This window comes from Cellulosimicrobium sp. XJ-DQ-B-000 (genome assembly GCF_031119065.1).
Lineage (GTDB): Bacteria > Actinomycetota > Actinomycetes > Actinomycetales > Cellulomonadaceae > Cellulosimicrobium > Cellulosimicrobium funkei.
The window spans coordinates 1-448,564 of record NZ_JAVHYN010000001.1; the positions used below are offsets into that span (position 1 = coordinate 1).

Annotated in this window: 465 protein-coding genes, 14 tRNA genes, 1 rRNA gene, 1 other RNA gene and 1 riboswitch (1 of these 482 cut by a window edge); of the genes, 241 read left to right on the plus strand and 240 right to left on the minus strand. The window is 74.0% G+C overall.

All coding sequences use genetic code 11. From position 1 onward, the window contains the following. The 13 genes from RDI86_RS00005 to RDI86_RS00065 all read right to left on the minus strand — a co-directional run. Positions 1-297 (minus strand): 16S ribosomal RNA (locus RDI86_RS00005); the annotation flags it as partial. 612 nt (positions 298-909) lie between these two features. Beyond that, positions 910-2,169: a tyrosine--tRNA ligase gene (gene tyrS, locus RDI86_RS00010; RefSeq protein ID WP_308820369.1), complete on the minus strand. Its 1,260-nt coding sequence runs from the start codon at positions 2,167-2,169 to the stop codon at positions 910-912. A 155-nt stretch (positions 2,170-2,324) separates the two neighbouring features. After that, positions 2,325-3,080: a DNA-3-methyladenine glycosylase gene (locus RDI86_RS00015; protein WP_308820370.1), complete on the minus strand. Its 756-nt coding sequence runs from the start codon at positions 3,078-3,080 to the stop codon at positions 2,325-2,327. A 25-nt stretch (positions 3,081-3,105) separates the two neighbouring features. Further along, on the minus strand, positions 3,106-3,780 hold the full coding sequence (locus RDI86_RS00020) for an AAA family ATPase (protein WP_308820371.1): 675 nt from the start codon (positions 3,778-3,780) through the stop codon (positions 3,106-3,108). 46 nt (positions 3,781-3,826) lie between these two features. Next, entirely contained in the window at positions 3,827-5,281 is a 1,455-nt protein-coding gene (gene argH / locus RDI86_RS00025; protein WP_076406583.1) for an argininosuccinate lyase, read from the minus strand. After that, a complete protein-coding gene (locus RDI86_RS00030) occupies positions 5,278-6,507 on the minus strand; it encodes an argininosuccinate synthase (protein ID WP_308820372.1) in 1,230 nt (409 codons plus the stop codon). Before RDI86_RS00030 ends, argH begins: the two co-directional genes overlap by 4 nt. Positions 6,508-6,594: 87 nt before the next feature. Continuing rightward, positions 6,595-7,131 (minus strand): arginine repressor, encoded by a 537-nt coding sequence (locus tag RDI86_RS00035; protein WP_043655538.1) that lies wholly within the window; start codon positions 7,129-7,131, stop codon positions 6,595-6,597. After that, positions 7,128-8,063, minus strand: a complete 936-nt coding sequence (gene argF / locus RDI86_RS00040; RefSeq protein ID WP_061269213.1) for an ornithine carbamoyltransferase — start codon at positions 8,061-8,063, stop codon at positions 7,128-7,130. Before argF ends, RDI86_RS00035 begins: the two co-directional genes overlap by 4 nt. Continuing rightward, positions 8,063-9,295 (minus strand): acetylornithine transaminase, encoded by a 1,233-nt coding sequence (locus RDI86_RS00045; protein ID WP_374990512.1) that lies wholly within the window; start codon positions 9,293-9,295, stop codon positions 8,063-8,065. The genes argF and RDI86_RS00045 overlap by 1 nt, the downstream gene beginning before the upstream one ends. Positions 9,296-9,405: 110 nt before the next feature. Next, positions 9,406-10,392, minus strand: a complete 987-nt coding sequence (gene argB, locus RDI86_RS00050; protein ID WP_021482919.1) for an acetylglutamate kinase — start codon at positions 10,390-10,392, stop codon at positions 9,406-9,408. Next, positions 10,389-11,600, minus strand: a complete 1,212-nt coding sequence (argJ, locus tag RDI86_RS00055) for a bifunctional glutamate N-acetyltransferase/amino-acid acetyltransferase ArgJ (protein ID WP_308820373.1) — start codon at positions 11,598-11,600, stop codon at positions 10,389-10,391. Before argJ ends, argB begins: the two co-directional genes overlap by 4 nt. Further along, positions 11,597-12,691 carry an N-acetyl-gamma-glutamyl-phosphate reductase gene (gene argC / locus RDI86_RS00060; RefSeq protein ID WP_061269211.1) on the minus strand — a complete coding sequence of 365 codons (1,095 nt, stop codon included), beginning with the start codon at positions 12,689-12,691 and terminating at the stop codon, positions 11,597-11,599. The genes argJ and argC overlap by 4 nt, the downstream gene beginning before the upstream one ends. Before the next feature lie 503 nt (positions 12,692-13,194). Then, positions 13,195-14,949 carry a 2-isopropylmalate synthase gene (locus RDI86_RS00065; protein WP_308820374.1) on the minus strand — a complete coding sequence of 585 codons (1,755 nt, stop codon included), beginning with the start codon at positions 14,947-14,949 and terminating at the stop codon, positions 13,195-13,197. A gap of 180 nt (positions 14,950-15,129) precedes the next feature. Here RDI86_RS00065 and RDI86_RS00070 point away from each other — a divergent pair, with 180 nt between their 5' ends. The 4 genes from RDI86_RS00070 to RDI86_RS00085 are packed head-to-tail and all read left to right on the plus strand — an operon-like array spanning position 15,130 to position 18,223. Further along, positions 15,130-15,822, plus strand: a complete 693-nt coding sequence (locus RDI86_RS00070; RefSeq protein ID WP_308820375.1) for an FCD domain-containing protein — start codon at positions 15,130-15,132, stop codon at positions 15,820-15,822. 26 nt (positions 15,823-15,848) lie between these two features. Next, a complete protein-coding gene (locus RDI86_RS00075) occupies positions 15,849-16,898 on the plus strand; it encodes a quinone oxidoreductase (protein ID WP_194216588.1) in 1,050 nt (349 codons plus the stop codon). Further along, positions 16,895-17,176, plus strand: coding sequence for a hypothetical protein (locus tag RDI86_RS00080; protein ID WP_076406572.1), 282 nt, complete (start codon positions 16,895-16,897; stop codon positions 17,174-17,176). The genes RDI86_RS00075 and RDI86_RS00080 overlap by 4 nt, the downstream gene beginning before the upstream one ends. 36 nt (positions 17,177-17,212) lie before the next feature. Then, positions 17,213-18,223, plus strand: coding sequence for a DUF4862 family protein (locus RDI86_RS00085; RefSeq protein ID WP_308820376.1), 1,011 nt, complete (start codon positions 17,213-17,215; stop codon positions 18,221-18,223). 73 nt (positions 18,224-18,296) lie between these two features. Here the strand turns inward: RDI86_RS00085 and thiD are convergent, their stop codons facing one another. Then, on the minus strand, positions 18,297-19,157 hold the full coding sequence (gene thiD, locus RDI86_RS00090; protein WP_244550512.1) for a bifunctional hydroxymethylpyrimidine kinase/phosphomethylpyrimidine kinase: 861 nt from the start codon (positions 19,155-19,157) through the stop codon (positions 18,297-18,299). Positions 19,158-19,261: 104 nt separating this feature from the next. Next, positions 19,262-19,356, minus strand: a riboswitch (TPP riboswitch). A gap of 77 nt (positions 19,357-19,433) precedes the next feature. Between thiD and RDI86_RS00095 the strand changes: the two genes are divergently transcribed. Then, positions 19,434-19,658 carry a hypothetical protein gene (locus RDI86_RS00095; protein ID WP_034651423.1) on the plus strand — a complete coding sequence of 75 codons (225 nt, stop codon included), beginning with the start codon at positions 19,434-19,436 and terminating at the stop codon, positions 19,656-19,658. A 72-nt stretch (positions 19,659-19,730) separates the two neighbouring features. On the opposite strand, the gene RDI86_RS00100 is transcribed toward RDI86_RS00095, so the two are convergent. From RDI86_RS00100 to infC, 8 genes are all read right to left on the minus strand, one after another. Next, a complete protein-coding gene (locus tag RDI86_RS00100; protein WP_061269204.1) occupies positions 19,731-20,615 on the minus strand; it encodes an SDR family oxidoreductase in 885 nt (294 codons plus the stop codon). Then, positions 20,612-23,233: a phenylalanine--tRNA ligase subunit beta gene (gene pheT / locus RDI86_RS00105; RefSeq protein WP_308820377.1), complete on the minus strand. Its 2,622-nt coding sequence runs from the start codon at positions 23,231-23,233 to the stop codon at positions 20,612-20,614. The genes RDI86_RS00100 and pheT overlap by 4 nt, the downstream gene beginning before the upstream one ends. Next, complete coding sequence (gene pheS / locus RDI86_RS00110) at positions 23,233-24,354, minus strand: phenylalanine--tRNA ligase subunit alpha (protein WP_308820378.1); 1,122 nt, start codon at positions 24,352-24,354, stop codon at positions 23,233-23,235. The genes pheT and pheS overlap by 1 nt, the downstream gene beginning before the upstream one ends. Before the next feature lie 286 nt (positions 24,355-24,640). Further along, the gene (gene thpR, locus RDI86_RS00115) at positions 24,641-25,285 is read right to left on the minus strand and encodes an RNA 2',3'-cyclic phosphodiesterase (RefSeq protein WP_158097225.1); all 645 of its coding nucleotides are present in this window, start codon (positions 25,283-25,285) and stop codon (positions 24,641-24,643) included. Beyond that, entirely contained in the window at positions 25,282-26,160 is an 879-nt protein-coding gene (locus tag RDI86_RS00120) for an RNA methyltransferase (RefSeq protein ID WP_076406622.1), read from the minus strand. Before RDI86_RS00120 ends, thpR begins: the two co-directional genes overlap by 4 nt. A gap of 68 nt (positions 26,161-26,228) precedes the next feature. Continuing rightward, entirely contained in the window at positions 26,229-26,615 is a 387-nt protein-coding gene (gene rplT, locus RDI86_RS00125) for a 50S ribosomal protein L20 (protein ID WP_024840664.1), read from the minus strand. Positions 26,616-26,682: 67 nt separating this feature from the next. Beyond that, positions 26,683-26,877, minus strand: coding sequence for a 50S ribosomal protein L35 (gene rpmI / locus RDI86_RS00130; RefSeq protein WP_034653792.1), 195 nt, complete (start codon positions 26,875-26,877; stop codon positions 26,683-26,685). Positions 26,878-26,985: 108 nt separating this feature from the next. Beyond that, the gene (infC, locus tag RDI86_RS00135; RefSeq protein ID WP_308820739.1) at positions 26,986-27,987 is read right to left on the minus strand and encodes a translation initiation factor IF-3; all 1,002 of its coding nucleotides are present in this window, start codon (positions 27,985-27,987) and stop codon (positions 26,986-26,988) included. A gap of 381 nt (positions 27,988-28,368) precedes the next feature. On the opposite strand from infC, the gene RDI86_RS00140 reads away from it, so the two are divergent. The 6 genes from RDI86_RS00140 to RDI86_RS00165 all read left to right on the plus strand — a co-directional run bounded on the left by RDI86_RS00140 (position 28,369) and on the right by RDI86_RS00165 (position 33,107). Next, positions 28,369-28,833, plus strand: coding sequence for a Fur family transcriptional regulator (locus RDI86_RS00140; protein WP_081600341.1), 465 nt, complete (start codon positions 28,369-28,371; stop codon positions 28,831-28,833). Positions 28,834-28,946: 113 nt separating this feature from the next. Then, a complete protein-coding gene (locus RDI86_RS00145; protein WP_061267598.1) occupies positions 28,947-30,461 on the plus strand; it encodes a catalase in 1,515 nt (504 codons plus the stop codon). A gap of 154 nt (positions 30,462-30,615) precedes the next feature. Continuing rightward, a complete protein-coding gene (locus tag RDI86_RS00150) occupies positions 30,616-30,978 on the plus strand; it encodes a DUF1844 domain-containing protein (protein ID WP_043659864.1) in 363 nt (120 codons plus the stop codon). Then, complete coding sequence (locus tag RDI86_RS00155; RefSeq protein WP_308820379.1) at positions 30,975-31,730, plus strand: hypothetical protein; 756 nt, start codon at positions 30,975-30,977, stop codon at positions 31,728-31,730. The genes RDI86_RS00150 and RDI86_RS00155 overlap by 4 nt, the downstream gene beginning before the upstream one ends. Continuing rightward, complete coding sequence (locus RDI86_RS00160; protein ID WP_308820380.1) at positions 31,727-32,488, plus strand: serine protease; 762 nt, start codon at positions 31,727-31,729, stop codon at positions 32,486-32,488. The genes RDI86_RS00155 and RDI86_RS00160 overlap by 4 nt, the downstream gene beginning before the upstream one ends. Positions 32,489-32,582: 94 nt before the next feature. Continuing rightward, entirely contained in the window at positions 32,583-33,107 is a 525-nt protein-coding gene (locus RDI86_RS00165; protein ID WP_051028483.1) for a hypothetical protein, read from the plus strand. Positions 33,108-33,179: 72 nt separating this feature from the next. On the opposite strand, the gene RDI86_RS00170 is transcribed toward RDI86_RS00165, so the two are convergent. The 6 genes from RDI86_RS00170 to RDI86_RS00195 form a co-directional block, all read right to left on the minus strand. Further along, positions 33,180-33,926, minus strand: coding sequence for an SseB family protein (locus RDI86_RS00170; protein ID WP_076406558.1), 747 nt, complete (start codon positions 33,924-33,926; stop codon positions 33,180-33,182). Then, entirely contained in the window at positions 33,923-34,654 is a 732-nt protein-coding gene (gene priA, locus RDI86_RS00175; RefSeq protein ID WP_034654096.1) for a bifunctional 1-(5-phosphoribosyl)-5-((5-phosphoribosylamino)methylideneamino)imidazole-4-carboxamide isomerase/phosphoribosylanthranilate isomerase PriA, read from the minus strand. Before priA ends, RDI86_RS00170 begins: the two co-directional genes overlap by 4 nt. Positions 34,655-34,736: 82 nt before the next feature. Beyond that, positions 34,737-35,411, minus strand: a complete 675-nt coding sequence (hisH, locus tag RDI86_RS00180; RefSeq protein ID WP_051028482.1) for an imidazole glycerol phosphate synthase subunit HisH — start codon at positions 35,409-35,411, stop codon at positions 34,737-34,739. Next, positions 35,408-35,920 (minus strand): hypothetical protein, encoded by a 513-nt coding sequence (locus tag RDI86_RS00185; RefSeq protein ID WP_034654090.1) that lies wholly within the window; start codon positions 35,918-35,920, stop codon positions 35,408-35,410. Before RDI86_RS00185 ends, hisH begins: the two co-directional genes overlap by 4 nt. Further along, positions 35,917-36,516 carry an imidazoleglycerol-phosphate dehydratase HisB gene (gene hisB / locus RDI86_RS00190; RefSeq protein ID WP_021482124.1) on the minus strand — a complete coding sequence of 200 codons (600 nt, stop codon included), beginning with the start codon at positions 36,514-36,516 and terminating at the stop codon, positions 35,917-35,919. The genes RDI86_RS00185 and hisB overlap by 4 nt, the downstream gene beginning before the upstream one ends. Continuing rightward, the gene (locus RDI86_RS00195) at positions 36,513-37,676 is read right to left on the minus strand and encodes a histidinol-phosphate transaminase (RefSeq protein WP_061267594.1); all 1,164 of its coding nucleotides are present in this window, start codon (positions 37,674-37,676) and stop codon (positions 36,513-36,515) included. Before RDI86_RS00195 ends, hisB begins: the two co-directional genes overlap by 4 nt. A 303-nt stretch (positions 37,677-37,979) precedes the next feature. On the opposite strand from RDI86_RS00195, the gene adhP reads away from it, so the two are divergent. Both adhP and RDI86_RS00205 read left to right on the plus strand, forming a co-directional pair. Beyond that, the gene (gene adhP / locus RDI86_RS00200; protein ID WP_061267614.1) at positions 37,980-39,002 is read left to right on the plus strand and encodes an alcohol dehydrogenase AdhP; all 1,023 of its coding nucleotides are present in this window, start codon (positions 37,980-37,982) and stop codon (positions 39,000-39,002) included. 363 nt (positions 39,003-39,365) lie between these two features. Beyond that, entirely contained in the window at positions 39,366-41,633 is a 2,268-nt protein-coding gene (locus RDI86_RS00205; RefSeq protein WP_308820740.1) for a DEAD/DEAH box helicase, read from the plus strand. A gap of 28 nt (positions 41,634-41,661) precedes the next feature. On the opposite strand, the gene RDI86_RS00210 is transcribed toward RDI86_RS00205, so the two are convergent. Beyond that, positions 41,662-42,186, minus strand: a complete 525-nt coding sequence (locus RDI86_RS00210) for a GNAT family N-acetyltransferase (protein ID WP_082774413.1) — start codon at positions 42,184-42,186, stop codon at positions 41,662-41,664. After that, positions 42,183-43,508 (minus strand): histidinol dehydrogenase, encoded by a 1,326-nt coding sequence (gene hisD / locus RDI86_RS00215; protein WP_308820381.1) that lies wholly within the window; start codon positions 43,506-43,508, stop codon positions 42,183-42,185. Before hisD ends, RDI86_RS00210 begins: the two co-directional genes overlap by 4 nt. Positions 43,509-43,641: 133 nt before the next feature. Here hisD and RDI86_RS00220 point away from each other — a divergent pair, with 133 nt between their 5' ends. Further along, positions 43,642-43,878 (plus strand): RNA-binding S4 domain-containing protein, encoded by a 237-nt coding sequence (locus tag RDI86_RS00220; protein ID WP_034652908.1) that lies wholly within the window; start codon positions 43,642-43,644, stop codon positions 43,876-43,878. Positions 43,879-43,906: 28 nt separating this feature from the next. Here the strand turns inward: RDI86_RS00220 and RDI86_RS00225 are convergent, their stop codons facing one another. The 21 genes from RDI86_RS00225 to RDI86_RS00320 all read right to left on the minus strand — a co-directional run bounded on the left by RDI86_RS00225 (position 43,907) and on the right by RDI86_RS00320 (position 67,877). Continuing rightward, the gene (locus RDI86_RS00225; RefSeq protein ID WP_074810060.1) at positions 43,907-44,311 is read right to left on the minus strand and encodes a pyridoxamine 5'-phosphate oxidase family protein; all 405 of its coding nucleotides are present in this window, start codon (positions 44,309-44,311) and stop codon (positions 43,907-43,909) included. 58 nt (positions 44,312-44,369) lie between these two features. Then, the gene (gene rpmF / locus RDI86_RS13845) at positions 44,370-44,501 is read right to left on the minus strand and encodes a 50S ribosomal protein L32 (protein WP_082774420.1); all 132 of its coding nucleotides are present in this window, start codon (positions 44,499-44,501) and stop codon (positions 44,370-44,372) included. Between the two features lie 24 nt (positions 44,502-44,525). After that, positions 44,526-48,062, minus strand: coding sequence for a DNA polymerase III subunit alpha (gene dnaE, locus RDI86_RS00230; protein WP_061267591.1), 3,537 nt, complete (start codon positions 48,060-48,062; stop codon positions 44,526-44,528). Positions 48,063-48,160: 98 nt separating this feature from the next. Further along, positions 48,161-48,682, minus strand: coding sequence for a GNAT family N-acetyltransferase (locus RDI86_RS00235; protein ID WP_228485309.1), 522 nt, complete (start codon positions 48,680-48,682; stop codon positions 48,161-48,163). Further along, positions 48,679-49,608 carry an RluA family pseudouridine synthase gene (locus RDI86_RS00240; protein ID WP_043655591.1) on the minus strand — a complete coding sequence of 310 codons (930 nt, stop codon included), beginning with the start codon at positions 49,606-49,608 and terminating at the stop codon, positions 48,679-48,681. The genes RDI86_RS00235 and RDI86_RS00240 overlap by 4 nt, the downstream gene beginning before the upstream one ends. Beyond that, the gene (locus RDI86_RS00245) at positions 49,605-50,291 is read right to left on the minus strand and encodes a signal peptidase II (RefSeq protein ID WP_082774412.1); all 687 of its coding nucleotides are present in this window, start codon (positions 50,289-50,291) and stop codon (positions 49,605-49,607) included. The genes RDI86_RS00240 and RDI86_RS00245 overlap by 4 nt, the downstream gene beginning before the upstream one ends. Before the next feature lie 59 nt (positions 50,292-50,350). Further along, complete coding sequence (locus tag RDI86_RS00250) at positions 50,351-50,812, minus strand: TraR/DksA C4-type zinc finger protein (protein WP_021482712.1); 462 nt, start codon at positions 50,810-50,812, stop codon at positions 50,351-50,353. A gap of 138 nt (positions 50,813-50,950) precedes the next feature. After that, on the minus strand, positions 50,951-51,625 hold the full coding sequence (locus tag RDI86_RS00255; protein WP_061267590.1) for a DivIVA domain-containing protein: 675 nt from the start codon (positions 51,623-51,625) through the stop codon (positions 50,951-50,953). Positions 51,626-51,850: 225 nt separating this feature from the next. Further along, a complete protein-coding gene (locus RDI86_RS00260) occupies positions 51,851-52,141 on the minus strand; it encodes a YggT family protein (RefSeq protein ID WP_240696747.1) in 291 nt (96 codons plus the stop codon). Positions 52,142-52,291: 150 nt separating this feature from the next. Further along, entirely contained in the window at positions 52,292-52,777 is a 486-nt protein-coding gene (locus RDI86_RS00265; protein ID WP_009861904.1) for a cell division protein SepF, read from the minus strand. A 139-nt stretch (positions 52,778-52,916) separates the two neighbouring features. Further along, a complete protein-coding gene (pgeF, locus tag RDI86_RS00270) occupies positions 52,917-53,723 on the minus strand; it encodes a peptidoglycan editing factor PgeF (RefSeq protein ID WP_308820382.1) in 807 nt (268 codons plus the stop codon). A 34-nt stretch (positions 53,724-53,757) separates the two neighbouring features. Next, on the minus strand, positions 53,758-55,095 hold the full coding sequence (gene ftsZ, locus RDI86_RS00275; RefSeq protein ID WP_076406550.1) for a cell division protein FtsZ: 1,338 nt from the start codon (positions 55,093-55,095) through the stop codon (positions 53,758-53,760). A gap of 149 nt (positions 55,096-55,244) precedes the next feature. Continuing rightward, entirely contained in the window at positions 55,245-56,153 is a 909-nt protein-coding gene (locus RDI86_RS00280) for a cell division protein FtsQ/DivIB (RefSeq protein ID WP_308820383.1), read from the minus strand. A 161-nt stretch (positions 56,154-56,314) separates the two neighbouring features. Next, positions 56,315-57,793, minus strand: a complete 1,479-nt coding sequence (murC, locus tag RDI86_RS00285) for a UDP-N-acetylmuramate--L-alanine ligase (RefSeq protein ID WP_308820384.1) — start codon at positions 57,791-57,793, stop codon at positions 56,315-56,317. After that, positions 57,790-58,938 (minus strand): undecaprenyldiphospho-muramoylpentapeptide beta-N-acetylglucosaminyltransferase, encoded by a 1,149-nt coding sequence (gene murG, locus RDI86_RS00290; RefSeq protein WP_144682984.1) that lies wholly within the window; start codon positions 58,936-58,938, stop codon positions 57,790-57,792. Before murG ends, murC begins: the two co-directional genes overlap by 4 nt. 127 nt (positions 58,939-59,065) lie before the next feature. Next, positions 59,066-60,412: a putative lipid II flippase FtsW gene (gene ftsW / locus RDI86_RS00295; RefSeq protein WP_082774411.1), complete on the minus strand. Its 1,347-nt coding sequence runs from the start codon at positions 60,410-60,412 to the stop codon at positions 59,066-59,068. A 12-nt stretch (positions 60,413-60,424) separates the two neighbouring features. After that, positions 60,425-61,873: a UDP-N-acetylmuramoyl-L-alanine--D-glutamate ligase gene (murD, locus tag RDI86_RS00300; protein WP_061267586.1), complete on the minus strand. Its 1,449-nt coding sequence runs from the start codon at positions 61,871-61,873 to the stop codon at positions 60,425-60,427. Then, positions 61,873-62,955 carry a phospho-N-acetylmuramoyl-pentapeptide-transferase gene (mraY, locus tag RDI86_RS00305; protein WP_021483305.1) on the minus strand — a complete coding sequence of 361 codons (1,083 nt, stop codon included), beginning with the start codon at positions 62,953-62,955 and terminating at the stop codon, positions 61,873-61,875. Before mraY ends, murD begins: the two co-directional genes overlap by 1 nt. Then, entirely contained in the window at positions 62,952-64,400 is a 1,449-nt protein-coding gene (murF, locus tag RDI86_RS00310; protein WP_168945987.1) for a UDP-N-acetylmuramoyl-tripeptide--D-alanyl-D-alanine ligase, read from the minus strand. Before murF ends, mraY begins: the two co-directional genes overlap by 4 nt. After that, entirely contained in the window at positions 64,397-66,052 is a 1,656-nt protein-coding gene (locus RDI86_RS00315) for a UDP-N-acetylmuramoyl-L-alanyl-D-glutamate--2,6-diaminopimelate ligase (RefSeq protein ID WP_076406542.1), read from the minus strand. Before RDI86_RS00315 ends, murF begins: the two co-directional genes overlap by 4 nt. A 115-nt stretch (positions 66,053-66,167) precedes the next feature. Then, entirely contained in the window at positions 66,168-67,877 is a 1,710-nt protein-coding gene (locus RDI86_RS00320) for a penicillin-binding protein 2 (RefSeq protein WP_308820386.1), read from the minus strand. Between RDI86_RS00320 and RDI86_RS00325 the strand changes: the two genes are divergently transcribed. Then, complete coding sequence (locus RDI86_RS00325) at positions 67,858-68,142, plus strand: hypothetical protein (RefSeq protein WP_308820387.1); 285 nt, start codon at positions 67,858-67,860, stop codon at positions 68,140-68,142. The two genes, RDI86_RS00320 and RDI86_RS00325, sit on opposite strands and share 20 nt — an antisense overlap. A 118-nt stretch (positions 68,143-68,260) precedes the next feature. Here the strand turns inward: RDI86_RS00325 and RDI86_RS00330 are convergent, their stop codons facing one another. The 3 genes from RDI86_RS00330 to mraZ all read right to left on the minus strand — a co-directional run bounded on the left by RDI86_RS00330 (position 68,261) and on the right by mraZ (position 70,371). Then, entirely contained in the window at positions 68,261-68,710 is a 450-nt protein-coding gene (locus RDI86_RS00330) for a hypothetical protein (RefSeq protein WP_061267582.1), read from the minus strand. Further along, a complete protein-coding gene (gene rsmH, locus RDI86_RS00335; protein WP_076406540.1) occupies positions 68,707-69,768 on the minus strand; it encodes a 16S rRNA (cytosine(1402)-N(4))-methyltransferase RsmH in 1,062 nt (353 codons plus the stop codon). The genes RDI86_RS00330 and rsmH overlap by 4 nt, the downstream gene beginning before the upstream one ends. 168 nt (positions 69,769-69,936) lie before the next feature. Continuing rightward, a complete protein-coding gene (gene mraZ / locus RDI86_RS00340; protein ID WP_031316739.1) occupies positions 69,937-70,371 on the minus strand; it encodes a division/cell wall cluster transcriptional repressor MraZ in 435 nt (144 codons plus the stop codon). Positions 70,372-70,818: 447 nt separating this feature from the next. Between mraZ and RDI86_RS00345 the strand changes: the two genes are divergently transcribed. From RDI86_RS00345 to RDI86_RS00355, 3 genes are read left to right on the plus strand one after another with little or no spacing between them, the layout of a single operon-like run. Beyond that, positions 70,819-71,826 carry a MoxR family ATPase gene (locus RDI86_RS00345; protein WP_034655085.1) on the plus strand — a complete coding sequence of 336 codons (1,008 nt, stop codon included), beginning with the start codon at positions 70,819-70,821 and terminating at the stop codon, positions 71,824-71,826. 1 nt (position 71,827) lies between these two features. Then, a complete protein-coding gene (locus tag RDI86_RS00350; protein ID WP_163188451.1) occupies positions 71,828-73,168 on the plus strand; it encodes a DUF58 domain-containing protein in 1,341 nt (446 codons plus the stop codon). Beyond that, complete coding sequence (locus RDI86_RS00355; protein ID WP_061267579.1) at positions 73,165-75,462, plus strand: DUF3488 and transglutaminase-like domain-containing protein; 2,298 nt, start codon at positions 73,165-73,167, stop codon at positions 75,460-75,462. The genes RDI86_RS00350 and RDI86_RS00355 overlap by 4 nt, the downstream gene beginning before the upstream one ends. Here RDI86_RS00355 and RDI86_RS00360 read toward each other — a convergent pair. From RDI86_RS00360 to RDI86_RS00370, 3 genes are read right to left on the minus strand one after another with little or no spacing between them, the layout of a single operon-like run. Further along, a complete protein-coding gene (locus RDI86_RS00360; protein ID WP_168945992.1) occupies positions 75,410-75,805 on the minus strand; it encodes a DUF3040 domain-containing protein in 396 nt (131 codons plus the stop codon). The genes RDI86_RS00355 and RDI86_RS00360 overlap by 53 nt on opposite strands. A gap of 37 nt (positions 75,806-75,842) precedes the next feature. After that, positions 75,843-77,099: a DNA polymerase IV gene (gene dinB, locus RDI86_RS00365; RefSeq protein WP_061267578.1), complete on the minus strand. Its 1,257-nt coding sequence runs from the start codon at positions 77,097-77,099 to the stop codon at positions 75,843-75,845. 39 nt (positions 77,100-77,138) lie between these two features. Beyond that, on the minus strand, positions 77,139-77,582 hold the full coding sequence (locus tag RDI86_RS00370) for an SAV_6107 family HEPN domain-containing protein (protein WP_034655077.1): 444 nt from the start codon (positions 77,580-77,582) through the stop codon (positions 77,139-77,141). Positions 77,583-77,662: 80 nt separating this feature from the next. On the opposite strand from RDI86_RS00370, the gene RDI86_RS00375 reads away from it, so the two are divergent. Next, complete coding sequence (locus tag RDI86_RS00375) at positions 77,663-78,703, plus strand: spermidine synthase (RefSeq protein WP_168945993.1); 1,041 nt, start codon at positions 77,663-77,665, stop codon at positions 78,701-78,703. Positions 78,704-78,790: 87 nt separating this feature from the next. Here RDI86_RS00375 and RDI86_RS00380 read toward each other — a convergent pair whose 3' ends face one another. From RDI86_RS00380 to RDI86_RS00400, 5 genes are all read right to left on the minus strand, one after another. After that, positions 78,791-78,994 (minus strand): cold-shock protein, encoded by a 204-nt coding sequence (locus RDI86_RS00380; protein WP_034655075.1) that lies wholly within the window; start codon positions 78,992-78,994, stop codon positions 78,791-78,793. Between the two features lie 304 nt (positions 78,995-79,298). Beyond that, positions 79,299-80,225, minus strand: a complete 927-nt coding sequence (locus RDI86_RS00385; protein WP_021482349.1) for a proteasome assembly chaperone family protein — start codon at positions 80,223-80,225, stop codon at positions 79,299-79,301. A 111-nt stretch (positions 80,226-80,336) separates the two neighbouring features. Beyond that, positions 80,337-80,777 carry a response regulator gene (locus RDI86_RS00390; protein ID WP_021482350.1) on the minus strand — a complete coding sequence of 147 codons (441 nt, stop codon included), beginning with the start codon at positions 80,775-80,777 and terminating at the stop codon, positions 80,337-80,339. Continuing rightward, positions 80,774-82,444, minus strand: coding sequence for an ATP-binding protein (locus tag RDI86_RS00395; protein ID WP_137280328.1), 1,671 nt, complete (start codon positions 82,442-82,444; stop codon positions 80,774-80,776). The genes RDI86_RS00390 and RDI86_RS00395 overlap by 4 nt, the downstream gene beginning before the upstream one ends. Beyond that, positions 82,441-83,769, minus strand: a complete 1,329-nt coding sequence (locus tag RDI86_RS00400; protein WP_308200583.1) for a fused response regulator/phosphatase — start codon at positions 83,767-83,769, stop codon at positions 82,441-82,443. Before RDI86_RS00400 ends, RDI86_RS00395 begins: the two co-directional genes overlap by 4 nt. Positions 83,770-83,936: 167 nt before the next feature. On the opposite strand from RDI86_RS00400, the gene RDI86_RS00405 reads away from it, so the two are divergent. The 3 genes from RDI86_RS00405 to RDI86_RS00415 all read left to right on the plus strand — a co-directional run bounded on the left by RDI86_RS00405 (position 83,937) and on the right by RDI86_RS00415 (position 88,004). After that, entirely contained in the window at positions 83,937-86,177 is a 2,241-nt protein-coding gene (locus RDI86_RS00405; RefSeq protein ID WP_076406530.1) for an AAA family ATPase, read from the plus strand. A gap of 88 nt (positions 86,178-86,265) precedes the next feature. Beyond that, complete coding sequence (gene serA, locus RDI86_RS00410) at positions 86,266-87,465, plus strand: phosphoglycerate dehydrogenase (protein ID WP_021482809.1); 1,200 nt, start codon at positions 86,266-86,268, stop codon at positions 87,463-87,465. A gap of 119 nt (positions 87,466-87,584) precedes the next feature. Then, positions 87,585-88,004 carry a pyridoxamine 5'-phosphate oxidase family protein gene (locus tag RDI86_RS00415; RefSeq protein WP_021482810.1) on the plus strand — a complete coding sequence of 140 codons (420 nt, stop codon included), beginning with the start codon at positions 87,585-87,587 and terminating at the stop codon, positions 88,002-88,004. Positions 88,005-88,065: 61 nt separating this feature from the next. On the opposite strand, the gene RDI86_RS00420 is transcribed toward RDI86_RS00415, so the two are convergent. Beyond that, positions 88,066-88,323: a DUF5302 domain-containing protein gene (locus RDI86_RS00420; protein WP_308820388.1), complete on the minus strand. Its 258-nt coding sequence runs from the start codon at positions 88,321-88,323 to the stop codon at positions 88,066-88,068. A gap of 254 nt (positions 88,324-88,577) precedes the next feature. Here RDI86_RS00420 and RDI86_RS00425 point away from each other — a divergent pair, with 254 nt between their 5' ends. Continuing rightward, the gene (locus RDI86_RS00425; RefSeq protein WP_308820741.1) at positions 88,578-89,567 is read left to right on the plus strand and encodes an aldo/keto reductase; all 990 of its coding nucleotides are present in this window, start codon (positions 88,578-88,580) and stop codon (positions 89,565-89,567) included. A 65-nt stretch (positions 89,568-89,632) separates the two neighbouring features. Here RDI86_RS00425 and nrdR read toward each other — a convergent pair whose 3' ends face one another. Together nrdR and RDI86_RS00435 are read right to left on the minus strand one after the other, a co-directional pair. Next, the gene (gene nrdR / locus RDI86_RS00430) at positions 89,633-90,163 is read right to left on the minus strand and encodes a transcriptional regulator NrdR (RefSeq protein WP_308820389.1); all 531 of its coding nucleotides are present in this window, start codon (positions 90,161-90,163) and stop codon (positions 89,633-89,635) included. 369 nt (positions 90,164-90,532) lie between these two features. Then, positions 90,533-90,907: a LysM peptidoglycan-binding domain-containing protein gene (locus RDI86_RS00435; RefSeq protein WP_076406525.1), complete on the minus strand. Its 375-nt coding sequence runs from the start codon at positions 90,905-90,907 to the stop codon at positions 90,533-90,535. A 335-nt stretch (positions 90,908-91,242) separates the two neighbouring features. Here RDI86_RS00435 and lexA point away from each other — a divergent pair, with 335 nt between their 5' ends. Next, positions 91,243-91,977, plus strand: coding sequence for a transcriptional repressor LexA (gene lexA, locus RDI86_RS00440; RefSeq protein ID WP_031315073.1), 735 nt, complete (start codon positions 91,243-91,245; stop codon positions 91,975-91,977). Between the two features lie 114 nt (positions 91,978-92,091). Here the strand turns inward: lexA and RDI86_RS00445 are convergent, their stop codons facing one another. The 3 genes from RDI86_RS00445 to hflX all read right to left on the minus strand — a co-directional run bounded on the left by RDI86_RS00445 (position 92,092) and on the right by hflX (position 96,998). Beyond that, the gene (locus tag RDI86_RS00445; RefSeq protein ID WP_021479748.1) at positions 92,092-93,099 is read right to left on the minus strand and encodes an L-lactate dehydrogenase; all 1,008 of its coding nucleotides are present in this window, start codon (positions 93,097-93,099) and stop codon (positions 92,092-92,094) included. A gap of 29 nt (positions 93,100-93,128) precedes the next feature. Then, positions 93,129-95,273: an ATP-dependent DNA helicase gene (locus tag RDI86_RS00450; RefSeq protein ID WP_374990504.1), complete on the minus strand. Its 2,145-nt coding sequence runs from the start codon at positions 95,271-95,273 to the stop codon at positions 93,129-93,131. Positions 95,274-95,441: 168 nt separating this feature from the next. After that, the gene (gene hflX / locus RDI86_RS00455; RefSeq protein WP_061267572.1) at positions 95,442-96,998 is read right to left on the minus strand and encodes a GTPase HflX; all 1,557 of its coding nucleotides are present in this window, start codon (positions 96,996-96,998) and stop codon (positions 95,442-95,444) included. A 158-nt stretch (positions 96,999-97,156) separates the two neighbouring features. On the opposite strand from hflX, the gene RDI86_RS00460 reads away from it, so the two are divergent. After that, a complete protein-coding gene (locus RDI86_RS00460; RefSeq protein ID WP_251177602.1) occupies positions 97,157-97,843 on the plus strand; it encodes a methyltransferase in 687 nt (228 codons plus the stop codon). 8 nt (positions 97,844-97,851) lie between these two features. On the opposite strand, the gene dapF is transcribed toward RDI86_RS00460, so the two are convergent. Both dapF and miaA read right to left on the minus strand, forming a co-directional pair. Beyond that, entirely contained in the window at positions 97,852-98,880 is a 1,029-nt protein-coding gene (gene dapF, locus RDI86_RS00465; RefSeq protein WP_251177603.1) for a diaminopimelate epimerase, read from the minus strand. Continuing rightward, on the minus strand, positions 98,877-99,947 hold the full coding sequence (gene miaA, locus RDI86_RS00470; protein ID WP_251177604.1) for a tRNA (adenosine(37)-N6)-dimethylallyltransferase MiaA: 1,071 nt from the start codon (positions 99,945-99,947) through the stop codon (positions 98,877-98,879). Before miaA ends, dapF begins: the two co-directional genes overlap by 4 nt. Positions 99,948-100,092: 145 nt before the next feature. On the opposite strand from miaA, the gene RDI86_RS00475 reads away from it, so the two are divergent. The 3 genes from RDI86_RS00475 to RDI86_RS00485 are packed head-to-tail and all read left to right on the plus strand — an operon-like array spanning position 100,093 to position 104,566. Continuing rightward, complete coding sequence (locus tag RDI86_RS00475; RefSeq protein ID WP_021483506.1) at positions 100,093-100,590, plus strand: YbjN domain-containing protein; 498 nt, start codon at positions 100,093-100,095, stop codon at positions 100,588-100,590. Then, complete coding sequence (locus tag RDI86_RS00480; protein WP_076406520.1) at positions 100,587-102,572, plus strand: HSP90 family protein; 1,986 nt, start codon at positions 100,587-100,589, stop codon at positions 102,570-102,572. The genes RDI86_RS00475 and RDI86_RS00480 overlap by 4 nt, the downstream gene beginning before the upstream one ends. After that, positions 102,569-104,566 carry a hypothetical protein gene (locus RDI86_RS00485; RefSeq protein ID WP_251177606.1) on the plus strand — a complete coding sequence of 666 codons (1,998 nt, stop codon included), beginning with the start codon at positions 102,569-102,571 and terminating at the stop codon, positions 104,564-104,566. The genes RDI86_RS00480 and RDI86_RS00485 overlap by 4 nt, the downstream gene beginning before the upstream one ends. Here the strand turns inward: RDI86_RS00485 and RDI86_RS00490 are convergent. Then, on the minus strand, positions 104,556-105,275 hold the full coding sequence (locus RDI86_RS00490; RefSeq protein ID WP_308820390.1) for a hypothetical protein: 720 nt from the start codon (positions 105,273-105,275) through the stop codon (positions 104,556-104,558). The two genes, RDI86_RS00485 and RDI86_RS00490, sit on opposite strands and share 11 nt — an antisense overlap. A gap of 98 nt (positions 105,276-105,373) precedes the next feature. Here RDI86_RS00490 and RDI86_RS00495 point away from each other — a divergent pair, with 98 nt between their 5' ends. After that, positions 105,374-105,973, plus strand: coding sequence for a YbjN domain-containing protein (locus RDI86_RS00495; protein ID WP_081599986.1), 600 nt, complete (start codon positions 105,374-105,376; stop codon positions 105,971-105,973). Then, positions 105,970-106,482 carry a YbjN domain-containing protein gene (locus RDI86_RS00500; protein WP_021483660.1) on the plus strand — a complete coding sequence of 171 codons (513 nt, stop codon included), beginning with the start codon at positions 105,970-105,972 and terminating at the stop codon, positions 106,480-106,482. The genes RDI86_RS00495 and RDI86_RS00500 overlap by 4 nt, the downstream gene beginning before the upstream one ends. Before the next feature lie 50 nt (positions 106,483-106,532). On the opposite strand, the gene miaB is transcribed toward RDI86_RS00500, so the two are convergent. Continuing rightward, positions 106,533-108,206 carry a tRNA (N6-isopentenyl adenosine(37)-C2)-methylthiotransferase MiaB gene (gene miaB, locus RDI86_RS00505; RefSeq protein WP_308820391.1) on the minus strand — a complete coding sequence of 558 codons (1,674 nt, stop codon included), beginning with the start codon at positions 108,204-108,206 and terminating at the stop codon, positions 106,533-106,535. Between the two features lie 102 nt (positions 108,207-108,308). On the opposite strand from miaB, the gene RDI86_RS00510 reads away from it, so the two are divergent. The 4 genes from RDI86_RS00510 (at position 108,309) to RDI86_RS00525 (ending at position 111,810) form a co-directional block, all read left to right on the plus strand. Continuing rightward, positions 108,309-109,127: an amino acid ABC transporter ATP-binding protein gene (locus RDI86_RS00510; protein WP_082774402.1), complete on the plus strand. Its 819-nt coding sequence runs from the start codon at positions 108,309-108,311 to the stop codon at positions 109,125-109,127. 119 nt (positions 109,128-109,246) lie between these two features. Continuing rightward, positions 109,247-110,122, plus strand: coding sequence for a glutamate ABC transporter substrate-binding protein (locus RDI86_RS00515; protein ID WP_021482423.1), 876 nt, complete (start codon positions 109,247-109,249; stop codon positions 110,120-110,122). Positions 110,123-110,218: 96 nt separating this feature from the next. After that, positions 110,219-110,908 (plus strand): amino acid ABC transporter permease, encoded by a 690-nt coding sequence (locus tag RDI86_RS00520; RefSeq protein ID WP_021482422.1) that lies wholly within the window; start codon positions 110,219-110,221, stop codon positions 110,906-110,908. Beyond that, positions 110,905-111,810, plus strand: a complete 906-nt coding sequence (locus RDI86_RS00525) for an amino acid ABC transporter permease (protein ID WP_163188471.1) — start codon at positions 110,905-110,907, stop codon at positions 111,808-111,810. The genes RDI86_RS00520 and RDI86_RS00525 overlap by 4 nt, the downstream gene beginning before the upstream one ends. Before the next feature lie 87 nt (positions 111,811-111,897). On the opposite strand, the gene RDI86_RS00530 is transcribed toward RDI86_RS00525, so the two are convergent. The 5 genes from RDI86_RS00530 to RDI86_RS00550 all read right to left on the minus strand — a co-directional run bounded on the left by RDI86_RS00530 (position 111,898) and on the right by RDI86_RS00550 (position 117,147). Further along, entirely contained in the window at positions 111,898-112,389 is a 492-nt protein-coding gene (locus RDI86_RS00530) for a regulatory protein RecX (protein ID WP_228485303.1), read from the minus strand. Positions 112,390-112,505: 116 nt separating this feature from the next. Continuing rightward, positions 112,506-113,618 (minus strand): recombinase RecA, encoded by a 1,113-nt coding sequence (gene recA, locus RDI86_RS00535; protein WP_034655657.1) that lies wholly within the window; start codon positions 113,616-113,618, stop codon positions 112,506-112,508. Between the two features lie 209 nt (positions 113,619-113,827). Next, positions 113,828-114,628 carry an MBL fold metallo-hydrolase gene (locus tag RDI86_RS00540; protein WP_308820393.1) on the minus strand — a complete coding sequence of 267 codons (801 nt, stop codon included), beginning with the start codon at positions 114,626-114,628 and terminating at the stop codon, positions 113,828-113,830. Beyond that, positions 114,625-116,811, minus strand: coding sequence for an alkaline phosphatase family protein (locus tag RDI86_RS00545; RefSeq protein ID WP_308820394.1), 2,187 nt, complete (start codon positions 116,809-116,811; stop codon positions 114,625-114,627). Before RDI86_RS00545 ends, RDI86_RS00540 begins: the two co-directional genes overlap by 4 nt. A 102-nt stretch (positions 116,812-116,913) precedes the next feature. Next, entirely contained in the window at positions 116,914-117,147 is a 234-nt protein-coding gene (locus RDI86_RS00550) for a DUF3046 domain-containing protein (protein WP_076406506.1), read from the minus strand. A gap of 169 nt (positions 117,148-117,316) precedes the next feature. On the opposite strand from RDI86_RS00550, the gene RDI86_RS00555 reads away from it, so the two are divergent. Both RDI86_RS00555 and RDI86_RS00560 read left to right on the plus strand, forming a co-directional pair. Then, positions 117,317-122,299 carry a DEAD/DEAH box helicase gene (locus tag RDI86_RS00555; protein ID WP_308820395.1) on the plus strand — a complete coding sequence of 1,661 codons (4,983 nt, stop codon included), beginning with the start codon at positions 117,317-117,319 and terminating at the stop codon, positions 122,297-122,299. 44 nt (positions 122,300-122,343) lie between these two features. After that, positions 122,344-123,183, plus strand: coding sequence for a DNA-formamidopyrimidine glycosylase family protein (locus tag RDI86_RS00560; RefSeq protein ID WP_308820396.1), 840 nt, complete (start codon positions 122,344-122,346; stop codon positions 123,181-123,183). 51 nt (positions 123,184-123,234) lie between these two features. Here RDI86_RS00560 and RDI86_RS00565 read toward each other — a convergent pair whose 3' ends face one another. The 4 genes from RDI86_RS00565 to RDI86_RS00580 form a co-directional block, all read right to left on the minus strand. Then, positions 123,235-123,576, minus strand: a complete 342-nt coding sequence (locus RDI86_RS00565) for a helix-turn-helix domain-containing protein (RefSeq protein ID WP_021483863.1) — start codon at positions 123,574-123,576, stop codon at positions 123,235-123,237. A 390-nt stretch (positions 123,577-123,966) separates the two neighbouring features. Then, positions 123,967-124,506 (minus strand): CinA family protein, encoded by a 540-nt coding sequence (locus tag RDI86_RS00570; RefSeq protein ID WP_374990505.1) that lies wholly within the window; start codon positions 124,504-124,506, stop codon positions 123,967-123,969. Further along, complete coding sequence (gene pgsA, locus RDI86_RS00575) at positions 124,503-125,132, minus strand: CDP-diacylglycerol--glycerol-3-phosphate 3-phosphatidyltransferase (protein WP_021483781.1); 630 nt, start codon at positions 125,130-125,132, stop codon at positions 124,503-124,505. Before pgsA ends, RDI86_RS00570 begins: the two co-directional genes overlap by 4 nt. 63 nt (positions 125,133-125,195) lie before the next feature. Continuing rightward, positions 125,196-128,030: a DNA translocase FtsK gene (locus RDI86_RS00580; protein ID WP_206154329.1), complete on the minus strand. Its 2,835-nt coding sequence runs from the start codon at positions 128,028-128,030 to the stop codon at positions 125,196-125,198. A 121-nt stretch (positions 128,031-128,151) separates the two neighbouring features. Between RDI86_RS00580 and RDI86_RS00585 the strand changes: the two genes are divergently transcribed. Next, positions 128,152-129,057, plus strand: a complete 906-nt coding sequence (locus tag RDI86_RS00585; RefSeq protein WP_308820397.1) for an MBL fold metallo-hydrolase — start codon at positions 128,152-128,154, stop codon at positions 129,055-129,057. Positions 129,058-129,137: 80 nt separating this feature from the next. On the opposite strand, the gene RDI86_RS00590 is transcribed toward RDI86_RS00585, so the two are convergent. Together RDI86_RS00590 and RDI86_RS00595 are read right to left on the minus strand one after the other, a co-directional pair. After that, positions 129,138-129,503, minus strand: coding sequence for an Imm51 family immunity protein (locus RDI86_RS00590; protein WP_061267556.1), 366 nt, complete (start codon positions 129,501-129,503; stop codon positions 129,138-129,140). Between the two features lie 42 nt (positions 129,504-129,545). After that, positions 129,546-129,956: a hypothetical protein gene (locus RDI86_RS00595; protein ID WP_061267555.1), complete on the minus strand. Its 411-nt coding sequence runs from the start codon at positions 129,954-129,956 to the stop codon at positions 129,546-129,548. Between the two features lie 102 nt (positions 129,957-130,058). Here RDI86_RS00595 and RDI86_RS00600 point away from each other — a divergent pair, with 102 nt between their 5' ends. Then, a complete protein-coding gene (locus RDI86_RS00600) occupies positions 130,059-130,649 on the plus strand; it encodes a TetR/AcrR family transcriptional regulator (protein WP_308820398.1) in 591 nt (196 codons plus the stop codon). A gap of 49 nt (positions 130,650-130,698) precedes the next feature. On the opposite strand, the gene RDI86_RS00605 is transcribed toward RDI86_RS00600, so the two are convergent. The 3 genes from RDI86_RS00605 to dapA form a co-directional block, all read right to left on the minus strand. After that, on the minus strand, positions 130,699-131,568 hold the full coding sequence (locus RDI86_RS00605) for a DUF4328 domain-containing protein (protein WP_308820399.1): 870 nt from the start codon (positions 131,566-131,568) through the stop codon (positions 130,699-130,701). 83 nt (positions 131,569-131,651) lie between these two features. After that, positions 131,652-133,337 (minus strand): ribonuclease J, encoded by a 1,686-nt coding sequence (locus RDI86_RS00610; RefSeq protein ID WP_034655491.1) that lies wholly within the window; start codon positions 133,335-133,337, stop codon positions 131,652-131,654. A 50-nt stretch (positions 133,338-133,387) separates the two neighbouring features. Next, entirely contained in the window at positions 133,388-134,332 is a 945-nt protein-coding gene (dapA, locus tag RDI86_RS00615; protein ID WP_308820400.1) for a 4-hydroxy-tetrahydrodipicolinate synthase, read from the minus strand. Positions 134,333-134,469: 137 nt separating this feature from the next. Between dapA and RDI86_RS00620 the strand changes: the two genes are divergently transcribed. The 6 genes from RDI86_RS00620 to RDI86_RS00645 all read left to right on the plus strand — a co-directional run bounded on the left by RDI86_RS00620 (position 134,470) and on the right by RDI86_RS00645 (position 139,150). Next, positions 134,470-135,954, plus strand: coding sequence for an NAD-dependent succinate-semialdehyde dehydrogenase (locus tag RDI86_RS00620; protein WP_308820401.1), 1,485 nt, complete (start codon positions 134,470-134,472; stop codon positions 135,952-135,954). Between the two features lie 283 nt (positions 135,955-136,237). Beyond that, positions 136,238-136,861, plus strand: a complete 624-nt coding sequence (locus RDI86_RS00625; protein WP_051028262.1) for a TIGR00645 family protein — start codon at positions 136,238-136,240, stop codon at positions 136,859-136,861. Next, positions 136,858-137,745, plus strand: coding sequence for an AzlC family ABC transporter permease (locus RDI86_RS00630; protein WP_285845853.1), 888 nt, complete (start codon positions 136,858-136,860; stop codon positions 137,743-137,745). The genes RDI86_RS00625 and RDI86_RS00630 overlap by 4 nt, the downstream gene beginning before the upstream one ends. Then, the gene (locus RDI86_RS00635) at positions 137,742-138,062 is read left to right on the plus strand and encodes an AzlD domain-containing protein (protein ID WP_043658086.1); all 321 of its coding nucleotides are present in this window, start codon (positions 137,742-137,744) and stop codon (positions 138,060-138,062) included. The genes RDI86_RS00630 and RDI86_RS00635 overlap by 4 nt, the downstream gene beginning before the upstream one ends. Positions 138,063-138,102: 40 nt before the next feature. Next, positions 138,103-138,612, plus strand: a complete 510-nt coding sequence (locus RDI86_RS00640; RefSeq protein WP_043658083.1) for a GNAT family N-acetyltransferase — start codon at positions 138,103-138,105, stop codon at positions 138,610-138,612. A 79-nt stretch (positions 138,613-138,691) separates the two neighbouring features. After that, positions 138,692-139,150, plus strand: a complete 459-nt coding sequence (locus RDI86_RS00645) for a hypothetical protein (protein ID WP_194218093.1) — start codon at positions 138,692-138,694, stop codon at positions 139,148-139,150. Positions 139,151-139,169: 19 nt separating this feature from the next. Here RDI86_RS00645 and RDI86_RS00650 read toward each other — a convergent pair whose 3' ends face one another. From RDI86_RS00650 to RDI86_RS00685, 8 genes are all read right to left on the minus strand, one after another. Beyond that, positions 139,170-139,610: a hypothetical protein gene (locus tag RDI86_RS00650; protein ID WP_076406606.1), complete on the minus strand. Its 441-nt coding sequence runs from the start codon at positions 139,608-139,610 to the stop codon at positions 139,170-139,172. Between the two features lie 92 nt (positions 139,611-139,702). After that, positions 139,703-140,458, minus strand: a complete 756-nt coding sequence (gene dapB, locus RDI86_RS00655; protein WP_034656111.1) for a 4-hydroxy-tetrahydrodipicolinate reductase — start codon at positions 140,456-140,458, stop codon at positions 139,703-139,705. Positions 140,459-140,662: 204 nt separating this feature from the next. Next, positions 140,663-141,994 carry a pitrilysin family protein gene (locus tag RDI86_RS00660; RefSeq protein ID WP_308820402.1) on the minus strand — a complete coding sequence of 444 codons (1,332 nt, stop codon included), beginning with the start codon at positions 141,992-141,994 and terminating at the stop codon, positions 140,663-140,665. A gap of 1 nt (position 141,995) precedes the next feature. After that, positions 141,996-144,221, minus strand: a complete 2,226-nt coding sequence (locus RDI86_RS00665; RefSeq protein ID WP_021479898.1) for a polyribonucleotide nucleotidyltransferase — start codon at positions 144,219-144,221, stop codon at positions 141,996-141,998. 311 nt (positions 144,222-144,532) lie between these two features. Beyond that, positions 144,533-144,802, minus strand: coding sequence for a 30S ribosomal protein S15 (rpsO, locus tag RDI86_RS00670; RefSeq protein ID WP_021479897.1), 270 nt, complete (start codon positions 144,800-144,802; stop codon positions 144,533-144,535). Positions 144,803-144,954: 152 nt separating this feature from the next. Beyond that, the gene (locus RDI86_RS00675; RefSeq protein WP_163188497.1) at positions 144,955-146,901 is read right to left on the minus strand and encodes a heme peroxidase family protein; all 1,947 of its coding nucleotides are present in this window, start codon (positions 146,899-146,901) and stop codon (positions 144,955-144,957) included. A 306-nt stretch (positions 146,902-147,207) separates the two neighbouring features. After that, positions 147,208-147,846 carry a response regulator transcription factor gene (locus RDI86_RS00680; RefSeq protein WP_308820403.1) on the minus strand — a complete coding sequence of 213 codons (639 nt, stop codon included), beginning with the start codon at positions 147,844-147,846 and terminating at the stop codon, positions 147,208-147,210. Then, positions 147,843-149,306 (minus strand): sensor histidine kinase, encoded by a 1,464-nt coding sequence (locus RDI86_RS00685; protein ID WP_308820404.1) that lies wholly within the window; start codon positions 149,304-149,306, stop codon positions 147,843-147,845. The genes RDI86_RS00680 and RDI86_RS00685 overlap by 4 nt, the downstream gene beginning before the upstream one ends. 237 nt (positions 149,307-149,543) lie before the next feature. Here RDI86_RS00685 and RDI86_RS00690 point away from each other — a divergent pair, with 237 nt between their 5' ends. Further along, the gene (locus RDI86_RS00690; protein WP_251177620.1) at positions 149,544-150,680 is read left to right on the plus strand and encodes an ABC transporter permease; all 1,137 of its coding nucleotides are present in this window, start codon (positions 149,544-149,546) and stop codon (positions 150,678-150,680) included. A 41-nt stretch (positions 150,681-150,721) separates the two neighbouring features. After that, a complete protein-coding gene (locus tag RDI86_RS00695; RefSeq protein ID WP_251177621.1) occupies positions 150,722-151,468 on the plus strand; it encodes an ABC transporter ATP-binding protein in 747 nt (248 codons plus the stop codon). Positions 151,469-151,492: 24 nt separating this feature from the next. Here the strand turns inward: RDI86_RS00695 and RDI86_RS00700 are convergent, their stop codons facing one another. The 9 genes from RDI86_RS00700 to rimP form a co-directional block, all read right to left on the minus strand. After that, positions 151,493-153,034 (minus strand): DUF6297 family protein, encoded by a 1,542-nt coding sequence (locus RDI86_RS00700; protein ID WP_308820405.1) that lies wholly within the window; start codon positions 153,032-153,034, stop codon positions 151,493-151,495. Positions 153,035-153,036: 2 nt separating this feature from the next. Then, entirely contained in the window at positions 153,037-153,729 is a 693-nt protein-coding gene (locus RDI86_RS00705; RefSeq protein ID WP_114553193.1) for an ABC transporter ATP-binding protein, read from the minus strand. 2 nt (positions 153,730-153,731) lie between these two features. Next, entirely contained in the window at positions 153,732-154,766 is a 1,035-nt protein-coding gene (locus tag RDI86_RS00710; RefSeq protein WP_163188507.1) for a bifunctional riboflavin kinase/FAD synthetase, read from the minus strand. 148 nt (positions 154,767-154,914) lie between these two features. Continuing rightward, positions 154,915-155,895 (minus strand): tRNA pseudouridine(55) synthase TruB, encoded by a 981-nt coding sequence (gene truB / locus RDI86_RS00715; RefSeq protein WP_308820406.1) that lies wholly within the window; start codon positions 155,893-155,895, stop codon positions 154,915-154,917. Between the two features lie 4 nt (positions 155,896-155,899). Continuing rightward, positions 155,900-156,352 (minus strand): 30S ribosome-binding factor RbfA, encoded by a 453-nt coding sequence (rbfA, locus tag RDI86_RS00720; RefSeq protein ID WP_043659091.1) that lies wholly within the window; start codon positions 156,350-156,352, stop codon positions 155,900-155,902. Positions 156,353-156,539: 187 nt separating this feature from the next. Continuing rightward, the gene (infB, locus tag RDI86_RS00725) at positions 156,540-159,389 is read right to left on the minus strand and encodes a translation initiation factor IF-2 (RefSeq protein ID WP_308820407.1); all 2,850 of its coding nucleotides are present in this window, start codon (positions 159,387-159,389) and stop codon (positions 156,540-156,542) included. A 157-nt stretch (positions 159,390-159,546) separates the two neighbouring features. Next, a complete protein-coding gene (locus RDI86_RS00730) occupies positions 159,547-159,927 on the minus strand; it encodes a YlxR family protein (protein ID WP_086151331.1) in 381 nt (126 codons plus the stop codon). A gap of 24 nt (positions 159,928-159,951) precedes the next feature. Then, complete coding sequence (gene nusA / locus RDI86_RS00735; protein ID WP_021482697.1) at positions 159,952-161,013, minus strand: transcription termination factor NusA; 1,062 nt, start codon at positions 161,011-161,013, stop codon at positions 159,952-159,954. Between the two features lie 2 nt (positions 161,014-161,015). Then, positions 161,016-161,621, minus strand: coding sequence for a ribosome maturation factor RimP (rimP, locus tag RDI86_RS00740; RefSeq protein ID WP_076406457.1), 606 nt, complete (start codon positions 161,619-161,621; stop codon positions 161,016-161,018). A gap of 147 nt (positions 161,622-161,768) precedes the next feature. Here rimP and RDI86_RS00745 point away from each other — a divergent pair, with 147 nt between their 5' ends. Beyond that, entirely contained in the window at positions 161,769-162,848 is a 1,080-nt protein-coding gene (locus RDI86_RS00745; RefSeq protein ID WP_143311199.1) for a DUF4439 domain-containing protein, read from the plus strand. A gap of 168 nt (positions 162,849-163,016) precedes the next feature. On the opposite strand, the gene RDI86_RS00750 is transcribed toward RDI86_RS00745, so the two are convergent. Continuing rightward, positions 163,017-164,897 carry a proline--tRNA ligase gene (locus RDI86_RS00750; protein ID WP_076406453.1) on the minus strand — a complete coding sequence of 627 codons (1,881 nt, stop codon included), beginning with the start codon at positions 164,895-164,897 and terminating at the stop codon, positions 163,017-163,019. A 33-nt stretch (positions 164,898-164,930) separates the two neighbouring features. Here RDI86_RS00750 and RDI86_RS00755 point away from each other — a divergent pair, with 33 nt between their 5' ends. Then, positions 164,931-165,854, plus strand: coding sequence for an Fpg/Nei family DNA glycosylase (locus RDI86_RS00755; RefSeq protein ID WP_061268939.1), 924 nt, complete (start codon positions 164,931-164,933; stop codon positions 165,852-165,854). Positions 165,855-165,894: 40 nt separating this feature from the next. On the opposite strand, the gene RDI86_RS00760 is transcribed toward RDI86_RS00755, so the two are convergent. The 12 genes from RDI86_RS00760 to rpsB all read right to left on the minus strand — a co-directional run bounded on the left by RDI86_RS00760 (position 165,895) and on the right by rpsB (position 177,712). After that, on the minus strand, positions 165,895-166,860 hold the full coding sequence (locus tag RDI86_RS00760) for a DUF4081 domain-containing GNAT family N-acetyltransferase (RefSeq protein ID WP_083712006.1): 966 nt from the start codon (positions 166,858-166,860) through the stop codon (positions 165,895-165,897). Between the two features lie 7 nt (positions 166,861-166,867). After that, positions 166,868-168,007 carry a flavodoxin-dependent (E)-4-hydroxy-3-methylbut-2-enyl-diphosphate synthase gene (gene ispG, locus RDI86_RS00765; protein ID WP_021482273.1) on the minus strand — a complete coding sequence of 380 codons (1,140 nt, stop codon included), beginning with the start codon at positions 168,005-168,007 and terminating at the stop codon, positions 166,868-166,870. 165 nt (positions 168,008-168,172) lie between these two features. Then, positions 168,173-169,483 carry an RIP metalloprotease gene (locus RDI86_RS00770; RefSeq protein ID WP_163188521.1) on the minus strand — a complete coding sequence of 437 codons (1,311 nt, stop codon included), beginning with the start codon at positions 169,481-169,483 and terminating at the stop codon, positions 168,173-168,175. Between the two features lie 58 nt (positions 169,484-169,541). Continuing rightward, a complete protein-coding gene (gene dxr / locus RDI86_RS00775; protein WP_308820408.1) occupies positions 169,542-170,741 on the minus strand; it encodes a 1-deoxy-D-xylulose-5-phosphate reductoisomerase in 1,200 nt (399 codons plus the stop codon). 53 nt (positions 170,742-170,794) lie between these two features. Further along, positions 170,795-171,544 carry a class I SAM-dependent methyltransferase gene (locus tag RDI86_RS00780; RefSeq protein WP_308820409.1) on the minus strand — a complete coding sequence of 250 codons (750 nt, stop codon included), beginning with the start codon at positions 171,542-171,544 and terminating at the stop codon, positions 170,795-170,797. Positions 171,545-171,560: 16 nt separating this feature from the next. Continuing rightward, on the minus strand, positions 171,561-172,112 hold the full coding sequence (locus RDI86_RS00785) for a DivIVA domain-containing protein (RefSeq protein ID WP_021482018.1): 552 nt from the start codon (positions 172,110-172,112) through the stop codon (positions 171,561-171,563). Next, positions 172,109-173,200, minus strand: coding sequence for a 23S rRNA (adenine(2503)-C(2))-methyltransferase RlmN (gene rlmN / locus RDI86_RS00790; RefSeq protein WP_218004301.1), 1,092 nt, complete (start codon positions 173,198-173,200; stop codon positions 172,109-172,111). Before rlmN ends, RDI86_RS00785 begins: the two co-directional genes overlap by 4 nt. A 113-nt stretch (positions 173,201-173,313) precedes the next feature. Continuing rightward, positions 173,314-174,171 (minus strand): phosphatidate cytidylyltransferase, encoded by an 858-nt coding sequence (locus tag RDI86_RS00795; protein WP_076406445.1) that lies wholly within the window; start codon positions 174,169-174,171, stop codon positions 173,314-173,316. 32 nt (positions 174,172-174,203) lie between these two features. Further along, positions 174,204-174,761 (minus strand): ribosome recycling factor, encoded by a 558-nt coding sequence (gene frr, locus RDI86_RS00800; protein WP_021482015.1) that lies wholly within the window; start codon positions 174,759-174,761, stop codon positions 174,204-174,206. Between the two features lie 75 nt (positions 174,762-174,836). Beyond that, positions 174,837-175,592, minus strand: coding sequence for a UMP kinase (gene pyrH / locus RDI86_RS00805; protein ID WP_061268933.1), 756 nt, complete (start codon positions 175,590-175,592; stop codon positions 174,837-174,839). A gap of 163 nt (positions 175,593-175,755) precedes the next feature. Beyond that, positions 175,756-176,595, minus strand: a complete 840-nt coding sequence (gene tsf / locus RDI86_RS00810; RefSeq protein WP_034652463.1) for a translation elongation factor Ts — start codon at positions 176,593-176,595, stop codon at positions 175,756-175,758. A gap of 133 nt (positions 176,596-176,728) precedes the next feature. Then, complete coding sequence (gene rpsB, locus RDI86_RS00815; protein ID WP_034652460.1) at positions 176,729-177,712, minus strand: 30S ribosomal protein S2; 984 nt, start codon at positions 177,710-177,712, stop codon at positions 176,729-176,731. A 431-nt stretch (positions 177,713-178,143) separates the two neighbouring features. Here rpsB and RDI86_RS00820 point away from each other — a divergent pair, with 431 nt between their 5' ends. Further along, entirely contained in the window at positions 178,144-178,833 is a 690-nt protein-coding gene (locus RDI86_RS00820) for a murein hydrolase activator EnvC (RefSeq protein WP_240696742.1), read from the plus strand. 61 nt (positions 178,834-178,894) lie between these two features. Here the strand turns inward: RDI86_RS00820 and RDI86_RS00825 are convergent, their stop codons facing one another. The 12 genes from RDI86_RS00825 to rpsP all read right to left on the minus strand — a co-directional run bounded on the left by RDI86_RS00825 (position 178,895) and on the right by rpsP (position 188,419). After that, a complete protein-coding gene (locus RDI86_RS00825; RefSeq protein WP_061268943.1) occupies positions 178,895-179,791 on the minus strand; it encodes a tyrosine recombinase XerC in 897 nt (298 codons plus the stop codon). A 221-nt stretch (positions 179,792-180,012) separates the two neighbouring features. After that, positions 180,013-181,392, minus strand: a complete 1,380-nt coding sequence (gene dprA, locus RDI86_RS00830) for a DNA-processing protein DprA (RefSeq protein ID WP_308820410.1) — start codon at positions 181,390-181,392, stop codon at positions 180,013-180,015. Between the two features lie 25 nt (positions 181,393-181,417). Then, positions 181,418-182,956, minus strand: coding sequence for a YifB family Mg chelatase-like AAA ATPase (locus tag RDI86_RS00835; RefSeq protein WP_308820411.1), 1,539 nt, complete (start codon positions 182,954-182,956; stop codon positions 181,418-181,420). Next, positions 182,956-183,315, minus strand: a complete 360-nt coding sequence (locus tag RDI86_RS00840) for a YraN family protein (RefSeq protein WP_308820412.1) — start codon at positions 183,313-183,315, stop codon at positions 182,956-182,958. Before RDI86_RS00840 ends, RDI86_RS00835 begins: the two co-directional genes overlap by 1 nt. Before the next feature lie 113 nt (positions 183,316-183,428). Next, positions 183,429-183,728: a DUF2469 domain-containing protein gene (locus RDI86_RS00845; protein ID WP_024840525.1), complete on the minus strand. Its 300-nt coding sequence runs from the start codon at positions 183,726-183,728 to the stop codon at positions 183,429-183,431. Between the two features lie 50 nt (positions 183,729-183,778). After that, complete coding sequence (locus tag RDI86_RS00850; RefSeq protein WP_369824901.1) at positions 183,779-184,609, minus strand: ribonuclease HII; 831 nt, start codon at positions 184,607-184,609, stop codon at positions 183,779-183,781. Continuing rightward, positions 184,606-185,421, minus strand: coding sequence for a signal peptidase I (gene lepB / locus RDI86_RS00855; protein ID WP_240696740.1), 816 nt, complete (start codon positions 185,419-185,421; stop codon positions 184,606-184,608). Before lepB ends, RDI86_RS00850 begins: the two co-directional genes overlap by 4 nt. A gap of 142 nt (positions 185,422-185,563) precedes the next feature. Beyond that, entirely contained in the window at positions 185,564-185,923 is a 360-nt protein-coding gene (rplS, locus tag RDI86_RS00860) for a 50S ribosomal protein L19 (protein ID WP_021483307.1), read from the minus strand. Between the two features lie 273 nt (positions 185,924-186,196). Beyond that, positions 186,197-187,015 carry a tRNA (guanosine(37)-N1)-methyltransferase TrmD gene (gene trmD / locus RDI86_RS00865; protein ID WP_076406439.1) on the minus strand — a complete coding sequence of 273 codons (819 nt, stop codon included), beginning with the start codon at positions 187,013-187,015 and terminating at the stop codon, positions 186,197-186,199. Between the two features lies 1 nt (position 187,016). Beyond that, positions 187,017-187,607, minus strand: a complete 591-nt coding sequence (gene rimM / locus RDI86_RS00870; RefSeq protein ID WP_076406437.1) for a ribosome maturation factor RimM — start codon at positions 187,605-187,607, stop codon at positions 187,017-187,019. 135 nt (positions 187,608-187,742) lie between these two features. Beyond that, positions 187,743-187,982 (minus strand): RNA-binding protein, encoded by a 240-nt coding sequence (locus RDI86_RS00875; protein ID WP_061268928.1) that lies wholly within the window; start codon positions 187,980-187,982, stop codon positions 187,743-187,745. Continuing rightward, a complete protein-coding gene (gene rpsP, locus RDI86_RS00880) occupies positions 187,982-188,419 on the minus strand; it encodes a 30S ribosomal protein S16 (RefSeq protein ID WP_021482888.1) in 438 nt (145 codons plus the stop codon). Before rpsP ends, RDI86_RS00875 begins: the two co-directional genes overlap by 1 nt. Before the next feature lie 258 nt (positions 188,420-188,677). On the opposite strand from rpsP, the gene RDI86_RS00885 reads away from it, so the two are divergent. Beyond that, positions 188,678-190,231 (plus strand): hypothetical protein, encoded by a 1,554-nt coding sequence (locus RDI86_RS00885; protein WP_308820414.1) that lies wholly within the window; start codon positions 188,678-188,680, stop codon positions 190,229-190,231. 15 nt (positions 190,232-190,246) lie between these two features. Here the strand turns inward: RDI86_RS00885 and RDI86_RS00890 are convergent, their stop codons facing one another. The 21 genes from RDI86_RS00890 to RDI86_RS00990 form a co-directional block, all read right to left on the minus strand. Next, entirely contained in the window at positions 190,247-191,368 is a 1,122-nt protein-coding gene (locus RDI86_RS00890) for an amidohydrolase family protein (protein ID WP_061268926.1), read from the minus strand. A 149-nt stretch (positions 191,369-191,517) separates the two neighbouring features. Further along, on the minus strand, positions 191,518-193,131 hold the full coding sequence (gene ffh / locus RDI86_RS00895) for a signal recognition particle protein (RefSeq protein WP_308820415.1): 1,614 nt from the start codon (positions 193,129-193,131) through the stop codon (positions 191,518-191,520). Positions 193,132-193,242: 111 nt separating this feature from the next. Beyond that, positions 193,243-195,090, minus strand: coding sequence for a [protein-PII] uridylyltransferase (locus tag RDI86_RS00900; protein ID WP_308820416.1), 1,848 nt, complete (start codon positions 195,088-195,090; stop codon positions 193,243-193,245). Between the two features lie 16 nt (positions 195,091-195,106). Then, a complete protein-coding gene (locus RDI86_RS00905) occupies positions 195,107-195,445 on the minus strand; it encodes a P-II family nitrogen regulator (protein WP_021483028.1) in 339 nt (112 codons plus the stop codon). Further along, positions 195,442-196,755, minus strand: a complete 1,314-nt coding sequence (locus RDI86_RS00910; protein ID WP_021483029.1) for an ammonium transporter — start codon at positions 196,753-196,755, stop codon at positions 195,442-195,444. Before RDI86_RS00910 ends, RDI86_RS00905 begins: the two co-directional genes overlap by 4 nt. A 281-nt stretch (positions 196,756-197,036) precedes the next feature. Further along, complete coding sequence (ftsY, locus tag RDI86_RS00915) at positions 197,037-198,218, minus strand: signal recognition particle-docking protein FtsY (protein ID WP_251177004.1); 1,182 nt, start codon at positions 198,216-198,218, stop codon at positions 197,037-197,039. Positions 198,219-198,247: 29 nt separating this feature from the next. Continuing rightward, entirely contained in the window at positions 198,248-198,631 is a 384-nt protein-coding gene (locus tag RDI86_RS00920) for a hypothetical protein (protein ID WP_055725692.1), read from the minus strand. A gap of 150 nt (positions 198,632-198,781) precedes the next feature. Beyond that, positions 198,782-202,336: a chromosome segregation protein SMC gene (smc, locus tag RDI86_RS00925; protein WP_308820417.1), complete on the minus strand. Its 3,555-nt coding sequence runs from the start codon at positions 202,334-202,336 to the stop codon at positions 198,782-198,784. Positions 202,337-202,471: 135 nt separating this feature from the next. Beyond that, positions 202,472-202,924 carry a nucleoside-diphosphate kinase gene (gene ndk / locus RDI86_RS00930; protein WP_031317103.1) on the minus strand — a complete coding sequence of 151 codons (453 nt, stop codon included), beginning with the start codon at positions 202,922-202,924 and terminating at the stop codon, positions 202,472-202,474. 77 nt (positions 202,925-203,001) lie between these two features. Next, on the minus strand, positions 203,002-203,496 hold the full coding sequence (locus RDI86_RS00935; RefSeq protein ID WP_308820418.1) for a DUF4233 domain-containing protein: 495 nt from the start codon (positions 203,494-203,496) through the stop codon (positions 203,002-203,004). Between the two features lie 4 nt (positions 203,497-203,500). Further along, positions 203,501-205,222, minus strand: coding sequence for an MDR family MFS transporter (locus RDI86_RS00940; RefSeq protein WP_308820419.1), 1,722 nt, complete (start codon positions 205,220-205,222; stop codon positions 203,501-203,503). A 133-nt stretch (positions 205,223-205,355) separates the two neighbouring features. Beyond that, positions 205,356-206,045, minus strand: a complete 690-nt coding sequence (locus RDI86_RS00945; protein ID WP_308820420.1) for a TetR family transcriptional regulator — start codon at positions 206,043-206,045, stop codon at positions 205,356-205,358. Between the two features lie 75 nt (positions 206,046-206,120). Beyond that, the gene (dhaM, locus tag RDI86_RS00950; protein WP_076406422.1) at positions 206,121-206,858 is read right to left on the minus strand and encodes a dihydroxyacetone kinase phosphoryl donor subunit DhaM; all 738 of its coding nucleotides are present in this window, start codon (positions 206,856-206,858) and stop codon (positions 206,121-206,123) included. Further along, positions 206,855-207,499, minus strand: a complete 645-nt coding sequence (gene dhaL / locus RDI86_RS00955) for a dihydroxyacetone kinase subunit DhaL (protein WP_076406420.1) — start codon at positions 207,497-207,499, stop codon at positions 206,855-206,857. Before dhaL ends, dhaM begins: the two co-directional genes overlap by 4 nt. Before the next feature lie 69 nt (positions 207,500-207,568). Continuing rightward, entirely contained in the window at positions 207,569-208,564 is a 996-nt protein-coding gene (dhaK, locus tag RDI86_RS00960; protein ID WP_076406418.1) for a dihydroxyacetone kinase subunit DhaK, read from the minus strand. Between the two features lie 144 nt (positions 208,565-208,708). Further along, positions 208,709-210,130, minus strand: coding sequence for a folylpolyglutamate synthase/dihydrofolate synthase family protein (locus tag RDI86_RS00965; protein WP_163188544.1), 1,422 nt, complete (start codon positions 210,128-210,130; stop codon positions 208,709-208,711). Then, positions 210,127-213,588, minus strand: a complete 3,462-nt coding sequence (gene ileS / locus RDI86_RS00970) for an isoleucine--tRNA ligase (protein WP_308820743.1) — start codon at positions 213,586-213,588, stop codon at positions 210,127-210,129. The genes RDI86_RS00965 and ileS overlap by 4 nt, the downstream gene beginning before the upstream one ends. Before the next feature lie 379 nt (positions 213,589-213,967). Beyond that, the gene (locus RDI86_RS00975) at positions 213,968-215,665 is read right to left on the minus strand and encodes an AIPR family protein (RefSeq protein WP_308820422.1); all 1,698 of its coding nucleotides are present in this window, start codon (positions 215,663-215,665) and stop codon (positions 213,968-213,970) included. 60 nt (positions 215,666-215,725) lie between these two features. Then, a complete protein-coding gene (locus tag RDI86_RS00980; RefSeq protein ID WP_308820423.1) occupies positions 215,726-215,917 on the minus strand; it encodes a hypothetical protein in 192 nt (63 codons plus the stop codon). Positions 215,918-216,252: 335 nt separating this feature from the next. Beyond that, positions 216,253-217,821, minus strand: a complete 1,569-nt coding sequence (locus tag RDI86_RS00985; RefSeq protein WP_308820424.1) for a molybdopterin-dependent oxidoreductase — start codon at positions 217,819-217,821, stop codon at positions 216,253-216,255. Positions 217,822-217,909: 88 nt separating this feature from the next. Then, positions 217,910-218,749, minus strand: a complete 840-nt coding sequence (locus tag RDI86_RS00990) for an SDR family oxidoreductase (RefSeq protein ID WP_083712021.1) — start codon at positions 218,747-218,749, stop codon at positions 217,910-217,912. 196 nt (positions 218,750-218,945) lie between these two features. Here RDI86_RS00990 and RDI86_RS00995 point away from each other — a divergent pair, with 196 nt between their 5' ends. Genes RDI86_RS00995 through RDI86_RS01005 form a run of 3 tightly spaced genes read left to right on the plus strand, consistent with a single transcriptional unit; the run spans position 218,946 to position 221,910 of the window. Then, positions 218,946-220,001 carry a putative F420-0 ABC transporter substrate-binding protein gene (locus RDI86_RS00995; RefSeq protein ID WP_308820425.1) on the plus strand — a complete coding sequence of 352 codons (1,056 nt, stop codon included), beginning with the start codon at positions 218,946-218,948 and terminating at the stop codon, positions 219,999-220,001. Continuing rightward, a complete protein-coding gene (locus tag RDI86_RS01000) occupies positions 219,998-221,092 on the plus strand; it encodes a putative F420-0 ABC transporter permease subunit (RefSeq protein WP_374990506.1) in 1,095 nt (364 codons plus the stop codon). Before RDI86_RS00995 ends, RDI86_RS01000 begins: the two co-directional genes overlap by 4 nt. After that, positions 221,089-221,910, plus strand: a complete 822-nt coding sequence (locus tag RDI86_RS01005) for a putative F420-0 ABC transporter ATP-binding protein (RefSeq protein WP_076406592.1) — start codon at positions 221,089-221,091, stop codon at positions 221,908-221,910. The genes RDI86_RS01000 and RDI86_RS01005 overlap by 4 nt, the downstream gene beginning before the upstream one ends. A gap of 7 nt (positions 221,911-221,917) precedes the next feature. Here the strand turns inward: RDI86_RS01005 and RDI86_RS01010 are convergent, their stop codons facing one another. The 4 genes from RDI86_RS01010 to RDI86_RS01025 form a co-directional block, all read right to left on the minus strand. Next, positions 221,918-222,343: a TIGR03667 family PPOX class F420-dependent oxidoreductase gene (locus tag RDI86_RS01010; protein WP_076406409.1), complete on the minus strand. Its 426-nt coding sequence runs from the start codon at positions 222,341-222,343 to the stop codon at positions 221,918-221,920. 2 nt (positions 222,344-222,345) lie between these two features. Continuing rightward, a complete protein-coding gene (locus RDI86_RS01015) occupies positions 222,346-222,789 on the minus strand; it encodes a CoA-binding protein (RefSeq protein WP_021483339.1) in 444 nt (147 codons plus the stop codon). 67 nt (positions 222,790-222,856) lie between these two features. Further along, a complete protein-coding gene (locus tag RDI86_RS01020) occupies positions 222,857-223,324 on the minus strand; it encodes an anthrone oxygenase family protein (RefSeq protein WP_308820426.1) in 468 nt (155 codons plus the stop codon). Continuing rightward, a complete protein-coding gene (locus RDI86_RS01025; protein WP_308820427.1) occupies positions 223,321-224,256 on the minus strand; it encodes an NmrA family transcriptional regulator in 936 nt (311 codons plus the stop codon). The genes RDI86_RS01020 and RDI86_RS01025 overlap by 4 nt, the downstream gene beginning before the upstream one ends. 131 nt (positions 224,257-224,387) lie before the next feature. Between RDI86_RS01025 and RDI86_RS01030 the strand changes: the two genes are divergently transcribed. Next, a complete protein-coding gene (locus tag RDI86_RS01030) occupies positions 224,388-225,338 on the plus strand; it encodes an AraC family transcriptional regulator (protein ID WP_308820428.1) in 951 nt (316 codons plus the stop codon). A gap of 6 nt (positions 225,339-225,344) precedes the next feature. Here RDI86_RS01030 and RDI86_RS01035 read toward each other — a convergent pair whose 3' ends face one another. Continuing rightward, positions 225,345-225,848, minus strand: a complete 504-nt coding sequence (locus RDI86_RS01035) for a metallophosphoesterase (RefSeq protein ID WP_076406401.1) — start codon at positions 225,846-225,848, stop codon at positions 225,345-225,347. A gap of 50 nt (positions 225,849-225,898) precedes the next feature. Between RDI86_RS01035 and RDI86_RS01040 the strand changes: the two genes are divergently transcribed. The 4 genes from RDI86_RS01040 (at position 225,899) to RDI86_RS01055 (ending at position 228,662) form a co-directional block, all read left to right on the plus strand. Continuing rightward, positions 225,899-226,321, plus strand: a complete 423-nt coding sequence (locus RDI86_RS01040; RefSeq protein ID WP_308820429.1) for a nitroreductase family deazaflavin-dependent oxidoreductase — start codon at positions 225,899-225,901, stop codon at positions 226,319-226,321. 7 nt (positions 226,322-226,328) lie between these two features. Continuing rightward, a complete protein-coding gene (locus RDI86_RS01045; RefSeq protein ID WP_137280287.1) occupies positions 226,329-226,922 on the plus strand; it encodes an HhH-GPD-type base excision DNA repair protein in 594 nt (197 codons plus the stop codon). 61 nt (positions 226,923-226,983) lie between these two features. Beyond that, complete coding sequence (locus tag RDI86_RS01050; protein WP_308820430.1) at positions 226,984-228,195, plus strand: AI-2E family transporter; 1,212 nt, start codon at positions 226,984-226,986, stop codon at positions 228,193-228,195. A gap of 101 nt (positions 228,196-228,296) precedes the next feature. Further along, entirely contained in the window at positions 228,297-228,662 is a 366-nt protein-coding gene (locus RDI86_RS01055) for a VOC family protein (RefSeq protein ID WP_061268999.1), read from the plus strand. 28 nt (positions 228,663-228,690) lie between these two features. Here the strand turns inward: RDI86_RS01055 and RDI86_RS01060 are convergent, their stop codons facing one another. The 3 genes from RDI86_RS01060 to RDI86_RS01070 form a co-directional block, all read right to left on the minus strand. Next, positions 228,691-229,080, minus strand: a complete 390-nt coding sequence (locus RDI86_RS01060) for a hypothetical protein (RefSeq protein ID WP_043654766.1) — start codon at positions 229,078-229,080, stop codon at positions 228,691-228,693. Between the two features lie 67 nt (positions 229,081-229,147). Further along, entirely contained in the window at positions 229,148-230,071 is a 924-nt protein-coding gene (cofE, locus tag RDI86_RS01065; protein ID WP_308820431.1) for a coenzyme F420-0:L-glutamate ligase, read from the minus strand. Further along, on the minus strand, positions 230,068-231,084 hold the full coding sequence (locus tag RDI86_RS01070) for a TIGR03557 family F420-dependent LLM class oxidoreductase (protein WP_308820432.1): 1,017 nt from the start codon (positions 231,082-231,084) through the stop codon (positions 230,068-230,070). Before RDI86_RS01070 ends, cofE begins: the two co-directional genes overlap by 4 nt. Positions 231,085-231,299: 215 nt before the next feature. Between RDI86_RS01070 and RDI86_RS01075 the strand changes: the two genes are divergently transcribed. Both RDI86_RS01075 and valS read left to right on the plus strand, forming a co-directional pair. After that, on the plus strand, positions 231,300-234,407 hold the full coding sequence (locus tag RDI86_RS01075) for a M66 family metalloprotease (RefSeq protein ID WP_308820433.1): 3,108 nt from the start codon (positions 231,300-231,302) through the stop codon (positions 234,405-234,407). 95 nt (positions 234,408-234,502) lie between these two features. Further along, entirely contained in the window at positions 234,503-237,331 is a 2,829-nt protein-coding gene (gene valS / locus RDI86_RS01080) for a valine--tRNA ligase (protein ID WP_083712005.1), read from the plus strand. A 75-nt stretch (positions 237,332-237,406) separates the two neighbouring features. Here valS and RDI86_RS01085 read toward each other — a convergent pair whose 3' ends face one another. Further along, the gene (locus RDI86_RS01085) at positions 237,407-238,606 is read right to left on the minus strand and encodes a Vms1/Ankzf1 family peptidyl-tRNA hydrolase (RefSeq protein ID WP_021482740.1); all 1,200 of its coding nucleotides are present in this window, start codon (positions 238,604-238,606) and stop codon (positions 237,407-237,409) included. Between the two features lie 185 nt (positions 238,607-238,791). Beyond that, entirely contained in the window at positions 238,792-239,142 is a 351-nt protein-coding gene (locus RDI86_RS01090) for a chorismate mutase (protein WP_021482739.1), read from the minus strand. Positions 239,143-239,249: 107 nt separating this feature from the next. On the opposite strand from RDI86_RS01090, the gene RDI86_RS01095 reads away from it, so the two are divergent. Beyond that, positions 239,250-241,067, plus strand: a complete 1,818-nt coding sequence (locus RDI86_RS01095) for an AMP-dependent synthetase/ligase (protein WP_308820434.1) — start codon at positions 239,250-239,252, stop codon at positions 241,065-241,067. A 119-nt stretch (positions 241,068-241,186) separates the two neighbouring features. Here RDI86_RS01095 and clpX read toward each other — a convergent pair whose 3' ends face one another. From clpX to RDI86_RS01125, 6 genes are all read right to left on the minus strand, one after another. After that, a complete protein-coding gene (gene clpX, locus RDI86_RS01100; RefSeq protein ID WP_085388150.1) occupies positions 241,187-242,473 on the minus strand; it encodes an ATP-dependent Clp protease ATP-binding subunit ClpX in 1,287 nt (428 codons plus the stop codon). A 202-nt stretch (positions 242,474-242,675) separates the two neighbouring features. After that, complete coding sequence (locus tag RDI86_RS01105; RefSeq protein ID WP_021482022.1) at positions 242,676-243,392, minus strand: ATP-dependent Clp protease proteolytic subunit; 717 nt, start codon at positions 243,390-243,392, stop codon at positions 242,676-242,678. A gap of 37 nt (positions 243,393-243,429) precedes the next feature. Beyond that, positions 243,430-244,077 (minus strand): ATP-dependent Clp protease proteolytic subunit, encoded by a 648-nt coding sequence (locus RDI86_RS01110; RefSeq protein WP_044144211.1) that lies wholly within the window; start codon positions 244,075-244,077, stop codon positions 243,430-243,432. 243 nt (positions 244,078-244,320) lie between these two features. After that, positions 244,321-245,730 (minus strand): trigger factor, encoded by a 1,410-nt coding sequence (tig, locus tag RDI86_RS01115; RefSeq protein ID WP_308820435.1) that lies wholly within the window; start codon positions 245,728-245,730, stop codon positions 244,321-244,323. 148 nt (positions 245,731-245,878) lie between these two features. Beyond that, on the minus strand, positions 245,879-246,835 hold the full coding sequence (locus RDI86_RS01120; RefSeq protein WP_168946012.1) for a DMT family transporter: 957 nt from the start codon (positions 246,833-246,835) through the stop codon (positions 245,879-245,881). An 84-nt stretch (positions 246,836-246,919) separates the two neighbouring features. Continuing rightward, positions 246,920-246,993, minus strand: a tRNA-Pro gene (locus RDI86_RS01125). A 188-nt stretch (positions 246,994-247,181) separates the two neighbouring features. Here RDI86_RS01125 and RDI86_RS01130 point away from each other — a divergent pair. From RDI86_RS01130 to RDI86_RS01145, 4 genes are all read left to right on the plus strand, one after another. Then, positions 247,182-247,252, plus strand: a tRNA-Gly gene (locus tag RDI86_RS01130). A gap of 455 nt (positions 247,253-247,707) precedes the next feature. Then, positions 247,708-248,643, plus strand: coding sequence for a cysteine synthase A (cysK, locus tag RDI86_RS01135; protein ID WP_308820436.1), 936 nt, complete (start codon positions 247,708-247,710; stop codon positions 248,641-248,643). 1 nt (position 248,644) lies between these two features. Next, complete coding sequence (epsC, locus tag RDI86_RS01140; RefSeq protein WP_076406715.1) at positions 248,645-249,274, plus strand: serine O-acetyltransferase EpsC; 630 nt, start codon at positions 248,645-248,647, stop codon at positions 249,272-249,274. Positions 249,275-249,455: 181 nt separating this feature from the next. Next, positions 249,456-250,505 (plus strand): LLM class F420-dependent oxidoreductase, encoded by a 1,050-nt coding sequence (locus RDI86_RS01145; RefSeq protein WP_061269278.1) that lies wholly within the window; start codon positions 249,456-249,458, stop codon positions 250,503-250,505. 19 nt (positions 250,506-250,524) lie between these two features. Here RDI86_RS01145 and RDI86_RS01150 read toward each other — a convergent pair whose 3' ends face one another. Continuing rightward, entirely contained in the window at positions 250,525-250,914 is a 390-nt protein-coding gene (locus RDI86_RS01150; RefSeq protein WP_168946014.1) for an MGMT family protein, read from the minus strand. 67 nt (positions 250,915-250,981) lie between these two features. Here RDI86_RS01150 and eis point away from each other — a divergent pair, with 67 nt between their 5' ends. After that, positions 250,982-252,322 (plus strand): enhanced intracellular survival protein Eis, encoded by a 1,341-nt coding sequence (gene eis / locus RDI86_RS01155; RefSeq protein ID WP_163184790.1) that lies wholly within the window; start codon positions 250,982-250,984, stop codon positions 252,320-252,322. Between the two features lie 36 nt (positions 252,323-252,358). On the opposite strand, the gene RDI86_RS01160 is transcribed toward eis, so the two are convergent. Beyond that, entirely contained in the window at positions 252,359-253,366 is a 1,008-nt protein-coding gene (locus RDI86_RS01160) for a zinc finger domain-containing protein (RefSeq protein WP_308820437.1), read from the minus strand. Position 253,367: 1 nt separating this feature from the next. Next, positions 253,368-253,829 (minus strand): ribose-5-phosphate isomerase, encoded by a 462-nt coding sequence (locus tag RDI86_RS01165; RefSeq protein ID WP_021482425.1) that lies wholly within the window; start codon positions 253,827-253,829, stop codon positions 253,368-253,370. 60 nt (positions 253,830-253,889) lie between these two features. Between RDI86_RS01165 and RDI86_RS01170 the strand changes: the two genes are divergently transcribed. Next, a complete protein-coding gene (locus RDI86_RS01170) occupies positions 253,890-255,944 on the plus strand; it encodes a M13 family metallopeptidase (protein ID WP_308820438.1) in 2,055 nt (684 codons plus the stop codon). Between the two features lie 69 nt (positions 255,945-256,013). Here RDI86_RS01170 and RDI86_RS01175 read toward each other — a convergent pair whose 3' ends face one another. Beyond that, the gene (locus tag RDI86_RS01175) at positions 256,014-256,958 is read right to left on the minus strand and encodes a hypothetical protein (protein WP_308820439.1); all 945 of its coding nucleotides are present in this window, start codon (positions 256,956-256,958) and stop codon (positions 256,014-256,016) included. Between RDI86_RS01175 and RDI86_RS01180 the strand changes: the two genes are divergently transcribed. Beyond that, the gene (locus RDI86_RS01180; RefSeq protein ID WP_076406707.1) at positions 256,945-257,289 is read left to right on the plus strand and encodes a hypothetical protein; all 345 of its coding nucleotides are present in this window, start codon (positions 256,945-256,947) and stop codon (positions 257,287-257,289) included. The two genes, RDI86_RS01175 and RDI86_RS01180, sit on opposite strands and share 14 nt — an antisense overlap. A gap of 108 nt (positions 257,290-257,397) precedes the next feature. Here the strand turns inward: RDI86_RS01180 and RDI86_RS01185 are convergent, their stop codons facing one another. Next, positions 257,398-258,042 (minus strand): DsbA family protein, encoded by a 645-nt coding sequence (locus RDI86_RS01185; protein WP_372490699.1) that lies wholly within the window; start codon positions 258,040-258,042, stop codon positions 257,398-257,400. Between the two features lie 208 nt (positions 258,043-258,250). Here RDI86_RS01185 and pepN point away from each other — a divergent pair, with 208 nt between their 5' ends. Further along, positions 258,251-260,830: an aminopeptidase N gene (gene pepN / locus RDI86_RS01190; RefSeq protein WP_308820440.1), complete on the plus strand. Its 2,580-nt coding sequence runs from the start codon at positions 258,251-258,253 to the stop codon at positions 260,828-260,830. Between the two features lie 205 nt (positions 260,831-261,035). Here pepN and malQ read toward each other — a convergent pair whose 3' ends face one another. Then, complete coding sequence (malQ, locus tag RDI86_RS01195; protein WP_308820441.1) at positions 261,036-263,213, minus strand: 4-alpha-glucanotransferase; 2,178 nt, start codon at positions 263,211-263,213, stop codon at positions 261,036-261,038. Positions 263,214-263,303: 90 nt separating this feature from the next. Between malQ and RDI86_RS01200 the strand changes: the two genes are divergently transcribed. Beyond that, positions 263,304-264,446 carry a mechanosensitive ion channel family protein gene (locus RDI86_RS01200; RefSeq protein ID WP_308820442.1) on the plus strand — a complete coding sequence of 381 codons (1,143 nt, stop codon included), beginning with the start codon at positions 263,304-263,306 and terminating at the stop codon, positions 264,444-264,446. 69 nt (positions 264,447-264,515) lie between these two features. Here RDI86_RS01200 and RDI86_RS01205 read toward each other — a convergent pair whose 3' ends face one another. Beyond that, positions 264,516-264,797 (minus strand): glucose PTS transporter subunit EIIB, encoded by a 282-nt coding sequence (locus tag RDI86_RS01205; protein WP_255181276.1) that lies wholly within the window; start codon positions 264,795-264,797, stop codon positions 264,516-264,518. Between the two features lie 207 nt (positions 264,798-265,004). On the opposite strand from RDI86_RS01205, the gene ptsP reads away from it, so the two are divergent. The 5 genes from ptsP (at position 265,005) to RDI86_RS01230 (ending at position 270,849) form a co-directional block, all read left to right on the plus strand. After that, positions 265,005-266,708 (plus strand): phosphoenolpyruvate--protein phosphotransferase, encoded by a 1,704-nt coding sequence (gene ptsP / locus RDI86_RS01210; RefSeq protein ID WP_163184780.1) that lies wholly within the window; start codon positions 265,005-265,007, stop codon positions 266,706-266,708. A gap of 118 nt (positions 266,709-266,826) precedes the next feature. After that, positions 266,827-267,258, plus strand: a complete 432-nt coding sequence (locus tag RDI86_RS01215; protein ID WP_044144497.1) for a globin — start codon at positions 266,827-266,829, stop codon at positions 267,256-267,258. 142 nt (positions 267,259-267,400) lie between these two features. Next, entirely contained in the window at positions 267,401-268,249 is an 849-nt protein-coding gene (locus tag RDI86_RS01220) for an acyl-CoA thioesterase II (protein ID WP_308820745.1), read from the plus strand. Positions 268,250-268,282: 33 nt separating this feature from the next. Beyond that, a complete protein-coding gene (locus RDI86_RS01225) occupies positions 268,283-269,272 on the plus strand; it encodes a DNA topoisomerase IB (RefSeq protein ID WP_168946045.1) in 990 nt (329 codons plus the stop codon). Continuing rightward, the gene (locus RDI86_RS01230; RefSeq protein WP_076406699.1) at positions 269,269-270,849 is read left to right on the plus strand and encodes an SDR family oxidoreductase; all 1,581 of its coding nucleotides are present in this window, start codon (positions 269,269-269,271) and stop codon (positions 270,847-270,849) included. The genes RDI86_RS01225 and RDI86_RS01230 overlap by 4 nt, the downstream gene beginning before the upstream one ends. A 34-nt stretch (positions 270,850-270,883) precedes the next feature. Here the strand turns inward: RDI86_RS01230 and RDI86_RS01235 are convergent, their stop codons facing one another. The 8 genes from RDI86_RS01235 to RDI86_RS01270 form a co-directional block, all read right to left on the minus strand. Further along, on the minus strand, positions 270,884-271,381 hold the full coding sequence (locus tag RDI86_RS01235; protein WP_043658693.1) for a thioesterase family protein: 498 nt from the start codon (positions 271,379-271,381) through the stop codon (positions 270,884-270,886). A gap of 133 nt (positions 271,382-271,514) precedes the next feature. Continuing rightward, positions 271,515-273,269, minus strand: coding sequence for a GTPase (locus RDI86_RS01240; RefSeq protein ID WP_251177024.1), 1,755 nt, complete (start codon positions 273,267-273,269; stop codon positions 271,515-271,517). Further along, a complete protein-coding gene (locus RDI86_RS01245) occupies positions 273,266-275,407 on the minus strand; it encodes a GTPase domain-containing protein (protein ID WP_308820443.1) in 2,142 nt (713 codons plus the stop codon). The genes RDI86_RS01240 and RDI86_RS01245 overlap by 4 nt, the downstream gene beginning before the upstream one ends. A gap of 144 nt (positions 275,408-275,551) precedes the next feature. Beyond that, complete coding sequence (locus tag RDI86_RS01250) at positions 275,552-276,505, minus strand: phosphotransferase (RefSeq protein WP_308820444.1); 954 nt, start codon at positions 276,503-276,505, stop codon at positions 275,552-275,554. A gap of 199 nt (positions 276,506-276,704) precedes the next feature. Beyond that, entirely contained in the window at positions 276,705-278,387 is a 1,683-nt protein-coding gene (gene ettA, locus RDI86_RS01255) for an energy-dependent translational throttle protein EttA (protein WP_021483138.1), read from the minus strand. Positions 278,388-278,522: 135 nt separating this feature from the next. Next, entirely contained in the window at positions 278,523-279,323 is an 801-nt protein-coding gene (locus RDI86_RS01260) for a single-stranded DNA-binding protein (protein WP_308820445.1), read from the minus strand. 44 nt (positions 279,324-279,367) lie between these two features. Beyond that, positions 279,368-280,954, minus strand: coding sequence for an ABC transporter (locus RDI86_RS01265; protein ID WP_076406691.1), 1,587 nt, complete (start codon positions 280,952-280,954; stop codon positions 279,368-279,370). Beyond that, positions 280,951-282,633: a GTPase gene (locus tag RDI86_RS01270; RefSeq protein ID WP_308820446.1), complete on the minus strand. Its 1,683-nt coding sequence runs from the start codon at positions 282,631-282,633 to the stop codon at positions 280,951-280,953. The genes RDI86_RS01265 and RDI86_RS01270 overlap by 4 nt, the downstream gene beginning before the upstream one ends. A 132-nt stretch (positions 282,634-282,765) precedes the next feature. On the opposite strand from RDI86_RS01270, the gene RDI86_RS01275 reads away from it, so the two are divergent. Next, positions 282,766-282,841: transfer RNA gene (locus RDI86_RS01275), tRNA-Arg, on the plus strand. Positions 282,842-282,940: 99 nt separating this feature from the next. Here the strand turns inward: RDI86_RS01275 and RDI86_RS01280 are convergent. Genes RDI86_RS01280 through RDI86_RS01295 form a run of 4 tightly spaced genes read right to left on the minus strand, consistent with a single transcriptional unit; the run spans position 282,941 to position 285,132 of the window. Further along, positions 282,941-283,129, minus strand: coding sequence for a hypothetical protein (locus RDI86_RS01280; RefSeq protein ID WP_308820447.1), 189 nt, complete (start codon positions 283,127-283,129; stop codon positions 282,941-282,943). After that, positions 283,126-283,536: a DUF6221 family protein gene (locus RDI86_RS01285; protein ID WP_308820448.1), complete on the minus strand. Its 411-nt coding sequence runs from the start codon at positions 283,534-283,536 to the stop codon at positions 283,126-283,128. Before RDI86_RS01285 ends, RDI86_RS01280 begins: the two co-directional genes overlap by 4 nt. Further along, positions 283,533-284,750: a tyrosine-type recombinase/integrase gene (locus RDI86_RS01290; RefSeq protein WP_308820449.1), complete on the minus strand. Its 1,218-nt coding sequence runs from the start codon at positions 284,748-284,750 to the stop codon at positions 283,533-283,535. The genes RDI86_RS01285 and RDI86_RS01290 overlap by 4 nt, the downstream gene beginning before the upstream one ends. Next, positions 284,743-285,132 carry a helix-turn-helix transcriptional regulator gene (locus RDI86_RS01295; protein WP_308820450.1) on the minus strand — a complete coding sequence of 130 codons (390 nt, stop codon included), beginning with the start codon at positions 285,130-285,132 and terminating at the stop codon, positions 284,743-284,745. Before RDI86_RS01295 ends, RDI86_RS01290 begins: the two co-directional genes overlap by 8 nt. A gap of 138 nt (positions 285,133-285,270) precedes the next feature. On the opposite strand from RDI86_RS01295, the gene RDI86_RS01300 reads away from it, so the two are divergent. The 19 genes from RDI86_RS01300 (at position 285,271) to RDI86_RS01390 (ending at position 296,183) form a co-directional block, all read left to right on the plus strand. Beyond that, on the plus strand, positions 285,271-285,531 hold the full coding sequence (locus RDI86_RS01300) for a helix-turn-helix transcriptional regulator (RefSeq protein WP_308820451.1): 261 nt from the start codon (positions 285,271-285,273) through the stop codon (positions 285,529-285,531). After that, on the plus strand, positions 285,528-285,695 hold the full coding sequence (locus RDI86_RS01305; RefSeq protein ID WP_308820452.1) for a hypothetical protein: 168 nt from the start codon (positions 285,528-285,530) through the stop codon (positions 285,693-285,695). The genes RDI86_RS01300 and RDI86_RS01305 overlap by 4 nt, the downstream gene beginning before the upstream one ends. Beyond that, a complete protein-coding gene (locus RDI86_RS01310) occupies positions 285,676-286,608 on the plus strand; it encodes a lambda-exonuclease family protein (RefSeq protein WP_308820453.1) in 933 nt (310 codons plus the stop codon). Before RDI86_RS01305 ends, RDI86_RS01310 begins: the two co-directional genes overlap by 20 nt. 2 nt (positions 286,609-286,610) lie before the next feature. Continuing rightward, a complete protein-coding gene (locus RDI86_RS01315) occupies positions 286,611-287,381 on the plus strand; it encodes an AAA family ATPase (protein ID WP_308820454.1) in 771 nt (256 codons plus the stop codon). Between the two features lie 154 nt (positions 287,382-287,535). Beyond that, entirely contained in the window at positions 287,536-287,961 is a 426-nt protein-coding gene (locus RDI86_RS01320; RefSeq protein WP_175008148.1) for an HNH endonuclease signature motif containing protein, read from the plus strand. Continuing rightward, positions 287,958-288,281, plus strand: a complete 324-nt coding sequence (locus RDI86_RS01325) for a hypothetical protein (RefSeq protein ID WP_308820455.1) — start codon at positions 287,958-287,960, stop codon at positions 288,279-288,281. Before RDI86_RS01320 ends, RDI86_RS01325 begins: the two co-directional genes overlap by 4 nt. 24 nt (positions 288,282-288,305) lie before the next feature. Continuing rightward, positions 288,306-289,955, plus strand: coding sequence for a DNA cytosine methyltransferase (locus RDI86_RS01330; protein WP_308820456.1), 1,650 nt, complete (start codon positions 288,306-288,308; stop codon positions 289,953-289,955). Between the two features lie 163 nt (positions 289,956-290,118). Then, a complete protein-coding gene (locus RDI86_RS01335) occupies positions 290,119-290,412 on the plus strand; it encodes a hypothetical protein (RefSeq protein WP_308820457.1) in 294 nt (97 codons plus the stop codon). Beyond that, on the plus strand, positions 290,409-290,948 hold the full coding sequence (locus tag RDI86_RS01340; protein WP_308820458.1) for a hypothetical protein: 540 nt from the start codon (positions 290,409-290,411) through the stop codon (positions 290,946-290,948). Before RDI86_RS01335 ends, RDI86_RS01340 begins: the two co-directional genes overlap by 4 nt. Continuing rightward, on the plus strand, positions 290,945-291,895 hold the full coding sequence (locus RDI86_RS01345) for a helix-turn-helix domain-containing protein (RefSeq protein ID WP_308820459.1): 951 nt from the start codon (positions 290,945-290,947) through the stop codon (positions 291,893-291,895). Before RDI86_RS01340 ends, RDI86_RS01345 begins: the two co-directional genes overlap by 4 nt. Next, the gene (locus RDI86_RS01350) at positions 291,892-292,488 is read left to right on the plus strand and encodes a hypothetical protein (RefSeq protein ID WP_308820460.1); all 597 of its coding nucleotides are present in this window, start codon (positions 291,892-291,894) and stop codon (positions 292,486-292,488) included. Before RDI86_RS01345 ends, RDI86_RS01350 begins: the two co-directional genes overlap by 4 nt. A 164-nt stretch (positions 292,489-292,652) precedes the next feature. Then, positions 292,653-292,919, plus strand: coding sequence for a hypothetical protein (locus RDI86_RS01355; RefSeq protein WP_308820461.1), 267 nt, complete (start codon positions 292,653-292,655; stop codon positions 292,917-292,919). Positions 292,920-293,006: 87 nt separating this feature from the next. Further along, positions 293,007-293,222, plus strand: a complete 216-nt coding sequence (locus RDI86_RS01360) for a hypothetical protein (RefSeq protein ID WP_308820462.1) — start codon at positions 293,007-293,009, stop codon at positions 293,220-293,222. Continuing rightward, on the plus strand, positions 293,219-293,383 hold the full coding sequence (locus RDI86_RS01365) for a hypothetical protein (RefSeq protein ID WP_308820463.1): 165 nt from the start codon (positions 293,219-293,221) through the stop codon (positions 293,381-293,383). Before RDI86_RS01360 ends, RDI86_RS01365 begins: the two co-directional genes overlap by 4 nt. A gap of 41 nt (positions 293,384-293,424) precedes the next feature. Then, positions 293,425-294,135, plus strand: a complete 711-nt coding sequence (locus RDI86_RS01370; protein ID WP_308820464.1) for a hypothetical protein — start codon at positions 293,425-293,427, stop codon at positions 294,133-294,135. After that, positions 294,132-294,461, plus strand: coding sequence for a hypothetical protein (locus tag RDI86_RS01375; RefSeq protein ID WP_308820465.1), 330 nt, complete (start codon positions 294,132-294,134; stop codon positions 294,459-294,461). Before RDI86_RS01370 ends, RDI86_RS01375 begins: the two co-directional genes overlap by 4 nt. Beyond that, positions 294,461-294,724 carry a hypothetical protein gene (locus tag RDI86_RS01380; protein WP_308820466.1) on the plus strand — a complete coding sequence of 88 codons (264 nt, stop codon included), beginning with the start codon at positions 294,461-294,463 and terminating at the stop codon, positions 294,722-294,724. The genes RDI86_RS01375 and RDI86_RS01380 overlap by 1 nt, the downstream gene beginning before the upstream one ends. 89 nt (positions 294,725-294,813) lie before the next feature. Continuing rightward, positions 294,814-295,572 carry a DUF2637 domain-containing protein gene (locus RDI86_RS01385; RefSeq protein ID WP_308820467.1) on the plus strand — a complete coding sequence of 253 codons (759 nt, stop codon included), beginning with the start codon at positions 294,814-294,816 and terminating at the stop codon, positions 295,570-295,572. Then, positions 295,569-296,183, plus strand: a complete 615-nt coding sequence (locus RDI86_RS01390) for a hypothetical protein (RefSeq protein WP_308820468.1) — start codon at positions 295,569-295,571, stop codon at positions 296,181-296,183. Before RDI86_RS01385 ends, RDI86_RS01390 begins: the two co-directional genes overlap by 4 nt. Positions 296,184-296,246: 63 nt before the next feature. On the opposite strand, the gene RDI86_RS01395 is transcribed toward RDI86_RS01390, so the two are convergent. After that, on the minus strand, positions 296,247-297,122 hold the full coding sequence (locus RDI86_RS01395; protein ID WP_308820469.1) for a hypothetical protein: 876 nt from the start codon (positions 297,120-297,122) through the stop codon (positions 296,247-296,249). 492 nt (positions 297,123-297,614) lie between these two features. Further along, on the minus strand, positions 297,615-298,085 hold the full coding sequence (locus tag RDI86_RS01400) for a DUF4429 domain-containing protein (protein ID WP_308820470.1): 471 nt from the start codon (positions 298,083-298,085) through the stop codon (positions 297,615-297,617). Positions 298,086-298,121: 36 nt separating this feature from the next. Between RDI86_RS01400 and RDI86_RS01405 the strand changes: the two genes are divergently transcribed. The 3 genes from RDI86_RS01405 (at position 298,122) to RDI86_RS01415 (ending at position 299,342) form a co-directional block, all read left to right on the plus strand. Continuing rightward, positions 298,122-298,505, plus strand: a complete 384-nt coding sequence (locus RDI86_RS01405) for an HNH endonuclease signature motif containing protein (RefSeq protein WP_308820471.1) — start codon at positions 298,122-298,124, stop codon at positions 298,503-298,505. After that, positions 298,502-298,828, plus strand: a complete 327-nt coding sequence (locus RDI86_RS01410; protein ID WP_308820472.1) for a hypothetical protein — start codon at positions 298,502-298,504, stop codon at positions 298,826-298,828. The genes RDI86_RS01405 and RDI86_RS01410 overlap by 4 nt, the downstream gene beginning before the upstream one ends. Positions 298,829-298,913: 85 nt before the next feature. Next, positions 298,914-299,342, plus strand: coding sequence for a hypothetical protein (locus RDI86_RS01415; RefSeq protein WP_308820473.1), 429 nt, complete (start codon positions 298,914-298,916; stop codon positions 299,340-299,342). Positions 299,343-299,445: 103 nt separating this feature from the next. On the opposite strand, the gene RDI86_RS01420 is transcribed toward RDI86_RS01415, so the two are convergent. After that, on the minus strand, positions 299,446-300,315 hold the full coding sequence (locus tag RDI86_RS01420; RefSeq protein WP_308820474.1) for a hypothetical protein: 870 nt from the start codon (positions 300,313-300,315) through the stop codon (positions 299,446-299,448). A gap of 55 nt (positions 300,316-300,370) precedes the next feature. Here RDI86_RS01420 and RDI86_RS01425 point away from each other — a divergent pair, with 55 nt between their 5' ends. The 22 genes from RDI86_RS01425 (at position 300,371) to RDI86_RS01530 (ending at position 319,159) form a co-directional block, all read left to right on the plus strand. Further along, positions 300,371-300,826, plus strand: a complete 456-nt coding sequence (locus RDI86_RS01425; RefSeq protein ID WP_175008126.1) for a phage terminase small subunit P27 family — start codon at positions 300,371-300,373, stop codon at positions 300,824-300,826. Beyond that, the gene (locus RDI86_RS01430; RefSeq protein ID WP_308820475.1) at positions 300,795-302,609 is read left to right on the plus strand and encodes a terminase TerL endonuclease subunit; all 1,815 of its coding nucleotides are present in this window, start codon (positions 300,795-300,797) and stop codon (positions 302,607-302,609) included. Before RDI86_RS01425 ends, RDI86_RS01430 begins: the two co-directional genes overlap by 32 nt. Positions 302,610-302,823: 214 nt before the next feature. Beyond that, positions 302,824-304,056: a phage portal protein gene (locus RDI86_RS01435; protein ID WP_308820476.1), complete on the plus strand. Its 1,233-nt coding sequence runs from the start codon at positions 302,824-302,826 to the stop codon at positions 304,054-304,056. Positions 304,057-304,064: 8 nt separating this feature from the next. Next, a complete protein-coding gene (locus RDI86_RS01440) occupies positions 304,065-304,820 on the plus strand; it encodes an HK97 family phage prohead protease (RefSeq protein WP_308820477.1) in 756 nt (251 codons plus the stop codon). Between the two features lies 1 nt (position 304,821). Beyond that, on the plus strand, positions 304,822-306,042 hold the full coding sequence (locus RDI86_RS01445) for a phage major capsid protein (RefSeq protein ID WP_308820478.1): 1,221 nt from the start codon (positions 304,822-304,824) through the stop codon (positions 306,040-306,042). 108 nt (positions 306,043-306,150) lie between these two features. Continuing rightward, positions 306,151-306,684 (plus strand): hypothetical protein, encoded by a 534-nt coding sequence (locus tag RDI86_RS01450; RefSeq protein ID WP_308820479.1) that lies wholly within the window; start codon positions 306,151-306,153, stop codon positions 306,682-306,684. Continuing rightward, positions 306,681-307,016, plus strand: a complete 336-nt coding sequence (locus RDI86_RS01455) for a hypothetical protein (RefSeq protein ID WP_308820480.1) — start codon at positions 306,681-306,683, stop codon at positions 307,014-307,016. Before RDI86_RS01450 ends, RDI86_RS01455 begins: the two co-directional genes overlap by 4 nt. Beyond that, positions 307,013-307,333 (plus strand): hypothetical protein, encoded by a 321-nt coding sequence (locus RDI86_RS01460; protein ID WP_308820481.1) that lies wholly within the window; start codon positions 307,013-307,015, stop codon positions 307,331-307,333. The genes RDI86_RS01455 and RDI86_RS01460 overlap by 4 nt, the downstream gene beginning before the upstream one ends. Further along, on the plus strand, positions 307,326-307,718 hold the full coding sequence (locus RDI86_RS01465; protein WP_308820482.1) for a hypothetical protein: 393 nt from the start codon (positions 307,326-307,328) through the stop codon (positions 307,716-307,718). Before RDI86_RS01460 ends, RDI86_RS01465 begins: the two co-directional genes overlap by 8 nt. 94 nt (positions 307,719-307,812) lie before the next feature. Then, positions 307,813-308,445, plus strand: a complete 633-nt coding sequence (locus RDI86_RS01470; RefSeq protein WP_175008118.1) for a hypothetical protein — start codon at positions 307,813-307,815, stop codon at positions 308,443-308,445. A 94-nt stretch (positions 308,446-308,539) separates the two neighbouring features. Further along, positions 308,540-308,905, plus strand: coding sequence for a hypothetical protein (locus RDI86_RS01475; protein ID WP_308820483.1), 366 nt, complete (start codon positions 308,540-308,542; stop codon positions 308,903-308,905). Positions 308,906-308,934: 29 nt separating this feature from the next. Continuing rightward, positions 308,935-309,333 (plus strand): hypothetical protein, encoded by a 399-nt coding sequence (locus RDI86_RS01480; RefSeq protein ID WP_308820484.1) that lies wholly within the window; start codon positions 308,935-308,937, stop codon positions 309,331-309,333. A 12-nt stretch (positions 309,334-309,345) separates the two neighbouring features. Further along, entirely contained in the window at positions 309,346-313,047 is a 3,702-nt protein-coding gene (locus tag RDI86_RS01485) for a phage tail tape measure protein (RefSeq protein WP_308820485.1), read from the plus strand. Positions 313,048-313,058: 11 nt separating this feature from the next. Further along, the gene (locus RDI86_RS01490) at positions 313,059-313,886 is read left to right on the plus strand and encodes a hypothetical protein (protein WP_308820486.1); all 828 of its coding nucleotides are present in this window, start codon (positions 313,059-313,061) and stop codon (positions 313,884-313,886) included. 10 nt (positions 313,887-313,896) lie between these two features. Next, complete coding sequence (locus tag RDI86_RS01495; RefSeq protein ID WP_308820487.1) at positions 313,897-315,078, plus strand: hypothetical protein; 1,182 nt, start codon at positions 313,897-313,899, stop codon at positions 315,076-315,078. Further along, positions 315,068-316,021 carry a hypothetical protein gene (locus RDI86_RS01500; protein ID WP_308820488.1) on the plus strand — a complete coding sequence of 318 codons (954 nt, stop codon included), beginning with the start codon at positions 315,068-315,070 and terminating at the stop codon, positions 316,019-316,021. The genes RDI86_RS01495 and RDI86_RS01500 overlap by 11 nt, the downstream gene beginning before the upstream one ends. Positions 316,022-316,069: 48 nt before the next feature. Continuing rightward, positions 316,070-316,738, plus strand: a complete 669-nt coding sequence (locus RDI86_RS01505; protein WP_308820489.1) for a hypothetical protein — start codon at positions 316,070-316,072, stop codon at positions 316,736-316,738. Continuing rightward, positions 316,735-317,172, plus strand: a complete 438-nt coding sequence (locus tag RDI86_RS01510; RefSeq protein WP_308820490.1) for a hypothetical protein — start codon at positions 316,735-316,737, stop codon at positions 317,170-317,172. Before RDI86_RS01505 ends, RDI86_RS01510 begins: the two co-directional genes overlap by 4 nt. A 13-nt stretch (positions 317,173-317,185) precedes the next feature. Next, entirely contained in the window at positions 317,186-317,506 is a 321-nt protein-coding gene (locus RDI86_RS01515; protein WP_308820491.1) for a hypothetical protein, read from the plus strand. 77 nt (positions 317,507-317,583) lie between these two features. Further along, positions 317,584-318,465 carry an N-acetylmuramoyl-L-alanine amidase gene (locus tag RDI86_RS01520; protein WP_308820492.1) on the plus strand — a complete coding sequence of 294 codons (882 nt, stop codon included), beginning with the start codon at positions 317,584-317,586 and terminating at the stop codon, positions 318,463-318,465. After that, the gene (locus RDI86_RS01525; RefSeq protein WP_308820493.1) at positions 318,462-318,635 is read left to right on the plus strand and encodes a hypothetical protein; all 174 of its coding nucleotides are present in this window, start codon (positions 318,462-318,464) and stop codon (positions 318,633-318,635) included. The genes RDI86_RS01520 and RDI86_RS01525 overlap by 4 nt, the downstream gene beginning before the upstream one ends. Further along, the gene (locus RDI86_RS01530; protein ID WP_308820494.1) at positions 318,632-319,159 is read left to right on the plus strand and encodes a hypothetical protein; all 528 of its coding nucleotides are present in this window, start codon (positions 318,632-318,634) and stop codon (positions 319,157-319,159) included. The genes RDI86_RS01525 and RDI86_RS01530 overlap by 4 nt, the downstream gene beginning before the upstream one ends. Before the next feature lie 255 nt (positions 319,160-319,414). Here the strand turns inward: RDI86_RS01530 and RDI86_RS01535 are convergent, their stop codons facing one another. Together RDI86_RS01535 and RDI86_RS01540 are read right to left on the minus strand one after the other, a co-directional pair. Further along, positions 319,415-320,194: a GAF domain-containing protein gene (locus tag RDI86_RS01535; protein WP_308820495.1), complete on the minus strand. Its 780-nt coding sequence runs from the start codon at positions 320,192-320,194 to the stop codon at positions 319,415-319,417. Between the two features lie 37 nt (positions 320,195-320,231). Continuing rightward, the gene (locus tag RDI86_RS01540) at positions 320,232-320,600 is read right to left on the minus strand and encodes a hypothetical protein (RefSeq protein ID WP_308820496.1); all 369 of its coding nucleotides are present in this window, start codon (positions 320,598-320,600) and stop codon (positions 320,232-320,234) included. Between the two features lie 389 nt (positions 320,601-320,989). Between RDI86_RS01540 and RDI86_RS01545 the strand changes: the two genes are divergently transcribed. The 11 genes from RDI86_RS01545 to RDI86_RS01595 all read left to right on the plus strand — a co-directional run bounded on the left by RDI86_RS01545 (position 320,990) and on the right by RDI86_RS01595 (position 335,013). Further along, on the plus strand, positions 320,990-321,715 hold the full coding sequence (locus RDI86_RS01545) for a hypothetical protein (protein WP_308820497.1): 726 nt from the start codon (positions 320,990-320,992) through the stop codon (positions 321,713-321,715). A 327-nt stretch (positions 321,716-322,042) separates the two neighbouring features. After that, positions 322,043-323,260, plus strand: coding sequence for a toxic anion resistance protein (locus tag RDI86_RS01550; protein ID WP_021482025.1), 1,218 nt, complete (start codon positions 322,043-322,045; stop codon positions 323,258-323,260). A 53-nt stretch (positions 323,261-323,313) separates the two neighbouring features. Then, complete coding sequence (locus RDI86_RS01555; RefSeq protein ID WP_076406685.1) at positions 323,314-323,880, plus strand: hypothetical protein; 567 nt, start codon at positions 323,314-323,316, stop codon at positions 323,878-323,880. Then, positions 323,877-325,556 carry an AAA family ATPase gene (locus RDI86_RS01560; RefSeq protein WP_308820498.1) on the plus strand — a complete coding sequence of 560 codons (1,680 nt, stop codon included), beginning with the start codon at positions 323,877-323,879 and terminating at the stop codon, positions 325,554-325,556. The genes RDI86_RS01555 and RDI86_RS01560 overlap by 4 nt, the downstream gene beginning before the upstream one ends. Continuing rightward, the gene (locus RDI86_RS01565; protein WP_308820499.1) at positions 325,553-326,911 is read left to right on the plus strand and encodes a hypothetical protein; all 1,359 of its coding nucleotides are present in this window, start codon (positions 325,553-325,555) and stop codon (positions 326,909-326,911) included. The genes RDI86_RS01560 and RDI86_RS01565 overlap by 4 nt, the downstream gene beginning before the upstream one ends. Next, entirely contained in the window at positions 326,908-327,948 is a 1,041-nt protein-coding gene (locus RDI86_RS01570; protein WP_308820500.1) for a glutamate ABC transporter substrate-binding protein, read from the plus strand. The genes RDI86_RS01565 and RDI86_RS01570 overlap by 4 nt, the downstream gene beginning before the upstream one ends. Then, positions 327,945-329,051, plus strand: a complete 1,107-nt coding sequence (locus tag RDI86_RS01575) for a hypothetical protein (protein WP_308820501.1) — start codon at positions 327,945-327,947, stop codon at positions 329,049-329,051. Before RDI86_RS01570 ends, RDI86_RS01575 begins: the two co-directional genes overlap by 4 nt. Continuing rightward, positions 329,048-331,399 (plus strand): serine/threonine-protein kinase, encoded by a 2,352-nt coding sequence (locus RDI86_RS01580; RefSeq protein WP_076406678.1) that lies wholly within the window; start codon positions 329,048-329,050, stop codon positions 331,397-331,399. The genes RDI86_RS01575 and RDI86_RS01580 overlap by 4 nt, the downstream gene beginning before the upstream one ends. Further along, entirely contained in the window at positions 331,396-332,688 is a 1,293-nt protein-coding gene (locus RDI86_RS01585; RefSeq protein ID WP_308820502.1) for a protein phosphatase 2C domain-containing protein, read from the plus strand. Before RDI86_RS01580 ends, RDI86_RS01585 begins: the two co-directional genes overlap by 4 nt. A gap of 70 nt (positions 332,689-332,758) precedes the next feature. After that, positions 332,759-334,042: a VWA domain-containing protein gene (locus RDI86_RS01590; RefSeq protein ID WP_021483252.1), complete on the plus strand. Its 1,284-nt coding sequence runs from the start codon at positions 332,759-332,761 to the stop codon at positions 334,040-334,042. Continuing rightward, complete coding sequence (locus RDI86_RS01595) at positions 334,039-335,013, plus strand: FHA domain-containing protein (protein ID WP_251177034.1); 975 nt, start codon at positions 334,039-334,041, stop codon at positions 335,011-335,013. Before RDI86_RS01590 ends, RDI86_RS01595 begins: the two co-directional genes overlap by 4 nt. 7 nt (positions 335,014-335,020) lie before the next feature. Here RDI86_RS01595 and RDI86_RS01600 read toward each other — a convergent pair whose 3' ends face one another. Then, the gene (locus tag RDI86_RS01600) at positions 335,021-335,506 is read right to left on the minus strand and encodes an Hsp20/alpha crystallin family protein (RefSeq protein WP_369824872.1); all 486 of its coding nucleotides are present in this window, start codon (positions 335,504-335,506) and stop codon (positions 335,021-335,023) included. A gap of 338 nt (positions 335,507-335,844) precedes the next feature. On the opposite strand from RDI86_RS01600, the gene RDI86_RS01605 reads away from it, so the two are divergent. The 5 genes from RDI86_RS01605 to RDI86_RS01625 all read left to right on the plus strand — a co-directional run bounded on the left by RDI86_RS01605 (position 335,845) and on the right by RDI86_RS01625 (position 340,556). Further along, on the plus strand, positions 335,845-336,549 hold the full coding sequence (locus RDI86_RS01605) for a biotin transporter BioY (RefSeq protein ID WP_308820503.1): 705 nt from the start codon (positions 335,845-335,847) through the stop codon (positions 336,547-336,549). A 20-nt stretch (positions 336,550-336,569) separates the two neighbouring features. Further along, entirely contained in the window at positions 336,570-337,967 is a 1,398-nt protein-coding gene (locus RDI86_RS01610) for a class I adenylate-forming enzyme family protein (RefSeq protein WP_308820504.1), read from the plus strand. Continuing rightward, positions 337,964-339,175, plus strand: coding sequence for a thiolase family protein (locus RDI86_RS01615; RefSeq protein WP_308820505.1), 1,212 nt, complete (start codon positions 337,964-337,966; stop codon positions 339,173-339,175). The genes RDI86_RS01610 and RDI86_RS01615 overlap by 4 nt, the downstream gene beginning before the upstream one ends. A 104-nt stretch (positions 339,176-339,279) precedes the next feature. Further along, positions 339,280-339,960, plus strand: a complete 681-nt coding sequence (locus RDI86_RS01620) for an energy-coupling factor ABC transporter ATP-binding protein (RefSeq protein WP_163184886.1) — start codon at positions 339,280-339,282, stop codon at positions 339,958-339,960. Between the two features lie 29 nt (positions 339,961-339,989). Further along, positions 339,990-340,556, plus strand: coding sequence for an energy-coupling factor transporter transmembrane protein EcfT (locus tag RDI86_RS01625; RefSeq protein WP_308820506.1), 567 nt, complete (start codon positions 339,990-339,992; stop codon positions 340,554-340,556). A 111-nt stretch (positions 340,557-340,667) separates the two neighbouring features. On the opposite strand, the gene RDI86_RS01630 is transcribed toward RDI86_RS01625, so the two are convergent. The 3 genes from RDI86_RS01630 to RDI86_RS01640 are packed head-to-tail and all read right to left on the minus strand — an operon-like array spanning position 340,668 to position 343,395. Then, the gene (locus RDI86_RS01630) at positions 340,668-341,990 is read right to left on the minus strand and encodes an MFS transporter (protein ID WP_061268550.1); all 1,323 of its coding nucleotides are present in this window, start codon (positions 341,988-341,990) and stop codon (positions 340,668-340,670) included. Then, positions 341,987-342,610: a helix-turn-helix transcriptional regulator gene (locus RDI86_RS01635; protein WP_206154300.1), complete on the minus strand. Its 624-nt coding sequence runs from the start codon at positions 342,608-342,610 to the stop codon at positions 341,987-341,989. Before RDI86_RS01635 ends, RDI86_RS01630 begins: the two co-directional genes overlap by 4 nt. A gap of 47 nt (positions 342,611-342,657) precedes the next feature. After that, entirely contained in the window at positions 342,658-343,395 is a 738-nt protein-coding gene (locus RDI86_RS01640) for a phosphatase PAP2 family protein (protein ID WP_076406666.1), read from the minus strand. 234 nt (positions 343,396-343,629) lie between these two features. On the opposite strand from RDI86_RS01640, the gene RDI86_RS01645 reads away from it, so the two are divergent. The 3 genes from RDI86_RS01645 (at position 343,630) to RDI86_RS01655 (ending at position 344,774) form a co-directional block, all read left to right on the plus strand. After that, positions 343,630-343,770, plus strand: a complete 141-nt coding sequence (locus tag RDI86_RS01645) for a hypothetical protein (RefSeq protein WP_157446647.1) — start codon at positions 343,630-343,632, stop codon at positions 343,768-343,770. Positions 343,771-343,904: 134 nt separating this feature from the next. After that, positions 343,905-344,606, plus strand: a complete 702-nt coding sequence (orn, locus tag RDI86_RS01650; RefSeq protein WP_083712042.1) for an oligoribonuclease — start codon at positions 343,905-343,907, stop codon at positions 344,604-344,606. Between the two features lie 92 nt (positions 344,607-344,698). After that, positions 344,699-344,774, plus strand: a tRNA-His gene (locus RDI86_RS01655). 86 nt (positions 344,775-344,860) lie between these two features. Here the strand turns inward: RDI86_RS01655 and RDI86_RS01660 are convergent. Next, entirely contained in the window at positions 344,861-345,502 is a 642-nt protein-coding gene (locus RDI86_RS01660) for a LysE family translocator (RefSeq protein WP_308820507.1), read from the minus strand. Positions 345,503-345,730: 228 nt separating this feature from the next. Between RDI86_RS01660 and RDI86_RS01665 the strand changes: the two genes are divergently transcribed. The 4 genes from RDI86_RS01665 (at position 345,731) to RDI86_RS01680 (ending at position 348,932) form a co-directional block, all read left to right on the plus strand. Then, positions 345,731-346,564, plus strand: a complete 834-nt coding sequence (locus RDI86_RS01665; protein ID WP_034654058.1) for an ABC transporter ATP-binding protein — start codon at positions 345,731-345,733, stop codon at positions 346,562-346,564. Then, positions 346,561-347,202, plus strand: coding sequence for an ABC transporter permease subunit (locus RDI86_RS01670; RefSeq protein ID WP_308820508.1), 642 nt, complete (start codon positions 346,561-346,563; stop codon positions 347,200-347,202). The genes RDI86_RS01665 and RDI86_RS01670 overlap by 4 nt, the downstream gene beginning before the upstream one ends. Beyond that, positions 347,199-347,930: an ABC transporter permease gene (locus RDI86_RS01675; RefSeq protein WP_076406660.1), complete on the plus strand. Its 732-nt coding sequence runs from the start codon at positions 347,199-347,201 to the stop codon at positions 347,928-347,930. The genes RDI86_RS01670 and RDI86_RS01675 overlap by 4 nt, the downstream gene beginning before the upstream one ends. Positions 347,931-348,008: 78 nt before the next feature. Beyond that, complete coding sequence (locus RDI86_RS01680) at positions 348,009-348,932, plus strand: ABC transporter substrate-binding protein (protein WP_168946034.1); 924 nt, start codon at positions 348,009-348,011, stop codon at positions 348,930-348,932. 125 nt (positions 348,933-349,057) lie between these two features. On the opposite strand, the gene RDI86_RS01685 is transcribed toward RDI86_RS01680, so the two are convergent. The 7 genes from RDI86_RS01685 to RDI86_RS01715 form a co-directional block, all read right to left on the minus strand. Further along, entirely contained in the window at positions 349,058-349,984 is a 927-nt protein-coding gene (locus tag RDI86_RS01685; protein ID WP_168946035.1) for a RimK family alpha-L-glutamate ligase, read from the minus strand. Positions 349,985-350,043: 59 nt separating this feature from the next. After that, complete coding sequence (locus RDI86_RS01690; RefSeq protein ID WP_308820509.1) at positions 350,044-351,603, minus strand: NAD(P)/FAD-dependent oxidoreductase; 1,560 nt, start codon at positions 351,601-351,603, stop codon at positions 350,044-350,046. Between the two features lie 52 nt (positions 351,604-351,655). After that, on the minus strand, positions 351,656-352,216 hold the full coding sequence (locus RDI86_RS01695) for an AAA family ATPase (protein ID WP_308820510.1): 561 nt from the start codon (positions 352,214-352,216) through the stop codon (positions 351,656-351,658). A gap of 110 nt (positions 352,217-352,326) precedes the next feature. Beyond that, entirely contained in the window at positions 352,327-353,973 is a 1,647-nt protein-coding gene (locus RDI86_RS01700; RefSeq protein WP_021482756.1) for a cation acetate symporter, read from the minus strand. Beyond that, positions 353,970-354,320: a DUF485 domain-containing protein gene (locus RDI86_RS01705; RefSeq protein WP_308820511.1), complete on the minus strand. Its 351-nt coding sequence runs from the start codon at positions 354,318-354,320 to the stop codon at positions 353,970-353,972. The genes RDI86_RS01700 and RDI86_RS01705 overlap by 4 nt, the downstream gene beginning before the upstream one ends. Positions 354,321-354,515: 195 nt before the next feature. Beyond that, entirely contained in the window at positions 354,516-355,331 is an 816-nt protein-coding gene (trmB, locus tag RDI86_RS01710) for a tRNA (guanosine(46)-N7)-methyltransferase TrmB (RefSeq protein ID WP_374990507.1), read from the minus strand. Between the two features lie 57 nt (positions 355,332-355,388). Then, complete coding sequence (locus RDI86_RS01715) at positions 355,389-356,708, minus strand: TrpB-like pyridoxal phosphate-dependent enzyme (RefSeq protein WP_043654086.1); 1,320 nt, start codon at positions 356,706-356,708, stop codon at positions 355,389-355,391. Between the two features lie 294 nt (positions 356,709-357,002). Here RDI86_RS01715 and RDI86_RS01720 point away from each other — a divergent pair, with 294 nt between their 5' ends. After that, positions 357,003-357,764, plus strand: a complete 762-nt coding sequence (locus RDI86_RS01720; protein ID WP_076406644.1) for an SDR family NAD(P)-dependent oxidoreductase — start codon at positions 357,003-357,005, stop codon at positions 357,762-357,764. Positions 357,765-357,882: 118 nt separating this feature from the next. Here RDI86_RS01720 and RDI86_RS01725 read toward each other — a convergent pair whose 3' ends face one another. From RDI86_RS01725 to RDI86_RS01740, 4 genes are all read right to left on the minus strand, one after another. Further along, entirely contained in the window at positions 357,883-361,623 is a 3,741-nt protein-coding gene (locus tag RDI86_RS01725) for a metallophosphoesterase (protein WP_308820512.1), read from the minus strand. Between the two features lie 364 nt (positions 361,624-361,987). Further along, positions 361,988-362,060 (minus strand) — tRNA-Lys (locus tag RDI86_RS01730). A gap of 124 nt (positions 362,061-362,184) precedes the next feature. Further along, positions 362,185-362,260: transfer RNA gene (locus tag RDI86_RS01735), tRNA-Lys, on the minus strand. A 105-nt stretch (positions 362,261-362,365) separates the two neighbouring features. After that, the gene (locus RDI86_RS01740) at positions 362,366-362,746 is read right to left on the minus strand and encodes a GroES family chaperonin (RefSeq protein ID WP_374990508.1); all 381 of its coding nucleotides are present in this window, start codon (positions 362,744-362,746) and stop codon (positions 362,366-362,368) included. A gap of 73 nt (positions 362,747-362,819) precedes the next feature. Here RDI86_RS01740 and bcp point away from each other — a divergent pair, with 73 nt between their 5' ends. Both bcp and RDI86_RS01750 read left to right on the plus strand, forming a co-directional pair. Further along, positions 362,820-363,296 carry a thioredoxin-dependent thiol peroxidase gene (gene bcp, locus RDI86_RS01745; RefSeq protein WP_308820513.1) on the plus strand — a complete coding sequence of 159 codons (477 nt, stop codon included), beginning with the start codon at positions 362,820-362,822 and terminating at the stop codon, positions 363,294-363,296. A gap of 94 nt (positions 363,297-363,390) precedes the next feature. Next, positions 363,391-363,472, plus strand: a tRNA-Leu gene (locus RDI86_RS01750). Positions 363,473-363,728: 256 nt separating this feature from the next. Here the strand turns inward: RDI86_RS01750 and trxA are convergent. Further along, a complete protein-coding gene (trxA, locus tag RDI86_RS01755) occupies positions 363,729-364,112 on the minus strand; it encodes a thioredoxin (RefSeq protein WP_021482401.1) in 384 nt (127 codons plus the stop codon). 113 nt (positions 364,113-364,225) lie between these two features. Between trxA and RDI86_RS01760 the strand changes: the two genes are divergently transcribed. From RDI86_RS01760 to RDI86_RS01780, 5 genes are all read left to right on the plus strand, one after another. After that, positions 364,226-365,710 (plus strand): MFS transporter, encoded by a 1,485-nt coding sequence (locus RDI86_RS01760; protein ID WP_308820514.1) that lies wholly within the window; start codon positions 364,226-364,228, stop codon positions 365,708-365,710. Next, positions 365,703-367,304, plus strand: a complete 1,602-nt coding sequence (locus tag RDI86_RS01765) for an aminotransferase class V-fold PLP-dependent enzyme (RefSeq protein ID WP_308820515.1) — start codon at positions 365,703-365,705, stop codon at positions 367,302-367,304. The genes RDI86_RS01760 and RDI86_RS01765 overlap by 8 nt, the downstream gene beginning before the upstream one ends. A gap of 71 nt (positions 367,305-367,375) precedes the next feature. Beyond that, positions 367,376-367,945: an NUDIX hydrolase family protein gene (locus RDI86_RS01770; protein WP_009863909.1), complete on the plus strand. Its 570-nt coding sequence runs from the start codon at positions 367,376-367,378 to the stop codon at positions 367,943-367,945. Further along, on the plus strand, positions 367,942-368,604 hold the full coding sequence (locus RDI86_RS01775) for a Pr6Pr family membrane protein (protein ID WP_308820516.1): 663 nt from the start codon (positions 367,942-367,944) through the stop codon (positions 368,602-368,604). Before RDI86_RS01770 ends, RDI86_RS01775 begins: the two co-directional genes overlap by 4 nt. 145 nt (positions 368,605-368,749) lie before the next feature. After that, complete coding sequence (locus RDI86_RS01780) at positions 368,750-369,292, plus strand: flavodoxin domain-containing protein (RefSeq protein ID WP_034655787.1); 543 nt, start codon at positions 368,750-368,752, stop codon at positions 369,290-369,292. 66 nt (positions 369,293-369,358) lie between these two features. Here the strand turns inward: RDI86_RS01780 and RDI86_RS01785 are convergent, their stop codons facing one another. Next, positions 369,359-370,990, minus strand: a complete 1,632-nt coding sequence (locus RDI86_RS01785) for an ABC-F family ATP-binding cassette domain-containing protein (RefSeq protein ID WP_076406718.1) — start codon at positions 370,988-370,990, stop codon at positions 369,359-369,361. A 111-nt stretch (positions 370,991-371,101) separates the two neighbouring features. Between RDI86_RS01785 and RDI86_RS01790 the strand changes: the two genes are divergently transcribed. Continuing rightward, on the plus strand, positions 371,102-371,551 hold the full coding sequence (locus tag RDI86_RS01790; RefSeq protein WP_081896078.1) for a DUF3054 domain-containing protein: 450 nt from the start codon (positions 371,102-371,104) through the stop codon (positions 371,549-371,551). Here the strand turns inward: RDI86_RS01790 and rdgB are convergent. From rdgB to clpS, 6 genes are all read right to left on the minus strand, one after another. Next, on the minus strand, positions 371,540-372,226 hold the full coding sequence (gene rdgB / locus RDI86_RS01795) for an RdgB/HAM1 family non-canonical purine NTP pyrophosphatase (RefSeq protein ID WP_251177050.1): 687 nt from the start codon (positions 372,224-372,226) through the stop codon (positions 371,540-371,542). The two genes, RDI86_RS01790 and rdgB, sit on opposite strands and share 12 nt — an antisense overlap. Continuing rightward, on the minus strand, positions 372,223-372,993 hold the full coding sequence (gene rph, locus RDI86_RS01800; RefSeq protein ID WP_043652567.1) for a ribonuclease PH: 771 nt from the start codon (positions 372,991-372,993) through the stop codon (positions 372,223-372,225). Before rph ends, rdgB begins: the two co-directional genes overlap by 4 nt. A 92-nt stretch (positions 372,994-373,085) precedes the next feature. Further along, the gene (locus RDI86_RS01805) at positions 373,086-373,916 is read right to left on the minus strand and encodes an MBL fold metallo-hydrolase (protein WP_061268532.1); all 831 of its coding nucleotides are present in this window, start codon (positions 373,914-373,916) and stop codon (positions 373,086-373,088) included. Further along, positions 373,916-374,719, minus strand: coding sequence for a glutamate racemase (gene murI, locus RDI86_RS01810; RefSeq protein WP_031316087.1), 804 nt, complete (start codon positions 374,717-374,719; stop codon positions 373,916-373,918). Before murI ends, RDI86_RS01805 begins: the two co-directional genes overlap by 1 nt. An 88-nt stretch (positions 374,720-374,807) precedes the next feature. Then, a complete protein-coding gene (locus tag RDI86_RS01815) occupies positions 374,808-375,491 on the minus strand; it encodes a DUF2017 family protein (protein WP_251177051.1) in 684 nt (227 codons plus the stop codon). Further along, positions 375,488-375,775, minus strand: coding sequence for an ATP-dependent Clp protease adapter ClpS (gene clpS / locus RDI86_RS01820; protein WP_206154435.1), 288 nt, complete (start codon positions 375,773-375,775; stop codon positions 375,488-375,490). Before clpS ends, RDI86_RS01815 begins: the two co-directional genes overlap by 4 nt. 113 nt (positions 375,776-375,888) lie before the next feature. Here clpS and RDI86_RS01825 point away from each other — a divergent pair, with 113 nt between their 5' ends. Further along, positions 375,889-377,319 (plus strand): nicotinate phosphoribosyltransferase, encoded by a 1,431-nt coding sequence (locus tag RDI86_RS01825; protein WP_076406629.1) that lies wholly within the window; start codon positions 375,889-375,891, stop codon positions 377,317-377,319. Positions 377,320-377,385: 66 nt separating this feature from the next. Here the strand turns inward: RDI86_RS01825 and RDI86_RS01830 are convergent, their stop codons facing one another. The 9 genes from RDI86_RS01830 to RDI86_RS01870 form a co-directional block, all read right to left on the minus strand. Beyond that, a complete protein-coding gene (locus RDI86_RS01830) occupies positions 377,386-379,239 on the minus strand; it encodes a DEAD/DEAH box helicase (protein ID WP_043652576.1) in 1,854 nt (617 codons plus the stop codon). After that, the gene (locus tag RDI86_RS01835; protein WP_308820517.1) at positions 379,236-379,571 is read right to left on the minus strand and encodes a DUF3039 domain-containing protein; all 336 of its coding nucleotides are present in this window, start codon (positions 379,569-379,571) and stop codon (positions 379,236-379,238) included. The genes RDI86_RS01830 and RDI86_RS01835 overlap by 4 nt, the downstream gene beginning before the upstream one ends. A gap of 209 nt (positions 379,572-379,780) precedes the next feature. Further along, positions 379,781-380,563 carry a glucosamine-6-phosphate deaminase gene (gene nagB / locus RDI86_RS01840; protein ID WP_137280243.1) on the minus strand — a complete coding sequence of 261 codons (783 nt, stop codon included), beginning with the start codon at positions 380,561-380,563 and terminating at the stop codon, positions 379,781-379,783. Next, entirely contained in the window at positions 380,563-381,591 is a 1,029-nt protein-coding gene (locus RDI86_RS01845; RefSeq protein ID WP_240696649.1) for an ROK family protein, read from the minus strand. The genes nagB and RDI86_RS01845 overlap by 1 nt, the downstream gene beginning before the upstream one ends. 1 nt (position 381,592) lies before the next feature. Continuing rightward, the gene (locus RDI86_RS01850; RefSeq protein ID WP_061267707.1) at positions 381,593-382,453 is read right to left on the minus strand and encodes a carbohydrate ABC transporter permease; all 861 of its coding nucleotides are present in this window, start codon (positions 382,451-382,453) and stop codon (positions 381,593-381,595) included. Positions 382,454-382,521: 68 nt separating this feature from the next. Next, complete coding sequence (locus tag RDI86_RS01855) at positions 382,522-383,478, minus strand: carbohydrate ABC transporter permease (RefSeq protein WP_061267685.1); 957 nt, start codon at positions 383,476-383,478, stop codon at positions 382,522-382,524. A gap of 156 nt (positions 383,479-383,634) precedes the next feature. After that, positions 383,635-384,945 (minus strand): extracellular solute-binding protein, encoded by a 1,311-nt coding sequence (locus tag RDI86_RS01860; protein ID WP_076405296.1) that lies wholly within the window; start codon positions 384,943-384,945, stop codon positions 383,635-383,637. Positions 384,946-385,155: 210 nt separating this feature from the next. Beyond that, a complete protein-coding gene (locus tag RDI86_RS01865; RefSeq protein WP_051027709.1) occupies positions 385,156-386,316 on the minus strand; it encodes an ROK family transcriptional regulator in 1,161 nt (386 codons plus the stop codon). Between the two features lie 112 nt (positions 386,317-386,428). Next, on the minus strand, positions 386,429-387,355 hold the full coding sequence (locus RDI86_RS01870; protein WP_308820518.1) for a PfkB family carbohydrate kinase: 927 nt from the start codon (positions 387,353-387,355) through the stop codon (positions 386,429-386,431). A gap of 96 nt (positions 387,356-387,451) precedes the next feature. Here RDI86_RS01870 and RDI86_RS01875 point away from each other — a divergent pair, with 96 nt between their 5' ends. From RDI86_RS01875 to RDI86_RS01885, 3 genes are all read left to right on the plus strand, one after another. After that, positions 387,452-388,429 (plus strand): DUF4349 domain-containing protein, encoded by a 978-nt coding sequence (locus tag RDI86_RS01875; RefSeq protein WP_308820519.1) that lies wholly within the window; start codon positions 387,452-387,454, stop codon positions 388,427-388,429. Further along, the gene (locus RDI86_RS01880) at positions 388,422-388,766 is read left to right on the plus strand and encodes a hypothetical protein (protein WP_308820520.1); all 345 of its coding nucleotides are present in this window, start codon (positions 388,422-388,424) and stop codon (positions 388,764-388,766) included. Before RDI86_RS01875 ends, RDI86_RS01880 begins: the two co-directional genes overlap by 8 nt. A gap of 240 nt (positions 388,767-389,006) precedes the next feature. Next, positions 389,007-390,182 carry a tyrosine-type recombinase/integrase gene (locus RDI86_RS01885; protein WP_308820521.1) on the plus strand — a complete coding sequence of 392 codons (1,176 nt, stop codon included), beginning with the start codon at positions 389,007-389,009 and terminating at the stop codon, positions 390,180-390,182. On the opposite strand, the gene RDI86_RS01890 is transcribed toward RDI86_RS01885, so the two are convergent. Beyond that, on the minus strand, positions 390,179-390,625 hold the full coding sequence (locus RDI86_RS01890; RefSeq protein WP_374990509.1) for an ImmA/IrrE family metallo-endopeptidase: 447 nt from the start codon (positions 390,623-390,625) through the stop codon (positions 390,179-390,181). The two genes, RDI86_RS01885 and RDI86_RS01890, sit on opposite strands and share 4 nt — an antisense overlap. 17 nt (positions 390,626-390,642) lie before the next feature. Continuing rightward, complete coding sequence (locus RDI86_RS01895) at positions 390,643-391,029, minus strand: helix-turn-helix transcriptional regulator (protein WP_308820523.1); 387 nt, start codon at positions 391,027-391,029, stop codon at positions 390,643-390,645. 342 nt (positions 391,030-391,371) lie between these two features. On the opposite strand from RDI86_RS01895, the gene RDI86_RS01900 reads away from it, so the two are divergent. The 31 genes from RDI86_RS01900 (at position 391,372) to RDI86_RS02050 (ending at position 405,313) form a co-directional block, all read left to right on the plus strand. Further along, the gene (locus RDI86_RS01900) at positions 391,372-391,515 is read left to right on the plus strand and encodes a hypothetical protein (protein ID WP_308820524.1); all 144 of its coding nucleotides are present in this window, start codon (positions 391,372-391,374) and stop codon (positions 391,513-391,515) included. Then, complete coding sequence (locus RDI86_RS01905) at positions 391,512-391,694, plus strand: hypothetical protein (RefSeq protein ID WP_308820525.1); 183 nt, start codon at positions 391,512-391,514, stop codon at positions 391,692-391,694. The genes RDI86_RS01900 and RDI86_RS01905 overlap by 4 nt, the downstream gene beginning before the upstream one ends. Continuing rightward, complete coding sequence (locus tag RDI86_RS01910; RefSeq protein ID WP_308820526.1) at positions 391,691-391,882, plus strand: hypothetical protein; 192 nt, start codon at positions 391,691-391,693, stop codon at positions 391,880-391,882. Before RDI86_RS01905 ends, RDI86_RS01910 begins: the two co-directional genes overlap by 4 nt. Further along, the gene (locus RDI86_RS01915) at positions 391,879-392,136 is read left to right on the plus strand and encodes a hypothetical protein (protein ID WP_308820527.1); all 258 of its coding nucleotides are present in this window, start codon (positions 391,879-391,881) and stop codon (positions 392,134-392,136) included. Before RDI86_RS01910 ends, RDI86_RS01915 begins: the two co-directional genes overlap by 4 nt. After that, complete coding sequence (locus tag RDI86_RS01920) at positions 392,133-392,375, plus strand: hypothetical protein (protein ID WP_308820528.1); 243 nt, start codon at positions 392,133-392,135, stop codon at positions 392,373-392,375. Before RDI86_RS01915 ends, RDI86_RS01920 begins: the two co-directional genes overlap by 4 nt. Continuing rightward, positions 392,372-393,256 carry a PD-(D/E)XK nuclease-like domain-containing protein gene (locus RDI86_RS01925; RefSeq protein WP_308820529.1) on the plus strand — a complete coding sequence of 295 codons (885 nt, stop codon included), beginning with the start codon at positions 392,372-392,374 and terminating at the stop codon, positions 393,254-393,256. Before RDI86_RS01920 ends, RDI86_RS01925 begins: the two co-directional genes overlap by 4 nt. Further along, complete coding sequence (locus RDI86_RS01930; protein ID WP_308820530.1) at positions 393,253-394,062, plus strand: hypothetical protein; 810 nt, start codon at positions 393,253-393,255, stop codon at positions 394,060-394,062. Before RDI86_RS01925 ends, RDI86_RS01930 begins: the two co-directional genes overlap by 4 nt. After that, entirely contained in the window at positions 394,059-394,451 is a 393-nt protein-coding gene (locus RDI86_RS01935; RefSeq protein WP_308820531.1) for a DUF4326 domain-containing protein, read from the plus strand. Before RDI86_RS01930 ends, RDI86_RS01935 begins: the two co-directional genes overlap by 4 nt. Continuing rightward, on the plus strand, positions 394,448-395,113 hold the full coding sequence (locus tag RDI86_RS01940) for a DUF2637 domain-containing protein (protein ID WP_308820532.1): 666 nt from the start codon (positions 394,448-394,450) through the stop codon (positions 395,111-395,113). The genes RDI86_RS01935 and RDI86_RS01940 overlap by 4 nt, the downstream gene beginning before the upstream one ends. A gap of 408 nt (positions 395,114-395,521) precedes the next feature. Further along, a complete protein-coding gene (nrdH, locus tag RDI86_RS01945) occupies positions 395,522-395,767 on the plus strand; it encodes a glutaredoxin-like protein NrdH (protein ID WP_308820533.1) in 246 nt (81 codons plus the stop codon). 2 nt (positions 395,768-395,769) lie between these two features. Next, positions 395,770-396,237, plus strand: a complete 468-nt coding sequence (locus tag RDI86_RS01950; protein ID WP_308820534.1) for a single-stranded DNA-binding protein — start codon at positions 395,770-395,772, stop codon at positions 396,235-396,237. 240 nt (positions 396,238-396,477) lie between these two features. Then, positions 396,478-398,112: a DNA cytosine methyltransferase gene (locus RDI86_RS01955; RefSeq protein ID WP_308820535.1), complete on the plus strand. Its 1,635-nt coding sequence runs from the start codon at positions 396,478-396,480 to the stop codon at positions 398,110-398,112. Continuing rightward, positions 398,109-398,492 carry a hypothetical protein gene (locus tag RDI86_RS01960; protein ID WP_308820536.1) on the plus strand — a complete coding sequence of 128 codons (384 nt, stop codon included), beginning with the start codon at positions 398,109-398,111 and terminating at the stop codon, positions 398,490-398,492. Before RDI86_RS01955 ends, RDI86_RS01960 begins: the two co-directional genes overlap by 4 nt. Next, positions 398,489-398,968, plus strand: a complete 480-nt coding sequence (locus tag RDI86_RS01965; protein WP_308820537.1) for a hypothetical protein — start codon at positions 398,489-398,491, stop codon at positions 398,966-398,968. The genes RDI86_RS01960 and RDI86_RS01965 overlap by 4 nt, the downstream gene beginning before the upstream one ends. Further along, positions 398,968-399,807 (plus strand): hypothetical protein, encoded by an 840-nt coding sequence (locus RDI86_RS01970; RefSeq protein WP_308820538.1) that lies wholly within the window; start codon positions 398,968-398,970, stop codon positions 399,805-399,807. The genes RDI86_RS01965 and RDI86_RS01970 overlap by 1 nt, the downstream gene beginning before the upstream one ends. Next, positions 399,804-401,078, plus strand: coding sequence for a DnaB-like helicase C-terminal domain-containing protein (locus RDI86_RS01975; protein WP_308820539.1), 1,275 nt, complete (start codon positions 399,804-399,806; stop codon positions 401,076-401,078). The genes RDI86_RS01970 and RDI86_RS01975 overlap by 4 nt, the downstream gene beginning before the upstream one ends. After that, on the plus strand, positions 401,075-401,296 hold the full coding sequence (locus RDI86_RS01980; protein WP_308820540.1) for a hypothetical protein: 222 nt from the start codon (positions 401,075-401,077) through the stop codon (positions 401,294-401,296). Before RDI86_RS01975 ends, RDI86_RS01980 begins: the two co-directional genes overlap by 4 nt. A gap of 206 nt (positions 401,297-401,502) precedes the next feature. Next, entirely contained in the window at positions 401,503-401,724 is a 222-nt protein-coding gene (locus RDI86_RS01985; RefSeq protein ID WP_308820541.1) for a hypothetical protein, read from the plus strand. After that, complete coding sequence (locus tag RDI86_RS01990) at positions 401,721-401,996, plus strand: hypothetical protein (RefSeq protein WP_308820542.1); 276 nt, start codon at positions 401,721-401,723, stop codon at positions 401,994-401,996. Before RDI86_RS01985 ends, RDI86_RS01990 begins: the two co-directional genes overlap by 4 nt. Further along, positions 401,993-402,328, plus strand: a complete 336-nt coding sequence (locus RDI86_RS01995) for a hypothetical protein (protein ID WP_308820543.1) — start codon at positions 401,993-401,995, stop codon at positions 402,326-402,328. Before RDI86_RS01990 ends, RDI86_RS01995 begins: the two co-directional genes overlap by 4 nt. Continuing rightward, positions 402,325-402,555: a hypothetical protein gene (locus RDI86_RS02000; protein WP_308820544.1), complete on the plus strand. Its 231-nt coding sequence runs from the start codon at positions 402,325-402,327 to the stop codon at positions 402,553-402,555. Before RDI86_RS01995 ends, RDI86_RS02000 begins: the two co-directional genes overlap by 4 nt. Further along, a complete protein-coding gene (locus RDI86_RS02005; RefSeq protein ID WP_308820545.1) occupies positions 402,552-402,845 on the plus strand; it encodes a hypothetical protein in 294 nt (97 codons plus the stop codon). The genes RDI86_RS02000 and RDI86_RS02005 overlap by 4 nt, the downstream gene beginning before the upstream one ends. Next, the gene (locus RDI86_RS02010; RefSeq protein WP_308820546.1) at positions 402,842-403,204 is read left to right on the plus strand and encodes a hypothetical protein; all 363 of its coding nucleotides are present in this window, start codon (positions 402,842-402,844) and stop codon (positions 403,202-403,204) included. Before RDI86_RS02005 ends, RDI86_RS02010 begins: the two co-directional genes overlap by 4 nt. Then, complete coding sequence (locus RDI86_RS02015) at positions 403,201-403,368, plus strand: hypothetical protein (RefSeq protein ID WP_308820547.1); 168 nt, start codon at positions 403,201-403,203, stop codon at positions 403,366-403,368. The genes RDI86_RS02010 and RDI86_RS02015 overlap by 4 nt, the downstream gene beginning before the upstream one ends. After that, positions 403,365-403,628, plus strand: a complete 264-nt coding sequence (locus tag RDI86_RS02020; protein ID WP_308820548.1) for a hypothetical protein — start codon at positions 403,365-403,367, stop codon at positions 403,626-403,628. The genes RDI86_RS02015 and RDI86_RS02020 overlap by 4 nt, the downstream gene beginning before the upstream one ends. Then, on the plus strand, positions 403,625-403,873 hold the full coding sequence (locus RDI86_RS02025; RefSeq protein ID WP_308820549.1) for a hypothetical protein: 249 nt from the start codon (positions 403,625-403,627) through the stop codon (positions 403,871-403,873). Before RDI86_RS02020 ends, RDI86_RS02025 begins: the two co-directional genes overlap by 4 nt. Beyond that, entirely contained in the window at positions 403,870-404,058 is a 189-nt protein-coding gene (locus tag RDI86_RS02030) for a hypothetical protein (protein WP_308820550.1), read from the plus strand. The genes RDI86_RS02025 and RDI86_RS02030 overlap by 4 nt, the downstream gene beginning before the upstream one ends. After that, complete coding sequence (locus RDI86_RS02035) at positions 404,055-404,399, plus strand: hypothetical protein (RefSeq protein WP_308820551.1); 345 nt, start codon at positions 404,055-404,057, stop codon at positions 404,397-404,399. Before RDI86_RS02030 ends, RDI86_RS02035 begins: the two co-directional genes overlap by 4 nt. Beyond that, complete coding sequence (locus RDI86_RS02040) at positions 404,396-404,713, plus strand: hypothetical protein (protein WP_308820552.1); 318 nt, start codon at positions 404,396-404,398, stop codon at positions 404,711-404,713. The genes RDI86_RS02035 and RDI86_RS02040 overlap by 4 nt, the downstream gene beginning before the upstream one ends. A 4-nt stretch (positions 404,714-404,717) precedes the next feature. Then, complete coding sequence (locus tag RDI86_RS02045) at positions 404,718-405,101, plus strand: DUF6221 family protein (protein WP_308820553.1); 384 nt, start codon at positions 404,718-404,720, stop codon at positions 405,099-405,101. A gap of 47 nt (positions 405,102-405,148) precedes the next feature. Then, the gene (locus RDI86_RS02050) at positions 405,149-405,313 is read left to right on the plus strand and encodes a hypothetical protein (protein WP_308820554.1); all 165 of its coding nucleotides are present in this window, start codon (positions 405,149-405,151) and stop codon (positions 405,311-405,313) included. A gap of 275 nt (positions 405,314-405,588) precedes the next feature. On the opposite strand, the gene RDI86_RS02055 is transcribed toward RDI86_RS02050, so the two are convergent. Further along, entirely contained in the window at positions 405,589-406,071 is a 483-nt protein-coding gene (locus tag RDI86_RS02055; RefSeq protein ID WP_308820555.1) for a hypothetical protein, read from the minus strand. A 549-nt stretch (positions 406,072-406,620) separates the two neighbouring features. On the opposite strand from RDI86_RS02055, the gene RDI86_RS02060 reads away from it, so the two are divergent. Next, the gene (locus tag RDI86_RS02060) at positions 406,621-406,869 is read left to right on the plus strand and encodes a hypothetical protein (RefSeq protein ID WP_308820556.1); all 249 of its coding nucleotides are present in this window, start codon (positions 406,621-406,623) and stop codon (positions 406,867-406,869) included. Positions 406,870-406,871: 2 nt separating this feature from the next. Then, the gene (locus RDI86_RS02065) at positions 406,872-407,147 is read left to right on the plus strand and encodes a hypothetical protein (protein WP_308820557.1); all 276 of its coding nucleotides are present in this window, start codon (positions 406,872-406,874) and stop codon (positions 407,145-407,147) included. 31 nt (positions 407,148-407,178) lie between these two features. Here RDI86_RS02065 and RDI86_RS02070 read toward each other — a convergent pair whose 3' ends face one another. After that, positions 407,179-407,838, minus strand: coding sequence for a hypothetical protein (locus RDI86_RS02070; protein ID WP_308820558.1), 660 nt, complete (start codon positions 407,836-407,838; stop codon positions 407,179-407,181). Between the two features lie 273 nt (positions 407,839-408,111). Here RDI86_RS02070 and RDI86_RS02075 point away from each other — a divergent pair, with 273 nt between their 5' ends. The 10 genes from RDI86_RS02075 (at position 408,112) to RDI86_RS02120 (ending at position 413,579) form a co-directional block, all read left to right on the plus strand. Further along, the gene (locus RDI86_RS02075) at positions 408,112-409,008 is read left to right on the plus strand and encodes a hypothetical protein (protein WP_308820559.1); all 897 of its coding nucleotides are present in this window, start codon (positions 408,112-408,114) and stop codon (positions 409,006-409,008) included. Further along, the gene (locus RDI86_RS02080; protein WP_308820560.1) at positions 409,005-409,220 is read left to right on the plus strand and encodes a hypothetical protein; all 216 of its coding nucleotides are present in this window, start codon (positions 409,005-409,007) and stop codon (positions 409,218-409,220) included. The genes RDI86_RS02075 and RDI86_RS02080 overlap by 4 nt, the downstream gene beginning before the upstream one ends. Then, on the plus strand, positions 409,217-409,384 hold the full coding sequence (locus RDI86_RS02085) for a hypothetical protein (RefSeq protein ID WP_308820561.1): 168 nt from the start codon (positions 409,217-409,219) through the stop codon (positions 409,382-409,384). The genes RDI86_RS02080 and RDI86_RS02085 overlap by 4 nt, the downstream gene beginning before the upstream one ends. Next, positions 409,381-409,608 carry a hypothetical protein gene (locus RDI86_RS02090; protein ID WP_308820562.1) on the plus strand — a complete coding sequence of 76 codons (228 nt, stop codon included), beginning with the start codon at positions 409,381-409,383 and terminating at the stop codon, positions 409,606-409,608. Before RDI86_RS02085 ends, RDI86_RS02090 begins: the two co-directional genes overlap by 4 nt. Further along, entirely contained in the window at positions 409,608-409,730 is a 123-nt protein-coding gene (locus RDI86_RS02095) for a hypothetical protein (RefSeq protein WP_308820563.1), read from the plus strand. The genes RDI86_RS02090 and RDI86_RS02095 overlap by 1 nt, the downstream gene beginning before the upstream one ends. A gap of 10 nt (positions 409,731-409,740) precedes the next feature. Further along, a complete protein-coding gene (locus RDI86_RS02100) occupies positions 409,741-410,175 on the plus strand; it encodes a hypothetical protein (RefSeq protein ID WP_308820564.1) in 435 nt (144 codons plus the stop codon). Continuing rightward, positions 410,175-411,053, plus strand: coding sequence for a dATP/dGTP diphosphohydrolase domain-containing protein (locus RDI86_RS02105; protein ID WP_308820565.1), 879 nt, complete (start codon positions 410,175-410,177; stop codon positions 411,051-411,053). The genes RDI86_RS02100 and RDI86_RS02105 overlap by 1 nt, the downstream gene beginning before the upstream one ends. Continuing rightward, on the plus strand, positions 411,050-411,355 hold the full coding sequence (locus RDI86_RS02110) for a hypothetical protein (RefSeq protein WP_308820566.1): 306 nt from the start codon (positions 411,050-411,052) through the stop codon (positions 411,353-411,355). The genes RDI86_RS02105 and RDI86_RS02110 overlap by 4 nt, the downstream gene beginning before the upstream one ends. Further along, positions 411,352-411,579 carry a hypothetical protein gene (locus tag RDI86_RS02115; protein WP_308820567.1) on the plus strand — a complete coding sequence of 76 codons (228 nt, stop codon included), beginning with the start codon at positions 411,352-411,354 and terminating at the stop codon, positions 411,577-411,579. Before RDI86_RS02110 ends, RDI86_RS02115 begins: the two co-directional genes overlap by 4 nt. A gap of 71 nt (positions 411,580-411,650) precedes the next feature. Beyond that, positions 411,651-413,579: a hypothetical protein gene (locus RDI86_RS02120; protein WP_308820568.1), complete on the plus strand. Its 1,929-nt coding sequence runs from the start codon at positions 411,651-411,653 to the stop codon at positions 413,577-413,579. 10 nt (positions 413,580-413,589) lie between these two features. Here the strand turns inward: RDI86_RS02120 and RDI86_RS02125 are convergent, their stop codons facing one another. Together RDI86_RS02125 and RDI86_RS02130 are read right to left on the minus strand one after the other, a co-directional pair. After that, positions 413,590-413,847: a hypothetical protein gene (locus tag RDI86_RS02125; RefSeq protein WP_308820569.1), complete on the minus strand. Its 258-nt coding sequence runs from the start codon at positions 413,845-413,847 to the stop codon at positions 413,590-413,592. A gap of 44 nt (positions 413,848-413,891) precedes the next feature. Beyond that, entirely contained in the window at positions 413,892-414,638 is a 747-nt protein-coding gene (locus tag RDI86_RS02130) for a GAF domain-containing protein (RefSeq protein WP_308820570.1), read from the minus strand. A gap of 132 nt (positions 414,639-414,770) precedes the next feature. On the opposite strand from RDI86_RS02130, the gene RDI86_RS02135 reads away from it, so the two are divergent. The 7 genes from RDI86_RS02135 (at position 414,771) to RDI86_RS02165 (ending at position 416,117) form a co-directional block, all read left to right on the plus strand. Then, positions 414,771-414,850: transfer RNA gene (locus tag RDI86_RS02135), tRNA-Val, on the plus strand. A 132-nt stretch (positions 414,851-414,982) separates the two neighbouring features. After that, positions 414,983-415,055 (plus strand) — tRNA-Asn (locus RDI86_RS02140). Between the two features lie 49 nt (positions 415,056-415,104). Beyond that, positions 415,105-415,179, plus strand: a tRNA-Asp gene (locus RDI86_RS02145). Positions 415,180-415,612: 433 nt separating this feature from the next. Next, a tRNA-Lys gene (locus RDI86_RS02150) sits at positions 415,613-415,685 on the plus strand. Positions 415,686-415,690: 5 nt separating this feature from the next. After that, positions 415,691-415,761, plus strand: a tRNA-Gln gene (locus tag RDI86_RS02155). A 112-nt stretch (positions 415,762-415,873) separates the two neighbouring features. Then, positions 415,874-415,945: transfer RNA gene (locus tag RDI86_RS02160), tRNA-Phe, on the plus strand. 84 nt (positions 415,946-416,029) lie between these two features. Then, positions 416,030-416,117: transfer RNA gene (locus RDI86_RS02165), tRNA-Ser, on the plus strand. Here RDI86_RS02165 and RDI86_RS02170 read toward each other — a convergent pair. Beyond that, positions 416,118-416,504, minus strand: coding sequence for a hypothetical protein (locus RDI86_RS02170; RefSeq protein ID WP_308820571.1), 387 nt, complete (start codon positions 416,502-416,504; stop codon positions 416,118-416,120). A gap of 120 nt (positions 416,505-416,624) precedes the next feature. On the opposite strand from RDI86_RS02170, the gene RDI86_RS02175 reads away from it, so the two are divergent. The 12 genes from RDI86_RS02175 to RDI86_RS02230 all read left to right on the plus strand — a co-directional run bounded on the left by RDI86_RS02175 (position 416,625) and on the right by RDI86_RS02230 (position 425,448). Beyond that, positions 416,625-418,070, plus strand: coding sequence for a glycosyltransferase family A protein (locus RDI86_RS02175; protein ID WP_308820572.1), 1,446 nt, complete (start codon positions 416,625-416,627; stop codon positions 418,068-418,070). After that, on the plus strand, positions 418,052-418,699 hold the full coding sequence (locus RDI86_RS02180) for a hypothetical protein (RefSeq protein WP_308820573.1): 648 nt from the start codon (positions 418,052-418,054) through the stop codon (positions 418,697-418,699). Before RDI86_RS02175 ends, RDI86_RS02180 begins: the two co-directional genes overlap by 19 nt. 39 nt (positions 418,700-418,738) lie before the next feature. Beyond that, complete coding sequence (locus RDI86_RS02185) at positions 418,739-419,008, plus strand: hypothetical protein (RefSeq protein WP_308820574.1); 270 nt, start codon at positions 418,739-418,741, stop codon at positions 419,006-419,008. Continuing rightward, positions 419,005-419,283, plus strand: a complete 279-nt coding sequence (locus tag RDI86_RS02190; protein WP_308820575.1) for a hypothetical protein — start codon at positions 419,005-419,007, stop codon at positions 419,281-419,283. Before RDI86_RS02185 ends, RDI86_RS02190 begins: the two co-directional genes overlap by 4 nt. After that, positions 419,280-419,504, plus strand: coding sequence for a hypothetical protein (locus RDI86_RS02195; RefSeq protein ID WP_308820576.1), 225 nt, complete (start codon positions 419,280-419,282; stop codon positions 419,502-419,504). Before RDI86_RS02190 ends, RDI86_RS02195 begins: the two co-directional genes overlap by 4 nt. After that, entirely contained in the window at positions 419,501-419,863 is a 363-nt protein-coding gene (locus tag RDI86_RS02200) for a hypothetical protein (protein WP_308820577.1), read from the plus strand. Before RDI86_RS02195 ends, RDI86_RS02200 begins: the two co-directional genes overlap by 4 nt. After that, the gene (locus RDI86_RS02205) at positions 419,860-420,231 is read left to right on the plus strand and encodes a hypothetical protein (RefSeq protein ID WP_308820578.1); all 372 of its coding nucleotides are present in this window, start codon (positions 419,860-419,862) and stop codon (positions 420,229-420,231) included. Before RDI86_RS02200 ends, RDI86_RS02205 begins: the two co-directional genes overlap by 4 nt. Before the next feature lie 124 nt (positions 420,232-420,355). Next, positions 420,356-420,616 carry a hypothetical protein gene (locus RDI86_RS02210; protein ID WP_308820579.1) on the plus strand — a complete coding sequence of 87 codons (261 nt, stop codon included), beginning with the start codon at positions 420,356-420,358 and terminating at the stop codon, positions 420,614-420,616. Between the two features lie 327 nt (positions 420,617-420,943). Beyond that, on the plus strand, positions 420,944-421,486 hold the full coding sequence (locus RDI86_RS02215) for a hypothetical protein (protein WP_308820580.1): 543 nt from the start codon (positions 420,944-420,946) through the stop codon (positions 421,484-421,486). Beyond that, positions 421,483-422,775 (plus strand): PBSX family phage terminase large subunit, encoded by a 1,293-nt coding sequence (locus RDI86_RS02220; RefSeq protein ID WP_308820581.1) that lies wholly within the window; start codon positions 421,483-421,485, stop codon positions 422,773-422,775. The genes RDI86_RS02215 and RDI86_RS02220 overlap by 4 nt, the downstream gene beginning before the upstream one ends. Positions 422,776-422,787: 12 nt before the next feature. Beyond that, a complete protein-coding gene (locus tag RDI86_RS02225) occupies positions 422,788-424,362 on the plus strand; it encodes a phage portal protein (RefSeq protein ID WP_308820582.1) in 1,575 nt (524 codons plus the stop codon). 9 nt (positions 424,363-424,371) lie between these two features. After that, complete coding sequence (locus tag RDI86_RS02230; RefSeq protein WP_308820583.1) at positions 424,372-425,448, plus strand: phage minor capsid protein; 1,077 nt, start codon at positions 424,372-424,374, stop codon at positions 425,446-425,448. On the opposite strand, the gene RDI86_RS02235 is transcribed toward RDI86_RS02230, so the two are convergent. Then, a complete protein-coding gene (locus tag RDI86_RS02235) occupies positions 425,445-425,615 on the minus strand; it encodes a hypothetical protein (RefSeq protein WP_308820584.1) in 171 nt (56 codons plus the stop codon). The two genes, RDI86_RS02230 and RDI86_RS02235, sit on opposite strands and share 4 nt — an antisense overlap. 214 nt (positions 425,616-425,829) lie before the next feature. On the opposite strand from RDI86_RS02235, the gene RDI86_RS02240 reads away from it, so the two are divergent. From RDI86_RS02240 to RDI86_RS02345, 22 genes are all read left to right on the plus strand, one after another. Next, entirely contained in the window at positions 425,830-426,549 is a 720-nt protein-coding gene (locus RDI86_RS02240; RefSeq protein ID WP_308820585.1) for a hypothetical protein, read from the plus strand. A gap of 42 nt (positions 426,550-426,591) precedes the next feature. Next, entirely contained in the window at positions 426,592-427,488 is an 897-nt protein-coding gene (locus RDI86_RS02245) for a phage capsid protein (RefSeq protein ID WP_308820586.1), read from the plus strand. 65 nt (positions 427,489-427,553) lie between these two features. Further along, positions 427,554-427,958 (plus strand): hypothetical protein, encoded by a 405-nt coding sequence (locus RDI86_RS02250; protein ID WP_308820587.1) that lies wholly within the window; start codon positions 427,554-427,556, stop codon positions 427,956-427,958. 4 nt (positions 427,959-427,962) lie between these two features. Further along, positions 427,963-428,280 (plus strand): hypothetical protein, encoded by a 318-nt coding sequence (locus RDI86_RS02255; RefSeq protein ID WP_308820588.1) that lies wholly within the window; start codon positions 427,963-427,965, stop codon positions 428,278-428,280. A gap of 9 nt (positions 428,281-428,289) precedes the next feature. Next, entirely contained in the window at positions 428,290-428,616 is a 327-nt protein-coding gene (locus RDI86_RS02260; RefSeq protein WP_308820589.1) for a hypothetical protein, read from the plus strand. Positions 428,617-428,624: 8 nt separating this feature from the next. Next, a complete protein-coding gene (locus tag RDI86_RS02265; RefSeq protein WP_308820590.1) occupies positions 428,625-429,065 on the plus strand; it encodes a minor capsid protein in 441 nt (146 codons plus the stop codon). 21 nt (positions 429,066-429,086) lie between these two features. Then, the gene (locus RDI86_RS02270) at positions 429,087-429,563 is read left to right on the plus strand and encodes a phage tail tube protein (protein WP_308820591.1); all 477 of its coding nucleotides are present in this window, start codon (positions 429,087-429,089) and stop codon (positions 429,561-429,563) included. After that, positions 429,563-429,979: a hypothetical protein gene (locus tag RDI86_RS02275; RefSeq protein ID WP_308820592.1), complete on the plus strand. Its 417-nt coding sequence runs from the start codon at positions 429,563-429,565 to the stop codon at positions 429,977-429,979. Before RDI86_RS02270 ends, RDI86_RS02275 begins: the two co-directional genes overlap by 1 nt. A 47-nt stretch (positions 429,980-430,026) precedes the next feature. After that, the gene (locus RDI86_RS02280) at positions 430,027-430,245 is read left to right on the plus strand and encodes a hypothetical protein (protein ID WP_308820593.1); all 219 of its coding nucleotides are present in this window, start codon (positions 430,027-430,029) and stop codon (positions 430,243-430,245) included. 3 nt (positions 430,246-430,248) lie between these two features. Then, complete coding sequence (locus RDI86_RS02285) at positions 430,249-433,050, plus strand: phage tail tape measure protein (protein WP_308820594.1); 2,802 nt, start codon at positions 430,249-430,251, stop codon at positions 433,048-433,050. Positions 433,051-433,062: 12 nt separating this feature from the next. Then, positions 433,063-433,857, plus strand: coding sequence for a hypothetical protein (locus tag RDI86_RS02290; protein WP_308820595.1), 795 nt, complete (start codon positions 433,063-433,065; stop codon positions 433,855-433,857). Position 433,858: 1 nt separating this feature from the next. Continuing rightward, positions 433,859-435,028 carry a DUF5047 domain-containing protein gene (locus RDI86_RS02295; protein ID WP_308820596.1) on the plus strand — a complete coding sequence of 390 codons (1,170 nt, stop codon included), beginning with the start codon at positions 433,859-433,861 and terminating at the stop codon, positions 435,026-435,028. Then, on the plus strand, positions 435,025-435,855 hold the full coding sequence (locus RDI86_RS02300; protein ID WP_308820597.1) for a hypothetical protein: 831 nt from the start codon (positions 435,025-435,027) through the stop codon (positions 435,853-435,855). Before RDI86_RS02295 ends, RDI86_RS02300 begins: the two co-directional genes overlap by 4 nt. A 9-nt stretch (positions 435,856-435,864) precedes the next feature. Then, positions 435,865-436,089, plus strand: coding sequence for a hypothetical protein (locus tag RDI86_RS02305; protein WP_308820598.1), 225 nt, complete (start codon positions 435,865-435,867; stop codon positions 436,087-436,089). A gap of 3 nt (positions 436,090-436,092) precedes the next feature. Further along, entirely contained in the window at positions 436,093-436,752 is a 660-nt protein-coding gene (locus RDI86_RS02310; RefSeq protein ID WP_308820599.1) for a hypothetical protein, read from the plus strand. Further along, positions 436,752-437,186: a hypothetical protein gene (locus RDI86_RS02315; RefSeq protein WP_308820600.1), complete on the plus strand. Its 435-nt coding sequence runs from the start codon at positions 436,752-436,754 to the stop codon at positions 437,184-437,186. Before RDI86_RS02310 ends, RDI86_RS02315 begins: the two co-directional genes overlap by 1 nt. An 18-nt stretch (positions 437,187-437,204) precedes the next feature. Further along, positions 437,205-437,462 carry a hypothetical protein gene (locus RDI86_RS02320; protein ID WP_308820601.1) on the plus strand — a complete coding sequence of 86 codons (258 nt, stop codon included), beginning with the start codon at positions 437,205-437,207 and terminating at the stop codon, positions 437,460-437,462. Positions 437,463-437,526: 64 nt separating this feature from the next. Beyond that, entirely contained in the window at positions 437,527-438,495 is a 969-nt protein-coding gene (locus RDI86_RS02325) for a hypothetical protein (RefSeq protein WP_308820602.1), read from the plus strand. 4 nt (positions 438,496-438,499) lie between these two features. Next, on the plus strand, positions 438,500-438,745 hold the full coding sequence (locus RDI86_RS02330) for a hypothetical protein (RefSeq protein WP_308820603.1): 246 nt from the start codon (positions 438,500-438,502) through the stop codon (positions 438,743-438,745). A gap of 13 nt (positions 438,746-438,758) precedes the next feature. Further along, positions 438,759-439,100 carry a hypothetical protein gene (locus RDI86_RS02335; protein ID WP_308820604.1) on the plus strand — a complete coding sequence of 114 codons (342 nt, stop codon included), beginning with the start codon at positions 438,759-438,761 and terminating at the stop codon, positions 439,098-439,100. Positions 439,101-439,116: 16 nt separating this feature from the next. Then, positions 439,117-440,247, plus strand: a complete 1,131-nt coding sequence (locus RDI86_RS02340; RefSeq protein WP_308820605.1) for a hypothetical protein — start codon at positions 439,117-439,119, stop codon at positions 440,245-440,247. Between the two features lie 3 nt (positions 440,248-440,250). Further along, the gene (locus tag RDI86_RS02345; protein WP_308820606.1) at positions 440,251-440,532 is read left to right on the plus strand and encodes a hypothetical protein; all 282 of its coding nucleotides are present in this window, start codon (positions 440,251-440,253) and stop codon (positions 440,530-440,532) included. 62 nt (positions 440,533-440,594) lie between these two features. Here RDI86_RS02345 and RDI86_RS02350 read toward each other — a convergent pair whose 3' ends face one another. After that, positions 440,595-440,867: a hypothetical protein gene (locus RDI86_RS02350; protein WP_308820607.1), complete on the minus strand. Its 273-nt coding sequence runs from the start codon at positions 440,865-440,867 to the stop codon at positions 440,595-440,597. After that, entirely contained in the window at positions 440,837-441,016 is a 180-nt protein-coding gene (locus RDI86_RS02355) for a hypothetical protein (protein ID WP_308820608.1), read from the minus strand. The genes RDI86_RS02350 and RDI86_RS02355 overlap by 31 nt, the downstream gene beginning before the upstream one ends. A gap of 297 nt (positions 441,017-441,313) precedes the next feature. Between RDI86_RS02355 and RDI86_RS02360 the strand changes: the two genes are divergently transcribed. Next, entirely contained in the window at positions 441,314-441,607 is a 294-nt protein-coding gene (locus RDI86_RS02360) for a hypothetical protein (protein ID WP_308820609.1), read from the plus strand. Positions 441,608-441,800: 193 nt separating this feature from the next. Here the strand turns inward: RDI86_RS02360 and ssrA are convergent. The 8 genes from ssrA to RDI86_RS02400 form a co-directional block, all read right to left on the minus strand. Continuing rightward, positions 441,801-442,167, minus strand: a transfer-messenger RNA (tmRNA) gene (gene ssrA, locus RDI86_RS02365). A gap of 148 nt (positions 442,168-442,315) precedes the next feature. After that, the gene (locus RDI86_RS02370; protein WP_194216141.1) at positions 442,316-442,729 is read right to left on the minus strand and encodes a hypothetical protein; all 414 of its coding nucleotides are present in this window, start codon (positions 442,727-442,729) and stop codon (positions 442,316-442,318) included. A 119-nt stretch (positions 442,730-442,848) separates the two neighbouring features. Continuing rightward, complete coding sequence (smpB, locus tag RDI86_RS02375) at positions 442,849-443,319, minus strand: SsrA-binding protein SmpB (RefSeq protein ID WP_308820610.1); 471 nt, start codon at positions 443,317-443,319, stop codon at positions 442,849-442,851. 202 nt (positions 443,320-443,521) lie between these two features. Next, a complete protein-coding gene (locus RDI86_RS02380; RefSeq protein WP_144680292.1) occupies positions 443,522-444,919 on the minus strand; it encodes a M23 family metallopeptidase in 1,398 nt (465 codons plus the stop codon). A 1-nt stretch (position 444,920) separates the two neighbouring features. Further along, on the minus strand, positions 444,921-445,832 hold the full coding sequence (gene ftsX, locus RDI86_RS02385) for a permease-like cell division protein FtsX (RefSeq protein WP_021483124.1): 912 nt from the start codon (positions 445,830-445,832) through the stop codon (positions 444,921-444,923). A gap of 5 nt (positions 445,833-445,837) precedes the next feature. Continuing rightward, a complete protein-coding gene (gene ftsE / locus RDI86_RS02390) occupies positions 445,838-446,767 on the minus strand; it encodes a cell division ATP-binding protein FtsE (RefSeq protein ID WP_308820611.1) in 930 nt (309 codons plus the stop codon). A 162-nt stretch (positions 446,768-446,929) separates the two neighbouring features. Further along, complete coding sequence (prfB, locus tag RDI86_RS02395; protein WP_308820612.1) at positions 446,930-448,042, minus strand: peptide chain release factor 2; 1,113 nt, start codon at positions 448,040-448,042, stop codon at positions 446,930-446,932. A gap of 154 nt (positions 448,043-448,196) precedes the next feature. Then, on the minus strand, positions 448,197-448,564 hold the 3' portion of the coding sequence (locus RDI86_RS02400) for a WxL protein peptidoglycan domain-containing protein (protein WP_308820613.1). 856 nt of this gene lie beyond the right edge of the window; 368 of the gene's 1,224 nt are visible here — the last part of the coding sequence; the start codon falls outside the window, past its right edge; it ends in the stop codon at positions 448,197-448,199.

Below are 448,564 nucleotides of genomic sequence, written 5' to 3' on the forward strand. Positions count from 1 at the left end.
CCTCTCAGGCCGGCTACCCGTCGTCGCCTTGGTAGGCCATCACCCCACCAACAAGCTGATAGGCCGCGAGCCCATCCCTGACCGAAAAACTTTCCAACCACCCCCATGCGAAGGCGGCTCATATCCGGTATTAGCCCCGGTTTCCCGGAGTTATCCCGAAGTCAAGGGCAGGTTACTCACGTGTTACTCACCCGTTCGCCACTAATCCACCCAGCAAGCTGGGCATCATCGTTCGACTTGCATGTGTTAAGCACGCCGCCAGCGTTCGTCCTGAGCCAGGATCAAACTCTCCGTAAATGAACAACGCCCACCACCAGGACAAACCCAGCAGTGAACAATCCATACGAAGCGAACCCCAACAGGGTTCACAAAACTGGCATCAACACGAAAGATGACATCATCTTCCGAAATCAACCAAAGGAATCCCAGACACAACCAACCCAACCACCCGACGGGCAACCAGGCCAGCCATGCCACAGGGACAAAAAATTGGCATTGACTAACAAGCACACTGTTGAGTTCTCAAACAACCGACACACACCAACTCAGCACCACCCGACCGGGCAGGACCTCGCTTGGGGCAACTTCTCTAATCTACCAGATCCTCGGTGTCCCTTCCAACTCGGTGTTCCGAGCTCGGAGGGCCGGCCGTGGAGCCAGCAGCCTCGAACATCCTCAGGGCGCGCGAAGCACCCTGCAGATCTTCGAGGGGACCGCCCGGGGGACCAGCCACCGTCTCGGATGATCGAGACCCGGTGTCCGTTCCTCCCTGCCGGGCGAACGTCGAGAACACTACACGCGCTCCGCGGGAGTGCCAAATCCGCTCCGTGCCGCCCTCGCGGGACCCGACGCAGGAGGGGCCGGCACCGCTCGACGCGGCCCGGCCCCTCCTGTCCCTCGCCCTCCGGATCAGTCGGCGACGGCGACCCCGAGGGTCTTCTTGCCCCGGCGCAGCAGCGCGAACCGTCCGTGCAGCAGGTCGTTGGCCCCGAGCGTCGCGTCCTCACCGGTGACCTTGACGTTGTTGACGTACGCGCCGCCCTCCGCGACCGCCCGACGTGCTGCCCCCTTCGACGCGACGAGGCCCGACGCCACCAGGAGGTCGACGACCGGGTCGCCGACCTGCGCCGTCGCGCGCGGCAGCTCGGCGACCGCCGCCTCGAGCGTGCGCTCGTCGAGGGCGTCGAGCTCGCCACGCCCGAAGAGCGCCTGGCTCGCCGCGATGACCGCCTCGGTCGCCGCCGCCCCGTGCACGAGCGTCGTCACGTCGGCGGCGAGCGCGCGCTGCGCCTCCCGCGCCCCCGGCCGCTCCCGGACCGCGGCCTCGAGCTCCGCGATCTCCTCGCGCGAGCGGAAGGTGAAGATCTTCAGGAAGCGCACGACGTCGTCGTCCGCCGCGTTGAGCCAGAACTGGTAGAACGCGTACGGGCTCATCATGTCGGCGTCGAGCCAGACGGCGCCGCCCTCGGTCTTGCCGAACTTCGTGCCGTCGGCCTTCGTGATGAGCGGCGTCGTCATGACGTGCACCGACGCGCCCTCCGTCCGACGGATGAGGTCGACGCCCGAGAGCAGGTTGCCCCACTGGTCGTTCCCGCCGGTCTGCAGCGTGACCCCGTGGCGCAGGTAGAGCTCGTGGAAGTCGATGCCCTGGAGGATCTGGTAGCTGAACTCCGTGAAGCTGATGCCCTCGTCCGAGCTCAGGCGGCGCGCCACCGTGTCCTTGGCGAGCATCGTGCCGAGGCGGTAGTGCTTGCCCACGTCGCGCAGGAAGTCGATCGCCGACATCTCCGAGATCCAGTCGAGGTTGTTGACGACGCGTGCCGCGTTCTTCCCCTCGAAGTCCAGGAAGCGCGAGACCTGGCCGCGCAGGCGCTCGGTCCAGTCGGCGACCGTCTCCTTCGAGTTGAGCACCCGCTCCCCCGACTGGCGCGGGTCGCCGATCATGCCCGTCGCGCCGCCCACGAGCGCGATCGGCCGGTGGCCGGCGAGCTGGAGGTGGCGCAGCAGCAGGAGCTGGACCAGGTGCCCGTGGTGCAGGCTCGGCGCCGTCGGGTCGAAGCCGCAGTAATAGGTGATCGGGCCCTCGGCCAGCGCGGCGCGCAGCGCGGCCTCGTCGGTGGACTGCGCCACCAGGCCTCGCCATTGCAGCTCGTCGAGAACGTCGCTCACTTCTGCTCCTTCGTCGAGTGCCCGCCGTGCGGGCACGAGGGTGCGGCCCCGTCCGGGCCGCGGGTCCTAGTCTGCCGTGCCGGACGCCGTCGCCCCGCCACCGCCCACCTCACGGGCGGCGCCGGACCGTGGTGCCGCGGGTCGACGACCCCGGCTCAGCGGGACCGCGCGCTTACGCGGCGGTAGGCGGACACCGTCGGGTCCCCCGCGAGCCAGTAGCGCCAGGGGAACAGCTCGCCGTCCCCGCCGTCGCCCGACACGCCGACGCGCGGTCCCGTGGCGATCGGCGGCCGGTGCGGCCCGTCGGTCGTACGGTGCAGCACGAGCTCGCCGTCCGGGTCCGTCAGCTCCGCGCCGTAGTGGCGCAGGTCGAGGTCGAGCGCGACCGCGAGGCGCGCCGGACCGCGCGCGATCTGGCGGTCGGAGTCGCACCGGCCCGCGGCGACCCGGCGGGACCGGGCGAGCCCGACGCCGTCGGTCACCTCCCCGGCCCTCAGCAGGACGGCGGACGCGCGGCCCACCGGCCCGCACACGACGTTGACGCAGTGGTGCAGACCCAGGTGGCGGTAGACGTAGAGGCGGCCCGGCTCGCCGAACATGGCGCGGTTGCGCTCCGTGCGCCCGCGGAACGCGTGCGAGCCCGGGTCGCGCTCGCCGTCGTACGCCTCGACCTCGGTGATCCGCAGCGTGACGTCGCCCTCGGCGCTGCGCCGCGTGAGCAGGGCGCCCAGGAGGTCGCGCGCGACCTCGTGCACGTCACGCGCGTACCAGCCGCGCGCCGGTGCGTCCCAGGGCCCGACGACGCGCGCGCCCCCGACCTCGCTCGTCCCGGTCGCGGCACCCGTCGTGGTGCCCGCCGCCGCGTTCCCCGCAGTGTCCGTCGCCGTGTCCGTCCAGGCCTCCGCCTGCATGCCACCACCTCCCGTCCCGGGCAATCTACGCCTCGCCGCCCACGTCCGGGTCGGGCGCGGTCGGGCCCGGGCCGGGCGCCGTCCGCCCGGTGCGCACGAGCCGACCCCACCCGTCGAGGACGACGTCCGCGCGCTCGCGCGTGCCGTTGCGGCGGTAGTGCTCGCGCTCCGCGGCCATCCACGCGAGCCAGTGGTCGCGCTGGTCCTCGCCGTCCCGGTCGAGGCCGCGCCGGAGCCGGACGTCGTCCGGCGCCTCGACCCACACGCGCAGCGCCGCGACCTGGTCGGCCTCGCGCCGCCCCGCCCCGCAGCCCTCGACCACGAGGTACGGCGCGGCCGGGACGTCGTGCCACTCGGCGAAGCGGTCGAGGTGCCAGTCGTACCGGCGGTACCGCCCGGCACGGCCCGCGGCGAGCGGCGTCAGCACCCACGCGTCGAGCCGCGCCCAGGCGGGCTCGAGGCCGCGCCAGCCCTCGTAGAGGTCGTCCATGTGGAGCACCTGGGCGGGCAGCGCGTTGCCGAGTTGGGCAGCGAGCGTCGTCTTGCCCGAGCCCGCGGGCCCGTCCACCACGACGAGGCGCGTGCCCGACGCCGTCGGCTCCCCCGCGGCGAGCGCGCCCGGGCCGGGCGGGCCGAGGCGCGGGACGGCGTCGCGCACCTGGCGGACGAGCTCGGCGAGGACGTCCGGACCGACGCTCACGCCCGCGCCGCCGGGCACGCGCACCGCACCGCGAGCCGGGGCACCGTCAGTCCTGGGCCCAGAAGCGGTACTCGGCCGAGCGCTCCTTCGCGGCCTCGAGCTGCTCGGCGACCCGCACCGGGGCGGTGCCGCCCACGGCGTCGCGGGACGCGAGCGAGCCCTCGACGCTCAGCACGTCGCGCACGCCCGGCGTGAGGTGCTCGGAGATGGACGCGAGGTCGTCGTCCGAGAGGTCCCACAGCTCGATGCCGCGCTCCTCGCACGTGCGCACGCACGCGCCCGCGACCTCGTGCGCGACGCGGAACGGCACGCCCTCACGCACGAGCCACTCGGCGACGTCCGTCGCGAGCGAGAACCCCTGCGGCGCGAGCGACGCCATCCGGTCGGTGTCGAACTCGAGGGTCGCGACCATGCCGGAGAACGCGGGCAGGAGCACCTCGAGCGTGTCGACCTGGTCGAACACCGGCTCCTTGTCCTCCTGGAGGTCGCGGTTGTACGCGAGCGGCAGGCCCTTGAGCGTCGCGAGCAGGCCCGCCAGGTCGCCGATGAGGCGGCCCGCCTTGCCGCGCGCGAGCTCGGCGACGTCGGGGTTCTTCTTCTGCGGCATGATGCTCGACCCCGTGGAGTAGGAGTCGTGCAGGCGCACGAAGCCGAACTCCTTCGTCGCCCAGAGGATGACCTCCTCCGCGAGGCGCGAGAGGTCGACCCCGAGCATCGCGGCGACGAACGCGAACTCCGCGACGACGTCGCGCGACGCGGTGCCGTCGATCGAGTTCTCGACCGGGCCGTCGAACCCGAGCTCCGCGGCGACCGCGGCCGGGTCCAGGCCCAGCGACGAGCCCGCGAGCGCCCCCGACCCGTACGGCGAGCGCGCGGCGCGCACGTCCCAGTCGATGAACCGGTCGACGTCGCGCAGCAGCGGCCACGCGTGGGCGAGCAGGTGGTGCGCGAGGAGCACCGGCTGGGCGTGCTGGAGGTGCGTGCGGCCGGGCATGGCCGCGCCCGGGTGCGCGGCGGCCTGCTCGATGAGCGCGTCGACGACGTCGAGGACGAGTCGCGCGATCGTGCGCGCCTCGTCGCGCAGGTACATGCGCGTGAGCGTCGCGATCTGGTCGTTGCGCGACCGGCCCGCGCGCAGCTTGCCCCCGAGCTCGGGCCCGGCACGCTCGATGAGCCCGCGCTCCAGCGCGGTGTGCACGTCCTCGTCGTCGGCGGCCGCGACGAACGCGCCCGACGCGACGTCCTCGCGCAGGCGCTCGAGCGCCGCGAGCATGCCGTCGAGCTCGTCGTCGTCGAGCAGGCCGGCCGCGTGCAGGACCTTCGCGTGGGCCTTCGAGCCCGCGACGTCCTGGCCCGCGAGGCGCCAGTCGAAGTGCGTGGACTTGCTCAGCGCGGCCAGCGCGTCGGCGGGGCCGCCCGCGAACCGGCCGCCCCACAGGCTGACGCGCGCCGTCTCGGTCGGCTCGACGGCGGTGCCGTCCTGGTCGTCGTGCGTGCTCACAGCGCTCCCGTCCCGAGGTCCACACCGTTGCCGAACTTCTCGTCGCGCGCGGCGGCGAGCTTCGCGGTGAGACCGTAGATCTCGATGAATCCCTTGGCCTGCGACTGGTCGAACGAGTCGCCCTCGTCGTACGTCGCGAGGTTGAAGTCGTAGAGGCTCGCGTCCGAGCGCCGGCCCGTGACGGTCGCGCGCCCGCCGTGCAGCACGAGGCGCACGTCGCCGGACACGTAGCGCTGGGTGTCGTCGACGAACACGTCGAGCGAGCGCTTGAGCGGGCTGAACCACATGCCGTCGTAGACGAGCTCGGTCCAGCGCTGCTCGACGCCGCGCTTGAAGCGGGCCTGCTCGCGCTCGAGGGTGACGTTCTCGAGCTCCTGGTGCGCGGCGATGAGGGCGATCGCGCCCGGCGCCTCGTAGACCTCGCGCGACTTGATGCCCACCAGCCGGTCCTCGACGATGTCGATCCGCCCGACGCCCTGCGCGCCCGCGCGGCGGTTCATCTCCTGGATCGCCTGCAGCGGGGTCACCGCGACGCCGTCGAGCGCGACCGGGACGCCCTGCTCGAACGTGACGACGACCTCGTCCGCGACGGGCGGGAACGTGGGGTCGTCGGTGTAGTTGTAGACGTCCTTGGTCGGCGCGTTCCAGATGTCCTCGAGGAAGCCGGTCTCGACCGCGCGCCCCCACACGTTCTGGTCGATCGAGAACGGGTTGTGCTTCGTCGTGGCGATGGGCAGCTCGTGCTTCTCCGCGTACTCGATGGCCTTCTCGCGCGTCAGCGCGAAGTCGCGCACGGGCGCGATCGTCTTGAGCTCGGGCGCGAGGGACGTCGTCGCGACCTCGAAGCGCACCTGGTCGTTGCCCTTGCCCGTGCAGCCGTGCGCGACGGTCGTCGCGCCGAACTGGCGCGCCGCGCGCACGAGGTGCTTGACGATGACCGGGCGCGACAGCGCCGAGACGAGCGGGTACCGGTCGAGGTACAGGGCGTTCGCGCGCAGCGCGGGCATGCAGTACTCCGCCGCGAACTCGTCGCGCGCGTCGGCGACGTACGCCTCGACGGCGCCGCAGTCCAGGGCACGCTGCCGGATGACCTCGAGGTCCTCCCCACCCTGGCCGACGTCGACCGCGACGGCGACGACCTCGGCGCCCGTGGCCTCGGCGATCCAGCCGATGGCCACCGACGTGTCCAGGCCGCCCGAGTAGGCGAGCACGACGCGTTCAGTCATGACGGTCTCTTTCTGTGACGTGCGGGTGGGGTCCGGGGTCCAGTCTCGCAGGGCGCCGCGGCCTCGCGGGGCGTGGGCCGACGGCGGTCAGTCCGGCGTGCCGGGGACGGGCCCGCCGTGGGGTCCGGAGAGCTCGAGGAAGCGCCGCGCGAGGTCCGCGCCGCCGTCGGGGTCGCGCGCGATGACGAGGATCGTGTCGTCGCCCGCGATGCAGCCGAGCACGTGCGGGAGCACGGAGTGGTCGATCGCCGACGCGAGGTAGTTCGCGGCACCGGGGGGCGTGCGCAGCACGACGAGGTTCGCGGACGCCTCGGCGGACACGAGCATCTCCGAGCACAGGCGCGCGAGCCGGGCCGCGAGGTACTCGGGCGACTCCGCGGTCTGCACGCTGCGGTCCCCGCCCTCCCCCGGCACCGCGTACACGAGCGCGCCCGAGGCGCCGCGCACCTTCTCCGCGCGCAGCTCGATGAGGTCGCGCGACAGCGTCGCCTGGGTCACCGACAGGCCCTCGCGCTCGAGCTCGCGCGCGAGCTCCGCCTGGGAGTGGATCTCGGTGCGGCGCACGATCTCGGCGATGCGCGCGTGGCGCGCCGTCTTCGTCGTCGCCGTGCGGGCCTCGGTCACGACCGCTCCAGGAGGAACGTGAGCAGCGCCTTCTGCGCGTGCAGCCGGTTCTCCGCCTCGTCCCACACCGCCGAGCGGGGGCCGTCGATCACCTCGGCGGTGATCTCCTTGCCGCGGTAGGCGGGCAGGCAGTGCAGCACGATCGCGTCGGGCTGCGCGTATGCGAGGAGCTCGTCGTTCACCTGGTACGGCACGAACGGCAGGGCGCGGTCCTCGGCCTCCGCCTCGTCGCCCATCGACACCCACGTGTCGGTCGCGACGACGTCCGCCCCCGCGACGGCCTCGACGGGGTCGGCCGTGACGAGCACCGAGCCGCCGGTCTCGGCCGCGATCCGCTCGGCGTCGGCGACGAAGACCGGGTGCGGCGGGTACCCGTCCGGCGTGCCGACCCGCACGTGCAGGCCCGCGGTCGCGCCGCCGAGCAGGTAGGAGTGCGCCATGTTGTTCGCGCCGTCGCCGACGTACGCGAGCGTCTGGCCCGCGAGCGCGCCCGTCCCGCCGCGGAGCTGGGCGATCGTCAGGAGGTCCGCGAGGATCTGGCACGGGTGGAAGTCGTCGGTGAGCGCGTTGACGACCGGGACCCGGCTGATCGCCGCCATCTCCTCGATCCGGTCCTGGCCGAACGTGCGCCACACGATGGCGGACGCCTGCCGGTCGAGGACGCGCGTGACGTCCGCGACGGACTCGCGCACCCCGACCTGGGCGAGCCGGCCGTCCACGACGACCGGGAAGCCGCCGAGCTCGGCGATGCCCGTCGCGAACGAGAGCTGCGTGCGCAGCGTCGGCTTGTCGAACAGGACGGCCACGCCCTGCGGCCCGGCGAGCGGCTGGCGGAACGTGCGGTCGTCGCGGAACGCGAGGCCGATCTCGAGGACCTGACGCTGCTCGGCGGGCGTGAGGTCGTCGTCGCGCAGGAAGTGCCGGGGGGCCATCAGGAGCTCCTCGTCGTGGGGTCGGTCGTGGGGGTGGTGGGTGCGCCGGCCGGGGCGGCGGGGTCCTCGGGGACCGCGACCGCGGCGAAGAACGCGACGACGTCGCGCGCCTGGTCGGGCGTGAGGACGAGAGGCGGCGCGAGCCGGATCGCGTCGGGCGCGACGGCGTTGACGACGAAGCCCGCGTCGAGCGCCGTGCGCGCGACGTCGGCCGCGACGGGCCGCGTGAGCTGCACGGCGAGCAGGAGCCCGCGGCCGCGCACGCCCGCGACGAGCGGGTTCCCCGCACGGGCGATGCCGTCGCGCAGGAGCGCCCCGACGGCCCGCACGTTCTCGAGCAGCCCGTCGCGCTCGATCACCCCGAGCGTCGCGAGCGCCGCCGCCGCCGCCACGGGGTTGCCGCCGAACGTCGTCCCGTGCTGACCGCGGCCGAGCAGCGTCGCCGCCCGCTCGCCGTACGCGACCACCGCGCCGACGGGGAACCCACCGCCGAGGCCCTTGGCGAGCGTGACGACGTCGGGCACGACGCCGCCGCCCACCTCCGGCTGCTGGTAGGCGAACCACGAGCCGGTGCGCCCGACGCCGGTCTGCACCTCGTCGAGGACGAGCAGCGCGCCGTGGCGCGCGGTGAGCTCCCGCGCGGCGACGAGGTAGCCCGGCGAGAGCGCGCGCACGCCGGCCTCGCCCTGCACGGGCTCGACGACGAGCGCCGCGACCTCGCCGCGGGCCGCCACGGCCGCGGGCGAGAAGGCCTCCTCGAGCGCGGCGACGTCGTCGAACGCGACGAACTCGACGCCGCCGGGGAGCGGCTCGAACGGCTCGCGGTACGCGGACTTCGACGTCAGCGCGAGCGCGCCCATCGTCCGCCCGTGGAAGCCGCCCTGGAGCGCGAGGACCCGCGTGCGGCCCGTGCGGCGCGTCATCTTGAACGCCGCCTCGTTCGCCTCCGTGCCCGAGTTCGTGAAGAACACGCGCGACCCCTCGGGCGCCTCCGCGAGCGCGAGCAGGCGCTCGGCGAGCGCGATCTGCGTCGGGGTGCCGAAGAAGTTCGAGACGTGCCCGAGCGTGCCGAGCTGGGCCGAGACCGCCGCCGTGAGCGTCGGGTGCGCGTGGCCGAGCGCGTTGACCGCGATGCCCGCGAGCAGGTCGAGGTACCGCTTTCCGTCGGCGTCCCACACGTACGCGCCCTCGCCGCGCACGAGGACGCGCTGCGGCGGGCCGAACGTGTCCATGACCGCGTGGGTGTAGCGGTCGGTCCACTGCGCGACGGAGCCGTCGGCCGGGGCCGTCACGGTGGTCGTCGGTGCGGGCGCGGGCGCGCCCGTCGGGTGGTCGAGCGCGTTCACGCGGCCCCTCCGGCGGTCGTGGTGAGCGCGGGCGCCGGCGCGCCCGCGGCGTCGGGGACGACCATCGTCCCGTTGCCCTGGGTGGTGAAGACCTCGAGCAGCGTCGAGTGCGGCACGCGGCCGTCGATGACCGTCGCCGCGGGGACCCCGCCCTCGACGGCGCGCAGGCACGCCTCCATCTTGGGGACCATGCCCGCCGAGAGCGACGGCAGGAGCGCCGCGAGCTCCGAGCGCGTGATCTGCGCGACGAGCGAGCCCCGGTCCGGCCACGACGTGTACAGGCCCTCGACGTCGGTCAGGACGACGAGCTTCTTCGCGCCGAGCGCGACCGCGAGCGCCGCGGCGGCGGTGTCCGCGTTGACGTTGAGCACCTGGGTCGGGTCCTCGAGGTCGGGGGCGATGGTCGACACGACGGGGATGCGCCCGGCGTCGAGCAGGTCCTGGACCGCGGACGGGTGCACCTCGACGACGTCGCCGACGAGACCGACGTCGACCGGCTCGCCGTCGACGGTCGCGTGCCGGCGCTGGGCCTGCAGCAGGCCGCCGTCCTCGCCCGAGAGCCCGACGGCGTACGGGCCGTGCGCGTTGATGAGACCGACGAGCTCGCGCGACACCTGGCCGGTGAGGACCATGCGGACGACGTCCATCGCCTCCGGCGTCGTCACGCGCAGGCCCCCGCGGAACTCGGACTCGATGCCGAGCCGGTCGAGCATCGCGGAGATCTGCGGGCCCCCGCCGTGCACGACGACCGGGCGCAGCCCGACGCGGCGCAGGAACACCATGTCCTCGGCGAACGCGGCCTTGAGCGTGTCGTCGACCATGGCGTTGCCGCCGTACTTGACGACGACGAGCGCGCCGGCGAACTCCTCGAGCCAGGGCAGGGCCTCGACGAGCACCTCGGCCTTCTGCTCGGGGCGCAGGTCGGTGCGGGTGTCGAACGCGGCGTCGTCCGGGTGGGGCGTGGGCGTGGTGGGGTCGCTCATGAGGAGTACGCGCTGTTCTCGTGGACGTAGTCGTGCGTGAGGTCGTTGGTCCAGACGGTCGCGCTCGCGGAGCCGGCGTGCAGGTCGATCTCGACGCGCACCTCGCGCTCGGCCGCGAGGTCGACGAGCTCGCGGGGCTCGCCCACTCCCCCGGCCCGGCAGACCTGGACGCCGTTGACCGACACGTCGAGCAGGAGCGCGTCGAACGGCGCGACGTCCTCGGGGACGGTCCCGACGGCGGACACGATGCGGCCCCAGTTCGGGTCGTTGCCGAAGATCGCGGCCTTGAACAGGTTGGACCGCGTCACGGCGCGCGCGACGGCGACCGCAGCGTCCTCGCTGGCCGCGTTGACAACTGTGACGGCGACGTCGTGGCTCGCGCCCTCGGCGTCGGCGACGAGCTGGCGCGCGAGCGACCCGCACGCCTCGGTGACGGCGTCGGTGAGCGCGTCGAGACCGACCTCGACCCCCGACGCGCCCGAGGCGAGCAGGATCACGGTGTCGTTCGTCGACATGCAGCCGTCGGAGTCGACGCGGTCGAACGTCGTGCGGGTCGCGGCCCGCAGCGCGACGTCGGCCGTCGCGGCGTCGACGACGGCGTCCGTCGTCAGCACGCAGAGCATGGTCGCGAGGCCCGGCGCGAGCATGCCCGCGCCCTTCGCCATGCCGCCCACGGACCACGTCGCGGCGCCGTCCGTCGCGGTGGCGTCGGTGACCTCGCGGACCACCGCCACCGTCTTCGGCACGGTGTCCGTCGTCATGATCGCGAGCGCGGCGTCGCCGCCGCCGTCGACCGCGGCGACCGGGTCCGCGAGCGCCGCCGCGGCGGCGTCGACGCCCGCGAGGAGCGTGTCCATGGGCAGCCGCACGCCGATGAGGCCCGTCGAGCAGACGAGCACGTCGCCCGCCGACGTCGCGAGGACGTCGGCGACGTGCTCCGCCGTGCGGTGCGTGTCGGCGAAGCCCTCCGGCCCGGTGCACGCGTTCGCGCCGCCCGAGTTGAGCACGACGGCCGTCGCGCGCCCGTCGCGCACGGCCTGGCGCGTCCAGGCGACCGGCGCCGCGAACACGCGGTTCGTCGTGAGGACGGCCGCGGCGACGTCGAGCGGCCCGTCGTTGACGACGAGCGCGACGTCGCGCGCGCCCGTGGACTTGAGCCCGGCGGCGACGCCGGCGGCCCGGAAGCCCTGCGGGGTGGTGACGGTCACGGGGCGACCCCCTCGGTCGTGAGGCCCGCCGTCTGCGGCAGGCCGAGCGCGATGTTCATGGACTGCACCGCGGCGCCTGCGGTGCCCTTGACGAGGTTGTCGATCGCCGTGACGGTGACGACGCGGCCCGCCGCGTGGTCGACCGCGACCTGGACGAGCGCGGTGTTCGCGCCGAGGGTCATCGCCGTCGTCGGCCACTGCCCCGCAGACAGCACGCGGACGAACGGCTCTCCCACGTACGCGTCCTCCCAGGCCTGGCGGACGCGCGCGTCGAGCGCCGCGGGGTCGAGGCGCGCGGCGTCGTCGGACAGGCGCGCCGTCACCGTGGCGAGGATGCCGCGCGACATGGGCACGAGCGTCGGCGTGAACGAGATGCTCACGGCCGGGGCCCCCGCGGCCCGCAGGTTCTGCGCGATCTCCGGGATGTGCCGGTGCGACCCGCCGACGGCGTACGGCTGCGCCGACCCGAGCGCCTCGGACGCGAGCAGGTGCGGCTTGAGCGACTTCCCCGCGCCCGAGTACCCGTTGGCGAGCACCGCGACGAGGTCCGTGCCCTCGACGAGCCCGGCGGCGACGCCCGGCTGGATGCCGAGCGTGACAGCCGTGACGTTGCACCCGGGGACGGCCACGCGCCGCGCACCGGCGAGCCGCTCACGCTGCCTGGTCTCGGTCGCCGCGGCACCCGGCACGTTCGTCAGCAGGAGCTCCGGCAGCCCGTACGGCCACGTGCCCGCGTGCTCGGAGCCGTAGAACGCCGACCAGTCCGCCGCGGACTCGAGCCGGTGGTCCGCGCCGAGGTCGAGCACGAGCACGTCGTCGGGGAGCTGCGCCGCGATCTCGCCCGAGGCACCGTGCGGCAGCGCGAGGACGACGACGTCGTGCCCCACGAGGTGCTCGACCGCCGTCGGCAGGAGCACGCGGTCGGCCAGGGATCGCAGGTGCGGCTGGTGCTCGCCGAGGAGCGTGCCCGCGTTGCTGTGCGCCGTCACGGCGCCGATCTCCACCTCGGGGTGCCCGGCGAGCAGGCGGAGCGTCTCCCCGCCCGCGTACCCGGACGCACCCGCGACCGCGACTCTGATCGTCATATGCATCACTATACATACTTATGCAACGGTCGGGCCGGAGGTCCCGCCCCACGGTACGCGGGGTCGAGCTGGTGGGGTCAACGGTCCGCGGGTCACGTCCGCGGATCGGCATCGGCCTCCAGCCCCGCGGCCGGTCCGCCGGACTCGTCCGAGCCGACATGCGGTGACGACAAGCGAGAAGTGGCCCCACGAGCGGGGCTCGGAGGGGCCACTTCTCGCTTCTCAGCGGAACGTCCGGGACCGAGGCGACGGGCCGAGCCTGACCGAACCGCCGGGCCTGACCTCGGTCGTGCGGTGCGGGACAGGACGAGCGGTGGGGTCGGACCGTGCGCGAAGGACGTCAAGGCGCACTCCTTCGACCTCCGCCCGGAAGACCAGGGCGACGGTGCGCCAGTCCGAGCGCACGGTCCGACCCCACCGCGGACCCGACCCTGCGGGCCGTGGATCCCTGCAGACCCGCGGACCCGACCCTGCGGGCCGTAGATCCCCGCAGACCCGCGAACCCGACCTCAGGCCGTCGCCGCGCAGACCGCGCGGACGGCGGCTCCCAGGACGGACGCGTCACGACCCACGGTCCAGCGCGGGGCGCCGTCGGGGCCGCGGTGCTCGAGGTAGGTCACCGCGGTCGCGTCGCTGCCGCTGCCGACGGACTGCTGGGTGAGCGAGAGGACATCCACCGGGCGGCCGAGGCGGGCCAGCGCGTCGACGAGGGCATCGACCGCGCCGGTGCCCGTGCCGGACGTGGCGACGCGCTCGCCGTCGACCGTGATTTCGAGGTCGAGGTGCTCCGTCCCGCCGTCAGCGCGCCGGCTCGTCCATGCGACGGGCGCGACGGCGCCCGGGCGCGCGTAGGCCGCGTCGAACAGCGCGAGGAGGACGTCGGGCGTCACCTCGGCACCGGTGGCGTCGGCGTGCTCCTGGACACGGCGCGCGAGGTCCACCTGGAGGCCCCGGGGCAGGTCCAGGCCGTGGACGGACTGCAGCACGTACGCGACGCCGCCCTTCCCGGACTGGCTGTTCACGCGCACGAGGGCCTCGTACGACCTCCCGAGGTCCGCGGGGTCGACCGGCAGGTACGGCACGCGCCACGGCGCGGCCGCGGGGTCGAGGCCGGCCGCCGCGGCGTCGGCCCCGTGCCGCGCCATCCCCTTGCGGATCGCGTCCTGGTGGGTGCCGGAGTAGGCGGTGTGCACCAGGTCGCCCACGTACGGGTGGCGCGGGTGGACGTCGATCCGGTTGCACGCCACGACGACGTCGCGGATCGCGTCGAGGTCGGAGAAGTCGACCATCGGGTCGACGCCCTGCGCGTGCAGGTTGAGGCCCAGCGTCACGAGGTCGACGTTCCCGGTGCGCTCGCCGTTGCCGAACAGGCACCCCTCGACGCGCTGCGCGCCCGCGAGGACCGCGAGCTCGGCGCACGCGACGCCGGTGCCCCGGTCGTTGTGCGGGTGGACCGAGAGGATCACGCCCTCGCGCCGCGCGAGGTTCCGGTCCATGTACTCGATCTGGTCGGCGTAGACGTTGGGCGTCGCGACCTCGACCGTGGCGGGGAGGTTGAGGACGACGGGCCGGTCGGGCGTCGCGTCCCAGAGCGTCGTCATGCGGTCGCACACGTCGAGCACGTAGTCGGGCTCGGTGAGGTTGAACACCTCGGGCGAGAACTCGAACCGGACGCGCGGGTCGTCGCCGGCGTGGCGCAGCACCTCGGTCCCGGCGTCGGTGATCAGCCGGGCGAGCTCCTCGCGGTCGCGGCCGAGCACGACGTCCCGCCAGACGGGCGCCGTGGCGGTGTACACGTGGACGACGACCGGGTTGCGCAGCCCGCGCACGGACTCGACCGTGCGCGCGATGAGGTCGGCGCGCGCGGCGGTGAACACGACGACGGTCACGTGCTCGGGCGCGAGGTCGGTCTCGGCGAGCAGGCGCACGAAGTCGAAGTCGGTCTGCGACGCCGACGGGTAGCCCACCTCGATCTCGGTGTACCCCATCGCGACGAGCAGCTCGAAGAAGCGGCGCTTGCGCGCCGGGTCCATCGGTTCCGCGAGCGCCTGGTTGCCGTCGCGCAGGTCGACGGGGACCCACAGCGGCGCCTGGGTGAGCCGGCGGTTCGGCCAGCGGCGGTCGGGCAGGTCGGGCACGTCGACACGGGAGTGGACGTCGGCGTAGCGGGACGACGGCATGGGCGACGGGCGCTGCCGGTTCCACGGCGGCGTGGTCCTGGCGGCGGGGCGGTCCGTGCGGGCGGGCGTGGTGGAGACGGTCATGGCGGTCCTTCGGCTGGAGCCCCGGGGTGGCGGGGCGCGGGACGACCGGCGCACGACGGACCCCCACGGCGGGGGGCCGGTCCGGTCAGACCCCGCCGTGGCGCCGAAGGAGGAGCGCCGTCCAGGACATGCGGGGTACGCTAGCGCCGATCAAGTCCTCAGACAACCTGAGAGGTCTCCATGACCGCGCTGCAGCGACGCCCCCTGGCCGACCAGGCCGCCGAGCTCCTGCTCGAACGCGTGCGATCCGGTGCCTGGCCCCTCGACCACCGGCTGCCCGGGGAGCAGGCGCTCGCCGCCGAGCTCGGTGTGGGCCGCTCGACCGTCCGCGAGGCGATCCGCCAGCTCGCGGGCCGCGGCGTCCTCGACAGCAGGCAGGGCTCGGGCGTGTACGTCGTCTCGACGGACACCACCGACGACTGGGACGAGGTGCTGCGCCGCGGCGAGATCGTCGACGTGCTCGAGGTGCGCGCCGCGCTGGAGGCGGAGGCCGCGGGGCTCGCCGCCGCGCGCCGCACGCCCGCGGACCTGCGCACCATGACGACGGTGCTCGCCCGCCGCGGGCAGGTCGCGGCGACGGCGTCGCCCGCCGAGTACGTTGACGCGGACCTCGCGTTCCACCGGGCGGTCGTCGACGCCGCGCACAACGCGGTGCTCGCCGAGCTCTTCGCGACCTTCGTCCCGCGCCTGCGTCGCGCGATGGTCGCCATGGTCGACCTCGACCGGACGGGCACGACGCACCGGGACGACCAGGACGCGCACGAGGCGATCCTGGACGCCGTCCGCGACCGGGACACCGGCCGCGCCGCGGCGGCGGCGCGCGAGCACCTCGCGGCCGTGCACGCGAAGGTCGCCGACCGAGGGCGACCGTGACCGCCGCGCGACCCTAGGCTGAGGCCATGCACGCGATCGTGGCCCGCGCGGCGGGCGGTCCCGAGGTCCTCGAGTACACCGAGCTGCCCGACCCGTCGCCGGGCCCGGGGCAGCTTCTCGTCCGCTCCGCGGTGGCAGGCGTGAACTTCATCGACACGTACAAGCGCTCCGGCGTGTACGCGATGGACTACCCGCACGTCGTCGGGAGCGAGGGGGCGGGGGTCGTCGCCGAGGTGGGCGAGGGGGTCGAGGGGTTCGCCGTCGGGGACCGCGTCGTGTGGACCGAGGCGCCGGGGTCGTACGCGGAGCTCGTCGTGGTGGACGCCGGGCAGGCGCTGCACGTGCCCGACGCCGTCTCGCTCGAGGACGCGACCGCCGTCGCGCTCCAGGGGCTCACGGCGCACTACCTGTGCACGTCGTCGTACCCCGTCCGCCCGGGCGACCGCGTGCTCGTGCACGCGGGCGCGGGCGGCGTCGGGCTGCTCCTGACGCAGATGCTCGTGGCGCGGGGCGCGCACGTGATCTCCACGGTCTCGACCCCCGAGAAGGCGGAGCTGTCCCGCGGCGCGGGCGCCGAGCACGCGATCCAGTACACGGCGTTCGCCGACCTCACCGCCGAGCTGCCCGAGGTCGTGCGGGGGCTCACGGGCGGCGAGGGCGTCGCGGCGGTGTACGACTCGGTCGGCAAGGACACGTTCGACGCGTCGCTCGCGTCGCTGCGCCGCCGCGGCACGCTCGTCCTCTACGGCGGCTCGTCGGGGCAGGTCCCCCCGTTCGACCCGCAGCGCCTCAACGCGGGCGGCTCGCTGTTCCTCACGCGGCCCAAGCTCGCCGACCACACGGCGACGCGCGCCGAGCTCGTCGAGCGCGCGACCGAGGTGCTCGGCGCCGTCGCGGGCGGCACGCTGCACGTGCGCGTCGGCGCGACGTTCCCGCTCGCCGACGCCGCCGACGCCCACCGCGCGCTCGAGGGACGGGCGACCACCGGCAAGGTGCTGCTCCGGCCCGCCGGGGCGGACGACGCTCCCGCCACCACGACCGGCACGACGACCGGCACGACGACCGGCACCGCGTGAGCTGGGACTGGGTGCCGCCGCGTCCCGGCGAGGAGGACGGCTCCGACGGCGGCCCCTCCCCCGCGCTGCGCCGCACCGTGACCGTGCTCGCCGTGCTGCTCACCGCGGTGTTCGTCGTCTACTACGTGACCGTGGCGGTGCGCCAGCAGGCGGACGCGTGCGTCGCCGACCGGCCCGCGGGCGTCGCGGTGCAGGACGTCGAGGCACGGTGGCGCTGGGTCCCGCCGGGCTACGCGTGCGAGTACGCCACCGCCGACCAGGACGTCGCCCGCGCCTGACGCGTGAGGCAGCCCCACCCCGACCGACGAGGACCGATGACCGACCTGCACGACCGCCCCCTGACCCTGCTCGGTGCCTACGCCCTCGCGGGCGTCCCCGACCCGGGCGGCTGGTACGCCGCCCTCGACGAGGACGGCCTCGGCGGCCTCGAGCACCCCGTCGACCCGGACGACCCGGGCGCGCTCGCGACGACCGCGGCCGCGCTGCCGGCGCACTGGGCGCTGCTGCCGACGACGGTCGCCGCGACGGCCCGCCGCGCCGGGGCCGACCGCTCCTACGGCCTCGCGTCCGACGACGAGGAGGGTCGGCGCGAGGCGGTCGACGGCGTCGCACGCGTCCTCGCGGCCGTGACCCGGCTCGCCGAGGCGGAGGGTCGACGGCGCGTCGTCGCGGTCGAGCTCCAGTCCGCGCCCGGTCCGGGCCGCGGCTCCGGCGCGGCGCTCGCGCGCAGCCTCACCGAGCTGGCCGCCGTCGCGCCCGCCGGGCTGCCGCTCGTGGTGGAGCACTGCGACGCACCACGCCCGTGGGGCGTCGCGGAGAAGGGCTTCCTCGCGCTCGACGACGAGATCGCCGCCGTCGCGCGCGCGGCCCGGGACACCGGCCACCCCCTGCACGTCGGGCTCAACTGGGGCCGGTCCGCCATCGAGGGGCGCAGCGCCGCGACGCCCGTCGAGCACGCGCGGGCGACCGCGGGCGCGGGCCTCCTCGCGAGCGCGATGCTCTCCGGTGCCGCGGGCCGGGCCGGCCGGTGGGGCGCGCCGTGGGCGGACGCGCACGTGCCGCCCCACGGCCCGGACCCCGCGCTCCCCGGCCCGGACGAGTCGATGCTCGGCCCGGCCGAGGTGCGCGAGTTCCTCGCCGCGGCCGGCCCCGTCCCGCTCGTCGGCGCCAAGGTGACCACGCGGCCCGCGGACGCCCCGCCCGCGCAGCGCCTCGCCGTCGCGCGCGCGACGCTCGCCGTGCTCCGCGACGCGCTGGCCGACCTCGACACCGACCGCGGAGCCGACCGCAGGGCCGCCCACGCACCGAGCCGCCCCACGGCCTGAGCGCGTCCCGCGGGCCGGGCGCAGGCACGTCACGGCAGCCCGGGCTCGCCCGGTCGGCCCGGTCGGCCTGGGCTCAGCCCGGCCGCACGGGCGCCGAGCGGTGCAGGTGGTCCACGGGCCCCCGGCCCGTCCCCACCCGCAGCGCGGCGCCGGCACGCAGCGCGCCCGTGAGCCACTCCTTCGCCTCGCGCGCGGCCTCCTCCCAGCTCGCGCGCTGCGGCCGCAGCGCCGCGAGCGCCGCCGAGAGCGAGCACCCCGTGCCGTGGGTGTGGGGCGTGTCGACGCGCTCGGCGTCGAACGTCGTGACGGTGGCCGCCCCCGGCGCGCGGCCCGTCGTCGGCCCGGGCGCGGGGACGACGAGCGCGTCCGGCGACGTGCGTCCGGTGAGGTGACCGCCCTTGAGCAGCACGACGGCGTCGCTCGCGGTCGCGTACGCCGTCGCCTGGCGCAGGGCGTCGTCCCACGTCGTCGCGGGCTCCTGCCCGCCGAGGACGGCGAGCTCGGGCAGGTTCGGCGTGACGACGTCGGCGCGCGCGGCGAGGTCGCGCACGGCCTGCTCGGCGCCCGCGTCGAGCAGGCGGTGGCCGGACGTGGCGACCATCACCGGGTCCAGGACGACCCAGGGCCGCGGACCGCCCGCGGCGGCGCGCGCCGCGGCGAGGTCGTCGAGCCACTCCCCGACGGTGCGGGCGTTCGCCTCGTCCGCGACCATGCCGATCTTCACGGCGTCGACCTCGACGTCGTCGGACACGGCGTCGAGCTGCGCGCGCAGGAACGCCGGCCCGGGGACGTGCACCGACCGCACGCCGTGGGTGTTCTGCGCGACGAGCGCCGTGGTGACGGCCATGCCGTAGGCGCCGTGCGCGCAGAACGCCTTGAGGTCGGCCTGGATCCCGGCCCCGCCGGTCGGGTCGGTCCCCGCGACGGAGAGCACGCGGGGGCGGGACGGTGCCGGGTCGGGCCCACGGCCCGGGTCGGGTCGGTGATCACGGTCCGCGGGGGCGGGGACCGGGTCGGAGGTGTGCCGAGGCAGGGCGAGCGTCATCGCGCGGACATCCCTTCGCTGGTACGAGCCAGATCAGGTTCGACGGGTCTCATCTCAGCCCCGGTGCGGGGCACCCCGTGTCGCGGGCCATGCTACGCGGCGACCCGTGCGCTTTTCACCCGCCCCGACGCGTGAGACGACGCGCGTGCGCGCGTCTTTCCGGGTATGACGCAGCACGTCGCCCCCGCGACCCGCCCCTTCCTGCCGGACGCGCCCGTCCCGGTCCAGGTGCCCGCCCTCTGCACGACGTTCGACCGCGACGGCCGGCGGGTCGTGCTCACGGGCGTCGTCACGCACGACGCAGGCGGGCTCGTGGCGTTCGAGTACGAGCACCCCGAGCGGGGCCTGTGGCACGTGTGGGTCGACCGGGACACGTGCGTCCCGCTGTGACCCGGTGCCCGGACGCACGGACGCCGCCCGACCGGGGGGTCGGGCGGCGTCGGCCGTGCGGGGTGCGTGCGCTCAGCGGGCGGGGAGCTCTCCCGGCATCGGGTCGTCGGCGCCCCAGCGCGTGACGCGCAGCCGACGGCCGTCCGGCCCGGGCAGCGCGACGCCCGCGCGGGCGGCCTCCTGGGCGGCCGCGCGGAGCGACCCGGGCGAGTCGTGCGTCACGCGCACGAACGCCCCCGAGAACGCGTCGAGCTCGCCGCGGGCGATCGCGACGACCATCTCGACCGTGCGCTCGACGGGCGTCCACTCCGTGCGACCCTCGTGCATGACCATGGACGCCGTCATGTCGGTCTGCACGACGCCCGGCGACACCTCGAAGGTCCGCAGCCCGAGCGCGTGGCCCGAGCGGTGGAGGTTCGCCCCGAGGCGCAGCAGCGCCGTCTTGCTCGCGTTGTACGCGCTCGCGCCCTCCATGTCGTGCGAGCCCGCGCCGCTGTTGAGGTCGACGACGCGGCCGCCGCCGCGCGCGAGCATCCCGGGCACGACCGCGCGCGCGAGCAGGAACGGCCCGCGCACGTTGGTCTCCAGGACGGCCCACCACTCGTCGGGGTCCGCCTCCCAGAGCGGCACCTCGGCGTCGACCCGGCCCGCGTTGTTGACGAGCAGGTCCACGCTCCCGAGCGCGGCCTCGGCCTCGCGGACGGCCGCGGCCACCGCCGCCGCGTCGGTCACGTCCGCCGTGACGACGACGGCCCGGCCCGCGCCGGCGAGCGCGGCGATCTCGTCGGCCACCCCGGCGAGCCGGCCCGCGTCGCGCGCGAGGAGCGCGACGTCGAGACCGGCCGCGGCGAGCCCGACGGCGACCGCGCGGCCGATGCCGCGCGACGCCCCGGTGACGAGCGCGGTGCGCGCGGGCACCACGTCCGGCGTCGTGCCCTCCCCCGGTGCGTCGCTCATGCGCGCAGCTCCGCCCCGACGCGCTCGCGCGCGGCGGCCACGGCGCCCTCCCGGACCCGCGCGACGTCGTCGGCGGTGAGGGTGCGGTCCGCGGCGCGCAGCCGCAGCGAGAACGCGAGCGACTTGCGCCCGGCGCCCACCTGCTCGCCCGTGAAGACGTCGAACAGCACGACCTCCTCCGCGAGCTCGCCGGCGCCCTCGACGACCGCGGCGCGCAGCGCCTCGGCCGGCACGTCGGCGGCGACGACGAACGCGAGGTCCTCCTTCGCCGCCGGGAACCCGGAGACCGGCGTCGCCTGGACGGGCTCGTCGGACGCACCTGCGACGAGCGCCGACAGGTCGAGCTCGAACGCCACGGAGCGGGCGGGCAGGCCGACGTTCTCGAGCACCTTGGGGTGCAGCTCGCCCGCGTGCCCGACGACCGTCCCGTCGGCGAGCTCGAGGCGCGCGCAGCGGCCGGGGTGGAACGGGGCCCGCGCGGTGTCGGCGACCACGCGCACGGCGTCGTCCCCCCGCAGGCCGGCGCGGTCCGCGACCAGGCGCGCCGCGTCGAGCGCGTCCGTCCAGTCCGCCGGCCGGCCGGGGCCCCACCAGCCCGCCCGCTCGCGACGACCGACCAGGACGCCCGCGACGTGGCGCGGCTGCGCCGGGAGCGCGGCCTCGATCGCGGCGAGGTCGTCGTCGGAGGGACGCACCCCGCCGGGCAGCGACGGCGCGGCCGGGGCGCCCGGGCGCGGGTGCGTCACGAGCCCGACCTCGAACACGGCGACGTCCCCGAGCCCGCGGCCCACGTTGCGGCGCGTGGTCTCCAGGAGCGTGCTCAGCACGTCCGTGCGCATCAGGGGACGGTCGTCGGCCAGCGGGTTGAGCAGGCGCAGCGCCCGGCGGCGCTCGTCGTCCGCGGGGATCCGCAGCGCGTCGAGCTCGCCCTCGCCGACGAACGGGTAGCTCAGCGTCTCGACGAACCCGTGCTCGGCGAGCGCGCGGGCGACCGACCGGCGCACGCGCTGCTCGCGCGTGAGCCCGCGGCCGCCGGGGGCGGCGGGGAGCACCGACGGGATCTCGTCGTACCCGACGAGGCGCGCGACCTCCTCGACCAGCTCGGCCGGCTCGGTGAGGTCGGGGCGCCACGACGGCGGGGTCACGACGACGACGCCCGTCGCGGCGGCGTCGTCCGCGTCGACCGTGCACCCGATCGCCCCGAGCGTCCCGACGACCTGCTCGAGCGTGTACGGCACGCCGACGAGGCGCTCGGCCTCGCCGACGGGCAGGTGGATCGGGGCGGGCGCGGTCACGCGGTCGAGGTCGCTGACGGCCGGGTCGGCGGTCCCGCCCCCCAGCTCGACGAGCAGGTCGACGACGCGCTGCGCCGCGACCGCGGGCAGCAGCGGGTCCACGCCGCGCTCGAACCGCTTCGCGGCCTCGCTCGACAGCTTGTGGCGGCGCGACGTGCGCGCGACCGTCACGGGATTGAAGTGGGCGGCCTCGACGAGCACCGCCGTCGTCTCCGGCCCGACCTCCGACGAGGCACCGCCCATGACGCCGGCGAGACCCAGCACGCGCGCGCCGCGCGCACCGTCGGGGCTGTCGGTGATGAGCAGGTCCTCCGGGTCGAGCGCGCGGTCCACGTCGTCGAGCGTCGTGAGCCGCTCGCCCGGGGCGGCGCGCCGCACCACGACGGGAGCCGCGACCTTCTCGAGGTCGTACGCGTGCAGGGGCTGCCCGAGGTCGAGCATGACGTAGTTCGTCACGTCGACCGCGAGCGAGATGGGCCGCATGCCCGACGCCGTGAGGCGGCGCTGCATCCACGCGGGCGTCTGCGCCGCGGGGTCGAGCCCGCGCACGACGCGCGTGACGAACCGGTCGCACCCGACGACGCCGTGGACCGGAGCCGCGTCGTCGACCTCGACGGGGAAGCCGTCGGGCGTCGCCGCGGGCGGGGGCGTGGGCAGGGAGCCGGGCAGGCCCGGGTCCGTGAAGCGCGCGCCCGTCGAGTGCGAGAACTCGCGCGCGACGCCGCGGTAGGAGAACGCGTACCCGCGGTCGGGCGTCACGTTGATCTCGAGCACCTCGTCGCCGAGCCCGAGCAGCGCGACCGCGTCCTGCCCCGGGGTGAGGTCCTCGGCCGCGTACCCGAGCCGCGGCAGCACGATGATGCCGTCGTGGTCCTCGCCGAGGCCGAGCTCGCGCTGCGAGCAGATCATGCCGTCGGACACGTGCCCGTACGTCTTGCGGCTCGCGATGGGGAACGGACCGGGCAGGACGGAGCCCGGCAGCGCGACCACGACGAGGTCGCCCGGCGCGAAGTTGTGCGCGCCGCACACGATGCCGCGCGCACCGCCCGCCGGCATGTCTGCCGGCTCGACGCCCTTGATCTCGGCGACGTTGTGCTCCGGCCCGACGTCGACCAGGCACCAGTTGATCGTCTTGCCGTTCTTCTGCGGCTCGGGCGTCATCTCGAGGACGCGCCCGACGACGAGGGGACCCGTCACGGCCGCGCCGTGGATCGCCTCCTCCTCCAGGCCGACGCGGACGAGGTCGGCGGCGAGCCGCTCGGCGGTGAGCCCCGCGGGCAGCTCGACGTGGTCGCCCAGCCAGTCGATGGCGACGTACGGCATCAGATCTCCGTTCCGAACTGGGCGGAGAAGCGCACGTCGCCCTCCACCATGTCGTGCATGTCCGCGATCCCGTGGCGCAGCATGAGTGTGCGCTCGATGCCCATGCCGAACGCGAAGCCCGAGTACTCGTCGGGGTCGACCCCGACGGACCGCAGCACGTTCGGGTTGACCATGCCGCAGCCGCCCCACTCGATCCAGCCCGGCCCGCCCTTCTTCTGGGGGAACCACAGGTCCATCTCGGCGCTCGGCTCGGTGAACGGGAAGTACGCGGGCCGCAGGCGCGTGCGCGCGTCCGGGCCGAACATCGCGCGCGCGAACGCGTCGAGCGTGCCGAGCAGGTGCGCCATGGTCAGGCCCTTGTCGATCGCCAGGCCTTCGACCTGGTGGAAGACGGGCGTGTGCGTCGCGTCGAGCGCGTCCGTGCGGAACGTCTTGCCCGGGCACGCCACGTACAGCGGCACGCCGCGCTCGAGCAGCGAGCGGGCCTGGACCGGCGACGTGTGGGTGCGCAGCACGAGGTTCGACGGCTCCGCGCCGTCCTCGCCGTCAGGGCCGGCGACGTAGAACGTGTCCTGCATCTGGCGCGCGGGGTGGTCCACGCCGAAGTTCAGGGCGTCGAAGTTGAACCACTCCGCCTCGACCTCGGGGCCCTCCGCGATCTCCCAGCCCATACCGACGAAGAAGTCCGCGACGCGCTCCTGCAGCGTCTCGAGCGGGTGCCGCGCGCCCGCGGGGACGCGGTCCACGGGCAGCGTGACGTCCACGGCCTCCTCGACGAGGACGCGCTCGTCGCGCTCGGCCTCGAGCTCGGCCTGGCGCGCGGCGAGGGCCTGGTTGAGCCGGCCGCGCAGCGGGCCGAGGAGCTTGCCCGCGGTCTTCTTGTCCGCGGGGGCGAGCGAACCGATCTGGCGGTTCGCGAGCGCGAGCGGGCTGCGGTCGCCCGCGTGCTCGGTGCGCACGCGCTTGAGCGCGTCGAGGTCGCCGGCCGCGGCGACGGCGGCGAGCGCGGCGGCGAGCGCGCGCTGCAGCGCGTCGGCGTCGAGCGGGGAGGGTCCGGTGGTGGTGTCCGGTCCGCCGTCGCCCGCGTGGGGGGTGACGACGTCGGCGTCAGGGCTGGACATGCGTGCCTTCCTGGCGAGGGCGGGACTGCGGGGAGCGGACGACGGCCGGCGTCGACCCGCGGCACGCGCCGCTCGGGGCGGGGCGTGCGGGGCGCGCACGTGCGCGCGTCGCCGTCATTCTAGGGCGCCCGTCCGGGCCAGGACCCGTCCCGCCACGAGGCGGGCGGGGAGCACGCGTCAGTCGCGCGGGCCCGTGACGGGCCCGGGAAATCGACGACCACCGCGCAGGCTCATGCGCCCCATCCTCGCACAGGCGTCTCCGGGCGCGGCCGGAGGGTGGTCCCGCTCAGCGCGCGGCGGGCCCGAGCGGCAGGGTCCGCAGCGTCCGGTGCACCGGGTGCCCCGAGGCGTCGCCGAGGTCGGACTCGACGAGGTGCAGGGCGTCGGCCGTCCACCCCGGGCCGGCGTACACGGCGAGGGCCGCGGCGGGCGCGGCGAGCGGGTCGCCCGCGGTGCGGTCGGGCCGGGTCGCGCCGCGACCGCGCGCCCGGCGGTTCGCCTGGCGCGCCCCGGCCGCGGCCCGCGCGACGGTGAGGTGCGCGCGCTGCCGGGGACGGCGGTCCACCCGGACGCCGGCGTCGCCCGCCGCCTCGGCGACCGCGGCGCTCAGCGCGCGCAGGGCGTCGGCACCGTCCCCGCCGACGCCGACCCACAGGACGCGGCGGTCGAACACGCCCGCGCCCCGGAGCCGGAGGTCGAGCGGCGCGGCCTCGTGCGCGACCGGCTCGAGCGCCGCCGCGAGGTCGGGGACGGCCCCCTCGGGCACGTCGCCGAAGAACGACACCGTGAGGTGCCACAGCTCGGGAGACGTCCAGCGGACGAGCGGTGCGCCGTCGGGCCGGCGGGCCTCCTGGGCGTGGGCGTCCGCGAGGGCGAGCGCGAGGTGGTCGAGCGCCGCGGCGCTCGGGTAGAGCGCGGCGAACAGCCTCACGCGCCGCCCTCCGGGTCGGCGCCCGGACCTCGGGCGGGCCGGTGCGCGCGGCTGGAGGCGTAGAGGCAGACCGTCGCCGCCGTCGCGAGGTTCAGGGACTCGGCCCGGCCGCGGATCGGCACGCGCACGACGGCGTCGGCCAGCGCGCGGTCCTCCGGGGGCAGCCCCCACGCCTCGTTCCCGAAGACCCATGCGGTCGGCGCGGCGAGGTCGACCGGGCGCTCCGTACCGGCGCCCGCGGCGCCGGCCACGTCGAGCAGGTCGTCGAGGTCGAGGTCCCCCGCGCCGTCGGCGGCGAGGACCGCGAGCCCCGCGCCGCGCAGCGCGGCGACGGCCTCGGCCAGGCTCACGCCCGTGACGACCGGGAGGTGGAAGAGCGACCCGGCCGTCGAGCGCACGACCTTCGGGTTGTGCACGTCGACGCTCTCGCCGGCGAGCACGACGGCGTCGGCCCCGGCGGCGTCCGCCGCGCGGACCACGGTCCCCGCGTTGCCCGGGTCCCGGACCGTCGCGAGCACCGCGACGAGCGCCGGGCGGTCGCGCCGCGCGAGCGTCGCGACGACGTCCTCCAGCCGCGGCGCGTCCGCACGCACGACGGCGAGCACGCCCTGCGCGTCGGCGCTCATCGCCGCCAGCACCTCGGGCGTCGCGCCGTGCACGTGCAGCCCGGCCGCGCGCGCGTCGGCGACGATCTCCGGGTGCCGCTCCGCCGCGGCGGGCGTGACGTAGACGTCACGGACCTGGTCGGGGGCGTGCCGGACCGCCTCGCGGACGCCCTGCGGGCCCTCCACGAGGAGCTGTCCGTGCCGTGAACGCGCCGGACGCCCGGCCAGCGCACGGACCGCCTTGACCCGGTCGCTGCGAGGGTTCGTCAGCGTGGGGTCGAGCGGGCCGGGCGCCGGACGGGCGTCCGTGGCCGACGGGCGGCCGGGCGAGGCGCTGGTCAGGCTGCGGCCTTGGGCGCGTTGACGTCCTCGGGGAGCGCGTCCTTCGCGACCTGGACGAGCGCGTTGAACGCCGCCACGTCGTTGACCGCGAGCTCCGCGAGCAGGCGACGGTCGACCTCGACACCCGCGGCCTTGAGGCCCTGGATGAGGCGGTTGTACGTCAGGCCCTGGGCGCGCGACGCAGCGTTGATGCGCTGGATCCACAGCTTGCGGAAGTCGCCCTTGCGCGCCTTGCGGTCACGGTAGGAGTAGACGAGGGAGTGGGTGACCTGCTCCTTCGCCTTGCGGTAGAGGCGCGAGCGCTGGCCGCGGTAGCCGCTGGCGCGCTCGAGGGTCGTACGGCGCTTCTTCTGGGCGTTGACCGCCCGCTTCACGCGTGCCACGTGATGCTCCTTGCAGTTCGGGGCTCAGGGGTGAGCCGGTCGGTGGCGGGTCCCGCCACCTGCCGGGTCACTTGCCGAGCAGCTTCTTGATGGACTTGACGTCGGCGGGCGAGACCACCTGGTCGGCAGCGAGGCGGCGCTTGCGCTTGGTCGCCTTGTGCTCGAGGTAGTGACGGGCGTTGGTCTGCTCGCGCATGACCTTCCCGGAACCCGTGATGCGGAAGCGCTTCTTGGCACCCGAGTGCGTCTTGTTCTTCGGCATGACTGCCGTCTCTCCTTGTGTCCGGTCAGCCACCTCGCGGTGGCCGACGTGTTCGGGTCCGGGCCGGTGGGCCCGGACCCCGAGCAGGGTCCGTCCGTGGTGCCGGTGTCAGCCGGCCTTGCCGCGCGGCGTCGGCTTGGGTGCCGGCTTGGGCGCGGGGCGCGGGGCGCCCGGCTTCGGCGCGGCGGGCCGGGGTGCTGCGGGCTTCGCGCCGTCCGACGACGCGGGCGAGGCCGCGGGCGTCGGGCGCGGCGCTGCCGGCTTCGAGTCCGCGGCCGGCCGAGCCGCGGGACGCGGGGCAGGAGCCGACCGCGGAGCCGGAGCAGACCGCGGAGCCGGAGCGGAGCGCGGAGCCGGAGCGGCCTGCGCCGGGGCCTCGGCCGGGGCGGGCTCCTCGACCGGGGCGGCGGCCTCGACCGCGGCCGTGGTCTCCGTCGCCTCGACCGCGCCGGTGGCCTCGACGGTCTGCGTCTCGACCGTCTCGGGCTCGTCGGTCACGTCCGCGTCGTCGCCGGAGCGCGCAGCGGCGCGCTGGGCGGACTTGGTGAGACGCGGCTCGGCCTCCTGCGCGCGCTTGCGCTGCTCGCTCTTGGCGTCGGCCTTCTTCTTCACCGGACCGAGCACCATGGTCATGTTGCGCCCGTCCTGCTTCGGCATGGACTCCACGAAGCCGAGCTCCGCGACGTCGTCCGCGAGGCGCTGGAGCAGGCGGACACCCATCTCGGGGCGCGACTGCTCACGGCCGCGGAACATGATCATGACCTTGACCTTGTCGCCCGCCGCGAGGAAGCGCTCGACGTGGCCCTTCTTGGTGCCGTAGTCGTGCGGGTCGATCTTCAGGCGGAAGCGGATCTCCTTGAGGACCGTGTTCGCCTGGTTGCGCCGCGCCTCACGCGCCTTCATGTCGGACTCGTACTTGAACTTGCCGAAGTCCATGAGCTTGGCGACGGGGGGCCGGGCGTCCGGGGCGACCTCGACGAGGTCGAGGTCCGCGTCCTGGGCAAGGCTCAGGGCAACCTCGGTGCGGACGACGCCGACCTGCTCCCCGCCGGGACCGATGAGTCGGACCTCGGGGACGCGGATCCGATCGTTGATGCGAGGCTCGCTGATGTGATGCTCCTAGGAAGTCGTCGGTAGACCGCCCGGACACGAAGAAGGCCTCCGTCCCTGGCGCAGGGCGGAGGCCATCAGGTCGGGACGTCACGCGAACGCGACGACCACGGCGGAACGGTCCCCGAGGGGCTCGCTCCGGACCAGGACCCGGCCTCTGTCGCGACGTGAGTCGGCGGTCGAAGCCCGGGTGGGATGTCATCCACTTGCGCACCCGCACGTCTTCCCCACCACCCGGAACCGGGCGGTGCAGACACGAACGGGTCGGTCAGCTGTCAAGGATAGCAGAGCGGCCGTGCAGGTCGATCCGACCGCACCCGTGGACATCTGATCCGATCCATCAATGGAACTCTTCCAGAATAGGGGGGTAGAGTGGGCGCCATGACCACAGGAGCGACGTCGACCGCGGGCACCGGCCTCGAGGACGGGCCCCGCCGCGCACGCCACGAGAGCGAGCTCCGCGACCACGGCCTGCGCGTCACCGCCGCACGCCTCGCCGTGCTCGACGCCGTCGAGGTGCAACAGCACGCGGACGCCGACGACGTGCTGCGCGCCGCGCGCACGGCGCTCGGCTCCGTCTCCGTCCAGGCGGTCTACGACGTCCTGCACACGCTCACCGACAAGGGGCTCGTGCGCCGCATCGAGCCGGCCGGGCACCCGGCCCGCTACGAGCGCCGGCTCGGTGACAACCACCACCACGTGGTGTGCCGGGGCTGCGGCGCCGTCGCCGACGTGGACTGCACCGTGGGCCACGCCCCGTGCCTCACCCCCAGCAGCACCGCGGGGTTCCGGATCGACACCGCCGAGGTGACGTTCTGGGGACTCTGCCCGGACTGCGCCGACTGACCCCGCACCACCCGCTCCGGGGCCTCGTGCACCCGGAGCGCGTCCGTTTCCTCACGGATGCACTGTTTGAGAACGCCAGACGAGCCGTACCCGCGGCTCACGGAAGGAGACCCATGACCGCCCCCTTCACCACCACGAACGCCGGCGCCCCCGTCGCCTCGGACGCCCACTCGCAGTCCGTCGGCGCCGACGGCCCGATCGTCCTGCACGACCACTACCTCGTCGAGAAGCTCGCCCAGTTCAACCGCGAGCGCGTCCCGGAGCGCGTCGTGCACGCCAAGGGCGGCGGTGCGTTCGGCACGTTCACCGTGACCCAGGACGTCAGCGCGTACACCCGCGCGGCGCTGTTCCAGCCCGGCACGACGACCGAGATGCTCGCGCGCTTCTCCTCCGTCGCCGGCGAGCAGGGCTCGCCCGACACCTGGCGCGACCCCCGCGGCTTCGCGCTGAAGTTCTACACGACCGAGGGCAACTACGACCTCGTCGGCAACAACACGCCCGTGTTCTTCCTGCGCGACGGCATCAAGTTCCCCGACTTCATCCGGTCGCAGAAGCGCCTGCCGGGCTCGAACCTGCGCGACAACGACATGCAGTGGGACTTCTGGTCCCTCTCCCCCGAGTCGGCGCACCAGGTGACCTGGCTCATGGGTGACCGCGGCCTCCCGTCGAGCTGGCGCCACATGGACGGGTTCGGCTCGCACACCTACCAGTGGATCAACGCGGCGGGCGAGCGGTTCTGGGTCAAGTACCACTTCAAGACGCAGCAGGGCATCAAGAACCTCACCGCGGACGAGGCCTCGCAGCTCGCCGGGTCGGACTCGGACCACCACATCCGCGACCTGTACGAGCACATCGAGGGGGGCGACTTCCCGCGCTGGACGCTCTCGGTCCAGGTCATGCCGTACGAGGACGCCAAGACCTACCGGTTCAACCCGTTCGACCTCACGAAGGTGTGGCCGCACGCCGACTACCCGCTGATCGAGGTGGGCGTCATGGAGCTGAACCGCAACCCGGAGAACTACTTCGCGCAGATCGAGCAGGCGACGTTCGCGCCGAGCAACTTCGTGCCGGGCATCGCGACGAGCCCGGACAAGATGCTGCTCGCGCGCATCTTCTCCTACGCCGACGCCCACCGGTACCGCGTGGGCACGAACCACGCCCAGCTCCCGGTGAACGCGCCGCACGCCGCGGCCGAGGCCGGTCACTCGTACGCGAAGGACGGGTCGATGCGCTACTCGTTCTCGTCGGCGACCACGCCGGTGTACGCGCCGAACAGCCGCGGCGGCGCGCACGCCGACCCGGCCCGCGCGGCGGAGTCCGCCGGCTGGGAGGCCGACGGCGAGCTGACGCGCAGCGCCGCGACGCTGCACCCGGAGGACGACGACTTCGGCCAGGCGGGCACGCTCTACCGCGAGGTCTTCGACGACGCCGCCCGCGCGCGCTTCCTCGAGACGATCACGGGCCACGTCGGCGCCGTGCGCAGCGAGGACATCCGCGAGCGCGCCGTGCAGTACTGGACGTACGTCGACGCGAACCTGGGTCGCGAGCTGCGTGCGGCCCTCGCCGCCGCGGACGCCCCGCTCGAGGGCGGCCAGCCCGGGACGGCCGCGGAGCCGGTCCGCGTCTGACCCGTCGTGGCCGCCCTGCGGGGCGGTCGCACCCCGTCGGCCGTCGCCCCTCGCCGGGGGCGGCGGCCGACGTCGTCCCCGGCCCGGGGCGCGTCGGCCGTCCTTCTCGCGCACCGGGCCACCGCTCCCCCCGCCGGATGGAAAGATGGTCGCCATGAGTACCGAGAACGCCGCCGTGCCCGACCCCACCACCGACGCGGTGCGCGACATCGCCGACGTGGCCGCCGTGGAGGTCATCACGTCCGCGGCCGTCCACCTCATGAGCGCCGCCGCCGTCAAGTGCGGCCTCGCGGAGGACGCGCAGGAGCAGGGCCACCTCGACCTGGACGAGGCGCGCAAGCTCATCAACGCGCTCGCCGCGCTCGTGACGGCGAGCGCCCCCGACATCGGCAACCAGCACGCCCGCTCGCTCCGCGACGGGCTGCGCTCGCTCCAGCTGGCCTTCCGCGAGGCGTCGGTCTACCCGGACGCCCCGGGCGAGGGGCCGGGCGAGAAGTACACGGGCGCCGTGAGTTGAGCACGCCCCCGGTCCCGCCCCCGCACGGCGGTCCCGCGGGCCCGCCGCAGCCGCCCGAGAGCGTGCCGCGGGGCACCCCGGCCGACCCGGTCCCGGCGGCCCGACCGGGCGCCGTCGGGCCGCCGTCGTTCGCGCCGGCGGCCGGCCCCGGGGGTGCCGCACCCGGGGCGGCGTCCGCCACGGCGACCGCGCCGGGCGACGGCGCGCCGGCGAGCGACGACGCCGCGGCGACCCGGCCGCGTCGGCGTCGCGGGGCCGTGGTCGCGGTCGTCGTGCTCGCGCTGGCCCTCGCCGCGGCGCTGGGCGTCGGCGCGTACCTGTGGCTCACCACGACGCGCTGGCAGGAGACGAGCGCCGGGTGGGAGGCGCAGGCGCGCGGGCTCGGGCAGGACGTCGCGCAGCTGCGCACCGAGCTCGACGGCGCGAACGCGGAGCTCGAGTCCGCGCGCACCCAGCTCACCGCCGCCCAGGACCGCATCAGCGACCTCGCCAACGAGAAGGCCCAGCTGGGTGACGAGAACGAGGCGTCCCAGCAGTACCTGGACTACCAGAGCCGGGTCTCGGACGCCGCGGGCAAGGTCGCGGCCGCGCTCGGGCAGTGCACGACGGCGCAGACGCAGCTCATCGGGTACCTCAACAACCGGGACGCCTACGACCCCGCCGACATCGACCGGTTCGCGGACCAGGTCGGCGTGCTCTGCCAGGAGGCCACCGACGCGAACGCCCAGCTCCAGCAGGAGCTCGCCGGATGACGCGCCGCCCGTCCCGGCGCGCGGCGGTGCGCGTCGTCGGCGCGCTGCTCGGGCTGTCGCTCGCGGGCGGCTCGCTCGGCGCGTGCGGCGTCCTGCCGGAGCTCCCCGAGCCGGTGCCGGGCTCGGTCGTGCCGTCGCTCGTGGCGCCCGACGACCCGGCCGGCTCGGAGAACCTCTCCCCCGACGGGTTCGACGCCGTCCAGCGCATGGCCGTGCGCATCCGCAACGTCCGGTGCGACGGCCTGTCCACCGGCTCGGGGTTCGCCGTCGACTCCCGGACCCTCATCACCAACAAGCACGTGGTCGACTCGTCGCGCTCGCTCCAGCTCCTCACCTACGACGGGCGTGACATCGCCGCCCAGACGGCGAGCGTGGCCGGTCTGGCGGACCTCGCGATCGTCCGGACCGCGGAGGACCTCCCGTCCGCCCCGACCCTCGCCGCCGCCGACCCGGCGCCCGGCGACGCGGTGACGGTCGTCGGGTACCCCGAGGGCGGGCGGCTCACCGTGACGCAGGGGTCGGTCATCGGCACGACGACGGACCCGCTGCACGAGAACCTCGGCGAGGTGCTCGTCACCGACGCCCCCGTCGAGCCCGGCAGCTCCGGGTCCGCCGCGCTCAACGAGGCGGGCGAGGTGATCGGCGTGGTCTACGCGAAGACGTCGACGGAGAAGTCGCTCCTCGTGCCCGTGAGCACCCTCCAGACGATGCTCAGCGACGAGTCCGCGTTCACGGCCCTCCCGGAGTGCGACGCCTGACCCGTCCGGGCGCCCGTGCACCGACGGCCTCGACGACGAGGCGGTGCGCGCGGTTCCCGCGCGCACCGGGGGGCCCAGGTCTACCCTTCGTGCCATGAGCACACACGCGAGCTCGGACACGCCTCCCGTCGACCCGGCGCACATCACCCACGCGGCGCGCGACACGCTCACCGTGCGTCGCGTCTTCGGGGAGTCGTACGAGCGGGACGGCACGCTCGTCATCCCCGTCGCGACGGTCTGGGGCGGCACGGGATCCGGCTGGGGGTCCGGCGCCGGCGAGCTCTCCGGCAAGGGCGCGGCGGACTGGCGCCGTCGCGTCGGTGCGGCGGCCCGCGGGGCGGACGCCGGTCCCGACGACGGCACCGCGGACGGCGGCTCGACGTCCGACCCGGGCTCCGGCAACGCCGGGGGCGAGGCGGGCGGCGAGGGCTCGGGCGGTGGCGGCGGGTTCGGGGTGCGCGTCGTCGCGAAGGGCGTCTACGTCGTCGACGACGCGGGCGTGCGCTGGCAGCCCGCCCTCGACCTCAACCGCGTGATCCTCGGCGGGCAGGCCCTGGGCGCGGTCGTGGCGTTCTCGGCCGCGCTCGCGTGGGGCCTCAGCCGCCTGCGCCGGCGCTGAGCCCGGACCGCGCTGCCCGCCGACCCGTACGGCCGACGCGTCCGCGCGGGCCGGACCGGGCGGACGACCGCCTCAGTCGGCCCGGCCGACGCGGAGCTCGAGCCCGTCGACGCGCTCGGACACCACGGCGTCCGTGGCGAGCGCGGCGTTGACCTGCCCGAGCACGGCGTCGAGACCGGCGCGGTCGAGACCGGCGTCGATGCGCAGGACCACCGCGACCTCGGCCCGGCGGCCCGGCTCGGCCCAGACGCGCGCGACGTGCGGCACGCCCGCGAGCGACCCCTGCACGGCGGCGAGCACCTCCGGCACGACGACCCCGTCGACGACCGCGGGCGACCAGTCCTTGCCCTGCGCGAGCGCCCACACGGCCGGGCGTGGCACGAGCGCGGTGACCGGTCCCGCCGGGTCGAGCACGAGGAGCGACCAGTCCTCGCTCACGGCGGACAGCGCCGCGCGGCGCGCGTCCACCGGCACCGGCCGCGCGCTCGCGCGCCAGGCCGCCATCGCCGCGACGGACGTGAACACGGGCAGCGCGCGGCGCCCGTCCGGCGCCTCGATGGCGACGACCCCCGCCGACGCCTCCTTGTCGACCGTGTGCCCGTGCTCGCCCTCGCCCGCGCTCTCGAGCTCGGCGAGGATCGGCACGAGCACGCGCGTCTCGCCGAGTCGCGCGACGACGTCGGACAGCGAGGCCGAGCCCGCGGCGTACGCGTCGAGGAGCCCCGCGAGCGCCGGGTCCGCCGACCCGTCGTCGCCCGCGAAGCCGGACGACGGCGGGAGCGCCTTGCCCGGGCCCGCGGGCTCGTGGTCGGTCGTCACGGCCGGCCCGCGACGTCGAGCGCCTGCGGGAGCGTGAACGCGCCCGCGTAGAGGGCCTTGCCCACGATCGCGCCCTCGACGCCGGCCGGCACGAGCGAGCGCAGCGCCTCGAGGTCCTCGAGGCTGGAGATGCCGCCGGACGCGACGACGGGCGCGTCGGTGCGCGCCGCGACGTCGCGCAGCAGGTCGAGGTTCGGGCCGCGCAGCGTCCCGTCCTTGGTCACGTCCGTGACGACGTACCGCGCGCACCCGGCGGCCTCCAGGCGGTCGAGGACCTCCCACAGGTCTCCGCCCTCCTGCGTCCACCCGCGCGCGGCGAGCGTGGTGCCGCGCACGTCGAGGCCGACGGCGATCGCGTCGCCGTGCTCCGCGATGACCTTCGCCGTCCACTCGGGGTTCTCGAGCGCCGCGGTGCCGAGGTTGACGCGGCGCGCGCCGGTGGCGAGCGCGCGCTCGAGCGACGCGTCGTCGCGGATGCCCCCGGACAGCTCGACCTGCACGTCGAGGCGCGCGACGACGTCGGCGAGCAGCTCCGCGTTGGAGCCGCGGCCGAACGCGGCGTCGAGGTCCACGAGGTGGATCCACTCCGCGCCGCCGGACTGCCAGTCGAGCGCGGCGGCGAGCGGGTCGCCGTACGAGGTCTCGGAGCCCGCCTCGCCCTGGACGAGGCGGACGGCCTGGCCGTCGGCGACGTCGACGGCGGGGAGCAGCACGAGGCGGTCGGTCACGAGGGTCTCCATCGGTGTAGGCGGTGGCGCGTCGCTCGCGCCGGGTGGTGCGCGCCGGGCGTGTGCCTCGGCGCGCGGACGGTCAGAGCGAGCGGACCCAGTTCTCGAGCAGGGTCGCGCCGGCGTCGCCCGACTTCTCGGGGTGGAACTGCGTCGCGGACAGCGGGCCGTTCTCGACGGCCGCGACGAAGCGGCCACCGTGCTCGGACCACGTGACGAGCGGTCGGCGGACGGGCGAGTCCGCCGGGAGGTCCTGCCCGGTCGTGAACGACCGGGCCGCGTAGGAGTGCACGAAGTAGAAGCGCTCGTGCTCGACCCCGCGGAACAGCACGCTGCCCTCGGGCACGTCGACGGTGTCCCAGCCCATGTGCGGCACGACGTCGGCCTCGAGACGGTCGACGAGGCCCGCCCACTCCCCGAGCCCGTCGGTGAGCGTCCCGTGCTCGTCGCCCTGCTCGAACATGACCTGCATGCCCACGCAGATCCCGAGGACGGGCCGCCCGCCGGCGAGCCGCCGGCCGACGATCTCGTCGCCTCGCACGCCGCGCAGACCGGTCATGACCGCGGCGAACGCGCCGACGCCCGGGACGACGAGCCCGTCCGCGTCCTGCGCGCGCGCCCGGTCCGCCGTCAGCTCGACGTCCGCGCCGACGCGCTCGAGCGCGCGCACGGCCGAGCGGACGTTGCCGAACCCGTAGTCGAGCACGACGACGGACGGGCGGCGGGCGGCGGGCGTCGCCGCGGTGGGCTCGGTCATGCGCCGTCCTTCCGTGCGCGCCGCGCCGCCGACGTGAGCAGGCGCATCGCCTTCCAGCGCGAGATCGACGAGCTCGCCACGACGCCGTCCTGGTCCGCGAGCGTCGTCGTGCCGGTGAGCAGGTCCTCGAGCGACTCGGGCGCACCGCCGAGCACGAGGCCCGGCGCGAGGGTGTCACCCTGCACGCCGTCCGCCCAGCGCGTCATCGTGAGCTGCTCGCCGCTGCGCTCGACGAGCACGAGCGGCACGCCCTTGACGAGGGTCGTCAGAGCGGCGGCCGCGTGCGCGGGCGCGTCGCCCGCGGGGTCGCGCAGCACCGCCACGGCACCGACGTCGGTCGGGACGACGTCCGCCTCGACCTGCGCGAGCGAGCACGCCGCCGCGAGCGGCTCCGCGCCCGCGATCTGCGTGATGAGCGCCACGAGGTCGGGGACCGCCGAGGCCGTCAGCGACGAGAGGTCGTCGGGGATCTCGACGCCGTCCAGGGCGTCGTCGTCGTGCGTGCTCACAGGGCTCCCTTCGTGGACGGGACGCCCTCGACGCGCGGGTCCGGCGCGACGGCGGCGCGCAGCGCCCGGGCGAGCGCCTTGAACTGCGCCTCGACGATGTGGTGCGGGTCGCGGCCCGCGAGGACGCGCACGTGGATGCAGATTCCCGCGTGGTGGGCGATCGACTCGAGCACGTGCCGCGTGAGCGACCCCGTGAAGTGCCCGCCGATGAGGTGGTACTCCTGCCCCTCCGGCTCGCCCGAGTGCACGAGGTACGGCCGCCCGGACACGTCGACGACGGCGAGCGCGAGGGCCTCGTCCAGCGGGACCGTCGCGTCGCCGAAGCGCCCGATGCCCACCTTGTCGCCGAGCGCGACGCGCAGCGCCTCGCCGATCGTGATCGCGACGTCCTCCACCGTGTGGTGCGCGTCGATGTGGGTGTCCCCCGTCGCGACGACCTTGAGGTCGATGAGCGAGTGCTTGCCCAGCGCCGTGAGCATGTGGTCGTAGAACGGGACGGTCGTCGAGATCTCGGTCCGTCCGGTCCCGTCGAGGTCGAGCTCGACGAGCACGCTCGACTCGGACGTCGCGCGCTCGATGCGCGCGGTGCGCTTCACAGTCCTGCCACCTCCACGAGGGCCTGACGGAAGGCCCTCATCTCGTCGCCGGTGCCGATCGACACCCGCAGCCAGCCGTCGGGACCAGTCTCCCGGATGAGCACGCCCCGCTCCAACAACGCCGCCCAGACCGCGTGCCGGTCCGCGAACGTGCCGAACAGGACGAAGTTGGCGTCGGACTCCGCGACCTCGACCGGACGACCGTCCGGGTGCCGCAGCGAGCGCAGCCACGCGACGGTCTCGTCGCGGCGCTCGCGCAGCGCGGAGACCTGCGCGAGCAGCTCGCCCGAGTGCGCGAGGGCCGCGCGCGCGACCGCCTGCGTCACGGCCGACAGGTGGTACGGCAGGCGCACGACGCGCAGCGCGTCGACGAGCTCGCGCGACGCCGCGAGGTACCCGACGCGAGCGCCCGCGAGCGCGAACGCCTTGGACATCGTGCGCGTCACCGCGAGGTTCGGGTAGCGCTCGAGCAGCTCGAGCGCCGACGGCGTCCCCGCGCGCCGGAACTCGCCGTACGCCTCGTCGACGACGACGACGGCGGGCGCCTCCTGCCCCCCGGGGAGCGGGACGCGCACCGCGAGCGCCGCCTCGCACACCGCCTCGACGGTCGCGGCGGGCAGCGCCGTGCCGGTCGGGTTGTTCGGGCTCGCGAGCAGGACGACGGACGGCTGCTCGCGCGCGATCACCTCGCGGGCGTGCTCCGGGTCGAGCGTGAAGTCCTCCGCGCGGCGCCCGACGACCCAGGCCGTGTGCGTGTCGCGCGCGTACTCCGGGTACATCGAGTACGTCGGCGCGAAGGAGACGGCCGTGCGCCCCGGGCCGCCGAAGGCCTGCAGCACGTGGAGCATGATCTCGTTCGAGCCGTTCGCGGCCCAGAGCTGCTCCGCCCCCAGCGCGACGCCCGCCTCCGTCCCGAGGTAGGCGGCGAGGTCGGAGCGCAGGCCGAGGAAGTCGCGGTCGGGGTAGCGGTTTAACCCGGTGGCGGCGTCGTGCACCGCGCGCGTGATGGTCGCGACGACGGCCTCGCTCGGCGCGTGCGGGTTCTCGTTGACGTTGAGCAGGACCGGGACGTCGAGCTGCGGCGCGCCGTACGGCTCGACGCCGGCGAGCTCGGGGCGCAGCGGGAGCAGGGGTCGTCCCGCGACGGAGGGTGGGGTCACTCCCCCAGTCTACGAAGCGTGGACGCGCGGCCGCCCGTGACGTCCGGCACGCGGGCACCCGGGACGACGGGCACGCGGCGGTCCCCGGGACGGTCGGCGCGCGGTCGGCGCGCGGTCGGCCGGGACGGTCGGCCTCGCCGACGAGAGGCGGAGGTCCCGACCTGGGCGGACGTCGGTCGCCGGTCCGGCCGTCCGGGGCGCCGGAGCGGCGTCGCGCGCGTAGCGTCGAGAGGGAAGGGAGGACTGTCGGCAGGGTCCTCCTGGCCCTCTCCCCGAGAAAACGAGGTGATCCCCGTGCCCGCCATGCGTGCCGCCGTCGTCCGCTCGTTCACCGACCCGCTGGTCGTCGAGGAGCTCGACGTCCCGTCGCCCGGGCCCCACGAGGCCCTGGTCAAGGTCGACTACACCGGCGTGTGCCACACGGACCTGCACGCCGCGCACGGCGACTGGCCGGTCAAGCCCGCTCCCCCGTTCGTGCCGGGCCACGAGGGCGTCGGCACGGTCGTCGCGGTCGGCGACCAGGTCACGCGCGTGCGCGTGGGTGACACGGTCGGCAACGCCTGGCTGTGGAGCGCGTGCGGCGAGTGCGAGTACTGCGAGACGGGCTGGGAGACGCTGTGCCCGCAGCAGAAGAACGGCGGCTACTCGGTCGACGGCTCGTTCGGCCAGTACATGCTCGTCGACTCGCGGTACTGCCCGGTGATCCCCGACGGGGTCGACCTCTCCGCCGTCGGGCCGATCCTGTGCGCCGGCGTCACCGTCTACAAGGGGCTCAAGGTCACGGACACCCAGCCCGGCGAGTGGGTGCTGGTCTCGGGGATCGGCGGCCTCGGGCACATCGCGGTGCAGTACGCGGTCGCGATGGGCCGCCGCGTCGCCGCGGTGGACGTCGACGACGAGAAGCTCGCGCTCGCGCGCAAGCACGGCGCGGAGGTGACGGTGAACGCGGCGACGTCGCCCGACGCGGCGGCCGAGATCCGCGAGAAGACGGGCGGTGGCGTCCACGGCGCGCTCGTCACCGCCGTCAACGCGCACGCGTTCCCGCAGGCCGTGGGGGCGCTGCGCCGCGGTGGCACGGTCTCCCTCGTCGGCCTCCCGCCGGAGAAGTTCCCGCTCGACATCTTCACGACCGTCCTCTTCGGCCTGACCGTGCGCGGGTCGATCGTCGGGACGCGCAAGGACATGGCCGAGGCGCTCGACTTCTTCGCGCGCGGCAAGATCAAGCCGACCTACACCGTGCGTCCGCTCGACGACATCAACGCGATCTTCGCCGAGATGGAGGAGGGGCGGATCGACGGGCGCGTCGTCATGGACATGCGCTCCTGACGTCGGGCCGCTGCCCCGTCGTCCCCGGCCCGTGACCCCCGACCGGGTCGCGGGCCGGGGCTGTGCACGACGGCCCGAGGGTCGGCGGGTGCGCCTACGATCGTGCGGGTGAGCCCCACCGACCCGTACGCCGACCTGCCCTTCGACCCGGCCGACGAGCCGCCGCTCGACGAGCCCGCCGACCCGTTCGGCGACCCGTGGGCGGGGGCGGCGCCGCAGGCACCGGCGGCCACGGCTCCCGCCGCGCGCACGGCCGGCGGCGAGGTCCCGGGCGCGGGCGCCCGGGGCGACGACCCCGCGCCCGACCCCACGCCCGTTCCGGCGGCCGACGGCGGCGAGGCCGCCAAGCGCGCCAAGCTCGCCATGCTGCGCGGCCTCCTCGACGGGCAGTCGCTGCGCGAGGACGCCGAGACCGCGCTGCGCGCCCTCGTGGGGCGCGACGACGCGACGCTGCGCGAGGACCAGTGGCGCGCGATCGAGGCGCTCGTGGCGTTCCGCCGTCGTGCGCTCGTCGTGCAGCGCACCGGGTGGGGCAAGTCGGCCGTGTACTTCGTCGCGACCCGGCTGCTGCGCGACCGCGGCGCCGGCCCGACGGTGATCGTCTCCCCGCTCCTCGCGCTCATGCGTGACCAGATCTCGGCCGCCGCGCGCGCCGGGATCAAGGCGGTGACGATCAACTCGGCCAACGTCACGGAGTGGGACGACGTCCACCGCGCGATCGCGGACGGCGAGGTCGACGTCCTCCTGTGCTCGCCGGAGCGGCTCAACAACCCCGGCTTCCGCGACGAGGTCCTCCCCCGGCTCGCGGCCGACGCGGGCCTCGTCGTCATCGACGAGGCGCACTGCATCTCGGACTGGGGCCACGACTTCCGGCCGGACTACCGGCGCATCCGCACCCTGCTCGCCGACCTGCCGCCCGGCATCCCGGTGCTCGCGACGACCGCGACGGCGAACGAGCGCGTGACCGCCGACGTCGCGGAGCAGCTCGGCGTCACCGCGGCGCACACCGCGGGCGGGGCCGCCGGCGACGTCGCGGGCGGGGCGGCCCACGAGGACGTGCTCGTCCTGCGCGGCGGCCTGGACCGCGAGTCGCTGCACCTCGCCGTGCTGCGCCTGCCCGACCAGCCGACGCGCGTCGCGTGGCTCGTCGAGGCGCTCCAGGACGTCGACGGCTCGGGGATCGTGTACTGCCTCACCGTCTCCGCCGCCGAGCAGGTCGCGAGCCAGCTCCGCGCCGCCGGTCTTGCCGTGGCGTCGTACACGGGCCAGACGGACCCCGCCGAGCGCGAGCGGCTCGAGGAGGACCTCAAGGAGAACCGCGTCAAGGCGCTGGTGGCGACCTCCGCGCTCGGGATGGGCTTCGACAAGCCGGACCTGGCCTTCGTCGTCCACCTCGGGGCGCCGAGCTCGCCGATCGCGTACTACCAGCAGGTCGGGCGCGCGGGCCGTGGCGTGGACTCGGCCGTCGTGGTGCTCCTGCCGGGCGAGGAGGACCGCCGCATCTGGGAGTGGTTCGCGTCCACCGCGTTCCCGCCGCAGGACCAGGTGCGCGCGACTCTCCACGCCCTCGGCGCGGGCGGCACGCAGTCCGTCGCGCAGCTCGAGACGCAGGTCGACCTCAAGCGGTCACGCCTCGAGGGGATGCTCAAGGTGCTCGACGTCGACGGCGCGGTCCGGCGCGTCAAGGGCGGCTGGGAGGCGACCGGTGAGCCCTGGACGTACGACGCGGAGCGCTATGCACGCGTCGACGCCACGCGCTCGGCGGAGCAGCAGGCGATGCTCGACTACGAGGCCACCGACGGGTGCCGCATGGCGTTCCTGCGCGCCGCGCTCGACGACCCGGAGCTCGAGGACGGGTGGCGGTGCGGCCGCTGCGACACGTGCGGCGGCGTGACGCTGCCCGCGCTCCCCGACGCGGAGGCCGTCGCCGCCGCGCGCGCCGACATGGACCGCCCCGGCGTCGAGGTCGTGGCCCGTCGGCAGTGGCCGAGCGGCATGGACCGCCTGGGGCTCGACCTGCGCGGGCGCCTGGGTGCGGACGAGCTCGCGGAGACCGGGCGCGCGGTCGCGCGCCTCGACGGGCTCGGCTGGTCCGCGCCGCTGCGCGAGCTCTTCGCGGCCACGACGCCCGACGGCGACACCCCCGTCGCGCTCCGGCGCGCCGCCGCGCGCGTCCTCGACGACTGGGCGGAGCTCTACGAGTCCGCCCCGCAGCCGGACCCGGGGACCGGGGCCGAGGACGACTCTCCTGACGGCACGGCCCCGGCCGAGCGGCGGCTCCTCGTGGACGGCGTCGTCGCGGTCCGCTCCGCGACGCGTCCGCGGCTCACGTTCCACCTGGCGAACGGGCTCGCGAGCTACCTCGGCAAGCCGCTCATCGGCGCGGTCGGGCCGGTCCCGGGCCGCGAGGAGCCGGGCCGGCACGACGTGAACTCCGCGACGCGCCTCGCGGGCGTCGCGGGCCGCCTCCAGCTCGAGCTGTCGGACGCCGCGCGCGCGGGGCTCGCCGGGCGCCGCGTGCTGCTCGTCGACGACTACACCGAGTCGGGCTGGACCCTCACGGTCGCGGCACGCCTGCTGCGCCGCGCCGGGGCGGCGGCGGTGCACCCGTTCGTGCTCGGGGTGCGCTGACGCGGGCTCGGCCCGGCGACCGGGCGCGTCACCAGCGCAGGCGCAGCTCGGTGTACGTCGTGTCCACGAAGCCGAGCGACCGGTAGAGCGGCTCGCCCTCCGGCGTCGCGTGGAGGGACACCGAGTCCGCGCCCGCCGTGCGGGCCCAGTCCAGCGCCGCTCCGACGCACGCGCGACCGAACCCCCGGCCGCGGTCTCCTGGGTGCGTGCAGACGTTCGACAGGTGCGCCGTCGTGCCGCGCGGGTTGCGCGCCGACGGCGCGGACCGGTGCAGCTCGACGAGCGCGCACGCCGCGAGGCGTCCCGGCGCGTCGACCACGAACGCGACGACGTCGGTCGTCGCGAGACCCGCGGCGAACCACGCGCGTGCCCGGCCCTGCCACGTCGGGTCCTCCGCGCCGGGCTCGCCCATCGCGCGCATGAGGTGCACGCGCAACGACACGAGGTCGGCCGCGTCGCGCGGGACGGCACGCCGCACCCGCACGACGGCGTCCCGCGCGGAGACGCCGTGCGGGCCGCCGTCGTGCGACGCGCCGGACCGACCGGCGGTCACAGGAACCGCGCCCGCACCGCCTCGCCGTGCGCCGGGAGGTCCTCGTCGTTCGCCACGGCGACGATCCGGTCCGCGAGGTCCTCGAGGGCGTCGCGGTCGTACTCGACCACCTGGACGGCCTTGACGTAGCTGTGCACGCCGAGCCCGCTGGAGAAGTGCGCGCAGCCGCCCGTCGGCAGCACGTGGTTCGAGCCGGCCATGTAGTCGCCGAGCGAGACCGGCGACCAGGGCCCGACGAAGATCGCCCCCGCGCTCGTGACGCGCTCGGCGAGGTCGGCCGCCCCCGCGGCCTGGATCTCCAGGTGCTCCGCGCCGTAGGCGTCCACCACCTGCAGCCCGTGCTCGAGGTCGTCGACGAGCACGATCGCGGACTGCGGGCCCGCGAGCGACTGCGCGACGCGCTGCGCGTGCTTCGTCGCGGTCACGAGGTCCGCGAGGCGCGCCTCGACCGCGGCGGCGAGCTCGACCGACGGGGTGACGAGCACCGCGGCGGCCAGCGGGTCGTGCTCCGCCTGGCTGATGAGGTCGGCCGCGACGTGCCCCGGGTCCGCCGAGGCGTCGGCGAGGACCGCGATCTCGGTGGGGCCCGCCTCCGCGTCGATGCCCACGACGCCTCGCACGAGCCGCTTGGCCGCCGCGACGAAGACGTTGCCGGGGCCCGTCACCACGTCGACCGGCTCGCACAGCACGTCGCCGTCCTGCGGCTCGCTGCCGGCCGCGCCGTACGCGAACATCGCGACCGCCTGCGCCCCGCCGACGGCGTACACCTCGTCGACGCCGAGCAGCGCGCACGCGGCGAGGATCGTCGGGTGCGGCAGTCCGCCGCTGTCCCGCTGCGGCGGCGACGCGACGGCGAGGCTCGGCACGCCCGCCTCCTGCGCCGCGACGACGTTCATCACGACGGACGACGGGTAGACGGCCAGGCCACCGGGCGCGTAGAGCCCGACGCGGCGCACGGGCACCCACCGCTGGCGGACCTGTGCGCCCGGCGCGACCTGGACCGTGAAGTCCTGCGGGCGCTGTGCCGCGTGCACGAGCCGGACCCGGCGGATCGACTCCTCGAGCCCTGCCCGGACCTGCGGGTCGAGCGCCGCGAGCGCCGCGGCGATCTCGTCGGCCGGGACCCGCAGGTGCTCCGGCCGCACGCCGTCGAAGCGCTCGGCGTACTCGCGCAGGGCCTCGGCCCCGCGCGTCCGCACCGCCTCGAGGATCGGCGCGACCCGATGCGCCGCGTCCTCCACGCCGACCTCTGCGCGCGGCAGGGCCTCGGCGAGCTCGCGTGCGGACAGGGAACGCCCTCGGAGATCGATGCGGGAGATCATGCGACGAGTCTAGGAGCCCGGGAGGCCCGCGACGAGCGCGTTTCGCCCACCGGTCGTCTTGGTGGCCCGCGCCGGGCGCGTTCTCGTCGGGAGTCGTGTCGTCGCGGCACGCGGCGCCGGGGAGAATGGCGTCATGAACGCCTCCGACGACGCCCGCCCGGTCGAGATCTCCGACGACGTCATCCGCCTCGGCCAGTTCCTCAAGCTCGCCGGGCTCGCCGAGTCCGGCGCGGAGGCGCGCGAGCTCGTCACCGAGGGCGAGGTCCGCGTGAACGGCGAGGTGGACACGCGCCGGGGACGCCAGCTGCACCGGGGCGACGTCGTCACGGTGGACCGGCCGCAGGGCGGGGAGAGCGCGACCGTCGCCTGAGCCGCGAGTACGACCCGCCGGGTAGGGGTCAGGCCATGTACGTCGAGGCCATCACCTTGTCCGGCGTGAGGCGCAGCACCACGCGCTCCGGCTTGGGCGTCAGCGGGCGGTAGCGGCGGGCGTAGCGCGCGACGGCGTCCGCCACCTCGTCCGCGTCCTCGACGACCTCGATCGTCCCCTCGAGCGTGAGCCACCGTCCGCCGTCGACCTGGCACACCGCGGCGCGCGGGTGCGCCCCGTCCGGCCCGGTCCGGCGGGCGTTGCGCGCCTTCACCGACCCGCGGTTCGTCGTGATCCGCACGACGCCCGCGTCCGGGTCCCAGGTGAACGCCACCGGGACGACGTGCGGGCTCCCGTCCTCGCGCAGGGTCGTGAGCGTGGCCAGGTGCCGCTCGGTGACGAAGACGCGCTGCTCGGGGTTGAGTCGGATCACGCTCGCGAGTCTAGGCGCGGCCTGCCCGGCACCGGCCGGAGCCGTCTCGTGCCGGTCGTCACACGACGCCGCCGACGAGCCGCAGCGGGTGCGCCGTCCTGCGTGCGCCGCAGCGCGGGCAGGACGGCACCGCCCGGGCGGTGGCACCGTCTGCGCGGCGGGACCGTCTGCGCGGCGGGACCGTGCGCAGTGCCGGACCGACGGCGTCGGCGTGTCAGAGCAGGCAGGACGGCCCGAGCAGCGCCTTGAGGTCGCCGAACAGCGCCGGCGACTTCTCGACCCGCAGCCCGTCGCCCGCGCGCACGACCGTGGTCTTGCCGGGCTCGAGGACCTGGACGTGCACCTCGGCCGAGCCGGGGTGCGTCGCGAGGACCTCGCGCAGGCGCAGGATGATCGGCTCGACGCAGCGCGTGTGCGAGACCTTCACGGCGAGCGGCGACTCGGCGCCCACGGTGATGTCCGGGAGCGAGACCTCCATCGCCTGGAGCTGCATCGTGTCGTCGCGCCGACGCACGCGCCCGCGCAGGACCACGACCTGGTCCTCGGCGAGGACGGTCGAGTACGCGAGATACGTCTCGCCGAAGAACATGACCTCGACGGCGCCCTCGAGGTCCTCGATGGTCACCGCGGCCCACGGGTTGCCGTTCTTGCTCATCTTGCGCTGGAGCGACGTCACGAGGCCGGCGATCGTCACGGTGGAGCCGTCGGGCCGGCCCTCGTCGGCGAGGAGGTTCGCGATCCCGGTGTCCGCGGCGCGCGTCAGCACGTGCTCGAGCCCGGACAACGGGTGGTCGGACACGTACAGGCCGAGCATCTCGCGCTCGAACGCGAGGCGCTGCTTCTTGTCCCAGTCCGGGAGGTCGGGCACGTCGACGGAGAACGACATGCCGTCCTCGGCGTCGGCGCCCCCGAAGTCGGCGAAGAGGTCGAACTGGCCCTCCGCCTCCTTGCGCTTGACGCTGATGACCGAGTCGACGGCCTGCTCGTGCACGACGAGCAGGGCGCGCCGCGCGTGGCCGAGCGAGTCGAAGGCGCCTGCCTTGATGAGCGACTCGATGGTGCGCTTGTTGCACACCACGGCCGGCACCTTGTCGAGGAAGTCGGTGAACGACGTGAACGCGCCCTTCTCCTCGCGCGTGCGGATGATCGCGTCGACGACGTTCGCGCCGACGTTGCGCACGCCCGTGAGACCGAAGCGGATGTCGCCGCCCACCGCCGTGAACTTCGCCGCCGAGTCGTTCACGTCCGGCGGGAGCACGGTGATGTGCATGCGGCGGCACTCGTTGAGGTAGAGGGCCAGCTTGTCCTTGTCGTCGCGCACGCTCTGCAGGAGCGCCGCCATGTACTCCGTCGGGTAGTTCGCCTTGAGGAACGCCGTCCAGTACGCCACGAGGCCGTACCCGGCGGAGTGCGCCTTGTTGAAGGCGTAGCCCGCGAACGGGACCAGCGTGTCCCAGACCGCCTGGATCGCGGCGTCGGAGTACCCGCGCTCCCGGCAGCCCGCCTGGAACGGCACGAACTCCTTGTCGAGGATCTCCTTCTTCTTCTTGCCCATCGCCCGCCGCAGCAGGTCGGCCTGTCCGAGCGAGTACCCGGCGAGGATCTGCGCGGCCCTCTGGACCTGCTCCTGGTAGACGATGAGGCCGTAGGTCTCGTCGAGGATCTCCGCGAGAGGCTGCTCGAGCTCCGGGTGGATGGGCTCGATCTTCTGCAGCCCGTTCTTGCGCAGCGCGTAGTTCGTGTGCGAGTTCATGCCCATCGGGCCCGGGCGGTACAGCGCGATGACGGCCGAGAGGTCGTCGAACTTGTCCGGCTTCATCTGGCGCAGGAGAGCACGCATGGGGCCGCCGTCGAGCTGGAACACGCCCAGCGTGTCACCGCGCGCGAGCAGCTCGTACGACGCCTTGTCGTCGAGCGTGAGCGACTCGATCTCGATCGGCTCCTTGCCGTTCATCTCGATGTTCTCGAGCGCGTCGTCGAGGATCGTGAGGTTCCGCAGCCCGAGGAAGTCCATCTTGATGAGGCCGAGGCCCTCGGACGTCGGGTAGTCGAACTGCGTGATGACCGCGCCGTCCTGGGGACGGCGCATGATCGGGATGATGTCGATGAGCGGGTCGCTCGACATGATGACGCCCGCGGCGTGCACGCCCCACTGCCGCTTCAGCCCCTCGATACCCCGCGCGAGCTCGACGACGCGCTGCGCCTCCGGGTCGGTGTCGTGGAGCTGGCGGAACTCCGCCGCCTCGGAGTACCGCTCGTGCTTCGGGTCGAAGATCCCCGACAGGGGGATGTCCTTGCCCATGACGGCCGGCGGCATCGCCTTGGTGAGCTTCTCCCCCATCGCGAACGGGAAGCCGAGGAGCCGTGCCGAGTCCTTGAGGGCCTGCTTGGCCTTGATCGTCCCGTAGGTGACGATCTGGGCGACGCGGTCGTCGCCGTACTTCTCGGTGACGTACCGGATGACCTCCCCGCGCCGACGCTCGTCGAAGTCGACGTCGACGTCGGGCATCGAGACGCGCTCGGGGTTGAGGAACCGCTCGAAGATCAGCCCGTGCTCCAGCGGGTCGAGCTCGGTGATGCCCATGAGGTACGACGCCATCGAGCCTGCGGCGGACCCACGGCCGGGGCCGACGCGGATGCCCTGGTCCTTGGCCCAGTTGATGAAGTCGGCGACCACGAGGAAGTACCCCGGGAAGCCCATCTGGATGATGACCTCGGTCTCGTACTGCGCCTGCTTGCGCGCCGCGTCCGGGATGCCGTTCGGGTAGCGGCGGTGCAGCCCGCGCTCGACCTCCTTGACGAACCAGCTCGTCTCGTCCTCGCCCTCGGGGACGGGGAACCGCGGCATGTAGTTCGCCTTCGTGTCGAACGACACCTCGCACTGCTCGGCGATGAGCAGCGTGTTGTCGCACGCCTCGGGGAGCTCCGCGAAGACCCGGCGCATCTCGGCCGCCGACTTCACGTAGTAGCCGGTGCCGTCGAACTTGAACCGGTCCGGGTCGTCGAGCGTCGAGCCGGAGTTGATCGCGAGCAGCGCCTCCTGGCTGGAAGCGTCCTCCTCGCGCACGTAGTGGAGGTCGTTCGTCGCGACGAGGCGCGCCCCGATGGTCTCCGCGAGGCGCAGGAGGTCCTTCGTGACCCGTGTCTCGATGTCGATCCCGTGGTCCATGAGCTCGACGAAGAAGTTCTCGCGGCCGAAGATGTCCTGGAGCTCGCCCGCCGTCCGCACCGCCTCGTCCCACTGGCCGAGGCGCAGGCGCGTCTGGATCTCGCCCGACGGGCACCCGCTCGTCGCGACGAGGCCCTTGCCGTAGCGCTGGAGGAGGTCGCGGTCCATGCGCGGCCACTTGCCCATCTGCCCCTCGAGCGACGCGAGCGACGACGCCCGGAACAGGTTGTGCAGACCCTCGTTGTCCTTCGCGAGCAGCGTCATGTGCGTGTACGCACCGCGCGCCGACACGTCGTCGGACTCCTGCCCCTGCTGCCCGAACCGCACGCGGGTCTGGTCGAACCGGCTCGTGCCCGGCGTGACGTACGCCTCGACGCCGATGATCGGCTTGATGCCCTTCGCCTGCGCCCGCGACCAGAACTCGAACGCCCCGAACACGTAGCCGTGGTCCGTCGTCGCGATGGCCTTCTGGCCCAGGCGCTCGACCTCGTCGAACAGGTCCCCGATCCGGGCCGCACCGTCCAGCATCGAGTACTCGGTGTGGACGTGGAGGTGGACGAAGTCCTCGGTCGCGGTGGGCATGCACCGATCTTAGGCGTGCCCCACCCACACCCGGGCGAGGTCGCGGCGGGTCGTGCGGCACGTCACGCGAACGGCGCGCGGTGCCCCGCCGAGAGGGGTCAGACGTCCGTCGTCAGGGTCTTGGCGGCGTCGCGGTGGTCGATGCCCGCGTCGAGGTAGACGGGTCCGGACACGGCGTACCCGAGCCGCTCGTAGAAGCCGATCGCCTGGACCTGGGCGGAGAGGAGGACGCGCACGGTGCGGCGTCCGTCCGGCCCTGGGACCGCGTGCTCGGCGAGCGCGACCTCCTCCAGCGCGCGCATCACCGCGACTCCCGCGCCGGTGCCGCGCGCGACCGCGGCGACCGCGACCCGGCCGACGTGCACCTCTCCCGGGTGCGCGGGGTCCGTGAGGAGCCGGCCCGTGCCGACGACGTCCCCGCCCCGGTCGCGGTCCCGGACGAGCACGTGCGTGGTCGTCTCCGCGGTGTCCAGGTCGTCGATCTCCTCCTCGACCGGCACCCCCTGCTCGTCGACGAACACCGCGAGCCGCAGCGCGTGCGCGGCGGCCAGCCCGGCGTCGTCGGCCACGCGCTCCACGGCGAGCCGGGCGTCGCCCGGCCCCGAGGCGGCGACGGTCACGCGTACGCCCCGCGCAGCACCTCGAGCGCGTGCGCGAGGTCGTCCGGGTACTCGCTCGTCAGCTCGAGCCACTGCCCGGTCGTGGGGTGCTCGAACCCGAGGCGCATCGCGTGCAGCCACTGGCGCGTCAGGGACACGCGCGAGGCCAGCACCGGGTCGGCACCGTACGTGAGGTCGCCGACGCACGGGTGCCGCAGCGCGGAGAAGTGCACCCGGATCTGGTGCGTGCGACCCGTCTCGAGGTGCACCTCGACGAGGGACGCGGCGGGCAGCATCTCGAGCACCTCGTAGTGCGTGACCGAGGGCTTGCCCTCCGCCGTGACTGCGAACTTCCAGTCCGCGCTGGGGTGCCGCCCGATCGGCGCGTCGATGGTCCCGGTGGTGGGCTCGGGATGGCCCTGGACGAGCGCGTGATAGACCTTCTCGACCGTGCGCTCCTTGAAGGCGCGCTTGAGCGCGGTGTACGCGACCTCGCTCTTCGCGACGACCATGAGTCCCGACGTCCCGGCGTCGAGGCGGTGCACGATGCCCTGGCGCTCCGCGGCGCCCGACGTCGAGATCCGGTACCCCGCGGCCGCGAGGGCGCCGACGACGGTCGGGCCCGTCCAGCCCGGCGACGGGTGGGCCGCGACCCCGACGGGCTTGTCGACGACCACCAGGTCGTCGTCGTCGTGCACGATGCCCATGCCCGGCACGGGTTCCGCGACGACCTCGACGGCGGGCGCGGCGTCGGGCACGTCGACCTCGAGCCACCCGCCCGGGACGAGCCGGTCGGACTTGCCGACCTCGCGCCCGTCGAGGCGGACGGCGCCGCCTGCGGCGAGCTCTGCGGCCCGCGTCCGCGAGAGGCCGAGGAGCCGGGACAGCCCGGCGTCGACCCTCTCGCCCGCGAGGCCGTCGGGCACCGGGAGCGACCGGAGGCTCACCGCGCCCCCTCGTCGTCGGTCCGCGTGGCGGTCGGCTCGGGTGCGGGCCCGGACGTCGGCTCGACGGCGTCGTCGGCGCTCGTCCCGGAGCCCGCGTGGTCGCCGCCGTGGCGCGTCCCGTCCAGCCCGATGCCGAGCACCGACAGGACGGCGATCATCACGGCCGCGGCCACGATCGCGATGTCCGCGACGTTGCCCACGAACCAGTTCGCGTAGGCGATGAAGTCGACGACGTGCCCGCGCGCGAAGCCGGGCTCCCGGAAGAAGCGGTCGACGAGGTTCCCGAGCGCGCCGCCCAGCAGGAGGCCCAGCGCGACGGCCCACGCGCGCGAGCCGATGCGGCTCACCATGCGCACGATGACGACGACGACCGCGACCACGACGATGGTCAGGAGCCACGTCATGCCGGTCGCGATGGAGAGCGCCGCACCGGGGTTGTAGATGAGCCGCAGCCCGAGCAGCGACCCCACGAGCGGGATCGTGTCGTCGCCCAGCGTGAGGCTCGACTCCGCCCACCACTTGGTGAGCTGGTCGAGCACGAGGACGAGGACGGCGAGGACGACGGTCCACACGACCAAGACGCGTCGCGGACCGCGCCGGACGGCTCCTGCGGCGAGGTCGGCGGGCGCCTGCGGGGAGGCGTCGGCGGGGTCGGTGGGCTCGGGGCGCGCGGAGGTGGACATCGGCCGCAAGTCTGCCACGTCGTCGCCCCGGTCGACGCGGCCCCGCGACGCGTCGGCGCTCAGCGCCGCTCGGCGCGCTGCTTGGCCTCGACCGAGAGGTTCGCGCGCGGGAACGCCTGGAGGCGCGCCTTGCCGATCGGCAGCCCCGTCTCCTCGCACGTCGCGTACGTGCCGGCCGCGATGCGGTCGAGCGCGTGCGACGTCTGCGCGAGGAGGTCGCGCACGTTGTTGACGAGCGTCAGCTCCTGCTCTCGCTCGAGGGCGCTGGACCCGGAGTCCGCCTGGTCGTCGCCGGCGCCGTCACCGGAGTGCCGCAGGAGGTTCGACAGCTCCTCGTCCGCGACGGCGAGCTCCCCCTCCAGCCGCTCCTTCTCGGCGAGCAGCTCCGCGGCGAGCTCCTCGGCCTCCCGCAGGGTCCAGGGCTCCTCCCCGTCGCGCACGGGGAAGGACTTGACGTCCTTCGCAAGGTTCGGGAAACGGTCGCGCACGGCCGAACGGGCCGCGGTGGTGAGCTTGGTCATGTCGCCCCTCCAAGTTCGAGTCACGCGAGAGTAGACGCAGCGGCCGGTACGCACAACACACCACGCCGGTCCGCCGAGGCGGGAGAGAAGGCGTAGGTGCGTGGCGTACCGGCCGCTGCCGGACGGTCGACGCAGGTGCTAGATGCCGGGAGCGAGGTCGCTCGTGCGGCTCGCCCCGCCGACGTTGCTGCGCGGCGGGAGGGCGCTGCCCCGGTTGTCCAGGTCGCCCAGCAGGTTCTGCAGGTAGCTCTTGAGACGCGTGCGGTAGTCGCGCTCGAAGATCCGCAGCTCGTCGATCTTGCGCTCGAGGAGCGAACGCTCCTGCTCGAGCTGCGAGAGCGTGCGGTGCGAGGTCTCCTCGGCCTCGCGCACGATGCGCGAGCCCTCCTCCTTGGCCTCCGCGATGAGGCGGTCACCCTCCTCCTGGCCGGAGCGCACGTAGTCGTCGTGCAGCTTCTGGGCCAGCTGGAGCATGCCCGTCGCCGACTCGGGCTCCGCCGCGTTCTTCGTGACGACGGCCTGCGAGATCGGGGCGGCGCGCACGGGCTCCGGCTCCGGCTCGGGCGCCTTCGGCGTCTCGACGACGGGGGGCTGCACCGCAGCGCTGGACGCGTCGGCTCGGCTGAGCTCGGCGAGACGACGCTCCGCCGCGGCGAGCTTCGCCTTGAGGTCCTCGTTCTCCTCCTGCACGGAGTTGAGGGTCCTCACCACCTCGTCCAAGAAGTCGTCGACCTCTTCGACGTCGTAGCCCTCGCGGAACTTCGTCGCCGAGAACTTCTTGTTCAGGATGTCCTCTGCAGTGAGCAGTGCCATCGGTTCACCTCATAGCGTTTGCGTGTCGGTCCGGGCGACCTCGCGATCACCAGACTCCAAAGTAGCGGACATTGCCCTCAGGGGCGGGAGCAGCCGCGCCGTCGCGCGCCGTCGAACCGTGCCGACGGCGTGCAGCGTGCGCGGGCGTGCGGTGGGGGTCGGGGCGAACCGGACGTAGCGGCCCTGTACGGGCCGCCCGGACACCCCGATCGGGTGACGTGCGTCTCAGAGCGAGGACACGACCTGCGCCGCGATCGTCACCGCGAAGAACAGGATGATGAATGCGAGGTCGAGGCGCACCTGACCCAGCGAGAGCGGCGGGATGAGCCGACGCAGCGCGCGCAGGGGCGGGTCCGTCGCCGAGTAGATCACCTCGGCGAGCACCAGCAGGACCCCCCGGGGCCTCCAGTCGCGGGCGAAGAACTGCACCCAGTCGAACACGAGCCGACCGATGAGCAGCAGCAGGTAGAGCCAGAGCAGGAATCCGACGATGCCTGTGATGAGGTCCCAGATCACGGGTCAACTGTGCCAGACGCACCGCCCCCGGCCCCGCCGGGGACACGCGCTACGCCCAGGGCGGACGCGCAGGAGGGACGGGCGCGTCACCGCGCCCGCCCCTCCGTGCGTGCGGCGCGTGCTCGGCGGGTCACCGCGCCGCGCGCACGCTCAGCTCTGGTTGTAGAAGCCCGCGCGACCGGGGGCCGGCGCGGCGGTCTGCTCCTCGCCGGTGATCTCGACGTGCTCGGGCGAGAGCAGGAACACCTTGTTGGTGACGCGCTCGATGGCCCCGTGCAGCCCGAAGATGAGGCCCGCGGAGAAGTCGACGAGGCGCTTCGCGTCCGCGTCGTCCATGTCCGAGAGGTTCATGATCACCGGGGTGCCACCGCGGAACGCCTCGCCGATCACGCGCGCGTCGTTGTACGACCGCGGGTGCACCGTCGTGATCCGCCGCAGCTCGGCCGCCGACATGCTCGTCTGCGGCACCTCGCGCGGCCCGAGCGCGCGGTGCAGCGGCGTCACCGGTGCCTGGTAGTCGTGCGCCACGTCCGCCCCCGTCTCGTCGAGCTCGTCGACGTACTCGTCCTGCTCGTCCTCGCCGCGATCATCAGCGAGGCCCAGATACAGCATGGTCTTGCGCAGCGCTCCCGCCATGGGCCTTGCTCCGTCCTCGATCGATCCTCGGTCCACCGGCCGTCGGACCGGTGCGTTCACGCTAACCGAGGGTGCGCGGCGAGCCCCGGACGACACGCCCGGCGTGCGCAACCTCGTGCGGAGGTCGGACCGAGCCGTCTCACGCGCCGGTGAGCGCCACGAGCCCGGCGAACCGACCGGTCGTCGTGCCGCGGCGCGCCGCCCGACGGTGCGAGAAGAACCGCTCGTCCTCGATCGTGCACGCCCGGACGCGCACGACGTCCGCGACGCCCGCCGCGACGAGGTCGGCGACGACCCCCGCGGGCAGGTCGAGCGCCGGCGTCCCCCAGGACGTCGTCGACCACGTGGCCGGACGCGCGAGCGCGACGTCGTCGCGCATCCACGCGGGCACCTCGTAGCACCGCCCGCACGCACTCGGCCCGACGGCGGCCCGCACCCGGTCGACCCGCGCGCCGGCGGCGACCAGGGCGCCCAGCGCCGCGTCGACCACCCCGTGCGCGAGGCCACGGCGTCCGGCGTGCGCGACGCCGACGACGCCCGCCTCGGCGTCCGCGAGGAGGACGGGCACGCAGTCGGCCACGAGGACGCCCAGGCCCACGCCGCGGGACGGGGCGACGAGAGCGTCGGCCTCCCCCACCGTGTCGACGGGGTCCGCACCGCGCGGCGCAGGTTCCACCGTCGCGACCCGGGTGCCGTGGACCTGCGTCGCGAAGGCCGGGTCCGCACCGAGCCACGCGGCTGCCCGCGCGCGGTTCGCGCGCACCCGGTCGGCGTCGTCGGTCACGTTCAGCCCGAGGTTGAGCGTGTCCCACGGCGCCGGCGAGAGCCCGCCGTCACGCGTCGTGAATCCGGCGCGCACCCCCGGCCCGAGGTCCACCTCGAGCACGACGGGAGGGGCGGCGCCGTCGGCGCCACCCCTCCCGTCCTGCACGGTCCCGGCGCTCACGCCGCCCCGCACCGCGCCGCGCGGTCGCGCACCGTCACTTGAGGAAGTCGGGCACGTCGAGCTCCTCGACCTTGCGGCGCGGGGGCTCCTCGTCGAAGATCCGCGGGGGCACGTCGACGCCCTCGTTCTGACCGCCCGGCACGGCCTCCGCGTTGTGGTTCCCGGCGTCGCCGGAACCGACCACGGTGAACGGCGCGGGGGCGACCGGCTGCACCGGCACCGGGCCGTGACCGCCGTCGAGCGTGACGGGCACGTCGTCGGCCTCCGGCTGGATCGGCACGACCGGCCGCGGCAGCGTGTGCGCGCCCGTCGTCGGTGCCGGCGGCACGGCCCGCGCGGCGGGCACGACCGGGATCGCGCTCGTCGCGGGGCGCTGGGCGCCGGCCACCTGGCCGAGCGCCCGCGCGTCGCCCCGCACCTGCGGGGCACCGCCGTCGAAGCCGGCCGCGATGACGGTGACACGGACCTCGTCGCCCAGCGCGTCGTCGATCACGGCGCCGAAGATGATGTTCGCCTCGGTGTGCGCGGCCTCGTGGACCAGGCGCGCCGCCTCGTTGATCTCGAACAGGCCGAGGTCGGAACCACCCTGGATGGAGAGCAGCACGCCGTGGGCGCCGTCGATGCTCGCCTCGAGGAGCGGCGACGAGATCGCCATCTCGGCGGCCTGCACCGCGCGGTCGTCGCCCCGCGCGTTGCCGATGCCCATGAGGGCGCTACCCGCGCCCTGCATGACGGACTTGACGTCCGCGAAGTCGAGGTTGATGAGACCGGGGGTCGTGATGAGGTCGGTGATGCCCTGGACACCGGACAGCAGCACCTGGTCGGCCTGGTGGAACGCCTGCAGCGCGCTGACGTTGCGGTCCGACATCGACAGGAGGCGGTCGTTCGGGATGACGATGAGGGTGTCGACCTCGTTGCGCAGGTTCTCGATGCCCTGGTCCGCCTGGACCGAGCGGCGGCGGCCCTCGAACGTGAAGGGCCGCGTCACGACGCCGACGGTCAGCGCGCCGAGCGAGCGCGCGATGCGGGCGACGACCGGTGCGCCGCCCGTGCCGGTGCCGCCGCCCTCGCCCGCCGTGACGAAGACCATGTCCGCGCCGCGCAGCACGTCCTCGATCTCCTCGGCGTGGTCCTCGGCGGCCTTCTTGCCGACCTCGGGGTCGGCGCCGGCGCCGAGACCGCGCGTGAGCTCGCGACCGACGTCGAGCTTGACGTCCGCGTCGGACATGAGGAGCGCCTGGGCGTCCGTGTTGATGGCGATGAACTCGACACCCTTGAGGCCGACCTCGATCATCCGGTTGACGGCGTTCACGCCCCCACCGCCGATGCCGACCACCTTGATCACTGCTAGGTAGTTCTGCGGAGTTGCCACGTCAATGCCTCTCGATCGGTCAGCCCTGAACCTTCACCCTCAAGTAGAGGGTTATAGTTATGTCAGGTCGTTCATGGGTCGACCGTAGGTGTCGACGTGCCCATCATCAACGACCGTCTCGCGCGTGTCGGGGATCGCCACGCGCGCATTCACCGCGTCACCGGGAGCCGTGGGGCCGAGACGTCGTACACGGTGACCCCCGCGTTCTCCGGGACGGCCCGGAGCGTCTGCAGGACGCGCACCTTCAGCGCCGCCTCCTCGGAGCTCCCCCACTCGACGACGACGCCGTCCCGCAGCGTCATGCGGACCGCGTCGCGCGTCGGCGCCGAGACCTCCGCGACCTGCGCGTGGAGGTCCGCCGGGAGCGCGTTGAGCAGCACGAGCGCGGCGTCGAGCGCCCGCGCCCCCTGGTCGTCGAGCGGCGCGTCGATCTCCGGCAGCCCCTCGGGCACGACCGGGTCGGTGCGCACGTGGACGCCGTCGGCGTCGAGCAGCGCGAAGCCGTCGTCCACGGGCACCGCCACGACGGGCTCGCGCGACTCGAGGAGCACAGCGAGCCCCGAGGGCCACGCACGCCGGATCTCGACGTCGCGCACGCCGTTGAGGCCGAGCACCTGCTCGCGCAGCGCGACCGTGTCGAGCCGCGGCAGCGGCACGCCGTCCGCGGCGGCGACCACGTCGCGGACCTGCTGCGGGTCGATCACCGTGCCCTCGCCGGAGACCGTGACCTTGTCGAGGTCGAGGCCGAGCACGGGCGAGAAGAACGCCACCCACGCGAGACCGGCGACGACGAGGAGCGCCGCGACCCAGCCGAGGACGCGCGTGCGGACCCGGTGACGGCGCATCGCGTCGCGCTCGGCGAGCCGCTCGGCCATGCCGTGCGAGACGACCCCGATCGGGGCGGCGGACGCGCCGCGCGGTACGGACGTCGTCGTGCCCGTGGCCCGGCCGCCGCCACCGCGCGCGGCCGGAGGACGACCGGTGCCGGGTCGGCCGCCCGACGAGCGCACGAGCTCGGAGCCCGGCGCCGCGACGCGGCGCACCGGTCGCGTCGGCATGTCATCGACCGGCGCACGGCGCGCGCCCGCGGGCGGGGCCGGCTTCGCGGAGCTCGGGGCCGGCTTCGCGGGGCCCGGAGCCGCGGGCCGTCCGGCCCGTTCGCCCGCGCCCGACCGGCCCGGCCGCGGCGCGGCGGGACGAGGCTGGGGCGGCGGACGCATCAGGCCTCGCCTCCTCCGGGCGCCGGGGCGCCGTCGCGACGCGCGCGGAGGCGCTCGAGGACGACGGCGCCCAGCTCCGTGACGTCCCCCGCCCCGACGGTGAGCACGAGGTCTCCCGGGCGGGCGGCGTCCGCGATGCGGCGGGCCGCCTCGACGCGGTCCTCGACCGCGGCGACGACCACGCCGGGAGCGTCGACCAGGTCGGTGATCGTGCGCGCGCTCACGGCCGGGTCCGGCTCCTCGCGCGCCGCGTAGACGCCCGTGACCACGACCTCGTCCGCGCCTGCGAGCGCCTGCGCGAACTCGCGGGCGAACGTCGCGGTGCGCGAGTACAGGTGCGGCTGGAACAGCACGAGCACCCGGCCGCCGGCCGCGACGGGCCGGGCGGCGGCGAGCAGCGCGGCCACCTCGGTCGGGTGGTGCGCGTAGTCGTCGACGACGCGCACGCCGCCCGCCTCGCCGCGAGCCTCGAAACGGCGGCCGGTGCCGAGGAAGCCGTGCGCGGCCGCGACCGCCGCCGCCGGGTCGACGCCGAGCACGACCGCCGTCACGACGGCCGCGGTCGCGTTGAGCGCGTTGTGGTGCCCCGGCACGCGCAGCAGCAGCGCGAGCCCGTCGAGGCGCGCCGCACCGACCGTGCCCGTGAGCGACGCCGTCACCCCGGGTCGGCCCGCCTCGTCGGCGGGGGCCACGTCCGCGAGGCGCACGTCGGCGTCCGCGGCCGTGCCGTACGTGACCACCGCTCCCCCAGCCCGGGCGTGGGACGACGCGAGAGCGCGCGCCCCCGCGTCGTCGGCGCACGCGACGAGCGTCCCGCCCGGGACGATCCGCGCCGCGAAGTCGACGAACGCCTGCTCGAACGCGTCGCGCGACCCGTAGTGGTCGAGGTGGTCCGGCTCCACGTTGGTGACGACGGCGACGTCCGGGGCGTAGTTGAGGAACGACCCGTCCGACTCGTCGGCCTCGGCCACGAGGACGTCCGACCCGAGGTGGCCGCCCGCGACGGGGCCGTCCTCGGTGAGCACCGTGCCGCCGATCGCGAACGACGGGTCGAGGCCCGCGCCGCGCAGGACGGTCGCGATCATCGCGGACGTCGTGGTCTTGCCGTGCGCGCCCGCCACGGCGACGGACCGGCCGCGCGCCATGAGCGAGGCCAGCGCCTGCGAGCGGTGCAGCACGCGCAGGCCGGCCGTGCGTGCCGCCGCGAGCTCGGGGTTCGTCTCGCGCACGGCGCTCGACACCACGACGGTGTCCGCGCCGGCGACGTGCGCGGCGTCGTGGCCGACCCACACCCGGACGCCGTCGGAGCGCAGCGCGGCGAGCGCGTCACCCTCGCGCGCGTCCGAGCCCTGGACGGGCACGCCGTGCGCGGCGAGGAGACGGGCGACGACGGACATGCCCGCCCCGCCGACGCCGACGAGGTGGACCGTGCCGAGCGCCTCGAGCGCGAGCGGGCCCTCGCCCGACGCCGCCGTCACGCCCGTGCCCCCGACGCACCGGCGACGGCCTCGGCGACGAGGTCCGCGACCCGCGCGGCGCCGTCGCGCACGCCCGCGCCCGCGGCGGCCGCGGCCATCGCGTCGAGCCGGCCAGGGTCACCGAGCAGCGCCGGGACCTCGCGCGCGACCCACGCCGCGTCGAGCTGCGCGTCGTCGACGAGCAGGCCGCCACCCGCGGCGACGACGGGGCCGGCGTTGAGCCGCTGCTCCCCGTTGCCGATGGGCAGCGGCACGTAGACGGCCGGGATGCCCAGCGCCGCGAGCTCGCCCACCGTGCCCGCGCCCGCGCGGCACACGACGAGGTCCGCGACCGCGAGCGCGAGCTGCATCTCGGCGAGGTACTCGCGCACGTCGTAGCGCGCGCCGGGGTGGCCCGCGACGGCACCGGCCGCCGCCTCGCGCACCGCGCCGTCCTTGCCCTTGCCCGTCAGGTGGAGGATCTGCGTGCCCGCCCCGAGGAGCGCGCCGGCGGCACCGGAGACCGCCTCGTTGAGGCTCTGCGCCCCCAGCGAGCCGCCGGTGACGACGAGCGTGCGCGCGCGGGGGTCGAGGCCGAGGCGCGCCGCGGCGTCCGCGCGCACCCCGGCGGCGTCCGCCGCCCGCGCGGCCACGAGGTCCTGGATCTCGCGGCGCAGCGGCAGCCCGGTGACGACGCCGCCCTTGAGCGGCGTGCCCTCGAACGTCACGCCGACGCGCGCGGCCCACCGGGCACCGAGGCGGTTCGCCAGGCCGGGGCGCGCGTTCTGCTCGTGGATCACGACCGGGACGTCGCGACGGCGCGCGGCGAGGTACGCGGGCGTGGAGACGTAGCCCCCGAAGCCGACGACGACGCGCGCGCCGGTCTCGTCGATGACGGCGCCCGCCGCGTCCACGGCGGACTTGAGGCGTCCCGGGAGGTTGACCCACTCCGCGCTGGGGCGGCGCGGGAGCGGGACGCGCGGCACGTGCCGCAGCGGGTAGCCCCGGGCGGGGACGAGGTCGTCCTCCAGGCCGCCCGCGACCCCGAGCGCGGTCACCACCACGCCGGGCTCACGCGCCCGGAGCTCGTCCGCCACCGCGAGGAGCGGGTTCACGTGCCCCGCCGTCCCGCCGCCTGCGAGCACCACCGAACCGATCGTCGTCACGTACCTCGTCGTCCTTCCCTGCGGCAGGTGCCGCGTCCTGTCCGTCGTGCGGAGGTCTGTCGTGCGGGGCGCGGGGCGCCCCACGGGTCCGGCGTCGCGGCCGGAGCGGCCGCGACGGCCGGGGAGGTCATCGCGCGGTCCGGCGCCGGGGGCGCGCCGCCCGGCCGACGACGGCGAGCGAGCGCCGCACGACGCTCCCTCGCGCGGCGAGCGCCTCGGCCGCGCCCGGTTCCGAGCGCGCGAACGAGATGAGCACGCCGAGCGCGGCCATCGTCATGATGAGCGCGGAGCCGCCCGCCGAGACGAGCGGCAGCGGGACGCCGATCACGGGCAGGAGCCCGATGACGACGCCGATGTTGATGAACGCCTGGCCGACGATCCAGCACGCGATCCCGGCCGTCGTGATCTTCACGAAGGGGTCGGGGTGGCGGCGCACGATCCGGCTCGTGGCGACGCCGACGATGACGAACAGCCCCAGCACCAGGAGCGTGCCGAGCAGCCCGAGCTCCTCGCCGATCACGGCGAAGATGAAGTCGTTGTGCGCCTCCGGCAGGTACGACCACTTCTCGCGGCTCGCCCCGAGGCCGACGCCCGTGAGCCCGCCCGTGCCGAGCGCGTACAGACCGTGCATCGACTGGTAGCACTCGCCGAGGGTGTCGGTGCACTCGCGGTACGTCGCCATGATGCGCGAGAGCCGGTCGCCGCCCGACTGGTTGAGGATGAACACGTACCCGACGACGAACGCGGCACCGCCCGCCCCGAGGGCGAGCAGACGCCCGTCGGCCCCCGAGACGAAGAACGCCCCCGCGATGATCGCCATGACGACGAGCGCCGTGCCGAGGTCGTGACCCGCGAGCACGAGGCCCACGACCGCGACCGCGACGGGGACCGCCGGGATCAGCACGTGCCGCCACTGCCCGAGCATCCGCTGCTTGCGTCCGAGCACGACACCGAGCCACAGCGCGAGCGCGAGCTTCGCGACCTCGGCCGGCTGGAACGTGAAGAGCCCGAGGTCGATCCAGCCCGTGTTGCCGTTGACGTTCTTCGCGAGCGGCGTGAACACGAGCATCTGCAGCCCGAGAGCCACGAAGAGCGCGGGCCACGCGAGCCGCTTGTACCAGTCGACCGGCACGCGCGTGGCGACGAGCAGGACGGGCAGGCCCATGAGGGCGAACTTCGCCTGGTCGAGGAACGCCCCGAACGGCGACTTGCCCGCGGCGATCTGCGTGACCGCCGAGCTGGAGAACACCATGACGAGGCCGATGATCGCGAGCAGCGTGGTCGCGCCGACGAGCAGGTAGTAGCTCGTCACCGTGCTGTTCCACTGCCCGAGCCACGGTCGCTCGGCGGGCTCGGGCCGCGGGCGTCGCGGCTCGCGGGTCGTCGCCCGGCCCCGCGGCACCGTCCGGCTCGTGCCGGCCCGGGGGACGGTGCGCGTCGAGGGCGCGCCTCGCCCGTTCGCGGTCTGGGTCATCGGCTGCCCGGCCTACCCGTGGTCGGGGCGCAGGGCGCGCGCCGCCTCGGCGAACGCCTCGCCGCGCGCGGCGTACGAGCGGAACTGGTCCATCGACGCGCCGGCGGGCGCGAGCAGCACCGTGTCGCCGGCCTGCGCGAGGCGGCGGGCGGAGTCGACGGCGCGGGGCATCACGGTCCCAGTGTCGCCAGGATCCACGCGCACGACGGGGATATCGGGCGCGTGTCGGGCGAGCGCACCGGCGAACGGCTCGGCGTCGACGCCGATCAGCACCACCGCACGCAGCCGGTCGGCGCGCGCCGCGACGAGCTCGTCGAACGACGCCCCCTTCGCGAGGCCGCCCGCGACCCACACGACGGTGCCGGGCGCGAACGCCGCGAGGGACGCGGACGCGGCGTGCGCGTTGGTCGCCTTGGAGTCGTCGACGTAGGCGACGCCGTCGACCGAGGCGACCTGCTCGATGCGGTGCGACCCCGTGCGGAACGCACGCAGCCCGTCGCGGACGGCGACGGCCGGGACGCCGTGCGCCCGTGCGAGGGCGGCCGCGGCGAGCGCGTTCGCCACGACGTGCGCGGGCACGACGCCGTCGGCGCCCGCGAGGTGCGACAGGTCGCCGAGCGTCGCGAGCTCGGCGGCGTGCGTGTGCCGGTCCGGCGCGTCCGCGGGCGCGTGGAACGCGCGGTCGACGAGCACGTCCTCGATGACGCCGAGCTGGCCGCGCGCCGGGGCGCCGAGCGTGAAGCCGACGGCGCGGGCCCCCTCGACGACGTCCGCCTCGCGCACGAGCGCCTCGGTGCGAGGGTCCGCGACGTTGTAGACGCACGCGACCCGGGCGTCCTCGAAGACCCGGCCCTTGTCGGCCGCGTAGGCGTCGATGCCGCCGTGCCAGTCGAGGTGATCGGGGGCGACGTTGAGGACGGCGCCCGCCTCGGGCGACGTCGTGTGCGTGAAGTGGAGCTGAAAGCTCGACAGCTCGACCGCGAGCACCTCGAGCGTCGGGTCGAGCGCGGCCTCGACCACGGGCGTCCCGACGTTGCCGACCGCCGCCGTCCGCAGGCCCGCGGTCCGCAGGATCGTCTCGAGCATCTCGACGGTCGTCGTCTTGCCGTTCGTCCCGGTGACGGCGAGCCAGGGCGCGGGCCGCCCCGACGGGCCGGCGACGCGCAGGCGCCACGCGAGCTCGACCTCGCTCCACACCGGCACGCCGCGCTCCGCGGCGGCCACGAGCAGCGGGTGGCTCGGGCGCCAGCCCGGCGAGACGACGACGAGGTCCGTCGCCGCGAGGTCCACGTCCGCCGCGTCGTGCAGGTCGGCGTCGGCGGCGCCGTCGTCGAGCGTGACGACCGACGCCGCGCGCGGGCGGAGCGCCGCCGCGGCGGCGCGCCCGGACACCCCGAGACCGGCGACGACGACGCGCGCACGCTCGAGCGGGACGGCGAGGTCGTGGGGGTCGCGTGCCACTAGCCGACCACCCACTCGGCGTAGAAGATCCCGATGCCCAGCGCCGCGAACAGCCCGGCGATGAGCCAGAAGCGGATGACGATCGTGACCTCGCCCCACCCGGACAGCTCGAAGTGGTGGTGCAGCGGCGCCATCTTGAACACGCGCCGCCCGGTCATCTTGAAGAACCCGATCTGGATGACGTCGGAGAGCACGATGATGACGAAGAGGCCGCCGATGATGAGCGCGAGGAACTCGGTGCGCGTGAGGATCGACAGGCCTGCGAGCGCGCCGCCGAGCGCGAGCGATCCCGTGTCGCCCATGAAGATCTTCGCGGGGCTCGCGTTCCACCACAGGAACCCGAAGCACGCGCCGACGATCGCGGCGGCCACGATCGCGAGGTCCTGCGGGTCGCGCGTCTCGTAGCAGCTCGGCCCCGCCGACGCGAGGCGCTGGCAGGTCTGGTTGAGCTGCCAGATGCCCACGAGCACGTACGAGCCGAACACGATGAGCGAGACGCCCGTCGCGAGCCCGTCGAGACCGTCGGTGAGGTTGACCGCGTTCGACCATGCGGTGATGAGGAAGTTGGCCCAGAGCACGAACAGGATCAGCCCCACCGTGACGCCCGCGAACGCGAGGTCGAGGTTCGTGTCGCGCAGGAAGGAGATGCGCGTCGACGCCGGCGTGCGGCCGTGCTCGTTGGGGAACTGCAGCGCGAGCACCGCGAACGCGATCCCGACCGCGCCCTGGCCGATGATCTTCGCGCGGGCCGTGAGCCCGAGGCTGCGCTGCTTGCGGATCTTCGTGAAGTCGTCGAGGAAGCCGACGATCCCGAGCCCCGTCATGAGGAACAGGACGAGCAGGGCGGACACGCTCGGGAACCGCCCCGAGACGACGTACGACATCGCCCAGCCGAGCAGCGTCGCGCCGATGATGACGACCCCGCCCATCGTGGGCGTCCCGCGCTTGGTGAAGTGCGCCGTCGGGCCGTCCTGGCGGACGAACTGCCCGTAGTTGCGGTGCACGAGGAACCGGATGAACAGCGGCGTCCCGAAGAGCGCGACGAGCAGGGAGACGCCCGCCGCGACGATGATCGCGATCACGCGCGTTCACCTCCTGCCGCACCGGCGCCTGCGGCCGCCAGCTCGTCGCCGAGCCGCCACAGCCCGGACCCGTTCGAGGCCTTCACGAGCACGACGTCCCCCTCCTGCAGCTCGTCGCGCAGCAGCGCGGACGCCGCCTCGACGTCGGGGACGAAGCGCGTCTCGTCGCCCCACGACCCCTCCTGGGTCGCGCCGTCGTGGATCCCGCCGGCACCCTCGCCGACCACGACGAGCAGCTTGACGTTCAATCGGACCACGAGCCGGCCGATGTCGTCGTGCGCGACGCGCGAGTCCTCGCCGAGCTCCAGCATCTCGCCGAGCACGGCGACGGACCGCCGGTCGCGCCCCGCCATGACGGCGAGCGCCTTGAGCGCGGCGCGCATCGAGTCCGGGTTGGCGTTGTAGGAGTCGTCGATCACCGTGATGCCGTCGGGACGCTCGGTGACCTGCATCCGGTGCGGGCTCAGGGCGCGCGCGTCGGACAGCCGGGCCACGACGTCGGGCAGCGCGACGCCGAGGCGCAGCGCGGCCGTCGCGGCCGCGAGCGCGTTCGTCACGTGGTGCTCGCCGACGAGGCCGAGGGTCACGCGCGCGCTCGTGCCCTCGCCGCGCGTCGCGTCGCCCGACGCGCCGGGGCGCACGCGCAGCGTGAAGGACGCCCGGCCCGTGCGGTCGATGCCCAGGTCCTCCGCGCGCACGTCCGCCGCGGGGATCGTCCCGAACGTGACGACCTCCCCCGGCGCGACGTCGGCCATCGCCGCGACCCGCAGGTCGTCCGCGTTGAGCACGGCCACGCCGCCGGGCGCGAGGCCCGTGACGATCTCGGACTTGGCGCGCGCCACGGCCTCGATCCCGCCGAACTCGCCCAGGTGAGCGCTGCCCACGACGAGCACGACCGAGACGTCCGGGGGCGCGATGCGCGTGAGGTAGGTGAGGTGACCCACGCCGCTCGCGCCCATCTCCAGCACGAGGAAGCGCGTGGACTCGTCGGCCTCCAGCACCGTGAGCGGCAGGCCGATCTCGTTGTTGAACGACCCGCGCGGCACCACGGTGGGGCCCTCGGGGCGCAGGAGCTGGCCGAGCAGGTCCTTCGTCGTGGTCTTGCCCACGGAACCCGTGACGCCGACCACGCGCACGTCGCCGCGCTCGCGCAGCGTCGCGAGCACGTGGCGGGCCAGCTCGCCGAGCGCGGCCTGGACGTCGTCCACGACGACGCACGGCACGTCGAGCTCGCGCGCGGCGAGGACGAGCGTCGCGCCCGCCTCGACGGCGCCGGCGGCGTAGTCGTGACCGTCGACGTGCTCGCCCGGCAGCGCCACGAAGAGCGACCCCGGCGCGACCCGGCGCGAGTCGACGACGACGGGCCCCCCGACCCGGACCTCCGGGTCGGCGGACAGGCGTCCGCCGGTCGCTGCGGCCACCTGCGCCGCAGTGAGCTCGATCATGCGTGGTGCTCCTTCAGGTCGGGGGTGTCGTGGGGCGGCGTCGTCGCGGGGCGCTCCTCGAGCGCGGCGCGCGCCTCGACGCGGTCGTCCAGGGGGTGGTCGACGCCGGCGATCTCCTGCCACACCTCGTGGCCGCGGCCCGCGACGAGCACCGTGTCGTCCGGGCCCGCGGCGAGGATCGCCTCGCGGATCGCCCGGGCGCGGGGCGCGACCTCGAGCACGACGACGTCGCGCGGCTCGGGTGCGGCGGCCGCGGCCTCGCGCGCCGCGTGGGCGCCGGGCAGCACCTCCGCGCGGATCGCGGCCGGGTCCTCGCCGTGCGGGTCGTCGTCGGTCACGACCACGACGTCGGCGCCCTCGACCGCGACGCCGCCCATCGTGGGCCGCTTGCCGCGGTCCCGGTCGCCGGTCGCGCCGAACACGACCACGAGCCGGCCCGTCGTGGTGGGCCGCAGCGCGTCGAGCGCGAGGGCGAGAGCGTCCGGGTTGTGGGCGAAGTCGACGACGACGCGCGGCCGGTGGGGTGGCTCCGAGACGACCTCCATGCGGCCCGGGACCGCCGGGTCGAGCCCGCCGGCCGCCGCGAGGGCCGTCTCGAGGTCGCGCGCGTCCGTGCCCGCCTCGAGCACGAGGGCCAGGGCGAGGGCGGCGTTGGCGACGTTGAAGTGCCCGGGCAGCGACGTCGTCGTGCGCACGCTCCGGCCGTCGCGGTGCCGCAGCGTGAACGTCGAGCCACCTGCCTCCGACGGCTCGACGTCGTGCACGGTCCAGTCCGCCGCGGGCTGCTCGTCGCCCGCCGCGCTGGGGCTCACGCGCAGCGTGGCGACCGGGACGCGCGCGGCCGAGACCATGCGTTCGCCCCACGCGTCGTCGACCACGACGACGCCGCGGCGCGCGTGCTCGGGCGTGAACAGCAGCGCCTTGGCCTCGAAGTACTCCTGGAGGTCGCCGTGGAAGTCGAGGTGGTCCTGGCTGAGGTTCGTGAAGCCCACGACGTCGTAGACGAGCCCGTCGACGCGGTGGAGCGCGAGCGCGTGCGACGAGACCTCCATCGCGAGCGTGCGCACGCCGTCCTCGCGCATCGCCGCGAGCAGGGCCTGGAGGTCGGCCGCCTCCGGGGTCGTGAGGCGGCTCGGCAGCACCCGGTCGCCGGAGCGCATCTCCACGGTGCCGATGAGGCCGCCCGTCCAGCCGAGCGCGCGCAGCGCGTGGTCGACGAGGTACGTCGTCGTGGTCTTGCCGTTCGTGCCCGTCACACCGAACGTCGTGAGGTCCTGCGCGGGGGCGCCGTACACCCAGGCCGCGACGGGGCCGAGGAGCGCGCGGGGGTCGGGGGCGACGAGCACCGGCACGTCGAGGCCGGCGTCCGCGAGCAGGTCGGCGCCCTCGGCGTCCGTGAGGACGGCACGGGCGCCGCGGCCCACGGCGGCGGGCGCGAACCGCGCCCCGTGCGCGCGGGCGCCGGGCAGCGCCACGAAGAGGTCGCCCGCGTCGGCGGCGCGGTCGTCCGACGCCACCGACCACACCTCGGCGGAGCCCGGTGCGGCGGCCGCGCCACCCGCGCGGACGTCGAGCCCGAACCGTGCTGCCAGGTCCGCCACCGACCGACGGGTGGTCGTGGCAGGGCGAAGACGGTCGATCGGGGATGTCACGTGTAGAACCTACCGTGCCGGGACGGGCCGCCCCGCAAGCCCGCTGGCGGCTGCACCCGGGCCGGGGCGCGCTTCACGGGACCTTCACCGGGGACCGGGAGAGGGGCGGTGAGGTTCACCACGTCGTCGGGAGCGGCACGTAGGGCTCGGTGCTCGGCTGGACGCCCTCGTGCTCGAGGGTGAAGCCCATGATCTCGCTGAACACCGGGGCCGCGACGACGCCACCGAAGATCGACGAGTGCGGGTTCTTGAGGAACACCGACACGGTGAACCGCGGGTCGTCCGCGGGCGCGACGCCGATGAACGACGCCATGATCCCGGACAGCCGCCCGTCGTCGCCCGCCGCCTCCGCGGTGCCGGTCTTGCCCGCGACGCGGTAGCCGGGCACCGAGGCGCTCGAGCCGGTGCCCTCCTCCACGACGGACTCCATCATGTGCAGCACCGTGTCCGCCGTCTCCTGGGACACGACGCGCTCCGGCGCCGGACGCTCCGCGGGCACGAGCTCGCCGCGCTCGTCCGTCGTCCCGGCGACGATGCTCGGCGTCGCGCGGACCCCGCCGTTCGCGATCGTCGAGAAGACGCTCGTCGCCTGGATCGCGTTGACCGACACGCTCTGGCCGAAGAGGACCGCGTACTCGGTGCGGCCGTCCCACGAGTCCGCGGGGTGCAGGATGCCCGCCGACTCGCCGGGCAGCCCGAGGCCGGACTTCTGGCCGAAGCCGAACTTGCGCAGGTAGTCGTAGCGGACCTGCTTGGGGATCTTCTCGCCGACCTGGACCGTGCCCGTGTTCGACGACTCCGCGAGGATGCCCGCGAGCGTCAGGCGCTCGACGGGGTGGTCGTGCGAGTCCTTGAACGTCTGACCGTTCGGGGTGGTGTAGCGGTCGGGCACCTCGAACCGCGACCCGGCGTCCGCGTGGCCGCCCTCGATGGCCGCCGCCATCGTGATGACCTTGCCCGTCGACCCGGGGTCGAACACGTTCGCGACGGCGCGGCTCGGGCGGGCGACGGCGTCCGTCGAGCGGTCGTTCGGGTTCACCGTGCCCGAGTCCGCGAGCGCGAGCACCTCGCCCGTGCGGACGTCCTGCACGACGGCGATCGCGTACTCCGCCCCCGTCTCGCTCACCGCCCGGTCGATCGCGTCCTGAGCCTTCCACTGCACGTCGCGCACCGTCGTGAGGCGCACGTTCAGGCCGGGCACCGCCTCGACGACGTCGCACCGACCCGTCGGGATGAGCTGTCCGCCGAGCCCTGCCTCGCACCGGCGCGAGCCCGGCGTCCCGGCCAGGACGTCGTCGTACGACGCCTCGATGCCGCCGCCGCCCGTCTGCTCGTCGTTGACGAAGCCCACGAGGTTGCCAGCGACCGTGCCCGCCGGGTACGTGCGCTCGCTCGTCATCGTCGTGCTGACGAACGCGGACAGCCGCAGGTCGGCGATCTGGCGCTGCACCTCGGGCGTGACGTCCTTCTCCAGGACGAGGTACCGCGACGTGCCGACGAGGTCGGCCGCGAGCTCGACCGCGGACCGGTCGAGGATCGGGGCGAGCAGCTTCGCGACGCCCACCGCCCCGCCCTCCTCGAGCGGCTCGCCGTTGACCAGGTCGCCGGCACGGGGCTCGAAGCGCGCGATCGCCTGGAGGTCGGCCGCGACGGTGTACCGGTCCACGGAGGTCGCGAGCACCACGCCGTCGGCGTCCGTGATGTCGCCGCGGTGCGCGATCGTCGTCGAGCTGCGCGTGCGGTCGTTCTGGGCCTCGGCCGCGAGCGCGGGCCCGCGGAGGACCTGGACGTTGACGAGCTGCGCGATGAACACCGCGGTGATCACGCCCGCGACGACGATGAGCCAGCGCTGCCGACGCTCGGGCCGGCCGGGCTCGCGGGTCCCTCGGGCCGGACGGGCCGGCGGGCGGCCGGCCCCGCGCGGCGCCCGCGACACCGGGGCACGCCCCGACGTGCTGCGCGTGGTCGGCACGCGACCGGACGTGGTGCGCGCCGTCGAGGCGCGACCGGACGCGGCGCGCGCCGAGGCGGTGCCCGTCGAGGCGGTGCGCGCGGGCACGGGACCTCCGGAGCGAGCACCCGCGGCCTGACCGGTGGACGCAGGACGGCCTCCCGAGGAGGCCCGGGAGGCCGCGGTGGCGGGACGGGGGCGCGGGGCGCCCGCCGCCGGTCGTGACCGGCCGGTGCGCCCGGCACCCGTGCCCTGCGTCACTCCCCCGCCCCCTCCTGCGCCACGCCGAGCACCGTGCCGTCGGACAGGCGGACCATCGCCGGGTCCTGCGCCTCGACCATGCCGAGCCCGCGCGCGGTCTCCGGCAGCGCCGTCCTCTGCTCGGCGACCTGCAGCTGCAGGCTCTGCGTGTCCTGGGCCACGCGACTCACCTCCCGGCGCAGCTCCGACATCTCGTAGGAGTTGCGCGCCATCGTCGTGTTCACCAGGAGAGCACACAGGAGCGCGGCGCCGAGGATCGACATGCAGACGACGAGGAACGGGACCTTGGACCGCGCCTGCAGCGGCGCCCGGACGAGCTCGAGACGCGAGCGCAGCGCCCGCTCGGACGCGCCGCCCGGCAGGGCGGTCAGCGACGGGCGCGGTGCGGGCGCCGGCCGGGCCGGGCGCGGGAGCGGGCGGGCGGCGGTCGACCTCTGTGCGCTCATCGTGTCGTCTCCCCCGGGTCGTGCGGTCGGTCGGTCGGTCGGTGGCCGGGCGCCGGCGAGCGGCGAACGGCGGACGGGCGGCGGTGCGGCGGTGTCGGGCGGGTGCGCTCGGCGGCTCGCAGGCGCACGGACGCGGACCGCGGGTTCGTCTCGCGCTCCCCGGCCGGCGCCTCCTCGGCCCCCCGGGTCAGCAGGCGCAGGTACGGCTCGTCCTGCTCGGGCACGACCGGCAGGCCGGCGGGCGCGCTGATCGTCGCGCCGGCGGCGAGCACGCGCTTGACGATGCGGTCCTCGAGCGAGTGGTACGACTCGACGACGATGCGCCCGCCCACGGCGAGCACGTCCACCGCGGCGGGGACCGCGCGCTCGAGGACCTCGAGCTCGCCGTTCACCTCGATGCGCAGCGCCTGGAACGTGCGCTTGGCGGGGTTGCCGCCCGTCGTGCGGGTGGCCGCCGGGATCGACGCGCGGACGAGGTCGACGAGGTCCGCGCTGCGCTCCCACGGCTGCTGCTCGCGCCGGCGCACCACGGCCCGCGCGATCCGCTGCGCGAACCGCTCCTCGCCGTAGTCGCGCAGGATCCGGGTGAGCGCGCGCTCGTCGTACGTGTTGAGCACGTCCGCGGCCGTGAGGCCCACGGTCGGGTCCATGCGCATGTCGAGCGGTGCGTCGTGCGCGTAGGAGAACCCGCGCTCCGTCTCGTCGATCTGGAGCGAGGAGACGCCGAGGTCCATGAGCACGCCCTGGACCGGTGCGCCGACCACGTCCGCGACGACGTCCTCGATCTCGTCGTACACGGCGTGCACGGCGCGGAAGCGGTCGCCGAACCGGGCGAGCCGGCGCGACGCGCGGTCAATCGCCTCGGGGTCGCGGTCGATGCCGACCACGCGCGCCGTCGGCACCTGCTCCAGGACGGCCTCCGTGTGGCCGCCCATGCCGAGCGTGCAGTCGACGAGCACGGAGCCCGGCTCGCCGAGCGCGGGCGCGAGCAGGTCGACGCAGCGCTGGAGGAGGACCGGGACGTGCCGCTCGGCGGCGTCGTCGGGGGTGCTCGTCACGTCCTCCTCCTCTCCGTGCTGGTCGTCGTGCTGCGGTGCTGCTGCTGGTCGTGCTGTGCTGCGGGCGCCGTACGGTCAGGTCTCCCTCCGCGTCCTTTCTGGCGCCGGGGAAGTGCGCCAGACCGGGCGGGAGGAGGCCTCACCGTGCGGAGCCGGTGGTGCTCGGCCCTAGAAGCGCAGGTCCGGGAACACCTCCTCCGCGGTGTCGGAGTACGCCGACTCCTGCTCCGCGAGGTACGTCTCCCACGCCTGCGCGTCCCAGATCTCGACGCGCGTGCCGGCGCCGATCACGGCGACGTCGCGGTCGAGCCCCGCGTACGCCCGCAGGGGCGCGGGGATCGAGACACGTCCCTGCTTGTCCGGGATCTCGTCGCTCGCCCCCGAGAGGAAGACGCGCAGGTAGTCCCGGGCCTGCTTGCTCGTCACCGGCGCCTGCCGGATCTGGTCGTACATGCGCCGGAACTCGTCCATCGGCAGCAGGAACAGACAGCGCTCCTGCCCCCGCGTCATGACGAGACCCGGTGCGAGCCGCGACCGGAACTTCGCGGGGAGGATGAGCCTCCCCTTGTCGTCCAGACGCGGCGTGAAGGTGCCCAGGAGCAGGCCGGAGGAACCGCCGAGCACGTCGTCCACGAAGCCGGACATGCACCTGGCACCTCCCCTCCTGCTCCCTTCTGCTCCACGGTACTCCACTTCCCTCCACCGCTCTCGGCGAAAGTCCCAGGTTTCACCCGTCTTCGCAGGATCTCCGCAGGTCAGACGGGCTGGAGCGCGGCGGAGGGGAGGACTCCCCAGGGCGCGTCGCGGCCGCGTCCGGCGGGACCGTCGTCGGGGGGCGACCGCTTCCAGGAGCCGTCCGACGGGTCCTGGGCGGCGGCGCCCGGCGCCCGTGGAGGGAGAGGGAGGGGGCACGGGTCCGCCGACCCCGGACCGCGCGCCCCCTGGCCGGGGTCGGCGGACCTCCCACCGTCTACTAGGCTCTTCCCACCCGCGGTCTCGCCGGTCCGCGGCCCTGCGCCACCGACGACGGAGGTCCCCGTGCTCCCCGACATCGCCCCTGTCGCGCCCTCCGACGAGCCCGGCTCAGGACGCCTCGCCGGTCTCGACGAGCTGGTCGAGACCACCGGACGGATCCGCTCCGGCATCGAGTCGGTAGTCACCGGGCGACCGGACCTCGTGACCGTCACCGTCGCCGTCCTCCTGGCACAGGGGCACCTTCTCGTCGAGGACGTCCCCGGCGTCGGCAAGACGACGCTCGCCAAGGCGCTGGCGCGCACGATCGACTGCAAGGTCGGCCGCATCCAGTTCACGCCCGACCTCCTGCCGAGCGACCTCACCGGCGTCAACATCTACCGCGCCGCGAACCACGAGTTCGAGTTCCGGCCCGGCCCCGTCTTCTCCAACATCGTCATCGGCGACGAGATCAACCGCGCCTCCCCCAAGACGCAGTCGGCGCTCCTGGAGTGCATGGAGGAGGGCCAGACGACGGTCGACGGCACGACCCACATGCTCCCGAGCCCGTTCCTCGTCGTCGCGACCCAGAACCCGGTCGAGATGGAGGGCACCTACCCGCTCCCCGAGGCCCAGCGCGACCGCTTCATGGCACGGCTCACCGTGGGGTACCCCGACGTCGACGCCGAGCTCCGGATGCTCGACCGCCAGGAGTCGGACAACCCGCTCGCGCACCTGCGGCCCGTGACCACCGGGGCGGACGTGCTGCGGTTCGCCGAGGTCGCGCGCTCGGTCCACGCGTCCACGGCCGTCAAGCGCTACGTCCTCGCGCTGGTCACCGGGACGCGCGAGCACCCGGGCCTGCGCCTCGGCGCCTCCCCCCGCACGACGCTCCAGCTCCTGCGCGCGGCGAAGGCCCTGGCCGCGATGGCGGGGCGCGACCACGTCCTCCCCGACGACGTGCAGTACCTCGCGGTGCCCGTGCTCGCGCACCGGCTCGTCGTCACCACCGAGGCACGGCTCTCGGGCCAGGACGCCGAGGCCGTCGTCGCGTCCCTCGTGGCGCAGACGCCGATCCCCGCCCTGGACGCGACCGAGCGACGCTGACGTGCGCGGCCCGTCGTTCCTCGCGCGGCTCCGGCGCAGGACCAGGAGCCTCGCCAGCGCGCGCCCGACCCGCCGCGGCGTCGTGGTCCTCGGTGCGGGCGCCGCGCTCGTGGTGCTCGGCGTCACGCTCGGCCTGCCGGACCTCGTCGGGCTCGGCGCGGCGGGGCTCCTCGCCGTGGGGGCCGCGTGGTGCTGGATGGCGGCCCGGCGCATCGACCGGGGGCGCGGCGCGCTGCACGTGACGCGCCGGGTCCAGCCCAACCCCGCCGTGCGCGGCCAGCTCACGACCGCGCGCCTGACCGTCGCGGCGGCGCGCACGACGTCGTCGACGGCCTCCACGCTCGCACGCCTGCGCATCAGCGAGCAGGCCGCGCACGAGCTGTCCGACCAGGGCTCGCTGCGCGCGCAGGTCGCGACGGTCGGCGACCACATCGCCGTGCGGTACCGCCTGCGGCCGCTGCGCCGCGGCCGGTGGCCGCTCGGCCCGCTCCTCACGACGCGGACCGACCTGTTCGGCCTCGTCAGCGCGACGCAGGAGCTCGGCGACCCGACGGCCGTGGCAGTCTGGCCGCGCACCGTCGAGCTGCCCGTGCGCGGGAGCCGCGCGTTCGGCGAGCACGAGCGCTCGGCCTCCGGCGCCCGGCTCGCGTCGAGCGACGACTCGGTCCTGCGCGACTACGTCGCCGGTGACGACCCCCGCCGCGTGCACTGGGTCAGCGCCGCGCGCCGCGGCCAGCTCATGGTGCGCTCCGACGAGAGCGCGGGCCTGCCACCCGTGACCGTGCTCCTCGACCGCGGCCTCCTGCCCCACCCGGAGCTCGCCGCGTCGAGCCCGCGTGCGCTGGCCGACGGCGAGTGGGCCGTCGAGTGCGCGGCGTCGATCGGGGTGTCGCTGCTCCAGGCGGGGCACCCCGTCCGCCTCGTCCCCACGTCGCTCGCCGCGGTGGTCTCCGGCACCGGCTTCCGCGTCAACCGGTCCGGCGAGGGCCCGGCCGACCTGCTCGACGCCACGGTCGACCTGCACGGGCACCAGGTCGTGGCAGACGCCGACCGCTCCGTCGTGACGACCTCCGAGGCGCTGCGACGCGACCGCCGCCCGGGCGAGATCACCGTCGCCGTGCTCGGCCCGCTCGGCTCCGTGGCCCGGCACACCGTCGCCGCGATGGCCGGGGACGGCGTCCACCGCGCGCTCGTGGTGAGCACCCGGCCGTGGGCCCCCGAGCACGCCGACGCCGTCGAGACCGTCGCCGCGCTCCGCTCGACGGGGTGGCATGCCGCGCTCGTCGACCCGTCCGTGTCGCTCGAGCACGCCTGGACCCTGCTCGTGGAGGGCTCACGATGACCGCACCCCGGCCGGGAACCTCGGACTCCGCGGGCCTGCGCGTGCTCGCGACGAGCGCGCTCGTCGCCACCGCGGTCGTCGCGTCGGCGTACGCGCTGGGGAGCGTCGTGGGGCCGGGCGGCTGGACGGGCACGGTCGTGCGCGTCGTCGTCGTCCTCGCGCTCGTCACCGGTCTCAGCCGCTGGGCGCTCGAGCGGAGCCACGCGGCGCGCGGCGAGGTGCTCGCCCCGCCGGCGGCGCTCCTGCCGTCGCTCGCGGGGCTCGTCGTCGGGCTGTGGGCCCTGCTCGGGCTGTACGGCGGGCCGACGGACCGGTTCTCGCTCCTCATCGGCCTGTCCAACGTGGACCGCGTCGTGTCCCGCCTGGGCACCGCGCGCGACCTCACGCTCGCGGAGGTCGCCCCGATCGACCCCAGCCTGCCCATCGCTCTCCTGGCGGTCGGCGGCGCGGTCGTGGTGTTCGTCGTCGCCGACCTCATGGCCGGCGGGCTGCGGCTCGGCGCGGGGGTCGCGCTGCCGCTCCTCGCCCTGTGGGTGCCCGGGCTCGTCATCGTCGGCGAGATCCCGCCGCTCGCGTTCGTCGTGACGGTCACCGCCCTCGTGCTCCTCCTCGCGGTGGACAACCCGCACCGCGCCGTCCGCCGCGGGGCGTCCGCGCGACGCCCGGAGGACCGCGCCGCCGGAGGCCTGCGTGCCGCGGGCGCGCTCGTCGTGGCGGTCGCCGTGGCGGTCACCGCGCTCGGCCTCGGGTCGGCGAGCGCCTCGCTCCCCGAGGTGGCGTCGGCGTCGTGGTCGCGCCTGTTCTCCTCGACCGGCCAGACGGTCCGGCTCTCCGACGACCTGGACATGCGGCGCGACCTCGCCGAGCGCTCGGGCGAGGTGGTCCTGCGCTACCGGACCGACGGCGAGGGCGTCGGTCCCCTGCGGGTCTTCACGCTCACCGGCTTCGACGGCACCAACTGGCGCCGTGGCGCGGACCGCGACGGCACCCCCATCGACGGCGGCGAGCAGGTCCTGTGGCCCGACGACCCGGGCGCCACCGGGGACCCGACGTCGCTGCGCGTCACGCTCGAGTCGCTGCGCGACACCAAGCTGCCGCTGCCGACCGAGCCGCGCGCCGTCGGCATCGACGGCGACTGGGCGTACGACGACGTGCGCGACGAGGTGCTCGGTGAGCAGCCGACGGGCGCGGGCACGTCCTACGAGGTCACGGTCTTCCCGCGGCCGCTCGACGCCGACGCGTTGCGCGGCGCCAGCGGCGCGGACCCCGACGACCCCAACTACCTCGACGTGCCCGCGACGGAGCACGAGCAGGACATCCGCGACCTCGCGACGTCCGTCGTCGACGGCGCGACGACGCGCTACGACCAGGCGCTCGCGCTGCAGACCTACTTCCGCGACATCTCGCAGTTCACGTACTCCACCGAGGTGCCGCCGGGCACCTCGGGCGACGCAGTCTGGGACTTCCTCCAGGACCGGACGGGCTACTGCGTCCAGTTCGCGACGTCGATGACGATGATGGCCCGCACGCTCGGCATCCCCGCGCGGCTGGGCGTCGGGTTCCTGCCGGGCGAGCGGGTCGACGAGTCGAGCTACCAGGTCACGGGTCGCGACTCCCACGCATGGCCCGAGCTGTACTTCCCGGGCCAGGGCTGGGTGCGTTTCGAGCCGACGCCCGCCCAGCAGACCGGTCCGACGCCGACGTGGGCCACCCCGGTCGCCGTCACGCCCGGCGGCCCGGCAGACCCGGGGAACGTCCCGACGCCGGGCGCCACCACGGCCGCGCCGTCAGCGCCGGCGACGCCGGCACCCACCGCCCCGGGGGCCGGCACGACGGGCGGCACGCAGGAGGACTCCACCTCGTGGCCGCTCGTCGTGGGCGTGGCGCTGCTCGTCGCGGCGGTGCTCGCCGCAGGGCTGTGGTTCGTGCTGCGCCGACGCACCGAGGCGGAGAGCCTGCGGGACGCCGAGGACGCCTGGGCCGAGCTCGTGGCACGGCTCGGTGCGCTGGACGTGCGGTGGCCGTCGTCCACGACGCCGCGCCGCGTGCCCGCCGTCGTCGTCGCGACCCTGCAGGCGCGACGCGGGACCGATGCCGGGGACGAGGACCTGGCCGAGGCGCTCACGGCCCTCGCGGCGGCGCTCGAGGCGGAGCGCTACGCCCCGCGTCCGCGCGAGACGGTCACCCCGGAGCGTCTCCAGGCGCTCGTCGACGCCGCCGTCGAGGGGATCGAGAGGTCGCTCAGCGACCGTCCTGCTCGCGCCGACGGTCCCAGCGCTCTTCGAGTCGGCTGAGGAACGACTTGCGCGAGGTCCTGCTCGCTGCGGCCGGCCGGACGGTGCCGTCGGCCTCGACGGTGCCGACCGGTCCCTTGCGGGAGGCGCGCGGTGCCTGGAAGACCAGCACGACGCCGGCGAACATGAGGACGAAGCCGATGACGCCGAGCCAGGTCTGCGAGAGCGCGGCGCCCAGCACCAGCAGGAGCAGCCCTCCCACGACGCCGACACCGGCCAGGACGTAGCGCAGCGCAGAGCGACGTCGAGGGGCCTGGAGCGTGTTCGCCAACCGCGGATCGTCCGAGGTGAGCGCGCGCTCCATCTGCTCCAAGACCCGCTGCTCGTACTCAGACAGAGGCATGAGCACCCCGATTCTCCACGGTGGTCGTGTGACACCCTCAGGATAGATCGACATCCGCGGGGGTGGTAGTCGAGCGGGCCCGGGCGGGCCCCATCGCGATGGATCTCACCCCGAAACGGCCGCGGACGGCGTCGACGGCCTCCTCCGCGCGCCGTCGGACGGCGTTCGTCCCCACCACGGCCTCCTCGAGCGTGGGCTGGACGACGGCCTCCGCGCGCGGCTCGAGACCTTCCGCACGCACCCCCACGAGCCGGACCGCGAGCCCTCGCAGGTCCACCCCCGCGACGAGCTCGCGCGCGACGAGGTAGATCTCGCGCGCGACGTCCGTCGGGGCGCCGAGCGTGCGGGCGCGCGTGACCGTCCGGAAGTCGCTCGTGCGGACCTTCACGCTCACCGTGCGGGCGACGAGGCCCTGGTGCCGGAGCCGCCCGGCGCACCGGTCGGCGAGCTCGAGCACGCGCGCCTGCACGGCGGCGAGGTCACGCAGGTCGTGCTCGAACGTCGTCTCCGCGCCGACGCTCCGCTCCGAGCGCTCCGGCTGGACGGGGCGCGGGTCACGACCCCACGCGAGGTCGTGCAGGTGCGCCCCGGACACCTTGCCGACCGCCGTCTGCAGGGACGCGACGTCGGTGTCGGCGAGCTCGGCCACCGTCCGGATGCCCCACTGCGCGAGGACGGCCTCCGTGCGCTCGCCCACGCCCCACAGCGCCCCGACCGGCAGGGTGCGCAGGAACGGCACCGTCGCCGCGGCGGGCACGAGCAGCATGCCGTCGGGCTTGGCGTGCGTGGACGCGAGCTTCGCGACGAACTTCGTGGTCGCGATCCCGACCGAGCACGTGATCCCGTGGTCCGCCTGGACCCGACGCCGCAGCGCGGCCGCGATCCGCGTGGGCGGCCCGAGGCGGCGCCGCGCGCCGCTGACGTCGAGGAACGCCTCGTCGACGCTCACCTGCTCCACGAGCGCGGTGATCTCGCCGAGCGCGGCCATGACCGAGCGCGAGACCTCGTGGTACCGCGTGTGGTCCGGCGGCACGACGACCGCCTGCGGGCACAGCCGGCGTGCGGTCGTCATGGGCATCGCCGAATGGACGCCGAACGCGCGCGCCTCGTAGGTGGCAGCCAGGACGACTCCCCGCTCGGCAGCGCCGACGATGACCGGTCGCCCGACGAGCTGGGGACGCCGCGCGAGCTCGACCGAGGCGAAGAACGCGTCCATGTCGACGTGCAGGATCGAGCAGCCGCTCTCGTCGTCGCCCCAGTCCCGGCGGACGACGGCACGAGGACCCCGGCTCATCGGGTGCTCACCGTGCCCGCGGGCCGACCGGCCGGGTCGTCACGACGCCACCGTACGCAGCCCGGGGAGCCGGACGAAGCCGGCGTCCGGGTCGACCAGCATCGCGACCTCGTCGCGGAAGTCCTCGGCGCACGCGACGAGCTCGTCGGCGCGACGCGGGTCGACCTCGTCGAACCGCCCGGCGTCCACGGCGGCGCGGACGCGCGCGCCGCTCGCGAAGTACACCGACCACGCGGCGAGCGCGGGCTCGGCGTCCGCGAGCTGCTCCCACACCGAGCGGGCGCGCCCACGGCGCACGGGGCGCGCACGGAGCGCGACGACCGCGGCGGCTGCCCGCAGCGCGCCGAGGTGGGCGTGGACGAACCGCTCCCCCGCGTCCTGCGCGAGCGCCGCCGCGACGAGCTCCGCGTCCGCGCGGGCGAGCAGCCGCCGGACCTCGGCGGGAACCACGACCTGCGCCCTCGCGCCTGCTTCGTTCGACATCGCGCACCTCCTGCTCCACTATCGAACACCTGTTCGATCCTGTCAACGTGCCGGACGCCGACAGCCCGTACCGTGGGCACATGGCTCGCCGTACCTCCCGACGCCCTCCAGGGTCCTCCGCACCACCCACACCGCCCCGGCGTCGGGGCCCCGCGCGTGGTGGGCCTGCGGCGTCCGACCTCCCGGACGAGCCCGTCGCGACCACGACGGGCACCGCGCGCGTCGAGCGCGACCCCGACCGCCCGTCGGCGGTCACCCTCTACGTCAACGGGGTGCCGAGCTCGTACCTCGACCTGGACGACCCCGGGATGCTCGCGTTCGAGTACATGCAGCAGATGGCCGCGGTGGTCGACGAGCTCCACCCTGGACCCGTGCGTGCGCTGCACCTCGGGGCCGCCGGGTGCAGCCTGCCGCGCTGGGTGGAGCACACCCGCCCCGGCTCGACGCAGCTCGGGGTCGACCTCGACGCGCGCCTCCTGGAGCTCGTGCGCGCCTGGTTCGACCTGCCGCGCTCCCCGCGGCTGCGGCTGCGGCCCGACGACGCCCGGCACGCGGTGGAGGGGCTCGCCGACGCGTCGTTCGACGTCGTGGTCCGGGACGTCTTCCACGGCGACCGCACGCCCGACCACCTCGTGACCCTCGGCATGGCCGAGGAGGTGCGGCGCGTCCTGCGACCGGGGGGCGTCTACCTGGTCAACTGCGCGGACCGGCCGCCCCTCGCGTCGGTGCGGCGCGAGCTGACGACGCTCGCGGCCGCGTTCGGGGAGGGCACGGGCGCCGGCGCCCTGGAGGAGGGGCGCGTCGCGGCGATCGCCGAGCCCGCACAGCTCAAGGGCCGCCGGTACGGGAACGTGGTGCTCGCCGCGGTCGCGCCGGGAGGCGCCGGCCCCGGCCTGGCCGGCCCGGGCCTCGCGCGCGCCGTGCGCTCGCTGGCCGTGCCGGCGCGCGTCCTCGTGGGGGGCGAGCTGCGGACCTTCGTCGGCCCGGCGGCGCCCCTCCTGGACCCCACGCCCGCGGACCCCGGGTCCGCCGACCCCACGTTCGAGGGACCCGCTCCCGGCGACGCCACGACCGCGCGGCCGGCGACCGACGAGCACGCGCGGGCGCCGCGCGAGGGCTGACACGCCAGGAGCCGCGCCCCCGGGAGGGGACGCGGCTCCTGCGCTGCTGCTACGACCGGGCGAACCGACCGCAGGACGTCGTGGACGTCAGAGCGGGCGGACCTTCTCCGCCTGCGGGCCCTTCGGCCCCTGGGTGATCTCGAACTCGACCCGCTGCGCCTCGTCGAGCGTGCGGTACCCGTTCGACTCGATCGCCGAGTAGTGCACGAAGACGTCGGCACCGCCGCCGTCCTGCGCGATGAAGCCGTAGCCCTTCTCGGCGTTGAACCACTTCACAGAACCCTGCGCCATGCTGTTCCTCTGACCTTCTGTCCATCCGGGGACATCAGCAGGCGGACCCTTCGTCCACCCCCGTGCGCCGCAATGCCATGTCCCACGTCCTTCGCCGGCATCCCGGCCGTGTGCGGCCGGCGAGGCCCGACGTCGGACCGCCCCGCCGGGCGGACCCACGTTCCGGCCCTGTACCGGGTCGTGCGCAAGTACGTCACTGCAACGGGTCACAGTGTGGCATGGACCACGTCAGGTCCGCCATGGAGAACGGGCCCTCTCGTGCCGATTTTTCGGCACATAGTCCCCGGCTCTGCAGCGGGCGCGGTCACTCCCCCGACTGCTGCGCGAGGAAGCGCTCGAACTCCGCGCCGAGCTCGTCGGCCGTGGGGATCGGCGCCGACTCGGCGAGCAGGCTCGTGCGCCCGACCGAGCGGGCGAAGGCGTCGTACTGCTCCTCGAGCGCCCGGACCACCGCCGCGACCTCCTCGGAGTCGCGCACCTGGCGCTCGACCTCGGTCTTCGCGTCCTGGACCGCGTCCGCGAGGCCGCCCGTGGCGAGGTCGAGACCCGTCACGCGCTGGACGTGCTCGAGCGCGACGACCGCCGCGGGCGGGTACGACGACTGGGCGAGGTAGTGCGGCACGTGCACGGTGTAGCCGACGGCGTCGTGGCCCGCGCGCCCGAGCCGCAGCTCGAGCAGCGCGGCGAGGCTCGCCGGGACCTTGACCGTCCCGAACCACGACGTGTGCTCGCCGAGCAGCTCGGGGCGCGTGGCGTGCGCCGTCACCGAGAGCGGCCGCGTGTGCGGGATGCCCATCGGGATGCCGTGGAAGCCCACGACGAGCGAGACGCCCAGGCGCTCGACGACGTCGCGCACCGCGGCGACCACGCGCTCCCACTGGACGTCCGGCTCGGCGCCGTGCAGCAGCAGGAAGCCGGTGCCCTCGGCGTCGCGCACGTGGTCGACGACGAGGTACGGCTCGTCGTAGTCGGACCAGCGGTCCGTGCTGAAGGTCATCGTGGCCCGCTTCGAGCGGTAGTCGATGAGCTGGTCGGCGTCGAACGTCACCAGGCGGGTGACCTCACCGATCTCCAGCAGGTGGTCGACGGCCACCTCTCCCGCGCTGCCCGCGTCGACGAACCCCGCGACCGCGTGCAGCAGCACCGGCCCGGAGCCCGCCTCGGGCGGCGTGGGCCACAGGCGCGCCACGGCCTGCTCGTCGAGCTCGTAGATCCCGCGAGGGTCCAGCATGCATCCTCCTCGTCACGTCCTTCGCCCGTGCGCCGCCGGTGGCGCGCTGCGGGCCTGACGAGGTAACGCGACCCGGGCCGGGGATCATTCCCGGCCGGGCGGTGGCGGCGGTCAGCGACCGGGGAGCCGCACCACGGAGACGAAGAAGTCGTCGATCTGCCGGACGACGTCGATGAAGCGGTCGAAGTCGACGGGCTTGGTCACGTAGGCGTTGGCGTGCAGCGAGTAGCTGCGCACCACGTCCTCCTCGGCCTCCGACGTCGTGAGCACGACGACGGGGATCTTGCGCAGCGCGTCGTCGGCCTTGAGCTCGGCCAGGACCTCGCGCCCGTCCATCCGGGGCAGGTTGAGGTCGAGGAGGATGAGGTCGGGCGTCGGGGCGCCCGCGTGCTCGCCCTCCTTGCGCAGGAACTGCAGCGCGCTCACGCCGTCGGACACCACCGAGAGGCGGTTGGTGACCTTGTGGTCCTCGAACGCCTCACGGGTCATGAGCACGTCGCCCGGGTCGTCCTCCACCAGGAGGACGTCGATCGGCTTGCTGCCGTGGCTCATGCGGGGCTCTCCTCGTCGTCGGGGCGCGCGGGGGCCGGAGCGTCCGGACCGGCGCCGCCGGGGTCGGAGCGAGCGTAGCCGACCTGCGCCTGGACGTAGGCGTGGGCGAGCGTGAAGCGGATGGTCGTGCCGCCCTCGCGCGGCTCGATCCAGATGCGCCCGCCGTGATACTCGACGATGCGCTTGCACAGCGCGAGGCCGATGCCCGTGCCCTCGTACACGTCCTTGGCGTGCAGGCGCTGGAAGATGACGAACACGCGGTCGGCGTACTGCGCGTCGATGCCGATCCCGTTGTCCTCGACCGACAGCTCCCAGTGGGTGTCGCGCGCGAGCACGCCCACGTGCACGGCGGGCGCCCGGTCGGGGTGGCGGAACTTCAGCGCGTTGCCGACGAGGTTCGCGAGGAGCTGGTGCAGGAGCGCCTGCTCTCCCACGACGACGGGGAGCGGGTCGTGAGTGACGCGCGCCCCGGACTCCGCGATCTTCTCGGAGAAGTCCTCGAGCACGCCCCGGAGCTCGTCCTCGAGGTCGACGTCGACGCGCTCGGTGCCCGTCCGGCCGACGCGGGAGAACCCGAGCAGGTCCTGGATGAGGCGCTGCATCCGCTTCGCGCCGTCGACCGCGAAGTCGATGTACTGGTCGGCGCGGTCGTCGAGCTCGCCCCCGTAGCGCTTCTTGAGGAGCTGCGTGAAGCTCGCGACCTTGCGCAGCGGCTCCTGGAGGTCGTGCGAGGCGACGTACGCGAACTGCTCCAGGTCGCGGTTCGAGCGTTCCAGCTCGCGCGCCTGCTCGGCGAGCAGCTCGTGCGAGCGCGCCGCGTCCTCGTGCGACGCCTTGATCTCCGCGACCTGGCTGACGAGCTCGACGCGCATGTGCTCGACGTCCTGCGCGAGGTCCGCGATCTCGGCGGGCCCGGACGTGACGACCGGCTCGTCGAGGCTCCCGGAGCTCACGCGCCGCACGCGGTGCGCGAGCTCGGCCATGGGTTCGGTGACCCAGCGCTTGAGGCAGACCCACAGGATGATGCCGACCGCGAGCGCCGAGCCGACGAGGACGAGGACGCTCCCGAACAGGGCGCGGCTCCACCGGTCGAGCGCGTCGAGGCGTTCGACGCGCTCGTCGCGCAGCTGGTCGACGTACTGCGCGGTGTCGGCGCGCGCCGCCGCGAAGAGCTCGGCGCCGCGCGCCTGGTCGACGGCGCGCACGCGCCCGGGGCCCTGGGCCTCGGTGGTCGCGATGGCGGGCTCGGCCGCGTCGGAGACCCAGGCGCGCACCGAGGACTCGGCCTGGGTGAGCGTCCCGGCGAGCTCGTCGTCGAGGCCGAGGCGGTCGACGAGCGCGGCGTCGGGGACGACGCCCTCGGCGTCGACGCCCACCGCGCGCGTGTAGGCCTCGAGCGCCGTCGCGTCGCCCGTGGCGACGTAGGCGCGCACCGCGACCTCGGCGTCGAGCAGGCCGACGTACGCGCCGTCCGCCTCGCTCACCGCGTCGAAGAACGGCCCGGTCACGTCGGTCTGGAGGGTGAGGACGCGCGACAGCGCGATCGCGGACGTCGCGAGCACGCCGAGGAGGATCACCCCGGCGACGACGAGCGCCCAGCCGAGCCGCCGACGCAGCGTCGGGGCACGACGCTCGCCCGCGCGCCTGCGGTCGCCGGCGGCGCTCACCGGGCCCACTCGTCCGAGTCGGCGAGGGTGGCCGACCGCTCGCCCGGGGAGGTGCCCTCGCCGTCCCACCCGAGCACGAGGAGGGCCGCGTCGTCCGCGAGGGGGCCGCCGTGGAGGTCGCGCACGCGACGGAAGACGCGCTCGACGACGCCCTCGACGCCCTGCTCCAGGGCGCTGTCGACGGCGCGGCGCAGGCCGTCGACCCCGACGCGCTCGGGGCGGGTCCGCGCGTCGCCCGCCCCGGCTCCCGCGACGGTCGCCTCGACGAGGCCGTCGGTGTAGAGCATGAGGGCCCAGCGCTCGCCGAGCTCGACCGGCTGCGACGTCCAGCCGCCCGCGACCGGGATGCCCAAGGCGCGGCCGCGCGACGTCGGCGTGATCTCCGACGCCGTGTCGCGCAGCAGCAGCGGCGCGAGGTGGCCCGCGAGGTAGACCTCGGCGCTGCGGCGGTCCGCGGAGACGACGACCTGGCAGAGCGTGACGAACACCTCCGGGCGCGCGCGCTCGGGGACGAGCACGCGCTCGAGCAGCGGCAGGATGGCCTCCGGCTGGGTCTCGCTGAGGACGATGGTGCGCCAGGCCGTGCGCAGCGTCGCGCCGAGCGCGGCCTCGTCCGGGCCGTGCCCCGCGACGTCCCCGATGACGCACAGGACCGTCCCGTCCGGGCGCTCGACCGCGTCGAAGAAGTCGCCGCCCAGCAGGCCGTTGCCGCCCGGCACGTAGCCGACCATGACGTCGAGGCGGTCGTCCTGCACGAGCGGGGTCGGCAGGAGCGCGCGCTCGAGGCGCGCCGTCTCGGCCGCACGGACCTCGCTGCGGTACAGCGCGCGCTGCTGCTCGACGGACATGCGGCGCTGGACCGCGTAGCGCACGGACCGCCCCAGGAGGTCGCCGTCGACCTCCCCCTTGACGAGGTAGTCGTCGGCGCCCGCGGCGACCGCCTGCACGCCGAGGTCGATGCCCGAGTGGCCGGTCAGGACGACGAGCGCCGGCGGCCGCGACCCCGCGCGCACGCGCTCGACGGCGGACAGGCCTACGGAGTCGGGCAGACCCAGGTCCAGCAGCACGCAGTCGACGTCGTGGGAGACGACCATCTCGAGGGCGCCGTCCAGGGTCGTCGCGCGGTGCAGCTCGACCTTGAGGTTGCCGTCGGCCAGCAGCTCCTCGACGAGGATCGCGTCCCCGTCGTCGTCCTCCACGAGCAGGATCCGGAGCTCGTCCGTCGGGGCCAGCACGGCGCGCCCCGGGTGCGCCTGGTCCGGTCCGGCGGCGTCGTCGCCGCGCGCGGAGGGTCGGCCCGGGGCCCGCTGCTCGCTCCCGGTCACGACGCCCGCTCCCCTCTGGTCGCCATGGGCCACGATCCTAGCCGCAGGCCCGCGTCCGGCCCGGTCACGGCGCCGGGACGCGCCGGTCGCCGGTCCCCGGGACGGCCGTCGTACGCCATAATGGACGGCCGCGCGGGCGGCGCGGCGCCGGTCGAGGAAGGGACAGCGTGGGACGCAACGACGAGCTCCGGCTCGAGCAGGAGGTCGTGGACACCCTCTACGCGCGCCTCGACGAGCTGCGGGCGGCCGCCCGGGCACGCCTCGACGAGGTCCGACGGTCCGGCCCGTCGGGCTCGCCGCAGAACCGCAGCGAGCGCGACGCGTTCGCGACGCTGTACGAGGACCGTGTCGCGCAGCTCGACGCGGTCGAGGACCGCCTCGCGTTCGGCCGCCTCGACCTCGACGACGGCACCCTGCGCTACGTCGGGCGCATCGGCCTCACCGACGAAGAGCACTCGAGCCTCCTCACGGACTGGCGCGCGCCCGCCGCCCAGGCGTTCTACCGCGCGACGGCGGCCCACCCGGACGGCGTCGTGCGCCGTCGGCACCTCGTGACGCGCGGTCGTGCCGTGACGGGGCTCGAGGACGAGCTCCTCGACCTCGACGCCCCGGAGGCCGTGACGGGCACGACGCTCTCGGGCGAGGGCGCGCTGCTCGCCGCGATGGCCGCGGGCCGTACGGGACGCATGGGCGACATCGTCGCCACGATCCAGTCGGAGCAGGACGCGATCATCCGCTCCGAGCTCGCGGGAGCGCTCGTCGTCCAGGGCGGGCCCGGCACGGGCAAGACGGCGGTCGCGCTGCACCGCGCGGCCTACCTGCTGTACGCGCACCGACGGCTGCTGGAGCGCTCGGGCGTCCTGCTCGTCGGCCCCAGCCTCTCGTTCCTGCGCTACATCGACCAGGTGCTGCCGTCGCTCGGCGAGACCGGCGTCGTGAGTACGACCATCGCCGACCTCCTGCCCGGCGTCGTCGCCGACGGCGAGGAGGACCCGCGCGTCGCGCGGGTCAAGGGCCGGGCGGTCATGGCCCGTGCGGTGCGCCGGGCCGTGCGCGCCCGCGAGCGCGTGCCCGCGGCCGACGTGCCGGTCCGGCTCGACGGCCACGACCTCGTCATCCGCCGCCGCGACGTGCGCGACGCCATCGCGAAGGCGCGGCGCACCCACAAGCCGCACAACCTCGCGCGGGTCACGTTCGTCCGCGAGATGCTGTCGCGCCTCGTCGAGCAGTACGGGCGCCAGCTCGGCGAGCCGCTCGTCGGCGAGGACCGCGCGCTCGCGCTGGAGGACCTGCGCTCCCACCGCGACGTGCGCGTCGCGCTCAACCTGGCCTGGCTGCCGCTCACGCCCGAGCGCCTCGTCGAGGACCTGTGGACCAAGCCGCACCGGCTCGCCGAGGCCGCGCCCGAGCTCTCCCCCGAGGACCGACGGCTCCTCGAGCGGGCGAAGGGCGCGCCGTGGACCCCCGCGGACGTGCCGCTCCTCGACGAGGCGGCGGAGCTCCTCGGCGAGGACGACCAGGCGGAGCGGGCCGAGGCCGCCGCGCGCGCGGCGCAGCGCGCGCAGGACCTCGAGTACGCGCGGCAGGTGCTCGAGTCGTCCGGTGCGGGCGGCGGGATCGTCGGCGCCGACGTGCTCGCCGAGCGGTTCGCCGCGAGCGGCCCGCGCCTGACCACCGCCGAGCGCGCCGCGCAGGACCGCACGTGGACCTACGGCCACGTCGTGGTCGACGAGGCGCAGGAGCTGTCCGCCATGGCGTGGCGCATGCTCGTGCGCCGGTGCCCGACGCGGTCGTTCACGGTGGTCGGCGACGTCGCCCAGACGTCCTCGCTCGCGGGCGCCCGGTCGTGGAAGGGCATGCTCGACCCGGTCTTCCGCGACGCGTGGCGGCTCGCCGAGCTCACGGTCAACTACCGCACCCCGGCCTCCGTCGCGGACGCGGCCCGACGCGCGGCCGTCGCGGCCGGCCTCCCGGTCTCGCCGCTCACGTCCGCGCGCGACGTCGAGGACGCCCTGCGCGTGGTCGAGGTGGCACCGGGCGCGCTGGAGGCACGTGTCCGGGCCGAGGCCGAGGCCGCGCGCGCCGAGTTCGTCGCCGCGGAGTCCGGCCGCGTCGCCGTCGTCGCGGCCGCGCCCGCGGTCCCCGCGCTGCGGGCCGCGCTCGGGCTCGCCGACGCGGGCGGCGAGGACCCGGTCGTCGTGCTCGACCCGGTGCAGGTCAAGGGGCTGGAGTTCGACGCCGTCGTGCTGGTCGAGCCCGCCGACGTCGCGACCGGGCCGTCGGGCCCGTCCGACCTGTACGTCGCCATGACGCGGCCGACCCAGCGGCTCGTCGTCGTGCACACGCGCGCGCTGCCCGCCGGGGTCGCCCCCGCGCCGTCGGACGACGCACGGGGCGCCGGAGCCTGAGAGCGGTCGGGTCCGGGCGCGGGGTCACCTCGTCCCGAGGGTCAAGACCCGTTTGGTCCGGACCGCGGGACGGGCGCACCATGGGGACGTGCTACGCGCCCTCCTCCTCGAAAACCTGCACCCCCTCGCCGCCTCGAACCTCGAGGCCGCGGGCATCGACGTCACCGTCCGCACCGGGGCCCTCGACGAGTCCGAGCTGATCGAGGCGCTCGACGGCGTCCACCTGCTCGGCATCCGGTCCAAGACGAACGTCACGGCGAACGTGCTCGAGAACGCTCCCGACCTGGTGGCGCTCGGCGCGTTCTGCATCGGCACGAACCAGATCGACCTGCGCTCGGCCGCGACGCAGGGCGTCGCCGTGTTCAACGCGCCGTTCCAGAACACGCGCTCCGTCGTGGAGCTCGCGCTCGCCGAGATCATCGCGCTCACGCGCCGCCTCACCGAGCGCGACCGCGCGCTGCACGAGGGTCGCTGGGACAAGTCGGCCGAGGGCGCCCACGAGGTCCGTGGCCGCACGCTCGGCATCGTCGGCTACGGCAACATCGGCACGCAGCTCTCGGTGGTCGCCGAGAACCTCGGCATGTCGGTCGTGTTCTACGACACGGCGGAGAAGCTCGCGCTCGGCAACGCGCGCCGCATGGACACGCTCGACGAGCTGCTCGAGCAGGCCGACGTCGTCACGCTCCACGTCGACGGGCGCCAGGGCAACGCCGGGCTGTTCGGCGCCAAGCAGTTCGCCCGCATGCGCCCGGGCTCGATCTTCCTCAACCTGTCGCGCGGCTTCGTGGTGGACTACGGCGCGCTGCGCGAGGCGATCGTCGAGGGCCGTGTGGCCGGTGCCGCGGTCGACGTCTTCCCGCACGAGCCCAAGCGCAAGGGCGACGCGTTCGACTCCGAGCTGCGCGGCCTGCCGAACGTCATCCTCACGCCGCACATCGGCGGCTCGACGGAGGAGGCGCAGGAGGCGATCGGGCAGTTCGTGTCCGCCAAGCTGCGCGACTACCTCACCACCGGCTCCACGACGCTCAGCGTCAACGTGCCGAACCTCGCGCTCGAGCAGACGACGGGCATCACGCGCATCACGCACCTGCACCGCAACACCCCCGGCGTCCTCGCCGCCGTCAACGCGACCCTCGCCGAGCACGGGACGAACATCGAGGGCCAGCTCCTCGCCACGCGCGGCGAGATCGGCTACGTCGTCACCGACGTCGGCTCGCGCGTGGAGCCCGCCGTCATCGAGGCGCTGGCCGCGATGGAGCAGACGATCGCCCTGCGCATCCTCGACTGACGGAGCCCCGCACCCCGGGACCCTTCGCCGCGCGCGGCCCGTCCGCACGCGGCGAAGGTCCTCGGCGGCCGTGACCTTCGCCGCTGAGCGCCGCTCGCGCGCCGGTGCCACGATGAAGCATGACCGGATACTTGCACGACGCGCCGCAGATCCTCGACGCCGACGCGTCGTGGGACCTCGTGGAGGGGACCCACGTCGCACGCCTCGCCGTGAGCGTGCGGGGCGAGCCGGACATCTACCCCGTCACCGTGCGGGCGCACGAGCGCACGCTCGCGTTCCGCACGGTCCCGGGCACGAAGCTCGCGACGCTCGCGATCAACGAGCGGGTCGCCCTGGAGTGGGACCACGTCGACGACGACGGGGCGTGGAGCGTCGTCGCGCGCGGCACCGCCCACCGCCTGCGCACCGAGCACGAGGTGGATCCCGTCCGGGAGGGTGCGGACCCGCTCGTCCCGACCGTCGACGTCCCGACCGAGGAGTGGGTCGTGGTCGAGGCCCACGAGCTCACCGGGCGACGCTTCGCGCGCGCGGAGCCGTAGACCCCCCGACGCACGACGTCCGGCCGCCCCGCAGGGGACGACCGGACGTCGGGGGTGCTGCTCAGCCGGACTTGCGGCGGAAGGTGCGCTGGACCGGTCCGACGGTCTCCGAGCCGTGCACGGAGCCCGTGTTCGACTCGCCGTCCGCCGTGCGGTGGCGCGCGGCGTTCTTCCGGTCGAGCGCCTCCCGGAACTTCGCCTTGGCCTCCTCGGTCGGTGCGGTCTCTGCAGCGGGTCGCTGCGGGTCGGACGCCATGGCGGTCTCCTCGTCGACGGGGAACTCGGTGGGGTACTGCGGTCTGCCCGACGGTGCGGGCACCCCGCCAGCGTCCCCCACCGGGCGGTCCGACGCCACCTGATTTGTCCGCTCGGCCCGGCCGTCCCGGCCCTGCGGGCGGTGGCGCAGGCGAACGCGCTGCGAGCGCCCTCGACCGCGCGGCGAACGCCGTCGGGTAGCGTCGGGACGTGTCGCCCGATCCCACGCCGCAGGCCTCCCCCGCTCCTCCCCACGCCACAGGCGGTCCCGCGCCGGCGCGCGCCGAGCTCCCGCACCGCACGCTCGGCCGGAGCGGCCTGCGCCTGCCGGAGGTCGCGCTCGGGCTCTGGCAGAACTTCGGCGTCGCCGACCCCTTCTCGACGCAGCGCGAGATCGTGCTGCACGCCGTCGACCGTGGCGTGACGCACCTCGACCTCGCGAACAACTACGGACCGCCCGGGGGTGCTGCGGAGGAGTCGCTGGGCCGGCTGCTCGCGCGCGAGCTCCGACCCGTGCGTGACGAGCTGGTCGTGACCACCAAGGCGGGCTACCGCATGGGACCCGGCCCCTACGGCGAGGGCGGGTCCCGGAAATACCTGCTCTCGTCCCTCGACGCGTCGCTGCGCCGGCTCGGGCTCGACCACGTCGACATCTTCTACTCGCACCGCTACGACCCGTCCACCCCGCTCGAGGAGACCATCGGTGCGCTGGCGACGGCGGTCCGGTCGGGGCGCGCCCGCTACGCCGGCATCTCGTCGTACTCCGCCCGGCGCACGCGTGAGGCCCTGCGGGTCGCGGCCGACGTCGGGGTCGAGCTCGTCGTCACGCAGGTCTCCTACTCCATGCTCAACCGGTGGATCGAGGCGCCCGACCCGCACGACGAGGCGGGGGCCACCGTGCTCGACGTCGCGGGCGACGAAGGGCTCGGCGTCGTCGCGTTCTCCCCGCTCGCCCAGGGCATGCTCACGGACCGCTACCTCCACGGGGTCCCGGACGGGTCGCGCGCGGCGCGCGGCGGGCCGCTGCGTCCGGCGTTCCTCTCGGAGGAGAACCTCGACCGCGTGCGCCACCTCGACGAGCTCGCGCGCGCCCACGGACGGACGCTCGCGTCCACGGCGATCCGCTGGGCGCTGCGCGACGAGCGCGTCACGTCGGTCCTGCTCGGCGCGAGCTCGACGCGCCAGCTCGACGACAACCTCGCGGCCCTCGACGCCCCCGACCTCTCCCCCGAGGAGCTCGCGGCCGTCGACGACCTCCCCGTAGACACGGGCATCAACATCTGGGCGTCGCGGTCCAGCGACCTGTAGCCGCCTCCGGCTGCGGGGCCCCGCATCCTGGGACCGGAGTCACGAGGCGCGGAATCTCGTGAGCGTCAGGCCTGTGGTGCCGCCTCGCGGTCGGTCGCGGCGTCGTCGGCGGCCTCGGCCGCCGCACGGCCCGCCGCCGCCTCGCGCTCCTCCCGGTCGACACGCAGCGACGTGATGGCGCTCTCGAAGTCCTCGAGCGAGTCGAACGCCTGGTAGACGCTCGCGAAGCGCAGGTAGGCGACCTCGTCGAGCTCGCGCAGCGGCCCGAGGATCGCGAGGCCGATCTCGTAGGCGTCGAGCTCGGCGCTCCCGCTCGCGCGGATGGTCTCCTCGACGCGCTGCGCGAGGACGGCGAGGTCGTCCTCGTTCACCGGGCGCCCCTGGCAGGCCTTGCGGACGCCGTTGACGATCTTCTCGCGCGAGAAGGGCTCGGTCACCCCGGACCGCTTGACCACGGACAGGCTGGCGGTCTCGATCGTGGTGAAGCGGCGGTTGCACTCCGGGCACTGGCGTCGCCGGCGGATGGAGGCACCGTCGTCGGACGTGCGGGAGTCGACGACGCGGGAGTCCGCGTGACGGCAGAACGGGCAGTGCATGGCGGGGCTCCTCCGCGGGTCGCGCCGACAGGTCGGCGCGACGAACGTATGTCGTCGCGGGCGCGCGGTGCAACACGCCGACGGCGCACCCGACCGTGGACGGCAGAACGGGGGCGGTCGAAGTCGACCGCCCCCGTCGGGACGCCCCCGTCCCCATCTCGCGCGCGACTCGCCTCGCGCGCGGCGACGTGCACAGGAGTCGCGGTTGTCCGCACACTCCTCGCCTCGTCCGCCCAGCCCCCCAGCTGGCGTGTGAGGTGACACTAACTTAGGCGGACCTAACGGAGCGGCGCAACCCTCGGTCGCGACCTGTCGCGCGTCGGCACCGTGTGCTGCGTCACAGGACCTGGGCCACGGCCGAGCGCCGCGTCACCGCTCGGCGACCGGGAGCAGGATCGTCTGGCCGGCCTGCACGCCCGACGACGACAGGCCGTTCAGCTCGACGAGCCCGCTGACCACCTCACGGAGATCCTCGCCCGGGGCCGCGACTCCCTGGGCAAGCTCCCACAGGGTCTCCCCCGTGCTCACGACGTGGACCCGGACCTCGACCGGCTCCCCGGGCCCGCCCGCGACGGCCAGGCCGACGCGTGCCGCGAGGACGAGCACGACGGCCACGAGGAGCACGAGGACCGCACGGCCGCGTCGCGTGAGCCGCAGCGGTGCCTGCGGGCGCACGCCTCGCTCCGCCGCAACTCCCCGCCCGAGCGCGGGCGGCGCTGCCGTCGCCATCGCCACCGTGTCCATGTCCCCTCCGTCCCGGCCCGCGAGCCCGATCGCCTTCCCCGGTCGATCGGACCCGCGTGCCCGTCTCATCTCCACGCCGACCCGCTGCGGTCGAACACCTGTACGTAGAACATCTGTACGAAGGTCTATCACGAACGACCGACAGAGTCGAGACATGCTCGAACAGGTGTTTGATTCGTGTCGCATCCTCCCCTAGCCTGGGCTCAGGTCGGTTCGCCGGACATGTCCGCTCGGACCCGGAGGAGCGACCGAGGTCCCGGGGCGCACGCCCCGGGGAGGGAGGCCGCAGGCCCGGCTGGCGCCGGCGGCACGCGACGGACGAGGGCGGAGCGACCATGGCGGGACGAGGCACGGACAGGGCACGGGGGCTCGCCGAGGTGCGCGAGCTGCCGGACGGGTCGGCAGGGGGTGACGGGCTCACCCCGCGCCAGCGGCTCGTGCTCGAGACCATCCGCGCGTGCGTCGAGCAGCGCGGCTACCCGCCGAGCATGCGCGAGATCGGCGAGGCCGTCGGGCTCACGAGCCCGTCCTCCGTCAAGCACCAGCTCACCACGCTCGAGCGCAAGGGTTTCCTGCGGCGCGACCCGAACCGTCCGCGCGCCATCGAGGTGGTCCAGCCCGACGACGCCCGCCGCGCGACCCCGCTCGCGCCAGCTGGCACGGCCCCCGAGCCGGCGTACGACGAGGCCCACCCCGCGCCGTCGTACGTCCCCGTCGTCGGCCGTATCGCCGCCGGTGGCCCGATCCTCGCGGAGCAGGTCGTGGAGGACGTCTTCCCGCTGCCGCGCCAGCTCGTCGGCGAGGGAGAGCTCTTCCTCCTGCGCGTGCAGGGCGACTCGATGATCGACGCCGCGATCTGCGACGGCGACTGGGTCGTCGTGCGGCGCCAGCCGGTCGCGGAGAACGGCGAGATCGTGGCCGCGATGATCGACGGCGAGGCCACCGTGAAGAGCCTGCGGCGCGCCGACGGCCACGTCTGGCTCATGCCGCACAACGCCGCGTACGACCCGATCCCCGGCGACGACGCCCAGGTGCTGGGGCGCGTCGTCTCCGTCCTGCGCAGCCTCTGAACGGTCCCCGAGCGGCTCCGGGCGCCCCTGCGGGCAGGCTCCGGACAGCACGAGAGCCGGGCGGTCCCTCGACCGCCCGGCTCTCGTCGTGCCGGGCCCGACGGGCCCGTGGGCTCAGAGCCCGAAGCGTCGCGCGACCGCGCGCAGCGACTCCGCGGACGAGCGCAGGCCCGCGAGCTCGTCGTCCGCGAGCGGGACCTCGACGCGCTCCGTCGCGCCCCGGCGGTCGACGAGCGTCGGGAGCGACAGGCAGACGTCCTCGAGCCCGTAGATGCCGTCGAGGAGCGTCGACACGGGCAGCACCCGGTGCTCGTCGGCGAGCACCGCCTCGATGATCCGGGTGCCCGCGAGCCCGACCGCGTAGTTGGTCGCGCCCTTGCCCTCGATGATCCGGTAGGCCGACTGCACGACCTCCCGCGCGATCTCGTCGCGCACGTCGCCCGTGAGCGGTCCCCGACCGCCGATGCCCTGCCACTCGAGCAGCGGCGCACCGCCGATCGTCGCGGAGCTCCAGAGCGGGATCTCGCTGTCGCCGTGCTCCCCCGCGATGTACGCGTGCACGTTCTGCACCGCGACGCCGCAGTGCTGCGCCACGAGGAACCGCAGCCGCGAGGAGTCGAGCACGGTGCCGCTGCCGAAGAGCTGGGTCGGGGGCAGCCCCGAGAACTTGAGCGCCGCGTACGTGACGATGTCGACCGGGTTGGTCACCATGACGTAGACGGCATCCGGGGCGACCTCCACGAGGCCCGGGAGGATCGTCCGCATGAGCCCGATCGTGCCCTCGGCGAGGTCGAGACGCGTCTGGCCCGGCTTCTGCTTGGCGCCGGCCGTGACCACGACGACGTCGGCGCCCGCGCACACCGCGACGTCGTCGGACCCCTCGACGCGCGCCATGGGCATGAACTGGATGCCGTGCTGGAGGTCGAGGACCTCGGCCTCGACCTTCGCGCGGTTGACGTCGAGGAGCGCCACCGTGCGCGCCGCGCCGCGCATGAGCGCGGCGTAGGCCAGCGTCGAGCCGACGGCACCGGCGCCGACGATCGCGAGCTTCGTGGTCCGCGCTCCCCCTCCCGGACCGCCCGTGGTCGCGTCGCCGGTGCCCTGCGGTGACGTGCTCGTCATGTCGCCTCCGTGAAGTCGCTGGAAAGGGCTCAGCCTAGGGCGGCGAGGCGGCGGAGCGCAGCGGTGGCCACGTCGCGGTCGGTCGTCTGCCAGAACCCTGGCATGGACCGCGTGAGGAACGACCCGTAGCGCGCCGTCACGAGCCGCGGGTCCAGGACCGCGACGACCCCGCGGTCGGCCGTGGACCGCACGAGCCGCCCGGCACCCTGGGCGAGCAGGAGGGCCGCGTGCGTCGCGGAGACCTGCATGAACCCGTTGCCACCCGCGGCCTCGACGGCGCGAGCCCGCGCCGACCTCACCGGGTCGTCCGGGCGCGGGAACGGGATGCGGTCGATGAGCACGAGCTGGCACGACGGCCCGGGCACGTCCACGCCCTGCCACAGCGAAAGCGTGCCGAACAAGCACGTCGCCGGGTCCTCGGCGAACTCCCGCACGAGGGTCGGCAGCTGGTCGTCGCCCTGGCACAGGACCGGCACGTCCAGCCGCTCGCGCATCGCCTCCGCCGCGGCCACCGCGGCGCGCCGCGAGGAGAACAGGCCGAGGGTCCGACCGCCGGCGGCCTCGACGAGCGCCGCGATCTCGTCGAGCTGGTGCTCGGTCGACGCCTCGCGGCCGGGCGTCGGCAGGCGCTTCGCGACGTAGAGGATGCCCTGGCGCGGGTAGTCGAACGGGCTCCCGACGTCGAGCCCGCGCCAGCGCGGCGCGTCGCCGTCGCCCGCGTCCGCGGCTCCGCCCGTCGCCGCGGGGCCGAGCCCGAAGGTGCGCGCGACGGCGTCGAAGCTCCCGCCGAGCGCGAGCGTCGCGGACGTGAAGACGCCGGTGCGCTCCGCGAGCAGGTGGGTCCGGATGAGGCCCGCCACGCCGAGCGGGGCGGCGTGCAGGCGGCTCGCGCCGTCGCCGAAGCGGTCGCCGGACCAGCCGCCCTCCCCGGGCCGCGAGCACCACAGCACGTCGTGGCCCGTGGGGTCGGCCGCCATCCGCTCGGCGACCTCGAAGAGCTGCAGCATCGTCGACTGCGCCATCTTCAGGCCCGTGTCCGGCTGGGCCGGCTTGGTCACGCCGGTCTCGGGCTTGAGCGTGGAGAGCACCTCGCGCGCGGCGTCCCGGACCGCCGCGACGGCCGAGCGCGCGGCGTCGGGCAGGCCGTCCGGGAAGCGCTCGGCGGGCAGCGACCCGACGACCGTGCCGAACGCGGCAGACGCGGCGTCGAGCGCGTCCGTCGTGACCCCGCCGTGGCGGCGGGCGAGGCGCGCCGCGCCCTCGATCGCCGGGACCGAGAGGTCCACCGTCGCGGCGGCCGTGACGCGGTCGGCGAGCTCGTGCGCCTCGTCGACGACGAGGACGTCGTGCTCGGGCAGCACCCCGGGCGACCCCATGGCCGCGATGCCGAGCATCGCGTGGTTCGTCACGACGACGTCGGCCTCGCGCGCCGCGGCGCGCGCCCGCTCGGGGAAGCACTCGGCGAGCAGCGGGCAGCGCTGGCCCAGGCACTCGAGCGCCGTGACGGAGACCTGCCGCCACGCCTTGTCGCTCACGCCGGGGACGAGGTCGTCCCGGTCGCCCGTGGCCGTCTCGTCGGCCCACTCCCGCAGGCGCACGACCTGCTCGCCGAGGGCCGCCATGCTCGTCCCGGCACGCGCGGCGGGGTGGTCGGCGGCGCCCGCCGCCTCGCCGGGGAGGTCGAAGAGCGTGGGCTCGTCCGCGGGGTAGCCGCCCGCGATCTTGTGCACGCACAGGTAGTTGTGCCAGCCCTTGAGGAGCGCGATCGACGCGGGCCGCGGGAGGCGGTCCGCGACGGCGTCGGCCACGAGCGGGAGGTCCCGCGTGATGACCTGGCGCTGGAGGGCGAGGGTCGCCGTCGAGACGACGACGCGCTCGTCGGTCGCGACCGCGTGGCGCACGGCCGGCACGAGGTACCCGAGCGACTTCCCCGTCCCGGTCCCGGCCTGGACCACGAGGTGCTCGGAACCCTCGATGGCGTCCGTGACGGCACGCGCCATGGTCCGCTGGCCGTCGCGCCGCGCGCCGCCCAGGCGCGTGACCGCGAGGTCGAGGAGCTCCTCGACGGCGGGCACGTCGCCGGACGCCGACGCAGCCGCGTCCGCCCCGGCCCGGCCCGTCGCCTCCGTGTCCGGACGGTCGGGCACGGGTGCGGTTCGGGTGGAGGGGGGCACGCGACGAGTCTACGGTCGGGCGCCCACGCCGCGGGCGAGGGCTGTGGACGCGGCGAAGACGGGACGACCCCGCGCGGCGCAGGCCGCACGGGGTCGTCCACGAGGTCGGACGGCAGGTCCGCGCGAGGTCGGGCCGCCCGGTCCGCCGGCGGTCCCGGCGGGAGGAGCTCAGCTCGCCGCGGAGGCTCCGACGAGCTCCGTCGCGAGCGCCTGGGCGACGCGGCCGCGCAGGAGCGTGCCCTCGGGCGTGTGCTCCTCGTGGTCGATCTCGCCCTCGGTGTGCACGCGGTGCACGAGGTCGCCCCGGTGGTACGGCACGACGACGTCGATCTCCACGTCCGGACGCGGGAGCTCGTGCGCGATGAGCTCGCGCAGGTGCTCGATCCCCTCGCCCGTGTGCGCCGACACGACGACCGTGCGGCGTTCGCGCAGCCGGATGCGCGCGATCGTCTCCGGGTCGGCGAGGTCCGCCTTGTTGAGCACGATCACCTCGGGCACGTCCTCGACGCCCGGGATGTCGGCCAGCACGTGGCGCACCGCCGCGATCTGGCCCTCCGGGTCCGGGTGCGAGGCGTCCACCACGTGCAGCAGCAGGTCGGCGTCGCCGACCTCCTCGAGCGTCGAGCGGAACGCCTCGACGAGCTGGTGCGGCAGCGCGCGCACGAACCCGACGGTGTCGGCGAGCGTGTAGACCCGGCCGTCCTCGGTGCGCGTGCGGCGCACCGTGGGGTCGAGCGTCGCGAACAGCGCGTTCTCGACGAGCACGCCCGCGCCGGTGATGGCGTTGAGCAGGCTCGACTTGCCCGCGTTCGTGTAGCCCGCGATCGCGACGGACGGCACGGCGTGCCGCTTGCGCGACGCACGCTTCGTCTCGCGCCCCGGGGCCATCGCCTGGATCTCGCGGCGCAGCTTGGCCATGCGGTTGCGGATGCGCCGGCGGTCCAGCTCGATCTTCGTCTCACCGGGACCGCGCGACCCCATGCCCGCGCCGGCGCCGCCGACCTGGCCACCGGCCTGGCGGGACATCGACTCGCCCCAGCCGCGCAGGCGCGGGAGGAGGTACTCGAGCTGGGCGAGCTCGACCTGCGCCTTGCCCTCCCGCGACTTGGCGTGCTGGGCGAAGATGTCGAGGATCAGGGCGGTCCGGTCGATCACCTTGACCTTGACGATGTCCTCGAGCGCGCGCCGCTGGGAGGGAGCGAGCTCGCCGTCGATCACGACCGTGTCCGCGCCGCTGGCGGCGACGACGTCGGCGAGCTGCGCGGCCTTGCCGGAGCCCAGGTACGTGCCCGGGTCGGGCTTCGCGCGGCGCTGGATCACGCCGTCGAGCACCTGCGAGCCCGCGGTCTCCGCGAGGGCGGCGAGCTCGCGCAGCGAGATCTCGGCCTCCTCGGCGGACGTGGGCGCGCCGTCCTCGCGCGGGTCGGAGCCGGGGCTCCAGAGCCCGACGAGCACGACCTTCTCGAGGCGCAGCTGCCGGTACTCGACCTCGGTGACGTCCTCGAGCTCGGTCGACAGGCCGACGACGCGGCGCAGCGCGCTGCGCTCCTCGAGCTCGAGCTGCTCGCCGTCGTGCTCCGTGTGGACCGTGCCGCCCTCGGCGCGTGCCGTCCCGGCCCGAGCGAGCACCCGCGCCACGACGTCGCTCGCGATGTCCCGCGTCGCGCCGGTCGGCTCGTCCTGAGCCGAGGTGGGGTTCGGAGTGTTCGCAGGGGTTGGGCTCATGTGCCGCCTTCCGTCGGTGGTGGGCGCTCGTGCGTCCGGGTGTGACAACAAGCGTGGCACGCGAAATCGTCCCGAGGCCAGCGGTTAAGCGCACGACGAGCGGCCCGGGCGCGCCGCGCCGCCTCCCGACTGGGCGCGCCCGCGTAGGATCGGCCGACGTGACCGAGGACCAGGACCCCGCCGTCGACGCCGCGCCCGACGGCGCGGCGGACCACTACTTCACCGCCCGGCCCGCGTCCGCCGCCGAGCGCCGCACGATCTCCGTGCGGCTCGCGGGCCGCGACGTCGAGGTCGAGGTAGCCTCGGGCGTCTTCTCCCCCGGCCGGCTGGACCTCGGCACGCAGGTGCTCCTGCGCACCACCCCGCCGCTCGACGACGTCCTCGCGGCCCGGCCCGACGACGGACCCGCCCACGTCCTCGACCTCGGCTGCGGCTGGGGCCCGGTCGCCCTGACGATGGCCCTCGAGGCGCCGGAGGCGACCGTGTGGGCCGTCGACGTCAACGAGCGCGCGCTCGACCTCGTGCGCCGCAACGCGCAGCGGCTCGGGCTGGACAACGTCCGGGCCGTCCTCCCGGACGACGTGCCCGACGTCGCGCTCGCCGCGCTGTGGTCGAACCCGCCGATCCGGGTCGGCAAGGACGCCCTGCACGGGATGCTCCTCCACTGGCTGCCCCGGCTCGCGCCGGGCGCGAGCGCGCACCTCGTGGTGCAGCGGAACCTGGGCTCGGACTCGCTCCAGCGCTGGCTCGCCGAGGCGCTGCCCCCGCTCCTGCCGGGCGCGGTCGTCGAGCGCGCCGCGAGCGCGAAGGGGTTCCGCGTCCTCGAGGTCGTCGCGCCCCGCTGAGCCGGCGGTCAGACCGGCGCGCGGTCGCCCTCGGACGCCGCCGCGACCGGCTCGGCGGGCTGGTCGGTCACAGGCCCGTCCGCGCCGTGGTGCGCGTCGTCGTCCGCCGGGCGCGGCGTCGCCGGGACGAGCGCGGCGAGGTCGATCTCCCCCGCGTGGACGAGCACCGCGGGACCTGCGAGCTCGACGCGGCCGCCCGGGAGCGCCCGCACGCGCACCGTGCCGCCCGGGACGTCGACGAGGTAGGTGTCCGGCGCGTCGGGACCGCCCCACACGCGGACCGCGAGCGCCGCCGCGCACGCGCCCGTGCCGCACGACGGCGTCTCCCCGACGCCGCGCTCGTGCACGCGCATGCGCACGTGCCCGACGACGGTGCCGTCGTCCGCGGTCGTCTCGCCGAGGGGCACCACGAGCTCGACGTTCGTCCCGTGGGACGGGTGCGGCTCGACGACGGGCGCCTCGGTGAGGTCGGCGCGCTCGAGCACGTCCTCGCGCGCGACGGCGAGGACGGTGTGGGGGTTGCCGAGGTCGACGCTGAGCGCCGGGCGCGGGACCTCCCAGCCCCGCACGACGACGGTCGCGTCGTAGCCGTCCTGGAGCGCGGGGCGTCCGCCGGGGAGGAACCACGGGCCCATGTCGACGGCGAACCAGCCGTCGTCCTCCTTGCGCACGCGCTTGACGCCCGCGCGCGTGCCGACCGGGACCTCGGTGCCGCCCGCGAAGCTCACGAGCCCGAGGCGCTCGGCGAAGGCCGCGAAGACGCGGACCCCGTTGCCGCACATCTCGGCGACCGAGCCGTCAGCGTTGCGGTAGTCCATGAACCAGATGGCGTGCGGGTCCTCCGCGAGCACGTCGCGCGACTCCGGGACGAGAGCGGTCGGCACGAGGCGGATGACGCCGTCCCCCCCGACGCCGCCGCGGCGGTCGGCGAGCGCGCGCACGAGCTCGGGCGTGAGGTCGAGCTCGCCCTTCGTGTCGGCGAGGAGCACGAAGTCGTTGCGGGTCCCGTGGCCCTTGGTGAAGCGGGTGCGCGTCATGAGCCCAGACTACGGCGCACGGGCGCGCCGCCGTCCGCCTCGTCCGGCCCGACGGCGGTGCCCGGCACGGTCGCGGGGTCGTGCCCGTCCGTGCCCTGCGCGGCAGCGCGCTCGTCCGCCGCGGCGACGAGCGCGAGAGCGTCCTCGACGCGCGTCGGCGACTGCGCGTCGAGCCACCCGACGCGCGGGTCCCGGCCGAACCAGCCCATCTGCTTGCGCGCGAGGCGCCGCGTGTTCGCGGTGACGGCCTCGCGCGCGGCGTCCTGCGTGGTCTCGCCGTGGAGCGCGGCGAGCACCTCCGCGTAGCCGACGGCGCGCCGGGCCGTGCGGCCCATGCCGTGCGCCTCGACGCGGCGCACCTCGGCCACGAGGCCCTGCTCCCACATCCGCCCGACGCGGCCGGCGACCCGCGCGTCGAGCACGGCCCGGTCGCAGTCGAGGCCGATCTGCACGGTCGGGCGGACGTAGACCTGGCGCGGGAGGTTCGCCGTGAACGGCTCGCCGGTGAGCTCCATGACCTCGAGCGCCCGGACGAGCCGGCGGGTGTTGGCCGGGCCGATGCTCGCGGCCGCCGCGGGGTCGCGCCGGAGGAGCTCGTCGTGCAGCGCGCGCGGGCCCTGCTCCTCCGCGCGCGCCTCGAGCGCCGCCCGCACGGCGGGGTCCGTGCCCGGGAACCGCATGTCGTCGAGGAGGGCGCGGACGTACAGCCCGCTGCCGCCCACGACGACGGCACGCGCGCCCCGCGCGGCGATCTCGTCGAGCACGCGGCGGGCCTCGGTCTGGTAGCGGGCCACGGACGCGTCCTCGGCGGGGTCGAGCACGTCGAGGAGGTGGTGGCGCACGCCGCGGCGCTCGGCGACGGGGACCTTCGCGGTCCCGACGTCCATGCCGCGGTAGAGCTGGTAGGCGTCGGCGTTGACGATCTCCGCGGGCGCCCCGGGGACGGACAGGCGCTCGGCGAGGTCGAGAGCGAGGTCGGACTTCCCCGTGGCCGTCGGGCCGACGACGGCGACGACGACGCTCGGGCCGGGCCGGGGCGGGCCGGCGGGGTCGTGCTGGGTTTTCACCCGCGCAACGGTACCGTCCGGGCGGCCGACGGCCCGAGGGGTGTGGGCGGGGATGCGTAGTGTGTCCGTGGTCGGTCCGCCCTCGCGCGTACCGCCGCGTACGACCTCAGCACGACGACCTCTCAGACGACAAGGACTCGAGAACATGGGTTTCTTCACCAAGCCGGACGCCGCACCGACGAGCCAGAACGCGCCGCTGACGCGCGAGCGCGTCGAGGCGTTCCTCACGAGCCGCGAGTGGCGGTACTTCGTCGACTCGGACGGGGACCTGGGCGGCAACTGGGACGGGAAGGTGTTCTTCTTCTTCCTCATGGGTGAGAAGCAGGAGATCCTGCAGGTCCGCGGCCGGTGGAACCGGACCCTCCCGGCGTCGGCCGAGGCGCAGGTCGCGCTCGTCGCCAACGAGTTCAACCGCGACAAGATCTGGCCGAAGGTCTACGCGCGCGTCGAGGACGACCAGCTCGCGGTCTACACCGAGGTGGCGACGGACCTGGAGTTCGGCGTCGCGGACGACCAGCTCGGCCAGCTCATCGAGTGCGGCCTGTTCACGGGCCTGCAGTTCTTCGACGCGCTCGACGCCCGCTTCCCCGACACGGCCGCGCAGACCGTGGCCGAGGGCGGCGCCGACGTCGACGCGCGGTGACCGGCACGCACGAGACCACCGCGGGCCGCACCGCCCCGGGCGGCGGCACCCCGGGCGAGGCGACGACGGCCTTCCAGGTCGACCTGCGGGGCGTCGTCGACCTCCTGGCCCGGCACCTGTACTCGAGCCCGCGCGTCTACCTGCGCGAGCTGCTGCAGAACGGCGTCGACGCGATCACCGCGCGCGCCGGGCTCGAGGGACCGCAGGCGCCGGCGCGGATCCTGCTCCGTCCGCTGCCCGACGGCGGCCTGGAGGTGCACGACTCGGGTGTCGGCCTCACGCGGGACGAGGCGCAGGAGCTGCTCGCGACCATCGGGCGCAGCTCCAAGCGCGACGTCGAGCTCGGGACGGGTCGCGAGGAGTTCCTCGGTCAGTTCGGCATCGGGCTCCTGTCCGCGTTCATGGTCGCCGACGAGATCGAGCTCGTCTCGCGCTCCGCGCGCCCCACGGCGGCGGGCGACGCGCCCGTCCCCGTGCGCTGGCGCGGCCGCGCCGACGGCCGGTACGAGCTCGTCGAGCTCGCGCCGGACGACCCGGCGGCACCCGCCGAGCCCGGGAGCGTCGTCCGGCTGCACCCGCGGCGGGACACCGAGCACTGGCTCGCCCCGGAGTCGGTGGTCGCGCTCGCCCAGGACTTCGGCTCGCTCCTGCCGGTCGAGCTGCTCGTCGAGACGCCTCTCGACGGCGGGCCCGGCGAGGGCCGCGACGACGGCGCGGGGGGCGGCGCCCCGGTCGCGGTGCGCCGGCTCAGCGGGGAGGACCTGCCGTGGCGCGCTGCGCACGCGACGCCCGCGGCCCGCGACGCCGCGCTCGCCGGCTACGCCGAGCGCACGCTCGGCTTCACCCCCCTCGCACGGATCGACCTCGACCTGCCGCTCGCCGGCCTGACGGGCGTCGCGTACGTGCTCCCGGCCGCGGTCGCGCCGACCACGACGTCGCGGCACCGGGTCTACCTCAAGCGCATGCTCCTGGGCAGCGCGGTCGACGACCTGCTGCCCCCCTGGGCGTTCTTCGTGCGGTGCGTGCTGGACGCGTCCGTGCTGCGCCCGACGGCGTCGCGCGAGGGGCTGTACGAGGACGAGGTCCTGCTCGCGACCCGCGACGCGCTCGGGGCGCAGGTGCGCCGGTGGCTGCTGGAGACGCTCGCGACGGACTCTGTCCTCGCGCGGCGCTTCCTCGAGACCCACCACCTCGCCGTGCGCGCGCTCGCGCTCACCGACGACGAGATGCTCGACGTCGCCGCGCGCGTGCTGCCCTTCGAGACGACGGCCGGGACCACGACGCTGGCGGACCTCGCGACGGACCACCCCGACGGGCGCCTGCTGTACACGGCGAGCGTCGAGGAGTTCCGGCGCATCGCGCCCGTCGCGGCGGCGCAGGGGCTCGCGGTCGTCAACGGCGGCTACGTCTACGACGCCGACCTGCTCGAGCGCGTCGCGGCGCGGTTCCCGCAGTGGCGGCTGTCGCCCGTGTCGGCTGCGGACGTCGCGCACGTCCTCACGGAGGTCGAGCCGCTGCGCGAGCTCGAGGTCGCCGACGCGCTCGCGTCGGTCGACGCCGCGCTCGCCGAGCAGGACTGCGACGTCGTGCTGCGCCGGTACGAGCCCGACGCCCTCCCGGCCATGCTCCTGCACGACCGCGAGAGCGACCACGCGCGCGAGGCTGCCCGCGTCGCGGAGACGGACGACCTGTGGGGCGAGATCCTCGCGGGCCTCAGCGCCCCGGCCCGCCCCCGCCGCCTGGTCCTCAACGACGCCAACGCCACGGTGCGCGACCTGCTCGCGAGCCCCGACGCGCAGGTGCGCGCCGCGGGTGCCCGCTCCCTCTACGTCACGGCGGTGCTCGCGTCCGGCAAGGCGCTCCAGCCCGTCGAGGCGACCCTCATGAACGACTCCCTGTCGCTCCTGCTCGCCCGCGCCCTCGCGGCCGGGCAGGACCCCGCCACGGAACCCGATCCCCCTGCCGACGAGGAGAACCGATGACCCGGTCCGTGGACCAGGTGAACGCCGCCCTGTACGACGTCCGCCGCATGCCCTACGGCCTCGCGCGCTCCACGGCCGCCGCGGCCGAGCTCGAGCGCGTCGAGGCCGAGGGCCCCGACGCGGCGCGCGCCTACGCGCTGTTCGTCCTCGTCGAGTCGTACGTGTGGGGCGGCGAGGTGACCAAGGCGTACCTGCCGTTCACCAAGATGCTGCGCTGGTGGGACGAGCACCCCGAGCACTTCGACGCCGAGGACACGCACTCGCTGTTCTGGTCGTTCAAGTGGATGGTCGGGCACCTCATGGAGTTCCCCGACGTCCCCGCCGCGCAGATCGAGCGCACGCTCGACGACATGGCGCACCGGTACGCGCTCGCGGGCAACGGCACCAACGCGGTCGCCCTGGAGCGCTTCGAGTGGGCGCGCGAGCGTGGCGGTGCGGACGTCGAGGACGCGTACCGCGCGTGGGTCGCGACCCCGCGCGACGACTACTCGCAGTGCGAGGCGTGCGAGCCGGGCGACCGCGCGGCGTACCTCTTCGAGACGGGCCGCCACGACGAGGGCATCCGGCTGCTCGAGGGCGTGCTCCAGGGATCGCCGTCGTGCGCCACCGAGCCCGGCGACATGCTGTCCCACCTCCAGCTCGCGTACGTCGAGGTCGGCGACGCGGAGGCCGCTGCGCGCACTCACCGCCGCGGGCTGCGCCACCTCGACACCGGGGTGACGATGACGGGCCCGAAGGGTCGTCACGTGGAGTTCCTCGCCCGGACGGGCAACGCGTCGCGCGCGCTGCGCCTGCTCGTGGAGCACCAGGCGTTCCTCACGGAGGCGGACTCGCCGGGCGACCGGCTCGGCTTCCTCACGAGCGTGAGCGTCGCGACGGGCGTCCTGCGGGCCGACCACGGCGACACCGCGCTCGCCCTGCGGGACGTGCCCGCCACGACGCTCGCCGAGCTCGACGCGTGGGTGCGCGGTGAGGCTGCCGCCCTCGCGCAGTCCTTCGACGCACGCAACGGCACGACGGCGGCGTCCGAGCGGCTGCGCGCCGCGTGGGAGCGCGGCGCGCGCACGCTCCCCGTCGACCTGGCGGTGCTCTCCCTGGACGCCCCGCCTGCGTCGCCACGGCCCGTCGCCGGGGCCGATGGCGCGCCGAGCGGTCCGTCGGACCTCCCCGCCGGGCTCGCGCCGGAGGAGTCCGCGGTCACCGGCGGAGCCCCGGCGGAGGGCACCGACGAGCCCACCGACGCCGACGGCCTGCTCGCGCTCGCCGACGACGTCGCGGGTGACGACCCGGTCCGGGCGGCACGCCTCCTGCGTCGCGCGTCGTCGCACCTGGAGAGCTCCGGCCACCTCGACCGCGCCGGCTTCGCGCTCGCCGAGGCGGCGCAGCTCGCCGCGCTCGAGGGCGACGACGAGGGCGCCGCGCCCGCGTTCCTGCACGCGCTCGCGCTCCTGCGGGCCGGTGGTGTCGCGCCCCGGTTCGTCGGGCAGGTCGTGCGCGCCTACGCGCGGCTCGAGGCCGGGCGGGGCGACGTGACCGCCGCCCTGGCCCAGGTCGAGCGCACGCTCGACGACCTGTCCGCAGCGGGCGAGGGCAGCGACGTCGCACCGGCGCCGCGGGCCGCCGAGCTCGTCGAGCGCGACGCGGCGGCCGACGCGCGCGAGCGTCGCGACCTCGACGACACGCGTGCCCGCCTCCTCGCGACCGCGGGCGACCTCGACGCGGCGGCGACGCTCGCGGAGTCGGTCGCCGAGGAGTTCGCCCGTGCGGGGGACGTCCGCGACGCGGCGCACGCCTTCTGGCTCGCGGGGCGCTCGCGCTGCGCGGCGGGGAAGGACACGGACGCGGTGGAGCTGCTCGAGTCGGCCATGGAGGGCTTCGCGATCGTCCACGACGCGGAGTCGCGCGCGATGGTCGGCAACGAGATGGTCGCGGCGCTGCGCCGCCTCGGGCGCGACGACGAGGCGGCCGCCGTCGGGACGGGCCTCAGCGGCTGACGACGGGCCCCGCCGGGCGGGCGGCGGCTGCGGGGGCGCGGACCTCGTACCGCCGGACCGCCACGGCGGGGTCCGGCTCGTCGGCCGGCGCGACCGGCGCGACCTCGGCGCCCGCCGCGGCGACGAACCCGTCGAGCACGGCCTGCGGCAGGCGCGCACGCGGGTCGTGCACGACGACGAGCCGCGCCCCCTCGCGCGCGAGCTCCGCACCGAGCTCCCGTGCGGCGTCCAGGGCGGTCTCCGTCGCCGCACCCACCTCTGTGCTCGTCTCCGAGCTCGTCTCCGTACTGGTCTCCAAGCTCGTCTCCGTGCTCGTGCCTGCCGCCGGCCGCGTCGCCGCGCCACCGAGCTCGACGACGTCGACGGGACCCGTCCAGCCCGCACCGGCGAGCGCGAGGAGCGCCACGGAGGCGGCCGTCCCGGCGACGGGTCGGTCGAGCGGTCGCGTGGCGGCCGCCCACGCGGGATCGATCCACCGGTCGGCGACGCCCGCCGCGGCGAGCGAGGCCCGGGCAGGGCCGCGCGTTCCCTCCACGCCCGGGGCGACCACGACCACGGCCGGCGCCGCCGCCACACCGAGCCGGTCCGCCACGAGGTCGGCGAGCGCCGCCAGTGCGGCGTCGCGCACCGGTCCGAGGACCGAGGCGGCGCCGGCCGCACCCGGGACGAGCAGGGCGGTTCCGGGGAGCACGACGGCGCGGACGGTCACCGTCCCACCGTAGTGGTGCCCGCTCCCCCGCCGTCGCCGCAGCCTCCCGACCGGCCCGCGATGCGGCGTCCGCGGGCGCGCGCGAGTACGGTAGGGAGGTGAGGTTCTTCGGGGCGCGGGACGACGACGACCGGCGGGACGGGAATCCCGGCGGGGCGCAGGACGGGGGCCGGTCCGGCGCGGCCCGGCCGGCGGACGACCTGCAGTCGCAGGTCGAGGACCTGCTGGCACGCGAGCTGGGTCAGGTCGCGACCGACGTCCTGCGGCCTCCCACACCGCTCACGCTCTCGCGGGTCGTCGAGTGGATCACCGACAGCGGGTACAGCTACTTCGTCGACTCCGACGGCGACGTCGGCGGGCTGTGGCACGGCCGCCTGTTCTACTTCCTGCTCTTCGGCAACGACGACGAGATCCTCCAGGTGCGCGGCCAGTGGAACCGCGACCTCGCGCTCGAGCGCCTCGAGGAGATCCTCGAGTTCTGCAACGAGTGGAACGCCGACCGGATCTGGCCCAAGACGTACACGCGCGTCCGCGACAACGGGATGATCCAGGTCTTCACCGAGGTCACGGTCGACCTCGAGCACGGCGTGACGGACGACCAGCTCGACCAGCTCCTCCAGTGCGGTCTGAGCACGGGGTCGATGTTCTTCGACGCGCTCGACGAGTTCTACCCCGACCCCGCGAGGCAGGCGCCATGACGCAGGCCCGCACCAACTGGTTCACGCGTCTGTTCGGCAACCGCCGGCCCAAGGCGCCGGACTCGCTGCCCCGCGAGGAGGAGCTGCCCCGCGCGCTGTCGATGGCGCGCATCGGCGACCACCTGACGCGCCGCGGCTACCACTTCCGCGTGGACGACGACGGCGACATCACGGGTACGTGGGACGGGCACCGCTTCTGGTTCCTGCTGCTCGGCGACCGGTCGGAGATCCTCCAGGTCCGCGGCCGCTGGTCGACGACGCTCCCCGTCGAGTCGCGCCTCGTCACGCTCCAGACCGTCAACGACTGGAACCGCGAGCGCATCTGGCCCAAGGTCTACGTGCGCGAGGAGGGCGGACGGCTCGCGCTCTACGCCGAGGTCTCCGTCGACCTCGAGCACGGCGCGACCGACGACCAGCTCGCCCAGACCGTCTCGTGCGGGCTGGGTACGGCCGTGCAGCTCTTCCACGCCATCGGCGCCCAGCTCCCACCGGGGACCCTGGACGACTGACGTCCTGGCGCCGTCGTGCGCGCCCGCCGTCGGGTCCTGGACCCCGACGTTCAGGCGCGGAGCGTGGGGAGCCCCAGGACGACGGGGCCGGACGGCGCGCCCCCGCCGTGCCCGTGGCCGTGGTCGTCGTCGCCCCCGCCCAGGCGGGCGCGCTCGCGCCGCGCCCACGCGTCGCCGGAGCGGGTGCGGCGCACGGCGAACGTGCCGCCCGCGAGCGCCGAGTCCGCGATGAGGTGGTGCGGCGCGGAGCGGGTGACCTCGACGGTGACGACGTCGCCCGGACGCGGCAGGCGGACGTCGAGGTCGTCCGCGAGGCGCGGGTCGACGGACCCGGGCGTGCCGGTCCCGTCGGAGGGGGCGTCGTCGGGCGCCCCGGCCACGACGGCCGCGGGGAGCGCGAGGTGCACGAGGCGGTTGTCGGGGGCGCGGCCCGTCACGCGGTGCGTCGCGCCGTCCTTGCGCCCTGCGCCCTCGCCGACGAGGACGTCGATCGTCCGGCCCACCTGGCGTGCGGACTCCTCGCCGGCGATCCGCTCCTGGAGCGCCTGGAGCCGCTCGAAGCGCTCCTGCACTACCTCCTTGGCGAGCTGGCCGTCCATCGTCGCGGCCGGCGTCCCGGGGCGCGGCGAGTACTGGAAGATGAACGCGGAGGAGAAGCGCGACGCCTCGACGACCCGCATCGTCTCCGCGAAGTCCTCCTCGGTCTCGCCGGGGAAGCCCACGATGATGTCGGTGGTGATCGCGGCGTCGGGCATGACGGCCCGGACACGGTCGAGGATCCCGAGGAACCGCTCGGAGCGGTAGGAGCGGCGCATCGCGCGCAGCACGCGGTCGGAGCCCGACTGGAGCGGCATGTGGAGCTGGGGCATGACGTTCGGCGTCTCGGCCATGGCTGCGATGACGTCGTCGGTGAACGCGGCCGGGTGCGGCGACGTGAACCGCACGCGCTCGAGCCCGTCGATCGTCCCGCACGCGCGCAGGAGCTTGGCGAACGCGCCCCGGTCGCCGAACTCGACGCCGTAGCTGTTGACGTTCTGACCGAGCAGCGTCACCTCGATGGCACCGGCCTCGACGAGCGCGCCCACCTCGGCGAGGACCTCGCCCGGACGGCGGTCGCGCTCCTTGCCGCGCAGGTGCGGCACGATGCAGAACGTGCACGTGTTGTTGCAGCCGACGCTGATGGACACCCACCCCGCGTAGACCGACTCGCGCTTCGTCGGCAGCGTCGAGGGGAACACCTGCAGCGACTCGGCGATCTCGACCTGCGCCGCCTCGTTGTGGCGCGCACGCTCGAGCAGGACGGGCAGGGCGTCGAGGTTGTGGGTGCCGAACACGACGTCGACCCAGGGGGCCTTCTCGACGATGGTGCCGCGGTCCTTCTGCGCGAGGCAGCCGCCGACGGCGATCTGCATGCCGGGTCGCGCGGCCTTCACCGAGGCGAGCTGGCCGAGGTTGCCGTACAGGCGCGTCGCGGCGTTCTCGCGCACGGCGCACGTGTTGATGACGACGACGTCGGCGCGGTTCGCGGCCTCGTCCTGCGCGCTCGCCCGCGTGTAGCCCGCCTGCTCGAGCATCCCCGCCATGTGCTCGGAGTCGTGGACGTTCATCTGGCACCCGAGGGTGCGCACGACGTAGGTGCGGGGGTGCGCGTCGTCGGCCGGCGCAGCGGCGGTGGCGTGCGGTGCGGGGGCGGCCGGGACGGGGGCGGGGGCGATCGTGGACATCACCGTCCAGGGTACGGCTCCGGGTGCCGTGTTACTGAACTGTTGCCCGGTTGTTGCCGGGTGAGGTGGCACCGTGCAACAGAAGGGACATAGTGTCCAGGAATGGCCGACGAAACTCCTTCGCCGTCCGACGCGCAGCGCAGCGCTCAGGACGCTCAGCCCCTCCCCGCCGAGCAGGTCCTCGGTGAGCCGCTCGTCGAGCTGCGCGACGTGAACAAGCACTTCGGCGAGCTCCACGTGCTGCGCGACATCAACCTCACGGTCCGGCGCGGCGAGGTGCTCGTCGTCATCGGGCCCTCCGGCTCGGGCAAGTCGACCCTGTGCCGGGCGATCAACCGGCTCGAGACGATCGACTCGGGCGAGATCCTCGTCGACGGCGAACCGCTCCCCCAGGAGGGCAAGGCGCTCGCGCGGCTGCGCTCCGACGTCGGCATGGTCTTCCAGTCCTTCAACCTCTTCGCGCACAAGACGATCCTCGACAACGTGACGCTCGGGCCCGTCAAGGTGCGGCGCGAGCGGAGCAAGGACGCGAAGGAGCGCGCCCTGGCCCTCCTCGACCGGGTCGGCGTGAAGAACCAGGCGCAGAAGATGCCGGCGCAGCTCTCGGGCGGCCAGCAGCAGCGCGTCGCCATCGCCCGGGCCCTCGCGATGAAGCCCAAGGTCATGCTCTTCGACGAGCCCACGTCGGCGCTCGACCCCGAGATGATCAACGAGGTCCTGGACGTCATGGTCTCCCTCGCCAGGGAGGGCATGACGATGATCGTCGTCACCCACGAGATGGGCTTCGCCCGGAAGGCCGCGAACCGCGTGGTCTTCATGGCGGACGGCCAGATCGTCGAGGAGGCGCACCCCGAGGAGTTCTTCACCGCGCCGAAGAGCGAGCGGGCCAAGGACTTCCTCTCCAAGATCCTCACGCACTGAGGTCCCGGGCCCTCACCACGCACCGACCACCACGGACCGGGCCGCCCGGCCCCCCACACCCGGCCGACCGACGAGGCACACCGTCGTCGGACGACCACCACTCACGAAGGGTAGGAACGATGCGCACACGACACGCAGGTGCTGCCGTGCTGGCCGCTCTCACCGCGCTCACGCTCGCAGCGTGCAGCAGCGGCGACGTCGGCGACGACAGCACGACCACGGACCCCGAGCAGTCCGCCGGGGGCAGCGGCGACGGCGGCGGCGAGACGGTCAAGATCGGCATCAAGTTCGACCAGCCCGGCCTGGGGTTCCAGGACGGGTCGTCGTACACGGGGTTCGACGTCGACGTCGCCACCTACGTGGCGGGCGAGCTCGGCTTCTCCGAGGACCAGATCGAGTGGGTCGAGGCCCCGTCCGCGCAGCGCGAGACGATGCTGCAGACCGGGCAGGTCGACATGATCTTCGCGACGTACTCCATCACGGACACGCGCAAGGAGACCGTCGCGTTCGCGGGGCCGTACTTCGTCGCCGGGCAGGACCTGCTCGTCGCCGAGGACAACACCGACATCACCGGCCCGGAGTCGCTCGAGGGCAAGAACCTCTGCTCCGTCACGGGCTCGACGTCGGCGCAGCGCATCAAGGACGAGTACGCCGCGGGCGTGCAGCTCCTCGAGCGCCCCGGGTACGCCGAGTGCGTCACCGCGCTCACGGCCGGCCAGGTCGACGCCGTCACGACCGACGACATCATCCTCGCGGGCCTCGCGGCGCAGCCGCAGAACCAGGGCAAGGTGAAGGTGGTCGGGGCGCCGTTCTCGACCGAGCGCTACGGCGTCGGCCTGCCCCAGGACAACGACGTCTGCGAGGACGTCAACGCCGCGATCGAGAAGATGATCGAGGACGGTTCCTGGGAGGAGTTCGTCAGCAAGAACACCGAGGGCACCGGGTACACGCCGAACGCGAGCGAGAACCCGCCGACGGTCGACCCCTGCGCCTGACCTCTCTGCCGGGGAGCGGAGCGCGGCGTGCCGCGCTCCGCTCCCCGGCCTCGTCCGGTCGGTCCACGACCACGCCCTCCCGGAGGATGACCAACCGTGGGTGACTACCTCTCCCAGTTCACCGAGCTCCTCAGCACCTACGACGTGCTCGGCGCGTTCTGGGTGAACATCCAGCTGACGTTCTGGGCTGCGATCTTCTCCCTGATCCTCGGCACGGCGCTCGCGCTCATGCGGATCTCCCCCGTCTCGAGCCTGCGGTGGGCCGGCTCGACCTACGTGAACCTCCTGCGCAACACGCCGCTGACGATCATCATGACGTTCATGGTCCTCGCGGTGTGGACCCAGCTGCAGATCAGCCTGTCCCCCGACTTCCCGACGAACTTCTTCCGGTTCGCGGTCATCGGCCTGACCGTCTACCACGCCGCCTTCGTGTGCGAGGCGATCCGCTCGGGCGTCAACACGGTGCCGATCGGCCAGGCCGAGGCGGCGCGGGCGATCGGCCTGTCCTTCGCTCCCGCCGCGCGCCTCGTCATCCTCCCGCAGGCGTTCCGCGGCGCCATCGCCCCCCTCGGCAACACCCTCATCGCGCTGCTGAAGAACTCCACCGTGGCGGCCGCCGCGAGCGTCACGACGGAGACGTCGAGCCTCATGCGCACGATGATCGAGTTCAACTCGAACTACATCTACGCGATCTTCCTCACCTTCGCGATCGGCTACGTGATCCTCGTCATCCCGATCGGCCTGCTCACCACCTCGCTCTCGACCCGATTGGCGGTCCGCCGATGAGCGCCCCGCGTCAGTCCGTCCTCTTCGACGCCCCGGGGCCCCGGGCCCGGCGCGCGATCGCCGTCGGCAACGTGATCGGCGCCGTGATCGTGATCGGGATCGCCGTGCTCGTGCTGCTGGAGCTCGGACGCAAGGGCCAGCTCTCGTGGGAGCAGTGGGGTCCTGTCTTCACCGCCAACGCGTGGGAGAACTTCTTCCTGCCGGGCCTCCAGAACACGCTGCGCGCCGCCGGGTTCGCGATCGTCGGTGCCGTGATCTTCGGGCTGGTCTTCGGCTCCGGCCGGCTCTCGCACGTGCGCGCGCTGCGCTGGGCGTGCGGTGTCGTCGTCGAGTTCTTCCGCGCCGTGCCGGTGCTCCTCATGATGATCTTCTTCTGGCTCCTGCTGGGGCTGCAGAAGGTCCCGGACGCCCCGTTCCTCGCGGTCGTGATCTCCCTCGTGCTCTACAACGGCTCGGTGATCGCCGAGCTCGTCCGCTCCGGCGTCGGCAACCTGCCGAAGGGCCAGGGAGAGGCCGGCGTGGCGATCGGCCTGACGCGCGGGCAGACCCTGCGGTCGATCCAGCTCCCGCAGGCGCTCATCGCGATGCTGCCCGCGCTCGTGTCCCAGCTCGTCGTCGTGCTCAAGGACACCGCGCTCGGGCAGATCATCACGTACCCCGAGCTGCTGCGGGCCGCGCAGATCCTCGGCACGGCCTTCGGCAACACCCTGCAGACCCTCACGGTGGCCGCGGTCATCTTCATCGTCATCAACTACGCCCTGACCACCCTGGCCCAGTGGCTCTCACGCTTCCTCAGCGGGCGCACCGCGGGCGCCACGGCTGCCGGCCCGGGGATCGGCAACCCGACAGCCGTCGCGGGCGGTCCCGCGGACGAGGCGCCGGCCGTGTCCACCGCGCGCTGACGCACCCGTCGCCCGCCCGGTCAGTGGCGGGCGGCGGGCCGCTGCCGCCGAGCGGCCCGCCGGTCCGCGACCGGGTCCGCGGGGCGGTCACTCCTCCGCGTCGAGCTCGCGCTGCACGATCTCGAAGGCCAGCCCGGGGCTGTACCCCTTGCGGGCGAGCGCGCCGACCGTCCGTCGCACGCGCACGTCGCGGTCGAGGCCGCGGGTCCTGGCGAGACGTGCCCGCGCGAGGGCGAGGGCGGCGTCCGCCTCGGAGTCGTCGTCGACCTGTTCGAGCGCGGCCGCGCCGACCTCGCCGTCGATCCCCCGCCGGCGCAGCTCGGTCGAGATCGCGCGGCGGGACAGCCCCCGCTCGGCGTGCCGCGTGCGGACGATCATCTCCGCGTACTGCGCGTCGTCGACGAGCCCGACCTCCTCGAAGCGGTCGAGGATGGGCAGCACGACGTGCTCGGGGTAGCCCTTGCGCGCGAGCGACTGCGTGAGCTCCGCGCGGCTCTTCGGGGCCGCGGTGAGGATGCGCAGGACGGTCTCGCGGGCACGCTCGGCGAGGTCGGCGTCGCTGATCTCGCCGCGCTCCACGAGCTCGTGCAGCGACGGGCGCGGGCGCCGCCCGGCCTTGCGGCCGGAGCGGCGCCCGTCGTCCTCCGCGGACGGGTCGACGGGCTCGGCGCCCTCGACCCCGTCCTGCTCGCCGATCAGAACGGCGACTTCTTCCCCTTGCCGGCCGCGGCGGTCGCCTTGGCCGGAGCGGCCACGGCGGCGTCGGCCGCGACGGTCACGCCGGCGGCCGGGTCGGCCGGTGCGTCGACCTTGGCCCCGACGCCGAGCTTCTCCTTGATCTTCTTCTCGAGCTCGTTCGCGAGGTCGGGGTTGTCGCGCAGGAACGAGCGCGCGTTCTCCTTGCCCTGCCCGAGCTGGTCGCCGCCGTAGGTGAACCACGACCCGGACTTGCGCACGAACCCGTGCTCCACGCCCATGTCGATGAGGCCACCCTCGCGGGAGATGCCGACCCCGTAGAGGATGTCGAACTCGGCCTGCTTGAACGGCGGCGCCATCTTGTTCTTGACGACCTTCACGCGGGTCCGGTTGCCGACCGCGTCGGTGCCCTCCTTGAGGGTCTCGATGCGGCGGATGTCGAGACGGACCGAGGCGTAGAACTTCAGCGCCTTGCCACCGGTCGTGGTCTCGGGAGAGCCGAAGAACACGCCGATCTTCTCGCGGAGCTGGTTGATGAAGATCGCGGTCGTACCGGACGCGCTGAGCGCACCGGTGATCTTGCGCAGCGCCTGCGACATGAGGCGGGCCTGGAGACCGACGTGGCTGTCGCCCATCTCGCCCTCGATCTCCGCCTTGGGCACGAGGGCCGCGACGGAGTCGATGACGATGATGTCGAGCGCGCCCGAGCGGATCAGCATGTCCGTGATCTCGAGCGCCTGCTCCCCCGTGTCCGGCTGGGAGACGAGCAGGGCGTCGGTGTCGACGCCGAGCTTCTTGGCGTACTCCGGGTCGAGGGCGTGCTCGGCGTCGATGAACGCCGCGATGCCGCCGGCGCGCTGGGCGCTGGCCACGGCGTGCAGCGCCACGGTCGTCTTTCCGGAGGACTCCGGGCCGTACACCTCGATGACGCGCCCGCGCGGCAGGCCCCCGATGCCGAGCGCGATGTCCAGCGCGATGGAGCCCGTGGGGATGACCTCGACGGGGGCGCGGCCTTCCTCGCCGAGGCGCATGACGGAGCCCTTGCCGAAGCTCCGGTCGATCTGGGCGAGGGCTGCCTCGAGCGCCTTCTCGCGGTCTGCGGGTGCGGGCATGTCAGTCCACCTTCGGTTCGACGTCCATCTGTTCGTTGTGGCCCGACGTTACGGGCAGCCACCGACACGCGGTGCCGACGAGCCCCGGACCTGGGGACCGTCGTGCCGGACCGGCGTCCTGAGCCCGCCGGAGCGTGCCCTGTGCACAACTCTAGCCGAACACGTGTTCGATCACGGAACCCGCCCCGGCGTGTCCGCGACTCGCGGGCTCACTCGTCGTCGTCCGCGGACCACGACTCGCCGGGCCGCAGCACGACGACTCGCGTCCCGGGCGCCTCGCGCTGCGCGGCCGCCTCGAACGCCGCGCCCGCGTGGTCCATCCAGCCGCGCGGCAGGTGCTGGCCGCCCGGCGCGTGCAGCGTCCCCCAGTGCACCGGTACCGCGACCCGCACCCCGACCTCGGCGCACGCCCGCGCGGCCTGCACCGGGCCCAGGTGCCCGCCCGAGAGCCGCGGTCCCCACCCGCCGACCGGCACGAGGGCCACGTCCACCGGGCCGCCCGCGAGCGCCGGGAGGTGCGCCATCCCGGGGTGGTGCTCGGTGTCGCCCGCCACCCACACGCGCAGGCCGTCGGGACCGGAGGTCCGCACGAGGTGACCGTTCGCGGCGTTGGGCCGGTGCGGCATCGGCCGGTGCCCGTGCACCGCGGTGACGAGCCGCGTCTCGACCCCGGCCCCCGCCGGCCCCACGGCGTGCCACTCGTCGCCCAGCCCGACGCCGCGCAGCCCCTTGCCGCGCAACCACCGCGCGTTGGCGGGCGCCGTGAGGACCGGCACGTCGCCGAGGAGCCGCAGCGACCGCAGCTCGGCGTGGTCGTGGTGGAGGTGGGACAGCAGGACGGCGTCGCCGCCCCGCCACACCGGGGCCGGCTGCTCGCCGCGCCGGCGCAGCATCCCCGCGTGCCGGTGCAGGAGCGGGTCGGTCACGAGCCGCGCCGTCGGGCCGCCGGCGGTCGCGGCGAGGTCGAGGACCGCGGTCGAGTGGCCGAGCCACGTCACGGTGACGCTCACGCGCCGCTCCCCCGGCCCGACGCGTCCTCGGCCACCGGCGGCCGTACCCCCAGGTCGGTGAGCCACGCGACGAGCCGGCGGTGCACCGCCTCCGCCCCGACGAGCATCGGCGTGCCGTCGACGTCCTCGAGCTCGTCGTCGGGCACCGCGAGGTGCGCGGGGTGCAGCAGCACCGCCTGGTTCTGCGCCCCGCCGAGGCCGCCGTGCGACCCGACCAGGCCCTCGAACGCGTGCACCATCCCGACCTCGTCGACGCTCGAGACGAGCACGAGGTCCCCGGCGTCCTCCAGCCCGGCGACGCGCACGAGGTCCGCCGCCGCACGCGACCCGAACGGCGCGACCGGGTCGGTGCCCACGACCTCGCCCGTCAGCAGGTCGCGCGAGCCGCCCCGGCCGTGCGCCCGGACCTCCCCGTGCGGGCCTCGCTCGACGACGACGCCGACCGCGGGGTTCGCGACGAGCCCCGGGAGCAGCGCGGGCCACCGGGCGCGGACCTCGTCGCCCGTGAGGCGCCGCGGCTCGCGCGGGAACCACACCATCCCGAGGTTGCCCGACCCGACGACCGCGACCTCGGGCAGCTCGGGCAGGGCGGGTGCGGCGTCGGCGCGGCGCTCCGAGCGGTCCGGACCCACGAGCATGCGGCCCGCCTGCGCGTCCGGCTGCCCGGGACGCAGCGCGTTGAGGGCCGTGTTGGCAGGGCCCCACGCCTCGCTGTCCGGGGCCGTCGCCCGACGCCGGCCCTCGCCCCGGGCGGACCCGGCGCCGTCCCGCGCGCGGCCGTCGTCGTCCGCACGAGCGCCGTCGCCAGGCGGGTCGAGCGCCATGAGGCGTCGCACCTCGTCGAGGAAGGCCCGCCCGGTGACCTGCTCGAACGTCGGGCCGAGCGACTGCCCGTGGTCCGAGAGCACGACGACGTCGTAGCGCCGGGGCGCGACGGCCGCGACCTGCTCCCAGAGCCCGACGACGCGGTCCAGGCCCTCGAGCGCGCGCAGCGACTCCGGCCGCAGCGGCCCGGCGTGGTGCGCGATCTCGTCGTAGTCCACGAGGTCGACGCACACGACGGGCGCCCCGCGCACGAGCTGCTCCGCGACGAGCGTCGTGTTGAGGTCGCGCAGCACGACGTTCGTCACGGCGCGCAGCACCGGGTACCAGCCGAGGCGCGAGACGCGGGGCTCGACGCCGCGCACGGCCTGCTGCCAGCCCTGGTACAGCTCCTTGAGCAGCTCGCCGAGCGCGACGACCACGGCGCGCACGAGGACGAACGGGCTCGCGAAGAAGTGCACGAACATCTGCCCGGGCCCCAGGCCCTCGCGCGCCCGGCTCATGACGAGCAGGCTCGTCGCCGCGTCCCCGGAGAACATCGTCGAGACGGCGACGCCGCCGCCCGCGAGCAGACCCGCGCCGTCGCTCGTGCGCGCCTCGACCGCCGCCGCGTCCGCGGGCCGGTTCGTCACGACGACCCTCCCCAGCGCGCGCGACCACCACCGGAAGGCGGGGACGTGCTCGGTCGACCCGTGCAGGAGCCCGAGGGTCGAGGCCGGCGTCGTCGCGGGCACGCGGGCCCACCACGTCGTGAGGTGGTGGCTGCCGTCGCCGAGCCACCGCGCGACCGTCGGGGCCAGGCCGGCCTGGAGGGCGTAGTCGAGCGTGGGGCGCGCGACGCCGTCGAGCAGGACGACGAGCAGGCCCGCCGGGCGCTCCGCGGCGGCGCCCGCGGCGGCTCCCCGCGGCACGCCCGCCTGGCGTCGCGCGCGCCGGAGCAGGTCCCCGATCACGTACTCGTTGTCGCTCGCCCCGACGACCCAGCGCCCGAGCGCCATGAGCACGGCCGCGATGACGAGGACGGCGAGGACGTCGGTCCACGCCCCGCTGCGGAACCCCGGGAGGTAGGTGAGCGCCGCCCACGCGACCGCGACCTGGGCGACCACGCCCGAGACGAGCGCGCCGACCACGCCGGACCGGCGCGCGACCCCGCGCAGCACCGGGCGCAGCAGCGCGTCGCCCACCGCCACCGCGAGCGCCGCGAGGACGAGCGACCAGGGGTTGGTCACCTCGACCCCGGGGACGACCCAGATCGCGAGCCCCAGCCCGGCCGCCGTCGAGACGAGAGACCAGGCCGCGCCGCGCACGTCGGCGGCGGTGAGGCGCAGCGTGGCGAGGCGGCCGCGGGCGGGAACGCTCATGCCGCCATCATCGCGGGGCGCGGCAGGGTGCGCCCCTCGGGCGTCCCCGGGTTCCGGGCAGGTCGGGGCAGGTTTGGGCCGCGCAGGTCGGGGCCGGGCCGGTCAGCGGCGCGGCGGCGCCTGGCGGTGGTCGTCGTTCCCCCAGCGCCGCGCGTCGGGCACGTCGAGCGCGTCGCACAGCGCGTGCCAGACGACGCGCGGCTCGACCCCGTCCTCGAGCGCCTGGGCGGCGGTCCGGTCGTCGAGCGCGGACAGCACCTGCTCGCGCACGTAGGCGCGGCCCAGGGCCTCGCCGAACACCTCGTCGACCAGCTCGGAGAACTCGCGGTAGCGCACGGACCAAGCCTTGCACGGATCCGCGGCCGCCCGGTCGCGCGCCGGGACGCGCGGGCCGCACCGCGTCGCCCGGGTTCGCACCCGGTCGCACCGAGGCGCACGGGCGGGCCGCCGGGGCGCCGGCACGCTGCGGCGGGCGCGTGTGGGTGGGCACCCCCAGAATGGGCGCGTGACCTCGGACCCGCTCGCCCGCTTCGCCGCGCCCACGCGCGCGTGGTTCTCGGGCGCGTTCGACGCGCCGACCGCCGCCCAGGCCGGTGCGTGGGAGGCCGTGTCGAGCGACCGGCACGCGCTCGTGGTCGCCCCGACCGGTTCGGGCAAGACGCTCGCCGCGTTCCTCTGGTCGCTCGACCGGATCCTCGCCGCGCCCCCGGAGGAGGCCCCGGCACGCGAGGCGCGCTGCCGCGTCGTCTACGTCTCGCCGCTCAAGGCGCTCGCCGCGGACGTCGAGCGGAACCTGCGCTCGCCGCTCGCGGGCATCCGCCAGGCCGCGGTGCGGCTCGGGCTCGACGTGCCGGACGTCGTCGTCGGCACGCGCACCGGGGACACCCCCACGAGCGAGCGCCGCCGGCTCGCGACCCACCCGCCGGACATCCTCATCACGACGCCCGAGTCGCTGTTCCTCGTGCTGACGTCGCAGGCGCGCGCGGGGCTCGTGGGCGTCGAGACGGTGATCGTCGACGAGATCCACGCGGTGGCGGGCACCAAGCGGGGCGCTCACCTGGCCGTGTCGCTCGAGCGCCTGGACGCGCTGCTCGAGGCGCACGAGCGGCCCCCGGCGCAGCGCGTCGGGCTCTCGGCCACGGTCCGCCCCGTCGAGGCGGTCGCGACCTTCCTGGGCGGGCACCGGCCCGAGGCCGAGGGCGGGCGCGAGGTCGTCGTCGTGCAGCCGCCGTCGAGCAAGCGCATCGAGGTCGACGTCGTCGTGCCCGTCCCGGACCTCTCGGACCTCGGGACGGCGGCGCTCGTGCCGGACGCCGGGTCGCGGTCGGACGGCGGCCTGCCGCCCCTGCCCCCCGGCGAGCGCGACCTCACAGGCCCGGCGACGTCGCGCCCGACGGGCGCGCCCGACGTCCGGCCGCCGCGCCCGTCGGTCTGGCCGCACGTCGAGGAGCGGGTCGTCGACCTCGTCACCGACCACCGCTCCACGCTGGTCTTCACGAACTCGCGCCGCGGAGCGGAGCGCCTCACGGCGCGCATGAACGAGCTGTGGGCCGAGCGTCAGGGCGAGGACGTGCTCGACCCGGGCACGGTCACCGCGGCGCAGGTGCAGGCGCAGTCGGGCGCGAGCTCGGGCGTCGAGCCCGTCATCGCCCGCGCGCACCACGGGTCGATGAGCCGGGCCGAGCGCACGCGCACGGAGACGGAGCTCAAGGACGGCCGGCTGCCCGCGGTGGTCGCGACGTCGAGCCTCGAGCTCGGCATCGACATGGGCGCGGTGGACCTCGTGGTCCAGGTCGGGGCGCCGCCCTCGGTCGCGTCGGGCCTGCAGCGGATCGGGCGCGCGGGCCACCAGGTGGGGGCCGTGTCGCACGGCGTGGTGTTCCCCACGCACCGGGGCGACCTCGTGCCGTCGGCGGTCGTCGCCGAGCGCATGCGCTCCGGCGGCATCGAGGAGCTCCACGTGCTCGCCAACCCGCTCGACGTGCTCGCCCAGCAGGTCGTCGCGATGGTCGCGGTCGACGAGTGGACGGTCGCGGAGCTCGCGACGCTCGTGCGGCGCAGCGAGCCCTACGCGCACCTCGGCGACGCGTCGCTGCACGCCGTCCTCGACATGCTCGCGGGCCGCTACCCGAGCGAGGACTTCGGCGAGCTGCGCGCGCGGATCGTGTGGGACCGCGCGTCGGGCCGGCTGACCGGGCGGCCGGGCGCGCTGCGGCTCGCCGCGACGAGCGGCGGCACGATCCCCGACCGCGGGATGTACGGCGTGTTCCTCGCGACGGACGCCGGGACCGGGACCGTCGCGGGCGACCCGGACACCGCGGGCGGCCGCGCCCCGCGCGGCGGCAAGCGCGTCGGCGAGCTCGACGAGGAGATGGTCTACGAGTCGCGCGTCGGCGACACGTTCACGCTCGGGTCGAGCACGTGGCGCATCGAGGACATCACGCCCGACCGCGTGCTCGTCACGCCCGCGCCGGGCATCCCGGGGCGGCTGCCGTTCTGGAAGGGCGACTCCCCCGGCCGCCCCGCCGAGCTCGGCCGTGCGCTCGGCGCGTGGGTGCGCGAGACGGACGCGCTCGCCGCCACCGACCCCGACGCGGCGACCGACCGGCTCCGCACGGCAGGCCTCGACGCGTGGGCGAGCGACAACCTGCTGGCCTACCTGCGCGAGCAGCGCGACGCGACCGGGCGCGTCCCCGACGACCGCACGGTCGTCGTCGAGCGCTTCCGCGACGAGCTCGGCGACTGGCGCGTCGTCGTGCACTCGCCGTACGGCGCGAAGGTGCACGCGCCGTGGGCGCTCGTGCTCGCCGCGCGGCTGCGCGAGCGCTACGGGGTCGACGCCGCCGCGATGCACGCCGACGACGGCATCGTCCTGCGGCTCCCGGACACCGGGGACTCGTGGCTCGAGGGAGCGACCGACGACTCGGGCGGCCTCGGCGGGGACGCGCCCGTCGTCGGCGTCGAGGACCTGCTCCTCGACCCGGACGACGTGCTCGACGCGGTGCGCGACGAGCTCGGCGGGTCGGTGATGTTCGCGTCGCGGTTCCGCGAGGCCGCCGCCCGCGCGCTCCTGCTGCCCCGGCGTCGTCCGGACCGGCGCCAGCCGCTGTGGCAGCAGCGGCAGCGCTCGGCGCAGCTCCTGTCGGTGGCGTCGGAGTACCCGGAGTTCCCGATCGTCCTCGAGGCGGCGCGCGAGTGCCTGCAGGACGACTTCGACGTCGCGGCGCTCACCGACCTCATGCGCGACCTCGCCGCCGGGCGCGTGCGCCTCGTCGAGGTGACGACCCCGACGCCGTCGCCCTTCGCGCAGTCCCTCCTCTTCGGGTACACCGCCCAGTTCCTCTACGACGGCGACGCCCCGCTCGCGGAGCGCCGCGCCGCCGCGCTGTCGCTCGACCCCACGCTCCTCGCCGAGCTGCTGGGCGGCGACGGCGTCGCGGCCCAGCTCGCCGACCTGCTCGACCCCGCCCAGATCGAGCGGACCGAGGCCGAGCTCGGCGCGCTCGCGCTCGAGCGGCAGGCGCGGCACGCCGAGGACGTGTGGGACGTGCTGCGCCGGCTGGGCCCGCTCACCGAGGCCGAGGTCGCCGCGCGGACGCGCGAGGACGTGCGCGCCGACGTCGCGGCCTGGCTGCGCGAGCTCGAGGCCGCGCGCCGCATCATGCCCGTGCGGCTCGCGGGGGTCGCGCCCGAGCGCGCGCAGCAGTGGGCGGTCGTGGAGGACGCCGGCCGTCTGCGCGACGCGCTCGGCGTCGCGCTGCCCGTCGGTATCCCCGAGGTGTTCACCGAGCCCGTCCCCGACCCGCTCGGCGATCTCGTGCGCCGCCACGCCCGCACGCACGGCCCGTTCACGGCCGCCGACCTCGCCGCACGTCTCGGGCTGGGCGTCGCCGTCGTCGTGCAGACGCTCGAGCGGCTCGAGGCGGCCCGGCTCGTCGTGCGCGGGCGGCTGCGGCCGGAGGCGATCGGCGGCACGGGCGACGACTGGTGCGACGCCGAGGTGCTGCGCGTCCTGCGCCGGCGCTCGCTCGCCGCGCTGCGCGCCGAGGTGGAGCCCGTCCCCGCCGAGACGCTGGGCGTCTTCCTCCCGCGTTGGCAGGGTCTCGGCGCGCTGCGCGGCGTCGACGGGCTGCTGCGCGTCGTCGAGCAGCTCTCGGGCGCGGCCGTCCCCGCGTCGGCGCTCGAGACCCTCGTGCTCCCGGCGCGCGTCAGCGACTACACCCCGACGATGCTCGACGAGCTGACGACGACCGGCGAGGTCGTGTGGTGCGGGCACGCCCCGCTGCCCGGCTCGGGCGGCGGCGACGGTCTCGTCAGCCTCCACCTCGCGGAGTGGGCGCCGCTCACGCTGCCCGACCCGGGCCCGGCACCCGAGACCGGCCTCCACGCCACGCTGCTCGACCTGCTGGAGGGCTCCGGCGGGTACTTCCTCCCGCGGCTGGCCGAGCGCGCCGGCGCGGAGACCGTCCCGACGCTCGAGGCACTGTGGGACCTCGTCTGGTCGGGCCACGTGACGAACGACGGCCTCGGGTCGCTGCGGGCGCGGCTCGGCGCCGCCGGGGGGACCCACCGCGCGCCGCGCGCCCCGGCGCGGGCCCGGCCGCTCGCGCGCGGCCGGTTCGCGGGCCTGCGGCCGCCGACGTCGCCCGAGACGGTCCTGCGCGGCGGCGCCGGGCGGTGGTCGGCGCTGCCGCCGCGCGAGCCCGACCCCACCCGCCGGGCGCACGCGCTCGCCCGCGTCCTGCTCGACCGCCACGGCGTGCTCACGCGCGCCGTCGCGCCCGCCGAGGGCGTCGCGGGGTCGTTCCGCGCGGTGTACCGCGTGCTGAGCGAGCTGGAGGCCACGGGTGCGGCGCGGCGCGGATACTTCGTCGAGCACCTCGGCGGCTCGCAGTTCGCGCTCCCCGGCGCGGTCGACCAGCTCCGGACCGACGCGCAGGACCGCGAGCGCGCGCTCGAGGCCGACGCCGCGGCGGCCGCGACCGACCCGTTCGCTCCGCTCCCCGACGCGCGGACGTCGCGCGGCGGTCCTCGTCCCGGCGCCGTGCTGCTCGCCGCGACGGACCCGGCGAACCCCTACGGCGCGGCGCTGCCGTGGCCCGCCCGCCCGTCGACCGGACCGGGCGCACCCGGCACGGACGGCACGGACGGCACGGACGGCACGACAGGCGAGGGCTCGCGCGGCCACCGCCCGGGCCGCAAGGCGGGCGCCGTCGTCGTGCTGAGCGACGGCGACCTCGCGCTCTACGTCGAGCGCGGCGGGCGGTCCGTGCTGTCCTTCGTGGACGGCCCACGCCTCGCCGAGGCGAGCGCGGCGCTGGTCCGCGCCGTGCGGGCGGGCACGCTCGGGAAGATCGTGGTGCAGCGCGTCGACGGCGTCGAGGCCCTCGCGGGCGCCGGCACGACCCGGACCCCGGCGGACGACGCGGTGCGCGCGCTGCTCGACGCCGGCTTCCGCGCGACGCCGCGCGGCCTGCGGGCGGCCTGACGTGCAGCGGTCGTCGCGCGCCCCCGACCGCGGAGGGCGGTCGCGTGCCCGAGGGTGACATCCTGCGTCTCGTCTCGGCCCGGCTCGACGAGGCGCTCAAGGACCGGGTGCTGGTCCGCTCGGACCTGCGGTGGCCGAGCGCCGCGGAGATCGACCTGGTCGGGCGGACGGTCGTCGGGAACCAGGCCTACGGGAAGCACCTGTTCACGCGGTTCGACGACGGCCGGTCCCTGCACACGCACCTGCGCATGGAGGGGTCGTGGCGGCTCGCCCGGACGGGCACGCACGACGCGCGCGGGGCGGAGCCGAACGTGCGCGTCGTCCTCGCGAACGAGTGGTGGACGGCGGTCGGGAACCGGATCGGCATGCTGCACGTGCTGCGCACCGCGGACGAGCGCGTGATCGTCGGGCCGCTGGGGCCCGACGTGCTCGGCGACGACTTCCCGGAGACCGGGCTGCCCGAGGCGGCCGCGCGGATGCGGGCCGACGACGCGGCGGGCGGGAGCGGCCCCCGGTACCGGCCGGAGCGGGCCGCAACGGGTGTGCCCGTCGCGGAGGCCCTGCTCGACCAGCACCTCGTCGCCGGCATCGGCACGATCTACACGGCCGAGTCGCTCTTCGCCGGGCACGTCTACCCGTGGGCGCCCGTCCGCGACGTCGAGGACCTCGAGGGCCTCCTGCTCACGGCACGCACGCTCATGCAGCGCACGGTGCGGCACGGGTTCGACCCGCGCGCCGGCGTCGTGCGGCACGTGCACGGGCGCACACGAAAGGCGTGCCACGTGTGCGGCACGCCTGTCGCGGAAGGTACGGCGAACGAGCCCCCGTACGACCGTCCGATCTTCTGGTGTCCGACCTGCCAGGCACCGCCCGCAGCAGGATGACGGCCGGCGTCGCTGCCCCCGCTCCCGGTGCGGCCGGTGCCGGCCCGACCGTCAGCCGACGGGCTGCAGGTCCTCGCGGCGTGCCGTGCCCTCGGGATGCTGGCGACCCAGCACGGCCGTCGCGAAGTCGGCCGGGATGGTGTCGGGGATCAGCAGACCCTCGGCGACGGCGACCCGGTCGCTGACCTCGCGCAGCACCAACGACATCGGGATGTCGAGCGCCTCGCAGATCGAGCCGAGGAGCTCCGACGACGCTTCCTTCTGACCGCGCTCGACCTCGCTGAGGTAGCCCAGCGAGACCCGTGCGGCGGAGGACACCTCTCGCAGGGTGCGCCCCTGTCGCTGGCGAGCGTCTCGCAGCACGTCCCCGATCTCTCGTCGAAGAACAATCATCTGGCGACCCCCTTCCGTGTCCCGTGCGCCCCCGGGAGCCGGAGAGGCCCCCACCCGGGTGCGCGAACTGCTCGTGCCGGTCTTCCTGTTCACTGCCCCGCGTGACGGGGTCGTCCTACCGTACCCCGCCCGCGGGCCGCTCACGTCGCCGGTGCCCCGTGCGGGACGGGGCGCGGGCGCGTTGTCCGTGCGTCCCACCGGTCGGTTGACGGTCCTGTTGGCGATCACGTGCTGTGCAACGTCGCGACGTGGGGTGTTGTTCCCGCGCCGGGCCTCCCGGCCGCTCCCCCGCGGCACGTTCACGACGTCTCCACGACGCCTCCGGCCCGGTCCACGCCCGGCCGGGCGGCCGACGCTCCCGCCGACGATTTCACCCGGCAGGGGGCATCGTCACGCCGTCGGCGGCCGGGGTCCGAACGCCGCGCGCGCGAGCGCCACCGCGGCGGCCACGGTGGCGGCGCGGACGGCCGCGCGGTCGCCCGCCAGGTGCAGCTCTCGCACCTCCGCGCCCCCCGGTCCGCTCGCGGCGACGAAGACGGTGCCCGGATCCTGGCCGTCCTGCGGGTCGGGACCCGCGACGCCCGTGGTCGCGATCCCGACGTCGGCCCCCAGCACGCCGCGCACGCGCTCGGCCATCTGGCGCGCGACCTCCGGGTGCACGGCCCCGTGAGCGGCGAGCAGGCCGCCGTCGACGCCGAGGACCGACTCCTTGACGTCGGTCGCGTACGCGACGACGGCGCCCCGGAGCACGCGCGAGGCGCCGGGCACGTCGACGATCGTCGCGCTGAGCAGGCCGCCCGTGAGCGACTCGGCCGTCGCGAGGGTCCACCCGCGCGCCTCCAGAGCGCCGAGCAGCTCGACGACGTCGGGCCGGACGTCCGGGCCGGTGACCGACGAGCTCCCCGGCGCGACGGGAGCGTGGTCGGTCACGAGACGGGCGCGCCGTCCGTGCTCGGACCCCGCTCGACGACCCGGGCCGCGCGCACCGCGTCGCGGCGCAGGCGCCAGCCCTGGTACGCGTACTCCAGGCCGGTCACGACGGTCACGAGGATGGCCGCGGCGAGCACGATCCACGCGACGACGCCGACGAACGCCGGCAGGTGCGCGAGCGGGAGCACGAAGAGCGTGATCGCGACGGTCTGCAGGACGGTCTTGAGCTTCCCGCCGCGGGACGCGGGCATGACCGCGTACTTGAGGACGGCGAACCGCAGGAGCGTGACGCCCAGCTCGCGCGCGAGCACGACGACGGGGACCCACCAGGGCAGCTCGCCGAGCGGCCACGCGAGCAGCACGAGGGCGGTGCCCACGAGCAGCTTGTCGGCGATGGGGTCGAGGAGCTTGCCCAGGTCCGTGACGAGGTCGTAGCGCCGCGCGAGGTAGCCGTCGAGGCGGTCCGACGTGGCGGCGAGGACGAAGATGCCCGTCGCGACGAGGCGCCACGTGACGGACTCCCCGCCGTCGACGAGGAGCGCCCACGCGAAGAACGGGACGAGCAGGATCCTCGCCATGGTGACGAGGTTCGCGGAGTTCCACGGCGAGGGGACGGCGTTGACCACGTCACCAGCCTAGGGGGTCGTCCGGGGTGCGCCGACCGTCGGCGGCACCACCGGGTGCCCGGGTCACCGCCAGCCCGACTCCACGTCGGCGCCGTCGTGGTACTCCGTCGCGGCCGGGGGCATGTGCCCGTCGGTGCCCTCGCCGTAGTCGTGGCCGCCCCCTGCGGCCGACGGCGCGGGGGCCGCGGCGGGCGCCTGGCCGTCGAAGACGTCCTGCGCGGGCTCGCCCCGGATGAGGGCGAGCGCCGACGGCAGCTCCTCGGGCGTCACGAGCACCTCGCGGGCCTTGGACCCCTCGGACGGGCCGACGATCTCGCGCGACTCCAGGAGGTCCATGAGGCGACCCGCCTTGGCGAAGCCGACGCGCAGCTTGCGCTGAAGCATCGACGTCGAGCCGAACTGTGACGTCACGACGAGCTCGGCCGCCTGGAGCAGCAGGTCGAGGTCGTCGCCGATGTCCTCGTCGATCTGCTTCTTCGTGGCCGCCTGCGTGACGTCCTCGCGGTACACGGGCTTGAGCTGGCTCTTCACGTGCTCGACGACGGCGTGCACCTCGGACTCCGAGACCCACGCGCCCTGCACGCGCATGGGCTTGGCCGCGCCCATGGGCAGGAACAGGGCGTCGCCCTGGCCGATGAGCTTCTCCGCGCCCGGCTGGTCGAGCACGACGCGCGAGTCCGCGAGGGACGACGTCGCGAACGCGAGCCGCGACGGCACGTTCGCCTTGATGAGGCCCGTCACGACGTCGACCGACGGTCGCTGCGTCGCGAGCACCAGGTGGATGCCTGCCGCACGCGCGAGCTGCGTGATGCGCTGGATCGAGGCCTCGACGTCGCGCGGGGCGACCATCATGAGGTCGGCGAGCTCGTCGACGACGACCAGCAGGTACGGGTACGTCGCGATCTTGCGCTCGGAGCCGGGCAGCGGCTTGACCTTGCCGGCGCGGACGGCGGCGTTGAAGTCGTCGATGTGCTTGAACCCGAACGCGGCAAGGTCGTCGTAGCGGGCGTCCATCTCGCGGACGACCCAGTCGAGGGCCTCCGCGGCCTTCTTCGGGTTCGTGATGATGGGCGTGATGAGGTGCGGGATGCCCTCGTAGATCGTCAGCTCGACGCGCTTGGGGTCCACGAGCACGAGCCGCACCTGCTCCGGCGTCGAGCGCATGAGGATCGACGTGATCATGGAGTTGATGAAGCTCGACTTGCCCGCGCCCGTCGCGCCCGCGACGAGGATGTGCGGCATCTTCGCGAGGTTCGCGACGACGTAGCCGCCCTCGACGTCCTTGCCCACGCCCATGACCATGGGGTGCTCGGTGCGCCGCGCGGCCGACGACCGCAGGACGTCGCCGAGCACGACCGTCTCGCGGTCCGTGTTGGGGATCTCGATGCCGATGGCCGACTTGCCGGGGATCGGCGCGAGGATGCGCACGTCGGCGCTGGCCACCGCGTACGCGATGTTGTTGGACAGCGACGTGATGCGCTCGACCTTGACCTTGGGCCCGACCTCGACCTCGTAGCGCGTGACCGTCGGGCCGCGCGTGAACCCGGTGACCTTCGCGTCGACCTCGAACTGCTCGAACGTCTGCGTGAGCGCCTCGACCACGCGGTCGTTCGCGGCGGAGCGCACCTTGTGCGGCGCGCCCTTGACGAGCGCGTCCTCGTCCGGGAGCAGGTAGACCGTGTCGCCCTCGAGCATGGGCTGCACGCCCCGGGGCATCGGGCCGGGCGGGGGCGGCGGCACGCTGCCGACGCCGTCCTCCGGGGAGGGCGCGACCGCGCCCATCGCGGCCGCCGCCGTGTCCTGCGCGGCCCCCTGCCCGACGGCGGGGACCACCTCCGTGGCAGCGGTACCGGCGGCCGGCTCCTCCGCGCGACGCTTCTTCCCCCGACCGCGCGGCACGTCGTCCTCGTAGTCGAGGAACGCGGCCGTCTCGAAGGCCTCGTCGCCCGAGAAGCCGCCCTCGGGCTTCTCGATCTCGGCCGCCTCCGCCGCGCGCTGCGCCTTGGTGCGCCGCGGCTTGCGCGGTCGGCGACCCGTCGGCGGCTCGCTGCCGTCGTGGCGCGAGACGCCCTCCGCGAGCGGGAGCCCGTCCTCGTCGAGCGCGTCGTCCTCGGTGCGGTGGTTGCCGGTCAGCACGTCGTAGAGGCCGCGCAGCCGGCTCGGGATGCGGTGCACGGGCGTCGCGGTGACGACGAGCAGCCCGAAGAACCCGAGCAGCAGGAAGATCGGCACGGCGAACCACGGTGTCAGCCCGGCGGTCACGGGTGTCGCCGCCAGGTAGCCGACGATGCCCCCCGCGTCCTGCACCGCCGCGAAGCCGTCGCGCGGCGCGGGCAGGTCCTCCGAGATGTGCACGAGGGAGCACACGGACACGACGATGAGCGTGAGCCCGATCGCGACGCGCGAGTTCGCCTGGGCGCGCTCGGGGTGCCGCATGATGCGCACCGCGAGCCAGAGCAGCAGGACCGGGACCGCGACGCCGGCGAGACCGAACGTCCCCGCGACGACGCCGTGGACGACCTTGCCGAACGTGCCCTGGATGCCCCACCACTCGCGGGCCGCGACGACGACCGCGAGGGCGATGAGGGTGAACGCGACGCCGTCGCGCCGGTGTGCCGGGTCCAGCTCTCTTGCTCCTCTTCCGATGGTGCGCACGAGCGATCCCACGCCGTGCGCGGCGCCGAGCCAGACCCCCCGCACCGCCCGGACGGGCCACGGCGGCCCTGCCGCCGGGCGACGCGCCGGGCGGCGCGCGCTGGACGAGGAGGACCGTCCGCGACCGGTTCCGGCGCGCGACGTGCCGCGGGCCGTGGACGAACCGCCGCGCGCCGCGGTGCGGGGCGCTGGTGTGCGGTTGCTCGCGGTCCGACGTGCCTGCGGGGACGTGCGGGTCGCCATAGTGGTCCTAACCTACCTGCGGGGGACGACGGCGCCCGGGACCCCGGGGCGCGTGTCCCCGGCGGACCGGGGTTCGGGCACGGGCCCGCGACCCGGTCCCGCGAGGACGAGCGGAGGACCGATGGACGATCACGCGGGCGTGCGGCGCAGCACCGCCGACGCGACCACGGACGGCGAGCAGGCGCACGCGCGCGACCTCGTGGAGGTCCGCCCGGGGGTCTGGGTGGCCACCGCGACGATCTGGGCCACCACGTCGACGGTCGTGGTCGCACCCGACGGCGCGGCGCTCGTCGTCGACCCCGCGGTCACGGTCGAGGAGGTCGAGGCGCTGGCAGCCGCCGTCCACGGCCGCGGCTGGCGCGTGACGGCCGGGTTCGCGACCCATCCGCACTGGGACCACGTGCTGTGGTCCCGCTCCTTGGGCGACGCCCCACGCTACGCCACGGCCCGCGGCGCCGACGCCGTCCGGGCGCGGGGAGCGGACCTGGTCACCGCGACCGACGCCGCCGCGCCCGGCCACGACCCGACGCTCGTCGGCGCGCTCACGCCGCTCCCCCGCGGCGCACGACGCCTGCCGTGGCCGACAGCACCGGACCCCGGGCAGGCCGAGGAGCGAGCCGACGCGCAGGCCGACGGGAAGACCGACGTCGTCGTGGTCGAGCACGACGCCCACGCGCCGGGCCACGCGGCGCTCGTCGTGCGGGGCGTGCTGCTCGCGGGCGACATGCTCTCGGACGTGGAGGTGCCGCTCGTCGACACCGGGTCGCGCGACCCGGTGCGCACGTACCGCGGGGCGCTCGACGCGCTCGAGCTCGCGGCGCGCGACGTCGACGCGCTCGTCCCGGGCCACGGGAGCCCGGCCGTCGGCCGTGCCGCCGTCGCCGCGCGCTTCGCGGCCGACCGCGCCTACCTCGACGCGCTGGAGCACGCGGTCGTGCACACGGACGCCGTGGTGGCCGACGACCGGCTCACCGGCTACGTCGCGACGTGGCACGACGAGCAGCTCGCCGCGCTGCGCGCGCGCTGAGGCCGCCCGAGCGGTCGTGCCCGGATCGCGGAGCCGCGGTCCGACGACACGAGGCCTCCTGGACCCGCCGCGCTCCGCGCTTAGTCGTCGAGCCCGAGCTCGACCGACCGGGCGAGCGCCGCGTCGAGGGCCCGCTCGTCGGTGACGAGGCGGTGCAGGTGCCGCGCCGCGACGTGCAGGGCGTCGAGGTCGGAGCCGTAGACGCTCACCATGCCGCCCTCGGGGTCGAACCCGACGGCCCCCAGCACGTCCGGCTCGTGGTCGGTCAGCGTGGCCTGGAGCGCGCCGGAGAAGTCGTAGCCCGAGCCCTCGACGCCGTGCCGCTCGAGCGCACCCTGGTGGTGGTGCCACTCCGGCCCGCCGGGCGAGTAGATGATGCTCCACCCCTGGGCCAGCGTGACGAGACGGACGGGGTCGAGCGGGACGAAGTCCTCGGCGGTGGTCATGCCGGAACCGTAGCGGGCAGCACCCACGGCGCAGTCCCGCGGTCAGCCGAGGAAGAGGCCGACGGCGAGCGTCACGACGCCCGCCGCGAGGACGACGGCCCCCGCGGGCAGCAGCGCGACGGCCCGGTTCGGCGTCTCGCGACCGGGGCCGACGGCCGACAGGAAGAAGCCGGCCGGGAGCAGGATCGCCGCGACGAGCACGCCGGTCGCCGCGAGCCAGCGCCAGGGGCCGGCGAGGCCCGTGGCCTCCGTGAGGAGTAGGCACACCAGACCGAGGATGACGAGAACCCCCGCGTGCGCGTGCCCGGCGCGAAAGAACGACGTCTGGAACGCGGTGGCCGGGACCCGCCGTGTCACGACCCGGACGAGGAAGGCCCCGCCGGACTCGATGCCGACGACGGTGAGAAGGACGATGCCGGCGGTGAGGCGGGCGGCGTCGGTGAGCTCGAGCACGGGGACCTCCGAGGGAGCGGCGCGAGAGCTCGCGCACCGGTTTGCGAACACTGTTATAGAACATCGTTCGCGAACGCTCGTCAAGGCCCCTAGACTCGGCGCGTGGCACGACCCCGACTGCACGACGACGCCCTGCGCGACCGCCTCCTCGACGTGGCGTCGCGCGCCGTCTCCACGCACGGGGAGGCCGCGGTGACGGTCCGGTCGGTCGCGACCGAGGCCGGGACGAGCGCGTCGGCCGTCTACGCGCTCTTCGGCAGCCGCGACGAGCTCGTCGCCGCCGTCTCCGCGGAGGGCTTCCGGCGCTTCGCCGCACACCTCGCCACGGTCCCCCGCACCGACGACCCCGGTGCCGACCTGGCGGCCCTCGGTCGCGCGTACCGCGACTTCGCGCTGGCCGACCCGCACTTCTACGCCGTGATGTTCGCGCGCGGCGTCCGGCCGGGGCCGGACCGGCCCGAGGCGGTCGAGGAGCCCACGTTCCGCGCGCTGCGCGACGCCGTCGCGCGCCTCGTCCCCGAGGACGCGGGTGCCGCCGACGTCGCGCTCGGCCTCTGGGGGCTCGTGCACGGCCTGGTCTCGCTCGAGCTCGCGGGCCTCGTGCCCGGCGGGGACGACGCCCGGGCGGCGCGCTACGCCGCGACGCTCGCCGCCGTCGGTCCGGGGCTCGTGCGACGCGACGCCGACACCTAGGCCGGGAGCAGCAGGCCCGTCCGCCTGCCCACGGCGAGCGGACGCGCGGTCACCGGGCGTCGACTCCCGTGGCGGCACGCTGGCCCGCGGTGATCTCGCGGACGGTGCGCACCCACAGGACGAGCGCGAGGACGACGCCCGCGGTGCCCACCGTCTCCGCGACGGGCAGCAGCGCGAAGGTCCCGGCCGCACCGGCCGAGGAGAGCGTCGTCAGCTGCGTGGCGACGTTCGTCGCGACGCTCCACAGGATCCACCCGGCCCACCACCACCCGAGGCCGCGGCGCGGGGCGACGACGGTCGCGGCGCGCACGTCGCGCACGACCTGGTACGGGAACCACAACGCGACGACCGGCACGATCCACCCGAGCCAGACCCACACCCGGCTGCGCGCGTGCCCGTGCGCGGGCGACACGGCCTCGGCGAGCACGCGGCTCTGCCACAGCCACAGGCACGTCACGATCGCCGCGGCGAGCTGGACGGGAAGGAGCAGCAGGCCCACGGCGTCGTACCCGGTGAGGACCTCGGCGCTCGGGGTGCCGGCGCGGGCGGCGCGCTCGAACTCCTCGGCCGCGCGGAACGACGTGACCCAGGCCAGCACCTGCACGGCGGTGACCGCGACCGCGAGCGCGATCGTCCCCGTCGCGAGGCCCCCGGGGACGGGTGGTCGCGGGACGTAGCCGTACCCGCCGCCGTACGCGCCGTATGCCGGGGCCGTCGGCTGCCCGTACACGGGTGCCGAGGGCGGCGTCAGCGCGGAGGGACCCGCGGGCGAGGGAGCCGCCTGCCCGTACGCGGGGACGGGCGCGGTGCCGTACGCGCCGTACTGCGGTACCGGCCGGCCGGGCGCCGAAGGCTGACCGGGGACGGGGCCGCCGGGCTGTCCGTAGGGCGGGACCCCGGAGGGGTCGTGGTGCGTCAAGGGGTGCCTCCTGCGCTGGTCGGGGCGCCAGCATACTGGCGCCCCGACCTGGGCGGAGACCGGTCCGACGCCGGTCGCGGAGGCTACGCCTCGACGACGACCGGGACGATCATCGGACGACGGCGCAGGCGGTTGGAGACCCACCGGCCGATGACGCGGCGCATGACCTGCTGGAGCTGGTGCGTGTCCGTCGCACCGCCGGCGATCGCGTCCTCGAGCGCCTTGACGACCTCGGGCTGGATGTCCTGGAACACCTTGTCGTCCTCGGCGAACCCGCGCGCGAGGATCTGCGGCCCCGCGAGGACCTTGCCCGTCGCGGAGTCGACGACGGCGAACACGGAGACGAAGCCCTCCTCGCCGAGGATGCGGCGGTCCTTGAGCTCGGCGTCCGTGATCTCGCCGACGCTCGACCCGTCGACGTACACGTACCCGCACGGCACGGCCCCCACGACGGACGCGCGCCCGTCGACGAGGTCGACGACGACGCCGTCCTCGGCGAGCACGACCCGGTCGGCCGGCACGCCCGTGCGGACCGCGAGCGCCCCGTTGGCGACGAGGTGACGGACCTCGCCGTGCACCGGCATGACGTTCTTGGGCTTGAGCACGTTGTAGCAGTAGAGGAGCTCGCCCGCGCTCGCGTGGCCGGACACGTGCACCTTGGCGTTGCCGCCGTGCACGACGCGCGCGCCGAGGCGCGTGAGGCCGTTGATGATGCGGAAGACGGCGTTCTCGTTGCCCGGGATGAGCGACGACGCGAGGATGACGGTGTCGCCGTGGCCGACCTGGACCTTGTGGTCCCCGTTCGCCATGCGCGACAGGGCGGCCATGGGCTCGCCCTGCGACCCCGTGCACATGAGCACGATCTCGTCGTCGCGCAGCGAGTCGACCTTCTTGAGGTCGATGAGCACGCCCTCGGGCACGTGGAGGTACCCGAGCTCGGACGCGATCGTCATGTTGCGGACCATCGAGCGCCCGACGAGCGCGACGCGGCGGCCGTGGTGGTGCGCGGCGTTGAGGACCTGCTGCACGCGGTGCACGTGCGACGAGAACGACGCGACGATGATGCGCTTCTCGGAGGCGGCGAAGACGTTGTCGAGCACCGGGCCGATCTCGACCTCGGGCGTGACGAACCCGGGCACCTCGGCGTTGGTCGAGTCGACCATGAACAGGTCGACGCCCTGCTCGCCCAGGCGCGCGAACGCGCGCAGGTCGGTGATGCGCCCGTCGAGCGGGAGCTGGTCCATCTTGAAGTCGCCCGTGTGCAGCACGGTCCCGGCGCCGGTCGTCACCGCGACCGCGAGCGCGTCGGGGATCGAGTGGTTCACGGCGACGAACTCGCAGCGGAACACGCCGAGCTGCTCGACCTGCCCCTCCTTGACCGCGAGGGTCACGGGCGAGATGCGGTGCTCCTTGAGCTTCGCCTCGACGAACGCGAGCGTGAGCTGCGACCCGACGAGCGGGATGTCGCGGCGCAGGCGCAGCAGGTACGGCACGGCGCCGATGTGGTCCTCGTGGCCGTGCGTGAGGACGATCGCCTCGATGTCGTCCAGCCGGTCCGCGATGTAGTCGAAGTCCGGGAGGATGAGGTCGACGCCGGGCTGGTTGTCCTCGGGGAAGAGGACGCCGCAGTCGATGACGAGCAGGCGCCCGTCGTACTCGAGGACGGCCATGTTGCGGCCGACCTCACCGAGACCGCCGAGGGCGACGATGCGCAGCCCTCCGGCGGGGAGCTCGGGAGGCAGGGAGAGTTCGGGGTGGGGATGGCTCACGGGGCCTCCTGTCGTGGCTGAGCCGGGGGTTTCGAGGGCTCCTGCCCTCGCTAGTTCGTGGGTGCGGCAGCGTCTGCCGCGGTGGTCGCGCCCGCGAGCACGCCCGCGGCGGCGAGGGCGTCGCGCACGAGCGCGACGTCGTCCTCGGTCGCCGCGACGTTCGGCAGGCGCAGGAAACGGTTGTCGGTGACGCCGAGCAGCTCGACGGCGGCCTTGGCCATGACGGCCTGGAAGCCGGCACCGTTGAGCGCGTCGATGACGGGCGTCGTGGTGAGGAAGACCTCGAGCGCGCCCGCCGGGTCGCCGGCGTCGAAGCGGCGCACGACCTCCGCGAACTGCGGCGCGACGGCGTGCGCCGACACCGAGACGATACCCGCGGCGCCGTGCGCGAGGAACGGGAGCAGCAGCCCGTCGTCGCCGCTGTAGAAGGCGAGGCCCGTCGATGCCGCGAGCTTCGCGGCGGCGTAGACGTCGCCCGTCGCGTCCTTGGTCGCCACGACCCGCTCGTGCGCCGCGAGGCGCGCGTACGTGTCGGGGGCGATGCGCACCCCGGTGCGGCCGGGGACGTCGTACAGCATGACGGGGAGGTCCGCCGCCTCGGCGATCGCGACGACGTGGCGATAGACGCCCTCCTGGCCGGGGCGCGAGTAGTACGGGGTGACGACGAGGAGCCCGTCCGCCCCCGCCTCGGAGGCCTGCTCGGCCATGCGCAGCGCGTGGTCGGTGTCGTTGGACCCGGCGCCCGCGAGGACCGCCGCGCGGTCGCCGACCGCCTCGACGACGGCGCGCACGAGGTCCTGCTTCTCGGGGGCGTGGGTCGTGGGCGACTCGCCCGTCGTGCCGCTCAGCACGAGGCCGTCGTTCCCGTCGTCCACCAGGCGCTTCGCGAGCCGGGCCGCCGCCTCGAGGTCGACGGCGCCGTCGGGCGTCATCGGGGTGACCATGGCCGTGAGGACGGCACCGAACGGGCGCGCGGGGGTGGCGGGAAGGACCATGTGCACAAACTACCGTGCGGCGGGTCGTCGCACCGCGCCCGTCCGGCAGCGACAGGGCGGCGCCCGGGGCACGGGCACGGCGCCCCGCACCGCTCGCCCGGGTGCGTCCCCGCGACCCCCAGGGCGATACTCGGAGCATGTCCCGCCCCGCCTCGACGTCGAACCTCTCCCCCGCCCTCGTCGCCCACGTGCCCACCGGGCTGCTCGTGGACGGCCACTGGGGTCCTGCCGAGGGCGGGCGGACCTTCGAGGTCGAGGACCCGGCGACCGAGGAGTCGCTGTTCGACGTCGCGGACGCGAGCCCGACGGACGCGCTGCGCGCGCTCGACGCCGCGCACCGTGCGGCGCCCGCGTGGCGCGCGACGCCCCCGCGCGAGCGGGGCGAGGTGCTGCGCGCCGTCTACGACCGGGTCGTCGCGCGGGCCGACGACGTGGCCGCGCTCATCACGGCCGAGTGCGGCAAGCCGCTCGCCGAGGCGCGCGCCGAGGTGCTCTACGGCGCCGACTTCCTGCGCTGGTACGCGGAGCAGGCGGTCCGCGCCGACGGGCTCGCGCGGACCGCGCCCGCGGGCGGCAACCGCCAGCTCGTCTTCCGCCGGCCCGTGGGGCCCGCGCTGCTCGTCACGCCGTGGAACTTCCCGATCGCCATGGCGACGCGCAAGATCGGCCCGGCGCTGGCCGCCGGGTGCACGGTCGTCGTCAAGCCCGCGCGGCTCACCCCGCTCACGACGGCGCTCGTGGCCGAGGTGATCCGCTCCGAGCTCGCCGACCGCGGCCTGCCGACGGGCGTCGTCAACGTCGTCCCGTCGTCGCGCGCCGCCGACGTCACCGAGCCGCTCCTCGCGGACGAGCGCCTGCGCAAGCTGTCGTTCACCGGCTCGACGCCCGTCGGGCGCACGCTGCTCGAGAAGGCGTCCGCCCAGGTGCTGCGCACCTCGATGGAGCTCGGCGGCAACGCCCCGTTCCTCGTGTTCGCGGACGCCGACCTCGACGCGGCGGTCGAGGGCGCCGTGATCGCGAAGCTCCGCAACGCCGGGCAGTCGTGCGTGGCGGCGAACCGCTTCCTCGTGCACGACGCCGTCGCGCGCGAGTTCTCCCAGCGCCTCGCCGCCGCGTTCGCGGACCTGCGGGTCGGGCCGGGCGCCCAGGACGGGACGCAGGTCGGGCCGCTCGTCGAGGCGAAGGCCGTCGACAAGGTCGCCGAGCTCGTCGACGCGGCGGTCGACGGCGGGGCCCAGGTGCTCACCGGCGCGGAGCGGCCCCGCTCCCCCGGGTACTTCTACTCCCCCACCGTCCTGTCGGGCGTCGACCCGGACGCGCGCGTCGTCACCGAGGAGATCTTCGGCCCGGTGGCGCCCGTCGTCGCGTTCGGCGACGACGACGAGGGCATCGCGCTCGCGAACGCGACCGAGTACGGGCTCGTCGCCTACGCGTACACGACGTCGCTCGACCGGGCCGTACGCGTCTCCGAGGAGGTCGAGGCCGGCATGATCGGCGTCAACCGCGGCCTCGTGTCCGACGCGAGCGCCCCGTTCGGCGGGCTCAAGCAGTCCGGCCTCGGCCGCGAGGGCGGCGAGGCCGGCCTCGAGGAGTACCTGGAGACGGTCTACGTCGCCCTCTGACGTCGCCCCCCTTCTCTCTCTCCCCCCCGCGGCCCCCCGCCGCCGCCGAGCACGGGGTCACGGACCGGGATCCGACGATCCCGGTCGCGGTCTCCGTGCTCGACGGGCGGCCGGGCCGTCCTCGTCTCCGGCAGCGCGGGCGGGCCTGCGGGGCCCTCACGCCGCGTTGGTACCCTGACGCCCCGGTGACGACCGGTGACCGGTGCCCCGCGCGCCGGACGGTCGTCGCCGTCCGCCGCCACCGACTCCCGGAGAGCCCACGCCCGTGCCCTCGACGCCCGCGTTGACCACCAGCCCGAACGTCCCCTCGCCCAGCGCCCGCGTCACCACCGTCGGGTACATGATCTTCGCGTCGCGCTGGCTCCAGGCGCCGCTGTACTTCGGCCTCATCGTGGCCCAGGTGGTCTACGTGTGGCAGTTCCTCAAGGAGCTGTGGCTGCTCGTCGTAGGCGGCTTCACGGGCCGCGCGACGGACCACGCGACGCACGAGGTGGTCAGCTTCGGCGCCGAGGAGATCATGCTCGCGGTGCTCGGGCTCGTGGACGTCGTCATGATCTCCAACCTGCTCATCATGGTCATCGTGGGCGGCTACGAGACGTTCGTCTCGCGCATCCGGCTCGAGGGCCACCCCGACCAGCCCGAGTGGCTGAGCCACGTCAACGCGAACGTGCTCAAGACGAAGCTCGCGATGTCCATCGTCGGCATCTCGTCGATCCACCTGCTGCGCACGTTCATCGACAGCAGCCGCTACACGCCGACGCAGCTCATGTGGCAGACGCTCATCCACCTCGCGTTCGTCCTCTCGGCGCTCGCCCTCGCGCTCATCGACCGCATGTCCCTCACCGCGCACCAGCGCGCGGCGAACGCCGCCGCCGCGGGCGAGGGCCCGGCCGACCCGCACGCATGAGCCGGCCCGACGACGTCCCCCGCCCCCGCGCCGACCCCGCGCCCGACGTGGCGCGGGCGGCCGCCGCGGACGTGCCGGACGTCGTCGGCGTACCGGACGCCGTCGGGGTGCCGGACGTCGTCGGGGTGCCGGACGCCGTCGAGCACGTGGCCGAGCAGGCCGTCGAGGACGAGGTCCGCGCCGCGGTCCGCCAGGCCGTGTCCGTCTCCGTCGCGACGGGCCTGTACGGCATCTCGTTCGGCGCGCTGTCGGTCGTCGCGGGCCTCGACGTCGTGCAGACCATGGCGCTGAGCCTGCTCATGTTCTCGGGCGGCTCGCAGTTCGCGCTCATCGGCGTGGTCGGCGCCGGGGGCGCGCCGGTCGCCGCGATCACCACGGCGGGCTTCCTCGGCGTCCGCAACGCGCTCTACGGCGCGCAGCTCGGCCCGCTGCTCGCGCTGCGCTCGTGGCACAAGGTCGTCGCGGCCCAGTTCACGATCGACGAGTCGACCGCCGTCGCGACCGCGCAACGGTCCCGGCGCGCCGTCCGGGCCGGTTTCTGGTGGACGGGCGTCGGCATCTTCGTCCTCTGGAACGCGATGACGCTCGTCGGGGCGCTCGCGGGCGACGCGCTGGGCGACCCGCGCGCGTGGGGGCTCGACGCCGCCGCGGCGGCCGCGTTCCTCGGCCTGCTGTGGCCGCGGCTCGCGACGCGCGCGATGCAGCTCACCGCGGCCGCGGCGGTGGTCGTCGCCGCGGCGCTCGTCCCGGTCGCACCGGGCGGCGTGCCGGTGCTCGCGGCGGCCGCGGTCGCCGTCGTCATCGGTCAGGTCGACGCGCGGCGCCGACGGGCCGCCGACCGTGCGGGGACCGCGGCCGGTCCCCGCGGAGAGGAGCCCTCGTGACCTCAGCGACCGTCTGGGTCGTCGTGCTCACCGCGTCCGCGGTGTGCTTCGCGCTCAAGCTCGCCGGCCACCTCGTGCCCGAGCACTGGCTCGCCGACGAGCGCGTCGCGCGCACCGCCGCGCTCGTCACCGCCGCGCTCCTCGCAGCGCTCGTCACGGTGCAGACCGTCGGCGACGGGCAGGCCCTCGTCGTCGACGCGCGCCTGCCCGCGCTGGGCGTCGCGGCCGTCGCGCTCGCGCTGCGCGCGCCGTTCATCGTCGTCGTGGTCCTCGCCGCGGTCACGGCCGCGGGCCTGCGCGCGCTCGGCTGGGGCTGAGGCCGTCCCGGCGCCCGGCCGGGTCTCGTAGGGTGAACCCGTGAGCCTCTTCCGCGAGACCGCCGACGTCTCCGTCCGCCCTGCCGTGCCCGGCGACGACGTCGCGATGACCGCGATCCAGGTCGGGGCGTGGCGCTCCTCGCACGCCGACGTGCTCGGTGACGACGTCCTCGACGCGCTCGACACCGTGCGGATGCGCGAGCAGTGGGCCGCCGCGATCTCCTCGCCGCCCGGTCCCGGCTTCGCGGTGCTCGTCGCGTGCGCGGGGGCGGACGTCGTGGGGTTCGCCGCGGTCGCGCCCGGTCAGGTCCTCGCGCTCGAGGTCGAACCGCGCCACCAGCGCGGCGGGCACGGGTCGCGCCTGCTGGCGGCGGCCGTCGACCGGCTGCGGCGCGACGGCGCGGACGAGGTCGTCACGTGGGTCCTCGACGGCGACGCCGCGCGCGAGGCGTTCCTCGCCGGGTCCGGGCTCGGTCCCGACGGGCGCACCCGGACGCTCGCGACCGGGCTCCGGGACGTCGTCGAGCGGCGCTGGACGGCCGAGATCTGACGACTGCGGGACCCCGCGTCACGCAGCCGTGACACGCCCGTGACCCGCTCGTCCCCGTGACCTGCGAGGATCGTCCGCCATGGGCATCCTCACCGACTACTTCGCCGCGCCGGACGACGCACGGGCCGCGCTCGCCGCCCAGGCGGGACCGGCCTCCCCCGACCCGCTGACCACGCAGCCGGGCTTCGCGACCGTGGAGCTCAAGGGCATCGACCCGTTCGTCGTCCTCGGCACCCTGGCGAGCCTGCTCACCGATCGCCCGTACGCCGAGGTCACGGCGGACGCCCGCCACGGCTCGCTCGTCGCGACCGGAGGTGACGAGGGGCCGTGGGTGGTCTCCGTGACGGACGTGCTCGTGGGGGCGCTCGCCTCCGCGACGCCCGCCGCGCTCGACGAGGTCGCCGTGCGGTGGGCGGCGACGGAGGAGCTCGAGGGGTCGGACCCCGCGGGCCTCGCCGACGCGCTGCACCGGCTCGCGGCGCTGTGCGTTCGCGCCGACGACGCGGGGCACCGGCTCTACTGCTGGACGAGCCTGTGACGCGCGTGCCCGGGCGCCGTCAGGCCCGGCGCCGCGCGCGGTAGAGCGCCGCGGCCTTGCGCAGCGCCTCCCGCGCGCGGCGGCGGTCGCGCGCCGCGTCGTAGGCGAACGCGAGGTGGTACCACGCCTCCCAGCTCGTCGGGTCGGCGTCGACCGCGTCCCGGTACGGGCCGAAGGCCGCGTCGGCGGCGTCGCGGTCGATCCGGCCGCCCGGCGAGCGCGGCAGGTCGTCGACGGGCAGGCGGCCGCGGTCCGCGAGGTCGTCGGCCATGCGCTGCACGGTCCCGGCGAGCAGGAACTCGCGCCCGACCAGGCCGACGACGAGCAGCGGCAGCACGAGCACGCCGGCCCCGATCGCCATGGCCACGGGCTCGCCCGTGCCGATGAGGGCCGCGGACCGTCCCGCGACCTGCCACACGTAGAGCGCGAGCAGGACCGTGACGAGGACCGCCCCGACGATCGCCTTCCACGGGCGCCCGGCGCGCGACCGGCCGCGCGAGCCGCCGTCCCCGGGCCCGGGGCCGTCCGGGCCGGTCGACCCGCCGGGCAGGCTCACGCGAGGTCCAGCACGTTCTCGAGGCCGACGGTCAGCCCGGGCCGGCCCACGACCTCGCGCACCGCGAGCAGGACGCCCGGCATGAACGAGACCCGGTCGAACGAGTCCTGCCGGATGACGAGCTGCTCGCCCGTGTTGCCGAACAGGATCTCCTCGTGCGCGACGAGGCCGCGCAGACGGACGGCGTGCACGCGCACGCCGTCGACGTCGGCGCCGCGCGCCTCCCAGCCCGTCTCGGTCGCGTCCGGGCCCGTCCCGAGACCGGCGTCGGCGCGCGCGGCGGCGATCGCCGCGGCGGTGTGCCGCGCGGTGCCGGACGGCGCGTCGACCTTGTCCGGGTGGTGGAGCTCGATCACCTCGGCCGACTCGAAGTACCGCGCGGCCTTGGCGGCGAACGTCATCGCGAGGACGGCGGACAGCCCGAAGTTGGGTGCGATGAGCACGCCGAGCCCCGGCGCGCCCGCCGCGGCAGCACGACCGAGGTGCGCGACGACGCGACCGCGGCTCTCCTCCGTCCAGCCCGTGGTCCCGACGACGGCGTGCACGCCCGCGTCGATCAGCGCGTGGACGTTCGCCTCGGTCGCGGCCGGGACCGTGAAGTCGACGGCGACGTCCGCGCCGCCGAGCGTCGCGGCGGCGACCTCGTCGCCCGCGTCGAGGCGCGCGACGAGCTCGAGGTCCGCCGCGCCCTCGACGGCGGCGCAGACGGTCGCGCCCATGCGTCCGGCGGCGCCCAGGACGGCGACCCGCAGCGGGCGACCGGGCTCCCTGCCGGGGGCGGTCGGTGCGGGATCGGGCGCGGGGGTGCTCTGCTCGCTCACGCCCGTCACCCTATCGCCGCAGCGCGCGTCGACCGGTGCCTCGTCCGCCGCACCGGGCAGTGGGTCTGCCCACAGCACGACGGCGGCCGCCCTCCGCGAGGAGGACGGCCGCCGCGAGACGCCGTGGAGGCGGGGTCAGTCGCCGAACGGCCCGACGCGCACCACGGAGCGCGGGCGCGACGCGAGGTCGTCGGCGAGCTTCTGCACGTCGTCGGCCGTGACGGAGCGGATCGCGTCGAGCGACTCCTCGACGCTCAGGAGCTCGCCGTAGACGAGCTCGGCCTTGCCGAGCCGGCTCATGCGCGAGCCGGAGTCCTCGAGGCCGAGGACCATGCCGCCCGAGAGCTGGCCGATGCTGCGGTCGAGCTCCGCGCCGGTGATGCCGTCGGCCGCGAGGCGGTCGAGCTCGCTGTGCAGCAGCGCGGTCACCTCGTCCACCTTCGACGGCGCGCACCCGGCGTAGAGGCCGAACGTGCCGATGCCGCCGTGGCCGGACGCGAACGAGTAGGTCGAGTACGCGAGGCCGCGCCGCTCGCGGATCTCCTGGAAGAGCCGCGAGCTCATGCCGCCGCCGAGGACGGCGCTGAGCACGGAGAGCGTGAAGCGGCGGTCGTCCGTCGCGGCGAGTCCGGTGCCGCCGATGACGACGTTCGCCTGCTCGACCGCACGGTGGACCGACAGCTCGACGCTCGCGGCCCCGACGCCCACCAGGGCGGGGTCCGCGGGGTCGCGCCGCGCGCGGGGTGCGCCGGACGCGTCGAGCGTCCAGCCGCCGTCGCGCAGCGCCGTGCCCACCTGCTCGACCAGCGTGTCGTGGTCGACGCCGCCCGCCGCCGCGACGACGAGCGTCTCGGGGCGGTAGTGCCAGCGGTAGTGCTCCCACACGGCGTCCCGGGGCACGGCGTTGATCGTGTCCGGGGTGCCGCCGATGGGCCGCCCGAGCGGATGTCCGCCGAGGACCGCCGCGGCGAACTCCTCGTGCACGACGTCCGAGGGGTCGTCGTCGTTCATCGCGAGCTCTTCGAGGATCACGCCGCGCTCGGTCTCGAGCTCGTCGGGGTCCAGGCGCGCTGAGGTCACCATGTCGGTGATGACGTCGACCGCCATGGGGAGGTCGGCGTCGAGCACGCGCGCGTAGTAGCACGTGTGCTCCTTGCCCGTCGCCGCGTTGGCCTCGCCGCCGACGGCGTCGAACGCCTCGGCGATGTCCATCGCGGAGCGGCGGGCCGTGCCCTTGAACAGCAGGTGCTCGAGGAAGTGCGTCGACCCGAAGTGGCCGTCGGTCTCGTCGCGCGAGCCGACGCCGACCCACGCGCCCACCGTCGCCGAGCGCAGGCCCGGCATCGACTCGGTGAGCACGCGGACCCCGCCGGGCAGGACGGAGCGACGGATCGTCGCGCCGTCCTGCCCGGCGGTCAGCTCGGCCCCGGCGTCACCCGCCGGGACGAGCGGAAGGTCCCACGGCACGTCAGGCGTCCGCGTCCTCGGTCGCGGGAGCGTCGGCCGGAGCCTCGTCCTCGACCACGGCGTGCAGCGAGAGCTTGCCGCGCGGGTCGATCTCGCCGATCTCGACCTGGACCTTCTGGCCGATGGACAGCACGTCCTCGACGTTCTCGACGCGCTTGCCGCCCACGAGCTTGCGGATCTGGCTGATGTGCAGCAGACCGTCCTTGCCCGGGGAGAGCGAGATGAATGCGCCGAACGACGTCGTCTTGACGACCGTGCCGACGAAGCGCTCGCCGATCTCCGGGACGTGCGGGTTGGCGATCGCGTTGATCGCCGCGCGGGCGGCCTCGGCCGACGGGCCGTCGACGGCGCCGATGTACACGGTGCCGTCGTCCTCGATGGAGATGTCCGCGCCCGTCTCCTCCTGGATCTGGTTGATCATCTTGCCCTTGGGGCCGATGACCTCGCCGATCTTGTCGACGGGCACCTTCACGGAGATGACGCGCGGGGCGTTCGGGGACATCTCGTCGGGCACGTCGATGGCCTCGGCGAGCACGTCGAGGATCGTCAGGCGCGCGTCGCGCGCCTGCGTCAGCGCACCGGCGAGCACCGAGGCGGGGATGCCGTCGAGCTTGGTGTCGAGCTGGATGGCCGTGACGAACTCGCGCGTGCCGGCGACCTTGAAGTCCATGTCGCCGAACGCGTCCTCGGCACCGAGGATGTCGGTGAGCGCCGCGTAGCGGGTCTCACCGTCCACCGTGTCGGAGATGAGGCCCATCGCGATGCCCGCGACGGGGGCGCGCAGCGGCACGCCCGCGTTGAGGAGCGAGAGCGTCGAGGCGCACACGGAGCCCATGGACGTCGAGCCGTTGGAGCCGAGAGCCTCGGACACCTGGCGGATCGCGTAGGGGAACTCCTCGCGGCTCGGCAGCACCGGCACGAGCGCACGCTCGGCGAGCGCGCCGTGGCCGATCTCGCGGCGCTTCGGGCTGCCCACGCGGCCGGTCTCGCCGGTCGAGTAGGGCGGGAAGTTGTAGTTGTGCATGTAGCGCTTGCGCGTCTCCGGACCGAGCGAGTCGATCTGCTGCTCCATGCGGAGCATGTTCAGCGTGGTGACGCCCATGATCTGGGTCTCGCCACGCTCGAAGAGCGCGGAGCCGTGCACGCGCGGCAGCACCTCGACCTCGGCCGAGAGGGTGCGGATGTCCGCGAGCCCACGACCGTCGATGCGCACGCCGTCGGTGAGCACGCGCTGGCGCACGAGCTTCTTCTGGAGCGCGCGGTACGCGGCGGAGAGCTCCTTCTCGCGGCCGTCGAACCCGGCCTGGAGCTTGCCCACCATCTCGTTCTTGATCTCGTCGAGACGGTTCTCGCGGTCCTGCTTGTCCGCGATGGCGAGCGCCTCGCGCAGGTCCGTCGCGACCTCGGCCTCGACCGCGGCGAACGCGTCGTCCTGGTAGTCCAGGAAGACCGGGTACTCCTTGACGGGCTTCGCGGCCTGCGCGGCGAGCGCCGACTGCGCGTCGCACAGCGCCTTGATGAACGGCTTGGCCGCCTCGATGCCCTCGGCGACGACCTCCTCGGTCGGCGCCGCCACGCCCTCGTCCTTGACGAGGCCCCAGGCGCCGTCGGTCGCCTCGGCCTCGATCATCGCGATCGCGACGTCGTCGCCGACGACGCGGCCGGCCACGACCATGTCGAAGACCGCGCGCTCCTTGTCGGAGTACTTGGGGAACGCGACCCACTGTCCGTCGACCAGCGCGATGCGGACCGCGCCGACCGGGCCGGAGAACGGCAGGCCGGAGATCTGGGTCGACGCCGACGCGGCATTGATCGCGAGCGTGTCGTACGCGTCGTCCGGGTGGAGCGCGAGGACCGTGATGACGACCTGGACCTCGTTGCGCAGGCCCTTGACGAAGAGCGGGCGCAGCGGGCGGTCGATGAGGCGGCACGCGAGGATCGCGTCCGTCGAGGGACGGCCCTCGCGGCGGAAGAACGAGCCGGGGATGCGGCCCGCGGCGTACATGCGCTCCTCGACGTCCACCGTCAGCGGGAAGAAGTCGAACTGCTCCTTGGGGTGCTTGCCGGCCGTCGTGGCCGACAGGAGCATGGTCTCGTCGTCGAGGTACGCGGCGACGGAGCCTGCGGCCTGACGGGCGAGGCGCCCGGTCTCGAACCGGACGGTGCGGGTGCCGAAGCGACCGTTGTCGATCGTGGCCTCGGCGAACTGGATCTCGGGACCCTCCACGGGTGCCCTCCCTTTCTCGAAGCGCCGCCCGGGTAGCCCTGTCGAGGGTTCCGGTCCGCGCCCCGGCGCGTGGCGCAGGGGCTCCGGTCGCACTCGACGCTCGGCGGTCTTCGATCGAGGTCCACGGCAGTTCCCGCACCGCTCCGTCCGAGGACGGTGCCGTGGGGGTCCGTGAGCCACTACCGAGGACCGAACGAGAGGCCGGCGGCGCGGTGGGTGGTGTGCGGCTGGGTGGTGCTCAGCCGGGGTGTGACGGGTACATCACACCAGACCAGCCCGGTCCCCGCAGGGACCGGGCTGGCGGTGTCGTGTCAGCGACGCAGACCGAGGCGCTCGATGAGGCTCCGGTAGCGGTTGATGTCGACCTTCTGCAGGTAGCCGAGCAGGCGACGGCGCTGGCCGACGAGGAGGAGCAGACCACGACGGCTGTGGTGGTCGTGCTTGTGCTCCTTGAGGTGCTCGGTGAGGTCCTTGATGCGCTGCGTGAGGAGCGCGACCTGGACCTCGGGCGAACCGGTGTCGCCCTCGCTCGTCGCGTACTCGGTCATGATGCGCTGCTTCGTGGCAGTGTCGAGCGGCACGGTTCTCCTTCGGGTTCGTTGCGCGGTGCGCCGGGACGGATCTCCCGGGCTCTCTCTGTCCGCGGCCGGTCAGACGGCGCATCCACCCTACCAAACGGACGCGCCGTCGCCGGCCGCGGCCCCGCCCGCCCGGCCGGACCGCGCGTCGTGTCTCAGGGGGCGCCGTCGTGCCCGGCCGTGCCGTCACCGCGGAACCGGCCCGCGGCGTCGGGCAGCACCCCGGCGAACCGGAGCAGGTCCGGCAGTGTGAGGACGAGCGACCCGTCCTCGAAGTGCACGCCCTGCGCGGGCGTCCAGTGGTTGCTCGTGCGCACGTACGACGTGTCGTCCTGCCGCAGCAGGTACACGAACGTCTCCGCGAGCACGCGGCTGCCGACCTCGCCGAGGAAGCTGCCGTCGCCCTGGAGCTCGGCCTCCTTGAGGACGTAGTACCACAGCGGGGTGCCGCCGTGATCGCCGTCCCGCAGGGCCGCGAGCGCCTGCTTCACGTCGTCGCTCGCCCGGTCCTCGAGCTGGGCCGGGGTGAGCGGGACGACCCCGAAGGCCGCCGCGACGGCCTCGCCCGTGGGCAGCGCGAGCATGTAGCCGCGCAGCAGGTTGCGCTGCGCGAGCTGCTTCTGGAGCGCGCTGGCGACGAGCTGGGCCGGCGTGTGCGCGGGCGGCTCGGGCGGCAGGTTCCCCTCCTTGACCATCGTGCCCAGGCTCGGCGCGAGGAACGTGTCGATCTTCTCCGCCGCGCGGAACGTCCGCGGGTCGCCCTTGTCGACGAACCGCGCCCACTCGATCGGCCAGTTGGACGGCAGGACCGGGGTGCCCTGCGGTCCCGGACGCAGGCTGCCGCCGTTCCCCGTGAACTGGAAGAGCTGCGTCAGGCTCGCGTTCGCGGGCGGCGGGCCCGTGAAGTTGACGTTGAAGTCGTAGGAGTCGCGGATCATCGAGTGCCCGAACCGGAACGCCGCGACCGCGAACTCGAGCGGCATGGAGATCGGGTACCGGGGCCGGAAGAACGACGTGTCGCGCAGGAGCGTCGCGTCGAGCACGCCCGGCTTGGTGAGGGTGCGCAGGTAGTCGTTGACCACGAGCCACTGGTAGTGCCACCGCACGAGCTGGCTCGCGCGCTCGAACACGCCGCGCTCCCCGCCCGTGAGCCGGGTCCAGGGCTCGACGTCGTCCACCCAGTCCACGACGGCGTTGTGGAACCGGATCATCGCGAGGTGGAGCTGGGCGACCACGAGGTTCTCGTCGTTGCGCCCGTCCGGGATCAGCGGCGCGCCGCCGTCGTCGCGCGGCAGGTCGCGCTGCGCGTCGTCGCCGGGCGCCACGAGCGAGAACGACGGACCGCCCGGGATGACGAGCGGCTCGGTGGAGATGCGGCCGAGCCGCAGCTTCGCCGAGCCCGGCACGTACGACGCCTCGCTGCGCGTCGTGCGGTACCCACGCTCGCCCTCGAACCGCGGCCCGCTGCCGTACAGGGAGTCGAGGTTGAGCGCCGGGTGGCGCCCGTTGTGGAGCGAGCGCACCACGACCCACGGCGCGAAGACCCGGAAGGGCACCGCGTCGACGTCGCCGAGCGCCTGGTCCCCGTCGCGGCCCGTCGTCGTGTCGGGGCCGTTGGTGTTGAGCGTGATGTCGTGGTCGATGAACTGGCCCCAGTACGTGTACACGGCCGGAACGTGCGAGTCGAGGCTGCGCGGCGGCTGCCCGGGCGGGGTGACGGGCCGGGCGACCATCGCCGCCCCGAGCGTCTTCAGCGCGGCGACGGTCGCGGCCGTCGCGCCGTTCCCGACCGGGAGGTGGAACCGCGGGAAGCGCTCCGCGAGCTGCGGGAACAGGTAGTCGAACGCGGTCGTGGAGTCGTACCGGTGGTGCTCGAGGTCCCGCGCCACCGCGGCCTCGGCCGCGGGCAGGAGCGGTGCGTCCGACTCCGCCGGGTCCACGTCCGCGTCGGTCGCGACCTCGTCGGGGACGACGGCCGACCCGTGCCCGACGCTGCGGACGGTCCGGCCGACCGGGGTGGACGCCTGGTCGACGGCGTCGGGTGCGACGTCGTCGACGACGGTCTCGGCGACGGGAGCCGCCGGTTGCTGCTGAGCCTCCATGGCTCTGCCCTCTCTGTCGGAGGTCTTCGTGCGGCCCGCGCGGCGGGCCGCCGGCGCCCCCGCGGGCTGCGCGCGCGGGGACGGGTGCGACCGCCCCCGGGCCGCAGCCCGAGGACCGCGCGGCCGCCTGGGCGCCGTGCACGACGGCGCCGCTCACCCGGAGGGAGGGACCTGCGCCGGTGTCGTGACACGGCCGGGCAGCGCCCGCAGGACGGTGCGGTGACGGTCTCGAGGACGGTCCCGACGACGCCCGCACGACGTCTCGGGCGAGGACCCCGCGGACGCGCCGCGACGGCCCGGCCGGGCTCAGCCCCGCAGGAGGCCGCGGCGCCGGACCTCGGCGACGGCGGCCGTGCGCGACGGCGCGCCGAGCTTGTCGTAGACGTGCACGAGGTGCGTCTTCACGGTCGCGCGCGAGAGGAACAGCTCGTGCGCGATCTCGTCGTTCGTGCGCCCCTCGGCGACGAGCGCGAGGACCTCGAGCTCGCGCGCCGTGAGCGCCGTGCCCGGGCTGCGCAGCCGGCCGAGCAGCCGCCGCTGCACCGCCGGGCCGAGGGCGACCTCGCCCGCCGCGGCCGCGCGCACGGCGGCGACGAGCTCGTCGGTCGGCGCGTCCTTGAGCAGGTAGCCGCGAGCGCCCGCCTCGACCGCGGCGAGGATGTCGGCGTCCGCGTCGTAGGTCGTGACGACGAGCACGGGCGGACCGTCCGTCGCGACGATCTCGCGGACCGCGTCCACGCCCCCGAGTCGGCCGGGGCCGAACTGCAGGTCGAGCAGCACGACGTCGGCCCGCAGCCCGCCGCGCAGCCACGCGAGCAGCTCCTCGGCGGAGCCGACCTCGGCGACGACCCGCACGTCCGGCTCGGCCTCCAGCACGGCGCGCAGGCCGGTCCGCACGACGGGGTGGTCGTCCGCGAGGACGACGTCCACGGCGGTCCCGGTCATCGCTCCTCCTCGGTGCAGGCGTCGGTCTCGGTCCGGGTGTCGGCCGTCCCGTCGGCCGCGCGGTCGGCCGGGTCGTCGGCACCCGTACCCGACCGGGTCCCGGTCGTCGCCACGAGCGGCACCCAGGCGGCCACCGCCGTGCCCGCCCCCGGCGCGGACTCCACGGACAGCGTGCCCCCGAGGTCCGTGACCCGCGCGCGCATGGCGCCGAGGCCGAAGCCGCCGGGCCGGTCCGCCGCCGGCGCGGGGAGGGCGTCCGGGTCGAAGCCGCGCCCGTCGTCGACCACGTCGAGCGCGACCGCGTCGTCCCCCGGCCCGGTGCCCGCGAGGAAGCTCACGGTGACGGCGGCCCGCGTCGCACCGGCGTGCCGTTCGACGTTGGCGAGCGCGGACTGCGCCACGCGCAGCAGGGCGGCCTCGACCCCGGTCGGCAGCGGGACGGGCTCGCCGCTCACCCGCACGACGACGCGCGGCCCGCCCTCGGCGGCGCGTCCGGACGCCCGGTCCGCGACGCGGCGCAGGGCCCCGACGAGGTTCGACGACGCGAGGTCGGCCGGCGCCAGCGCGCGCACGACGCGGCGCGCCTCGGCGAGGTTGTGCCGGGCGACCTCGCGCGTCTGCTCGACGTACCCGCGCGCGGTCTCCGCGTCGCCGGCGTCGAGCGCGGTCCGGGCCGCGCGCAGGAGCAGCTCGGCGGACGAGAACCCCTGGGCGAGCGTGTCGTGGATCTCGCGCGCCAGGCGCTCGCGCTCGGCCGCCACCGCCCGCTCCCGCTCCGACGCCGCAAGCTCGTCGCGGGTGCGCACGAGCTCGTCGAGCGTGCGCTGGCGCTCCTGGGACTCCCGCACGACCGCTTCCAGCGCGAGGACGACGACGACCGCGACGGCCCCGCCGATGGCCGGCCCGAGCACGAACGGCAGCGCGACGCGCGCGGTCCACGCGGCCATGACGCCCACGACGAGCACGACGACCACCGCGACCGCGACCGGGCCCCGGCGCGGGCCGAGGACGTGCATCGCCACGAACATCAGGGGGAACGCGACCCAGACGGCGGTCGTCGTGACGAGCGACAGCCCGACCCAGAGGGCCACGAGACCGGTCACCCACGCGCCCGCGGGCCACCACGCACCGCGCGGCGCGCGCACGTCGACGGGCACGGGGACGCGACGACGGCCCACCACGTACAGCGCGAGCAGGGCCGCGCCGAGCAGCACGGCGCCCACGCCCCGCGCCGTCGACGTGACGAGCGCGCCCGCGACCGCGAGCGCGACCAGCCCGACGAGCAGCACGTCCAGGCCGCGCCGCAGCCACCGCGTCGCGGCCGGCACGACCGGCGCGACGCGACCGGCCGCCGACGTCGCACGGTCGACCGATGCATGGCCCGACGACGCACGGCCCGTCGGCGCAGCACGGCCCGCGAGCGCGGCAGGCTCGGCGGGCTCGGGTCCGGGCGGGGTCACGCCGTCACCCTAGCCACGGCGCCGCGACCCGGCATCGTCCGAACGGTCGATCCCGGGCTCGTCCCTGCGGCGCCCCAGGACCGATCGGGCCGGTGATCCGGGGCGCGCGCGGACGCGGGACGGTGGACGGGACGTCGGGACGAGTCCTGCGACGCACGACCGCTCGTGCTCGCCGGAGCGCGTCCCCGCCCCCGCACTCTGTCCCACTCGCTGCCCTCGAACCCCGGAGGTCTCCCCGTGTTCCTCGCCCTGCGCGACCTGCGCCACGCGCGCGGTCGCTTCGCGCTCATGACGGTCGTCGTCGCGCTCATCACGTTCCTCGTCGCCTTCCTCGCGGCGCTCACCGCGGGCCTCGGCCGCGCGAGCACCTCGGCGGTCACCGACCTGCCGGTCGACCGCGTCGTCTTCTCGCCCCCGGAGGAGGGTGCGTCCCCCTCCTTTACCGAGTCCGAGGTGACCGCCGCGCAGACGGACGCCTGGGCCGCCGTCCCCGGGGTCGACGCCGCGGAGCCGCTCGGCGTCGCGACCGTGCGCGCGTCCGGCGACGCGACCGCCGCCGTCACCGCGTTCGGGGTGCGGCCCGGTTCGGGGCTCGTGCCCGGCACCGACGACGGCGGCGCCGACGTCTCCGCCGGCGCCGTCGTGCTCTCCCGCGGCGCGGCCGACGCGCTCGGCGCCGACGTGGGCGACCAGGTGGACGCCGGGCCGCTCGACCTGACGGTCTCCGCCGTCGCGGACGTCGAGGCGGACTACGCGCACACGCCGGTCGTCTGGGTGTCCCTCGACGACTGGCAGGCCGTCGGCGCGCGCGGCGGCGCCTCGCCCGCGGGCGCCTCGACCGACGACACCACGGACGGGCAGGTGGCCACCGTCGTCACCCTGCGGTTCGGCGACGACCCGCCGACCGCGGACGTGCTCGCCGCCACGGACGCGCGCCTCGGCACCGTGACCGCGACGCCGCGCGAGGCGCGCTCGGCCATCTCGTCGTTCACCGCCGAGAACCTCTCCCTGACCCTCATGCAGGTCTTCCTCCTCGCGATCTCGGCGCTCGTCGTCGGCGCGTTCTTCACCGTCTGGACCATCCAGCGCGCGGGCGACGTCGCCGTGCTGCGCGCGCTCGGTGCCTCGACGCGCTACCTGCTGCGCGACGCGATCGGCCAGGCCGGCGTCGTGCTGGGCGTGGGCGTCGGCGTCGGCACGGCCCTCGCGGCCGGCGCGGGACTGCTCGCGTCCCAGGTCATGCCGGTCGTCGTCGACCTCTCGACGACCCTCGTGCCCGCCGTCGTGCTCGTCGTGCTCGGCGGACTCGGCGCGGTCCTCGCCGTGACGCGCGTCGCGCGCGTCGACCCGCACGCGGCGCTCGCGGCCCGCTGACCCTTCTCCCTCTCGTCCGTACCGACCCTCAGGAGCTCCCCGTGGACCTCGTCCTCGACCGTGTCCGTCTCACCTACCCCGACGGCGACGGCGTCCTCGTCGCCGTCGACGACGTCTCCCTCACCGTGCCCTCGGGCACCACGACGGCGCTGCTCGGCCCGTCCGGCGCCGGCAAGTCCAGCCTGCTCGCCGTCGCGGCGACGCTCACGCCGCCGACGTCGGGCGTCGTGCGGGTGGGTCCCGACGTCGTCAGCGCACCGCTCGACCCCGGCACCGAGCCCGGGGACGCGGCCGGACGGCGCGGCCGGCGGCGCGCGCGGCGCGCGGCGGACCGGGCGGCGGCGCTGCGCCGCGAGCGCATCGGGCTCGTGTTCCAGCAGCCGCAGCTCGTCGCGTCGCTCACCGTGCTCGAGCAGCTCGAGCTCATGAGCCATCTCCGGGGCCGCTCCCCCGCGTCGCGCCGCGCGCACGCCCTCGCGCTGCTCGACGCCGTCGGGGTCGCCGACCGCGCGGACCGCCGGCCCGAGCACCTCTCGGGCGGGCAGCGCCAGCGCGTCGCGATCGCCCGCGCGCTCATGAACGACCCCGAGGTGCTCCTCGTGGACGAGCCGACGTCGGCGCTCGACCACGAGCGGGGCGTGCAGGTGGTGGAGCTGGTCGTGCGGCTCGCGCGCGAGCTCGACGCGGCGACCCTCCTCGTCTCGCACGACGAGGCGACGCTCGACCCGGTCGACGCGCGGGTCCACCTCGCGGACGGCCGCCTCGTCCCGGCGCCCGCGGCGGCCTGAGGACGCGCTCGGGCCGCCGTCGGGTCAGCGGACCGCGCGCACGTGGGTCGCGACCGCGACCGCCACGACGGCGGCCAGTGCCTGGGCCACCACGACGCCCCACCCGGGCGTACCGACGAGCAGCGCGACCCCGAGCGGGACCGCGCCGAGCACCGCGACGTCGGGCCCCTTGCGCAGCACGGCCGCGGCGCCCGTCGGCAGGCCGCCCGAGGGTGTCGCGAGCAGCGGCCCGCCCCAGTCCGGCGGCTCGCGGTAGGCGCTGCGCACGGCGGCGGCGCCCTGGACGACCGCCGCGAGCACCGCGACCCCGAGCCAGCGTGCGTCCCCCGTCCCGAGCGCGAGCGGGGCCGCGCCCGCGACGAGGCAGGCCGTCGCGGTGAGCGTCGGGACGACGCCGCGCGCGAGCCGCGTCCAGCGCGCGCGGAGGGGCACGAGCGCGTCGACGACCGGGGCCATCTCGGCCGTGCGCGCCCCCTCCGCGCCGAGCACCGCCGCGCCGAGGCCCGCCACGACGAGCAGGGCGAAGAGACCGAAGCCGGAGCCCAGGCCGGGCACCTGCTGCGCGACGACCGTGAGGGCGGCGAGGCCGACGAGCTGCGCGAGCGCCGACGGGCTGCGGCCCAGCAGCACGAGGTCGGCCGCGACCACCGCGCCGACGGGACCGCGCACCGCGGCGAACCGGTGCGGCCGGCGGACCCGGACCCGGGCGGCGCCGGCACGGCGCAGGGCCCGGCCGAGGTCGCGCGTGTCGAAGGACAGCACGGCGCCGCCCACCTGGTCCGCGACCGCGCTCTGCGCGCGCAGCACCGTCGCACCGAGGGACTCCAGCCCGCGCCACCACCGCAGCACGAGCAGCGCCGCGACGGCGAGCAGACCGAGCACGACGAGGAGCGGCGCACCGAGCGGCGGGAGACCCGGTCGCCCGGCGACGACGAGCGCGAGACCCGCGACCGGCACGGCCGCGACCGCGACGTCGCTCGCCCGCGCGAGCAGCCCGGCGGCGCGGGCCGACGGCTGGGCGAGTCCCGCGACCGCGACGAGGAGCAGGCCGAGGGCGCCGCCGGTCGCACCGGCCCGCAGCGCGGGCACCGCGTCCAGGCCGGCCGCGACGGCTACGACGGCGCTCCCCAGCGCGCCGAGCCCGGCCCCGAGCACGAGGGCGCGCGCGAAGGACGGCGACACGAGCCCCCGCCGGTCCGCGGGCGTCGGCACCCACCACCGCACCCCGCCCCCGCCGGCGCCGACCGGGCCCAGGCGCACGGCGGTGCCCGTGAGGAACGCGAGCAGCGCCGTCGTGCCGAGCGCCTGGACGGCCCCCGGCCCCAGCACGGGCGGCCCGCCCGCCGGCGCGGCGGTCGCGAGCGTCGAGCGCAGCATCGACGCGAGCCCGACGACCCAGCCCGTCGCGAGCGCGACGGACACCAGGGCGTAGGCGACGTCGACGACGATCTCGCCCGGCCCGGCGTCGGCCCGCGCGGCCGCGGCACGGGCGGTGAGACGGCGCAGCTCGCGGCCCGTCAGCAGCTCGTCCGGGTCGGAGCGCAGCGCGCTCGCTCCGTGCGGCACGGTCAGCGCACCGCAAGGAGCGCCGCGTGGACGTCGGCCGGGGCGAGCGGGACGCACCGGTCGTCGCCGACGAGCAGGCCGCGCGCGCCCGTGCGCTCCACGAGCTCGGGGTCGTGCGTGGCGAGGACCACGGCCACGCCGCTGCGCGCGTCCTCGACGAGCAGCGCCGCGAGGCGCTCGCGCATCCCCGGGTCGAGCCGCTGCTCGGGCTCGTCGAGGACGAGCAGCTCGCGGGGCCGCACGAAGCCCGAGGCGAGCAGGAAGCGTCGCCGCTGGCCGGAGGAGAGCGCCGACGGGAGCGACCGACCCTGCTCGGCGATCCCGAACCGGTCGAGCAGCTCGTCCACGACGGACCCGGCCCCCGGCACGCCGTGCCCCCGCGCGACGAGGACGAGGTGCTCGCGGACCGTGAGCGCCGGGAAGAACGCGTCGTCGTCGAGCACGCCCGCGACGCGCGCCCGGAAGTCGCGCTCGCGCTCGTCCACGTCGCGCCCGAACGCGCGCACCGCACCGCCGAGCGGCGCCTGGAGACCGAGCAGCGTGCGCAGGAGCGTCGACTTGCCGCTCCCGTTCGCGCCGATCACCACGACCAGCTCGCCCGGCGCGACGGCGAGGTCGACGGGCGCGCACACCGCGACGTCCGCGTAGCCGACGCGCAGCGCGCGCGCCTCGAGCACGGGTGCCGGGGCGGCCACGGTCAGGCGCCCGGCGTCGTCGCGACCGGCTCCCCGCCCGGGGCGGCGAGGATCTGGCGGGCGCGCGCGACGTCGTCGTGCATCTGCGCCACGAGCGGCTCGATGCCGTCGAAGCGCAGCGTCGGGCGCAGCCGCTCGACGAGCTCGAGGACCACGTCCTCGTCGTACAGGTCGAGGTCCGCGCGGTCCAGCACGTATGCCTCGACGCGGCGCTCGACGCCGTCGAACGTCGGGTTGGTGCCGATCGAGATCGCCGCCGGCAGGCGCACGTCCGCATGGCGGGGATCGGCGCCCGCGAGCTGCGGTCGCTCGAGCCAGCCCGCGTAGACGCCGTCGGCGGGGACCATGCCGCTGATCGAGCCGAGGTTGGCCGTCGGGAAGCCGAGCTCGCGCCCCCGCGCGTCGCCGTGCACGACGGTGCCGCGCACGCGGTGGGACCGGCCGAGGATGCGGGCCGCCTCGCGCACGTCGCCCGCCGCGAGCAGCGCGCGCACGCCCGTCGAGGACCAACGCACCTGCGAGTCGCCCGGCGTCTCCTCGTCGGTGACCGGCACGCCCTGGTGCTGGCCGACGTCGTCGATCGCCACCACGTCGAAGCCGTACCGCGCGCCGAGCGCGACCATCGTCTCCATGGTCCCCGCGTTGTCGCGGCCGAATCGGACGTCGTGCCCGACGACGACCGCCCCCGCGTGCAGGCCGTCGACGAGGTAGGTGCGCACGAACTCCTCCGGCGTCTGCCGCGCGAACTCGAGCGTGTACTCCACGAGCAGGACCGCGTCCAGGCCCGTCGCGGCGAGCAGCTCGACCCGGTCCGCGATGCCCGTGATCAGCTCGGGCGCGCTCTGGGGGCGGTGCACGGCCGACGGGTGCGGGTGGAACGTCACGGCCACGGCGCGGGCGTCGCGCTCGCGCGCCAGGTCGACGATGCGCCCGAGCACCTGGGCGTGCCCGCGGTGGACGCCGTCGAAGTTGCCGATCGTCACGACCGACGGGCCGAAACCCGGGGGAACCTGGCTCAGGTCCGTCCACAGGTGCACGCGAGAACTCCTCAGGTGAGCAGGAAGGCCGCGGGTGCCGCCCGGGGCGGCCGCCCGTGCCGACGGGGGCGGCGGACCGGACGGGGAGGCGCCGGGACCGCGCTGGACAAGACTGCCACGCCCCGGGCACGACGCCGAACCGGACGCGTCAGGCGGGAGCGAGCACGAGGACCGGCCGAGCGAGGTCCTTGCCGCCGCGGCGGGTGTCCTCCACGAGCGCCACGAGCTCGCCCGTCGGGGAGATCGCCGCCGTCGTGCCGGGCGTCCCGGTCGCGTCGACCCACTGCCCGTACGACAGCGCGGTCGCCTGCTCCGGGGTCAGCTCGCGCACGGGGAACGTCGCACGGGCCGCCTGCGCGAGCGGCAGGGTCGCGAGCACGCCGTCGCGGTCCGCCTGGGCCTCGAGCTCCTCGAGCGTCGAGGCGACGTCGAGCCCGTACCCGCCCACCCGCGTGCGCCGCAGCGCCGTGAGGTGGCCGCCGACGCCGAGCGCCGACCCGAGGTCGCGCGCGAGCGCGCGCACGTACGTCCCGGACGACACGGTCACGGTGACGTCGACGTCGAGCGCGGGCGGCGCATCGTCGGGGAGGCCCTGCTCCCCCGGCGCCACGGGCCGCACCGCGAGCACGTCGAAGCGCGAGACGACGACGGGCCGCGCCGCCAGCGCGACCTCCTCGCCCGCACGGGCGCGCGCGTACGCGCGCTGCCCGTCGACCTTGATCGCGCTCACCGTGCTCGGCACCTGGAGGATCTCGCCGGTGAGACCGGCGATCCCCGCGTCGAGGTCGGCCCGCACGACGGCGGACGCGTCCGCCCGCGAGAGCACCTCGCCCTCCGCGTCCTCGGTCGTGGTCGCCGCACCGAGGCGGATCGTCGCGTCGTAGTCCTTGTCGGCGCCGACGACGTACGTCAGCAGCTTCGTCGCGCGCCCGACGCCGAGCACGAGCACGCCCGTGGCCATGGGATCGAGGGTGCCCGCGTGGCCGACCTTGCGCGTGCCGGCGAGGCGTCGGCCACGGCCGACGACGTCGTGGCTCGTCCAGCCCGCGGGCTTGTCGACGACGACGAGACCGTCGGGAGCGACGGGGCGTCGCTCCCGACGGTCGGTCGCGGACGGGCGTGCGCCCACGCGGTCAGGCCCGGTCGTCGTCGGCGACGGCGTCCGCGTCCTCCGACGTGCGGTACGGGTCGGCGTCCCCGGCGAAGGGCTTGCCCTCGCGCAGGGCGGCGAGCTCGGCGTCGCGCCGGCGGGCCTCGACGAGCGCGGCGTCGAGGTGCGCCGCCGTCTCGGGCACCGCGTCGAGGTGGAACTCGATCGCCGGCGTGAGGCGGATGCCGGTCTGCTTGCCGACCTCCGACCGGATGAGGCCCTTCGCGCTCTCCAGCGCGGCGGCCGTCCCGGCCCGCTCCTCGTCCGTCCCGTAGACGGTGTAGAACACCGAGGCGTTCTGCAGGTCACCGGTGACGCGGACGTCCGTCACGGTGACGAACCCGAGGCGCGGGTCCTTGATCCGCGTGTCGAGCATCTGCGCGACGATCTCCTTGATGCGGTCGGCGAGCTTCCTCGCCCGGGGGTGGTCGACCATGTCTTCTTCCTTTCGTGCCGAGCCTTCCGGCGACGGTCCCGACGACCGTACGTCGAACGGCGCCCACCGGCCGGGTGGGTGACCGCGGTGGGGTGCTGACTGACGACTGCGGGTGATGACGACCGCGGGGTGACGAACGCCCGGGGGCGGCCACGATGACCGTGACCGCCCCCGGGCGTGACGAGCGTCAGGAGCGCGGCTTCTCGCGCATCTCGAACGTCTCGATGGTGTCGCCGACCTGGAGGTCGTTGAACGAGCCCAGACCGATACCGCACTCGAAGCCCTCGCGGACCTCGGTGGCGTCGTCCTTGAACCGCTTGAGCGACTCGACCGTGAGGTTGTCCCCCACGACCTTGCCGTCGCGCAGGACGCGCGCCTTGGCGTTGCGGCGGATCTCGCCCGACCGGACGATCGAGCCGGCGATGTTGCCGAACTTGGAGGAGCGGAAGATCTCGCGGATCTCCGCCGTGCCCAGCTGGGCCTCCTCGTACTCCGGCTTGAGCATGCCCTTGAGCGCGGCCTCCACGTCCTCGATCGCCTGGTAGATGATCGAGTAGAAGCGGACGTCGACGCCCTCGCGCTCGGCCAGGTCCTCGACGCGCTCGCCGTACTTCACGTTGAAGCCGATGATGATCGCGTTGTCGACCGTCGCGAGGTTGACGTCGTTCTGCGTGATCGCACCGACACCGCGGTGGATGACGCGCAGCTCGACCTCGTCGCCCACGTCGATCTTGAGCAGCGCGTCCTCGAGGGCCTCGACGGCACCGGACACGTCGCCCTTGAGGACGAGGTTGAGGGTCTCGACCTTGCCCTGCTGGAGAGCCTGCGTGAAGTCCTCGAGGCTGATGCGCTTGCGGCGCTTGGCCAGGAGGGCGGCGCGCTCGGCGGCCTCGCGCTTCTCGGCGATCTGGCGGGCCGTGCGCTCGTCGGGCGCCACGAGGAACGTGTCGCCCGCGCTCGGCACGGACGCGAGACCCAGCACGAGGACCGGACGGGCGGGGCCCGCCTCGGTCACGGCGTTGCCGTGCTCGTCGAACATCGCGCGGACACGGCCGTGGGCCGTGCCGGCGACGATCGCGTCACCGACGTGCAGCGTGCCGGACTGGACGAGGACGGTCGCGACGGCGCCGCGGCCCTTGTCCAGGTTCGCCTCGATGGCGACGCCGCGCGCGTCCTTGTCGGGGTTCGCACGCAGGTCGAGCGAGGCGTCGGCCGTGAGCAGGACGGCCTCGAGGAGGTCGTCGATGCCCATGTTCTGCTTCGCGGACACGTCGACGAACATCGTGTCGCCGCCGTACTCCTCGGCCACCAGGTTGTACTCGGTGAGCTGCTGGCGGATCTTGGCCGGGTTCGCCGACTCCTTGTCCACCTTGTTCACCGCGACCACGATCGGCACGTTCGCCGCCTGGGCGTGGTTGAGCGCCTCGATGGTCTGCGGCATCACGCCGTCGTCCGCGGCCACGACGAGGATCGCGATGTCCGTCACCTGGGCACCACGGGCACGCATGGCGGTGAACGCCTCGTGACCCGGGGTGTCGATGAAGGTGATGGCGCGGTCGACGCCCTCGTGCTCGTGGCGCACCTGGTACGCACCGATGTGCTGGGTGATGCCGCCGGCCTCGCCCGCGACGACGTCCGTCTGGCGGATGGCGTCGAGGAGCTTCGTCTTTCCGTGGTCGACGTGACCCATGACGGTGACGACCGGCGGGCGGGCGGCGAGCTCGTCGTCGCCCTCGGCCTCGAGCTCCGCGTCCAGGTCGATGTCGAACGACCCGAGCAGCTCGCGGTCCTCCTCCTCGGCCGAGACCATCTCGATGACGTAGCCGAGCTCGGACGCGAGGGCACCGAACGTGTCCTCGTCGAGCGACTGCGTCGCCGTGGCCATCTCACCGAGGTGGAACAGCACGGTCACGAGGCTCGCGGGGTTCGCGTCGATCTTGTCGGCGAAGTCGTTGAGCGACGAGCCGTGACGCAGCCGCACGACGGTCGAGCCGTTCCCGCGGGGAACCTGCACGCCGCCGAGCGACGGCGCCTGCATCTGCTCGAACTCCTGGCGCTTCGCGCGCTTCGACTTCCGCCCACGGACCGGGCGACCGCCGGCGCGCCCGAAGGCGCCCTGCGTCGAGCCACGACCGGCGCCACCGCGGCCACCGCCACCGGGACGGCCGGCGAAGCCGCCGCCACCGCCGGGAGCGCCGCCACCACCGGGACGACCGCCGAAGCCGCCGCCACGACCGCCGCCACCGCCACCGGGACGACCACCGGGAGCAGGACGCTCACCGGGACGGCCGATCGAGGTGCGGCCGGGCATCATGCCCGGGTTGGGGCGCGGGCCGCCGGGACGCGGCGCGGGACGCGGGCCGCCCGGGCGAGGACCGCCCGAGCGCTCACCGGACGCCGCCGCCGCACCCTCGGTGCGCTCGGGGCGCGACCCGGGCCGGGGCATGCCCTGGCTCGGGGCGAACGGGTTGTTCCCCGGGCGCGGGGCGCCCGGACGCGGGCCGCCCTGCCGGGGCATGCCCTGGCTGGTCGCGAACGGGTTGTTCCCCGGACGCGGTGCGCCGGGACGCCCGCCCGAGCCACCGGGGCGCGGGGCGGACGCGTTCGTGCCGCCGCCCGGCTTGGGCGAGGCGGTGGGCTTCTGCGCGGGCGCGGGCGTCGGACGCTGCGCCGCGGGAGCCTGGGGCGCCGGAGCCTTCGGGGCCGGCGCCGCGGGCGCGGCGGGTGCCGGAGCCTTCGGGGCCGGCGCGGCCGGCTCGGCGGGGGCCGCGGCCTGCGGAGCCTGCGCGGCCGGCTCGGCCTTGACCTCCGGCTTCGGGGCCGGCTTCGGCGCGGCCGGACGCGCGGCGGGTGCCGCGGGCTTGCTCGCGCCGCCGCCTCCGGCGGGGAAGGCGTCGCGCAGCTTGCGGACCACCGGTGGCTCGATGGTCGAGGATGCCGAGCGGACGAACTCACCGAGCTCCGTCAGCTTGGTCATGATGGTCTTGCTTTCCACCCCGAGCTCCTTCGCGAGCTCGTAGACGCGGACCTTTGCCACAACTCTCCTGTCTCGGCCCGCCCCGGACAGGGAGGACCGTCGTTAGTGCTGGGTGCTCATCGCTGGGTACTCATCGGGTGCCCATCGGCTTCTAACCCGCTTCCTTGTCGACGTGTCGTGCTGGCGGCCCCGTACGGACGGGGCCGTGACGCATGGCTCAGAGGTGCTCTCCCGGACGGGCCTCGATCGCGGCGCGGACCGCGGCGAGGTCGAGGGGCCCGGCGACACGCAGGGCCCGCGGGACGGCCCGCCGGCGTTCCGCCGTCTCGAGGCACCGGGTCGACGCGTGGAGCCACGCACCGCGACCCGGCAGCGACCGCCCGGCGTCCACCACGAGCCGTGGCTCGTCGGTGCCCGCGCCGGACCGGTCGAGGACCAGACGGAGAAGAGCTGACCGCAGGTCGCGCTGCCTGCACCCGACGCACGTGCGGACCGGACCCGATCCCGTGGGAACGGGGCGGGTCGTGGAGTCCGGGGGCATGGTCGAGGTGCGGGCTCGCGGCCCGGTCGATGACAGTCTACCGCGCCGGTCCGTCATCCGTGACCGTCCCACGCCCCGCGGCTACCGGTCGGCAGCGCGAGGACCTGCGGGAGCGGCACCGTCCGACCCCTCGGCCGGGGCGCCGCCCTCGTCCGAACGGATGTCGATGCGCCACCCCGTGAGCTTCGCGGCCAGGCGGGCGTTCTGCCCCTCCTTGCCGATCGCGAGGGAGAGCTGGAAGTCCGGGACGACGACGCGCGCGGCGCGCGCCACCTCGTCGACCACCGTGACCGACGACACACGCGCCGGGGACAGCGCGTTGGCCACGAACTGGGCCGGGTCGTCGCTGTGGTCGACGATGTCGATCTTCTCGCCGTGGAGCTCCGCCATGACCGCGCGCACGCGCGAGCCCATGGGCCCGATGCACGCGCCCTTGGCTCCGAGACCCGGGACGCGCGAGCGGACGGCGACCTTGGTGCGGTGCCCCGCCTCGCGCGCGATGGCCGTGATCTCCACCGAGCCGTCGGCGACCTCGGGGACCTCGAGCTCGAAGAGCTTGCGGACGAGGTTCGGGTGCGTGCGGCTCAACGTGATCTGCGCGCCCTTCATTCCCCGGGCGACCTCGAGCACGTAGGCGCGCAGGCGCTCGCCGTGCACGTACTCCTCCGTGGGGACCTGCTCGTGCGGCGGGAGCACGGCCTCCGTGCCGCCCACGTCCACGAGCACGACGCGCGGGTCGCGGCCCTGCTGGATGACGCCCGCGAGGACCTCGCCCTCCTTGCCGCGGAACGTGCCGAGGATCTGGTCGTCCTCCGCGTCGCGCAGGCGCTGGACGATGACCTGGCGTGCGGTCGAGGTCGCGATGCGCCCGAAGTCGGCGGGCGTGTGATCGAACTCGGGGCCGTACTCGACGGGGCCGCGCGGGGCGTCCTCGTCGTCGGTCTCGGGAGCCGGCAGCTCCTCGCGCGCCCACACCGTCACGTGGCCCGTCTTGCGGTCGAGCTCGACGCGTGCACGGGTGTACGCGTCGGGGGTGCGGTGGTACGCCGAGAGCAGGGCCTGCTCGATCGCGGCGACGAGCACGTCGAGGCTGATGTCCCGCTCGCGCTCCAGCAGGCGCAGCGCGCTCATGTCCACGTCCATCGTCAGGCCTCCTCGTCGTGGTCGGTCGTCTCGTCGGCGGCGCCGTCGAGCTCGGGCAGGTCCGCCTCGAGGGCGCGCTTGAGCTCGACCTGCACCTCGCCGCGCACGACGTCGGCGAGCGGCACCACGCGCTCCGTCACCGCGCCGCGCGCGCCGGGGACGTCGAGGACCAGCTCGGTCTCGACCGCAGAACCGGAGCGCAGGCGACCCTCGAGCGTGCCGCCGTCGGTCAGGACGAGCCGCACGAGACGGCCGCGGGCGCGCCGGAAGTGGCGCGGCTCGGTGAGCGGACGGTCCGTGCCCGGCGTCGAGACCTCGAGCGTGTACGCGCCGTGGAGCGGGTCCACCGTGTCCAGCGCCGCGGAGATCGGGCGCGTGGCCTCGGCCACCGCGTCCAGGTCGAGGCTGCCCTCGACGTCGTCGGGGAGGTCCAGCACGACGCGCACCACCGAACGGGCACCCGCGCGCGACACCGTGACGTCCTCGAGGTGGAGCCCGGCGTCGCGGACCGCGGGCTCGACCGCCTCGCGGACGCTCTCCCGGAGCGCGTGCGCCGCCGCGTCGCCTCCGGACCCTCTGCCGGACTGACCGCCCGCCTGCCCTGCCATGACTCAGCTCCTGTCCGTGTCCCACGCCGGGTACGCCAGACGACCGGTGTGTTGTTGTCTCGGGTGCTCCGACCCCCGCTCGCGGGACGTCGGAACGGGGACCAGCCTAACGACTCGCGGGCCCCGGACGTGACATCATCGCCCCCGATGACTCCCCACGCGACCGCGGCCGACGCCGCCCCCCGAGCCCGGCGGACCCGCCCCGCGGCCCGTGCCCGCCGTCTGCTCGCGGTGGTCACGGTGCTCGCGACGGGCGTCCTGGCGGCCGGGTGCGGCGTCCGGCTGGACACGCCGCCGCCCACGGAGCCCTCCCCCGACACGGTCGAGGTGCTCCGCTCCGGGGCCGTCGACGACGCGCTCGCGGTCGCCGCGCTGGTGGCGGACGTCACGCCCCGCGTGATCGACCCGACCGCGCTCGCGGTGCTCGGCGAGGCCGCCACGTTCGCCGAGCAGCACGTCGACGCGCTCGGCGGGGTCTACGACTCCGGCCTCGAGGACCCCGCGGAGCCGGAGGGCGACGTCGCGGGCGACGCCGAGACCGGCACCGCGGGGACCGACGCCCCGGGGACGGGCACGGACGCGGCGGGCACGCCCGCCCCCGGCACCGCGACGACGGACGACGTCGTCACCGCGCTCGTGGGCGCGGCCGAGCGCACGGGCGCGGCGGCGGACGCCTCGCCGGACGCGCGGCTCGCGCGGCTCCTCGCGTCGGTCGCCGCCTCGGAGCACGTCTCGGCGCAGCGGCTCGCCGCGGCCACGGGCTCGACGGCCGCGGCGGGCCTCGCCGAGCAGCCGCCCGTCGACGACGCGCCCGGCGGCGTCGGCGCCGCGGACCTCGCGACGCTCGTCGAGGCGGAGGACGCCGCCGGGTACGGCTACGAGGTGCGTGCCGCGCAGTCGGAGGGCGACGTGCGCACCGCCGCGGTCGCGCGCGCCGCCCAGCACCGCGCCCGCGCGCAGGGCTGGGCCCTCGCCGCGGGCACCGACGGGACGCCGCAGGACCCGCGTCGCGTCGCCTACGCGCTGCCCGACGGCACGGACGCGGCCGCGCTCGCGCGCCAGGTCGAGTCGGGGCTCGCGCAGACGTACGCGAGCCTCGTCGCCGCGGCGGCGCCGACGTCCCGGGCCGAGGCCGTCGCGCTCCTCGCGGACGCGTGGGCGAGCGCCGTCGCGTGGGGCGAGGCGCCCGTCGCGTTCCCGGGCCTGCCGGAGCAGACGGCAGGCTGAGCGCGCCCGGCTCGCACGCACGGGCGCGACGCCGACTCCCGCGGGCGGCCTGGTGCACCGACGACCCCGCGCAGCGCGCACCCGGAGCGCCACACCGCACGGCCGTGAGCGCAGCAGAGCGCCCCGGCCCGGAGGTCCGGACCGGGGCGCCCGAGGCTGCGCGGACGGTCAGCCGAGGAGCTCGGCGACCCGGCCCGCGACGTGCTCGACGGCGTCCTCGACGGTGACCTGCGCCGCCTCGCCCGCGCGCGGGCGGACCTCGACGACGCCGTCGGCCAGGCCGCGGCCCACGACGAGCAGGAGCGGCACGCCGAGGAGCTCGGCGTCCTTGAACTTCACGCCGGGCGAGACCTTGGGCCGGTCGTCGTAGATCACCTCGACGCCTCGACCTGAGAGCTCGGTCGCGAGGCGCTCGGCCTCCTCGAACACGCTCGCGTCCTTGCCCGTCGCGACGACGTGCACCTGCGCGGGCGCGACGTGCGCGGGCCACGCGAGCCCGGCGTCGTCGTGGTTCGCCTCCGCGAGCGCCGCGAGGACGCGCGTGACGCCGATCCCGTAGGAGCCCATCGTCACGACGACCTGCTTGCCGTTCTCGTCGAGCACCGTGAGGCCGAGGGCCTGGGCGTACTTGCGGCCGAGCGCGAAGATGTGGCCGATCTCGATGCCGCGCGCGAGCTCGAGCGGGCCCGAGCCGTCGGGCGCGAGGTCGCCCGCGCGCACCTCCGCGGCCTCGACCGTGCCGTCGGCGGCGAAGTCGCGCTCGGCGACGAGGTCGAACACGTGGCGGCCGGGCGCGTTCGCGCCGGTGATCCAGCGCGTGCCGGCGACGACGCGCGGGTCGAGGAGGTAGCGCACCGAGTGCCGCTCGGGGGTCTCCCCCGCCGGCGCGTCGGACGCGCCGTCCGCGGGCGCCTCGCGGCGCGCGTTCGGGCCGAGCACCTGCGGGCCGATGTAGCCCTTGACGAGCTCGGGGTGGGCGGCGAAGTCGGCGTCCGTGGCCGGCTCGACCTCGGCGGGCTCGAACGCCGCGCCGACGCGCTTGAGGTCGACCTCGCGGTCGCCCGGCAGCCCGACGACGACGACCTCGCGGCGGCCGTCCGGGTGCGTCAGCGCGAGCACGACGTTCTTCAGCGTGTCGGCCGCCGTCCACGCGCGGTCCTCGCGGGGGTAGCGCGCGTTCGCGAGCTCGACGAGCGAGGCGATGGTCGGGGTGTCGGGCGTGTCCTCGACGTGCGCGGCCGGGGCGTCGGCGTAGTCGACCGCCTCGGGCACCGGCGTGACCACGGCCTCGACGTTCGCGGCGTAGCCCCCGGGCGAGCGCACGAACGTGTCCTCGCCGATCGCGGTCGGGGTGAGGAACTCCTCGGAGCGCGATCCGCCCATCGCGCCGGACGTGGCGGCGACGATGACGTACTCGAGCCCGAGCCGGTCGAAGATGCGCCGGTACGCCGCGCGCTGCGCCTCGTACGAGCGCTCGAGGCCCTCGTCCGTCGTGTCGAACGAGTACGCGTCCTTCATGACGAACTCGCGCCCGCGGATGAGGCCCGCGCGGGGACGCGCCTCGTCGCGGTACTTCGTCTGGATCTGGTAGATCGTCAGCGGCAGGTCCTTGTACGACGAGTACAGGTCCTTGACGAGGAGCGTGAACATCTCCTCGTGGGTGGGCGCGAGGAGGTAGTCGCCGTCCTTGCGGTCCTTGAGGCGGAAGATGTTCGGCCCGTACTCCGTCCAGCGGCCCGTCGCCTCGTACGGCTCCTTGGGCAGCAGCGCCGGGAAGTGCACCTCCTGCGCGCCCGCGGCCGCCATCTCCTCGCGGACCACGTCCTCGACCTTGCGCAGCACGCGCAGGCCGAGCGGGAGCCAGGTGTAGATGCCGGGGGCGGCGCGACGGATGTAGCCCGCCCGCACGAGGAGCCGGTGGCTCGCGACCTCGGCGTCGGCCGGGTCCTCGCGCAGCGTCCGGACGAACAGGGTGGACAGGCGCAGGAGGTCGGCGCCCCGGACGCGGGTGGAGGCCGCGGCGGGCGCGCCGGACGTGACGGAAGACATGCGCCCCACCCTACCGGCGGGGAGGATGTCCCCATGCCCGAGCTGCCCGAGGTCGAGGCCCTCGTCCGGTTCCTCGACGACCGCGCGACCGGCCGAACGGTCGTGGCCGCGGACGTCGCGCAGATCGCCGCGCTCAAGACGTTCGACCCGCCGATCTCGGCCCTGGTGGGGCGGGTCGTCACGGGCGCCCGACGGCACGGCAAGTGGCTCGACCTCGTGCTCGCCGAGGCCGCCGACGGGACCGGTGCGCCCGGGCCCGACGCCGAGGTCCACCTCGTGTTCCACCTCGCCCGGGGCGGGTGGCTGCGCTGGTCCGAGAAGGCCCCGACGACGCCCGTCCGCCCGCGCCTCGGCGGCAGCGGCGGCGGGAAGGCCGCGGTGCTCGCGCTGCGCGTGCGGTTCGACGACGGCTCCGGGTTCGACCTCACGGAGGCCGGGACGCGCAAACGGCTCGCGGTGCACGTCGTGCGGCACCCGGAGGAGGTCCGGGCGATCGAGACGCTGGGCGTGGAGCCGCTCGACCCGGCCTTCACGCCCGAGGCGCTCGGGGCGCTCATGGCGGCGCGCAACCAGCAGGTGAAGGGGCTGCTGCGCGACCAGTCGTCGATCGCCGGGATCGGGAACGCCTACTCCGACGACATCCTGCACGCGGCGCGCACGAGCCCGTTCAAGCTCACGCGCTCGTTCACGCCCGACGAGGTCGCGCGCGTGCACGCCGCCGTGGGCGAGGTGCTCGCCGAGGCCGTGGCGGCGGCGTCGGGCAAGCCGGCCGCCGAGCTCAAGGACGCGAAGCGCGCGGGGATGCGCGTGCACGGGCGTACGGGCCTGCCCTGCCCCGTGTGCGGCGACACCGTGCGCGAGGTGAGCTTCGCCGACCGCAGCCTCCAGTACTGCCCGACGTGCCAGACCGGGGGCCAGGTCCTCGCCGACCGGCGGATGTCGCGCCTGCTCAAGTGAGGACCCGCCGGGCGGGGCACGCGCTCCGGGGCGGGCGTCGTCAGAACAGCACGGTCGCGTAGGTCCCGACCTGCTCGAACCCGACCCGGCGGTACGTCGCGAGCGCGGCCGCGTTGTAGTCGTTGACGTACAGCGACACCACGGGAGGCGCCGCACCGCGCGCCGCGTCCGCGGGCCCGGGCTCGCGCGCGAGACGCACGACGGCGGCCATCCCCGGAGCGGCGATCCCCTGCCCGCGGTACCGCGGGTCGACCCACACGCCCTGCACCTGCGCGACGCGCGGAGTGACCGCGCCGAGCTCCGCCTTGAAGACCACGTGCGGCGAGCGGCCGGGCTCCGCGGCCATGCGGACGAAGGACCGGCCCGCGAGCACGAGCGAACGGACGCGCTCCTCGTACGCGCGGCCCCCTCCCTCGACCGGCGAGTAACCGACCTCCTCGGTGAACATGCGCACGCACGCGGGCAGCACCACGGGGACCTCCGCCGGGACGGAGCGGCGCACGTGCGGGTCGGGCTCGACGTCCGGGTCGCGGTCGATCGCGAGCGACGGCTGGTTGGCCCGGATCTCGCGCGGCGCCGGCCAGTGCGGGGCGAGCAGGTCCCACAGGGCCAGGACGGCGTCGCGCTCGCCCACGACCGACGACGACCGCCGCCCCGCGTGCCGTGCGAGCGCGGCGAACGCGGCGACCGCCGTGCGGGCGCGGTCGGCATCGAGCGACGCCGGGACGACCGGCACGAGGTTCGCCCCGGCCCAGCACACCGCCTCGAGCGGACCGACGGCGGGGAAGCCCCAGGCCTGGCCGCCCGCGGCGTGCAGGCCGGCGTGCTGCGCGACGGCGAGCCGCGCCGCCGCGAGCGTCGACGCGACCGGGTCGCCCGCGCACACCGCGAGCGCCTCGGGGACGTCCGCGTCGGAGAGCACGCGGGCCCGCTCGGCCGCGTCGTCGCCCGACCCGGCGCGCGCCCGTGGCCGCAGTGCCGGGACGGACGGGCGCCAGCGGCTCACGAGGGCGTCAGCCGACCGTGACGACCGGCGGACCGGCCTGCGCGTCGTTCTCCGGCGTCATGGTCTCCGCGATGCGCAGCGCCTCCTCGATGAGGGTCTCGACGATGAGCGACTCGGGGACCGTCTTGACGACCTCGCCCTTGACGAAGATCTGCCCCTTGCCGTTGCCCGACGCGACGCCGAGGTCCGCCTCGCGCGCCTCGCCCGGGCCGTTGACGACGCAGCCCATGACGGCGACGCGCAGGGGCACCTCCATGCCCTCGAGCCCGGCCGTGACCTTCTCCGCGAGCGTGTACACGTCCACCTGGGCGCGGCCGCACGACGGGCAGGAGACGATCTCGAGCTTGCGGGGGCGCAGGTTGAGCGCCTGGAGGATCTGGTTGCCGACCTTGACCTCCTCGACCGGGGGCGCGGACAGCGAGACGCGGATCGTGTCGCCGATGCCCTTGCTCAGCAGCGCGCCGAACGCCGTGGCCGACTTGATCGTGCCCTGGAACGCGGGGCCGGCCTCGGTCACGCCGAGGTGCAGCGGCCAGTCCCCCGCCTCCGCGAGCAGCTCGTACGCGCGCACCATGACGACCGGGTCGTTGTGCTTCACCGAGATCTTGAAGTCGTGGAAGCCGTGCTCCTCGAACAGCGACGCCTCCCACACGGCCGACTCGACCAGCGCCTCGGGCGTCGCCTTGCCGTACTTCGCGAGCAGGCGCGGGTCGAGGGAGCCGGCGTTCACGCCGATGCGCAGGGACACGCCCGCGTCGGACGCCGCCTTCGCGATCTCCTTGACCTGGTCGTCGAACTTGCGGATGTTGCCCGGGTTCACGCGCACCGCGGCGCAGCCCGCGTCGATCGCGGCGAACACGTACTTGGGCTGGAAGTGGATGTCGGCGATCACCGGGATCTGCGACTTCTTCGCGATCGCCGGCAGCGCGAGCGCGTCGTCCGCGCTCGGCACCGCGACTCGCACGATGTCGCAGCCCGACGCCGTGAGCTCCGCGATCTGCTGGAGGGTGGCGTTGATGTCCGTCGTCGGCGTCGTCGTCATGGACTGGACGCTGATCGGCGCGTCGCCGCCGACGTCCACCTTGCCGACCTTGATCTTGCGGCTCTTGCGGCGCGGCGCGAGGACCGGCGGCGGCGCGGCAGGCATTCCGAGACTGATGGGTACGCTCACGCCCCTAGTATCCCCCGGCGAGCGTCGAACGGGGCACCGCCGGGTGTCCGGGACGTCACCTTTCCGCGCGGTCCCGCACATCTTCGCGGCACCTCCACGCACGCCTCCCGGTGGAGCAGAGGCCTCGGGCGACGCGCCGGGCTACGTGAGGCGGACGGGGTCGATGATGTCGGCGAGGATCAGCAGGGCGCCGACGCCGACGAGGACCACGAACATCACGTACGCGACCGGCATCATGCGCGCCAGGTCGGCCGGTCCCGGGCGCGGGCGACCGCGGACGCGCGCGACGGTGCGCTTGGCTCCCTCGTAGAGCGCGTTGACCACGTGCCCGCCGTCGAGCGGCAGGAGCGGGATGAGGTTGAAGACGAACAGCGCGACGTTCAGCGCGGCGAGCAGCAGGAGCATGGTCACCACGCGGTCGAGCACCGGGCTCTCCGCGCCCGCGACGTCCACCGCGACCCGCCCGACCCCGACGACGCTCATCACGGAGTCCTGCCCGCGGGGCGCGTCGGTGAACGCGGCCTGGGCGGCCTCGTAGACCTTGACCGGCAGGGTGACGATGATGCCCGCCGTGCCGCTCACCTGCTGCCACGTCGCCTCCGCGGCCACGCCGATCCCGGCGGGCGTGCGCTCGACGGTCGGCGCGAACCCGACGAACCCGGCGGGCTTCGTGACGGGCTCGCCGTCGTCGTCGACGACGGGCGTCCCGTCCTCGGCCACGACCTGGCGCTCGACCTCGACCGGCGTGATGGTGAGGTCGACCTGCTCGCCGTCGCGCTCGACGACGACCGGCGTGGCCTGGCCGGCGGCGCCGCGGATCATGCCGGAGAGCTGGTCCCACGAGGTGACGTCCTCGCCGTCGAACGCCACGATCGTGTCGCCCGGCCGGAGCCCCGCGGCGGCGGCCGGCGAGGGGTCGGCGTCGGCGGCGCACTCCTGCTCCTCGTCCGTCACGGCGGACGGGACGCACGCGTTCACCGAGCCGACCGTGGTGGTGACCGCGGGCAGGCCGATGCCGACGCACACGATCGCCATGAGGACGAACGCGATGAGGAGGTTCATGAAGGGGCCGCCGAGCATGACGACGACCTTCTTGGGCGCGGAGAGGTTGTAGAACGCGCGGTGCTCCTCGCCCGGCCGGATCTCCTCCGTGCTGGCGTCCCGCGCGTCGGCCACGACCTGGGAGAAGAACCCGCTGCCGCGGGGGCGGGCGCCCGCGGGTGCGGGCGGGTACATGCCCACGAGGCGCACGTAGCCGCCGAGCGGGATCGCCTTGAGGCCGTACTCGGTCTCGCCCTTCGTGCGCGACCACAGGGTCGGACCGAAGCCGACCATGTACTGGCTCACGCGGACGCCGAACTTCTTCGCGGGCACCATGTGCCCGACCTCGTGCAGCGCGATCGAGACGACGATCCCGACCACGATCACCAGGATGCCGATCAGCGTGGCCATCGTTCCCTCTGCTCCCTCTCGACGTCCAGGGCGGTCGTCCCGCCCCGACGGTTGCTCGTCACCGGCGGTCCAGCAGCTCGTGGGCTCGCGCGCGCGCCCAGGTCTCCGCCTCCGCCACGTGCTCCAACGTCAGCGCGTCCGCGGGGGTTCCGTCGTGCGCCGCGAGCACGCGCTCGACCGTCGCCACGATGTCACCGAAACCTGCGCGTCCGCTGAGGAACGCCGCGACGGCCTCCTCGTTCGCCGCGTTGTACACCGCCGGGTGCGTGGCGCTCGCCGCCACGGCCGCGCGCGCGAGCCTCACCGCGGGGAACGCCGCGTCGTCGAGCGGCTCGAACGTCCACGACGTCGCGGCGGACCAGTCGCACGGCGGCGTCACGGGGTCGAGCCGGTCGGGCCACGACAGCCCGAGCGCGATGGGCAGGCGCATGTCCGGCGGCGACGCCTGCGCGATCGTCGAGCCGTCGACGAACTCGACCATGGAGTGCACGACGGACTGCGGGTGCACGACGACCGTGATGTCGTCGGCCGGGACGTCGAAGAGCAGGTGCGCCTCGATGAGCTCGAGACCCTTGTTCATGAGGCTCGCGGAGTTCACGGTGACGACCGGGCCCATGGCCCAGGTGGGGTGCGCGAGCGCCTGGTCGACGGTCGCGGCCTTGACCGCGTCGGCCGCCCAGCCGCGGAACGGGCCGCCCGAGGCGGTGAGGATCAGCCGGCGCACCTCCGGTCGCGTCCCCGACCGCAGGCACTGGGCGATGGCCGAGTGCTCGGAGTCCACCGGGACGATCTGGTCCGGGCGCTGCTGGGCCGCGCGGACGAGCGCTCCCCCGGCGACGAGCGACTCCTTGTTCGCGAGGGCGAGCGTCGACCCGGCGCGCAGCGCGGCGAGCGTCGGGCCGAGGCCCACCGACCCCGTGACCCCGTTGAGGACGACGTCGCTCCCCCGCGCCGCGAGCTCGGCCGCGGCATCGGGTCCGGCGAGCACCTCGGGGACCACCTCGCGACCGGCGCAGGCCGCCGACAGCGCCTCGGCCAGGGCCGCCGCACGGGTCGCGTCCGCCACGCCGACCGCGCGCACGCCCAGGTCGGCGGCCTGGCGCGCCAGCAGGTCCACGTCGCTCCCGCCTGCCGAGAGCGCCTCGACCCGGAACCGGTCGGGGTGGGCCCGGACGACGTCGATCGCCTGCGTGCCGATCGACCCGGTCGAGCCGAGGATCGTCACGGTGCGCGGGGTGGGTGCAGGTCCGTCGGGCATGGTTCCCATCCTTCCAGGCCGCGGGCGGTGCACCGCACCGGGACGTCGTGCGGTCAGCGCGGCGCCGTCCACTCGAGCGTGCACCGGAAGAACAGCCGACGGCGCACGCGCGCGCCCGGCAGCAGCGCCCGGGCCGCGCGGGCGACCTCGTCCACGGTGTGCCGCGGGTCCCGGACGGGCATGCCCGGCGCGTCGGGCCCGGGGTCCTCGGGTCGGGCGCGGCGGGGGTGCTTCACGAGGCCCACGAGCGGGTTGAGGAGCGCGGACGCGAGGTCGACGGCGAGGTCCCGCGCCGTGGCGACCCGGGCGAGCCCCACGACCAGCAGACGGCCGCCCGGCGCGAGGAGGTCCCGCGCGTGCCGGAGCGCCTCGTCGAGCTCGAGATGGTGCAGCACCGCGACCATCGCCACCGCGTCGTACCCGCGGTGCTCCGGGGAACCGGTCCCCGGCCCGGGCGTCCCGCCCGGCGAGCGGACGTCGTCGGGCGAGCGGACGTCGTCGAACCGGAGCCGGCGCACCGTCACGGCGGGGTCGGCGGCGTGCCGCGCCCGGGCCTGCGCGACCATGCCCGCGTCGGCGTCGATCCCGTGCACCTCGGCGGCCCGGGCCCGCAGCCGGCCCAGGAGCACGCCGGCGCCGCAGCCGACGTCGAGCACGACGCGGGCGTCGTGCGGCACGCGCCGCACGACCCAGCCGTGGAAGTGCTCGTTGTGGTTCCAGGGGTGGCGGGCGTTGAACGTCGCGAGCGACGCGACCGCGCGCCGCAGCGGACGGATCGGCGTCGCCCGGGGGTCGAGGCTCACGCGCGGCGGGGCGTCGTCACTCGACGCCGAGCAGCACCTCGATGGCGCGCGCGAAGAACGCGTCGACCGGACCCTCCGCGTAGCCGTCGCGCCCGCGCGCCCGGCCGAACGTCGCGGACCGGATCTCGGCCGCCGTGATCGGGACCTGGCGGTCGAAGTAGGCGACGAGCCGGTCGCACAGGTCGTCGACGTCGTCGATGTCGTAGGCCGGCTTGCCGCGCTCCGCGAGCGCGAACTTCTCGCCGTCGGGACGACCGAGGCGCCCGTAGAGCGTCCGCGCGCGCTCGGCGAGCGCGTTCATCCACGCCTGCTGCCCGTGCGCCGCGACGTACTCGGCCCGCTGGCGCGCGATGAACGCGCCCTCGAGCCGGTCGAGGGCGGCGTCGACCTCGTGCGTGTCGTAGCCGCCACGGACCAGGTCGAAGACCGACGCCTGGATCTCGGTGCTCGTGAGCCGCTCCGACACCCGGCCCTCGTAGACGTCACGAGCGTGCTCGAAGAAGTCGTCGACCTCCTCGGGGTCGTACCCGTTCCGGGTCTTCGACACCGTGGTGAACAGCGAACTCACTCGTCCTCCTCTGCAGCGAGCTGCCCGCAGGCGCCGTCGATGTCGCTGCCGCGGGTGTCACGGATCGTCGTCGGGATCCCGTGACCGCGCAATCGTGCCACGAACTCCGCCTCGACGGCAGGGTCGCTGGCCGTCCAGATCGATCCGGGCGTCGGGTTGAGCGGGATCGGGTTGACGTGGACCCAGCCGCGGCCGCGCGCGTTGAGCTTCTCGCCCAGGAGGTCGGCACGCCACGCGTGGTCGTTCATGTCCTTGATGAGCGCGTACTCGATGCTCACGCGGCGGCCCGTGACCTCGAAGTAGTGCCGGGCCGCGTCGAGCGTCTCGTCGACGCTCCACCGGGTGTTGATCGGCACGAGCTCGCTGCGCAGGTCGTCGTCCGGGGCGTGCAGCGACAGCGCGAGGGTCACCGGGATCCCCTCGTCGGCGAGCTTGCGCATCGCGGGCACGAGCCCGACCGTCGACACCGTGATGTTGCGGGCGGACATCCCGAGCCCGTCGGGCGCGGGGGCGACCAGACGGCGCACCGTGCCCATGACGGCCTTGTAGTTCGCGAGCGGCTCGCCCATGCCCATGAACACGAGGTTGTTGAGGCGCGCCGGGCCGCCCGGGATCTCGCCGTCCGCGAGCGACCGGGCCGCGGAGCGCACCTGCTCGACGATCTCCGCGACCGAGAGGTTGCGCGTCAGGCCGAGCTGCCCCGTCGCGCAGAACGGGCACGCCATGCCGCAGCCCGCCTGGCTCGACACGCACAGGGTCGAGCGCTGCGGGTAGCGCATGAGGACCGACTCGACCTTCGCGCCGTCGAAGAGGTGCCACAGCGTCTTCACGGTCGTGCCGCCGTCGGCCTCCATGCGCCGCGCCGCCGTGAGCAGCGGCGGGAAGAGCGCCTCGGCGAGCACGTCCCGGGTCGCCTTCGGCAGGTCCGTCATCGCCTCGGGGTCGCGCGTGAGGTGCGCGTAGTAGTGCGTCGCGAGCTGCTTGGCGCGGAACGGCTTCTCGCCGAGCTCGACGACGACGTCCCGCACCTCCTCGGGCGCGAGGTCGGCGAAGTGGCGCGGCGGCTTGCCGCGGCGCGGGGCCGACATGACGAGCGGCAGCGGCTTCGACTCCGCGGACGGGCGGACGGAACGGACGGTCATGAGGAGGTCCAAGCGTGGGGGGCGGTGCGGACGGGTGCGCCGCGCCGTGAGCCGGGCCGTCAGGCGGCCAGGGCGAGCAGCACGTACACGAACGGGGCGGTGAGGAGCATGGAGTCGAGCCGGTCGAGGATGCCTCCGTGGCCGGGCAGGAGCGACCCCATGTCCTTCAATTCTAGGTCCCGCTTGATCATGGACTCGGCGAGGTCGCCGATCGTCGCCGTGAGCGGCGCCAGGACGCCCAGCGCGACGCCGAGCAGCGGGCTCGCGCCGAGCCCCACCACCGCGCCGACGACCCCGACGGCGGTCGCCAGCACGAACGACCCGGCGAGCCCCTCCCACGACTTCTTGGGGCTGACGGACGGGGCGAGCGGGTGCCGTCCGAACAGGACGCCCGCGACGTACCCGCCGACGTCGTTCGCCACCGCCAGCAGGATGAAGAGCAGGACCCGCACGCGCCCGTCCGGTGCGGCGAGCATGAGCATGACGAAGCCCGCCATGAACGGCAGGTACGCCGCCGCGAAGGTCGCGGCGGCGGCGTCGCGCACGGCGGCCGTGCCCGACCCGTCGATCACGCGCCAGACCACCGCCCCCGCCACGGTGAGCATGAAGGAGACGAGCAGCGCCTCGGGCCCCGAGTAGTACGAGGAGACGAGGATGCCGACCGTGCCCACGAGGAGCGGGAGCAGCGGGAGGTGCAGGTCGCGGCGCCGGAACGCCTGGGCGAGCTCCCACAGCGCCGCGCCCACCGCGACGGTCGCGAGCAGCACGAAGAGCTCGGGCCGGAAGGCGAGGCTGACCGCGACGAGCGCGAGCAGGCCGAGGCCCACCGCGATCGCCACGGGGAGGTTGCGGCCCGCCTTGGGTGCGCGCGCCGCGGTCGTGCCTTCGCCTGCGGACGTCGAGGAGGTGTCGGTCATCGGTGCGTGGAGGAGCTCGCCGGACGAGGTGCTCAGACCTCGAGCAGCTCGCTCTCCTTGCCCGCGAGCAGCGCGTCGACCTGGTCGACGTGCGCCTTCGTGAGGACCTCGAGCTCCTTCTCGGCGCGCGCGACCTCGTCCTCGCCGGCCTCGCCGTCGCGCGCGATGCGGTCCAGCTCCTCCTTCGCCCGACGGCGGACGTTGCGGATCGCGACGCGTGAGTCCTCCGCCTTCGACTTCGCGAGCTTCACGAAGTCACGACGACGCTCCTCCGTGAGGGCGGGCAGGACGACCCGGACGACGTTGCCGTCGTTCGAGGGGTTCACCCCGAGGTCGGAGTCGCGCAGCGCCTTCTCGACCGCGGTCATCGAGCTCTTGTCGAACGGCGAGACGAGGATCGTGCGCGCCTCGGTCACCGTGAACGACGCGAGCTGCTGCAGCGGGGTCGGGGCGCCGTAGTAGTCGACCGTGATCTTGTTGAACATCGCGGCGTTCGCACGGCCCGTGCGGATCGCGGCGAAGTCCTCCTTGGCCACCTCGACGGCCTTGTCCATCTTCTCCTCGGCCTCGAGGAGGGTCTCGTCGATCACCAGTGCTCCTTCGTCGTTCGTCGTGGGTCGGTCCGTGCGGTCGTGGCCGGGGTCACCGGCCTGGTCGCACCGGTGTCAGTCGGTCGTGACCAGTGTGCCAATATTCTCGCCGACCAGGGCGCGCGTGACGTTCCCCGGCTCGCTCATGCCGAACACGCGCATGCGCACGTCGTTGTCCCGGCACAGGCTCAGCGCCGTCGCGTCCATGACCCCGAGGTCGTTGACGAGCGCGTCGGTGTACGTGAGGTGGTCGAGCTTGGTGGCCGACGGGTCCGTGCGCGGGTCCGCCGTGTAGACGCCGTCCACGCCGTTCTTGCCCATGAGGACCTCCTGGCAGTGCGTCTCGAGGGCGCGCTGCACGGAGACCGTGTCGGTCGAGAAGTACGGCATCCCGGCGCCGGCGCCGAAGATGACGACGCGGCCCTTCTCGAGGTGCCGGATCGCGCGCAGCGGGATGTACGGCTCGGCGACCTGGCCCATCGCGATGGCGGTCTGCACGCGCGTCTTCACCCCGGCCTGCTCGAGGAAGTCCTGGAGCGCGAGGCAGTTCATGACCGTGCCCAGCATGCCCATGTAGTCGGCACGCGCGCGGTCGAGCCCGCGCTGGGAGAGCTCCGCCCCGCGGAAGAAGTTGCCGCCGCCGACCACGATGGCGACCTGGACGCCCTGCTCGACCGCGGCCGCGATCTCCTGGGAGACGCGCTGGACGACGTCGGGCGCGAGGCCGATCTGCCCGCCGCCGAACGTCTCGCCCGACAGCTTGAGGAGCACCCGCCGGTGCTCGGTCCCCGTCCGGGGCTCGGTCTGCTCGCCTGCCGTCACTGTCGACACCTGTCCTTCGTCCTGGCCCGGTGGGGCGGGGTGGTCCTGCTCCGCCGTCGTCCACCTGATGGTGCGGCACGTCGGCGGTCGTCGCGCGCCCGGGCCTCGCCCGGGTGCGCGGTCGGCCCGGACCCGCCGTCCACGAGACGACGGGGCCGGGCCGACGGGGGCGTCAGGCGCCGACGCGGTAGCGCACGAACTCCGTGATGGTGCCGCCGGCCTCGGAGACGACCTGGCCGACCGTCTTCTTCGGGTCCTTCGCGAGCGGCTGGTCGACGAGGACGACGTCCTTGAAGAAGCCGTTGAGGCGACCCTCGACGATCTTCGGCAGCGCGGCCTCGGGCTTGCCCTCGTTGCGCGAGGTCTCCTCGGCGATGCGGCGCTCGTTCTCGACCGTCTCGGCCGGGACCTCGTCGCGCGAGAGGTACGTCGGGGACATCGCGGCGACGTGCTGCGCGACGTCCTTCGCGACGGCCTCGCCCGCGGCGTCCGTGGCGACGACGACGCCGATCGACGGCGGCAGGTCGCGCGCGGTGCGGTGGAGGTACGCGGTGACGCGCTCGCCCGCGACGCGGGTCACGCGGCGCAGGACGATCTTCTCGCCGAGCGTCGCGGCCTGGTTGTCGATGACCTGCTGGACGGTCTCGCCGTCCGCGTCCGCGGCGAGCGCCGCGTCCGCGTCGCGCGCACCGGCCTCGGCCGCGGCCTTGAGCACGCGGTCCGCGAGGGAGATGAACGTGTCGTTCTTCGCGACGAAGTCCGTCTCGGAGTTGAGCTCGATGAGCGTCGCGACCTGGCCACCCTCGGTGTCGCGGATGTCGACGGCGACGAGGCCCTCGGAGGTCGAGCGGCCCTCGCGCTTGGCGACGCCCTTCAGACCCTTCACACGGATGATCTCGAGCGCCTTGTCCGCGTCGCCGCCCGCCTCGTCGAGAGCCTTCTTGACGTCGAGCATGCCGGCGCCGGTGCGCTCTCGCAGGGCCTTGATGTCAGCGGCGGTGTAGTTCGCCATGGTGGTTCCTCACTCGTGGTTCGTCACGGGTACTTCGTCACAAGCGACGTGCTGGCGGCACCGCGTGGGTGCCCGGTACGCCGGTGGTACGGCACGGGGTGCGCGACGGTCGCCCGTCGCGCACCCCGGGACGTCACTTGGTCTCGTCGGCCTCGGCGTCGGCGACCACGGCCTCGGCGTCCGCGACGACGGCAGCCTCGGCGGCGGCCTCCTCGACGACCTCGGCGGTGGCGTCACCCGGCTCCTCGGCGGCGACCTCGGCGGCAGCCTCGGCCACGCCCTCGGCCGCGGCGGCCTCGACGTTCGCCTCGGCGGCCTTCTCGTCCGCCTCGAGCTGCTGCTCGGCGCCGGCGAGGAGCTCGCGCTCCCACTCGGCCAGCGGCTCGGCGGAGGCGCCCGCCTCGGCCTCGGCGCCCGAACGGCCCGAGTGACGCTGGAGCAGACCCTCGGCGACGGCGTCCGCGATGACCCGCGTGAGCAGCGTCACGGAGCGGATCGCGTCGTCGTTGCCCGGGATCTTGTAGTCCACGACGTCCGGGTCGCAGTTCGTGTCGAGGATCGCGACGATCGGGATGTGGAGCTTGCGCGCCTCGTCGACCGCGAGGTGCTCCTTGTTCGTGTCGACGATCCACACGGCGGAGGGGACCTTCGCCATGTCGCGGATGCCGCCGAGCGTGCGGGCGAGCTTGTCCTTCTCGCGACGCAGGACGAGGAGCTCCTTCTTCGTGAGCGCCGAGCCGGCGACGTCGTCGAAGTCGATCTCCTCGAGCTCCTTGAGGCGCTGGAGACGCTTGTGCACCGTGGTGAAGTTGGTGAGCATGCCGCCGAGCCAGCGGTGGTTCACGTAGGGCATCCCGACGCGCGCGGCCTGCTCGGCCACGGGCTCCTGGGCCTGCTTCTTGGTGCCGACGAAGAGGATGGAGCCGCCGTGCGCGACGGTCTCCTTGACGAACTCGTACGCGCGGTCGATGTACGACAGCGACTGCTGGAGGTCGACGATGTAGATGCCGTTGCGCTCGGTGAAGATGAAGCGCTTCATCTTCGGGTTCCAACGGCGGGTCTGGTGCCCGAAGTGGACACCGCTCTCGAGGAGCTGGCGCATGGTCACGACGGCCATGACACGTCCTTTCGCCGTGCGGCCCGGGATCCACCCGGTGCGCGCACGCTTCTGGCGGCCCCTCCCGTGGGACGGACCGCGGTGCGGTTGTCGGTGACGACCCTGGTGGTCGCACCCCTGGCGCCACCCGTGCCGACGCCTGCGACGCACCGTGGACGGTGCGAGCAGGACCGACGCCGGACGCGGCCCCACCCCGACCCGGACGAACCGGGAGACGAGGGCGAGGACGTGACGCGCGAAGTCGACCGGCTCCGTCCTCGGCCGAGGTGGTCCCTCGGGCCGGGCACGGCGAACGCGCCGGTCGCAGCGGCAAGTCTACCCGACGGCAGGGCCGACCACAGCCGCCGTCGTGCGCCGTCGCGCGGGCCGCTCGTCCACAGCCGAGCCCGACGCGTCCGCGCCCGTCGGCGTGACTCCGGCACCCTGACCCCGTGACCCTCGACCGCGCTCGTCTCCCGTCCGCTCACCCGCCCGCCCGCCGTGCGGTCCGTCTCGCCGACGGGCCGTCCGGCCGCACGACCGATCACCTGCCCGGGCACCCGGCCGTCGGGCAGTCTGGCGGCACGACCACGCGTCCTGCCCGGTTCCGCGGCGCCGTCCTCGTGCTCGGCGCGCTCGTGGTCCTCGCCGCACCCGTGGCAGGAGCGGCGTCGACTCCCGGGCCTGGGCAGGGAGCCGCGTCGCGCGGGTGGGTTCCCCCGCTCGACCGGGAGGTCGCCGACCTGGACGTGCTCGCGCCGTTCGACCCGCCGGAGCACGACTGGCTGCCGGGGCACCGGGGCGTCGACCTCGCGGCCGCCCCCGCGGAGACCGTCCGCTCCCCTGCCCCCGGCGTGGTCTCGTTCACCGGGCCCGTCGCGGGTCGCGACGTGGTCGTCGTCCTGCACGACGACGGGCTGCGCACCTCCCTCGAGCCCGTGACGGCGTCGGTCGGGCGCGGCGAGCGCGTGACGTCCGGGTCCGTGCTCGGCACGGTGCAGGCCGCGGAGAGCGCCGCGGGAAGCCACTGCGCCGCCACGTGCGTGCACTGGGGCGTGCGACGCGGCGAGCGCTACCTCGACCCGCTGGCTCTCCTCGGCGACCGGCCGCCGATCGTGCTGCTTCCCCTCGGGGAGGCCTGACCGCGCGGGCCGCGGCGGGTCACGGCGGATCACGGCGGACCACGGCGGACCACGGCCAGCGTCAGGCGCGCGGGAACGCCTGCTCGAACGAGGTGCGCAGCCGCTCCGCGGTCACGTGCGTGTAGCGCTGCGTCGTCGCGAGCGAGGAGTGCCCGAGGATCTCCTGCACGCTGCGCAGGTCCGAGCCCCCGGCGAGGAGGTGCGTGGCGGCGCTGTGCCGCAGGTCGTGGGGGGCGACGTCGTCGACGCCCGCCGCCGCGGCGAGGCGGTGCACCGCCTCGCGGACCTGCCGCTGCCCCCAGCGTCCCCCGCGGTCGCCCAGCAGGAGCGCGGGGCCCGAGCGCGCGGTGACGAGGGCGGGCCGTCCCACGTCGAGCCAGCGGGTCACCGCCCGCGCCGCCGGCACGCCGAACGGCACGACGCGCTCCTTGTCGCCCTTCCCGAGCACCCGGACCACGCGCTGCGCGAGGTCCACGTCGTCGACGTCGACCCCCGCGAGCTCGCCGACGCGGATCCCGGCCCCGTAGAGGAGCTCGACGGCGGCCCACTCGCGCAACCGGGCCGGCTCACCCTCGACGGCGGCCTCGCGCGCGTCGTCGAGCAGGCGCGCCGCCGCGTCGACCGCGAGGACGGTCGGCAGGGTGCGGGGCACGCGCGGGCTCGCGAGCCGCGCCGCCGGGTCGGAGTCGACACGCCCCGTACGCCGCGCCCAGTCGAAGAACGCCCGCGCCGCCGCGCCGCGCCGGGCGAGGGTCGCCCGGGCCAGCCCGCGCTCCGACTGCGTCGTGAGCCACGCACGCAGCGCGGCGAGGTCGACGTCGCGCGGTGCCGCCGCGCCGTGGCGGACGGCGTGCCGCAGCAACGACTCGACGTCGCCGGTGTAGGCGCGGACCGTGTGCGCCGACGTCCCCTGCGCCACCTCGAGGTGCACCGCGAAGTCCGCGAGCGCCGCACGCATCGCCTCGGGCAGCGCGACGGCGGGTTCCGCGACGCGCTCGTCCGCGGGGTGCTCCTCGGAGGTGTCTGCTCGTGTCACGCCCCCAGTCTCGCGCGCGGCGAGCCCTGGCCCGGGGAGGCGCTCCGCTCTGCTCGCCGCTCAGGGCTCAGCACACCTCGCACGGCTCATGACTCATGACTCATGACTCATGCATGCTCAGCACATCCCGCACCGCTCCCGACTTAGGGCTCACGCACGCGCCGCCAGCCGACGGGCGCCCGCTCGGCGAGCCCTCGGGCCTCGAGCCTCCCGAGCGCACCGACCACGTCCGCCACGGCAAGACCTGCGGCGCGGGCCATCGCCTCGGTCGAGGCTCCCGCACGCAGCGGGAGCGCGTCCCACGTGCGCGTCTCGACGGGGTCCAGGTCGTCGTACAGGGCGTCGTGGGGTGCTCGCCACGAGGTCGCGGCCGGCGCGGCGGGCGCCGCGTCCCGCGCGAGGTCGCCCGCGAGCTCGACGACCTCGTCCGCGTCGGTGACGCACACCGCCACGCCGTCGCGCAGCAGCCGGTGGCACCCGGTCGACGCCATCGACGTCACGGGGCCCGGCACGGCACCGACCGGCCGGGAGAGCTCCGCGGCGCGCGACGCCGTGCTCAGCGAGCCCGAGCGCCAGGCCGCCTCGACGACGACCGTCGCCCGCGCGAACGCCGCGATGAGCCGGTTGCGCAGCAGGAACCGCACCCGGCTCGGGACGGAGCCGGGCGGGACCTCCGAGACGACCGCGCCGCCCGACTCGACGACCGAGCGGAGCAGCTCGACGTTCCCGGCCGGGTAGAACCGGTCCACGCCCCCCGCGAGGAACGCGACCGTCGGTCCACCCGAGAGGATCGCCGCGCGGTGCGCCGCCGCGTCGATCCCGTACGCGCCTCCGGACACGACGGTGAACCCTCGCGCCGCGAGGCCCGCTGCGATCTCGCCCGTCACGCGGCGGCCGTAGTCGGTGCAGGCGCGGGCGCCGACCACCGCGACCGAGCGCGCCGCGAGGTCCTGCACCGCTGCGCTCCCCCGCACCCACAGCGCGAGCGGGCGGACGGGCCCGAGGTCGTCGAGGCCGGACGGCCACCGGTCGTCGCCCGGCACGACGAGCGTGCCGCCGAGGCGCTCGAGCACGCGCAGCTCACGGCGCGGGTCCAGCCCGTCGAGGCGGGGAGCCCAGCGCCCGACGGCCCGCAGGAGCCGCGCCACCGACCGGGCGCGCGGGTCGTGGTCCGTCACGCGTGCGTCGGTCCCCCGTCCCACCGCGTCGCGCTCGGCCGCGCGCCGGCCGGCCGACCGTGCCGCCGGGTCGGGCGCGTCCTCGCGGGCGCCGGGAGCAGGACCGACCACGGGGACGCCCGTCGGCCCTTCCTGTGCCGGAGAGGCACCGCCCGGCGCGCCGTCGTCGGCGAGACGGACCAGCGCGCGGCGCGCACCGGCCGGGTCACGCGCCGCCTCGTGGAGCCACTCGAGCGCCGGACCGGCGCCGAGCTGGTCGACGAGCGCGACCGCGACCTGGTCCCCCGGTTCCGCGATGCGCGACCACGCCGCGCGCGCGAGGCGTTCGTCGAGGACGTCGAACACGGGGCGCCCGTCCCCGGACCCGCGCTCAGGCACGGTAGCCCCGCGTGCGCAGCGCGAGCCCGGTCCCGACGTCCGCCCTCGTGGGCGCGGCGCGCCCGGCGAGGTCGGCGACGGTCCAGGCGAGGCGCAGGACGCGGTCCGCGCCGCGCAGGCTGAGCGTGCCGCGGTCGAGCGCACGGTCCACGTCGGCCAGGAGGCCCGCGTCGGGGCCGAGCCGCTCGCGCAGCCACGTGCCGGGCACCTCGCCGTTCGTGCGCCACGGCGTGCCGGCGAGCCGGGACGCGGCCGCCTCCCGGGCCGCGGCGACCCGGGCCGCAACGACCGCGCTCGGCTCCGGGGCGGCGGCCCTCGCGCGCTCGACCCGCGTCACCGGCCGGACCTCGACCTGCACGTCCACCCGGTCGAGGAGCGGGCCGGAGAGCCGACCGAAGTACCGTCGCTGCGCCACCGACGAGCACGAGCACTCGAGCCCCTTGCCGACGCCCTGGCCGCACGGGCACGGGTTGGCGGCGAGCACGAGCTGGAACCGGGCGGGGTAGCGCGCCGTCCCGCCCGCCCGGTGGATGACGAGCTCGCCGTGCTCGAGCGGCTGGCGCAGCGTCTGGAGCACGCGCGCGCCGAACTCGGGCGCCTCGTCGAGGAAGAGCACGCCCCGGTGCGCCCGCGACGCGGCCCCGGGCCGGGGCAGGCCGCTGCCCCCGCCGACGATGGCGGCGGGCGTCGCGGTGTGGTGCGGGTCCTCGTAGGGCGGGCGGCGGACCAGTCCCGCGCCCGGGTCGAACACCCCGGCCACGGAGTGGACGGCGGTGACCTCGACCGCCTCGCTCTCCGTGAGGTCCGGCAGGATCCCGGGGAGCCGTGAGGCGAGCATCGTCTTGCCCGCGCCCGGAGCCCCGACGAGGAGCAGGTGGTGGCCGCCCGCGGCGGCCACCTCGAGCGCGTGCCGCGCCTCGTCCTGCCCGACGACCTCCGCGAGGTCCCCGGGGCGGGCCACGGGCACGACGGGGCGCGGGACCACGACCGGCGCGGCCGCCTCGTCAGCGCCCTCGAGCGACGCGCCGTGGAGCCGCGCGACGTCCGCGAGGCTCGCCGCCCCGACCACCCGGGCCCCGGGCACGAGGCGCGCCTCCGCCACGTCGGCCGCCGGCACCACGACGTCCGGGAACCCTGCCGCGACCGCGGCCGCCACGGCGGGCAGGACGCCGCGCACGGGCTGGAGCCGACCGTCGAGGCCCAGCTCGCCGAGGTGCACGACGCCGTCCGCCGCGCCCGCGGGCAGCACCTGGGCACCGGCGAGCAGCGCGACGGCGATCGCGACGTCGAAACCCGTCCCGGACTTGGGCAGCGCCGCCGGCGAGAGGTTGATCGTGACCTTGCGCTGGGGCCACGCGATGCCCGACGACGTCACGGCCGCGCGCACACGGTCGCGCGACTCGCTGAGCGCGGTGTCCGGCAGCCCGACGAGGACGAAGCCGGGGACGGACGCCGCGAGGTGGGCCTGCACCTCGACGACGTGACCGGAGAGCCCGACGAGCGCGACGGCGCGCGTGGTCCCGAGCCCCATCAGGCGCTCACCCCGACGAGATGCTCGACCCGAGCCGCACCGGCGCGCGCCACGAGGACCGCGACGACGTCGATGCGGACCGACCGGGCGCGGACGTCGTGCGTCGCGAGCCACTCCCCCGTGAGCCGGCGGAGACGGCTGAGCTTCGCGGGCGTGACGGCCTGCGCCGGGTGCCCGAACCCCGTGCCGCGCCGGGTCTTGACCTCGACGGCCACGAGCACGTCGCCGTCGAGCGCGACGACGTCGAGCTCGCCGCGCGTCCCGCGCCAGTTGCGGTCGAGGAGCGTCCAGCCCGCCTCGACCAGGTGGGCCGCGGCCACCCTCTCCCCGTACCGCCCGACGGCGTCGTTCGCTCCCATGGGCTCACCTCCGCGGCCCACCGTGGGGCACGGCGCGGGAGCGGCGCCAGGGGCGCCGGGCGGCCTGTGGGACCGCCGTCAGGCAGCGGTCCTGTGCACGGCCACGAAGGGCGTCAGAGCTGGAGCTCGGCCTTCGCGAGCTCCTCGACGTTGACGTCCTTGAACGTCACGACGCGCACCGACTTCACGAACCGCGCGGAGCGGTACACGTCCCAGACCCACGCGTCGGCGAGCCGCAGCTCGAAGTAGACCTCACCGGCGGCGGAACGCACCTGGAGGTCGACCTGGTTCGCCAGGTAGAAGCGGCGTTCGGTCTCCACGACGTACGAGAACAGGCCCACCACGTCGCGGTACTCGCGGTACAGCGCGAGCTCCATCTCGGTCTCGTAGTTCTCCAGGTCTTCGGCGCTCACGGCTCCATCATGGACCATCGGCGGCCGCCGGACCGGACGGAGGACCCCGGTCAGCTCGTCGGCAGCCCGGCCTCGGGGTCGAGCTCGAGCACGTCGACCGGGTCGCCGTACGCCGGGACGCCGATGCCCTCGTCACCGCGCTCGGGCAGGCGCCAGGACCGCCGGTGCTGCGGCGTCGGGCCGTGCTCTCGCAGGGCCTCGACGTGCGCCGCCGCCCCGTAGCCCTTGTTCTGGTCCCACCCGAAGGCGGGGTACTGGCGCGCCAGGCTCGTCATGAGGCCGTCGCGCTCCGTCTTCGCGAGCACGCTCGCGGCGGCGACCGACGCGCACTGCAGGTCCGCCTTGACGAGCGTGCGCACGCGCGGGTCGACGAGACGGACGTCGTCGTGCGGGTCCAGGTCGAACGCCTCGAAGAGGTCCACCGCCGAGGGGCGGCTCAGCCAGTCGTGCTTGCCGTCGAGCAGGACCGCGTCGACGTCGCCGACCGTCCGGCGCACCTGGGCGAGCGCACGGCGGCCTGCGAGCCGCAGCGCGCCCACGATCCCGTGCGCGTCGATCTCGGCCGGGCCGGCGTGGCCCACCGCCCACGCGACGCACCACGAGCGCGCGAGGGGCACGAGCGCCTCGCGCGCCGCCGCGGTGAGGAGCTTGGAGTCCGTGAGCCCGGGCGGGCACGGCTTCGTCGCGAGGTCGACGACCACGACCCCGACCGACACCGGCCCGGCGAGCGCGCCGCGACCGACCTCGTCCATCCCGGCGACGAGGCGGGCGCCGTCGCGCAGCATGGCGCGCTCCTGGCGCAGGTCGGGCCGGCGACGCGCGGGTGCCCGGCGCGCCGGTGCCCGCGCGGGCTCCGGACGCGCGACGGCGTCGAGCGTCACGGCTCCACCTCGGGGACGTCGGCGAACACGTCGCCGGGGTTGCGCAGCATACCGACGTGCGACAGCGGCCACACCTTGACGAACGCCGTCCCCACGACGTTGCTCATCGGCACGAACCCGCCTCCGGGCTTGCCCTGGTTGTAGCGAGAGTCCGCGGAGTTCTGCCGGTTGTCGCCCATGACGAACAGCATGTCGGCGGGGACCGTGCGGTCGAACGCGTCCTGGCTGGGGATCGACCCCGGCTTGATGTACGTCTCGTCGATCGGCACGTCGTTGACGCTCACGCGGCCCTCCGCGTCGCAGCACACGACGTGGTCGCCCGGCACGCCGATGACGCGCTTGATGAGGTGCTCCCCCGTGTCCTGCGGCAAGAGGCCGACGAACGTCAGCGCCGCACGGACCGCCTCGGACACCGGGCTCTCGTCCTGGGGCTCCTGCGGCGGCAGCCAGCCGCCCGGGTCCTTGAACACGACGATGTCGCCCCGGTGCACGTCGAACGCGCCGGGCACGAGACGGGACACCATCACGCGGTCGCCTTCGACGAGCGTGTCCTCCATCGAGGCGCTCGGGATGAAGAACGCCTGGACGAGGAACGTCTTGATGAGCAGGGACAGCACGAGCGCGCTGACCACGATGATCGCGGTCTCGCGCAGCAGCGACGACCTGCGCGGGCGCTCGCGCGGGGCGACCTCGTCCCCTTCGGCCGCGAGGTGCTGGCCGTGCGGGGGGCGCCCGTCGTCCTCGGGGCCGAGCGCCGCGCGCTCGGTGCCGGCGTCGGGGTGCGGGCCGCGGGGCGGGGCGCTGTCGGTCACGCGTTCACAATGCCACCTCGGGAGGCGATCCGGGAAACGGAACCGGCCCGCGGACAGCGGCCCCGGGTACGCCGACGGCGGCCGCCCCGGGAGGGACGGCCGCCGTCGGAACGAGCGGAGCGGCGGTGTCGCCGACAGCCGATCAGCGGTTGGGCGCGGTCTCGCGCTTCTCCTTGATCTTCGCCTTCTTGCCGCGCAGCGCGCGCAGGTAGTACAGCTTGGCGCGACGCACGTCACCGCGCGTCACGACCTCGACGGACTCGATGGACGGCGAGTGCACGGGGAACGTGCGCTCGACACCCACGCCGAAGCTGATCTTGCGGACCGTGAACGTCTCGCGGACGCCGCTGCCCTGACGGGCGATGACGACACCCTGGAACGCCTGGACGCGGGAGCGGGTGCCCTCGACGACCTTGACGTTGACCTTGAGCGTGTCACCGGGGCGGAACTCCGGGACGTCGCTGCGCAGCGATGCTGCGTCGACGCTGTCCAGCGTGTGCATGGTGCTTCTCCTCGCCCGCCACAGGTCGGACGCGTGCTCGTGGCCCGGGCAGACCGGGCCGTCGTCGTATCGGTGGGGTGTGCCGTGCTGCGCGTGGACGGTCGTCGACCTCACGGTCGTCGGGTCCGTCGTGCCAGTCCGCCCGAGGATCGGGCGCGGGCTCCCCTGTGGCAGAGGTCCGGGGCGGCACACACCGATCGACCATTCTGCCACACCCGTCGACCCCGGCGGCAGCCCTCGCGGGTCACGGGCGCGCGCCGGGAGGGTCCCCGCTCAGCCGTCGGCAGGCTCGGTGCGCTCCAGGTGGCCGTCGACGACGCCCCAGCCGGCCCCCGCGAGGACCTCCAGGTCGTGCCGGTCGAGGGCGGCGACGTCGAGCGCGCGCACCATGTCCGGGCGGCGGCGGGCGGTACGACGCAGGGCCTGGTCCCGGCGCCAGCGCCGGATCCGGGCGTGGTGCCCGGACAGCAGGACGTCGGGCACCTCGAGGTCGCCCCACACGGGCGGCTTCGTGTAGACCGGGTACTCCAGGAGCCCCGCGGCCCCGTGCGACTCCTCGACGAGCGACTCCGGGTTGCCCACGACGCCCGGCAGCAGGCGCCCGACAGCCTCGATCATCACGAGCGCCGCGACCTCGCCGCCGTTGAGCACGTAGTCGCCGATCGAGAGCTCGCTGACGCGCATCCCGGCGGCACGGTAGTGCTCCGCCACGCGCGCGTCGATGCCCTCGTAGCGTCCGCAGGCGACGACGAGGTGCTCCTCCGTCGCGAGCTCCTCGGCGGTGCGCTGGGTGAAGGTCGCGCCCGACGGCGTCGGCACGACCAGGTGCACCGCGCTCGCCTCTCCCGCGACCGCGTCGGTCGACAGGCCGGACACGTCGTCGATCGCCCGCCCCCACACGTCGGGGCGCATGACCATGCCCGCGCCGCCGCCGAACGGCGTGTCGTCGACCGTGCGGTGCCGGTCCGTCGTCCAGTCGCGCAGGTCGTGGACGCGCAGGTCGAGGATCCCGGCCGTGCGAGCCTTGCCGACGAGCGACAGGTCGAGCGCGGCGAGGTAGTCGGGGAAGATCGTGACGACGTCGATCCGCACGTCAGGCCTCGCCGTCGGCGGAGGCGTCCTGCGACCCGGGCTCGGCCGCCGCGTCGCCGGCGCTCGGCGCCGCGACCTCCAGGTGCTCCGCGTCCGACGCGAGCAGCCCGCCGGGCGGGTCGAGCACGACCCGGCCGCCGGCCACGTCGACGACCGGCACGATCTGCCGGACGAAGGGCACGAGCGTGCGGGCGCCGTCCGGCTCGCGCAGCACGAGGACGTCGTGCGCGGGCAGGTGCTCGAGGCCCTCGACGCGGCCCAGCACGCGACCGTCCGTGCCCTCGGCGCGCAGCCCGGCGAGCTCGTGCGGGTACCACGCGTCCTCCTCGTCGGACGCCTCGGCCTCGACGACGAGCTCGACGCCGCGCAGCGCCTCGGCGCCCGTGCGGTCGCGCACGCCCTCGAACCCGACGAGCCAGCGGCCCTGGTGGACGCGCACGGTGGCGACGGTCAGGGGGCCGGCGTCGGCGGGCCGCGTCTCCAGACGCTCGCCCACCGCGAGGCGTTCCTCGGGGTCGTCGGTGCGCAGGTCGAGGGCGACCTCGCCCCGCAGCCCGTGCGCCTTGCCGACGCGCGCGACGGTCAGCTCCATCGTCGTGACTCCTCGTGTGGTGCTGGATGGGACGGTGCGCGCCGGTCCTCCGGCGACGGACGCAGGAAGGCCCGGCCCGCCGGTGGCGGGCCGGGCCTTGCCCGTCGCCCCTCGCGGGGCGTCGTCGTGCGGGCCTCAGCGGCGGTCGACGTCCACGACGTCGACACGGACCGGCCCGTCGGTCGCGAGCGCGCCGATGACCGTGCGCAGGGCACGGGCGGTGCGCCCGCCGCGACCGATGACGCGGCCGAGGTCCTCCGGGTGCACCCGGACCTCGAGCAGGTCACCGCGACGCAGCGTCTTCGTGGCCACGCGGACGTCGTCCGGGTTGTCCACGATGCCGCGCACGAGGTGCTCGAGGGCCTCGGCGATCATCAGGCCTGCTCGTCGGCAGCGGCCTCGTCGGCCGCGTCGGCGGTCTCCTCGGCCGGAGCCTCGGTCTTCTTCTCGGCAGCCTTGGCCTTGACCTTCTCGGCGTCCGCGGCGGCGGCCTCGATAGCGGCGGTCGGGTCGACCTTCTCGCCCTTGACCTTGAGCGTGCCCTCGGCGCCGGGCAGGCCCTTGAACTTCTGCCAGTCGCCGGTGACCTTGAGGAGCGCGAGCACCTGCTCCGTCGGCTGCGCGCCGACGCCGAGCCAGTACTGGGCGCGGTCCGAGGTGATCTCGATGAACGAGGGCTCCTCGGTGGGGTGGTACTTGCCGATCTCCTCGATCACACGACCGTCGCGCTTGGTGCGCGAGTCGGCGACGACGACACGGTAGTACGGCGCACGGATCTTGCCGAGACGCTTCAGACGAATCTTGACGGCCACAGTGGTGGTCTCTCCTGGTTCTGTTTCGGGCGAACCCGCGATCGTCCCGTGGGGACAGGACGAGGAAGGGGTTCAGGACACGGCACGCGCCGGAGAGAGGGGCCGGGGCACGCCGAGTACCGGGACATTGTGCCAGACCCTCCGGGCGCTGACCAACATCGCCCGCTCCCGCACGTCCGACCACGGTGTAGAGTCCCGCCTCACGTGGCCACCGCCGCGGGGCGCCGGGGCCGGTCCCGGACCGTCAGAAGGAACCGCATGGCCGAGCCCCACGGCGCACCGCAGCGCCCGTACCACCGTACCGTCGTCGACGGTGTCCCCGTCCTCTGGGCGGACCTCGCCACGGACCCGACCGTGACCCTCCTCTTCGGGGTCGGCCTCCAGGACATGGACCCCCGGACGGTGGGCATCACCCACCTCGTGGAGCACCTCGTCATGCGCCGCGTGGGTCGCGTCGACATCCCCCACAACGCGGAGTCGACCCTGCGTTCCACCTCGTTCTACGCGACCGGCCGGCCTGACCAGCTCGTCGACTTCGTCGACCGCGTGTGCCGCGCGGTCCGAGAGCTCAGCACGGTGACGCCGGAGGAGGTCGACCTCGAACGGCGGACCGTGCTCGCCGAGGTCGGGCGCGAGAGCCTGTACGCGGCGCACGACGCGTTCACGGTCCGCTACGGACCCTCCGGCACCGGGGTCGCCGCGCTCTCGCACACGCGGCTCATGGACTGGACGATCGACGAGGTGCGGGAGGCCGCCGCACGGTGGTTCCACCGGGACAACGCCGTGCTCGTGAGCACCGCCCCCCTGCCGGCGGGCCTGCGCCTGGACCTTCCCTCGGGGCCGCCGGTCGCCCGGCTCCCGCACCCTCCGTCGGTGCTCCCGGGCCCCTCGTGGGCCGAGCACAGCAGCGACGAGCTCGTGCTGTCCGGCGAGTGCTCGACGGAGCACGACGACGCCACCCGCATCCTCGCGACCGCCGTGCTCACCGAGGCCCTCAACGCGACGCTGCGGACGGCTCAGGGAGACGTCTACACGGTCCAGTCGATGGCGGTCCAGGTCGACGACGCGCGCGAGGTCCTGACGGTCGCGGCCGACCCCGGACCCGAGCGGGTGTGCGACGTCCTCGTGGCCACCCTGGACGTCCTCGAACGTCTCGCGGTCTCCGGGCCAGGTCCCGACGAGCTGGAGCGCGCCCGGGCCGTGCTCGCGAACGAGCTCGACCTCGTGGCCTCCCACGCCTGGTGGCTCGACCTCGCGGCGTCCTACGAGCTGCGCGGATTCACGGCCTCCTCGCCGGCCGAGGTGAGCGCCCGGCTGCCCGAGGTGTCCGGCCAGGCCGTCGCCGCCGTGCTCACGGAGCTCCGCAGCACCCTCCTCGTCTGCTTCCCCGCGGGGCACGTCCCGCACGACGAGGCGCTGGCGCGGCTGGCGAAGGACCGCCTCGGCGCGGTGTCGCTCCTCGACGACACGTCGCCGGTCCCGCGCCGCGGGGGCTCCCGCCACAAGGCACGGTTCTTCTCGCCCGCCCGGGGATCCAGCGTCCGGCTCCTCGAGGACCGGTTCGTCCTGACCGACCCCGGCGCGACCTACACGATCCGCCACCAGGAGGTCCTCCTCGCCGGGGTCGACGAGGACGGCGACGTCGAGCTGGTCACGGCACGCGGCGCCAGCGTCGTCCTCGTGCCGGCCCTCTTCCGGAACCTCGCCGCCCCGCTCGCCCGCACGGTCGACCGGCTCGGGCCCACGGTGCGCTACGTCAAGTCCACCGCCGCGGGGACGACGGGCGACCCGGTACCGATCCCCGCCCGCTGACCTCTCGCCGCGCGGTCAGCCCGCAGGCGCCACGATCTCGCCGCGCAGCACGACGGCGGTCGGGGCGCGCAGGACCCCGACGTCCTGGCGCGGGTCCTGCGGGTAGACGACGAAGTCGGCCGACGCGCCCTCGACGAGCGACGTGTAGCCGAGGTACTCGCGACCCTGCCAGCTCGCGGCCGCGACGACGGCGGCGTCGGGGATGCCCGCGGCGACGAGCTCGGCGCACTCGTCGGCGAGGCGGCCGTGCCCGATCGTCCCGCCCGCGTCCGTTCCGACGAGGATCTGGATGCCGGACTCGTACAGCGCCCGGGCCTGCTCGTACCGGCGCTCGTGCAGGCGCCGCATGCGCGCCGCGAACACCGGGTACCGGGCGTCCGCCTGGCGCGCGATGTTCTCGAACTGCCCGATCTGGAGCAGCGTCGGGGTGACCGCGACGCCGCGCTCGGAGATCTCGTACATGAGGTCGGGGTGGATCCCCGTCCCGTGCTCGATGCCGTCGACGCCCGCGGCGAGGAGCGACGGGATCACCTCGTCGGAGAACGCGTGAACGGTCACACGGGCGGCCTCGGCGTGCGCGGCCGCGACCGCCTCGGCGAGGACGTCGTCGGGCCACAGCGGCCGCAGGTCGCCCTGGGCACCGAGGTCACGGTCGATCCAGTCCCCCACGATCTTGACCCACCCGTCGCCCTGGCGCGCCTCGCGGCGCACGGCCTCGGGGAGCTGGGCGACGTCGTCGAGCTCGAGCCCGTAGTGGCGCAGGTAGCGCTTGGGCCGGGCGAGGTGGCGCCCCGCCCGCACGAGGCGCGGCAGGTCGCGACGGCCGTGCACCCACCGCGTGTCGAGCGGGGAGCCGGCGTCGCGCACCAGGAGCACCCCGCTGTCCCGGTCCGTCAGCGCCTGCTCCTGCGCGGTCGTCGCGTCGACGGCGCCCTGGGCGCCCAGCCCGACGTGGCAGTGCACGTCGACGAGGCCCGGCAGGGCCCAGCCCTCGAGCTCGACCATGTTGGTGCCCTGCGCCGACGGCCGGGTGAGGCTGATCCGCCCGTCCTTGACCCACAGGTCGCCCACCTCGCGGTCGTCGCCGACGATGACGTGGCCGCGGACGTGCAGCGTGGGGCCTTCCAGCGCGGACATGCGGCTCCTGGGTGAGGACGGACGGGACGGGGAGACGGCCCGGTCGGGGGCGCGGTGCGGCACCGGGCGGTGCCACGGACATAACCTAGCGCCCGGGCGGCTGCGGGTCGCACCCGGGCTCGAGGACGGCCGTCCGGGACGGCCGCTGCTCAGCGGCCGCCGAGCAGCTTCTCGAAGCCGGGCGGGAGCTGGAGGTCGTCCGGCGTCGGGGAGGACGGCGCGTCCGTGCCCCGCACGCCGAACGCGGAGCCCGACGGCGCCGCGGGACCGGTGAGCTCGCCCGCCGCGCGCGCGGCGGCCGCGCGCTCCTGCGCGGCCCGCTTCGCCGGGTTGCCCGACTTGCCCTTGACCTTGCGCTGCGGCGCCTGGCGGCCCCGCGCCTTCTTGCCGCCCATGCCCGGGAGGCTGCCCATCCCCGGCATCCCCGGCATGCCGCCGCCACGGCTCATCTGCCGCATCATCTTCTGCGCGCCCGCGAAGCGCTCGAGGAGCTGGTTCACGTCGCTCGTCGTCACGCCGGAGCCGCGGGCGATGCGCGCGCGCCGCGAGCCGTTGATGATCTTCGGGTTGTCCCGCTCCGCGGGCGTCATCGACCGGATGATGGCCTCGATGCGGTCGACCTCGCGCTCGTCGAAGTTCTCGATGGCCTCGCGCATCTGGCCCATGCCCGGCAGCATGCCGAGCATCTTCTTCATCGAGCCCATGTTCTTCATCTGCTGCATCTGCACCAGGAAGTCCGCGAGCGTGAAGTCCTGCCCCGTGGCGACCTTCTCGGCCATCTTCGCGGCCTGCTCGGCGTCGAACGCCTTCTCGGCCTGCTCGATGAGCGTGAGGACGTCACCCATGTCGAGGATGCGCGACGCCATGCGGTCCGGGTGGAACGCCTCGAAGTCGGTGAGCTTCTCGCCCGTGGACGCGAAGAGGATCGGGCGACCGGTGACCCCGCGGACCGAGAGCGCGGCACCGCCGCGCGCGTCGCCGTCGAGCTTCGTGAGCACGACGCCCGTGAAGTCGACACCCTCCTCGAAGGCCTTCGCGGTCGCGACGGCGTCCTGACCGATCATCGCGTCGATGACGAACAGGACCTCGTCGGGCTGCACGGCGTCGCGGATGTCCGACGCCTGCTGCATGAGGACGGCGTCCAGGCCGAGGCGGCCCGCGGTGTCGACGATGACGACGTCGTGCTGGCGCTGCCGCGCCGTCTCGACGCCCTCGCGTGCGACGGCGACCGGGTCGCCGATCACGTCGTCGACCTCGACGCCGCTCTGGTTGCCGGGGTGCGGCGCGAACACGGGGACGCCGGCCCGCTCGGCGACGACCGAGAGCTGGGTGACGGCGTTCGGGCGCTGCAGGTCGGCGGCGACGAGGAGCGGCGTGTGCCCCTGCTCGCGCAGGTGCAGCGCGAGCTTGCCCGCGAGCGTCGTCTTGCCCGCGCCCTGGAGGCCCGCGAGCATGATGACGGTCGGGGGCGTCTTGGAGAAGCGCAGCCCGCGGCTCTCGCCGCCGAGGATGCCGACGAGCTCCTCGTTGACGATCTTGACGACCTGCTGCGCCGGGTTGAGCGCCCCCGAGACCTCGGCCGAGAGCGCGCGCTCGCGCACGGTCGCGCTGAACTCGCGCACGACGGGCACCGCGACGTCGGCGTCGAGCAGCGCACGCCGGATCTCCCGGATCGTCGCGTCGATGTCCGCCTCGGACAGCCGGCCCTTCGCACGCAGGTTCTTGAAGGTCGAAGTCAGTCGGTCCGACAGCGTGTTGAACACCGCGTCATCCTCACCAGTCGTCGGAAGTCTCGTGCGCGTCGGCCCTCCGTCGTCCTCGCTCCCCGGCAGACGTGGAGCGGGCACGGGACGGGCCGTCCGCGAGGGTCCAGCCTACCCGGCGGCGCCCGGTCCCCCCGGCACGGCGCCCAGCGCACGGAGCGTCTCGCCCACGAGGTCGTCCACGAGGCGCGCGCGCCACGCCGTCCACGCGCTCGGGCCGAGCGACGACGCGTCCGCCTCCGTGAGCGCGCGGAGCACCACGAGCAGGTCGGCGCGGTGGTCGACGGCGTCCGCGAGCTCCGCGACCGTCGCCGGGTCGTCGGGGTCCTCGCTCACGGCGAGGCGCGAGAGGGTGAGGTGGTGGCGCACGAGGCGCTCGACGTCGGCCACGACGTCCGGCTCGAAGCCCATGCGGCCGAGGATCGCGGGCACGAGCCGTGCGCCCTCGACGGAGTGGTCGGTGGCGCCGGCCCGCTTGCCGATGTCGTGCAGCACCGCGGAGAGCAGCAGCAGGTCGCTGCGCTCGACCTCCTTGCGGGCGCGCGCGGCGCGCGCCACGACCTCGACGAGGTGCCGGTCGACGGTGTGCCGGTGCACGGCCGCGCGCTGCGGCCGGTTGCGCACGCCCGCCCACTCGGGGATCCACGTCGTGACGACGCCCGCGAGGTCGAGCGCCTCCCACACCGCGACCTGCGCCTGGCCGGACCCGAGCAGGGCGAGGAACGCGGCCCGCGCGGCGCGCGGCCACGGCTCCGGCAGGGCGGGGCAGCGCGCGAGGCTGGCGACGGACACGGGCGAGAGCGTCAGGCCCGTGCGCGCCGCGGTCGCCGCGGCGCGCAACGACAGGAGCGGGTCGGACTCGGGGTGGGCGTCCACGGCGAGCACGAGCTCGCCGTCGTGCTCGACGAGGCCGTCGCCGACCGGCCGCAGCCGTGGCGCCGCGCGGCGTCCCCGCACGAGCACCGGGCGCCGGGCGACCGACGGCCGCTGGAGCGCCTGGCGGGCCCGGCGGACCGTGGTGTCGAGCGCGTAGGAGATCTCCCGGCCCGCCGCGGCGAGGCTCGCGAGGAGCTCGTCGGGGTCGTCGTACCCGGACAGCGCGGCGACCTCGTCGAGGTCGGCGAGCAGGAGGCGGCTCGTGTGCCGGCCCGTGACGACCTGGAGCGTGTCGCGGACGTCGAGCAGGTGGGCGTGCGCGCGGTCGACCGACCCGTGCGGGCGGTCGGTGAGCCACGTCGCCGCGAGCGCCGAGAGCACGACCGCGTCCCGGATGCCGCCGCGCGACTCCTTGAGGTCGGGCTCGATGAGGTAGGCGAGCTCGCCGGACCGCTCGGCGCGCTCGCGCGTCGAGCAGAGCAGGTCGGGCAGGCGGCGGCGCGACGCGGAGCGCCAGTCGGTGAGCACCGCGGACGAGGCGCGGTGCACGACGAGCGCGTCCCCCGCGACCGCCCGCACGTCGAGCCACCCGACGGCGGCGGGGACGTCCTTCGACGCCACCTGGCGGCACTGCGAGAGGGAGCGCACCGCGTGGTCGAGGTCGACGCCCGCGTCCCACAGCGGGTACCAGAGCCGCTCGGCGACGCGCGCGACGTCGTCGGCGGTGTGGGTGCGGCCGTCGTGGACGAGGACGAGGTCGAGGTCGCTCGCGGGGCCCATGTCGCCCCGCCCGAGGCTGCCGACCGCGGCGAGCGCGAGCCCCTCGGGCGCGACGCCGTCGGTCGCGTCGAGCCAGAGGCCCGCGAGCGAGGAGGTGACCAGGTCGACGACGGCGGCGCGGCGCGCGACCCCGCTGCGGCCCGGTCCGCTCATGGACCGTGCGACGTCGAGCATCCGCGCACGCAGGTCCCGCACCCCGTCGGGGTGCGGGACCTGCGTGCCGTGCTCTCCCGGCCCTGCCGGGCGCCCCGCCGATCCCCCTGCGACCCCGCCCGTGGTCGGGGTGTCGGCGTGGTGGGTCATCCGAGGGTCCGTCTCCTCACAGGGCGCCGGGGCCGTGCTCGCCCGTGCGCACCCGGGCGACGTCGTCCACGGTCACCGTCCAGACCTTGCCGTCGCCGATCTTGCCGGTCTGCGCCGCCTTGACGATCACCTCGGTGACCGCGGTGGCGTCGGCGTCGTCGACGAGGACCTCGATGCGGACCTTGGGGACCAGGTCCACCGTGTACTCGGCGCCGCGGTAGACCTCGGTGTGGCCCTTCTGGCGGCCGTACCCGCTGGCCTCGCTGACCGTCATGCCCCGCACGCCCGCGGCCTCGAGCGCCGACTTCACGTCGTCGAGCCGGTGCGGCTGGATGATTCCCGTGACGAGCTTCATGCCCGCACCTCCCTGATGACGCTGCCCTGCTGGATGGACTCGTACGCCGTCTCGCCGTGGACCGCGAGGTCGATGCCGCCGACCTCCGCGTCCTCGCTCACGCGCCAGCCCATCGTGACCTTGAGGATCAGGCCGATGACCGTCGTCGTGATCGCGGTGAAGACGATCGCGACCAGCGCGATGAGCACCTGGACGACGAGCTGCTGCGCGCCGCCCCCGAAGAAGAGGCCCGTGTCGGTCGCGAGGAAGCCGATCGCGACGGTACCCCAGAGGCCGGAGACGAGGTGGACCCCGACGACGTCGAGCGAGTCGTCGTAGCCGAAGCGGTACTTCAGGCCCACCGCGAGCGCGGAGAGCGCGCCGGCGACGAGGCCCAGGACGATCGACGTGACCGGGTTGAGCGCGCCGGCGGCGGGCGTGATCGCCACGAGGCCCGCGACGACGCCGGACGCGGCACCGAGCGACGTGGCGTGACCGTCGCGGATCTTCTCCGTGACGAGCCAGCCGATGATGCCGGCCGCCGTGGCGCTCGTGGTGTTGATCCAGGCGAGGCCGGCCGTCTCGTTCGCGCCGAACGCGGAGCCCGCGTTGAAGCCGAACCAGCCGAACCACAGCAGGGCCGCGCCCAGCATGACGAACGGCAGGTTGTGCGGGCGCATCGGCTCGGTGCCGAAGCCCTTGCGCTTGCCGATGAGGAGCGCGAGCACGAGCGCCGCGACACCGGCGTTGATGTGGACGACGGTGCCGCCCGCGAAGTCGATCGGCGCGACCGTGGCGGCGCCGTCGGTCACCCCGAACACCTTCGCGGCGAGACCGTTCTCGTTGGCCGAGAGGAAGCCGCCGCCCCACACCATGTGGGCGAGCGGGAAGTACGTGACCGTGACCCAGATCGCCGTGAACGCCAGCCACGTGCCGAACTTGACGCGGTCGGCGAGCGCACCCGAGATGAGCGCGACCGTGATGATCGCGAACGTCACCTGGAACGCGATGTCGACCACGTTCGGGTAGTTGCCGAGCGTGCTCGCGACGGCGCTGCCGTCGGCGTCCGTGATCGCCCCCGAGAGACCGAACTGCGCGAACGGGTTGGCGAACAGGCCACCCGTCCCGGCCTCGCCGTAGGACATCGACCAGCCCCACAGCACGTAGACGACGCCCACGACGGCCATCGCGCCGAAGGACATCATCATCATGTTCAGCACGGACTTGGCGCGGACCATGCCGCCGTAGAAGAACGCCAGTCCGGGCGTCATCAGGAGCACGAGGGATGCTGAGGTCAGCATCCACGCGGTCGCCCCGGTGTCCCACTCCATCGGATCATCTCCCCTCGCCGGCCGGGCGGCCGGTCGGGGACTACGGTGGTGCGGGCGGGTTTCCCCGGCGGTGTCGCCGCGTTACGCCGGCGTGACAAGGGCGGCCCGGACGTAAACGTTCGGTTTCGCCGCACCGCGCGGGCGCCCGGAGCCCGGCGCCGCGACCGGGCCGTGATCGCGCCGTGACACGACCGTGACCCGCCGGGCGACCCGGACCGGCACCCGGCCGGGCACCCTGCCGGGCACTGCGGCCGGGCGTCGCACCCGGCCGCGCCCGTGCCTCAGGCGCCGAGGAGCCCGTCGACGAACTGCTCGGGGTCGAACGGGGCGAGGTCGTCGGGCCCCTCCCCCAGGCCGACGAGCTTGACGGGCACGCCCAGCTCGCGCTGGACCGCGACGACGATGCCGCCGCGCGCGGTGCCGTCGAGCTTCGTCAGGACGATGCCCGTGACGCCCGCGACCTCGCCGAAGACGCGTGCCTGGTTGAGGCCGTTCTGCCCCGTCGTCGCGTCGAGCACGAGGAGCACCTCCGACAGCGGGGCCTCCTTGGTGATGACGCGCCGGATCTTGCCCAGCTCGTCCATGAGGCCCTGCTTGTTCTGCAGGCGCCCGGCGGTGTCGACGAGCACGACGTCCGCGCCCTCGGTGCGGCCGCGGCGCACCGCGTCGAACGCGACCGCCGCCGGGTCGGCGCCGTCGCGGTCGGACCGCACGGTCGGGACCCCGACGCGCGAGCCCCAGGTCTCGAGCTGGTCGGCGGCCGCGGCGCGGAACGTGTCCGCCGCGCCCAGCACGACGCTGCGGTCCTCGGCGACGAGCACGCGCGCGAGCTTGCCGACGGTCGTCGTCTTGCCGGTGCCGTTCACGCCCACGACCAGCACGACGGCGGGCACCGTGGACCCGTCCTCGGCGGTGCGCGGGGACGTCGCGAGCGAGCGGTCGAGCGTCGGGTCGACGAGCGCGACGAGCTCGGTGCGCAGGAGGTCGCGCACGCTCGCGGCGTCGCGCACCCCGAGGACGCGGACCTTGGTGCGCAGCGCGTCGATGAGCTCGCCGGCCGGCCCGGCGCCGACGTCCGCGAGGAGGAGGGTCTCCTCGAGCTCGTCCCAGTCGTCCTCGGTGAGGTGGTCCCGCGAGAGGACGGACAGCAGGCGGGCGCCGAGCGGCGACCCGGAGCGCGCGAGGCGCTCGCGCAGCCGGACGAGCCGACCACCGACCGGCTCCGGGCGCTCGAGCGCGGGCGGGGCGGCGACGTCGGGCTCCGGCGGTGCCTCCACGGTCGCCGTGCCGGGCGGCGCCTCCACGGCGTCCGGCGCGGTCGCGGGGGGCGCGGCAGGGGCCGAGGGCGGAGGTTCGACGCGGTCGCGGCGACCGCGGCGACGGGCCGACACGGTCCCGGCGGTGACGAGGCCGACGACCAGGAGGACGCCGAGGACGATCCAGAGCGGGAGGAGGTCGTTCACCCCGGAAGTCTCTCAGACCGGCGCGGTGCTCACGCCTCGGGAGGGCGCTCCCCCGGGTGCAGCGGGCGCACGCGCTCGCGCGCGCGGTGCAGGACGTCGGTGAGCTCCTCGGCGTCGACGTACGCGTTGGACGACACCTGCGTGGCCGTGAAGAAGTCGTCGATGCTCGTGTCCACCGGCCGCGGCATGCGCACGGTCGCGACGTGCTGGCCCGGGTTGTCACCGCGGCGGCGACGCCGCCGCAGCCCCGAGCGGAAGTCGCGCCAGAAGGCGCGCATGCCCTGCTCGCCGTCCCGTCGGTCACCCGCCGCACCGGTCGACTGCGCCTCAGCGCGCGCGACGACGCTCGCGAACAGGAACACGACGGCGGCGACGCCGAGCGTGAGCCCCAGCCACACGAACATCCAGACCATGCCCCCAGTATCCGGGCGCCCGAACGCGTCGCGACCGCAGCCACGCCGGGGCTCGCCGATCAGCACCACATCTTCACAAGGCCCGGAATTGCAACGATCCTGGAGGTTCCGCCCAGGTCCGGACGAGGCGGACGGACCGCCCCGCGCGGCTTACGCGGGGACCTCCTCGCGCGCCTCGGACATGCGCTGGCTGATGACCGTCGTGACGCCGTCGCCGCGCATCGTCACGCCGTAGAGCGCGTCGGCGATCTCCATGGTGCGCTTCTGGTGCGTGATGACGATGAGCTGCGAGTCCTCCTGGAGCTCGCGGAAGATCTCGAGCAGGCGGCCGAGGTTCACGTCGTCCAGGGCGGCCTCGACCTCGTCCATGACGTAGAACGGCGAGGGCCGCGCCTTGAAGATCGCGACGAGGAGCGCGACCGCCGTGAGCGAGCGCTCGCCGCCGGACAGCAGGGACAGGCGCTTGACCTTCTTCCCCGCGGGACGGGCCTCGACCTCGATGCCCGTGGTCAGCATGTCGTCCGGGTCGGTGAGGACCAGACGCCCCTCGCCACCCGGGAACATGCGCGCGAACACGCGCTCGAACTGCTCGGCGGTGTCGCGGTACGCGTCCGAGAACACCCGCTCGACGCGCTCGTCGATCTCCTTGACGATCTCCAGCAGGTCGGCGCGCGACTTCTTGAGGTCGGCCAGCTGGTCGGCGAGGAACTTGTGCCGCTCCTCCAGCGCGGCGAACTCCTCGAGCGCGAGCGGGTTCACCTTGCCGAGGCGGCCCAGGTCGCGCTCCGCGGCGCGCAGCCGCTTCTCCTGCTGCGCGCGGTCGTACGGGACCGTGCGCTGCTCGCCGTCGTCGGAGGGGACGGGCACCTCGCGGTGCGGGCCGAGCTCCTCGACCAGGACGGCCGGGTCGAGCCCGAGCTCGTCGACGCTGCGCGCCTGGAGCTGCTCGATGCGCAGCTGCTGCTGCGCGCGCGCCACCTCGTCGCGGTGCGCGACGTCGGTCAGCTCGCGCAGGCGCGCCGCCAGGTCGTCGACCTCGCGGCGCGCGGCGGTCACCGCGGTGTCGCGCTCGGCCCGTGCCGCCTCCGCGGCGTCCCGCTCCGCGCCCGCCCGGCCCAGCGACCGGTCGATCGCGGCGAGGGCGAGCGTCGCGCCGTCGCGCACCGCGGACGCGCGGCCCGCCTGCCGCACCCGCGCCGCCTCGCGCCGCGCGGCCCGCTCGCGCGCGTCGCGCTCCGCGGCGGCCGCCCGGGCCAGCGACTGGGCCCGGCCCGCGACCGCCCGCGAGCGCTCCTCGCTCGTGCGCAGGGCGAGCCGTGCCTCGGTCTCGGCCGTGCGCGCGGTCGAGGCGCGCGCGAGGAGGCGGTCGCGCTCGGCGCTCGCCTCCGCCACCGCGTCCTCGGACTGCTCCGGCGCCGCCTCCGCGACCTCGAGCCGCTCGACGAGCCCGGCGAGCGTCTCGCGCGCGTCGTCGAGACCCTGGGACGCCCGCTCCAGCGACGCGCGCACCCGCTCGGCCTCCGCGGCGGCCGAGCGCGCGGTCGCGCCCAGGTGCCCGAGCTGCTCCGCGACCGCGGCGAGCTGCGCGTCGGACTCGTTGAGCCGGTCGAGCGTGTCCTCGTACCGGGCGCGCGCCTCCTGCGCCGCCTCGCGCGCGCCCACGAGCGCGAACCGGGCCCGCTCGGCGCGGGCCGTCGCGTCGGCGTGCGCGGTGCGCGCCTCGTCGAGCGCCGACTGCAGGTGCAGCACGCTCGGCGCCGACGCCGACCCGCCCCACGCGCGCGTCGCCGCCAGGAGGTCCCCGCCCCGCGTCACGACGGCGACGCCCGGGTGCCGCGCCACGAGCGCGCGCGCCTGGCCCAGGTCGTCGACGACGGCCACGCCCGCCAGCAGGGACCGCACCGCCTCGCCGACGCCCCCGGCGGCGGTGACGACGTCGACGGCCCAGCGTGCGCCGTCGGGCAGGTCGACGGCGGCGGGGCCCGGACCGGGCTCCGCGGTCGCCACGACGAGGCCCGCGCGCCCGGCGTCCTCCGTGCGCAGGTACCGCAGCGCGTCGACCGCGGCGTCGACCGACTCGACCGCGACCGCGTCGGCGGCCGGGCCCAGCGCCGCGGCCACCGCGTCCTCGTAGCCCGCCTCGACGCCGAGCAGGGCCGCGAGCGACCCCACGACGCCGACGCCGTCCGCCGCGAGCAGCGCGCCCGCGCCGTCCTTGCGGTCGAGGCTCAGCTCGAGCGCCTCAATGCGCGCGCTCCACGTCGCGCGCTCCTGGTCCGCGGCCGTCGCGTCCGCCTCCAGGCCGGTCACGGCGGCGCTCGTGCGCTCGACCGCGTCCGCCGCGGCCTCGTGCTCGGCGTCGAGGCCCTCCTCGCCCTCCTCGGCGCCGACCACCTGGGTCTCGAGCACCGCGAACTCGGTGCGCGCCTGCGTGCCCCGGTGCTCGGCCTCCGCGAGCGACTCGCGCAGCCGCCCGATCTCGGCCTCCGCCGCCTCGACGCGCGTGCGCTGCGCCGCGACCTGCCCCGCGAGCCGCGCGAGACCCTCGCGGCGGTCCGCGGCACCGCGCAGCAGCGTCGCGACGGCCCGCTCCGCCTCCCCCGCGGCCTGCTCGGCGTCCTCCCGGTCGGTGACCGCGGCAGCGAGCGCGTCGCGCGCGCGGGCGACCTCCGCCTCGAGCTCCGCCTCGGTCGCGCGCACGCGCTCGGCCTGCGCCTCGAGCTCGTCCGGGTCCTGCCCGCGGGGCGCCGCCTCGGGGCGCCCGAGGAGACGCACGCGCTCCTCGGCGAGCGTGCGCGTGCCGCGCAGCCGCTCGCGCAGCGACGAGAGCCGGAACCAGACGTCGGTCGCGGCCCCGAGGGCGGGCGCGGCCTCCGCAGCCTCGCGCTCGAGCCGGCCGAGCGTGTCGCGCGCCGTCGCGAGCGCGCGCTCGACCTCCGCCTGCTGCGTGCGCAGGGCCGCCTCGTCGGCCATCTCCTGCTCGAGCGTCGCGGTGAGCTGGGCGAGGTCGTCGGCGAGGAGCCGGGCCCGCGCGTCGCGCAGGTCGGCCTGGATCGTGGCGGCCTTGCGCGCGATCTCCGCCTGCCGCCCCAGCGGGCCGAGCTGGCGCCGGATCTCCGTCGTGAGGTCCGCGAGCCGCGTGAGGTTGGCCTGCATCGCGTCGAGCTTGCGGAGCGCCTTCTCCTTGCGCTTGCGGTGCTTGAGGACGCCCGCGGCCTCCTCGACGAAGCCGCGGCGGTCCTCGGGCGTCGCGCGCAGGACGGCGTCGAGCTGTCCCTGGCCGACGATCACGTGCATCTCCCGGCCGAGGCCCGAGTCGGAGAGGAGGTCCTGGATGTCGAGCAGGCGGCACGCGCTGCCGTTGATCGCGTACTCGGACCCGCCGCTGCGGAACAGCGTGCGGGAGATCGTCACCTCGGTGTAGTCGATCGGCAGGGCGCCGTCGGTGTTGTCGATCGTCAGGGACACCTCGGCGCGCCCGAGCGGGGGCCGGCCGGAGGTGCCGGCGAAGATGACGTCCTCCATCTTGCCGCCGCGCAGGGTCTTGGCGCCCTGCTCCCCCATCACCCACGCGAGCGCGTCGACGACGTTCGACTTGCCCGAGCCGTTCGGCCCGACGACGCACGTCACGCCGGGCTCGAAGCTCAGCGTCGTCGCGGACGCGAACGACTTGAAGCCGCGCAGCGTCAGGGTCTTGAGGTGCACGGACCCGAGCCTAGTGCGGCGCTCCCACGATCCTGCGGACGTCCGCGACCGGCCGTGGCGGACCGCGCACACCGCGGCGGGCACGCGAACGCCCCGCCCCGGAGGCCCGGGACGGGGCGGACGTGCGCGTGCGGGTCAGCCGAGCTCGGGGAACCAGAGCGCGATCTCGCGCGCGGCGGACTCGGGCGAGTCCGACCCGTGCACGAGGTTCTGCTGGACCTTGAGGCCCCAGTCGCGGCCGAGGTCGCCGCGGATCGTGCCGGGCAGCGCCTCGGTCGGGTTGGTCGCGCCGGCGAGCGAGCGGAAGCCGGGGACGACGCCCTGGCCCTCGGCCACGACCGCGAGGATCTTGCCCGAGAGCATGAAGTCGACGAGCGGCTGGAAGAACGGCTTGCCCTCGTGCTCGGCGTAGTGGGCGGCGAGCAGCTCGGGCGTCGCGTCGAGCAGGCGCACGGCGGCGAGCGTGTAGCCCTTGGCCTCGACGCGCCGGAGGATCTCGCCGGACAGGCCGCGGCGGACGCCGTCGGGCTTGACGAGGATGAGGGTGCGCTCGATGGTCTCGGTCAGTGCGGGTGCGACGTCGGTCATGGTCGCCGAGCCTACCGGCCGTCGGACCGTGCGCCGCGCCCCGCGGGTGGCCGCCCGGCCGCGTGCGCGCCGTGCCGTCAGCCGGCGTTGGGCGCGGTCTCGGGGTGCTCGGCGTCGTAGGCCGCGCGCTCGCGGTCGATGCGCCCGCCGAGGCGGATCGAGACGATCCACAGGACGACGAAGAGGCCGCCCACGAGGAACATCATGGGCACGACCAGCCCGAGCGCGAGCACGGGCACCTGCACCACGGACCCGGCGACGTACCCGCCGGGCGTGCCCACCATGCGCGACAGCACGACGAGCACGACGGCGAGCACCCCGCCCACGACCCAGATCGACGTCGCGGAGGGCAGCTCGAGCGGGCCGCGCGAGTAGGGCACGTCGCGCAGGCCGTAGGCCACGAGCGTCGCGAACACGACGAGGAACGCCTCGAGCAGGAGCGTGGTCGACGCGAACTGGACCTTCGCGGGCTTCTTGGGCTTGATGCGGTCGCCCGGGGACGGACGCACCGGGCCCGCCGCGCGGCCGTGGCGGGACGGCTGCGCGGCGGGCTGCGACTGTGAGGTGCTCACCCGGTCAGGATACCGGCGCGCCGTCGCGCTCCCGGCTCCCGGGGCGCTCGTCGTCCGTTCCACCGCCGCCCGTGGGCACGACGACCGCGGCACCGTCGACCTGGCCCGTCGCGGGGGCGTCCTCGCGCAGGTCGCCGTGGTCCGCGACGGCCTCGCCGCGCGCGACCATCCCCGCGACGTCGGAGAGCTTGACCTCGCGCAGGAACAGCGCGAGCACGAACCCGACGAGGACGAGGGGGACCAGGTACCAGAACGCGGGGGCGAGCGCGTCGGTGAACGCGTCGACGACGCCCGTGTGGATCGGCTCCGGGAGCTGCTGCACCAGCTCGGGCGTGAGCGAGGAGCCCTCCGCGCCGGCGGGGGCCGCACCGCCCGGCACGCCCGCGAAGACGCCTTCGAGGTTGTCGGCGAGCCGCGACGTGAAGATGGTGCTGAACAGCGCCGTCCCGACGGCCGCGCCGATCTCGCGGAAGAAGTTGTTCGCGCTCGTGGCGGTCCCGATCTCGTGCGGGTCGACCGAGTTCTGCACGGCGAGCACGATCGTCTGCATGACGAGGCCCATCCCGGCGCCCATGACGAAGATCATCGCGCCGAAGAGCCACATCGACATGTCGCCCGTGATGCGCGTGAGCCAGACCATCCCGGCCGCGGTGATCGCGAGCCCCACCACCGGGTAGATCTTGTACCGCCCGGTCTTGGTGATGGCGATACCGGACCCGATGGCCGTGATCATGACGCCGACCATCATCGGGAGCATGAGGAACCCGGACTCGGTGACCCCGGCGCCCGTGGACATCTGCAGGAACGTCGGGAGGAACGCGAGCGCCGAGAACATGCCCATGCCGAGCACGAGGCCGATGAGCGTCGCGATGGTGAAGGTCCGGTTCTTGAAGAGGTGCAGCGGGAGCAGCGGCTCCTCGGCGCGGTTCTCGACGAGGACGAACGCGACGACCGACACCACGACGGCCGCGACGAGGCCGAGCAGCCACGGGTCGGACCAGTCGTAGCCCGACGACGTCGTCAGGGACTCCCAGCTCGTCACCAGGACGATGCCGGACGTCGCGACGACGAGGAAGAAGATGCCCGCGACGTCGATCTTGCGGCCCGCGCGGTGCGAGGGGAGCTTGAGCGCGACCCACGCCACGATGAACGCGGCGACGCCGATGGGCACGTTGATCCAGAACGCCCAGCGCCAGCCCGGGCCCTCGGTGAACCAGCCGCCGAGGAGCGGCCCGATGACCGCGGCGATGCCGAAGAGCGCGCCCATGGGCCCCATGTACTTGCCGCGGTCCTTGGCGGGGACGATGTCGGCGATGATCGCCTGCGACAGGATCATCAGGCCGCCGCCGCCGAGGCCCTGGACGCCGCGCCAGGCGACGAGCTCGGGGAACGACTGCGCGAACCCGGCGCCGGCCGACGCGACCGTGAAGAGGCCGATCGCGACGAGGAACGGCCAGCGGCGGCCCCAGAGGTCGCCGAACTTGCCGTAGAGCGGCATGACGATGGCGATCGCCAAGATGTAGGCCGTGATGACCCAGCCCTGGTGCTCGACGCCGTGGAGCTCGCCGACGATCGTCGGCATCGCGGTGCCGACGATCGACTGGTCGAGCGAGGACAGGAACATCGACGCCATGAGCGCGCCGAAGATCACCCACACGGTGCGCGGGGTGAGCACGACGAGCGGCTTGCCGCCGTCGACGGGTGGTGCTGCGGTGGAGGAGGCCATGAGGATCCGGTTCGGTCGGGACGGACGGGCGCACGCCGACGGGCGCGGCCCGTCGTCGGGTGGGGCTGGAGGTGCGGGAGGTCGGGTGGGAGACCCGAGCGGTGGTGTCCTCGCGCGGGGCGAGGGGCTGCGGTCAGGGGGCCGCGGGATCAGGGGCGCGCGTGTCGCGGAGCAGCGCGCGGAGCTGGTCGACGACGCCCGGCAGGTGGTCCACCGGCTCGCCCTCGCGGCCCCGCTGCTGCCATTCGGCCGTGCTCGCCCGCAGGAGGCTCATGACGACGAGCGCCAGGAGCTCGGGGTCCGGGACGAACGGCCGGACCGCGCGACGTGCGACGAGCATCTCGACGAGCTCCGCGCGGTGGCCCTCGACCCACGCGACGTGACGCGCGACGAGGTGCGGCTCGCGCTGCACGAGCTCGAGCGTGCGCGCCATGCGCTCGGGGGTGACGACCTCGTGCGCGAGCACGTCGGCCACCACGACCTCGAGGTCGTCGAGGAGCGCGCCCGTCGGACCGCCGGAGACGAAGGCCGCGACGACGTCCGGTCGGACCGAGAACTCCTCGAGGCCGAGCACGGCGTCGTCCTTCGCGGGGAAGTAGTTGAAGAACGTGCGGGGCGAGACGCCGACGGCCGCGCAGATGTCCTCGACCGTCACGGCGTCGAGGCCGCGGTCGAGGACGAGGGTCTGCGCGGCGTCGACGAGGGCCTCGCGGCGCGCGCGCTTCTTGCGCTCCCGCAGCCCGCCGGGCGACGGCACGAGGCATGCCGCGGCCCGCTCGGCCACGGAGGGGCGAGCGGGCACGTCAGGCGGAGTCGTCGGCACGAGGAGCATTCTTGCATCCTCTGCAATTTTGCATCAACTGCAATATCGAGTGACGGAGGTCACACCTCCGCGGCGTCAGACCTCGCCGAACCCGCCCTCCACCGCCTCGACCACCGCGCGCACGGCGTCCGCGGCCTGCGGGCCCTCCCCCGTGACCGTGAGCTCCTGCCCGCCGGTCGCGCCGAGCTTCATGAGCTCGAGGACGCTCGCCCCGTTGACGCCGTCGATCGCGACGCTCGCGTCGAACCCGGCGACCAGGCGGGCGAGCACGGCGGCGGGCCGGGCGTGCAGGCCGAGCGGGTTGCGCAACGTCACGACGGCGCGGGCCTCCCCCGCCGGCGGGGCGCCGTCCGCAGGGTTCTCCTCCCCCGCCTCCGGTGCCGCGGCGGGGACGGCGAACGTGCCGCCCGCGTGCTCCGCGGACGCGAGGACCTCGGCCACGTCGCCGCCGCCGTGCGCGGTGACGGCCGCCGCGACGGCGCCCTCGACGAACGGCGCGTCCGCGAGCAGCACGCGCCCGTCGAAGCCGTCCTCCAGGTCCAGCACCGACTCGACCGTCATCACGGCCGAGCCCAGGTCCGCGAGCACGACGACGCCGTCCGCGACGCGCAGCGCCTCGTCGATCGCGCCGGAGACGCGGTCGTAGCTCGTGCCGAGTCCGCCGTCGTCCGTCCCGCCCGCCGCGAGCAGCAGGACGCCGGGCGCCATCTGCGCGGACAGCTCGACGGCCCCCTGCGCGAGGCGCTGCGAGTGGGACACGAGGACGAGCGCGACCCGGGCCCGCGTGCCGACCGGTCCGGCCACGCCGCTCACGCCGCCGCCGCGTCACGCGCGGCCTCGAGCAGGATCGCGGTCGACGTCGCGCCCGGGTCCTGGTGGCCCGCGCTGCGCTCGCCGAGGTAGCTCGCCCGGCCCTTCGTCGCCACGAGCGGCGCGGTGGCCTCGGCGCCCTCGCGCGCGGCCCGGGCGGCGGCCGCGAGGACGTCGGCCGTCGAGCCGCCCGCGTCGGCCGCGGCCTCCGCCGCGTCGACCGCGGGCTGCCAGGCGTCGACCATCGTCTTCTCGCCGACCTGCGCCTTGCCGCGCGCGGAGATGCCCTCGAGCGCTCCCTCGAGCAGCGCGACGACGCCGTGCGCGTCGAGCTCCGCGAGGCCGGTCACCTTCGCGGCGCGCAGGTAGGCGGTCCCGTAGAGCGGGCCCGAGGCGCCGCCGACGGACGACATGAGCGTCGTGGCCACGAGCTTGAGCACGTCGCCGATCTGGCCGGGCGGCTGCTCGCCGTCGGCCGCCCCGTCGAGCTTGGCGACCACCGCGCGGAAACCCCGGTCGAGGTTCTCGCCGTGGTCGCCGTCACCGATCTGGCGGTCCAGCTCCGTCAGCTCGTCCCGCGCCGCCGCGATCCGCTCCGCGCTCAGCCGGGTCCATCGCTCGGCCCAGGCCACGTCCAGCGTCATGCCCCACCTCTCCTCGCCGTCGAGCCGGCGGTGCGCCGGCTCCAGGAGACTGCACGAAAGGGCACCCGCTCACCAGCGCAGCGCGGCCGTGTGGACGGGAGCGTCCCACAGGGCGGTGAGCTCGTCGTCCAGGCGCAGCACGGTGACCGACGCACCCTGCATCTCCAGCGACGTGACGTAGTTGCCGACGAGCGAGCGCGTCACGCGTACGCCGCGCCCTTCGAGCAGCCTCCTCGCCTGACGATAGACGACGTACAGCTCGGACAGCGGGGTACCGCCCATTCCGTTAACGAACAGCAACACGTCCTCGCCGTCGGCGAGGCCCAGGTCGTCGGCCACGGGATCGACCAGCCGCTGCGTGATCTCGTCCGCCGACGCGAGCGGGATCCGGTGCCGCCCGGGCTCGCCGTGGATCCCGATGCCGATCTCGACCTCGTCGTCGCCGAGGTCGAAGCTCGGCCTGCCCACGTGCGGCACGGTGCACGCCGTGAGGGCGACGCCCATCGAGCGCACGTTCGCCACGACGCGCCCGGCGATCTCCGTCACGGTGCCGAGGTCGTCGCCGCGCTCGGCCGCCGCGCCCGCGATCTTCTCGACCGCGACCGTCCCCGCGACGCCGCGCCGACCCGCGGTGTAGAGCGAGTCCTCGACCGCGACGTCGTCGTTGACGAGGATGCTCGTGACCTCGGTGCCCTCGGCCTCGACGAGCTCGACCGCCGTCTCGAAGTTCAGCACGTCGCCCGTGTAGTTCTTGACGATCGCGAGCACGCCGGCGCCCGAGTCGGCGCCGAGGATCGCCGGGACGATCTGGTCGGGCGTCGGCGAGGTGAACACCGCGCCCGGCACCGCGGCGTCGAGCATCCCCGGCCCGACGAAGCCCGCGTGCAGCGGCTCGTGGCCCGAGCCGCCGCCCGAGACCAGCCCGACCTTGCCGGCCACCGCGCCGCCGGCGCGCGACACGTACGGGGGCGCGAGGTGCACCTGCACGAGGTCGGCGTGCGCCTGGCCGAAGCCCTCGAGGGACTCCGTCACCGCGTCCTGGGGATCGTTGAGCAGCTTCTTCACCGGTCATCCCTCCATCGGTCCGTGCGCCCGGTGCTCCGGGCGCCGACAGCCCCCGCGACGTCGGCAGGCCGCGCCCGGCGTGCCCGCCGCCGTCGTCGCCTCCATCAAACACCCGGCCGCCGCGCGCCGCGCGGCGTCCGGGCGTCAGCCGCGACCGAGCAGGACGCGCGCGTCGGCCACCGTCACGACCGAGCCCGTGACCAGGACGCCCGTGCCCGTGCCGACGCCCACGGCGTCGTCGCGCTCGACGAGGTCGACCGCCACCTGGAGCGCCTCGTCGAGGCGCTCGGTGCTGTGCACGCGGTCCTCGCCGAAGACGTCGGCCGCGAGCTCGGCGAGCTCCGTCGGGTCGGCCGAGCGCTCCGAGCTGTTGCGCGTCACGACGATCTCCGCGAGCACCGGCTCGAGCGCCGCGAGGAGCGGCTCGGCGTCCTTGTCGGCCATGATCGCGACGACGCCGACGAGGTGGCGCAGGTCGAACGCCTCGCCGAGCGCCGTCGCGAGCGCCTCGGCCCCTGCGGCGTTGTGCGCCGCGTCGACGAGGACGGTCGGGCTGGACCGCACGACCTCGAGCCGTCCCGGCGACGTGACGTCCGCGAAAGCCGCCTCGACGAGCGTGCCGTCGAGCGCCCGGCCGCCGAGGAACGCCTCCACCGCGCCGAGCGCGAGCAGCGCGTTGTGCGCCTGGTGCTCGCCGTGCAGCGGGAGGAACACCTCGGTGTAGAGCGCAGCGGGCGTGCGCAGGTCGAGGAGCTGGCCGCCGACCGCGACCTGGCGCGCGGCGACGTCGAGGTCGACGCCCTCGCGCAGCAGGCGCGCCCCGACGCGCTCCGCCCGGGCCCGCAGCACCTCCTCGACCTCGGGGCGCTGCGCCGCCGAGACGACGGTCGCGCCCTCCTTCACGATGCCCGACTTGACCGTCGCGATCTCCTCGAGCGTGCTCCCGAGCCACCGCTCGTGGTCGAGCGCGACGGGCGTCACGACGGCGACCTCCGCGTCGACCACGTTGGTCGAGTCCCACTCGCCGCCCATGCCGACCTCGACGATCGCGACGTCGACGGGCGTGTCCGCGAACGCGGCGAACGCCACGCCCGTGAGGACCTCGAAGAAGCTGAGCTGTGACTGCCCGCTCTCCGCGAGCTCCGCGTCGACGACCTGCACGTAGGGGTAGACGTCCTCCCACACCTCGACGAACCGGCGCGCCGAGAGCGGCTCGCCGTCGACGACGATCCGCTCGGTGACGCTCGTCAGGTGCGGGCTCGTGAACAGGCCGGTGCGCAGGCCGTGCTCACGCACGAGACGCTCCGCGACGCGCGCGGTGCTCGTCTTGCCGTTGGTCCCGGTGAGGTGGATCGTCCGGAACGCGTGCTGCGGGTCGCCGAGCAGCTCGAACAGGCGCCGCACCCGGTCGATCGTCGGGTCGAAGTCGTGCTCGGGAGCACGGGACACGATGTGCTGGTAGACGCGCTCGAGGTCCGCCTGCGCGGCGGCGTCCTCCGCCGCCGCGCGGGCGTCCTTCGCGCTCTGCCGTCGTGCGGCGCCGGAGTCCTTGCGTGCGGCGCTCACAGGTTCGCCTCCTCGACGGGGCCAGCGTCCGGAACGGTGCCGTCGGCCTTCTCGACGCGCACGGAGCGCACGTCGGTCGGCGACGTCTCGACGACGACCTCGACCGCGAGCGTCTCGCGCGCGACGAGGTCGCGGTGCTCCTCGACGGCCGCGAGCCACTCGCCCGGCACGTCGAGCGAGAGCCGGATGCGGTCGGCGACGTCGAGCCCGGCGGCCTTGCGCGCGTCCTGCACGTCGCGGATCACGTCGCGCGCGTAGCCCTCGGCGAGCAGCGCGTCGTCGAGCGCGAGGTCGAGGACGGCGAACCCGCCGCTCGCGAGCACCGCGGCGGCGATGCTCGGCGCCTCCCCCTCGGCGACGCCGCGGTCGGCGACCACCGTCGTCAGCTCGTACTCCGCGGGCAGGAGCGCGACGTCGCCGTCGTCCGTCGTCACGACGACCTCCCCGGCGTCGTCCACGCGCCACGCACCGGCCTTGGCGGCCTTGATGACGGCCTGGACCCCGCGGCCCAGGCGCGGGCCCGCGGCGCGGGCGTTGACCGCGAGGCGCTGCGTGATGCCGAAGCGCTCCGCGGCGTCCGAGTCGGTGGACTCGAGCTCGACGGCCTTGACGTTGAGCTCGCGCGCCAGCAGGTCCGTGTACGGCGCGAGCGCCCCCGGGTCGTCCACGACGACCGTGAGCCGCGCGAGCGGCTGGCGCACCCGGAGCTGGTGCGCCTTGCGCAGGCCGAGCGCGGCCGACGCGACGGCGCGGACCTCGTCCATCGCGGCGACGAGCGCCGGGTCGGCGACGAGGGACGCGTCCGGGACGTGACGCACGGCCACCGCGGACGAGCCGTCCTCGCCGACGAACCGCTCGCCGACCTCCTCGGTGGACGCCGGCCAGTCGGTGAGGTGGACCGAGCGCCCGCCGGTCAGGCCGCGCCACACCTCCTCCGCGAGCAGCGGGGCGAGCGGCGCCATGACGCGCGTGAGCGTCTCGAGCGCCGTGTACAGCGTGTCGAACGCGTCGGCGTCCTCCGCCCAGAACCGGTCGCGCTGGGTGCGCACGTACCAGTTGGTCAGGACGTCGAGGTGCTCGCGCACGGTCTCGCACGCGCCCGCGATGTCGTACGCGTCGAGCTGCCCGGTCACGCGCACCACGAGGTCGTGGGTGCGCGCGAGCAGGTAGCGGTCGAGCGCCGGGAGCCCGGCCACGCGCTCGGGCGCGACCTTCTGCGCGACGTACCCGGCGGGCTCGACGGGCTCGCCCGCCCGCGCCTGCGCCTTCGACGTGTTCGCGTACAGGGTGAAGAAGTAGTACGTGCTCCACAGCGGGAGCAGCACCTGGCGCACCGCGTCGCGGATCCCGTCCTCGGTGACGACGAGGTTGCCGCCGCGCAGGATGGGCGAGCTCATGAGGAACCAGCGCATCGCGTCGGAGCCGTCGCGGTCGAAGACCTCGTTGACGTCCGGGTAGTTGCGCAGCGACTTGCTCATCTTGCGGCCGTCGGAGCCCAGCACGATGCCGTGCGAGACGGCCGAGCGGAACGCCGGGCGGTCGAACAGCGCGGTCGCGAGCACGTGCAGCGTGTAGAACCAGCCGCGCGTCTGGCCGATGTACTCGACGATGAAGTCGCCGGGGTTGTGGTGCTCGAACCAGTCGGTGTTCTCGAACGGGTAGTGCACCTGCGCGTAGGGCATGGACCCCGAGTCGAACCAGACGTCCATGACGTCCTCGACGCGGCGCATGGTCGAGCGGCCCGTCGGGTCGTCCGGGTTGGGGCGCGTGAGGCGGTCGACGAACGGCCGGTGCAGGTCCGGCTCGCCCTTCTCGTTGCGCGGGAGGGTGCCGAAGTCCCGCTCGATCTCGGCGAACGAGCCGTACACGTCGACGCGCGGGTGCTGCGGGTCGTCCGAGCGCCACACCGGCACCGGGCTGCCCCAGAACCGGTTGCGCGTGATGGACCAGTCACGCGCGTTCTCCAGCCACTTGCCGAACTGGCCGTGCTGGATGTGGTCGGGCGTCCAGGAGATCTGCTCGTTGAGCTCGACCATGCGGTCCTTGAACTTCGACACCGCGACGAACCACGACGAGACGCCCATGTAGATGAGCGGCTTGCGGCAGCGCCAGCAGTGCGGGTAGGAGTGCGCGTACGACTCGCGGCGCAGCAGCACCGTGCCGGGGCTCGTGGCGCCGAGCGGGAGGTCCGGCGTCTCCTCCCCCTGCGCGGCCGCGGCGTCGTGGCGCGTGCGGCCCTTGAGGTGGTCGATGATGAGCGCGTTCGCGTCGAAGACCTGGAGGCTCTCGTAGTCGACGACGGGGAAGACGAACTTGCCGTCGGACGCGACCGGCAGCACCGGCTCGACGCCCTCGCGGTCGGAGACGACCTTGTCCTCCTCGCCGAACGCGCCGGCGTTGTGCACGAGCCCGGTGCCGTCCGTGGTCGTGACGAAGTCCGCCTCGACGACCCGGTGCGCGCCGGCGTGCCCGGCGAAGTAGGAGAACGGCGGCGTGTACGACCGCCCGACGAGGTCGGCGCCCGTGAGCCGCTCGACGACCTGCGTCGTCACGTCCTCGACGCCCTCGTCGGCGAGCTCGCGCGCGTACGCCTCGAGACGCTCGGCGGCGATCACGTAGCGCTCCTTGACGCCCGTGAACGACGACTCCACGACGACATACTCGACGTCGGGGCCGACCATGACGAACAGGTTCGACGGCAGCGTCCAGGGCGTCGTCGTCCAGATGAGCGCGAGCTCGCCCGTCTCGAGCCGGAAGCCGACGGTGACCGCCGGGTCCTGGCGGACCTGGTACACGTCCTCGTCCATGCGCAGCTCGTGGTTCGACAGCGGCGTCTGGTCGTTCCAGCAGTAGGGCAGCACGCGGAAGCCCTCGTAGACGAGGCCCTTGTCGTAGAGCTGCTTGAACGCCCACAGGACCGACTCCATGAACGTCGGGTCGAGCGTCTTGTAGTCGTGCTCGAAGTCGACCCAGCGCGCCTGGCGGGTCACGTAGTCCTGCCACTCGCTCGTGTACTTGAGCACCGACGCGCGGCACGCGTCGTTGAACCGCTCGATCCCCAGCTCGAGGATCTCCTCCTTGGTCTTGATCCCCAGCTGGTCCATCGCCTCGAGCTCGGCGGGCAGGCCGTGCGTGTCCCAGCCGAAGCGACGCTCGACGTGCTTGCCGCGCATCGTCTGGTACCGCGGCACGACGTCCTTCGCGTAGCCCGTGAGCAGGTGCCCGTAGTGGGGCAGGCCGTTGGCGAACGGGGGGCCGTCGTAGAAGACGAACTCGTTGCTGCCGTTCTCCCCGGCGGGGTTGCGCTCGACCGAGGCGCGGAACGTGTCGTCCGCCTCCCAGTAGGCGAGGACCTCGCGCTCGATCGCGGGCAGGTCCGGGGAGGCGGGGACGCCGAACGCGGCTCCGGGGTGCGCGTCGGCGGCGGACGAGGGTGCGCGGTGCAGCGGGTAGGCCATGGTCTCGAGGACTCCGGTGAGGTAGCGGTCGGCGGGGTGTCCGCCGTGGTGGTACGGGTCGGTCGTGCTCTCCTGCGAGGACGACTCCCCCACCTGGGGCGGGCTCGCCGCGGTACCACCTCGCTTGCCGGCGCCGTGCCCGCGGGTGCCCGACGGCGTCGGGCACCACGGGCGGTCGCCGACCGCTCGTCGCAGGCTGTCACGGGCCCACCCGTCCGGGTCTAGTGAGGACCTGCCGCGGCCGTCAGGCCTGCCCCGCGGCGCGGGTCCCGTTCTTCCGGAGGCTCGCCGGTGATGGCCGGGTCGACGCCTGTGCCTCCAGGGTAGCGGGCGCACGTGGGCGACACGCAACCGCGGCTTCATGCGAAGTCGGCACTGCCTACGTGAGCGACCTAATCAGATCCTGAGTGAAAGCCTGCCTCTTCAGCACTTCCACCGCAGGGATCTCCCCGCCTGCGTGCCGGATCACAAAGTCCCCGGCGCTCTCGAAGGCTTCCGTCACGCCCCCGCCTTTAAGACTAGAAACAATGGCTTCACTGTCCTTAACGACGTCCCGACTTTCCATTTTCCCAGAATGCCCGCCGAGAGCCTGGAACTTGTAAACCATCAGCATCTGGTAGCGGATCGGTTTGTACATTGGGTCCAAGTCGTAGCGGAAAGCATTCTCGAGCTTGTATGCGGCGAACGCGCTCGCGACATACGGTGCCAACTGGTGAGAATCGCCAAAGACCTCCTTTCCCACAAGTTCGTAGAGCTGGCCTACATAACGAGCCGACTCGTGCGGGCGATTGAGGAACATTGCGGCGACCACGCGCATCTGATCACGCATCGACACTAGGCGAGTCTTGACGACCTGCGCACCGTAGAACTGCCCCGGTCGACGCTCGTATTTCAGATCGACTGCGAGGTCATCGATTTTGTAGTATTCCTCCAAACGCTTCTGGAACTTCGTGAGCGAGGCGAGCTCATTCTCATCGACCGGCGTTTGCGAGTTGGTTGCACGTATGATCTCGGTAGCCACATCATCATCGCGCGTGACGACCACCTTGACCGGAAGGTAGGTTAGCTCTGCGTCGTCACCGAGAGCGTCTTTTGCCAGATGGAGACAGTGGCTCGTTTGGCAACCGTTGACCACTTGGTATCCAGAAACAACGATCGCATCTCCCGGTTTCGGGGTGTACTGGTCGGCGACTATAGTCACGCCGTTGTTGAGAACCGGCAACAAACTCCGGCGGTCCGACTTGAGTGTTGCAATGATCTGCTCATTGACGTTGTTCCGGCCCTGGAAGCCGCGCACGTTGTCATAAAAGACCCGCTCGTCGAGTGCGCCGTCGCTCGCTTCAACGAGTTTCAGTATCTCGGACACCGTCGCAACACCCAGCAGGGCTTGATCAACACCAGGCATGGCCGGCAAGTTCACGTGTTTTGCCAAGTGGATCTCAGCTGCATTTTGATTGTTGCGCCGCGTCCAAGCTTCATGCAACGCTGAGGATCCCCACACTTCGAACGAAACTGAACCTACGTGACCAAGGTCCTCGATCTGGGCAATCACTTTGGCGACACGGTTCTGCACCTCTTCTCCAGCCACCGACCTGTTGGAAGCCCCCACCGCGAAGTGCAGGTAGACACTGGGGCGCTCGGTGACCTTTCCGGCGTACTGTTCGAGCATGGTGGCGAATGCGCGCATCAGCGAGTCACTCTTGCCGTACCCGCAAGGTTCCCCTCGCAAGAAATTATGCACCCCATCACCGAAGTTCAAGATTTGCGAGGTATCGACGCTTGCAGACCTCTTGGCCTGGATAAAGAACAGGTTTGCGTCAATTCGTGATGTGTTCTCGCACATCTCTACGACGTCACTTTCGTTCCACATCAGCTCGCCGTTGATCTCAAGCAAGATGACGTCCGCACTAGGAGTGCTCGGATCCAATAGGAGATCGGTGACCCTCGTCTGGTCCAACAGCCCTTGAGGAAGGACCAGGCTAGCGCTCAACATCTCGAATACATCACTGTCCGAGTAGCGAGTAAGGTCTTCGTCCGCCGAGAAAGTCTTCTGCAGCCCTGCCAACAGTGGATCCACGTGCTCCCCCTCGTGAGTTGTCGCCGCCAGGCTAGCGGCTTCAACCGTGCGCGCGGCGAACTACCTGGGTGAATTTCGCTCCTCGGCGCGACCCTTCTTTGCCCGGCGGCGCGCGGTGTAGGCGTCGATGTCGCGCGCGACGAGCCACTCGAGCGTGAGCGGCGGCACGTCCGCGGGCGGCGCGGCGAGGGCGGGTGCCGACGACGGCACCGTGGTCGGGCGGTAGCGGGGGAAGTGCGGGGGAACGTACATGGTGGTCTCGCGTCCTGTGCTCGGCTGGCGTCCGTGGGTGCAGACCCGGTCGTGGCGTCGGACTCATCGCTGAGCCGTGGCGCGGGACCGGCGACCGTCACGCCCCGTCGCAGGGAGGGAGGGGCGGGAGGCTGCTCGCGGACACCAGGTCGAGGCTGCGCAGGGCGCCGCGAGCCCTCAACAACAGGTGGCGGGGAGGACCCGCGGGCGCGCCTGGACGAGCGTGCTGCTCGTGGAGCGCGCGGAGGTCACCCGCACATGGTGCCAGCACGCCCGTCGCGGGACAACCTCCGGTCCAGGACCCGGGCCACTCGCCTGGCCCCTCGTCAGGCCGGTCACCGGACGCGGACGGCGACCTCGTGCCAGCCCGAGGCGCCGTCGGGCGCGGGCGGGGCGACGTCGGCCGTCTGGGTGCGCCCGTCCGCGTCGGTCGCGCGGACCGTCAGCCGGTGCTCCCCCGGCGTCGCGTCCCACGCGTACGACCACTGCCGCCACGTGTCCGGGCCGACCGTGGCGGCGAGCGTCGCGGCGCGCCACGGGCCGTCGTCCACGCGCACCTCGACGCCGTCGACGCCCGTGTGCTGGGCCCACGCCACGCCCGCGACGACGACCTCCCCCGCGTCCACGGCCGCGCCGTCGCGCGGGGTGTCGACGCGCGACGCGAGCTTGATCGGTCCCCGTTCCGACCACCCGCGCGTGGACCAGTAGGCGACGTCGTCGGCGAACGTCGTGACCTTGAGCTCGGTGACCCACTTCGTCGCGGACACGTAGCCGTACAGCCCGGGCACGACGAGCCGGGCGGGGAACCCGTGCTCGGCCGGCAGCGCCTCGCCGTTCATCCCGACGGCGAGCAGGCTCGCCCGGTCGGGGTCGGTGAGGGCGTCGAGCGGCGTGCTCGCCGTCCACCCGTCGGCGCTCGTCGAGAGCACCATGTCGGCGCCGTCCTGCACTCCCGCGCGCGCGAGCAGCTCGCGCACCGGGTACCCGAGCCACCGCGCGTTGCCCACGAGGTCCCCGCCGACCTCGTTGGACACGCACGTGAGCGTGAGGTGGTGCTCGACGAGCGGGAGCGCGAGCAGCTCGTCGAGCGTGATCTCGAACGGGTCGTCGACGAGCCCCGAGACGCGCAGCGTCCACGACGCCGGGTCGACCTGCGGCACGCGCAGCGCCGTGTCGATGCGGTAGAAGTCCGCGTTCGGGGTGACGTACGGCGCGAGCCCGGGGACGCGCAGGTCCGCCCCGGCGGGCACGGCGGGGGCCGGGGTCGCGGGGGCGGGCAGCCGCAGCGCGTCGCGCGCGGCCGTCACGGCTCGCGAGCCGGCGGACACCGCGCGCGACGTCGCGAGCGCGACGACGCCCGCCGCCGCGGCCAGTCCCGTGACGAGGAGGAACCGGCGGCGGTCGAGCCCGCCGGACGTCGTCGCCGCGTCGTCGGAGCCGGAGGGCGCGGCCGGGCCGCGCAGCGTCCGGAGCGTCGCGCGCAGCAGCAGCACGGCGACCCCCACGCCGACCAGGCTCGGCAGCGCCCAGGCCACGTCCCCGCCCGGCCGGGAGGCGGCGACGACCGCGCCGACCGCCCCGACGGCGGCGAGGAGCAGCGCGCCGGACGGCGGGCGGCGGAGCTCGAGCCAGCCGCTGAGGGCCGCGCCCGCGGCGAGCACGACGCCCATGACCCCGAGCAGCACCGCCTTGTCCGCGGTGCCGAAGGTCGCGACGGCCCAGTCCTTGAGGGGCCCCGGCACCGCGTCGACGACCCCCGCCCCGGCGGCGAACAGCGGGCTCGACCCGGGCGCGACGACGGCCGCGGCGAGCTCGGCCACGGCGAACCCGACGGCCGCCGCGACGACGCCCGCGAGCGCCGCCCGTCCGCCCGCCTGCCCGGCTGCCTGCCGCTGCCCCGTCATGCGCGTCCTCCCGTGGTCCAGTAGACGCCGAGCCGGCCCCGGGCGCCATCGTCGGTTCGGAGCGGCTCCGCTCCCGGACGGGTCGGGGTCAGCGGGCGGACGCGTCGGCGTCGGGCGTGGGCTCCACGCCCTTCGGGACGAGCGGCGCGCGCCACAGGGAGTAGGTGGAGGCCTGCGCGACGGGCCGCAGGATCAGCGAGTCGATGTTCACGTGGTGCGGGCGCGTGACGGCGAACGTCACGACGTCGGCGACGTCGTCGGCGGTGAGCGGGTCCACGACGCCCGCGTAGACGGCGTCGGCCCCGGCCTGGTCCCCGTGGTAGCGGTTGAGCGAGAACTCGGGCGTGTGCACGAGGCCCGGCGCGATCTCGATGACGCGGATCGGCTCGCCCACGAGCTCGAGGCGGAGCGTCTTCGCGACGCCGAGCAGCGCGTGCTTGGACGCGACGTAGCCGGAGCCGCCGACGTACGTGTCGTGGCCCGCGGTCGACGTCATGAGCACGATGTCGCCGCGGCGCGACGTGCGCAGGAGCGGCAGGAAGGCCTGGGTCACGCGCACGGTGCCGAGCACGTTCGTCTCGTACATCGCGCGCCACTCGTCGATCTTCGCCTCGTCGACGGGGTCGACGCCGAGGCCGAAGCCCGCGATGTTGAGCAGCGCGTGCACGGGCCCGCGGGCGCCCGCCTCGGCGACGAGGCGCGCGACGTCGTCGTCGGAGGTCACGTCGCCCACCACGGGGTGGGCGCCCGTGCGCTCCGCGACCTCGGCGAGCCGGTCCGCGCGGCGCGCGAACGCCACGACGTCCCAGCCCCGGGCGCGCAGGAACCGCACGCACGCCTCCCCGATGCCCGACGACGCGCCGGTCACCACGGCGCGCAGGGGCGAGGTCGCAGGGGCGGGGGCGGGCGCGTTCGACGGCTCGGTCACGACGCACACTCTGTCACGGTCGCGTGTGTAGGCTGGACGACGGACCGCGAACCCCTCGATCGTTCGCCGGAGCGACCTCGTCCTTGGGTCGCGGGTCCGCCCGACGCGAGATGGCGCGTCCGACCCTGGAGAGCCCGCGTCCCCGCCCGGGGACCGCCGTCCGGCTCTCTCCCCGCCTCGCACCCGGAGCAGCTCCGTGCCCTCGCGTCCCACGCCGTCCCCTGCCTCTCGCCGATCCGTCCGCGCCGCCGTCGGCGCGGCGGCGCTCGCCCTCGCGCTCGCCGCCTGCTCGTCCGGCACGACGCCCGGGGGCGACCCGACCTCTGCGGGCGGCGCGACGTCGTCGAGCACGCCCGGGAGCACCGCGTACCCGCTCACGCTCGACGACTGCGGGTTCGAGGTGACGTTCGACGCCGCGCCCGAGCGCGTCGTGACGATCAAGTCGAGCACCACGGAGATGCTCCTGGCCCTCGGGCTCGGCGACCGGATCGTCGCGAGCGCGTTCGCCGACGGGCCGGTGCCCGAGTCGCTGGCCGACGCCGCGGCGGACGTCCCCGCGGTCGTGGAGCCGCTCTCGGACCAGGTCCCGGGTGCCGAAGCGGTCCTGGAGACCGAGCCCGACCTCGTGTACGCGGGCTGGGAGTCCAACCTCACGGCCGACGGCGCCGGCGACCGCGAGACCCTTGCGCAGCTCGGCGTCGCGACCTACGTCTCCCCCGCCGCGTGCAAGGCGCCGGAGTACATGCCCGACCCGCTGACGTTCGACGACGTGTTCGCCGAGATCACCGAGGTCGGCACGATCTTCGACGCCCAGGACGCCGCGGCGGACCTCGTCGCGGAGCAGCGCGCGACGCTCGACGGCGTCGTCCGCGACGACCGCGGCCTGACCGCCCTGTGGTACTCGTCGGGCGACGACATCCCGTACGTCGGGGCGGGCATCGGCGCGCCGCAGATGATCATGGACGCCGTCGGGCTCGAGAACGTCGCGGGCGACGTGCACGACACCTGGACGTCGTACGCGTGGGAGGAGGCGGTCGCCGCCGACCCGGACGTGCTCGTCCTCGTCGACGCCGCCTGGAACACCGCCGAGGCGAAGATCGAGCGGCTCGAGTCCAACCCGGCCACGGCCGAGATGACGGCCGTCCGCGAGGGCCGCTACCTGACGATCCCGTTCCCGGCGACCGAGGCGGGCGTGCGCAACGTCGACGCCGTCGTCGACCTCGCCGCGCAGCTGGAGGCGCTCGACCTGTGACGACCCTGCGCACCCGCCCCGCGCCCGCCGCGGCCGACCGTCGCCCGGACGGCACCGGTCCGGCCGGTCGTGCGCGGCGCGGCGCGGCCTGGTGGGTGCCGGCCGGCGTCGTCGCGCTCGTCGCGACGGTGCTCGTCACGGTGACGATCGGGCCGGCCGACCTCGCCGTCGGCGAGGTGTGGCGCTCGGTCGCGACGCACCTCGGGCTCGGCGGGCTGCTGGGCCTGGAGCCGCTCGGTGCCCTGCAGGACGGCATGGTGTGGCAGCTGCGGCTCCCCCGCGTGCTCACGGCGGCGGCGGTGGGCGCCGGGCTCGCCGTGTGCGGCGTCGTCATGCAGTCGCTCACGCGCAACCCGCTCGCCGACCCCTACCTGCTCGGCCTGTCGTCCGGCGCGTCGCTCGGCGCGGTGCTCGTCCTGGTCGCGGGCTGGACGGTCCTGCTCCCCGTCGCGGCCTTCGGCGGCGCGGTGCTCGCGCTCGTCGCCGCGCTCGGCCTCGCGGGCGCGCTCGGCGCGCTCACGCCCACGCGGACCGTGCTCGCCGGGCTCGCGGTGAGCCAGCTCGCGGCGGCCGCGACGAGCTTCGTCATCTTCTGGTCCGCGACCGGCGACTCGTACCGCGAGATCCTGTCGTGGCTCATGGGGTCCGTCGCGGGCGCGACGTGGACCTCCGTCGCGGTCGCGGGCGGCGCGACGCTCGTGCTCGGGACGTTGCTCGCGTCGACCGGCTCGGTGCTCGACGCCTTCACCTTCGGCGACACGGCGGCCTCCGCGCTCGGGGTCGACGTCGCGCGCGTGCGCTGGACGCTCCTCGTGGGCGTCGCGCTGCTCACCGGCGCGCTCGTGTCCCAGTCGGGGTCCATCGGGTTCGTCGGCCTGATCCTGCCGCACGCGGTCCGGCTCCTCACCGGCGCGCGGCACCGGCTGCTCCTCCCGCTCTCCGCGATGTTCGGCGCGACGTTCCTCGTCTGGGCCGACACGCTCGCGCGCACGGTCTTCGCGCCGCGCGAGCTGCCCGTCGGCATCGTCACCGCCGCGATCGGCGCCCCGGTGTTCGCCCTGCTGCTGTGGCGCGGACGGAGGACCGCGTGAGCGCCCCCGCCGTCGTGGGCACGACCGGGCTCGACGCGGAGCGCGTGTCGTGGTCGGTCGACGGTCGCCTCGTCCTCGACGGCGTCGACTGCACCGCGCCCCCGGGTGCGGTGAGCGGGCTGCTCGGCCCGAACGGCTCCGGGAAGTCCACGCTCCTGCGTGTGCTCGCCGGCGTCCGGGCGCCGTCGGCGGGCCCGGGCAGGGACGGTGCCCGCGTGCGGTTCGACGGCGCCGACCTGCTCGCGCTGCCGCGCCGGCAGCGGGCGCGGGTGCTCGCGCTCGTCGAGCAGGACGCGACGACCGACCTCCCGCTCTCCGTGCTCGACGCCGTGCTGCTCGGCCGCATCCCGCACCGCTCGCTCCTCGCGGGCGACTCCGCGACCGACCGCGACCTCGCCCGGGCGGCGCTCGCCCGCGTCGGGATGGCGGGGTTCGCGGACCGTGAGGTCGCGACGCTCTCCGGCGGCGAGCGCCAGCGCGTGCACCTCGCGCGCGCCCTCGCGCAGGAGCCCGCGCTCCTGCTGCTCGACGAGCCGACCAACCACCTGGACATCGCCGCGCAGCTCGACACGATGCGCGTCCTGCGCGACCTCGCGGACGACGGCGTCACCGTGCTCGCCGCGCTCCACGACCTCAACCTCGCGGCCCAGACGTGCGACCACGTCGTCGTGCTGGCGGACGGCCGCGTCGTCGCGGCGGGCGACGTCCACGACGTGCTCGTGCCCGACGTGCTGGACCCCGTCTACGGCGTGCGGTGCGAGGTCCTCACGCACCCGCGCACCGGCAGGCCGGTGCTGACGTTCGAGCCCCCGGCCTGAGGAACGCTCAGAAGCCGCGCAGCCGTTCGAGGCGCACGCGCAGCGTCACGGCGTAGTCGTCGTGGAAGCCGTCGGGCGTCGTGCCGAGGCCGCGGATGCCGTCGTCGTACTTCGCGTCGTACGCCGCGCGCTCCGCGGCCGAGAGACCGTCGTCGTCGACCGACGCCGTGCCGGTGAGCACGACGACGTCGCCGCCCGACGGGGTGCTGTTGAGGTGCACCGCGACGCGGGGGTTCGCGCGGACGTTGCGCAGCTTGGCCGTGCGCGGCTGGGACTTCACGACGATCTCGTCGGCACCGTCCCAGCGGAACCAGACCGGCGTCGGCTGCGGCGTGCCGTGCGGGTCCACCGTGACGAGCCACACGACCTGCTCGTCGGCGAGCCGCGCCGCAGCGCGTGAGCCGAGGCGCGTCGTGGTGTCGACCGCGGGCACGGTCAGGCCTCCTCGGCCGCGGCGAGGCGCGGCAGCTCGATCGCGGGGCAGCGGTCCATGACCATGTCGAGGCCCGCGTCGCGCACGCGCCGCGCGGCGTCCTCGTCGATCACGTCGAGCTGGAACCACACCGCCTTCGCGCCGATCGCGATCGCCTGGTCGGCCACGTCGCCCGCGAGCTCGGACCGCACGAACACGTCGACGACGTCGACGGGGAACGGGACGTCCGCGAGGCTCGCGTACCCCTGCTCGCCGTGGACGGTCTCCGCCGACGGGTGCACGGGCACGACCCGCTTGCCGTGCTGCTGCAGCACGCGCGCGACCCCGTACGCGGCGCGCGCGGTGTTGTTCGACAGGCCGACGACGGCCCAGGTCTCGGTGCCCTCCAGGACCCGACGGACGGTGTCCTGCTCGTCGGCCGGCACGGCCGCTGTGACGTCGCTCATGTCGTGCGCAACCGGGTCCCGGCCGCGGCTATTCCGCGGCGGGGCCCGGTGCGGGCACCCGCGCACCTCAGACCAGCGCGAGGGCGAGCAGCGCGCTCGACGCCGCACCGGCCACCGTCCGCACGTGGTTCCACGCGAGCCAGCGCGGGAGGAACGCCGCCCACGCCGCCGCCAGGTCGCCCTCGCGGGCCGCGGCGTCGAGCCGCTCGTTGAGCGGGACGTTGCCCACGGCCGTCACGCCGAGGATCCCGACGACCGCGACGACCGCGCCCGCGAGCGCCCACCCCGCCCCGGCTGTGCCGGCGACGAGCCCGACGACGGCCGCCGCCGCGGGGAGCAGGACGCTCGCGGCGAGCAGGAGCATCAGCGGCGGCCGGAGCGCGTCGCGGTTGATCGCGACCATCGCGGCGCCGCCCTCGCCCGGCGGGAGGCGGCGCAGCCCGCCCATCACGAACGTCGAGAACGCGAAGAGCACGCCGCCCGCGAGCCCCGTCGCGACGGCGGCCGCCACGACGAGGGTCGCGAACGCGGTCATGGCGTGGTCTCCACCGTGCGGGTGCCGGCGCCGGTGCCTGCGACCCACGCGCCCGCCTCGCGGGCCGCGTACTCGCGGAAGTCCCGCGGCTCGCGGCCGAGCGCGGCGCGGACGCCGTCGGCCACGGGGGTCCCGCGCCCGTCGAGCACCTCGGTGAAGAGGTACCGCATGAGGTCGACGACGTCGTCGGGCAGCCCGGCCGCAGCGAGGCCCGCGACGAACGCCTCCATGGGGACGGGCTCGTAGCGGACGTCGCGCCCGCTCGCGGCGGCGATCTCCGCGACCGCTTCGTGGAACGTCAGCGCACGCGGCCCGGTGAGCTCGAGGACGCGCCCCGCGAGGGCGTCGTCCGTGAGGGCCGCGACCGCGACGTCGGCGACGTCCTCGAGGTCGACGAACGGCTCCGCGACGTCGTCGACGGGGAGCGCGAGGACGCCGTCGAGCACGGGCTCGAGGAGGAAGCTCTCGCTGAAGTTCTGGTCGAAGAACGCGCACCGCACGACCGTGCGCGCCGGGAACGCCGCGCCGACGAGCTCCTCCGCGCGCTGCGCCTCCTCCTCGCCGCGCCCCGAGAGCAGCACGAGGCGGCGCGCGCCGGCGTCGTGCGCGCGGGCCGCGAGCCGGGCCACGGTCTCCGGGGCCCCAGGGACCGCGAGGTCGGGCGCGTACGCGACGTACACGGCCGCGGCGCCCGCGAGCGCGGGCTCCCACGTCGTGTCGTCGTCCCAGTCGAAGCGCACGTCGCCGGAGCGCGACGCCCGGCGCACGGGGACGCCGGCCGCGTCGAGCCGGTCCGCGACGCGGCGGCCGGTCTTGCCGGTCGCGCCGAGCACGAGGACGGTGCCGGGCGCAGGTGCCGGTGCGGCGGTCGGCGCCGTCGTGCGGGCGGGCGCCGCCGACGGGGCGGCGGTGGGCGGGGTCGAGGCAGGCATGGTGTCTCCCGAGGTGCGAGTGGTGGAGCGGTACGGGTCCCACCCAACCGCCGCGCCGCGAGACGTTCCATGGCCGACCGGCTCGCGCGCATACGTAATCGTCTCGCCACGCCCCGGCGTACGCTGGCGCGATGGACGTCGTCGCCGGGCTGCTCGACGGGCCGCGCGCCCGCGGGGCCTTCCTCCTGCGGAGCCACCTGCGCGCGCCGTGGGGCATGCGCATCGAGGACGAGGCGCCGCTGACGATCGTCCCCGTCCTGCGCGGGTCCGGGTGGGTCGGCCCCGGGGCCGGGGGCACGTCGTCCGACCCGGGCGAGCACGTCGCCGCGGGCGACGTCGTGCTCCTGCGCGGCCCGGACCACTACGTCGTCGCCGACGCGCCGACCACGGCGCCCCAGGTCGTCGTCGGCCCGGCGTCCGACACGTGTCGGGCGGTCGACGGCGGCCCCTCCCCCATGACCGTGCTCGGCGTGCGGTCGTGGGGCAACGACCCGGACGGCGAGACCGTCATCGTCACGGGCACGTACCCGCTCGACGGCGAGGTCGGGCGTCGGGTGCTGCGCGTCCTGCCCCAGCGCGTGGTCCTGCGCCGCGGGGACGTGGACGGGACGCTCGTCGAGATGCTCGCCCGGGAGGTCGTGCAGGACCTCCCCGGCCAGGAGGCGGTGCTCGACCGCCTCCTCGACCTCCTCCTCATCTCGTGCCTGCGCACGTGGCTCTCGCGCGACGACGCGCCGGGCTGGTACCGCGCCGACGCCGACCCCGTCGTCGGGGCCGCGCTGCGGCTCATCCACCACGACCCGGTGCGCGCCTGGACCCTCGACGCGCTCGCGCGGGAGGTGGGGCTGTCGCGCGCCGCGTTCTCGCGCCGCTTCACGGCGCTCGTCGGCGAGCCGCCGATGGGCTACCTCACCGGCTGGCGGCTCGACCTGGCCGCCGACCTCCTCCTCGAGCCGGACGCGACGCTCGCCGCGGTCGCGCGCGCCGTCGGGTACGCGACGCCGTTCGCGCTGAGCGCCGCGTTCAAGCGCGTGCGCGGCGTGAGCCCGGCGGTGCACCGGGCGCGCGCCGGCGCGGCGTGAGGTCGGTCAGCGCGCGACGGGCACGAGCTCGACGTCCCGCAGCGCGCCGTCGTCGACGACGGCCGTGAGGAACGTCCCGACCGGCTGCCGACGGCGGTCCGTCGGCGATCCGGGGTTGAGCAGGCGCAGGCCGCCCGGCGACGTGGTGTCCCAGGGGATGTGGCTGTGCCCGAACACGAGCACGTCCACGTCGGGGAACGCGGCGTCGGCTCGACGCTCGCGCCCGTCCTTCCCGCCCGTCTCGTGCACGACGGCGAGCCGCAGCCCCTCGACCGTGGTGCGCGCCACCTCGGGCAGGCGCGCGTGCAGGTCGGGGCCGTCGTTGTTGCCCGCCACCCCGACGAGGCGCGACGCACGCGCCTCCAGCGCGTCGAGCAGGTCGACGCTCACCCAGTCGCCCGCGTGCACGACGACGTCCGCGTCGTCGACCGCGCGCCACACCTGGTCGGGCAGCGCCCGGGCGCGGACCGGGACGTGCGTGTCGCTGAGCAGGAGGAGTCGGGTGGGCACGCCGCCACGATAGGTCGCGGTCCGGGGGCACGCCGGGTGACGATGGGCCCATGCCGATCCCGCGCTGGGTGACCCGCAGCAACAAGCGCTTCCTCAACCCCGTCATGCTTCGCGTCGCGACGGGCGTCGGGCCGATGGCCGTCGTCCGCCACGTCGGGCGGCGCAGCGGGCGGGAGTACCGCACCCCGGTCTTCGCGTTCGCCTACCGCGACGACCCGACCGGTCCGGTCCGCGTCGCGTTCGCCCTCACGTACGGCCCGGACGTGGACTGGGTCCGCAACGTCGAGGCGGCCGGGGACCTCGTCCTCGAGCGCCGCGGCGTGGAGTACGTCGTCGACGACGTACGCCGCGTGACCGGCGCGGACGGCCTGCGGCTCCTGCCCGGCTGGACGAGCGCGATCCTGCGGCGCGCGGGCGTCGACGAGTTCCGGACCGGACGGCCGCGCCGGGCACCCGGCGGCCGGCTGCCATGATGGGGGCATGACCGACCAGCTCTGGATCACCGGCGACCCCGACGCGGACGCGCTGCTCAGCGACGACGCGTTCGCGCTCCTCGTGGGGATGCTGCTCGACCAGCAGTACCCGATGGAGCACGCGTTCGCCGGGCCCCGCAAGATCCGCGACCGCCTCGGCTCGATCGACCCGCGCACCGTCGCGGACACCGACCCCGACGCGTTCGTCACGCTCGCCACGACGCCGCCCGCGATCCACCGCTACGGGCGCTCGATGGCCGGCCGGGTGCAGGAGCTCGCGCGCGTCGTCGTCGACGAGTACGACGGCGACGCGACCCGGATCTGGACCGCGCCGGGCGCGGACGGCGAGCCGACGGGCGCGGAGGTGCTCGCGCGCCTGCGGGCGCTGCCCGGGTTCGGCGACCAGAAGGCGCGCATCTTCCTCGCGCTCCTGGGCAAGCAGCGGGGCGTGCGGCCCGCGGGGTGGCGCGAGGCCGCCGGCCACTACGGGGACGAGGGCTCCCGCCGGTCCATCGCCGACGTCACGAGCCCCGAGTCGCTCGCCGAGGTGCGCACGTTCAAGAAGGCCCAGAAGGCCGCCGCCAAGGCCGCGAAGGGCTGACCCGCCGCGCCGCGCGCGGACGCCCGGGTGCGCGACGCACCCCGGCGGTTATCGTCGGCGCGTGACCACGACGACGCCTCCCGCCCCGGGGCTCCCTCCCGCCACGCGCACGCTCCTGGCCCTCGCCGCCGGCGTCGTCGTCCTCGCCGGGGTCCACGCCGCCCGCGAGGTCCTCGCCCCGATGTTCCTCGCGGCAGTCATCGTCATCATCTGCCACCCCGTGCGCTTCCCACTGGAGCGTCGGGGCTGGCCGCGGTGGGCCGCGACGTCCGCCGTCGTCACGGTCGCGTACCTCATCCTCGCGGCGCTCGTCGCGATGCTCGCGTTCGCGGGCGTCCGGTTCGTGGATCTCGTCCGCGAGTATCTCCCCGCCCTCGTGCGCGCGGTCGACGACGTGGTGGACCAGCTCGCCGCGGTCGGCATCGACACGGACATCGCCGAGGCGGCCACGTCGTGGCTCGACCCGGGACGCGTCGTCAGCCTCGCGGGCAACGTGTCCGGCATGGCCCTGGGCATCGCGACCGCGTTCTTCTTCGTGCTCGCCTACGCGATCTTCATGGCCGCCGACGCCGCGCGGTACTCCACCGCCGGCTCGGTGTTCGGCGCCGAGCGCGCCGCGACGGTCGACCGGGCGACCCGGTTCAGCGGCGGGGTGCGGCGCTACTTCGTGGTCAACGCGTCGTTCGGCGCGGTCGTCGCCGTGATCGACGGCGTCGCCCTGTGGCTCCTGTCGGTCCCGGCCCCGACCGTGTGGGCGATCCTCGCGTTCGTCACGAACTTCATCCCGAACATCGGCTTCGTCCTGGGGCTCGTGCCGCCCGTCGTCATGGCGTTCGTGGTCGGGGGCTGGCAGCTCGCGCTCGCCGTCGTCGCGGTCTACTGCGTGGTGAACGTCGTGCTCCAGGTGCTCGTCCAGCCGAAGTTCGTCGCCGACGCGGTGAACCTCAGCCTCACGTTGAGCTTCGTGTCCGTCGTCTTCTGGACGTTCGTCATCGGGCCGCTCGGGGCGATCCTCGCGATCACGCTCACGCTGCTCGTCCGGGCGCTCGTGCTGGAGCCCGACCCGGGCTCGGGCTGGCTGCGGTGGCTCTCCGGCGACGACGCGCCGCGGCCCGCCGAGGACCCGCGGGGCACGGGCTCCCCTCCCGCCGCCGACGCCGTGCCGGACGGGGACGATGCCGCTCCGTCGGAGCCCGCGGACCCCGAGGCCGACCCTCAGGTGGAGCCTGAGGGTTCCGCCGTCGAGCGCTCCCCGGCGCCGGACGAGCGCTGACCCCGGTCGCACGGTCCGGCCGGGCCCTGGTGCGCGCGGCACCGCCGTCCCTAGGCTGGTGCTCGGCGGGTGTCCGCCCGTCACCGGCACGGGGAGGAACCATGGCGCACGGAGACATCACGCACATCGACATCCCGGTGAGCGACAACGGCAGGGCCACGCAGTTCTACGGCGAGCTCTTCGGCTGGCAGATCGCGGAGGTTCCCGGCTTCGAGGGCTACCCCATGTGGCAGGCCCCGAACAAGATCAGCGGCGGCGGCCTCGCCCCACGCTCCGAGGGCTTCACGAGCCCGCGCAGCTACGTCGAGGTCGACTCCATCGAGGAGACGCTCGCCAAGGTCCGTGAGCTCGGCGGGCGCGTCGTGCTGGAGAAGTCGCAGATCAGCCCCACCTCGTGGTGGGCCGCGTTCGAGGACGCCGACGGGAACCAGATCGGCCTCTACGAAGGCACGACGGACGCGGGCTGACCGCGCGCGGCGCGCAGCCGCACGGCCGTCACGGTCGGGACGACAGGACGCGGCCGTCCGGGTCGTCGGGCCGGCGCGGCCGCAGCGTCGGCGGGGGCGGCCACGGGAGGTCGTAGCGCTCGACGGGGACGTCGATCGCCCCGAAGTCGTCCGTCTGCACGACGACGCCGTCCGGCGTGACCTCGACGAGCCGGACCCGCAGCGGCGGCGCGTCGTCCTGCTCGAGCATCCAGACGTCGGCGAGCCACGCGAGGCTGCTCGCGTCGAGCGCCTCCTCGGCCTCGAGCCAGTCGACCGGTCCGGTGAGCTCGTGCCCGAGCAGCGACACGGCCACCCAGGCGTCGCCCTCGGGGCGGATCCAACCCACGTGCTCGCGGTCGTCGGGGCGGCGGTGCGCGATCCAGTCGGAGGGGAGCATCCGGGCAGGCTAGCGGCGACGGCGGGGCGCACGCCAGGGGTTTCGCCGCCGCGGGGCGCACCCCGCCTCAGTCTGCGACCGGCTCGTTTCCGGAGCCCTCGCGGTACCCCTCGGCGAACCCGGCGCGGTAGCCGTCGGCGTACGCGGCCTCCCGCGCGGCGTCGCCCTCCTGGGCGCGGCGGGCGTCGGCCTGCCCGCGGGCGTACGCCTCGGCGCTGCCCTCGCGGAACAGGTCGTCGCCCGAGCCGCGCACGAGCACGCAGGCGCCCGGACCGTCCTCGCTCCCGACGTACCGGCCGAGCCCGCGCACCACGGCGACGGGCCGCCCCGCCGCCTTGCCGCGCACGAGCTCGCTCGCGGCCGCCACCTCGTCGACGACGGCGGTCACGGTCACCGACAGCGGCCGCCCGTGGGCGTCCACGCCGCCGCGCAGGTCCTCCGCGACGACGACCCCCGCGGCCCCGATGCCGATGTCGACGAGGCCGTCGCGCCACGCCCGGCCGGAGGTGTCCGTCACGACGACGCCCAGCCGGTCGAGGCCGAACCGCTCGCGGAGCGCGCCCCGCAGCCCCCGCGCGGAGGCGTCGGGGTCGAGCGGGAGCAGCAGGACCGTGCCCTCCGGGGTGTTCGACGCGTCGACGCCCGCCGCGGCCATGACGAGGCCGAGCCGGTTCTCGACGATGCGCAGCGGCGGCTGGCCGGGACGCTCGCGCGTCGCGACCACGCGCACCGTCTCGTCCGTGATCGCCTGCTCGCGGTCCGCTGCCGCGACGACGCGACCCTCGGCCTTCGAGACGACCTTGCTCGTCACGACGACGACGTCGCCCTCCGCGAGCGCCTCGCTCGCGAGCAGGTCGCCCACGAGCGCGGCGAGGTCGTCGCCCGGACGGACCTCGCCGAGGCCCTCGGGCGCCCACACCGTGAGGCGCGCGGACCGGTCGGGGCCCGCGCCGCCGTCGGGCCCGCCGGGTGCGGCGTCGTGCTCGCTCATCGCGCGAGCTTCGGGAGCACCTCGCGGCCGAAGAGCTCGATCCACTCGCGCTGGTTGCGGCCCACGTTGTGCAGATAGATGCGGTCGAAGCCGAGGTCGACGAACTTCTGGATGTACGCGCGGTGCTCGTCCGGGTCGGCGGAGATGACCATGCGGCCCTCGAAGTCCTCCGGGCGCACGAGCTTGGCCATCTGCTCGAAGTCGTGCGGCGAGCGGATGTCCGCCTTGGGGAACTTCATGCCGCCGTTGGGCCACTCGGTCATCGCGTTCGCGAGCGCCTCCTCGTCGGTCGCGGCCCAGGAGAGGTGGAGCTGGAGCACCTTGGGCATCGCCTCGGGGTCGCGGCCGGACTCGCGCACGCCGTCGTCGAACTTGCCGAACAGCATGGAGATCTTCTCGAGCGGCGCCCCCACGGTGATGAGGCCGTCGGCGTGGCGGCCCGCGCGCTTCGCGGTCACGGGGCCGGCGGTCGCGACGAGGATCTCGGGCGCGACCTCGGGCATGGTCCACAGCCGCGTGGACTCCATCTTGTAGAACTGCCCGGAGTGCTTGACGTCCTTGTTGTCGAGCCCGGACTGGAACAGCTTCTTGATGACGTCGATCGCCTCGAACATGCGGTTGATGCGCTCGGGCGCCTCGGGCCAGTAGCCCGCGACGACGTGCTCGTTGAGCGCCTCGCCCGAGCCGAGCCCGAGCCAGTGCCGGCCGGGGTACATCGCTGCGAGCGTCGCCGACGCCTGGGCGACCATCGCGGGGTGCCAGCGGAACGTCGGCGCGGTGACCCCGGGGCCCAGGTCGCCCCGGGTCCGCTCGCCGAGCGCCGTGAGCACGTTCCACACGAACGACGACTCGCCCTGCGCCGGGACCCACGGCTGGAAGTGGTCGGCCGCCATGGTCCCGGAGAAGCCGTGCTCCTCCGCGTAGGCCGAGAGCGCGACGGCCTCGGTCGGGTGGAACTGCTCGAGCATGGCGGCGTAGCCGACGGTGAGGCCGGACCGGGAGGAGGACGACATGGACCGAGCCTAGGCCTCCGGGCACGGCGGTGGCAGCCGCGGCGACCCGGCTGGGCACGATGGCGGAAGTACACCACCATTGGACAGCGCGAGCATGACAGTTCTAGTGTGAAATCACGCAGGATCGCTCACGAACATCGATTCGTGAGCAGGGCGCCGGCACGCCCCTTCGCAGAGCACGGACAACGACGTTCCGCCAGCGAGAGGACCCACCCGTGACCCGTCACCATCGTCCGCCCCGCCGCTTCGCACGCCTCGGCACGGCCGCGGCGCTCGCCCTTCTCTCGGCGGTCGGAGCAGGAACGCTCCTGGCCGCCGCCGCTGCGGCCACGGCCGCGGCGCCCTGGGCGCCGACCGGGACGGCGGCGGCCGCCGCCGTCCCCGAGGACCCGGGCCCGATCGGCTTCTACGACACACGCGCCGACGGGTCGCCCCGCCCGGTGCGCAACGACCTCACAGGCGCGCTCGGCGCCATGGTGCAGCTCGCCCAGAGCCACACGATCGACCCCGCGGGCAACACCGCGCGCAACATGCCGACGCTCGTGGCCGAGCGCGCGGCGCTGCTCCTGGTCACCCCCACCTCCGCGGTGTCGTCGCTCACGGTCGCGGTGTCCGTGGACGGGCGGCCTCGCACGACGCTGCCCCTCGCACCCCCGAGCGCCGTCCCACGCGACGACGTGACCGACACCGAGGGTCGTCGCGACGTCGTCTACAGCAACCGGGCGTGGACCGTCGAGCTGCCCTGGGACGCGGTGGTCCCGGGCCTGTCGCTCGCGTTCACCGCGGACGGTGGACGGACGGGGACGCTCCCGGCCGCGTCGATCCAGGTCGCCGCGCCGACGGAGCTGGTCGTCAACGGCACCGAGCTGGGCATGCTGACCGACCCCCCGACGGGCAGCGGCCACGTCATGCTCGACGACACCGTGCGAGCGGCCACGGACTACTTCCAGACCATCCCCGTGTCCCGGCTCGTCGTCGCACGCTACGAACCGGTGCGCCTCGACCGCGTGATGGTGGCCTCCGGCACGATCTACACCTCCCCCGGCACCAGCGCGACGACAGGGGACGTCTACTCGGGCGACCTGCGGGAGAACGTGGGCAAGGCCCAGTTCTCCACCGGGGTCAACCTCGCGGGCTTCGGCATCCCCAGCGCCCCGATGACGCAGAACCAGCCCGGCACGTTCAACCAGCGCGTCTACCACCACTCGGCCGGGGCCTACATAAACGGCCGGGTCGTGCACGGGCTCAGCGGCGGCAACGGCATGGCGACCCTCTACGACTCCGTCGGCAACGAGTGGAGCCACGAGATCGGGCACTCGTTCGGGCTCGGTCACTACCCCGGCGTGGACGACACCAAGACCGGCGACGAGCGCGTGATCAACGCGACGCACCACAGCGAGAGCGGGTGGGGCTACATCGCCTACGCCGACCGGATGCGGTCCAACCTCGTCAACAACCAGGCTTTCGTGCCCGGGGGCATCGACGTCGCCGGCACCCCGTTCCGGCAGAGCTTCGCCGGGCTGTACAACTACCAGCGCGACGCGATGTCCGGGGGCTTCCCCACCAGCGACCTGTCGCGCTACACGCACCACACCGGGTACAGCGCGACGCGCATCCAGCAGTCGTTGCGCACCGTGGTGCCCGACCCGGCGTACCCCAGCGGCTACCGCGACTGGGACCCGGCGACCGGTGACCGCGTGGACGCCCGGGTGCGCGACGCGTCGTTCACCGCGGCGAAGCCGCGCAAGGTCGGCGTCCCCGTCATGACGGTGCTCGGGGCCTACGACCCGGCGAACCCCGCCCGCACCGCCCTCTTCCCCGCGATGCGGTCGAACTACGGCAACATCTTCAGCCTGCCCGCCCCGGACACCGGGGCGACCGGGCCGGCACGCCAGTGCTGGGTCGAGGTCACCTACGTGGGCGGCCGCGTCGAGAACGTGTCGATCGACGCCTCCGACGGTGTGAAGCAGGTGAACCTCAATCTCGAGGAGGCCGCCGACCCGTCGCGCGCGCGCATCCTGTGCCGCGTGAACGGCACCACCACGGCGCACGGCGCCGTCTCGCTCCCCACGGACCTCGCCCCTCTGGCGCCCGCGGTGGTCGTCGGGCAGGAGGCCGGCTACGAGGCGCTCCGCGCGGTGGAGGTGCGGGAGCTGGACGCCGCGCTCGCGCCGCTCGCGGGCCAGACCGCGCCCGTGCTGGACGCGCGCACCCGCCTCCTGCTCACGAGCTGGGCCGACGACCTGTCCGGGCTCGGCACGACGGCGCGTCAGGTCGCGGACCGTGCGCTCGCCGTGCAGGCCGGGGTCACGCGGGTCGAGAGCTATGTCGCGGAGCGGCGGGCGGCGCTCCTGGGCGGAGATGCCGCCGCGAAGGACGGGCTCGCCGCGCTGGTGCGCTCGACGGGGCTCGCGGAGTCCGCCACCGCGCTGCTCCCGACCCCTGCCCGCGTCACCGTGGACGGGGGCCGGTGCCTCGACGTCGACCTCGCGGCAACCGCGCCGCGGGTGCTCGTGACAGCGGCTCCGGCGGACTGCGACACCAGCGCGGAGCAGACCTGGTTCCTCGACGCGCGCGGCGCGATCCACAGCGGCGCACGGCCCGACCTGTGCCTGGTGGCCCGCACGCCCGCGACCCTGGCGCCGTGCGAGCGCGACGCCGTCCGCCAGGAGTGGACGTACGAGGCGGACGGGCACCTCGCGAGCCGTGGTCAGCCCGGGCAGTACCTCGACCACTACCGCGCTCAGGGCACGCCCGGCCTCTGGGGACGCGCCGCCGCGGCGAACCAGCTGTGGGCCGGTCTGCCGCGGAGCACGAGCGCCGGGGTCGCGCTGCTCTCCCCCGGCACCCTCGCCACGGTGTTCGCCGCGCAGCAGCTCCACGGCGTCTCCTCCCTGCCCCTGCAGCGCGCGGACAACGGCTGGGGGCCCGTCGAGCGCGACCGGAGCAACGGCGAGGCCGCCGCGGGCGACGGCGGCGTCCTCACGGTCGCGGGCGCGACGAGCCCGGTCGGGCTCGGGGTGCACGCGGCGAGCGAGGTCGAGGTCCGCGTCGGTGGCGCCTGCACGCGCCTGACGGGCTCGGTCGGGGTCGACGCCGAGTCCGGGACCCGCGGCAGCGTCGTCGCGACGGTCCTCGCGGACGGCGTGGCCCGCTGGACGAGCCCGACGCTCCGCGGCGGCGCTGCGGCGTCGTCGTTCGACGTCGACGTCACGGGTGCGACGGTCGTGACGCTGCGGGCCGGCACGGCGGGCGACGGCGACGCCTGGGACCACGCCGACTGGCTCGCGCCGACCCTGCGCTGCGCGACGGCGCCCCGCTAGGTCGCGGCGCGGACGGCCCGGCACGCGCGTGCCGGGCCGTCCGTCACCCGGGCGAGGGCAGGACCGGGTCCGCGGATCTGGGAAGATGGTGGACCATGAGTGACTTCCCGCAGGGCGAGGCCGCCGCGACACCCTCGTCGCCCGGACCGACCGCCCCCACCGCATCCCCCGACAACGCCTCCGCGCCCGCCACGGCCGCCGACGTCGTCCGCGCGGTGGTAGCGGGCGTACCCGACCGGGTGAGCCTCGACGGGCTCGAGGACACCTACGACGCGCGCTGGGCCGAGCAGGGGACGTACGCGTTCGACCGTTCGAAGACCCGCGAGCAGGTCTTCTCCATCGACACCCCGCCGCCGACCGTCTCGGGCTCGCTGCACGTGGGCCACGTGTTCTCCTACACGCACACCGACGTCGTCGCGCGGTTCCAGCGCATGCGCGGCCTCGAGGTGTTCTACCCCATGGGCTGGGACGACAACGGCCTGCCCACCGAGCGGCGCGTCCAGAACTACTACGGCGTCCGCTGCGACCCCACGCTCCCCTACGTCGAGGGCTTCGAGCCCCCGCACGAGGGCGGCGAGGGCAAGTCCGTCAAGGCCGCCGACCAGGTGCCGGTGAGCCGCCGCAACTTCATCGAGCTGTGCGAGCGGCTCACGGCCGAGGACGAGAAGCAGTTCGAGGCGCTGTGGCGCCGGCTCGGGCTCTCGGTCGACTGGGCGCAGCACTACCAGACGATCGACGCGCGGTCCCGCACCGCGGCGCAGCGTGCGTTCCTGCGCAACCTCGCGCGCGGCGAGGCGTACCAGGCCGAGGCCCCCGGCCTGTGGGACGTGACGTTCCAGACCGCCGTCGCGCAGGCCGAGCTCGAGGCGCGCGACTACCCGGGCCACTTCCACAAGGTCGCGTTCCACCGCGTCGCGCCGGGCACCCCGGACGACGGCGCACCCGTCCTCATCGAGACCACGCGCCCCGAGCTGCTCGCGGCGTGCGTGGCGCTCGTCGCGCACCCCGACGACGAGCGGTACCAGCACCTGTTCGGCACCTCGGTGCGCTCGCCGCTGTTCGACGTCGAGCTGCCCGTCCTCGCCCACCCCGCCGCCGAGCGCGACAAGGGCGCGGGCATCGCGATGTGCTGCACGTTCGGCGACCTCACCGACGTGCAGTGGTGGCGCGAGCTGCAGCTCCCGACGCGCTCGATCATCACGCGCGACGGCCGGATCGTGCGCGAGACGCCGGACTGGATCACCTCGCACGCCGGCCAGGGCGTGTTCGCCGAGCTCGCGGGCAAGACGACGTTCTCGGCGCGCCAGGTCGTCGTCGACGCGCTGCGCGACGCGGGCGACCTCGACGGCGAGCCCGTGCCGACCCAGCGCAAGGCGAACTTCTTCGAGAAGGGCGACAAGCCCCTCGAGATCGTCACGTCGCGCCAGTGGTACATCCGCAACGGCGGCCGCGACTGGACGACGGCCGACGGCACGACGCGCGACCTGCGCCAGGAGCTGCTGAACCGCGGCAAGGAGCTCGCGTTCCACCCCGACTTCATGCGCGTGCGCTACGAGAACTGGGTCGGCGGCCTCAACGGCGACTGGCTCATCTCGCGCCAGCGCTTCTTCGGCGTCGCGATCCCGCTGTGGTACCCCGTGCTCGAGTCGGGCGAGATCGACCACGACCACCCGATCGTGCCGTCCGAGGACGCGCTGCCCGTCGACCCGTCGTCCGACGTGCCGGCCGGGTACACCGAGGACCAGCGCGGCGTGCCGGGCGGGTTCGTGGGCGAGAACGACATCATGGACACGTGGGCGACGTCGTCGCTCACGCCGCAGATCGCGGGCGGCTGGGAGGTCGACCCCGACCTGTTCGAGCGCGTCTTCCCCATGGACCTGCGCCCGCAGGGCCAGGACATCATCCGCACGTGGCTCTTCTCCACGGTCGTGCGATCGCACCTCGAGTTCGGCTCGCTGCCGTGGAAGAACGCCGCGATCTCCGGCTGGATCCTCGACCCCGACCGCAAGAAGATGTCGAAGTCCAAGGGCAACGTCGTCACGCCCATGGGCCTGCTCGAGGAGCACGGGTCGGACGCCGTGCGGTACTGGGCGGCGTCGGCCCGCCTCGGCACGGACGCGGCGTTCGAGGTCGGCCAGATGAAGATCGGCCGTCGCCTCGCGATCAAGATCCTCAACGCGTCGAAGTTCGCGCTGTCGTTCGGGGTCGACGCCGAGACCGGGACGGGCGAGATCGTCCTCGACCCGGCGCTCGTCACCGAGACGCTCGACCGTGCGATGCTCGCGGGCCTCGCGACCGTCGTCGAGAAGGCGACCGAGGCGTTCGAGGCGTACGACCACACGCGCGCGCTCGAGGTCACCGAGACGTTCTTCTGGACGTTCTGCGACGACTACCTCGAGCTCGTCAAGGACCGCGCGTACGGTGCCGGGGCCGCGGCCTCCGACGTCTCCGCCGAGACCCGGTCCGCGCGCGTCGCGCTCGCGATCGCGCTCGACACGCTCCTGCGCCTGTTCGCGCCGTTCGTGCCGTTCGCGACGGAAGAGGTGTGGTCCTGGTGGCGCGCCTCGGAGGGCTCGATCCACCGCGCGCCGTGGCCCACGCCCGACGTCGCGCGCTCGGCCGCGGGCGACGCCGACCCGGCCGTCCTCACCGCGGCGGGCCACGCGCTCGCGGCGCTGCGCAAGGTCAAGTCGGAGGCGAAGGTGTCGATGCGCACCCCGATCCTCGCGGCGCAGGTCGCGGTGCCGGCGGCGTCGCTCCCCGGCGTCGAGGCGTCGGTCGTCGACGTCCGCAACGGCGGGCGCGTCACCGGCACGCTCGACCTCGTCGCGGCGGCCGAGGGCCAGGGCGACCCGGCCGTCCAGGGCGGGATCGTCGTCGTCTCCTCCGAGCTCGGCGAGCCCGAGGCTCGCAAGAAGGGCTGACCCCGCACGACGACAGCACGACGACGCCCTCCCCGGCCGCGGCCGGGAAGGGCGTCGTCGTCGGTGGCGGCGGGCCTAGATGATCTCGCCGCGCAGCCGCGAGTCGTCGCCGGACATCGTCGCGGCGACCTCGCGCGGCGTCCCCTCGTCCGCCCAGCGGAGCGTGGCGCCCACGCCCTCGATGAGCTCGACGCTGCCCTCGGGCGCGAACGTCAGCCCGGCGTCCTGCCCGACGGCGGCCCGCACGAGCGCGACCGTGGCGGGCAGCTTCTCCAGGCCGTCGGTCACGCCGAGGGACTCGATCTCCTCGCGAGTCGCCGCGATGTGCAGGGGGCTGGGCCCGATCCACAGCGAGCGGCCGTCGAGCGCGCCGTCCTGCCCGTACTCGTCGGCCAGCACGAGCTCCTTGACCTGGCCGCGCGCGAGCACCGCGACGACGTCCTCCACGGACGTCACCGCCCCGGACTCCCGGCCCTGCTCCTGGCGGAACTCGGCGAGGACCTTCTCGCGGCGACGCTCCCGGTAGCTGTCGAGCGCGTCGGCCACGTTCGCCTCGAACGAGGCCTCGTTGATGCCGGCGCCCCGGCCGCCGCCCGGGACCTCGACCACGAGCTCGGAGATCGCGTGCCCGAGCGCGCCCCGCACGAGCGGCACGGCACGCACGTCACCGGTGAGCAGCACGAGCTCGGGCCGGTACTCGGCCGCCTGGCGCTCCAGCTCCGCGGCGACCGCCTCGGCGTTGCGCTCCCAGGAGTCCTCCGCGCGGGACTCGATGCGCTTGTGCGACAGCCCTCCGGTGCGGACCTTGTTGATGACGTCGTGGCCGCCCTCGACCGTCTCCGGCTCCGCGTAGGGCAGGTGGCCGCCCGCGACGGACCACGTGAGGTCCGCGCCCTGCCGGTCGACGACGACGCGCACGTAGTCGACCGACTCGTCCGCCGCGCGCGCCGCCTGCAGCAGCGCGGGCACAGGTCCCCAGGAGCCCTTCGTGAGCGCCGGCGGGTCCTTGACGACCCGGTCGACGAGCACGCCCGTGTCGTCGGCGATCAGCACGCGCCCGTGGGTGCCGCCCACCCGCGTCGGCCGCAGCACCACCTCCTCGAGGTCGTCGAGGACCGCGTCCGGCGCGCCCTCCTGGTGCAGCTGGCGCCGCACTCCCTTCCAGCGGTTCTCGACCTCGCGGTCCCCGGCCTCGTTGGCGCGCGTCGCGTCGATGTACACCGTCGCGAAGGGGCCAGGATGGCCGAGGAGGGGCTTGAGCCAATCGATCTTCATGCGAACACCTCATGACGTCCGTCGGCGTGGCGGGAGGGCCGCCCGACGCGGCGGTGCCGACGCCCGGGGCCCGCCCTGGGTCCCCACCAGGGTCCGTCAGATCGACGGGGGTCGCCACCGCGCGTCGGGCCCGGGGGGCACCTCGCGCCGGCCTTTCGACCCTCGCCCGGCCCGCTCCCGGGCCGTCAGGAATAGGTGTCGAGGACCGGGGTCCCCTCGCCCGAGGCGGCGTGCTCGGCGGCGATGCGCTCGTGGTGGCGGATGACCTCGTGGACGATGAACGCGCGGAACTGCTCGGCGAACTCCGGGTCGAGACCGGCGGAGCTCGCGATGCCCGTGAGCCGGGCGATCTGCTGGCGGTCCCGGTCCGGGTCCGCGGGCGGGAGCCCGCCCTGCGCCTTGAGCTCGCCCACGCGGCGCGTGAACTTGAACCGCTCCGCGAGCAGGTGCATGAGCGCCGCGTCGATGTTGTCGATGCTGTCGCGCAGGCGGAGGATCTCGTCGGGGACGGCGGGCTGCCCGGGGTCGTTCGTCACCCACCGATCCTAGGGGTGCCCGTCGGGCGTCGAGGAACTCGATACTCGGAGTACGGAGTAAAGTGGCTCGCCGTCCCTCCCTACCGTCCCACTCAGCGGAGAGTTTCATGACGGAACACACGTCGCCGAGCCTCGTCGAGGTCTCCCCCACGGCGACCATCAGCACCCTCCTCACCGACCGTGTCGCGCGCGACCCCCGGGCGACGCTCGTCGAGCGCCGCACCACCGCCGACGGTCCGTGGGAGCGCGTCACCGCGCAGGAGTTCGAGGACGACGTCGTCGCGGTCGCCCGCGGCCTCCTCGCGCGCGGCATCGAGCCCGGCGACCACGTCGCGATCATGTCGCGCACCCGCTACGAGTGGACCCTCCTCGACTTCGCCGCCTGGGCCGTGGGTGCCGTGCCCGTCCCCGTCTACGAGACGTCGTCCGCCGAGCAGGTGCACTGGATCCTGTCGGACGCCGGCGTCCGGCTCGCCGTCGTCGAGACGGCGGCCCACGCGGCCGAGGTCGCGACCGTGCGCGACCGCCTGCCCGGCCTGGAGGACGTCCTCGTCGTCGAGGACGGCGCCGTCGACGCCCTGCGCGCCGCCGGGGCCGACGTCTCCGCCGCGGAAGTCGAGTGTCGTCGGGCCGCGCAGCGCGTCGACGACCTCGCGACGGTCATCTACACGTCCGGGTCGACCGGGCGCCCCAAGGGCGTCGAGCTCACCCACCGCAACTTCGTGCACCTCGCGCTCAACGGCCGGGCCGGCCTCGCCGAGATCCTCGACGCCGACGGCGCACGCACCCTGCTGTTCCTGCCGCTCGCGCACGTGTTCGCCCGGTTCATCCAGGTCGTCGTCGTCGCGTCGGACGCGGTCCTCGCGCACTCCTGGGACACGAAGAACCTCGTCGCGGACCTCGGCTCGTTCCACCCGACGTTCCTGCTCGCCGTGCCGCGCGTGTTCGAGAAGGTCTACAACACCGCCGAGCAGAAGACCGGGACCGGCGCCAAGCGCAAGATCTTCCACTGGGCGGCCAAGGTCGCCATCACCTGGTCCCGGGCGCTCGACACGCCGGGCGGCCCCGCGCTCGGGCTGCGCCTCCAGCACGCCGTCGCGGACCGGCTCGTCTACTCGACGCTGCGCGCCGCCATGGGCGGCCGGCTCACGTACTCCATCTCCGGCGGCGCGCCGCTCGGCGAGCGGCTGGGCCACTTCTACCGCGGGGTCGGGCTGCGCATCCTCGAGGGCTACGGCCTCACCGAGACCACGGCCCCCACGGCCGTGAACCTGCCCGGCCTGACGAAGATCGGGACGGTCGGGCCCGCGTTCCCCGGCACGTCCCTGCGCATCGACGCGGACGGCGAGCTCCTCGTCAAGGGCGACCACATCTTCCGCGGCTACCGCAACCAGCCCGACCTCACCGCCGAGGCGCTCCAGGACGGCTGGTTCCGCACCGGCGACCTCGGCGCGTTCGACGACGACGGATACCTGCGCATCACCGGCCGCAAGAAGGAGATCATCGTGACCGCCGGCGGCAAGAACGTCGCGCCGGCCGTTCTCGAGGACCGGCTGCGCGCGCACCCGCTCGTGAGCCAGGTCGTCGTCGTGGGCGACCAGCGCCCCTTCATCGGCGCCCTCGTCACGCTCGACGCCGAGATGCTGCCGGGCTGGCTCGCCACGCACGGCCTGCGTCCGATGGACGTCGAGACGGCCGCGCACGACGCCGACGTGCTCGCCGCGCTCGACCGCGCCGTCGCGCACGCCAACGAGGCCGTCTCCCGGGCCGAGTCGATCCGCAAGATCACCGTGCTCACGACGGACTTCACCGAGCAGAACGGCTACCTCACGCCGTCGCTCAAGGTGAAGCGCCGCCTGGTCATCGACGACTTCGCCGACACGATCGACACGCTCTACGGCTCGAAGGTCGGCGCCGACGCCTGACGACCCACCCCCGGCCCCGGTCACGGGTCGAGCAGGAGGTCCTGGTGCGTCCGGGTGACGAGACGGACCAGGACCACCTGCTCGGCCGAGCTACATCGCCTGGTCGACGGTCGTCGGGGTCAGGCGGACTTCTCGCGCGGGGTGCGTGCGCGCGCGGTCGTGGTGCGCGGCACGATCGTGGGATTGACGTTGTCCAGCACGACCTCGCGTGTGATCACGACCCGCTCCACGTCATCACGCGACGGCACGTCGAACATCACCTGCTGCAACACCTCCTCCATGATCGCGCGCAACCCCCGCGCCCCCGTCCCGCGCAACAACGCCTGCTCCGCGACCGCCTCGACCGCACCCTCGGTGAACTCCAGCTCCACCCCGTCGATCGCGAACATCCGCTGATACTGCTTCACCAACGCATTCCGCGGCTGGGTCAAGATCCGCACCAACGCCTCCCGGTCCAACGCCGCCACCGACGCGATCACCGGCAACCGCCCGATGAACTCCGGGATCAACCCGAACCGGTGCAGATCCTCCGGGCGCACCTGCGCGAACAGGTCCTCCCCCGCACCCGTCTCGATCGGCGCACCAAAACCCACACCCCGCTTGCGCGCCCGCGCCGCCACGATGTCGTCCAACCCCGCAAACGCCCCCGCCACGATGAACAGCACGTTCGAGGTGTCCACCTGGATGAACTCCTGGTGCGGATGCTTACGACCACCCTGCGGCGGCACCGACGCCGACGTGCCCTCGATGATCTTCAACAACGCCTGCTGCACACCCTCACCCGACACGTCCCGCGTGATCGAGGGGTTCTCCGCCTTCCGCGCCACCTTGTCGATCTCATCGATGTAGATGATGCCCGTCTCAGCCTTCTTCACGTCGAAGTCCGCCGCCTGCACCAGCTTCAACAGGATGTTCTCCACGTCCTCACCGACATACCCCGCCTCGGTGAGCGCCGTCGCGTCCGCGATCGCGAAAGGCACGTTCAACATCCGCGCCAACGTCTGCGCCAGATACGTCTTGCCCGTCCCCGTCGGACCGATCAACAAGATGTTCGACTTCGCCAGCTCCACGTAGTCCGCGTCGTCCGGGTTCGAGGGCTTGGCCTGCTCGCCCGCTTGGACGCGCTTGTAGTGGTTGTAGACGGCGACGGCCAGAGCCCGCTTCGCGGCGTCCTGGCCGATGACGTACTGCTCGAGGAACTCGAAGATCTCCTTGGGCTTGGGCAGCTCCGTGAGACCGAGCTCCGTCGCCTCGGCGAGCTCCTCCTCGATGATCTCGTTGCAGAGGTCGATGCACTCGTCGCAGATGTACACGCCGGGGCCCGCGATGAGCTTCTTGACCTGCTTCTGCGACTTGCCGCAGAACGAGCACTTCAGCAGGTCGGCACCGTCTGAGATACGAGCCACTACGCGTCTCCTTGTCCCGGTGACCGGTCCTCCGCCCGTCGGGTTCGACGGCGCGGGGCCCGGGCACGGCCGAGCGGGTCCTGCTCCCCATTCCACACCACGGGGCCCCCGTTGTCAGGTGGGCTCTCCGCACGGGGCGCAACGTGTCGCGCCGCCGACCCCGGCGGGGACGGCGGCGCGGCGCGTGGTCAGGCGGACCGGGTCACGGCTTGTTGACCGCGACGGCCTTGCGGCTCTCGAGGACCTGGTCCACGAGGCCGTACTCCTTCGCCTGCTCGGCGGTGAGGATCTTGTCGCGCTCGATGTCCTGGCGGACCTGCTCGACCGACTTGCCCGAGTGCAGCGCGAGGGTGTCCTCGAGCCACTCGCGCATGCGGATGAGCTCGTTCGCGTGGATCTCGATGTCGGACGCCTGCGCGTAGCCGCCACCCTCCATCGCGGGCTGGTGGATGAGCACGCGCGCGTTGGGGAGCGCGAGACGCTTGCCCGGCTGGCCCGCGGCGAGCAGCACGGCCGCGGCGGAGGCCGCCTGGCCGAGGCAGACCGTCTGGATCTGGGGCTTGATGTACTGCATCGTGTCGTAGAGCGCGGTCATCGCGGTGAACGACCCGCCCGGCGAGTTGATGTAGAGGATGACGTCGCGGTCCGGGTCCTGGCTCTCGAGCACGAGGAGCTGGGCCATGACGTCGTCCGCGGACGCGTCGTCGACCTGGACGCCCAGGAAGATGATGCGGTCCTCGAACAGCTTGGTGTAGGGGTCCTGTCGCTTGAAGCCGTAGGCGGTGCGCTCCTCGAACTGCGGGAGCACGTAGCGGGCGGACGGCGCACCGCCCGGCAGGGCGATGCCGCCGGGGCGGGCCGCGGGGCCGGCGAGGCGCTGGGCGGTGGACAGGTACTGGGACTCGGCGCTGAAGCTCACGGGTTCTCCTCGGTGAAGTCTGGTGTCCGGTGCGGGGTCAGGAACCCGTGGTGCCGCCGCCGCCGGTCACGGACGACGCGTTGGTGACGACGTGGTCGATGAAGCCGTACTCCAGCGCCTCCTGCGCGGTGAACCAGCTGTCCCGGTCGTTGTCCTTGAGGATCTGCTCGAGCGGCTTGCCGGTCTGCTCGGCCGTGAGCTCGGAGAGCACCTGCTTCATGTGCATGATCAGCTGCGCGTTGATGCGCACGTCGGTCGCCGTGCCGCCGATGCCGCCGGACGGCTGGTGCATCATGACGCGCGCGTGCGGCGTCGCGTACCGCTTGCCCTTCGTGCCGGACGAGAGCAGGAACTGCCCCATCGACGCCGCCATGCCCATGGCGATCGTCGCGACGTCGGGCTGGATGTACTGCATCGTGTCGTAGATCGCCATGCCGGCCGTGATCGAGCCGCCGGGCGAGTTGATGTAGAGCCAGATGTCCTTGTCCGGGTCCTCCGCGGCGAGCAGCATCATCTGGGCGCAGATGGCGTTCGCGTTCTCGTCGCGCACCTCCGAGCCGAGCCAGATGATGCGCTCCTTGAGGAGCCGGTTGTAGATGGAGTCGTTGAGTCCGAGGCCCGGACCCTCGGCGCGGTTCACCGGGGCCGTCGCGTCGGACGGCAGGTACAGCTCGTTCACATCCATCTCCTTCGTCGCTCCCGCGGGTCGCCCCCGCCTGCGCTGCCCTGGCCGGCCGGGACGGCGTCCCGGTCCAGCCGTGCTGCAGTGACCCTAACGCGGTCCGTGCCCGCCGTTCGTCCCGGCGGGCCGCGTTTTCGCTGACGGCGCACCAGGCACCACGCCCCCTCGCCGACGACGACGGCCCGCACCCTCGCGCGGAGGGTGCGGGCCGTCGTGGGGACCGTCCGGCCGGGGGCCGGCGACGCGTCAGGCCTTCGTCGCGTCCTTCTCGTCGTCCTCGACCGGGGCGTCGGCGGCGGGGGCGGCCGAGTCGTCCACGAGCGCCTCCTCGACCGGCTCGCCCGCGACGTCCTCGACGGACTCTTCCGCGGCGGCGTCCTCGTCGTCAGAGCCGATGAACTCGGTCAGGTCGACGACGTTGCCGGCGGTGTCCTTGACCTCGATCTGGCGCAGCGCGACGGCGAGCGACTTGGAGCGCGCGACCTCGCCGACCATCGCGGGGATCTGCCCGCCCTGGTCGAGCGACTGGATGAACTGGTTCGGGTCCATCCCGTACTGGCGCGAGGCGCTCACGAGGTACTCGAGGAGCTCGTTCTGCGCGACCTTGATCTCGAGCTGCTCGGCGAGGGTGTCGAGCAGGATCTGGTTGCGCAGGGCGTCGGTCGCCTCGACCGTGACCTCGGCGCGGTGCGTGTCGTCCTCCAGGCGGCCCTCGGACTCGAGGTGGCGGTGCACCTCGGCCTCGACGGCGCCCGCGGGGACGGGGATCTCGACGGCGTCGTTGAGCGCCTTGAGCAGCTCGTCGCGCGCGGCGACGGCCTGGTTCGACGTCTTGATGCTCGCGACCTGCTCACGCAGGTCCGCCGTGAGCTCCTCGAGCGTGTCGAACTCGGAGGCGAGCTGCGCGAAGTCGTCGTCGGCCTCGGGGAGGTCGCGCTGCTTCACGGACGTGGCGGTGACGGTGACCGCGGCCTCCTTGCCCTCGTGCTCGCCGCCGGCCAGCGGCGCGTTGAACGTGGTCGTCTCCTCGGCCGAGAGACCGGTGAGCGCCTCGTCGAGGCCCTCGAGCATGTTGCCCGAGCCGATCTGGTAGCTCACGCCGGAGACGGAGTCGACCTCCTCGCCGTCGATCTCGGCCTTCAGGTCGAGCACGACGAAGTCGCCCTCGGCCGCGGGGCGGTCGACGCCGACGAGGGTGCCGAAGCGCTCGCGCAGCGCGTCGAGGCGCTCGGTGACGTCCTCGTCCGTGACCTCGGCGGGCTCGACGGTGATGGCGAGCGAGTCGAGCGCGGGCAGCGTGATCTCGGGGCGGACCTCGACCTCGGCGGTGAAGACCAGCTGGCCCTCGCCGGCCTTCGCCGGGATCTCGGTGACCTCGACCTCGGGCTGGCCGAGGGGGCGCAGGTTCTCCTCGCTCGCGGCCTGGCGGTAGAAGCCGGAGAGCGCGTCGTTGACGGCGTGCTCGATCACGGCGCCCCAGCCGACGCGCTGGTCGATGACGCGGGGCGGGACCTTGCCCTTGCGGAAGCCGGGGATGTTCACCTGCTCCGCGATGTGCTTGTAGGCGTGGTCGATGCTCGGCTTGAGCTCGTCGTACTCCACCTCGACGGTCAGCTTGACCTTGGTGGGGTCCAGGGTCTCGACGGCGCTCTTCACTTCGATGATCTCCAACTGATCGGGGCGGGCCGCGGGCGGCCGGGGACGGCACCGCACGCGGGCGTACGGGCAACCGTCCCATCGTACGCGAGCGGTCAAGCGCGCCCGACGCGCGGGTCTGTCCGCGATCCTGACCCCGCTCCTCTCCTCATCTCGACCCGGGCCCTGGTCCCGGCCGGGGCACGACGAGCAGCACCGCGAGCGCGACGACCGCGGTCGCGACGACGGTCGGCCAGCGCAGCCCCACCACGCCGAGCACGTCGAGCAGGACCGCCATGACCATCTGGCCCCCGACGACGGTCAGCGTGAGGACGAACGTGCCGAGGTGGCGCACGGCGAACGCGGCCGCGACGGTGACGACCGTCCCGAGCGGCCCGCCCAGGTAGAGCCACCACTGCGGGGGCAGCACGACGCCGTCGAGCACGCCGAACGGGACGCCGAGCGCGCACACGAGCGTGATCCCGGCGAGCCCGCCCGTGACCGACGTGAGGGTCGCCACGACCGGGTCGCCCGTGAGCTGCGTGACGCGGCCGTTGCCCGCCTGCTGCCCGCACAGCACAGCGCCGCCCACGAAGAGCGCCGCACCGGCCGCGACGACCGCCCACCCGGGACCGCCCGCGCTGCTCCCGAGCACCGCGATGCCCAGACCGGCGAGCGCCGCGAGGCCGGCGCCCGCACGACGCGGCGTGAGCCGCAGCGGCGCGGGCAGCCCGACGCCCCGCGCGTCGAGCGCGAGCCCGGCGACGGTCTGGCCGGCCACGGAGCAGACGGACGCGACCGCGACCCCGACGAGGGGGATCCCGGCGGCCATCGCGACGACGATCGGCACGCTGCACAACCCGACGGCGAACCACCACCACGAGGCGGACGAGCGCACGACGGCGAGCGTGGACCGGACGCGGCGGCGGGCGACCACCACGAGCACGGTCGCGAGGAGGGTGCCCACGTAGGAGAGCCATGCGGCGAGGACGGGCCCCGTGCCCGCGGCCCCGAGGTCGCCGTTGAGGCGTCCCTGGAGCGAGAGGACCGCACCGCTGCCCGCGGCGACGAGCGCGGCGAGGGTCACGCGGGCTGCCGGACCGGCGGTCGCGGAGGACGGGGTCAACGGGCACCTCCCGGGGACGGGACCGCCACGACGGTCCGGACGTCGACGACGTCCCGCGACGCCCCGCAGGGCGCCGCGCGAAGGTCGGGGTGACAGGATTTGAACCTGCGACCTTCCGCTCCCAAAGCGGACGCGCTACCAACCTGCGCCACACCCCGTCGTCCGCCACGGCGGGCGGACCAGGGGCAAGTGTACTGGCGGGACGGGGCGCGACCGACGGGCCGCCGCCTGGGGAACGCCGCGGCACGGGCGGCCCGCCGACGTTTGCTAGGGTGGCGGCCGCAGGTCGGTGGCACGCCGTCCCGGGCGGCCGCACAGGCCGACCGCCGGGCGAGCCGAGGCCCGTGCGGGCGTAGCTCAATGGTAGAGCCCCAGTCTTCCAAACTGGCTACGCGGGTTCGATTCCCGTCGCCCGCTCCGTTCGTCCCACGACCCCACGGGCGCCCCGCCTTCCCGGCGAGGCGCCCGTCGTCGTTCCCAGGGCCCCCGCGGACGGCGTTGCAGGGCCGCGCCGCGGACCGATAGCCTCGGGGCACGCGCGCCGTCGGCCCGCCCGGAGCTCCGGGTGACTCCCCCGGCGCGACCGACCAGGAGGAGCGAGGAATGACCGCGACGACCGCGCGTCCTGCATCGCTGCACCGCGCCGCGCCGCGCACCTCCTGTTGTCGCTGTCTCGGCTGCCGCTGACGACGGCCGTCCCCGCGTGCCCCGGCACGCCCGCGCACGCCCCTCGTCCCGCCCGAGCCCGTCCCGTCGCCCGCGCGCGCCCGCGCCGCCCCCGCGAGACGCTGGACCCCGGCCACCGGGCGCGCCCCGCTCCCCATCGGTACCCCCACCCGGCTCACCCCGAGCCGTCGACAGAAGAGGAAGACATGGCACGCATCTACGACGACGTCACGCAGCTCGTCGGCAACACCCCGCTGGTCCGGCTCAACAAGCTCACCGAGGGGCTCGGCGCCACCGTGGTGGGCAAGCTCGAGTTCTACAACCCCGCCAACTCGGTCAAGGACCGCATCGGCGTCGCGATCATCGACGCCGCCGAGGCGTCCGGCGAGCTGAAGCCGGGCGGGACGATCGTCGAGGCGACGTCCGGCAACACCGGCATCGCGCTCGCGATGGTGGGTGCGGCGCGCGGGTACGACATCGTGCTCACGATGCCGGAGACGATGTCGAAGGAGCGCCGCGCGCTGCTGCGCGCGTTCGGTGCCGAGCTCATCCTCACGCCGGGCTCCGAGGGCATGAAGGGCGCGGTCAGCCGCGCGGACGAGATCGTCGCCGAGCGCGAGGGCGCGATCCTCGCCCGCCAGTTCGCGAACGAGGCGAACCCGGAGATCCACCGCCGCACGACGGCCGAGGAGATCTGGGCCGACACCGACGGCGCGGTCGACATCGTCGTCGCGGGCATCGGCACGGGCGGCACCATCACGGGCGTCGGCCAGGTGCTCAAGGAGCGCAAGCCCGGCGTGCAGATCGTCGCGGTCGAGCCCGAGGAGTCGGCCATCCTCAACGGCGGCCAGCCCGGCCCGCACAAGATCCAGGGCATCGGCGCGAACTTCGTGCCCGAGATCCTCGACACCTCGGTCTACGACGAGGTGATCGACGTCAACGCCGAGACCGCCGTCGAGTACGCGCGCCGCGCCGCCAAGGAGGAGGGCCTGCTCGTCGGGATCTCCTCGGGCGCCGCGATCGCCGCCGCGCTGCAGCTCGCCGCGCGTCCCGAGAACGCGGGCAAGCTCATCGTGACGATCATCCCGTCGTTCGGCGAGCGCTACCTGTCCTCCGTCCTCTACGCCGACCTGCTGGACTGACGTGACCGACCCCCACCCCCGCGCACGGACGGCCGGCCACCGGCTGCGCCGGTTCGTGCGCGTGCTCGGCGAGGACCTCGAGGCGGCCCGACGGCGGGACCCCGCCGCGCGCAGCCGCCTCGAGGTCGCTCTCGCGTACCCCGGCGTGCACGCCGTGTGGGCCTACCGGCTCGCGCACCGCATGTGGCGCGAGCCCCTGCTGCGCCTGCCGGCGCGGCTCGTGTCGCAGGCGGCGCGCGCGCTCACCGGCGTGGAGATCCACCCCGGCGCGCGCATCGGCCGACGGCTGTTCATCGACCACGGGATGGGCGTCGTCGTGGGCGAGACGGCCGTGGTCGGCGACGACGTCGTGCTGTTCCACACGTCGACGCTCGGCGGGCGCTCGATGAAGCGGGGCAAGCGGCACCCCACGCTCGGCGACCGGGTCGTCGTCGGCGCCGGGGCGAAGATCCTCGGGCCGGTGTGGGTCGGCGACGACGTCCAGGTCGGCGCCAACGCCGTCGTCGTCAAGGACGTGCCCCCGGGCGCGGTCGCCGTCGGCGTGCCGGCCACCGTCCGGATGCCGGCGGGCACGCCCGCCGCGCGGGAGGCCGTCGAGGACCCGTCGCTCCTCATCGAGTACGTCATCTGAGGAGGACGCCGGGGGCGGCCCCGGATCGGCTAGTGTGGTCGTGGGCGGTACCTGAGACCGCGCGTACCGGATACCCCCCTGCCCGGTGCGCCCTCGGGTACCGCCCGCTCACCGCCGGCCGCAGCCGCCCGTCCGTGGCCGCCGGTCCCGGCACCACGACCCTCGACGAGGAGGAGCGCGCATGCGCCTCGGCATCCACACCGGCTACTGGTCCGCCGGTCCCCCCGACGGCATCCAGGACGCGGTCGTCGCGGCCGACCGCCTCGGCGTCGACTCTGTCTGGACCGCGGAGGCCTACGGCTCCGACGCGTTCACGCCGCTGGCGTGGTGGGGCTCGCGCACGACCCGCATCCGCCTCGGGACCGCCGTCGCGCAGGTCTCCGCGCGCACCCCGACCGCGACGGCGATGGCCGCGCTGACGATGGACCACCTCTCGGGCGGCCGGTTCGTCCTCGGCCTCGGCGTCTCCGGGCCGCAGGTGGTCGAGGGCTGGTACGGCCAGCCGTACGCGAAGCCGCTCGCACGGACCCGCGAATACGTGCAGGTCGTGCGCGACGTCCTGCGCCGGGAGGCGCCCGTGACGTCGTCCGGCCCGCACTACCCCCTCCCCCTGCCCGACGGCGTCGGGACCGGGCTGGGCAAGCCCCTGCGCTCGACCGTCCACCCGCTGCGCGCCGACCTCCCGATCCACCTGGCGGCCGAGGGGCCGAAGAACATCGCGCTCGCCGCCGAGATCGCGGACGGCTGGCTCCCGCTGTTCTACTCGCCGCGCATGGACGCGACGTTCCGCGAGCTCCTCGCGGACGGCTTCGCGCGCCGCGCGCCCGAGCGCTCGCCCGAGTCCGCGTTCGAGGTGAGCGCGACCGTCCCCGTCGTCGTGCGCGAGCACGTCGAGCAGGCCGCGGACCAGGTGCGCCCGTTCCTCGCGCTGTACGTCGGCGGGATGGGCGCCAAGGGGGCGAACTTCCACCGCGACGCGCTCGACCGCCTCGGGTACGCCGAGGCGTGCGACGAGATCCAGGCGCACTACCTCGCGGGACGCAAGGACCTCGCGGCCGCCGCCGTCCCGACGGCGATGGTCGAGGACGTCGCGCTCGTCGGCCCGCCCGAGAAGATCGCGAGCGACCTCGCGGCGTGGCGCGAGACGGCGGTGACGACGCTCCTCGTCCAGGGCGACGCGACGGCCGTGCAGACGCTCGCCCCGCTCCTCGCGGCCCCGACCCCGGGCTGACCGGCCCGGCGCCGCGCGGTCAGCCGTCGGCGCCGGGGAACCACACCGCCCGGCGCAGGTCCACGCGACGCCCGTCGCGCGACAGCGGGCAGCCCTCGGCGCGGAGCTCCGCGAGCGCCGCGTCGAGGTGCTGCGCGGGCGGCGACCCCGCCGCGTTGACGATCCGCCACCACGGCACGGGGGTGCCGTCGTCGTCCACCCCGGACGACCCGGCGAGCACCTGCCCGACCTGGCGCGGGCCGCCCCGCCCCAGCGACTCCGCGACGATCTCCGCGACGAGCCCGTAGGTCATGGCCCGCGCGGGCGGGACGCGCCGCACGAGGTCGAGCACCGCGGTCGCGTACTCCTGGGCGAGGGCGCGAGGGTCGGCGCGGTCGTCGCCGCCGCGTCCGGGGGTGCGTCGTGCCATGGCGCCCGACCCTAGCCGTCGCGAATGTCCTGGCGCGAGCACGGCCCGGGACAGGAGGATCAGGGGCATGAGCGACCACCGACCCGCACGCCTCCCCGACGGCTACGAGCTCGTCCCCCTCACGTCCGCCGACCTGCGCGACGTGCTCGACCTCGACACCACGACGTTCCCCTCGCCGGTGGAGGTCGACGAGCTCGTCGACCTCCCGTTCCCGCTCACGTGGGAGCGCGCGCTCGGCGTGACGGTCGAGCGCGAGGACGCGGACGCGCCGCCCGTCGACGGCGCGCGTCCCGTGCGGCGCGAGCTCGTGGGGATGCACGCGTCGTACCCGTTCGCGCGCTTCCCGGTCCCCGGCGCGACCGCTCCGGTCGCGGGCCTCACCTGGGTGGGCGTCCACCCCGCGCACCGGCGGCGCGGCATCCTCAGCGCGATGATCGACACGCACCTCGCCCGGTGCCGCGAGCGGGGCGAGCCGGTCTCGGCGCTCTTCGCGGCGGAGGCCGCGATCTACGGCCGGTTCGGGTACGGCAAGGCGGCCGACGACGTGCGCCTCACCGTCCCGCGCGGCGTCGCGCTGCGCGACGTCCCGGGCGCGGAGCGGCACACCGTCCGCATCGAGCGCGCGGACCGCGCGCGGCACGGCGAGCTCGTCGCGACGATCCACGAGCGCGCGGGCGCCGACCCGACGGGCCAGGGCGCGGGCATCAACCGTCCGGGGTGGGCGACACGCGAGACCCCCGAGCTCCAGGCGACGTTCTGGGACGACGCCAAGGTCTGGCGCAAGGACCGCGAGCCCACGCGCATCGCGATCGTCGAGCTCGACGGCGAGCCGCGCGGGTACGCGCGCTTCCACCGCAAGCTCTCCTGGGAGGCGACGGGCCCGCGCGGCCCGGTGAGCACGGGCGAGGTCGTCGCGCTCGACGCCGCGGCCGCCCGCGCGCTGTGGGGCGTGCTCACCGACCTCGACCTCACGCACGAGGTGACGCCCTTCATGCTGCCGGTGGACGACGTCGTCACGAGCCTGCTCGTGGACCCGCGCTCCGCGTCGCCGCGCCTCGCGGACAACCTCTGGGTGCGGGTCGTGGACGTGCCCGGCGCGCTCGCCGCGCGCCGGTACGCCGCGGACGTCGACGTCGTGCTGCACGTGACCGACGAGCGACTGCCCGACAACGCGGGGCGCTGGCGGCTGCGGGCGGAGGCCTTCGGCCCGGCGACGGCCGAGCGGACCGACGACGCGGCGGACGTCTCCCTCGACGTGCGCGAGCTCGGCGCGACCTACCTGGGCGGGACGTCGCTCGCGGCCCTCGGCGCGGCAGGTCTGGTCACCGAGCACTCCCCCGGCGCGCTCGCGCGCACGAGCGCGGCCCTCGGCTGGCCCGTCGCCCCGGTGTGCAGCTGGGTGTTCTGACCGGTCGGGCGCACCCGGTCCCGGGTGCGCCCGCCGTCACGTCTGGCAGACGCCGCACCAGAAGAGGCTGCGCCCCGCGAGCTCCTTGAGGAGCACCGGCGTGCCGCACACCCGGCACGGCAGCCCGTCGCGGTGGTACACGTAGAACGCCTCGTCCGCGGGCACGGCGTCGGGAGCGACGTCGGTGTTCTGCCGCACGCGCCGCCGCCCGGTCGCCGCCTCGTCGGGGGCCTCCCCCGCGCCGTCGTCGCGGTGCTCGGGGCGCGTCGTCACGATCGCGCCCGTGCGCGCGCCGTCGTGCATGAGCACGACGAGGTCGTCCCACAGGGTCCGCAGGTCCTCCGCGGGCACGTCGCGACCGGGGCGCATCGGGTCGAGCCCGGCCCGGAACAGCGCCTCCGCGCGGTAGATGTTCCCCACGCCCGCGACGACGTCCTGGTTCATGAGGAGCAGCCCGACGGGGCTGCGCGAGCGCCGCACCGCGGCGACGAACGCGTCGCGCGGGTCGGGCTCGCCGGGGCCCGGGTCGCGGATCGGGTCCGGACCGAGCCGGTCCTCGACCGCGCGCTTCTCGTCGTCCGTGACGACCTCGCACGCCGTCGGGCCCGTGAGGTCCGCGACCGCGTGCGCGCCGACGAGCCGGACGCGCACGGCGCCGCGCGGCGGCGGGGGCGACCAGGCGTCGTCGGGCGCGCCGGGCACCTCCCCCGGGCCCGCCGGGACGGTCTCGCGCTCGCCGATCCGGCGCCGGGGCGCGCCGATCGCGTGCACGACGGCGGTGCTGCCGTCGCCCGCGAACGTCCACGCGCCGTAGAGGCCGAGGTGCACGCGGAGCCAGCGGACGTCGTCGGACGCGCCGCCCGGCCCCGCGAAGCCGAGGAACATCTGCTTGCCCCACGCCTCGCTCGCGACGAGCACGCGGCCGTCGAGCAGGGCGGCTCCCGCGGCGAACCGGCCCTGCGGGCTGCTCACCGCGAGCGGCTCGCCCGTGAACAGCTCACCGAAGGCGCGCGCGAGGCGGTGGACGGTGTGGCCCTCGGGCACGTCAGGCCGAGGTGCCGCGCGCCGCCTCGTACGCCGCGAGCTGGTCGATGCGGCGCTGGTGGCGCGGGTCGCCGCTGAACGGCTCCGCGAGGAACGCGTCGACGAGCGCGACCGCCTCGTCCACCGAGTGCTGGCGCGCGCCCACCGCGACCACGTTCGCGTCGTTGTGCTGGCGCCCGAGGCGCGCGGTCTCCAGGTTCCAGGCGAGCGCCGCGCGCACGCCGACGACCTTGTTCGCCGCGATCTGCTCGCCGTTGCCCGAGCCGCCGATGACGACGCCCAGCGAGCCGGGCTCCGCCGCCACCGCCTCGCCCGCCGCGAAGCAGAACGACGGGTAGTCGTCCTGCGCGTCGTAGGTGTGGGCACCGTGGTCGACGACGTCGTGACCCGCCGCCCCCAGGTGCTCGACGAGATGGGTCTTGAGCTCGTAGCCGGCGTGGTCCGCGGCGATGTGAACGCGCATGGGCTCATCATGCCCCAGCGGGCCCCCTCGCCGCCGGGGTGAGGCCGTAGCCTGAGACGCATGACACAGACCTCCCCGACGTCCACGCCTCCGTCCTCGTCCGGCCCGGCCGACGCGGCGCGCTCCGGCATCGACCTCGACGCGCTGGACCCCGCGGTCCGCCCGCAGGACGACCTGTACCGCCACGTCAACGGCCGCTGGCTCGCGACGCACGAGATCCCCGCCGACCGCGCGATGGACGGCGCGTTCCGGGCGCTCCACGACCAGGCCGAGGTGCACGTCCGCGAGATCATCACGGACCTCGGGGAGCAGGTCGCGGCAGGCGGCGCGGACGTCGGGCCGGACGCGGCGAAGGTCGGGGCCCTCTACGCGAGCTTCATGGACACCGAGCGGATCGAGGCGCTCGGCACCACGCCGCTGCAGCCCGACCTCGCGCTCATCGCGTCCGCCACGACGCAGGCCGAGCTCACCGGGGCGCTCGGCGCCCTCCAGCGCACGGGCGGCGCGGGCGCCGTCGGCTTCTGGGTCGACAACGACGCGAAGGACCCCGAGCGCTACGTCGCCTACCTCTACCAGTCCGGGCTCGGCCTGCCGGACGAGGCGTACTACCGCGAGGACCAGTACGCCCCGGTGCGCGAGAAGTACGTACCGCACGTCGCGCGCATGCTCGCGCTCGCGGGCGTCACGTCCGAGACGTGGGGCGCGTCGCCCGAGGACGCCGCCGAGCGGATCGTGGCGCTCGAGACGAAGCTCGCCGCGAAGCACTGGGACGTCGTGCGCGACCGCGACGCCGACCTCACGTACAACCCGCGGACGCTCGCCGCGCTCGTCGAGGAGGCCCCCGGGTTCGACTGGCGCGCGTGGGTCCTCGCGCTCGGCGCGCCGCAGGGCTCGCTCGACGACGTCGTGGTCCGCGAGCCGGACTTCGCGGCCGGGTTCGCCGAGCTCTGGGCGAGCGAGCCGCTCGAGGACTGGAAGCTGTGGATGGTGTACCACCTCGTCACCGCCCGGGCTCCGTACCTCTCCGAGGACCTCGTCGAGGCGAACTTCGACTTCTACGGGCGCACCCTGTCGGGCGCGCAGGAGGTGCGCGAGCGCTGGAAGCGCGCCGTCTCCGTCGTCGAGGGCGCGCTCGGCGAGGCCGTCGGCGCGCAGTACGTCGCGCGGCACTTCCCGCCCGCGTACAAGGCGCGCATGGAGGAGCTCGTCGCCACGCTCGTGGCCGCCTACCGCGAGTCGATCACCACGCTCGACTGGATGACGGACGAGACGAAGGAGAAGGCGCTCGCCAAGCTCGAGGCCTTCACGCCGAAGATCGGCTACCCCGTGCGGTGGCGCGACTACTCGGCGCTCGTCGTCGACGCGCACGACCTCGTGGGCAACGTGCGCCGCGCCCACGCGTTCGAGCAGGACCGCGAGCTCGGCAAGATCGGGCGCCCGCTCGACCGCGACGAGTGGTTCATGACGCCGCAGACGGTCAACGCCTACTACAACCCGGGCATGAACGAGATCGTCTTCCCCGCCGCGATCCTGCAGCCCCCGTTCTTCGACCCCGAGGCCGACGACGCCGTGAACTACGGCGGCATCGGCGCCGTGATCGGCCACGAGATCGGTCACGGCTTCGACGACCAGGGCTCCAAGTACGACGGCGCGGGCCGCCTCGAGGACTGGTGGACGGCGCGCGACCGCGAGGAGTTCGAGAAGCGCACGACGGCGCTCGTCGCCCAGTACGACGCGTACCGCCCCGCGCAGCTCGGCGAGGACGGCCCGCACGTCAACGGCGCGCTGACCATCGGCGAGAACATCGGCGACCTCGGCGGTCTGTCGATCGCGCTCAAGGCGTACCGCATCGCGCTCGGCCGTCCGCTGGAGGAGGCGCCCGTCGTCGACGGGCTCACGGGCATCGAGCGCGTGTTCCTCGGCTGGGCCCAGGTGTGGCAGTCGAAGGGCCGGGACGAGGAGGTCGTGCGCCGCATCGCGACGGACCCGCACTCGCCCAACGAGTTCCGCTGCAACGGGGTCGTGCGCAACGTGGACGAGTTCTACGACGCCTACGACGTGCAGCCGGGCGACGCGCTCTACCTCGCCCCCGAGGAGCGCGTGCGCATCTGGTGACCCCGGACGCGCGAAGGGCCCGCGGCGGGTCGTCCCGCCGCGGGCCCTCCTGCGTGGTGGTCGGGCCGGTCAGAGCGTCCGGATGCCCGCGCGCGCGATGGTGAAGCCCTTGCCCGTGGCGTCGTCGCGGCACGTCATGCCGGTCTCGGCGCTGTCGCACGTGAAGGGGCCGACCGTCGTGGACGTGCCGTAGTCGAGGATCGCGGTGTCCCCCGGCGCGGGCTGCGGCTGCTCCGCCGCGGGCACGCACGGCTGGTCGACGCTGCCGTCGGCGTCCAGGACGACCTTGTAGCCGACCGTGCCGTCGCACCCGTCGACCGGGGCGGGCTGCGTGCCGAGCTGGGCGATCACGCACGTCGCGCTGACGTCGGTCACCTCGCACGTGATGTTCCGCGACTCCGACGCGAACGTCTCGGACACCGTGGGCTCGGCCGGTGCCGTCTCCTCGGCACCGTCCGTGGCGGTCGCCGCCGGGGACGTCGACGCCCCGCCGAGCGGTTCCTCGTCGCCGCCGCCGAGCAGCGAGATCGCGAAGACGATCGCCCCGAGGACGAGCAGCGCGTCGACGACGATGAACGCGATCCACCCCGCGCCGAGCCGGTTCGAGCCGCGACCGCCGCCTCCTCCGCTGCGCCCGTCGCGCCGACCGGTCGACGGTCCGGACGGGGCGCCCGCCCCTCCCGACGTGGTGCGCGGGGCGGCGGCGGCCGGGGCTGCCGAGGCCGGCGGGTGGTAGGCGGGCTGCTGCGCGGGCGGCGTGGCGGCCGCGTAGGCGGGCTGGGCGGTCGGCTCGTACGCCGCGGTCGCGCCCGCGTACGGACCGGCCGCAGCGTGACCGGCCGCCGTGTCGCCCGGCGCGTAGCCGGGACGGCCCGCGGCCGTCCCGACCGGGGCCGCGACGCCGAACCCGTTCTGCTCGGTCGCGTAGCGCACGCGCTGCGGCGGCACCGGCGACGGCGAGGGCGCCGGGACCGCGGGCTGTGCCGCCGTCGGGAGCTGGGTGATCGGCGTCACGTGCTGGACCGTCGTCGCCTGGAAGGACGCCGCCGACGCGACGACGGTCGGCTGGCCGTCCGCGGGCGTCGCGCGCGGCGCCTGGGCCGTCGGGCCGCTCGTCGGGGCGAACGAGGGCGGCCCCGAGGTCGCGTGCGCGGGCACGGGGGCGAACGCCGTGGTCGGCTGGGCGTCGTCACGACCGACCGCGGCCCCCGGGACGCCGCCGGGGGGCGGCGGCGGCGGTGGCACGGGTGCGTTCGGGGACATGCTCGGCTCCTCGCGGGCTTCCTCGGCGGTCTCGCCCGGCGCGACCGGGCGGCGGGCGCTCCTGGAACCGCCCGCGAACTGACGAAGCATGGCACGAGCCACCCGCACCGGTCGAACCCCGGGATCCCCACGACGCCCACGCCCCCGCGGTCTGCACGACGTCCGCACGACGGCGGCGCCGCGCCCGACCTCAGTCGAAGACCGGACCCTGGGTGCGCGTGCGCTTGAGCTCGAAGAAGCCCGGCGTGCTCGCGACCAGGACGCACCCGTCCCACAGCCGCCCGGCGGCCTCGCCCTTCGGCGCGGGCGTCACCACGGGGCCGAAGAACGCCGTCCCGCCGAACGCGACGACGGGCGTCCCGACGTCCTCACCGACGCGGCCGATGCCCTCGGCGTGCGACGCGCGCAGCTGCTCGTCGTAGGCGTCGGAGCCCGCCGCCTCGGCGAGCGACGCGGGCAGGCCCACCTCCGCGAGCGCCTCGAGCAGCACGGCGTCGTAGTCCGTCCGCCCGCCCGGGTGCAGGCGCGTCCCGATCGCGTCGTAGAGGGGCTTGACGACGTCCTCGCCGTGCTCGACGCGCGCGGCGGTGACCACGCGCACCGGGCCCCACGCCTTCGCCATGAGCTCGCGGTACTCCTCCGGCAGGTCCCGGCCCTCGTTGAGCACCGCGAGGCTCATCACGTGCCAGCGGACGGTGACGTCGCGCACCTGCTCGACCTCGCCCATCCAGCGGCTCGTCATCCACGCCCACGGGCACACGGGGTCGAACCAGAAGTCGGCGACGCGCACGTCGTCCTCGGTCGCGGTGGGGTCGGTCGTCGCGGTGAGCGTCACGGGGCGGTCTCCTTCGTCGTCGGGCGCGCCCGGGGTCCGGGTCGCCGGGGGCGCGGCGGCCGGGCCGACGGCGTCCCCACCCCGTTCCGACACCGCGCGAGGGCAACGTATTCCCGGGAGCGGGCGCGGGCACGCGTGGGATGATCGTCCGTGGCCCACAGGCCGCCGTCGAGGCCGACCGGCCCGACCACGAGACCGAGGAGATGCAGTGCCCGGAGAGAACCTCACCCGCGCCGAGGCGAGCGAGCGCGCGGCGATCGTCGACGTCCAGTCCTACGAGGTCGACCTCGACCTCACGACGGGGGCGACGACGTTCGCGTCGACGACCGTGGTGCGGTTCACCGCGACCGAGGGCGCGAGCACGTTCGTCGACCTCGTCGCACCGACCGTGCGCGAGGTCGTGCTCAACGGCCGTGCGCTCGACCCGGCGCAGGTGTTCGCCGACTCGCGCGTCGCGCTCGACGGCCTCGCGGCCGACAACGAGCTGCGCGTCGTCGCCGACTGCGCGTACACCAACACGGGCGAGGGCCTGCACCGGTTCGTCGACCCGGTCGACGGCGAGGTCTACCTCTACACGCAGTTCGAGGTCCCGGACTCGCGGCGCGTGTTCGCCGTCTTCGAGCAGCCCGACCTCAAGGCGACGTTCGCGTTCACGGTCACCGCGCCCGCGGCGTGGGAGGTCGTGAGCAACCAGCCGACGCCCGCGCCCGAGGCGCTCGGCACGAAGGCCGACCCGACCGGCACGGGCGCCGGCGACGTCGAGGTCGCACGCTGGACGTTCGAGCCGACGCCGCGCATCTCGTCGTACATCACCGCGCTCGTCGCAGGGCCGTACGTCGTGGAGCGCAGCGAGCTCACGTCGTCCGACGGCCGCACGATCCCGCTCGGGGTCTTCTGCCGCGCGTCGCTCGCCGACCACATGGACGCCGACTACGTGTTCGACAAGACGCGCGAGGGCTTCGCGTTCTTCGAGTCCGCGTTCGAGCACCCGTACCCGTTCGACAAGTACGACCAGCTCTTCGTGCCCGAGTACAACATGGGCGCGATGGAGAACGCCGGGTGCGTGACGTTCACCGAGACGTACGTCTTCCGGTCCAAGGTCACCGACGCGGTCAAGGAGCGTCGCGTCGTGACGATCCTCCACGAGCTCGCGCACATGTGGTTCGGCGACCTCGTGACCATGAAGTGGTGGAACGACCTGTGGCTCAACGAGTCGTTCGCGGAGTACGCGTCGACGCTCGCGACCGCCGAGGCGACCGAGTGGCGCGAGGCCTGGACGACGTTCGCCGCGATGGAGAAGTCCTGGGCCTACCGCCAGGACCAGCTGCCCTCCACGCACCCCATCGTCGCGACGATCAACGACCTCGAGGACGTGTTCGTCAACTTCGACGGCATCACCTACGCCAAGGGCGCGTCGGTGCTCAAGCAGCTCGTCGCGTGGGTCGGCAAGGAGCAGTTCCTCGCCGGCGTCGCGGCGTACTTCCGCAAGCACGCGTGGGGCAACACCGAGCTGCGCGACCTGCTCGTCGAGCTCGAGGCCACGAGCGGCCGCGACCTCACCGCGTGGTCCGCGCTGTGGCTCGAGACCGCGGGCGTGAACACCCTGCGGCCCGAGTTCGACCTCGACGCCCACGGCCGCTTCACCACGTTCTCCGTGGTGCAGACGGCGGCGGCCGACCACCCGACGCTGCGCCCGCACCGGCTCGGGATCGGCTTCTACGATCTCGTCGACGGCGTGCTGACCCGCGTGCACCGCACGGAGGTCGACGTCGCCGGCCCGCGGACCGAGATCCCCGAGCTGCTCGGCCTCGACCGCCCGCAGCTCGTCCTGCTCAACGACGACGACCTCGCGTACGCGAAGATCCGCCTCGACCCCGCGTCGCTCCAGGTCGCCACCGAGCACCTCGCAGACCTCGCCGACCCGCTGGCCCGCTCGCTCGTCTGGGGCTCCGCGTGGGACGCGACGCGCGACGGCGAGACGCCGGCGAGCGACTACGTGCGCCTCGTGCTGGGCAACATCGCCCGCGAGACCGAGTCCACGACGATCCGCACGACGCTCAACCAGCTCGCGCTCGCCGCGAAGACGTACGTGGCCCCGGAGCGCCGCGAGGAGACGCTCGCGCACGTCGGCGACGTGCTCTGGTCGCTCGCGCAGGACGCGGCCCCCGGCTCGGACCTGCAGTTCCAGCTCGTGAAGTTCTTCGCGCACCTCGCGTCGACGCCCGCGCACGGCGAGGCGCTGCGGTCGCTGCTCGACGGCTCCGCTGCCCTCGACGGGCTCGAGATCGACACCGACCTGCGCTGGGAGATCCTCGAGGGGCTCGTCCTGCTCGACCTCGCGGACGACGCCGAGATCGAGGCGACGCTCGACGCCGACTCGACCGCGACGGGTCAGCAGTCCGCCGCGCGCGCCCGCGCGACGGTGCCCACGGCCGCGGCGAAGCGCGCCGCGTTCGACCGCCTCGTCGGCTCGGACGACGCCCCCAACGCGATCGTCCGCGCCACCACGCTCGGGTTCCAGCACGTCAACGACCCCGAGTCGCTCGCCCCGCTCGTCGGCGCGTACTTCGACGCGCTGCTCCCCCTGTGGGACCAGCGGTCGTACCACATCGCCGAGGCGCTCGTCACGGGCCTCTACCCGGCCCCGCTCGCGAGCACGGTGCTGCGCGACGCGACGCAGGAGTGGCTCGACGCCAACGCCGACGCCGCTCCCGCGCTGCGCCGGCTCGTCGTCGAGAACCTCGCCGGCGTCGAGCGCGCCCTCGCGGCCCAGGCCGCCGACGCCTGACCCCTCGGTCAGCACCCCTCACGACCGCGCGCCGGGTCGCTCCGCACGACGGAGCGGCCCGGCGCTCGTCGTCCCGCGCGGTTCCGCGACCAGGCGGTACCGGCGCGTCGAGCAGGCGATCCCGGCGCGTGCGGCGGCCAAGACGGGCCCGGACGGCCTGCTCGGCCGGCTCGGCCGGCTCGGCCGGCTCGGCCGGCTCAGCCGGTCAGAGGGAGTCGTTCATCGCCTTGGCAAGCGAGCGCAGGCGGGCGGAGTCGAACAGGTCCTCGAGCAGGACGAGGTTGCCCGACGAGTCGCCGAGGGGCACCTTCCAGTTCGGGTACTCCTGGTCCGTGCCCGGCTGGTTCTGGGAGCGGCGCTCCCCCACCGCGTCGGCCAGCGAGACGCCGAGCAGCACCGCCGGGGTGCTGCGGACGAGGCGGTGCAGGGCCTCGACCAGCTCGCGCTCGGACGGGTCCTCGCCCACGAGCGAGCGCTCGCGCAGGAACGCGATCATCGCGTCCCGCTCGGCGCGCGCGGCCCGGCGCACGTCGGCGACGTCCTCCGTGAGCACGCCCAGACGGTCCCGCAGCTCGACGTGCTCGCCCGCGAGGTACCCGGCCGTGGGCGGCAGGTCGTGCGTCGTGACGGTCGCGAGCGCGAGGCGCCGGTAGTCCTCCGGGGGCAGCGGGCGGCCGTCGTCGGTCTTCTCGAACCACAGGACGGACGTGCCGAGGACGCCGCGGTCCGCGAGGTAGTCACGGACCCAGGGCTCGAACACGCCGAGGTCCTCGCCGATGACCATCGCGCCCGCACGGTGCGCCTCGAGGCACAGGATGCCGACGAGGGCCTCGTGGTCGTAGCGGACGTACGCGCCCGCGTCGGCGCGCGCGCCGCCCGGGATCCACCACAGCCGGAACAGGCCGATGACGTGGTCGATCCGGATCGCGCCCGCGTGCCGCAGGACGGTGCGCAGCATGTCGCGGTACGGCGCGTACCCGGCCCGCGCGAGCGCCCGCGGGTGCCACGGCGGCTGGGACCAGTTCTGCCCCTGCTGGTTGTACATGTCCGGCGGCGCCCCGACGGACACCCCGGTGGCGAGCACGCCACGGTGCGACCAGACGTCGGCGCCCTCGGGGTGCACGCCGACCGCGAGGTCGTGCATGATCCCCACCGACATCCCCGCCTCGCGCGCGGTGCGCTGCGCGACGCGGAGCTGCTCGTCGGCGACCCACTGGAGCCAGCAGTAGAACTCGACGCGGTCGGCGAGCTGCTCGCGCAGCGCCGCGACGGTCGGGCCGTTCGAGTCGGACGCACCGGGCGGCCAGTCCCGGTCGCCGTAGTGGTCGGCGAGCGCGCACCACGTGGCGAAGTCCTCGAGCCCCTTGCCCTGCTCGGCGCGGAACGCGTCGAGCGACGCCTGGCGGGCGGTGGACCGGGGCGCGGTGAACACGACCTCCAGCGCCGCCTTCTTGGCCTCCCACGCGGCGTCGCGGTCGATGGGACCGGGGTCGGTGTCGAGGTCGCGCACCGGGTCGAACGCCCACTCGACGAGCGAGCGGTCGGCCGCGGACAGGTACCCCGTCTCGCGGATGTCCTCGACCCTGATGTACAGCGGGTTGACGAAGCGGCGGCTCGTCGGGAGGTAGGGCGAGGGCGTCATCGGCGTGCGCGGCTCGGCGGCGTGCAGCGGGTTGACGAGGACGAAGTCCGCGCCGGCCTCGTGCGCGGCGAGCCAGGCGAGGTCGGCGAGGTCGGCCAGGTCGCCGACGCCCCACGACGCGCGCGAGCGCACCGAGTACAGCTGGGCCATGAAGCCCCACGCGCGCCGCTCTGCGACGGCGGCGGGCAGCTCGAGCCGCTGCGGCGTCACGACGAGCGTGGCGCGTGCGTGGGCGCCGTCGCTCTCGGCGTGCAGGTCGTGCCACCCGAGGGGCAGGTCGGCCGGGATCTCGAACGTCGCGCGGCCGACGCGCCGGCCGTCGACGGTGCGCGGCTCGACGAACACGTCGAGCTGGCCGAGGTCGCGGCGCTCCCGGGGGGCGCGCGCGGCGTGGTGCCCGGCGACGCCGGAGCGGCCCTGCTCCGCCTCGAGCTCGACCCAGACGTCGACGGCGGCGCCGTCCTGCACGTGCACGGGGACCGGCACGGCGTCACCCTGCCGCACGACGACGGTCGGGGGCAGCATCTGCCGCCACGCGTCGTCGCGCGAGTGCTCGAGGCTGACGGCGACCTTCTCCGGGGACGACGCGGGGACGCCGAGGGCCTCCAGCACGGCGACGAGGGTCGAGGCCCGGACCTGGCGGCGCGTCCCGTCGAAGTCCCAGAAGTCGGACGCGACGCCGTGGGCGTCGGCCAGCTGCACCAACGGCTCGGGCAGGTCCGTCTGCGGGGGTTCGCTCACGCCTGCATCCTGCCAGACCAGGGCCTTGCGAGCAGGACGATCGCCCGGCGTGCCCGGGGCGCTCTCATGTGCCCCGGGTACCCTGCCCGCATGTCCCTCCCCCTTCTCGCTCCTGCCGTGCGCGTGCCCGCGGAGGTCCCGGAAGAGCTGAGCAACGGCTTCGACCCGAGCAACCCCGACGACTGGTTCGAGTGGTTCGTCGGCCTCCCGCTGCGCGTGCTGCTCATCGTCTTGATCGGGGCGCTCGTCCTCGCGGTCGTGCGCCGGCTCATCCGTCGCGTCTCCGAGCACATCGCCGAGGGCACGCCCACGCTCCGCGGCAAGCGGCTCAAGGGCCTCGGCGGCTCCGAGGTGGGCAGCGTGCTGCTGCGCGCGAACCCGCTCGCGAGCGCCCGCCGGGCCCAGCGGGCGCGGACCGTGGGCTCGGTGCTGCGCTCGACCGCGAACATCGTCATCGGCGCGACGATCGTGCTCATGGTGCTCACCGAGCTCGGCGTGAACATCGCGCCGTTCCTCGCGTCGGCCGGCATCGCGGGCGTCGCGCTGGGCTTCGGCGCGCAGAGCCTCGTGAAGGACTTCCTCTCGGGCACGTTCATGCTCCTCGAGGACCAGTACGGCGTCGGGGACACGGTCGACTTCGGCGAGGTCACGGGCACCGTCGAGGAGGTCGCGCTGCGCGTGACGAAGGTCCGCGACGGCAACGGCACGCTGTGGTTCGTCCGCAACGGCGAGATCCTGCGGACGGGCAACAAGACCCAGGAGTGGGGGCGCGCGGTGGTGGACGTGCGCGTCGCGTACTGGGCCGACGTCGAGGCCGTGCGCGCGGCGCTGCTCGCGGCCGCGGAGGAGGTCGGGAGCGACCCGGTGCTCGGCACGTACTTCCTCGAGCCGCCCGAGGTCACGGGCATCGAGGCCATGACGGCCGAGGCGCTGCAGCTCAGGGTGCAGGTCAAGACGCAGGCCGCGATGCAGTGGGAGGTGGCGCGCGCGCTGCGCTCGCGCGTCCGGCAGGCGCTGTCCGACGCCCGCGTCCCGCTGGCCGGGGCGCAGCAGGTGGTCGTCCTCGACCACTCGCCGTCGCTGCCCGACGACCGGGCCGACAACCGAACCGACGCGCGGGCCGACGACCGGCCCGACGACACGGGCGACCGGTCCGCGCAGGCGGCCCGCGAGCGGCGCGGCGCCGCCGCGGCGACCGTGGTGCAGGACGCGGCGGGCGGCCCGGCGTCCTGAGCCGCGCGGCGCCGTCGGGCACGACCACGACGGCGCCGGTCCCTCCGCGCGGAGGGACCCGGTGGGGACTCAGCGCAGGCCGTCGAGCTCCGCAGCGAGGTTGTCGGCCTCCGGGCCGACGATGACCTGGACGACGCGGCCCGAGCGCACGACGCCGAACGCGCCCGTCGCCTTGAGGCGCGCCTCGTCGACGAGCTGCGGGTCCGTGACCTCGACGCGCAGGCGCGTGATGCACGGCTCGAGGTCGACCACGTTGCCCTGACCCCCGAGGGCGTCGAGGATGTTCTGTGCCTTCTGGTCCGAGGGGGTGCTCATCGAAAGTGTCTCCTGAGGCGAGTCGCGGGTGGGGATCCGCGCGGGGGATCCGGGGTGTCGGGGTGCCGAGCACCTGGGAACAGCCTAGTCTCCTGGCGAGGTTGTCACCGGATCGACGCGGCCCCGCAACGCCCCCGCAACAGGGACGTGCGCGGCGCCTGGCGGTCGGACCGTGACGGGCACGCGTGCGCACCGGCCCGGGCACCCGGGTCGCACGCCCGAGGCGGACGAGGAGCGAGGGTCGTGACGGGCGGAACCGAGGACGAGGCACGGCAGGTCATCACGGGCATCGGCGTGTGCCCCGGCACGGTCGTCGGGCCGGTGGTGCTCATGCCGGAGGCCATCGACGAGCCGGCGCCCGGGCTGCGCATGGGTCCGCGCGAGGACCACGAGGCGCAGGCGCGGCGCGTCGACGCCGCGGCGGAGCAGGTCGCGGGCGACCTCCAGCGCGCCGCCGACGCCGCCGACGGGGACGCGCGCGACGTCCTCGAGGCGACGGCGGCGATGGCGGCCGACCCCACGCTCGCGGCTGACGCGCGGCGGCGCGTGCTCGACGAGCACCTCGTGCCCGAGCGCGCGGTGTGGGAGGCCGCGGAGGAGGTCGTGCGGCAGTTCACCGAGCTCGGCGGGTACTTCGCCGAGCGCGCCCGCGACGTCGCGGACGTCCGCGACCGGCTCGTCGCGGCCCTCACCGACCGCCCCGCGCCCGGCGTGCCCGAGCACACCGAGCCGTTCGTCCTCGTCGCGTACGACCTCGCGCCGTCGGCCACGGCCGCGCTCGACCCCGCGCGCGTGCTGGCGATCGTCACCGACGGCGCCGGGCCGACGTCGCACACCGCTATCGTCGCGAACGCCAAGGGCATCCCCGCGGTCGTCGCGGCCACGGGAGCGAGCGCGGCGCTCGCTCCCGAGGACGTCGTGCTGGTCGACGGCGCGGCCGGGACGGTCGTCGTGCACCCGTCGCCCGAGCAGGTGGCTGCGGCGCGGGCCCGCTCGCAGCAGGTGCGCACGTTCGACGGCACGGGCCGCACGCGCGACGGGCACCGCGTGCAGCTCCTCGCGAACGTCGGCGACCCGGCGGGCGCCGCGGCGGCAGCCGCGTCCGGCGCGGAGGGCGTCGGGCTGTTCCGCTCCGAGTTCTGCTTCCTCGACCGCGAGCAGCCGCCGACCGTCGCGGAGCAGGTCGCCGCCTACCGCACCGTCTTCCGCGAGTTCGGCGGGCGCAAGGTCGTGATCCGCACCCTCGACTCCGGCGCGGACAAGCCGCTGCACTTCCTCACCGTCGACGACGAGGAGAACCCGGCGCTCGGCGTGCGCGGGCTGCGCACCGCCGCGCGCTGGCCGGAGCTGCTCGAGCAGCAGCTCGACGCGATCGCGCAGGCCGCCGCGGCCGAGGAGGCCGAGGTGTGGGTCATGGCGCCCATGGTCTCGACCGTCGGGGAGACCGAGTGGTTCGTCGAGCGCTGCCGCGCGCACGGCCTCGACGTGGCGGGCGTCATGGTCGAGGTCCCGAGCGCCGCCCTGCTCTCCGGGCCGATCCTCGCGCGCGCGGCGTTCGCGTCGATCGGCACCAACGACCTCACGCAGTACACGATGGCCGCGGACCGGCTCCTCGGCTCGCTCGCGGAGCTGAGCGACCCGTGGCAGCCCGCCGTGCTCCGGCTCGTCGAGGCGACGTGCGCGGGCGGGGCCCAGCAGGGCCGGCCCGTGGGCGTGTGCGGCGAGGCGGCGTCCCAGCCGGTGCTCGCCGTCGTGCTCGTCGGGCTCGGGGTGTCGTCGCTGTCCATGACGGCGCGCGCGATCCCCGACGTCGCGGCGCTCCTGCGCGAGGTCGACGTCGACGAGTGCCGACGGCTCGCGCGCCTCGCGGTCGAGGCGGAGAGCGCGGCCGAGGCGCGCGCCGTCGTGCGCGAGAACCTGCCGGTGCTCGCCGAGCTCGGGCTGTGACGTGCGCCCGGACCGCCCCCGGGCGGCGGCTCCGGGCTCGGGAGCGCGCCGCCGCCGGTGCGATGATGGGCCGGTGACGACCGAGCCCACCCCCCGCCCGACGCTGCCCGTCGCCGGACTGTCGAACGGCGCGCCGGCCGGCCCCGCGGGCGCGACCGCGCCGGTCCGCCCGAGCCGCACGTTCTACGACGAGGTCGGCGGGCACGAGACGTTCGTGCGCCTCGTCGACGCGTTCTACGAGGGCGTCGCGGACGACCCGGTCATGCGGCCCATGTACCCCGAGGAGGACCTCGGCCCGGCGCGCTGGCGGCTCACCGCGTTCCTCGAGCAGTACTGGGGCGGCCCGACGACGTACAGCGAGCAGCGCGGCCACCCGCGCCTGCGCATGCGGCACGCGCCCTTCAAGGTCAACCCCGACGCGCGCGACCGCTGGCTCGCGCACATGCGCGCCGCCGTCGACACCCTGGACCTGCCGCCGATCCAGGAGGCGACGCTGTGGGACTATCTGGAGCGCGCGGCGCACTCCCTCCTCAACACCTTCGAGGACTGACCGACCCGCCGCCCGAGCGAAGGAGCCCCCACCCGTGACCCCCGAGCCCACCCCGCCGTCGACCTCCTCGGCCTCCCCCGGCCCGACGTCGGACGCCGCCCCGCGCGAGCAGGTCCCGAACCCGCTGCACCACCTCCTCGACGTGCTGCGCCTCGAGCGGGTCGGCGACGGCGACGGGTCGGCCGCCGACCCGGAGCACTTCCGCGGGGTCTCCGTGCACCAGCCGACGGGCCGCGTCTACGGCGGGCAGGTGCTCGCGCAGGCGGTCCTCGCCGCGGGCCGCACGGTCCCCGAGGGCCGGCTCCCCCACTCGCTGCACGGGTACTTCCTGCGACCCGGCGGCCTCGACGTGCCCATCGACTTCGCGGTCGAGCGGCTGCGCGACGGGCGCTCGTTCAGCGCCCGCCGGACGCACGCGATCCAGCACGGCAAGCCGATCCTGTCGATGATCTCCTCGTTCCAGGAGGAGCAGGGCGGCATCGAGCACGCGTCCGAGATGCCCGCCGCCCCGCCCCCCGAGGAGGTGCCGTCCGCGCTCGACGTGCTCGGCGGCATCGACCACCCCATCGCGCGGTTCTGGTCGCACCACTCGGCGTTCGAGCTGCGGCACGTGGGCGGGTCGCTCTACCTGCACCCGGACCACGAGCCCAAGGACCACCAGATGGTGTGGATGCGGGCGCGCGGCGACGTCGGCGAAGACCAGCTGCTGCACCGTGCGCTCATGGCGTACGCGTGCGACCAGGTCATGCTCGAGCCGATCCTGCGCCAGGCGGGCACGAGCTGGGTCACGCCCGACATGTCGATCGCGAGCCTCGACCACGCGATGTGGTGGCACCGCGACGTGCGCGTGGACGAGTGGCTGCTCTACGTGCAGTCCGCCCCGAGCGCCCAGGGCGGACGTGGGCTCGGCGCCGCGCGGGTGTTCGCGCAGGACGGCACCCTCGTCGCGTCGATCGCCCAGGAGGGCATGGTCCGCCTCCCCGCGCTCTGACGGGCGACGGACGCGCGTCGGCCCGACACTGTCCTGGTGCGACTGCGCCGCGTGACCGTGACCTCGCCGGGGTACACCCGCCGCCCGAAGGGCGACGCGTGGGTGTTCCTCGACGTCGAGGGCCTGCCCCTGGCCGACGAGGAGGAGGTCGCGCGGTGCGAGCGCCTCGCCGTCCCGCCCGCGTGGTCCGACGTCTGGATCTGCCGGTACCCCAACGGGCACATCCAGGCGTTCGGCCGGGACGTCGCCGGGCGCGGCCAGTACCTCTACCACGAGCAGTGGCAGGTGCGGCGGGCCCGCCGCAAGCACGACCACGTGCTCGACGTCGGCCGTCGCCTGCCCGCCGCCCGGCGCCGGGTCGCGCGCGAGCTCGAGCTCCCCGGCATGCCGCGCGACAAGGTGCTGGCGCTCGCGTTCCGGCTGCTCGACCTCGCGTACTTCCGGGCGGGCGGCGAGATCTACGCGAAGCAGAACAACAGCTACGGCCTCGCCACGATCCGCAAGGAGCACGCGCGCGTCCGCCGCGACGGGAGCGTGCACTTCCACTACCCGGCGAAGTCCGGCCAGGTGCGTGACGTGATCGTCGACGACCCGGTGGTCGCCGAGCTCGTGACGACGCTCAAGCGGCGCCGGGGCGGCGTCGAGCTGCTCGCGTGGCGCGACGTGGCCGCGACCGGCAGCGCGGTGTGGCACGACGTCACGAGCGCCGACGTCCAGGCCGGCATCAAGGAGCGCCTGGGCGACGACGCGACGCCCAAGGACTTCCGCACGTGGCACGCGACGGTGCTCGCGGCGCGCGCCCTGGCCGACGCCGGCACGGCGCCCGCGTCCGAGCGCGCCCGGCGCCGGGTCGTCACGGGGATCGTCAAGGACGTCGCGGAGGAGCTCGGGAACACGCCCGCCGTGGCGAGGTCGTCGTACATCGACCCGCGGCTGTTCGACCTGTGGGAGCGGGGCGAGACCATCGGGTCGACGCGCTCGCAGGCGCGCGCCGAGCGCGAGGTCCTGGAGCTCCTCGGATGAGGGCCGCGGTCACCGGGGTCACCGGGTACGTCGGCGGGCGGCTCGTGCCCGAGCTGCTCCGTGCCGGCTTCGAGGTCCGTGCGCTCGCCCGGCACCCCGAGCGGCTCGCGGGCCGCGAGTGGGCGGACGACGTCGAGCTCGTCGAGGCGGACGCGAGCGACCTGGACCAGATCCGGGCGGCGCTCCAGGGCGCCGACGTGGCGTACTACCTCGTGCACTCGCTCGGCACCGGGCGCACGTTCGAGGTCCGCGACCGGCGCACCGCGCTGACGTTCGCGCGCGCGGCGCGCGAGGCCGGCGTGGGGCGCATCGTCTACCTCGGCGGGCTGTTCCCCGACGTGCCGGAGGGCGAGCTGTCGCCGCACCTCGCGTCGCGCAAGGAGGTCGGGGAGATCCTGCTCGCGTCGGGCGTCCCGACGACCGTCCTGCGCGCCGCGGTCATCCTCGGCTCGGGCTCCGCGTCGTTCGAGATGATGCGCTACCTCACCGAGCGGCTCCCGGCCATGACGACCCCGAAGTGGGTCGACAACCGCATCCAGCCGATCGCGGTCCGCGACGTGCTGCGCTACCTCGTCGGCTCGGCCTCGATGCCCGACGACGTGTCGCGCGGCTTCGACATCGGCGGCCCCGACGTGCTCACCTACCGCGACATGATGCAGCGGTACGCGCGCGTGGCGAACCTCCCCCGACGGCGCATCGTCAGCGTGCCGGTGCTCACGCCCCGGCTGTCGTCGCACTGGGTCGGGCTCGTCACGCCCGTGCCGAGCGGCATCGCCCGACCCCTCGTCGAGTCGCTCCAGCACGAGGTCGTGTGCCACGAGCACGACATCGCGCAGTACGTGCCCGACCCGCCCGAGGGGCTCATCGGGTTCGACCGGGCCGTCGAGCTCGCGCTCGAGCGCATCCACGACGGCGAGGTCACGACGCGCTGGTCGTCCGCGTCGGTGCCCGGGGCGCCGTCGGACCCGCTGCCGAGCGACCCCGACTGGGCGGGCGGCTCGCTCTACGTGGACGAGCGCCGCACCGTCGTGGACGCACCGCGCGAGGTGCTCTGGCGCGTGATCGAGGAGATCGGCGGGCAGGGCGGCTGGTACTCGTGGTCGCTCGCGTGGCGCGTGCGGGGCCTCATGGACCGGGTCGTCGGCGGGCCGGGACTGCGCCGCGGCCGGCGCGACGAGCGCTACCTCCGCGTCGACGACGAGCTCGACTGGTGGCGCGTCGAGGCGATCGAGCCCGGCCGCCGGCTGCTGCTGCGTGCCGAGATGCGGCTCCCGGGCCTCGCGTGGCTCGAGCTGCGCGTCGACGAGGCGGCGGCCGAGCTCCCCGACGCGACGGACCCCGACGCCCCGGGGCCCTCGCCGGAGGACGCCAGCGGGCCGGGCCGGACCTACTTCGCGCAGCGCGCGCTGTTCCACCCGCACGGGCTCGCGGGCCAGCTCTACTGGTGGGCCGTCAAGCCGTTCCACGGCGTGGTGTTCGGCGGCATGCAGCGCAACGTCGCCGAGGCCGCCGAGCGCGCCGCCCGCAGCGGTCGTCCCTCCGCGGACCGGCCGCGCGACGACCGAGAGCCGGGCTGACCGGAGCGGCGACGCACGCCGCCGCTCCGAGGGCTCAGCGGCGCCGGCGGAACGTCAGGGGCTCCTCGACGAACGGCTCCCACGCCGCGCGCTCGGCCTCGCTGATGCGCCGGGGCGAGCCCGTCGCGGCGTCGACCACGACGATCGTCGTCGCGGCCTTCGCGTACGGGGCGCCGCCCGAGGTGGGGCCGGTGCGCTCGAAGCGCGCGGCGCCGTCGTGCACCTCGTAGCAGACCTCGAGGCTGGCCCCGCCGAGGTGCCCGATCCACAGCTCGACGCGGACGGGCGTGCGCGTGAAGCCGAGCGGGCGCAGGTACTCGATCTCCTGGCGCGCGACGAGCGTGTGGCTCGTCGCGTGCGGGCCGGTCTCCAGGACGGCCGTCGGCCAGGCGTCCTCGCCCGCGTCCGGGTGGGTCCAGAACGCGGTGATGCGGGCGTCCTCCAGCAGGCGGAACATCTCGACGTTGTTGACGTGCGCGTACGCGTCGAGGTCCGACCACCGCAGGGAGACGGGGACGTGCAGACGGGTCATGGAGGGTCCTCTCGCTCGACGGTGCGGCCCGGCGCGACCGGCGGGACAGGTGCCCCGGTCACCGGACCGGGTCCATTCTCCACCGGCCCGCCGACCACGAGGCTCCTCCGCGCCGAGCCTGGAGGTCGGACGGTCAGGACGCGGCGACGAGGGCCGCGGCGCGGCAGCTCGCGAGCGCGGAGAGCTCCTCGCCCACGGGGAGCCGCACGAGCCGGTCGGCCACCTGGCCGACGGCGTCGCGCAGCCGCCGTCGGGCGCGCGCCGCCCGCCGTCGTCCGCCCACCGCGGCCGCGGCGCGGGACACGAGCGCGACGAGCACACCCACGACGATCCCGCCGAGCGCGAGCAGCGTCGGCCACGGCAGCTCCGGGGCGCCCGGGCCGCCGAGCGTGAGAACCGGCGTCGGCGGCTCGGGCAGGCGCAGGTACGTGAACCCCCACAGCGCGGCGAGCCACAGCAGGCCCACGACGAGCGCCGCGAGCACGAGCCACTGGAACGCGCCGACGACGCGCCACCACACCGGACGGCGGGCCGCCTCGAGCTCGGTCCCCGCGACGGCCTGGTCGAGCGCGTCGGCGAGGTCCGCCGCACCCTCGGACGCCCGACGGCGCACGACGAGCGCCCAGTCGTCCGGCACGCCCGCGGTGGCCTCGGCCGCGTAGTCGCGCACCGCCGTCTGGGCGCCGGCCCGCAGCGCGGCGCCGACCGCCGGGAGCGAGGTCCGCACGAGCTCGGGCCGGCTCGCGGTCTCGCCCGTCCCCAGCTCCTTCGCCGCCCGCGCGCGGGCCGAGCCCGGCGCAGGCCCGGTGCGCAGCCCGATGCGGCGCAGGGGGTCGGGCCGGAACCGGCCGACCCAGCGCGTCACGGGCCAGCCCGTCGCGGCGCGCGCGTCCCGCACGGCCGAGCCGCGCACGGCGGCGACGACCGTCGGGACGCCCGCCGCGGCCTCCAGGGCATCGACGAGGCCGTCGCGCGCGCGGCGCGCCGCCCGCTCCGGGACGGGCTCCCCGCACGCCGCCGCGACGCGGCGCGCGACCGCCCGCACGTCCGCCGCGAGCCGGTCGTTCGACGCACGCCGCCGGGCCGCGGCGTCCGCGAGCAGCCCCCGCAGCTCGTCCAGCCCCTGGCCGGTGCGAGCCGAGACGCCGAGCACGCGCGCGTCGGCGAGCCCGTCCTCGGCCGCGAGCCGGCGCAGGTCGGCGAGGCACGCGTCGGCGTCGGCGGGCGTGAGCCGGTCCACCTGGTTGAGCACGAGGACGACGACCGACCCGTGCCCCGCGAGCGGGCGCAGGTAGCGCTCGTGCAGCGCGGCGTCCGCGTACTTCTGCGGGTCGACGACCCACACGAGCAGGTCGGCACGCTCGACGAGGCGTTCCGCGCGCACGCGGTGCTCGACGACGACCGAGTCGTGGTCGGGCAGGTCGAGCAGCACGAGGCCGCTCGTCAGCTCGCCCGCGCGGCGACCACGCAGGAGCGCGCGCAGTCCCCCGCCTGCCCTCGCGTCGCCCGGGTCGCCGGACGTGAGCGGGGTGCCCATCTCGTGCCGTCGCCGCACCTCGAGCCAGTCGAGGAGGGCGGCCGGTCCCGCCGGGCCGGCGGCCGGTCCCGACGCGCCCCACACCGCGGCGAGCGGGTGGGACGTCGTGGGCCGCTGCACCCCGACCGTCGCGAGCTCGGTGCCCGCGAGCGCGTTGAACACCGACGACTTGCCGGAGCCGGTCGCGCCCGCGAGCGCGACGACGGTGTGGTCGGCCGAGAGCCCGGCCCGCTCTCGCGCGCGGGCGACGACGGTCCGCGCGTCGGCGAGCAGGTCGGCGTCGACGCGCCCCTCCCCCGCGCGCACGGCGGTCTCCAGCGCGGTCGTGCGCGCCGCGAGGTCGATCGTCATGCCTGCTCACCCCCCAGCAGGCGGCGCCAGAACCCCGGCCGCCGGGCTGGCTCTGCCGCCTCGTCCCCCGGCGCGGCCACGGGCTCGTCCGGAGGCGGCGGGGTCCACCCCGCGCCGCGCAGGAGGCGCGCGGCGTGCCGGCCCACGGCGGTCCGGCCGTCTACACCGGCCGCGACGGCGGGGCGTGCGGACCGCTCGACCCGGGCCGCGGCCTCGACCGCGCGCGCCGCCTCGAGGACCGAGCGGGCGGTCTCGTCGGCGTCGGCCGTCCCGAGCGCGTCGAGCTGCGCGGTGTAGCGCAGCGCCTCGTCGTCGAGCACCACGCGCACCCGCTCCGCGAGCCGCTCGCGCGCGGTCCGCGTCAGACGCCGTACGGCGTCGTCGCCGAACACGGCCTCCAGGAGCTTCTGCGCGAGGATCGCCGTCCCGCCCGCGATCCCGACCTCGGCGCCCGTCAGACCGCCGGTCGAGGCGAACACCACGACCATGAGGCTCAGCCCCAGCCCGTTGATGCCGAAGGACAACGCCCGCGCGGCGCCGCGCTTGCCCGCTCCCTGCTCGCGCACGAGGTCGAGGACGTCGGACTGCCAGCCCCGGATCTCCTCCGCGACGCGCGCCCGCACGCCCGCGGACGACCGCGCCAGGTCGAGCCCGTCGAGCAGGGCCGACCCCGCGGGGTCCGCGCGCCACCCGCCGTAGGCGCGCTCGGCCGCGACGTCCGTCGCGTCCAGGACCACCGCCTCCAGGCCGTGCGCGATCGCCTGCTCGACCTGTGGCGCCTGCGCCGGCCGCCCGCGGAAGAACGCCGCGAGCGCGTCGCGGACCCGACCGACGCCCTGCTCGACGGAGCGGAACAGCTCGCTCGTGCCCACGAAGTCCTGCCAGCGCGCGAGCACCTCGCCGCGCAGCAGCGCGCCGTCGCTCGTCGCGGCGTCCACGGTCGTCGCCGCCTCGTCGTACGCGCGCTCGACGACGCCGCGCAGGCGCGCGTCCGACGCCGCCTGCGCGTCGGCCGCACCCGCCACGAGGACCGCCCGGCGCACGAGGTCGTCCACGACCCCGTCACGCGTGGCGGTCGCGACGCGGTCCCGCTCGTCGCCGTCCGCGCCCAGCGCGGAGAGCCACGACGCCACCGCGGCGACCGCCCGCTCGGGGAGGAAGCCGTCGACGAGCTCGGACTCCCCGACGACGAAGAGCGTCGCGGCGTCGAGGCCGTTCTCGTCCATCATCCGGCGCAGGTCGTCGGCCACGGCCTCGGTGCCCGGGTCGACCCGGTCGAGGACCATCGCGACCTGCGCGCGGCGCTCGGCGGCACGGTGCAGGAGGTCCCACGGGACGGCGTCGGCGTAGCGGGCGGCCGTCGTGACGAACAGCCACAGGTCGGCCGCGGCGAGGAGCTGCGCGGCGAGCTCGCGGTTCGCCGTCTCCACGGAGTCGACGTCGGGCGCGTCCACGAGCGCGAGGCCCTGCGGCAGCGCGTCGCTCGCGACGAGGCGCAGCGTGCGCGTCGGGTCGGGCGGCGTGGCGGGCTCGCCGGGCCTGGTCCCGGTACCGGGACCGGTCGGGGTGCCTGTCGCGGTGCCGGGGGCGGCGGACCGGGTGCCGTGCTCGCTCACGCGCGCGAGCCCGGGCAGCACGCGGTCGGTCGAGAACCAGCGCTCGTCGAGCGGGTGGTGGACGAGGACGGGCGCGCGCGTCGTCGGGCGCAGCACGCCGGGCGCCGAGACGTGCTCGCCGAGGAGCGAGTTCACGAGCGTCGACTTCCCCGCTCCGGTCGACCCGCCGACGACGACGAGCAGCGGCGCCGCGTGCGAGCGCAGCCGGGGCAGCAGGTAGTCGTCGAGCTGGTGGACCGCGAGGCCGAGGTCCTCGCGCGCGAGCGCCGCGCCGGGCAGGTCGAGCGGGAGCCGCGTGGCGGCGAGCCGCCCCCGCAGGATCTCCAGCGCCTCGACGAGCCCCGTGGTCGCCGAGGCGCTCGCCGCGACCCCGCCGGCGCGCGGCGCGTCGGGGCGCGGCGCGTCGGGGCGCGGCGCGTCGGGGCGCGGCGCGTCGGGGTGCGGGCCGTCGGGACGAGGGCCGTCGGGGGTCGGCGCGTCCGGACGGACCGCGTCGTCTCCGGAGTCACCGCTGGCCGTCATCCCGTCAGTCTGCCGGACTGCCGCTGGCCAGGCCCGATGGGACGCGGCAGGGTCGTCCCCGGCACCCCCGCGAGACCGGGCGTACGGGTCGAGACCGCCCCTGCGAGGGGCGACCGCGACCGCACGAGCCGGTCCGGCGGAGGGTCACTCCCCCAGGCGGTGCCGGAGCCACGCCACGCCGACCTCGGCCTGCGCCCGTTGGAACGCGCGCAGGTGCGGGATGCCCGGCGGCGCCGGGTCGAGCGAGGACTTGAGGAAGTAGCCGGTCAGCGCGGCGAGGTAGGAGGTCACGGCGTCGGGCTCGACGTCGCGCGGCAGAGGGTGACGCCGCAGCATCTCCTCGGGCGGCGGACCGCCCTCGACCTGCACGGCCGGGAGCATGCCGACCGCGTCGCAGAACGCGGCACCCCGCGCGGCGCACGGCCAGTCGACCGCGACGGCGGCACGGTCGACGAGCACCGTGTTGTCGCCCCGGAGGTCGCCGTGGACGAGGTGGTCCCCCGCCGTGGCCTCGGGCCACGCCGCCGCCAGCACGGCGAGCCGGTCGACGCGGTCCGCGACCCACGGGTCGTACGTTCCCAGGCCCGCCGGACGACGGTCCGCGAGGTCCTCCCACTCGCGCCACTCCACCGTGTCCGCGAAGCGCGGGAGCGGGGAGTCGGCGGGCACCTCGACCTCGCCGATCCGGCGGGCGAGGTCCGCGACCGCCGCGAGCTCGTCGTCGCGCCACGGCGTGGCGACGGCCCGGCCGGGCACGGCGTCGAAGGCCAGCGCGACCCAGGTCCCCGCACCGTCGAGGTCGTCGTCGAGCACCCAGCGGAGCGCAGGCGCCGGTGTCCCGGCGGGCAGCGCCCTCGCGGTCCGCGCCTCGAGCCGGTACAGGTCGGCGGTGAAGGGGTGCTCGGGCCCGACCGCCTTGACGAACACGTCGCCCGCGTCGGTCCGGAGCGTCGACGCGAGCCCCTGCGAGTAGCCGCCGTCGTGGCTCGTCCAGCCCGAGACGCCGGCACCCAGCCGGGTCTCGACGGCAGCGCGGACCGCCGCCGGGAGGTCGGGCCAGGAAGGGCGCACGCGCGAGGGGGCGAGGTCGAGGGTCATGCCGAGGGATCCTCGCGACCTCCGACGGGCGGCGTCAACGCCTTTCCGCGCCGCCGAGCCGCCACGGACGGCGGGGACGGTCCGTCCCGCTGGACCGCCGAGGTCCTGACGGCGGGGCGCCTGGAGGTCTGGACGGGCCGACGCCGGGCGGGAACGGGTCCCGCCCGGCGTCGTGGCCGAGCCGTGCGACGACGGTCGCTCAGTCGCGCGTGAGCTTGCGGTACGTCACGCGGTGCGGACGGGCCGCCTCCGCGCCGAGGCGCTCCACCTTGTTCTCCTCGTAGGAGGCGAAGTTGCCCTCGAACCAGTACCAGCTCGCCGGGTTCTCCTCGGTGCCCTCGTACGCGAGGATGTGGGTCGCCACGCGGTCGAGGAACCACCGGTCGTGGGACACCACGACGGCGCAGCCGGGGAACTCGAGCAGCGCGTTCTCGAGCGAGCCCAGGGTCTCGACGTCGAGGTCGTTCGTCGGCTCGTCGAGCAGCAGGAGGTTGCCGCCCTGCTTGAGCGTCAGCGCGAGGTTGAGACGGTTGCGCTCACCACCCGACAGGACCCCCGCAGGCTTCTGCTGGTCCGGGCCCTTGAACCCGAACGACGCGACGTACGCGCGCGACGGGATCTCGACGTTGCCGACCTTGATGAAGTCGAGGCCGTCGGACACGACCTCCCACAGCGTCTTCTTCGGGTCGATGCCGCCGCGCGACTGGTCGACGTAGGAGATCGACACCGTCTCGCCGACCTTGAGCTCGCCGCCGTCCAGCGGCTCGAGCCCGACGATCGTCTTGAACAGCGTCGTCTTGCCGACGCCGTTCGGGCCGATGACACCGACGATGCCGTTGCGCGGCAGCGTGAAGCTCAGGCCGTCGATGAGCTGGCGGCCGTCGAACCCCTTCTGGAGGTTCGACGCCTCGAGGACCAGGTTGCCCAGGCGCGGGCCCGGCGGGATCTGGATCTCCTCGAAGTCGAGCTTCCTCGTGCGCTCGGCCTCAGCAGCCATCTCCTCGTAGCGGGCGAGACGCGCCTTCGACTTGGTCTGGCGGCCCTTCGCGTTCGAGCGGACCCACTCGAGCTCGTCCTTCAGGCGCTTGGCGAGCTTGGCGTCCTTCTTGCCCTGGACCTGCAGACGCTCCTGCTTCTTCTCCAGGTACGTCGAGTAGTTGCCCTCGTACGGGTAGAGGCGCCCGCGGTCGACCTCGCAGATCCACTCCGCGACGTGGTCGAGGAAGTAGCGGTCGTGCGTGACGGCGAGGATCGCGCCCGGGTACGTCGCGAGGTGCTGCTCGAGCCAGAGCACGGACTCGGCGTCCAGGTGGTTCGTGGGCTCGTCGAGCAGCAGGAGGTCCGGCTTCTCGAGCAGGAGCTTGCACAGCGCGACGCGGCGTCGCTCACCACCGGAGAGCACCGACACGTCGGCGTCCGGCGGCGGGCAGCGCAGCGCGTCCATCGCCTGCTCGAGCTGCGAGTCGAGGTCCCACGCGTCGGCGGCGTCGATCGCCTCCTGGAGCGTGCCCATCTCGGCGAGGAGCGCGTCGAAGTCCGCGTCGGGCTCCGCCATGAGCGCGGAGATCTCGTCGAAGCGCTGCTTCTTGGCGAGGATGTCGGCCACGGCCTCCTGGACGTTGCCGAGCACCGTCTTCTCCTCGTTGAGCGGCGGCTCCTGGAGCAGGATGCCGACGCTGTACCCCGGGGAGAGGCGCGCCTCACCGTTCGAGGGCGTGTCCAGGCCGGCCATGATCTTGAGGATCGTGGACTTCCCGGCGCCGTTGGGGCCCACGACGCCGATCTTGGCGCCGGGCAGGAAGTTCAGGGAGACGTCGTCGAGGATGACCTTGTCTCCGTGCGCCTTGCGCGCCTTGTACATGGAGTAGATGAACTCAGCCACAGCCTGTCGTTCCACCGTTTCGGTCGGGAGAGGTACGGGATTCGTCGACCACTCAGCCTACGCGGTCGGGCCGCCGGGACGCGCCCGACGGCGCCGCGACCGGTCGAAGGTCACGACGCCGCCCCGTCCCACGGCTCAGGCGGCGGCCGTCGCGCTCCCCTTCCGGGCGGTGCGGGCACGCGGCGCACGAGCGCCCGCGGGGCCACCCGCGCCGCGCGGGCCGTCCCCGACGGGCGGGCCTTCCTCGACGGGCACGGCGCCGGGGTCGTCCGCGGCAGGGGGCGCGTCGGCGACGCCCCCGTCGTCGGCGGGACCCGCCGCGCCGGGCTCCCCGCCCAGCGCTGCGGCGACGTCCGCCGCCGCCCACGGGTCGTCGTCGGCAGGCTCGTCGAGCGCGGGCTCGCCGGGGACGGGCTCACGGCCGCCGACGCCCGGCCCCGCGCCCGACTCGACACCGCCCGAGGTGTCGGGCACCCCGGTCGGGTCGAGCGTGCCGGCCGCAGCGGGCGGGACGCCGTCGACCGCGTCGGCGGGGCCGCCCTCGGTGCGGCGCGTGGCGTCGTCGTCGCGGCGGTGCACCGTGCGCGTGAACCGCGCCTCGCCGAGCGTGAGGTCCGGGCCGAGCGCCGTCGCCTCGACGACGAGGCTCGTGCGCGGGCCGTCCGGGCCGTCCCACTCGTCGAGCGAGAGCCGGCCCGTGACGACGACCGGGTCGCCCTTGTGGAGCGAGAGCGCGACGTTGCGCGCGGTGTTCTTCCACGCCTTGACCGTGAACCACAGCGTGCGGCCGTCGACCCACTCGCCGCGCTCGCGGTCGAGGTAGCGCCGGGTCTGGGCGATCCGGAAGCTCGTGAAGTCGTTGCCCGACTGCGAGCGGAACAGCGTGGGCGTGGTCGCGACGAAGCCGGACAGCGTGACCGTGACGTCACCGGGCATGGTTCCTCCTGAGGTCGACGGCCGGGCTGGTCCCGGCCACCGCCTCAGGGTGCGGTGGGAGCGGCGGGGGCGTCCGGCGTCGGGCCCTCGCCTGTGGACGAGCCTGCGCCGTCCATGCCTGGGGGTAGCCGTAGCGCCCCGGTGAGCGGTGCGGCGGGGGTCTTGTCCCGCGCGGACTGCGCCAGCTCGCGCACCTGCCGGTGCAGGTCGAGGAGCTCCTGGGTGGGCCGGCCCATCGCGTCCTGCACGACGCGCTCGATCGCGCCGCGCCCCGAGGCGAGGACCTGCTGCTCCCGGCGTCGGGCGAGCGTGCGCCGCACCTGGAGCGCGACGAGGAACGCGACCACGGCGCCCAGGACGGCGACCGCCGCCACGACCGCGCACACCGTGACGAGCGTGCGCCCGAGGTCGAGCACGCGCAGCGACCCGAGCACCGCCAGGACCCCCGCCACGACCCCGACCGCGAGCGCCGACCAGGCCGCGCGCCGCGTGGGGCGCGAGGACGACGGCCCGCGCGTGTCGAGGGGGATCTTCGCGAGCGCGGACCGCGTCGCCTCGGCGACGCGCGGGGACGGCGCGACGGCCTCGTCGAGGGCCTTCTGCCAGCCGGACCGCAGCGAGCGCCCCGCGCGCGCGAGCCAGCGCGAGCGCGACAGGGCGACGGCGTCGGGCTGCGGCGGCGAGAACTCGGGCCGCCCGTACCCGTTGCGCACGGCCGCGCCGACCTGGCCCGCGACCGCGGCGAGGCCCGTCGCGTCGGCGAGCGCGTCGACCTCCTCCTCGACGGCCGTGCTCATCGTCCACGGGACGTCGCCCGGGAGCTGCTCCAGGAGGAGCGCCCCGGCGCGGTCGAGCTCGCCCGCGACGCGGCTCGCGGCGACGCTGCGTCGCGCGACCGCCTGCTCGAGCAGCGACCGCAGCTCGTCCAGGCCCTCGCCGGTGCGCGCGGAGACGGTGGTGACGTAGACGCCGTCGAGCCCGTCCTCCTGCAGGAGGCGGCCCATGTCCTCGACGAGCGACGCGCGGCGCGCCTCGGGGACGGTGTCGATCTGGTTGAGCGCGACGACCATGGAGCCCTCGAGCCCCGTCGACTTCTGCAGGTAGCCCGAGTGCAGCGCGTCGTCGGCGTACTTCTGCGGGTCGACGACCCACACGAGCAGGTCGACGAGCGGCAGCACCCGGTCCACGACCGCGCGGTGGGCGGGCTCGATCGAGTCGTGGTCCGGGAGGTCGAGCAGGACGAGGCCGCCGAGCGCCGACTCGTCCTCGGCGTCGAGCTCGCCGTCGCGCGTGATGCGACGCTCGGGGTCGACGTCGAGCCAGTCGAGCAGCGCCGTCGCGGCGTCGCTCCACGAGCACGCCGTGACCCGGGCCGTCGTGGGCCGCTTGACGCCGACGTCGGCAAAATCGAGGCGCGACACCCGGTTGAAGAGGCTCGACTTGCCCGACCCGGTGCCGCCCGCGAGCGCGACGACGGTGTGGTCGACGCCGAGCGCGAGCCGTTCGCGCACGCCGCCGATCGCGTCGCGCACCTGGGCCGCGACGGCGGGGTCGAGGCGGTCGCCCGCGAGGTCCACCGCGCGCGCGAGGTCGTCGACCCGGGCGCGCAGCTGGGCGTCGTGGGACGTCACATGAGCCTCCTCAGCTCGGCGAGTCGTAGGCGCAGGCCGACGGCGGCGTCCGCGGCGAGCGCAGGGTCGGCGAGCGTCGTGAGGACCGGCTCGGCCTCCCGCTCGACCATGGTCGCGGCCCGGTCGGCGAGGTCGTCGCGCAGCGCGGCGACCGCCTCGTCGCCCTCGTCCGCGAGCACGGTGCGCACGAGCCGGGCGGCGTCGTCGTTCCCTGCCGCGCCGGCGAGGAGCAGCGCCGCGACGCCCGTCTCCCCGAAGGCCTTCACCGCGGCACGGCCCGCCTCCGACGCCGACGGCGCCCCGAGCGCGGTCACCACGTGCTCGGCGCGCGTCGCCCACTGCTGCACCTGGGTCGTCGCGGACGCCTCCCGGCGCGCGGCGGCGGCGTCCTCGGCGGGCAGGACGGCGGCCCCGCCCGGCAGCGGGCGGTCGCCGTCGAGCGCCGCCCGCAGCGCCTCGTACGCGAGGACGCCGTCCGCGGCGAGCGTGCGGCGCGCCGCGTCGCGGGTCTCGTCGAGCAGCGGGGCGAGCACCAGGTCGCGCGCGCGGCCCCGGCGGCGGGACGACCGCACGACGCCGCCCCGCACCTTGACGCGGTCGACGCGCGCGGCACCCGTCACCTGGGCCCAGCGCGCCTCGAGCGACCCGTGCGCGACGGCGCCGTCCAGCGCGGTGCGGCGCACGGTCTCCTGCACCGGCGGCAGCGCCCGCTCGACGGCGGAGCGCAGGTCCGCCGCGGCCTCGACCTGCTCCTCCACCGCGTCCGAGACGCCGGTGACCCAGTCGGGCAGGGCCGCGAGCGACCCCTTGAGCGTGCGCACGATCACCGCGCGGGAGCGGTCCGGGCCCGCGAGCATCGTCAGCCAGCGCGCGACCGGCGCGACGACCGAGCGGTCGAGCAGGCCCTCGTGCGGGCCGACGTCGGGCACGACGAACAGCGGCACGCCGTCCATGCCGTGGTCGCGAAGCCGCTGGAGCAGGTCGCCGCGGATCGTCGTGAGCGTCTCGCGCGGGACGCGGTTGAGGACCATCGCGACGCTCGCGCCGCGCTCCTTCGCGCGCGACAGCGCCTGCCACGGCAGCGCGTCGCCGTAGCGCGACGCGGTCGTGACGAACAGCCACAGGTCCGCCGCCTCGAGGAGCAGGCTGGCCGTGTCGCGGTTCTCCGACAGCAGCGAGTCGAGGTCCGGGGCGTCGAGCAGGCCCGTGCCGCGCGGCACGCCGTCGTGGTCGATCACGCGCGCCACGCGCGTCACCGGGCCCTCGACGATGACGTCCGCGTCGAGCGGGTTGAACGCGAGCACCGGCTCGCGCGTCGTGGGCCGCAGCACGCCTGCCTGCGACACCTCCTCGCCGAGCAGCGAGTTGTACAGCGTCGACTTGCCCGCCCCCGTCGACCCCGCGATGACCACGATCGCGGGCGAGGACAGCTCCCGCAGCCGCGGCAGCAGGTGCTCGTCGAGCTGGGTGAGCAGACGACGGCGCGAGGCGTCGGCCTCGGTCGCGCCGTCGATCGCGAGCGGGAGGCGCACGTCCGCCACGTCGCGGCGCAGGTCGCGCGCGACGTCGAAGACCGTGACACCGAGCTCCTCGGTCGCCTGAGCGGGGCGCCACGAGCCCGGCGACCGGCCGGCCGAGGTGGCGCTCGCGTCGCTCGTGGCGGCGTCTGGGGTTCTCACTGGTTCATAGTGACCGCTGTCGAGGGCCCCGCCAAACGCACGCGCCGGACGACGCACGACCACCCGACCTGCGGCTCCACCACCGCGGCCCCACCTCCCGAGCACGCCCGGCGCCCACTACGATGGGCGCGCGCCTCGATAGCTCAATGGATAGAGCAACGGCCTTCTAATCCGTAGGTTGCAGGTTCGAGTCCTGCTCGGGGCACCACCGAAACGGCCCGTGACCAGCGCAAACGCTGGCACGGGCCGTCTACGCATTTCGTCTACTTTCCTCGGTGCCCACGTTTTCCCCACGGAAACGCGCAGGTCAGCGCATCGAGACAACGACGTCCACGTCCGGAGAGTCCGGCGTCCACATGACACCCGCCACGGTGAACCGCTTCGAGTCGATGTCGACGCAGTCTCCCGCCCTCGGGGCAGCAGGCATCTCCCGCTCGAAGGAGTGCTCGCCGTAGCGGTCGCTGGACAGGTCGAGGCGGACTCGCAGGACGGTCATGGACGCCATGCCTCGTCGTAATCGGGGTGGCCCGCGTAGGGCAGCGCGAGAGCCCGGAGCGTGGCGTCGAACGCCAGGAGCCGGGCAGCGAACAGGTCGCGGGCCTCTCGAGGCGCTTCGTCGCGGTCGCGCTCGCACTGCTCGCGGTAGTCGACGATGCGGCGCTTGGCCTCGCACTCCGTCAGCACGCGCGCCGGGTCGTGGCGGACGACGTGGTACGCGACTTCGGAGGTCTGGAAGGTCCAGTCACGCTCGCCCTTGGCCGCGCGGATGACGGGGTCGCCGTCTGCGCCGATGATCGCCTGTGGGAGGCTCTCGCGATCAAGCGTCCACGGCCCGGGTTCGGCGTCTTGTGCGGCGGTTTCGTCCTCTTCGATGCGGGCGAGCAGGAACTCGGTGAGCGTCATGGCTTCCCCCTCGGGACGATGGTGTCGAGCACGGCGCGGACGTCGGGCCCGGCGTGGGTCTTCTGGACGTAGTGGCGAGCGGTGACGTCGGTCCCGGCGTGGCCGAGCTGCCCGGCCGCAGCGGCGAGGTCGGCGTTCGCGTCGATGAGCGTCGCGACGGTCTTGCGGAACGTGTGCGGGGTGACCCACCCGAACCCGGCCTGGTCGCGCACCTTCCGCCACGTCTTGCGGACGTTGTTCGGGTCGCGCAGCGCGCCGTTCCTGGACGGGAACACGAGGTCGTGCACGTTGCCCGCGGGCTGCGTGACGCGGCGGCGCAGGAGCGTGTCCGTGGCGAAGCGCGGGAGGAGTAGGCGGCGGCGCGACGTCGACGTCTTCGGGTGCGCTTGCCGCTCGAGGTGCCAGCGCCCGGCGTCGTCCTTCACGTTGATGATCGTGCCGGTGATCGTCACGGCCGCGTGGTCGGGGTCGAGCTCGACGTCGGCCCACCGGATCGCGAGGAGCTCGCCGATGCGCGCGCCGGTCGCGAGGAGGACGTCGACGATGTCGAGGAGGTCGTCGGCGCGGCGCGGGCCGCGCGCGGGCTCGATGTAGCCGCTCGTCGGCTTGATCGGGCGACCCTCCTGCCAGGCGAGGGCGGCGGCGCGCAGCGTTGCGACTTCCTCGAGCGTGAGCGCGCGCGACTCGGGCCGGGTCACGGTGATGTCGGCGACGTCGCGGACCGGGTTTGCGGTGGCCGCGCCGTGGCGCACGGCGAGCCCGAGCGTGCCGGACAGCACGGTTCGGCAGAGCTTGGCGGTGGGCGCACCGACGCGGGTCGTGACGCCCTTGAGGAACGCGTCGAGCCGGGACACGGTCGCTTCGCGCACGAGGAGCCCGCCGACGCCCGGAAGGACATGGTCGTCGAGCACCTCGCGGTAGCGGCGCACGGTGCCCGCGGCGAGGTCGCGTGCGCGCACCTCGGCGTGCCAGACCTCCGCGACGACGCGGAGCCGCGTGTCAGCGGTGATGTCGTCGCCGGCGGGCGCGGAGCGTTCGGTGAGGTACGTCGTGAGCGCCGAGCGGGCGGCGTTCTTCGTGCGGCCGGTGCGCTCGACGAGGCGCGTGACGCCGTCGTAGTCGCGGAACCGCGTCCGGGCCCGGTAGCCGCCTCGCGGGAGCGCGGTCACGAAGACGGTCCCCCACGTGCCGACGGGGAGGGGCGGCCTACCCATCCTTGGTCTCGCGCGCCCAGACGACGTCGACGAGGTCGGCGATGATCTGGCGCGACTGCGGGGTGATCTGCTGCAGGCGGTCCGCGATCACGCTGATGTCGGAGTCGGGGAACGTGTCGCTCTCCGCGATGCCGGACGAGACGAGCGCAGCGCGCTTCACGACCTCGGGCGGTAGCCGTAGGCCCTTGGCGAGCTTGGTCAGGGTCTCGTCGCGCGGGAGCTTCGCGCCGGTGCCGATCGCGAGCTGCCCGACGCGCGCTTTCGAGAGGCCGGCGGCGCGGGCGATGTCCGCGTAGGAGTCCCCCGTCGCGTCTTGGTGTCGGCGGATGAGCTCGGCGAGGCTCAACCGCGTGGGCATGCTCGGGTTCGCTCCATCGTTCATGCGCGGGAGTCTACAAGTTGTAGACGATCGCGTCTAGCAGTGGACGGCTCGCTGACCAGTAGGGATAGACGATGGCCGCGCCTGGTGCTACCTTCGTGGCGTCTACTAGTAATAGACGTTCGACTACGAGGGGTGACCGTGACCACGAAGACCAGCAAGCTGACGGTGATCGCGAAGCGCGGTCCGCTCGCGGCGGCGATCAAGAAGAGCGGCCTGTCCTACCGCGAGCTGCAGGAGAAGACCGGGCAGTCGCGCTCCGCGATCAACAACCTCGTGCGCGACGGCCAGCGGTACGCCATGGACGAGGAGCGCGCGAAGGTCCTCGCGAGCGTCCTCGGTGAGCCCGTCGAGCGGCTGTTCGCGCACAAGAACGGCGACCCGCTCGGCGGCGTCCAGTGAGCTTCGAGTCCTACCTCGCGAACGAGGTCGAGCGGCACGACGAGCGGCGGTGCCTGCGCTGCGACGACGAGCCCGTCGAGCACGACGGCGACCTGTGCCGCGAGTGCGTCGCCGCCGTCGAGAGCGAGTACGAGGAGGCCACCGGTGACGACGACGCTTCCTGACGGACTCCGCGGGCGGCTCATCCTCCCCGCCGCCGAGTACCGCCGCTCGCGCCTCCCGTGGCTGCGCGCGCGCCGCACCGGGCTCGGTGCGTCCGACACGTCGGCCGTCCTCGGCCTCAACCCGTGGGCGACGCCGTACTCGGTGTGGGCCGACAAGGTCACCGCCGCACGGCCCGTCGACCGCGTCGTGTCCGAGGCCGCTGAGTGGGGCTCCGAGCTCGAGGCCGTCGTCGCGCGTAAGGTCGCGACCCGGCACCCCGACCTCGGCAAGATCGCGCCGACGCCGGGCCTCCTCGCGCACGAGGAGCACCCGTGGATGCTCGCGACGCTCGACCGCCTCCTCGTCCCGCGCGGCCAGCGCGACGCCGCGCCGACGTGCCCGCTCGAGGTCAAGACCGTCAGCGAGCACATGTACCGCCACCACTGGCTCGACGGCGTCCCGCCGACGCACATCCTCGTCCAGGTGCAGCAGCAGCTCGCAGTTACGGGCTACGACCACGCGTTCGTCGCGGTGCTCGTCGGCGGCCAGTACATGCCCGAGCCGTTCCGCGTCGAGCGGGACGACGCGGTCATCGCGCGGATGACGGAGTACGCAGGCGAGTGGTGGTCGCAGTTCGTGGACGGGCGCACCCCTCCCCCGCTGACCTACGCCGACCGCGCCGACCTCGCCGTCGTGCACCCGGGCGACCTCGACCTCGACCCGCTCGTCGCGGACGACGCGGTCCTCGCGGCCTTCGCCGACTACGTCGACGCACGCCGTCGTCGCGACGAGGCGATCGAGGACATGGACCGGAGCGGCTTCCTCGTGAAGCGCGCGCTCGGCGACCACACCGCTCTCGCCGACGAGTTCGGCACGATCCTCGCCACCTGGCGACCCACCAAGACGGGACGTTCGTTCCGCGTGAAGGGATGACCATGACCACCGACTCCACTACCTCCCGCACGTCGCTCCTCGACGTCGTCGCGGCCCGCACGGGCAAGGCCCCGGCCGCGCCGCGCGAGCGTCGCACCCGACCGCTGACCGGCACCGCGCAGCACCCGCTCGTGCTCCTCGCCGGCGGACCGAAGGTCGGCAAGTCCTACGCTCTCGCCGCGGCTTCCGCCGATCGTCGCGTCGCCCGGCTCGCCGTCGTCGAGGTCGGCGGCGACCAGGGCGCGATGGACGCCTACGGCGCGATCCCCGGCGCGCGCGCCGAGCTCGTCGAGCACGACGGCACGTGGGCCGACATCACGGCCGCGATCCAGGCCGAGTGCGCCGCCGAGCCGACGCCCGGCGGGCTGAACGTCCTCGCGATCGACGGCGCGACCAGCCTCTGGGCGGTGCTGTCGCGCGAGGCGCAGCGAGGCGGGCGCGACCTGGGGCCCGGCGGGTGGGCCGCGGTGAACTCGACGTGGGCCGACTTCCTCACCGTGCTGCGCACGTTCCCCGGCCCGGTCGTCCTCACGGCCCGGGTCGACGGCGAGACGATCGTCGACGACGCGCTCGGCCGCATCCGCACGCAGCGCGACCTCGCGTTCGAGACCGACGTCGTCGTGCAGGCCACCGGGCACCGCCGGTTCACACTCGCCGGCGCGCGCTCCCTCGCGCTCTCCGACGTCGCCGAGTCCGGCCCGGTCGAGCTCGGCGACCTCGTGCTCGCCGACCTGTTCGAGCTGCTCGGCGCGGACGAGGCGGGTGCCGAGTGAGGCCGCGGGCTCGGTTCAAGGTCGGGTGCTCGCGGCTCACGGGCCTCTGGTACGCGTTCGACCGCCTTACCGGCACGGTCGTGACCGCGCCGACGCACCCCGAAGCGATGGAACGGTGCCGCATGCTCGCCGGCGCGGCCACGGAGCCGACGGCGTGAAGCGGTCGAAGCCGTTGACCCGGCGCACCCCGCTCGCGCGGTCCGCGACGCCCCCGAAGCCTCGCGCGCGGACGAAGCGGTACGTGCCGCACGTCATCCCCGCGCGGCTGCGCATGGACGTGTACGCCCGCGCGGGCGGGCGCTGCGACCTGTGCCGCATCCCGCTCGCGGGCAACGCGTTCGACGCGCACCACCGCAAGCTGCGGTCGCGCGGCGGCGAGGACTCGCTCGAGAACCTCGTCGCGCTGCACCGGCACTGCCACGACTGGGTGCACCACCACCCGGCGGACGCGACCCGGCTCGGCTTCATGGTCGCCTCGCACGCCGACCCCGCCACCACTCCCCTGCACCTGCACGGCCGGACCTGGGTCCTGCCCGACGGCCGTGCGTTCGTCCCGACGACACGAAGGAGCACGACATGAGCACCGCCCTCGCCCGCCGCACCGACCCGGAGACGTCGCACCTCGCGGCGAGGCGCGCGGAGAAGCACGAGCCGACCGTCCGGGCGTGCGTCCTGACGGTCCTGACCGAGGACGGACCCCTGACGCACGACGACCTCATCCGGGCGTTCACGCGCCGCGGCGTCGACGAGCTCGACTGGCCGCACGCGACGGCGTCGTCGATCCGGACGCGCTGCCACGAGCTCGTGGACGACGGCCTGGTCGAGGTCGTGCCGGACGAGGTCGGGCGGTCGGCCAACGGCGGCAAGGCGCGTCTCTGGCGCGCCGTCAACGTCCACTAGTAATAGACGAAGGAGCGAACTTCGATGTCCAACCTCACCATGACCGACCTGTTCTGCGGCGCTGGCGGCTCGTCCACGGGCGCGGTGTCCGTCCCTGGCGTGTCCGTCCGGCTCGCGGCAAACCACTGGGACCGTGCGATCGAGACGCACAACACGAACCACCCCGACGTCGACCACCTGCAGGCCGACATCTCGAACACCGACCCTCGGTACGTCCCGACGACCGACATCCTCTGGGCCTCCCCGGAGTGCACCAACCACTCGCGCGCGAAGGGCCGCAAGCAGCACAAGCAGCCCGACCTGTTCGGGGACGTGCTCCCGGACGAGGCCGCCGAGCGGTCCCGCGCGACCATGTGGGACGTCGTTCGGTTCGCCGAGACCCACCACTACCGGGCCGTGCTCGTCGAGAACGTCGTCGAGGTCGTCGACTGGTCCGCCGAGTGGGGCGTCAAGGGCGGCCTCTTCCAGTCCTGGCTCGGCGCGATGCACGCCATGGGCTACCGCCACCACATCGTGTCGATGAACAGCATGCACGCGCAGGGCTACGGGCTGCCCGCGCCGCAGTCTCGCGACCGGGTCTACATCGCGTTCTGGCGGCAGGGCGAGCGCGCGCCCGACTTCGAGCGGATGCAGCGTCCGCGCGCGTACTGCCCGCGCTGCGACGAGGTCGTCGACGCCATGCAGTGGTGGAAGAAGGGCGACGGGCAGGCCCGCCCGGGCCGGTACCGCTCGCAGTACCTCTACCGCTGCCCGAACGTCGCGTGCCGCAACGAGGTCGTCGAGCCGGCGTGGCTTCCGGCGAGCTCGATCATCGACTGGACGAACCCGGGCGTCCGGATCGGCGACCGCGACAAGCCGCTCGCCGAGAAGACGATGCGGCGCATCCAGGTCGGGATCGAGCGGTACTGGTCCCCGATCCTCGCGGAGAACGGCGGCAACCCCTACGACGCCGCCGACCCGAAGCACCCCGGGTTCGGCAACCCCGCGTCGTACTACCGGGCGTGGCCGATCACCGACCCGACGCAGACGATGCACACCCGCGAGTCCAAGGGCCTCGCGTACCACCCGCTCATGGTCCCGGTCGAGGGCCGCGAAGGGAAGGAAGCGCGCATCGCCGCCGAGGCCGCGCGCACCATGACGACCCGCAACGAGACCGGCCTTGCGCTCCCGCCGTTCCTCCTCGACCGGAGGTTCGAGTACCGGGCGCGGAACCTCGACGACGCGATGCCGACGCTCACCGCGAACGACACGAGCAAGGCGCTCGTGCACCCGCCGTTCATCGCCGAGCTCCGCGGCGGCGGGTCGACCGCGCGGCTCGCCGGCGACCCGCTGGCGACCGTCACGGCGTCCGGCAACCACCACGCGCTGATCCACCGGAACAACGGCGGCGGCGCGGAGATGACCACGCCCGCGTCCGAGCCGGTGCGGACCGTCACCACCGCCGGGCACCAGTCGCTCCTCACGGGCGGCACCGTCAACATCGACGACGTCCGCTTCCGGATGCTCGAGCCCGACGAGATCAAGCAGGCCATGGCGTTCCCCGCCGACTACGTCATGGTCGGCAACCGGCGCGAGCAGGTGAAGCTCTCCGGCAACGCCGTAACCCCGCCGGCCGCACGCGACCTCGTCGCGACCGTCGTCGCCGCGATCACCGGAGAGGACGTGGCGGCGTGAGCGCCGAAGAGGGCACCACCGTCCCCCTGTGGTGCGCCGTGTGTCAGCGCTTCGTCGACCACCACGCCGCGACGGTCTCGGTCACACGCGGGGGTCGCGTGCTGCACGTGACACCGGAGGTCCTCGCGAGGCATCGCGCGACGCACGAGGGCGGTGACGCGGGGTGAGTGTGATCTTCGAGGCCGCGCTCGACCAATACCGCGCGTGCCGGAAGGCGTTCGAGGACTACCGCGAGGGCCAGTACCGGCGCGCGCTCGACGAGCTCGGCGGCGTGCTGCTCAACCGTGATGGGCAGCGCGAGCGGGTCGACACGTACTCGCTGTTCATCGGGTCGCACCAGCGAGCGGACCGGTGGGCGTCGGAGGAGCTGCGCGCGTGGTGGGCCCGGCACGGGCGGATGACGTACGCGGAGTTCGAGCGACAGTACGTCGACCAGATGTGGGGTGAGGCAGCGTGAGCGGCGACGTCATGCGCGCGCTGTCCTACTCGCCGGACTGCGGCCAGGGGAAGCACAAGGCGTGCACGGGCGACGCGTGGGACTTCGACGTCGACGAGCCCGCGCCGTGCGCGTGCGGCTGCCACGCCGCCACGTTGGGGCCGCCGACGCTGCGCTTCGTCGTGCCGCCCGCGCTGTGGCTGACGTCGAACCGGCCCATCACGAACCACGCGTACAAGGCGCGCCTCGTGCGGGCCCTGCAGGAGCTCGCGAAGGGCGCAGCCGAGGAGCAGTCCCTCGCGCCCGTCACGGGCCGTGTGCACGCCGTCTGGCGCATCGCATACCCGAAGGGCACCGGGTGGAAGCACGGCGACGCCGCGAACGGGCACCCGACCTGCAAGGCGCTCCTCGACGGCCTCGTCACCGCGGGCGTGCTCGCCGGTGACGGGCCCCGGCACGTGCGCCCCGAGACCTACGACCGATCCGAGAACCACACGGAGCGCGGCGACCACGTCGTCGTGCTCGAGCTCCACCCGGAAGGAGGCGGTGCACCGTGAGCGTGGAGTCCATGGCGCTCGCCCTGCATCACTCGCGGGCGAAGGGCACGACGAAGCTCGTGCTCCTCGGCATCGCGAACCACGACGGCGACGGCGGGGCGTGGCCCGCGCTGTCGACCCTCGCGCGGTACGCCGGCGGGGTCGACGAGCGCACCGTGCGGCGGTCGCTGCGCGAGCTTGAGGCGCTCGGCGAGATTCGCGTGCACGTGAACGGGGGCGGTGACCGGAGCACCCCGGGCGACCGTCGCCCGAACCTGTACGAGGTGCTCGTCGCGTGCCCGTCGAACTGCGACCGGACGGCGCGGCACCGCCTCGTCGACGGGGGGACGTCAGTGTCCGCCCGTCCCGCGAACGGGGGGACACGCACGTCCTCCCGTGGCGGCGACGGGGGGACGCCGGTGTCCGAACGGGGGGACGTGGGTGTCCGGGACGGGGGGACGTGGGTGTCCGGGGAACCATCCTTTGAACCATCCACTAACCGTCCGAAGGGGGAGGCTTCCGAGGGGGCGTCACCAGCGCGCGACGACGACCGCGACGACCCCTCCCCCTTCGAGGACCTCGGAGGGAACATCGCACCCGGGCCCGTGCCGCTGACGCGGCCGGACCGGTGCACCCGCCACCAGCTCGACGACGACGCTCCCCCGTGCTGGGGCTGCAAGGCCGCCCGGGAGCGCGCCGAGCAGGCAGCCAAGGACGCCGCGCACGCCGAGGCCGAGCGGCAGCGTCAGGAGCGCCACACGGCCGCCGTGCAGGCGCGGGCCGCGATCCGCTTCTGCCCGCTGTGCGACGAGCGCGGGTACATCTCCGTGCCGGGCAAGGGCGCGCGGGTCTGCGACCACGACCTCAGCCCCGAGCAGGAGGAGCGGGCCCGGCTCGGGCGTGAGCTCGTCGAGCGTGCGCGCCGAGCCGCCGCCGAGGGGAACACGACGCCGGAGGGGGACGAGTGAGCACGAGGTTGTACGAGGAGCAGCGGGCCCGCGAGCTCGCGCAGTACGTGACCAAGGCGGCGCGGGTCGTGCGCGAGGTCGGCGAGCGGTGGATCGAGCTGCACGGCCTCGTGCCGGCGGGCTCGGGCGGGTCGAAGGACGGCCCGTCCGGCCCGGCGCACGCTGGGCCGCGGGTCCCGGTCCGGGTGGACGTGATCGACCTCATGCGCGAGGTCGAGGCGTTCGTCGAGCGGTTCGTCCCGACGGTGCGCGGCACGCTGCGCATGGGCCTCGGCAGCACGAGGTCGGTGCCGACCGGGGTCGCGTTCCTCGCCGCAAGCCTTCCGGGCGTGTACGAGCAGGACCCGGACCTCGGCGACGAGGTCGCTCGGGACGGGTTCCGTCTGCACCACCGGGCGGGGGTCGTCCTCGGCATTGTGTCGGGCGCGTACCGGCTCGAGGCGGAGTGCCACGTGTGCGGGATGCAGTCGCTGTGGCTTGAGCCGGAGTCCGCGACTGTGGCGTGCGGGATGCCGGGCTGCGGGGGTCGGTGGCCTCTTTCGGCGTCGCGGCTCGTGCACTCTTCGGCGACGTCGTCCCAGGTCGGGGGGTGATGACCGGGCGAGCTGGGAGCCAGGTCCGTCCGCGACCCGCTATGGTTCGAACACGTGTTCGAACTAGAACGGGTGTGCATGTTCGGATGCGACCGCGGCGAGAGGTAGACATCACAACGAACTGTGCACTATCGTCTACAACTAGTAGACGGGAAGGAGCGAACATGACCCACCCCGCTTGGAGCCCGATCGACGACGACGGGTTCTCCCACAAGGAGCCTGTCACCCTCGGGTGGGGCCCGATCGGCCCTGACGGGGAACCCGCACGCGTCGTGACGGTCCAGGCAGTCTGGACCGACCAGGACGGCGTCGCGGTGAGCATCACCGTCACCGACGACGAGCCCATCCCGGCGGCACTCATCCCCGCCGTCGCGGACGTCCTCGCCAACATCGCCACGGCCGCGCCTCCCGGCGTGACCAAGGCGGCGTGACCCGGGCGCGGGTCGACCCGACCAAGGACGGTCGACCCGCGCCCTCCCCGTCCACTGAAACTAGACACTCGTCCAGGGAGCGAACCCATGGCCCGACGCGCAGCCCTCAACGGCACCGCCGACCTCACGCACTCCGCGCGCGTCACCGTCGCCGAGCACTCGACCAGCACCGACGACGCACGCGAGCTCCTCACCATGCTGGGCCTCGACACCGAGCCCCTGCCCGCCTCGGCCGCCGTCGACCAGACGATCGTCGAGCGCACCGAGGCCCGGCCCCGACTCACCGCCCGGAGGCTCGCATGAGACCGCTCGCCCTCGCGGCCGTCGCCGTCACGGTCGGCCTGCTCGCCTCCGTGATCCTCGCCCCGCCCGCCGCCGGCGGGCTCGACGGCCGAGCAACCCTCGGCCTCGCGATCACCCTGGGGGTCCTCATCGCGTACCGCGCGCACCGACGCACGCCCTGAACGTCCACCCGTTGTAGACGACCGACCACATGGAGCGAACCATGACCACCACCATCACCGACCGCGTGCCCGTCGGCACCCGAGTCCGCTGCACCGACGGAGCGACCGCGACCGTCGTCGACCACCGCGACAAGGCCGCCGTCGGCCGCGCCTACGACTACGTCATCCGACTCGACAAGCCCGACGCCGACGGCAACCGCATCCAGTTCGCCGCACGCGACGACTTCGAGCCCATCGACGGCGGGACCACCACCGGCCACCGCCCCGCCGTCGCTGCCGTGCCGGACGTGTGCGCGGTCGTCGCGGAGAACGGCGGCACGACCCTCGTCGCCCCTCCCCCGCAGGCACGCCGCGCCTACTCGCCGGACAGCCTCGCGTCCCTCCTCGTCGGGACGCCGCCGGGCGTCGCGCACCAGGTCGACGTCGAGCACGCCGTCCGCATCGCGACGCTCGAGTCGATCCTCGCCGAGTCCCGGCAGGAGACGCAGCGCGCGCAGGACGCCCTCGTCGTCGAGCGCGCGAAGGCCGAGGCGTTCGCCGCCGAGCTCGCCGCGGAGCGCGACGTCCGTCTCACCGCGGAGCGGCGTGCCGCCGCCAACGGTGCCGCGCTGCTCGCGGCGCGCCCCGTCGTCGACGCCGCGCGCGAGCTCGTCGACCAGTGGGCCAACCCCGACGGCAGCAGCCTCCGGGAGTCCGCGCTCTCGACGGCGCTCACCGTCGCGGTCCGCGCGCACGCCGAGGCGACCCGATGAGCACGCCCGCACTGGCCCGCGCCACCGAGGCGCTGCTCAAGGTCACCATCATCGATCCGGAGTCGACCGAGCGGTACGCCGAGCGCCTGGCCCGCGCCACCGTGTCCGCCGCCCTGCACGACCCCGCCGACGACGTGATCGCCCGGACGCTGGGCGCACACCGCGTACTCGGAGGGCAGTGGGGAGGGCGTGGAGCCCGCTGGGCGCTCCGCTGCACGTGCGGGTGGGAGACGACTTGGACCGAGTCCCGCCGCGAGCGGATCGCCGAGCACGAGGGGCACGCGGCTGATGCCGTGCGGGCCGCGATTCTCGGAGAGGTGGCGTGATGGACACGCTCGTCGTCGAGTTCCCGCTCGAGTACGCCGGTCTGGACCGCACGATCGACGCGCTCCGCGAGGAGGCGGCCGAGCAGCTCCCCGAGCTTCTCTTCGAGCTCGGTGCCGCGTGGGCGTCCGACCCGGTGTGGCGCGTCGGTCCGTCCGAGCGCGCCGAGGACGCCGCGGAGGGGCTGTCTCTCTTCGCCGAGGGTCCCGGCGAGCCGTGGCAGGACCCTGTCCGGTACCGCGGGCGCGACTGGGTGAACGCGTGACCGCGTCCGCCCGTCCGGCCCGGACGCCGGACACCACTCCCGTCCCGGACAGCGCGCCGGAGACCAACACCCGAGAGCGAGCGAGCACCATGACCGTCACGTCCCGCACCGGCCCGACGTCGGGCACGCACCGACCCGCCCGGCTCAACGCCGACCACCCGTTCGTCCTGGCGAGCCTGCTCGTCGTGCTCGTCGCGGTCGCCGCGGCCTCGTTCACGCTGTCCTTCACCGGCGTGTCCGCCGCCGCGCCATGGGCCGCGATCCCCGCCCACCTCGCGTGGCTCGTGCCCGTCGCGCTCGAGGTCGCGATGCTCGCGTACGTCGTCACCGCGTCCGTCCGGACGCACCGCGGACAGCGCGCCCGGCTCGCGTGGACGCTCGTCTGGGCCCTCACCACCGTCTCGTCCACCCTCAACGCGCTGCACGCGTGGGACTCCGGCCCCAAGGGCTGGCAGGGCGCGGTCGGTGCTGGCCTGGCCGCGATGTTCCCGTTCATGACGCTCGCCGCCGCGCACGTCGTCGTGGGCGTGAGCTTCGCACCCCACCCGGACGGCGGACAGGCGGACACCCCGGACGCTGCGCCCGCCGTGCCGGTGGACACCGGACGGACCGCCCGGACGGACTGGGCGGGCCTCCTCGACGACCTCGGCCACACCACCACCCGACGCCGCACCGTCCGCCGACACCGCGTCGCCGGACAACCCCGCCCGTCCCGAACCACCGACCACGCGGACACGATCCTCCGCCTCAAGGCGGACGGACAGTCTGTCCGCTCCATCGCCGCCGCCGTCGGCCTCAGCAAGACCACCGTGTCCGACTTCCTTCGCACCCAGGAGGTGCCCGCATGACGAACACCGACCAGACCACCCTCAGCAGGGCCGAGCTCGACGCCCTCCCGCTCGGCGCACGCGTCGGTTTCACCGACGGGCGCGGCTGCCCAGGCGCGGCCGTGAAGGTAGGTTCCCGCCCGTCGTCTGGCGGGGAGAGGTTCTCGATCACCGGACCGACCCTCGTCTCCTCATTCACCGTCGCGAAGGCCGGGGCGGTGCTCCTTGAGCCCGCGCGCTCTGCACCGACCGACGGCGACGCCCCGGTCACAACCTTGACCAGGCCCGATCAGGCCGACGGCCTTGAGGCCCGCTCCGTCCTGCGGGACGCGAACGGCACCGTCGTCGAGAACGCGGGTGGCCCGCGCCCCTGGCTCCCCACCGGCTTCACCGAGGGCATCGAGTCGACCGACCTCGCCTACCCCGTCACCGTCCTCTGGCCGACCCCGCCCCCGACCGAAGCCGACCGCGCGCTCGCCGCGCACCACGTCGAGGCGGCCCGCCACCGGTTCGCGTCCGACCAGGCCGTGAGCAAGTACAACCCGGAGCTACAGGCCGTCCGTCGCAGCGTCCTGCGCGTGCTCGACTCCACCATCAAGACGATCCGGGAAGGAACCGAGACTGCCGTTTGAGCGCCCCTGCTCGTTGGCAAAACTAGGTCCCTGCCGGTTCCGCTCGAGCGTCTTGCGTGGTCATTATCTCGGGCCGACCACGGACAGAATCCACGCGCCGGCCGCAGCGGCAATCGGGCTGAACACGACGGCACCGACGATCTTCGACTTGAAGTCGGCACGACGATTCGCTCGTTCGGCGAGAACCTTGTCGCGAGGCGTGAGGTCGACCATCAGTCGACCGTTGGTTTCGGGGGTCGGACCGAGAGTTCCGGCCGGACGCTTGGGCCCGAAGAGGCGATACAGGGAGCCGCATGCGAAGAGGGCCAGCACTCCGGCGAACAACCAGAAGGCGAACGGCGGAGCTGTAGCGAGCATCGCCCAGAGCCAAGACGCGACAATGAGTGCCGGCGCAGCTGCTGCCCAGACCTGCCGTCGCCTGACCGGCGGAGTTCTACGACGTCGCCCCGCGAGGAGAGTGGTCAGGGCCGCTTGATGCGCACGCAGAGAGGTTGAGTCGGGCGCTGCGGCAGCGACCTCAGTTGGCTTCACGCTCGCGGTGAGCGAGGACTCGTACCCGTTGATGTCGAAACGTACCGCCTCATGCCACTGGTAGCGACCCCACTCGTCATGGGGATTCCCGTTCTCCGTGGCGAAGCCGACCTCAAATCGGGCGCTATGCCACTCGGCTCCTGCGAGGTCCGCAACCTTCACCCCCTCACGGAAGCCTCCAGTGCCCGAGTGGCCGCGAACGACCACCGCCGAGCCGGGAGGCGCATACGTCGCCGCCTCGAACCTGAAGACCCGCTCCGCCATCTCGAGCGCCTCTTGCACGTCCGTCACGGTCACCACGCCGCTAAACACCCGTACATGCACATCCCCGGACCCGGGAATCACCAGCTCGTTTCGTGCGTGAGAAGGGCCGTACCAGGCTCCCAACGCTTGCGACAGCAGTCCCATGATCGGAAAAGGTACCCCCTCCCGTGACACAACTTGTAGACACGCACGCGGCTGCGGTTGCCGTGAACCGCTCCCCCGCAACGATCCGTGACTGGCTCCGCAAGGGCTGGCTCACCCCGCACGGGCGCGAGAACCGCCGCACCCTCGTAGACCTCGCACAGGTCTACGAGGCCGCCAAGACACACGCGCCCAAACCGTCCACCACATCACGCACGCGCAGCTACTTGCAATAGACGCGCAGGTCGGCCACACTTCGATGCAGCGCTACACGTGTGCCCGCTTCGCTCCCGGGCGTGCTGGTGGCGCGACACCGTCCGCCCCCGGTCGAGCTGCACGAGCTCCCGGGGGCGGACCTTGTTCCACAACCGAAAAGCGCGCGAGCGGGCGGAGCGTTGGCCCCTGGGCCGCACACCGCCCGCTCGCGGCACACCAAGAACACGCCCCGACCTCCGGTGACAGCGACGACACCCGGACGGCGGGGCCGCCACCCGTTCAGAGACCGAGCGCCCGCGCCTTCGCCGCCGTGAACTCCTCGTCCGAGAGGATGCCCCGCTGGTGCAGGTCCGCGAGCCGCTCGACCTCCTCCGCACCCGACACCGGCGCGGCCGGTGCCGCTGGCGCGTGGCGCGCGACGATGGCCGCCTCGACGGCCTCGCGTAGCTGCAGGAACACCTCCTGCTGCGCCTTCGTCACGATCACCGAGTTCTCGTCGCCAGCCGCGTCGTAGGTCTGGCGGCCGAACGATGCCCGCCGCTCGTTCCCGCCAGCCAGCGTGAACTGGATGTACCCGTTCACCAGCGCGCCCGGCTTCTTCCACTGCACCGCGGTGATCGACCCGACGGGAATCCGCTTCGTGCCCTTCCCGACCGTCGCTCGTCCGAGCCCCTTCCGTTCGATGGTCACGAACTGCCCATCGAACTCGCAGATCGCCCCGACACCCCTCGCCCTGATCGTCTCGCTCATGGCCGAAGGGTAGCGACCGCCCGGAGGTGACGCCCCGTGCCCGTCGCGCCCCCGTCCCGCTGTCCTGTCCCCGGATGCCACCAGCTCACCACCGAACGTGGCCGGTGCGCCGACCACCAGCGCAAGGCGTGGGAGAACCCGTCCGCGAACACGCGCGCCCTCACGGGTGCCGAGCGCGGCCGGTTCCGCCGCCTCGTCCTCGAACGCGACCCCGTGTGCCGCTGCACCGGCTGGTGCGGCAACCACCCCGGCCCCTGCACCGCCCCCGCGACGCAGGCCGACCACATCGTCCCGATCGGTGAGAGCGGGGCCCGCACCGACACCCGCAACGGGCAGGGCCTCTGCGAGCCGTGCCACGACGTGAAGACGTACCGCGACACCGAGCGCATGCGCGCACGACGACGAGGAGCGAACCTATGACCGACCCTCAGCCCACGGCCGCGACGGACGACGTCGTCGACCTCGTCCGCATCACGTGCGACGAGAAGTTCGGCAACCTCGTCGGCGAGCTCACGTCCCACCGGGACGCCGCGGCGTTCGTCGCCGCGCTCGAGCAGCGCGGCGTCGTTCTCGCACTCGAGGGCGAGTTCGACCTCGCCGCCCAGCACGGCGCGCCCGTCGAGCCCGCCTCTCCCGCGTTCGACGTCGTCGTCAACGTGACGGTGCACGCCGAGCACGACTCGCTCCCCCAGGTGCTCGACGCCCTCCGGGGCACGCACACCACGGTGCAGGTGAACCCGTGACGGCCGCCGCTCTCGTCCTCGTCCTGAGGGCGATCAAGCAAGTACGCGAGACCACGAAGGCTGACTACGTCCTGTGGGGCGAGTCATGAGCGACGTCACCACCGCGCTCCTCGACCTCGGCGGGTTCTTCCTCTGCCTGTGGTTCGCCGTCGCTGCGCTGTTCGGTTACGCACTCGGCCGGGTGATCCGACGACGTGACCAGCAGACACCGCGTGAGACCGCACCGGCCCCGCGTGCCACGTCGCCCAACCGCGGGCCGCTCGTGTTCATCGCAGCGCCCACGCCGCGGCGCGCGCACCACTGGCGAGCGAGCCAGGCGCTCAACCTCGCGCACGTGCGCGTGTGCACGACACCATCGACCGCGAGTGTCTTCCGCCTCATCGACGGCGACCGAATCGTCATCCTCGACGACACGCCCGCCGACGTCCGCCTCGCGCTCGCACACCTCCGCAACCGCCACCACGACGTCAACGTCACGGTCGAGGTCCCCGAGGTCGGATACAGGAGCCGCTGACCACCCTCCCCGGGGAGGGGGTGTCGCGATCCTGCCCGACCTCGGCTCCGGCCGCGCCGCCGATCCCCTCTTCGCGGCTGCTCAGATCGGCGAAGGGGGGTGTCTATCTAGGAAGAGACGCCAAGACATTTTGCGCCTCGTCCGCGTACGGCTGGAGCGCCGACAGTTCCTCGGGCAGACGGCCTCGCGCGGTGGCAACCCGGCCAACCAGTCGACCCTTCGCCGTAAGTGAGTAGTGGGGTCCGTCGACATCCACCAGCCCCATCTCGACGAGCTCACGAGGCGGGGTTCCGGAGAAGCCTGGGCCGAAGGTCGCGTCGTCCCTGGTGGATGCGATCAGATCCGCGGCGAGTCGGAAGAGAGACGAGCGCGCTCGCGGAGACAAGTTGTCTAGCGTTCTCTTCACCTCGTCCAAGTGAGGGACTGGGGGCCATCGCAGCGCGTTTGCCCGATATCGGCGCGCCACGACGGGAGAAAGTGGCGGCGGCCATGTAAACCCGAATTCCGTGGGGTCCGGCGGTTCAGCCTCAGCATGGGATACCACGGCGGGGTCCGAGACGGCTGCGACCACGCGCTCAGCTGTCTCGACTCGGTCTAGACCCTCGCCAGTCGCTTTCCCGATGACTGCTTCAATGAGCCGCTCATTAACACGGTCAACCGCAACTTGCGTCCCCTGGGTTCGCTCTTCGATCCTCGAGAAGAGCGCGACGAGCTGGCCATGAAGCACTTGGCCCTCACGAGACTGACGCCCCGCCTCGGCGGTCTGAACAATGAACACGATGATCTGAACCACAAATGCGAGAACTGCTAGCGCCATAGCAACGACGCTCAGAACGTCGGCGTCTCTGACGCTTGCCACCAGAACGAGAGATGTTAGCGACGCGATTGCGACCAGCAGCGACCAAAGCGCGAGCGTCCGAAACGGCACGCGCGCAGCGGCGTCGATCGTGGGCGAGGGCTGTTGCTCCGACACCCGCCCGATTCTGCCGGACCGGTCCAGTGCCGAGGGCGACCCGGGGGGTGAAATCGTGGGACGTACTGCTGCTCCCGCGAAGCTGCGCCTCCTCAACGGGCGCGGCGAGGGCAAGGACTCGGGCGGTCGCCCGGTCGAAACCGGGCCGACGTTCCGGCGCATCCCGCCGACGCCGCCGGACGACCTCGTCGGCGAAGCGCTCGACGAGTGGAACCGGGTCGTGCCCGAGCTCGTCCGGCTCGACCTCCTCAAGGAGGGCGACCGGGCGACGCTCGTCACGTACTGCGAGGCGTGGGCCGTGTTCTGCGAGGCGACCGACCAGATTCGCGTGCACGGCCTGTTCATCGAGGCGAAGCAGGGCCTCATCCCGCACCCGGCGGTCGCGATCCAGCGCAACGCCGCGAAGGAGGTTCGCGCGATCGCCGCGCACTTCGGCCTGACCCCGAGCACGGAGCAGGCGCTCGCAAGGGGTGACGGCCGTGGCAACGACGACGAGAACCCGTTCGACTAGCACGAGCCGGGCCGCGAAGTCGGGGAACCCGGCGAAGCGCGCGACCGCGTCCGAGCCTCGCGGCCCGTCGGCCGCGGCGCTGCGCCGCCTCAAGATCAGTCCCGAGGTCGCGGCGTACATGGCGGCGCGGGGCATCCCGCTTCCCGACTGCCCGCCGAAGGTCAAGACCCCGGAGCCGCGCACCGTGCGCGGCGCGCAGTTCTCGTTCGACCACGTCGACCGCGTGCTCCGCGCGTTCACCGCGCTGCGGCACGTCGCCGGCCAGTGGGCCGGGAAGCCGCTCACGCCCGACCCGTGGCAGGTCGCGTACATCATCGCGCCGACGTTCGGGTGGGTCCGGTGGGACGACGACGCCGGAGACTACGTCCGGATCATCCGCGACCTGTACGTCGACGTCCCGCGCAAGAACGGCAAGAGCACGCTCTCGGCCGGCCTCGCGATCTACCTCGCGTGCGCCGACGGGGAGGCGGGCGCGCAGGTCGTCACCGCGGCGACGAGCGAGCGGCAGGCCGGGTTCGTCTTCAACCCGATCAAGACCCTCGCGGAACGCACTCCCGCTCTCAAGGGCAAGGTCAAGGCGTTCGCGAAGCGCGTCGTGCACGTGCGCTCCGGGTCGTACATCGAGGTCGTCTCCTCGTCGGCTGACGCGCAGCACGGCGCGAACATCCACGGCGGGATCATCGACGAGCTCCACGTCCACAAGACACCGGACCTGGTCGAGACGATCGAGACCGGCCGCGGGTCCCGTACCCAGCCGCTCGTCGTCATCATCACGACGGCCGACTCGGGGAAGCCCGACACGATCTATGACCGCAAGCGGCGGTACGTCGAGCAGCTCGCCCGAGCGGTCATCAAGGACGAGTCGGTGTACGGCGTCGTGTGGGCCGCGGACGAGGGCGACGACCCGCACGCGGAGTCGACGTGGCGCAAGGCGAACCCCGGGTACGGGATCAGCCCGACCCGCGCGTACCTCGCGGCCGAGTCGCGGAAGGCGAAGAACAGCCCGGCAGACCTGGCCGCGTTCCTGCGCCTGCACCTCGGCATCCGCACGAAGCAGGAGACGCGGTACATCGACCTCGCCGTGTGGGACGCGAACGCGGGCATGACCGTGCGCGAGGACGACCTCGTCGGCCGCGCGTGCTACTCCGGTCTCGACCTCGCGTCCGTGTCCGACCTGTCGGCGATGTGCCACCTCTTCCCCGCGGACGGCGGCGGATTCGACGCCGTCTGGCGGTTCTGGACCCCCGAGGCGAACGTCGAAGCGCTCGACAAGCGGACCGCCGGCGCGGCGTCCCGCTGGGTCAAGGACGGGTGGCTCACGGTCACCCCGGGCAACGTCACGGACTACGACTTCATCGAGTCGCAGGCGCTGGCTGACACGGAGAAGTTCGACATCCGGTCGTTCGGGTTCGACCCCTACGGCGCGACTCAGCTCGTGAACAACCTCGCGGGCAAGGGCCTGCCGATGGTGAAGGTGCGGCAGGGGTTCCTCACGCTCTCCCCCGCGCTCAAGGAGTGCCAGCGTCTGCTGCTGCTCGGCTCCCAGAAGGACGCCGCGCGCCCCATGCTCCGCCACGGCGGGAACCCGGTCATGCGCTGGATGACCGACAACCTCGCCGTCGAGACCGACGCAGCGGAGAACGTGAAGCCGTCGAAGCAGCGCGGCGGCACGTCCGGCAACAAGATCGACGGCTGGTCAGCGCTGGTCACCGCGATGTCGGAGGCGATCGCCGACGACGCCGGGATGTCGGCCTACGACGACCACGACCTGATCATCGCCTGAACCGAGGAGGCCCCGTGCGTTGCAAGACCGGAAGCGTGGTGCTTCTCACCCTCACGGATGGTGCGGCCGTGCGTGGTCGTGTCGTCCGGTCGTGGCGGTGGCGCGTCATGAAGCTCGTCGACGCGGAGGCCGTCACGCCGCAGGGCGTCGCACCGATCGGCGGGCACGTCCTCGTGCCGCACCGGTCCGTGCTCGTCGGGCAGGTGAGCGGCTGATGGTGACCTTCGCGAACCCCGACGGGCGCACCGTGACGTGGGGCACCGGCGTACCGGCGCGCACGACATGGGGCGACATCCCGGTCGTCGACCCTGGCACGCCGCTGTCCGTCCTCACCGGGGGCGGCAAGCACGACCCGCTGCGGGTCTGGAAGTCGCAGCCCTCGGTCCGCAAGGTGGTCGAGTTCGCTGCACGCGGCGTCGCGTCGGTCCCGCTCCACGCCTTCGAACGGGTGTCGGACACGGACCGGCGTCGCGCCGCTGGCTCGACGCTCGAGCGCACGCTGCACCTGCCGCAGCGGCACGTCACCGGGTACCGGCTCATGCACGACCTGACCGTGGACCTGTGCATGTACGACCTGTACTGCGTCGCGCTGATCGACGGCGTGCTGCAGCGCATCCCCCCGCGGCTACTCGACGTCGAGTCGGACTTCCTCGGGGCCGTGACCCGAATCCGGATGCTCACTCCCGCCGGCAAGCTCACGCTCGACGACTTCCCGCTCGCGTTCGACGCCGGGTGGCACCCCGCGAAGGCGCACGGCGTATCGCCCCTGGCGACCCTGTCGAACCTGCTCGACGAGCAGACACGGGCCGTGCAGTGGCGCTCAGCGCAGTGGGACGAGGGCGCGAAGGTGTCCGGCGTCCTCAAGCACCCGAAGTCGCTCGAGGGCACGAAGCGCGACCGGTTCGTCAACTCGTGGCGGGCCTTCCGCACAGTCGGTGAGCGTGCCGGCGGGACGCCGATCCTCGAAGACGGCATGGAGTACCAGCAGCTTGAAGGACTCAAGCCGGTGGACGCGCAGGACATCGAGGGCCGCCAGCTCACGGACGCCGAGGTCGCCTCCGCGTACCACATCCCGCCCGAGCTCGTCGGTGCGCGCGAAGGCACGTTCGCGAACATCGCTGCGTTCCGGCAGATGCTGTTCGGCCCGACCCTCGGGCCGGTCATGGAGGGATTCGAGCAGGCGTTCAACGCCGAGATAGTCCCCGCGCTCGCAGACCAGCAGGGCATGTACGTCGAGTTCAACCGTGAGGCCGCCATGGCCGGGTCGTTCACCGAGCAGGCGGAGGTCCTCTCCCGGTCGACGGGCGGTCCCTGGCTCACGCGGAACGAAGCCCGCGCCCGGCAGAACCTCCCCGCGCTGGAAGGCGCAGACGAGCTCGTCGTCCCGAAGAACGTCACCGAGGGCGGCCTCGCGTCGCCCGCCGACACCGCGCCGACCGGCGCATAGGAGGGATCATGACCGACTCGCGCACCGGGGCCGCGGTCCTCAAGCGGTACGCGGCCACCGTGACGAAGGTCGACGCCGGGCCGAACGGCGGGTTCGACGCGCTCGTCGCCGTGTTCGGCAACGTGGACAGCCAGGGCGACGTCGTCCGCGAGGGCGCGTTCACCCGCACGCTCGAGGAGTGGGGCGACAACCCCATCCCCGTGCTGTGGTCGCACCAGTTCTACGACATGGGCGCGTTCATCGGGAAGGCGTCCGCCGAGGAGACCGCGGACGGGCTGCTATTCCACGCCGAGTACCTCGACACCGAGTCGGGGCAACTCGCGCGCAAGCTCATGGCCGAGGGCCTCGTCGTCGAGTTCTCCTGGTCCGGCCGCATCCGCGAGGGCGCGTGGGTCGAGAAGGAGGGCGAGGACTCCTACTACGAGATCATCGACGTCGACCTCTGGGAGGCCGGGCCCTGCTTCAAGGGCGCGAACGCCGAGACCCAGCTCCTGGGCGTGAAGTCGCTCAGCGACCAGATCGACAGCGAGGGCACCGACCTCGCCGCCCGCCACGTCGACACCCTGAAATCCGTGCACCACACCCTCGGCGCGCTCATCAGCGAGGCCGAGAAGACGGAGCGGGACAGCCCGCCCGACGAGCCCCCAGGCGACACGCCTGGCGCACCACCCACCCAGAAGGCCCCGGCGGACGCCGGGGCCTTCGTCGTTCCCGCATCACTCAAGGCGCGCCTCGCGCTGTCTACCACGGAAGGACGGGCCTGACATGGACCCGAAGCTCGAGCTGCAGCAGCTGGACGCCGAGCGCGCCGAGCTGCTCACCAAGGCCAACGAGGGGACCATCACCCCCGAGGAGGTCACCCGCGCCGACGAGGTCGTGAAGCGCATCGGCGAGCTCGCAGACATCATCCGCAAGCGCGACGAGACGGCCAAGGCACTCACCGAGGCCGGTCGCGGTCGCACGTCGGACGTCCGCACCAAGGACGACGACAGCGAGCAGCCCGCCGGCCGCACCCTCGGCCAGCGGTTCATCAACTCCGACGCGATGAAGGCCCACCGCGAGGCCAACCCGCTCGGGGTCTCCGGCAAGCCGGTGTCGATCAAGGCCGCCGGCCTCGGATCGTTCGCGGCCAAGGCCCAGGGCGACCCGACCCCGCTCGGCACGAACCTCGGCGGAGCGATCGTCTACGAGCGCCTCCCGGGCATCGTCGACCTGACCTACCCGAAGCCGCCCACGCTCCTCGACCTCATCACCCGCGGCACGACCGCGACGTCGTACGTCGAGTACCGACAGCTCGTCGCCGCGACCGCCGCCGCCGACGTCGTACCCGAGCGCGGACTCAAGCCGCTGAGCGAGCTCACCACACAGGTCGCCCAGGCAGCCGCGCACGTGGTCGCCGACGGCATCAAGGTCACGAACCAGGAGCTCGCCGACGACGGCATCATCGCCGCGCTCATCGACTCCGTGCTCGCGCGGAACGTCTGGGGCAAGATCGAGGACCTCGTCCTCAACGGCACGGGCACCAATGAGCCGCGCGGCATCCTGAACACCACCGGCGTCCTGAACCAGGCGTTCGCGACGGACATCCCGACGACGATCCGCAAGGCGATCACCAAGCTGCGCACCACGTCGGACACCGAGGTGCAGGCCGTGGTCCTCAACCCCGCGGACGACGAGAAGCTCGACCTGCTGCAGGACGCGAACCAGCGGTACTACGGGAACGGCCCGTTCGGCGCGGGCCCGTCGACGATCTGGGGTCGCCCCCGCTTCGTCTCCTCGAAGGTCGCTGAGGGCTCCTCCGTGCTCGGCGACTTCTCCACCGTCCAGCTGCTCGAGCGCGAGGGGCTGACGATCGAGGCGTTCAACCAGAACGAGGACGACGCCCGTCACAACCTCACCTACATCCGCGCCGAGGTCCGCGAGCTCCTGCTCATCCGTGAGCCCGCGAAGCTCCTCGTCGCCGAGCTCGCCCCCAAGACGCCGTGATCGTCGTCAACGGCGTCCGCTACCGCGACGAGGATGCGGCGCGCCTCGGGCTCGGCCCGAGCAAGGGACCCGAGCCCACGGAGAAGGTCGACGTGAAGGAGGCCGACGGTGGCGCAGCTGGCGAAGCCAAGCGACCTCGCAACACGTCTCGGGGTCGCGGCAAGCGATCCGAGTCTGCTGCTGGCTCTGCAGCGGGCGAGTGACCGTTTCGAGGGTGAGGTCGGGTACCCGATCCTGAAGGTGGAGGACGACGTCGTCCACCTCTCGGGAGACGGGACCCGCACTCTCCTCCTCCCCGCGGTCCCCGTCGTCGGTGAGGTCACGGTCGTCATCGGAGGGTCGCCCGTGACCGACTTCGAGCTCGCGCGTCGCGCCGGAATCCTCCGGCGCGACGCGCGTTGGCCGGACGGGCTCGAGAACATCGAGGTCACGTACACGCACGGCTGGGACAACGTCCCCGGAGACATCGCCGACGCCGTGCTCGAGCAGGCCGAGGCGACGTACTGGGTGCTCCCGTCTGTGGCGAACGTAGCCGCGGGCAGTGAGCAGATGGCGTTCTTCGCGACCGCCGCCAGCGGCGTCACGCAACGCTGGTCCGACGCCGTCGCCCGCTACGAACTTCGCCACGGGGACCGGTCATGAGGCTCCCCCGGCTGCTACACCGCGAGACGCTCACGGTACTCGTCGTGACCCCCGGGGACCCGGACGACGACGGCGTACCGACCGAGGACGTCGTCGAGCAGGACGTCCCCGGGTGGAACGTCCAGCCCGTCGGGACGAACGAGTCTCTCGGGGATGCCGAAGTCGTCACCGGCCGGTGGCGTGCCTCTGGGCCACTCACCGAGTGGTTGCAGGCCGGGGACCGCCTCCGGTGGCGCGGCACCACGTACCGCGTCGACGGCGAGCCGCAGCACTACCGCGGCGGCGCGCTCGACCACACCGAGGTCGTCCTCATCGCGTGGAAGGGGGCATGACCATGGCGAAGCGCATGAAGCCGTCGACCGAGCTGCTCGAGCGTGCGGCGTCCTCACCCGCTGTGCGCGCGGCGCTGCGCGCGAAGGCGGCGCGCGCGCTGCCCCGGGCGCAGCGCCTCGCCGCCGCGGCAGGCGCGCAGCGGTTCGGCCGCAGGCTGCGCGTGGAGGAGGGCACTCGCCCCGGGTCGAAGGCTGAGGGCGGGTTCCGCCGCCCCTACGCCCGCGTCACGGCGACCCTCAGCGATGACGACCAGGCGGCCGACGCGGGCGCGAAGATCACACGCCGGCAGATCCTGCGGAGGGCTTCCAGTGCCTGAGGTACTGCGGTGGGCGAACGCCGAGCGCGAGGTCCGGGCGTGGCTCGTCCCGCGGCTCTCCGTCGGGTCGGCCGGTGTCGTCACCGAGACGACGACGACCGTCCCCGAGAAGTACGTGAAGGTCGAGCGCGCGGGCGGACGCGGAGACGGCCCACTGGACAAGCTCGTCCAGATCGAGGTCGCCGTGCACGCGCGCACCCGCGGCGACATGTGGGCGCTCGTCGGCGAGGTCGAGACCGCGTTCGCGGCGCTCGCCACCAACGGCACGCCGGGCATGTACGTCGACGAGGTCGAGGAGACCTTCGCGTTCGCCGCTGACCCGATGCCCAGCCAAGACGTGCGCCGCGCGATCGCGACGTACACGCTCACCGTCCGCCCGCGCTGACGGGCGGCAACCACGGCCCGCGGGCCGACCAACCCACCACCAGATCATCCGAGCCCCGCGCCGTCCGGCCGGGGCTCTCGTCACGGGAGGAACCATGCCGGACGTCCGCGCACTCATGGACACCAACTCGCGCCTCGTGCGCAAGTGGGGTCGCAAGCTCGTCGCTCTGCAGGACTACTCGGCCCCGGTGCCGACGTCGTTCTTCGACACGACCTCGAAGACGCCGGTCCTGCCGGCCGACGCGAAGGTCCTCGGCTACATCACGACCGACGGCGTGGTCCTGCCGGCGAGCGTGTCGACCGAGCCGACCACCATGGACCAGGACCTCGAGCCGGTCCGGACCGACATCACCGGCATCGAGAAGTCGGTGAACGTCGCGTTCGGCGAGTCGTCGAGCTCCTGGCTGCACGCTCTCCGGCACGGCCAGGCGTGCAGCGAGTGGCCCGCCAAGAAGGACGCGCCGTGGGTGTTCGACGACGGCGACTTCGTCGACTTCCCGTACTACCGGCTGTGGCTCATCTCCGCGGACGGCCCGGAGGAAGCGGCGTTCTACCGCATCGAGTACGGGTACCGCGCGAAGGTCACCGCCACGAACGACCGCACGCACGCGCGCAACGCGAACGAGGCGATCGGCTTCACGTTCGGCCTGTTCAAGGACCCCGTCGTCGGCAAGGCGCTCGCCTCGATGGAGAACGGTCCGGGCTTCCCGGCCGCGTCCGCGGGCTGAGCTCTCACAACCGGGCGCGGCTGGACGGTGCGGGGAGTCCCGTCCGGCCGCGCCCAGCAGACTCCCCCGACTCCCCAGGATGTGAGACGAGAACATGGGCAAGCCCAACCGTCGCCGTGTGCGCATGGAGACGTTCAAGCAGCAGGTGGCCGAGCACGTCCTCCCCGAGGACCAGATCATCCCCGTCGACGTCGAGGTGGACGGCGAGGAGCGGACCGTCTATGTGAAGGTCGGCCTCGCGCTCTCCGCGGACGATGACTTCGGCGAGCAGGTGAAGGCCGCGAAGAACGCCGACGAGCTCGCGCTCGTCATCCTCGGCGGCCACCCCGAGCACGACGCCGACGAGCAGCTCGCGACGTGGAAGGCCGCCGGGTACACCGTCGACGACCTCGCGATGCTGTTCGGCACCGAGTCCCGCGCGGCGCAGGAGCGCCTGGGAAACTTCCGCTACGCGGGCTGAGCGAACTCCTCGGGCCCGAGCCCGAGGCCATGGAGGCGGCGCTCCTACAGGAGTACGCCCCGCGTGATCCGCTCGCCGAGTACCTCGACGGGCGGATCACGCTCCGCAAGCTCCGCGTGATGATCGAACACCTCCCGCCGGGCAGCGCGCTGCACCGCGCGCTCTACGGCCCGTGGGGAGACACCGAGAGGCTGCTGCACGCGATCGCGAACCACGGCGGCGCGCTGCTCACGCTGACGAGCAACATCCAGGCTGCGAAGGCGAAACAGGAGCAGCAGCAGTTCGTCCCGATCCCCGGCCCAGACCTCACCGAGTACCAGCGCGAGCAGCAGGAGCAGGAGCTCGACGACGCCGAGGAGCGCGTCGACCTGCTCGCCGTGCTCACCCGCGCGCAGGCCGAGGACGACGACGGGACCACAACCACATAGCAGGAGGTGCCCATGGCTGGCGACGTGACGTGGATCGATGTCCTCCCAGCCATGGACACCTTCGCCAAGCAGCTCGCCACCGGCACCACGAAGGCCGCCGCAGACGCCGGCAAGGCGTCCGGTCTCGCATGGGCCAAGGGCTTCGAGCCCGCCGCGAAGAACGGCGCGGCGAAGGCCGCCGTCGACGAGCTCGAGAGCGCGGCGAAGAGCACGAAGAAGATCGTCGCGGACCAGACGCAGGCGATCGCGAAGGCTCGCGCCGCCGAGCGCGACGCGTCGGCTCGGGTCGTCCTGGCCGAGCAGGCGCTCGCCGACGCCCGCCAGAAGGCCGGGGAGGACTCCGCCCGCGCCCAGGCCGCGGAGCTGCGTCTTGAGGCCGCGCGCGACCGCCAGCGCGCCGCGTCGGCGAAGGCGACGTCGGTCGAGGACCAGCTCGTCGCCGCACAGCGTGAGCACCGCGAGGTCACGCGTCAGCTCGAGAAGGCGACGTCGGACCTGAACAACGAGGTCGACGAGCAGCCCAGCAAGTGGGGAGCCGTCAAGTCGTCCGTGGGCCAGGCCAAGGACTCGTTCAACGAAGCCACGGGCGGGCTGGGCGGCATGGTCACGAAGCTCGCCGCCGCCGCTGGCGGCGTCGCCCTGTTCACCGAGGCGTGGTCCCAGGGCATGGAGCTCGACGCCGGAGTCGACAAGATGGCCGCCTCGCTCGACCTGACGGCGGCGCAGTCCGCGACCGCTGGCAACGTCGCAGGGTCGCTGTACGCGAACGCCTACGGCGAGTCCCTGACCGAGGTGTCCGGCGCGGTCGGCACCGTCATGTCGTCGATCGCGGGCATGCGTGACGCGTCCGAGGCGGACCTCGAGTCCGTGACGACGAAGGCCCTCGACTTCGCGAAGGCGTTCGACGTCGACGTCGCCGAGTCCGCGCGCAACGCGGGCATCCTGATCCAGACTGGGCTGGCGACCGACGCCGTGCACGCGTTCGACCTCATGACGGCGTCGCTACAGCAGGTGCCCGAGGCGCTGCGCGGCGAGGTCGTCGACGCGACGCAGGAGTACTCGCAGTACTTCGCCCAGCTCGGCCTGACCGGCGAGCAGTCCATGGGCATGCTCGTCGCGGCGTCCGCGGGCGGGCAGTACGCGATCGACAAGACCGGGGACGCGCTCAAGGAGCTGACGATCCGGGCCACCGACATGTCGGCGGCCTCGGTCTCGGCGTACGAGCTCGCGGGCCTGTCCGCCGAGGACATGTCAGCGAAGTTCCTCGCCGGTGGCGACGTCGCGTCCGGGGCTCTGTCCGAGCTCGTCACCGGGCTGCAGGGCATCGAGGACCCGACGTCGCGCGCCAACGCGGCGATCGCGCTGTTCGGCACCCCGCTCGAGGACATCGGCACGGACAAGATCCCCGCGTTCCTCGACTCGCTCTCCGCAACCAGCAGCGGCCTCGGCGACGTCACGGGCAAGGCCGAGGCCATGGGCGACACCCTGAACGGGAACGCCTCGACTGGCTGGGAACGGCTGAAGCGCGGGTTCGTCGATGTCCTGGTCGATGGAGTTCAGCCCCTCCTCGGTCCGGCGGAGTCGATCCTCGGGTGGGTACAGGAGAACCCTGCCGCGCTTCAGGTGTTCGCGGTCGCGCTCGGCGCGCTCGCCACCGCGTGGGGCGTCTACACCGCCGCACAGTGGGCAGCGAACAGCGCCATGCTCGCGTCTCCCATGACGTGGGTGGTCGCGGCCGTGGTCGCCGTCGGTGCGGCGGTATGGGCTCTGGTCGAGAACTGGGACTCGGTCGTCGCGTGGTTCAAGGACATCTGGGAGCCGATCGGCAGCTGGTTCGGGGACCTGTGGCAGGACATCCTCGACGCTGTCGCGCCGGCGGTCGCGTGGTTCCAGGACGACGTCATGCCGGTGTTCTCCGCGGTGTGGGAGGGCATCAAGGCGGGCGGCGAGCTTCTGTGGACCGCGCTGCAGGTCGTGTTCGTCTCGATCCTCACCGGGTGGCAGCTCCTCGCGGACGGCTTCTCCTGGGTCTGGACCACCTTCCTCGCCCCGGTCTGGGAGGCCGTGAAGGTCACCGCGCAGCTCGCGTGGAACTGGCTCGACCAGAACGTCTTCCTCCCGATGCGCGTCGGATGGGAGCTCCTCGGGCAGGGCTTTGCGTGGGTCAAGGACAACGTGTTCGTCCCCGTGTGGGACGCGCTCGTCCGGGCCGGGCTCAACGCGTGGAACTGGATCAACCAGTGGGTCATCACGCCGATGAAGCTGGGCTGGGAGATGCTCGGCGCGGGCTTCGCGTGGGTCAAGGACCACGTGTTCGTCCCGGTGTGGGACGCGCTCGTTCAGGCCGGCGTCAACGCGTGGAACTGGCTCGACCAGTGGGTATTCTCACCGATCAAGACCGGGGTCGACGCAGTCGGCAAGGCGTTCGAGCTGACGAAGGAAGTCATCTCGGTCGCGTGGGCCAAGATCAAGGAAGCCGCCGCGAAGCCGGTGAACTTCATCATCGAGACCGTCTACACCAAGGGCATCAAGAAGACGTGGGACTCGATCGCGGAGAAGGTCGGGCTCGACCTCAAGCTGCCCGACATCGACCCGATCAAGTTCGCGACGGGCGGCGTGATGCCCGGCTACACCCCGGGCCGTGACGTGCACCGGTTCGTCTCCCCCACCGGCGGGCTCCTCGAGCTCTCCGGCGGCGAGGCGATCATGCGCCCGGAGTGGACCCGGGCCGTGGGCGGCCCCGCGGCCGTCGAGCGGATGAACGCCGCCGCCCGCAACGGGCAGGCGTTCGCCAACGGCGGGGTGTGGGGCAACATCACGGGCTGGGCCGGGGACACGTGGGACGCCGTCGCGCGCGGCGCGTCCGCGGCGTGGAACTGGGCCGGGGACGCCGCGGAGTCGGTCGCGAAGTTCCTCAAGGACCCCGTCGGCGCGCTCGCGGACCTCATCACCAAGCCCATGAACGCGGTGCTCGGCGGGATCGGTGCGGGCGACCTCGGCACGATCGTGTCCGAGCTGCCGCGCAAGGCCGTGGGCGGGCTCGTCGAGACGGTCAAGGGCCTGGTGTCCCGGAAGAACGAGGAGACCGCCGCGGCGGCCGCGCCCGCGGCCGGCGCGATCGGGTGGCAGCGCATGGCCGGGATCGTCAAGGACCTGCTCCCCTGGGCGCGGATCACCTCGACGTTCCGGCCCGGTGCGATCACCGCGACCGGGTTCCCGTCGATGCACGGGCAGGGTCGCGCGGTCGACATCGCGGGCGTCGGGTCGATGGACACCGCGGGCATGACCCGCATCTTCCAGACCCTCAAGGCCGCGTACCCGGGGTCGTATGAGCTCATCTACTCCCCGATGGGCGCGCAGCAGCTCTACAAGGGCCGCTCGCACCTCTACCCAGAGCCGACGAAGGGCGACCACTACAACCACGTCCACTGGGCGCTGGCGAACGGTGGCGTGCTCGAGTTCGACGAGGGCGGGTGGCTGCCTCCGGGCCCGTCGGTCGTGGTGAACAACACCGGCAAGCCCGAGCCGCTGGCGCGGGTGGACGTCGCTCCGGCCTGGGGCGGGAACAACACGAACGCGCCCGGGTCGGATCGGCGTCCGGTGCGTCTGGTGGTCGGTGACCGCGAGTTCGACGCCTACCTCGAAGAGGTGGCCGACGGGCGGATCAGTGCCGCGCAGGCGGCCGGGCGAGGCACGAGGGGGTACAAGCGGTGAGCGGTCTGAGCGTGGAAGCGCTGCTGGACTCCCCCGGCCCGCGCGCGGGGGTGACGGTCGAGGGCCTGGACGACGTCGGGCCCTCGGTCGTCACCCTGTGGCGGTCCTCGCCGGGGAACAAGCGGCGGGTGGTGCGCGGGTGGAACCGGCGCGTCGTGTACGGGTCGGGGTACGTCGAGGACGCGGAGTGCCCGATCGGGCGGACCGTGACCTACGAGCTGCAGGTCGTCGCGGGCGCGGTCGTGCCCGCGGCCTTGTCCGCGTCGGTGGTGCTGGACTCGCGGTGGGGCAGCGTCCAGGACCCGATGCTCCCGGGCCACATGCTGCCGGTCTCGGCCGAGACCTACGTCGGCGGGGTCGGGATCGTGTCCCCGTCCCTGCCGACGCTGACCTACGCGATGGGGGTCGAGCTCGCGACGATCCTCGGGTCGGACGAGCCGGTCGCGCTCGGCGGCCAGCGCCTGGTCGCCTCCGGTCTGGCGTTCAACTTCGTGACCGACCTCGCCGAGACGTCCACCGCGCTGCGCGGCATCCTCACCGGCGCGTTCCCCCTGCTGATCCGCCCGCTGCCGTCGTGGGGCGACCTGGCCGACCTGCTGTACGTGGCCGCCGAGGTGGAGGACGTCACGCCGCGTCGTTTCTTGCAGGGGCGGCTGTACCGGTGGCGGGTCCAGGGCCCGCAGGTCGCGCCGCAGTCGATCAACATCGTCGTGCCGATCTGGACCTACGGCGACGTCGAGGAGCTGTGGGCCACCTACGCCGACGCGCAGGCCGCCGCCGTCGCGGCGAACGCGACCTACCTCGACGACCTCAAGGACCCCTCGATGGGAGGTGCGTGACGTGCGCGCGATGAGCGAGGAGGCCCGCTCGATCCTGGCCGGGTCCCGCTCCGGAGATGGGCTGCGGGTCGTGGCCTGGTACGACGGGCGCGTGGTCGGTCCCGAGGGCGGGCTGCCGCGCTCGGACTGGACCTTGTCGTGGTCGGACAAGCAGGTCCAGGGCCAGATCGGGCTGACCGTGAACGACCCGGACGGCACGCTCGCGCCGTGGGCGGTGGACGACCCGCTCGGCGTCGCGGGCACGCGCCTGCAGGTCATCTACACCCTGCCGCAGGGGTACTTCGTGGACATCGGCTGGTTCCGCCTGGCGTCCAACGACCCGGCCGAGTCGTGGCGGGTCTACCAGGTCGGGCAGGACGAGGACGGGGACGTGCTGCAGTACGTCTCGGCCGGCGCGCGCATCCCGATCACCGGTGAGGACCTGACCCGCCTCGCCGTGCGCGACCGGCTCCTGGCCCCGGAGAACCCGCCCTCGGGTGCGACCGTGCTGTCCGAGGTGCGCCGCCTGCTGCGCGACATCATGCCGGTCAAGGTCGCGGCCGGAGTCGTGGACTCCCCCGTGTCCTCCTCGGTGATCTACGAGCGCGAACGCATGGACGCCGTCGAGGACCTGCTCGCCGAGATCGGCTGCGGGCACCGCATGAGCGGCGACGGGCAGCTCGAGGTCTACCCGCTCGCCGCGACCGAACCGGTCTGGGACGTCGTCGGCGGACCCGGCGGGGTCCTCATCAACGTCCAGCGCTCCCAGACCATCGACGGCCTGCACAACGCGTGGGTCGTGGAGGGCAAGTCCGACGACGGCCGCCAGCTCATCGGGCGCGCGTTCGAGGACGGCGGGCCGCTGCGCTGGGACGGCCCGCACGGGCACGACCCCTACTTCCAGGCGTCGACCGGGCTGCTCAAGACCCAGACGTCGGTCGACAAGGCAGCGCGCACGCTGCGCGAGAACCAGCGCTCGACCCGCTCGGTCGACCTGACCGTGACGTGCCTGCCCCACCCCGGGCTGCAGATCGGGGACTGGGTGCGCGTGGCGAACCCCGTCATCGCCGGGCGGCCCGTCCCGCTGGTCGGGCGCACGACCGGCATCCAGATGCGCGGCTCGGAGGGAGGGGTGTCCCCCATGTCGCTGACCGTCGCGTGCCGGTACGAGGACGTCCAGGCCGTCGCCCAGGAGGTGCGGCGTGCTTCCTGACCCGCTCCTGGGCCCGCCCCTGGAACGTGAGCAGGTGCGGCTGGTGTCCGGGACCGCGGTCCGCGACGGCCAGGGCAGGATCGTCGCGTCCACCTCGGGCGTCATCATCCCGGCCGCGTGGGTCGACCCGACCGGCATCACGGAGGGCGACCCGCTGCTGATCGCGATGACGTCCGGCCCGACCGGGCAGTCCCAAGCGACCGTGCTCGGGCGCGTCACCGCCCGGCCCCGGCCCGGCACGGGCACGGTCGCCTCCGTCCCGGCAGGCTCGGCGACGATCACCGTCACCACCACCGAGGGCGACGTCACCGCGACGTTCCTCGCGTCCTACGCCCCGACCGTGGGCGACCTCGTGCAGCTGCACTGGACGGCCGGGCAGGCGCGCGTGGTCGGCAAGGCGGGTGCGACGCCCGCGCCCGCCCCGCCGCCACCTCCCCCGCCCCCGCCTCCCCCGCCGGCGCAGTCCGGCACGGCGACGTTCGCCGCGATCGACTCCGGCACCTACCAGCTCGGCTCCGGGTGGAACGACGCCTACGGGTTCGGGCAGAACCTCACCCAGGGCACCTACGGGCCGCGCACCTACCGCGGCGCGTGGTTCTACGGCACCGGGCCCGGGTCGCTGGCCGGGCGACGCCTGACCGGGCTGCGCATGCACCTCGGCCCGCGCCGGCGCATCGGCTCGCACAACGCCGACCTCGTGCTGCACCTGTACACCCACGGGTTCTCCGCCCGCCCCGGCGGGGACGTGAACCTCATCGACGGCCCCTACGACGTCGTCGTCCCGGCCGGGTTCGGTGGCGGCGACATCGCCCTGCCCGTCACCTTCGCCGCGACCCTCGTCGCCGGCGGCGGCCTCGCGATCTACGGCAACCCCTACATGGGCGTCGTCGGCCGCACCGAGTACCCCGCCTCCGGCGCGGTCGCCATCGACTGGGCCGCCTGACCGCGACCCACCCACACCCCCGGCGCGCCCGGGAGAACGGAGCCTGCCGTGCCCACGATCCTCCCCGAGGGCATCCGCGTCCCGGCCACCGGCGACGCCTACGCGCTGACCGAAGACCTGCGCAAGATGATGGAGTCCGCGACCACGATCGTCCCCGTCGCGAACGAAGCCGGGCGCAACGCCCTGTCCGCCGGGCTCACCGCGGCCGGACGCCCGCCCTCGACCACCGAACCCGCCATCGCCTGGCGCGCGGACACCAACGCGCTCGAGATGAACTGGGGCACCGGGTGGAAGCCCATCCCCGCAGCCGCGACCGTCCGCGTCACCATCGAAGAGACCGCCGGGTACGTCGTCAACCAGTGGACCGCGATGCCGCTCCTGGGCACACCCGTGGCCGCGCAGACCGACGACCCCTACGGCGTGTTCAGCATCGACCGCGACGCACGCCGCGTCGTCGTCTCCGTCCCCGGCCTCTACCTCATGACCGCACGCGTCGTGACCGTCGCCGACGGACCGCCCAACATGTCCCAGCAGCTGCGCGCCAACAACAACCCCGAGGACGAGCAGCGCATGGACGCCACCCTCGGCGTCACGTCCATGGCCAGCCAGGCCCGCCTGTCCGCCGGCCAAGGCGTCGACCTGCGCACCTTCCGCTACGGCGGGTCGAACAACACCAAGCTCGGCGGCCACCTGCACATCACCCGGATCAGCGCATGAGCGCCGCGCTCGCCCTGTGGGGCAAGGTGCAAGAGCCCAAGGTCGTCACCTGCCTGCACTGGATCGCCTACCTCGTCATCCTCGGCGTCGGGGCCTCGGCCCTGGTCGACCCGCCGTCGTCGGTCGCGGGCGAGCTCGGACCGGTGCTCACCACCGTCTGGGCCGCGTTCCTCATCCTCGGCGGCGTGCTGGGCGTGTTCGCGACCCTGCCCGGCATCTGGTGGCTCGAGCGGGCAGCGGTCATCGCGTCGATTACCGGGCTCGCGGTCTGGGTCATGGTCACCGTCGTCCTCGAGCTCACGATCCCCGACGGCAACCGGTGGCCCCAGGCCGGCGCGCTGCTCATGCTCGCGCTGCTGCTCGCCGTGCGGTGGTTCCGCATCCGCCGGTACGCCTACGACCCCGAACCGCCCGTCACCCGCCACCGCGACTGAGAGGGCGGGAGCCTTGATCGACCTCACCACCGCCCAAGCCTGGGCCGCTCTCATCGTCGCGGTCGGCGGCGGAGCGCTCGTCCCCACCATCGCCAAGGGCCTGACCGCGTGGCTGTCCGGCGCGGCCGCCCGCGAGCGAGGACGCAACGCCGGGCTCGTGCGCCAGCGCGACGACGCCTACGCCCGCCTGCGCAAGACCGAGGACGAGCGCGACGACGCCTACCGCCAACGCCGCCTGTACGCCGAGCACGCCTCGGCACTGCGCGGCTGGCTCCTCGAGCTCGGCATCACGCGCGAGCAGATCGACGCACGAGCGCCCTGGCCGCGCGACTGACCCAAGCACCCACACCCACCCACGGCCCCGGCCGCCACCACGGCGACCGGGGCCTCGCTACACCCAGGAGGCTCCCCATGGTCACCACCCGACAGGACCTCGCGCCCGCCTCGATCGTCCGGTCGATGACCGACGGCGCGGGCTCGAAGGCGCTCGGCATCCTCTTCCACGAGACGGCGAACAAGAGCCGCGGCGCGAACGCCGCGGCGCACGCCCGGCTGCAGAAGCGCGGCAACGTGCGCAACGCGTCGTGGAACTGGACGGTCGACGACACCGAGGCCGTGCAGTCGTTCCCGAACGGGATAAAGACGTGGTCCGCCGGGCGCGGCGGGCTGCACTACGTCTCGGTCGAGCTGTGCGTGAACCCCGACGGCGACTACGCCCAGACCGTCCAAAACGGGATCGAGCTCGCGTGGTGGCTGCGCTCGCAGGGCGTGGGCGATGCGCTCAAGAACCACCACGACATCACCGGGAAGAACTGCCCCACGCAGCTCCTGTCCGGTGCCGAGGGCGGCTGGGCGGGCTTCGTCGCGCGCATCAACGGCGCGTCGACCCCGGCGCGCCCCGCCCCGTCCTCGTCGAGCGGCAAGCTCGGCGAGGACGGGTTCGAGGGCTCCGGCACGCTCGGCGCAATGCAGCGCGCGCTCGGCTCCGCGAACCCCGACGGCACGCTGAGCGCGCCGTCGAACTTCACCCGCGCCTTGCAGCGCTTCCTCAACGCCCGCGGCTTCCGCGACTACGACGGGCGCGTGCTCGAGGTCGACGGCTTCGGTCACCGGCAGAACGTCCCGTCTGCGGTCATCGCGCGCACGCGCACGGACTGGGCGTTCCAGCAGTACCTCGAGACGACGCCCACGGGCCGCGCCCGCGGGTACGTCGGCGACGGCGAGTGGGGCCGCCCGTCCGCCGGCGTGAAGGTCATCCAGGCCGAGCTCAACGCCGGCCGCCTCTTCCGGTGACCCCGCGCACCCGTCGGCGCGCCGCACGCCTCGTGCGGCGCGCCGCCGCGGCCGCCGCCGTCGCGGCCGCGGCCCTCACCCTCGGCACCGCGCTCGCGGTCGCCGCCGTCCACGTGTTCGTCCTCGAGCCCCTGCGGGTGCTCGCCCACCTGATCGGAGCCACCCCGTGACCACCACGTCCACCCAGCAGGCCCATCCGGTCCGTGCGTCCTGGCGCACCGCGACCCAGACCGTCATCTCCGTGATCCTCGTCCTCGGGGTCGTCGCCCCGATCGTCGCGGCGATCCTGCACGACGAGCTCGGCGAGTACCTGCCCGAGGCATGGCTCGCGTGGGTCGTCGCCGCAGGCGCGGTCCTCGCCGCCGTCTCCGCCGCCCTGGCCCGGATCATGGCGATACCCGCCGTCGACGCCTGGCTGCGCCACCTCGGCCTGTCCTCGACACCCAAGGTCGTCGAGCCCGACGCCGACGGCGTGCACATCATCACGTCGATCGTCGACACCTCCGCGCCCGCCGGCTACGAGGTTCCCGAGGTCTCCGCGGCCAAGGACGAGATCGCCGACCGTGTGCGTGACCTGCTCGGGTACCACGACGTGGACATCGAGACCGCCTACACGACGCCGCGCGACCCGATCCACGAGGCCGATGTGATCGTCGAGAAGCTCCTCGCGCTCGGGTGGCGGCCGACCGCCTGACCATCCCTGCACGCGACCGCGCCCCCGCTCCTCCCATGTGGAGGGGCGGGGGCGCTTCGTCGTTCTATCCGGCCGTTCGTCGTCGGGAGCCCTGTTGCGCATCCTTCGAGGTGACGAACCGACCTGTCGTTGCGGATCTGGCGGTGAGCGTCCCCTTCCGCGCATCTTTGCGCGCCTCGGCCACGTAACGAGTAGGGTTCCGACGCATCTCGGCGATGAGTCGGTCCATGTCTGCTGCCCACTTGTCTGCCATCGTCACCCTCCCCTCTCCGTCTTCGTATCAGCATCTACCCACATTCCATCGCACAGTGCGACCGCCACGCTAGATATCCGCGCAAGGACTTGGACCACACCCTTGTCCTCCTCGGTGAGGTCGCCAGGGTCTCGCGCGTTGATCGTGAGAAGCCCAGAGAGCCGTCCATCAACCATGACCGGGGCCGTGACGAACGTCCTGTACGACCGGGGCCGTGACAGGTCCATGCCCGCTGGCGGGTCGGCGTGGATGTCCTTGCAGAAGTTCGGCAGGCCAGTCTCGGCCGCCTCCCACACGGCCTTCCCTTCCCCGTCGTCTCTGAAGAACTTGGAGACGGGTTCATCCCCACGTCCGGTCGAGAGCGACGGGTGTGGGATCAGGCAGTCCCGGTCGTCCACCTTCGTTCGGTAGAAGAACGACGCTCGGGACCCTTCCTCGCGGGTGAGGGTGAGCGCACAGATCAGTGCCAGCATGAGAACGGTCGGCAGTTCGTGCTGGCGTTTGCGCGGGGTGGTCTTCGCGACCAACTGAGCGAGACCGCGCATCAGCGGGTTGAGGCCTCGGTAGAGCAGCGCCTTCGAGTCCCCGAGTTGGCTGACGAGAGCGCCCTTCGCGACCACTTCCAGGAACGTCCCGGCCGCAGCGACCACACCCAGTGGAGCGACCCACCATCCGAGGGGCCCGACGAGCAGACCCGCCACGCCGAACGCCACGACCGACGATGGACCGAGCCACCACCAACGTCCCGCCGCCAGCATCAGCGCCGACCATGCCGCCCTCATGGGTGGCGACCCTACCGTGACGACGCCCAGCGGACGGTCAGGGACGCGGTCGAGGACGGCGCGGGATCGTGCGGAAGACGTCCTCGACGCGGAGCCAGACGATGAGCTCGTGCTGGTTGTACGGCGGGGTCAGGGCCTTGATGACGACCATGGCGTGCGTGTCGGTCCAGCGGATCGCGCGCGCCGGGAGCAGCTCCTCGTGCGTCTCCCAGAGGAGACGCACGATCACGGCGAGGTCGCCTGACGGCATGACGGGCACACGCGGCGGGTCGTCGTAGTTGAGCGGCTTCTTTTCGGACCATGGGCGGTCCTCGAGCTGGCCCGGCCGCGGCGCGGACGCGGCGATCCCAGGCCGGTCGTCGCCCTTGCGCCGGATCAACCCCCGCCGGTCTTCACGCTCGCTCACCGAGCCAGGCTACGCGCAGTTCGAACGCACGTTCGATCATCGATGCCCCGTCGTGCCCACGCTTACCCCACGGAAACAATCGGCGACCGCGAGCCTCGGAATCACGGCCGTGCACCCGGAATAGACACACGTCCATAGTTCCAGAAGAACCGTCCATCGCCGTCTATTTATTCTGGACCTGCGTCTATGTGTTCCGAACTTGGGAATCCGTAGGTTGCAGGTTCGAGTCCTGCTCGGGGCACCACGCGCGACCCCCGCGCGACGCACATCACGCCCGGGCGAGCCTGGAAGGGCCTGCGGCGCGACGGTCCCCACACGCTCGTGCCGGCCGAGGCAGCGCTCTTCCTCACCCGGGTATCAGGAACGGCGCACGTCCCTCTCTCCGGTACGTGAGTCGCTGGGGGCACGCTCGCCGTCGCGCGCTCTGCGCTGCCCTCCTCCTGGCCGTCCCGGCCACGCTCGTCGGCTCGACCGCGAACACCGACCTGCCCGCGACCGTCCCGTCCCCCCGCTTCGCCACCTACTCCCCCGTGACGCCCGGGACGTCGTGCGTGCCCGACGACGTCGCGGGCGTCGTCAACGCGATCGCGTGGGAGGAGATCGAGCGGCTCGGGGCGCGCGGGCTTCCGGTGTGCGACGTGCGGTGGCGGTTCGTCCCGGGCGGCGTCGGGTGGTGGGGCTTCGCCGACGCGGTCGTGCGGCCCGGGGAGGCACCGCGGGTCTGGATCGTCGAGGACGTCGCCGCCTACGGTGACGACGGCGACGCGGTCGACGGAGAGCTGCTCGAGCAGCACGTCCGCACCACGGTGCGGCACGAGCTCGGGCACGTGCTCGACGCGCTGCTGGGCCTCTCGGAGGACGACCTCCGGGACCTGGTCGTCGTCGAGCTCGACCGCGGGCGGCCGACCCTCCGTCCCGCGCGGGAGGCGTTCGCGGAAGCGGTGACCGTCGCGCTCACCCCCGACGGCGAGGAGCGCACCTGGTTCTACGACGAGCACGTGCCCGAGGAGAACGTGCGAGCGGCGGAGCTCGTGATGGAGGCCTTCACGTCCGGTCGGCAGGAGCGGGAGCCTCGTGCCGTCGACGGAGCGCAAGGACCAGATCGCCGACCCTGAGCGACCGACGGTCGCAGGTGGGCCGCGACCAGGGCTCGTCAGCCGTCCGGGTCCCGCTCACGTCCGGCACAGCCGGGCGCCCCCGGAACGTGCCCGCGCGAGCCGACGGCGGAACTCGCCGACCGCCCGAACGTTGGTCTGACATGGGGAGTTCTCACCCTCCCGATCCCCGGAAAGGGTAAAGATCCGGCCACCGGTCGTAGATATACTCGCCCGACCGGCGCAGGCCGGTTCCACCCGGTTCGCCCGGGTCGAGGGGGAGCCCGGGAGGGCGTCCTCCACCCGCCACCGACGGCGTCCGACGGCACGCACGAGCGAAGGACCGACATGACCGAGGCAGCACCGCTCCAGCCCCCCGCCCCGACGGAGACGCTCACGCTCAGCGCCCCGGAGCCCGTCAAGCCCGTCGCGGCGACCCAGGCCCCGGCGCTCGCGCCGCGCATCGACGAGGCGGCCATCCCGGGTCTCGAGTCGAAGGTGTCGTCCTACCTCGACCAGCTCCTGACCACGGACACCCGCTCTCCCGAGTTCGGCGCGAAGGCGGACGACGTCCGCAAGATGGGCGACAAGGACATCCGCGCCGCGGCCGACGTCTCCAACCGCATGCTGGAGATGCCCGTCAAGGAGCTGCGCGAGGGCGGCGTGTCCGACAGCTCGAAGGTGAGCAAGTCGCTGCTCGAGCTGCGCCGCACCGTGGAGGACCTCGACCCGAGCGAGGCGAGCGTCGGCAAGAAGTTCCTGGGCCTCATCCCGTTCGGCGGGAAGCTCCAGGACTACTTCCGCCGCTACGAGAGCTCCCAGAAGCAGCTCAACGCGATCGTCCAGTCGCTCTACAACGGCCAGGACGAGCTCCGTAAGGACAACGCGGCGCTCAACCTGGAGAAGCAGAACCTCTGGGACACGATGGCGCGGCTCAACCAGTACATCTTCATCGCCGAGCGCCTCGACACCGAGCTGTCCACGAAGATCGCGGAGATCGAGGCGAGCGACCCGGAGCGGGCCCAGGCGCTGCGCGAGGACGTGCTGTTCTACGTGCGCCAGAAGCACCAGGACCTGCTCACGCAGCTCGCGGTGTCCATCCAGGGCTACCTCGCGATGGACATCATCATGAAGAACAACCTCGAGCTCATCAAGGGCGTCGACCGCGCGACGACCACGACGATCTCGGCGCTGCGCACCGCCGTCATCGTGGCGCAGGCGCTCGCGAACCAGAAGCTCGTGCTCGACCAGATCACGGCGCTCAACACGACGACGTCGAACATGATCGCGTCGACCTCGAAGATGCTGGCGGACCAGTCGGCGAGCATCCAGCAGCAGGCGGCGAGCGCGACCGTCGGGCTCCCGCAGCTCCAGCAGGCGTTCGCCAACATCTACGCGACGCTCGACTCGATCTCGACGTTCAAGACGCAGGCGCTCGACTCCATGGCGCAGACCATCGGCGTCCTGGAGACGGAGACGACGAAGGCGAACGAGTACCTGGACCGTGCGCGCCGCTCCGACCAGTCGCAGGCGGGCAGCGGCTCGCTCGACATCGGCCGGCTGTGACGCGCCGTCTCTCGACCACCCCTCCCCGCACCACAGATCGGACCCCGAGCTAGATGGGCTGGTTCTCCGACGTGATCGGCCGCCTCGGCGGCCGGTCCTCCGCGCCCGAGCCCGAGTACGAGCTGCCGGCCCCGCCCACGTCGACCGACATCCTCGCGTCGGTCGAGCGGGTCGAGCAGCAGATCGAGGGGCGCGTGCCGCCCGCCGTGACGGCGCGCGTGCACCGCATCACCGGCACGGTCGAGGAGATGGTCCCGCGCCTCGACCGTCTCGGCGGCGGGTCGCAGCAGGCGCACACGGTCGTCGCGACGGCGACGAGCTACCTGCCCGAGGCCGTCGGCGCCTACCTGCGCCTGCCGCGCGACTTCGCCGACCGACGGGTCGTCGCGCAGGGCAAGACGTCGCTCATGCTGCTGTGCGACCAGCTCGACCTGCTCGGCGTGACGCTCGACAAGATCTCCGACGCCGTGTCGCGGGCCGACGCTGCGGCCCTCGTCGCGCACGGCGCGTTCCTCGCGGAGAAGTTCCGCGACTCGTCGATCGCGCTCGACCCCGGCGCGGGCCGGGGCACGCCGCAGCCGGGTCCGCCGTCGGAGCCCGGACGACTGGAGGCACCGTGACCACCCCGGACACCCCGACCCTCGCGGCGGCGCTCGACGCGCTGGACGCCGCCGCGCGTACCGCGGGCGTCGACGAGGAGGCCGCCCGCGACGAGGGCGCGCGCCTCGCCGCGGCCGTCGCCGAGTCCTCCCCCGGCGCCCCGGCGGCGTGGCTCGCCGCGCTGGGCCACGACCCGGCGGCGACGGGCGCGTTCTTCACCGCGGCGTCGAGCGCCCGGCGCTGGCGCACGTCCCCGACCGACGTCCTCGCCGCCCTCGGGGCAGCGCGCTCGAAGCACGCGACCGCGTACGGGCAGGCGCTCGCCGACGTCGCCCGCGCGGCTGCGCGCCTCGGCTCCCCCGGCCCGCACGTCGCCGGGGCCGCCGCCTCGACCGCCGCGGTCCAGCAGGCCGGAGCCGGCCCGGTGGCCGCCCCTGCTGCGACCCACGCGCCAGCAGGCCCGACGTCCGCCGCGGGCGGCCCGCTCGCCGCACCCCGCACGACGGGCAGCGCGGACCCGTTCGACCTCGGCGACCTGCTCGCCGCGCAGGGCTCGCTCGACGCGCTGCGCCGCCCGGGCCCCGAGGTCCCGTCCGTCGCGTCGATCCTCGACGCGCTCGGCGCGCGCGGGACCGGGGGCGGAGCCGCGCCGTCCGGCACGACGCACGCCCCGGCGTCGGGCACGACGGCGGGCGCGACCGCCGGGAGCGCGGAGACGGCCACGGAGACCGCCGCGGAGGCGGCGGTCGAGGAGGAGCCCGCGCGCTCGATCGAGGAGCTGCTCGCCGAGCTCGACGCGCTCACGGGCCTCACGCGCGTCAAGGACGAGATCCACCGCCAGACGGAGCTCCTGCGCGTCGAGAAGCTGCGCACCGAGGCGGGCCTGACCCGCCCCACGCTCACGCGTCACCTCGTGTTCCTCGGCAACCCGGGCACGGGCAAGACGACGGTCGCGCGGCTCGTCGCGGGCATCTACCGCGCGCTCGGGCTGCTCGAGAAGGGCCACCTCGTCGAGGTCGACCGCTCGGAGCTCGTCGCGGGCTACCTCGGGCAGACGGCCGTGAAGACGTCGGAGGTCGTCGCGACCGCGCTCGGCGGCGTCCTGTTCGTCGACGAGGCGTACGGGCTCGCGGAGGACCAGTACGGCGCCGAGGCGATCAACACGCTCGTCAAGGACATGGAGGACCACCGCGACGAGCTCGTCGTCATCGTGGCGGGCTACCCCGGCCCGATGGCCGACTTCCTCGCGACGAACCCCGGCCTCGAGTCGCGGTTCTCCACGACCATCACGTTCGAGGACTACGCCGACGCCGAGCTGCGCGACATCTTCGCGAGCATGGCCTCCCGGGCGGACTTCGAGCCGACCCCCGAGGCGCTCGACGTCTTCGCCCGGCTCGCCGCGGCGCAGCCGCGCACCGAGGGGTTCGGCAACGCGCGCTGGGCCCGCAACGTGCTCGACGCCGCGATCGCGCGCCACGCGTGGCGGCTCAAGGATGTCGACGCCCCGACGATCGACGAGCTGCGCCTGCTCCTGCCCGTCGACCTCGTGGACGGCGAGGGCGCTCCCGCGCTCCTCGCGACGCTCGACCCGCCGGCACCCGAGGACGCGCCGGCCGAGTCCCCTGCCCCCGAGACCGCCGACGGCACCGACGACGCACCCGACACCGCACCCTCCAGCGCCGAGGAGAACGCATGACGACCACCCCGGTCCGCCCGGCGGGCCAGCAGATCGTCCCGGCCGGCGGACCCGCGCCGGGCGGTGCCCTGACCGCCCCGGGCGGGGGCGCCGTCGTCCCGCAGGGGTCGCAGGGCGCCGCCGTGTCCCGCGCGCGCGGCGCGCTGCGACGGACGCCCGGCAAGCTGCGCCTCGTCATGGCGCTGTGCGTGCTCGCCGCGCTCGCGCTCGGCGTCCTCGGGTTCCAGGCCGGCAGCCTCCAGTCGCGCGCCCTCGCCGCGGCGAGCGAGGACGCGGCCCAGCTCGTCGGGGTCCAGGAGGTCCGCAACGCGCTCGTCGCCGCGGACGCGACCGCGACCGGGGCGTTCCTCGTCGGGGGACTCGAGCCCGCCGACCAGCGCGCGCGGTACGACGAGCTCGTCGACCAGGCCGCGAACCGCCTCGCCACGCTCTCGGGCAGCAACGAGGCGGACGCCGCGCTGCTGGGCCAGGTGGCCGCCGACCTCACGGTCTACACGGGGCTCGTCGAGCAGGCGCGCGCCACCAACCGGCAGGGCTTCCCCGTCGGGTCCGCGTACCTCGACCAGGCCTCGACGATCCTGCGCGAGCAGATGCTCCCCGCGCTCGACGAGGTCGTGCTCGACGACGCCGACCGCGTCGCCGCGGACTTCTCGGGCGTGCGCAACGCGCTGTGGGTGCTCGCGGCCGGCCTGCTGGCCCTCGCCGTGCTCCTCGCGAGCCAGGTCTGGCTCGCGCGGCGCACGCACCGCGTGCTCAACGTGGGGCTCGCCGTCGCCACGGCCGTGCTGCTCGTCGTGGGCGTCGTCTCGACCGTCCTGCTGTCCCAGGCGAGCGCCCGCGCGCACGACGTGCGGACCGGCCCGTACGCAGCGACGCTCGCCGCGTCGCAGGCGTACTCGCTCGCGAACGACGCGAAGTCCATGGAGGCGTTCACGCTCATCAAGCGCGGCTCGGGGCAGACGTACGAGGAGTCGTTCGTCGCCGCGACGGACGACGCGGCGGCACGCCTCGACACCGCGGCGGCCGAGGGCAACCTCGACGGGACGACGGCGCAGGCGCTCGACGCCTGGGTCGCGCGGCACGCCGAGATCCGCGCGCTCGACGACGCGGGCCAGTGGGACGACGCGGTCGCCCTCGCGACCGCGACCGACCCCGAGAGCCCCAACGCCGCGTTCGACGCGTTCTCGGCCGCGGCCCGCGACGACATCGAGACCCACGCCGCCGCGACGAGCGACCGCCTCGACGGCGCGGCGACGACGGCCACCGTCGCGGGCTGGCTGCTGCTCGCGGCAGGGCTCGTCGCGGCGCTGCTCGCCTGGCGCGGCGTGACGGCACGACTGGAGGAGTACCGGTGACCACGACGCCCGCCCCCCACGCCCGGCCCGCCGGGACCCGCCGCACCGGCACGCGCGCGCGCCGCACCGGCGTCGTCACGACCGGGCTGGCCTCGGCGCTCGTCGCGCTGCTGACGCTCGGCGCGTGCTCCGGGCCGTCCGGCGCGGAGGACCTGCGCCTGACGACCACCCCGCAGGACGAGTCGGCCACGGAGTCCCCCGCGGCACCCGCCGCACCCGCCGAGTGCGCCGACCCGCTCGCCTCGTATGCGCCCGAGGGCGCGCTGCCCGGCCCGGACGCCCTGCCCGGCGGCAGCACCATGGCCGCGATCCGCGACCGCGGCGCGCTCGTCGTCGGCGTCTCGGCGGACACGCTGCTCATGGGCGCGCGGAACCCGCTGTCCGGCCAGATCGAGGGCTTCGACATCGACGTGCTGCACGAGGTGTCGCGCGCGATCTTCGGCGACCCCGACCGGCTCCAGTTCCGCGTCATCACGTCGGGGCAGCGGCTCGAGGTGCTCGAGAACGGCGAGGTCGACCTCGTGGCGCGCGCGTTCACCATCAACTGCGAGCGCTGGGAGTCCATCGCGTTCTCCGCGGAGTACTACCACGCGGGGCAGAAGGTGCTCGTCACGCGCGACTCGACCGCGAACGGGATCGCGGACCTCGAGGGTCAGCGCGTGTGCGCGCCCGAGGGCACGACGACGCTCACGCGCCTCGAGCAGTTCTCCGGCATCGAGCCCGTCCCGGCGACCACGCACACGCAGTGCCTCGTGCTGTTCCAGCAGGGCAAGGTCGATGCCATCACGGGTGACGACACGATCCTCGCGGGCTTCGCGGCCCAGGACCCGTACGCGAAGGTCGTCGGCGAGGCGATCAGCGACGAGCCCTACGGCATCGGCGTCCCGGCGCAGAACGTCGACATGGTGCGGTTCGTCAACGGCGTGCTGGAGCAGATGAAGGCCGACGGGCGCTGGGCCGCGATCTACGGCGAGTGGCTCGGCGGCCTCGGCCCGGCCCCGACCCCGCCGGCCGCGGTGTACGGCCGCACGCCGTGACGCGCATCCCCGCACCCGAGGCGCCGGGACGGCTCGGCGAGGCGATCCCCGCCGCCGACCTCCTGGCGTACCTCGGCGCGCTCGAGACCTGGCTCGACGAGCGCCGCACCGAGCTCGACCGGCTCGACGCCGCCGCGCAGGCCGCCGCGACGCCCGACGCCTACACCGCCGACCTCGTGCTCGCGCTGTCGCTGTGGCAGGCGATCCGCTCGCGCGCCGACGAGATCCGGCCCGTGTGGGACTCGGGCCGGGCCGACGCCGTCGCGCGCGAGAAGATCTCCCAGCTCCTGTGGGGCCGGCTCGACTCGGGCTCGGGCGCCGCGCTCGTCTCGCTCGTCGAGGCGGTCAAGCTGTGCGACGCGCTCGTCGTGCAGCTGCGCACGCGCCTGTCCTTCGACCCGCACACGGCCGACCAGGTCGCACGGCTGCGCGGCGTGCGCGCCGAGCTCGTGCGCTGCGAGGACCTCGCGGGCTCGGACGCCGACGCGCGCGGGCGCGTCGAGACCCTCCGCGGGCGCCTCGACCACCTCGTCGCGCAGGCTGCGCGCGGCGCCGACGTGTCGGGCCCGCTCGCGGAGCTCGAGACCGAGGTCGCGCGCGCCGAGCGCGACCTCATCGTCGCGTCCGCGCAGCGTCGTGAGCTGCGCCGGGACCGCTCCCGCACCAAGGAGCAGCGCGCCGCGCTCGAGGCGCGCGAGCCCGCCCTGCGCGAGCTCGTCGCGCGCTGCCGCCGCGAGATCGCGCACCCGCCGCGGCTCGCCGTCCCCGACGTCTCGCGCCTCGGCCCCGTGCCCGACTCGCGGTTCGAGCTCGACGCCTACGCGGCCCGGCTCGCGACCGTGGCCCGCGCCGTCGAGACCGTCGAGGACGCCTACACCCGTCCCCTGCGCGCCCGCGCCGAGCTGCGGTACAGCCTGGAGCGGCTCGCCGCGCGGGCCGACGCCAACGGCCGCTCGGCGTCCCCCACGGTGCGCTCGGGCCTCGCCGAGGCGCGCGAGGCCGTCGAGACGACGCCGTGCGACGTGACGCTCGCGCGGTTCCTCGTCGAGCAGTACCAGTTCCTCACCCGCGACCTGCCCACCCCGGAAGGAGCGTCGTCGTGACGACCACCGCGACCGTCCCGTGCTCGGAGCCCGGCTGCCCGGGCACCATCGAGGACGGCTACTGCAACGTCTGCGGCGCGCCCGCGGGCGGCTCCGGCACCACGCCGACTCCCGCCGCGAGCGGCACCACCGGCGTGCCCGCGCCCGGGAGCGCGGCCGCCGCCTCGCCGTCCGCCATGCTCGGCACCGGGTTCGTGCAGGGCCGCCCGGGCACCGCCGGGGCGGGCGACCCCGACGCCGAGCGCTCCACGCGCACCGGCCGCACGAGCTCGAGCCGCCTCGCGTCGACCGCCCTCGGCTCCGCGCGCACCGCCGCGACCGGCTCCAAAGCGACCCGTCGCGTCGGAACCTCCTCGACGCGCCTGCGCGGGCGTGGCCTCGGCGCGGGACTCACGACCGTCCCGTCGGTGCCCGTCCGGGACCCGCTGCAGTCCGTCATGGCCGTGCCCGAGGTCGCCGAGCGCAAGCGCTTCTGCCCCGCGTGCGGCGAGAAGGTCGGCCGCGGGCGCGACGGCCAGCCCGGCCGCACCTCCGGGTTCTGCCCCCACTGCGGCAACCGCTTCGACTTCACCCCGCAGCTGAAGCCCGGCGACCTCGTGGGCGGCCAGTACGAGGTCGTGGGCTGCCTCGCGCACGGCGGCCTCGGCTGGATCTACCTCGCGCGCGACCAGAACGTGTCCGGTCGATGGGTCGTGCTCAAGGGCCTGCTCAACTCCGGCGACCCCGACGCGTACGCGGCGGCGATCTCGGAGCGCCAGTTCCTCGCGGAGGTCGAGCACCCGCTCATCGTCGAGATCTACAACTTCGCCATGCACGACGGCGCCGGCTACACCGTCATGGAGTACGTCGGCGGCGAGTCGCTCAAGGAGATCCTCCAGCAGCGCCGGGAGGACAACAACGGGGTCATCGACCCGATGCCCGTGGACCAGGCCCTCGCCTACGTGCTGGCGATCCTGCCCGCGTTCGCGTACCTGCACGACCACAACCTGCTGTTCTGCGACTTCAAGCCGGAGAACGTCATCCAGCAGGGCGACGGCGTCAAGCTCATCGACCTCGGCGGCGTGCGCCGCACCGACGACCTCACGTCCGCGATCTTCGGCACCGTCGGCTACCAGGCGCCCGAGGTCGCGGAGGTCGGGCCGTCGGTCGCGTCCGACATCTACACGATCGGACGCACCCTCGCGACGCTCGTCCTCGACTTCCGCGGGAACACGACGACGTACGTCGCGTCGCTCCCGCCCGTCGCGGACACCCCGGTGTTCCAGCAGTACGACTCGTTCTACCGCCTGCTCGCCAAGGCGTGCGCGCTCGACCCGGCCGACCGGTTCGCGACCGCGGACGAGATGCGCACCCAGCTCCTCGGCGTCCTGCGCGAGGTCGTGGCGGCGGACGCCGGCCCGGGCAACCCGGCGCTGCACTCCGCGGCCTCGGTCCTGTTCGAGGCGCCGGTCGCGGACGTCGCGTCCCGCCCGCTCGCCTGGGACGAGCTGCCGACGCTGCGGCGCGACGACCACGACCCTATGGCGAGCTGGCTCGCCGGGGTCAACGTCGTGGACCCGGACGCGCGCCTCGCCGCGCTCGCCGACGCGCCCGAGGACACGGTCGAGGTGCGCCTCGCCCGGGCCCGCGCCGCGATCGAGGCCGAGCGGTTCGACGTGCTGCGCGACACGATCGCGACCATCCTCGCGGACGACCCGTGGGAGTGGCGCGCCGCGTGGATCGGCGGCCTCGGCGAGCTCGCGCAGGGCGACCCGGTCGCGGCGCGCGCGTCGTTCAACGCCGTCTACGGCCAGGTGCCGGGCGAGCTCGCGCCCAAGCTCGCGCTCGCCGCGGCCTGCGAGCTGAGCGGCGAGCCCGACATCGCCGAGTCGCTCTACGTGATCTGCGCGCGCACCGACGCGAACTACACCGCGCCGGCCGCGTTCGGGCTCATGCGCGTGCGCGAGGCGCGCGGCGACCTCGACGGCGCGCTGCACGCGCTCGACCTCGTCGGCCCGACGCGCGGGTCGTACGTCGAGTCCCGCACGCTCCGCGCGCACCTGCTCGCGGCGTCGGGCCGTGGGCTGCCCGCGCTCGCCGACGCCATGGCGAGCGTCTCGACCGTCGCGATCGCACCGCGCGAGCGGGCCGAGCTCGCGGTGGGCGTCCTGCGCTCCGCGCTCGACACCGTGACGACCTCCGGCCCGGAGCCGACCACACGCATCGCGGGCGTGCCCGCCGACGAGCCCGCGCTGCGCGACGCGCTCGAGGGCGCGTACCGCGAGCTCGCGTCGCTCACCGACTCGCGGGACGAGCGCATCACGCTCGTGGACCGCGCGAACGAGGTGCGCCGGTGGACGATCCGATGAGCGACTCCCCGGCGCCCGCACCGGTGCCCGGCGGCACGGTCGCGGAGCCGAGCGGCGTGCTCGCCTGCCCGGCGTGCGGGGAACCGTCGCCCGAGGGCGCCCGGTTCTGCGAGGCGTGCGGCACCCCGCTCGCCCCGCTCCCGACCGCGACGGGCCCCGACGCCGGGACCGGAGCTGCCGCGGACCTCACGACCGACGCCGCGACGGACCCCGCAGCAGCCGGGACCGGGGACGGCGGGCCCGGGTCCGACAGCGCGACCGACGACAGGATCGCCGCGCCGTCGGGCGAGGCCTCCACCGAGACCGGCGGCGACGCGGCCGAGGGCGGCGTGCGCCCGTGCGTGCGCTGCGGCGGCCAGGTCGCCGAGGACGGGTACTGCACCGAGTGCGGCGAACCCGCGGCGTCGGAGCGCGACCACTGGGCCGAGCGGCCCGCGAGCTGGGTCGCCGGCGTGTGCGACCGGGGCGTGCGGCACTCGCGCAACGAGGACGCGATGGCCCTGGCGGCGAGCCCGTCCGCGACCGCCGAGCGGGCGTTCGCGGCGCTCGTCGTGTGCGACGGCGTGTCCTCCGCGCCCGACTCCGACGTCGCGAGCCTTGCCGCGGCGCGCGCCGCGCGCGACGTGCTCGCGGCGCGCGGCCCCGACGGTCCCGACCCCGTGACCGGCGAGGCCTCGGCGCGCATGGGCGCGTGGTCCGCGCTCCTCGGCGACGCGTCGCGCGCCGCGCAGGACGCGATCCTCGCGACCGTCGGCACGATGGCCGACCGCGAGAACCCGCCGTCGTGCACGTTCGTCGCGGCCGTCGTCGACGGGCCGCTCGTCGTGGCGGGCTGGGTGGGCGACTCGCGCGCCTACTGGATCCCGGACGACGGCGACGCGCACCAGCTCAGCGTGGACGACTCGTGGGCGCAGGAGATGATCGCGCAGGGCGTGCCGCGCGCCCAGGCGGAGACGTCGCCGCAGGCGCACGCCATCACGCGCTGGCTCGGCCCCGACGCCCCCGACCCGGTGGCCCGCACGGCCGCGACCCTGCCCGACCGCGACGGCTGGCTGCTCGTGTGCTCGGACGGCCTGTGGAACTACTGCTCCCCCGCGGCCGACCTGGCGGCCCTCGTGCGCAGCACGCAGGACCGCGTCGGCGACGACCCGCAGGTGCTCGCGGGCGCGCTCGTCGACTGGGCGAACGCCCAGGGCGGCCGGGACAACATCACGGCGACGCTCGCCCGGTTCTCCCGGGCGTCGTCCGCGACCCCGCCACCGCCCCCGGCGGACCCCGCCACCGCCTGACGCGCACCGCGCGTCGGGCCCCGACGACCCGATAGCCTGCACGAACACCCGCACCACCGAAGGAGCCCCCATGGCCGAGTTCGCCGCCGAGGTCTACCAGAACGAGTTCCTGTCCGAGGGCGCGACGGACGTCCACGCGATCGTCACCGTGACGTGCCGCGGCGCCGGGAGCGCGGGGAGCGCCGGCGGCGCGGGCGGGGTGGCCGAGATCATCATGGTCGACACGTCGGGGTCGATGTCGGGGCGCAACATCGAGGCCGCGAAGCACGCCGCCCAGGTCGCGGTCGACCAGATCCTCGACGGCACGTGGTTCGCGATCGTCGGCGGCAGCCACGTCGCGAACCGTGCGTTCCCCTACCCGAACGCCCGCATGGCCATGGTGCAGATGGAGCCGGGCGCGCGCGCCGAGGCGAAGCGCGCGATCTCGATGCTCACGCCCGGCGGCGGCACGGCGATGAGCACGTGGCTGCGCCTCGCGGACCAGCTCTTCGCGACGGTGCCGCAGGCGACGCAGCGGCACGCGATCCTGCTCACCGACGGCAAGAACGAGTCCGAGCCCCGCGCCAACCTCTCGGCCGCGGTCCGGGACGTCACGGGCCACTTCCAGTGCGACGCGCGCGGCGTCGGCTCGCGCTGGCAGGTCGACGAGCTGCGCGAGATCTCGACCGCGCTGCTCGGCACGGTGGACCTCATCGCGGACCCGAACGAGATCGCCGCCGACTTCGAGAAGCTCATGCAGGCGTCGATGGCGCGCGGCGTCGCCTCGGCCGACCTGCGCGTGTGGGCCCCGCAGGGCTCGCAGGTACTGTTCGTGCGCCAGGTCGCCCCGACCGTCGAGGACCTCACGCACCGCCGGGCCGAGGTCAACCCGCTCACGGGCGCGTACCCGACCGGGTCGTGGGGCGACGAGTCGCGCGACTACCACGTCGCGGTGCGCGTGGCCTCGAAGCCCGTCGGCTCCGAGCAGCTCGCGGCGCGCGTCCAGCTCGCCGTGAACGGCGAGGTCGTGTCCTCGGGCCTGGTCAAGGCGAAGTGGTCCGACGACGAGTCGCTCACCACGCGCATCAACCCCGAGGTCGCGCACTACACCGGCCAGACCGAGCTCGCCGCGGCGATCCAGGAGGGCCTCGCGGCCAAGGCGTCGGGCGACGAGGCGACGGCGACCGTCAAGCTCGGCCGCGCCGTCCAGCTCGCGCAGCAGACGGGGAACGAGGAGGCGACGTCGCGCCTGCGCAAGGTCGTCGAGATCGACGACGAGGAGCACGGCACCGTGCGGCTCAAGCGCAACACCTCGACGCTCGACGAGATGGCGCTCGACACCGCCTCGACGAAGACGACGCGGGTGCGTCGGTGAGCGCCGTCGTCTGCCCCAACGGGCACCCCTCGGAGTCGACCGACTACTGCGACGTGTGCGGCGAGCCTATCGCCGCGGCGTCGGCACCCGCGGCGCCCGCGGCGGGCGCGGCGTCTCCTGCTCCGGGCGGAGCCTCCGCACCGGCGCAGGCCCTCGAGTGCCCGAACTGCGGCTCGCCCGCTCCGGCCGGTGCGCTGTTCTGCGAGAACTGCGGCTACGACTTCACCACCGGCGCCCTGCCCGACCCGGTGGAGCCTGCGTCGGCGCTCTCGCTCGACCCGCCGTCGCGCCCCACGCCGGCCACCCCGGCCGCACCCGCGGCTGCCCCGGCCGCACCCGTCGCACCGGAGGCAGGCGTCGCGTCGGGCGCGACGCCGCCGCCGCTCCCGGCCGCGTCCCCCGCGTCCGCGGCCACCCCGCCGCCGGGCGCCTCCGCACCGCTCGAGGCTCCGGCGTCGATGCCGGCCGCCGGGACGGGCACGGGCGAGCAGCCCGCCGGTGCGTCTGCGGACCCGGCCGGCCCCGCGCCGTCGGGCGCGCACCTGCCGACGCCGCCCGTGCCCGGGCCGGACCAGTGGGTCGTCGAGATCTGGATCGACCCGGACTGGTACGCGGCCCAGCAGCCCGAGGACCCCATGCCGTCGGCGGGCCTGCCGGGGCTGGTCGTGCTGCGCGAGCGCAGCGTGCTCGTGGGGCGCCCGTCGGTCTCGCGCGGCATCCACCCGCAGGTCGACTGCGGCGCGGACACCGGGGTCTCGCGACGGCACTGCCAGCTCAGCACGGACGGGCAGCGCTGGTGGGTCGAGGACCTGCAGTCCTCGAACGGCACCTACGTGAGCCCCGCGGGCGAACCGCTCCCGACGGACCCGATCCCCGCCGGCCAGCGACGCGAGCTGGCCGACGGGGACCGCGTGTACCTCGGGGCGTGGACGCGCCTCGTCGTCCGCAAGGCGCTCCCGGGCGAGGCGTGAGCCGGGCTCAGCCCTCGGACGTCTGAGGCTCGGCCTCGGCCGTGATCTGGGTCGCCGCGCCGCCCGCGCGGTGCGCGACCTCGATCCGGCGGGGCCGGGCCTCCTCGGCCACCGGGATCGTCAGCGTCAGCACGCCGTCCTCGTACGACGCCGTGATCTTGTCGAGCGCCAGGCCGCGCCCCACCGTGAGCTGGCGCGCGTACGTGCCGGACGGCCGCTCCCGGGCGAGCCACTGGACGTCCGGGTCGGTCCGCGGGCTGCGCTCGGCGCGGATGGTCAGCGTGCGGTCCTCGACGGACACGTCGATCGTGCCCGGGTCGACGCCCGGGAGGTCCATCGTCAGCACGTAGTGGTCCCCGGCGCGGAACAGGTCGAGCGGCATGCCGCCCGAGGCCGCCGAGGCGGCGGTCGCGCGGGCGCCGGACGCGAGCTGGCCGACCAGACGGTCCATCGCGTCGAAGGTGCTCGTGAAGGGGTCGGTCATCGCAGCCACACCTCTCACCTCCTCGTCGCACGGTCCCGGACGGTCCGGGACCGGTCGGTGCTCCCGCGAGGCAGGCACCCCGCGGGCGGCTACAGCTCCTGTTTTAGCACTCTCCCCCCGAGAGTGCCAAGAGGTGCGACGAGCCGTGTCGACCGGCCGGGCAGGCCGCGTTGTGCAGCTCCCACACCGACCCCGCACCCGCGCCCCGGCGCGGTTGGAGGATCCCTCCAACGCCTTGTGCGATCCGTGCACGGCGGGCCGCGGAGGTGGTCGCGAGCGCCGTCGCCCGAGGGCCGCCGTCCCGGCCAGAGTGGACACGCCCGACCACCGACACCAGGGAGCCCGCGATGACCGACGCCCGCACGGAGACGCCCGCCGCCACCCCGTCCGCCACGGCGCCCACCGCCCCGGACGCGCCGCGCGGCGCACCGCGGGACGTGCCCGACCGTCGCCGCGGCCGGTTCGCGCTCGACGCCGGCGACGCCGCGCGGGTCGCGACGTTCGCCGCGCTCCTGGCCGCGCTCGGCCTGCCCGGATCGATCGCGCTGTTCGGCAACGCGGTGCCCGTGACGCTCCAGACGCTCGGCGTCATGCTCGCGGGGGCGATCCTCGGCGCGTGGCGCGGTTCGCTCGCCGTCGCGACCTTCCTCGCGCTCGCCGCGGCCGGGCTCCCCGTCCTCGCGGGCGGGCGTGGCGGGCTCGGGGCGTTCGTCGGGCCGTCCGCGGGCTACCTCGTCGGGTTCCTCGCCGGCGCGGCCGTCGTCGGCCTGCTTGTCGACCGGCTCCGGCGCGTCACGTTCGCGCCCGTGCTCCTCGCGTGCGTCGTCGGCGGGATCGCGGTCGTCTACGCCGTCGGCATCCCGGTGCAGGCGCTCGTCACGGGCGTGCCGTTGCCCACGACCGCGCAGCTCTCGCTCGCGTTCCTGCCCGGCGACCTGCTCAAGGCGCTCGCCGCAGCCGCGATCACGGTGGGCGTCGTGCGGGCCTACCCCGCGGCCCGTCCGGTCGGGCGCACCAGCCGCGCCGCGGCCGACGGCCGCCCCGCCTCCTGAACACCTGCGAGAGTGTCCGCGTGCCCGTCGCCCACCAGGTCCTGACGCACGCCGCCGACCCGGCCGCGCGCGACCGTCCCGCCCTGCGCACGCCCGAGCGGTCGCGCACCTACGCCGCGCTCGCCGCGGACGTGCGCGCGGGCGCGACGCACCTGCGCGCGTCGGGTACGCGACCGGGCGACCTCGTCGCCGTGTCGCTGCCGGACCCGCTCGACCTGCTCACGGCGATGCTGGCCGTCGACCACCTGGGCGCGACGCCGCTCGTGTGCGACGCCGCCTGGCCGCGCGCCCACCGCGCCGAGGTGCTGCGCACGCTCGCGCCGCGCACGTTCGTCGAGGTGCCGCTGCCGCGCGGGACCGGCACCGCCGACGGCGCAGAGCCCGCGCCGCCGCACGTCCCCGGCCCCGACGACCTCGCGTGGGCCGGGTTCTCGTCGGGGAGCACCGGCCGCCCGCGCGCGGTCGTGCGCACGCGCGCGTCGTGGGCGGGGTCGTTCGACGCGGTCACCCGTCTCCTCGGGCTGCGACCCACCGACGCGGTCCTCGTCCCCGGCCCGCTCGCGTCGTCGCTGTACTGCTTCGCCGCCGTGCACACGCTCGCCGTCGGGGCGTGCGCCGTCCTCACCCGCACGCCGGCCGCGACGACGGCGGCGCTCGCGACGAGCGACGTCGTGCACCTCGTGCCGCAGGTCCTCGACGACGTGCTCGACGCCGTCGCCGCGGGCGCGCCGTCCCGGCTGCGGCACGCGGTCGTCGGCGGGGCGTCGCTCGCGCCCGGGGCGCGGGAGCGGGCGCGGGGCCTCGGCGTCGACCTGCTCGCGTACTACGGCGCCGTCGAGCTGTCGTTTGTCGCCTACGACCCCGACGGGTCGGGGCTGCGCGCGTTCCCCGGCGTGGACCTGGCGGTCCGCCCCCTGCCGTCGGCGAGCGTCGGCGAGGTGTGGGTGCGCTCGCCGTGGGTGTCGCGCGGCTACCTCGCGCGCGCCACGGGACCGCTGCGGCGCGACGGCGCGTGGCACACCGTCGGGGACCTCGCCGACCCGGGGCCGGAGCCGCTCGTGCTGCGCGGCCGGGGCGACGGCGCGATCCTCTCGGGCGGGTCGACGGTCGTGCCCGAGGACGTCGAGGTCGTGCTGCGGGCCGTGCCCGGGGTGCGCGACGTCGTCGTGCTCGGCACGGCGCACCGCCGCCTCGGGGCGGTCGTGACGGCCGTCGTGGAGTGCGACGACCGGTCGGGGCTGCGCGCGCACCTCGAGCGGGTCGCCCGCGCGGCGCTCGCGCCGGCCCAGCGACCGCGGCGCTGGTACGGCACGCGCGCGCTGCCGAGGACGCCGTCGGGCAAGCCCGCGCGCGGCGCGGTGAGCGAGGCCCTCGGCGGGACGGACCTCGCGCGGTCGGGCCTGGAGCCGCTGCGGTGACCCGGCACCCGAGCACGTCGACGCGCGGCACGACGGACGCGACGCCCGTGGTGGTCGCCGCGCGCCGCACGTGGATCGGCACCGCGGGCCACGGGCACCGGGCGCTCACCGAGGTGGACCTCGCGGCCGCGGCGCTGCGCGCGACCCTCGACGACGCGCAGGCGCAGGGCGTCGACGGTGACGTCGCGGACGTCGTGCTCGGGTGCTGCACGGGCCCCGGCGGGGACGTCGCGCGCGTCGCGGCGCTCGCCGCCGGAGCGGGCGTCGGCGTGCCCGGCCTCACGGTCGACCGGCAGTGCGCGTCCGGCCTCGCGGCCGTGCTCGTCGCGGCGCAGCAGGTCCGCGCGGACGAGGCGACGCTCGTCCTCGCGGGCGGCACCGAGAGCGCGACGCGCTCCCCCGCGCGGGCCCACCGCACGCCGTGGGGGGACGTCCCGTACGCGCGCGCGGCGTTCACGCCCGTGCCGTGGGCCGACCCGGAGATGGGCGCGGCGGCCGACGAGCTCGCCCGACGACGCGGCGTGACCCGCGAGCGCCAGGAGGCGTACGCGGTGCGCAGCCACGCGCGCGCCCGTGCGGCGCACGACGCCGGGCGGTTCGCCGCCGAGACCGTGCGCGTCGGCCGGCCGGGCCGTGCCCTGGAGCGCGACGAGCGCGCGCGCCGCCTCGACCCGGCCGTCGTCGCACGGCTCTCCCCCGCGTTCGCCCCCGACGGGACCGTCACGGCGGCGACGTCGAGCCCGGTGAGCGACGGCGCCGCGGTCGTCGCGGTGGTTCCCGAGGCGGTGCGCCGCGACCTGGGCCTCGCGGGCCTGCGGGTCGTCGCGTCGGCCACCGTGGGCTGCGACCCGGCGCTGCCCGGGTGGGGCCCTGTGCCCGCGGTGCGCGTGGTGCTCGACCGCGCCGGCGCGCGGCTCGACGACGTGGCCGCGGTCGAGGTCGTCGAGGCGTTCGCGGCCCAGGTGCTCGCGGTCACCGACGCGCTCGGCCTCGACCCGCTGGGCGACCCGGCGGACGACGCCCGCGTGTGCGCCGACGGCGGCGCGCTCGCGCTGGGCCACCCGTGGGGCGCGAGCGGCGCGGTGGCCGTGGTCCGGCTGTTCTCCCGGCTCGTGCGCGGGGGGGCGCGGGCCGGGACGCTCGGGCTCGCGACGGCGGCGGTCGGCGGCGGCCAGGGCGTCGCGGTGCTCGTGGAGGTGACGCGGTGATCGCGCGGGCGGCGCGCGCCCTGCGGGGGCGACGCCGGGACCGCCCGGCCGAGGTCGCGGCACCCGCGCCCGAGCTCCCGCCGCAGGACGGCGCAGCGGGCTGCGTGGTGCGGCTCGAGGACGTGCACGTGCGGCTCGGCGAGCGCGACGTCCTGCGCGGCGTGAGCCTCGAGCTGCGCGAGCGCCGGGTCGGGGTGGTCGGTGCGAACGGCTCGGGCAAGAGCACCCTGGCCCGCCTGCTCAACGGGCTCGTCGTGCCCACGGCGGGGCGCGTGCTCGTCGACGGTCTCGACACGCGCCGCCAGGGCGCGGCGGTGCGACGGCGCGTGGGGTTCGTGTTCACCGACCCGGACGCGCAGATCGTCATGCCGACCGTGGCGGAGGACGTCGCGTACTCGCTGCGCGGCGTCCCCGCGGACGAGCGCGCCGCGGTCGTGCGGCGCGCCCTCGCGGCGCGCGGCCTGGCCGAGCACGCGGACCATCCCGCGCACCTGCTCTCGGGCGGCCAGAAGCAGCTCCTCGCGCTCACCTCCGTGCTCGCTGCGGGACCGCGCCTCGTCGTGGCCGACGAGCCGACCACGCTCCTCGACCTGCGCAACACGCGCCGCGTCGCCGCGGAGCTCGCGTCCCTCTCCCAGCAGGTCGTGCTCGTCTCGCACGACCTCGCGCTCATGGACGCGATGGACCGCGTGCTCGTGGTCGACGGCGGGCGGGTCGTCGCGGACGACGCGCCGGGCCCGGCCGTCGCGCACTACCGGCGCCTGGTCGACGCGGGGCCGGGATGACGGCGGGCGGCTACCGCCCGGGGACCTCGGTGCTGCACCGCCTCCCGGCCGGGGCGAAGCTCGTCGGCCTCGCGACGGCGTCGGGCGCGGTGCTGCTCGTGTCGTCGCCGGTCGCGGTGGGGGTCGTGGTCGTCGTGGTCGCGACGCTCTACGCGCTCGCGGGGGTGGGGGCCCGCGCGGCGTGGGAGCAGGTCCGACCGCTGCGGCTCGTCGTGCCGGTGCTCCTCGCGGTGCAGTGGTTCGCGCTCGGTCCCGCCGCCGCGGTGGTCCTCACGACCCGCCTCGTGGCGATCGTCGCCCTCGCAGGCCTCGTGCTGCTCACGACCCGCACGGCCGCGGTGCTCGCGGCGATCGAGCGCGGGCTGCGCCCGCTCGGCCGCGTGGGGGTCGACGTCGGCCGGGTCGCGCTCGTCCTCTCGCTCGCCGTGCGCTCCGTCCCGGTGGTCGCGGCGCTCGCGCAGCGCGTGCGGGACGCGTGCCGCGCGCGCGGCCGGGAGCACGACGTCCGGGCCTTCGCCGTCCCGCTCGTCGTGGGCGCCCTGCGCCAGGCGGACGCGCTCGGCGACGCGCTGCGCGCCCGCGGCGTCGACGACTGAGGCCGCCCCGGCGTCGTCTCGCCGGTGGTCCCGGTGCTGCGCCCCGCCGTCGTGCCCCCCGCTGTCGTGCCCGCTGTCCCGGCCCCGCCGCTGTGCCGCCGGTCGGTCCCGCTAGCGCGCGCCGGCGACGGCGCGCCGGCCACGCAGGGCGAGCGCCGCGGCGACGGCGATGCCCGCCACGGTCACGACGAGCAGCACCCGGTAGTCCACGACCCCGACGAGCGCGGCCCCCACCACGGTGAGCAGGAGCTGGGGCACGTTGAGCAGCATGGTGCTCGCCGCGGCCACCCGGCCCTGGAGCGCGGGCGGCGTGCGGAGCTGGCGCTCGGTGACGAACCCGACGATCGCCCACGTGACGCCGAGGCCGACGCCGCCCAGCCCGACGACGACCGCCACCACGCTCGTGCCGGTCGCCGGGACGATGCCGAGCGCGAGCACGACCAGCCCCAGCGCGACGAGGCGCTGCGCGCCCCACCGGGCCGCGAGCCGGGCAGCGGTGAGGCCGGCCACGATCGCGGTCACGGCCTGGACGGACGAGACCGGGCCGAGCAGCGCGGCGGGCAGGCCGAGGCCGTCCTCGACGATCGCGAGGCTCACGGCGTTGAGCAGGCCCACCGCCCCGAACGCGACGACGAGGGCGACGGTGAGCACGCCGAGCGGGGCCGTCCGCGCGAGGTGCCGGAAGCCCGCCGTCACCTCGGCGAGGTACGGCTCGCGCTCGTCGGCCGGCGGTGTCTCGCGCACCCGCACGCGCGCCACCACCGCGGCCGCGACGACGAACGCGCCCGACGCGGCCAGGACGAGCGGCCACACGCCCGCCATCGCGTAGGCGCCCGCGCCGACGACGGGCATGAGCAGGCGGAACACCTGGTCGATCGTCGTGAGGCGGCCGTTCGCGGCGGCGAGCGCGTCGTCGGGCAGCATGTCGCGCACGAGCCCGGACTGCGCGGCGGACGTCGCGAACCCGACCCCCGAGTACACGACCGTCACGAGGAGCACGAGCCACACCTGTCCCGGGCCGCGGACGAGGAGGAGCGCGAGCAGCACGGCCGCGCCGACGAGGTACGTCGCGACGAGCATCCGGCGGCGGGACACCCGGTCGGCGAGCTGGCCGAGGAACGGCGACGCGAGCGCGGGCAGGCCCAGCGCGGCGAACACGAGCCCGGCCGCACCGTTCGATCCCGTGAGGTCCTTGACCCACACGGCGAGGATGATCGCGAGCACCGAGTCGGCGAAGTTGGTGAAGCCCCACGCGACGGAGAGCAGCCGGAAGGGGCGCCCGCGGAGCGCCGCCCGTGCGTCCGGTCCCGGCGTCGTGCTCTCGCGCTGCGGCGCGGACGCCCCGGTCGCCCTCTCCCCGGTCGCCGTCGGCGCGGCGGTCGACGTCGGCGCCGCGGCCTGGTCCGTGGCCGCCGGCTCGGACGGCGCGGTCACCGGGGGTCCGCGGGCGGGTCGGCGTTGACGACGGCGAACAGCCGCGCCGGTCGCGCGCCCTCGGGGCGCAGCGCCGGGTCCTCCCAGCGCCCGGCGAACCGGTCGGTGAGCGCCTCGACCTCGCGCGCGAGCGCGTCGAGCTCCTCGCGCGTCGCGTAGAACGACGACGAGCTGAGCGTGGAAGCGAGCAACCACCGCGGGTCCTCCTCCGCGGCGCCGGCGAGCCACGCCCGCACGCGCGCCGCCTCCTGGCCGAGCACGAGGTCCGCCACGGCGCTCGCCGCGGGCAGCGACTCGGGCACGTCGGGGTCGAAGCGGGTCTGGCGGCCGCGCCCGACCGTCTGCCACGGGCGCTCCTTGCCGCGCCGCTCGGCGGCCTCGACGTAGCCGTACTTCGCGAGCATGCGCAGGTGGAACGAGCAGCTCGCGACCGACTCGCCCGTGACCTCGGCGCAGCGCGTGGCCGTGACCTCGCCCTCGTCGTCGAGCAGCGCGAGGATCCGCAGGCGCAGGGGGTGCGCGAGGGCGCGGATGCTCGCCGGGTCGGTCGCGACGACCGGCTCCGGCGAGGTCGTGCTCGCGGGGGTGCCCGGCGCGGGGCGGTCGGCAGCGGTCGTCATGGCGGCGACGCTACGTCACGAAAGATATCTTGCGCAAGAGTTCTTTCTTAAGATTCCTCGGGCGGTGCCTCGACGGGCCGCGGGGATGCCTCCGGTCGAGCCAGCAGGTCGTGCACCCGGCTGACCGCGACCACGACGCCGAGCACCGCCACGGCCAGGCAGAGCCCGGCGAGGACGTCCGTGAGGAAGTGGTACCCGAGGTAGAGCCGGCTCAGCGCCACGGTCCCGACGACGAGCACCGACGCCACGACCCAGACCGTGAGCACGCGCGCGTCGCGGTGGCGGTGCCACACGAGGTAGCCCCCGACGAGCACGAGCGTCGCCGCGCCGATCGTGTGGCCCGACGGGAACGAGAACGACCGCTCCACCCCGGCCACGACCATCGAGACGTCCGGGGGGCGCGGTCGCGCGATCACGGCCTTGAGCACGCTCGAGACGAGGGTCGCGAGCACCATCGCCCCGGCGAGCAGGCCCGGCTCCCACCACGTCCCCGAGCGGCGGGCCCACACGACGCACCCCACCGCCACGAGGACGGGCAGCACGAACGGGCCGAACACGTTCGTCACGACCGTCAGCACCCCCGTGGCGACGGGAGTCCGGTGCGCGACCATCCAGGCCAGCAGCGGCTCGTCGAACCGCCAGAGGTCGTCCCGCTCCCGGACGGAGTCCAGCAGGCCGGCGAAGCCCAGGACGCCGACCAGGACCAGGAGCACCCCCGGCCAGACGCTCACGAGCACCGCCCGCGGCGACGTGCCCTCCTTCGACCCGCTCGTCGTCGCACCCATCCCCGGAGGCTACGGAACGCGGGCCGACGACGCAGCGCGGCACGGTCCCGGGCCGACCCTCCGACGGACCGGACGGGCCCCCGGGCGGTCCTGGCGAAAATCCCGTGCGCCCCCGGCGCCCGGCGTGGTCGTATGAGCACACACCGCGGTGGCGTCCGTCCGGTCCGTACCGGGCGGTGGAGGGTCCGGCCAGACCCACGAACCCAGCGTCACGAGAGCAGCACCATGCATCCCTTGATCACGTACGACGTGGCGGCCCTCAGCCGTCGCGAGCAGCTGCAGGAGCAGACCCTGCGCCGGTCGCAGCTGCGCCGCACCACGACCCGCGTCCCGGCGCACACCCGGCAGGCCCGCCTGTCGCGCCGCACCGCATGACGCGCACCGAGCGCTCGTCGCACCGGGGGCACACCCCGCCGGGCGAGAGCGCGACCCGTCGAAGGCCTCGGCCGTCCGGACCCTCCGTGGACCGGACCGCCGGGGCCTTCCTCGTGCGCGACTAGGCTGTGGGCGTGAGCCCTGTGAACGCGAACGAACGCATCGTCTGGATCGACTGCGAGATGACCGGGCTCGACCTGGGCGCCGACGCCCTCGTCGAGGTCGCCGCGGTCGTCACCGACTCCGAGCTCAACGTGCTCGGCGACGGGGTCGACGTCCTGGTCCGCCCCCCGGCCGAGGCGCTCGAGCAGATGGGCGACTTCGTGCGCCAGATGCACACCACTTCCGGCCTCCTGGACGAGCTCGACGAGGGCCTGACGCTGGCTGAGGCCGAGCAGCGCGTCCTGGACTACGTCCGCACCTGGGTGCCGGAGCCCGGGAAGGCGCCCCTCGCGGGGAACTCCGTCGGGACCGACAAGGCGTTCCTCGACCGCGACATGCCGGCCCTCATGAGCCACCTGCACTACCGGATCATCGACGTCTCCTCCGTCAAGGAGCTCTCGCGCCGCTGGTACCCCCGCGCCTACTTCTCCTCTCCCGAGAAGCACGGCGGGCACCGCGCGCTCGCCGACATCCTCGAGAGCATCGACGAGCTGCGCTACTACCGCGCCGCCGTCTTCGTGCCCGCGCCGGGCCCGGACTCGGCGACCGCCCGCAAGATCGCGGAGCAGGTCGTCACGACGAGCGTGACCCGGGGACGCACGCGTCCCGCCGAGGGCGCCGACGCCACCGACGACCCGGCCGTGGCGACCGTCACAGGAGCCGGCGAGGCCTGACGCGAGAAAGGCGTCCAGGAGCACCCCGCGGACCGGGTACACTTTTCGACGGCCGGTGCTCCAGGCGCCGGTCCGTGAGCACGGCTCACATGGTGGGTATAGCTCAGCTGGTAGAGCACCTGGTTGTGGTCCAGGGGGTCGCGGGTTCAAGTCCCGTTACTCACCCCAGACGGCGAGGGCCGGTCTCCGTACGGAGACCGGCCCTCGTCGCGTCCCGGGCCCGACGAGCCCTCCGTCGACGCGCCCCGGGCCGCTCAGGGCGCGCGGTGCGACGCGACGGCGAGGACGCCGCCGAGGCCGATCATCATCCCGCCCCCCGCGGCCCGCACCGCGCCGAGGCGCCGGGGCGAGGACGCGAACCACGAGCGGGCCGCGCCCGCCGCCAGCGCCCAGACGCTGTCGCACACGAAGGCGATGACGGTGAAGACGAGCCCGAGCACCATCATCTGCGCAGGCACGCGGCCCGCGTGGAAGTCGGTGAACTGCGGCAGCACCGCGACGAAGAACACGATCGTCTTGGGGTTGGTCACCCCGACGACGTAGCCCTGCCGCACCACGCGCCACCAGGGCTCACGTACGGGGGCGGCGTCGACGGCGACGGTCCCGTCGCGCCGGTGACGGATCGCCTGGACGCCGAGCCACACGAGGTAGGCGGCCCCGACGAGCTTGACGACCGTGAAGATCGCGACCGACGTCGCGACGACCGTCCCGACCCCGAGCGCCACCGCGACCACGAGCGTGAGCGCGCCCAGCTCGTTGCCGAGCACGCTGAGCACGCCGCCGCGGTGGCCCAGCGTGAGCGAGCGGCCGACGACGAAGAGCACGCTCGGGCCCGGGATCGCGACGAGCACGAGGGACGCGAGCGCGAAGGCGAGGAGGGCGTCGAGGTGGGGCACAGCGCCACGATAGGCCGCAGCGTGACGCACGTCACGGGCGAATCCGCGCGGCAGGCCGGACGCACGGCGGCGACCGCCGCCCGTGCGGAGGCCGCCCGCGCGGTCCGGGTGCGGCGTGTCGGTGGTTCGTCGTACGGTCTGGGGGACGCGCGGCATTGCGCTTGACGAGCCGAACCGCGGTCGTGGTTGGGTGGAGGCCGTTCACCGACTGTCGGGAGGCAGCGCCCCATGATCGAGTTCCGATCGGTCACGAAGACGTACCCCGACGGCACGGCTGCGGTCGCCGACTTCGACCTCGTCATCCCACCCCACCGCACCACGGTGCTCGTCGGCTCCTCCGGGAGCGGCAAGACGACGCTCCTGCGCATGATCAACCGGATGGTCGAGCCCACGTCCGGCACGATCGAGATCGACGGCAGCTCCGTCCTCGACCGCGACCCGGTGAAGCTGCGGCGCAGCATCGGGTACGTCCTGCAGAACGGCGGGCTGCTCCCCCACTACAAGGTCGTCGACAACGTGACGACGGTCCTGCGGCTCGAGGGCACGCCCCGGAGGCAGGCGCGCGAGCGCGCCCTCGAGCTCCTCGACACGGTCGGCCTCGACCGGGCGCTCGCCGACCGCTACCCGAGCCAGCTCTCGGGGGGCCAGCAGCAGCGCGTGGGCGTCGCCCGCGCGCTCGCCGCGGACCCGAACATCCTGCTCATGGACGAGCCGTTCGGCGCGGTCGACCCGATCGTGCGGGCCGAGCTCCAGACCGAGACCATCCGGCTGCAGCGGGAGCTGGAGAAGACGGTCGTCTTCGTCACGCACGACGTCGACGAGGCCTTCCTGCTCGGCGACCAGGTCGTGATCCTCGAGAAGGGGGCGCAGATCGCGCAGATCGGGTCCCCGAGCGAGATCCTCGAGAACCCCGCGAGCGAGTTCGTCGCGAGCTTCATCGGTGCCGAGCGCGGCCGTCGTGCGCTGCGCACGAAGCGGACGGACCACGGCACGGTCCTCGTCGACGGCGCGGGACGGACCCAGGGCGTGCTCGTCGGCGACGCCCCCGAGGACGGCGCATGACCTGGGTCCTGGACAACGTCGACCTCATCGGCCGTCTGACCGCCGAGCACCTGCGCCAGTGCGTCGTGCCGATCGTGCTGGGGTTCGTCGTCTCGATCCCGCTCGGCTGGCTCGCGTTCCGGTTCCGCCTCACGCGGGGTCTCGTGCTCACGCTCGTCGGGCTGCTCTACACGATCCCGTCGCTCGCGCTCTTCGCGCTGCTCCCGCCGCTCCTCGGCATCAGCTTCCTGTCCGAGGTCAACCTGGTGGTGGCACTGACGATCTACGCGGTGGCGATCATGACGCGGTTCGTCGCCGACGCTCTGGCGTCGGTCGACCCGACGGTCCGGCAGGCGGCCCTCGCCGTCGGGTACGGGCCGTGGCGACGCTTCTGGCAGGTCGACCTCCCGCTCGCCGGCCCGGTGGTGCTCGCCGGGCTGCGCGTCACGGCCGTCTCGACCATCTCGCTCGCGACGGTCGGCATCCTCATCGGGATCGACAACCTCGGATACCTGTTCACCAACGGCTACCAGCGGCAGATCGTCCCCGAGATCCTCGCCGGCGTCGTCGCGGTCGTCGTCATCGCCCTGCTCGTCGACCTGCTGCTCGTGCTCGCCGGGCGAGCGGTCATGCCCTGGTCCCGGAAGGTGCGCGCATGAACGTCTTCTCCGACGCGGTCGCCTGGATCTTCTCCCCCGACCGGCTCACCGGCGCGCTCCCGCTGCCCGAGGCGATCTGGACCCACCTCGCGTTCACGTTCGTGGCGGTGCTGATCGCCGCGGCGATCGCTATCCCCGCAGGCTGGGCGATCGGCCACACCGGGCGCGGGCGGGAGGTCGCGGTCGCCCTCTCGGGCGCGGCGCGCGCCGTGCCCTCGTTCGGGCTCGTCCTGCTGCTCGTGCTCGTGCTCGGGGTGACCCACAAGGTCGCCGCGTCGATCACGGCGTTCGTGCTCCTCGCGATCCCGCCCATCCTCGCGGGGGCGTACGCCGGTATCGAGGCCGTCGAGCGGCGCGTGGTCGACGGCGCCCGGTCCGTCGGCATGACCGGGTGGCAGGTCCTCCTCAAGGCCGAGGTTCCTCTCGGGCTGCCGCTGCTCATCGGCGGGCTGCGGTCCGCGACGCTCCAGGTCGTCGCCACCGTGACGCTCGCCGGCTACGTCGGCAACTGGGGTCTCGGCTTCTACATCGTGCAGGGCATCCAGATCCGCGACTTCTCCCAGATCCTCGGCGCGGCCCTCGTCATCGTCGTGCTGGCCGTCGTGCTCGACGCGCTGTTCGCGATCCTCCAACGGCTCGTCGTGCCGCGCGGCGTCACGGCGGGACGGTCCGCGGAGGACTCCCCGTCCCGGCGGCGCCGCCGCGCCCCCGAACCCACCACCGCCTGACGCGGACGGCGCTCCCCCGCCGCACGCGCCGAACCGACCCCTCCCGGTCCCCGGGACGGCCCTCAGAAAGGCAGACACATGCGCACCACCCGACGCACCGCCGCCCTCGTCGCCACCGCGGCGACCGCCGTCCTCGCCCTCACCGCCTGCGGCGGCGGGTCCGACCCGCTCGCCGAGGACACCACGAGCTCCGACGGCGGCGGCAGCGCCTCGTCCGACACGATCGTCGTCGGCTCGCAGGCCTACTACTCGAACGAGATCATCGCGGAGATCTACGCGCAGGCACTGGAGGCCGAGGGCTTCACGGTCGAGCGCAACTTCTCGATCGGCCAGCGCGACGCGTACATGCCGGCGCTCGAGAGCGGCGAGGTGCAGCTCTTCCCGGAGTACACGGGCAACCTGCTGCAGTTCTTCGACCCGGAGACCACGGCGACGTCGCCCGACGACGTGTACGCGGCGCTCCAGGAGGCCCTGCCCGACGGCCTCACGGTCCTCGACCAGTCGACCGCCACGGACCAGGACTCCTACAACGTCACCGAGGCGTTCGCCACGGAGAACGACCTCACGAGCCTGTCCGACCTCGCCGGCCTCGACGTGCCGCTCACGCTCGGCGGCCCTGCGGAGCTCGAGCAGCGCCCCTACGGCCCGCAGGGGCTCAAGGACGTCTACGGGGTCGACGTGTCGTTCGTCGCGACGGGCGACACGACCGTCCAGGACCTCGTCGCCGGGACCGTGAACATCGCGAACGTGTTCAGCGCGGACCCGCGCATCCAGACGGAGAAGCTCGTCACGCTCGAGGACCCGGAGGGCCTGTTCCTCGCCTCGAACGTCGTGCCGCTCGTCAACGCGGAGATCGCCGACGAGATCGCGGACGTCATCAACCCGGTGAGCGAGGCGCTCACCCCCGAGGGCCTCGTCGCCCTCAACGTGGAGTCCACGGTCGACCAGCGCTCGCCCGAGGACATCGCCGCGGACTGGCTGTCCGAGAACGGCCTCGCCTGACCGCACGACGACGACGGCGGCCCGTCCCGGGATCGGGACGGGCCGCCGTCGTGTGTGGGCCCTGAGCAGCGCGGTGAGGACGACTCGCGCTGTCGGCTGCGGGATCCGCGGCAGGTCGGTGCGGGTCAGCGCGCGACGCGCGCCGCGATCGCGTCGGCGAACCGGTCGAGAGACCCCGGGGAGAGCGCGAGGAACAGCGACGGCTCGGTGAGCTCGAGCTCGATGACCACGACGCCGCCGTCGTCGTTGCCCGTGACGACGTCCACGCGCGCGTAGAGGAAGCTCGCCGGGTCGCCGCCGCCGACGGCGTCGGCCGCCACGGCCAGGGCCCGCCGCGCGACGTCGAGCTGCTCGTCGGACGCGGTGAACGGGCTCATCTCCTCCTGCTGGTACAGGCCGCGCGTCGGGCGGTGCGGGCCGGTGAGCAGCGCGTTCTTGCGCACGGCGTGCGAGAACTCGCCGTCGACGAAGACGAGGCCCGTCTCCCCCGCGGTGTCGACGCTCGTCACGTAGGGCTGCACCATGACCTCGCGCCCGGAGACGAGCAGGTTCTTGGCGTGCTGGATCGCGAGCCCGCGCGAGTGCGCCTCGCCCGCCTGGTACCGGCCCGTGTCCTTCGCGCCTGCGCTGACCACGGGCTTGATGACGAAGTCGCCCTGGGCGGGCAGGCGCGTGTGGATCGCGCGCGAGGAGAGGTTGCGCGCCGGGTCGAGCCACAGCGTCGGGATGACGGGGATGCCCGCGCCCTCGAGCTCGCGCAGGTACCCCTTGTCGGTGTTCCAGCGCAGCACCCGCTCCGCGTTGAGGATGCGCGGGACCCGGGCCGCCCACGCAACGAACTCGTCGCGCCGGGCGGAGTAGTCCCACGTGGAGCGCACGACGACGGCGTCGAACGCGGACCAGTCGACGTCGGGGTCGTCCCAGACGGCCGGCTGTGCCGCGACGCCCCGGGCGTCGAGCGCCCGCACGAGCGGCGCGTCGTCGGGGTCGAGCTGCGGGAGGACGGAGCACGTCGCGAGGGCGACGCGCGGGGCGGAGTTCTCGGTCGTCACGTCCCCGAGCCTAGGCGACCGGGCCGCGGCGCGGGCGCCGGGCCCGCGCCGGGCGGTCCCTACAGCCCGTACTCCTCGAGCAGCCGCAGCCAGACCTCGCTCACGGTCGGGTACGACGACACGGCGTGCCACAGCCGGCGCAGCGGCACCTCGCCCACGACGGCGATCGTCGCGGCGTGCAGCATCTCGGCCGCGTCCGGGCCCACGAACGTGGCGCCGACGACGACCTCGCGCGCGGCGTCGACGACGAGCTGCGCGCTGCCCGCGTAGTCGGCGGAACGCACCGAGGATCCGGCGACGTTCGCGAGGTCGTAGCGCACGACGCGCACGTCGAGGCCCGCGTCGCGCGCGGACGCCTCGGTGTGCCCGACGGCCGCCACCTCGGGACGGGTGAACACGACCTGGGGGGAGGCCACGGCGTCGGCCGTCGCGGCGAACCGCGACCACGGCTCGGGCCGGGAGCCGACGGCGGGCGGCCGCTCGCCCGCGGTGGGTGCGCCGTCGGCGTCGGGGTCGCCGAAGCGCGCGGCGACGACGTCGCCCGCGACGCGGCCCTGGTACTTGCCCTGGTGGGTCGTCGCGACGCGACCGGTGACGTCGCCGGCCGCGTACAGCCACCCGGTGCCGGCGTCCGACCCGAGCCCCTGGACGAGCATCGTGTCGTCGACCTCCAGCGCGCGGCCGGGCGCGAGCCCGACGGAGTCGACGCCGAGGTCCTGCGTGCGCGGCACGCGGCCCGTCGCGACGAGCACGCGCTCGGCGGTGACGGGCGACAGGTCCGGTGCGTCCCCGCCGTCCGCGGGACCGGCGGCCGCGAGGACGAGCCGCACGCCGCCGTCGGGCAGGGGCTCGACGGCCTCCGTCGCCACGCCGAGCCGCACGTCGACCCCCAGCTCCCGCAGCGACGCGGCGACCGCCTCGCCCGCCCACGGCTCGGTGCGCCCGAGCAGGCTGCCGCGCGAGAGCACGGTCACGCGCGCCCCGAGGTCGGCGAACGCGACCGCCATCTCGGTGGCGACCACGCCCCCGCCGACGATCGCGAGCGACTCGGGCACGTCCTCGACCGCGGTCGCCTCGCGGCTCGTCCACGGGTTCGCGTCCGCCAGCCCGGGGACGTCGGGCAGGACGGGCACGCTGCCGGTCGCCACGATCACCGCGTGGCGGGCCGCGAGCCGCCGGGTGCGCGGGAGGTCGTCCGGGTCGGCGTCGGGCTCCTCGGCGACGACCTCCACGAGCCGCGGGCCGACGATCCGCCCGAGCCCGCGCACGAGCGTGAGCCCCGCGCCCTCGACCCAGGAGACCTGGCCGGAGTCGTCCCAGTCGGAGACCATCTGGTCGCGGCGCGCGAGGACGGCGGCGACGTCGAGGTCGTCCCCGACGGCGACGCCCGGGACGCCCCGCGCCTCGGCCCGCACGGCCCCTGGGCGCAGGAGCGTCTTGGACGGCATGCACGCCCAGTACGAACACTCGCCGCCCACGAGCTCGGCCTCGACGAGCGCCACGCTCAGGCCGGTGCGCGACGCGCGGTCGGCGGCGTTCTCGCCGACGGGCCCGCCGCCGATCACGATCACGTCGTACGTCTCGTCAGGGGTGGCCTCGGGCTGCGCGTCGGACGTCATGGGCCCATCCTCGCGCGACGGCCCGGTCGCCGCCCGGCGGTGCGACGGCGGGTCAGGCGACGCGGGCCTCGTCGAGCCGGTCGAGCACGTGCCGGACGGTCTGCGCGACGGTCCACCCGGTCGTGTCGACGTGCAGCCCACCGGGCGTCGCGCGGGCCGCGGCGGCGAACTCCTCCGGGGTCCAGGCGCCGTACGCCTGCTTGTGGCGACCGGCGTCGCGCGCGGCGAGCGTGGCGGCGTCCGGCGTCAGCACGACGGCGTAGCACGGCCGGGTGCGCACGCGCGCCGTGAACCGCGCGAGGTCGGGACCGAGCAGGATGTCCTGGACCACGGCCGTGACGCCTGCGGCCGCGTACGTGTCGGCCGCCTGCGCCGCGAGCGCCTGCCGCAGGTCGAGCTGGGCCCGGGCCGCGGCGGACAGGGGCGGAGCCGTCGACGCCTGGCCGCTGACCACGAACCGCCGGAACTGGTCCCCGCGCACGTGCGCGGCGAGCGGGAACGTGCGGGCGAGCGCGTCGGCGACCGTGGACTTCCCCGAGGCCATCGCCCCGGTGACGACGAGGACCGGCGTCTCCCCGCCCGGGGCGGCGGGGGCCGGGGTAGCGGAGGTCACGGCGCGACCGTACGGCGTCGTCGGCGTGCCGCGCGACGGAATTGCCGCGCGCGGACGCCCCCGGTCGAGGCCGGGGGCGTCCTGCACGCTCCGCGGGGGCCGCCGTCGGGCTAGTGCACCGTCGCCTTCTCGGCGCCCGCCCCGGTGAGCGAGCGCACCTCCATCTCGGCGAACTTCTCGGGGTGCGGCTTCTCCCTGCTGAGGAGCGTCCCGACGATCCCGAGGAGGAACGCGAGCGGGATCGACACGATCCCGGGGTTGCTCAGGGGGAAGATCGCGAAGTCGATGTCCGTGTTCTTGATCATCGACAGGCTGGCGCCCGTCACCGGGTCGACCTTCCCGGACACGACGGGAGAGAACGCGATGAGCACGACGCACGAGATCAGGCCGCCGTACATGCTCCACAGCGCGCCCGCGGTGTTGAACCGCTTCCAGAACAGCGAGTAGAGGATGGTCGGGAGGTTCGCGCTCGCCGCGACGGCGAACGCGAGCGCCACGAGGAACGCGACGTTCTGGCCCTGCGCGAAGATGCCGCCGAGGATCGCGAGGATCCCGATGACGACGACGGTGATGCGCGCGACCTTGACCTCGCCGTCGGGCTTGACCTCGCCGCGCTTGATGACGTTGGCGTAGATGTCGTGCGCGAAGCTCGCCGCCGCGGTGATGGTGAGCCCGGCGACGACGGCGAGGATGGTCGCGAACGCGACGGCGGAGATGAAGCCGAGGAGGATCTCGCCGCCGAGCGCGAACGCGAGCAGGGGTGCCGCGGAGTTCACGCCCCCTGGAGCGGAGCTGATCGTCTCCGGCCCCACGAGCGCGCCCGCCCCGTACCCGAGCACGAGCGTGAACAGGTAGAAGATGCCGATGAGCCAGATCGCCCACACGACCGACCGGCGGGCCTCCTTGGCGGAGGGCACGGTGTAGAAGCGCATGAGGACGTGCGGCAGGCCGGCGGTGCCGAGCACGAGCGCGAGGGCGAGCGACAGGAAGTCGAGCTTGGTGGTGCCGGTGGCGCCGTACTGCTTGCCGGGCTCGATGAGCGCCTCGCCGCCCGGGCCCGCCTTGTCGATCGCGCCCTGGAGCAGGTCGGACAGGTTGAAGCCGAACTTCGCGAGGACCCACACGGTCATGACGGCGGCACCCGCGATGAGCAGGACGGCCTTGATGATCTGGACCCAGGTGGTGCCCTTCATCCCGCCGACCAGCACGTAGAGGATCATCAGCGCGCCGACGACCGCGACGACGACGCTCTGGCCCGCCGTGGAGTCGACGCCGAGCAGCAGCGCCACCAGGCCGCCGGCCCCCGCCATCTGGGCGAGCAGGTAGAAGAACACGACGGCGAGGGTCGCGAGTGCGGCCGCCATGCGCACGGGCCGCTGCTTGAGCCGGAAGGACAGCACGTCGGCCATCGTGAACTTGCCGGTGTTGCGCAGGAGCTCGGCGACGAGCAGCAGCGCGACGAGCCACGCGACGAGGAAGCCGATCGAGTAGAGGAACCCGTCGTAGCCGTTGATCGCGATGGCGCCGCAGATCCCGAGGAAGCTCGCGGCGGACAGGTAGTCGCCCGCGATGGCGGTCCCGTTCTGCGGCCCGGTGAACGACCGTCCGCCCGCGTAGTAGTCCGCGGCGGACTTGTTCTGCCGGGACGCGCGCAGCACGATGACGAGGGTCACGGCGACGAACACGGCGAAGATCGCGACGTTGACGACGGGGTTCCCGACGTCCGTGGCCTCGGCGGCCAGGAGGTGCGCGCTCACAGCTCGTCCTCCTCGATCTCGCGGCGGAGCTCGTCCGCCTGGGCGTCGAAGCGCTTGTTGGCCCAGCGCGCGTAGACCATGGTGATCGCGAACGTGGACACGAACTGGCCGAGCCCGAGGAGCAGCCCGACGGTGACGTTCCCCCACACCCGGACGCTCATGAGGTCGTGCGCGTAGTTCGCCAGCAGCACGTAGACGAAGTACCACACGAGGAACAGCGCGGTCATCGGGAACACGAAGTTCCGGAAGCGTCGGCGCAGGTCCTGGAACTCGGGCGAGCGTTGCACCCGCTGGTAGTCGGTCTCTTCGGCGGGCCCCGGTCCGGGGGCGGCCGTCACGTCGGTCATGACGCCTCCGTTGGCTCATTCCGTGGACAGACAGAGAGCCCGCACCCCGCGGACGGTCGCCTGTCGACGCGACCGCACGCGACACTGCGTGCCCGGGGCGACCTTCCACCCCCGGCACAATGTGCCGTAGATCACTGTTGTCCGCAAGGACCGCGCGCGGCCGGTCGCGAGGCCGGTCGCGAGCCGTGCCGCGGGTCAGACGCGCACGTACTCCAGGTCCGTGATGTCGCGCCCCGCGGCCTCGCCCTTGCGCTCGAACCCCGTGAGCACCCGGCCCTCGAAGCGCGGCGCGGCGTTCCCCGGGCCGTGCACGTTGCGCAGCCCCGGCGCAGCGTCCAGCACCTCGAGCATCTGCTCCGCGTACTCAGCCCAGTCGGTCGCGAGCCGCAGCGTCCCGCCGGGGCGGCCGTCGTCGCCCTCCCCCGGCGCGCGCAGGACGCGCTCGGCGAGCGCCGCGAACGACGGCGTCACGAGACGGCGCTTGTGGTGGCGGGACTTGTGCCACGGGTCGGGGAAGAAGACCCACAGCTCGTCGACGCTCCCCGCGGGCAGCGTGGTGGCGAGGACCTCGGCCGCGTTCGCCTGGACGAGCCGCACGTTCGTCAGGTCGCGCTGCGACGCGCGCAGCACCGTCTGGGCCAGCCCGGGCGCGTAGACCTCGACGGCGAGGAAGTCCGTGCCCGGCTCGCGCTCGGCGGCCGCGACGACCGCCTCGCCCTGGCCCGAGCCGATCTCCACGACCAGGCGCGCGTCGCGCCCGAAGGTCGCCGCGACGTCGAGCACGTGGTCCGGGTCCACCGAGGTCCGCGCGACGTCGCGTGGCACGTCGACGAGGTAGCGGTCGCGGTACGCGTCCCACGCGCGCTGCTGGCGCGGCGCGAGGCGGCCGCTGCGCCGCACGAACGACACGGGCTGGGTGCGGTAGCGCGGTCGGGCGTCGCCGGTCCCCGGGGTCGCGGAGGGGGCGCCGGTCACGGGCTCGTCGAGGGTCTCGGGGGTCGGTTCGGGCACCGCACCAGGGTACGGGCGCCTCGCGCGGGGGTCGTGCCGCGCGAGGCGCCCGGCCCGTCAGACGTACGCCGCGTACGCGGGCAGGTCGAGCACCCCGTTGCCCGACAGCCCGAGGACGATCACCTCCGGCTCCGTCGCCGCGCGCGCGTGCGCGACCGCCGCCGCCACGGCGTGCGTCGACTCCGGCGCGGGGATGATGCCCTCGCTGCGCGCGAACAGCGTCCCGGCCGTGAACGCCTCGTCCTGGTCGACCGCGACGGCGTCCATGAGCCCGAGGTGCACCGCGTGCGACACCATCGGCGACATGCCGTGGTAGCGCAGGCCGCCCGCGTGGATCGCCGGCGGGACGAAGTCCTTGCCGAGGGTGTGCATCTTGAGCAGCGGCGTGAGGCCCGCGACGTCGCCGAAGTCGTAGCGGTACTCGCCCTGCGTGAGCGACGGGCACGCGGCCGGCTCGCACGCGACGAGCCGCGTCGTCGTGCCCTCGCGCAGGTTGCGGCCGAGGAACGGGAACGTCAGGCCCGCGAGGTTCGACCCGCCGCCCGCGCAGCCGAACACCACGTCCGGCGCGCCCTCGCCCGCCTCGTCGAGCTGGACGAGCGCCTCCTGGCCGATGACGCTCTGGTGCAGCATCACGTGGTTGAGCACGCTGCCCAGCGCGTAGTGCGCCGCGGGGTCCTTCGCGGCCGTCTCGACCGCCTCGCTGATCGCCATGCCCAGCGAGCCGGTCGTCTCGGGGTCCGCGGCGAGCATCGCGCGCCCTGCCTCCGTGAGGTCCGACGGCGACGGGTGGCAGATCCCGCCGTAGACCTCCATCTGCGCGCGCCGGTACGGCTTGGAGTCGTACGACGCGCGCACCTGCCACACCTCGACGTCGAGCCCGAGCAGCGCGCCCGCGAACGACAGCGACGCGCCCCACTGGCCCGCGCCCGTCTCGGTCGTCAGCCTCGTGGTGCCCTCGAGCGCGTTGTAGTACGCCTGCGCGACGGCGGTGTTCGGCTTGTGCGAGCCGACCGGGCTCACGCCCTCGTACTTGTAGTAGATCCGGGCCGGCGTGCCCAGGGCCCGCTCGAGGCGTCGCGCGCGCACGAGCGGCGACGGCCGCCACAGCGCGTAGATCTCGCGGATCGTCTGCGGGATCTCGACGTAGCGCTCCGTCGTCACCTCCTGCTGGACGAGCGCGAGCGGGAACAACGGCGCGAGGTCGTCGGGCGTGAGGGGCTCGCGCGTGCCCGGGTGCAGGTGCGGGGGCACCGGCTCGGGGAGGTCGGCCGCGAGGTTGTACCAGTGCGTCGGGACGGTCGAGGGCACCTCGGCGCCCGTCGGCTCGAGGGACCGGACGGGCAGGGCCGTCGGCGGGGTCTGCGGTGTCGTCATGCTCGGCTCCAGCTCAGGGGGACGGCCGCTGGGCCGACGACGCGCGCACCGGGTTCACCGAGGCCGCCCACGTCGTCGGGGCACGGCCGGATGAGGTCACCGGCCGTCAGGCGGCCGGCCACCAGGGGGTCACGGACGGGTGCGTCACGACGCCGACCCTACCCCCGCCCGCACGCTCGGGACCACCGGCGCCCAGATGAGGACGATCGGCTCTCGCGCGCGCGGGCGCGCGGGCGCTGGGATGGGAGCAGACGCCGGTCGACGGCAGTGCCGGCGCGGACGGAAGGAGCCGTCATGGTCAGCAACCACGTCCCGGGCAGGTTCGAGGGACGCACGGCGATCGTCACCGGCGCGGGCGCCGGCATCGGCCGCGCGACGGTCGAGCGGCTGCTCGCGGAGGGCGCGCGCGTCGTCGCCACCGACGTGCGGGAGGACCGCCTCGACAAGCTCGTCGCCGACGTCGGCACGGACGCTCTCGTCACCGTGGCGGGCGACGTGAGCGCGCAGACCACGGTCGACGCGGTGGTCGCTGCCGCGGGCGGCCGGGTGGACGCCCTCGCCAACGTCGCCGGGATCATGGACGGCTTCCTGCCGACCGCCGAGCTCGACGACGCGACGTGGGACCTCGTCATGACCGTCAACGTCACCGCGGTCATGCGCCTCACGCGTGCGGTCCTGCCCCTCATGCTCGAGGCGGGGAAGGGATCGATCGTCAACGTCGGCTCGGAGGCGGGCTCGCGCGCGTCGGCGTCGGGCACCGCGTACGCGACCTCGAAGCACGCGATCGTCGGCTTCACGAAGAGCACGGCGTTCTTCTACACGCCCCGGGGCGTGCGGGCGAACGTCGTCGCCCCCGGGGCCGTCGCGACGAGCATCGAGGCGCCCTTCCGCTCGCCGTACGCGGGCGAGCGGCTCGGACCGGTCATGGCGACGACCGTCCCGCCGGCCGCGAGCGCCGACGAGCTGGCCGCGGCGATCACGTGGCTCCTGTCGGACGACTCGGCCAACGTCTCGGGCGCCGTCCTGCACAGCGACGGCGGGTGGGCCGCCGTCTGACCGTCCCGCTCCCCGACCGGGCGGGCGACGCAGCGGCCCCCGGACCGTCCGGTCCGGGGGCCGCCGTCGTGCCGTCGGCGCCGCGTCAGCGGCGCGACGCCGGCGGATCAGCGCGGTGTCAGCCGCACGCGAGCGCGTCGTACGGGACGTCCGCGGCGGACGACCGGCCGTCCCCGCTCGCGGCGACGTGCGCGGTGCCCGCCGCGACGTCGGACGCCCGGACGGAGAACGCCTGGTAGGCCGACGCGCCGGGTCGCACGCCCGTGACGGTGCGCTCGCCGAACGGCGTGCTGAGCGTGACGTCCATCGGGACGGTGTCCGCGTTGCGGGCCCGGACGGCGACGTAGGCCGTGCCGCCGAGGCACTGCGTTCGCGCCGTCGTCTCGACGACGAGGCCGTCCTCGGCGGGCGCGGTGGTGAACGTGCTCACCGGCGAGACGGCGGTGCCGCCGCCCGCGCTGGTGGCCGTGACGGTCCACGCGTGCGCGGCGCCGGGCTCGAGCCCGTCCCACGTGACGGTCGCGACCTCGCCCGAGGGCACGGTCACCCTGCCGACCTCCTCGCCCGGGGCGTAGAGCGACACGGCGTCGGTCGCCAGGCTCGTGACGCGCGAGGTGAGGTCGACGGGGACGGTGAAGTCGTCCTCGCGGCCGTCGTAGCGCTGCTCGTCGTCGTACTCGGTGGCGCCGAAGTTCTCGAGCCACGGCGAGTAGGTGTCGACGATCATCTCGGAGCGGTCGACGTCGAACTGGAGCAGGCGCAGGAAGCTCGCGCCGAGCCGCAGGCCCTCGTCGGGCGCGTAGCCGCCGATCTCGGTGAGGCCCGCCTCCTCGGCCGTGACCTCGTAGAACTGGTAGTCGGCCAGCAGCTCGACGACGCCGCTGCCCGGCGTGCCGACGTCCTGGCGCACGTTGATGCCCACGCCGTGCCGGTGCCCCGCGAGGACGAGGAAGACGTTCGGGTTGGGCTCGACGACCTTGGCGTGCACGAGGCGGCCGTCGGGCGTCGAGATCTCGGAGTCCCGACCGTCGGGGTTCGTGCTCGGCACGAGGTAGTCGTGCGTGAGCACGATCGCGTTGCGGTCGGGGAACTGCTCGAGGACGCCGTCCGCCCACGCGGCCTCCTCGTCCGTCACCCCGTACGACAGGTACACGGCGACGAAGTCGAGCCCGCCCGCGCTGAACAGGTCGTAGTGGTTCTGGTTGTCGCCCTCGCGCCAGGGCCCGCCGTAGGACGCGTTCTCCCACCCCGCGGACAGGGCCTCGTAGCGCTCGGGGCCGTAGAACTCGTTGAACAGCGCCCCGGGCCCGTTGTCCTGGCCCGTGAGGTTGTCGTGGTTGCCGGCGAGGATCCCGTTGGGGATGTTCGCGTCGTCGAGGATCTGCTGCGCGGACGAGGAGAACGCGTACTCGCCCCGGACCTGGGCGGCCATCGCGTCGTCGGCCGGCAGGCGCGTGTAGTTCTCGTTCACGTCGCCCGTGTGACCCACGTACGCGATCCCGCGCGCCTCGGCGTTGTCCACGACCCACTGCGTGAGGTCCGTGTAGGCCTGCGCCCACACGGCGCGCTCCTCGGCCGTCTCCTGCTCGACCGCTCCCTCGGTGAGGTACTGCGTGTCGGTGAGGTGGACCAGCGAGAAGTCGTAGTCCTCGCGGGGCGCGAAGTCGGTCTCGTCGCGCGACCCGCCCGCGGCGATGTCGTCGGCGAAGGGGTCGGTGCCCGTGACGAGGACGTGCACGGTCCCGTCGGTCGCGGCGCCGTCGCGGAGCACGGTGCTCAGCGACGTCGTGCCCTCGACCGCGCCGCGCGTGGACGCGAGGGGCTCCCACCGCTCCCCGTCCCACACGTGCAGCGTCGCGAGCCGCTGCGGGTCGACGACGCCCTCCCAGCGCACGACCTGGCCGGCGGCCGAGCCCTCGGCGGGCAGCTCGAAGCGCTGATAGGTGACGTCGCGGCTCCGGGGCGAGTCGAGCGTCAGGTCGTCGCCCGGGGCGAGCGCGTCCGCCGCGGCGGACTGCTCACCCTCGACCGGGAGCGTCGTCGGGACCTCGGCCGACTCGCCCTGCGCGACGAGCGCCGGGGCGGTGACGTCGGCGCGGGAGAACGTCGCGGTGACGTCGCCACCGCCGGGCGCCGCGACGCGCGCGGACAGGTCGATGCTCCCCGCGACGTCGCGCGTGCCGTGCGCGGGCGCGAGGTCGGTCGGGACGTCGGGCACGCCGAGGCTCGTGAACGCGATCTCGTGCGTGCTCGCGTTCCCGAGCACGTCCGTCGCGGTGACGACGAGCGTGTGCGCACCCGGGGCGAGCCCCGGGCCGACGGGCGCGCCGAGCTCGAGCGGCTCGCCGTCGAGCGTGACGTCGGGGCCGGACAGGACGCCGGACGCGTCCGCGAGCTCGACCGCGAGGCTCGTCGCGCTCGCGAGCTCCGCGCCCGCCGCCGGCGTGCTGGACACGATCGCGGGACCGGTGTTGTCGGTGGTCACCGTCCGGCGCGCGGCCGCACCCGCGGCGGTCGCCGACGTGATCGCGTGCTCGCCGTCGGCGAGCGTCGTCGTGTCGACGTCGGCCCGCAGGCCGGTCGCGGGCGCGTCGGCGTCGCGCGTCACGTCGAACGCGAGGTCGACCTCGCGCGGCTTCGTCGTGCTCGTGCCGCAGTCTCCGTCGCCCATCGAGTACGACGGCGCGATGCCCACGCCGGTCGCCGTGCCGTCCGTCACGTCGAGCGCGATCCCGGAGATCGCGAAGTCGTCGCGGTTGTCGCCGCACGCCGTCGGGTACGTGCCCGTGACGAAGCGCACGACGTTGCGGCCCGGGGACAGGAAGGCGTTCGGGACGTCGATCCGCACCGTCTCGCTCACGTAGTCGCGGTCCACGAGGTCGATGCGCTGCCCGTTGACGAGCAGGTGGTTGGTGTAGCGGGCCTCGATCGAGTTCGAGCCCACGGTGAAGACGAACCGCGACGAGCCGGTGCCGAGCGTCGCGACGGTGGTCAGCGGGGTGCCGTCCAGCTCGATGCCGACGGGCGGCTCGCCCCCGGCGGGCGGTGTGGCGAGCACGGTCTGCGGACCGTGCAGCAGCGCGCCGTCCGCAGGGAGGATCACGGGCGCCCCCGGGGCGCCGTTGTTCACGGTGACCGCGCTCGTCGCGGTCGCGCCCGACGCGGTCGTCGCGGTGAGCGTGTGGGCGCCGTTCTCGAGCGTCGTGGTGTCGAGCTCCGCGGCGAGGCCGGTCGTGGCGGCCGGGTCCTGGTCGAGGTCGAACGTGAGGTCCGCCGAGAGGACGCGCGCCGTGTTCGTGCCGCACGAGCCGTCGCCGAACGCGTAGGAGAAGCTGTTGGCGGAGCCGTCGGCGGTCTCGCCCAGGAGCTCGAGGGACACGTCCGTGAGGTCGTAGTCGTCGTAGTTCGTGCCGCACGACGTCGTGACCGCACCGACGACGAACCGCACCCGGTTCTCGCCCGGCACGAGCCACCGCGCGGGCACGTCGAGCGCGACGCGCTCGGACACCATGTCCCGGTCGAGCTCGAGGCGCTCGCCGTTGACGAGCACGTGGCTGCCGTACCGCTTCTCGATCGAGTTGCTGCCGACGTCGAACAGCAGGCGCGCCGTCGCGGGCGTCGCGGCGGCGTCGAGGGCGGTGCCGTCGACCGCGAGCGCCGTGACGGCGTCGCCGGCGCGGACGGGGTCGGCCGCGACACGCACCGTGCCGTCGAGGAAAGTGCCGGTCGTCGGGCTCAGCACCGGCCGCGTCTCCGGGGCGGCCCCGGTGGACCGGGCGGCCGTCCGGTCGAGGGTCGGGGAGGCTCCCGGGGCGGTCGCGGCGGCGGCGCCGGGCGCGAGCAGGCCGGCGACCAGCACCGCCCCGAGCGCCCCGGCGACCGCGGCGCGGCGCCGCGTCCCGCCGTCGGCCGGTCTCTCGGTGCGTCTCTCGGTGCGTCTCTCGGTGCGTCGCGAAGTCCTGTGCGTGGGCACGGACGTGTCCATCGTGGTTCCCTTCCGTGGCGAACGGGTCGACGGGCGGCGCTGCCGAGCGGCGACGACGCCCGCACCGGACCCTTCCCGGCGGGGGTGAACGGGAGGACGGCGGCGGGCGAACTCCGGCGAAACGGACGGCGACGGTTGCGGCGGGCGACCTGCACGGGTGGAGCCGGAGGGCGGATCGCCCGGGCGGCGGACGACGAAGGCCGCCCACCACGAGGGTGGACGGCCTGGTCAGGAAGGGTGCGCCATCAGGGACTCGAACCCCGAACCCGCTGATTAAGAGTCAGCTGCTCTGCCAATTGAGCTAATGGCGCGCGAGAGGGAACACTACCAGCGGCCAGGACCGTCGATCTCCGCGAGGAGACCGGGCCCGCCGCCGCGCCGGCTCTCGACCGGCACGGCTCGGGCCGCCCGCCATGCGGACGGCCCGATCGGTGGTGGTGCGCCATCAGGGACTCGAACCCCGAACCCGCTGATTAAGAGTCAGCTGCTCTGCCAATTGAGCTAATGGCGCGCGAGAGAAAACACTAGCAGCCGCGGGCGCGCCGGGAAAATCCGTTCCGCCCGCCCTCGTGTGACGTCGGCGACACGGCCCGGCGAGCCCGCGCAGCGGCCCCGGCTAGAGGTACAGCCCCGTCCGGCCGTCCTCCTCGACCTCCTGCGACACGGCGTGCACGTCACGCTCGCGCAGCAGCACGAGGTCCTTGCCGCCGAGCTCGACCTCGGCGCGCTCGTCCGGGTCGAACAGCACGCGGTCCCCCACCGCGACCTGTCGCACGTGCTCACCGGCCGCGACGACGACGGCCCACGCGAGCCGCTTCGGGCCCACGGCCGTCGCGGGGATGACGAGCCCCGCCGAGCTCTGCCGCTCGCTCGCGTCGACCTCCGGGTCCACGAGCAGCCGGTCGTGCAGCATCCGGATCGGGAGGTCGCGGGCGGCCGGCCGGGACGGCGACGGGCGGGACGAGGCGGTGGCGGGGGCGGACGTCGTCTTGCTCACAGCGACAACGCTACCGGTGCCGCCCACCCTCACCTACGCTCGAACCACACCTTGGCCGGACCGAAGGAGATCCATGTCCACGCGCCTCACCGTCGGCGACACCGCTCCCGACTTCTCCCTGCCCGCCGCCGACGGCAGCACCGTCACGCTCTCCGACCTGCGCGGCAAGCACGTTGTCGTCTACTTCTACCCCGCGGCCGGCACGCCCGGCTGCACGACGGAGGCGTGCGACTTCCGCGACAACCTTGCCTCGCTCCAGGGCGCGGGGTACTCGGTCGTCGGCGTCTCCCCCGACCCGGTCGACAAGATCGCCACGTTCGTCGAGGCCGAGCACCTCACCTTCCCGCTCGTGTCGGACGAGGACAGGTCCGTCCTCGAGGCGTACGGCGCGTGGGGCGAGAAGAAGCTCTACGGCAAGACGGTCGTGGGCGTCATCCGCTCGACGGTCGTCGTCGACCCGGAGGGCAAGGTCGAGCTCGCGCAGTACAACGTCAAGGCCACGGGCCACGTCGCGAAGCTCCGTCGCGACCTCGGCATCGACCCGAGGTAGCGCACCCGGGCGGCGCCGTCCTGGCCCGGTGCGCGTCGAGCGACGCGCACCGGCCGCCAGGGCCGCGCCGCCCGCGCCGTAGACTGACCACCGCGCGCGAGTGGCGTAACTGGCAGCCGCGCCAGGTTTAGGTCCTGGTGTCCTCGGACGTGCGGGTTCGAGTCCCGCCTCGCGCACCCTCCCCGGCCCTGCCGGAGTCCCCGTCGTGACGGCGCGGCAGCACTTCCCGGATTCACCCGCACCCGATCTGGACGACCGTCCAGTTCGGTGTCTACCGTGGTGGCAGAGCCGGTGCCCGCACCACTTGCCCCCTGCCGGTACGGGCACCGGCTCCCACACCTGCCACGCAGCGCCTGCGCGCGAGACGGCCCACGACACGACGACGGCCCGGCACCCTCCGAGGGTGCCGGGCCGTCGTGGTGTCGTGCAGGCTCAGGCGTCCTGCGCCGGGGAGCCGTCGCTCGCCGCGGCGATCTGACGACGCACGTCCTCCATGTCGAGGCCCTTCACGGCGTCGACGACCTGCTTGAGCGCCGGGGCCGGGAGCGCGCCGGGCTGGGAGAACACGAGGATGCCCTCGCGGAACGCCATGAGCGTCGGGATCGACGTGATGTTGGCGGCGGCCGCCAGGCCGCGCTCGGCCTCGGTGTCGATCTTGCCGTGCACGACGTCCGGGTTCTCCTCCGACGACGCCTCGAAGACGGGCGCGAACATCTTGCACGGTCCGCACCAGTCGGCCCAGAAGTCGACCAGGACGATGTCGTTCTCCTTGATCGTCTGCTCGAACGTGGACTCGGTGAGCGTCTGCGTGGCCATGGATGTTCCTCCTGGGGGCTTGGGGGTCTGCTACGTAGAGCACACACCTTGCCCGGAGTATTCCCCGCGCACGACCGCGCAGACCCGGCCCGCGCACCCTCTACGCTGCCCCTGTGACGCACGACACCACCGCGCACCGGCTCTCGCGCACCACGATCGCGGGCTACGCCGCCGGGTCCGTCGGCACCGGCGGGTTCGGCACCCTGCCCGGCCTGGTCCTGCTCGTGTACCTCACCGACGCGCTCGCGGTACCTGCGGCGGTCGCCGGGCTCATCGTCACGGGCGCCAAGGTGTGGGACGTCGTCGTCGACCCGTTCATCGGCTACGGGTCGGACCGCGACCTGGCCCGCACCGGGTCGCGCCGTCGCTTCATGACCCTGGGCGCCCTCACACTGCCCGTCCTCTTCGCGCTGACGTTCGCCGTCCCCGCGGCCGCCGGGCCGACCGCCGCCGCGATCTGGGTGCTCGTCGCGTTCCTGCTCGCCGCGACGGCGTTCTCGCTGTTCCAGGTGCCGTACATCGCGCTGCCCGCGGAGCTCGACCCCACGTACGACGGCCGCACCCGCCTGCTCGCGTGGCGCGTCGCGACGCTCGCGTTCGCGATCCTCCTGTTCGGGGCGGGCGGACCGGCGCTGCGCGGAGGCGGGGACTCGACATCGGGGTACCTCGTCATGGGCGTCGTGTCGGGCGTCGTCATCGGCGCCGGGATGCTCGTGGCCGCGCGGGTCGCCCCGCGCGCACCCCGCGGCGCCGGCACGCCCGCTCCCCCGGCCGGCGCGACCACCGCCTCGGCCGGAGCGACCACCGCCTCACCCGGGACCGCCACGGGCTCGACGGCGCCGGCCTCGGCGTCGCGCGCCTGGACCCTCGCCGTGCGTGAGGCGGTCGACGCCCTGCGCCGCTCGCGCCCGTTCCGCACGCTGCTCGCCGCGTTCGTGCTCCAGGCCGTCGCGACGGGACTCATGCTCGCGGGGGCGGCGTACGTCGCGCGGTACGTGCTGCGCGACGAGGCGGCCGTCAGCTGCCTCTTCGCGGCGCTCGTCGCGCCCGCGCTGCTCTGCATGCCGCTGTGGACCCGGCTCGCGCGCCGCGACGGCAAGGAGCGCGGGTTCGTCGTCGCGACCGTGCTCTTCGCGGTCGCCGCGCTCGGGATGGTCCCGCTCGTGTGGGCACCCGGTGCGTGGGTCTACGTCCCCACCGCGCTCGCCGGCGTCGCGTACGCGGGCATGCAGGCGCTGCCGCTCGCGATGCTCCCCGACGCCATCGCGCACGACGCGCGGACGCACGGCGAGGGCCGCGGCGGCGCCTTCGGCGGCGTGTGGACGGCGGGCGAGACGACGGGCATGGCGCTCGGTGCCGCGGTGCTCTCGCTCGTCCTCGGGATCACCGGGTACGTGTCCACGCGGGCGGGCGAGACGGTCGCCCAGCCGCCCGCCGCGGTGGACGGGATCGCGCTCTCCTTCTCGGTCGTGCCCGCCGCGCTCGTCCTGCTGAGCCTCGTCCCGCTCGTGCGATACGGTCTGCGCAGGGGGGACATCGACGACACAGCACCGGAGCTGCCGCGTGACCACGCCCCGACCGACCGAGCCCGTGACTGACACGGGATCGACCGCCCCCGGCGCCCTGCCGCGGCCCGCCGACGCGGTGCCGCTGCGCACCGACGGGATCCTCGACCGGCTCGCCGCGCTCCGCGCGGCCGACGCCCCGACGCACGGCGGACGCGTCCTGTCCTACGTCTACGACCCCGGTCTCGCCGAGCTCGACGAGCTCGCCGCCGCCGCCGCGCGCGCCGTCCAGCCGGTCAACGGGCTCGACCCCACGACGTTCACGTCGGTCGCCGTCATGGAGGGCGAGCTCCTCGGGTTCGCACGCACGATGCTGCACGGGCCGGCCGACGGGCCCGACGCCGTCGTGGGCTCGGTGACGTCCGGCGGGACGGAGAGTTGCCTGCTCGCGGTGAAGATCGCGCGCGAGGCGTTCCGCGCCGCGCACCCGGACGTGCGCCCCCGCGTCGTGGCCCCCGTGAGCGTGCACGCCGCGTTCCGCAAGGCCGCGCAGCACCTCGACGTGGACCTCACGCTCGTCCCCGTCGACCCGGCGACGGGGACGCCCGCCGCCGCCGACCTCGTCGCGGCGCTCGACGCCGACGACGTCGCGCTCGTCGTCGTGTCCGCGCCGTCGTACCCGCACGGCGTCGTCGACCCGGTCGCCGAGGTCGCCGAGGCCGCCGCCGCGCGCGGCGTGCCCGTGCACGTGGACGCGTGCGTCGGCGGCTGGGTGCTGCCGTTCTGGGTCGCGGCCGGGGGCGAGGAGGTGCCGCCGTTCGACTTCTCCGTGCCGGGCGTGACGAGCATCTCCGCGGACGTGCACAAGTACGGCTACGCGCCCAAGGGCGCGTCCGTCCTGCTCGTGCGCGGGCGCGACCGCCAGCGCCGGCAGTTCTTCGCGACGACGGGCTGGCCGGGGTACCCGGTCGTCAACCCGACGCTGTCCGGGTCGCGCTCCGCCGCGCCGCTCGCCGCGGCGTGGGCCGTGAGCCAGGCCCTCGGCACCGCGGGGTACACGGCCCTCACCGCGCGGTGCGTGCGCGCGACCTACGCCCTGCGCGCGGCGGTGGACGCGATCGACGGGCTCCGCGTCGTCGGCCGCCCCACCGGCCCGCTCGTCGCCGTGGCGACCGACGAGTCCGTGCCGCCCGAGCGGCGCGTCGACCCGCACCTGTGGGCCGACGCCGTTCGGTCCCTCGGGTGGGTGCTCCAGCCGCAGCCCGGGCTCGTCCAGGACGACGGCACGCGCCTGCCGCACACGACCCACCTCACCGTCACGCCCGTCACCGAGGCCGGTCTCGACGGCCTCGTCGCCGCGCTCGGCGCGGGCGCCGACGCCGTCCGCGGCGCCGGGCGCCCCGACGTGAGCGGGGTGCTCGCCGCGCTCGCCGGTAAGTTCGCACCGAGGGCCGACGCCCCCACCGCCGACGAGATGTGGGGCGCGCTCGTCGGGGTGCTCGCCGCGGACGACGGCGGGCCCGAGGGCGACGACGACCGGGGGCCGCGCGCGTCGGTCCTGCCCGACCGCCTCGCCCCGCTCATGGCCCTCATGGAGGTGCTGCCCGCACCGGTCGCGGAGCAGGCGCTCGTCGAGATCGTGGCGCGCGTCTCCGAGCCGCACGCCGAGGCGCCCGGCACCGCGTGAAGGCCGCACGACCGGGCAGTGGCGCCCGGGGCGGACTCGCCCCGCCGCACCGCTCGGGGTAGAACAGTCGCGTGACCGACACCGCCGACTTCCCGCCCGACGACTTCTCCCACGACAACCCGCGCCCCGCGGGCTGGCTCAGCGCCGAGGAGATCGCGGTCGCGCGCGCCCAGCTCCCGCTCGTCTACGTCGACGCCGTCCCCGTCCGGGTCGACGACTCGGGCGACGTGGTCGCGGTCGGGCTCCTGCTGCGCGTGACGCCCGAGGGCATGATGACGCGGGCCCTCGTCTCCGGGCGGGTCATGTTCCACGAGCGCATCCGCGACGCGCTGCTGCGCCATATCGAGAAGGACCTCGGCCCGGTCGCGCTGCCGCAGGTGCCCGCGTCCCCGCAGCCCTTCACGGTCGCCGAGTACTTCCCGACGCCGGGCATCACGTCCTACCACGACCCCCGCCAGCACGCGGTCTCGCTCGCGTACGTCGTGCCGGTGACGGGCGACTGCCGGCCGCAACAGAACGCCCTCGAGCTCGCGTGGCTCACGCCCGAGCAGGCGTGCAGCGACGAGGTCCAGCTCGAGATGCGCGGCGGCCAGGGGGTGCTGCTGCGCCAGGCGATGGCGTACGTCGGCCGCCTGCCGTGACCGACGCGCCAGGCGTCCGGGTCGACGCGGGCCGGCACGTCGTGGCCCGCACCCTGCACACGCTCGTCGCCGTCGCGGCGCTCACGGGCGTCGTCCTGGAGGTCGCGATCGCGCTCGTCGACGGTCCCGGCACGGCCCCGAGCCAGGCCGAGCGCCTCGTGCGCCTGTTCTCCTACTTCACGATCCAGTCGAACCTGCTCGTCGGGGTCGTCTCCGTCCTGCTCGCGGCGCGACCCGCACGCGACGGGACCGTCTTCCGCGTCGCGCGCCTCGACGCGCTGCTGTGCATCGCGGTGACCGGGATCGTCTACAACACCGTGCTGCGCGGTCTGCAGGACCTGACGAGCGCCGGCCAGGTCTCGAACCTCCTGCTGCACCTCGTCGCGCCGCTGCTCGCGGTGGCCGCGTGGGGACTCGTGGGCCCGCGCCCGCGGGTCGACCCCGCGACGGTCTGGTGGTCCGTCGCGTACCCGCTCGCGTGGATCGCGTACACGTTCGTCCGGGGCGCCGTCGTCGGCTGGTACCCCTACCCGTTCCTCGACGTGGGCGAGCTCGGCCTCGGCCGGGCGCTCGTCAACACCGCCGTCGTGGCGGTCGTCTTCCTCGCCCTCGCGTGGGTCGTGCGTCTCGTCGACTCCCGCCTGCGCCCCGCGCCCTGACCCTCTCGCGCCCCGGCAGTGCGCCCGGGACCAAGGGCCCGCACGCTCGTTCCCGTCGGCCCTGGGCCTCGCGCCCTCGGAGCCGGACGCTGGAGGGAGGGGACCCGTCCGGTCCGGACGGGCGGTCGACGAAGGGGTGAGCGCGATGGACGCCGCAGTGGTCTACGAGTCGATGTACGGCAACAGCGAACGCGTCGCGCAGGCCATCGCGGAGGGGCTGTGCGAGACGGTGCGCGTCGAGGTCGTCGACGTGACCGACCCGGCCGCCCACCCGGACGCCCTGCGCCACGTGCAGCTGGTGGTCGCCGGCGGCCCGACGCACGCCCTGGGCATGACGCGCCCCGCGACCCGCGCCGAGGCGGTGCAGCGCGCGACGGGCCCGGTCTCCGACCGGGCCACCGGGCTGCGCGAGTGGGTGGAGTCCCTCCCGCCACAGGAGGAGGGGCGGCTCGCCGCGACGTTCGACACGCGCGCGACGAAGGTCCGCTCGCTCCCGGGCTCGGCAGCCCGCGGCGCCGCCAGGGCGATGCGCCGCGCGGGGTTCCGGCTCGTCGTCCCGTCCGCGTCGTTCTACGTCGGCGACGTCGAGGGACCCCTGGACGACGGCGAGCTCGACCGGGCGCGCGCGTGGGGTCGCGCGCTGGGCAAGGTGCTCGTCCCGGCGGAGAGCCCGGCCGAGGGCCGCTGACCACCCGGGCCCGCCCGCCCCCTGGCCACGACGCTCCGGCCGGTCCGGCGCTGAGGGCGCTGCGGGTCAGCCGAGCTCGAGCCGGGGCCAGTCGTCGAGGTCCTCGCGCATGCGGCGGTCGTGCGTCGCCACGACGACCGCCGCGGGCGTGACGCGCAGCGCCTGGGTGAGCTCGTCGACGAGGTCGATCGACAGGTGGTTGGTCGGCTCGTCGAGGACCAGCACGTGCGGCGCCGCGAGGAGCGCGCGGGCGAGGTCGAACCGCCGGCGCTGCCCCGCGGACAGCTCGCGCAGCGGCCGCTCCAGGTCCTCCTCCGTGAGCAGGCCCAGGAACGCGACGGGGACGAGGTGCTCGGGGTCGAGGCGGCCCGCGTCGAGCAGGTCGAGCGCCTCGCGCGCGTACTCGTCGAACCCGGTGCGGTCCTCCGCCTCCGGGGGCAGCGCCGGGCCCTCCTGCGCGACGACGCCCAGCCGCGCGCCGTCGACGACGGACCGGGTGCCGCGGTCGAGCGGCACCAGGCCCGCGAGCGCGGCGAGGAACGTCGACTTGCCGCTGCCGTTCGGCCCGGTCACGAGCAGACGCCCCGAGGGAGGGAGCGCGACCCGGGTCCCGGGCAGGTCGAGGCGCGCTCCGCCGTCGGGCCCGACACGCGGGCTGCGCAGCTCGAGCACCGGGTCGCCCGGCTCCCAGCCCGGCGACATCGCGGGGAGCTCGGGGAAGACGAGCTGGAGGGGCGGCACGGGCACCTCGACGGCCTCGGCCTCGAGCTGCTGGAGGCGCCGGTCCGCGGCCTTGACGTGGATCCGGGCGCGCGTCGCGCGGCGGTGCTTCTGGCTGCCCTTGGGCGGGCGCCACTCGTCGGACAGCCCCTCGTACGACGCGTCGAGGACCGCCGCGAGCTTCTCCGCGCGCTTCTGTTCCGCCCGGAACCGCTGCCGCCAGCGGTGCAGCGCCTGGTTCTTCGCGAACCGGTAGGAGAGGTACCCCGGCTGCCCGTAGAGCACCGGCTTCCCGTCCATCGCCGGGTCGAGGTCGAGGATCTCGGTCGCGACGTCGTCGAGGAGCTGCCGGTCGTGCGTGACCATCACCACGCCGCCGCGCCACGCGACGAGCTCGCCGGTGAGGAAGTCGATCCCGCCGGTGTCGAGGTGGTTGGTCGGCTCGTCGAGGAGGAGCAGGTCGGCGCGCTCGGCCAACCGACACGCGAGCCGCACGCGGTAGCGCTCGCCGACGGACAGGGTCGCGAGCTCGCGGTCCCGGTCGCGGCACGCGCCGAGGCGCGAGAGCGCGACGTCGACCCGGCGGTCCGCGTCCCACACGGCGAGGTGCTCGGCGCGGGCGAGGATCTCCGTGAGCTCGGCGAGGTCGCCCGCCTCGTGGTCGAAGTCCCGGGCCGCCGCCTCGAGCTCGGCAGCGACCGCCCGCAGCCCGCTCAGCGTCGCGGCGACGAGCGTGCCGACCGTCTGACCCGGCGCGATCGCGAGCTCCTGCTCGACGAGCGCGAGCGACCCCGCGCGGCGCACCTCCCCGCGGCCGGGCGCGAGGTCGCCGGAGAGCACGTGCAGGAGCGTCGACTTGCCCGTGCCGTTCTCCCCCACGACCCCGAGCCGCGTCCCCGCGGCGACGCGCAGCCCGACCCCGTCGAGGACGGGGCGTCCGGGGTAGGCGAAGGCGAGGTCGTCGGCGGCGAGGTGCACGGGGACCACCCTATGTTCCTGGGGATCGACCCTCCGCGTCCCGGGATCGACCCGCCAGGGCCGGTCCGGGCCGTGCGGGGACGGTCCCGCGGGCGGGGTACCGTCGGGAGCATGACCGACCTCGCGCCTACCGGACCGCGCCCTCGTCGCCCCGGGCTCGTCGTGCTCGCCGCGCTGGCCGACGTCGCGTGCGTCCTCGCGCTCGCGACCGGCGGCCTCGCGACGCACTCCGCCGACGAGGGCCTGACGCGGCTGCTCGTCGTGGCGTGGCCGTTCGCCGCGGGCGCCGCGCTGGGCTGGCTCGTCACGCGCGCGTGGCGCCGCCCGTGGGCCCTGTGGCCGACGGGCGTCGTGGTCTGGGGCTGCACGTGGGCGCTGGGCGTCCTGCTGCGCGTGCTCACCGACCAGGGCGTGGCCCCGGCCTTCCAGCTCGTGTCGTTCGGGTTCCTCGCCGTGACGATGCTCGGCTGGCGCGGCGTGGTCGCGCTCGTCGGCGTCCTGCGGCCGGGCGACCGCCGACGCCGCGAGCGCGAGCTCGCCGGCCGCCCCCTACCGCGCTGAGAGCGCCGCGACGACGTCCGGCGCGAGAGCGCGGAACGCCTTGCCGCGGTGGCTGATCGCGTTCTTCTCCGCCGGGCTCAGCTCGGCCGCGGAGCGGGCCGTCCCCGCACCGGGCTGCTCGTCCGGCAGGAGGATCGGGTCGTAGCCGAACCCGTTCGCGCCGCGCGGCGCGGTGAGCAGGGTTCCCCGCATCTCCCCCGTCCGCACGACCTCGGTGCCGTCGGGCGTGACGAGCGCCGCCGCGCACACGAAACCGGCCGCGCGGTGCTCCGCACGCACGTCGCCGAGCTGCGCGAGCAGGAGCTCGAGGTTCGCGACGTCGTCGCCGTGCCGCCCCGCCCAGCGCGCCGAGAAGATCCCGGGTGCGCCGCCCAGCACGTCGACGGCGAGACCGGAGTCGTCCGCGACGGCCGGCAGCCCGGTGGCCGCGACGAGGGCGCGCGCCTTGATGAGCGCGTTCTCGGCGAACGTCACGCCGTCCTCGACGGGCTCGGGCGCGCCGACGTCGCCCGCGCCGACGATCGCCTCGGGCGCGAGCTCGAGCCCCGGGTGCGCGTCGAGCTCGGCCGCGAGGATCGCGCGCAGCTCGGCGATCTTGCCCGGGTTGTGCGTCGCGAGGACGAGTCGCGCGCCGTCGGGCACGACGACGCCCGCCGCCCCGGGTGCGCCGCTCACCGCGGATCCGCCGCGAGCGCCGCGCGCTGGATCGCCGTGAGATCGGCGGTGCCGGCCACCGCGAGGTCGAGCAGCGCGTCGAGCTCGGCGCGGTCGAACGGGGCGTGCTCCGCGGTGCCCTGCACCTCGACGAACGTCCCGGAGCCCGTGACGACGACGTTCATGTCCGTCTCGGCACGGACGTCCTCGACGTACGGGAGGTCGAGCATGGGCGTGCCGTCGATGATCCCGACGCTCACGGCCGCGACGGAGTCGGTCAGCACGGGCTTGCCGCCCTTGATGTGGCCGTGCCGCTGGCCCCACGCGACGGCGTCGGCGAGCGCGACGTAGGCGCCGGTGATCGCGGCGGTGCGTGTGCCGCCGTCGGCCTGGAGGACGTCGCAGTCGAGCACGATCGTGTTCTCACCGAGCGCGGAGACGTCGATGATCGCGCGCAGGGACCGGCCGATGAGCCGCGAGATCTCGTGCGTGCGCCCCCCGATCTTGCCCTTGACCGACTCGCGCTGGCTGCGCTCGTTCGTCGCGCGCGGCAGCATCGCGTACTCGGCGGTGACCCAGCCCTCGCCCGACCCCTTGCGCCAGCGCGGCACGCCCTCGGTGAACGACGCCGCGCACAGCACGCGCGTGCGGCCGAACTCGACGAGCACGCTGCCCTCGGCCTGGTCGAGCCAGTGGCGGGTGATGGTCACGGGGCGGAGCTGGTCGGGCGTGCGGCCGTCGGCGCGGAGGGGCGCGGCCGTGCCCGGAGACGAGGAGGGGATGGTCATGCCGCCACCCTACCGACCCCCGGCCCACCGCTGAGTGCGCGGAATGGTCGCGCCTTCCGGGCCCGACGGCGGCTCCTCCCCGCGCTCAGCGGTCAGAGGTCGAAGACCGCGCCCGTCGTGGCGACGTCGACCGGGCCGGTGTACGTCTCCCGCGCCTCGGCGCGCGAGCGCTCGGGGTCGTTCCACGCGGGCAGGTGCGTGAGCACGAGCCGGCGCGCGCGGGCCGCGGTCGCGACCTCGCCCGCGCGCCGCCCCGTGAGGTGGATGCCCCGCTCGACGCCGTCGTCGCGGCCCTCGTGGAACGCCGCCTCCGACAGGAGCAGGTCGGCGTCGCGCGCGAGCTCGACCACGCCGTCGCACGCGTCCGTGTCCCCCGTGTACGCGAGGACGGCGCTCTCCCCCGGGCGCAGCGTGGACGGCCCGGTGACGCGCACCCCGTACGCCTCGACCGGGTGGAACACGCGGTACGGCTCGAGGACGAGCGGGCCGACCCGGACCGGCGCGCCCGGCTCCCACGCGCGCACGTCGAGCTCCTCCGTCACGCCGTCGCCCGGCTCCGCGCCGTACGCCGCCTCGATGCGGGCGGCCGTGCCCGCCGGGCCCAGCACGGTGAGCCGGCTCGGCACGCCCGTGCGGGTCGAGCCGCGGACCGGGTGGTAGCGCAGGTACACGTACAGGCCGCACACGTCGACGAAGTGGTCGGGGTGCAGGTGGGACAGTCCCACCGCGTCGACGTCGAGCGGCTCGACGAACCGCTGCAGCGCGCCCAGCGACCCGTTGCCCAGGTCCAGCACGACGTTCCAGTCGCGCGCCTCGAACCCCGCGGCCGCGGCCTCTGCGGCCGGGACCTGGACCAGGTACGACGACGCGGGCGACGCCGGGCCCGCGAACGACCCCGAGCACCCGACCGTGACGAGACGCATCAGGCCGCCTCCACGCTCAGCACCTCGGGGCCGAGGAACCGGCGCGCGAGGTGCTCGAACGGCTCCGCGCTCCCCGTCGCGAGGAACCGGTGCCGCGGCGGCCCCGCGTCGCGCGAGCGCTCGAGGTCGTGCGCGACGAGCGTGCGGTACACGTCCTTCGCGGTCTCCTCCGCGCTCGACACGAGCGTGACCTCGTCGCCCATCACGTACGAGATCGCGCCCGTCAGCAGCGGGTAGTGCGTGCACCCGAGCACGAGCGTGTCCACGCCCGCGGCCTTCACCGGGTCCAGGTAGCGGTGCGCGACCTCCAGCACCTCGGGGCCTGACGTCACGCCCTGCTCGACCAGCGGCACGAACTCGGGGCACGCCTGCGTCGTCAGGGTCAGGCCCGGGGTCACGGCGAACGCGTCCTCGTACGAGCGCGACGTGATCGTGGCCCGCGTCCCGATGACGCCGATGCGGCCCGACCGCGTCGCGGCCACGGCCCGGCGTGCCGCCGGGAGGATCACCTCGACGACCGGGAGCCCGTGGCGCTGCGTGTACCGCTCGCGCGCGTCGCGCAGCACCGCGGACGAGGCGGAGTTGCACGCGATGACGAGCATCTTCACGCCGTCGTCGACGAGCTGGTCCATGATCGCCAGCGCCATCGCCCGGACCGCCGCGAGCGGCTTCGGCCCGTACGGGCTGTTCGCGGTGTCCCCGATGTAGAGGAGGGCCTCGTTCGGGAGCTGGTCGAGGATCGAGCGTGCCACGGTCAGGCCACCCACGCCCGAGTCGAAGATCCCGATGGGAGCGTCGTTCACCCGGCCGAGCCTACTGTCGCCGCCCCGCGCCAGGCGCCCCGAACCACGCGCACGCCGCTGTGGCAGCGCCCACAGGTCCCCGCCACGCTCAGCCCCGCGGCCCGGGGCGCGGACCGCCCCGCCCCGCCCGCAGGTCCGCGAGCATGCCGTCGACGAGCGACTCCTGGAGCAGCCCCGTGAGGAGGAACACGCTCACGAGGAAGCGGCGCGGCGCGCCCCCGACCTCGCCGTCGTCCGGGCCGTCGTCGCCCTCCCGGTCCAGCTCGTCGTACAGGCCCTCGACCTGCTCGTCCGTGCGCAGGTCCAGGCGCTCGGCCAGGACGAGGCGCACGTCGGTCAGGGCGCCCGCGACGTCCTGCGCCTCCTCGCGCCCGACGACGAAGGGCGCCGCCTCGGCCGGCTCGGACTCCACGAGCATCCGGCCGAGCAGCACCAGCCGGCCCACCTTGCGCGCCGCGAGGTCGTCCTGCGTGAAGCGTCGGAACTCGTGCGCCACCTCGACGTCGTCCGACGCGTCCGGGAGCAGACGGCGCACGGCCGGGTCCGGCGGCGGCGTCGCGTCCGACCCGCCCCCACCGGGCGTCGGGCCCGTCCAGCCCGGGGGCGACCACGCGTCGTCGGGCGCGGACCGGCCCGGCGCGTCCGACGCCCGCCCGGGGACGCCCTCCTGGAGCATCTGCGCGACGTCGCCCGCGAGCTGCGCCAGCACGATCCGCTCCGACGGCTCGAGCTCGGCGACGTACCCGTGCGCCTCCGCGCGGAACGGCCTCACTGCTCGCCGTCCTTCTGGAGCGTCGCCCACAGCCCGAACGAGTGCATCGCCTGCACGTCGACCTCCATGCGCTCGCGGTCACCCGTGGACACGACGGCCCGCCCCTCCTGGTGCACCTGCATCATCAGCTCGTGGGCGCGCGCGGTGGAGTACCCGAAGTACGACTCGAACACGTACGCGACGTAGCTCATCAGGTTGACCGGGTCGTTCCACACGAGGGTGACCCACGGGCTGTCGAGCCGGGTCGCCTCCTCGGTGCGGACCGCCTCCTCGGGCACGGTCAGGGAGGCCCGCGCGGCAGCGGGGCGGGTGAAGATCGGGTGGGGTCTCACGTCACCACTCTATTCGCGGGCCTGTCGGCGCCCACCGCGGCGGTCGCTGCCCTACGGTATTCCGCATGAGCCTCGCCGACCCGGGCAGCGTCGCCCTCCCCGCGACCGACAGCGCTGCCCCCTCCGCCTCGCCGACGCAGCGGCCGTCGTACCAGCCGACGTACCAGCCCGGGGCGTCGACCGCGCTCCTCACCGACCGCTACGAGCTGACGATGCTCCAGGCGGCGCTCGCCGACGGCACCGCGGGCCGGCACTGCCTCTTCGAGGTCTTCACGCGCCGCCTCCCGCCGGGTCGGCGGTACGGCGTCCTCGCCGGGACCGGGCGGGTCCTGGAGGCGCTGTCGTCGTTCCGCTTCTCCGCCGCCGAGCTCGACTGGCTGCACGCGCAGTCCGTCGTCGACGACCGCACCCTCGAGTTCCTCGCCGGCTACCGCTTCACCGGGACGATCACCGGGTACCCCGAGGGCGAGGTCTTCTTCCCCCAGTCGCCGGTGATGACGGTCGAGGGCACGTTCGCCGAGGCGGTGCTGCTCGAGACCCTCGTCCTGTCGATCCTCAACTACGACTCGGCCGTCGCGTCCGCCGCGTCCCGCATGACGAGCGCCGCCGTCGAGCGCCCGTGCCTCGAGATGGGGGCGCGGCGCGCGCACGAGCAGGCGGCCGTCGCCGCGGCGCGGGCCGCCGTCGTCGGCGGGTTCGCCGGGACGTCGAACCTCGAGGCGGGCCGCCGGTACGGCCTCGAGACCATCGGCACCGCCGCGCACGCCTTCACGCTCCTGCACGACGACGAGAGGTCCGCCTTCGCGTCGCAGGTCGCGTCCCTCGGCCCCGGCACCACGCTGCTCGTCGACACCTACGACGTGCGCCGCGGCGTCGAGAACGCCGTCGAGGCGGCCGGCGGCCGCCTCGGTGCCGTGCGGCTCGACTCCGGCGACCTCGGCGTCCTCGCCGTCGAGGTGCGCCGCCAGCTCGACGCCCTCGGCGCGCACGACACGAAGATCACCGTGACCTCCGACCTCGACGAGTACGCCATCGCGTCGCTCGCCGCCGCGCCCGTCGACTCCTACGGCGTCGGCACCTCCCTGGTCACCGGCTCCGGCGCCCCCACGTGCGGCATGGTCTACAAGCTCGTCGCCCGCGCCGACTCCAGCGGCGTGCTCCAGCCCGTCGCCAAGGCGTCCACCGCCAAGACGAGCACGGGCGGCCGCAAGTGCGCCGCCCGCCGCTACGACGCCGACGGGCGCGCGGTCGAGGAGGTCGTCGTCACGGGTGCCGACCTCGCCGTGCAGGAGTGGGAGCCCGACGACGTCGATCTCCGCCGGCTCCAGGTGCCCCTCGTCGTCGACGGCGCCGTCGACTCGCGCTGGGTCGGGTCGTACGGCGTGGAGAACGCCGCGCACCGCCACCGCGAGGCGCGCGCCGAGCTGCCCCGCGGCGCGCGCCGCCTCTCCGCCGGCGACCCGGCGATCCCGACGGTCGTGCACACGCTGCCCTGACTCCCCGACCGGGCCGCGACCCGGTCGCGGCCGGGCGCACGCGCCCGGCCGCCGAGATCACGGGGGCTACCGCTTCCCGACGAACCAGCCGCGCACCGTCGCGACCCGGGCGTCGAGCTGCTCGACCGTCGCGAGCGGGACCTCGGGCCCGCCGCAGCGGCGCCGGAGCTCGGTGTGCACCGACCCGTGCGGCTGCCCGCTGCGGCGCGACCACGCCGAGACGAGCTGCTGGAGCTCCTTGCGGAGCTCCGCGGCGCGCCGATGGTCCATCTCGGCCCGCTCGCGCTCCGCGGACTGCGTGGTGCGCGAGCGCGCGCTCATCTGGTCGGCCTGCCGCTGACGCAGGAGGGTCGTGACCTGGTCCGCGTCGAGCAGGCCGGGCAGCCCGAGGAAGTCGAGCTCCTCGTCCGAGCCGACGTCCGCGCCCGTGCCGAACTCGCCGCCGTCGAACAGCACGCGGTCGAACGACGCCTGGGCCTCGAGCGCCTCGAACGAGCCCTGGACGAGCTCGCCCGACGCCTTGTCCTCGCGGTTCGCCTCGGCGAGGAGCGCGTCCTCGGGGTTGAACCCCTCCCCCTGCTCCTCCGCGGTGAGCGGCCGGTCCAGCGCGTGGTCGCGCTCGATCTCGAGCCCGTTCGCGAGCTCGAGCAGGTGCGGCACGCTGGGCAGGAACACCGACGCCGTCTCCCCGCGCTTGCGGGCACGCACGAACCGCCCGACGGCCTGCGCGAAGAACAGCGGCGTCGCGGTCGAGGTCGCGTACACGCCCACCGCGAGCCGCGGGACGTCGACGCCCTCCGACACCATGCGGACGGCGACCATCCAGCGCGCGTCGCCGTCGGAGAACTCCTCGATGCGGCTGCTCGCGCCGTCGTCGTCCGAGAGGACGACCGTCGGCGACTTCCCGGTGATGCGCGCGAGGTGGCCCGCGTACGCGCGCGCGTCCGTCTGGTCGGTCGCGATGACGAGGCCGCCCGCGTCGGGGATCGCCCGCCGGACCTCGGTCAGCCGCTTGTCCGCCGCCGCGAGGACCGACGGGATCCACTCGCCGTTCGGGTCCAATGCGGTGCGCCAGGCCTGGCCCGTCATGTCCTTGGTGAGCGCCTCGCCGAGACGCGCGCTCACCTCGTCGCCGGCCTTCGTGCGCCAGCGCATGTTGCCCGAGTAGGACAGGAACAGCACCGGCCGCACGACGTGGTCGCGCAGCGCGTCGCCGTACCCGTACGTGTAGTCGGCGCGCGACCGCCGGATGCCGTCGGGACCGCGCTCGTACTCGACGAACGGGATGGCCGCGGTGTCCGAGCGGAAGGGCGTGCCCGTGAGCGCGAGGCGCCGGGTCGCGTCCTCGAAGGCCTCACGCACCGCGTCGCCCCACGACAGCGCGTCGCCGCCGTGGTGCACCTCGTCGAGGATGACGAGCGTGCGGTCGGCCGTCGTGCGCGCCGCGTGCAGCGCCGGCTTCGCGGCGATCTGCGCGTACGTGAGCGCGACGCCGTCGTAGTGCGCGCCGTGCCGGCCCTGGCTGTTGCGGAAGTTCGGGTCGATCCGGATGCCGACGCGCGCCGCGGCGTCGGCCCACTGGTGCTTGAGGTGCTCGGTCGGGGCGACGACGGTCACGCGCCGCACCACGCCCTGCTCCAGGAGCTCGGTCGCGACGCGCAGCGCGAACGTCGTCTTGCCCGCGCCGGGTGTCGCGACGGCGAGGAAGTCGCGCGGCGCGCGCGTGCGGTACAGCTCGAGCGCCTCGGCCTGCCAGGCGCGCAGCTTGGACGCCGAGCCCCACGGGGCGCGCCGCGGGAACGCCGGCGAGAGGTGCGACGCCGCCGCGGAGGACGGGCTCTGGGGTGCCGGCGGCGAGGTCCTGCTACGGGAGTCGGGGGCGGAGTGACCGGTGGACGTCGTGTGGTGCTCCGCGCTCACTTGCCGGAGTCACCCTCGCCGTCCTGCGGGTCTCGCAGTCCCTCGTAGATCTCCTTGCACGTGGGGCACACGGGGAACTTGTTCGGGTCACGGCCGGGCACCCAGACCTTGCCGCACAGCGCGATCACCGGCTTGCCGGAGAGCGCCGACTGCATGATCTTCTCCTTGCGCACGTAGTGCGCGAAGCGTTCGTGGTCGCCGGGCTCGGTCTGCTCGCGCGTCTCCTCGCGCTCGAGCACCCCGGTCGACGTGCCGGTCGTCGGCTCGGTCGCAGGAGTCCGGAACGGGTCCTCGGGACCCCCGGGTGGCGTGCTCGCGCGGAGTTCGGTCATGGAGTGAAGTCTACGTCGCGACGCCCACACGTCGGGCGGCCGTCGCCGCGGCCGGTCCGCGCGCCGTGCGACACCCGCCGCGCGGACCACGGGCCGCGGGGACGGGAGACGACGAAGCCCGCCGACGCACGGTCCAGGGGCGTGGACCGCGCGCCGACGGGCGGCTCGGTGTCGCGGGAGCTCCCGCGAGGTGTCGTCGACCCGTCGGGTCAGAGGCCCTGCCAGTCGGGCTTGGACGCGTACGTCTGGCGGTAGTAGTCGCCGAGCTGCAGGCGCGAGGCCGCCGCGTCGTCGACCAGGACCGTGGCGTGCGGATGCATCTGCATGATCGTCGCGGGCCACATCGCGCTCACCGGACCCTCCACCAGCTGGTGCACCGCCTCCGCCTTGCCCTTGCCCGTGGCCAGCAGCACCAGGTGCCGCGCCGACATGATCGTCGCCAGACCCTGCGTCAGACAGTGCCGCGGCACCCGCTCCACGTCGTCACCGAAGAACCGCGCGTTGTCCTCGCGCGTCTGCGCCGTCAACGTCTTGATCCGCGTCCGCGACGCCAAGCTCGACCCCGGCTCGTTGAACGCGATGTGCCCGTCCGTCCCGATCCCCAGGATCTGCAGGTCCACACCCCCCGCCCCCGCGATCGACTCCTCGTACGCCGCGCACGCCGCCACCAGGTCCTCCGCGTTACCGTCCGGACCCTGCACCGCACCCGGAGCGAAGTCCACCCGCGAGGCGATCTCCGTCTCGATCACGTTGCGATACCGCTCCGGATGATCGACCGGCAACCCCACGTACTCGTCCAGCATGAACGCCCGCACCCCCGCGAACGACAACCCCTCCTGCACATGACGCCGCACCAGCTCGTCATACACCTTCAACGGCGACGACCCCGTCGCCAACCCCAGCACCGCCCCCGGACCCGACCGCACCACCGCCTCCACGGCATCCGCAGCCAGCACCGCCAACCGCTCCGCCGGAGCGATCACGACCTCCATCACAACACCTTTCGACGGCCGACGAGAGCAGCGCCCACGGCGGCGACCGGGACGTCCGACGGAGCGAGGGAGACCCGCTCCGACAGACGCAACGAAGACAGGAAGGGGGACGTGCTCGACTGCGCGTCGAGCGCGTCGCGGACCGCGTCCAGCAGCGGCTGGCCCAGCGCGGACACGCCGCCGCCGAGCACCACGTGGCGCACGTCCACCGTCAGCTCGAGGATCCGCACGGCGGAGGCGACGGCGGACGCGAACTCGTCCTTGATCCGGATCGCTTCCGGGTCGCCCGCGGCCGCGGCCTCGAAGAGCTCGGCAGGGGCCGGTCTGCCGTGGCGCGACGGCCAGCGCGCCGACACGGCGGAGCCCGACGCGTAGACCTCCACGCACCCGCGCTGCCCGCACGCGCACTCGGGCCCGCGCGGGTCGATCGGGATGTGCCCGATCTCCCCCGCCGCGCCGCTCACGCCACGGCGGAGCTCGCCGCCGAGCACGATGCCGGCCGCGAGCCCGGTGCCGAGAGCGAGGAACGCGAGGTCCTCCCCCTCCGCGCCGCGCAGGTGCGAGGCACCGAGGGCGGCCACGTTGAGGTCGTTGTCGACCTGGACCGGGACGCCGCCGAGCTCCGCGGACAGCGCCTCGGCGAGGGCGAAGCGTCCGCCCTCGATGCCGAGGTTCACCGCGTGCACGACGGAGCCGTCGGCCGGGTCCACCAGCCCGGGGACCCCGACACCGACGCCGTCGACGTCCGCGAGGTCACCGCAGGCGCGCCGGACCACCTCGCGGACCGCGCGCGCCGCGCTGGACACGACGCCCTCCGGTCCGCGCACCGTCGGCAGCCGCAGCGTCTCGCGCGCGACCCCGTCGGGGCCGAGGAAGGCCGCGAGCACCTTGGTGCCGCCGATGTCGAGGCCCACCGCGCTGCCCGGTCCCGCGGGGCCGCGCCGAGACGCGGTCCCGGGACCGGGGCGTCCGGCCAGGGCTGCGGCCGCCTCGCCGTCGAGCGAGGCAGCCGTGCTCAGGTCGCTCACGTCAGCCCTTCACCGCACCCGAGACGAGGCCACCGGTCATCCGACCCTGGACGATGAGGAAGAAGACCACCGCCGGGATGGCGATGAGCACCGAGCCGGCCATGAGCGCGCCCCAGTTGGTCGCCTGGGTCGCCTGCTGGAAGGTGCGCAGCCAGACCGGCAAGGTCATGGACTCCGGGCGCTGCATGATGATCAGGGCCATGACGAACTCGTTCCACGCCTGGATGAACGCGAAGACACCCGTCGCGACCAGCCCGGGGGCCAGGAGCGGGAAGGTGATCTTCCAGAACGCCTTGCCTCGCGAGCACCCGTCGATCATGGCGGCCTCCTCGAGGTCCGCGGGAACGCCGTTGACGAACCCGCGCAGCGTCCAGATCGTGAACGGCAGCACGCCGGACACGTAGACGATCCCCAGGCCGACGATGGTGTTGAGCATCTGCCAGTTGTCGATGATCCGGAAGATCGAGATCATCATCGCCTCGCCCGGGATCATCTGGACCACGAGGATCGCGAGGATGAACGTGCGGCGGCCCTTGAACCGGAACCGCGTCACCGCGAGCGACGCGAGGAACCCGAGGACCATGGCGATGACGAGCGTGAAGAACGTCACCGTGAGCGAGTTCCCCATCGCCGGGATGAACGGAGCGCGGGTCTCGTCGGTGATCGCCGTCACGTAGTTGTTCAGCGTGAAGACGTCGGGCGTCGGGAAGAACTTGAGCTCCGTCCCGCGCACGAGGCTCGACGGCAGGAAGGACGTGTTGATCATCCAGTAGACGGGGAAGACCGACGAGACGAAGACGATGATCGCCAGGATCGCGTAGCCGACGTTCGCCAGCTTCTTGCGCTGCTTCTCACGGCTCACGCGAGGGGCAGGGCCCGTTGCGGCAGACGCGTGCCGGACCGCGGCGCGGGGGGTGGTCTGGACGGTGCTCACAGTTCTTCCTCCCGGACCGTCTGGCGCACGTAGTAGAACGAGATGCCGAGCATGATGAACACGAAGATCACCGAGATGGCGCCCGCGAGCCCGTAGTGCCCCTGGGCCATGCCCATCTGGTAGATGTACACGCCGATCGTGTTCGTCTTGTCGCGGTCACCACCCACGCCCTGAAGGGCGTAGATCTGCGTGAAGACGCGCAGGTCCCAGATGATCGACAGCACGATGAGCACCGTGATGATGCTCCGGACGTACGGGACCATGATGAGCCGGAACCGCTGAACCGGGCGGGCGCCGTCGAGCTGGGCGGCCTCGAGGACCTCGCCGGGGATCTGCGTCAGTCCCGCGTACATCGTGAAGGCGACGAACGGCACGGCGCCCCACACGATGACGATCGTCGCGATGAGGAAGAACTGGAGCGGGTTGAGCAGCCACGAGTGGCCCATCCAGTTGTCGCCCGTGATCGTGGTCAGCAGGTTGTTGATGACGCCGTACTGGGTGTCGAAGATCCAGCCCCAGACGATGGTCGCGGCGAGCGCCGGCATGGCCCACGCCAGCAGCAGCCCGACCGAGACCAGCAGGCGGAAGCCCTTGCCGAGACGCATCATGAGCAGCGCGATGAGCGTGCCGAGCACCATGGTCAGGACGACGCACGCGACCATGAACACGAAGCTGCGCAGGAGCACGGTCCAGAAGCCGTCGACGTCGGTGAGGACCTGGACGTAGTTGTCGAAGCCGACCCACTCGGCGGGCTGGCCCATGAGCTGGGCCCGCTCGTACTCCTGGAACGACATGATGACGAGCCGCACGAGCGGGTATCCGACGAGGATGCCGAGCACGACGAGGCTGGGGACGAGGAGCGTCCACGGCAGGATCGGTGGACGCCGCTTCTTGGGTGGCCGCACGGGCGCGCCGGAGCGCTCGGTGCGGGGTTCGAGGGTGGTTGAGCTCATTTCCTCACTCCGTCAGGGGTTGCGCGGTGGTGCGCAGGCGACGTGCCTCCGGGGCTCGTCATGGGAAGGGGTGGGGGCTCCGGCGAAGGAGTCCCCACCCCTGACGGCTCGAGCCTCCGACGGTGCCCGGAGGTCACCGGGCACCGTCGGACCGGCTCAGCTGTTGAGGATCGACTCGATCTTCGCGTCGAGCTCCTCGGCGACCGTCTGCACGTCGTCGCCGTTGGCGATCTTCGTGAAGGCGCTCTGGAGCACGTTCTGCGCCTCGACGTCGGCCCACTTCGGGGACGCCGGGGTGAGGCGAGCGTTCTGCGCCGCCTCGACGCCCGCCTGGGCGATCGGGTTGTCCTGCGGCACCTGGTTCGCGAGCGACTTCTTCGCCGGGATCATGTTCGCCTGGGCGAGGATGGTCTGGTACTCGTCGCTCATCATGATCTCGAACGCCTTGTACGCGAGGTCCGGGTTGTTGGACTTCGCCGCGACGGCGATGTTCGAGCCACCGGCGAACACGGCCGCCGGCTCGCCCGCGGTCTTGCCGGGCAGCGGGAACGCCGCGAGGTCGGAGCCGTAGGTCTCGAGGCACCCGGGGGTGGTCTTGGGGTCCTCGGGCGTGGCCGAGGTCTTGATGGTGCCGGCGATCCACGTCGGGGCCGACACGAACGCCACCTTGCCCTCGCAGAACGGCACCTGGAGATCGGTCTCCTGGCCGTCCTTCGGCGCGAGCGACGCGTTCGTCATGAGGTCCTGGACCTGCGCGAGGCCGGCGAGGCCGCCCTCCGAGGAGAACCCGGCCTCCCACTCGCCGTCGTCGTTCTGCTCGGCGATGAAGCCGCCGTTCTCCCAGACGAAGGGCAGGGCGTTGTACCAGTCCTGACCGGGCCAGTAGACGCCGGAGACCGTGTCCGTCTTGAGCGACTTCGCCGTCGCGACGTACTCGTCGAGCGTCGTCGGGACCGGCGTGGAGCCGGTGACCTGCGGGGTGTAGAACACGGCGCGCGAGCCGGCGTAGTACGGGAGGGCGTAGTGCTTGCCCTCCCAGTCGCCGGCCTCGACGAAGCCACCGAGCAGGTCGTCGCCGCCCAGGGACTGGAACTCGTCCTCCGTGATCTCGCGGAAGTAGCCGGCCGACGTGAACGCCGGGGACTGCGTGTTGCCGACCTCGACGATGTCCGGGCTGTCGGAGCCGGAGAGCGACGTGGTGAGCTTGTCGACGAGGCCGGTCCAGGACTGCTCCTCGATGGTGAGGGTGCTGCCCGGGTTCTCCTCCTCGAACGTGGTCTTGAGGTAGTCGCGCGCGGCGTCGGGCGTGTCCGACCCGTTGAGCCAGACGCGGATGTCGCCGGAGGCGGACTCGCCGTCGCCGGAGCCGTTGTCGTCGCTCCCGCCGCCGGTGCTGCAGGCGGTCAGCGCGAGCGCCAGGGTGATCGTCGACGCCACGGAGGCGGCGACGAGACGGTTCCTCTTCACTGGGTGCTTCCTCTCGGTGATTCTTGGTGGTGGCGGCGATGCCCCCACCGGAGGTGTGGCAGGAGTCCTGCGTAATCGAGCGTGTGCAGGGGTGCTGCTGTGTTACTGCGTTCCCGGGGGTGCTGCACTGGGGGTCCCAGGAGGTCGTGAGGGGCGGGTCGTGGCCCGCGCCCCGGTCGGGCAGGGTGGGTCAGGCGGAGCGTCGTCGGCTCACGAGACCCCCAGCTGTCCGGAGAGGACGAGGACGGCGGCCCCAGCGAGGACGACGTCTTCGTCGAGCGTGGCCATCCGCACCTGCAGCCCGCTGCCGATGACCGGCATGGTGCGGGAACGGATGGTCTCGAACGCCGACTCGCGCAGGGGGCCGTCGAGCAGGTCCGCAGGACCGCTCACGAGCACCTCCGCGAGGTTGAGCGCACTGACGACAGGGGCCAGGGCGATGCCCAGCGTCCTGCCCACCGACGCCAGCACGGCGTCGGAAGCCTCGGTGTCGAGCCCGTCCACCGCGCGGCGCAGCGCCGGCACGGACAGGACGGTCTCCAGGCAGCCGCGGCGCCCGCAGGCGCACGGCTCGCCGTCCTCGACCACGGTCACGTGGCCGAGCTCGCCGGCGGCGTCGGCGTGCCCGTGCACGCGTGCGCCGTCGACCATGATGCCGGCGCCCACGCCCTCGCCCACCGTGAGGACGAGCAGGCCGTCCCCGGCCGCTCCCCCGAAAGTGAACTCGCCGAGCGCGGCGATGTTGGCGTCGTTCGCGACGTGGACCGCGAGCCCGAGACGCTCCGTGAGCTGGGCCGCGAGGGGGACGTCGTACCAGCGGCGGTTCGGCGCCTCGATGACGCGGCCCTCGGCGTCGACGACGCCGGGCGACCCGATCCCCACGCCGATGACCGGCTGGGTCGCGGACGCGATGAGGCCGCGGCAGAAGCGCATGAGGAGGTCGACGAGCTCGGTGCCGGTGCGGCCGTCCACCGCGAGGCTCTGCCGGACGACGAAGTCGCCCGTGAGCGTGACGACGGCGCCGCGCAGGACCTCGTCGTCGGTGAGGTCGACGGAGACGATCTGGTACGCGCTCGTGCGCATGCCGACGAGGATCGCGGGCTTGCCCACGCGCTGCCCCGGGCGGACGCCGAGCTCCTCGACCAGGCCCTCGGCGATGAGCACGGAGACGAGGTCGGAGATGGTCACGCGGGTGAGCGAGGTGGCGCGCGCGAGGTCGGCGCGCGACGTGGGCCCCTCGTGGAACAGGTGCTGCAGCACGAGCGACCGGTTGTGGGCCCGAGCGTGCTCGGGGAGCACCTTGGAGGTCGGCCTGAGCCCTGTGCTCAGTCGCCTCCTCGGTGCGCCGGTGCCGGTGACTGCCGTTGTCATGTTTGTTAGTAGACTGCCTTTACTAAGTGGCTGTCAACTCCCTCCCGGCTTCGTGACCGAAATGTAGCCGAGGAGGCCACGACCCGGGACCTTGGTCCCACGGCCGCGCACGTCACGACGTCGCGGTGATCCAGCCGCGCGCACCGGCGTGCTCGACCGAGCGGGACGCGACCAGCACGGCGTCCTCCAGCGCCGCGCGCCACGACGACCCGTGCGCCGCCGCCGCGGCGAACGCGCCGTGGACCACGTCGCCCGCACCCAGGGTGTCGACCACGCGGCGCGGCCGCGGGACCGCGACCTCGTACCTCTCCCCCGCGTCGAGCACCTCGACGGGCCGCGGACCGCGGGTCCGCGCGACGAACCGAGGGCCCAGCGCGGCGACGGCGTCGAGCACGTCGTCCGTCGCGACGCCGGGCGGCCGGAAGTCCGCCGACACGACGACGGCGTCGCACAGCCCGATCATCGCGGGCGCGTCGGGCTTCCAGGAGCCCCCGTCCAGCACGACGGCGCACCCGCGCTCCCGCGCGCGGCGCGCGACCCGGAGCGCGAGCCCCGGGTGGTGACCGTCGAGCAGCAGCACGTCCCCGGGGCCGAGCTCGTCCAGCAGGTCCGCCGTGCGACCCGGCGCCGCGAGACGCGCATCGGTGAGGTCGCCGAAGCCGGAGGCGTTGGTGCTCACGACCGCGCGCTCGCCGGTCGCACGCGTGACCAGCACCGTCGAGACCGCGGGCTGCACCGCCCCGGCGACGCCGTCCGCCGCGTCGACGAGCGCGACGCCGGCGGACTCGAGCTCGGACCGCACGACCGCGGCGAGGGGCCCGTGGCCCACGGCGGTGACGAGGGTCGTCGGGACGCCGCGCGCGACGGCGGTGGCCGCGGCGTTCGCGGCCGGGCCGCCGAACGTCGCGGCGAGGGACCGCGCGACGACCTTCTCGTCGGGTCCGGGCAGGGCGTCGACGACCTGGACGACGTCGAGGGTCACGAGTCCGCAGCACACGAGCACGCGCCCATCCTCGCGCGCGGACCGGTACGTCCGCACGGCGCCGGCGACGGTCGGATCACGGACAGTTCACAAGACGGTCACGATGTGGGTGCGGCTGTCCGGTTCGCGCGGTTGGCCCCCTACCCTCGCAGCATGCGGACCACTCGCCCTCTCGCCGTCGTCGTCGCGCTGGTGCTCGGCGGCGCGCTCCTGGCCGGCTGCTCCGCGACGCCGGGCGCCGGCGACGCCGCCCTCGACTCCGGCGCGGGGTCCGAGGCGGCGGTGGTCGACGGCACCGACGCCTCGTCCGGCGCCCCGGCCGGGATCACGACCGGCGACGAGGACGCCGTGGTCGAGGCGGACCGCGAGATCGTCACGACCGGCTCGGTGACCGTCGTCGCGAAGGACCCGTCGGCGGCCGCCGAGCAGGTCGCCGAGCTCGCGGAGAGCGCGGGCGGGCGGGTCGAGAGCCGTCGGCAGTCCGAGCCCGAGGGCGACGCGCGGCCCACGGCCGAGCTGACCGTGCGCGTGCCGGCGGCCCAGACGACCGCGACCGTGGACGCGCTCGGTCAGGTCGGCGAGGTGCGCGACCTCGCGATCGAGGCGGTCGACGTGACCGGCACCGCGCGCGACCTCGACGCCCGCGTCGCGGCGCTCACCACGTCGGTCGAGCGCCTGCGGACGCTCATGGGCGACGCGGCGACGACCGCGGACCTGCTCGCCGCCGAGCAGGAGCTCACGACGCGCCAGGCGGAGCTCGAGTCGCTCCAGTCGCAGCGCGCCGCGCTCACGGACCAGGTCTCGATGTCGACGCTGCACGTCACGGTCGTGCAGGTGGTGCCGGCCGAGCAGCTCGCCCCCGGCGGCTTCCTCGGCGGGCTGCAGAACGGCTGGACCGCTCTGCTGACCACGCTCAACGGCCTGGTCGTCGTCCTCGGCGCGCTGCTCCCGTGGCTCGTCGTGGTCGGCCTCGTCCTGCTCGTCGTGCGCTGGGTGCTGCGCCGGGTGCGACGTCGTGCGCAGGACGGCGGTGCTCCCCCGGCCGACGACGGCGGCACGGGGCCGGACGACGACCCGCGGGCGCCGTCGTCGGGACGGGCTCCGCTCGTCGGGGCGTCCGCCCGTGACTGAGGCCGTCACCCCCGAGGGCACCGGTCGCGTCGCGCGCCTGTGGGCCGACGACGAGGGCACGGCCCGGCTCGCCGGTCACCTCGTGACGCGCGTGTGCACGCACTGGGACACGGTCGGGCCGCAGACGTTCCCCCGGCACGTCAACCCGGAGCCGCGCGTGCAGTGGCGGGCCCACCTCGACGGCGCGGGCGACGACGAGGACCTGTACAGCGACGACCCCGGCGCGCCCCCGCTCCCCCGGGACGACGACCGGCTCGAGGTGCGGGGGCGGCGGCTGCGCCTCGAGTGGCTCGACGGCGACGAGGCGGCGGCAGCCTGGGAGCGCCACGGCTGGTGACCGCACAGAGCGCCGGTACGACGACGGCCCGCACCCCGAGAGGGGTGCGGGCCGTCGCCGCAGGGGTGGAGGTGCGGGGAATCGAACTCCATACGGAACGCTCCGGAGTTCCGTGGAATTACACCCTTTCCCGCTACATAGCAGACACTGGACTTGCTGGAACAATGTACCTAAGATGTAGGAACATCGAACCGCGCCGTTGACCATGTCAACACTGGTCAACGGGCGCCGAGGAGACCCATGGCCAGCATCAGACACCGCAAGCGCACCTCCGGGCGCACCTCCTGGCAGGTCCTGTTCCGCGCCGCCGACGGCCGCCAGACCTCCCAGACGTTCGAGCTCGAGCGCGAGGCACGCCAGTTCGCCAAGCTCGTCGACGACCTCGGCCCCGACGAGGCGCTCACCATCCAGCGCGAGCGCGAGGGGAGCAGCGCCGACACCCCGACCCTGCGCGCGTGGGCCCTCGAGCACATCGACGACCTCACCGGCGTCACCGACGGCACCCGGGGGCGCTACCGCCGCTACCTCGAGACCCATCTCACCCCCCTCGCGCCGCTCCCCCTGGACGCGATCACGCCCGTGCGCGTATCCCGGTGGGTCAACTCCCTCGAGCGCAAGGGACTGTCCGGCAAGACGATCTCCAACCTGCACGGCTTCCTGTCGTCCGTCTTCAAGGGCGCCATGCGCCGCGGCCTCGCGGACACCAACCCGTGCGCCGGGACCCGCATCCCGAAGACCGAGCGCGAGGAGATGGTCACCCTCACCGACACGGAGTTCGCGACCTTCCTCGAGCGCGTCCGACCAGACGCCCGCGACCTCGTGACCTGCCTCCCCCTCACGGGCCTCCGCTTCGGGGAGATCACGGCGCTGCAGGTCCGCGACGTCGACTTCAACGGCGGCAAGCTGTCCGTCACGCGCGCGTGGAAGTACGCCGAGGACAACGCCCGCACCCTGGGGCCGCCCAAGTCCCGCCGGTCGCGGCGCATCATCCCCCTGCCTCCGCGCGCGCTCGAGGCCCTCGCGCGGGCGTGCGCGGGCAAGGGCCCCACGGACTTCGTCTTCACCAACACCACGGGCGGGGCGTGGACGCGGCCCCGGTTCCACGAGGGCGTCTGGCAGCCCGCGGTGCGCGCCGCGTTCCCCGCGATCGGGAAGCGGCCACGCGTGCACGACATGAGGCACACCTGCGCGTCGTGGATGCTCAACGGCGGCGCCCCGATGTTCGTCGTGCAGCGCCACCTCGGGCACGAGTCGATCACTACGACCGAGTCGGTGTACTCCCACCTCGACCCGTCGCTGGCGTACACGGCCACGACCGCGCTCGCGAAGGCGTCGGCCGGCGCGTTCCCGGAGATCGATGCCGAGGAGATCCGCGAGGAGATCTGGGCGGAGATCGAGGGCCCGGACGCGGCCTAGCAGCTCCGGTCGAGTCGCTCGAGGCGGTCAACGATGATCGCTTGCTCCGCCCGGGTGAGCGTCGCGATGCGACGCATGAGCACCCCGGGCGTGACCTCGAGGTACTCGGCGGCCGAGGCGAGGTCCTGCGGGTGCAGGGCCATCGCCTCGGCCACGTCGTCGATGTCGTCGAGGAGGCGGCGGGCGGCGAGCGTGTCGGCTTCCAGCTCGAACCGCGCAGCGAACCACCGGTCCGGTGGGGTGTGCTCGTGGTGTCGGAGGTCGATGTGCGCGAGCTCGTGCGCGAGCGTCGAGTCGCGTTGGGTCCGGTTCAAGGATCGATCGATGAGGATCACCGAGACCTCTTGAACCCAGGCCCCGCGTACGGGTGCGATGTCGCACCGTTCGATCTGGACGTCTGGGTACCGTGCGGCGGCGTCACGCCACGGGCTATACCGAGCCAACCTGCCCCCTTCCTCCGTCAGCCGGCGCGGAGCTCCCTCGCCTTCTGCAGGAGTGCCAGCTTGGTCGCGGTCAGTGCCTCCTCACGCTCCTCGGGGCTGAGGTCTTCCAGCACCTTCGGGTCGACGTCGAGGTAGACGCCCTGCCCAGTGTGGGCGGATGCGCTGACGCCCGCCTCTTCGATGCCGCGCGCGACGCGGTCGATGCGGCCGGTCGGCCACCCGAAGTGGTCCTCGATCTTGCGCAGGGATGCGGCCCGGGGCCACCGCTGGCCGTTGATGAAGTCGCGGATGGTGTCGACGTGGACACCGGTCTCTCGGGAGAGCGCGGCGGCGGTGAGGTCGTTCTCGGTGAGCGTGACGCGGACGAGCTCGATCGCGTTCTGCCGGTTGCTGTCGGCGGACATGGGGAACCCCTCGCTGTAGTCATGGCGCTGCCTCTCGTGGCATCAGTTGATGGAACACCCCAGGTCACAGTGTTGTACACGGTGGAACTTGGGTAGGCGTGACGCTACACGACTCGGGTAACGAGGTCGAACTCGCCCGACGTTCGGGGGTGTAGTTTCGTACGTTATTCCACGGTGTTCCGTTGACAGTTCCACACGGACGTGGAAGACTCTGGAACACCAGCCCGGAACACTGCGGCGGACGAGTTCCAGACTCGCCCACCATGCTCCGGGAACAGCAGAGGGGCCCCGGGTTCATCCACCACAGACGTCCGGGACCCCACTACGGACAGGAGCCTACCGATGGACGCGTACGAGCGTCACCTGATGCTCGAGCAGGAGCGCCTGCTCGAGCGGTCCCTTCCCCGCGCGTGCGTCGAGTGCGGGGACCCGGCCGACGACCGCGAGCTCTGCGACACCTGCGCCGTGCAGGAGGTGGCGGCGTGAGCGGCACCCCCGCCTGCCGGTGCGGCGACCTCGCCGACTGCGGCACCGTCGACCTCTGCGACGTCCTCTGCTTCCGCTGCTACCAGCACTTCGACCAGTGGGTCACCGCGAACCACGCCGAACTCGGCCGCTCGCTCGTGTTCGCCGACTGGCCGGGCCGAACGGCGGTGGCCTCGTGATCCGCAACCCGATCGTCGCCGCCCTGTCGTTCGGGCTCGCGTTCCACCTCGTCGCGGCCGGACTTGTCGTCGCGTGGGTCGCCACCCCGTTCGACGGAGCCCACCTCATCCTCGCGCCCGCCCTCATCGTCACGGGCGCCGCTATCCTCGCCCGCTTCCACGTCGTGTCTGGGAGGACCCCACGATGAGCCAGACCACCAGCACCACCTGGGCCGTGTGCTTCTGCACCGACTCCCAGCACACCGAGTTCGACCACTACGCCTTCACCGGCGACCGCGCCGAAGCGGTCCGCCAGGTCTCGGGCTACGACACGACGGCGCACGTCATCGAGCGGCAGACCGTCGAGTCCACCCGCACGGTCCTCGTCGGCGCGGCCTCACCCCTCAACACCGCCGCCAGCTCGCAGGCCGGGCTCGCGTCGTTCGCGGGGGTGACCCGATGAGCACGCCAGCCGCCGAGATGACCGCCGAGGGGTTCTTCGACTGGCGCGAGATGGCAAACCGCATCGGCCGCACCCCGGACTGGGTCCGCCGCCACACGAAGGAACTCCCCCACCACCGCCTCCCGGGCAACCGGATCAAGTTCTCCGACGAGTGCGTCCGCATCTACAAGCAGTCCACGCTCGTCGTCCCCACGGGCCGCACCGCCGGATCCCGCGCACGAGACAAGGGCAACCGATGACCACCGCCACGGAGCACGTCGTCATCACCGAGCCGGGTGTGTACGACCTCGACGACGCCACGTACCACGGCGACCCCGTCCCGGCCGGGTCGCTGTCCAAGTCCGGCGCGGCCAAGCTGCTCGACTGCCCGGCGAAGTTCGACCACGACCGCAAGCACCCGACGCCGCCGCGCAAGACGTTCGACCTCGGGCACGCCGCGCACAAGCTGGTGCTCGGTGCAGGACCGGAGTTGCGTGAGATCCCCGAGGAGTACCTCGCGACGAACGGCGCCGCGTCGACCACCGAGGCGCGCGAGTTCATCAAGAAGGCGCGGGCCGACGGTGCCGTGCCGCTCAAGTCACACGAGTACCAGCAGGTGCAGGACATGGCCGCCGCGCTGCGCGCGCACCCGATCGCGTCCGCGCTGCTCAACCCGGACACCGGCAAGCCGGAGCAATCCCTGTTCTGGGTGGACCCCGAGACGGGCGTGTGGCTCCGCGCGCGCCTGGACTGGCTCCCGTCCAAAGTGCCCGGGCGGCGGACCATCATCCCCGACTACAAGACCGCGGTGTCCGCCGACCCGTGGGAGTTCCGCAAGACCGCAGCGGACTACGGCTACCACATGCAGCACGCCATGTACCTCGACGCCGTCGACGCGCTCGGGCTCGCGAACCCCGCGCCCGCGTTCGTGTTCATCGTCCAGGAGAAGACCGCCCCGTACGTGGTGACGGTCGTCGAGCTCGACACCGAGGCCGAGGCGCTCGGGCGCCGGCAGATCCGCAAGGCCGTGGCCACGTTCGCCGAGTGCCAGCGCACCGGCCACTGGCCTGGCTACACCGACGAGGTCGCCCTCGTCTCCCTTCCGACCTGGTACCAGACCCGCATCGAGGAGTCCCTGTGAGCACCGACGTCACCCTCCCGTCCGACCGAGCCCTCGTGAACCCCCGCTCGTCCGAGGCCACCGCGATCGAGCAGTCCCGCGCGATCGCCGAGGTCCAGGCCGCCGTGGTCGTCGCCCGGCAGAACCCCCGCAACCTCGACCGCGCTGAGGCCGAGATGCGCCGCTCCTGCGGGCGGCTCGCCGTCGCCAACCGCGCGTTCTACGCCGTCCCGAACCGCGGCCAGGGCGCCTCCGTGCACCTCGCCCGCGAGCTCGCCCGCGTCTGGGGGAACATCGACTACGGCGTGCGCGAACTCCGCCGTGACGACGCTGCCGGCGAGTCCGAGATGCAGGCGTGGGCGTGGGACCAGGAGACCAACGTCCGTTCGACACGATCGTTCATCCAGCCGCACGCCCGCATGAAGGGCAAGACCCGTCAGGCCCTCACCGACCTGAACGACATCTACCTCGGCAACCAGAACACCGGTGCGCGCGCGGTGCGCGAGTGCATCTTCACCGTCCTGCCCGACTGGTTCGTCGCCGAGGCTGAGGACGTGTGCCGGGCCACGATCCGCGACGGCGAGGGCACCCCGCTCGCCGACCGGGTCGCAGGCGCAGTGTCGAAGTTCGCCGAGCAGTTCGGGATCTCGCAGAAGCGGCTCGAGGACTACGTCGGCAAGCCCAAGGGCAACTGGACACCGGACGACCTGGCGAGCCTCACGACGGTCTACACGTCGATCAGCCGTGAGGGGATCAACCCGGACGAGTACTTCCCGAAGGGCACGGACCGGGTCACCGCGGGCGAGATCACCGGCGGGTCCCAGTGACCGCGCCCCGACGGATCCAGCAGCGCCGCACGAAGGGCTGGCGCAAGCCCGAGGGAGCCGTAGCAGTCGGCAGGCCGTCGAAGTGGGGTAACCCCTGGCGAGTCCGTCGCGCGTACAACGACGGCCAGTGGGACATCATCGAGACCGTCCCGGACCTGGGCGACACGTCGGTTGAGTGGGCTGGGTCTCTGACGGCAGCCCGGGCACAGGCCGTGGAGATCTTCCGCGCGATCCTCTTCGACGGCGCCAGCGGCGAGAAGCCCGACTACCCGAGCACCAGCGAGATCCGGGCCGAGCTCGCCGGCAAGGACCTCATGTGCTGGTGCCCCCTCGACCAGCCCTGCCACGCCGACGTGCTCCTCGAGCTCGCGAACGGCGCCCCCGCATGAGCGGCCACCAGCCGGCGCGGATCAACCCCGACACCCGGGCCGCGCTCGGCGTCGCGATGCTCGCCACGTCCGCCCTCGTGTCCATATCGTTCGTGCTGTCCTTCGCCGGACTGTCCGCGCTCGCGCCCTGGGCTGCCGTCCCGGGACACCTGTCTCCCCTTGTCCCGCTGTTCATCGACGGCGCGATCCTGGTCTACACCTACTCGGCCCTCGCGGCCCGGGCGCGCCACGAGTCCGCAGCGCGTCCGTGGACGTGGGTCGCGCTCTGGACACTCGTGTCCTCCACCGCGAACGCCGCGCACGCCTGGGCCATGGGCCCCGGCGGGTGGGAAGGCATCGTCGGCGCAACACTCGCCGGCTTGTTCCCCATCGGGTCGCTCCTCGGGTGCCACGAGATCGCGGACCGCATGATCGCGCGGCCCGGACACCAGCCGGACACCACCGTCCCGACCCCGGACACCCCCGTCCAGCTCGTCGTCCACCCCGTCCCGGACACGTCCGCCGCGCTCCTCGAGAACGTCCCGACGACCGTCACCGACCGGGACGCCCGGATCCTCGAGCTCCACGGCGCGGGGCTGTCCGTCCGGGCCATCGCGGGACAGACCGGGGTGTCCAAGACGACCGTCCACAACGTCATCGTCGCGGCGGGGGTGACGGCGTGACCCGGCCCAAGCGCCACCGCTGCGTGCGGTGTGGCAACGACGTCCACCTCCCCAACTCGGCGTGCACGGACTGCCGCTACGTCGACCCCGACACGTGCAAGGCCCTCACCACCGGACCCCGACGAAAGGCCGCAGCATGACGACCGCCCCGACCGCGTGCCGTTGCGGCACCACCCGCAACGAGCGCGGGCTCTGCCCCCACTGTGACGACGCCGAGCCGATCACGGGCTGGGTCACGTACTACGGCGTCCGGGCCCCTGTCCGATCGTGCCCCGTCGGCTGCGTCCCATGCAGGACCCGGGACTCCCAGTGCGAGGTGTGCCGCACCGACTGCGCCACACCCGTCGCCGCCACCTACCACCAGAAGCAGTGCCGCAAGGCCGAGAACTACCTGAGGAACAACCCCGCATGAGCGCACCCGTCACCGTCTACACCCAGCCCCACTGCATGCCCTGCACCGCCACCAAAAAACAGCTCGACCGGCGGGGCATCACCTACACCGAGATCGACCTCACCACGAACCCGGGCGCGCTCGAGCACGTCCGATCCCTCGGTCACCAGGCCGCCCCCGTCGTCATCGCCGGCGACCAGCACTGGTCCCAGTACCGACCAGACCACATCAACGCCCTCACCACCACCAACCAGGAGAACTGACCATGGCAGGCGACACCCTCCTCACCGTCATCGGCAACCTCACCGCCGACCCCGAGCTCCGCTTCACCCCGTCCGGCGCCGCCGTCGCGAACTTCACCGTCGCGTCCACCCCGCGCACCTTCGACCGCCAGGCCAACGAGTGGAAGGACGGCGACACCCTGTTCATGCGCTGCTCCCTGTGGCGCGGGGCCGCGGAGAACGTCGCCGAGTCCCTCACCAAGGGCACCCGCGTCATCGTGCAGGGCCGCCTCGTCCAGCGCTCCTACGAGACCCGCGAGGGCGAGAAGCGAACCGTCGTCGAGCTGCAGGTCGACGAGATCGGCCCGTCCCTCACCTACGCGACCGCGAAGGTCACCCGGTCCCAGCGCGCCGGCGCGGGTGGCGGTGGCGGGCAGCGTCCGGCCGCGCGCGGCGGCGACGCCTGGTCCACCCCGAGCGGGTCCTCGTTCTCGGACGAGCCACCGTTCTGATCGACACCGCGAAGCCCCGTCCAGCCACAGACCGTGGCCGGGCGGGGCTTCCGTCATATCCGGGCTCGCGCGAGCACATGTCCTTGCTAGTCCAGTGTTGTTCCAGGTAGAGTTCCAGCATCAGCGGTAGTCCCGCCCCAACCACCACAGAAGCGACGGGACTACCAGCCCCTCCACCTGGAAGGAGCCCCACATGGGGACTACCAAGCCTACGCACCCACCAGCAGTCGAGGCAGCGGCATGAGCGCCAACCTCACCATGACCGACCTCTTCTGCGGGGCTGGCGGCAGCTCGACCGGCGCCGTGTCCGTCCCAGGTGTGTCCGTCCGACTCGCGGCGAACCACTGGGACAAGGCCATCGAGACGCACAACACGAACCACCCCGACGTCGACCACTTGCAGGCCGACATCTCGAACACCGACCCCCGCTATGTCCCAACCACGGACCTCCTGTGGGCGTCGCCCGAGTGCACGAACCACTCCCGCGCGAAGGGCCGCAAGGCCCACCGGCAGCCCGACCTGTTCGGGGACGTACTCCCGGACGAGGCCGCCGAGCGGTCCCGCGCGACCATGTGGGACGTCGTCCGGTTCGCAGAGACCCACCACTACCGCGCGGTCCTCGTGGAAAACGTCGTCGAGGTCGTCGACTGGTCCGCGGAGTGGGGCGTCAAGGGTGGCCTCTTCCGGTCCTGGCTCGGCGCGATGCACGCCATGGGCTACCGGCACCGCATCGTGTCGCTCAACGCGATGCATGCCCAGGCGCATGGTCTGCCCGCTCCGCAGTCCCGCGACCGCGTGTATATCGCGTTCTGGCGGGAGGGTGAGCGCGCGCCCGACTTCGAGCACATGCAGCGACCACGGGCCTACTGCCCGCGCTGCGACGAGGTCGTCAACGCCATGCAGTGGTGGAAGAAGGGCAACGGGCAGGACCGACCAGGCCGGTACCGCTCGCAGTACCTCTACCGGTGCCCGAACACGGCGTGCCGCAACGAGGTCGTCGAGCCGGCGTGGCTCCCAGCGAGCTCGATCATCGACTGGTCGAACCCGGGCACCCGGATCGGTGACCGCGACAAGCCGCTCGCAGAGAAGACGATGCGCCGCATCCAGGTCGGGATCGAGCGGTACTGGTCCCCGATTCTCGCCGAGCACGGCGGCAACCCCTACGACGCCGCCGACCCGAAGCACCCCGGGTTCGGCAACCCCGCTTCGTACTACCGGGCGTGGCCGATCACGGACCCGACGCAGACGATGCACACCCGCGAGTCGAAGGGCCTCGCGTACCACCCGCTCATGGTCCCGGTCGAGGGCCGCGAGGGGAAGGAAGCACGCATCGCCGCCGAGGCAGCGCGCACCATGACGACCCGCAACGAGACCGCGCTCGCCCTCCCGCCGTTCCTCGCCGAGCTCCGCGGCGGCGGGTCGACCGCCCGCGCGGCGTCCGACCCGCTCGCGACCGTCACCGCGTCCGGGAACCACCACGGCCTCGTGATGCCGTACTACGGCACGGGCCGCGCCGCCCCGACCGACGAGGCGCTCTCGACGGTCACGACGCTCGCTCGGCACGCGCTGATCCACCGGAACAACGGCGGCGGCGCGGAGATGACCACGCCCGCGTCCGAGCCGGTGCGGACCGTCACCACCGCCGGGCACCAGTCGCTCCTCACGGGCGGCACCGTCAACATCGACGATGTCCGGTTCCGGATGCTCGAGCCCGACGAGATCAAGCAGGCCATGGCGTTCCCCGCCGACTACGTCATGGTCGGCAACCGGCGCGAGCAGGTGAAGCTCTCCGGCAACGCCGTCTGCCCGCCCGCCGCGCGCGATCTTGTCGCGACCGTCGTCTCCGCGATCACAGGAGAGGACGTGGCCCGATGACGTCACGTTCAGTCTCCGTCGTCCTGCCCGTCGAGTGGGTCCTGACCGCAAACGGCCGCTACCACCACATGGTCCGCGCGAACCGCACCCGCCACATCCGCGAAGCGTTCGCCCACGCCGCCGACGGCATCGCACCCCTCACCCCACCCGTCACCGCCGAGTACCAGCTCGAGTTCAAGCGCGGCCACCGCCGCGACAGCCCGAACTGGGCCCCCATGTTCAAGGCCGCCCTCGACGGATTCGCGACCGACGCCGGCGTGCTCCCCGATGACGACGACCGCCACGTCCGACCAACCGTGATCCAGCCCCACGAGGTCGACAACCAGCTCCCAGCTCAGCACATCCGCCTCACTATCACCCTCACGGAGGCACCCCAGTGACCACCACGACCGTGCGCCGGCGCCGCACCACCGCCCCCGAGCTCTGCACCCTCGACGGCTGCGACCGACCACACGCCGGCCGCGGATACTGCCAGCCCCACTACAAGCGGTGGCGCCGCTACGGCGATCCCCTCGGCCGGCCGACCGGGCAGCCAGTCGTCCGACCACGCAACCTCACCCCCAACATGGTCGAGGACCTCGAGTGGATGGCCCTGCACGGCGAGTCCGCCACCGGCGCCACCGAACGCATCAACCACCACACCGAAGCCCACACCGTCCTCACCGTCGACCAGCTCATCTCCACCCTGCGCGACTACGGGCACCGCGGCCTGGCGGCACGACTCCTCCTCAACGACGCCCTCACCGACGACGCGCTCGGCGGCGACGACGACGGCGGGCGCGGAGCCAGGGCACGAGGCGCACGTACCCGACTCGAGCAGGCCGCGGCGAACTGGCGACCAGGCGGTGACGCCTGATGGCCGACAAGCGCGCCTTCGCGAAGTTCGACGTCGGGTACCTCGACAACCCGAAGATCGCCCCGCTCCTCGACGACGGAAAGCCCTACGCCGTCCTCCTCCACGCCGCGTCCATCCTCTACGCCGCGCACCACCTCACCGACGGCATCGTCCGCGTCAAGACCCTCCTCCGGAAGGTCGACGCCGACGAGACCGACGTCCAGGCTCTGTTCGACGCCGGGCTCTGGGAAGACCTCGGCGACGGCCGAGCCCAGGTGCACGACTACCTCGAGCACAACCGCTCCGCCGACGAGGCGCAGAAGGCCACTGACAAGGCCCGCAAGGCAGCCCAGGCACGCCACAAGCAGGGGCCGAGCACGCCCGACGCCGCCCAGCCGAGCAACACCACCACCGATGCATCGAGCACTGCACCAAGCAGTGCATCGAGCACTGCATCGAGCGTGCCTAGAGAGAGAGAAGAGAGAGAGAAGAAGAACTCTCGTCCATCCGCTCCGCGGACGGACACGCGACCACCCGGATCGTTCGACACGTTCTGGGACGCCTACCCCCGCAAGGAAGCGAAGCGCAACGCCGAGAAGGCGTACCTCTCCGCGCTCAAGCGCACCGGCGGCGACGCCACCCCGCTCATCCTCGGCGCGCGGCGCTACGCGGCCGACCCGAACCGTGAGCAGGCGTTCACCGCGCTCCCCGCAACGTGGCTCAACGGAGACCGGTGGGGTGACGAGCCCCTCCCCGCGCGCGTCAGTAACCGACCAGCCGAAGCCCCACGACCAGGTGCCGCCGTGTGGGACCAGCGCGTCACCGACCCCTACGGCCTCGAGGAGGCGAACTACCAGTGACCGACACCGTGTGGGACGAGCTCACCGTCGTCGACGCCGAACGACTCATCGTCGGCATCGCGCTCCACGACCCCGCCACCACCGCCGAGGTCCGCCTCGAACCCGGCGACTTCTCCGACATCCGCTGCGCCACCGTCTGGGACACCGCCCGCGACCTCCACGCCCACGGGCGACCCACCGACCCCGCGACCATCCTCGCGAACCTCCGCGGCGACATCCGAGGCATCGACCCCATCTGGGTCGCCGACATCTACGGCGCCGCACCACAGACAGTCCTCGCCGACCACTACGCCAGCATCGTCACCAACGCCGCCACCCACCGACGCCTCAACGCCACCGCCACCCGCATCCAGCAGATGGTCCGCGACAACGTCCCCGCCGGCGAAGCCGTCGAGATGGCGCGCGCCGAGATCGACGCCTGCTCCCAGAGCACCACCACCGCCACCGGGTACATGCGCGACCACCTCGGCGACATGCTCGACGCCCTCGAAGAGGAACCCACCTTCACCCCCACCCCCTGGGCCGACCTCAACCACCTCATCGGCGGATGGCGACCAGGAGCCCTCTACGTCCTCGGCGCCCGACCAGGCGCTGGCAAGACCCTCATGTCCACCCAAGCCGCAGTCGATATCGCCAGCCGCGGCGGCGCCGTCGCCCTCAACAACCTCGAGATGTCCCGACAAGAGGTCATGTTCCGCGTCACCTCCCAGGTCGCCGGCGTCCACCTCGGACGCATCCTCGACCGCAAGCTCACCCCCGAGGACTGGGACCGGATCACCAAGCACGCCACCGCAATCCGCGACCTGCCCCTGTCGATCGACGACAACTCCTACGCCCGGCCAGTCGACGTCAAGGCTCACGCCCGCACCATCGCCCGCGACGGCAACCTCACAGCCATCGTCGTCGACTACCTACAGCTCATGAAAGGCCCGCCCGGCGACAAGCGGCCAAGGCACGAGATCGTCTCCGACATCTCCCGCGACCTCAAGCTCCTCGCGAAGGACATGCAGGTCCCCGTCATCGCCCTCGCCCAGCTCAACCGCAACGCCGCCGGCGCACCCCCCACCCTCGCCGACCTCCGCGAGTCCGGCGCGCTCGAGCAGGACAGCGACGTCGTCCTCCTCCTCCACGTCAACCCCGACGACCCGACCGACCTCAACGTCGCCGTCGCGAAGAACCGGCACGGGGCCACCGGCGCGTTCCAGCTCCTCCGACGCGGCCACCTCGCCCGCGTTGACGACCTCGCCTGGCAGGCAGGAGGTGCCCGATGAGCCTCGACCTCGCCGACCCCAACACCCGCCGAGCCCACATCGCCATGCAGCTCTGGGGCTGCCCCCGCCCCGACAAACACCACCACATGACCCGCCAAACCGCCGAAATCCACCTCGACCGCTACCGCAACCACCCCGGCTTCGACCCCACCGCCCGCGTCTACCGCTGCCCCTGCGGCGGCTACGTCTGGGGCCGCTCCACCCGCCGCCGAACCTGACACAACCACCACCCGGCGTCAGCAAACCCCCGAGGGAAGGATGCTGACGCCGGGCACGTGTTGGTCAGGAAAATGCGCAAGGACTCTTGCGCAACTCGGATGCGGTGGGTTCTTGCTTGTTCCATGTTGTGCGGTAGAGTTCCAGCATGTTCCCACCACAGACACCCACTACTTCCACCCTGCGGGGTGAGGGAGGAGCTCCTGCCGTGAAGCGTACCGAGTTCATCGACGTCGACCCCGCGGACGTTCGCGCCGGGGACTTCGCTGACCACCTCTCCCGCGAGCTCGACCCGCGCCCGGTGGCGTACGTCGACCACGAGGCCGGCGCGGTCGCTCTGACGATCGGGTCGCACACGTCCGGTCTCCTGCCGCTCGCCAACTACACGTACTCGCGCCGGAGCGACGCGCCGACGGAGGCGACCCGATGACCGCGCTCGACGGCGTGCTCGTCGCGGCCGAGCTCGTGGAGTACATCGGCGCTGAGCGCGTCGCGAGCGTCGACGTGTCCGACTACACGCACACGATCGGCGTCCAGTTCCACGACGCCGAAGACGGCAACCGTGCCGCGGCCGAGAACAGGGCCAAGGCGAAGAAGACCTTCCCGGACTCCGACCTCCCGTTCCAGACATGGGAGTCGGCCCGCGACGGCTGGACCGTCATCTGGTACGGCGCCTACAAGCCCGAGGTGGTGACACGGTGAGGCACTACTCGACCATCCCGCCTTACGACGAGATCACGCGCGCCGACCTCGACCGCGACGCCCGCCAGTACGCGCAGGACACGAAGCGCCTCGCGGACCAGCGTGGCCAGCTCGGCGGGCAGCCCGGCAACCCGGCCGCCGACCTCACCCCCGAAGAGCACGCCGCCGAAGCGAAGCGACTCCACGGCATCGCAGACCGGCGCCGCGAGTGCGCCGAGCAAGCCGCCGCCCGCGGCTGGGCCTCCGCCGAGAGCTTCCGCCACGACGCCGACCACTTCGACCGCCTCGCCCTCTTCCACGACCACGCAGCCCGACAGGACGCAGCCGCATGACCGGCCGCCACACCGGCACCCTCGCCCCCGGACTCGAGAACCAGGCCTACCGCGAAGACCGCGCCGGCGCACCCGTCCGCCTCCGCGGCCGACGGCACAAGCCCGCCGCCGACGTGCGCATCCGCGCCCTCCGCAACGCGTGGTGGTCCTCCCCCGAAGGCCGGCACGCCAACCCCCACCGTCCCGCCGAGCCCGGCCCGGTGACCGAACCCATGGAGGAAGCATGAGCACGCCCGACCTGGACCGCGCGGCGCGAGACCTGTGCACCGCCGACACGTCGTACTGGCACCACGAGCAGACCGACGACTACCCGTGCTCCTCGTGCGTCGAGAAGGCGCAGACCGCCGTGTCCGCCGCCCTGCACGACCCCGACAAGGGGCGCGACCCCGTGGCCGAGGCGCTGTGCTCGCACGACGAGTCGGTGCACCACATGGAGCGCACGGACGACTTCCCGTGCTCGGCGTGCGTGAGCGCTGCCGATGCCGTGCGGGCCGCGATCCTCGGGGAGGCGTCGTGAGCACCGCGCGTGACTACCTGGCGGCCGTGCAGCAGCGAGCCGACGCAGCAACCGACGGACCGTGGACGAAGGACCCTGACGAGCCCAGCATCGTGCTCAAGCCCGACGCCCCCGGCGGGTGGGACGGCACCGCGATCGCGACGGTGCAGCGTGACGACTACGGGCTGGTCGAGGAAGCCAACACCGAGTTCATCGCAGCGTCGCGCACGGACGTCCCGCGCCTGGTCGCAGCACTCACCGCCGCACTCGACCTCGCGGACGACCCGCAGCGCCACAAGGTCGCGCTCGGTCACGTGGACCGAGATGACCTGCTCGCCGTGATCACGGACGCACTGACCCCGAAGGAGAACGACTCATGAGCGACTACACCGACGCCGAGAGGAGAGGTGCGCTCCGGGTGTTGGACGAGGCCATCAGCATGGCCTTCCCGATGATGCACCTGAACGAGTACCACGTGAAGGCGCTCCCGCTGGCCGACCTGCTCGACCTGCGGAACCAGATCCAGAAGGGAGACGACTCATGAGCTGGACCCCCACCGACGAGCAGGTCGAGAAGGCCATCGAGACCTTCCGAGACAACTACTCGTTCCGTCAGCACGACGCCGAGTGGATCGCCCGTGCCGTGTTGGTTGCGGTCGGGCCGCACATCGCCGCACAGGCATGGGACGAGGCCGTGAACGCCATCACCTACCCGGCGATCGAAGAGGGCCGTTCGCGCATGACGCTGCGGCTCGTGCTGCCGCTGCCCGAGAACCCGTACATCGAGAAGGAGGCAGGCCGATGAGCGACTACACGCCGACCGTCGAGCAACTCCGCGACGCCTGGCATGCGGTGTGCAGCGACGGGAACAACCGCCACGACTACGCGGAGAACGCTGCCGAGGTGGACCGGACTATCGAGTCCGTGCGGGCCGAGGAGCGCGAACGCATCGCACGCAACATCGAGGCGAAGACACCTGACGGGCGCAAGTCGGCAGCGTTCTGCGCTGGCATGGACCGCGCCGCCCGGATCGTGAGGGAGGGCGCATGAGGCTCTGGAAGCGACGCGAGTCGCGAGCCGAGTCGGTCTACCGCGAGTGGTTCGAGCTCACGAACCAGCAGAAGGTGGCCATCCTGGAGGCTGCGCCCGACCTCTACGGGGCGCTCGCGCGGTTCGCGGCGACGGCCCACCTGGCCGGAATCCAGGCAACCTGCGAGAAGAGGTGGGACTCATGACCATCCACGAGCAGGCGCGAGCCGAAGCCGAGAAGCGCCTCCCCGACCGCCCCGAGACGCTGGCGCGAGACATGGCGCACAACGTGCAGGCGGTGCGTCTGCGGGAGTCGTTCGTGGCGGGTGCCGAGTGGGCCGCGACCCGCACACGCGTCGTCACCACCGTGACCGAACTCGACGCACTCCCGGTCGGCAGCGTCGTGCTGGACGCCGGCTCCTACGTGATGCACAAGGTCTGGGGCATCCCTGAGCCCGCCGACCACTGGTCGTACCTGGGCACCGAACACCCCGCCGTACCGGACCTCCCCGCCCGCGTGCTGTACGTGCCCGAGGAGACACGATGACGGACGACCTGCTGGACGAAGCGACACGGTACGGCGAGCGGTTCAAGAACGTCCCTGTCGGCGTCATGGTCCTCGCCCTGGTCGAGCGCGTGCAGCAAGCCGAAGCCGTGCGCAACGACTACCACCACCAGTACCTCGACGCCGTAGACGCGCGAGTGGACGCACTGACAGGGCGGGATGCGGCGCGGGGCAAGCTCGACAGGGTGCGCAACCTCGCACACCAGCCCATCGGCTTCCGCGTCAACGGAAGCATCGAGCCCGTGATCCGCACCCGCGACGTACTCGCCATCCTCGACGGGACCACGGGAGACTGAACCCATGACGCTGACCGACTTCCTGCTCGCCAGGATCGCCGAAGACGAAACCACCGCACAAGACGCCGAACCCGGGCCATGGACCCTCGATCGCGAGCACCTCCCTCAGGCGATCATCGGCGCCGACGGCGACCCGGTCATCCGCGCCGCCAAGGGAGACCGCGACTGGACCTTCCAGACGTCCCAAGTCGCCTACCACGTCGTCCGCCACGACCCTGAGCGCGTCCTGGCGGAGTGCGAATCCAAGCGCCGCATCATCGAACACGAGGAAGCACGACCCGCGAAGGACTACCGGCCGCTGCCGCCTGACGCCGACACGCCCGTGCTGCGCCTGCTCGCCCTCCCCTACGCTCACCACCCCGACTACGACAAGGCGTGGCGCCCGTAGGTCAGACCCCTGGACCAGTCGGCTCCACCTACGCCACCATCGACCCCATGCACAGGGGGAGCATCGGAGCATGGGTCCGCAACGTCATCATCGCCGTAGCCGTCATCGCCGGTCTGCTGTTCGTCGTTGAGCAGGTCGGCCGCAACGGGCCGAACGACCCGGGGTTCACCACCGATGAGTACGGCAACGTCGGCATCAACCAGGACGAGTAGCTAGAGCCGCACCAGACGAAACGACAGGAGCCGAGACCTTGGGACGGGCAGCGAAGCGCAAGCAAAAGACCGGACAGGCCACGGCCGGCATCGAGAAGTCACCCGCGCGCCTCAAGCGTGAAGCCGCACGCCGCCGCCGCGAGGAACAGGAGTGGGCAGCGCGGTCCGGTCCTGTCGAGGTTCGGCAGGTCGATACCGCGAACGAAGCCGAGTAGCCCACCGGGGCGGGTCAACACGACCCGCCCCGGTCGAGCCTCCAGGCTAGGGGCGTTTCCCTACACCACGTCGGGCGTTGGGCTCCCCTCCCAAACCCAAGAGTCGTAGCTCAACGGTTGCTGGTAGCCGGAAGCACTCCGGTAGATCACCGCACTGTTGGCGTACTTCCAGTAACGGTACGGCGAGCTGACGATCGCGCCCCCTCGCTGGTTCCACTCCGCCGGGGTGAGATGGTGGTTCGGGTGCGGAAGCCCGCCAAGTGGCGGCACTACGAACAACTCGTCAGGGCTACTGACGTTCCGGATCGTCTTGTCCCCCACGATCCGGTAGACCGTCTTCGGAGTTGGGGCACCGCGCTCCACCCACTCCTTGTACGAAAGCGCGGCCGAATTCGTCCCGTACGTGTGGTAGATCGCGCTAGACCACGGGTACTTGTAGTAGCCGATTTCAGCAGCGGCAGGCGACGCAGGGCCAGCAAGAGTGAAGGCCAGCACGAGCGCGGCAAGGATCGCGACGAAGCGCGAGGTAGTTCGAGGTTTCACGTGTGCTCCAGGATCAGCGTTGACCGGAATGCGCCGCAAGCCGCGGCAGACGCCGCTGATGCTAGCCGTGCGGTGGGGCTTCCGCGGTCAAGACCGGCCGCGCCCGCGTCGAGCACCACGACGGTCACCCCGTCATCGTCTGGGACCGCAAGGAGTAGCCCACCGGGGCAGGTCAAAGCGGCCAGCCCCGGTGGTGTCTTGCAGGGAGCAACTCGGCACCGGCTTCGCCCCAGAATCACCGCACCCTGTGGACGGATCTGTGTACAGGCGTTCGATCACGTTCGCCCTCAGCGAACAGCAAGCCTGCTGGTCCACCCTCAGAAACCGCGGAATTCCGCCAAAAGTGCGTGTGGGCGCTATCTGGTATGCAACCGACAGCGACTGAACCGTCGCGCCACGCCGAGAGACGCCCAGCCGGTTGAACTTTCGTTCGAGGTCCGTAGTCTCGAAGCAGCCCCAGCACCCGCTGGGAAAGCGAAGACCCGCGGCTCAAGTCAACTTGCCGGGAGACGCCAAGCCGCGGGTCTCTACACCGAAAGGTGATGCCCCATGGTTTCACACAACCCCAAGGCCCCGCGCGCGGTGTCCTTCGCCCTGCCCGAGATCTCCGTGTTCGAGCTCCTCAAGCGCATCGGGCTCGCAACATCGATCCTCGCGCACCGCCCCGTGATCGACGAGGCCGCACGGATGAGCGCGCTCATGGCCCTCGCTGGCGTCACCATCGACGACATCGTCGACTTCGAGCGGTGGAGCAACGGCGACTACCCCGAGCCCGACGCGCTCACCCTGGGAGCCTGACCATGGCCGAGACCTACTCGGAGATCAGCGCCGAGGACCTCACCGCGGACCACATCGGGCTGGCAGTCCGCGTCATCGACATGGACGACCAGAACGCGGGCGTAGCCACCGGGATCCTCGCCGCGTACCGGCACAGCCAGGACGCCTTCGGCGAAGACCGACGCGCCGTCCGCACGTCCGTCGAGCTCAAGATGTTCGGCGAGCGGTTCGACCTCCATCTGAGCCCGGAGGCAGTCATCGAGGTTACCGAGACCGACCCCGGAGACGACAGGGTCTGACACTCAAGCCCTGCGCCTTGATCAGACGCAATCAAGGCGCAGGGCTCGCCGTGACGATGTTCACCACGGCGGTGACGAGGCCACCAACGACAGCTCCCCCCACAGCACCCCACCAGCCGCCCACTCGGGCCGCACGCGTGGCGATCTTGCTTTCGTAGGCACGCTGACCTGCTTCCTCAAGCGAGATTGGCTCGATCACGGTCCGCGCGCCGCGGCTTGCGTTGACCACGAAACGGTCCACGAGATCGGTCATGCTACGAGCAAACGCCCGCCCGCTGGTGCTGTGTTCACGTAGGTAGAACTCGGTCTTCGACATCGAGAGCGTCACCTGCCAGTCAGGCTTCGAGACCGTTGCCGGGTCGACCGTCGCCCACGGACCGTCGTTCCGCGTCCCCGTGATGGTCACGTGTGACCGGTCCGCACGTGCAGGGAGGCGCGCGATCTCATTCGCAGCACCAGCTCCAATCCAGTTCCGGCTTGCGTTTGCGTGCGTGACGCTCGCGGCGTCGCCAGAGGCGCCTTCGAGGGCACCGATCAGCCCTTCCATCGCGTCGATGTCTGGGAAGACAGCCGAGCGCCTGCGGTGCAGCCGGAGGGCGTCGGGGTCATCTACTTGCCGCCAGCCTTCGGCCTCTGTTGCCGCAGCGACCCGACGCGCCGCTCGGTTCAAGGCTCTCCTGGTCTTCGACACGGGAGAATCATCGCGTGGACGGCACGCGGCGTACAGGCTGAAAGCGCGAAGACCCCCGGGACCACATGGTTCCGGGGGTCTTCTGGTTGGTGGTGGCATCTTTGGCCTCCCTGCTCGCCTCGGATGGTCGGGGCGAGCTGGTTGGTGGGCCGCGCCCGGGCGGGTAGTGGTGCCCGTTTCGTCTGTTCATGGCCGTAACTCTACCTAGTTGAGTTCCACTGTCAAGTCGCACAAGTTCCACTGTGCTCCACTTCACTACGTAGACTTAGGCCCATGGCCAGGAACAACACGCAGATCTGCGACTGCGGACGACCAACCAACCGCGTCGTCTGCCTCGACTGCACCGCGACCACGCGCCGCAACCTCGCCACCATCCACGACCACATCGTCCCCGGGCCCACCGAACAGCGGATCGTCACCGTCAACGACGCACACGGCCACCCGATCATTTCCAAGGCCACCGTCAAGACCGGCCCCGACCGGCTCATCCCCGGCCTCGCCACCGACCTCGACACCGCCATCACCCGCGACACCCGCTTCACCACCAACCCCGGCGGACGACGCACCCGAGGCAACGACGAACCCCTCCCCCTCAACCTCACCGCCTCCGACGCCCGCCAAGACCTCACCATCACCCTCGCCCGCGCCGCCGCCTACACCGCCGACGCCCGCTGCGAACCCCACCCCGTCTACACCCTCTACGCCCTCGCCGAGTACCTCGAGCACCAGCTCGACTGGATCGCCACCCAAGACGCCGGACGCGACTGCTTCGACGCCATCAACGGCGCCATCCACAAGGCCCACCGCGTCATCGACCGACCCGCCGACCGCGCCTACGCCGGCCCCTGCGACGTCCACGACTGCGACGGCGAGCTCTACGCCTGGGACGGGTCCACGCAAGCCAAGTGCACTGTCTGCCGCACCACCGTCACCCTCGACGACCGCCGCAACGACCTCCTCGACCAGGCACACGACCTCCTCCTCGGAGCGACCGACATCGCGCGCCTCCTGCGCGGCCTCGGCGAACCGGTCGACGCCCGCCACATCCGCGTCTGGGCGTCCCGCGGGCGCCTCATCAACCGGGGCGCCGTCGCCGACCCCCGGTACCGCGTCGGGGACGTCCTCGTCCTCGTCGAGCAGGCCAGCACCCGCAGGAAGGCAACCGCATGAGCACCCTCACCCGCCAGCAGCTCGACGACCTCCCCCGCGGCAGCATCGTCCGCGCCACCGACCGCCGCGGCCTGCCCGTCGCGGCCGTCAAGGTCGGCGACGCCCAGACCACCGGCGCCCACACCTGGTCCATCACCGGGCCCACCCTCGTCGGCTCGTTCGAGCTCGCGCAGGCCGACGCGGTCGAGCTCGTCGAGAACACGGGCCCGTGACCACCCCCGCGGCCGTCCGGCTCCACACCCGGGCGAAGCACGCGATGTACGCCGCGTGCGCCACGTTCTACTTCGCCGGCCACACGCCCGAGGCGCACGCCGACCTGACCGACGCGCGCGACCTGTACTACACGACCCTCGACCTCTTGGAGACACCCCGATGAGCACCGCCCAGCTCCGCACCGCGACCGTCGTCGACCCCGGCGTCATCGTCTCCACCATCTCCGACGCCGACCAGGCGCAGACCGTCATCTTTCGCACCGACCCCACCGTGCGCCTCGGGTACACCACCGAGGTCTGGCACGACGAGCCCGTCAACGCGCTCGTCCAGCACGAGACCGCGATCGACATGCTCACCGGCGACAACCACGGGAACGAGCCCTGGTGATGGACGCCCTCCTGATCGAGCCCGACCCGACATGGACCGTGTGGATCTACCCCGGCGCGATGCTCGTCGCGCTCATCGGCCTCGCCGTCATGGCGTTCTGGCCCCGACCACCCAAGCACTGAGGAGCACACCGTGAGCACCGCACTGCTCGACATCCCCGAGGACCTCACGAAGGTCTTCGCCCGCAACCACCGCACCAACGGCCTCCTCGTCGGACCCCACGGCCGGACCCGCGCGCAGCGTGAGCCCATCGACCGGTTCGTCGACCTCGTCCCGGACCAGCGCGTGAAGTTCCTCAACGAGCCGCGCTGGTGGACCGTGCAGGCCGTCAGCGACGACAAGGACGTCGTCGTCCTGACTCGCAAGGCGGCGTTCAGCCGCGAGATCCTCTACACGATCATCGTGTGGTCCGAGGGGCGTCGCGGTCCGCACGACTCGTGGGGCCACGGCGCTGAGACGCGCGAGGAGTGCGAGGAGATCGCCCGCGACTTCGACGGCGACGTGAAGCTCGCTCTCTCCGAGCGACGTGCCATCTACCTCGACATCGCGAAGGTGGAGGTGGCCTGATGCGCGTCTACGTCGCCGGGCCCATGCGTGGCCTGCCCGAGTTCAACTTCCCCGCCTTCGACGAGGCCACCCACGCACTCCGGATGCAGGGGCACGACGTCGTCAACCCCGCCGAACACGACCGCGAGGGTGGGTTCGACCCCGCTGGCATGACCGGCAACGAGGACCTCACCCAGCACGGGTTCGACCTCCGTGCCGCCCTCGCATGGGACCTCGAACAGATCACCCGCTGCGACGCCGTGTACCTCCTCGACGGGTGGCAGCAGTCGTCCGGCGCGCGCGCCGAGTACGCCCTCGCCCAAGCCCTCGGGCTCAAGGTCGCATCCGACGAGACGTTCCGGCGCATGAGGGGCCTGTGGCTCACCACGCCGGAACTCGAGGCCGGTGGCTACGGCCTCGAGCAGATCGCGCCGAAGCCCGACAACACGACCCCTGCCGTCCCGCCATCCGGTGAGGTGCGGACCGTGTCGTCCACCGGCGCCGCCAAGGGCGTCAAGCCCGAACGGTACGACCTCCTCCCCGTCGAAGCCCTCGCCACCGTCGCCCGCCACTACGGCGTCGGCGCCGCCAAGTACGCCGCCCACAACTGGCGCGGCGGGTACGAGTGGTCCAAGTCCTACGCCGCACTGCAGCGCCACGCCAACGCGTTCTGGTCCGGTGAGGACATCGACGCCGAGACCGGCTCCCCGCACATGGCCGCGGTCGCGTTCCACGCCCTCACGCTGCTGACGTTCATGGTCGAGCAGCCCGGGTTCGACGACCGGTGCAAGCCCCAGCCGCCGCCGTCGCCCGTGGCGCAGGCGATGCTCGGCAAGCTCACGCAGCTCGCCGACGACCGCATCTACTCCGAGGCACAGGAAGCCGGTGAAGCCGCGTGAAGGTCACCAACCTGCCCGTCCGCCTACGCATCGAGGCGCTCCTGCCCGAGCAGCAGCCCGGCACCGGCGCCCACGTCGGCGACATGACCATCGACCTCCCGCTCCGCCTCGACTCTCCCCCGCCCATCCACCGCCCTGGCGAGCGATTCGCGTTCGGGATGGTCGTCGCGCGACCAGACGACACCGTCCTGTTCGAGCGGCTCGGTGCCGAGCTCGTCCGCGCGGGCCGCGAGATGCTCGCCATCGCCCAGGAAGACCGCGCGGCCCAACAGGCGGCCGAGACGCCGGAGGACCAGCCGTGAGCCTCGCCGACCTCCACACCACCGGCCCTGCCCTCCGCGGCGGGACCTGCACCGTCGCGAAGATCCTCGCCCGCCTCGACGACACCGACCGTGCCTGGCTCACCGCCGTCCTCGCCGACCCCGACGAGCACTCCTCCACGATCGGGCGAACCCTCACCACCGCCGGCCACAAGATCGCCGGCACCACCGTCTCCCGCCACCGCCGCGGGGACTGCGCCTGCTAACAGTTCCGCCCGAACTGTAAGTAACGGCGCCCAGTACTAACACTTCCCGGCCCCACCCGATAGGACACCCTGTGAGCCTCGCAGACACCCACGCCGCCACCACGACGGCACACCAGCCCCAGGGCTCCATCGACGTCGGCCCCGACGGCGGCAGCATCAACAACGTCGTCATCGAGGGAGAGCTCAACGGCGACTGGGACCGCGTGTTCCGACTCTTCAACCTCGACCCGGCACTGTTCGAGGTCGTCGACGACACGGTCCGCATGTCGACCTGGCAGCAGTCCGCCCGCGCGAAGGACGGGCACCGCGACACCGTCCAGCTCTACGCCTACTCCGCCCGGTTCCGGCGCGTCTCCCGCGACATGGTGTCCCCCGAGACCGTGCAGGGCTGGCGCGACGCCCTCCTCGGCCACACCCCACCGAAGCCCACCCCGGCCCCCACCCGCACCGGCGGGACGTACGTCGCGCTCGTCGCCGACCCCCAACTCGGGAAGAAGAACACCGAGCAGGCCATCGAGAACTGGAAGCGCGGCATCACCCGCCACGTCGCCGCCGCCGCCCGCCTCGACATCGACGCGTTCCACGTCGCGTTCATGGGCGACGAGACCGAGGGCGTCGCGAACAACTACTGCGTCGGCGCCGACGAACTCGTCCTCACCCGCGACCTTCGGTGGGTGCCCGCTGGCACGCTCGAGGCAGGCGACGAGCTGTACACCGTCGAGGAAGAGCGGCAGTCGGTCAGCGGGCGACGCTTCGCTCCTGGTCACGTCCTGCGCAACGAGGTCAAGCAGCTCCCCGCCGTGCGCGTGACTTTCTCCGACGGCACCACGCTGCTCTGCACCGCAGAGCACCCCGTCCTCGCGCGCAAGAGCAAGTCCCAGCCCTGGGAATGGGTCCGCGCCGACCGGCTCATGGACCACCCCTACCAGGTGTCCAAGCTCAGCGACCCGTGGCAGCAGCCGACCGACTTCGACGCCGGCTGGATGTCCGGCCTCCTGGACGGCGAGGGGTGCCTGCAGGCCGCCGCCGGACGCGAGCCCTGGCACCTCAACGTGTCCCAGCTCCCCGGGCCAGTCCTCGAGCGCGCGAAGCGCATCCTCAGCGAGCACAAGTTCGCCTACCGCGAGGACGCGAACCCCAAGACCCGGGTCGTCACGCTCCACTTCCTCGGCGGCTACTCCGAGGTCCTGCGCGCGCTCGGCACCTTCCGCCCCGTGCGCCTCCTTGCCAAGGTCGGGTTCCCCTACCTGCGCACCCGCAGCAACGTCACCGTCACCTCGGTCGAGGACGCCGGAACGCAGGCCATCGCCGTCATGGGGACGAGCTCGCACACGTACATCGCCAACGGCATCGTGTCCCACAACACCAACCAGTCGCACACGATCGAGCTCAACCAGTCCCGCCAGCTCGAGACTGACTACGACCTGCGCGTGTGGACCATCAAGCAGGCCCTCACCCTCGGCGTGCCCGTTTCCGTGTCCTCCGTCATCTCCAACCACGGCGAGTGGACGAGGAACGGGTCCAAGGACCCCGTCACGACCGCGAACGACAACGCGTCCACGCACATCGCCCGGCAGGTCCGCAAGCTCTTCGTCGAGCTTGAGGCGCACGGGTACCCGCCGATCGAGTGGCACATCGGCGACACCCGGCCCGGCGTCACCCTCACCCTGTCCGGCGTGGACTGCTACTTCTCCCACGGGTACATCGAGAAGGGCCGCGGCACGTCGACCGAGACCCGCACCCGGGCCGCGATCGAGCGGCAGATCCTCGGCCGCACCGAGGACCTCGGCGGCGTGAAGCTGTGGTTCATGGCGCACTACCACCACGCGTACTACCAGGAGTTCGAGGGCCGCACCCTGATCGGGTGCCCCGCGCTCGAGGCGGAGCGGTCCTCGGAGTACATGCTCGACCAGTACGGGGTGTGGTCCCCGGCCGGCATGCTCGGGCTCGTCGTGACCGACCGGAACCCGCGCGGCTGGGAGCACAAGAACATCTACTGACCGCCCGGGACTACTCGTCGTTGCGGTCCTTCTTCACGATGGCCCAGTAGCTCAGATTGGGAGCAACGTGGTGGCTCGAGTCCGAGGACCCTGTAACGCTGCCCTTCCACTTGAACCGGCCTCGCGCGCTTCCGCTGGGGGCCAGTAGCTTGGAGAGGCGTCCACTGGACGCATCGCGGCGTGCGTCTTCGAGGTAACGCTCGGCGTCGGTCTCGATCTCGCGCATCCGGCGGTCCATCTCGGCGGACCAACCCGTCGGTGCGGTCATGCGGCCACCTCCAAGCGCCAGCGCATCATCGTCATCATCATGCCTCACACCCCGGGCCACTTGCAGCCCACCATGCCCAGGATCGCGCCGGAGAGGGCCGCGATTACCCAGAGCGTACCGACATCTTCTGACGTGAGCTGGTTAGGCTCGAGCGTGTTGATCGTCGCGAGCCCAACGCACTCGTCACCGGCGAGAATCGGGACAGTGGCGAAGCCGGCGTACGTCCTGGGCCTGTTCATGTCCATGTTCGGTGGCCGCTCGTCCGCGATGTCCGGGTAGAAGGACTGGCTACCCTGGTCCGCCGCGTTCCAGACGTCTATGCCCTCGCCCTCGCCGCGGACGAACCTAGACTGCGCGCGGTCGCCACGGCCCACCCAGTACACCGGGTGCGGCAGGAAGACGTCCTTGCCGTCCTCGACAGTCCGGTAGAACAGCGCCGCCCGCACACCGTCGACCGGCACGAGGCTCCGCGCCGCGACCGCTGCGGCATAGAGCGAGGGCCCAGCGAGTTCCCGACGACGCGAGGTCTGCGCGGCCGCCATGAGACTCATGTGGTTCGAGAGGGGCCCGAACGCGGCGAACGAAGTGACGAGGTACTCCGCCCGCTGGGACTCGAGAGCGAGCTTGGCCGTCTTGGCTCGACGGCTCGCGATGATCTCGGTGGTGACCGTCCCGAGAAGGAACGCCAGGGTCGCGATGCCGCTTGCCGTGCGCCAGCCCTTCTCGAGCATGTCGACTCCCAGCGCGGACGCGGTGGCCAGCACTGGGAGCAGGATGCGGAGGGCAGTCACGCGCGCAGCGTATCGGCCACCGGGCGCTCAACGCGCTGGGTTCGCCGCACTTCACCCTGCATCGCTTGGGATAGTTCCACTGTGTTCCAGTTGTTGCGGTACAGTGTGCTTGGTTGGACCTTGGTCTACCAGGGGTCGTGAGTGGTTTCGACGGCTGGTGAGCACCGCACGCGGACACCGACCGGACGCCGGTTCGACTCCGGCACGATCCACGCCGTCCACCCTCTGGGTGGTCTGAGCATCGCGAGACGGCTTCCTAGGACGTGGCGCCACGCAACCCGCCTCGTCGTCTGCCCGTGGGCGACGTGTACGCGCACCGGACCCTGGTCCGGGACACGGGCCCTTGAGGTGTAGCTCAGTCGGCAGAGCGCCCGGTTGTTACCCGGGTCCGCGCAGGTTCGAGTCCTGCCACCTCAGCCCAGACGAGATGTTCGCGCCAGCGCACGCTGGTCCACTCTCGTCGCCCGCCTGATCGGTCCGGTCTGGAACGGACGTCCCCCTGTCACGGGGAAGACCACGGGTTCAAGTCCCGTATCAGGCGCGCGGAGCCCGCACCCTCACGAGGGGTCGCGGGCTCTAGCTGTGCCCCAGGGAGAGCCCGACGAATCCGGGTCCCGGGGACGAGCGCCGGCAGACATGCCGACGCGGGTGCTCAGTGTCTCGACCCACCCAACCCGAGACGCACAAGGGGACACCAGCGGCCTGGCAGCCCGGCTCCAACCCGGGCCAGGGGGGTTCGACACCCTCTGTCCACCGCATAGCCCCTCCCGGTTTCGGCCGTGAGGGTTCCGGGCGTCGTCGCACTAGCATTCCGGGCGGCGCGCCAACCGGTTCTCGCACCTGGTGGTGCAGGCGGGCTGTAACCCCGTCGCCTTCGGGCACGCCTGGTTCGATCCCAGGGGACCGGACGATCACAGAAAGGTCGCCGGCGGCCAGGTAAGCGCCGGACACAGGGTGGCGACCCACCGCCGCACGCCTCGCTAGCTCAGTGGTCAGAGCCACCGCCTCTTAAGCGGAGGGCCCCTGGTTCGAATCCAGGGCGAGGTACACGATCTCCGCTCGTCCAACGGCAGGATCCCTGGCTCTGAACCAGGAGACCGAGGTTCGAATCCTTGGCGGAGAGCAGAGCTCACCCGGCGTGGCTGTCGGAGGTGAGACGGGGTTGGCCGTGCCACGCGGCGCGAACCCTGGGGGTCTGGCCCACCCTCTTGCCTCACCAGGCGAACGGGCCGCACGGGTACGTAGCTCAGTGGTAGAGCGTCCGGTTGAAACCCGGAAGGTCGCAGGTTCGACACCTGCCGTCCCCACGCGTCTCTAGCCCACTGGCAGAGGCACCGCCTTCAAGTAGCGGTCAGTCCGGGTTCGAATCCCGGGGGACGCACGCATCACCAGGTGAGGCCACCCGAGAGACGGCGACGGGCGCTGCTTCGAAACCAGTTGGCGGGCAACCGCGTAGGGGTTCGACCCCCCTCCTCACCGCTACGAGCCGGGAGAGCGCCAGAGGTAAGCGCCGTCTTCGGACGCCGCGATCGATCCCTCGAGCGCGACGAACTGGGCGACGTCCTCCGGCTTCGACTCGTGCAATTCGGCTAGGTACGCGCTCATTCTGTCGTTCGCCTGGTCCGTAACTGAAGCGAGCAGCGCCCGGGCACGCTCCTCATCACCCTTGCGAATGCTCGTGAAACCCGCTGTGAGCCAAGGGAGGTCAGTGGTCCGCTCCCACTCTTCTTGGAAGAAGTGGCACCAGAACGAGTGGGGATCACGACTGAATCTCGGAACAAGCTCCACCTCGCCGGTGAACCGAGCTGACTGACTCGGTTCGACATCAACAAGTCGAACGGGCGGAAACTCCGGCGCAGGGGTCACACCACGCATCCTTCCGCATCCGCTCGTCACCCACCAGACCCGCCTGCCGGGCGGACCCGCGAACAAGTCCACGGGAACGCGCGGTGAGACCCCCGGCAGGCGCACAACCCAGGAGGCCCGGTGCCCGACATCACCGTCGACGGAGTCCGCTACGCCCCCGCCGGCGAGCAGACCCCCCGCATCGGCATCGGCATTACCACCCGCAACCGGCACGACGCCATGCAGCTCGTGCTCGAGCACCACCGCCGACACCTCCCCCCGGGCGCCCTGCTCGTCATCGTCGACGACGCCTCCGATCAGCCCGTCCCCGTCGCGGACTGGCGGTTCGAGACCCAGGCCGGCATCCCCGCCGCGAAGAACAAGGCGCTCGAGCTCCTCGACGGGTGCGAGCACGTCTTCCTCTGGGACGACGACGCGTGGCCGATCGCGGACGACTGGTGGAAGCCGTACGTCGAGTCCCCCGAACCGCACCTCATGTACCAGTTCCTCGACCTCGCCGGGCCGCGGAAGCTGAACGACATCAAGGTCCTGCACGACGACGGGCACCACGTCGCGTATACCGGTCCGCGGGGCGTCATGCTGTACTTCCACCGCACCGCCCTCGACGCCGTGGGCGGGTTCGACCCGATCTACGAGCTCGGCATGTACGAGCACGGCGACCTGTCGAACCGGATCCACCACGCCGGTCTGACGACGTGGCGGTACGCCGACGTCGCCGGGTCCGCGGACCTGATCCACTCGATGGACGAGCACGAGGAGATCGAACGTTCGGTCCACCCGAACACGCGCGCCGCCCTGGTGAAGCGCAACGTCGAGATCCACAACCACCGGATGCGGACCGGGCACACGGGGTACGTCGAGTACCGGGACCGTGTCGACGCCGTCATCACGACGCTCCTGACGTCCGAGCCGGACCCGCAGCGCGGGTTCAAGTGGGAGCCGGACCCGGGGACGTTGCAGGCGTGGGCGTCCTCGATCCGCGGGGCCCGCGCCGTCGTGCTCGCCGACGAGCTCACCGACGCTCCCGCTGGCGCGCGCCTCGCGCCCGTACCCGCGGTCGCGATGAACGTGTACTACCGGCGGTGGCTCCACATCTACCAGCACCTCCGCGACCACCCCGAGTACCGGTTCGTCTGGGCGACGGACGGGTCCGACGTCGAGATGCTCAACACCCCGTGGGACGACATGGTCCCCGGGCGCGTGTACGTCGGGTCCGAGCCCAAGACGTACGACGACGAGTGGGCCTGGACCAACCACCCCGCGCGCGTCTTCCAGGACTTCCTGCGCGAGCACCGCCACGACACCATGCTGAACGCCGGGCTCCTCGGTGGGGCCCGTGAGGACGTCATGGCGTTCGCCCACGCGATCGTGCGCACGTTCTACGACCTCGAGTCGGAGCGGTTCTGGGGCAACGAGCCCGCCGGGCCCGAGGTCGGCGACATGCTCGCGTTCGGGATCGTCGCCCACTCCCCCGCGTTCGCCGGCCGGATCGTCACCGGGCCGCGCGTGCACACCGTGTTCCGCGCCGACGAGCGCACCCAGTGGGCATGGTGGAAGCACCGGTGAACGTGTCCTACGCCGTGATGGCGCACACCGCCCGCCTCGGTCCCGCGCTCGACCTCGCGGAGGCCCTGGACGCCGCCCTGTTCGTGGACGACGGCACCCTCGGGGAGAACGCGAACAGCGACCGCGCGTGGGCGTCAGCCGACCCGGACGCGGACTGGCACGTCGTGCTGCAGGACGACGCCGTCCCCGTGGCCGGGTTCCTCGACCAGGTCCGGCGCGCGCTCACGGCCGCGCCGCGGACGATCGTGTCGTTCTACGTCGGGACGGGGATGCCGTTCCACACGGTCGGGCCGGTCCGGTACGCGATCGAGCGCGCAACCCCGGTCGACGCGGCGTGGTTCGCGACGGACGCCCTGTACTGGGGTGTCGGTGTCGCGATGCCGACGTCCTGGGTGCATGACTACCTCGCGACGATGTGCGGGGACCCGACGCCGTACGACGAGCGGATCGGGAAGTACGCGGCGACGCACCGCCGCTCCCCCGTCAGGTACACGTGGCCGTCCCTGGTGGACCACGCGGACGGGCCGACGTTGGTGGAACACGCGGACGGTCTGCCCCGGGTTGTTCCGCGCCGCGCGTACCAGGTGGGGACAAGGTCAGACTGGGAAACCCCACCGGTCTGGTTCTAAGTTCCACCCCGTTCCACTTCACTTCGTAGACTTTGGGGTATGACCGACCCACAGACCCCGCCCGAGCTGCGCGAGGTGGCGAAGCACGCCACCGCCGCAACCGACCACGCCGTCAAGGCCGCCGCCGCCCAGCAGCAGCGTGACGAAGCGATCGTGACCGCGCACGCGAACCACGCCATCCCCATGGCCGACATCTACACCGCGGCCCGCCTCTCCCCCGGCATGGTGCACCGCATCCTCACCCGCGTTGGCGCACCCCACCGACCACGCGGCGGCCGACCAGCCAAGACCGACGGTGGTGCAGCATGAGCGGCCGGAGCCCGTTCGAGGCGCAGCGTGACGCCACCCGTCAGACCATCCGATTCGCACAGTCCGCGTCGTACCCAGAATTCCCGCGCGGCACTGACCCGTCTGCGTACGTCGCCACGCGTCAGGTCAACGCCACCCTCGCCGTCGCCGAGGCCATTCTCACGCTCGCCGAGGCCGTGCGCCCCGCGCCCGTCGAGGTCAGCGTGAAGGTCGACATCGACGAGGACCAGATCGTCCAGTCCGTCCGCGACGCGGTTGGAGGCGGTGCAGCATGAGCGCCAGCACCCGCCTCGCCGGGCACGAGCTCCTGTGGGAAGGCGCCCCGCACGAGAAGCGCGCCAACGGCACGTTCTCCCGACGCTGGGGACAGGGAACCGGAGGAACGGGCCATGGCCTGTGCTCGTGTGGCGCTTCCTCCGGCGAGATGACCTCGGGCACCCAGCGCAAGAAGTGGCACCGCGAGCACAAGCAGCAGATCCGCGAGGCCCAGGCGTGAGCGCGGACCTGCTGCGCCGAGCCGCAGCCAAGATCCGCGAGACCGCGCAGGCCGCCACCCCCGGGCCATGGATGAAGGACCCCGACGACCCCGGCATCGTCCTCAAGCCCGACAAGCCCGGAGGGTGGGACGGGACGATCGTCGCAACCGTCCAGCGCGACGACTACGGACTCGTGGAGGAAGGCACCACCGAGCACATCGCCCTGTGGTCGCCCAACGTCGCCGAACTCGTGGCACCTCTGCTCGTGAGGGCCGCGGACGGTTACGAGAGCGCGTGGGGCTGGTACGGCGACGAGCTCGACCGCCGCTACGCCGACGAACTCGCCCTCGCGCGCCGCATCCTCAGGGAGGACGCATGACCTTCGACATCTTGTCGTTCCTGGGAGGCCTCACGCTCATCCCGATCGCCGCTGGCGCGGCTTGGGCCGCGGGCGCGCTCACCGGGCTCGCGTGGGAGAAGTGGGAGTTCGTGCTCCGACGTCTCCGCCCGCGCCGCATCCCGGACTGGCGCAACGCGACCCTCGCCGCGCACATCGCGGAGTGGCCCGGCCGGGTGCGCTCCGTGTCCCTCCCGGGCGTGTGGTGCGTCGTCTTGACCGAGCGCCCGCAGGGTGACGACTTCGACGCCCGCCGCAAGGCGACCGAGGCACGCATCCGCGACGGCGTGTCGGCCGCAGACCAGGCGTTCCCCCCGATCGCGGTGCGCCTGCCCGTGACGGACGCCTGATGTGCAGGCACTGCGTCCGCGCTGAGCGCCGCACGCGCGCGACCAAGGCGGGCCTCTGGCGACTCCTGGTCGCGGTCGCTGGCAGCGAGGACCGAGCGCGCGCACTCAGCCGCAAGGAGGACGCGTGACCGACACCCTGCACGCGCTCATGCGCGACGTCGACGGGCGACCGTTCCCCTGCTCCACGCCCGGATGCCAGGTCTGCACGCCGATCCACGTGCCCGAGCACTACGAGTACGGCCTGTTCAAGCGGTCGAACGGCCACCAGGTCGGTGGACCCGTGCGCGTCCGGGCCGCGGCCGATCCGCGGATCCGTGGCCTCAAGCCCGAGCGGTACATCGTGCGCCGCCGCGCCGTCTACACCGGGCCCTGGGAGGACGCATGACGCGCGACGACTACCTCGGGACGATCCGGGTCCGACGCAAGACCCGCACCGTCTTCGGCCGCCTCTACGTCCGGTACACCTGCGACCTCTGCGGACGACGATCCGGCTGGCGAGCGCCCCAGCGGGCGAAGAACTGGTACGTCCTCCACGGCACCGCATCCACGGAGTGCCTGATCCGGCGCTCTGACAGAACTTCCTGACAAGCACCGCGCGTCAGAACATCCCGACACGGCCCCCGCACCCATCCCCGGGCGCGGGGGCCAACCCATGCCCCAGGAGGGCATGCAACCACCGAGCGCCCCAGGCGGGCAGGTGAACGGAGACCCCATGGGCAACGGCAAGAACGTCTGGGAACCCCACCACGACGACCAACTCCGCGAACTTCACGCCCAGGAACTCTCCACCCGCGAGATCGGCGCCCGCATGGGCTTCTCGTTCGGCACCATCGCCCGCCGCGCACGCGACCTCGACCTTCCGTTCGACCGCTCCCGCACCGCCGCCGCCGCCAAGGCCGCCGAGACCGACGCCAAGGCCAAGCGCGCCATGCTCGCCCACCGCTTCCTCGACGCCGCGAACGACGCCCTCGACAAGCTCGACCAGCCCTACACGATGCCCCTCGCCTCCGGGAAGGTCCTCGAGCTCGACCAGCCCGACGCCGGCGCGCACCGCAACTACATGACGTCCGCCGGCATCGCGACCGACAAGGCCCTCGCGCTCGACAAGCACGACACCGACTCCGTGTCCGAGGTCGCGAAGTCGATGCTCGAGAAGCTGCTCGACCTCGTCCCCGACGCGTCGCCCGCCCCGCCCGAGACCCCGGCGCAGGACGCGATCGCCGCCACCACCGAGGACCCGCAGGAGGACGCGTGACGCCCGCGCTGTCCCCCAAGCAGTACGACTTCCTCACGACCTCCGACGCGACCGTCAACGTCCTCGACGGCTCCATCCGGTCCGGCAAGACCATCGTGTCCCTGCTCCGCTGGTACGGGTTCATGGCCCGCGCACCCCGCGGCGGCGAGCTCGTCATGATCGGCCGCACCCGCGACGCGATCTTCCGCAACGTCATCAAGCCCATGCAGGACGAGTCCCTGTTCGGGCCCCTCGCCGCGACCGTGAAGTACACCAACGGCGCACCCACCGCGACCATCCTCGGCCGCACCGTCCACATCATCGGCGCGTCCGACGCCAAGGCCGAGAAGTCCATCCGAGGCATGACCGTCGCCGGCGCCTACGTCGACGAGATCACCGTCATCCCCGAGGAGTTCTTCACCCAGCTCCTCGGCCGCATGTCCGTCGCCGGGGCGAAGCTGTTCGGCACCACGAACCCCGACAGCCCGGCGCACTGGTTCAAGGCGAAGTTCCTCAACAAGATCGGCCTCCGCGACGCCGAGGGGCAGCCCGTCCTGCCCGGGTGGAAGTACTGGCACTTCGTCATGGACGACAACCCGTCCCTGACCGAGGACTACAAGCGGCGCAAGCGGGCCGAGTTCACCGGCCTGTGGTTCCGCCGGTTCATCCTCGGGGAGTGGGTCGCGGCCGAGGGCGCGATCTACGACACGTGGGACCCCGACCGGCACGTCATCCCGTTCGACAACCTGCCGAACCTGCGCGACCTCGTCGCGATAGGCGTCGACTACGGCACGACGAACGCGACCGCGGCCCTGCTGCTCGGCATCACCGCCGAGCTCAACCCGCGCCTCGTGTTCGTCGACGAGTGGCGCTACCAGGCCGGGGAGAACGGGGCCCGCTGGACCGACGCCCAGCTCTCGACCGGGCTGCGTGACTGGATGGCCAGCATCAGCATCCCCGGGCAGCCGCACCTCACGACCCCGTCCTGGGTGTTCCTCGACCCGGCCGCCGCGTCGTTCCGCGTCCAGCTCGGCGCGGACGGCCTGCAGACGTTCGCCGCCGAGAACGACGTGAAGTACGGCATCCAGACGTTCGCGTCCCTCCTCGGCGCCGACCGCCTCATCGTGACCGACCGCTGCCCGGACCTCATCCGCGAGATCCCCGGGTACTCGTGGGACGACAAGGCGGCCCTCCGCGGCGAGGACAAGCCCGTGAAGGTCGACGACCACTCCCTCGACGCCGCCCGCTACGCCGTCACCACGACCGAGCGCCACTGGCGCCAGTACATCAACCTCGCACTCGCAGCCTGACCAGGAGGGCCCATGCCGATCAACTACCAGGCCAAGGAGTCGTGGCCGCCCGCGCCGTTCGGCCAGGCGCAGACCGCGATGGCCGCATGGTCGGACTGGTGGTCCGGCGACCCCGAGCGCCTAACCGCCCGGTACGCGGGCGCGACCCGGCCCGCGGTGTCCCGCGGTGGTGGGCTGGCGGGCGCGGCCCGGAAGTTCTTCCACTCCGGGACGACGACGCCGGGTGCTCCGCCGCCCCCGCCGCGCCTGCACCTGCCCCTGCCGGCAGACCTGACGCGCACCTCCGCGGACCTGCTGTTCGGCACCGGCTTCACCCCCGTCATCGGCGAGGGCGAGTCCCCGATGCAGGACCGCCTCGCCGAGCTCCTCGGTGGGGACGACACCCTCGTCACGCTCGCGAACGCCGCAGAGGCACAGTCCGCGCTCGGCGGCACGTACCTGCGCGCCGTGTGGGACAAGGGCGTCGCGGAGAAGCCCTGGGTCTCGACCGTTGACGCGGACGCCGCCGTGCCCGAGTTCCGGTGGGGTCGCCTCGCGGCCGTCACGTTCTGGCAGAAGGTCGCCGAGTCGAACGGTGAGGTGTGGCGCTTCCTTGAGCGGTACGAGCCCGGCCGGATCTTCTACGCCCTGTACAAGGGCACGGTCGGCGAGATCGGCATGCAGATGCCCCTCGAGGAGCACAACGTGTCGCGGCCGTTCGCGGAGCTCGTGGACGACGAGGGCGGCATGGAGATCCCGACCCAGCGACTCGCCGCGTCGTACGTCCCGAACGTCACCCCGAACCCGAAGTGGCGCAACCACCGCGACCTGGTCCACCTCGGCCGCTCCGACTTCGACCAGCTCGCCCCCTGGTTCGACGCGATCGACGAGGTCTACTCGTCCCTCATGCGCGACGTCCGCCTCGGCAAGGGCCGCCTCTTCGTCGAAGCCTCCGCGATGCAGTCCAACGGTCCCGGGAAGGGCGCGACGTTCAACGCGGACGAGGAGATCTACACCGCGTACCCGGGCGCCGGCGGCATGGGCTCCGGGAAGGACGGCGGGGCGCCGATCACCCCCTGGCAGTACGACATCCGCGTGCAGGAGCACACCGACACCCTGCGCGACCTCATCGGCGCCGTGATCCGCAAGGCCGGGTACTCCGCCGCGTCGTTCGGCGATGACCAGATCGCGGGCATGATGACCGCAACCCAGGTCGTCGCCCGCCAGGACCTGTCCAAGCTCACGCGCGCGAAGAAGCTCAAGCACTGGCAGGCCGCGCTCGCGCACATGGGTGCCGTTCTCCTCGAGATCGACGGCGCACTATACCCGGGCAAGGGCGGCGGGACGCCGGACGGCGAGATCACGATCAACTTCCCGACCGACCCGAACCCGGACATCGCGTCCCTCGCGACGACCGCGCTCGCGCTCAAGAACGCGGACGCCGCGTCGGTCGAGACCCGGGTCCGCACCGTCCACCCGAACTGGACTTCGGACCAGGTCAACGAGGAGGTCGACCGGATCAAGGACGAGGGCGCCATGCCCGACCCCTTCACGCTGCGCCCCGGCATCGACGCTTCGGCGCCCGAGGCCGTTGTCGCAGAAGGGTAGCGTCCACCCATGCCCATCGGACCGGACTACGGCGCAAACCTCGCCGCGCGCGCGGTCGACCTCGTCGCCGAGGTAGAGCTCGCCGTCCTCCGTACGATCGCGGGCAGGCTCGCGGCGGACATGGACGCGCCCGAGTGGGGCGTGGTCAAGCTCGCCGAGCTGCAGATGCTGCGCCGCCGCCTCCAACGCGATCTCGCGGAGATGGACGCCTCCCTCGCGGAGGCGGCCGGGCAGGTCATGCGGTCCGCGTACACCGCGGGGAAGGCGACCGCGGTCGCGGACCTCGACGACGCGCGCGTACGCCCGTCGCTGCCGCCCGCGCAGGAGCGGTCCCTGCTCGTGATCGTGCAGGACACGGTCGCGACGCTGTCTGGTGTCGGGGCGCGCGCGCTGCGGTCGGTGGTGGACGCCTACCAGGAGACGGTCGCGGTCGCGTCGTCCTCGGTCGTGCTCGGTGGGCAGACCCGCCGGCAGGCCGCGCAGGGCGCGCTCGACCGGCTCCTGGGGCAGGGCATCACCGGATTCCGCGACTCCGCTGGCCGGAACTGGCGCCTCGAGTCGTACGTCGAGATGGCGACCCGATCAGGTGCCGGGCAGGCCGCGGTCGCTGGACACCTGGACCTGCTGCAGGCGTCGGGGCAGAACCTGGTGCAGATCATCCCGGGCCCGCGTGCGTGCCCGATCTGCGACGACTGGGCCGGGAAGGTCGTGTCGCTGACGTCGGTCACCGCGGTCGTCCAGGGCGGGGAGCGAGTCGAGGTGCACGGCACGATGGACGCCGCGCGCCGGGCCGGCGTCTTCCACCCGAACTGTCGTTGCACGACGGGCGTGTTCATCCCCGGCGTGACGCGCCTTCGTACCGAACGCCCGGACCCGTCCGGGTACGAGGTGGCGCAGCGTCAACGCGCCATCGAACGCGGTATCCGGGACTGGAAGCGACGCGAGGCGATCGCGCTGTCACCAGAGGCGAAGCGGCAGGCCGCCGCGAAGGTGCGCGAGTGGCAGGGCCGGATGCGGGACCACCTGGCTGAGAACCCGACGCTGCGTCGGCAGTCCGCGCGCGAGCAGATCAGGCGCGCGACCTAGTCGCCGACGCGGCGCCGCAGCTCCTCGAGCTCGGCACGCTCGGCCGCGCGCCTGCGCCCGGCCTTGCCCCAGGACCGGACGAGGTAGGTGACCAGGGCCGCGACGAGCAGCACCAGGACGGCACCGAGGATCCAGCCGATGTAGAGCATCGGGTTGAAGTCGTTCACGGCGTCAGCGTAGCGGGTCGTGCTGACGCTGTCTGGTCGTGTCGTCACTATAGTTCCATGTTGTTCCGCTTGTTGCGGTAGAGTGTGCTCGAATCGGGAACTGTCTAACGAGGTAGTCCCCACTTAGCCCCCGTTGAGACCCATGGTCTCCGGGGGCTTTCTCATGCCCGCCAGGCGCGGGCCTCCCCCGATACCAGACCAGGAGTCCGGATCAATGAAGCCCCGCCTTGCACGACTGATGTTCATCGACGAGCCCGCGACCGGTGAGCCCACCGGCGGCGGCCAGCCCGCCGAGCAGCCCGCGGACAACGCGGAGCCGACCGGCACCGAGCCCGCCGACAAGACCGCCGAGCCCAAGGCGGACGAGCCCAAGGGCGACGACGAGCCCAAGACGTTCGACGAGAACTACGTCACCAAGCTCCGCAACGAGGCCGCTGCGCACCGCAAGAAGGCGCAGACCGCCGCGGACGACGCCGTCGCCGAGCTCACCAAGAACATCGGCAAGGCACTCGGCCTCATCAAGGACGACGAGCCCGCCGACCCCGCCGAGCTCACCAAGCAGATCGAGTCCGAGCGCGAGGCCGCCAAGTCCGCCCGCGTCGAGCTCGCCGTGTTCCGCGTCGCCGGCAAGCACCACGCCGACGCCGACGCACTCCTCGACTCCCGGTCCTTCCTCAACAAGGTCAAGGACCTCGACCCCACGGCCGACGACTTCGCGTCCCAGGTGGACGCCGCGGTCAAGGCCGTGGTGGAGAACAACCCCAAGCTCCGTGTCGTCCAGGCGGCGACCAAGGCGGGCAGCGACCTGTCCGCCGGGAACGCAGACCCCTCGAAGGGGCAGCTGACCCGTGAGCAGCTCGCAGCGATGACCCCCTCCGACCGGCTCAAGGCCGCGAAGGAAGGGCGCACTCGCGACCTCCTCGGCGGCAAGTAACCCGCTTCCCGCCACCCGCTCTCACACCCGAAGGACGCCGCCATGGCTATCACCAACTTCGTCCCCGAGCTCTGGTCCGCCGCGGTCCAGGTCCCCTACGAGAAGGCCCTCGTCTTCGGTCAGGCCCAGGTCGCGAACCGCGACTACGAGGGTCAGATCCGCCAGCAGGGCGACACGATCCACGTCACCACGATCGACGACCCGACCGTGCGGGACTACGACAAGAACACCGACATCACGGTCGAGGACCTCAACGACGGCCGGATCTCGCTCGTCGTCGACCAGGGCAAGTACTTCGCGTTCCGCGTGAACGACGTCGACAAGGTCCAGGCCGCGGGCAACTTCGAGTCGCCCGCCATCGCCCGCGCCGGGATCGGCCTGCGCGACGCCGCCGACAAGTTCATCGCCGCGAAGTTCACGGAGAACGTCTCGACCGGCGGCCCGATCGCGGCGAACCGCCTCGGCGCGGTCACCGTGTTCGACGGCAAGCCCGAGAGCGCCGGCCCCGGCCAGCTCACGGCCTACCAGGTCCTCGTCAAGCTCCGCGAGAAGCTCGACGCGCAGTCGGTCCCGCTCGAGGGCCGCTACGTCGTCGTGTCGCCGGCGTTCGTGTCCGCGCTCCTCATGGACTCGCGGTACACGGACCTCTCGGCGTCGGGCTCGTCGGACGCCCTGCTCAACGGGCAGGTCGGCCGCTCCACCGGCTTCCAGGTCCTGGTGTCGGGCAACCTCCCGACGTCGGGCAGCGCGACCACGATCTGCGCCGGCGTCCCGGGCGCCCTGACGTACGCGGACCAGATCCTCGAGACCGAGGCGCTGCGCGACCCGAACCGCTTCGCGGACATCGTGCGTGGCCTCAACGTCTTCGGCGCGACGATCTTCCGCCGCGAGGGCGTCGCCACCGCGCAGGTCACGATCGCCACGTCGTCGGGCTCCTGACCCGCTGACGGTGCGCCCCGCCTCCACCGGCGGGGCGCACCGTCCCTCACGTTCTAGGGAGAACCGTGGCCCTGCGCATCTACGCCACCGCCGCCGAGCTCGCCGACTTCACCGGTGAGGCCACCCCCGCCAACGCGTCCGCGCTGCTGCGCCGCGCGTCCCTCCTCATCGACGGGCTCATCATCACCGCCCGGTACGACACCGACGACGAGGGCTACCCCACCGACCTCGACGTCACCGAGGCGCTGCGAGACGCCACGTGCGCGCAGGCGTCCTGGTTCGACGAGACCGGTGACGTGTCCGGCGCGTCGGGACGGTTCAACTCCCTCAGCCTCGGCTCGTTCTCCGGGTCAGGCGGCGGCACCGGGTCCGGTGCCAACACGAGCGCGGCCGAGTCGCGCCTCGCCCCCGAAGCGGTGCAGATCCTGCAGACCGCCGGGCTCCTGAACCAACCCCCTCTGCCGTGGTGACGCCGTGAAGCTCCCCCGGCTCCTCACCCCGCACACCGTCACGTGCCGCGACAAGGTCGGCGACAGCGCCTACGGGCCCGTGTACGCCGACGAGGAGCGCACGCTCAAGTGGGTCCGCGTCGAGGACGGCAACAAGCTGGTCCGCAACGGTGACGGCAGCGAGGTCGTGTCCTCGTCCCGGGTCGTCATCCGGCCCGAGCACGCGCCTGTCCCGGTCGGGTCCCTCATCACGCTGCCGCACGGCCGCGCCGCCGAGGTCCTGGCGGTGGAGTGGTTCCACACACCGCCCGCCCCGGAGCACTACGTCCTGCAGCTCACGTAGGAGCACCCCATGCCTGTCCGTCGTGACGTCCCGAGCCTTGTGTCGCAGGCCAGCGAAGAGGCTGCCCTGCTCGCCGCCGAGCACATCCTCGGCGAGGCCCGCCAGATCGCGCCGATCGAGGAGGGCACGCTCGTCCGCTCGGGCGCGACCGCTGCGGAGGGCAAGTCCGCCGTCGTGTACTTCGACACCCCGTACGCGGTGCGTCAGCACGAGGACATGACGTTCCGCCACGACGCGGGCCGGCAGGCGAAGTACCTCGAGGACCCCGTGAACAGCGAACGCGCCGCGGTCCTCAAGATCATGCGCGACGCGCTCGCGAAGAAGCTCGGCACCTAGGAGGGCCCGTGGGGTTCACGAACGACCTCCTGACCGGCCTCGCGCAGCACCTCACCACCCTCGACCTCGGGCTGACGTACAACCCGGGCGGGGTGTACACCGCCGCCCAGACCGGGATCGTCATCGGCCCCATGCCGGCCAGCCCGGACAAGGTCGTCGCGCTGCAGCCGTACCCGGTGCGGTCGGGCGCCCGGTCCGACGTGACGCAGGGCGTCCAGGTCCGGATCCGCGGCGCGGCCCGAACGCCGATCAACGCGGTGAACGACCTGGCCGACGACATCTACGACGCGCTCCACGGTGCGACGGACGTCGACCTCGGCCCCATCCGCGTGTCCCTCATCATCCGCGCCTCGCACGCGCTCATGGGTCCCGACGCGAACGCGCGGCAGGAGACCTCGTCGAACTACTACCTCGAAACCGCACACCCGTCCGCCCACGTGACGGACTAACCCACCCCGCAAGGAGTACCCATGTCCGTCGAGACCCTCACCCCGACCGTCAACACCACGTGGCGCCTGGACATCGACACGTCCAACACCGAGACCCCGAACTGGATCCAGGTCCGCGCGCTCAACGCGTTCCAGCCGGCCGTCAACTCGACCGTGCAGGACGCGTCGGACTACGACTCCGACGGCTGGGGCTCGGACGCCGTCACCCAGCGCAAGTGGCAGCTCGTCGGCACCGCGCTGCGGAAGTACGCCGAGGGCGGCGCCTACGACCCGGGCCAGGAGTTCCTGCGCCAGGCGGCCGACAACCTCACGCTCGTCCACGTCCGCTGGTACGAGCGGCAGGGCGGCGGCAACGGCGAGGCGTACGAAGGCTACGGCCTCGTGCAGTGGGCCCCGCAGGGCGGTGACCCGACCGGCCTCAACGCCGTGCAGGTCACCATCCTCGGGCAGGGCCCGCGCACCCCGATCACGAACCCGGCGAAGACCTCGGGCTCCTGATGCCCGAGCTCACCGAGGAGATCGACGACTTCCTGTCGCCGAACCTCGACCTGCGCGTGGCGGGGAAGGTCTACTCGATCCCTTCCCCGCCCGCCCGGGTCGGGCTCCGCCTGCAGGCCGCGTTCGCGGTCGCCGCCGCACGACACAACGGCACCGACCCCAAGCCCGCCCACGCGCGCGCCGTGGCGGACGACGAGTGGGCGACCACCCTCGAGCAGGACGCGCTCGGCCCGGTGTACGCGGAGATGATGGCGGACGACGTCCCCCTTCCCGCGATCCAGCACGCGGGCATGACGGCGTACATGTGGATCGTCGCCGGCGAGGCAGCGGCGCGCGCCTACTGGATCTCGCCGGTGGGAAAAGCGCTGACTCCGCGCCAGACGACGACATCGCCCCGTACGGGCGCGGAGAGCTAGACCCCGTCACCGGCCTGTACGAGTGGTACGACGCCCCTCCGGAGGAGATGCGCCGCGTCGCCGCTCAGGGCAACCGCATCACGTGGGCCCGGATCCTGCGCGTCTGGTCACACGTCGAGAACGACCTGCACGACGTGTACGGCATCGACCTCGACGACACCGCGCTCATGGAGTCCCGCACGTGGCGGTGGCTGCGCACCCGGATCTCCGGGCTCCTGACCACCCGAACCTCTCGCACGTTCCACGCGCTCGTAGAAAGCAGGTGACCCGTGGCCGATCTCGACCTAGGAACCCTGCGGGCACACGTCGAGCTGGACGACGCCCAGTTCGACAAGAAGTACCAGAACGTCACGCGCCTGCTGGACAACATCGATAAGGCCAAGCCTGAGGCGCAGGTCGGCGCGGACACGAGCGCGGCCGAGAAGAACGTCAGCGAGCTCGAGGACCGGCTTCGCCGTGTCGTCGACGCTGACACGGTCGCGCAGGTCGACGCCGCGATCGGCAAGGCCGAGAAGAACCTCGCGCAGATCGAGGCCGACCTCGGCGCGCTCGAGGCCATGGACCCGACGCCCGAGGTCGACGCCGACATCACGAAGGCACGCGCCGCGCTCGGTCGCGCCGAGTCCGCGCTCGACGCCCTCAAGGGCGAGCGCGCGGAAATGGTGGTCGACGCGGACACCTCGGCCGCGGAGGACGCGATCGGGGACCTCCCGAGCGAGGGCGACGCGGCCGGCGAGGCAGCAGGCTCGCGTCTGTCCGGCAAGATCGTCGCCGCGCTCGCGACCATCCCGATCGCGGGCGCGGTCGTCGGGATCGGCGCCGCGATCGGGCAGACACTCGCCTCCGCGATCCAGGACGGTCTGGGCGTCGAGAAGCGGCAGGACCGGCTGCAGGCCCTGACCGGGATCACCGAGGGGCAGGCCGCGACGCTCGGCCGCGCCGCCGGCGAGGCGTATGCCGACACGTTCGGCGAGTCGATCGAGTCGAACATGGAGACCGCACGCATCGCGGTGCAGCAGGGTCTGCTCGACCCGAACGCGACCGCACGCCAGGCGCAGCAGGTCATCTCGTCCCTGTCCGGGATCGCTGACGTGCTCGACGAGGACGTTCGCCCGGTGTCGGTCGCCGTGACCCAGCTCCTCAAGACCGGGCTCGTGAAGACCGCGGACGAGGCATTCGACCTGCTCGCGACCGGCGCGCGCGAGGGCGTGAACGCGCAGGAGGACCTGCTCGACACGTTCACCGAGTACCCGGCCCTCTTCCAGCGGCTCGGGCTCTCCGGCGCGGAGGCGCTCGGCCTCATCAACCAGGGTCTCAACGCTGGCGCCCGGAACAGCGACCTCGCGGCCGACGCGCTCAAGGAGTTCCAGATCCGCGCGACCGACGGGTCGAAGGCGTCCGCCGAGGGCTTCAAGATCCTCGGTCTCAACGCAGCGGACATGACCGCGCAGATCGCGCAGGGCGGCGAGTCGGCCCGCAACGGCCTCGACACGGTGCTCGACAAGCTCCGCGAGATCGAGGACCCGGTCGCGCGCAACGCCGCCGCCGTCGCCCTGTTCGGCACCCAGGCCGAGGACCTCGGCGAGGCCCTGTTCGCGATGGACCTCAGCAACGCGGTCGACCAGCTCAACGGCGTCCAGGGCGCCGCGCAGCGCATGTTCGACACCCTCGCGGACAACGACGCGACGAAGATCGAAGAGGCTCGGCGCAACATCGAGGTCGCCGCCGACGGCATCAAGGGCGCTCTCGCCGCTGCGTTCTCCGAGCCGATCGGCGACTTCGCGACGTTCGTGTCCGAGAACCGTGGCGCAGTGGTCGCGTTCCTCCTCGAGATCGCGAACGGCGCGCTCGACATCGGTCGCTCGGTCGTCGAGGGCATGGCCGCCGGCACTGAGGCGATCGGTGAGTTCATCTCGGGCCCGATGGCGGACCTCATGGTGTCGATCGCGGACGCCATCGATGCGTCGGACGAGTGGCTCCCGGGAGCGCAGGACAGCACCGCGGTGCGCGACATCGCGGACGGGATGCGCGACTTCAAGAGCACGACGGACTCCGCCGCGGACGCGATGCGGACGAACCTGATCGAGAACGGGATCGACCCGGCGCAGCAGCGTCTCAACGAGTTCGGGATCCCGCAGGTGCTGCAGGCCGAGTTCCACGACGCGACGCTGCGCGCAGCCCAGGCGCTCGACGCAGTCGGGTACTCCGCGGAGACGGGGCAGGCGCTCCTCGACGCGTTCACGGTCGCGCAAGACGGCACCGTGACCGCAGGCTCGGCGCTCGAGTCGCAGATGCGATCCGCAGTCGCCGCTCTCGACGCGGAGGCCGCTGCCGGTGCGCGCGCCGGTGAGTCGCAGGAGTCCCTCGCGCAGAAGTACGAGCTCGGCCGGCAGGCCCTGTTCAACCAGCTCGTGCAGATGGGCATGACCGAGGACCAGGCGTGGGCCCTGATCGACACCTACGGCGCGGTCCCCGGCAAGGTTGATACGGCGATCTCGTCGAACGCTGGCGCGGTCACGGTCGAGGTGGGCGGCCTCGCGTACAAGGTCGAGCACCTGCCCGACGGGTCGTTCCAGGTAACCGCGAACGTCGACGCCGCCCAAGCACGCATAGACACGTTCATTGCCTCGAACCGGGGCCGCACGATCGGCGTCTCCGTCGAGACCATCGTGGGCAACCCCTCGATGGGGTTCAACCCGGGCCGAGGCAGCTACTCGTCCGGTGGGTACACAGGACCCGGCGGAAAGTTCGAGCCTGCTGGCGTCGTACACCGCGGCGAGTTCGTGTTCGACCAGGAAACGACCGCGAAGCACCGGAGCCTGTTCGAGGCCATCCATAACGACACCCTGCCGGGCTTCGCCGGTGGCGGGTTCGTCGGGGCGGCGCCTGCCTCGCCGGTCCCACCGGTTCGCAACGCCTACGAGGGCCAGCCCGAGGCGCAGAGCCCTCCGGTCGTGTACGTGCAGAACCCCTTCACGGGCGAGTACCTCCTCGCGAAGGTCGCCCATGTCGCTGACGCCCGCGTCGCCGAGCACGGCGTCGCTCAGGACCGGACGGCGCAGTACCTGTGAGAGGAGACCATCGTGCCCACTTCGCCTGACGGGATCCTCGAGGCGTCGTTCGAGGCGTCGCAGAACCTGGTGCGCCTCGTCGTGGACGGCGGCATGTGGCCAGCGCCGGTGTCCCGGCTGACGATCACGCGGTCGTCTGCCGGGGCACCGACGGAGCCGGTGCGCACCGCGGACAACGTCGCGGCGGCCGGCGGCTGGTTCCTCGGCGTAGATGACGCCGCACCGATGGACGCCTCGTGCACCTACACGGTCACGGGGATGACCGACTGGGGCGAGACGGTAGCGGTCGCGAGCGTCGTCGTGGCGACGACGGGGGCCGCGTCCGGGCTGTGGCTCAAGGCGCCTGGGCAGCCGCAGCTCACGTGCCGTGTGCGGCTCATCGACCCGGGTGAGAGCACCGCAGTGACCCAGGGTGGTGTGTACCAGCCGCCGGGCGGGTTCGCGATCCCGCAGTGGTCCGGGGTGGACGCGGACGCGCGCACCCTCGTGGTCGCCGCCGCGACGGCGCAGGACGCGGCGCGCGTGCGCGCGCTGCTCGGTGCCGAGCGCACGCTGCTGATCCAGTCGCGCCAGCCCGAGCAGTTCCCGTCCGGCTACTGGTTCGTGCGCACCGAGGGCGTGGCGCGGATCGGGCCCGCCAGCGAGCAGGCGTGGTTCTCCCTGCCCGTCACGCGGACCGGGCCGCCGGTCGGCGCCGGCCAGAGCTTCACCGGCACCACCTACGAGACGGCGCGGCAGACGTTCGCGACCTATGCCGACATGCTCGCGGGCGCCGCGACGTACTTCGACGTGCTCGAGGGGGCCTGACGTGTGGGCAGTCTCTGACGCATACCGGACCGCGCTCGCGCGCCCGCATCAAGCCCGGTTCCGGGCGACGGTCCGCAAGGGCGGGCAGGTGCTGTACGGGGGCCGGTCACTCCCCGTCACGGGCGGGACCATCACGGTGAGCTCGGACAAGTCCGTGCGTCGCTCGTGCAACCTGACGATCGCGCCGCGCCTGCCGGGCAGGGTGTTCCAGGACGAGCCCGCGTTCCCGCGCGAGCTCGCCGCGTCGACGCCGCTGGGCACCGACGGGCAGGAGATCACGGTCCAGGCCGGGCTCGTGTACGCCGGCGGGCGGGCGGAGTGGGTGCCGCTGGGGGTGTTCCGCATCGACGACACCGAGGGTTCCCTGCTGGGGCGCACCGGCGTGCGGGTGGCCGGGGTGTCGCGGGAGGCGTGGGTGGTGGACGACCGGTTCCACGCGCCGCGCACGATCTCGGGGCCGTCGGCGGTCGCGCTGATCCGGTCGCTGATCCGCGAGTCGATCGCGGACGCGGAGGTCGCGGTGGTGACGCGCGCGGATCGTCGCGTGCCGCCGACCGTGGTCGAGCGCGACCGGTGGGCCGACGGCGTCGCGGCGCTGGCGGAGTCGCTGGGGTGCGTCGTCTTCGCGGACCCGACGGGGCGGTTCGTGATCGCGGACGCCCCCACGCTCGACTCGGCGCCGGCGTGGACGTTCCGGGCGGGGCCGGGCGGCATCATGCTCGACGTCGTGGGCAAGCGCTCGCGCGGCCCGGTGTACAACGCGTGGGCGGTGTCGGGCGCGACGCCGGAGGGTGCGGCGGCGCCGGTGCAGTCGGTCGCGGTCGACGACCGGCCCGGGTCGCGCACCCGGTACGGCGACCCCTCCACCGGCGCGTGGGGGCGCAAGGTGCGGTTCCTGTCGATCCCGACCCTGACGTCGGACGTCGACTGCCAGCGCGTCGCCCAGGCCCAGCTCGCCAAGACGACAGGCGCCGGGTCGACGCTCGACATCACCGCCGTCCCACTGTTCCCGCTCGAAGCCGGCGACGTGGTCGACGTCGTGACCGACCACCACAACCCGGTGATGTCGCTGTCTCGGCACATCGTGGACGGCTTCACGCTCCCGCTCGTCGCCGGCGGGGCGTTCTCGGTATCCACGCGCGACCTGGGATCGGTGGAGGGAGGGCAATGACGTCACCGGACACGGTGCTGCGCATGATCGAGGCGCAGCGCGCCCCACTGCCGCGCCTGGGCATCATCACCGCCGTCACCGGCGCCACCGTCGCGGTCGCGTTCACCGACGGCACCGCCACCGGTTCCCTGCAGTACGCCACCGCCTACGTCCCCGCGGTCGGGGACCAGGTGCTCGTCGTGCCCACCGCGTCGGCGTGGGTCGTCACGGGCAAGGTCACCGCCCGCCCGCGCACCGTGCCCGACGTCGAGCTCGCCCGGTTCCCGCCCACGTTCTGGTCCCTGTCGCGCGGCGTCAACTACGGCACCGGCGCCTGGTCGCGGTACCAGGGCAACCCCGACCCCGTGACGGGCATGCCGGGCGGGTGGTCCCAGGGTCGACAGATCGTCGCGGCGGGCTCGACCCAGCCCGGCGACTACCAGCAGGACATGGTCGACGACGCGACGTTCGCCTACTACGGGTCGCTCGCCGCGATGGTGCCCTCGGGGTCGACGATCACCGGCGTCTCCCTCGTCGTCGAGCGATACACCACCGGGGCCCCGCAGCCGCCGCTCGCCTCGCCCGTGCTGTACGGGCACGCCTACACCCCCGCCTCACCGCCCCCGGCCGCGGCGCCGGTGTTCCCGGCCGGGTTCGGCCCCTACCGGTACCCGCCGATCGCCGTCGGGGAGACCACGCGCCTGCAGCTGCCCGCCGCGCTCGTCACCGCGTGGCTGTCCGGGGCCCTGACCGGGGTCGCGATGTGGTCCGACTCCCCGGCCGACGCGTTCGTCACCCGACCCCGCCCGCCGGGCGACCTCGTCCTGACCTACACCCCACCCGCCTAGGAGGCGCACGTGAGCGACATCGCAGGGGGCGACGAGCCGGTGCTCGTCGATGAAGCACCGCCGACTCCGCCACCACAGGAGCCGATCCCCGTGGACCCCACCACCCCGCCCGTCGACGTGATCCGCGCGCTCGGGTACGACCCCGCCGCGATCCAGTCCCTCGTCGTGACCGCCGACCAGGTCGTCGCCGTCGCCGCGGACTACCCCGACCCCGACGTCCCCGAGGAGGCCTGACCCATGCCCACCCCCGACACCATCCAGGGCATCCCGCTCGCGGACTACGACGACCCGCCCGCGATACCCGACGACCTGCGCACCCTGTTCTACGCGCTCATGGCCCGCTCCATCCCGCGGTTCTCCACCACCGCCCAGCGCGACACCGCCTACCCCGTCCCCGTCGACGGGCAGCGGTGCACCACGGGCGCCGGCGCCGGGCTGCGCGAGTGGATCGGTCTGGACGGCAAGTGGACCTCCCCGCCGTCCGTGCGCTCCCGGTACCGCGTCGTCACCGCGTCGGGCACCGTGCCCTTCGCCTCCCCGGCGAACTACGTCGACATCGCCGCACCGCAGGTCGTCTCGGCGAACCCGCTCGGCCCCGGGGTGCCGTACCAGCTGCGCGTGTCGGCCTCCATCCGCGGGTCCATCCCGCAGGGCCTGGGCGGGCTGCTCGAGCTCGTCTACGACGACACCGTGTTCGACGCCGACCGGTTCACCAACTCCGGCACGTCCGGGTGCACCTACACCTACAAGGCGTCCAACGTCGTCTACGTCGACGCCGCCGCGGCGCAGACCCCGCACACCGTGCGCGCCCGCATCAGCTCCCTCGCGGGCAACACCTCCGTCTTCGCCGAGCTCGGGTTCTTCCACATCGAGACCCAGCCCTGGGCCGAGCTGTGATGAGTCTGCGCGCCTTGTGGGCGAAGGTTCATGAGCCGCGCGCGGTGTCGGTCGCGTACTTCGTGATCTACAGCTCCGGGGCGGCGGCGGGACTGTACGCAACGTTCGTCCCGCCTTCGTCCATCGAGGGCGAAGTCGGGGCGGGCGCGATGACCGCCCTCGCTGTGCTGCTCACCGTCGGGTGCGTGATCGGGGCGGTGGCTGCTCTGCCTGGGATCTACTGGCTTGAGCGGACCGCGGTGCTCACGATTGCGCTGGCGATGCTGCTGTACCTCGCCGTGGTGGTCGTTCTGCAGGTGCAAGAACCGCAAGGTAATCGCCTGCTGCAGGCGTGGGTCGTATTCGCCGTGCTGCTCATGCAGGTTCCCGTTCGGTGGGTCCGCATCAAGGCGCGCCCGTACAGGCCAGATGAGCGCTTCGTCATAGAGGCCTGACACCGGGAGGGGGCCGGTGTGGATACCGGACAGATCATCTCGCTCGTCGCGGCCCTGGGCATCGGCGGCATTCTCAAGCAGCTCATCGACAACCTCGTGGCTTGGTTCAAGGGGCGCCAGGCGGAGGAGCGCGACGCCTGGGCGGAGCGTGACCGGGAGGCCAAGGCCCGCCGGATCCTTGAGGAGTACGCCCATACGCTGCGGCGGCTCCTGTTTCGCCTCGGCCTGCGCGAGGGCGCGGGAAACGACGACATCCCGCCATTCCCGAACTACTGACTTCACGGGCCCCTGCCTGGTCGGTCCCGAGCGGGCAGGCAGGGCCGTATCCAAGGAGAACCGCATGGCTAGGTACTCGTGCGCCGAGTGGGAGCCGGTGGCGTGGATGAACAAGCTCACCCACCACCGCAAGACCCAGCTCGCGATCCACATCACCGACGGCGAGGGCGACCCTCGCACGATCGCCACCTGGCGCACCGGACGGGCAGGGTCGAACTTCGTCCTCTTCCCCGACGGCCGCCTGAAGCAGCTGTCGGACTCGGCGTGCAAGTCGCCCGCGGACTTCGGCGCGACGCACATCATCTCGGTCGAGTGCGTCGGGCGGAACCGCGCCCTGACGCCCGCGCAGGTCGCCGCGCTGATCACCCTGGCGCGCGAGGCACACGAGCGCGACGGCGTGCCGCTGCGCCTCGCCGCGACGTCCTCGGACGCCGGGATCGGGTGGCACCGCCTCGGCGTCGACGGGAACTTCCCCAAGGGCCGCTACGGGGGCCGGCTGCAGCGCAGCCCGCTCGGCGTCCAGACGTCCGGCGCACGCGGCAAGGCGTGCCCCACCGACGTCGTCATCGACCAGATCCACGACGTGATCCTGCCCGCACTCACCCAGGAGGACTTCATGCCCGCCCTCACCGACGAACAGCAGATCCAGATGTACAACGCGCTCGTGGGCCCGAACGGGTCCGCCGCGCTCAACGGCCTCATGCCCAGGAGCCAGAACCTGCCGACCGCCCTGGACGCTGTGCGCGGCAAGGTCGACAGCCTGGCCGCTGACCTCGCCCCGGTCGAGCGCACCGACCCCCAGACCGGCAAGGTCGTCAAGCTCTCGCTCCGCCAGGAGATCGCCGACACCAAGACCGCGCTCGCCGTGCAGGCCGGCCAGATCTCCGCCCTGACCGCCGCGCTCGCGCAGGCGACCGGGCTGGACGAGGACGCCATCCGCGAGCTCGTCCGCCAGGGCGTCATCGACGCCGTCGAGTCCTTCGAGACGACCGAGACCACCACCACGACCACCGCCACCGTCAAGAAGGGCTGATCCGATGACCGACTTCGTCCTCTCCCTGGTCCGCACCGTCGTCCCGATCGGCGTCGGTGCGCTCATCTCCTGGCTCGCGCTGCGAGGCGTCGCGGTCGAGGAGTCGGCGCAGGCCGCGCTCGTGTCTGCCCTGACCGCGCTCATCACCGCCGGTTACTACGCCGGTGCACGCGTCCTCGAGCTCCGCTGGCCGTGGTTCGGGTACCTGCTGGGCACGAAGGCCGAGCCGACCTACAACCGCAAGCACTGACTCAGGAGGAAACATGGCTGCATCTTCTGCGCTGCTGAACGCGCTTGCTGCTGACGCGGCGTCCCTCATCACGCACGTCGGACTGGTCAACGCGGCCGGGACCGAGCTGACCGGCGGGTCCTACGCCCGTCAGCCGGTGACGGCTGCGGCGTCTGGTGCGATCGTCCTGGTCGCCTCGGACAAGACGTTCGAGGTCGCAGCCGGCACGACCGTCGCTGGGTGGCGCGCGTTCGACGCCGCGACCGGCGGCACCTCGTGGGGCGGCGGCGACCTGACCGCCGAGTCCTACACGGGCGCTGGGCAGTACGTGCTGCGCGGCGCGGACACCGGGTTCACGATCTCCGCTTCGGCCTGAGCAAGGGAGGGCCACCGTGGCGATCACCGCGGTAGCGACACCCGTCACCGCCTCGACCGGAGTTACCACCCCGCGCACGATCGCTCTCTCCCCGCACCCCTCGACGGCGCCGGGAGACCTGGTCGTCGTGTTCGCGAACACCCAGGACGTATCCGCATCGTCGATGAGCCTGCCTGCCGCCTGGACGGCGCTACTGTCCGGGCAGCAGGCAGGGACCATGCGCTCGTCGATCTGGTCCAAGACCTGGCAGTCCGGGGACGAGATCATCCTGTCTGTGTCCGGTACGGACGGGACGGTCGCGACCGTCATCACGGTTAAGGGCGCGGGGCAAGTCACCGTCGGACCGGTCGGCCTTCGCGCCGCGACTGGCACGTCCCTGACGAACGTCGCCCCGGGAGTGTCCACGGCGTCGGGCTCCCTCGTACTGCTGTACTCCGGGGAGCGGACCAACGCGACCGAGCCTGAGCCGATGCCTGCCGGGTTCGCGAACCTGGCGTGGCGGTCTGGCGGCATCAGCGGCAGCGCCCCGGCGGTGTCGCTGCTCGCCTCGGCCCGCACCGCGGACGGCCCGGTCCCCGACACCACCGTCTCCTATCCGAACAGCTCGGCGGCCAACGGGCTCGCGGTCATGCTCGTGATCGGCCCTGCTGCGGCTCGGGGCGGGGGTTCCGTCGCGAACCTGCGCGTCTCTGCGCGCAGTGGCGGTCACCGCCGTGGCCGTGGCGCCTCGTTCGTGGACGTTCGCGCCTCGGCGCGAGGCGCCGGCCTAAGGCGCGCGAGCGGCGGCGGAGACTCCGCCGTCGCGGTCTCTGCGATGGGCGCGGGCCACCGTGTGGCGGCAGGGGCGTCGGTCACGGAGCTCACGGTCGCCCTCGACGGTGCCGGGCAGACACGCCGGGTGGGCGCATCCGCCGCACAGGTACTGACGCTCGGCTCTGGGGCTGGCCTCGTCCGCCACTACGGCGGGACGCAAGCCGCCATCGTGGTCGAGGCGATCAGCGCACGGACCGAGCTCGACGACTTCGAGCTTGTGCTCGGCCCCGGGCCGGCGGGCTCCTCGTTCACCGCAGGACGCCCCGCCGACTCCCCGGTCAGCCTTGGCGCCCCGGTCGGGAGCCCTTTCACCATCGCGACCCCTCGGAGGTAGCCCATGTACATCGACCGCCGCGGACGAGAGTGGGCACGATGGCCTGACGTCACCGCCCCACCGGGCAAGGAGCTCGAGATCTCGTTCGACGCAGGCGCGACCTGGATCCCCATGGAGCGGGAGGACGCCACGACGGTGCGCGTTCTTGTCGCGGGTCCGGAGGCACCAACTCCGCACCCGGAGGGCACGGCGGTGCTCCGGAAGGGTCGCAACGTCGCCACGGTCCGACTCAGCGCGGCGCCCGAGGTCCTCGTCCGCGACGCGGGGATCATCCACGTCCGCTGACCTGTCTTGCACTCGTGACGCGCCCCCGCCCGGCTCCCGGGCGGGGGCGCGTTCGTCGTTCGTTACTTGAGGAGTCTGGCGCGCCTCTCAGGCGTGAGCGCACCGCTGGCGCTTTCGCGTCCGACGTCGGCCAGGTAGGCGATGAGGCGGTCGCGGTCGACACCGCGCAGGACGAGCTCGATGCCCGCGCGCACGACGTCGGACTGCGCGACACCCGCGGCATCTGCGATCGCGAGCAGCTCGTCGCGGTCGGCCTCGGCGACCTTCGTCGCCGCCGCGACACGCCGCTCTCCGGGCCGGGGCATCAGCGGGCCGCCTTGCGGTGCGCCCACCACAGCGCGAGCCCGGTCAGGGCCGCCCACGCGACGCCAACAGCCACCCATAGGGCCGGGTACGCGTCGGCGAAGAACACCGCGAGGGTGCCGATGATGACTCCGGAGACGAGCGCGCTCCGGACGCCGGGGTCCTGCAGGTACCTCTTCACGTGCCTTCCTTCCTCGTGTCCCCAGGTGGGAGGATGGGGATCCGGGCCGGGGGTACTTCATCTACCCCCGGCCCGTCCGTCACTTCCTGTGACGGCCCTTCGGTGGTCTCTTCGGCCTGCTGTTCCAGGCCTGGTAGATCGTGACGATCAGCGTCAGGATCGAGACCACCAGTGCGGCTATCTCCACCGCATCCCTCCCCTCTGTTGTTGTAGTAGTAACACTACCCCGATGCGGGGGTAGTGTCAACACTAAAATGCGGGGAGACCGTCGAACGCTTGTTCGAATACGATGAGGCCGTGGGTACTCGTCGACGCCCGCCTCCGGGCGGCTGGCCGTCCGGCATCGAGACGGTGCCGCTGCGCGACCACGCCGAGGAAGCGCCCGAACTCGCGCGGCGCGGCGAGCGGATCGTGCGCCCCGCCGAAGGCATCCCGGTACGGGCGTGGGTCACGCAGCGCCAGAGCGGTGATGCGCGCGTCGACGGCGAGGCCGTCGCGTGGGCCGGGCGCCAGGTCCACGTGCGCTACATCTCACGGGAGGGGCGCGAGGGGTGGGCATGGCTGTGGGCCGACGCCGTCGAGCGGCGCTGACCCGCGCGCGGGCTCCGTGCCAGACGATCGGGCCGAGAACGACGACAGCCGCGCGACCCCGAAAGGTCGCGCGGCTGTCGTGTTGTTCAGCACAGGATCGGTGTATTTCCGAGGGCGTCCCGTCGATGTTGACGTGTAGTGTTGACGCCGTTCCGAGGTGGGGCCAAAAACATGGCCCCACCTGCGAAGATACCAGTGGAGGTGCGGGGAATCGAACCCCGGTCCGGTGACGCCGATCGAGGACTTCTCCGGGCGCAGTCTGCTGTCGTTTTTCTCGGCCCCCGCACTCACGCAGACAAGATGCGGACGGGCTCAGTCACCTGAAAGTCCCCGCAGCCCCGGTGACGAGGACTGCGAGCAGTGGCTCTCTAGATGACGCCAGGATCCGAGTCGAGAGCTAGCTCGGGCTGACGGACTTCGGGGCTCGCTCAGGCGGCGAGGGCGAAGTCGGTGCGCTTGTTATCGGCACCTGTGTTTTGCAGACATCGTTTACGAGATAAGCCTGCATCCTCGGCCCGCTTCTCCTCGAAGCACGACCACCGTCGAAACCGATCACCCCCTGTGCAGTTGTCAAGCACTGCGCGGCGCCCGGGCGGACCCGGACCTCGTGCAGCAGGTCCAGCCTACGCGATCAACGCCGTGCCCCGCACGGATATTTCCGCGCGGCCGGGTACCGGCGGTCGTGCGCCGCCGGTACCCGCGTCGCGGCTACTTCTTCCGGCTCAGCGAGTCGACGAGCAGCCCGCCGGCGATCCCGAGGAGGAACACGTCCTTCGCGAGCCCGGTCCCCTGCTCGGTGGGTCGCACCCCGTCCTCGCGCGTCATGCCGGGCGTCTTGAGGTACATGCCGACGAGGCCGGCCGAGAAGACGCCGAGCCCGACGGCGACGAGACCGGTCGGGACGAAGGGCGTCACGAGGGCCGCGCCGAGCGCGATCTCGGCGGTCGACAGGGTCTTGGTGAACTGCTTCGGCTCGACGTCCCCGAGGAACGAGTACGTGCCGGCGGCCATCCCGTGCAGTCCCTGCGCGGTCTCCTCGTCGGCACCGCGCTTGCTCAGGCCGGAGTTGAGGATGTACGCCCCCGCCGCGAGGCGCGGGATGTACTGGCGGAGCTTGACCATGGGGCCTCCTGGTTCGCGGTCGTCGTCTCGCCCTCGACCGTACGTCGAGGGCGACGGCGTCACCAGCGGGTGGGGCCGGCGTCGGGCACGGGACCGCGTGCGGGACGCCCCGCGCGGCGTCAGTGCAGCTCGCGCTGCCGCATGGCGCGCTGCGCCTCGCGGTTGTCCTGCTTCTCGCGGAGCGCCTGGCGCTTGTCGTACTCCTTCTTGCCGCGCGCGAGCGCGATCTCGACCTTGGCGCGGCCGTCGAGGAAGTACAGCGCGAGGGGCACGATCGTGTGCCCCTTCTCGCGCGTCTTGGACTCCAGGCGCAGGATCTCCTCCTTGTGCAGGAGCAGCTTGCGCTTGCGGCGCGGGGCGTGGTTGTTCCACGTGCCCTCGGTGTACTCGGGGATGTGGACGTTCTCGAGCCAGGCCTCGCCGCGGTCGACCGCGACGTAGCCGTCGACGAGCGACGCCCTGCCCATCCGCAGCGCCTTGACCTCGGTCCCGGACAGGACGATCCCCGCCTCGTACACGTCCTCGATCACGTAGTCGTGGCGTGCCTTGCGGTTGCTGGCGACGACCTTGCGGCCGCTGTCCTTCGCCATCCGTGTCCTACCGTCCTTCTCTGCTGTCGGTGCTGTCGCCCGGGGTGCTCGTCCGGGGCACCGTCCGTGCGTCGGCCCCGAGCCGTGCGGGCGCCCCAGCGTACGGGTGCCCGACGGCGCCCGGTACCGATTATCCCCCGGGTGCGGTCGCGCGGGGGCCGGGGAGGGTCGGGCGCGACGCCCGGAGCGCGACCCGGCCCGGTCAGCGCAGCACGGACATCGGGTCGATCGTCGACCCGTTGACGTACACCTCGAAGTGCAGGTGGCACGCCCCCGAGAGGCCGGTGTTGCCCGAGTAGCCGATGACGTCACCCTTGTTGACGGTCCGGCCGGACGACACCGCGAAGCGCGTGAGGTGGTTGTAGCTCGTCATGAGGTTCTTGCCGCCTACCGTGCCGTGGTTGACGAGCACCTGGTTGCCGAAGCCGTTGCGCCATTGGGCGTGGACGACCGTCCCGGGCCCGGCCGCCATGATCGGCGTGCCGCAGTAGGCGCGCAGGTCCGTCCCCGCGTGCAGGCGGTAGTAGCCGAGGATGGGGTGCAGGCGCATCCCGTAGCTCGAGGTCACGTAGGGCACCGCCGTCGGGTACGACAGGAAGCTCGAGATGCTGCCGCGGTCGCCGCCGGAGGACGAACCGCCACCTCCGCCGCCACCACCGCCGGAGGACGACCCGCCGCCGCCACCGCCCCCGCCACCGCCGCCGGACTGCTGGCTCTGCTGCTGGCGGCGCGCCTCCTCCTCGGCGGCCTTGCGGTCACGCTCCGCCTGCTCCGCGATGATGCCCTTGATCTCGCTCTGCAGGGACTGCTGCGCGGCCTCGTTCTCGGCGACCTTGGCCTCGGCCGCGGACTTGCGCTCCTCGATCGTCGCCTTCTTGGCCTGCTGGTCGACGATGAGCTGCTCGACCTCGGCCTTGCGGTCGGCCGCGGCCGTGCGCGCCGCCTCGGCGGCGACGAGGTTCTCGTCCGCCTGCTGCTTGAGGTCGGTGACCGTCTCGCGCACCGCCTGGAGGCGCGCCTCGCGGTTGCGCGACACCGACTCGGCCTCGAGCAGCTCCTGGAGCGAGCGGGACTGGCTGCGCGCCGCCGTCGAGGAGACCGCGTACTCCGCGATGAACTCCTCGGTGCTCTGCGCACCCGTGACGATGCCGAGGCTCGAGACGTCGCCCTGGCCGCGGTACGCCTGGCGCGCCATCTCGGCGATGCTCGACTTGGCGTCGGCCACCTCGGTCGCGCCGCGCTCGATCTCGGCGCTGATCGCGGCCTCCTGGCCCAGCGCGTCCTCGAGCCGCTGCGCGAGCAGCTCCGCCTCGCGCTGCGTCCGCTCGACCTCGGCCTGGGCCGCGTCGAGCTCGGCCTGCGCGACGGGCAGCCGCGCCTCGATGGCCTGGAGGTCGACGACGGCCTGCGCGAGCGCCGCGTCCGTGTCCTCGAGCTCGGACTGCAGCTGCTCGCGGTTGCCGAGGATCTCGGACTGGCGACGCTCTGCCGCCGCCCGGCGGTCGTCGATGTCGTCGGCGGACGCCGAGGCGACGCCGCCCACGAGGAGCAGGGTCGTGGCGATCAGAGCCGCTGTCGCGCGGCGGAGGTCCCGGGTCATCTCACACCCTCGTGTGGCGGTTGAGCGTGACGACCGAGGACACGGCCGCCAGCAGGAAAGCGATCCCGACGAGCACGGGTGCGATGCGCAGCACGTCCGCCTCGTCGACGTAGGCCACCCACGTCACGGACTGGGACAACCAGTCGGTGACCAGGTACTTCACGCCGACCCAGAGCCCGCCCACCGCCAGGACCGCGCCGAGCACGGCGGCGATCGCGCCCTCGAGGAGGAACGGGAGCTGGATGAACAGGTTCGACGCCCCGACGAGCCGCATGATGCCCGTCTCGCGCCGTCGGCTCAGCGCGGAGAGGCGGATCGTCGTCGTGATGAGCAGCACGGCCGCGAGCAGCATGACCGCCGCGAGACCGGCCGCGAGCAGGGACGCGCGGTTGAGCGCGAGGAACAGCGAGTCGAAGATGCGGCGCTGGTCCTCGACCACCTCGACGCCCGGCCGCCCCGTCACGACGTCGTTGACGACCTCGTAGTTCTCCGGGTTGGTGAGCTTGAGCCGGAAGGACGCCTGCATGTCGTCGACCGTGAGCTGCGTGCCGAGGTACCCGTCGGGGTAGCGCTCGGTGAACGCCGCGAACGCGTCGTCCTTGGACTCGAAGTAGACCGTCTGGATCTCGTCGCCGAGCTCGGTGTCGAACAGGTCCTCGATCGCCGCGATCTGGTCGGGCGTGGCCTCGCCGGCCGCGCACGTGGGCGACGGCGACCCGGCCGGGCAGAGGAAGACGGACACCTCGACCTTGTCGTACCAGTCGTCCTTGAGCTTGCCGATCTGCGCCTGGAGCAGCAGCGACGACCCGACGAACGTGAGCGAGACGAAGGTGACCAGCACGACGGAGACGGCCATGGAGACATTGCGCCGCAGGCCCTGGCCGAGCTCCGCGAGGATGAACTGGAGTCGCACGCCGCTCACTCCCCCGCCGTCGCGTCGACGTGGCGACGCGTCGAGCGTCGCCGGGGCAGCGGTGGCCGGCCCGAAGCGTCGACCGCGGGCGTCGCGCCGGTCGCCGGCGTCCGGTCCGGCGCCTCGGCCGGGTCCTGCGTCGAGGACGACGCCGGGTCGGGTGCTGCGGACGGGCGTGCCGTCCGGCGCACGACGGCGGTCGGCGCCGACTCGGGCGCCGGGCCGGCCGTCGGGTCGGGGATCACCTGGCCGCGCGCGCCGTAGGAGCCGTGCGCCTGGTCGCGCACGAGCGTGCCGGTGTCGAGCTCGACGACGCGGCGGCGCATCTGGTTGACGATCTCCTCGTCGTGCGTCGCCATCACGACGGTCGTGCCGGTGCGGTTGATGCGGTCGAGCAGGCGCATGATCCCGAGGGACGTCGTGGGGTCGAGGTTCCCGGTCGGCTCGTCGGCGAGCAGGATCGGCGGGCGGTTGACCATGGCGCGCGCGATGGCGACGCGCTGCTGCTCACCGCCGGAGAGCTCGTGCGGGCGACGCTTCTCCTTGCCCGCGAGGCCCACCATCTCGAGCGTCTCGGGCACCGTGATGGCGATGGTGTGGCGCGGCTTGCCGATCACCTGGAGCGCGAACGCGACGTTCTCGAACACGGTCTTGTTGGGCAGCAGGCGGAAGTCCTGGAACACCACCCCGATCTGGCGGCGCAGCTTGGGGACGTTCCAGCTCGACATCGACCCGAGGTCGCGGCCCGCCACGAAGACCTTGCCCTTCGTCGGGCGCTCCTCGCGCAGGACGAGGTGCAGGCACGTCGACTTGCCGGAGCCGGACGCGCCGACGAGGAAGACGAACTCGCCGCGCCGGACCTCCAACGACACGTCGTCGACGGCCGGCCTCGCGCCGCGCGCGTAGACCTTGGTGACGTTCTCGAAGCGGATCACAGCGGCACGTTCCTCGGGTCGGGGGTCGATCCGTGGACGAACGGGGTTCGTCGCACGATCCCGAGGGTAGGCATGTGTCTCCGGCCCGGCGGGGCGGACACGCCGCGCCCGGGTGCATCGATCCGTTGCTCGGATCAATCGGCCCGGGGCGGCCGCGGAAGGTCAGGCCTCCTTCTGCACCCCGCGGCGCCAGCGGATCCCGGCCTCGATGAAGTCGTCGATGTCGCCGTCGAACACCGCCGAGGGGTTGCCCACCTCGTGCTCGGTGCGCAGGTCCTTGACCATCTGGTACGGCTGCAGCACGTAGGAGCGCATCTGGTCGCCCCAGCTCGCCTTGATGTCGCCCGCGAGCTCCTTCTTCTTCGCGTTCTCCTCCTCCTGGCGCACGAGCAGCAGGCGGGACTGGAGCACGCGGAGAGCCGCGGCGCGGTTCTGGATCTGCGACTTCTCGTTCTGCATCGAGACGACGATGCCCGTCGGGATGTGCGTCATGCGCACCGCGGAGTCGGTGGTGTTGACCGACTGCCCGCCCGGGCCCGAGGACCGGAACACGTCGACCTTGATCTCCGACTCCGGGATCTCGATCGAGTCCGTCTGCTCGATGAGCGGGATCACCTCGACCGCCGCGAACGACGTCTGGCGACGGCCCTGGTTGTCGAACGGCGAGATGCGCACGAGGCGGTGGGTGCCCGCCTCGACGGAGAGGTGGCCGAACGCGTACGGCGCCTTCACCTCGAACGTCGCGGACTTGAGCCCCGCCTCCTCGGCGTACGACGTGTCGAGGACCGTGGTCGGGTAGCCGTGGCGCTCCGCCCAGCGCAGGTACATGCGCAGCAGCATCTCGGCGAAGTCGGCCGCATCGACGCCACCGGCGCCCGCGCGGATCGTCACGACGGCCTCGCGCGCGTCGTACTCGCCGGCGAGCAGGGTGCGGACCTCGAGCTGGTCGAGGTCCTTGCGGATGGCGGCGACCTCGTTCTCGGCCTCGACGAGGGTGTCCTCGTCCTCCATCTCCTGGCCCATCTCGACCAGGGTCTCGACGTCGGCGATGCGCTGCCCGAGCTTCTTCACCCGGTCCAGCTCCGACTGCGCGGCGGAGAGCGCCGACGTCACCTTCTGCGCCGCGTCGGGGTCGTCCCACAGGTCGGGCGCCGACGCCTTCTCCGAGAGGTTCGCGATCGTCGCGCGCAGCTCCTCCGGGTCGCTCACGCTCTCGATGGACTCGAGCGTGCTCCGCAGCGCCTTGATCTCGGACGGGAAGTCGATGATGGCCACGAGGTTCAAGGTTACGCGACCCCGCGCGCGGTCGGCGCCGTCGCGCGAGGCGACGGCGACGGGACCGCGCGGGGGCTCCGCGCGGGGTCCGCGCGCGGGGCCGCCGCGGGGGTTCGGCGTCCCCGGGCGGGGCACGCCCGACGGCGCGTCGCCGTCAGTCCTTCGTGCCGCCCTGCGGGGCGGAGCCGCCCGTGGTCGACGGCGCCCGCTCGGCGGTCGTCGCCTGCTGGCGGCCCTCGTCACGCGCCTTCGCGAGCATCGCCTCGAGGCGCTGGCGCCGGCGTCGGCGGTCGTCCCGGACGCCCACGATCACGACCACGACGATCGCGAGGAGCAGGAGCTGCGGCCACGGGACCGCCCACGTGGTGACGGTGACCGTGACCGGGTCGAGCGGCGCGTCCACCTGGTCGTCGCCGACGACCGTCGGCGTGACGGTGATCGTCGTGCTGACCGGTCCGAGCGGCCAGACGTCGGCGAACGCGACCTTGCTCCGCAGGGATCCGCCCGGCAGGACCTCCCCGA

Bases quoted from the DNA above. Each gene is read 5' to 3' on its own strand.
- RDI86_RS01445 (WP_308820478.1), top strand. From the start codon at position 304,822: ATGGACCCGAAGCTCGAGCTGCAGCAGCTGGACGCCGAGCGCGCCGAG.
- RDI86_RS01095 (WP_308820434.1), top strand. From the start codon at position 239,250: ATGACGGAACACACGTCGCCGAGCCTCGTCGAGGTCTCCCCCACGGCG.
- eis (WP_163184790.1), top strand. From the start codon at position 250,982: ATGAGCGACCACCGACCCGCACGCCTCCCCGACGGCTACGAGCTCGTC.
- RDI86_RS01925 (WP_308820529.1), top strand. From the start codon at position 392,372: ATGACCACCGCCACGGAGCACGTCGTCATCACCGAGCCGGGTGTGTAC.
- RDI86_RS00980 (WP_308820423.1), bottom strand. From the start codon at position 215,917: ATGTACGTTCCCCCGCACTTCCCCCGCTACCGCCCGACCACGGTGCCG.
- RDI86_RS00750 (WP_076406453.1), bottom strand. From the start codon at position 164,897: ATGTCTTCCGTCACGTCCGGCGCGCCCGCCGCGGCCTCCACCCGCGTC.
- RDI86_RS01960 (WP_308820536.1), top strand. From the start codon at position 398,109: ATGACGTCACGTTCAGTCTCCGTCGTCCTGCCCGTCGAGTGGGTCCTG.
- RDI86_RS01475 (WP_308820483.1), top strand. From the start codon at position 308,540: ATGGGCAAGCCCAACCGTCGCCGTGTGCGCATGGAGACGTTCAAGCAG.
- RDI86_RS01440 (WP_308820477.1), top strand. From the start codon at position 304,065: ATGACCGACTCGCGCACCGGGGCCGCGGTCCTCAAGCGGTACGCGGCC.
- RDI86_RS01330 (WP_308820456.1), top strand. From the start codon at position 288,306: ATGTCCAACCTCACCATGACCGACCTGTTCTGCGGCGCTGGCGGCTCG.
- RDI86_RS01365 (WP_308820463.1), top strand. From the start codon at position 293,219: ATGAGACCGCTCGCCCTCGCGGCCGTCGCCGTCACGGTCGGCCTGCTC.
- RDI86_RS01680 (WP_168946034.1), top strand. From the start codon at position 348,009: ATGCGCACCACCCGACGCACCGCCGCCCTCGTCGCCACCGCGGCGACC.
- RDI86_RS01720 (WP_076406644.1), top strand. From the start codon at position 357,003: ATGGTCAGCAACCACGTCCCGGGCAGGTTCGAGGGACGCACGGCGATC.
- RDI86_RS01970 (WP_308820538.1), top strand. From the start codon at position 398,968: ATGGCCGACAAGCGCGCCTTCGCGAAGTTCGACGTCGGGTACCTCGAC.
- RDI86_RS00325 (WP_308820387.1), top strand. From the start codon at position 67,858: ATGAACACCGCGGTGATCACGCCCGCGACGACGATGAGCCAGCGCTGC.
- dhaL (WP_076406420.1), bottom strand. From the start codon at position 207,499: ATGACGCTGGACGTGGCCTGGGCCGAGCGATGGACCCGGCTGAGCGCG.
- RDI86_RS01315 (WP_308820454.1), top strand. From the start codon at position 286,611: ATGACCACCGACTCCACTACCTCCCGCACGTCGCTCCTCGACGTCGTC.
- RDI86_RS01920 (WP_308820528.1), top strand. From the start codon at position 392,133: ATGAGCACGCCAGCCGCCGAGATGACCGCCGAGGGGTTCTTCGACTGG.
- nagB (WP_137280243.1), bottom strand. From the start codon at position 380,563: ATGGAGGTCGTGATCGCTCCGGCGGAGCGGTTGGCGGTGCTGGCTGCG.
- RDI86_RS02310 (WP_308820599.1), top strand. From the start codon at position 436,093: ATGCCCACCCCCGACACCATCCAGGGCATCCCGCTCGCGGACTACGAC.
- RDI86_RS01260 (WP_308820445.1), bottom strand. From the start codon at position 279,323: ATGCCCGGTGACGTCACGGTCACGCTGTCCGGCTTCGTCGCGACCACG.
- RDI86_RS00835 (WP_308820411.1), bottom strand. From the start codon at position 182,956: ATGGGGCTCGGGACCACGCGCGCCGTCGCGCTCGTCGGGCTCTCCGGT.
- ndk (WP_031317103.1), bottom strand. From the start codon at position 202,924: ATGACCGACGTCGCACCCGCACTGACCGAGACCATCGAGCGCACCCTC.
- RDI86_RS02300 (WP_308820597.1), top strand. From the start codon at position 435,025: ATGACGTCACCGGACACGGTGCTGCGCATGATCGAGGCGCAGCGCGCC.
- RDI86_RS00030 (WP_308820372.1), bottom strand. From the start codon at position 6,507: ATGACTGAACGCGTCGTGCTCGCCTACTCGGGCGGCCTGGACACGTCG.
- RDI86_RS00265 (WP_009861904.1), bottom strand. From the start codon at position 52,777: ATGGCGGGAGCGCTGCGCAAGACCATGCTGTATCTGGGCCTCGCTGAT.
- RDI86_RS01020 (WP_308820426.1), bottom strand. From the start codon at position 223,324: ATGACCGCGTTCGCGACCCTCGTCGTGGCGGCCGCCGTCGCGACGGGG.
- rimP (WP_076406457.1), bottom strand. From the start codon at position 161,621: ATGGCAGGGCAGGCGGGCGGTCAGTCCGGCAGAGGGTCCGGAGGCGAC.
- RDI86_RS01455 (WP_308820480.1), top strand. From the start codon at position 306,681: ATGAGGCTCCCCCGGCTGCTACACCGCGAGACGCTCACGGTACTCGTC.
- smpB (WP_308820610.1), bottom strand. From the start codon at position 443,319: ATGGCGAAGGACAGCGGCCGCAAGGTCGTCGCCAGCAACCGCAAGGCA.
- RDI86_RS01665 (WP_034654058.1), top strand. From the start codon at position 345,731: ATGATCGAGTTCCGATCGGTCACGAAGACGTACCCCGACGGCACGGCT.
- RDI86_RS01150 (WP_168946014.1), bottom strand. From the start codon at position 250,914: ATGGCACGACGCACCCCCGGACGCGGCGGCGACGACCGCGCCGACCCT.
- RDI86_RS00370 (WP_034655077.1), bottom strand. From the start codon at position 77,582: ATGTCGAACGAAGCAGGCGCGAGGGCGCAGGTCGTGGTTCCCGCCGAG.
- adhP (WP_061267614.1), top strand. From the start codon at position 37,980: ATGCGTGCCGCCGTCGTCCGCTCGTTCACCGACCCGCTGGTCGTCGAG.
- RDI86_RS00745 (WP_143311199.1), top strand. From the start codon at position 161,769: ATGACTCCCCACGCGACCGCGGCCGACGCCGCCCCCCGAGCCCGGCGG.
- dnaE (WP_061267591.1), bottom strand. From the start codon at position 48,062: ATGCCCACCGCGACCGAGGACTTCGTCCACCTCCACGTCCACACCGAG.
- hflX (WP_061267572.1), bottom strand. From the start codon at position 96,998: ATGAGCCCAACCCCTGCGAACACTCCGAACCCCACCTCGGCTCAGGAC.
- pheT (WP_308820377.1), bottom strand. From the start codon at position 23,233: ATGCCGTACGTCGCCATCGACTGGCTGGGCGACCACGTCGAGCTGCCC.
- RDI86_RS01055 (WP_061268999.1), top strand. From the start codon at position 228,297: ATGGCGCACGGAGACATCACGCACATCGACATCCCGGTGAGCGACAAC.
- RDI86_RS01380 (WP_308820466.1), top strand. From the start codon at position 294,461: ATGGACACGCTCGTCGTCGAGTTCCCGCTCGAGTACGCCGGTCTGGAC.
- RDI86_RS01835 (WP_308820517.1), bottom strand. From the start codon at position 379,571: ATGACCGAACTCCGCGCGAGCACGCCACCCGGGGGTCCCGAGGACCCG.
- RDI86_RS00500 (WP_021483660.1), top strand. From the start codon at position 105,970: ATGACGCAGGCCCGCACCAACTGGTTCACGCGTCTGTTCGGCAACCGC.
- RDI86_RS01470 (WP_175008118.1), top strand. From the start codon at position 307,813: ATGCCGGACGTCCGCGCACTCATGGACACCAACTCGCGCCTCGTGCGC.
- RDI86_RS00070 (WP_308820375.1), top strand. From the start codon at position 15,130: ATGACCGCGCTGCAGCGACGCCCCCTGGCCGACCAGGCCGCCGAGCTC.
- RDI86_RS00220 (WP_034652908.1), top strand. From the start codon at position 43,642: ATGAACGCCTCCGACGACGCCCGCCCGGTCGAGATCTCCGACGACGTC.
- RDI86_RS02025 (WP_308820549.1), top strand. From the start codon at position 403,625: ATGAGCGACTACACGCCGACCGTCGAGCAACTCCGCGACGCCTGGCAT.
- RDI86_RS02000 (WP_308820544.1), top strand. From the start codon at position 402,325: ATGACCGGCCGCCACACCGGCACCCTCGCCCCCGGACTCGAGAACCAG.
- trxA (WP_021482401.1), bottom strand. From the start codon at position 364,112: ATGGCCACGCAGACGCTCACCGAGTCCACGTTCGAGCAGACGATCAAG.
- RDI86_RS01980 (WP_308820540.1), top strand. From the start codon at position 401,075: ATGAGCCTCGACCTCGCCGACCCCAACACCCGCCGAGCCCACATCGCC.
- RDI86_RS01635 (WP_206154300.1), bottom strand. From the start codon at position 342,610: ATGACGACCGCTGCCGACCGCCCCGCGCCGGGCACCCCCGCGAGCACG.
- RDI86_RS01030 (WP_308820428.1), top strand. From the start codon at position 224,388: ATGGACGTCGTCGCCGGGCTGCTCGACGGGCCGCGCGCCCGCGGGGCC.
- RDI86_RS00375 (WP_168945993.1), top strand. From the start codon at position 77,663: ATGGCTCGCCGTACCTCCCGACGCCCTCCAGGGTCCTCCGCACCACCC.
- miaB (WP_308820391.1), bottom strand. From the start codon at position 108,206: ATGTCCACGATCGCCCCCGCCCCCGTCCCGGCCGCCCCCGCACCGCAC.
- RDI86_RS01705 (WP_308820511.1), bottom strand. From the start codon at position 354,320: ATGACCGACGTGACGGCCGCCCCCGGACCGGGGCCCGCCGAAGAGACC.
- RDI86_RS00385 (WP_021482349.1), bottom strand. From the start codon at position 80,225: ATGCTGGACCCTCGCGGGATCTACGAGCTCGACGAGCAGGCCGTGGCG.
- RDI86_RS00755 (WP_061268939.1), top strand. From the start codon at position 164,931: ATGCCCGAGCTGCCCGAGGTCGAGGCCCTCGTCCGGTTCCTCGACGAC.
- RDI86_RS00015 (WP_308820370.1), bottom strand. From the start codon at position 3,080: ATGCAGGCGGAGGCCTGGACGGACACGGCGACGGACACTGCGGGGAAC.
- RDI86_RS01355 (WP_308820461.1), top strand. From the start codon at position 292,653: ATGACCCACCCCGCTTGGAGCCCGATCGACGACGACGGGTTCTCCCAC.
- rplS (WP_021483307.1), bottom strand. From the start codon at position 185,923: ATGCACACGCTGGACAGCGTCGACGCAGCATCGCTGCGCAGCGACGTC.
- RDI86_RS02240 (WP_308820585.1), top strand. From the start codon at position 425,830: ATGAAGCCCCGCCTTGCACGACTGATGTTCATCGACGAGCCCGCGACC.
- RDI86_RS02065 (WP_308820557.1), top strand. From the start codon at position 406,872: ATGGCCGAGACCTACTCGGAGATCAGCGCCGAGGACCTCACCGCGGAC.
- RDI86_RS00065 (WP_308820374.1), bottom strand. From the start codon at position 14,949: ATGACCGTCTCCACCACGCCCGCCCGCACGGACCGCCCCGCCGCCAGG.
- hisH (WP_051028482.1), bottom strand. From the start codon at position 35,411: ATGACCGAGCCCACCGCGGCGACGCCCGCCGCCCGCCGCCCGTCCGTC.
- RDI86_RS01565 (WP_308820499.1), top strand. From the start codon at position 325,553: ATGACGACCACCCCGGTCCGCCCGGCGGGCCAGCAGATCGTCCCGGCC.
- rimM (WP_076406437.1), bottom strand. From the start codon at position 187,607: ATGGAGCTGACCGTCGCGCGCGTCGGCAAGGCGCACGGGCTGCGGGGC.
- RDI86_RS00630 (WP_285845853.1), top strand. From the start codon at position 136,858: ATGAGCCGGCCCGACGACGTCCCCCGCCCCCGCGCCGACCCCGCGCCC.
- RDI86_RS01165 (WP_021482425.1), bottom strand. From the start codon at position 253,829: ATGCGCGTTCACATCGCCGCGGACCACGCCGGCTACGAGCTCAAGACC.
- RDI86_RS00840 (WP_308820412.1), bottom strand. From the start codon at position 183,315: ATGGGAGCGAACGACGCCGTCGGGCGGTACGGGGAGAGGGTGGCCGCG.
- RDI86_RS01200 (WP_308820442.1), top strand. From the start codon at position 263,304: ATGTCCCTCCCCCTTCTCGCTCCTGCCGTGCGCGTGCCCGCGGAGGTC.
- RDI86_RS01045 (WP_137280287.1), top strand. From the start codon at position 226,329: ATGACCGACCAGCTCTGGATCACCGGCGACCCCGACGCGGACGCGCTG.
- RDI86_RS00905 (WP_021483028.1), bottom strand. From the start codon at position 195,445: ATGAAGCTCGTCACGGGAATCATCCAGCCGCACCGGCTCGACGACGTG.
- RDI86_RS02215 (WP_308820580.1), top strand. From the start codon at position 420,944: ATGGGCAACGGCAAGAACGTCTGGGAACCCCACCACGACGACCAACTC.
- RDI86_RS00565 (WP_021483863.1), bottom strand. From the start codon at position 123,576: ATGATTGTTCTTCGACGAGAGATCGGGGACGTGCTGCGAGACGCTCGC.
- RDI86_RS02005 (WP_308820545.1), top strand. From the start codon at position 402,552: ATGAGCACGCCCGACCTGGACCGCGCGGCGCGAGACCTGTGCACCGCC.
- RDI86_RS02105 (WP_308820565.1), top strand. From the start codon at position 410,175: ATGCGCGTCTACGTCGCCGGGCCCATGCGTGGCCTGCCCGAGTTCAAC.
- RDI86_RS02230 (WP_308820583.1), top strand. From the start codon at position 424,372: ATGCCCATCGGACCGGACTACGGCGCAAACCTCGCCGCGCGCGCGGTC.
- tsf (WP_034652463.1), bottom strand. From the start codon at position 176,595: ATGGCGAACTACACCGCCGCTGACATCAAGGCCCTGCGAGAGCGCACC.
- RDI86_RS01520 (WP_308820492.1), top strand. From the start codon at position 317,584: ATGGTCACCACCCGACAGGACCTCGCGCCCGCCTCGATCGTCCGGTCG.
- RDI86_RS00885 (WP_308820414.1), top strand. From the start codon at position 188,678: ATGGCCGAGCCCCACGGCGCACCGCAGCGCCCGTACCACCGTACCGTC.
- RDI86_RS01495 (WP_308820487.1), top strand. From the start codon at position 313,897: ATGAGCGAGGAGGCCCGCTCGATCCTGGCCGGGTCCCGCTCCGGAGAT.
- RDI86_RS01825 (WP_076406629.1), top strand. From the start codon at position 375,889: ATGAGCCTCGCCGACCCGGGCAGCGTCGCCCTCCCCGCGACCGACAGC.
- RDI86_RS01605 (WP_308820503.1), top strand. From the start codon at position 335,845: ATGACCGACGCCCGCACGGAGACGCCCGCCGCCACCCCGTCCGCCACG.
- RDI86_RS01390 (WP_308820468.1), top strand. From the start codon at position 295,569: ATGACGAACACCGACCAGACCACCCTCAGCAGGGCCGAGCTCGACGCC.
- RDI86_RS01690 (WP_308820509.1), bottom strand. From the start codon at position 351,603: ATGACGTCCGACGCGCAGCCCGAGGCCACCCCTGACGAGACGTACGAC.
- RDI86_RS02185 (WP_308820574.1), top strand. From the start codon at position 418,739: ATGACCGACCCACAGACCCCGCCCGAGCTGCGCGAGGTGGCGAAGCAC.
- RDI86_RS00250 (WP_021482712.1), bottom strand. From the start codon at position 50,812: ATGACCAAGCTCACCACCGCGGCCCGTTCGGCCGTGCGCGACCGTTTC.
- RDI86_RS00910 (WP_021483029.1), bottom strand. From the start codon at position 196,755: ATGGAGTGGGACACCGGGGCGACCGCGTGGATGCTGACCTCAGCATCC.
- RDI86_RS01280 (WP_308820447.1), bottom strand. From the start codon at position 283,129: ATGACCGTCCTGCGAGTCCGCCTCGACCTGTCCAGCGACCGCTACGGC.
- RDI86_RS00920 (WP_055725692.1), bottom strand. From the start codon at position 198,631: ATGGTCTGGATGTTCGTGTGGCTGGGGCTCACGCTCGGCGTCGCCGCC.
- RDI86_RS01670 (WP_308820508.1), top strand. From the start codon at position 346,561: ATGACCTGGGTCCTGGACAACGTCGACCTCATCGGCCGTCTGACCGCC.
- RDI86_RS00245 (WP_082774412.1), bottom strand. From the start codon at position 50,291: ATGTCCACCTCCGCGCGCCCCGAGCCCACCGACCCCGCCGACGCCTCC.
- RDI86_RS01555 (WP_076406685.1), top strand. From the start codon at position 323,314: ATGGGCTGGTTCTCCGACGTGATCGGCCGCCTCGGCGGCCGGTCCTCC.
- RDI86_RS00940 (WP_308820419.1), bottom strand. From the start codon at position 205,222: ATGGCCTCCTCCACCGCAGCACCACCCGTCGACGGCGGCAAGCCGCTC.
- RDI86_RS02180 (WP_308820573.1), top strand. From the start codon at position 418,052: ATGGTGGAAGCACCGGTGAACGTGTCCTACGCCGTGATGGCGCACACC.
- RDI86_RS02370 (WP_194216141.1), bottom strand. From the start codon at position 442,729: ATGGTCAAGCTCCGCCAGTACATCCCGCGCCTCGCGGCGGGGGCGTAC.
- RDI86_RS01415 (WP_308820473.1), top strand. From the start codon at position 298,914: ATGAGCGACGTCACCACCGCGCTCCTCGACCTCGGCGGGTTCTTCCTC.
- RDI86_RS02090 (WP_308820562.1), top strand. From the start codon at position 409,381: ATGAGCACCGCCCAGCTCCGCACCGCGACCGTCGTCGACCCCGGCGTC.
- murF (WP_168945987.1), bottom strand. From the start codon at position 64,400: ATGATCGAGCTCACTGCGGCGCAGGTGGCCGCAGCGACCGGCGGACGC.
- RDI86_RS00330 (WP_061267582.1), bottom strand. From the start codon at position 68,710: ATGAGCGCACAGAGGTCGACCGCCGCCCGCCCGCTCCCGCGCCCGGCC.
- RDI86_RS00875 (WP_061268928.1), bottom strand. From the start codon at position 187,982: ATGATCGCCGAGGCCCTCGAGCACCTCGTGCGCGGCATCGTGGACAAC.
- RDI86_RS00485 (WP_251177606.1), top strand. From the start codon at position 102,569: ATGACCCGGTCCGTGGACCAGGTGAACGCCGCCCTGTACGACGTCCGC.
- RDI86_RS02040 (WP_308820552.1), top strand. From the start codon at position 404,396: ATGACGGACGACCTGCTGGACGAAGCGACACGGTACGGCGAGCGGTTC.
- rlmN (WP_218004301.1), bottom strand. From the start codon at position 173,200: ATGTCGGCCCCGCGCCGCGGCAAGCCGCCGCGCCACTTCGCCGACCTC.
- RDI86_RS02205 (WP_308820578.1), top strand. From the start codon at position 419,860: ATGACCTTCGACATCTTGTCGTTCCTGGGAGGCCTCACGCTCATCCCG.
- recA (WP_034655657.1), bottom strand. From the start codon at position 113,618: ATGCCCGCACCCGCAGACCGCGAGAAGGCGCTCGAGGCAGCCCTCGCC.
- RDI86_RS00255 (WP_061267590.1), bottom strand. From the start codon at position 51,625: ATGGCACTGCTCACTGCAGAGGACATCCTGAACAAGAAGTTCTCGGCG.
- RDI86_RS01990 (WP_308820542.1), top strand. From the start codon at position 401,721: ATGACCGCGCTCGACGGCGTGCTCGTCGCGGCCGAGCTCGTGGAGTAC.
- RDI86_RS02080 (WP_308820560.1), top strand. From the start codon at position 409,005: ATGAGCACCCTCACCCGCCAGCAGCTCGACGACCTCCCCCGCGGCAGC.
- RDI86_RS00900 (WP_308820416.1), bottom strand. From the start codon at position 195,090: ATGACCCACCACGCCGACACCCCGACCACGGGCGGGGTCGCAGGGGGA.
- cysK (WP_308820436.1), top strand. From the start codon at position 247,708: ATGGCACGCATCTACGACGACGTCACGCAGCTCGTCGGCAACACCCCG.
- dxr (WP_308820408.1), bottom strand. From the start codon at position 170,741: ATGCCCGACGGACCTGCACCCACCCCGCGCACCGTGACGATCCTCGGC.
- RDI86_RS01025 (WP_308820427.1), bottom strand. From the start codon at position 224,256: ATGCCTGCCTCGACCCCGCCCACCGCCGCCCCGTCGGCGGCGCCCGCC.
- RDI86_RS02275 (WP_308820592.1), top strand. From the start codon at position 429,563: ATGCCCGAGCTCACCGAGGAGATCGACGACTTCCTGTCGCCGAACCTC.
- RDI86_RS01780 (WP_034655787.1), top strand. From the start codon at position 368,750: ATGGACGCCGCAGTGGTCTACGAGTCGATGTACGGCAACAGCGAACGC.
- RDI86_RS00770 (WP_163188521.1), bottom strand. From the start codon at position 169,483: ATGGCCACGCTGATCGGCATCCTGGTGATCGTGGTCGGGATCGTCGTC.
- RDI86_RS02260 (WP_308820589.1), top strand. From the start codon at position 428,290: ATGCCTGTCCGTCGTGACGTCCCGAGCCTTGTGTCGCAGGCCAGCGAA.
- RDI86_RS00415 (WP_021482810.1), top strand. From the start codon at position 87,585: ATGACCGGATACTTGCACGACGCGCCGCAGATCCTCGACGCCGACGCG.
- rbfA (WP_043659091.1), bottom strand. From the start codon at position 156,352: ATGGTCGACCACCCCCGGGCGAGGAAGCTCGCCGACCGCATCAAGGAG.
- RDI86_RS01640 (WP_076406666.1), bottom strand. From the start codon at position 343,395: ATGGGTGCGACGACGAGCGGGTCGAAGGAGGGCACGTCGCCGCGGGCG.
- RDI86_RS01295 (WP_308820450.1), bottom strand. From the start codon at position 285,132: ATGAACGATGGAGCGAACCCGAGCATGCCCACGCGGTTGAGCCTCGCC.
- RDI86_RS01480 (WP_308820484.1), top strand. From the start codon at position 308,935: ATGGAGGCGGCGCTCCTACAGGAGTACGCCCCGCGTGATCCGCTCGCC.
- RDI86_RS02315 (WP_308820600.1), top strand. From the start codon at position 436,752: ATGAGTCTGCGCGCCTTGTGGGCGAAGGTTCATGAGCCGCGCGCGGTG.
- RDI86_RS00280 (WP_308820383.1), bottom strand. From the start codon at position 56,153: ATGCCGACGCGACCGGTGCGCCGCGTCGCGGCGCCGGGCTCCGAGCTC.
- lexA (WP_031315073.1), top strand. From the start codon at position 91,243: ATGGCGGGACGAGGCACGGACAGGGCACGGGGGCTCGCCGAGGTGCGC.
- RDI86_RS01230 (WP_076406699.1), top strand. From the start codon at position 269,269: ATGAGGGCCGCGGTCACCGGGGTCACCGGGTACGTCGGCGGGCGGCTC.
- dinB (WP_061267578.1), bottom strand. From the start codon at position 77,099: ATGAGCCGGGGTCCTCGTGCCGTCGTCCGCCGGGACTGGGGCGACGAC.
- RDI86_RS01865 (WP_051027709.1), bottom strand. From the start codon at position 386,316: ATGACAACGGCAGTCACCGGCACCGGCGCACCGAGGAGGCGACTGAGC.
- RDI86_RS00825 (WP_061268943.1), bottom strand. From the start codon at position 179,791: ATGCGTGCGGCGCTCGCGGACTTCGCGGTGCACCTCGAGGTGGCGCAG.
- RDI86_RS00160 (WP_308820380.1), top strand. From the start codon at position 31,727: ATGACGCGCCGCCCGTCCCGGCGCGCGGCGGTGCGCGTCGTCGGCGCG.
- RDI86_RS00355 (WP_061267579.1), top strand. From the start codon at position 73,165: ATGACCGCACCCCGGCCGGGAACCTCGGACTCCGCGGGCCTGCGCGTG.
- RDI86_RS01370 (WP_308820464.1), top strand. From the start codon at position 293,425: ATGACCACCACCATCACCGACCGCGTGCCCGTCGGCACCCGAGTCCGC.
- RDI86_RS00730 (WP_086151331.1), bottom strand. From the start codon at position 159,927: ATGACGGACCGGCGCGGTAGACTGTCATCGACCGGGCCGCGAGCCCGC.
- RDI86_RS00525 (WP_163188471.1), top strand. From the start codon at position 110,905: ATGAGCGCCCCGCGTCAGTCCGTCCTCTTCGACGCCCCGGGGCCCCGG.
- RDI86_RS02280 (WP_308820593.1), top strand. From the start codon at position 430,027: ATGCGCCGCGTCGCCGCTCAGGGCAACCGCATCACGTGGGCCCGGATC.
- RDI86_RS02270 (WP_308820591.1), top strand. From the start codon at position 429,087: ATGTCCGTCGAGACCCTCACCCCGACCGTCAACACCACGTGGCGCCTG.
- RDI86_RS00675 (WP_163188497.1), bottom strand. From the start codon at position 146,901: ATGGAGGCTCAGCAGCAACCGGCGGCTCCCGTCGCCGAGACCGTCGTC.
- RDI86_RS01585 (WP_308820502.1), top strand. From the start codon at position 331,396: ATGAGCGACTCCCCGGCGCCCGCACCGGTGCCCGGCGGCACGGTCGCG.
- RDI86_RS01715 (WP_043654086.1), bottom strand. From the start codon at position 356,708: ATGACGACACCGCAGACCCCGCCGACGGCCCTGCCCGTCCGGTCCCTC.
- ftsW (WP_082774411.1), bottom strand. From the start codon at position 60,412: ATGACCCAGACCGCGAACGGGCGAGGCGCGCCCTCGACGCGCACCGTC.
- RDI86_RS02195 (WP_308820576.1), top strand. From the start codon at position 419,280: ATGAGCGCCAGCACCCGCCTCGCCGGGCACGAGCTCCTGTGGGAAGGC.
- RDI86_RS01410 (WP_308820472.1), top strand. From the start codon at position 298,502: ATGACCGACCCTCAGCCCACGGCCGCGACGGACGACGTCGTCGACCTC.
- RDI86_RS01145 (WP_061269278.1), top strand. From the start codon at position 249,456: ATGCGCCTCGGCATCCACACCGGCTACTGGTCCGCCGGTCCCCCCGAC.
- rph (WP_043652567.1), bottom strand. From the start codon at position 372,993: ATGACCATCCCCTCCTCGTCTCCGGGCACGGCCGCGCCCCTCCGCGCC.
- RDI86_RS00585 (WP_308820397.1), top strand. From the start codon at position 128,152: ATGGACGATCACGCGGGCGTGCGGCGCAGCACCGCCGACGCGACCACG.
- argC (WP_061269211.1), bottom strand. From the start codon at position 12,691: ATGCATATGACGATCAGAGTCGCGGTCGCGGGTGCGTCCGGGTACGCG.
- RDI86_RS01535 (WP_308820495.1), bottom strand. From the start codon at position 320,194: ATGAGGGCGGCATGGTCGGCGCTGATGCTGGCGGCGGGACGTTGGTGG.
- RDI86_RS01940 (WP_308820532.1), top strand. From the start codon at position 394,448: ATGAGCGGCCACCAGCCGGCGCGGATCAACCCCGACACCCGGGCCGCG.
- RDI86_RS02075 (WP_308820559.1), top strand. From the start codon at position 408,112: ATGGCCAGGAACAACACGCAGATCTGCGACTGCGGACGACCAACCAAC.
- RDI86_RS01915 (WP_308820527.1), top strand. From the start codon at position 391,879: ATGAGCCAGACCACCAGCACCACCTGGGCCGTGTGCTTCTGCACCGAC.
- RDI86_RS00360 (WP_168945992.1), bottom strand. From the start codon at position 75,805: ATGCCTCTGTCTGAGTACGAGCAGCGGGTCTTGGAGCAGATGGAGCGC.
- nrdH (WP_308820533.1), top strand. From the start codon at position 395,522: ATGAGCGCACCCGTCACCGTCTACACCCAGCCCCACTGCATGCCCTGC.
- rpsB (WP_034652460.1), bottom strand. From the start codon at position 177,712: ATGGCCGTCGTGACCATGCGCCAGCTCCTCGAGAGCGGTGTCCACTTC.
- RDI86_RS01510 (WP_308820490.1), top strand. From the start codon at position 316,735: ATGAGCGCCGCGCTCGCCCTGTGGGGCAAGGTGCAAGAGCCCAAGGTC.
- dapA (WP_308820400.1), bottom strand. From the start codon at position 134,332: ATGGTCCTTCCCGCCACCCCCGCGCGCCCGTTCGGTGCCGTCCTCACG.
- argB (WP_021482919.1), bottom strand. From the start codon at position 10,392: ATGAGCGACCCCACCACGCCCACGCCCCACCCGGACGACGCCGCGTTC.
- RDI86_RS02190 (WP_308820575.1), top strand. From the start codon at position 419,005: ATGAGCGGCCGGAGCCCGTTCGAGGCGCAGCGTGACGCCACCCGTCAG.
- RDI86_RS01060 (WP_043654766.1), bottom strand. From the start codon at position 229,080: ATGCTCCCCTCCGACTGGATCGCGCACCGCCGCCCCGACGACCGCGAG.
- RDI86_RS00445 (WP_021479748.1), bottom strand. From the start codon at position 93,099: ATGACGAGCACGTCACCGCAGGGCACCGGCGACGCGACCACGGGCGGT.
- RDI86_RS01550 (WP_021482025.1), top strand. From the start codon at position 322,043: ATGACCGAGGCAGCACCGCTCCAGCCCCCCGCCCCGACGGAGACGCTC.
- RDI86_RS00795 (WP_076406445.1), bottom strand. From the start codon at position 174,171: ATGACCGACACCTCCTCGACGTCCGCAGGCGAAGGCACGACCGCGGCG.
- RDI86_RS00620 (WP_308820401.1), top strand. From the start codon at position 134,470: ATGTCCCGCCCCGCCTCGACGTCGAACCTCTCCCCCGCCCTCGTCGCC.
- RDI86_RS00150 (WP_043659864.1), top strand. From the start codon at position 30,616: ATGAGTACCGAGAACGCCGCCGTGCCCGACCCCACCACCGACGCGGTG.
- RDI86_RS02125 (WP_308820569.1), bottom strand. From the start codon at position 413,847: ATGACCGCACCGACGGGTTGGTCCGCCGAGATGGACCGCCGGATGCGC.
- RDI86_RS02030 (WP_308820550.1), top strand. From the start codon at position 403,870: ATGAGGCTCTGGAAGCGACGCGAGTCGCGAGCCGAGTCGGTCTACCGC.
- RDI86_RS01955 (WP_308820535.1), top strand. From the start codon at position 396,478: ATGAGCGCCAACCTCACCATGACCGACCTCTTCTGCGGGGCTGGCGGC.
- RDI86_RS01375 (WP_308820465.1), top strand. From the start codon at position 294,132: ATGAGCACGCCCGCACTGGCCCGCGCCACCGAGGCGCTGCTCAAGGTC.
- RDI86_RS01485 (WP_308820485.1), top strand. From the start codon at position 309,346: ATGGCTGGCGACGTGACGTGGATCGATGTCCTCCCAGCCATGGACACC.
- RDI86_RS01285 (WP_308820448.1), bottom strand. From the start codon at position 283,536: ATGACGCTCACCGAGTTCCTGCTCGCCCGCATCGAAGAGGACGAAACC.
- RDI86_RS02330 (WP_308820603.1), top strand. From the start codon at position 438,500: ATGACCGACTTCGTCCTCTCCCTGGTCCGCACCGTCGTCCCGATCGGC.
- RDI86_RS00545 (WP_308820394.1), bottom strand. From the start codon at position 116,811: ATGAGCGTTCCCGCCCGCGGCCGCCTCGCCACGCTGCGCCTCACCGCC.
- RDI86_RS01235 (WP_043658693.1), bottom strand. From the start codon at position 271,381: ATGACCCGTCTGCACGTCCCCGTCTCCCTGCGGTGGTCGGACCTCGAC.
- RDI86_RS00165 (WP_051028483.1), top strand. From the start codon at position 32,583: ATGAGCACACACGCGAGCTCGGACACGCCTCCCGTCGACCCGGCGCAC.
- RDI86_RS01040 (WP_308820429.1), top strand. From the start codon at position 225,899: ATGCCGATCCCGCGCTGGGTGACCCGCAGCAACAAGCGCTTCCTCAAC.
- ileS (WP_308820743.1), bottom strand. From the start codon at position 213,588: ATGGCCTACCCGCTGCACCGCGCACCCTCGTCCGCCGCCGACGCGCAC.
- RDI86_RS00045 (WP_374990512.1), bottom strand. From the start codon at position 9,295: ATGGACACGTTCGGCCCGCCGCAGCGCGTCCTCGTGCGCGGCGAGGGC.
- RDI86_RS00435 (WP_076406525.1), bottom strand. From the start codon at position 90,907: ATGGACACGGTGGCGATGGCGACGGCAGCGCCGCCCGCGCTCGGGCGG.
- RDI86_RS02245 (WP_308820586.1), top strand. From the start codon at position 426,592: ATGGCTATCACCAACTTCGTCCCCGAGCTCTGGTCCGCCGCGGTCCAG.
- RDI86_RS00145 (WP_061267598.1), top strand. From the start codon at position 28,947: ATGACCGCCCCCTTCACCACCACGAACGCCGGCGCCCCCGTCGCCTCG.
- RDI86_RS02020 (WP_308820548.1), top strand. From the start codon at position 403,365: ATGAGCTGGACCCCCACCGACGAGCAGGTCGAGAAGGCCATCGAGACC.
- RDI86_RS01805 (WP_061268532.1), bottom strand. From the start codon at position 373,916: ATGCGTCTCGTCACGGTCGGGTGCTCGGGGTCGTTCGCGGGCCCGGCG.
- RDI86_RS01360 (WP_308820462.1), top strand. From the start codon at position 293,007: ATGGCCCGACGCGCAGCCCTCAACGGCACCGCCGACCTCACGCACTCC.
- argF (WP_061269213.1), bottom strand. From the start codon at position 8,063: ATGGCCCCCCGGCACTTCCTGCGCGACGACGACCTCACGCCCGCCGAG.
- nusA (WP_021482697.1), bottom strand. From the start codon at position 161,013: ATGGACGTGGACATGAGCGCGCTGCGCCTGCTGGAGCGCGAGCGGGAC.
- RDI86_RS01435 (WP_308820476.1), top strand. From the start codon at position 302,824: ATGGTGACCTTCGCGAACCCCGACGGGCGCACCGTGACGTGGGGCACC.
- RDI86_RS01460 (WP_308820481.1), top strand. From the start codon at position 307,013: ATGACCATGGCGAAGCGCATGAAGCCGTCGACCGAGCTGCTCGAGCGT.
- RDI86_RS00985 (WP_308820424.1), bottom strand. From the start codon at position 217,821: ATGACGGGGCAGCGGCAGGCAGCCGGGCAGGCGGGCGGACGGGCGGCG.
- RDI86_RS00085 (WP_308820376.1), top strand. From the start codon at position 17,213: ATGACCGACCTGCACGACCGCCCCCTGACCCTGCTCGGTGCCTACGCC.
- RDI86_RS02050 (WP_308820554.1), top strand. From the start codon at position 405,149: ATGCACAGGGGGAGCATCGGAGCATGGGTCCGCAACGTCATCATCGCC.
- RDI86_RS00590 (WP_061267556.1), bottom strand. From the start codon at position 129,503: ATGACCACCGCCGAGGACTTCGTCCCGCTCGACCCCGTCCGTCTCGTC.
- RDI86_RS01895 (WP_308820523.1), bottom strand. From the start codon at position 391,029: ATGTCCGCCGACAGCAACCGGCAGAACGCGATCGAGCTCGTCCGCGTC.
- RDI86_RS01110 (WP_044144211.1), bottom strand. From the start codon at position 244,077: ATGGATGTGAACGAGCTGTACCTGCCGTCCGACGCGACGGCCCCGGTG.
- RDI86_RS00680 (WP_308820403.1), bottom strand. From the start codon at position 147,846: ATGACCGGGACCGCCGTGGACGTCGTCCTCGCGGACGACCACCCCGTC.
- RDI86_RS00510 (WP_082774402.1), top strand. From the start codon at position 108,309: ATGGCCGACGAAACTCCTTCGCCGTCCGACGCGCAGCGCAGCGCTCAG.
- RDI86_RS01885 (WP_308820521.1), top strand. From the start codon at position 389,007: ATGGCCAGCATCAGACACCGCAAGCGCACCTCCGGGCGCACCTCCTGG.
- RDI86_RS01325 (WP_308820455.1), top strand. From the start codon at position 287,958: ATGAGCACCGCCCTCGCCCGCCGCACCGACCCGGAGACGTCGCACCTC.
- cofE (WP_308820431.1), bottom strand. From the start codon at position 230,071: ATGAGCGAGCACGACGCCGCACCCGGCGGGCCCGACGGCGGCGCGGGC.
- RDI86_RS01590 (WP_021483252.1), top strand. From the start codon at position 332,759: ATGGCCGAGTTCGCCGCCGAGGTCTACCAGAACGAGTTCCTGTCCGAG.
- RDI86_RS02345 (WP_308820606.1), top strand. From the start codon at position 440,251: ATGTACATCGACCGCCGCGGACGAGAGTGGGCACGATGGCCTGACGTC.
- RDI86_RS01675 (WP_076406660.1), top strand. From the start codon at position 347,199: ATGAACGTCTTCTCCGACGCGGTCGCCTGGATCTTCTCCCCCGACCGG.
- RDI86_RS00075 (WP_194216588.1), top strand. From the start codon at position 15,849: ATGCACGCGATCGTGGCCCGCGCGGCGGGCGGTCCCGAGGTCCTCGAG.
- RDI86_RS02325 (WP_308820602.1), top strand. From the start codon at position 437,527: ATGGCTAGGTACTCGTGCGCCGAGTGGGAGCCGGTGGCGTGGATGAAC.
- RDI86_RS00380 (WP_034655075.1), bottom strand. From the start codon at position 78,994: ATGGCGCAGGGTTCTGTGAAGTGGTTCAACGCCGAGAAGGGCTACGGC.
- RDI86_RS01790 (WP_081896078.1), top strand. From the start codon at position 371,102: ATGACCGACCTCGCGCCTACCGGACCGCGCCCTCGTCGCCCCGGGCTC.
- RDI86_RS01070 (WP_308820432.1), bottom strand. From the start codon at position 231,084: ATGTCGTCCTCCTCCCGGTCCGGCCTCACCGTCGGCTACGCCGCCATG.
- dapF (WP_251177603.1), bottom strand. From the start codon at position 98,880: ATGACGCGCACCCGCTTCACCAAGGGCCACGGGACCCGCAACGACTTC.
- RDI86_RS01290 (WP_308820449.1), bottom strand. From the start codon at position 284,750: ATGGGTAGGCCGCCCCTCCCCGTCGGCACGTGGGGGACCGTCTTCGTG.
- RDI86_RS01085 (WP_021482740.1), bottom strand. From the start codon at position 238,606: ATGAAGATCGATTGGCTCAAGCCCCTCCTCGGCCATCCTGGCCCCTTC.
- hisD (WP_308820381.1), bottom strand. From the start codon at position 43,508: ATGATCTCCCGCATCGATCTCCGAGGGCGTTCCCTGTCCGCACGCGAG.
- RDI86_RS01245 (WP_308820443.1), bottom strand. From the start codon at position 275,407: ATGACGGCCAGCGGTGACTCCGGAGACGACGCGGTCCGTCCGGACGCG.
- RDI86_RS01170 (WP_308820438.1), top strand. From the start codon at position 253,890: ATGACACAGACCTCCCCGACGTCCACGCCTCCGTCCTCGTCCGGCCCG.
- RDI86_RS02060 (WP_308820556.1), top strand. From the start codon at position 406,621: ATGGTTTCACACAACCCCAAGGCCCCGCGCGCGGTGTCCTTCGCCCTG.
- RDI86_RS02095 (WP_308820563.1), top strand. From the start codon at position 409,608: ATGGACGCCCTCCTGATCGAGCCCGACCCGACATGGACCGTGTGGATC.
- ispG (WP_021482273.1), bottom strand. From the start codon at position 168,007: ATGCCTGCCGCGCCGCCGCCGGTCCTCGCGCCGCGCCGCAAGAGCCGC.
- RDI86_RS00100 (WP_061269204.1), bottom strand. From the start codon at position 20,615: ATGAGCGACGCACCGGGGGAGGGCACGACGCCGGACGTGGTGCCCGCG.
- RDI86_RS02380 (WP_144680292.1), bottom strand. From the start codon at position 444,919: ATGACCCGGGACCTCCGCCGCGCGACAGCGGCTCTGATCGCCACGACC.
- RDI86_RS01240 (WP_251177024.1), bottom strand. From the start codon at position 273,269: ATGACGATCGACCTCGCGGCGCGCACGACCGCGCTGGAGACCGCCGTG.
- RDI86_RS02335 (WP_308820604.1), top strand. From the start codon at position 438,759: ATGGCTGCATCTTCTGCGCTGCTGAACGCGCTTGCTGCTGACGCGGCG.
- RDI86_RS00475 (WP_021483506.1), top strand. From the start codon at position 100,093: ATGGGTTTCTTCACCAAGCCGGACGCCGCACCGACGAGCCAGAACGCG.
- nrdR (WP_308820389.1), bottom strand. From the start codon at position 90,163: ATGCACTGCCCGTTCTGCCGTCACGCGGACTCCCGCGTCGTCGACTCC.
- RDI86_RS00140 (WP_081600341.1), top strand. From the start codon at position 28,369: ATGACCACAGGAGCGACGTCGACCGCGGGCACCGGCCTCGAGGACGGG.
- RDI86_RS02015 (WP_308820547.1), top strand. From the start codon at position 403,201: ATGAGCGACTACACCGACGCCGAGAGGAGAGGTGCGCTCCGGGTGTTG.
- RDI86_RS01950 (WP_308820534.1), top strand. From the start codon at position 395,770: ATGGCAGGCGACACCCTCCTCACCGTCATCGGCAACCTCACCGCCGAC.
- RDI86_RS01400 (WP_308820470.1), bottom strand. From the start codon at position 298,085: ATGAGCGAGACGATCAGGGCGAGGGGTGTCGGGGCGATCTGCGAGTTC.
- rpmI (WP_034653792.1), bottom strand. From the start codon at position 26,877: ATGCCGAAGAACAAGACGCACTCGGGTGCCAAGAAGCGCTTCCGCATC.
- RDI86_RS00645 (WP_194218093.1), top strand. From the start codon at position 138,692: ATGGGCATCCTCACCGACTACTTCGCCGCGCCGGACGACGCACGGGCC.
- RDI86_RS00205 (WP_308820740.1), top strand. From the start codon at position 39,366: ATGCTGCGCGGCCTCCTCGACGGGCAGTCGCTGCGCGAGGACGCCGAG.
- pheS (WP_308820378.1), bottom strand. From the start codon at position 24,354: ATGTCCAGCCCTGACGCCGACGTCGTCACCCCCCACGCGGGCGACGGC.
- RDI86_RS00390 (WP_021482350.1), bottom strand. From the start codon at position 80,777: ATGAGCCACGGCAGCAAGCCGATCGACGTCCTCCTGGTGGAGGACGAC.
- RDI86_RS01015 (WP_021483339.1), bottom strand. From the start codon at position 222,789: ATGAGCGACGTCACAGCGGCCGTGCCGGCCGACGAGCAGGACACCGTC.
- RDI86_RS00095 (WP_034651423.1), top strand. From the start codon at position 19,434: ATGACGCAGCACGTCGCCCCCGCGACCCGCCCCTTCCTGCCGGACGCG.
- RDI86_RS02045 (WP_308820553.1), top strand. From the start codon at position 404,718: ATGACGCTGACCGACTTCCTGCTCGCCAGGATCGCCGAAGACGAAACC.
- RDI86_RS01855 (WP_061267685.1), bottom strand. From the start codon at position 383,478: ATGAGCTCAACCACCCTCGAACCCCGCACCGAGCGCTCCGGCGCGCCC.
- RDI86_RS01385 (WP_308820467.1), top strand. From the start codon at position 294,814: ATGACCGTCACGTCCCGCACCGGCCCGACGTCGGGCACGCACCGACCC.
- RDI86_RS01250 (WP_308820444.1), bottom strand. From the start codon at position 276,505: ATGACCCTCGACCTCGCCCCCTCGCGCGTGCGCCCTTCCTGGCCCGAC.
- RDI86_RS01900 (WP_308820524.1), top strand. From the start codon at position 391,372: ATGGACGCGTACGAGCGTCACCTGATGCTCGAGCAGGAGCGCCTGCTC.
- valS (WP_083712005.1), top strand. From the start codon at position 234,503: ATGAGTGACTTCCCGCAGGGCGAGGCCGCCGCGACACCCTCGTCGCCC.
- RDI86_RS00890 (WP_061268926.1), bottom strand. From the start codon at position 191,368: ATGTCCGCGCTGGAAGGCCCCACGCTGCACGTCCGCGGCCACGTCATC.
- bcp (WP_308820513.1), top strand. From the start codon at position 362,820: ATGTCCACGCGCCTCACCGTCGGCGACACCGCTCCCGACTTCTCCCTG.
- RDI86_RS02225 (WP_308820582.1), top strand. From the start codon at position 422,788: ATGCCGATCAACTACCAGGCCAAGGAGTCGTGGCCGCCCGCGCCGTTC.
- RDI86_RS00515 (WP_021482423.1), top strand. From the start codon at position 109,247: ATGCGCACACGACACGCAGGTGCTGCCGTGCTGGCCGCTCTCACCGCG.
- RDI86_RS01395 (WP_308820469.1), bottom strand. From the start codon at position 297,122: ATGGGACTGCTGTCGCAAGCGTTGGGAGCCTGGTACGGCCCTTCTCAC.
- RDI86_RS02035 (WP_308820551.1), top strand. From the start codon at position 404,055: ATGACCATCCACGAGCAGGCGCGAGCCGAAGCCGAGAAGCGCCTCCCC.
- RDI86_RS01875 (WP_308820519.1), top strand. From the start codon at position 387,452: ATGCGGACCACTCGCCCTCTCGCCGTCGTCGTCGCGCTGGTGCTCGGC.
- RDI86_RS00580 (WP_206154329.1), bottom strand. From the start codon at position 128,030: ATGGCGACCCGCACGTCCCCGCAGGCACGTCGGACCGCGAGCAACCGC.